At 58.5% G+C, this 461,373-nt stretch carries 399 protein-coding genes, 5 tRNA genes and 2 pseudogenes (1 of these 406 only partly in view); 225 read left to right on the forward strand and 181 right to left on the reverse strand.

All coding sequences use genetic code 11. From position 1 onward, the window contains the following. The first annotated feature begins 262 nt into the window (after nt 1–262). A complete protein-coding gene (gene ompX / locus ACL2XQ_RS06450) occupies nt 263–781 on the forward strand; it encodes an outer membrane protein OmpX (RefSeq protein ID WP_410015956.1) in 519 nt (172 codons plus the stop codon). Between the two features lie 717 nt (nt 782–1,498). Next, on the forward strand, nt 1,499–3,094 hold the full coding sequence (locus tag ACL2XQ_RS06455; RefSeq protein WP_410015955.1) for an ABC-F family ATPase: 1,596 nt from the start codon (nt 1,499–1,501) through the stop codon (nt 3,092–3,094). Nucleotides 3,095–3,217: 123 nt separating this feature from the next. Here the strand turns inward: ACL2XQ_RS06455 and moeB are convergent, their stop codons facing one another. Both moeB and moeA read right to left on the reverse strand, forming a co-directional pair. Continuing rightward, on the reverse strand, nt 3,218–3,982 hold the full coding sequence (gene moeB / locus ACL2XQ_RS06460; protein WP_410015954.1) for a molybdopterin-synthase adenylyltransferase MoeB: 765 nt from the start codon (nt 3,980–3,982) through the stop codon (nt 3,218–3,220). Nucleotides 3,983–3,991: 9 nt separating this feature from the next. Beyond that, nucleotides 3,992–5,227, reverse strand: coding sequence for a molybdopterin molybdotransferase MoeA (moeA, locus tag ACL2XQ_RS06465; RefSeq protein WP_413740157.1), 1,236 nt, complete (start codon nt 5,225–5,227; stop codon nt 3,992–3,994). A 366-nt stretch (nt 5,228–5,593) separates the two neighbouring features. Here moeA and ACL2XQ_RS06470 point away from each other — a divergent pair, with 366 nt between their 5' ends. Genes ACL2XQ_RS06470 through gsiD form a run of 5 tightly spaced genes read left to right on the forward strand, consistent with a single transcriptional unit; the run spans nt 5,594 to nt 11,911 of the window. Continuing rightward, nucleotides 5,594–6,547, forward strand: coding sequence for an isoaspartyl peptidase/L-asparaginase family protein (locus ACL2XQ_RS06470; protein ID WP_413722361.1), 954 nt, complete (start codon nt 5,594–5,596; stop codon nt 6,545–6,547). A gap of 11 nt (nt 6,548–6,558) precedes the next feature. After that, nucleotides 6,559–8,496 (forward strand): dipeptide ABC transporter ATP-binding protein, encoded by a 1,938-nt coding sequence (locus tag ACL2XQ_RS06475; protein WP_413740158.1) that lies wholly within the window; start codon nt 6,559–6,561, stop codon nt 8,494–8,496. A 28-nt stretch (nt 8,497–8,524) separates the two neighbouring features. Then, entirely contained in the window at nt 8,525–10,066 is a 1,542-nt protein-coding gene (gene gsiB / locus ACL2XQ_RS06480; protein ID WP_413727010.1) for a glutathione ABC transporter substrate-binding protein GsiB, read from the forward strand. A gap of 9 nt (nt 10,067–10,075) precedes the next feature. Next, nucleotides 10,076–10,996, forward strand: a complete 921-nt coding sequence (gene gsiC, locus ACL2XQ_RS06485; protein WP_410015949.1) for a glutathione ABC transporter permease GsiC — start codon at nt 10,076–10,078, stop codon at nt 10,994–10,996. A 9-nt stretch (nt 10,997–11,005) separates the two neighbouring features. Further along, on the forward strand, nt 11,006–11,911 hold the full coding sequence (gene gsiD / locus ACL2XQ_RS06490) for a glutathione ABC transporter permease GsiD (protein ID WP_413722364.1): 906 nt from the start codon (nt 11,006–11,008) through the stop codon (nt 11,909–11,911). 730 nt (nt 11,912–12,641) lie between these two features. On the opposite strand, the gene ACL2XQ_RS06495 is transcribed toward gsiD, so the two are convergent. After that, a complete protein-coding gene (locus tag ACL2XQ_RS06495) occupies nt 12,642–13,469 on the reverse strand; it encodes a 5'-nucleotidase, lipoprotein e(P4) family (protein WP_413740159.1) in 828 nt (275 codons plus the stop codon). A gap of 286 nt (nt 13,470–13,755) precedes the next feature. On the opposite strand from ACL2XQ_RS06495, the gene ACL2XQ_RS06500 reads away from it, so the two are divergent. After that, complete coding sequence (locus tag ACL2XQ_RS06500; RefSeq protein WP_410015946.1) at nt 13,756–14,865, forward strand: PQQ-dependent sugar dehydrogenase; 1,110 nt, start codon at nt 13,756–13,758, stop codon at nt 14,863–14,865. Nucleotides 14,866–14,998: 133 nt separating this feature from the next. Here the strand turns inward: ACL2XQ_RS06500 and ACL2XQ_RS06505 are convergent, their stop codons facing one another. Next, nucleotides 14,999–15,625, reverse strand: a complete 627-nt coding sequence (locus ACL2XQ_RS06505; RefSeq protein ID WP_410015945.1) for a glutathione S-transferase family protein — start codon at nt 15,623–15,625, stop codon at nt 14,999–15,001. Between the two features lie 368 nt (nt 15,626–15,993). Here ACL2XQ_RS06505 and ACL2XQ_RS06510 point away from each other — a divergent pair, with 368 nt between their 5' ends. The 4 genes from ACL2XQ_RS06510 (at nt 15,994) to ACL2XQ_RS06525 (ending at nt 20,057) form a co-directional block, all read left to right on the forward strand. Then, a complete protein-coding gene (locus ACL2XQ_RS06510; RefSeq protein ID WP_413722367.1) occupies nt 15,994–16,836 on the forward strand; it encodes a MetQ/NlpA family ABC transporter substrate-binding protein in 843 nt (280 codons plus the stop codon). A 72-nt stretch (nt 16,837–16,908) separates the two neighbouring features. Beyond that, the gene (locus ACL2XQ_RS06515) at nt 16,909–17,925 is read left to right on the forward strand and encodes a methionine ABC transporter ATP-binding protein (RefSeq protein WP_413730723.1); all 1,017 of its coding nucleotides are present in this window, start codon (nt 16,909–16,911) and stop codon (nt 17,923–17,925) included. Then, the gene (locus ACL2XQ_RS06520) at nt 17,918–18,577 is read left to right on the forward strand and encodes a methionine ABC transporter permease (RefSeq protein ID WP_410015942.1); all 660 of its coding nucleotides are present in this window, start codon (nt 17,918–17,920) and stop codon (nt 18,575–18,577) included. The genes ACL2XQ_RS06515 and ACL2XQ_RS06520 overlap by 8 nt, the downstream gene beginning before the upstream one ends. A gap of 280 nt (nt 18,578–18,857) precedes the next feature. Beyond that, nucleotides 18,858–20,057: a serine hydrolase gene (locus tag ACL2XQ_RS06525; protein WP_410015941.1), complete on the forward strand. Its 1,200-nt coding sequence runs from the start codon at nt 18,858–18,860 to the stop codon at nt 20,055–20,057. Between the two features lie 54 nt (nt 20,058–20,111). On the opposite strand, the gene ACL2XQ_RS06530 is transcribed toward ACL2XQ_RS06525, so the two are convergent. Next, nucleotides 20,112–21,404: a serine/threonine transporter gene (locus ACL2XQ_RS06530; RefSeq protein WP_413740160.1), complete on the reverse strand. Its 1,293-nt coding sequence runs from the start codon at nt 21,402–21,404 to the stop codon at nt 20,112–20,114. Between the two features lie 1,525 nt (nt 21,405–22,929). Between ACL2XQ_RS06530 and ybjM the strand changes: the two genes are divergently transcribed. After that, entirely contained in the window at nt 22,930–23,298 is a 369-nt protein-coding gene (ybjM, locus tag ACL2XQ_RS06535; RefSeq protein ID WP_410015938.1) for an inner membrane protein YbjM, read from the forward strand. 72 nt (nt 23,299–23,370) lie between these two features. Here ybjM and ACL2XQ_RS06540 read toward each other — a convergent pair whose 3' ends face one another. Beyond that, nucleotides 23,371–23,637 carry a GrxA family glutaredoxin gene (locus tag ACL2XQ_RS06540; protein WP_410015937.1) on the reverse strand — a complete coding sequence of 89 codons (267 nt, stop codon included), beginning with the start codon at nt 23,635–23,637 and terminating at the stop codon, nt 23,371–23,373. Between the two features lie 244 nt (nt 23,638–23,881). Between ACL2XQ_RS06540 and rimK the strand changes: the two genes are divergently transcribed. The 8 genes from rimK to rlmC all read left to right on the forward strand — a co-directional run bounded on the left by rimK (nt 23,882) and on the right by rlmC (nt 31,902). Continuing rightward, nucleotides 23,882–24,784 (forward strand): 30S ribosomal protein S6--L-glutamate ligase, encoded by a 903-nt coding sequence (gene rimK, locus ACL2XQ_RS06545; protein WP_410015936.1) that lies wholly within the window; start codon nt 23,882–23,884, stop codon nt 24,782–24,784. A 269-nt stretch (nt 24,785–25,053) separates the two neighbouring features. Further along, nucleotides 25,054–25,533, forward strand: a complete 480-nt coding sequence (locus ACL2XQ_RS06550) for a YbjN domain-containing protein (RefSeq protein ID WP_410015935.1) — start codon at nt 25,054–25,056, stop codon at nt 25,531–25,533. Between the two features lie 376 nt (nt 25,534–25,909). Beyond that, the gene (potF, locus tag ACL2XQ_RS06555) at nt 25,910–27,022 is read left to right on the forward strand and encodes a spermidine/putrescine ABC transporter substrate-binding protein PotF (RefSeq protein WP_410015934.1); all 1,113 of its coding nucleotides are present in this window, start codon (nt 25,910–25,912) and stop codon (nt 27,020–27,022) included. Nucleotides 27,023–27,146: 124 nt separating this feature from the next. Next, entirely contained in the window at nt 27,147–28,280 is a 1,134-nt protein-coding gene (potG, locus tag ACL2XQ_RS06560; protein WP_410016594.1) for a putrescine ABC transporter ATP-binding subunit PotG, read from the forward strand. Nucleotides 28,281–28,294: 14 nt separating this feature from the next. Further along, nucleotides 28,295–29,257, forward strand: a complete 963-nt coding sequence (gene potH, locus ACL2XQ_RS06565) for a putrescine ABC transporter permease PotH (RefSeq protein ID WP_413740161.1) — start codon at nt 28,295–28,297, stop codon at nt 29,255–29,257. Further along, nucleotides 29,254–30,099 (forward strand): putrescine ABC transporter permease PotI, encoded by an 846-nt coding sequence (gene potI / locus ACL2XQ_RS06570; protein ID WP_410015932.1) that lies wholly within the window; start codon nt 29,254–29,256, stop codon nt 30,097–30,099. The genes potH and potI overlap by 4 nt, the downstream gene beginning before the upstream one ends. A gap of 71 nt (nt 30,100–30,170) precedes the next feature. Next, nucleotides 30,171–30,695 (forward strand): YbjO family protein, encoded by a 525-nt coding sequence (locus tag ACL2XQ_RS06575; RefSeq protein WP_413722372.1) that lies wholly within the window; start codon nt 30,171–30,173, stop codon nt 30,693–30,695. 55 nt (nt 30,696–30,750) lie between these two features. Beyond that, nucleotides 30,751–31,902 (forward strand): 23S rRNA (uracil(747)-C(5))-methyltransferase RlmC, encoded by a 1,152-nt coding sequence (rlmC, locus tag ACL2XQ_RS06580; protein WP_413722373.1) that lies wholly within the window; start codon nt 30,751–30,753, stop codon nt 31,900–31,902. On the opposite strand, the gene artM is transcribed toward rlmC, so the two are convergent. From artM to ACL2XQ_RS06605, 5 genes are all read right to left on the reverse strand, one after another. Continuing rightward, a complete protein-coding gene (gene artM / locus ACL2XQ_RS06585) occupies nt 31,879–32,547 on the reverse strand; it encodes an arginine ABC transporter permease ArtM (protein WP_410015929.1) in 669 nt (222 codons plus the stop codon). The two genes, rlmC and artM, sit on opposite strands and share 24 nt — an antisense overlap. Beyond that, nucleotides 32,547–33,263, reverse strand: a complete 717-nt coding sequence (gene artQ, locus ACL2XQ_RS06590; protein WP_410015928.1) for an arginine ABC transporter permease ArtQ — start codon at nt 33,261–33,263, stop codon at nt 32,547–32,549. The genes artM and artQ overlap by 1 nt, the downstream gene beginning before the upstream one ends. A 9-nt stretch (nt 33,264–33,272) precedes the next feature. Further along, on the reverse strand, nt 33,273–34,004 hold the full coding sequence (artJ, locus tag ACL2XQ_RS06595) for an arginine ABC transporter substrate-binding protein (RefSeq protein WP_410015927.1): 732 nt from the start codon (nt 34,002–34,004) through the stop codon (nt 33,273–33,275). A 16-nt stretch (nt 34,005–34,020) separates the two neighbouring features. Continuing rightward, nucleotides 34,021–34,749, reverse strand: coding sequence for an arginine ABC transporter ATP-binding protein ArtP (gene artP / locus ACL2XQ_RS06600; protein WP_413722374.1), 729 nt, complete (start codon nt 34,747–34,749; stop codon nt 34,021–34,023). A gap of 228 nt (nt 34,750–34,977) precedes the next feature. Beyond that, a complete protein-coding gene (locus ACL2XQ_RS06605; RefSeq protein WP_410015925.1) occupies nt 34,978–35,526 on the reverse strand; it encodes a lipoprotein in 549 nt (182 codons plus the stop codon). A 666-nt stretch (nt 35,527–36,192) separates the two neighbouring features. Here ACL2XQ_RS06605 and ACL2XQ_RS06610 point away from each other — a divergent pair. Next, a complete protein-coding gene (locus ACL2XQ_RS06610) occupies nt 36,193–37,035 on the forward strand; it encodes an N-acetylmuramoyl-L-alanine amidase (RefSeq protein WP_413740503.1) in 843 nt (280 codons plus the stop codon). On the opposite strand, the gene ltaE is transcribed toward ACL2XQ_RS06610, so the two are convergent. From ltaE to cspD, 5 genes are all read right to left on the reverse strand, one after another. Then, complete coding sequence (gene ltaE / locus ACL2XQ_RS06615) at nt 36,997–38,049, reverse strand: low-specificity L-threonine aldolase (protein ID WP_413740162.1); 1,053 nt, start codon at nt 38,047–38,049, stop codon at nt 36,997–36,999. The two genes, ACL2XQ_RS06610 and ltaE, sit on opposite strands and share 39 nt — an antisense overlap. Nucleotides 38,050–38,150: 101 nt before the next feature. After that, nucleotides 38,151–39,872 (reverse strand): ubiquinone-dependent pyruvate dehydrogenase, encoded by a 1,722-nt coding sequence (gene poxB / locus ACL2XQ_RS06620; RefSeq protein ID WP_410015923.1) that lies wholly within the window; start codon nt 39,870–39,872, stop codon nt 38,151–38,153. A 97-nt stretch (nt 39,873–39,969) separates the two neighbouring features. Continuing rightward, complete coding sequence (locus ACL2XQ_RS06625) at nt 39,970–40,869, reverse strand: lysine exporter LysO family protein (RefSeq protein WP_410015922.1); 900 nt, start codon at nt 40,867–40,869, stop codon at nt 39,970–39,972. Between the two features lie 153 nt (nt 40,870–41,022). Then, on the reverse strand, nt 41,023–41,973 hold the full coding sequence (locus ACL2XQ_RS06630) for a VirK/YbjX family protein (protein ID WP_413722377.1): 951 nt from the start codon (nt 41,971–41,973) through the stop codon (nt 41,023–41,025). Nucleotides 41,974–42,325: 352 nt separating this feature from the next. Beyond that, nucleotides 42,326–42,547 (reverse strand): cold shock-like protein CspD, encoded by a 222-nt coding sequence (cspD, locus tag ACL2XQ_RS06635; protein WP_132922666.1) that lies wholly within the window; start codon nt 42,545–42,547, stop codon nt 42,326–42,328. A gap of 367 nt (nt 42,548–42,914) precedes the next feature. Here cspD and clpS point away from each other — a divergent pair, with 367 nt between their 5' ends. Then, entirely contained in the window at nt 42,915–43,235 is a 321-nt protein-coding gene (gene clpS, locus ACL2XQ_RS06640) for an ATP-dependent Clp protease adapter ClpS (protein WP_331122169.1), read from the forward strand. Nucleotides 43,236–43,262: 27 nt separating this feature from the next. After that, entirely contained in the window at nt 43,263–45,536 is a 2,274-nt protein-coding gene (clpA, locus tag ACL2XQ_RS06645) for an ATP-dependent Clp protease ATP-binding subunit ClpA (RefSeq protein WP_410015920.1), read from the forward strand. Between the two features lie 205 nt (nt 45,537–45,741). Here clpA and infA read toward each other — a convergent pair whose 3' ends face one another. The 5 genes from infA to trxB all read right to left on the reverse strand — a co-directional run bounded on the left by infA (nt 45,742) and on the right by trxB (nt 51,819). Next, complete coding sequence (gene infA / locus ACL2XQ_RS06650) at nt 45,742–45,960, reverse strand: translation initiation factor IF-1 (RefSeq protein ID WP_002211347.1); 219 nt, start codon at nt 45,958–45,960, stop codon at nt 45,742–45,744. Nucleotides 45,961–46,052: 92 nt separating this feature from the next. Continuing rightward, nucleotides 46,053–46,781 carry a leucyl/phenylalanyl-tRNA--protein transferase gene (aat, locus tag ACL2XQ_RS06655; protein WP_410015919.1) on the reverse strand — a complete coding sequence of 243 codons (729 nt, stop codon included), beginning with the start codon at nt 46,779–46,781 and terminating at the stop codon, nt 46,053–46,055. Between the two features lie 44 nt (nt 46,782–46,825). Further along, nucleotides 46,826–48,553: a heme ABC transporter ATP-binding protein/permease CydC gene (gene cydC / locus ACL2XQ_RS06660; RefSeq protein ID WP_413740163.1), complete on the reverse strand. Its 1,728-nt coding sequence runs from the start codon at nt 48,551–48,553 to the stop codon at nt 46,826–46,828. Nucleotides 48,554–48,555: 2 nt separating this feature from the next. Continuing rightward, on the reverse strand, nt 48,556–50,319 hold the full coding sequence (gene cydD / locus ACL2XQ_RS06665; protein ID WP_413740164.1) for a heme ABC transporter permease/ATP-binding protein CydD: 1,764 nt from the start codon (nt 50,317–50,319) through the stop codon (nt 48,556–48,558). A gap of 531 nt (nt 50,320–50,850) precedes the next feature. After that, entirely contained in the window at nt 50,851–51,819 is a 969-nt protein-coding gene (gene trxB / locus ACL2XQ_RS06670) for a thioredoxin-disulfide reductase (RefSeq protein WP_413740165.1), read from the reverse strand. 432 nt (nt 51,820–52,251) lie between these two features. On the opposite strand from trxB, the gene lrp reads away from it, so the two are divergent. The 6 genes from lrp (at nt 52,252) to ACL2XQ_RS06700 (ending at nt 61,489) form a co-directional block, all read left to right on the forward strand. After that, entirely contained in the window at nt 52,252–52,746 is a 495-nt protein-coding gene (gene lrp, locus ACL2XQ_RS06675) for a leucine-responsive transcriptional regulator Lrp (RefSeq protein WP_005287608.1), read from the forward strand. 144 nt (nt 52,747–52,890) lie between these two features. Beyond that, the gene (locus ACL2XQ_RS06680; protein ID WP_413740166.1) at nt 52,891–56,337 is read left to right on the forward strand and encodes a DNA translocase FtsK 4TM domain-containing protein; all 3,447 of its coding nucleotides are present in this window, start codon (nt 52,891–52,893) and stop codon (nt 56,335–56,337) included. Nucleotides 56,338–56,547: 210 nt separating this feature from the next. Further along, nucleotides 56,548–57,159 carry an outer membrane lipoprotein chaperone LolA gene (lolA, locus tag ACL2XQ_RS06685; RefSeq protein WP_410015914.1) on the forward strand — a complete coding sequence of 204 codons (612 nt, stop codon included), beginning with the start codon at nt 56,548–56,550 and terminating at the stop codon, nt 57,157–57,159. 7 nt (nt 57,160–57,166) lie between these two features. Then, nucleotides 57,167–58,510, forward strand: coding sequence for a replication-associated recombination protein A (locus tag ACL2XQ_RS06690; RefSeq protein ID WP_413722381.1), 1,344 nt, complete (start codon nt 57,167–57,169; stop codon nt 58,508–58,510). 109 nt (nt 58,511–58,619) lie between these two features. Then, nucleotides 58,620–59,912 (forward strand): serine--tRNA ligase, encoded by a 1,293-nt coding sequence (serS, locus tag ACL2XQ_RS06695; protein ID WP_410015912.1) that lies wholly within the window; start codon nt 58,620–58,622, stop codon nt 59,910–59,912. A gap of 431 nt (nt 59,913–60,343) precedes the next feature. Beyond that, complete coding sequence (locus ACL2XQ_RS06700; RefSeq protein ID WP_410015911.1) at nt 60,344–61,489, forward strand: MFS transporter; 1,146 nt, start codon at nt 60,344–60,346, stop codon at nt 61,487–61,489. Between the two features lie 1,344 nt (nt 61,490–62,833). On the opposite strand, the gene ACL2XQ_RS06705 is transcribed toward ACL2XQ_RS06700, so the two are convergent. The 5 genes from ACL2XQ_RS06705 to ycaO form a co-directional block, all read right to left on the reverse strand. Further along, nucleotides 62,834–64,579, reverse strand: a complete 1,746-nt coding sequence (locus ACL2XQ_RS06705; RefSeq protein ID WP_413722382.1) for an ABC transporter ATP-binding protein/permease — start codon at nt 64,577–64,579, stop codon at nt 62,834–62,836. 311 nt (nt 64,580–64,890) lie between these two features. Continuing rightward, entirely contained in the window at nt 64,891–65,631 is a 741-nt protein-coding gene (pflA, locus tag ACL2XQ_RS06710; RefSeq protein ID WP_413740167.1) for a pyruvate formate lyase 1-activating protein, read from the reverse strand. Between the two features lie 82 nt (nt 65,632–65,713). After that, nucleotides 65,714–67,996, reverse strand: coding sequence for a formate C-acetyltransferase (gene pflB, locus ACL2XQ_RS06715; RefSeq protein WP_413722383.1), 2,283 nt, complete (start codon nt 67,994–67,996; stop codon nt 65,714–65,716). A 62-nt stretch (nt 67,997–68,058) separates the two neighbouring features. Continuing rightward, nucleotides 68,059–68,916: a formate transporter FocA gene (focA, locus tag ACL2XQ_RS06720; protein WP_410015906.1), complete on the reverse strand. Its 858-nt coding sequence runs from the start codon at nt 68,914–68,916 to the stop codon at nt 68,059–68,061. A 528-nt stretch (nt 68,917–69,444) separates the two neighbouring features. After that, on the reverse strand, nt 69,445–71,208 hold the full coding sequence (ycaO, locus tag ACL2XQ_RS06725) for a 30S ribosomal protein S12 methylthiotransferase accessory factor YcaO (protein WP_413740168.1): 1,764 nt from the start codon (nt 71,206–71,208) through the stop codon (nt 69,445–69,447). Nucleotides 71,209–71,455: 247 nt separating this feature from the next. On the opposite strand from ycaO, the gene serC reads away from it, so the two are divergent. From serC to ACL2XQ_RS06780, 11 genes are all read left to right on the forward strand, one after another. Then, complete coding sequence (gene serC, locus ACL2XQ_RS06730; RefSeq protein ID WP_413740169.1) at nt 71,456–72,541, forward strand: 3-phosphoserine/phosphohydroxythreonine transaminase; 1,086 nt, start codon at nt 71,456–71,458, stop codon at nt 72,539–72,541. A 243-nt stretch (nt 72,542–72,784) separates the two neighbouring features. Beyond that, the gene (aroA, locus tag ACL2XQ_RS06735; RefSeq protein ID WP_413728739.1) at nt 72,785–74,074 is read left to right on the forward strand and encodes a 3-phosphoshikimate 1-carboxyvinyltransferase; all 1,290 of its coding nucleotides are present in this window, start codon (nt 72,785–72,787) and stop codon (nt 74,072–74,074) included. A 182-nt stretch (nt 74,075–74,256) separates the two neighbouring features. Next, entirely contained in the window at nt 74,257–74,940 is a 684-nt protein-coding gene (cmk, locus tag ACL2XQ_RS06740) for a (d)CMP kinase (protein ID WP_410015902.1), read from the forward strand. Between the two features lie 111 nt (nt 74,941–75,051). Then, nucleotides 75,052–76,734: a 30S ribosomal protein S1 gene (gene rpsA, locus ACL2XQ_RS06745; protein ID WP_410015901.1), complete on the forward strand. Its 1,683-nt coding sequence runs from the start codon at nt 75,052–75,054 to the stop codon at nt 76,732–76,734. A gap of 93 nt (nt 76,735–76,827) precedes the next feature. After that, complete coding sequence (gene ihfB, locus ACL2XQ_RS06750; protein WP_331120830.1) at nt 76,828–77,115, forward strand: integration host factor subunit beta; 288 nt, start codon at nt 76,828–76,830, stop codon at nt 77,113–77,115. Nucleotides 77,116–77,367: 252 nt separating this feature from the next. Then, nucleotides 77,368–79,686 (forward strand): ComEC family protein, encoded by a 2,319-nt coding sequence (locus ACL2XQ_RS06755; RefSeq protein ID WP_413740504.1) that lies wholly within the window; start codon nt 77,368–77,370, stop codon nt 79,684–79,686. Between the two features lie 37 nt (nt 79,687–79,723). Continuing rightward, nucleotides 79,724–81,475, forward strand: coding sequence for a lipid A ABC transporter ATP-binding protein/permease MsbA (gene msbA / locus ACL2XQ_RS06760; RefSeq protein WP_410015900.1), 1,752 nt, complete (start codon nt 79,724–79,726; stop codon nt 81,473–81,475). Continuing rightward, nucleotides 81,468–82,463: a tetraacyldisaccharide 4'-kinase gene (gene lpxK / locus ACL2XQ_RS06765; protein WP_413740170.1), complete on the forward strand. Its 996-nt coding sequence runs from the start codon at nt 81,468–81,470 to the stop codon at nt 82,461–82,463. Before msbA ends, lpxK begins: the two co-directional genes overlap by 8 nt. A gap of 388 nt (nt 82,464–82,851) precedes the next feature. Next, nucleotides 82,852–83,034 carry a Trm112 family protein gene (locus ACL2XQ_RS06770; protein WP_162365646.1) on the forward strand — a complete coding sequence of 61 codons (183 nt, stop codon included), beginning with the start codon at nt 82,852–82,854 and terminating at the stop codon, nt 83,032–83,034. Further along, entirely contained in the window at nt 83,031–83,786 is a 756-nt protein-coding gene (gene kdsB / locus ACL2XQ_RS06775) for a 3-deoxy-manno-octulosonate cytidylyltransferase (protein WP_410015898.1), read from the forward strand. Before ACL2XQ_RS06770 ends, kdsB begins: the two co-directional genes overlap by 4 nt. Nucleotides 83,787–83,895: 109 nt before the next feature. After that, on the forward strand, nt 83,896–84,789 hold the full coding sequence (locus ACL2XQ_RS06780; RefSeq protein ID WP_410015897.1) for a YcbJ family phosphotransferase: 894 nt from the start codon (nt 83,896–83,898) through the stop codon (nt 84,787–84,789). Nucleotides 84,790–84,854: 65 nt separating this feature from the next. On the opposite strand, the gene elyC is transcribed toward ACL2XQ_RS06780, so the two are convergent. After that, nucleotides 84,855–85,634 carry an envelope biogenesis factor ElyC gene (gene elyC, locus ACL2XQ_RS06785; protein WP_413731108.1) on the reverse strand — a complete coding sequence of 260 codons (780 nt, stop codon included), beginning with the start codon at nt 85,632–85,634 and terminating at the stop codon, nt 84,855–84,857. A 153-nt stretch (nt 85,635–85,787) separates the two neighbouring features. Between elyC and cmoM the strand changes: the two genes are divergently transcribed. The 7 genes from cmoM (at nt 85,788) to ACL2XQ_RS06820 (ending at nt 96,803) form a co-directional block, all read left to right on the forward strand. Further along, nucleotides 85,788–86,573: a tRNA uridine 5-oxyacetic acid(34) methyltransferase CmoM gene (gene cmoM / locus ACL2XQ_RS06790; RefSeq protein WP_413740171.1), complete on the forward strand. Its 786-nt coding sequence runs from the start codon at nt 85,788–85,790 to the stop codon at nt 86,571–86,573. Further along, nucleotides 86,570–87,892, forward strand: a complete 1,323-nt coding sequence (gene mukF, locus ACL2XQ_RS06795; protein ID WP_410015894.1) for a chromosome partition protein MukF — start codon at nt 86,570–86,572, stop codon at nt 87,890–87,892. The genes cmoM and mukF overlap by 4 nt, the downstream gene beginning before the upstream one ends. Continuing rightward, nucleotides 87,873–88,604 (forward strand): chromosome partition protein MukE, encoded by a 732-nt coding sequence (mukE, locus tag ACL2XQ_RS06800; RefSeq protein WP_410015893.1) that lies wholly within the window; start codon nt 87,873–87,875, stop codon nt 88,602–88,604. Before mukF ends, mukE begins: the two co-directional genes overlap by 20 nt. Continuing rightward, nucleotides 88,601–93,055: a chromosome partition protein MukB gene (mukB, locus tag ACL2XQ_RS06805; RefSeq protein ID WP_413728734.1), complete on the forward strand. Its 4,455-nt coding sequence runs from the start codon at nt 88,601–88,603 to the stop codon at nt 93,053–93,055. Before mukE ends, mukB begins: the two co-directional genes overlap by 4 nt. 529 nt (nt 93,056–93,584) lie before the next feature. Beyond that, nucleotides 93,585–95,381, forward strand: a complete 1,797-nt coding sequence (gene ldtD, locus ACL2XQ_RS06810) for a L,D-transpeptidase (RefSeq protein ID WP_413728733.1) — start codon at nt 93,585–93,587, stop codon at nt 95,379–95,381. Nucleotides 95,382–95,563: 182 nt separating this feature from the next. Then, nucleotides 95,564–96,112: a DUF882 domain-containing protein gene (locus ACL2XQ_RS06815; protein ID WP_410015890.1), complete on the forward strand. Its 549-nt coding sequence runs from the start codon at nt 95,564–95,566 to the stop codon at nt 96,110–96,112. Between the two features lie 61 nt (nt 96,113–96,173). Beyond that, nucleotides 96,174–96,803 (forward strand): MBL fold metallo-hydrolase, encoded by a 630-nt coding sequence (locus tag ACL2XQ_RS06820; protein WP_413728813.1) that lies wholly within the window; start codon nt 96,174–96,176, stop codon nt 96,801–96,803. 229 nt (nt 96,804–97,032) lie between these two features. Here the strand turns inward: ACL2XQ_RS06820 and ACL2XQ_RS06825 are convergent, their stop codons facing one another. After that, nucleotides 97,033–98,223 carry an amino acid aminotransferase gene (locus ACL2XQ_RS06825; protein WP_413740172.1) on the reverse strand — a complete coding sequence of 397 codons (1,191 nt, stop codon included), beginning with the start codon at nt 98,221–98,223 and terminating at the stop codon, nt 97,033–97,035. A gap of 39 nt (nt 98,224–98,262) precedes the next feature. Between ACL2XQ_RS06825 and ACL2XQ_RS06830 the strand changes: the two genes are divergently transcribed. Next, the gene (locus ACL2XQ_RS06830; RefSeq protein ID WP_413740173.1) at nt 98,263–98,433 is read left to right on the forward strand and encodes a hypothetical protein; all 171 of its coding nucleotides are present in this window, start codon (nt 98,263–98,265) and stop codon (nt 98,431–98,433) included. A gap of 26 nt (nt 98,434–98,459) precedes the next feature. Here the strand turns inward: ACL2XQ_RS06830 and ompF are convergent, their stop codons facing one another. From ompF to pncB, 3 genes are all read right to left on the reverse strand, one after another. Continuing rightward, complete coding sequence (ompF, locus tag ACL2XQ_RS06835; protein WP_410015887.1) at nt 98,460–99,575, reverse strand: porin OmpF; 1,116 nt, start codon at nt 99,573–99,575, stop codon at nt 98,460–98,462. Nucleotides 99,576–99,875: 300 nt separating this feature from the next. Beyond that, a complete protein-coding gene (gene asnS, locus ACL2XQ_RS06840; RefSeq protein ID WP_413740174.1) occupies nt 99,876–101,276 on the reverse strand; it encodes an asparagine--tRNA ligase in 1,401 nt (466 codons plus the stop codon). A gap of 211 nt (nt 101,277–101,487) precedes the next feature. After that, on the reverse strand, nt 101,488–102,693 hold the full coding sequence (gene pncB, locus ACL2XQ_RS06845; RefSeq protein ID WP_413728730.1) for a nicotinate phosphoribosyltransferase: 1,206 nt from the start codon (nt 102,691–102,693) through the stop codon (nt 101,488–101,490). A 304-nt stretch (nt 102,694–102,997) separates the two neighbouring features. Between pncB and pepN the strand changes: the two genes are divergently transcribed. The 3 genes from pepN to ACL2XQ_RS06860 all read left to right on the forward strand — a co-directional run bounded on the left by pepN (nt 102,998) and on the right by ACL2XQ_RS06860 (nt 107,504). Further along, nucleotides 102,998–105,610, forward strand: a complete 2,613-nt coding sequence (gene pepN, locus ACL2XQ_RS06850) for an aminopeptidase N (RefSeq protein ID WP_413740175.1) — start codon at nt 102,998–103,000, stop codon at nt 105,608–105,610. A gap of 171 nt (nt 105,611–105,781) precedes the next feature. Then, nucleotides 105,782–106,792, forward strand: coding sequence for a quinone-dependent dihydroorotate dehydrogenase (gene pyrD, locus ACL2XQ_RS06855; RefSeq protein WP_410015883.1), 1,011 nt, complete (start codon nt 105,782–105,784; stop codon nt 106,790–106,792). A gap of 163 nt (nt 106,793–106,955) precedes the next feature. Further along, complete coding sequence (locus ACL2XQ_RS06860; protein WP_413728729.1) at nt 106,956–107,504, forward strand: cell division protein ZapC; 549 nt, start codon at nt 106,956–106,958, stop codon at nt 107,502–107,504. 41 nt (nt 107,505–107,545) lie between these two features. On the opposite strand, the gene ACL2XQ_RS06865 is transcribed toward ACL2XQ_RS06860, so the two are convergent. Next, complete coding sequence (locus ACL2XQ_RS06865) at nt 107,546–108,649, reverse strand: YcbX family protein (RefSeq protein WP_413740176.1); 1,104 nt, start codon at nt 108,647–108,649, stop codon at nt 107,546–107,548. Between the two features lie 102 nt (nt 108,650–108,751). On the opposite strand from ACL2XQ_RS06865, the gene rlmKL reads away from it, so the two are divergent. From rlmKL to rmf, 6 genes are all read left to right on the forward strand, one after another. After that, complete coding sequence (rlmKL, locus tag ACL2XQ_RS06870; protein WP_413740505.1) at nt 108,752–110,869, forward strand: bifunctional 23S rRNA (guanine(2069)-N(7))-methyltransferase RlmK/23S rRNA (guanine(2445)-N(2))-methyltransferase RlmL; 2,118 nt, start codon at nt 108,752–108,754, stop codon at nt 110,867–110,869. A gap of 5 nt (nt 110,870–110,874) precedes the next feature. Further along, nucleotides 110,875–112,794, forward strand: coding sequence for an ABC transporter ATP-binding protein (locus ACL2XQ_RS06875; protein ID WP_413722401.1), 1,920 nt, complete (start codon nt 110,875–110,877; stop codon nt 112,792–112,794). A gap of 73 nt (nt 112,795–112,867) precedes the next feature. Next, nucleotides 112,868–114,139, forward strand: coding sequence for a membrane integrity-associated transporter subunit PqiA (pqiA, locus tag ACL2XQ_RS06880; protein ID WP_410015879.1), 1,272 nt, complete (start codon nt 112,868–112,870; stop codon nt 114,137–114,139). Then, a complete protein-coding gene (gene pqiB, locus ACL2XQ_RS06885; RefSeq protein WP_413728726.1) occupies nt 114,126–115,766 on the forward strand; it encodes an intermembrane transport protein PqiB in 1,641 nt (546 codons plus the stop codon). The genes pqiA and pqiB overlap by 14 nt, the downstream gene beginning before the upstream one ends. After that, nucleotides 115,766–116,335: a membrane integrity-associated transporter subunit PqiC gene (gene pqiC, locus ACL2XQ_RS06890; RefSeq protein WP_413740506.1), complete on the forward strand. Its 570-nt coding sequence runs from the start codon at nt 115,766–115,768 to the stop codon at nt 116,333–116,335. The genes pqiB and pqiC overlap by 1 nt, the downstream gene beginning before the upstream one ends. 266 nt (nt 116,336–116,601) lie before the next feature. Next, nucleotides 116,602–116,769 (forward strand): ribosome modulation factor, encoded by a 168-nt coding sequence (rmf, locus tag ACL2XQ_RS06895; protein ID WP_162364658.1) that lies wholly within the window; start codon nt 116,602–116,604, stop codon nt 116,767–116,769. Between the two features lie 58 nt (nt 116,770–116,827). Here the strand turns inward: rmf and fabA are convergent, their stop codons facing one another. Together fabA and ACL2XQ_RS06905 are read right to left on the reverse strand one after the other, a co-directional pair. Further along, the gene (fabA, locus tag ACL2XQ_RS06900) at nt 116,828–117,346 is read right to left on the reverse strand and encodes a bifunctional 3-hydroxydecanoyl-ACP dehydratase/trans-2-decenoyl-ACP isomerase (protein WP_410015877.1); all 519 of its coding nucleotides are present in this window, start codon (nt 117,344–117,346) and stop codon (nt 116,828–116,830) included. A gap of 64 nt (nt 117,347–117,410) precedes the next feature. Beyond that, entirely contained in the window at nt 117,411–119,162 is a 1,752-nt protein-coding gene (locus ACL2XQ_RS06905; RefSeq protein ID WP_413740177.1) for an AAA family ATPase, read from the reverse strand. Nucleotides 119,163–119,371: 209 nt separating this feature from the next. Here ACL2XQ_RS06905 and matP point away from each other — a divergent pair, with 209 nt between their 5' ends. Further along, nucleotides 119,372–119,827, forward strand: coding sequence for a macrodomain Ter protein MatP (gene matP / locus ACL2XQ_RS06910; RefSeq protein ID WP_410015875.1), 456 nt, complete (start codon nt 119,372–119,374; stop codon nt 119,825–119,827). Nucleotides 119,828–119,897: 70 nt separating this feature from the next. Here the strand turns inward: matP and ompA are convergent, their stop codons facing one another. Then, complete coding sequence (ompA, locus tag ACL2XQ_RS06915) at nt 119,898–120,980, reverse strand: porin OmpA (protein WP_410016588.1); 1,083 nt, start codon at nt 120,978–120,980, stop codon at nt 119,898–119,900. Between the two features lie 351 nt (nt 120,981–121,331). After that, nucleotides 121,332–121,838: an SOS-induced cell division inhibitor SulA gene (gene sulA / locus ACL2XQ_RS06920; protein WP_410015874.1), complete on the reverse strand. Its 507-nt coding sequence runs from the start codon at nt 121,836–121,838 to the stop codon at nt 121,332–121,334. Between the two features lie 209 nt (nt 121,839–122,047). Here sulA and ACL2XQ_RS06925 point away from each other — a divergent pair, with 209 nt between their 5' ends. Continuing rightward, complete coding sequence (locus ACL2XQ_RS06925) at nt 122,048–122,653, forward strand: TfoX/Sxy family DNA transformation protein (protein ID WP_410015873.1); 606 nt, start codon at nt 122,048–122,050, stop codon at nt 122,651–122,653. A gap of 43 nt (nt 122,654–122,696) precedes the next feature. Here ACL2XQ_RS06925 and yccS read toward each other — a convergent pair whose 3' ends face one another. Together yccS and ACL2XQ_RS06935 are read right to left on the reverse strand one after the other, a co-directional pair. Continuing rightward, nucleotides 122,697–124,817 carry a YccS family putative transporter gene (gene yccS, locus ACL2XQ_RS06930; RefSeq protein WP_413730711.1) on the reverse strand — a complete coding sequence of 707 codons (2,121 nt, stop codon included), beginning with the start codon at nt 124,815–124,817 and terminating at the stop codon, nt 122,697–122,699. A gap of 32 nt (nt 124,818–124,849) precedes the next feature. Then, the gene (locus ACL2XQ_RS06935) at nt 124,850–125,296 is read right to left on the reverse strand and encodes a YccF domain-containing protein (RefSeq protein WP_410015871.1); all 447 of its coding nucleotides are present in this window, start codon (nt 125,294–125,296) and stop codon (nt 124,850–124,852) included. Between the two features lie 157 nt (nt 125,297–125,453). Between ACL2XQ_RS06935 and helD the strand changes: the two genes are divergently transcribed. Next, a complete protein-coding gene (gene helD, locus ACL2XQ_RS06940; RefSeq protein ID WP_413722403.1) occupies nt 125,454–127,508 on the forward strand; it encodes a DNA helicase IV in 2,055 nt (684 codons plus the stop codon). Between the two features lie 47 nt (nt 127,509–127,555). Here helD and ACL2XQ_RS06945 read toward each other — a convergent pair whose 3' ends face one another. Both ACL2XQ_RS06945 and ACL2XQ_RS06950 read right to left on the reverse strand, forming a co-directional pair. After that, nucleotides 127,556–128,014 carry a methylglyoxal synthase gene (locus ACL2XQ_RS06945; protein ID WP_410015869.1) on the reverse strand — a complete coding sequence of 153 codons (459 nt, stop codon included), beginning with the start codon at nt 128,012–128,014 and terminating at the stop codon, nt 127,556–127,558. A gap of 179 nt (nt 128,015–128,193) precedes the next feature. Beyond that, complete coding sequence (locus ACL2XQ_RS06950) at nt 128,194–128,676, reverse strand: DUF2057 family protein (protein ID WP_413740178.1); 483 nt, start codon at nt 128,674–128,676, stop codon at nt 128,194–128,196. A gap of 177 nt (nt 128,677–128,853) precedes the next feature. On the opposite strand from ACL2XQ_RS06950, the gene ACL2XQ_RS06955 reads away from it, so the two are divergent. Next, on the forward strand, nt 128,854–129,267 hold the full coding sequence (locus ACL2XQ_RS06955) for a CoA-binding protein (protein ID WP_413730708.1): 414 nt from the start codon (nt 128,854–128,856) through the stop codon (nt 129,265–129,267). A 108-nt stretch (nt 129,268–129,375) separates the two neighbouring features. Here ACL2XQ_RS06955 and hspQ read toward each other — a convergent pair whose 3' ends face one another. Together hspQ and rlmI are read right to left on the reverse strand one after the other, a co-directional pair. Then, on the reverse strand, nt 129,376–129,693 hold the full coding sequence (gene hspQ, locus ACL2XQ_RS06960) for a heat shock protein HspQ (protein ID WP_162364646.1): 318 nt from the start codon (nt 129,691–129,693) through the stop codon (nt 129,376–129,378). 160 nt (nt 129,694–129,853) lie between these two features. Continuing rightward, the gene (gene rlmI, locus ACL2XQ_RS06965) at nt 129,854–131,044 is read right to left on the reverse strand and encodes a 23S rRNA (cytosine(1962)-C(5))-methyltransferase RlmI (RefSeq protein ID WP_413728811.1); all 1,191 of its coding nucleotides are present in this window, start codon (nt 131,042–131,044) and stop codon (nt 129,854–129,856) included. An 89-nt stretch (nt 131,045–131,133) separates the two neighbouring features. On the opposite strand from rlmI, the gene yccX reads away from it, so the two are divergent. After that, the gene (yccX, locus tag ACL2XQ_RS06970; RefSeq protein WP_413730961.1) at nt 131,134–131,412 is read left to right on the forward strand and encodes an acylphosphatase; all 279 of its coding nucleotides are present in this window, start codon (nt 131,134–131,136) and stop codon (nt 131,410–131,412) included. 1 nt (nt 131,413) lies between these two features. Here the strand turns inward: yccX and ACL2XQ_RS06975 are convergent, their stop codons facing one another. After that, nucleotides 131,414–131,740 (reverse strand): TusE/DsrC/DsvC family sulfur relay protein, encoded by a 327-nt coding sequence (locus tag ACL2XQ_RS06975; protein ID WP_410015866.1) that lies wholly within the window; start codon nt 131,738–131,740, stop codon nt 131,414–131,416. 111 nt (nt 131,741–131,851) lie between these two features. Beyond that, complete coding sequence (gene yccA / locus ACL2XQ_RS06980; RefSeq protein ID WP_410015865.1) at nt 131,852–132,511, reverse strand: FtsH protease modulator YccA; 660 nt, start codon at nt 132,509–132,511, stop codon at nt 131,852–131,854. 242 nt (nt 132,512–132,753) lie between these two features. On the opposite strand from yccA, the gene ACL2XQ_RS06985 reads away from it, so the two are divergent. The 4 genes from ACL2XQ_RS06985 to ACL2XQ_RS07000 all read left to right on the forward strand — a co-directional run bounded on the left by ACL2XQ_RS06985 (nt 132,754) and on the right by ACL2XQ_RS07000 (nt 135,230). Beyond that, nucleotides 132,754–132,841: transfer RNA gene (locus ACL2XQ_RS06985), tRNA-Ser, on the forward strand. Nucleotides 132,842–133,208: 367 nt separating this feature from the next. Next, nucleotides 133,209–134,132: a nitrogen assimilation transcriptional regulator NAC gene (gene nac / locus ACL2XQ_RS06990; RefSeq protein WP_410015864.1), complete on the forward strand. Its 924-nt coding sequence runs from the start codon at nt 133,209–133,211 to the stop codon at nt 134,130–134,132. Nucleotides 134,133–134,356: 224 nt separating this feature from the next. After that, the gene (locus ACL2XQ_RS06995) at nt 134,357–134,623 is read left to right on the forward strand and encodes a sigma-S stabilization anti-adapter protein IraP (RefSeq protein WP_410015863.1); all 267 of its coding nucleotides are present in this window, start codon (nt 134,357–134,359) and stop codon (nt 134,621–134,623) included. 313 nt (nt 134,624–134,936) lie between these two features. Continuing rightward, nucleotides 134,937–135,230 carry a hypothetical protein gene (locus tag ACL2XQ_RS07000; RefSeq protein ID WP_410015862.1) on the forward strand — a complete coding sequence of 98 codons (294 nt, stop codon included), beginning with the start codon at nt 134,937–134,939 and terminating at the stop codon, nt 135,228–135,230. 225 nt (nt 135,231–135,455) lie between these two features. Here the strand turns inward: ACL2XQ_RS07000 and ACL2XQ_RS07005 are convergent, their stop codons facing one another. From ACL2XQ_RS07005 to wrbA, 3 genes are all read right to left on the reverse strand, one after another. Next, a complete protein-coding gene (locus tag ACL2XQ_RS07005) occupies nt 135,456–135,659 on the reverse strand; it encodes an HHA domain-containing protein (RefSeq protein WP_410015861.1) in 204 nt (67 codons plus the stop codon). Nucleotides 135,660–136,346: 687 nt separating this feature from the next. Then, nucleotides 136,347–136,556 carry a YccJ family protein gene (locus tag ACL2XQ_RS07010; protein WP_410015860.1) on the reverse strand — a complete coding sequence of 70 codons (210 nt, stop codon included), beginning with the start codon at nt 136,554–136,556 and terminating at the stop codon, nt 136,347–136,349. Between the two features lie 176 nt (nt 136,557–136,732). Next, nucleotides 136,733–137,332 carry an NAD(P)H:quinone oxidoreductase gene (wrbA, locus tag ACL2XQ_RS07015; RefSeq protein ID WP_410015859.1) on the reverse strand — a complete coding sequence of 200 codons (600 nt, stop codon included), beginning with the start codon at nt 137,330–137,332 and terminating at the stop codon, nt 136,733–136,735. Between the two features lie 502 nt (nt 137,333–137,834). Between wrbA and ACL2XQ_RS07020 the strand changes: the two genes are divergently transcribed. Next, entirely contained in the window at nt 137,835–138,008 is a 174-nt protein-coding gene (locus ACL2XQ_RS07020; protein WP_410015858.1) for a general stress protein, read from the forward strand. Nucleotides 138,009–138,163: 155 nt separating this feature from the next. On the opposite strand, the gene ACL2XQ_RS07025 is transcribed toward ACL2XQ_RS07020, so the two are convergent. Then, nucleotides 138,164–138,421, reverse strand: a complete 258-nt coding sequence (locus ACL2XQ_RS07025) for a DUF1883 domain-containing protein (protein WP_410016585.1) — start codon at nt 138,419–138,421, stop codon at nt 138,164–138,166. 672 nt (nt 138,422–139,093) lie between these two features. On the opposite strand from ACL2XQ_RS07025, the gene ACL2XQ_RS07030 reads away from it, so the two are divergent. Then, on the forward strand, nt 139,094–139,813 hold the full coding sequence (locus ACL2XQ_RS07030; protein WP_413740180.1) for a helix-turn-helix domain-containing protein: 720 nt from the start codon (nt 139,094–139,096) through the stop codon (nt 139,811–139,813). Nucleotides 139,814–139,980: 167 nt separating this feature from the next. After that, a tRNA-Lys gene (locus ACL2XQ_RS07035) sits at nt 139,981–140,056 on the forward strand. Between the two features lie 621 nt (nt 140,057–140,677). Here ACL2XQ_RS07035 and ACL2XQ_RS07040 read toward each other — a convergent pair. Together ACL2XQ_RS07040 and ACL2XQ_RS07045 are read right to left on the reverse strand one after the other, a co-directional pair. Then, nucleotides 140,678–140,848, reverse strand: coding sequence for a KGG domain-containing protein (locus ACL2XQ_RS07040; protein WP_410015856.1), 171 nt, complete (start codon nt 140,846–140,848; stop codon nt 140,678–140,680). Nucleotides 140,849–141,457: 609 nt separating this feature from the next. Further along, a complete protein-coding gene (locus tag ACL2XQ_RS07045) occupies nt 141,458–141,640 on the reverse strand; it encodes a hypothetical protein (protein WP_410015855.1) in 183 nt (60 codons plus the stop codon). Between the two features lie 447 nt (nt 141,641–142,087). Here ACL2XQ_RS07045 and ACL2XQ_RS07050 point away from each other — a divergent pair, with 447 nt between their 5' ends. Next, nucleotides 142,088–143,119 (forward strand): helix-turn-helix domain-containing protein, encoded by a 1,032-nt coding sequence (locus tag ACL2XQ_RS07050; RefSeq protein ID WP_410015854.1) that lies wholly within the window; start codon nt 142,088–142,090, stop codon nt 143,117–143,119. A gap of 340 nt (nt 143,120–143,459) precedes the next feature. On the opposite strand, the gene ACL2XQ_RS07055 is transcribed toward ACL2XQ_RS07050, so the two are convergent. Further along, nucleotides 143,460–143,804, reverse strand: a complete 345-nt coding sequence (locus ACL2XQ_RS07055; RefSeq protein WP_413733163.1) for a GlpM family protein — start codon at nt 143,802–143,804, stop codon at nt 143,460–143,462. 127 nt (nt 143,805–143,931) lie between these two features. After that, nucleotides 143,932–144,156 (reverse strand): DUF2594 family protein, encoded by a 225-nt coding sequence (locus ACL2XQ_RS07060; protein WP_410015852.1) that lies wholly within the window; start codon nt 144,154–144,156, stop codon nt 143,932–143,934. 652 nt (nt 144,157–144,808) lie between these two features. Here ACL2XQ_RS07060 and uvrY point away from each other — a divergent pair. The 6 genes from uvrY (at nt 144,809) to ACL2XQ_RS07090 (ending at nt 148,341) form a co-directional block, all read left to right on the forward strand. Next, a complete protein-coding gene (uvrY, locus tag ACL2XQ_RS07065) occupies nt 144,809–145,465 on the forward strand; it encodes a UvrY/SirA/GacA family response regulator transcription factor (protein WP_410015851.1) in 657 nt (218 codons plus the stop codon). Further along, nucleotides 145,458–147,290, forward strand: a complete 1,833-nt coding sequence (gene uvrC, locus ACL2XQ_RS07070) for an excinuclease ABC subunit UvrC (RefSeq protein WP_410015850.1) — start codon at nt 145,458–145,460, stop codon at nt 147,288–147,290. The genes uvrY and uvrC overlap by 8 nt, the downstream gene beginning before the upstream one ends. A gap of 57 nt (nt 147,291–147,347) precedes the next feature. After that, entirely contained in the window at nt 147,348–147,896 is a 549-nt protein-coding gene (pgsA, locus tag ACL2XQ_RS07075; RefSeq protein WP_410015849.1) for a CDP-diacylglycerol--glycerol-3-phosphate 3-phosphatidyltransferase, read from the forward strand. Nucleotides 147,897–148,054: 158 nt separating this feature from the next. Next, nucleotides 148,055–148,129 (forward strand) — tRNA-Gly (locus tag ACL2XQ_RS07080). Between the two features lie 34 nt (nt 148,130–148,163). Further along, nucleotides 148,164–148,237, forward strand: a tRNA-Cys gene (locus ACL2XQ_RS07085). 17 nt (nt 148,238–148,254) lie between these two features. Next, nucleotides 148,255–148,341 (forward strand) — tRNA-Leu (locus ACL2XQ_RS07090). A 238-nt stretch (nt 148,342–148,579) separates the two neighbouring features. Here ACL2XQ_RS07090 and ACL2XQ_RS07095 read toward each other — a convergent pair. The 6 genes from ACL2XQ_RS07095 to ACL2XQ_RS07120 form a co-directional block, all read right to left on the reverse strand. Next, on the reverse strand, nt 148,580–148,864 hold the full coding sequence (locus ACL2XQ_RS07095; RefSeq protein ID WP_162364622.1) for a HigA family addiction module antitoxin: 285 nt from the start codon (nt 148,862–148,864) through the stop codon (nt 148,580–148,582). Then, nucleotides 148,864–149,142 carry a type II toxin-antitoxin system RelE/ParE family toxin gene (locus ACL2XQ_RS07100; RefSeq protein WP_410015796.1) on the reverse strand — a complete coding sequence of 93 codons (279 nt, stop codon included), beginning with the start codon at nt 149,140–149,142 and terminating at the stop codon, nt 148,864–148,866. Before ACL2XQ_RS07100 ends, ACL2XQ_RS07095 begins: the two co-directional genes overlap by 1 nt. 496 nt (nt 149,143–149,638) lie before the next feature. Beyond that, complete coding sequence (locus tag ACL2XQ_RS07105) at nt 149,639–150,052, reverse strand: DUF2442 domain-containing protein (RefSeq protein ID WP_410015795.1); 414 nt, start codon at nt 150,050–150,052, stop codon at nt 149,639–149,641. Beyond that, complete coding sequence (locus tag ACL2XQ_RS07110; RefSeq protein ID WP_410015794.1) at nt 150,042–150,245, reverse strand: DUF4160 domain-containing protein; 204 nt, start codon at nt 150,243–150,245, stop codon at nt 150,042–150,044. Before ACL2XQ_RS07110 ends, ACL2XQ_RS07105 begins: the two co-directional genes overlap by 11 nt. A 618-nt stretch (nt 150,246–150,863) precedes the next feature. After that, nucleotides 150,864–151,076 carry a HigA family addiction module antitoxin gene (locus ACL2XQ_RS07115; protein WP_413740181.1) on the reverse strand — a complete coding sequence of 71 codons (213 nt, stop codon included), beginning with the start codon at nt 151,074–151,076 and terminating at the stop codon, nt 150,864–150,866. Continuing rightward, nucleotides 151,076–151,360 (reverse strand): type II toxin-antitoxin system RelE/ParE family toxin, encoded by a 285-nt coding sequence (locus tag ACL2XQ_RS07120; protein ID WP_410015792.1) that lies wholly within the window; start codon nt 151,358–151,360, stop codon nt 151,076–151,078. The genes ACL2XQ_RS07115 and ACL2XQ_RS07120 overlap by 1 nt, the downstream gene beginning before the upstream one ends. Between ACL2XQ_RS07120 and ACL2XQ_RS07125 the strand changes: the two genes are divergently transcribed. The 3 genes and pseudogenes from ACL2XQ_RS07125 (at nt 151,353) to tnpC (ending at nt 153,702) form a co-directional block, all read left to right on the forward strand. Then, nucleotides 151,353–151,547 carry a transposase gene (locus ACL2XQ_RS07125; protein WP_413740182.1) on the forward strand — a complete coding sequence of 65 codons (195 nt, stop codon included), beginning with the start codon at nt 151,353–151,355 and terminating at the stop codon, nt 151,545–151,547. The genes ACL2XQ_RS07120 and ACL2XQ_RS07125 overlap by 8 nt on opposite strands. Before the next feature lie 224 nt (nt 151,548–151,771). Beyond that, entirely contained in the window at nt 151,772–152,119 is a 348-nt protein-coding gene (gene tnpB / locus ACL2XQ_RS07130; protein ID WP_413740183.1) for an IS66 family insertion sequence element accessory protein TnpB, read from the forward strand. Nucleotides 152,120–152,149: 30 nt separating this feature from the next. Then, nucleotides 152,150–153,702 (forward strand): annotated as a pseudogene (gene tnpC, locus ACL2XQ_RS07135) (IS66 family transposase). 251 nt (nt 153,703–153,953) lie between these two features. Here tnpC and ACL2XQ_RS07140 read toward each other — a convergent pair. The 6 genes from ACL2XQ_RS07140 to ACL2XQ_RS07165 all read right to left on the reverse strand — a co-directional run bounded on the left by ACL2XQ_RS07140 (nt 153,954) and on the right by ACL2XQ_RS07165 (nt 160,768). Next, the gene (locus ACL2XQ_RS07140) at nt 153,954–156,029 is read right to left on the reverse strand and encodes a peptidase domain-containing ABC transporter (RefSeq protein WP_413740184.1); all 2,076 of its coding nucleotides are present in this window, start codon (nt 156,027–156,029) and stop codon (nt 153,954–153,956) included. A gap of 3 nt (nt 156,030–156,032) precedes the next feature. Further along, nucleotides 156,033–157,250, reverse strand: a complete 1,218-nt coding sequence (locus ACL2XQ_RS07145) for an HlyD family secretion protein (protein WP_413740185.1) — start codon at nt 157,248–157,250, stop codon at nt 156,033–156,035. Nucleotides 157,251–157,254: 4 nt separating this feature from the next. Continuing rightward, nucleotides 157,255–158,118 (reverse strand): hypothetical protein, encoded by an 864-nt coding sequence (locus ACL2XQ_RS07150; protein ID WP_413740186.1) that lies wholly within the window; start codon nt 158,116–158,118, stop codon nt 157,255–157,257. A 2-nt stretch (nt 158,119–158,120) separates the two neighbouring features. Beyond that, nucleotides 158,121–159,284 carry a cyclophane-forming radical SAM/SPASM peptide maturase XyeB gene (gene xyeB, locus ACL2XQ_RS07155; protein ID WP_413740187.1) on the reverse strand — a complete coding sequence of 388 codons (1,164 nt, stop codon included), beginning with the start codon at nt 159,282–159,284 and terminating at the stop codon, nt 158,121–158,123. A gap of 62 nt (nt 159,285–159,346) precedes the next feature. Next, nucleotides 159,347–159,502, reverse strand: coding sequence for a XyeA family cyclophane-containing RiPP triceptide (gene xyeA / locus ACL2XQ_RS07160; protein ID WP_410015787.1), 156 nt, complete (start codon nt 159,500–159,502; stop codon nt 159,347–159,349). A 942-nt stretch (nt 159,503–160,444) separates the two neighbouring features. Beyond that, nucleotides 160,445–160,768, reverse strand: coding sequence for an I78 family peptidase inhibitor (locus ACL2XQ_RS07165; RefSeq protein ID WP_410015785.1), 324 nt, complete (start codon nt 160,766–160,768; stop codon nt 160,445–160,447). Nucleotides 160,769–160,965: 197 nt separating this feature from the next. Between ACL2XQ_RS07165 and ACL2XQ_RS07170 the strand changes: the two genes are divergently transcribed. Beyond that, nucleotides 160,966–161,163, forward strand: a complete 198-nt coding sequence (locus tag ACL2XQ_RS07170) for a YgdI/YgdR family lipoprotein (protein WP_413740507.1) — start codon at nt 160,966–160,968, stop codon at nt 161,161–161,163. Nucleotides 161,164–162,705: 1,542 nt separating this feature from the next. Next, nucleotides 162,706–162,858, forward strand: a complete 153-nt coding sequence (locus tag ACL2XQ_RS07175) for a hypothetical protein (RefSeq protein WP_413728675.1) — start codon at nt 162,706–162,708, stop codon at nt 162,856–162,858. Between the two features lie 574 nt (nt 162,859–163,432). On the opposite strand, the gene ACL2XQ_RS07180 is transcribed toward ACL2XQ_RS07175, so the two are convergent. Further along, entirely contained in the window at nt 163,433–164,173 is a 741-nt protein-coding gene (locus ACL2XQ_RS07180; RefSeq protein WP_410015783.1) for a carbonic anhydrase, read from the reverse strand. A gap of 663 nt (nt 164,174–164,836) precedes the next feature. Continuing rightward, nucleotides 164,837–166,003, reverse strand: coding sequence for a L,D-transpeptidase family protein (locus ACL2XQ_RS07185; RefSeq protein ID WP_413733152.1), 1,167 nt, complete (start codon nt 166,001–166,003; stop codon nt 164,837–164,839). 232 nt (nt 166,004–166,235) lie between these two features. On the opposite strand from ACL2XQ_RS07185, the gene ACL2XQ_RS07190 reads away from it, so the two are divergent. Both ACL2XQ_RS07190 and ACL2XQ_RS07195 read left to right on the forward strand, forming a co-directional pair. Further along, entirely contained in the window at nt 166,236–166,562 is a 327-nt protein-coding gene (locus ACL2XQ_RS07190) for a hypothetical protein (protein WP_413733150.1), read from the forward strand. Between the two features lie 270 nt (nt 166,563–166,832). Next, nucleotides 166,833–167,528 (forward strand): phosphohydrolase, encoded by a 696-nt coding sequence (locus ACL2XQ_RS07195; RefSeq protein WP_413722421.1) that lies wholly within the window; start codon nt 166,833–166,835, stop codon nt 167,526–167,528. Nucleotides 167,529–167,587: 59 nt separating this feature from the next. Here ACL2XQ_RS07195 and ACL2XQ_RS07200 read toward each other — a convergent pair whose 3' ends face one another. After that, a complete protein-coding gene (locus tag ACL2XQ_RS07200) occupies nt 167,588–168,046 on the reverse strand; it encodes a tail fiber assembly protein (RefSeq protein ID WP_410015779.1) in 459 nt (152 codons plus the stop codon). A 368-nt stretch (nt 168,047–168,414) separates the two neighbouring features. On the opposite strand from ACL2XQ_RS07200, the gene ACL2XQ_RS07205 reads away from it, so the two are divergent. The 3 genes from ACL2XQ_RS07205 (at nt 168,415) to ACL2XQ_RS07215 (ending at nt 169,122) form a co-directional block, all read left to right on the forward strand. Beyond that, a complete protein-coding gene (locus ACL2XQ_RS07205; RefSeq protein ID WP_410015778.1) occupies nt 168,415–168,597 on the forward strand; it encodes a DUF2158 domain-containing protein in 183 nt (60 codons plus the stop codon). A gap of 172 nt (nt 168,598–168,769) precedes the next feature. After that, on the forward strand, nt 168,770–168,910 hold the full coding sequence (locus ACL2XQ_RS07210; RefSeq protein WP_410015777.1) for a hypothetical protein: 141 nt from the start codon (nt 168,770–168,772) through the stop codon (nt 168,908–168,910). A gap of 29 nt (nt 168,911–168,939) precedes the next feature. After that, nucleotides 168,940–169,122, forward strand: a complete 183-nt coding sequence (locus tag ACL2XQ_RS07215; RefSeq protein ID WP_410015776.1) for a hypothetical protein — start codon at nt 168,940–168,942, stop codon at nt 169,120–169,122. A gap of 93 nt (nt 169,123–169,215) precedes the next feature. Here ACL2XQ_RS07215 and ACL2XQ_RS07220 read toward each other — a convergent pair whose 3' ends face one another. Beyond that, complete coding sequence (locus ACL2XQ_RS07220; protein ID WP_410015775.1) at nt 169,216–170,406, reverse strand: beta-glucosidase; 1,191 nt, start codon at nt 170,404–170,406, stop codon at nt 169,216–169,218. Between the two features lie 253 nt (nt 170,407–170,659). On the opposite strand from ACL2XQ_RS07220, the gene ACL2XQ_RS07225 reads away from it, so the two are divergent. The 5 genes from ACL2XQ_RS07225 (at nt 170,660) to ACL2XQ_RS07245 (ending at nt 177,697) form a co-directional block, all read left to right on the forward strand. Then, a complete protein-coding gene (locus ACL2XQ_RS07225; protein ID WP_413733148.1) occupies nt 170,660–172,096 on the forward strand; it encodes a phospholipase D family protein in 1,437 nt (478 codons plus the stop codon). A gap of 424 nt (nt 172,097–172,520) precedes the next feature. Then, nucleotides 172,521–174,089 (forward strand): glucan biosynthesis protein G, encoded by a 1,569-nt coding sequence (locus ACL2XQ_RS07230; RefSeq protein WP_410015773.1) that lies wholly within the window; start codon nt 172,521–172,523, stop codon nt 174,087–174,089. After that, on the forward strand, nt 174,082–176,601 hold the full coding sequence (gene mdoH, locus ACL2XQ_RS07235) for a glucans biosynthesis glucosyltransferase MdoH (protein ID WP_413740189.1): 2,520 nt from the start codon (nt 174,082–174,084) through the stop codon (nt 176,599–176,601). Before ACL2XQ_RS07230 ends, mdoH begins: the two co-directional genes overlap by 8 nt. Before the next feature lie 189 nt (nt 176,602–176,790). Further along, a complete protein-coding gene (locus ACL2XQ_RS07240) occupies nt 176,791–177,423 on the forward strand; it encodes a hypothetical protein (protein ID WP_413733146.1) in 633 nt (210 codons plus the stop codon). A gap of 43 nt (nt 177,424–177,466) precedes the next feature. Further along, nucleotides 177,467–177,697, forward strand: a complete 231-nt coding sequence (locus tag ACL2XQ_RS07245; RefSeq protein ID WP_410015770.1) for a YceK/YidQ family lipoprotein — start codon at nt 177,467–177,469, stop codon at nt 177,695–177,697. A 45-nt stretch (nt 177,698–177,742) separates the two neighbouring features. Here ACL2XQ_RS07245 and ACL2XQ_RS07250 read toward each other — a convergent pair whose 3' ends face one another. Further along, the gene (locus ACL2XQ_RS07250; RefSeq protein WP_413733144.1) at nt 177,743–178,123 is read right to left on the reverse strand and encodes a MysB family protein; all 381 of its coding nucleotides are present in this window, start codon (nt 178,121–178,123) and stop codon (nt 177,743–177,745) included. Nucleotides 178,124–178,432: 309 nt separating this feature from the next. On the opposite strand from ACL2XQ_RS07250, the gene ACL2XQ_RS07255 reads away from it, so the two are divergent. Beyond that, on the forward strand, nt 178,433–178,840 hold the full coding sequence (locus tag ACL2XQ_RS07255) for a hypothetical protein (protein ID WP_413733142.1): 408 nt from the start codon (nt 178,433–178,435) through the stop codon (nt 178,838–178,840). 9 nt (nt 178,841–178,849) lie between these two features. On the opposite strand, the gene mdtG is transcribed toward ACL2XQ_RS07255, so the two are convergent. The 3 genes from mdtG to ACL2XQ_RS07270 form a co-directional block, all read right to left on the reverse strand. Then, nucleotides 178,850–180,076: a multidrug efflux MFS transporter MdtG gene (gene mdtG, locus ACL2XQ_RS07260; protein ID WP_410015767.1), complete on the reverse strand. Its 1,227-nt coding sequence runs from the start codon at nt 180,074–180,076 to the stop codon at nt 178,850–178,852. Nucleotides 180,077–180,306: 230 nt separating this feature from the next. Further along, nucleotides 180,307–181,227: a Kdo(2)-lipid IV(A) acyltransferase gene (locus ACL2XQ_RS07265; RefSeq protein ID WP_413740190.1), complete on the reverse strand. Its 921-nt coding sequence runs from the start codon at nt 181,225–181,227 to the stop codon at nt 180,307–180,309. 179 nt (nt 181,228–181,406) lie between these two features. Then, nucleotides 181,407–182,504: an NADH:flavin oxidoreductase/NADH oxidase gene (locus ACL2XQ_RS07270; RefSeq protein ID WP_413728673.1), complete on the reverse strand. Its 1,098-nt coding sequence runs from the start codon at nt 182,502–182,504 to the stop codon at nt 181,407–181,409. A gap of 163 nt (nt 182,505–182,667) precedes the next feature. On the opposite strand from ACL2XQ_RS07270, the gene ACL2XQ_RS07275 reads away from it, so the two are divergent. Continuing rightward, entirely contained in the window at nt 182,668–183,732 is a 1,065-nt protein-coding gene (locus ACL2XQ_RS07275; protein ID WP_410015764.1) for a rhodanese-related sulfurtransferase, read from the forward strand. Nucleotides 183,733–183,781: 49 nt separating this feature from the next. Here the strand turns inward: ACL2XQ_RS07275 and solA are convergent, their stop codons facing one another. The 6 genes from solA to rne all read right to left on the reverse strand — a co-directional run bounded on the left by solA (nt 183,782) and on the right by rne (nt 191,212). After that, complete coding sequence (solA, locus tag ACL2XQ_RS07280; protein ID WP_410016582.1) at nt 183,782–184,900, reverse strand: N-methyl-L-tryptophan oxidase; 1,119 nt, start codon at nt 184,898–184,900, stop codon at nt 183,782–183,784. 161 nt (nt 184,901–185,061) lie between these two features. Beyond that, nucleotides 185,062–185,316, reverse strand: coding sequence for a biofilm formation regulator BssS (gene bssS / locus ACL2XQ_RS07285; RefSeq protein ID WP_410015763.1), 255 nt, complete (start codon nt 185,314–185,316; stop codon nt 185,062–185,064). Between the two features lie 223 nt (nt 185,317–185,539). Further along, complete coding sequence (locus tag ACL2XQ_RS07290) at nt 185,540–185,809, reverse strand: hypothetical protein (protein ID WP_410015762.1); 270 nt, start codon at nt 185,807–185,809, stop codon at nt 185,540–185,542. A 179-nt stretch (nt 185,810–185,988) separates the two neighbouring features. Continuing rightward, nucleotides 185,989–186,228 carry a DNA damage-inducible protein I gene (dinI, locus tag ACL2XQ_RS07295; RefSeq protein ID WP_413740508.1) on the reverse strand — a complete coding sequence of 80 codons (240 nt, stop codon included), beginning with the start codon at nt 186,226–186,228 and terminating at the stop codon, nt 185,989–185,991. 123 nt (nt 186,229–186,351) lie between these two features. Further along, on the reverse strand, nt 186,352–187,398 hold the full coding sequence (gene pyrC / locus ACL2XQ_RS07300) for a dihydroorotase (protein WP_410015761.1): 1,047 nt from the start codon (nt 187,396–187,398) through the stop codon (nt 186,352–186,354). Between the two features lie 130 nt (nt 187,399–187,528). Continuing rightward, nucleotides 187,529–191,212 (reverse strand): ribonuclease E, encoded by a 3,684-nt coding sequence (gene rne / locus ACL2XQ_RS07305; protein ID WP_413733138.1) that lies wholly within the window; start codon nt 191,210–191,212, stop codon nt 187,529–187,531. A gap of 563 nt (nt 191,213–191,775) precedes the next feature. Between rne and rluC the strand changes: the two genes are divergently transcribed. After that, nucleotides 191,776–192,732 carry a 23S rRNA pseudouridine(955/2504/2580) synthase RluC gene (rluC, locus tag ACL2XQ_RS07310; RefSeq protein ID WP_410015759.1) on the forward strand — a complete coding sequence of 319 codons (957 nt, stop codon included), beginning with the start codon at nt 191,776–191,778 and terminating at the stop codon, nt 192,730–192,732. A 61-nt stretch (nt 192,733–192,793) separates the two neighbouring features. Here the strand turns inward: rluC and ACL2XQ_RS07315 are convergent, their stop codons facing one another. Next, nucleotides 192,794–193,399 carry a Maf family protein gene (locus tag ACL2XQ_RS07315; protein WP_413740191.1) on the reverse strand — a complete coding sequence of 202 codons (606 nt, stop codon included), beginning with the start codon at nt 193,397–193,399 and terminating at the stop codon, nt 192,794–192,796. Between the two features lie 139 nt (nt 193,400–193,538). Here ACL2XQ_RS07315 and yceD point away from each other — a divergent pair, with 139 nt between their 5' ends. From yceD to ACL2XQ_RS07425, 22 genes are all read left to right on the forward strand, one after another. Beyond that, nucleotides 193,539–194,060: a 23S rRNA accumulation protein YceD gene (yceD, locus tag ACL2XQ_RS07320; protein WP_331122489.1), complete on the forward strand. Its 522-nt coding sequence runs from the start codon at nt 193,539–193,541 to the stop codon at nt 194,058–194,060. 17 nt (nt 194,061–194,077) lie between these two features. Next, the gene (gene rpmF, locus ACL2XQ_RS07325) at nt 194,078–194,248 is read left to right on the forward strand and encodes a 50S ribosomal protein L32 (protein ID WP_162364591.1); all 171 of its coding nucleotides are present in this window, start codon (nt 194,078–194,080) and stop codon (nt 194,246–194,248) included. Nucleotides 194,249–194,263: 15 nt separating this feature from the next. Beyond that, entirely contained in the window at nt 194,264–195,298 is a 1,035-nt protein-coding gene (gene plsX / locus ACL2XQ_RS07330; RefSeq protein WP_410015757.1) for a phosphate acyltransferase PlsX, read from the forward strand. Between the two features lie 6 nt (nt 195,299–195,304). Next, entirely contained in the window at nt 195,305–196,258 is a 954-nt protein-coding gene (locus tag ACL2XQ_RS07335) for a beta-ketoacyl-ACP synthase III (RefSeq protein WP_410015756.1), read from the forward strand. Nucleotides 196,259–196,279: 21 nt separating this feature from the next. Then, a complete protein-coding gene (gene fabD / locus ACL2XQ_RS07340) occupies nt 196,280–197,209 on the forward strand; it encodes an ACP S-malonyltransferase (protein WP_410015755.1) in 930 nt (309 codons plus the stop codon). 14 nt (nt 197,210–197,223) lie between these two features. Beyond that, nucleotides 197,224–197,958 (forward strand): 3-oxoacyl-ACP reductase FabG, encoded by a 735-nt coding sequence (gene fabG, locus ACL2XQ_RS07345; RefSeq protein ID WP_413728669.1) that lies wholly within the window; start codon nt 197,224–197,226, stop codon nt 197,956–197,958. A gap of 154 nt (nt 197,959–198,112) precedes the next feature. Beyond that, nucleotides 198,113–198,349 carry an acyl carrier protein gene (acpP, locus tag ACL2XQ_RS07350; RefSeq protein WP_011410921.1) on the forward strand — a complete coding sequence of 79 codons (237 nt, stop codon included), beginning with the start codon at nt 198,113–198,115 and terminating at the stop codon, nt 198,347–198,349. Nucleotides 198,350–198,430: 81 nt separating this feature from the next. Continuing rightward, nucleotides 198,431–199,672 (forward strand): beta-ketoacyl-ACP synthase II, encoded by a 1,242-nt coding sequence (gene fabF / locus ACL2XQ_RS07355; protein ID WP_410015753.1) that lies wholly within the window; start codon nt 198,431–198,433, stop codon nt 199,670–199,672. Between the two features lie 81 nt (nt 199,673–199,753). Next, nucleotides 199,754–200,554 (forward strand): aminodeoxychorismate lyase, encoded by an 801-nt coding sequence (gene pabC / locus ACL2XQ_RS07360; RefSeq protein WP_413740193.1) that lies wholly within the window; start codon nt 199,754–199,756, stop codon nt 200,552–200,554. 12 nt (nt 200,555–200,566) lie between these two features. Then, nucleotides 200,567–201,583 (forward strand): endolytic transglycosylase MltG, encoded by a 1,017-nt coding sequence (gene mltG, locus ACL2XQ_RS07365; protein WP_413722431.1) that lies wholly within the window; start codon nt 200,567–200,569, stop codon nt 201,581–201,583. Then, a complete protein-coding gene (gene tmk, locus ACL2XQ_RS07370) occupies nt 201,573–202,214 on the forward strand; it encodes a dTMP kinase (protein WP_410015750.1) in 642 nt (213 codons plus the stop codon). Before mltG ends, tmk begins: the two co-directional genes overlap by 11 nt. After that, nucleotides 202,211–203,215, forward strand: coding sequence for a DNA polymerase III subunit delta' (gene holB, locus ACL2XQ_RS07375; protein ID WP_410015749.1), 1,005 nt, complete (start codon nt 202,211–202,213; stop codon nt 203,213–203,215). The genes tmk and holB overlap by 4 nt, the downstream gene beginning before the upstream one ends. A gap of 12 nt (nt 203,216–203,227) precedes the next feature. Continuing rightward, complete coding sequence (locus tag ACL2XQ_RS07380; RefSeq protein ID WP_413740194.1) at nt 203,228–204,025, forward strand: metal-dependent hydrolase; 798 nt, start codon at nt 203,228–203,230, stop codon at nt 204,023–204,025. 284 nt (nt 204,026–204,309) lie between these two features. Then, on the forward strand, nt 204,310–205,749 hold the full coding sequence (gene ptsG, locus ACL2XQ_RS07385; RefSeq protein WP_410015747.1) for a PTS glucose transporter subunit IIBC: 1,440 nt from the start codon (nt 204,310–204,312) through the stop codon (nt 205,747–205,749). Nucleotides 205,750–205,957: 208 nt separating this feature from the next. Then, complete coding sequence (gene hinT / locus ACL2XQ_RS07390) at nt 205,958–206,308, forward strand: purine nucleoside phosphoramidase (RefSeq protein ID WP_410015746.1); 351 nt, start codon at nt 205,958–205,960, stop codon at nt 206,306–206,308. Between the two features lie 43 nt (nt 206,309–206,351). Next, on the forward strand, nt 206,352–206,729 hold the full coding sequence (locus tag ACL2XQ_RS07395; protein ID WP_410015745.1) for a YcfL family protein: 378 nt from the start codon (nt 206,352–206,354) through the stop codon (nt 206,727–206,729). 21 nt (nt 206,730–206,750) lie between these two features. Further along, the gene (gene lpoB, locus ACL2XQ_RS07400) at nt 206,751–207,338 is read left to right on the forward strand and encodes a penicillin-binding protein activator LpoB (RefSeq protein ID WP_410016580.1); all 588 of its coding nucleotides are present in this window, start codon (nt 206,751–206,753) and stop codon (nt 207,336–207,338) included. Next, complete coding sequence (locus ACL2XQ_RS07405) at nt 207,325–208,188, forward strand: phosphotransferase (protein ID WP_413740196.1); 864 nt, start codon at nt 207,325–207,327, stop codon at nt 208,186–208,188. Before lpoB ends, ACL2XQ_RS07405 begins: the two co-directional genes overlap by 14 nt. Nucleotides 208,189–208,199: 11 nt before the next feature. Continuing rightward, nucleotides 208,200–209,243, forward strand: coding sequence for a beta-N-acetylhexosaminidase (gene nagZ, locus ACL2XQ_RS07410; RefSeq protein WP_410015743.1), 1,044 nt, complete (start codon nt 208,200–208,202; stop codon nt 209,241–209,243). A 38-nt stretch (nt 209,244–209,281) separates the two neighbouring features. Then, the gene (gene ycfP, locus ACL2XQ_RS07415; protein WP_410015742.1) at nt 209,282–209,824 is read left to right on the forward strand and encodes an alpha/beta hydrolase YcfP; all 543 of its coding nucleotides are present in this window, start codon (nt 209,282–209,284) and stop codon (nt 209,822–209,824) included. A gap of 225 nt (nt 209,825–210,049) precedes the next feature. After that, the gene (locus tag ACL2XQ_RS07420; RefSeq protein ID WP_410015741.1) at nt 210,050–211,357 is read left to right on the forward strand and encodes an NAD(P)/FAD-dependent oxidoreductase; all 1,308 of its coding nucleotides are present in this window, start codon (nt 210,050–210,052) and stop codon (nt 211,355–211,357) included. 483 nt (nt 211,358–211,840) lie between these two features. Next, nucleotides 211,841–212,380 carry a glycine zipper 2TM domain-containing protein gene (locus tag ACL2XQ_RS07425; RefSeq protein WP_410015740.1) on the forward strand — a complete coding sequence of 180 codons (540 nt, stop codon included), beginning with the start codon at nt 211,841–211,843 and terminating at the stop codon, nt 212,378–212,380. A gap of 88 nt (nt 212,381–212,468) precedes the next feature. On the opposite strand, the gene mfd is transcribed toward ACL2XQ_RS07425, so the two are convergent. Continuing rightward, nucleotides 212,469–215,918, reverse strand: a complete 3,450-nt coding sequence (gene mfd / locus ACL2XQ_RS07430; RefSeq protein WP_413728666.1) for a transcription-repair coupling factor — start codon at nt 215,916–215,918, stop codon at nt 212,469–212,471. A gap of 210 nt (nt 215,919–216,128) precedes the next feature. Between mfd and lolC the strand changes: the two genes are divergently transcribed. The 6 genes from lolC to pepT all read left to right on the forward strand — a co-directional run bounded on the left by lolC (nt 216,129) and on the right by pepT (nt 223,397). Then, complete coding sequence (gene lolC, locus ACL2XQ_RS07435) at nt 216,129–217,331, forward strand: lipoprotein-releasing ABC transporter permease subunit LolC (protein WP_410015738.1); 1,203 nt, start codon at nt 216,129–216,131, stop codon at nt 217,329–217,331. Next, nucleotides 217,324–218,031, forward strand: coding sequence for a lipoprotein-releasing ABC transporter ATP-binding protein LolD (gene lolD / locus ACL2XQ_RS07440; RefSeq protein WP_410015737.1), 708 nt, complete (start codon nt 217,324–217,326; stop codon nt 218,029–218,031). The genes lolC and lolD overlap by 8 nt, the downstream gene beginning before the upstream one ends. Further along, nucleotides 218,028–219,275 (forward strand): lipoprotein-releasing ABC transporter permease subunit LolE, encoded by a 1,248-nt coding sequence (gene lolE, locus ACL2XQ_RS07445; protein ID WP_410015736.1) that lies wholly within the window; start codon nt 218,028–218,030, stop codon nt 219,273–219,275. The genes lolD and lolE overlap by 4 nt, the downstream gene beginning before the upstream one ends. A 44-nt stretch (nt 219,276–219,319) precedes the next feature. Further along, a complete protein-coding gene (gene cobB, locus ACL2XQ_RS07450; RefSeq protein WP_410015735.1) occupies nt 219,320–220,150 on the forward strand; it encodes a Sir2 family NAD+-dependent deacetylase in 831 nt (276 codons plus the stop codon). Nucleotides 220,151–220,757: 607 nt separating this feature from the next. Next, nucleotides 220,758–221,183 (forward strand): hypothetical protein, encoded by a 426-nt coding sequence (locus ACL2XQ_RS07455; RefSeq protein WP_413722435.1) that lies wholly within the window; start codon nt 220,758–220,760, stop codon nt 221,181–221,183. A 966-nt stretch (nt 221,184–222,149) separates the two neighbouring features. Beyond that, nucleotides 222,150–223,397: a peptidase T gene (pepT, locus tag ACL2XQ_RS07460; RefSeq protein ID WP_410015733.1), complete on the forward strand. Its 1,248-nt coding sequence runs from the start codon at nt 222,150–222,152 to the stop codon at nt 223,395–223,397. 93 nt (nt 223,398–223,490) lie between these two features. On the opposite strand, the gene ACL2XQ_RS07465 is transcribed toward pepT, so the two are convergent. The 9 genes from ACL2XQ_RS07465 to ACL2XQ_RS07505 form a co-directional block, all read right to left on the reverse strand. Beyond that, nucleotides 223,491–224,612 (reverse strand): JmjC domain-containing protein, encoded by a 1,122-nt coding sequence (locus tag ACL2XQ_RS07465; RefSeq protein ID WP_410015732.1) that lies wholly within the window; start codon nt 224,610–224,612, stop codon nt 223,491–223,493. Nucleotides 224,613–224,759: 147 nt separating this feature from the next. Further along, complete coding sequence (gene phoQ / locus ACL2XQ_RS07470; RefSeq protein WP_410015731.1) at nt 224,760–226,226, reverse strand: two-component system sensor histidine kinase PhoQ; 1,467 nt, start codon at nt 226,224–226,226, stop codon at nt 224,760–224,762. Nucleotides 226,227–226,231: 5 nt separating this feature from the next. Beyond that, complete coding sequence (gene phoP / locus ACL2XQ_RS07475) at nt 226,232–226,903, reverse strand: two-component system response regulator PhoP (RefSeq protein ID WP_162364562.1); 672 nt, start codon at nt 226,901–226,903, stop codon at nt 226,232–226,234. 178 nt (nt 226,904–227,081) lie between these two features. Next, nucleotides 227,082–228,452 carry an adenylosuccinate lyase gene (gene purB, locus ACL2XQ_RS07480; RefSeq protein ID WP_413722438.1) on the reverse strand — a complete coding sequence of 457 codons (1,371 nt, stop codon included), beginning with the start codon at nt 228,450–228,452 and terminating at the stop codon, nt 227,082–227,084. Nucleotides 228,453–228,477: 25 nt separating this feature from the next. Next, nucleotides 228,478–229,104, reverse strand: coding sequence for a high frequency lysogenization protein HflD (gene hflD / locus ACL2XQ_RS07485; RefSeq protein ID WP_410015729.1), 627 nt, complete (start codon nt 229,102–229,104; stop codon nt 228,478–228,480). 152 nt (nt 229,105–229,256) lie between these two features. Further along, complete coding sequence (gene mnmA / locus ACL2XQ_RS07490) at nt 229,257–230,366, reverse strand: tRNA 2-thiouridine(34) synthase MnmA (protein WP_410015728.1); 1,110 nt, start codon at nt 230,364–230,366, stop codon at nt 229,257–229,259. Nucleotides 230,367–230,487: 121 nt separating this feature from the next. Continuing rightward, nucleotides 230,488–230,940 (reverse strand): NUDIX domain-containing protein, encoded by a 453-nt coding sequence (locus ACL2XQ_RS07495; RefSeq protein ID WP_410015727.1) that lies wholly within the window; start codon nt 230,938–230,940, stop codon nt 230,488–230,490. A gap of 65 nt (nt 230,941–231,005) precedes the next feature. Continuing rightward, nucleotides 231,006–231,608, reverse strand: coding sequence for a 23S rRNA pseudouridine(2457) synthase RluE (rluE, locus tag ACL2XQ_RS07500; protein WP_410016579.1), 603 nt, complete (start codon nt 231,606–231,608; stop codon nt 231,006–231,008). An 84-nt stretch (nt 231,609–231,692) separates the two neighbouring features. Further along, on the reverse strand, nt 231,693–232,352 hold the full coding sequence (locus ACL2XQ_RS07505) for an MgtC/SapB family protein (RefSeq protein ID WP_410015726.1): 660 nt from the start codon (nt 232,350–232,352) through the stop codon (nt 231,693–231,695). Nucleotides 232,353–232,933: 581 nt separating this feature from the next. Between ACL2XQ_RS07505 and ACL2XQ_RS07510 the strand changes: the two genes are divergently transcribed. Next, the gene (locus tag ACL2XQ_RS07510; protein WP_410015725.1) at nt 232,934–233,203 is read left to right on the forward strand and encodes a DUF1471 domain-containing protein; all 270 of its coding nucleotides are present in this window, start codon (nt 232,934–232,936) and stop codon (nt 233,201–233,203) included. A gap of 134 nt (nt 233,204–233,337) precedes the next feature. Here the strand turns inward: ACL2XQ_RS07510 and ACL2XQ_RS07515 are convergent, their stop codons facing one another. Beyond that, nucleotides 233,338–234,459 carry a mechanosensitive ion channel family protein gene (locus tag ACL2XQ_RS07515; RefSeq protein ID WP_413740197.1) on the reverse strand — a complete coding sequence of 374 codons (1,122 nt, stop codon included), beginning with the start codon at nt 234,457–234,459 and terminating at the stop codon, nt 233,338–233,340. Between the two features lie 109 nt (nt 234,460–234,568). Continuing rightward, nucleotides 234,569–235,018, reverse strand: a complete 450-nt coding sequence (locus ACL2XQ_RS07520; RefSeq protein ID WP_410015723.1) for a DUF4385 domain-containing protein — start codon at nt 235,016–235,018, stop codon at nt 234,569–234,571. Between the two features lie 183 nt (nt 235,019–235,201). On the opposite strand from ACL2XQ_RS07520, the gene ACL2XQ_RS07525 reads away from it, so the two are divergent. From ACL2XQ_RS07525 to ACL2XQ_RS07535, 3 genes are all read left to right on the forward strand, one after another. After that, the gene (locus ACL2XQ_RS07525) at nt 235,202–235,993 is read left to right on the forward strand and encodes an SDR family oxidoreductase (protein ID WP_413740198.1); all 792 of its coding nucleotides are present in this window, start codon (nt 235,202–235,204) and stop codon (nt 235,991–235,993) included. A 139-nt stretch (nt 235,994–236,132) separates the two neighbouring features. Then, nucleotides 236,133–237,098 carry a 2-hydroxyacid dehydrogenase gene (locus tag ACL2XQ_RS07530; RefSeq protein ID WP_413728664.1) on the forward strand — a complete coding sequence of 322 codons (966 nt, stop codon included), beginning with the start codon at nt 236,133–236,135 and terminating at the stop codon, nt 237,096–237,098. Nucleotides 237,099–237,149: 51 nt separating this feature from the next. After that, nucleotides 237,150–237,695 carry a GNAT family N-acetyltransferase gene (locus tag ACL2XQ_RS07535; RefSeq protein ID WP_410015720.1) on the forward strand — a complete coding sequence of 182 codons (546 nt, stop codon included), beginning with the start codon at nt 237,150–237,152 and terminating at the stop codon, nt 237,693–237,695. 9 nt (nt 237,696–237,704) lie between these two features. Here the strand turns inward: ACL2XQ_RS07535 and ACL2XQ_RS07540 are convergent, their stop codons facing one another. The 6 genes from ACL2XQ_RS07540 to ACL2XQ_RS07565 form a co-directional block, all read right to left on the reverse strand. Further along, complete coding sequence (locus ACL2XQ_RS07540; protein WP_413728663.1) at nt 237,705–239,009, reverse strand: alpha/beta fold hydrolase; 1,305 nt, start codon at nt 239,007–239,009, stop codon at nt 237,705–237,707. 48 nt (nt 239,010–239,057) lie between these two features. Beyond that, nucleotides 239,058–240,338: an FAD-dependent oxidoreductase gene (locus ACL2XQ_RS07545; RefSeq protein WP_413728662.1), complete on the reverse strand. Its 1,281-nt coding sequence runs from the start codon at nt 240,336–240,338 to the stop codon at nt 239,058–239,060. A 101-nt stretch (nt 240,339–240,439) separates the two neighbouring features. Continuing rightward, a complete protein-coding gene (locus ACL2XQ_RS07550; protein ID WP_413728661.1) occupies nt 240,440–241,522 on the reverse strand; it encodes a toxin glutamine deamidase domain-containing protein in 1,083 nt (360 codons plus the stop codon). Nucleotides 241,523–241,752: 230 nt separating this feature from the next. Next, the gene (gene argG / locus ACL2XQ_RS07555) at nt 241,753–243,090 is read right to left on the reverse strand and encodes an argininosuccinate synthase (protein WP_410015716.1); all 1,338 of its coding nucleotides are present in this window, start codon (nt 243,088–243,090) and stop codon (nt 241,753–241,755) included. Between the two features lie 689 nt (nt 243,091–243,779). Next, nucleotides 243,780–245,561 (reverse strand): sensor histidine kinase, encoded by a 1,782-nt coding sequence (locus tag ACL2XQ_RS07560; protein ID WP_413733125.1) that lies wholly within the window; start codon nt 245,559–245,561, stop codon nt 243,780–243,782. Further along, nucleotides 245,561–246,211, reverse strand: coding sequence for a response regulator (locus tag ACL2XQ_RS07565; protein ID WP_413722447.1), 651 nt, complete (start codon nt 246,209–246,211; stop codon nt 245,561–245,563). The genes ACL2XQ_RS07560 and ACL2XQ_RS07565 overlap by 1 nt, the downstream gene beginning before the upstream one ends. Nucleotides 246,212–246,880: 669 nt before the next feature. Between ACL2XQ_RS07565 and ACL2XQ_RS07570 the strand changes: the two genes are divergently transcribed. The 8 genes from ACL2XQ_RS07570 to ACL2XQ_RS07605 all read left to right on the forward strand — a co-directional run bounded on the left by ACL2XQ_RS07570 (nt 246,881) and on the right by ACL2XQ_RS07605 (nt 252,559). Continuing rightward, entirely contained in the window at nt 246,881–247,429 is a 549-nt protein-coding gene (locus ACL2XQ_RS07570; RefSeq protein ID WP_410015713.1) for a PTS glucitol/sorbitol transporter subunit IIC, read from the forward strand. 15 nt (nt 247,430–247,444) lie between these two features. After that, on the forward strand, nt 247,445–248,470 hold the full coding sequence (locus ACL2XQ_RS07575) for a PTS glucitol/sorbitol transporter subunit IIB (RefSeq protein WP_413722448.1): 1,026 nt from the start codon (nt 247,445–247,447) through the stop codon (nt 248,468–248,470). Between the two features lie 23 nt (nt 248,471–248,493). Continuing rightward, nucleotides 248,494–248,856: a PTS glucitol/sorbitol transporter subunit IIA gene (gene srlB, locus ACL2XQ_RS07580; RefSeq protein ID WP_413740200.1), complete on the forward strand. Its 363-nt coding sequence runs from the start codon at nt 248,494–248,496 to the stop codon at nt 248,854–248,856. A 25-nt stretch (nt 248,857–248,881) separates the two neighbouring features. Further along, nucleotides 248,882–249,661 (forward strand): sorbitol-6-phosphate dehydrogenase, encoded by a 780-nt coding sequence (srlD, locus tag ACL2XQ_RS07585; RefSeq protein WP_413728659.1) that lies wholly within the window; start codon nt 248,882–248,884, stop codon nt 249,659–249,661. A 60-nt stretch (nt 249,662–249,721) separates the two neighbouring features. After that, nucleotides 249,722–250,081: a transcriptional regulator GutM gene (gutM, locus tag ACL2XQ_RS07590; protein ID WP_410015709.1), complete on the forward strand. Its 360-nt coding sequence runs from the start codon at nt 249,722–249,724 to the stop codon at nt 250,079–250,081. Nucleotides 250,082–250,180: 99 nt separating this feature from the next. After that, the gene (gene srlR, locus ACL2XQ_RS07595) at nt 250,181–250,954 is read left to right on the forward strand and encodes a glucitol operon DNA-binding transcriptional repressor SrlR (RefSeq protein ID WP_410015708.1); all 774 of its coding nucleotides are present in this window, start codon (nt 250,181–250,183) and stop codon (nt 250,952–250,954) included. Then, nucleotides 250,947–251,912, forward strand: coding sequence for an arabinose-5-phosphate isomerase GutQ (gene gutQ, locus ACL2XQ_RS07600; protein WP_413722452.1), 966 nt, complete (start codon nt 250,947–250,949; stop codon nt 251,910–251,912). Before srlR ends, gutQ begins: the two co-directional genes overlap by 8 nt. Nucleotides 251,913–252,136: 224 nt before the next feature. Further along, nucleotides 252,137–252,559: a DoxX family protein gene (locus ACL2XQ_RS07605; protein ID WP_413722453.1), complete on the forward strand. Its 423-nt coding sequence runs from the start codon at nt 252,137–252,139 to the stop codon at nt 252,557–252,559. A gap of 43 nt (nt 252,560–252,602) precedes the next feature. Here the strand turns inward: ACL2XQ_RS07605 and ACL2XQ_RS07610 are convergent, their stop codons facing one another. The 8 genes from ACL2XQ_RS07610 to ACL2XQ_RS07645 all read right to left on the reverse strand — a co-directional run bounded on the left by ACL2XQ_RS07610 (nt 252,603) and on the right by ACL2XQ_RS07645 (nt 262,015). Beyond that, on the reverse strand, nt 252,603–253,892 hold the full coding sequence (locus ACL2XQ_RS07610) for an arsenic transporter (protein ID WP_410015706.1): 1,290 nt from the start codon (nt 253,890–253,892) through the stop codon (nt 252,603–252,605). Nucleotides 253,893–254,026: 134 nt separating this feature from the next. Next, nucleotides 254,027–255,253, reverse strand: a complete 1,227-nt coding sequence (locus ACL2XQ_RS07615; protein WP_413730684.1) for an MFS transporter — start codon at nt 255,251–255,253, stop codon at nt 254,027–254,029. 59 nt (nt 255,254–255,312) lie between these two features. Beyond that, nucleotides 255,313–256,290 carry an ABC transporter ATP-binding protein gene (locus ACL2XQ_RS07620; RefSeq protein ID WP_410015704.1) on the reverse strand — a complete coding sequence of 326 codons (978 nt, stop codon included), beginning with the start codon at nt 256,288–256,290 and terminating at the stop codon, nt 255,313–255,315. Then, nucleotides 256,287–257,324, reverse strand: coding sequence for an ABC transporter ATP-binding protein (locus ACL2XQ_RS07625; RefSeq protein WP_410015703.1), 1,038 nt, complete (start codon nt 257,322–257,324; stop codon nt 256,287–256,289). The genes ACL2XQ_RS07620 and ACL2XQ_RS07625 overlap by 4 nt, the downstream gene beginning before the upstream one ends. 4 nt (nt 257,325–257,328) lie before the next feature. Then, nucleotides 257,329–258,183: an ABC transporter permease gene (locus tag ACL2XQ_RS07630; RefSeq protein ID WP_413730683.1), complete on the reverse strand. Its 855-nt coding sequence runs from the start codon at nt 258,181–258,183 to the stop codon at nt 257,329–257,331. Between the two features lie 66 nt (nt 258,184–258,249). Further along, entirely contained in the window at nt 258,250–259,197 is a 948-nt protein-coding gene (locus ACL2XQ_RS07635) for an ABC transporter permease (protein ID WP_413740201.1), read from the reverse strand. 65 nt (nt 259,198–259,262) lie between these two features. Beyond that, on the reverse strand, nt 259,263–260,828 hold the full coding sequence (locus tag ACL2XQ_RS07640; protein WP_413740202.1) for an ABC transporter substrate-binding protein: 1,566 nt from the start codon (nt 260,826–260,828) through the stop codon (nt 259,263–259,265). Beyond that, the gene (locus tag ACL2XQ_RS07645) at nt 260,825–262,015 is read right to left on the reverse strand and encodes a M20 family metallopeptidase (protein ID WP_413740203.1); all 1,191 of its coding nucleotides are present in this window, start codon (nt 262,013–262,015) and stop codon (nt 260,825–260,827) included. Before ACL2XQ_RS07645 ends, ACL2XQ_RS07640 begins: the two co-directional genes overlap by 4 nt. A 483-nt stretch (nt 262,016–262,498) precedes the next feature. Between ACL2XQ_RS07645 and ACL2XQ_RS07650 the strand changes: the two genes are divergently transcribed. Genes ACL2XQ_RS07650 through ACL2XQ_RS07660 form a run of 3 tightly spaced genes read left to right on the forward strand, consistent with a single transcriptional unit; the run spans nt 262,499 to nt 265,070 of the window. Continuing rightward, nucleotides 262,499–263,512 carry a glycine betaine ABC transporter substrate-binding protein gene (locus tag ACL2XQ_RS07650; protein WP_413740204.1) on the forward strand — a complete coding sequence of 338 codons (1,014 nt, stop codon included), beginning with the start codon at nt 262,499–262,501 and terminating at the stop codon, nt 263,510–263,512. A gap of 8 nt (nt 263,513–263,520) precedes the next feature. Next, entirely contained in the window at nt 263,521–264,294 is a 774-nt protein-coding gene (locus ACL2XQ_RS07655) for an ABC transporter permease (RefSeq protein WP_410015698.1), read from the forward strand. Further along, nucleotides 264,291–265,070, forward strand: a complete 780-nt coding sequence (locus ACL2XQ_RS07660; RefSeq protein ID WP_413733111.1) for an ABC transporter ATP-binding protein — start codon at nt 264,291–264,293, stop codon at nt 265,068–265,070. The genes ACL2XQ_RS07655 and ACL2XQ_RS07660 overlap by 4 nt, the downstream gene beginning before the upstream one ends. Nucleotides 265,071–265,156: 86 nt before the next feature. Here ACL2XQ_RS07660 and ACL2XQ_RS07665 read toward each other — a convergent pair whose 3' ends face one another. The 6 genes from ACL2XQ_RS07665 to ACL2XQ_RS07690 form a co-directional block, all read right to left on the reverse strand. Next, nucleotides 265,157–265,846, reverse strand: coding sequence for an amino acid ABC transporter permease (locus tag ACL2XQ_RS07665; protein WP_413722459.1), 690 nt, complete (start codon nt 265,844–265,846; stop codon nt 265,157–265,159). After that, nucleotides 265,836–266,645: an amino acid ABC transporter permease gene (locus ACL2XQ_RS07670; RefSeq protein ID WP_413722460.1), complete on the reverse strand. Its 810-nt coding sequence runs from the start codon at nt 266,643–266,645 to the stop codon at nt 265,836–265,838. The genes ACL2XQ_RS07665 and ACL2XQ_RS07670 overlap by 11 nt, the downstream gene beginning before the upstream one ends. After that, on the reverse strand, nt 266,645–267,475 hold the full coding sequence (locus ACL2XQ_RS07675; RefSeq protein WP_413722461.1) for an amino acid ABC transporter ATP-binding protein: 831 nt from the start codon (nt 267,473–267,475) through the stop codon (nt 266,645–266,647). Before ACL2XQ_RS07675 ends, ACL2XQ_RS07670 begins: the two co-directional genes overlap by 1 nt. 13 nt (nt 267,476–267,488) lie before the next feature. Beyond that, on the reverse strand, nt 267,489–268,319 hold the full coding sequence (locus ACL2XQ_RS07680) for an ABC transporter substrate-binding protein (protein ID WP_413728654.1): 831 nt from the start codon (nt 268,317–268,319) through the stop codon (nt 267,489–267,491). 428 nt (nt 268,320–268,747) lie between these two features. Further along, nucleotides 268,748–270,625, reverse strand: a complete 1,878-nt coding sequence (gene opgB / locus ACL2XQ_RS07685; RefSeq protein ID WP_413722463.1) for a phosphatidylglycerol--membrane-oligosaccharide glycerophosphotransferase — start codon at nt 270,623–270,625, stop codon at nt 268,748–268,750. 377 nt (nt 270,626–271,002) lie between these two features. Continuing rightward, on the reverse strand, nt 271,003–271,440 hold the full coding sequence (locus ACL2XQ_RS07690) for a nuclear transport factor 2 family protein (RefSeq protein ID WP_413722464.1): 438 nt from the start codon (nt 271,438–271,440) through the stop codon (nt 271,003–271,005). A gap of 525 nt (nt 271,441–271,965) precedes the next feature. Here ACL2XQ_RS07690 and ACL2XQ_RS07695 point away from each other — a divergent pair. Further along, nucleotides 271,966–272,211, forward strand: a pseudogene (locus ACL2XQ_RS07695) (helix-turn-helix transcriptional regulator); the annotation flags it as partial. Nucleotides 272,212–272,521: 310 nt separating this feature from the next. Beyond that, the gene (locus ACL2XQ_RS07700; RefSeq protein WP_413730676.1) at nt 272,522–274,666 is read left to right on the forward strand and encodes a TonB-dependent siderophore receptor; all 2,145 of its coding nucleotides are present in this window, start codon (nt 272,522–272,524) and stop codon (nt 274,664–274,666) included. Between the two features lie 115 nt (nt 274,667–274,781). Here the strand turns inward: ACL2XQ_RS07700 and ACL2XQ_RS07705 are convergent, their stop codons facing one another. Both ACL2XQ_RS07705 and ACL2XQ_RS07710 read right to left on the reverse strand, forming a co-directional pair. Beyond that, on the reverse strand, nt 274,782–276,116 hold the full coding sequence (locus ACL2XQ_RS07705) for an MFS transporter (RefSeq protein WP_410015689.1): 1,335 nt from the start codon (nt 276,114–276,116) through the stop codon (nt 274,782–274,784). Nucleotides 276,117–276,823: 707 nt separating this feature from the next. Next, nucleotides 276,824–278,230 (reverse strand): NAD-dependent succinate-semialdehyde dehydrogenase, encoded by a 1,407-nt coding sequence (locus tag ACL2XQ_RS07710; RefSeq protein ID WP_413740205.1) that lies wholly within the window; start codon nt 278,228–278,230, stop codon nt 276,824–276,826. A gap of 263 nt (nt 278,231–278,493) precedes the next feature. Here ACL2XQ_RS07710 and ACL2XQ_RS07715 point away from each other — a divergent pair, with 263 nt between their 5' ends. From ACL2XQ_RS07715 to ACL2XQ_RS07740, 6 genes are all read left to right on the forward strand, one after another. Further along, the gene (locus ACL2XQ_RS07715) at nt 278,494–278,769 is read left to right on the forward strand and encodes a metal/formaldehyde-sensitive transcriptional repressor (protein WP_410015687.1); all 276 of its coding nucleotides are present in this window, start codon (nt 278,494–278,496) and stop codon (nt 278,767–278,769) included. Between the two features lie 55 nt (nt 278,770–278,824). Further along, nucleotides 278,825–279,934 carry an S-(hydroxymethyl)glutathione dehydrogenase/class III alcohol dehydrogenase gene (locus ACL2XQ_RS07720; protein WP_413722466.1) on the forward strand — a complete coding sequence of 370 codons (1,110 nt, stop codon included), beginning with the start codon at nt 278,825–278,827 and terminating at the stop codon, nt 279,932–279,934. 1,910 nt (nt 279,935–281,844) lie between these two features. Beyond that, nucleotides 281,845–283,989 carry a methylmalonyl-CoA mutase gene (gene scpA / locus ACL2XQ_RS07725; protein WP_410015685.1) on the forward strand — a complete coding sequence of 715 codons (2,145 nt, stop codon included), beginning with the start codon at nt 281,845–281,847 and terminating at the stop codon, nt 283,987–283,989. Continuing rightward, nucleotides 283,982–284,977 carry a methylmalonyl Co-A mutase-associated GTPase MeaB gene (gene meaB / locus ACL2XQ_RS07730; RefSeq protein WP_413740509.1) on the forward strand — a complete coding sequence of 332 codons (996 nt, stop codon included), beginning with the start codon at nt 283,982–283,984 and terminating at the stop codon, nt 284,975–284,977. Before scpA ends, meaB begins: the two co-directional genes overlap by 8 nt. A 12-nt stretch (nt 284,978–284,989) precedes the next feature. Next, nucleotides 284,990–285,775, forward strand: a complete 786-nt coding sequence (gene scpB / locus ACL2XQ_RS07735; RefSeq protein WP_410015684.1) for a methylmalonyl-CoA decarboxylase — start codon at nt 284,990–284,992, stop codon at nt 285,773–285,775. 34 nt (nt 285,776–285,809) lie between these two features. After that, complete coding sequence (locus ACL2XQ_RS07740; RefSeq protein WP_410015683.1) at nt 285,810–287,288, forward strand: succinate CoA transferase; 1,479 nt, start codon at nt 285,810–285,812, stop codon at nt 287,286–287,288. Here ACL2XQ_RS07740 and srsR read toward each other — a convergent pair. Then, nucleotides 287,280–288,200, reverse strand: a complete 921-nt coding sequence (gene srsR / locus ACL2XQ_RS07745) for a LysR family transcriptional regulator SrsR (RefSeq protein ID WP_413740207.1) — start codon at nt 288,198–288,200, stop codon at nt 287,280–287,282. The genes ACL2XQ_RS07740 and srsR overlap by 9 nt on opposite strands. Before the next feature lie 208 nt (nt 288,201–288,408). After that, complete coding sequence (locus ACL2XQ_RS07750; RefSeq protein WP_410015681.1) at nt 288,409–289,593, reverse strand: sugar transporter; 1,185 nt, start codon at nt 289,591–289,593, stop codon at nt 288,409–288,411. A 259-nt stretch (nt 289,594–289,852) separates the two neighbouring features. Here ACL2XQ_RS07750 and ACL2XQ_RS07755 point away from each other — a divergent pair, with 259 nt between their 5' ends. From ACL2XQ_RS07755 to ACL2XQ_RS07775, 5 genes are all read left to right on the forward strand, one after another. Then, nucleotides 289,853–290,710 carry a transporter substrate-binding domain-containing protein gene (locus ACL2XQ_RS07755; protein ID WP_410015680.1) on the forward strand — a complete coding sequence of 286 codons (858 nt, stop codon included), beginning with the start codon at nt 289,853–289,855 and terminating at the stop codon, nt 290,708–290,710. A 13-nt stretch (nt 290,711–290,723) separates the two neighbouring features. After that, on the forward strand, nt 290,724–291,392 hold the full coding sequence (locus tag ACL2XQ_RS07760; protein WP_413728650.1) for an amino acid ABC transporter permease: 669 nt from the start codon (nt 290,724–290,726) through the stop codon (nt 291,390–291,392). Further along, nucleotides 291,389–292,057 (forward strand): amino acid ABC transporter permease, encoded by a 669-nt coding sequence (locus tag ACL2XQ_RS07765; RefSeq protein ID WP_413722471.1) that lies wholly within the window; start codon nt 291,389–291,391, stop codon nt 292,055–292,057. Before ACL2XQ_RS07760 ends, ACL2XQ_RS07765 begins: the two co-directional genes overlap by 4 nt. Continuing rightward, entirely contained in the window at nt 292,035–292,862 is an 828-nt protein-coding gene (locus tag ACL2XQ_RS07770) for an amino acid ABC transporter ATP-binding protein (RefSeq protein WP_413740208.1), read from the forward strand. Before ACL2XQ_RS07765 ends, ACL2XQ_RS07770 begins: the two co-directional genes overlap by 23 nt. Before the next feature lie 152 nt (nt 292,863–293,014). Then, the gene (locus tag ACL2XQ_RS07775) at nt 293,015–294,025 is read left to right on the forward strand and encodes an ROK family protein (protein ID WP_413740209.1); all 1,011 of its coding nucleotides are present in this window, start codon (nt 293,015–293,017) and stop codon (nt 294,023–294,025) included. Here the strand turns inward: ACL2XQ_RS07775 and ACL2XQ_RS07780 are convergent. The 9 genes from ACL2XQ_RS07780 to fdnG all read right to left on the reverse strand — a co-directional run bounded on the left by ACL2XQ_RS07780 (nt 293,992) and on the right by fdnG (nt 307,842). After that, on the reverse strand, nt 293,992–294,840 hold the full coding sequence (locus ACL2XQ_RS07780; protein WP_413730665.1) for a glycosyltransferase family 8 protein: 849 nt from the start codon (nt 294,838–294,840) through the stop codon (nt 293,992–293,994). The two genes, ACL2XQ_RS07775 and ACL2XQ_RS07780, sit on opposite strands and share 34 nt — an antisense overlap. A 27-nt stretch (nt 294,841–294,867) precedes the next feature. Beyond that, the gene (locus ACL2XQ_RS07785; RefSeq protein ID WP_410015674.1) at nt 294,868–296,256 is read right to left on the reverse strand and encodes a D-arabinono-1,4-lactone oxidase; all 1,389 of its coding nucleotides are present in this window, start codon (nt 296,254–296,256) and stop codon (nt 294,868–294,870) included. Nucleotides 296,257–296,331: 75 nt separating this feature from the next. After that, the gene (locus ACL2XQ_RS07790) at nt 296,332–298,512 is read right to left on the reverse strand and encodes an ATP-dependent helicase (RefSeq protein WP_413740210.1); all 2,181 of its coding nucleotides are present in this window, start codon (nt 298,510–298,512) and stop codon (nt 296,332–296,334) included. Beyond that, entirely contained in the window at nt 298,496–299,773 is a 1,278-nt protein-coding gene (locus tag ACL2XQ_RS07795; protein WP_410015672.1) for a citrate synthase, read from the reverse strand. The genes ACL2XQ_RS07790 and ACL2XQ_RS07795 overlap by 17 nt, the downstream gene beginning before the upstream one ends. Before the next feature lie 286 nt (nt 299,774–300,059). Then, complete coding sequence (locus ACL2XQ_RS07800; RefSeq protein WP_413740211.1) at nt 300,060–302,108, reverse strand: NAD(+) synthase; 2,049 nt, start codon at nt 302,106–302,108, stop codon at nt 300,060–300,062. 200 nt (nt 302,109–302,308) lie between these two features. Next, on the reverse strand, nt 302,309–303,223 hold the full coding sequence (gene fdhE, locus ACL2XQ_RS07805) for a formate dehydrogenase accessory protein FdhE (RefSeq protein WP_413740212.1): 915 nt from the start codon (nt 303,221–303,223) through the stop codon (nt 302,309–302,311). Beyond that, nucleotides 303,223–303,876 carry a formate dehydrogenase cytochrome b556 subunit gene (gene fdoI, locus ACL2XQ_RS07810; protein ID WP_413722478.1) on the reverse strand — a complete coding sequence of 218 codons (654 nt, stop codon included), beginning with the start codon at nt 303,874–303,876 and terminating at the stop codon, nt 303,223–303,225. Before fdoI ends, fdhE begins: the two co-directional genes overlap by 1 nt. Further along, on the reverse strand, nt 303,873–304,784 hold the full coding sequence (gene fdxH, locus ACL2XQ_RS07815) for a formate dehydrogenase subunit beta (protein WP_410015668.1): 912 nt from the start codon (nt 304,782–304,784) through the stop codon (nt 303,873–303,875). Before fdxH ends, fdoI begins: the two co-directional genes overlap by 4 nt. Before the next feature lie 10 nt (nt 304,785–304,794). Beyond that, nucleotides 304,795–307,842: a formate dehydrogenase-N subunit alpha gene (fdnG, locus tag ACL2XQ_RS07820; protein ID WP_413740213.1), complete on the reverse strand. Its 3,048-nt coding sequence runs from the start codon at nt 307,840–307,842 to the stop codon at nt 304,795–304,797. A 327-nt stretch (nt 307,843–308,169) separates the two neighbouring features. Between fdnG and ACL2XQ_RS07825 the strand changes: the two genes are divergently transcribed. Beyond that, nucleotides 308,170–309,048 carry an NAD(P)-dependent oxidoreductase gene (locus ACL2XQ_RS07825; RefSeq protein WP_413740215.1) on the forward strand — a complete coding sequence of 293 codons (879 nt, stop codon included), beginning with the start codon at nt 308,170–308,172 and terminating at the stop codon, nt 309,046–309,048. A gap of 62 nt (nt 309,049–309,110) precedes the next feature. On the opposite strand, the gene ACL2XQ_RS07830 is transcribed toward ACL2XQ_RS07825, so the two are convergent. Next, complete coding sequence (locus tag ACL2XQ_RS07830) at nt 309,111–310,355, reverse strand: MFS transporter (protein WP_413740216.1); 1,245 nt, start codon at nt 310,353–310,355, stop codon at nt 309,111–309,113. 160 nt (nt 310,356–310,515) lie between these two features. On the opposite strand from ACL2XQ_RS07830, the gene ACL2XQ_RS07835 reads away from it, so the two are divergent. The 9 genes from ACL2XQ_RS07835 to ACL2XQ_RS07875 all read left to right on the forward strand — a co-directional run bounded on the left by ACL2XQ_RS07835 (nt 310,516) and on the right by ACL2XQ_RS07875 (nt 320,554). Then, complete coding sequence (locus ACL2XQ_RS07835; protein ID WP_410015664.1) at nt 310,516–311,088, forward strand: TetR/AcrR family transcriptional regulator; 573 nt, start codon at nt 310,516–310,518, stop codon at nt 311,086–311,088. A 169-nt stretch (nt 311,089–311,257) separates the two neighbouring features. Then, nucleotides 311,258–313,408 carry a carbon starvation CstA family protein gene (locus tag ACL2XQ_RS07840; protein WP_410015663.1) on the forward strand — a complete coding sequence of 717 codons (2,151 nt, stop codon included), beginning with the start codon at nt 311,258–311,260 and terminating at the stop codon, nt 313,406–313,408. A gap of 68 nt (nt 313,409–313,476) precedes the next feature. Continuing rightward, nucleotides 313,477–313,680, forward strand: coding sequence for a YbdD/YjiX family protein (locus tag ACL2XQ_RS07845; protein ID WP_331120216.1), 204 nt, complete (start codon nt 313,477–313,479; stop codon nt 313,678–313,680). A 17-nt stretch (nt 313,681–313,697) separates the two neighbouring features. Further along, on the forward strand, nt 313,698–314,657 hold the full coding sequence (gene yjiA / locus ACL2XQ_RS07850) for a GTPase (protein ID WP_413722483.1): 960 nt from the start codon (nt 313,698–313,700) through the stop codon (nt 314,655–314,657). 329 nt (nt 314,658–314,986) lie between these two features. Continuing rightward, nucleotides 314,987–316,246 carry a 3-oxo-tetronate kinase gene (otnK, locus tag ACL2XQ_RS07855; protein ID WP_413740217.1) on the forward strand — a complete coding sequence of 420 codons (1,260 nt, stop codon included), beginning with the start codon at nt 314,987–314,989 and terminating at the stop codon, nt 316,244–316,246. Further along, the gene (locus ACL2XQ_RS07860; protein ID WP_410015660.1) at nt 316,243–316,881 is read left to right on the forward strand and encodes an aldolase; all 639 of its coding nucleotides are present in this window, start codon (nt 316,243–316,245) and stop codon (nt 316,879–316,881) included. Before otnK ends, ACL2XQ_RS07860 begins: the two co-directional genes overlap by 4 nt. 14 nt (nt 316,882–316,895) lie before the next feature. Continuing rightward, the gene (locus ACL2XQ_RS07865) at nt 316,896–317,666 is read left to right on the forward strand and encodes a DeoR/GlpR family DNA-binding transcription regulator (RefSeq protein WP_410015659.1); all 771 of its coding nucleotides are present in this window, start codon (nt 316,896–316,898) and stop codon (nt 317,664–317,666) included. 129 nt (nt 317,667–317,795) lie between these two features. Further along, nucleotides 317,796–319,151, forward strand: coding sequence for a gluconate:H+ symporter (locus ACL2XQ_RS07870; RefSeq protein ID WP_413740218.1), 1,356 nt, complete (start codon nt 317,796–317,798; stop codon nt 319,149–319,151). Nucleotides 319,152–319,183: 32 nt separating this feature from the next. Continuing rightward, nucleotides 319,184–320,554, forward strand: a complete 1,371-nt coding sequence (locus ACL2XQ_RS07875; RefSeq protein ID WP_413740219.1) for a hypothetical protein — start codon at nt 319,184–319,186, stop codon at nt 320,552–320,554. A 77-nt stretch (nt 320,555–320,631) separates the two neighbouring features. On the opposite strand, the gene ACL2XQ_RS07880 is transcribed toward ACL2XQ_RS07875, so the two are convergent. Then, entirely contained in the window at nt 320,632–321,198 is a 567-nt protein-coding gene (locus ACL2XQ_RS07880) for a flavin reductase family protein (RefSeq protein WP_410015656.1), read from the reverse strand. A gap of 161 nt (nt 321,199–321,359) precedes the next feature. Between ACL2XQ_RS07880 and ACL2XQ_RS07885 the strand changes: the two genes are divergently transcribed. The 6 genes from ACL2XQ_RS07885 (at nt 321,360) to ACL2XQ_RS07910 (ending at nt 329,231) form a co-directional block, all read left to right on the forward strand. Then, nucleotides 321,360–321,791, forward strand: coding sequence for an Rrf2 family transcriptional regulator (locus tag ACL2XQ_RS07885; RefSeq protein WP_410015655.1), 432 nt, complete (start codon nt 321,360–321,362; stop codon nt 321,789–321,791). A 195-nt stretch (nt 321,792–321,986) separates the two neighbouring features. Beyond that, on the forward strand, nt 321,987–323,639 hold the full coding sequence (gene hcp / locus ACL2XQ_RS07890; RefSeq protein ID WP_413740220.1) for a hydroxylamine reductase: 1,653 nt from the start codon (nt 321,987–321,989) through the stop codon (nt 323,637–323,639). Between the two features lie 23 nt (nt 323,640–323,662). Continuing rightward, nucleotides 323,663–324,652, forward strand: a complete 990-nt coding sequence (hcr, locus tag ACL2XQ_RS07895) for an NADH oxidoreductase (RefSeq protein WP_410015653.1) — start codon at nt 323,663–323,665, stop codon at nt 324,650–324,652. 1,054 nt (nt 324,653–325,706) lie between these two features. Continuing rightward, complete coding sequence (locus ACL2XQ_RS07900) at nt 325,707–326,915, forward strand: IS256 family transposase (RefSeq protein ID WP_413740493.1); 1,209 nt, start codon at nt 325,707–325,709, stop codon at nt 326,913–326,915. Between the two features lie 768 nt (nt 326,916–327,683). Next, a complete protein-coding gene (locus ACL2XQ_RS07905) occupies nt 327,684–328,550 on the forward strand; it encodes a carbohydrate kinase family protein (RefSeq protein WP_410015652.1) in 867 nt (288 codons plus the stop codon). A gap of 144 nt (nt 328,551–328,694) precedes the next feature. Continuing rightward, the gene (locus ACL2XQ_RS07910) at nt 328,695–329,231 is read left to right on the forward strand and encodes a macro domain-containing protein (protein WP_410015651.1); all 537 of its coding nucleotides are present in this window, start codon (nt 328,695–328,697) and stop codon (nt 329,229–329,231) included. A 117-nt stretch (nt 329,232–329,348) separates the two neighbouring features. Here ACL2XQ_RS07910 and yiaK read toward each other — a convergent pair whose 3' ends face one another. Both yiaK and ACL2XQ_RS07920 read right to left on the reverse strand, forming a co-directional pair. Further along, nucleotides 329,349–330,365, reverse strand: coding sequence for a 3-dehydro-L-gulonate 2-dehydrogenase (gene yiaK / locus ACL2XQ_RS07915; RefSeq protein WP_410015650.1), 1,017 nt, complete (start codon nt 330,363–330,365; stop codon nt 329,349–329,351). Nucleotides 330,366–330,675: 310 nt separating this feature from the next. Beyond that, the gene (locus ACL2XQ_RS07920) at nt 330,676–331,776 is read right to left on the reverse strand and encodes an NAD(P)/FAD-dependent oxidoreductase (RefSeq protein WP_413722492.1); all 1,101 of its coding nucleotides are present in this window, start codon (nt 331,774–331,776) and stop codon (nt 330,676–330,678) included. Nucleotides 331,777–332,113: 337 nt separating this feature from the next. Between ACL2XQ_RS07920 and rpiB the strand changes: the two genes are divergently transcribed. Both rpiB and ACL2XQ_RS07930 read left to right on the forward strand, forming a co-directional pair. Beyond that, nucleotides 332,114–332,587, forward strand: coding sequence for a ribose 5-phosphate isomerase B (gene rpiB / locus ACL2XQ_RS07925; RefSeq protein WP_410015648.1), 474 nt, complete (start codon nt 332,114–332,116; stop codon nt 332,585–332,587). A gap of 83 nt (nt 332,588–332,670) precedes the next feature. Then, entirely contained in the window at nt 332,671–334,467 is a 1,797-nt protein-coding gene (locus ACL2XQ_RS07930; RefSeq protein ID WP_413723421.1) for a thiamine pyrophosphate-requiring protein, read from the forward strand. 60 nt (nt 334,468–334,527) lie between these two features. Here the strand turns inward: ACL2XQ_RS07930 and ACL2XQ_RS07935 are convergent, their stop codons facing one another. Beyond that, nucleotides 334,528–335,019: a DUF1456 family protein gene (locus tag ACL2XQ_RS07935; protein ID WP_410015647.1), complete on the reverse strand. Its 492-nt coding sequence runs from the start codon at nt 335,017–335,019 to the stop codon at nt 334,528–334,530. A 186-nt stretch (nt 335,020–335,205) separates the two neighbouring features. Beyond that, nucleotides 335,206–336,669 (reverse strand): AMP nucleosidase, encoded by a 1,464-nt coding sequence (locus ACL2XQ_RS07940; protein ID WP_410015646.1) that lies wholly within the window; start codon nt 336,667–336,669, stop codon nt 335,206–335,208. 211 nt (nt 336,670–336,880) lie between these two features. Here ACL2XQ_RS07940 and mltB point away from each other — a divergent pair, with 211 nt between their 5' ends. Continuing rightward, nucleotides 336,881–337,987 (forward strand): lytic murein transglycosylase B, encoded by a 1,107-nt coding sequence (gene mltB / locus ACL2XQ_RS07945; RefSeq protein ID WP_413722493.1) that lies wholly within the window; start codon nt 336,881–336,883, stop codon nt 337,985–337,987. Nucleotides 337,988–338,011: 24 nt separating this feature from the next. Here the strand turns inward: mltB and ACL2XQ_RS07950 are convergent, their stop codons facing one another. Then, nucleotides 338,012–338,845, reverse strand: a complete 834-nt coding sequence (locus ACL2XQ_RS07950; RefSeq protein ID WP_413740221.1) for an oxidoreductase — start codon at nt 338,843–338,845, stop codon at nt 338,012–338,014. A 216-nt stretch (nt 338,846–339,061) separates the two neighbouring features. On the opposite strand from ACL2XQ_RS07950, the gene ACL2XQ_RS07955 reads away from it, so the two are divergent. Further along, on the forward strand, nt 339,062–340,018 hold the full coding sequence (locus ACL2XQ_RS07955; protein WP_413740222.1) for an AraC family transcriptional regulator N-terminal domain-containing protein: 957 nt from the start codon (nt 339,062–339,064) through the stop codon (nt 340,016–340,018). Nucleotides 340,019–340,067: 49 nt separating this feature from the next. On the opposite strand, the gene ACL2XQ_RS07960 is transcribed toward ACL2XQ_RS07955, so the two are convergent. From ACL2XQ_RS07960 to ACL2XQ_RS08000, 9 genes are all read right to left on the reverse strand, one after another. Next, a complete protein-coding gene (locus ACL2XQ_RS07960; RefSeq protein ID WP_413740224.1) occupies nt 340,068–341,801 on the reverse strand; it encodes a nitrilase-related carbon-nitrogen hydrolase in 1,734 nt (577 codons plus the stop codon). A 45-nt stretch (nt 341,802–341,846) separates the two neighbouring features. Continuing rightward, on the reverse strand, nt 341,847–342,482 hold the full coding sequence (locus ACL2XQ_RS07965; RefSeq protein ID WP_410015641.1) for an ANTAR domain-containing response regulator: 636 nt from the start codon (nt 342,480–342,482) through the stop codon (nt 341,847–341,849). Continuing rightward, entirely contained in the window at nt 342,472–343,638 is a 1,167-nt protein-coding gene (locus ACL2XQ_RS07970; RefSeq protein ID WP_410015640.1) for a transporter substrate-binding domain-containing protein, read from the reverse strand. Before ACL2XQ_RS07970 ends, ACL2XQ_RS07965 begins: the two co-directional genes overlap by 11 nt. A gap of 88 nt (nt 343,639–343,726) precedes the next feature. Further along, a complete protein-coding gene (locus ACL2XQ_RS07975; protein WP_410015639.1) occupies nt 343,727–344,713 on the reverse strand; it encodes an acetamidase/formamidase family protein in 987 nt (328 codons plus the stop codon). A 49-nt stretch (nt 344,714–344,762) separates the two neighbouring features. Beyond that, a complete protein-coding gene (locus tag ACL2XQ_RS07980) occupies nt 344,763–345,482 on the reverse strand; it encodes an ABC transporter ATP-binding protein (protein ID WP_413740226.1) in 720 nt (239 codons plus the stop codon). After that, a complete protein-coding gene (locus ACL2XQ_RS07985) occupies nt 345,479–346,228 on the reverse strand; it encodes an ABC transporter ATP-binding protein (RefSeq protein ID WP_410016575.1) in 750 nt (249 codons plus the stop codon). The genes ACL2XQ_RS07980 and ACL2XQ_RS07985 overlap by 4 nt, the downstream gene beginning before the upstream one ends. Beyond that, nucleotides 346,218–347,213 (reverse strand): ABC transporter permease subunit, encoded by a 996-nt coding sequence (locus ACL2XQ_RS07990; protein WP_413740510.1) that lies wholly within the window; start codon nt 347,211–347,213, stop codon nt 346,218–346,220. Before ACL2XQ_RS07990 ends, ACL2XQ_RS07985 begins: the two co-directional genes overlap by 11 nt. Before the next feature lie 78 nt (nt 347,214–347,291). Next, nucleotides 347,292–348,161, reverse strand: coding sequence for an ABC transporter permease subunit (locus ACL2XQ_RS07995; protein WP_410015637.1), 870 nt, complete (start codon nt 348,159–348,161; stop codon nt 347,292–347,294). Nucleotides 348,162–348,239: 78 nt separating this feature from the next. Then, complete coding sequence (locus ACL2XQ_RS08000; RefSeq protein ID WP_410015636.1) at nt 348,240–349,484, reverse strand: urea ABC transporter substrate-binding protein; 1,245 nt, start codon at nt 349,482–349,484, stop codon at nt 348,240–348,242. Between the two features lie 533 nt (nt 349,485–350,017). Between ACL2XQ_RS08000 and pqqU the strand changes: the two genes are divergently transcribed. From pqqU to amyA, 5 genes are all read left to right on the forward strand, one after another. After that, nucleotides 350,018–352,204, forward strand: coding sequence for a TonB-dependent receptor PqqU (gene pqqU / locus ACL2XQ_RS08005; protein ID WP_413740227.1), 2,187 nt, complete (start codon nt 350,018–350,020; stop codon nt 352,202–352,204). 80 nt (nt 352,205–352,284) lie between these two features. After that, on the forward strand, nt 352,285–354,675 hold the full coding sequence (locus ACL2XQ_RS08010) for a glucose/quinate/shikimate family membrane-bound PQQ-dependent dehydrogenase (protein ID WP_410015634.1): 2,391 nt from the start codon (nt 352,285–352,287) through the stop codon (nt 354,673–354,675). A 315-nt stretch (nt 354,676–354,990) separates the two neighbouring features. Beyond that, on the forward strand, nt 354,991–356,583 hold the full coding sequence (locus tag ACL2XQ_RS08015; RefSeq protein ID WP_413733078.1) for a methyl-accepting chemotaxis protein: 1,593 nt from the start codon (nt 354,991–354,993) through the stop codon (nt 356,581–356,583). A gap of 288 nt (nt 356,584–356,871) precedes the next feature. Further along, nucleotides 356,872–358,134: an MFS transporter gene (locus ACL2XQ_RS08020; RefSeq protein WP_410015632.1), complete on the forward strand. Its 1,263-nt coding sequence runs from the start codon at nt 356,872–356,874 to the stop codon at nt 358,132–358,134. Nucleotides 358,135–358,214: 80 nt separating this feature from the next. Beyond that, nucleotides 358,215–359,696 (forward strand): alpha-amylase, encoded by a 1,482-nt coding sequence (gene amyA, locus ACL2XQ_RS08025; RefSeq protein ID WP_413740228.1) that lies wholly within the window; start codon nt 358,215–358,217, stop codon nt 359,694–359,696. Between the two features lie 56 nt (nt 359,697–359,752). Here amyA and ACL2XQ_RS08030 read toward each other — a convergent pair whose 3' ends face one another. From ACL2XQ_RS08030 to ACL2XQ_RS08075, 10 genes are all read right to left on the reverse strand, one after another. Beyond that, complete coding sequence (locus tag ACL2XQ_RS08030; protein ID WP_410015630.1) at nt 359,753–361,108, reverse strand: MmgE/PrpD family protein; 1,356 nt, start codon at nt 361,106–361,108, stop codon at nt 359,753–359,755. Further along, on the reverse strand, nt 361,105–362,055 hold the full coding sequence (locus ACL2XQ_RS08035) for a serine hydrolase domain-containing protein (RefSeq protein WP_413740229.1): 951 nt from the start codon (nt 362,053–362,055) through the stop codon (nt 361,105–361,107). Before ACL2XQ_RS08035 ends, ACL2XQ_RS08030 begins: the two co-directional genes overlap by 4 nt. 19 nt (nt 362,056–362,074) lie before the next feature. After that, nucleotides 362,075–362,812, reverse strand: coding sequence for an ABC transporter ATP-binding protein (locus tag ACL2XQ_RS08040; RefSeq protein WP_410016573.1), 738 nt, complete (start codon nt 362,810–362,812; stop codon nt 362,075–362,077). A gap of 80 nt (nt 362,813–362,892) precedes the next feature. Beyond that, nucleotides 362,893–363,759: an ABC transporter ATP-binding protein gene (locus ACL2XQ_RS08045; protein WP_410015628.1), complete on the reverse strand. Its 867-nt coding sequence runs from the start codon at nt 363,757–363,759 to the stop codon at nt 362,893–362,895. Next, nucleotides 363,752–364,687 (reverse strand): ABC transporter permease, encoded by a 936-nt coding sequence (locus ACL2XQ_RS08050; protein WP_410015627.1) that lies wholly within the window; start codon nt 364,685–364,687, stop codon nt 363,752–363,754. Before ACL2XQ_RS08050 ends, ACL2XQ_RS08045 begins: the two co-directional genes overlap by 8 nt. Further along, entirely contained in the window at nt 364,684–365,769 is a 1,086-nt protein-coding gene (locus ACL2XQ_RS08055) for an ABC transporter permease (protein WP_410015626.1), read from the reverse strand. The genes ACL2XQ_RS08050 and ACL2XQ_RS08055 overlap by 4 nt, the downstream gene beginning before the upstream one ends. 38 nt (nt 365,770–365,807) lie before the next feature. Continuing rightward, nucleotides 365,808–367,418 carry an ABC transporter substrate-binding protein gene (locus ACL2XQ_RS08060; RefSeq protein WP_413730644.1) on the reverse strand — a complete coding sequence of 537 codons (1,611 nt, stop codon included), beginning with the start codon at nt 367,416–367,418 and terminating at the stop codon, nt 365,808–365,810. 80 nt (nt 367,419–367,498) lie between these two features. Beyond that, nucleotides 367,499–368,941: an amidohydrolase gene (locus ACL2XQ_RS08065; RefSeq protein ID WP_413722502.1), complete on the reverse strand. Its 1,443-nt coding sequence runs from the start codon at nt 368,939–368,941 to the stop codon at nt 367,499–367,501. Nucleotides 368,942–369,231: 290 nt separating this feature from the next. After that, nucleotides 369,232–370,167 carry a LysR family transcriptional regulator gene (locus tag ACL2XQ_RS08070; protein WP_413728624.1) on the reverse strand — a complete coding sequence of 312 codons (936 nt, stop codon included), beginning with the start codon at nt 370,165–370,167 and terminating at the stop codon, nt 369,232–369,234. A 246-nt stretch (nt 370,168–370,413) separates the two neighbouring features. Next, the gene (locus ACL2XQ_RS08075; RefSeq protein ID WP_413728623.1) at nt 370,414–371,307 is read right to left on the reverse strand and encodes a LysR substrate-binding domain-containing protein; all 894 of its coding nucleotides are present in this window, start codon (nt 371,305–371,307) and stop codon (nt 370,414–370,416) included. Between the two features lie 366 nt (nt 371,308–371,673). On the opposite strand from ACL2XQ_RS08075, the gene ACL2XQ_RS08080 reads away from it, so the two are divergent. Continuing rightward, nucleotides 371,674–372,663: an aldo/keto reductase gene (locus ACL2XQ_RS08080; RefSeq protein WP_413722504.1), complete on the forward strand. Its 990-nt coding sequence runs from the start codon at nt 371,674–371,676 to the stop codon at nt 372,661–372,663. A 65-nt stretch (nt 372,664–372,728) separates the two neighbouring features. Here ACL2XQ_RS08080 and ACL2XQ_RS08085 read toward each other — a convergent pair whose 3' ends face one another. From ACL2XQ_RS08085 to ACL2XQ_RS08120, 8 genes are all read right to left on the reverse strand, one after another. Then, a complete protein-coding gene (locus ACL2XQ_RS08085) occupies nt 372,729–374,330 on the reverse strand; it encodes a gamma-glutamyltransferase family protein (RefSeq protein WP_413740230.1) in 1,602 nt (533 codons plus the stop codon). 18 nt (nt 374,331–374,348) lie between these two features. Further along, on the reverse strand, nt 374,349–375,224 hold the full coding sequence (locus ACL2XQ_RS08090) for an ABC transporter permease (protein WP_413740231.1): 876 nt from the start codon (nt 375,222–375,224) through the stop codon (nt 374,349–374,351). Nucleotide 375,225: 1 nt separating this feature from the next. Continuing rightward, on the reverse strand, nt 375,226–376,170 hold the full coding sequence (locus ACL2XQ_RS08095) for an ABC transporter permease (RefSeq protein WP_410016572.1): 945 nt from the start codon (nt 376,168–376,170) through the stop codon (nt 375,226–375,228). A 24-nt stretch (nt 376,171–376,194) separates the two neighbouring features. Beyond that, nucleotides 376,195–377,712: an ABC transporter substrate-binding protein gene (locus ACL2XQ_RS08100; RefSeq protein WP_410015618.1), complete on the reverse strand. Its 1,518-nt coding sequence runs from the start codon at nt 377,710–377,712 to the stop codon at nt 376,195–376,197. 22 nt (nt 377,713–377,734) lie between these two features. Then, a complete protein-coding gene (locus ACL2XQ_RS08105) occupies nt 377,735–378,799 on the reverse strand; it encodes an ABC transporter ATP-binding protein (protein WP_410015617.1) in 1,065 nt (354 codons plus the stop codon). Further along, nucleotides 378,796–379,809, reverse strand: a complete 1,014-nt coding sequence (locus ACL2XQ_RS08110; protein ID WP_410016571.1) for an ABC transporter ATP-binding protein — start codon at nt 379,807–379,809, stop codon at nt 378,796–378,798. The genes ACL2XQ_RS08105 and ACL2XQ_RS08110 overlap by 4 nt, the downstream gene beginning before the upstream one ends. Then, nucleotides 379,806–380,510: a FadR/GntR family transcriptional regulator gene (locus ACL2XQ_RS08115; RefSeq protein ID WP_413740232.1), complete on the reverse strand. Its 705-nt coding sequence runs from the start codon at nt 380,508–380,510 to the stop codon at nt 379,806–379,808. Before ACL2XQ_RS08115 ends, ACL2XQ_RS08110 begins: the two co-directional genes overlap by 4 nt. Nucleotides 380,511–380,862: 352 nt before the next feature. Beyond that, on the reverse strand, nt 380,863–381,951 hold the full coding sequence (locus ACL2XQ_RS08120; protein ID WP_413740233.1) for an NADH:flavin oxidoreductase/NADH oxidase: 1,089 nt from the start codon (nt 381,949–381,951) through the stop codon (nt 380,863–380,865). A 109-nt stretch (nt 381,952–382,060) separates the two neighbouring features. Here ACL2XQ_RS08120 and ACL2XQ_RS08125 point away from each other — a divergent pair, with 109 nt between their 5' ends. The 8 genes from ACL2XQ_RS08125 to ACL2XQ_RS08160 all read left to right on the forward strand — a co-directional run bounded on the left by ACL2XQ_RS08125 (nt 382,061) and on the right by ACL2XQ_RS08160 (nt 387,674). Further along, the gene (locus ACL2XQ_RS08125) at nt 382,061–382,360 is read left to right on the forward strand and encodes an ArsR/SmtB family transcription factor (protein WP_410015614.1); all 300 of its coding nucleotides are present in this window, start codon (nt 382,061–382,063) and stop codon (nt 382,358–382,360) included. Between the two features lie 189 nt (nt 382,361–382,549). Then, on the forward strand, nt 382,550–383,299 hold the full coding sequence (locus tag ACL2XQ_RS08130) for a FadR/GntR family transcriptional regulator (protein ID WP_410015613.1): 750 nt from the start codon (nt 382,550–382,552) through the stop codon (nt 383,297–383,299). Between the two features lie 25 nt (nt 383,300–383,324). Then, nucleotides 383,325–383,771 carry an RpiB/LacA/LacB family sugar-phosphate isomerase gene (locus tag ACL2XQ_RS08135; protein WP_413730636.1) on the forward strand — a complete coding sequence of 149 codons (447 nt, stop codon included), beginning with the start codon at nt 383,325–383,327 and terminating at the stop codon, nt 383,769–383,771. A gap of 19 nt (nt 383,772–383,790) precedes the next feature. Then, on the forward strand, nt 383,791–384,705 hold the full coding sequence (locus ACL2XQ_RS08140) for an NAD(P)-dependent oxidoreductase (RefSeq protein WP_413740234.1): 915 nt from the start codon (nt 383,791–383,793) through the stop codon (nt 384,703–384,705). A gap of 10 nt (nt 384,706–384,715) precedes the next feature. Then, nucleotides 384,716–385,393 carry an amino acid ABC transporter permease gene (locus ACL2XQ_RS08145; RefSeq protein WP_410015610.1) on the forward strand — a complete coding sequence of 226 codons (678 nt, stop codon included), beginning with the start codon at nt 384,716–384,718 and terminating at the stop codon, nt 385,391–385,393. Between the two features lie 10 nt (nt 385,394–385,403). Beyond that, on the forward strand, nt 385,404–386,090 hold the full coding sequence (locus ACL2XQ_RS08150; RefSeq protein WP_413722510.1) for an amino acid ABC transporter permease: 687 nt from the start codon (nt 385,404–385,406) through the stop codon (nt 386,088–386,090). 18 nt (nt 386,091–386,108) lie between these two features. Then, nucleotides 386,109–386,834 (forward strand): amino acid ABC transporter ATP-binding protein, encoded by a 726-nt coding sequence (locus ACL2XQ_RS08155; protein WP_410015608.1) that lies wholly within the window; start codon nt 386,109–386,111, stop codon nt 386,832–386,834. 39 nt (nt 386,835–386,873) lie between these two features. After that, nucleotides 386,874–387,674, forward strand: coding sequence for a transporter substrate-binding domain-containing protein (locus tag ACL2XQ_RS08160; RefSeq protein ID WP_410015607.1), 801 nt, complete (start codon nt 386,874–386,876; stop codon nt 387,672–387,674). On the opposite strand, the gene lldD is transcribed toward ACL2XQ_RS08160, so the two are convergent. The 12 genes from lldD to ACL2XQ_RS08220 all read right to left on the reverse strand — a co-directional run bounded on the left by lldD (nt 387,664) and on the right by ACL2XQ_RS08220 (nt 400,594). Next, nucleotides 387,664–388,809 carry an FMN-dependent L-lactate dehydrogenase LldD gene (gene lldD, locus ACL2XQ_RS08165; RefSeq protein ID WP_413733065.1) on the reverse strand — a complete coding sequence of 382 codons (1,146 nt, stop codon included), beginning with the start codon at nt 388,807–388,809 and terminating at the stop codon, nt 387,664–387,666. The two genes, ACL2XQ_RS08160 and lldD, sit on opposite strands and share 11 nt — an antisense overlap. Next, nucleotides 388,806–389,603, reverse strand: coding sequence for a transcriptional regulator LldR (lldR, locus tag ACL2XQ_RS08170; RefSeq protein WP_410015605.1), 798 nt, complete (start codon nt 389,601–389,603; stop codon nt 388,806–388,808). Before lldR ends, lldD begins: the two co-directional genes overlap by 4 nt. After that, nucleotides 389,600–391,249, reverse strand: coding sequence for an L-lactate permease (lldP, locus tag ACL2XQ_RS08175; protein ID WP_410015604.1), 1,650 nt, complete (start codon nt 391,247–391,249; stop codon nt 389,600–389,602). Before lldP ends, lldR begins: the two co-directional genes overlap by 4 nt. 494 nt (nt 391,250–391,743) lie before the next feature. Next, nucleotides 391,744–393,471 (reverse strand): non-ribosomal peptide synthetase, encoded by a 1,728-nt coding sequence (locus ACL2XQ_RS08180; protein WP_410015603.1) that lies wholly within the window; start codon nt 393,469–393,471, stop codon nt 391,744–391,746. 583 nt (nt 393,472–394,054) lie between these two features. Continuing rightward, on the reverse strand, nt 394,055–395,008 hold the full coding sequence (locus ACL2XQ_RS08185; protein ID WP_410015601.1) for an ABC transporter substrate-binding protein: 954 nt from the start codon (nt 395,006–395,008) through the stop codon (nt 394,055–394,057). 180 nt (nt 395,009–395,188) lie between these two features. Continuing rightward, nucleotides 395,189–396,241, reverse strand: a complete 1,053-nt coding sequence (locus tag ACL2XQ_RS08190; protein WP_413722513.1) for an ABC transporter permease — start codon at nt 396,239–396,241, stop codon at nt 395,189–395,191. Then, on the reverse strand, nt 396,238–397,008 hold the full coding sequence (locus ACL2XQ_RS08195; RefSeq protein ID WP_413730633.1) for an ATP-binding cassette domain-containing protein: 771 nt from the start codon (nt 397,006–397,008) through the stop codon (nt 396,238–396,240). Before ACL2XQ_RS08195 ends, ACL2XQ_RS08190 begins: the two co-directional genes overlap by 4 nt. Continuing rightward, nucleotides 396,989–397,312, reverse strand: coding sequence for a hypothetical protein (locus ACL2XQ_RS08200; protein WP_410015598.1), 324 nt, complete (start codon nt 397,310–397,312; stop codon nt 396,989–396,991). The genes ACL2XQ_RS08195 and ACL2XQ_RS08200 overlap by 20 nt, the downstream gene beginning before the upstream one ends. 10 nt (nt 397,313–397,322) lie before the next feature. Continuing rightward, entirely contained in the window at nt 397,323–398,060 is a 738-nt protein-coding gene (locus ACL2XQ_RS08205) for a hypothetical protein (protein ID WP_410015597.1), read from the reverse strand. Next, complete coding sequence (locus ACL2XQ_RS08210) at nt 398,057–398,908, reverse strand: BtpA/SgcQ family protein (protein ID WP_413722516.1); 852 nt, start codon at nt 398,906–398,908, stop codon at nt 398,057–398,059. The genes ACL2XQ_RS08205 and ACL2XQ_RS08210 overlap by 4 nt, the downstream gene beginning before the upstream one ends. A gap of 1 nt (nt 398,909) precedes the next feature. Continuing rightward, nucleotides 398,910–399,842, reverse strand: a complete 933-nt coding sequence (locus ACL2XQ_RS08215; protein ID WP_413740235.1) for a carbohydrate kinase family protein — start codon at nt 399,840–399,842, stop codon at nt 398,910–398,912. Further along, nucleotides 399,839–400,594, reverse strand: coding sequence for a GntR family transcriptional regulator (locus ACL2XQ_RS08220; RefSeq protein WP_410015594.1), 756 nt, complete (start codon nt 400,592–400,594; stop codon nt 399,839–399,841). Before ACL2XQ_RS08220 ends, ACL2XQ_RS08215 begins: the two co-directional genes overlap by 4 nt. A gap of 390 nt (nt 400,595–400,984) precedes the next feature. Between ACL2XQ_RS08220 and ACL2XQ_RS08225 the strand changes: the two genes are divergently transcribed. Continuing rightward, nucleotides 400,985–402,148: a mandelate racemase/muconate lactonizing enzyme family protein gene (locus ACL2XQ_RS08225; protein ID WP_410015593.1), complete on the forward strand. Its 1,164-nt coding sequence runs from the start codon at nt 400,985–400,987 to the stop codon at nt 402,146–402,148. A gap of 60 nt (nt 402,149–402,208) precedes the next feature. Here the strand turns inward: ACL2XQ_RS08225 and ACL2XQ_RS08230 are convergent, their stop codons facing one another. Next, nucleotides 402,209–403,141 (reverse strand): LysR family transcriptional regulator, encoded by a 933-nt coding sequence (locus tag ACL2XQ_RS08230; protein ID WP_413740237.1) that lies wholly within the window; start codon nt 403,139–403,141, stop codon nt 402,209–402,211. A gap of 138 nt (nt 403,142–403,279) precedes the next feature. Here ACL2XQ_RS08230 and ACL2XQ_RS08235 point away from each other — a divergent pair, with 138 nt between their 5' ends. The 7 genes from ACL2XQ_RS08235 (at nt 403,280) to ACL2XQ_RS08265 (ending at nt 408,534) form a co-directional block, all read left to right on the forward strand. Continuing rightward, nucleotides 403,280–404,131 (forward strand): MurR/RpiR family transcriptional regulator, encoded by an 852-nt coding sequence (locus ACL2XQ_RS08235; RefSeq protein ID WP_410015591.1) that lies wholly within the window; start codon nt 403,280–403,282, stop codon nt 404,129–404,131. A gap of 260 nt (nt 404,132–404,391) precedes the next feature. Next, the gene (locus tag ACL2XQ_RS08240; protein WP_413740238.1) at nt 404,392–405,231 is read left to right on the forward strand and encodes a transporter substrate-binding domain-containing protein; all 840 of its coding nucleotides are present in this window, start codon (nt 404,392–404,394) and stop codon (nt 405,229–405,231) included. A 3-nt stretch (nt 405,232–405,234) separates the two neighbouring features. Then, nucleotides 405,235–405,849 carry a DUF1989 domain-containing protein gene (locus ACL2XQ_RS08245; protein ID WP_410015589.1) on the forward strand — a complete coding sequence of 205 codons (615 nt, stop codon included), beginning with the start codon at nt 405,235–405,237 and terminating at the stop codon, nt 405,847–405,849. A gap of 1 nt (nt 405,850) precedes the next feature. Further along, on the forward strand, nt 405,851–406,504 hold the full coding sequence (locus ACL2XQ_RS08250; protein WP_413740240.1) for an urea carboxylase-associated family protein: 654 nt from the start codon (nt 405,851–405,853) through the stop codon (nt 406,502–406,504). Between the two features lie 7 nt (nt 406,505–406,511). Beyond that, the gene (locus ACL2XQ_RS08255; RefSeq protein WP_410015587.1) at nt 406,512–407,162 is read left to right on the forward strand and encodes an amino acid ABC transporter permease; all 651 of its coding nucleotides are present in this window, start codon (nt 406,512–406,514) and stop codon (nt 407,160–407,162) included. After that, entirely contained in the window at nt 407,162–407,827 is a 666-nt protein-coding gene (locus tag ACL2XQ_RS08260; protein WP_413740241.1) for an amino acid ABC transporter permease, read from the forward strand. Before ACL2XQ_RS08255 ends, ACL2XQ_RS08260 begins: the two co-directional genes overlap by 1 nt. A gap of 14 nt (nt 407,828–407,841) precedes the next feature. Beyond that, nucleotides 407,842–408,534, forward strand: coding sequence for a DUF1989 domain-containing protein (locus ACL2XQ_RS08265; RefSeq protein WP_410015585.1), 693 nt, complete (start codon nt 407,842–407,844; stop codon nt 408,532–408,534). A gap of 60 nt (nt 408,535–408,594) precedes the next feature. Here ACL2XQ_RS08265 and ACL2XQ_RS08270 read toward each other — a convergent pair whose 3' ends face one another. After that, nucleotides 408,595–409,557, reverse strand: coding sequence for a LysR family transcriptional regulator (locus ACL2XQ_RS08270; RefSeq protein ID WP_410015584.1), 963 nt, complete (start codon nt 409,555–409,557; stop codon nt 408,595–408,597). A gap of 385 nt (nt 409,558–409,942) precedes the next feature. Between ACL2XQ_RS08270 and ACL2XQ_RS08275 the strand changes: the two genes are divergently transcribed. From ACL2XQ_RS08275 to ACL2XQ_RS08305, 7 genes are all read left to right on the forward strand, one after another. After that, the gene (locus ACL2XQ_RS08275) at nt 409,943–410,908 is read left to right on the forward strand and encodes an agmatinase (protein ID WP_413740242.1); all 966 of its coding nucleotides are present in this window, start codon (nt 409,943–409,945) and stop codon (nt 410,906–410,908) included. Between the two features lie 33 nt (nt 410,909–410,941). Next, the gene (locus ACL2XQ_RS08280) at nt 410,942–411,796 is read left to right on the forward strand and encodes a transporter substrate-binding domain-containing protein (protein WP_413730623.1); all 855 of its coding nucleotides are present in this window, start codon (nt 410,942–410,944) and stop codon (nt 411,794–411,796) included. A 31-nt stretch (nt 411,797–411,827) separates the two neighbouring features. Continuing rightward, complete coding sequence (locus ACL2XQ_RS08285) at nt 411,828–412,487, forward strand: amino acid ABC transporter permease (protein ID WP_410015581.1); 660 nt, start codon at nt 411,828–411,830, stop codon at nt 412,485–412,487. A 3-nt stretch (nt 412,488–412,490) separates the two neighbouring features. Further along, nucleotides 412,491–413,213: an amino acid ABC transporter permease gene (locus ACL2XQ_RS08290; RefSeq protein WP_410015580.1), complete on the forward strand. Its 723-nt coding sequence runs from the start codon at nt 412,491–412,493 to the stop codon at nt 413,211–413,213. Continuing rightward, nucleotides 413,210–414,010 carry an amino acid ABC transporter ATP-binding protein gene (locus tag ACL2XQ_RS08295; RefSeq protein ID WP_410015579.1) on the forward strand — a complete coding sequence of 267 codons (801 nt, stop codon included), beginning with the start codon at nt 413,210–413,212 and terminating at the stop codon, nt 414,008–414,010. The genes ACL2XQ_RS08290 and ACL2XQ_RS08295 overlap by 4 nt, the downstream gene beginning before the upstream one ends. Before the next feature lie 4 nt (nt 414,011–414,014). Then, a complete protein-coding gene (locus ACL2XQ_RS08300; RefSeq protein ID WP_410015578.1) occupies nt 414,015–414,989 on the forward strand; it encodes an arginase family protein in 975 nt (324 codons plus the stop codon). 118 nt (nt 414,990–415,107) lie between these two features. Then, nucleotides 415,108–416,349, forward strand: coding sequence for a pyridoxal phosphate-dependent aminotransferase (locus tag ACL2XQ_RS08305; protein ID WP_413740243.1), 1,242 nt, complete (start codon nt 415,108–415,110; stop codon nt 416,347–416,349). 179 nt (nt 416,350–416,528) lie between these two features. Here ACL2XQ_RS08305 and cadR read toward each other — a convergent pair whose 3' ends face one another. Beyond that, complete coding sequence (gene cadR / locus ACL2XQ_RS08310) at nt 416,529–416,960, reverse strand: Cd(II)/Pb(II)-responsive transcriptional regulator (protein ID WP_413740244.1); 432 nt, start codon at nt 416,958–416,960, stop codon at nt 416,529–416,531. Between the two features lie 85 nt (nt 416,961–417,045). Here cadR and ACL2XQ_RS08315 point away from each other — a divergent pair, with 85 nt between their 5' ends. After that, entirely contained in the window at nt 417,046–419,301 is a 2,256-nt protein-coding gene (locus tag ACL2XQ_RS08315; protein ID WP_410015575.1) for a heavy metal translocating P-type ATPase, read from the forward strand. Nucleotides 419,302–419,339: 38 nt separating this feature from the next. Here the strand turns inward: ACL2XQ_RS08315 and ACL2XQ_RS08320 are convergent, their stop codons facing one another. Then, nucleotides 419,340–420,572: an ROK family transcriptional regulator gene (locus ACL2XQ_RS08320; protein WP_413740245.1), complete on the reverse strand. Its 1,233-nt coding sequence runs from the start codon at nt 420,570–420,572 to the stop codon at nt 419,340–419,342. A 112-nt stretch (nt 420,573–420,684) separates the two neighbouring features. Here ACL2XQ_RS08320 and ACL2XQ_RS08325 point away from each other — a divergent pair, with 112 nt between their 5' ends. From ACL2XQ_RS08325 to ACL2XQ_RS08340, 4 genes are all read left to right on the forward strand, one after another. After that, nucleotides 420,685–424,002, forward strand: a complete 3,318-nt coding sequence (locus ACL2XQ_RS08325; RefSeq protein ID WP_413740246.1) for a DUF5107 domain-containing protein — start codon at nt 420,685–420,687, stop codon at nt 424,000–424,002. Nucleotides 424,003–424,012: 10 nt separating this feature from the next. Further along, a complete protein-coding gene (locus ACL2XQ_RS08330) occupies nt 424,013–425,443 on the forward strand; it encodes a sugar porter family MFS transporter (RefSeq protein WP_410015572.1) in 1,431 nt (476 codons plus the stop codon). Continuing rightward, the gene (locus tag ACL2XQ_RS08335) at nt 425,421–426,302 is read left to right on the forward strand and encodes an aldose 1-epimerase (protein WP_413740247.1); all 882 of its coding nucleotides are present in this window, start codon (nt 425,421–425,423) and stop codon (nt 426,300–426,302) included. The genes ACL2XQ_RS08330 and ACL2XQ_RS08335 overlap by 23 nt, the downstream gene beginning before the upstream one ends. Nucleotides 426,303–426,449: 147 nt before the next feature. Continuing rightward, nucleotides 426,450–427,832 (forward strand): MFS transporter, encoded by a 1,383-nt coding sequence (locus tag ACL2XQ_RS08340; protein ID WP_413728804.1) that lies wholly within the window; start codon nt 426,450–426,452, stop codon nt 427,830–427,832. 146 nt (nt 427,833–427,978) lie between these two features. On the opposite strand, the gene araC is transcribed toward ACL2XQ_RS08340, so the two are convergent. The 3 genes from araC to ACL2XQ_RS08355 form a co-directional block, all read right to left on the reverse strand. Continuing rightward, nucleotides 427,979–428,848, reverse strand: coding sequence for an arabinose operon transcriptional regulator AraC (gene araC / locus ACL2XQ_RS08345; RefSeq protein ID WP_410016569.1), 870 nt, complete (start codon nt 428,846–428,848; stop codon nt 427,979–427,981). Between the two features lie 91 nt (nt 428,849–428,939). Further along, nucleotides 428,940–430,313, reverse strand: coding sequence for an MFS transporter (locus ACL2XQ_RS08350; protein ID WP_413740248.1), 1,374 nt, complete (start codon nt 430,311–430,313; stop codon nt 428,940–428,942). After that, nucleotides 430,313–432,349, reverse strand: a complete 2,037-nt coding sequence (locus ACL2XQ_RS08355) for a beta-galactosidase (protein ID WP_413740249.1) — start codon at nt 432,347–432,349, stop codon at nt 430,313–430,315. The genes ACL2XQ_RS08350 and ACL2XQ_RS08355 overlap by 1 nt, the downstream gene beginning before the upstream one ends. Nucleotides 432,350–432,816: 467 nt before the next feature. On the opposite strand from ACL2XQ_RS08355, the gene ACL2XQ_RS08360 reads away from it, so the two are divergent. Next, entirely contained in the window at nt 432,817–437,571 is a 4,755-nt protein-coding gene (locus tag ACL2XQ_RS08360; RefSeq protein WP_413740250.1) for an ATP-dependent helicase, read from the forward strand. A 123-nt stretch (nt 437,572–437,694) separates the two neighbouring features. Here the strand turns inward: ACL2XQ_RS08360 and ACL2XQ_RS08365 are convergent, their stop codons facing one another. From ACL2XQ_RS08365 to ACL2XQ_RS08375, 3 genes are all read right to left on the reverse strand, one after another. Further along, nucleotides 437,695–438,345: an HAD-IA family hydrolase gene (locus tag ACL2XQ_RS08365; RefSeq protein ID WP_413740251.1), complete on the reverse strand. Its 651-nt coding sequence runs from the start codon at nt 438,343–438,345 to the stop codon at nt 437,695–437,697. Nucleotides 438,346–438,811: 466 nt separating this feature from the next. Continuing rightward, entirely contained in the window at nt 438,812–439,549 is a 738-nt protein-coding gene (locus ACL2XQ_RS08370; RefSeq protein WP_413740252.1) for an SDR family oxidoreductase, read from the reverse strand. Between the two features lie 16 nt (nt 439,550–439,565). Next, on the reverse strand, nt 439,566–439,811 hold the full coding sequence (locus ACL2XQ_RS08375) for an Atu4866 domain-containing protein (RefSeq protein WP_413740253.1): 246 nt from the start codon (nt 439,809–439,811) through the stop codon (nt 439,566–439,568). A gap of 190 nt (nt 439,812–440,001) precedes the next feature. Between ACL2XQ_RS08375 and ACL2XQ_RS08380 the strand changes: the two genes are divergently transcribed. The 11 genes from ACL2XQ_RS08380 (at nt 440,002) to ACL2XQ_RS08430 (ending at nt 451,224) form a co-directional block, all read left to right on the forward strand. Further along, a complete protein-coding gene (locus ACL2XQ_RS08380; protein WP_413740254.1) occupies nt 440,002–440,946 on the forward strand; it encodes an AraC family transcriptional regulator in 945 nt (314 codons plus the stop codon). Between the two features lie 166 nt (nt 440,947–441,112). Continuing rightward, on the forward strand, nt 441,113–441,961 hold the full coding sequence (locus ACL2XQ_RS08385; RefSeq protein ID WP_413728591.1) for a VOC family protein: 849 nt from the start codon (nt 441,113–441,115) through the stop codon (nt 441,959–441,961). A gap of 27 nt (nt 441,962–441,988) precedes the next feature. Next, nucleotides 441,989–443,002 carry a zinc-binding dehydrogenase gene (locus tag ACL2XQ_RS08390; RefSeq protein WP_410015562.1) on the forward strand — a complete coding sequence of 338 codons (1,014 nt, stop codon included), beginning with the start codon at nt 441,989–441,991 and terminating at the stop codon, nt 443,000–443,002. Then, nucleotides 442,999–443,436 carry a PaaI family thioesterase gene (locus ACL2XQ_RS08395; RefSeq protein WP_410015561.1) on the forward strand — a complete coding sequence of 146 codons (438 nt, stop codon included), beginning with the start codon at nt 442,999–443,001 and terminating at the stop codon, nt 443,434–443,436. Before ACL2XQ_RS08390 ends, ACL2XQ_RS08395 begins: the two co-directional genes overlap by 4 nt. Further along, complete coding sequence (locus ACL2XQ_RS08400; protein WP_413740255.1) at nt 443,433–445,076, forward strand: ABC transporter substrate-binding protein; 1,644 nt, start codon at nt 443,433–443,435, stop codon at nt 445,074–445,076. The genes ACL2XQ_RS08395 and ACL2XQ_RS08400 overlap by 4 nt, the downstream gene beginning before the upstream one ends. 4 nt (nt 445,077–445,080) lie before the next feature. Next, nucleotides 445,081–446,046 (forward strand): ABC transporter permease, encoded by a 966-nt coding sequence (locus ACL2XQ_RS08405; protein WP_410015559.1) that lies wholly within the window; start codon nt 445,081–445,083, stop codon nt 446,044–446,046. Nucleotides 446,047–446,049: 3 nt separating this feature from the next. Then, nucleotides 446,050–446,925, forward strand: a complete 876-nt coding sequence (locus ACL2XQ_RS08410; RefSeq protein WP_410015558.1) for an ABC transporter permease — start codon at nt 446,050–446,052, stop codon at nt 446,923–446,925. Beyond that, complete coding sequence (locus ACL2XQ_RS08415) at nt 446,922–447,935, forward strand: ABC transporter ATP-binding protein (protein ID WP_410015557.1); 1,014 nt, start codon at nt 446,922–446,924, stop codon at nt 447,933–447,935. Before ACL2XQ_RS08410 ends, ACL2XQ_RS08415 begins: the two co-directional genes overlap by 4 nt. Beyond that, on the forward strand, nt 447,935–448,915 hold the full coding sequence (locus ACL2XQ_RS08420) for an ABC transporter ATP-binding protein (protein WP_413740256.1): 981 nt from the start codon (nt 447,935–447,937) through the stop codon (nt 448,913–448,915). Before ACL2XQ_RS08415 ends, ACL2XQ_RS08420 begins: the two co-directional genes overlap by 1 nt. Nucleotides 448,916–448,925: 10 nt before the next feature. Then, nucleotides 448,926–450,482, forward strand: coding sequence for a class I adenylate-forming enzyme family protein (locus ACL2XQ_RS08425; protein WP_410015555.1), 1,557 nt, complete (start codon nt 448,926–448,928; stop codon nt 450,480–450,482). Next, nucleotides 450,475–451,224, forward strand: coding sequence for an SDR family oxidoreductase (locus tag ACL2XQ_RS08430; RefSeq protein ID WP_413730608.1), 750 nt, complete (start codon nt 450,475–450,477; stop codon nt 451,222–451,224). Before ACL2XQ_RS08425 ends, ACL2XQ_RS08430 begins: the two co-directional genes overlap by 8 nt. A 52-nt stretch (nt 451,225–451,276) precedes the next feature. Here ACL2XQ_RS08430 and ACL2XQ_RS08435 read toward each other — a convergent pair whose 3' ends face one another. Beyond that, nucleotides 451,277–452,428, reverse strand: coding sequence for an amidohydrolase (locus ACL2XQ_RS08435; protein ID WP_413730607.1), 1,152 nt, complete (start codon nt 452,426–452,428; stop codon nt 451,277–451,279). A gap of 375 nt (nt 452,429–452,803) precedes the next feature. Between ACL2XQ_RS08435 and ACL2XQ_RS08440 the strand changes: the two genes are divergently transcribed. The 8 genes from ACL2XQ_RS08440 to ACL2XQ_RS08475 form a co-directional block, all read left to right on the forward strand. Beyond that, nucleotides 452,804–453,700, forward strand: coding sequence for a LysR family transcriptional regulator (locus ACL2XQ_RS08440; protein WP_413730606.1), 897 nt, complete (start codon nt 452,804–452,806; stop codon nt 453,698–453,700). A gap of 448 nt (nt 453,701–454,148) precedes the next feature. Then, nucleotides 454,149–455,144: an enoyl-CoA hydratase/isomerase family protein gene (locus ACL2XQ_RS08445; protein WP_413730605.1), complete on the forward strand. Its 996-nt coding sequence runs from the start codon at nt 454,149–454,151 to the stop codon at nt 455,142–455,144. A gap of 16 nt (nt 455,145–455,160) precedes the next feature. Next, entirely contained in the window at nt 455,161–456,201 is a 1,041-nt protein-coding gene (locus ACL2XQ_RS08450; protein ID WP_413730604.1) for a 3-keto-5-aminohexanoate cleavage protein, read from the forward strand. A 58-nt stretch (nt 456,202–456,259) separates the two neighbouring features. Then, nucleotides 456,260–457,429: a thiolase family protein gene (locus tag ACL2XQ_RS08455; RefSeq protein WP_410015549.1), complete on the forward strand. Its 1,170-nt coding sequence runs from the start codon at nt 456,260–456,262 to the stop codon at nt 457,427–457,429. A gap of 2 nt (nt 457,430–457,431) precedes the next feature. Further along, nucleotides 457,432–458,097, forward strand: a complete 666-nt coding sequence (locus tag ACL2XQ_RS08460) for a 3-oxoacid CoA-transferase subunit A (protein ID WP_410015548.1) — start codon at nt 457,432–457,434, stop codon at nt 458,095–458,097. After that, the gene (locus ACL2XQ_RS08465; RefSeq protein WP_413740257.1) at nt 458,094–458,738 is read left to right on the forward strand and encodes a CoA-transferase; all 645 of its coding nucleotides are present in this window, start codon (nt 458,094–458,096) and stop codon (nt 458,736–458,738) included. Before ACL2XQ_RS08460 ends, ACL2XQ_RS08465 begins: the two co-directional genes overlap by 4 nt. Before the next feature lie 170 nt (nt 458,739–458,908). Beyond that, entirely contained in the window at nt 458,909–460,267 is a 1,359-nt protein-coding gene (locus ACL2XQ_RS08470) for an MFS transporter (protein ID WP_413722548.1), read from the forward strand. A gap of 202 nt (nt 460,268–460,469) precedes the next feature. Continuing rightward, nucleotides 460,470–461,373: the 5' portion of an acetyl-CoA C-acetyltransferase gene (locus ACL2XQ_RS08475; RefSeq protein WP_413733030.1), read on the forward strand. 275 nt of this gene lie beyond the right edge of the window; only the first 904 of its 1,179 coding nucleotides appear in the window; the start codon lies at nt 460,470–460,472; its stop codon lies off the right edge, out of view.

A 461,373-nucleotide genomic window follows, 5' to 3' on the forward strand; every position in this document is an offset into this window, starting at 1 on the left:
GTGAAAAAAAATCACGCGCATTGCACGATAGTGGTCTATTTTTTAGTCATTCAGTTCGGATTAATCTGGATATGTTGTAAGGATACGTAAAGTCTGATTTGTGACATATAGCACAAAACATAAGTAAAATGAATGGGATAGAAAGCTTTGAAAACTTATGTTACACGATACGTTTACTTGGACAACATTTATTAAGCAGAGTTTCGTGCTACTTTTTGTTATATTTTCATGGTTAGGACGTAAATTCACATTTGAGGTGGTTATGAACAAAATTGCATGTCTTTCAGCGTTAGCTTGTGTATTGGCAGTAGCGGCGGGTTCGGCGACTGCGGGCGAAAGCACCGTTTCCGCGGGTTATGCCCAAGGTGATATGCAGGGCGTCATCAACAAGGCATCGGGTTTTAACCTGAAGTACCGTTATGAAATGGATGATAGCGCGCCTTGGAGCATGATCAGCTCCTTCACCTACCTGGAAAAGAACCAGGCTGAACAAGGCACCTACGAAAAAGGCACTTACTACGGCATCACCGCCGGTCCGGCTTACCGCATTAACGATTGGGCCAGCGTATACGGCGTAGTCGGCATGGGCGTGGGCCAATTTACCGACAACGCGCAAGACGGCCGCGATTCACACCGCACCAGCGATGTTGGCGTAGCATACGGCGCAGGCTTGCAGTTCAACCCGATGGAAAATGTCGCGTTTGACGTTTCCTACGAACAAAGCCGCATCCGCAGCGTAGACGTTGGCACCTGGATCGCAGGCGTTGGTTACCGCTTCTAATTTCCCTTCTGCGATCGGGCGGCGCCGGTTTTCCGGTTAACGACCCCGGTGTGGACATGATAAGCATGGCTGAGCATTTCAGCCATGCTTTTTTTTTATCCCGGCCGCGCCCTCCCTGCTTGGACGGCGACACTTGTCCCGTATCGCCCATCCACCCTCCGGCCCGTATCAGGGCGCGCATGCTGTTTATCGAGCAGCTGCGTTTTTATATTCTTCCTGCCGCCAGAGCAGTATTTTAAAGAAGGGCAATGGTGAGCCGGGAATAATGGGCTATGGCATGCCACACCGCTATAGTGTCTCTCTTTTATCCTGCCTGACGGGACGCCCTTATTTATCGGTTATGCATTATTAGCGGTCGCCCTGGCGGGATGCTGGCGAAATGACACTGTATTTATCCTGCTCGGCGGGTAAATAAGGTATACCCTTATGATATGACAACCCTGATATTTATTGATGATGTTAATATGACAAAATATTAAATCAAATAATAATGCCTTATATTGGTTAGCGGGCCGAAAGAGGCGCGTAAGTGGCGGCTATCAGGGGCCGTTTTGCCGGCCGCGAACGCGGGCCGCGGAGCGCTAACCCGGCTCGGGGCCGCGCCGGGCACGCCAATTTTAATGCTTATGGCCATGGGTGCACACAGAGAGAGCAATTTTACAGCGGAGTGTGGCATAATGTGGTTAATGTCACGTTTTTAATGAAGAGTACCTCCTTTTGCTAATCTGTAACAACATCACCATGCAATTCGGTAGCAAACCGCTATTCGAAAATATTTCCGTTAAATTTGGCGGCGGCAATCGCTACGGCCTGATTGGCGCCAACGGCTGCGGTAAATCCACCCTGATGAAAATCCTGGGGGACGACCTGGTGCCCAGCGGCGGCCATGTCAGCCTTGACCCGAATGAACGCCTGGGCAAGCTGCGCCAGGATCAGTTTGCCTTTGAACAGTATACCGTGCTTGATACCGTCATCATGGGCCATGCCGAGCTCTGGGCGGTGAAAGAAGAGCGCGACGCCATCTACGCCATGGCCGAGATGAGCGAGCAGCAGGGCTATCGGGTTGCCGATCTCGAAGTACTGTACGGCGAGATGGATGGTTATACCGCCGAGGCGCGCGCCGGTGAGCTTCTGTTGGGCGTCGGCATTCCTCTTGAGCAGCATTACGGTCCGATGAGCGAAGTGGCGCCTGGCTGGAAACTGCGCGTGCTGCTGGCGCAGGCGCTGTTCGCCAATCCAGATATTCTGCTGCTTGACGAACCTACCAATAACCTGGATATCAATACCATCCGCTGGCTGGAGCAGGTATTGAACGAGCGCAACAGCACCATGGTCATTATTTCCCATGACCGGCACTTCCTGAATATGGTCTGTACCCATATGGCGGATTTGGATTACGGTGAACTGCGCATCTATCCCGGCAATTACGACGATTATATGACCGCGTCCACCCAGGCGCGCGAACAGCTGATGTCCGGCAACGCCAAGAAAAAGGCGCAGATTGCCGAATTGCAGTCCTTTGTCAGCCGCTTTAGCGCCAATGCGTCCAAATCACGCCAGGCAACCTCCCGCGCCCGCCAGATTGAAAAAATCAAGCTGGACGAGGTGAAGGTGTCCAGTCGCCAGAATCCATTTATCCGCTTCGAGCAGGATAAAAAATTGTTCCGCAACGCCCTGGAAGTACAGCAGCTGACCCAGGGTTATGACGGCCAGCCGCCTCTGTTCAGTAAAATAAACCTGATGCTGGAAGTGGGCGAAAAGATGGCGGTGCTCGGTCCCAACGGCATCGGTAAAACCACCCTGCTGAAAAGCCTGGTGGGCGAGCTGCCGCCGGTGGGCGGCACCATCAAGTGGTCCGAGAACGTCAGCATCGGTTATTATGCCCAGGATCATTCCAGCGAGTTCACCGAAAACATTAACGTGTTTGACTGGATGAGCCAATGGAAACAGCCCAGCGACGACGAACAGGCGGTGCGCAGCATCCTTGGCCGGTTGCTGTTCAGCCAGGACGATATCAATAAACCGGTCAGCGTCTTATCCGGCGGCGAAAAGGGCCGCATGATGTTCGGCAAGCTGATGATGGAAAAACCCAATATCCTGCTGATGGACGAACCTACCAACCATTTGGATATGGAATCCATTGAGTCGCTGAACTCGGCGCTGGAACTGTACCAGGGGACGCTGATATTTGTGTCCCATGACCGCGAATTCGTCAGTTCGCTGGCGACGCGCATCCTGGAATTAACGCCGGAAAAAGCGATAGATTTCAGCGGTAACTATGAAGATTACCTGCGCAGCCAGGGTTTAAACTAAGCTGATGACGGTTTAAACGCCGTTTTAAGCGCCGGCCCTGGTTGCGCGGGGCCGTTCCATTTCTCCTATTGCCGCGCAGTGTTCGCCGGAGCAACGCCGCCCGCGCCAAACGCGATTTCCCTCTCAGCCGGGCGACGCCGTCCCACACACGGCGCAATGCGGATCCCGCGGCAGCACCATCTCCCGAAACTGCAGCGTCATGGCGTCATACATGACCAGCCGGCCGGCCGGCGGCTTGCCGAACCCTGTCAGCAGCTTGATAGTCTCCATGGCCTGCAACGAGCCGATAATGCCCACCAACGGCGCCATCACGCCGGATTCCGCGCAGGTGAGGCTGCCTGCGCCGAACAATCGGCTCAGGCAGCGATAGCAGGGTTCGCCGGGCTGGTAGGTAAAGACGCTGATTTGCCCCTCCATACGGATCGCCGCACCGGACACCAGCGGCGTCTGGCGGGTAAAACACAGCCGGTTGAGCTGCTCGCGCGTCGTTACGTTATCGGTGCAATCCACCACGACGTCATGCTGCGCGATAAGCTCGGTCAGCGACTCGTCGTCCAGGGCGGCGTTGCGCGTGGCGATAGTGACATGGGGGTTAACCGACGCCAGGGCAAGGGCGGCGGAATCGACTTTAGCCATGCCGATGCGCCGATCGTCGTGCAGTATCTGGCGTTGCAGATTGGACAGCGCCACAATGTCGAAATCCAGCAGGGTGAGCCGTCCTATGCCCGCGGCAGTGAGATACAGCGCCGCGGCGCAGCCCAGCCCGCCCAGGCCCACCACCAGCGCACCCGCGTTTTTCAGCCGTTCCTGGCCGTCAAAATCAAAGCCGCGCAGCATGATTTGCCGGTTGTAGCGCAGCATTTCCGCATGAGTTAATTCGTCCGCCACGGTCCGGCCCTATGATAACAACAGATGATTAAAGGGTTCGATATCCACCCATTCGCCCACGGCCACGTCATCCTGCTCGGCCGGCAGCACGATAAAACAGTTGGCGGCGCTGAAGGAGCTGAAAACATGGGATCCCTGCGCGCCGGTGCCGGCGACCTCGATATCGCCGCGGGGCGTGGTATGGAACACGCCGCGCTGAAAATCCATCCGGCCGGGCGTTTTTTTAAGCCGCGTCAGCGTTCTGGCGCGCAGCCGGGCGGGTAACCGCCAGTGCGCCCGCCCGGCGAGCCTGGCTATCAGCGGCTGCACCAACTGGTAAAACGTCACCGCCGCCGACACCGGATTGCCCGGCAGGCCGCAGAACCAGGCGTGCTCCAGACGGCCGAAGGCAAAGGGTTTGCCGGGTTTCATCGCCAGTTTCCAGAAGCTGATTTCACCCATTTCTTCAAGGATAGTTTTGGTATAGTCCGCTTCACCCACCGACACGCCGCCGCTGGTAATCACCAGGTCGGCCCGGTTGTCCGCCTGGCGGAATGCGGCGCGCAGGGCCTGGGCGTCATCGGCGATAATGCCCAGATCGATAACCTCGCAGCCCAGCTGGCGCAGCATCAGGCGTACGGCGAACCTATTGGTGTCGTGGATTTGCCCGGCGGCCAGGGGCGCCCCTATGGGCTGTAATTCGTCGCCGGTGGAAAACAGCGCCACCCGTGGCCGTCGCACCACGCTGATGTCCGCTATGCCCAGCGACGCCAGCAGCGGCAGCTCGCTCACCCCCAATGCGCGACCGGCGGACAGGACCTGGTCACCCAGGCGGATATCGTCGCCGATACGGCGAATATTCTGTCCCGGTTTTACCGGGGCGGTAAAACACACCCCATCGCCGGATAATTCGGCCTGCTCTTGCATTATTACCGCCTCCGTCCCGGGGGGAACGGACGCGCCGGTCATGATGCGCACCACGCTCCCCGGCGGCCAATCGGCCGCGAAGGGCTTGCCGGCAAACGCTTTACCGGCTACCGGCAGCGGCGCGCCGGCGGCGATATCGGCCAGGCGCACCGCATACCCGTCCATGGCGGAATTATCAAACGGGGGAACGTTTACCGGGGAAATTACCGCGGCGGCGGTGATGCGCCCGGCGGCGTCGGTCAGCGCCAGCGTTTCGCGTCCGGCGAGCGGCCCGACCCGGGAAAGCATTTTTTCCAGCGCCTGTTCAAGCGTAAGCAGGGACGAATTCAAGGATGCCATATCAACTCCTGTAGCGTCGGCCGTTAATCCAGCGGCCGGAAGGGCAAGTATGCCGTGGCTTATTATGCCAGAAAACCTATGCCAAAAAATAAGGCGGGGAAGTAAATGCGCAAGGGATTGGCTTTGCCGCTTTTTAGCTAAGCTTAAGCGGCGATTTTACCTAACGAAAGGCCATTATTGTTGATGCCGTCAATAGTGACATTTCCGCTTTACACTGGCGGGCTGGGTTAATATAGTCAAAAATAATAACTAAATAGTTCTATGTCACATTTATTTAATTAACAACTAAAGATTGTCCGGGGCCTTCGCTGCTTCGCCAGCCGGACGCCCCGTCCCTTGACCACCGATTGCAGGGTACGTTATTTGATGAGCAAAGCAGTCATAGTTATCCATGGCGGCGCCGGCGCCATTGCGCGCCAGGCCATGAGCACCGAGAAAGAACAGCACTATCGCCAGGCGCTGGCCGGTATCGTCGAGCGCGGACAGGCTATCCTGGCGGCGGGCGGCGCCGCCCTTGACGCGGTGACCGAGGCTGTGCGCCTGCTTGAGGAGTGCCCTTTGTTCAACGCCGGCAAGGGCGCGGTGTTTACCCACCAGGGCGGTCATGAGCTCGATGCCAGCATTATGGACGGCCACACGCTTGCCGCCGGCGCCGTATGCGGCGTGACCCATATTCGTAATCCCATCCTCGCCGCCCGCGCGGTGATGGAGCACAGTGCGCATGTGATGTTTACCGGCGATGGCGCGGAAGCCTTTGCGTTTGCCCGCGGCCTGGAGCGGGTGGAACCGGAATTTTATTATACCGCCGAACGCTACGCCCAACTGCAGCGCGCCCTGGCCGATGACGCCGGCGCCATTCTCGATCATGATGCCCCGTCAGGCGGCGATCCCCTGGATCCGGACCGAAAATTCGGCACCGTGGGCGCGGTGGCCTGCGATAGTTTCGGCCATCTGGCGGCGGCCACCTCCACCGGCGGCATGACCAACAAACAGACCGGCCGGGTGGGAGACTCGCCGATTATCGGCGCCGGATGCTATGCCGATAACGCCACCGCCGCCATCTCCTGTACCGGCAGCGGTGAAGTGTTTATGCGCGGCGTGGCCGCTTATGACGTGAGTGCGCGCATGGCGTACGGCGGACTATCGCTCCAGGAAGCCGCCGGGCAGGTGATTTTCGATAAGATCCTGGCTCTTGGCGGCTCCGGCGGGCTGATTGCGGTGGATGCCGCGGGCAACGTGGCGCTGCCGTTCAATAGCGAAGGTATGTACCGCGGCGTCGGTTATGTCGGCGCTACGCCCGATATCGGCATCTACCGCTGATGGTCGATCCTATGGCAACAGGACGCCATCCGGTTCCGTCACCGGCGGCAGCGCCCGGTTTACCGGAGGAACAGGTATTGTCGGTGCGTGACCTGAGCGTGCATTTTTCCCATGAAGGCCAGCGCATCGAGGCGGTGCGGCGTATTTCATTTACCATCAACCGCGGCGAGACCCTGGCGATTGTCGGCGAGTCCGGCTCCGGAAAGTCGGTCACCGCCTTATCGATTATGCGGCTGGTGGAGCTGGGCGGCGGCCGGGTGGACAGCGGCGTCATGCTGTTTCGTCGCCGTGGCGGCGAGGTGCTTGATCTGGCCCGGGCCGGCCAATCCACGTTGCGGGGCCTGCGCGGCGCCGATATGGCGATGATTTTCCAGGAGCCGATGACGTCGCTGAATCCGGTGTTTCCGGTGGGCGAGCAGATAGCCGAATCCATCCGCCTTCATCAGGGCAAAGACCATCGCAGCGCCCGGCAGGAGGCGCTGCACATGCTGGATTTGGTGCGCATTCCCAACGCCGCAAGCATGCTCGATCGCTATCCCCATCAACTCTCCGGCGGCATGCGCCAGCGGGTGATGATTGCCATGGCGCTGTCGTGCAAGCCGGCGCTGCTGATTGCCGATGAGCCCACCACCGCCCTGGATGTGACTATCCAGGCGCAAATCCTGCAGTTGATCCGCACCCTGCAGCGTGAAATGCAAATGGGGGTGATGTTTATCACCCATGATATGGGCGTGGTGGCCGAAATGGCCGACCGGGTGCTGGTGATGTATCAGGGCAATGATGTGGAGTCGGCCCCGGTCGACACGCTGTTCGCCCACCCCCGTCACCGCTATACCCAGGCTTTGCTGGCGGCGGTGCCGAAGCTGGGTTCGATGGCCGACAGCGATTTCCCGGCGAAATTTCCGCTGCTCAACCCACAGGACGCCGCGCCTGCGGATATCGAGGTCGCGGCCAGGGCGCCGGATTCTCCCGCGCTAAGCGCGGCCAAGGGGCAAGATACCGTGCCGCCGCGCGCCGCGCCGATTTTGCAGGTCAAGGATTTGGTCACCGGTTTTGATATCCGCGGCGGTATTTTCAACCGTGTCCGGCGCCGGGTGCACGCGGTGGAAAAAGTCAGTTTCTCCTTGTATCCCGGCGAAACCCTGGCGCTGGTGGGCGAATCCGGCTGCGGAAAATCCACGACAGGCCGCTCGCTGCTGCGCCTGGTGGAGAGCCAGAGCGGCGATATTATTTTCAACGGCCGGTCGATTACCGCGCTCACGGGACATGAATTGCAGCATCTGCGCCGCGATATCCAGTTTATTTTCCAGGATCCGTACGCCTCGCTCGATCCCAGGCTCACCGTCGGTTATTCGATTATGGAACCGCTGCTGGTGCACGGCGTGGCGCAGGGCCAGGAAGCGCAACGGCGGGTGGAAACGTTACTGACGCGGGTAGGGCTGCTGCCCGAACACGCCCAGCGTTATCCCCACGAGTTTTCCGGCGGCCAGCGCCAGCGTATCTGTATCGCCAGGGCGCTGGCGCTTAATCCTAAGGTGGTGGTGGCCGATGAATCGGTCTCGGCGCTGGATGTCTCGATACAGGCGCAGATCATTAACCTGATGCTCGATTTGCAACGTGAATTCGGCATTGCCTTTTTGTTTATTTCCCACGATATGGCCGTGGTGGAGCGGGTCAGCCATCGGGTGGCGGTCATGTATCTGGGGCAAATCGTCGAGATCGGACCCCGTCGCCAGGTTTTCGCCAACCCGCAGCATCCTTATACCCGCAAATTAATGTCGGCGGTGCCTGTTCCCGATCCCACGCGCCGCCGGCCGGAACATGCTTTACTGGTAGATGAGATTCCCAGCCCCGTCAGGGCGCTGGGAGATGAACCAATCGTTGCGCCGTTGGTTAAGGTCGGGGAGGGGCACTATGTGGCCCGTCATCCGATCGGCGGCGCCTACTGACAGGGATATTCTTGGAGAGTGCAACCTTATGATAAAAAACACGGTTAAGCGTAATATGCTTATCGCCTCGGCGGTGATGGGCGCGTGGGTATCGGTACCGGCCTGGGCGGCCAAGGACGCGGTGATTGCGGTGGGTTCCAACTTTACCAGCCTGGACCCGTATGACGCCAATGATACCCTGTCGCAGGCGGTGGCCAAGTCGTTCTACCAGGGGCTGTTTGGCTTCGATAAGGATATGAAGCAGGTTAACGTATTGGCGGAAAGTTATCAGGCCAGCGCCGACGGCCTCACCTATACCATCAAGCTGCATAAAGGCGTGAAGTTCCAGGACGGTACTGATTTTAATGCCGAAGCGGTCAAGGTGAACCTGGATCGCGCCAGCAATCCGGACAACCATCTCAAGCGCTACAATCTGTTCAAAATGATCGACAAGACCGAGGTGGTCGACCCGTTAACGGTAAAAATCACGCTGAAAACGCCGTTCTCGCCGTTTATCAATAATTTGTCCCATCCGGCGGCGGCGATGATTTCCCCCGCGGCGCTGCAAAAATACGGCAAGGAAATCGGCTTTCATCCGGTGGGCACCGGCCCATACGAATTTGAGGTGTGGAACCAGACCGATTTTGTCAAAGTGAAGCGTTTTGACGGCTACTGGCAAAAAGACGCCGCCAAGCTCGACAGCATCACTTGGCGACCGGTGGTGGACAACAATACCCGCGCGGCGATGCTGCAAACCGGCGAAGCCAATTTTGCCTTCCCGGTCCCTTACGAACAGGCGGCCTTACTGGCAAAAAGCACGAAGCTGGATGTGGTGTCGGCGCCCTCCATCCTGCAGCGCTATATCAGCCTGAATGTAACGCAAAAGCCGTTTGACGACGTCAGGGTGCGCCAGGCCGTGAACTACGCCATTAATAAAGACGCGCTGATCAAAGTCGCCTATGCCGGTTATGCCGTGCCCGCCGAGGGGCCGCTGCCCGCAGGCATTGATTATGCGGTTAAATACAAACCCTGGCCCTACGATCCGGCCAAGGCGCGCGAACTGCTGAAGGAAGCCGGTTATCCGGACGGGTTCACCACCACCCTATGGTCATCGCACAATACCAGCACCTTCCAGAAGGCGCTGCAGTTTACCCAGCAACAGCTGGCCCAGGTGGGGATTAAAACCACCGTTACCGCCATGGATGCCGGCCAGCGCGCGGCCCAGGTCGAGGCCAAAGGGGTGAACGAAACCGGCGTGCGCATGTTCTATACCGGCTGGTCCGCGTCCACCGGCGAGGCCGACTGGGCCCTGACGCCGCTGTTCGCCAGCACCTCCGCGCCGCCTGCCATCTTCAATACCGCCTTTTACAGTAATCCGCAGGTGGATAAAGATTTGACCGAGGCGCTGAAAACCACCGACCGCGCCGAGAAAACCCGGTTGTATAAAGACGCGCAGGATAAAATCTGGGCTGACGCACCCTGGGTATTCCTGCTGACGGAAAAAATGCTGTACGCGCGCAGCAAGAATCTGACCGGTTTTTATGTCATGCCGGACAGTTCATTTGATTTCACCCACGCTGATATGAAATAACCCGGCAGAATGCTGAATTATTTTATTAAGCGCTTATTGGGGCTGATCCCGACCCTGCTGATCGTCGCGGTGCTGGTGTTCCTGTTTGTCCACCTGCTGCCGGGCGATCCGGCCAGGCTGGCGGCGGGGCCGAACGCCGATGCCTCGGTGGTGGCGCTGGTGCGCCAGGATTTGGGGCTGGACCGGCCCTTGCCGGAGCAGTTTGTCCATTTTATCGCCAATGCCGTACGCGGCAATTTCGGCACCTCGCTGGTGTCGAAACGGCCGGTCAGCGCCGAGATAAGCTCGCGGTTTATGCCCACATTCTGGCTGACCGTCGCCAGTATGGCGTGGGCGGTGATTCTGGGCATGGCGCTGGGCATCGTTTCGGCGGTATGGCGTAACCGCTGGCCGGACCGCATCGGCATGACGCTTGCGGTCTCGGGGATTTCTTTTCCCGCCTTTGCGCTGGGCATGCTGCTGATGCAGGTGTTTTCCGTCGGCCTGGGCTGGCTGCCCACCGTGGGCGCGGACACGCCGCGGCATTATATCCTGCCCGCCATTACTCTCGGCGCGGCGGTGGCATCCATCATGGCGCGCTTTACCCGCGCCTCTTTTGTCGAGGTGATGCAGGAAGACTATATGCGCACCGCCCGGGCCAAAGGCGTGGGCGAATTCTGGGTGGTGGTGAAACACGGCCTGCGCAACGCCATGATTCCGGTGGTGACCATGATGGGCCTGCAGTTTGGTTTTCTGCTGGGCGGTTCGATCGTGGTGGAGGCGGTATTTAACTGGCCCGGACTGGGACGTTTGCTGGTGGATTCGGTGGAGATGCGCGATTATCCGGTGATACAGGCCGAGGTACTGCTGTTTTCGCTGGAATTTATCATTATTAATTTACTGGTGGACATGTTATATGCGGCAATCAATCCGTCTATCCGGTATCAGTAAGGACCGGCGATGAAATTCTGGCGACGAAACGCCGCCCTGGCGGCGATGCCGGTGCTTAATCCTCATCGCGTGCGCACGCCGTGGAGCGAGTTCTGGCGGCGCTTTAAACAGCAGCCGCTGGCGCTGGCGGCCGGGGTATTTGTGCTGCTGCTGATAATCAGCGCGTTATTGGCGCCCTGGCTGGCGCCGTTTGACGCGGAAAACTTTTTTGATTATGACCGGCTTAACGAAGGGCCGTCGGCCATGCACTGGCTGGGGGTGGATTCCCTGGGGCGCGATATTTTCAGCCGCATCCTGATGGGCACGCGCATTTCGCTGGCGGCGGGCTTTTTTTCCGTCTTGCTCGGCATGGTCATCGGCACGGTGATGGGCCTGGTGGCCGGGTTTTATGAAGGCTGGTGGGACCGGCTGATTATGCGGATCTGCGACGTGTTGTTTGCCTTTCCGGGTATTTTGCTGGCTATCGCCGTGGTGGCGATTATGGGCAGCGGCATGGCGAATGTGATTATCGCCGTGGCGATTTTCAGCATTCCGGCGTTTGCCAGGCTGGTGCGCGGCAATACGCTGGTGCTCAAGCACCAGACCTTTATTGAATCGGCGCGCAGTATCGGCGCGTCGGACCGCACCATCCTGCTGCGCCATATTCTGCCGGGGACGATGTCTTCCATCGTGGTGTATTTTACCATGCGTATCGGCACCTCGATTATCACCGCCGCCAGTTTGTCATTCCTGGGGCTGGGCGCGCAGCCGCCGATGCCTGAATGGGGGGCGATGCTGAATGAGGCGCGGGCGGATATGGTGACGGCGCCGCATATTGCCATTTTCCCGAGCCTGGCGATTTTTTTGACGGTGCTGGCGTTTAATTTGCTGGGGGATGGGTTGAGGGATGCGCTGGATCCTAAGTTAAAGAATTAAGGAGAAGGGTGCCCTGGCGGGGGCCGCGTGCGCTTTTTGGGCTTTTACTGGTGGCGCTGATGGGGTGGGTTTGCGAGGCGGAGGCTTCGTTTGCCGGAGTGGGGTTGTCAACGGGGGAGGTGGGGATTTCGCTTGCCGGAGTGGGATGTCTGCGGGTGAGGTGGGGATTTCGTTTGCCGGAGTGGGGTTGTCAACGGGTGAGGGGGGCGCTTGCCGGAGTGGGATGTCTGTGGGTGAGGTGGGGATTTCACTTGCCGCGGGCGGCGGTGTTTTATGGTGCCCCGTGCGGGCAAGCGACGAGGGGCCGGCAGTCGCCCCGGCCCCCTCGACCCCCGGGCTACCGGCAGATCGCACGCCGCTGCGCGGTGCCTTCCGTCCCGGCTCCCGCCCTGCGGCCCGCACGGCACGCGCTCCCGGCGCGGGCCTAAGCTCTCGCCGCATCCCTGCGGCTCGTCCGGTCGTGAACCGTGCCGTCAGCGTGCTTGATGCCGGTCCAACGTCAACGTCAAAATCAACGACCAAGTCAAAGTCAATGTCAAAATCAACGACCAAGTCAAAATCAAAATCAAAGTAAAAATCAAAGTGAAGGTGAAGGTCAAAAGCAGGTGGCAATAGAAAATGGCACTATCTATAGCAAGAGCCAGTGCCAAAAATAAATGCCATTGGCAGAAGCGGCAGTCAATGATAAAAGCAACAGCCACGGACCATTACCCGCAGTGCCAATCCTTCCCTATTTCCCATCCCAGGCATCGATTCTCTCCTCCCTGATCTTCACCTTGCCCTCATCATTCACCTTAAAGTAATCCTGCGCCATGCCCCCCTCCCAATCGCCATAGCTGGGATTGGGCAGCACAATATATTTGCGCCCGAATTCCTCCTGGTGACGGTTAACAAAATCCCGCCGTTGGGTATTCAGTTTATGATAGGTCTCGCCGCTGAAATCATTCAGGTTATCGCCGACATACACCACGATATCATAGCCCTGTTTTTCCACCGCCGCGAAACGCTCAACCTTATTGGAGCTGCCGCCGGTAGGTTTCAGTAATACTGTTTGCGGGCTGACGTCGGCAAAACCCAACGCCTTGAGATTATCCACCGTGGCGGTGTAGTCAGCCTGCGCGCGGTTGGAGACATAAAAAATACGACCGCCGTGCTCCAGCACATAGTGGGAGAACGCCACCGCGCCCGGCAGCGCCTTGGCCTCGCGCGCCTGATTCCATTTGCTCCAGGTAGCGTCGGTAAAGGGCTGGTGATGCTTGATCTGCCAGCCGGCGTAGGCGCTGTTATCGATCATGGTCTCATCCAGATCCACCACCACCGCCTTCTTCAGGCCGGGGCGGGCTTTGGCTTGGGTAAATGCCGTTTCGGCGGTATTGAAAGCCTGGTAGGACAGGGCGCTGATTTCGCCCGATTGCTGCATCCAGTTAACGGCAAATACCGTTTGTTCCGTGAGCTTTTGCTGTGCCGTCTCAGGCGCGGCGGCTTGCTGATGAGGAGCGCAGCCGCTTAGCAGCAGGCTGAGGGTCAAAGCGGCGAACCCGCATTTTACAGTATGCATTGTTTCTCCTTGTCGTATCCCGAAACTGTCTATAACTCAACCCATCGAAGCGGGTAATCTCAGTGTTGTCTGGCAGGGGGTATCAATTTTCAAGATAACTTAGTTATTTATAAATTAATAACATGCAATTTATTAATTATGAAACTAAAAACATCGTGCGATTGGGCACGGGAACCACGCGAGGGAATAACGGTAATGTCAGTAAGTGTAAATCCGGCGGTGATTTATCGCGCAACCGGCGGGTCATTTCTACGCTTAAGGGGAACGATAAAATGGAGAGAACACCATGCGTTGGATAACACCTCTGCTGCTGTCGGCCGGCCTGGCGTTTTTCAGCGGCCGGCTCATGGCGGCGGAACTTCAGGTCACCCAATTGCTCACGGGTATGGATCACCCCTGGTCCCTGGCATTTTTGCCGCGGGACGGCGGTATGTTGATTACCGAACGACCGGGACGGCTACGCTACTGGCAGCCCGGCCAGCCCCTTTCGGCCCCCATCGCCGGCGTGCCAAAGGTCTACGCCCACGGCCAGGGCGGGCTGTTCGATGTGGTCCTGGCCCCGGATTTTGCACAGTCGCGGCGCATTTATCTTAGCTATGCCGAAGCGGGCAAAGACGACGCGGGTACGGCGGTCGGGTATGGCCGTTTATCGGAAAATAATCTGCAACTGACCGATTTTAAAGTGATTTTCCGCCAGCAGCCCAAACTGTCCAGCGGCGAGCATTTTGGCGGACGGCTGGTATTTGACCGGCAAGGATTTCTGTTTATCAGCCTGGGCGAAAATAATCGCCGCCCCACGGCGCAGGATATGACCAAACACCAGGGCAAAATCGTCCGTTTAACCGCCGATGGCGAAATACCGCCGGATAATCCTTTTGTCCACGACGATAATGCCCGTCCGGAAATCTGGTCCCTGGGGCATCGCAATCCGCAGGGAATGGCATTAAATCCCTGGACCGGCGTCATCTGGGAGAATGAACACGGCCCTCAGGGGGGCGATGAAGTGAATATCATCACCAAAGGCGCTAACTTTGGCTGGCCGATCGCCACTTACGGCATTAACTACTCGGGTTTGAAAATCCCCGAAGCGCAGGGCGGTGTGGTCGCGGGCACGGTGCAACCCGCCTGGTATTGGCAAAAATCGCCGGCGATAAGCGGTATGGCGTTCTATAACGCCGATCGATTTCCGCAGTGGAAGAACTCGCTGTTTATCGGCGCATTAAAACAACAGGCGTTAATCAGACTGACGCTAAAGGGAGACGTTGTGAAGTCTGAACAACGCTTGCTGGAAGACCGCCATGAGCGCATCCGCGATGTGCGCGTGGGACCCGACGGCTTCGTCTACGCGCTCACCGACGAGCGGGACGGTAAATTACTCAGGCTTGGGCTGGAATAACCACCGGCCTGATAGCCGATGGCTGCGGTATCTGAACAGCGTAACGCACGCATGACGGGCAACGGCCGCCACGGGGATCGGGCGCTTCCGGCCGGGCCCGCATCGCGTCATCATGCCGATCGGCAGGCCCGGGTTAGCTCAGCGGCAGCATGACCCGCGTCTTGAAGGCATGACGGGAAGAAATGGCGTCATACCAGGTTTGCAGATGGGTACGTGGTTTGCGCTCGATATCAAGCGTAAACCAGTTATACGCCAGGCATCCGATGGGAATGTCGCCGATGCCGAATTTTTCCCCGGAAAAATAGGGGTGTTTTTCCAGAGCGGTTTCAGCGATATCCAATAATTCCTCGCATCGTTTAATGCCGTTTTCTATCAATTGTTTATCACGCTTGGCCGGTGGCGTGCGGATAAGATTGATATACACCGGCTGTAACGCCGGCGACAGGCTGGATAACGTCCAGTCCATCCATTTTTCAGAGGCGGCGCGTACCGCCGCATCCGCTAATAGCCACTGGTCCTGGCCGAATTTTGCCGCCATATAGCGTACGATGGTATTGGATTCCCAGAGCACCAAATCGTTATCATCATCCTGCAGGCAGGGCACCAGGCCGTTGGGATTTAACGCCAGGAACAGCGGATCCTTGTTTTTACCGTATTCGCCGCCAGCCGGTATTACGTTGAACGCCAGTTCAAGTTCCGCGGCGCACCACAGTACTTTTTTCACGTTCACTGAATTCTCACGACCCCAGATTGTCAACATTGCGCCTTCTCCGTTATATTTTTCTAAATAGTTGGGCAATCTTCAGCGTGGCCTAACAGGGGGTTATGCCGTAAAAAAACCGGTTTACCTGCTCCGCCTTTTATCGCCGTATTAAGCCTGATTTTAGCGCATAAAAAGAAAATGAGCTTTTCCCGGACATATCTTCATGGTTTAACCGGTCTTCATAAATTATAACCTGTAAACTATTGCGCTAATTGATAATTATCTAAACATGCATCTTTAAACGATATTTTGTTTCAAAAAAAAATAGCGCGGCAAGAATCCGCGATGTCCGCCTGGGAATTATGCTTTAATCTTGGGTTTTACGGCCATTGGCCGGGTCCATTCATTTAGGGAAAGGTATCGTTATGACAGTGATAAAAATCGTGCGCGCGGTTTTATCCGTAGGGCTGTTTGCCCTGGGGTTGCAATTGGCCCAGGCGAACAGCGATCCAAAAACCATTGTCTTCGGCGTCGCGCCGGGTCCTTATGGGGATATGGTGAAGCAGGCCATCAAGCCTGAGCTGGTAAAGAAAGGCTATACGGTGGAGGTGCGGGAGTTTAGCGACTATGTACAGCCGAATATGGCATTGGCCAACGGCAGTATTGACGCCAATCTTTTCCAGCATACGCTGTATCTGGAAAAGTTTGCCGCCGACAAAAACCTGAAGGTGAGTAAACTTATCACCGTGCCCACCGCCAGCATGGGTTTCTATTCGCATAAAATCACCGCCATCCGCGAGCTCAAAAAGGGCGATATCATCACGCTATCAAATGATCCCACCAACCTGGCGCGCGGCCTGCGTTTTCTGGAAAAACTGGGTCTGATTAAAATCAAGGCGGATATCGACCCCACCAAAGCCTCCGAACGCGATATCGCCCTGAATCCGCGCGGCCTGGTATTCAAGCCGCTGGAGGCCGCCCAGTTGCCGCGCACCCTAGACAGCGCCAGCGGCGCGCTGGTCAACGGCAACTTTGCCATTGCCGCGGGCCTGAAGATGTCATCGGCCCTGGCGCTGGAAACGCTGGATGAAAATCTGAAAAATGTCATTGCGGTACGCACCGACGATTTGGATAAACCTTTTGTCAAAGACATCAAGGCCGCGGTGGAATCGCCGGCGTATGCTGCGGTGATTAACCAACCCGGCTCGATGTTCAGCCAATTCCAGAAACCCGAATGGATGCAGGCCGCCCCCCAGGTTAAACCCTGACCAAGCCCCTGCCGGCACTCTTGTTCGGCAGGCGGTTTTCCGCTTTGGATGTGATTTTGGAGTATGCGGATAATGATTCAGTTAGACCATATCAGCGTGGATTTCCCACAGGGAAAGCAACCGGGCGCCCGTGCGGTGGACGACGTCAGCCTGCGGATTAAACGCGGTGAAATCTACGGTATCGTCGGCGCCAGCGGGGCGGGCAAAAGCACGCTGCTGCGCACCATCAACCTGCTCCAGCGGCCAAGCGCCGGCGAAGTTATCGTTAACGACGTCCGGGTCAGCGCGCTTTCCGGCGGCGCGCTGCGCCGGCAACGGCAAAAAATCGGCATGATTTTCCAGCATTTTAACCTGATGCATACGCGCACGGTGGCGGCGAACGTCGCCTTCAGCCTGCGGGCGGCCGGCAAATCCTCCGGTGATATCGCCCGGCGGGTACCGGAAATCCTGGCGCTGGTGGGCCTGGCCGATAAGGCGGCGGCCTTCCCGGCACAGCTTAGCGGCGGGCAAAAACAGCGGGTCGGCATCGCACGCGCCATCGCTAACCAGCCTGAGGTGTTGCTGTGTGACGAGCCGACCTCGGCGCTGGATCTGGAAACATCGGCATCAATACTGACGCTGCTTAAGGAAATCAATGTCCGCCTCGGCATTACCATTGTATTGATTTCCCATGAAATGACGGTCATCAAGACCATCTGCGACCGCGTGGCGGTGATGACCGGGGGGAAAGTGGTGGAGGAAGGGGCGGTTTTTGACATTTTCGCCACGCCCCGGCACGAATTTACCCGGCAACTGGTTTCGCATACCTTTAATCTGGAGCTGCCGCCCCGCTTAATGCAGGATTTACGCGGTACCCTGTTGAAAATATTGTTTGTCGGCGCCTCCGCCGAGCAGCCGGTGCTGTCGGATGTCGCCACGCGTTTCGGCGTGTCGGTGAATATCCTGCACGGAAAAATTGAGTATATCGGCTACCGCGCGTTGGGCGTGCTGGTGGCGCTGTTAACCCATCCCACCCGGCCGGAACAGGTTGCCCTGGCGGTCACCTATATCCAGGAAAATACCGCGCGCGTGGAGGTGCTGCATGGCTGATTTATGGCTCGATCTTTTTGCCGCGTTTGGCGAAACCTTCCAGATGGTAGGGATCGCCACGCTGTTTGCCATTATCGGCGGCCTGCCGCTGGGCTTTCTCATCTATGTCACCGACCGCCATCTGTTCTGGCAAAACCGCGCCCTCTATCTTAGCGGCACGGTGCTGGTAAATATCATCCGTTCGATACCCTTTGTCATCCTGCTGGTGCTGCTGCTGCCGTTAACGCAATTGTTGCTGGGCAACACCATCGGGCCCATCGCCGCGGCCGTGCCGTTATCCGTGGCGGCCATCGCGTTTTATGCCCGTCTGGTGGATGGCGCGCTGCGCGAAGTGGATCCCGGCATTGTCGAGGCTGCCGAAGCCTTTGGCGCCAGCCCGATGCGCATCATCTGCACGGTGTTATTACCGGAGGCGCTGGCGGGTCTATTACGAGGGTTGACCATCACCCTGGTCAGCCTTATCGGCTATTCCGCCATGGCGGGGATTGTCGGCGGCGGTGGGGTGGGCGACCTGGCCATCCGTTTTGGTTATTACCGCTATGAAACCAACGTTATGATCATTACCGTGGTGGCGCTGGTTATTTTAGTCCAGATAGTCCAGGTGTTGGGCGACGCCCTGGCACAACGCGCCGACCGGCGCAGTAAACGCTAAACCGCCGCCCGCCGTCAGGCGGCGGTAAGATAAAAAAATGTAAAAAGAGCTGAAAATTGATCGCCGTTGCGGCAAAGTTGAACTGTTTCGCATAGACTTAATGTGTTTGCACGGCTGACAAACCAGCACACAAATTTAAAACGGGTATGATGATCAGGAACATCGCTATGTTTATGGTTTTGCCCATCATCCCAAGGTATGGCTTTGTCATCAAACTCTGTTGGGATCTCTACCGTGAGTAACGCGGTTACCATTGTTGAAGGGATACTCTGGCCACGCCATGAAGAATGACATTTTTCCACAAAAAAAAACCACCCTGACCCTGGGCGCACTGCTGGTGCTGGCCCTCATCCCCGCAGCCCGGGCCGATACGCCGCCCGCCGCGCCGGAAGTAAACGCCAAGGCGTTTATCCTGATGGATTATCAAAGCGGCAAAGTGCTGGCGGAGTCAAATGCCGATCTGCGTCTCGACCCCGCCAGCCTGACAAAAATCATGTCCAGCTATGTGATTGGGCAGTCCCTGAAGGCCAAAAAAATCACGGAGCAGGATAAAGTCACCATCGGCAAGGATGCCTGGGCCACGGGTAACCCGGTACTGCGCGGTTCGTCGCTGATGTTCCTGAAGCCCGGAGAGCAGGTCTCCGTGGCGGATCTGAACAACGGGGTGGTGATCCAGTCGGGCAACGATGCCAGTATCGCCCTCGCGGATTATGTCGCCGGCAGTCAGGATGCGTTTGTCAGCCTGATGAACAAATATGTCGACGTCATGGGATTGAAAAATACCCATTTCCTCACCGTGCATGGGCTGGATGCCGAAGGGCAATACAGCACCGCGCGGGATATGGCGATCATCAGCCAGGCGCTGATTCGGGATGTCCCGGACGAATATGCCCTGCATAAACAAAAAGAATTCACCTATAACAAGATTAAACAGCTCAACCGCAACCGGCTGTTATGGAACAGCAATCTCACCGTGGACGGCATCAAGACCGGTTATACCGATGGCGCGGGCCATAACCTGGTGGCGTCGGCTATCACCCCTGGCGGCATGCGGCTGATTTCGGTGGTGCTGGGCGCGCCCACCGACGGGGTGCGTTTTCGCGAGAGCGAAAAAATCCTCACCTGGGGCTTCAATTTTTATGAAACGCTGACGCTGATTCCCGCCGGCAAACCCTTTACCCGCCAGCGGGTCTGGTTCGGCGATCGCAGTGAGGTGGACTTGGGCGTGGCGCAGGATGCGTCTGTTACCTTGCCTAAAGGCCAGATGAAAAACCTGAAGGCGTCATTTACCCTGGCGTCTCCTCATCTTGAGGCGCCGCTGGCTCGCCACCAGGTGGTAGGAACCATTGATTTTCAACTGGACGGCAAGGTTGTCGAACAACGCCCGCTTGTGGTGCTCGATGAAGTGCAGAAAGGCGGCTTTTTCCGCAACATCTGGGATTGGATCCTGCAGACCATACACGGCTGGTTTGGCAAATAGGCCGTCTCGTCTTCCGTTATTATGATGCCTCCCAGCGGGAGGCATTATCCCACCTTATTCCAGCAGCTTATACAGAATCGCCGACAGCGCGATAAAGCCTATGGCCCAAACAAAATAATTGCTGGCCGCGCCGCGATAGCGGGCCATGGCCGGCACCTTGGCTATGGCATACATGGGCAGCAGAAAAAGCAGCATGGCGATAATCGGGCCGCCCAGCATTTCAATAATACCCAGGATGCTGGGGTTGATGGTCGCCACCAGCCAGGTCGACGCCAGCATAAACAGCCCCGTCAGCCGGTGCAGTGTAACCTCATGGACGGTTCTGCCCGGCTTGCGCAGCGCCTTATCCAGCAGGCTGATAAAGCCCTCGCTGGCGCCGAGGTAATGGCCGAGGAAGGATTTGGTTATCGCGACAAACGCCACGACCGGCGCCAAAAAACCGATAAAGGGATTGTTGAAGTGATTGGCCAGGAAGGACAGGATGGAGATATTTTGCGTTTTGGCGTGCGCCAGGTCCTGGGGCGAGAGGCTAAGGACGCAGCTGAAAACGAAAAACATCACCGTCAGCACCATCAGGATGTTGCTGTATAATAAAATGCGCGAGCATTTTTGCTCGGCGTTATCGCCGTATTCCTTTTTTTTCGACATGGCGAAGGCGGAAATGATGGGTGAATGGTTAAACGAGAATACCAGCACCGGCACCGCCAGCCACAGGGTATGCCATAACCCGCCGTTTCCTGTGCCGCGAAGCGGCAGGGCGGTATGGAAAATGTCGGTGCTCCAGTGCGGCACCAGGAACGCGCCCAGGAACAACAGCACCGCGACAAAGGGGAATACCAGCATGCTCATGACCTTGACGATAATCTCCTTGCCCAGGCGGATGACGGTCATCAGGCCCATGATCAAGATCAGCGACAGCAGCGCGCGCGGCGGCGCGGTAAGGTGCAATTGATGGGTAATAAAACTGTCGACGGTATTGGTGATGGCGACGCCGTAGACCAGCAGAATGGGGTAAATGGCAAAAAAATAAAGCAGGGTAATCACCTGGCCCGCCCGGGCGCCGAAGTGTTGCTCAATCACGTCGGTAATATCCCGGCACGCGCCGTCGCCCGACAACACCAGGCGGCATAAAGCGCGATGGGCGAAAAAGGTCATGGGGAACGCAATCAGCGCCATGATGATCAGCGGCACCAGGCCCCCGATACCTGCATTGATGGGCAAAAACAGCACCCCGGCGCCGATAGCCGTGCCATAAAGCCCCATCATCCAGACAGCATCCGTTTTGCTCCAGGATGCCGACGCGGTCCGATGGGCCAGTGTTTCCGTGGTGGCTTGAGTTGTATCCATTATATCTCCAAAAAACAAAGCGGAACGAATAATATATAAACTGCAAAGGCTTATTACATAGCCGCTTTTATTGCAATAGCAGTTACGAAAAACAGTAAGAGCGAGTCATCAGGTAAATAATATTGGGCGGTGAGATCAGATGGACATAATATAGAATTTGTTCGGGATATTCATGCGCTATGTTGATTTTTTTGATCTAAGTCGATTATTTAATGGTGCAGTACGGGTTAGGTTAATGCGTAATAATAATAACTCCTGCTATAATATTTGTAATGGTTCATTAACGTTAAGGTTAACTAACGCTTTAATATAATGATATTTTTTGGCATTGGCGGCATTTTTTTTCGACCTGCCGCCGTCATGAGATTAATGCCTGCCCAATAGCCTGCACCCCTATAACGCTATTATGCGGCCAAGCACCTAATGTCGGCATTTATTATTGCTGTTATTATGAATTATCTTTTAATTAATTTACTGTAATTGAATTAGTCATTTTTCGTGGAATAATAGGGGATAATACGGCCCCGGCCCCGGCCCCGGCCCCGGCCCAGCGACCAGACTAAAAAATCGCTGTCCGGCCTGCAGGTGGCGACGTCAGCGCAGGGGCGCAGGTTGTAGCGGGGAAACCGCCGCTCGATGCGCCAGGCAACCGTTATGACCGGGGGAATGGCGGACAATAAAAAACCCGAAAGTCTTGAACCTAATAGGCGGGACGATCGGGCTCCTCAATTTGGGGACATCAAAGAAAAGCAGTGGCACATATTCAGACTGCGGCCATAAGCGAAAGTTCTGCGTTAGATCAAAAAAATCTCATTTCCGAACGGCGCCATGAGCGCCGTGCTTATGCGTCGGCGCCCGCGCCGTACGGCAGCAGCCGGCAACGCGTACGGCCGACCCGGCGCGCGCGGCCGGTGGCTGCTGTTTATGTAAAAAAATTAATGTAAGAGGGCGGCGTGTCATCATAAGAAAAAACTGAAATTTTCATTTTATTGCCACGCCGCCATGGATAGAAAAGGTCTGATGGTGGCAAAAAGCGTTTCAGCGCCGCGCCCTGGGCAAAAAAAGAAATTATTTTATTTACCGTAAAAAAGTCAGGCTAATGACAAGGTTGGAAGATTATCATCGGTATTATATGTCCATCGGGGTGTGATTGTTCTCTCACAATGAATAACAAAATTTCATTCTTGCGTAACAAATCAGCCACCTTAATAAGCATGGGCCATAACTTTATTGTTACCAGCAACTGTTTGATAATTATGAGATTATAAAGTATATTCATTAGAATAAAATCTTAGAATACACAATTATTGCCGCCAGGTAAGCGTCCCGGGATTTGACGGTTACCGGACGTTCGCCTTTGGCGCCGTTTTTCCCTCGACGCCGGGAAAATATACGTCATTTTATCGCGGTAAACATTTTCTGCCGATGACCGGCGGCCGGGGATGATCTGGGCGGCATTCATCACCGGGAAATCGCGTTTTTTTCTAGGGCGTTTTGATCACAGCGTGAATTATGGGAGGCAAAAATGGCGCTCTACCGGCATTGGGCTGGAACCATAAGCAGTGCTGTACTGTTCGGCGTAATCTTTGCCAGCCAGGTCAGCGGCTTCGAAGTGATGAAGACCGGGGATCACGGTGCGGCATTTGGCCTGCTGCTGTTTTTACTGCCCGGCATCGTCGGCAGCCTGCTGTTGCATGAGAATAAAATCATCAATCCGATCGTGGGCGCCCTGATCGCTTCGCCTTTTTGCCTGCTGCTGTTTTACCTCGGACATGGTTTATCCATCAGCCTGTGGTATCAGCTTGCCTACATGTTAAGCGCGGTATTCTGGTGCGCCTGCGGCGCGCTGGGGTGTTACTTTGCCGGCGTGATATACAAAGGGGCGGCGCATTGACGGCGGCATAAAAGAATAAAGCCAGCCCGGGCTGGCTTCCATCGCAGTGATGCAGTAATAAAGCAGTGCGGATTATTGCTGGTAAAGACTGAGGTTTTCTTTCGCGTAAGCTTCAAAATCAGTGCAGCCGCCGATATGAACCTGATCGACGAAGATTTGCGGCACGGTTTCCACGGGTTTGCCGACGGTTTTCGACAGGTCGGCCTTGGATATGCCTTCCGCATGGATATCGACATAACGGAAAGAGAAGTCATCCCGTTCAGCGGTCAGTTTTTCAGCCAGCTCTTTAGCGCGCACACAATAAGGACAGCCCGGACGTCCAAAAATGACAGCAAACATATACACTCCTTAACGCATAAAAGAAAAAACGAAACGAATCTTTGCACTCGGTTATGCTTTTCGCTGTCAGCTACTATGCCTGTGACCTGCGTCAAAAAAAAGCAGAAAATACCTTTTAGTCCAATGCATCCCGCCTATCTGTTTCATGCGCGAGCAAACCGTCCCGGGACGCTAAACTTTTCTCGACCCGCGCCCGCGGGCGGATTATTATGAGCCGGTCCACTATGATCAATCTGGGTAAACCGTGAAAATAGCCATTTTATCCCGGGACGGCACCCTGTTTTCCTGCAGGCGACTGCGGGAAGCGGCCGAATTCCGACGTCATAGCGTGGATATCATCGATCCGCTCTCCTGCTATATGAACATCAATTGCGACGCGCCCGCCATTCATTACCGCGGCAATCGCCTGGCGCATTACGATGCGGTTATCCCGCGGATCGGCACCGCCATCACCTTTTACGGCACCGCGGTCTTGCGCCAGTTTGAAATGCTGGGCAGCTATGCGCTGAACGGTTCTTCGGCCATTACCCGCGCCAGGGATAAACTGCATTCCCTTCAACTGCTGGCAAAAGAGGGCATCGATCTGCCGGTGACGGGCTTTGCCGATTCCCCGGACGATACCGGCGATCTGATTGCCATGGTGGGCGGGGCGCCCCTGGTGGTGAAGCTGGTGGAAGGCACTCAGGGCATCGGCGTGGTGCTGGCTGAAACATCCCAGGCCGCCAAGAGTGTTATCGACGCCTTTCGCGGCTTGAAGGCGCAGTTTCTGGTGCAGGAATATATTCAGGAGGCGAAAGGCTGCGATATCCGGTGCCTGGTGGTGGGCAACCGGGTGGTGGCGGCTATCGAACGCCAGGCCGAAGCGGGAGATTTCCGCTCCAATCTTCATCGGGGCGGTTCGGCCCGCAAAATTGTCATTACCCCCCGGGAGAGGGCGGTGGCCATCAAGGCGGTCAGCACTTTGGGGCTTGATGTGGCCGGCGTCGATATCCTGCGGGCGCGGCGCGGGCCCTTGGTGATGGAGGTCAATGCCTCGCCGGGCCTGGAAGGGGTGGAAACCGCCACCGGCACCGATATTGCCGGAATGATGATTGAATACATCGAACAGCACGGCCAGAAAATGTTAAAACCGGGCAATACCTTGTAAATCCACCGTACCCGCGGCAAAAAGGGCATTTTCAGATTTTGTCCCGGGGGGCGGACATTGGTCTGACCTATGGTGATTAATGAGAAAGCTATCTATTAAAAATCAATATGATGTTGTTTGCCGCGCAATAGCGCGCCGCGCGCCGCTACGCCCGGATAACCGGCCGGGCCGACTGTTAAAATAATTTCCTGCGTTTGTCCATGGCACCTTTGACGATTATTCCGTAAGCTATGCCCCGTTTCGCATTTTTCATTTAGAGGTTGGCCTTCATGGATTCACTTGTTGTCCCGGATCTGGACATCCTTAGACGCTGGCTGGAAAAGCTCAGCCTGACGTTTTTCGAGTGTGACTCCTGCCAGGCGTTGCATCTGCCGCATATGCAAAATTTTGACGGTATCTTCGATGCCAAAGTTGATTTGGTCGATAACGTCATTTTATTTTCCGCCCTGGCGGAGGTGCGTCCCACCGCGCTGATAGCGCTGGTGGGGGATTTAAGTCAGATAAATGCCAGTTCGCTGACGGTGAAGGCCTTTATCGATATTCAGGACGATAACTTGCCCAAGCTGGTGGCGTGCCAGGCGTTAAGCATTGAGGTGGGCGTGACCTTTGGTCAGTTTAAACATTTTATGCAGCAGTCCGAAGAACAGATTTCCATGCTGATTCTGGAAGCGCGTGCCAATGATTTGCTGTTTATTGACGGCGAAGAACAGCCCGCCGACGCCAAAAATACCCTTCCGGTTATCCATTGATCTGCCGCCTGCCGCAGGCGGCGTGCCCTCCCGGTACCTTCCCATCATTTATGCTGTCGTTGCGCCCGCGCGAGCGCAGATCCTTTGTCATTTATGCGTCCAATACCAGATTTGTTCACTAATTAGTGAATAATTAATCGATTAAAGCCATTTTTTTTGCGGATCGCTGGCGTCGCAGTGGCGCTGCGGTTATGCTTGCGATGCTGCGCGTGATCCGTCGGACAACCGTTTTCATAACGTTATCTCCCCGCGCGCGTCCGCGGGGGATCGGCTATTCACGGTGCCGCCAACAGCCGCTGCGCTTATTTAAGCACTGTATACCGGCGACGTTATACAGAAATATCTTTTATTGACCGGGATTTGGAGGAAGCAACGGATGTTCACCCAACGTAAAAAATGGTTGTCGGGTATAGTTGCCGGCCTGCTGATGGCTGCGTCCGTCACCGCATCAGGTGCGGAACAAAAAACGCTGCATGTCTATAATTGGTCGGATTATATTGCGCCGAACACCGTGCCGGATTTTGAAAAACAAACCGGCATAAAAGTCATCTATGATGTTTTCGACTCCAATGAAGTATTGGAGGGTAAACTGATGGCCGGCAGTACCGGCTTTGACGTGGTGGTGCCTTCCGCCAGTTTCCTGGAGCGACAGTTAACCGCCGGGGTATTCCAGCCTTTGGATAAAAGTAAACTGCCGAATTATAAAAATCTGGATCCGGAATTATTGAAACTTATCAGCCAGCACGATCCTGATAACAAATATGCCATTCCCTATATGTGGGCTACCACCGGCATTGCCTATAACGTCGATAAGGTCAAAGCCATTCTGGGCGCGGACGCGCCGGTAAACAGCTGGGATCTGGTGTTAAAACCGGAAAACCTGGCGAAGCTGAAAAGCTGCGGCGTTTCATTCCTTGATGCGCCCTCGGAGATATTCGCCACCGTCCTCAATTACCTGGGCAAGGATCCGAACAGCGCCAACGCCGCGGATTATACCGGGCCGGCCACCGATCTGCTGTTAAAGCTGCGCCCCAGCATCCGTTATTTCCATTCCTCGCAATATATCAACGATTTGGCAAATGGGGACATTTGCGTTGCCATCGGCTGGGCCGGCGACGTGATGCAGGCGGCAAATCGCGCGAAGGAAGCGAAGAACGGCGTTCATATCGCCTATAGTATTCCTAAGGAAGGCGCGCTGGCGTTTTTTGACGTGCTGGCGATTCCGGCCGACGCCAAAAATACCGACGAGGCCTATCAGTTCCTTAATTTTCTGATGGACCCCCAGGTTATTGCCCAGGTCAGCAATCAGATATTCTATGCCAACGGCAATAAAGCGGCCACGCCGCTGGTCAATGAAGAGGTGCGCAATAATCCCGGCATTTATCCGCCGCCCGAGGTGCGCGCTAAATTATTTAGCCTTAAAGTTCAGCCACCGCAAATAGACCGGGTTATCACCCGTGCCTGGACCAAGGTAAAAAGCGGCAAGTAATCTGCCCGCCGCAGGGTTGACATTATGCTAACCAACAGGCGGTTTCATACCGCCTGTTATGCTATTTCAGAGACGGTAGACGATTAACGATTATCCGTTTCTTCTGTTCCGGAGAGTCATGTCAGTGAACGATGCCATACCCCGCCCACAGCCCAAAACCCAGAAAATGGTAACGCCATTGCTGGAGATTCGCAATTTGACCAAAACCTTCGACGGCCAGTCGGCGGTCGATGATGTCAGTTTAACGATCTATAAAGGGGAAATGTTTGCTTTATTGGGCGCGTCAGGCTGTGGTAAATCCACGCTGCTGCGGATGCTGGCGGGCTTTGAACAACCCACCCATGGCCAGATTGTGCTCGACGGCCAGGACCTGTCCCATATGCCGCCGTATCAACGGCCCATTAATATGATGTTCCAGTCCTATGCGCTGTTTCCGCATATGACGGTGGAACAGAATATTGCCTTCGGCTTGAAGCAGGATAAACTGCCGCGCGCCGAGATTAAGCAACGCGTGGCGGAGATGCTGGCGATGGTGCATATGCAGGAATTCGCCGCCCGCAAGCCCCATCAGCTTTCCGGCGGCCAGCGCCAGCGCGTGGCGCTGGCGCGCAGCCTGGCTAAACGGCCAAAGCTATTGCTGCTTGACGAGCCGATGGGCGCGCTGGATAAAAAATTACGCGACCGCATGCAGCTGGAAGTGGTGGATATCCTGGAACGCGTCGGGGTGACCTGTGTGATGGTGACGCACGATCAGGAAGAGGCCATGACCATGGCCGGACGCATCGCCATTATGAACCGGGGCAAGTTTGTGCAAATCGGCGAGCCGGAAGAGATTTATGAGCACCCCAACAGCCGCTTCAGCGCCGAATTTATCGGTTCGGTCAATATGTTCGACGGCCTGCTGGTTGAGCGTCACGACGATGCGCTCATTATCCAAAGTCCCGGCCTGGTGCACCCGCTGCAGGTGAACTCCGATGTCTCGGTGGTTGACGGCGTGCCGGTGCATGTGGCGCTGCGGCCGGAAAAAATCATGCTGTGCGAGGAGGTGCCCGCGGACGGCTTTAACTTTGCCGTCGGCGAAGTGGTCAATATCGCCTATCTCGGCGATCTCTCCATTTACCATGTGCTGCTGCAAAGCGGCCAGACCATCAGCGCGCAGCTGCAAAATGCGCACCGTTACCGAAAAGGCACGCCGACCTGGGGGGATGAAGTGCGTCTCTGTTGGGATGCGGACAGCTGTGTTGTGCTGACGGTATAGGACAGGGGAACATCATGTCTGCATCTGACGAAAAATTACTGCCCCCGCCGGCCGTCGATCGGGTCAACACCCCCCGCATCTTGACAAGGCTGCAGATGCGCCATGGGCGCAAGGCGGTGATTTTTCTGCCGTACCTGTGGCTGTTGCTGCTGTTTATGCTGCCGTTCCTGATTGTTTTCAAAATCAGCATGGCGGAGATGGCCCGGGCGATCCCGCCCTACACCGACCTGGTCAGCTGGCTCGACGGTAAGCTGGATATCTCGCTGAACCTGGCCAATTACCTGCAACTGCTGGACGATCCGCTGTATATCGAGGCTTATCTGCAATCACTGCAGGTCGCGGCCGTTTCCACCTTTTTCTGCCTGCTGATAGGCTACCCGATGGCCTGGGCGGTGGCCCACAGTAAACCCTCGACGCGCAATATCCTGCTGTTGCTGGTTATCCTGCCGTCGTGGACGTCATTTTTAATCCGGGTCTACGCCTGGATGGGGATCCTGAAAAACAACGGTATTCTCAATAACGTCCTGCTGTGGCTCGGCGTTATCGATCAGCCGCTGGTGATCCTGCATACCAATCTGGCGGTATATATCGGAGTGGTCTATGCCTATCTACCGTTTATGATCCTGCCCATTTATACCGCGCTGACGCGGCTGGATTATTCCCTGGTGGAGGCATCGCTCGATCTCGGCGCCCGGCCGATGAAAACCTTTTTCCAGGTGATTGTTCCCCTGACCAAAGGCGGCATTATCGCCGGCTCGATGCTGGTGTTTATTCCGGCGGTGGGCGAATACGTGATTCCGGAGCTGCTCGGAGGCCCCGACAGCATCATGATCGGGCGCATTTTATGGCAGGAATTTTTCAATAACCGCGATTGGCCGGTGGCGTCCGCGGTAGCGGTTATCATGCTGCTGCTGCTGATCGTGCCGATTATGTGGTTCCATAAACATCAGAATAAAACCCTGGGGGATCGGGCATGAATACGCTACCTGTCGTGCGTTCGCCCTGGCGCATCGTGATTTTAATCACCGGGTTTACCTTTTTGTACGCCCCGATGCTGATGCTGGTTATCTACTCGTTCAACAGCTCGAAACTGGTCACGGTATGGGCCGGATGGTCGACGCAGTGGTATGGCGTCCTGGTCAATGACCAGGCGATGCTAAGCGCCGTGTCGCTCAGCCTGACGCTGGCGGCCGCCACCGCCACCATGGCGGTGATCCTGGGTACCCTGGCGGCGGTGGTGATCGTGCGTTTCGGCCGCTTTCGCGGCGCCAACGGGTTCGCCTTTATGCTGACCGCGCCGCTGGTGATGCCGGATGTGATAACCGGCCTGTCGCTGCTGCTGCTGTTCGTGGCGCTGGGGCACGCCATCGGCTGGCCGGCGGAGCGCGGCATGTTCACCATCTGGCTGGCGCACGTGACGTTTTGTACCGCCTACGTGGCGGTGGTGGTCAATTCCAGGCTGCGCGAGCTGGATGCCTCCATCGAGGAAGCCGCGCTGGATCTGGGCGCCACGCCCATCAAGGTGTTTTTTATTATAACGCTGCCGATGATTGCCCCGGCCATAGTATCCGGCTGGCTGCTGGCCTTTACCCTGTCGCTCGATGATCTGGTCATCGCCAGTTTTGTCGCCGGTCCGGGGGCCACCACGTTGCCGATGCTGGTGTTCTCAAGCGTCAGGATGGGGGTAAATCCGGAAATCAATGCCCTGGCCACCATCATCCTGGGCGTGGTCGGCATTATCGGCCTGATCGCCTGGTGGCTGATGTCCCGCGCTGAAAAGCAACGCCTGCGGGATCGCCAGCGGGCGGCCCGTGGCTGATTGCGCAGATTACTGCTAGTCTTTATCCGTGTGCCGCTGTTTAATACGGCGTAATAACAAGGAGAAAGGCCATGTCGGACATCCTGAGGGATGGCAATACGGGCCCGCTGCATTGGCGTATGCTAAAGCGCGCCGCGGCGGAACGGACGCGCTGGCGCGGTAATGTGCCGGTGGCGGTATTGGTCGCCGGCAGCGCCATCGTCGCCACCCGCTGCCTGGGCATGCTGATGTTGACCAGCAACCTGGGCGTGGAGGGGGTGCGCAGCTTTATCGAGACCAGCAGCCGCTCGTGGGATTTGACGCTGCTGTTTCTGGCAAGCCTCACGGTGCTGTTCGTCGAGTTGCGCTGCGGATTTGCGGTGATGCGCGGTCATTCCTGGGCGCGCTGGTATTTTGCCGGGTGCCAGGGCCTGAGCGCCGGCTATTTGTTCCTGGCCACCTGGAATGGTTTTTATCCTGAAATGTTCGCGCTGCCGGGCGCCAGCGCCGCGGAGATCTCCGGCGAACTGCTGATGCATAAACTGCCGGATATGGTGATCGTGTTGCTGTTATTCGCGCCGATCTCCAGCCGGCGGTTTTTTAAACGCGGCCGGTGATTTTTACCTAAAACCGGTGGTACAATGCGCGCCCGTTTAACCGGCCAGAAAACCTATGCATTGCGAACTTTTCAGCGCGGATCGTTGCCATTCCTGCCAGTGGCTGGATAAGCCCTATGCGCAGCAGCTGGCGGATAAACAGGCCGCCCTGGCCGGATTATTGTCGGCCATGCCCGTGGCGCAGTGGCTGGCGCCGGTGGCTTCGCCGCCCGCGGCGTTTCGCAATAAGGCGAAAATGGTGGTAAGCGGCAGCGTAGAACGCCCGGTGCTAGGCATCATGGCGCGGGACGGAGAGCCGCTGGATCTCTGCGCCTGCCCGCTTTACCCCCCCACCTTCGCGCCGGTATTCGGCGTGCTTAAGCACGTTATCGCCCGCGCCGGCCTGACGCCTTATCACGTGGCGCGCCGGCGCGGCGAGTTAAAATTCCTGCTGTTGACCGAAAGCCGGCATGACGGCGGCATGATGCTGCGTTTCGTGCTGCGCTCGCAGGCCAAGCTGGACGCGCTGCGCGCCCAATTGCCCTGGCTGCGGGAGCGTGTGCCCCAGCTTCAGGTGATATCGGTGAATCTCCAGCCGGTGCATATGGCCATTCTTGAAGGTGAAACTGAAATCATCCTGACCGAGGATACCGCGCTGGCGGAACGGCTCAATGATGTGCCGCTGTTTATCCGCCCGCGCGGTTTTTTCCAGACCAACCCGTCGGTCGCCGCGCGCCTGTATGCCGCCGCCCGGCAGTGGGTCGGCGAACTGGAAATCAGCAGCCTGTGGGATTTGTTTTGTGGGGTGGGGGGGTTTGGTTTGCACTGCGCGCGCCCGAATATGCGCCTGACCGGCATTGAAATCAGCGCCGAGGCGATAGCCAGCGCGCGCCAGTCGGCGCAGCTGATGGGGCTGACCCAGGTGATGTTCCAGGCGCTGGATTCCACCCAGTTCGCGCGCTCAAGGGCGGAGGTGCCGGATCTGGTGCTGGTCAACCCACCCCGGCGCGGCATTGGCGCGGATTTATGCCGCTATCTGGAGAGCATGGCGCCCCCGTATATTCTTTACTCCAGCTGCCAGGCGGAAAGCCTGGCCCGGGATCTGCAGGCCCTGCCGGCATACCGTATCGTCAAGGCGCAGTTATTTGATATGTTTGCGCATACCGCCCATTACGAGACGCTGGTTCTGCTGCAACGCATTCCCTCAGTTACGTCGTTCAAACCGTAACGCCCGATGCTCGATCAAACGCATCAGCAGGGTCAGCACGCCGTTAACGCACAGATAGATAATGCCTGCGGCGCCGAACACCATGACGTCGTAGGTGCGACCATACATTAACTGCCCATGGCCCATGATATCCATCAGGGTAATGGTGTAGGCCAGCGAGGTACTTTTAAACACCAGCACCACTTCATTGGAGTAGGACGACAGCGCCCGCTTGATGGCGAACGGCATCAATAAGCGCAGGGATTGCAGGCGCGACATGCCCAGCGCCGCGCATGACTGCCATTGTCCGGCGGGAATGGCGCGCATAGCGCCGGTAAAGAGCTGGGTGCTGTAGGCGGCGCTGTTAAGCGCCAGCGCCACCATGGCGCACAGCCATGGCTGCGAGACCAGCGCCCATAACCAGGGAATGGCGCGCAGGGCGGCGAATTGCCCGGGCCCGTAATAAATCAAAAATATCTGCACCAGCAGCGGCGTGCCGGTGAACAGGGTAATGTAGATTTTGATTAACGGCGTCAGCACCGGCGTCTTCAGGCTGATAACCAGGGTAAACAGCAGCGCCAGCAGCAAGGCTATGATGATGGCGCACAGCGTCAGCGTCAGGCTGGTGGGCAGCCCCTTCAGCAGTTCGGGCAGGTAGGCCAGCATCAGGAATCCCTCGTCTCGAAACGGGTGGAACGGCGCTCGAACGCCCGCAGGATGATCTGGCTGAACAGGGTGATGACCAGATACACCGCCGCCGCGACCAGGTACCAGGTAAACGGCTGCTGGGTGAAACTGACGATACTTTTGGTTTGCAGCATCAGGTCATTAACGCTTATCAACGACACCAGCGCGGTATCTTTCAACAGCACCAGCCATTGATTGCCCAGACCAGGCAGCGCATGGCGCCACATCTGCGGCATCACCAGGCGGAAAAAAACCGTGCTTTTTTTCATGCCCAGCGCCTGGCCCGACTCCCACTGTCCCTGCGGGATGGCTTTCAGCGCGCCGCGCAGCGTTTGCGAGGCATAGGCGGCATACAGCAACGCCAGGGCAATCACGCCGCAGACAAAGGGACTGACGTTAAAGTTATCAATCGGCAGGCGCACCGGAATACGCGCCGCAATCAGGTTGAGGCTAAAGCCGTCGGCAAGTATCACCAGCAGCTGCGAGGCGCCGAAATAAATAAACAGCACCACCAGAATTTCCGGCAGGCCGCGCAACAGCGTCACCACGGCGGTGCCGATAAGCCCCAGCCATCTCCAGCGGACGGATTCCCAGGCGGCAAAACACATCGCCAGAAACAGCCCGGCCACCAGCGCGCACAGCGCCAGGCCGACGGTGGTCCCGGCGGCGCTGGCTATGGGTTGAAGTTCATTCATGAAAGGCGATTACTGCTTAAACCATTTCTGGTAGATAGTCTGGTAGGTACCGTCTTGCTTGACTTTATCCAGCGCCGTATTGAACTGGTCGCGCAGCTCATTATTGTTCAGGCGCATGGCAATGCCCAGGCCGGTGCCGAAATAGGCTTTATCGGTGATTTTATCGCCGACGGTGGCCAGGTCGGCGTCTTTCTTCAGCCATTCATTGACCACGGCGGTATCGCCGAAGACGGCGTCCAAACGGCCGTTTTTCAAGTCCAGGATGGCGTTCTGATAGCTGTCGTAAGGCACGGCGGTGATTTCAGGATGTTTATCCAGCAGGAATTTCTGATGGGTGGAGCCGTTCTGCATGCCGACACGCTTATCTTTCAACGCGGCCAGATCGGCGAATTTGCCTTTTTGCGCCACGAAAATGGCGGAGTTTTCATAATAAGGCTGGCTGAACGTCACCTGCTGCAAACGGTCCGGCGTGATATCCATGCCTGAGATCACCGCGTCGAAACGACGGAATTTAAGGCTTGGGATCAGGCTGTCGAAAGCCTGGTTGGTAAAGGTGCATTCGGCTTGAAGCTGTTTGCAGAGCGCATTGGCCAAATCGATATCAAACCCCTGGATTTTGTTATTGGCATCAACAAATTCAAACGGAGGATAAGAGGCTTCCGTGGCGAAACGAATGGTCTGCGCCGCGGCGGCGGAAAACGTCATTCCGGCCAGCACTGCGGCAATAATCAATTTTTTCATTTTTTTATTCCAACAATTAATGCGACAAATAGTGAGCAAACGCCTCGGTGTGGGGGGTGGCGAAATGCGTGGCATCGCCTTGTTCCACAATGTGGCCGTTTTCCATATACACGATGCGACTGGCAGTCTTACGCGCTACCTCTACTTCATGCGTTACAATCACCTGCGTGATGCCGGTTTGGGCCAGTTCACGAATGATGCTGACGATTTGTGCGGTAATTTCCGGGTCCAGCGCCGCGGTCGGCTCATCAAACAGCAGCACCTGCGGTTCCATCATCAGCGCCCTGGCTATCGCGACCCGTTGCTGCTGGCCGCCGGATAAATGCAGGGGAAAACGATCGGCGAAATCGGTTAAACGCAGGCGATCGAGCAGCTTGTCCGCCCGTTCGTTGGCCACGGCGCGCGACAGGGCGAGCACCCGGCAGGGCGCCTCGATCAAATTCTGCCGCACGGTTAAATGCGGCCAGAGGTTGTATTGCTGGAATACCATGCCGACGTTTTGACGCAGTTCGCGAATGGCTTTCTCGCCGGGCGCCTGGATAAAATCGAAATGGTTGCCGGCGATCGACAACTGACCGGCGCGGGGCATCTCCAACAGGTTGAGTACCCGCAGTAAAGAACTTTTACCCGCCCCGCTGGGGCCGAGCAGCACCAACGTTTCTCCCGCCGGGCAGTCAAGGGTGATATCAAACAGCGCCTGGGTGGCGCCGTAAAAACAGTCAATGCGGTTTAGTTGAATACTCATGCGAAGAAACTGAATAGCCATTAAGGCGGCAGATGTTAACGTCGACAGCCTGTCGATGCAATCTGCCGCGATTAAAATTTACATTTAGGGGCGTAATAATATCACGAACAGCACAAAACGTCATTCCTCACCGCCGGATTGCCGCGATGTGCTGCATTTTAGCCCAGCGGGCAGCGGGCGCAGCGCCCGCTGGCGCCCGCAGCAGCAAGAACCGCTGGCTGCGCGCGATTAACGTTCTTCCAGCGTTTGGCGCAGGGTGCCGGCGGGATGGGGAGATAGCGTGCCAAGGTAGCGTACGTCGTCCAGCACCCAGCAGTTGCCTTCGCGGATCATCAGCACTTCATCCTGCCAGCGCACCGATTGGCCGTTGCTGCCCTGGCTGCGGGACAGGTCTACGCGCAGGGGGATATTTTTCGCATCGGTATTGAGGATACGCGAGGCGCTGTGAACCTCGGCCGTGGCGGGTCCGTCGGCCTGGCTGCTGAAGATATCCCCGGGCGGCAAGGCGGTAAGCTTGGCCTGCGCTTTACGATCCGTGGTCAGTACGTGGAACAACCGTTCGCTGAGGTAGGGGCGGTACTGCCCCAGCTGCGAGGCGCTGGGTTTGCCCTGCGGCTGCGCGATGCGCAGATTGTAGAACGCCTGCGCCACCGTATCCGGCCCGCCGTCGACGCAGGGTGCGCTGCGCGTGCCGATATCCTTAAACGCCGGATCGACCTGGGTGCATGCGGCAAGAATCAATGCCAGCGGCAAGAGGGCATAAAGCTTATTGTTCATTATTAACCTTCACGATAGAGGATGGCGAGAGATCAGTACCATCGAGTATAATTAAAAATCAGATGGTTGTGTGAGGACCGGCACGTTTGGCTAAAGACGGGGACGCGCCAGGCCCGGTTAAGATGGCGCCTGGCGTTATTCTGGCGGGCAATGGGGTGGGATAGCGGTCTTAAAATCATTTTATCCCAAGGTATTGTGCGGGTGAATATCTTTATCATCCTTGGAGAATGCGCTTGCATTAAATTTCAAGTGGATGTTATTGCTCAATTTTTCCTGATATTTTTTTAATCTGCATTAATTCAGGGCAATCGGCGGGTATTTCATCATTTTTGCCGTCTTGCGGTGGCGCCTGTAAATCATCAATTTCTTTATGGATTAACGCGCCTGTAGCGGTTTTTAATCCTTGGTCTTGTCAAGACCGGAAAATCCCGAGCGCTGCTTTCGCGCCGAGGGGAAAGGATATTTATCAGCCGCGGCATGCGTTGCTGGCGACAGCGTTGAAAATAATTAAATGGTAAACAGGATAGCCGGCCCGATACCTGGCGTATATCATTTACAGCGCGTCACCGTCGGGTGATATGACTCAACAGGATTAGGTGCTTGATGGATATTGGCATGATGAGCAGCGGCGCGCCGGGCTGTCCGGCCGGCGGGCCGAAACCAACGATGCCATGGTGGGCCATGACCCTGTTAATCCTGTGCATCGCCGGCTGCCAGCAGGCAATAACACCGCCGGCCCATGAGGCGGCTTACCGGGTGGACGATTCACGGCGCGCGCATGGCGCGGATGAGCGGGTGCAGTTTTTAGTCATCCATTATACCGCCGAGGATTTTGCCGCGTCGCTGAGCACCCTGACCGCCGAGCAGGTCAGCGCCCACTATCTTATCCCGGCGGTGCCCGGAGGGGCGCCGGGCGTACCCACCGCGCTACGGCTGGTGGATGAGTCCCGTCGCGCCTGGCACGCGGGCGAAAGCTATTGGCGCGGACGCACACATCTTAACGATACGTCGATTGGCATTGAAATCGAAAACCACGGGTACCGGCGTACCCTGACGGGCGCGCGCGCGACCCCCTATCCCCCGGCGCAAGTCGCACTGGTCATTGCCCTGAGCCGCGATATCATCCACCGGTATCATATCCTGCCAGGCAATGTCGTGGGGCACAGCGATATCGCCTGGCGGCGCAAACAGGATCCCGGCCCGTTATTCCCCTGGCGGCAATTGGCGGCGGCGGGCGTTGGCGTCTGGCCGGATACGCGGCGGGTAGAGCATTACCTGGCGGGGCGCGACCCCAACTCGCCGGTGGCGATGGCGGGCATAATGACCCGGATGGCGCAATACGGTTACGATGTAGCGCCGCAACTGCCGGCGGCGCTGCAGCAAAAAGCGCTGGCGGCGTTCCAGATGCATTTTCGCCCGCGGGATTTCCGCGGCCTGGCGGACGCGGAAACCGAGGCGATCCTGGATGCGTTACTGGAAATACACGCCGGTGAGCGGGGCGCCGGATAGCTGTGCCTGATGGCGCAGGAATTCCTCCCAGCAGCCCACCACCTTTTCCAGATCTTCACGGCTGATATTTAAATGGGTGACCAGGCGGGTAACCGTGCCGGCGGCCACCACGATATCATGCTGTTTCATCCAGGGGCCGAGCTTGGCGGCCAATTCCGCCGGCTGGCGGATAAACAGCATATTGGTTTGCGCGCCCGGGGCCACGATCTCAACGCCCAATGCCGATAGCCGCTGTTCCAGCCAGCGGGCGTTATCATGATCCTCGCGCAGCCGCTGCACATTATGCTCAAGGGCGTAACGGCCCGCCGCCGCCAGGATCCCCGACTGACGCATCCCTCCGCCCACCATCTTGCGCCAGCGCCGGGCCTGGTGGATATAATCCGCGCCGCCGCACAGCAGCGAGCCCACCGGCGCACCCAGTCCTTTTGATAAGCAGATAGTCAGCGTATCGCAATATTGCGTGATTTCGCTGAGCGGGATCTGCAGCGCCGCCACGGCATTGAAAATGCGCGCCCCATCAATATGCAGCGCCAGACGGTGGTCGCGGGTAAACTGCCAGGCCTGCCGCAGGTATTCCTGCGGCAGCACTTTACCGTTATGGGTATTTTCCAGGCTTAACAGGCGCGTGCGGGCGAAATGAAAATCATCGGGTTTGATGGCCGCCGCCACCTTATCCAGCGGCAGGGTGCCGTCGGCGTCGGCGTCCAGCGGCTGTGGCTGGATACTGCCCAACACCGCCGCGCCGCCGGCTTCGAAGCGGTAATTATGCGCCTGCTGGCCGACGATGTACTCTTCCCCGCGCTGGCAATGCGTCAGCAAGGCCACCAGGTTGGCCTGGGTGCCGCTGGGGAAAAACAGCGCCGCGTCTTTGGCGCTGAGCCGGGCCCCGTCGGCTTCGAGCGACGCCACGGTGGGATCGTCGCCATAAACATCATCGCCAACCTCGGCTTCCGCCATCAGCCGGCGCATGGCGGCGCTTGGCAAGGTGACGGTATCACTGCGTAGATCAATCATGCTCACTCCGTTACGTTCTTGATACGGGCGTTAACACCTGTGCCCTAATGATGCCGCCGCCCGGCAAAGGGACCCTGATGCCGGGCGTATCATACCGGGCCCTAGCGCAGCCAGTTGGTTTTGGCCAATTCTACCACTTCATCGCCGCGGCCGTTAATGATGGCCCGCAGCATATACAGGCTGAAACCTTTTGCCTGTTCGAATTTAATCTGCGGCGGCATGGCCAGTTCTTCCTTGGCGGTAATCACATCCACCACCACGGGTCCGTCGGTGGCAAACGCCTCTTCCAGCGCGGCGTCAAGATCGGCGGATTTTTCCACCCGGATGCCCTTGATCCCGGCGGCGCGGGCGATGGCGGCAAAATCAGGGTTCTGCAGGTCGGTACCGTCGGTCAGATAGCCGCCCGCCTTCATTTCCATGGCGACAAAGCCCAGCACGCTGTTGTTGAAAATCACGATCTTAACCGGCAGCTTCATCTGCGCCATGGATAAAAAATCGCCCATCAGCATGGTGAAGCCGCCGTCGCCGCACAGGGCGACCACCTGGCGCTTGGGATAGGCCGCCTGAGCGCCCAGGGCCTGCGGCATGGCATTAGCCATGGAGCCATGGTTAAAAGAGCCGATAAGCCGGCGCTGCCCGTTCATTTCCAGATAGCGTGCCGCCCATACGGTCGGCGTACCCACATCGCAGGTGAAGATGGCATCGCGGGCGGCCAGGCGGCTGACCTGCTGCGCCACGTACTGCGGATGAATAGGTTTATTGCCGTTGGGTTTGGCCAGGGCATCGAGATCCCCCCTGGTGGCGTGATAATGCTCCAGCGCCTGATCAAGATGATGGCGCCCCGTTTTCTCCGTCAAGCGCGGCAACAGTACCGCCAGCGTGGATTTGACATCGCCGACCAGCGCCATGTTCACCGCGCAATGGGCGCCCAGGCTGCCCGGATCGATATCAATCTGGATGATATTGGCGTTGGTGGGATAAAAGGCGCGATAGGGGAAACGGGTCCCCAGCAGGACCAGCGTATCGGCGTTCATCATGGCATGATAACCGGACGAGAAGCCAATCAGGCCGGTCATGCCGACATCATAGGGATTATCCCACTCCAAATGCTCCTTGCCGCGCAGCGCATGGACGATCGGCGCCTTGAGCAGTCCGGCCAGCCTGACCACTTCATCATGGGCGCCGGCGCAGCCGCAGCCGCACATCAGCGTGATATTTTCCGCCTGGTTCAGCACCGCGGCCAGTTTTTCCAATTCGCCCACCGGCGGGACGCTCAGGGACGGCTGCGGGGTATACCATGACGGCTGATAGTCTTCCGGCGCCGGTTTCAGCGCCACGTCCCCCGGCAGCACGATCACCGAGACGCCGCGGTTGAGAATGGCCTTGCGCATGGCGATGCCCAGCACCTGGGGCAGTTGTTCCGGATTGGAAATCAATTCGCAGTAATGGCTGCATTCGCGGAACAGTTCTTCCGGGTGGGTCTCCTGGAAGTAGCCGCTGCCGATTTCGCTGGAGGGAATATGGGCGGCAATCGCCAGCACCGGCACCTGATTGCGGTGGCAGTCATACAACCCGTTGATCAAATGCAGGTTGCCCGGCCCGCAAGAGCCGGCGCACACCGCCAGCTGACCGGTGACATGGGCTTCCGCCCCGGCGGCGAAGGCCGCCACCTCTTCATGACGGGTGCCCATCCATTGAATAGTGCCCATGCGATTAAGGCTGTCGCTCAGGCCGTTAAGCGAATCGCCGGTGACGCCCCAGATACGTTTAACGCCGGCTTGCTCGAGGGTTTTGGCAATGGCTGCCGCAACGGTTTGTTTCATGGCTTTCCCCTTTAAAATGAGTCGGGACTAAGACAAAAAAAATCCCATGCCGGTAAAGCTTAGTCCTTTTAAACGGGGAAGTGCAGTGCCTGGCCGGTCAGGCGGAGAATAGCGCGATAAGAACCGGCGCCAGCAGGCTCAATAAAAAGCCGTGCACAATGGCCGCCGGCACCACTTCCAGGCCGCCGCTGCGTTGCAGCACCGGCAACGTGAAATCCATCGACGTGGCGCCGCACAGGCCCAGGGCGACGCTGCGGCTGCGGCGCATCAGTCCGGGAATCAGCATGATGGCCAGCAGCTCGCGTATCAGATCGTTAAAAAATGCGGCGCTGCCCACCACCGGGCCAAAGGCATCGGTCATTAAAATGCCGGAAAGGGAATACCAGCCGAAAGCAGAGGCCATGGCCAGTCCGGTAAGCAGGGGCAACCCAAGGATCATTGCCGCGCCAGCGCCGCCGAGCATCGCGCTGGCAGCCACCACCAGGGCGATATTGGCGCCGCGCCGGTTCAGCAGTATCTGCCGTAGCGTCATGCCGCTGTTGCGCAACTGCATCCCCACCAGCAGCAGCAGCAGGATCAGGGCGAATTCGCTGGCGCGCGAGGCGACGCTGAGCCAGCGCCATTGGGTCAGGCCTATGGCAAATCCCGCCGCCACCACCAGGCAGAGCTTGAGCGAATCCATGGCCATGCGCAGCCGGGAGGGAGGCGTGTCCTGATGGGTGGGCGCCGGCCAGGGCGCGCGCTTCTCCAGCCACCACAGCGCGGCGCCGTTAACCGTCAGGATGCACAGGGCGCTGATGCCGGCATACCAGGCAATCAGCAACAGGTTGCTGGCCAGGTTATCTAAAAATGCCAGGCTGATGCCCATGAAGAACAGAATGATATAGACCATCGCGCTCAACAGGCGGTTGACGGCCCGCAGCACCCCTTGGCGCAGGCGTGGCAACAGGTAGCCGAGGAGTAAAGGAATGAGAATAATCAACAGGCCGGAATACATAGTGGGGTCACATCCTTTTGTGCGGCGGGGAAAGCTGCCTTAAACTAACCAAAACCGGGATAACTGTAAAGGCGGCGTGGGGCGATGGTGTCTTGCGCGGATGAACGTGATAAGTACGCACGGCGCTGCCGCCTGGGACCAGGCGGCAGCCGGCTAGTCCCTGGCGAAATGCGCGTTGATTTGTCGGGCAAGCTGGTCCAGCAGCTCATATCGGCGTCGGTATTCGGCGCGTTTTTTGCTGGGCACTGTTTCCAGAGGCTTGCGCGGGATGCTTAATGGCAGATGGAAATAACCCTGTTCGTCGCGTTGACCATTGAGGGATAGCCAGAAATTGTCGTAGTCAGCGTGCAGGAACCGCCTTTTTTTAGAAGAGTAACGCCGCGCCCGGTACATATGGCTATTATTGCCCACGGCGAGAATGCGCTGGATATCCAGGTTGGCCGCCAGCAGCATTACCGTCTCGAGCGCCAGCCGCTTGGGAAACAGGCCGTGGCAGGATTTTGTGGCGGCATGTATCGCCTCGTGGGCCACCTGCCGCCCCGCCCCCTGCAGGCCGCCGATAAAGAGCGTGGCACCCTGGCCGGGGGTAATGGCAAAGGTTATCTCGGCCAGCATGACATGGTGTTCATCGGTAAGCAGCACGGTGGCCTCGCCTTCGCGGTTTAAATGGTCCAGCGAGTCGAGGCGCAGGTAAAAACGCCGCCCGTCCCTGGCCGCAAGCTCCGCCAGGATGATGCCTGCGCCCGTCAGGTGTCCGTTGAGCAGGGACGGGGGGAGGTGCGCCTGGGTATAGGTGTAGTGAAACAGCAGGGCGTCCAGCCGTTGTTTACGGCGCATGTTCGCGGCGAGATAGGGGCGGTGCAGCTTACAGGGCAGCCCCGGCTGTGAGGCGAGCATCTGCGGCAACAGCGGGGATTGCGCCAGGTATGCCAGCCAGGGCGCGGAATACGCGAACGTGCAGAGATAGCGGAGCATGAACTTGCAGCGATAAACCGGGCGGGCCCAAGCCGCGCCCGGCATCAGCTTGCCGAAAAACAGGGCCAGCGCCAATTGCCAACCGGTTAATGAATCCGGTTTTTCCAGACTGGATACAAGCTGTGACATATCTGTATGACCTGGTTAAAACAAAAGCCTATTTCAACAAGGCCTTGTTAAACGGTTGGTCAATATGGCGGGGGGATGAAGAAGAGATAATAACTTGTTTACCATATGTTTATGGTGCAGGGCTTGGACCGCAGGATATCGCGTCAGCCGGGGGTGAGATGGCGGGAGGAGGGAATCAGCGCGCGCGGGGAAAACTTAAGGCGATTTAGTGATTGCTACTGATATAATTATGCTTGCGTCTTAAAAGAAAAATGTTATACCTTGAGTATGCAGGGACCAGCTTGCGAAAAAAATGCCAGCGATTCACTGGCATTTCACTAGCATCCTTAGGCATTAATCGCGAGGCGCGTCATCAGGCAACAGTCTCGGTTTCAACAGGCACAATCAGACTCGCATGGTTCCCCTTGGGACCCTGATGAACGTCGAATCTGACCACTTGCCCGGCTTTGAGCGTGCGATAACCGTCCATTTGGATTGTTGAGTAATGCGCAAATATATCCTCGCCGCCGCTTTCAGGACAGATAAACCCAAAACCTTTGGCGTTATTGAACCATTTTACTTTACCCGTCTCCATGCTTCTACATCCCTCGCAACCGAATCTTATATGTGATGAGGATTGTTGACGTCGTAAGCCTGATTGGTCAAAACAGCAGCGGCTTACGCAAGTACACTCTAGAGGATAGGAAGCACAGGTCAAGAGGATGCTGGAGGAGTTGGCTGATGATATTACTAAACTTTGAAGCAGGTAACGATATTGACGCTTTTTTGACAAAATCTCAAGGCGCCGGTCGCGATCAAAATCCTATTATTGTTATAGGTTTTAGCAGGCGGCGGTTTTGAACATCTAATGGTAGACTGTTAACCATGATGGGGCTGCGCTCCGGGGTAGTCGGCGGTTGCAGCGGTATATCAAGAAAGAGCAACGTATTGACGGAAAGGCGATGGGTAACACAAGCGAAAGGCCAGGCGAACAGAATTTTGCCGAAGACCTATTGAAAGATGCGGTAAAACCCCCATCAATGTATAAAGTGATACTTATCAATGACGATTACACTCCGATGGAATTTGTCATTGACGTACTGCAAAAGTTCTTTTCTTATGATGTTGAACGTGCAACGCAACTGATGCTTACGGTTCATTATCACGGCAAGGCTATCTGCGGAGTCTACACCGCCGAAGTCGCCGAAACCAAAGCCGCTCATGTTAATCGTTATGCCCGGGAAAATGAGCATCCGTTGCTTTGTACGCTGGAAAAGGCCTGAACAGGCAATCAATTTGGGGAGGTGCCAATGCTCAATCAAGAACTGGAACTCAGTTTAAATATGGCTTTCGCCAGAGCGCGCGAGCACCGGCATGAGTTTATGACCGTGGAACATCTGCTGCTGGCATTGCTCAGCAACCCTTCTGCGCGGGAAGCGCTCGAGGCGTGCACGGTTGACCTGGTGGCGTTACGCCAGGAGCTCGAAGCATTCATCGAACAGACCACACCGACCTTACCGACCAGTGACGAAGAGCGCGATACGCAGCCTACGCTCAGCTTCCAGCGCGTATTGCAGCGCGCGGTGTTCCATGTCCAGTCATCAGGACGCAGTGAAGTCTCCGGCGCCAATGTCCTGGTTGCTATTTTTAGCGAACAGGAGTCCCAGGCGGCCTATCTGCTGCGTAAGCATGATGTCAGCCGGCTCGACATAGTGAATTTCATCTCCCACGGCACCCGTAAAGATGAAACGCAGGCACCCGGCCCTGAAAATCCGGTTAACGAAGAGCAGGCAGGCGGGGAGGAGCGTATGGAAAATTTCACTACCAATCTTAACCAACTCGCCCGGGTGGGCGGGATCGATCCCCTGATTGGCCGTGAGCGGGAGCTGGAACGTACCGTACAGGTATTATGCCGTCGCCGTAAAAACAACCCGCTGCTGGTGGGCGAATCCGGCGTCGGTAAAACGGCGATTGCGGAAGGCCTGGCCTGGCGCATCGTCCAGGGCGACGTGCCCGAGGTTATCGCCGACTGCACGATTTATTCACTCGATATCGGCTCGTTGCTGGCCGGCACGAAATACCGCGGCGACTTCGAGAAGCGCTTCAAGGCCCTGCTCAAGCAGCTTGAATCGGATAAAAACAGCATCCTGTTTATCGATGAGATCCACACCATCATCGGCGCCGGCGCCGCTTCGGGCGGTCAGGTCGATGCGGCTAACCTGATCAAACCGCTGCTTTCCAGCGGCAAGATCCGGGTCATGGGGTCCACCACCTACCAGGAATTCAGTAATATTTTCGAAAAGGATCGGGCGCTGGCGCGTCGCTTCCAGAAAATTGATATCACCGAACCGTCGGTGGAAGAGACCGTGCAGATCCTGACCGGGCTTAAGCCAAAATATGAGGCCCATCATGACGTGCGTTATACCGCCAAGGCGGTGCGCGCGGCGGTTGAGCTGGCGGTGAAATACATCAACGATCGCCATCTGCCCGACAAGGCCATCGATGTTATCGATGAGGCGGGCGCCCGCAGCCGGCTGATGCCGGTGAGCAAACGTAAAAAGACCGTTAACGTGGCGGATATCGAATCGGTGGTGGCGCGTATCGCGCGGATTCCGGAAAAAACCGTCTCCTCCAGCGATCGCGATGTGCTCAAGCACCTGAACGAACGCCTGAAGATGCTGGTGTTCGGACAGGATAAGGCCATTGAGGCGCTGACCGAAGCGATCAAGATGAGCCGCGCCGGGCTGGGCCAGGATCATAAGCCGGTAGGTTCCTTCCTGTTCGCGGGTCCGACCGGCGTGGGTAAAACCGAAGTCACGGTGCAACTGGCGAAAGCGCTGGATATCGAGCTGCTGCGCTTTGATATGTCCGAATATATGGAGCGTCATACGGTCAGCCGGCTGATCGGCGCGCCTCCGGGATATGTGGGCTACGACCAGGGCGGCCTGTTGACCGATGCGGTCCTCAAGCATCCGCACGCCGTGCTGCTGCTTGATGAAATCGAGAAAGCGCATCCGGACGTGTTCAATCTGCTGCTGCAAGTGATGGACAACGGTACGCTGACCGATAACAATGGCCGTAAGGCGGACTTCCGCAACGTTATAGTGGTGATGACCACCAATGCCGGGGTGCAGGAAACCACGCGCCAGTCTATCGGTATGATCCAGCAGGATAACAGTACGGATGCCATGGGCGAGATCAAGAAGATCTTTACCCCCGAATTCCGTAACCGCCTGGATAACGTGATTTGGTTTAATCACTTGTCGCCGGAAATCATCCAATTGGTGGTGGACAAGTTTATCGTGGAACTGCAGGCGCAGCTGGATGCCAAGGGCGTGTCGCTGGAAGTTAGCGATGAAGCCCGCGACTGGCTGTCCACCAAAGGCTATGACAAGTCCATGGGCGCGCGGCCGATGGCCAGGGTGATGCAGGAGAACCTGAAGAAGCCTTTGGCCAACGAACTGCTGTTCGGGTCGCTGGTCGATGGCGGTTCAGTCACCGTAGAGCTGAACAAGGACAAGAAAGAGCTGACCTACCATTTCCTCAGCGCGCAAAAACGCAAAGCGGAAGGCGTGGTCCACTAAACCCCGATCAGCGGGTAACTGGCAAGATAAAAAGGCGATGCGCTGCATCGCCTTTTTTTATTCCCCCAGCGGAGCGGCGGCGGACGAGGTCCGGCTGCGCGACAGGGAGCCGGGCCGTGTTCCGGCACCGGCAGGTATCATTATGGAGTATCAGGTCGGCGCGGATAAGCGCCCGCACGGCGCATATCGGCGGTAAGGAAGCCTATCAGCGGCTACGGAAGACAATGCGGCCTTTGCTCAGGTCGTACGGGGTCAGCTCAACAGTGACTTTGTCGCCCGTCAGGATGCGGATATAGTTTTTGCGCATTTTACCGGAGATATGAGCGGTTACCACATGCCCGTTTTCCAATTCCACACGGAACATGGTGTTAGGCAATGTATCCAGTACCGTGCCTTGCATTTCAATATTGTCTTCTTTGGCCATCGAATCCTCTAGGTTTAAATACCATAGTTTTTAACCGGCAAGATAATGCCGAAAAACCCTCATTATGTAAAGAAGTGATGAAGAACGCCGCATTATTCACAACGATCAGGGTCGCTGTCTACGCTGCCGGCAGAGAGGGTTTGTGGTTGCCAGCAATGGGGTGCCAGCGTTAAAGGGTGTAACTGACTCAGCAGGGTCAGATAGTCGCGTCGCGGTATTTCCCGTGCGCCTAACGAGGCCGTGTGTGAGTTCAATACCTGACAGTCTATCAGTTTTCCCCCTTGTTGCCTAAAGAAACGGCAAAAAGTCAGCAACGCCGTCTTGGACGCGTTGTCCCGGCGGCTGAACATGGATTCGCCGCAGAACAGGGCGCCCTGCGCCACGCCGTACATACCGCCCACCAGTTCATCGCCCTGCCAGACTTCCACCGAGTGAGCCTGTCCCAGGGCATGCAGGCGGCGATAGGCCAAAACCACCTCGGGGCCAATCCAGGTGCCTTCTATGCCCCGTTCGGCGCAGGCGGCGATCACCTCGGCAAACGCCTGGTTGAGCGTAACGCGAAACGGGCTGTGCCTGAGAAAACGTTTCAGGCTGCGGCTGATATGGAATTCCTCCGGGAACAGCACCGCGCGGGGATCCGGCGACCACCACAAGATGGCATCCCCCGGCGAGTACCAGGGAAAAATGCCCAGTTGATAGGCGGCCAGCAGGCGCTCTGGGGAAAGATCCCCGCCGAAGGCCAACAGCCCGTTGGGTTCATGCAGCGCGGATGTCGGCGCGGGAAATCGTATTGAATCCGGAGAAAGCCGGTACAGTCGCATGGCGCTTATTTTTTATTCTCCTCAACCGTCCGCTTTAGCGATAATTATACGCCACCCGGAGAGTGATAACGAAAATACCGCCCCTTTTCCGCCATCAGCGTCGCATGGGAGCCTTGTTCAGCGATCCCGCCCCGATCCATGACATAAATTCTATCCATCATATCCAGGCCCTGCAGCCGATGGGTGATAATCACCAGGGTCTTGGCCCGGCCCAACTGATGCAACGCGTCCAATACACGCCGTTCGGTGGCGGCGTCCAGCCCTTCGGTCGGTTCGTCGAGCAGCAGCAGCGGCGCGTCGTGGAGCAGGGCGCGGGCGATGCCGAGCCGCCGCTGTTCACCACCGGATAACTGCCGTCCGCCTTCGCCCAGCCAGGCGTCGAGGCCGTGGTTTTCCAGGAGCTTGTCAAGCCCCAGGCGCGAGAGGATATGGGCCAGCCGCGCGTCGTCCGCCTGGGCCGCGCCCAACAGCAGATTGTCGCGCAGCGTGGCGTTGAAAATATGCACCCGCTGGGGCACCACGCTCATCATGGCGCGCAGCGCCGGTTCGCTCCAGCGCGCCAGGGATTGGCCATTTAACAGAATTTGCCCGCGGTCCACGTCCCAGGCGCGGGTCAGCAATTGCAGCAGGGTGGATTTGCCGCTGCCGGTGTGGCCCAGGATGGCGATATGTTCTCCCGCGTTTATCCGCAACGACACCCCGGCAACCGCCGGCAGCGGCTGATCGGGATAACGGAAACCGACGGCGTCGAGAACCAGCGCGGCATCGCCGCCGGCCGCCGGTCCGCCGGCCGGGAAAACCACCGCCGGGTCGCGGCCGATGACGTCGGCGATACGTCCGGCCGAGGCGATAACCTGGCCGAGATGCTGAAAGGCGCCGGCTACCGGGCCAAGCGCTTCGAACGCCGCCAGCGTGGTAAACACGAACAACGCAATCAGCGCGCCGGGATGACTGTCGCCGCCGATGCCGGCGGCGGCAAGCCACAAAATCAAGGTGACCGCCATGCCGGTTATCAGCGTCAGCATCCCCTGCGCCAGGGCGGCCAGGTTGGCCTGCTGCCGCTGACGTTGCTGCCAGCGCCGTTCAGTCTCGTCCAATTGCCCGCGGTAGCGCGCGGCGGCGCCGTAAACCGTTAGTTCGGCATTGCCCTGCAGCCAGGTGGCCAGGTGCTGCCGGTAATCGGCGCGCAGCCGGGTTAGCGCTTCCCCCACCGGCTTCCCGGCCCGATAGAACAGCGGAGGGACGATCAGCAGCACCGCCAGCATGATTGCGCCCAATGTCAGGGCCAGGGAGGCGTCGAGCCAGCTTAGCCCCACGGTGACCACCAGAATCACCACAAAAGCGCTCAGCAGGGGCGAGAGGACGCGTAAATAGAGGTGATCCAGGGTATCGACATCCGCCACCAGGCGGTTAAGCAGCTCCGCCTGGCGAAAACCGGCCAGCGCGCCGGGGGAAAGCGGCAGGATTTTTTGAAAGGTGTAGATGCGCAAATGCTGCAAGACGCGGAAAGTGGCGTCATGGCTGACCACCCGTTCCGCCCAGCGGCCGGCGGTGCGGGTTATGGCTGCGCCGCGCACCCCGGCGGCCGGCAGCATATAGTTAAAGCTGTATAAGCCCGCCATGCCCGCCAGCGCCGAGCCGGCCAGGAACCAGCCGGACAGGCTGAGCAGGCCGATGCTGGCCAGCAGCGTGACGATGGCCAGGAGCATGCCCAGGGCAATCTGGCCGGCATGGCGGCGATACAGGGCCAGGAAGGGGAATAATACGCGCATAGTCAGAGTCCTCCGCGACGATAGGCCAGCAGGTCGGCAAAGGGGCCGGGTAAAGAGGCCAACTGCGCATAGCGTCCCTGCTGCACGATTTGGCCGTTGCCCATGACCCAGATATCATCGAAATCGCGGATATCCGCCAGTTGATGGGTGACCAGTATCGTGGTGTGCCGCCGGGATGCCCGGTCCAGCGCCGCCGTGACCAGCTTTTCGCTGTGGGCGTCCAGGCTGGCGGTCGGTTCGTCGAGCAGCATCAGCGCCGGGGATTGCAGCAGGGCGCGTCCCAGGGCGACACGCTGCGCCTGGCCGACGGACAGGCGCGCGGCATTGTCGCCAAGCACGGTATCCAGTCCCTGCGGCAGCAGCGGTAAAAATTCGCTGATATAGGCCTGCTCCACCGCCTGTTTTAGAATGGCGGCATCCGCGTCGGGCCGCCCGAGCAGGATATTATCCTTCAGCGTCGGCGCGGGCAGGAACGGGTCTTGGCTGATCCAGCTCAGTTGGCTGCGCCAATGCGACGGCGACAGGTCGCGCAGCTCATGGCCGTTAACGCGCAATGAACCCTGGTAGGGCAGGAATCCCAACAGCACATGTAACAGCGAACTTTTGCCGGCCCCGCTTTGCCCGACGATGGCCAATCGCCGGCCGGGTTCCAGCGTGAAATTCAGCGGGCCGGCCAGCGCCGTGCCGTCCGGCGCCATGATGACCAGCTGTTCGGCGCGCAGGCCGATGGGGCCCAGGACGGGCGCGGCGAGACCCGCGCCCTGCGACTGCACGTCGGTCTCGATAAAGGCAACCAGCGATTCCGCCGCGCCCACCGCCTGGGCCTTGGCGTGGTAAAAAGCGCCTAAATCCCGCAGCGGCTGAAAAAACTCCGGCGCCAGTATCAAGACCAGGAAACCGGCGAACAAGGTGACGCCGGTGCCGTAGCTGCCGAAGTGAAGCTCGCCGAGATACGAAAAGCCAAAATACACCGCCACCACCGCAATGGAAATCGAGGCAAAAAATTCCAGCACGCCGGAGGAAAGAAACGCCAGCCGCAGGACTTCCATGGTACGTAAACGGAAATCGTTGGTGGCGCGGCTGATATGCTCGGTTTCCGCCTGCGCGCGATCAAACAGTCTTAGCGTTTCCAAGCCGCGCAGGCGATCGAGGAAATAGCCCGACAGCCGGGCCAGCGCCAGGAAGTTGCGGCGGTTGGCGTCGGCGGCGCCCATCCCCACCAGCGCCATAAACAAGGGGATCAGCGGCGCGGTGCAAAATAATATCAGCCCGGCCATCCAGTTCACCGGGAACACCGCCAGTAAAATCAGCAGCGGCACCAGGCCCGCCAGATACATCTGCGGCAGATAGCGCGCATAATAATCCTGCATGTCCTCAATCTGCTCAAGCAGAAGGCTGCTCCAACTGCCGGCGGGTTTGCCCTGGATCCAGGCGGGGCCCAGCAGTTCCAGCCGATCCAGCACCTGGCGGCGTATTTCCCGTCTCAGCACCTGTCCGGCGATAAAACCGACCCGCTCGCGCAGCCAGCCTGCCAACGCCCGCAGCGCAAACAGCGCCGCCATGGCGATAAACCAGCCCGTAAGCGCCTCGCGCGGCTGCTGCCCGACAATCAGCGCCTGCAGCAGATAAGCCAATACCCAGGCCTGGGCGATGATAACCAGGCCGCTCAGCAGGCCCAGCAGTAAAGAGAAACGAAGCCAGCGCTTTACCAGCGCGCTTTGCGACTTGAGCCAGCGGACAAGCACTTGCTGTCGGTTTTTATTCATTGAAGACAATTTCAGCCGGTGTGATGTGTATGTAAGTCGAAAATCCCATGTGGGGAAGCGAAAAGCCGGAAAAGGGCAGGCGTTCTCCAGCGTGCCGACATATTACCCTGTTGCGGCGGAGGTGAAAATAATAATGACATTTATCAGGGGACCTTTGCCTGCGGGCGCAACGGCATTTCAGCCGACTGGACGGCGCCGTGGGGATATGAAATTCTGCCGCTTTTTCGCATGCCATGAGTTGGGCGTTTTCATGGTATGCCGGGCGCCGGCATGCGACAAGGGGATGGCAGTCGCGCCATCCCCTCCCGGCATCAAATATCACATAAAACAAAAAGAAAGCGTTAACGTTGCAAACAGTGGTTTTGACGTTGTAACGGCATAGCGTGCGCTGGCGGCACAAAGCCCGGCTGGATGAGCCGCCGGGAGCGGCTCAAGCTCAGGGTCGCGCCGGGAGCGCGTCCCGGGCGGTTCAAAAAACGGGCTGGTTGTGGCAACAGGAACCGCGCATCAACGCCGCGCCTCGAAACGCCCTTACCGATCGTTTACCGGCACCAACCCGTCCAGATAACGTTCAGCGTCCAGCGCCGCCATGCAGCCGGTGCCGGCCGAGGTAATCGCCTGGCGGTAGATATGGTCCATCACGTCGCCCGCGGCAAATACGCCCGGAATGCTGGTCTGGGTGGCGTTGCCCGCAATACCGGACTGTACGCGGATATAGCCGTTCTCCAGCTCCAGCTGGTTGCCGAAAATCGCCGTATTGGGATGATGACCGATAGCGATAAATACGCCGGCGACCGCCAGCGTGTCGACGGCGCCGCTGACGACGTTCTTCAGCCGCACGCCGGTCACGCCCATTTCATCGCCCACCACTTCTTCCAGGGTGCGGCCGGTATGCAGCACGATACTGCCGCTGGCGACCTTATCCATCAGGCGATCGATGAGGATTTTCTCCGCGCGGAAGATATCGCGCCGGTGGATCAGATGCACCTCGGTGGCGATATTGGACAGATACAGCGCTTCTTCCACGGCCGTATTGCCGCCGCCGACCACCGCGACTTTTTGCTGGCGGTAGAAGAAACCGTCGCAGGTGGCGCAGGCGGATACGCCTTTGCCCTTATAGGCTTCCTCCGACGGCAGGCCGATATAGCGCGCGGATGCGCCGGTGGCGATAATCAGGGCGTCACAGGTAAATTCACCGGTATCGCCGGTCAGCCGGAAAGGGCGGTTTTGTAAATCGACCTGGTTAATATGATCGAAAATGATTTCGGTGTTGAATTTTACGGCGTGGGCGTACATGCGCTCCATCAGCGAAGGCCCGGTCAGCCCTTCCGGATCGCCCGGCCAGTTCTCGACCTCGGTGGTGGTGGTCAGCTGGCCGCCTTGTTCCATACCGGTTATCAGCACCGGATGCAGGTTGGCGCGGGCGGCATAAACCGCGGCGGTATATCCCGCCGGTCCCGACCCCAGGATAATTAATTTACTGTGTTTCGCCGTAGACATATTTTCCTCGTTTAACTCACCGCTTAGATCCCAACTCGTCGATGATAAGAAAGTTACCAGACAATGAAAAGGATGCAAAAAGTTGTTGGCGATTTTTATCATCGTTATGGACTATCGATAGGCGGATTTTACCATCAATTAGGACATTATCGGGCTAAAAAGAGCCCTTAAGCCCCGGACAATGTGTTTCCGCAGGATTTAATCGGCATGTTGTTCTGATTTTTATCGTTTTACTTTGACAATACGCTGCGCTTTTGCGAAAACATCAGGGTAAGGAAAATGATGCGTTGGTTTCGGACAGGCAGTTAGCAAGGCAGTTGAAACAGTTGGCCCTAAAATAAAACAGACAACGGGTCTTAAAGCAAACCCTGATACATTGAAGTCGGCAGGGGTGTGGCAAGCACAGGGAAGGTACTAAGAGAGACAATAATAATGGTAGACAATAAAAAGCGCCCGGGAAAGGATCTCGATCGTATTGACCGTAACATCCTCAATGAGTTGCAAAAGGATGGCCGGATATCAAACGTCGAACTTTCTAAACGGGTTGGATTATCCCCAACACCTTGCCTGGAACGCGTGCGCCGTCTTGAGCGCCAGGGTTTCATCCAAGGGTATACCGCTTTACTTAATCCACATTATCTTGATGCGTCTTTACTGGTGTTTGTGGAGATTACCCTTAACCGGGGTGCGCCCGATGTGTTTGAGCAATTCAATACCGCCGTACAAAAGCTGGAAGAAATTCAGGAATGCCATTTGGTTTCGGGTGATTTCGACTATCTGCTGAAAACGCGGGTGCCTGATATGTCGGCCTATCGTAAACTGCTGGGCGAGACGCTGTTGCGCCTGCCGGGGGTCAACGATACGCGTACCTACGTGGTGATGGAAGAAGTGAAGCAGAGCAACCGGCTGGTCATTAAGACACGCTAAGTCATAACACAGGTGCAAATTTCACGTTTTATGGTTACACTCCTGTGCATTCATACAGTTTCAGCGCCGGCGGCATGACGGCCGGCGCTGTTATTAAGCTATTATATCGGTTATATCGGCATAGATAACCCTGGAGAGCCTTTCTTGAGCCAGGAATATACAGAAGATAAAGAAGTTGAATTGAAAACGCTCAGCAGCAGTCGCCGGTTACTCGAGGCTGTTCTGATTGTCATGGCGATTTTTGCCCTCTATTTGATGATTTCCCTGGTCAGTTTCAACCCTTCCGACCCCAGTTGGTCGCAAACTGCCTGGCATGGTCCTATCCATAACCTGGGGGGCGGCATCGGCGCCTGGTTTGCCGATACGCTGTTCTTCACCTTCGGCGTGCTGGCCTATGCCCTTCCGCCGCTGATGCTGATTTTCTGCTGGACGTCGTTTCGCCAGCGGGAAGAGCAGGACTATGTGGACTATTTTGCCCTATCGCTGCGGCTGATTGGGACGCTGGCGCTGATCCTGACCTCATGCGGCCTGGCCGCGCTCAATGTCGACGATCTCTATTACTTTGCCTCGGGCGGCGTGATCGGCAGCCTGCTCAGCAACGCCATGCTGCCGTGGTTTAACGGCATCGGCGCCACCCTGACCCTGCTCTGCGTATGGGCGTCCGGCCTGACCCTGTTTACCGGCTGGTCCTGGCTCACCATTGCCGAAAAAATCGGCGGCGTGGTCATGGGTTGCCTGACATTTATGTCGAACCGCTCCCGCCGCGACGAGCGGGACTACGACGACGAGTACGATGACGAAGACCTGGAGGCCGCAGGGGACGACGCGGTCCGCGCCGAAGCGTTGGACGCGCTTGACCCGCTGCTGGCGACCTCCGGCCCTGATGCCGCCGGGACCAAGCCTGATGCCGCTCCCGCGGCTATCGGCACGGTGGCGGGGCCTTCCGCCACGTCCAGCCATCCGGAGCTCGCCGAGCAGACCGGCGACCCGCTGGCCGTCCCGCCGCCGGGCGCGGTGTCGCCGCCGGTGGCGGCCCCTGCGGCCGGCCCCGCGCCTGCCGCCGTCTACTCCCAGCAGCCCGCCGCGCCGGCTATCCCGCAATATCGTTTTGAGTTGCCGGACGCACCGTCCGTTCCTCCTTCCCAGGGCGGCTTTCCCGATGAAGACGATGATGGTCCGCAGATGGGCGACTGGCAGCACGACGGTGACGAATCGCACACGCCATACGATTTCAACGTGGCGCAGCGCAGCAGCGGGCAGGTCACTGCTTCCACGCCGCCTTATGACGCCGCCGCGCTGACCTTTATGCCGGCGTTCAGCGCCACCAGCGACGAAAATCCGCAGGTCAAGCAGGGCATCGGTCCTGAATTGCCGCGTCCTAACCGGGTACGCATCCCCACGCGCCGGGAGCTTGCCTCGTTTGGCATCAAGCTGCCGTCGCAGCGCAACGCGACGGCGACGGCGCAGCAACGCCCGCAGGAAGAAGACGCGCTGTCGCAGGCGCCGCAGTCCGAGGAAGAACAAGCCGCCGCCCAGCAGTCGGCGCTGCACCAGGAATTTCTGCAGCAGCAGGAACAACGCTATGGTGCGGCCGGGACCGAGGGCGACGACGAGGAAGAAGATGCCTGGCAGCAACAGCAGCTGGCCGCCGAATTTCAACGCCGGCAGGAGATGCGTTACGTGGCGGACGCCGACGAACGGGCCATGCCGACATCGCCGGTTTCGCCGCCGGCCGGCATTGATGCGCCTGCGGCGTTCGCTCCGCCGCCGCGGGCCGATCGGGTGGATGATACTCTCGCAGCCCGGTTTACGCCCTCCACGCAGCCTGGTCACGAGTTCGGTTCCGGCGCGTCGACCGCGGCCGGGCATGTTCCCGGCGGTTATGACGAGCAGGCTCATTCCCGCGCAGAGGATTATCCGGCCGACGATGAGGACGCGCTGTCGGACGGGCATGTCCAGCCTTCGGCACGGCTAGGGGCAGGCGCCGCGCCGGCGCCATTGCCGTCGCCGGTGGGGGCGCGCGCGGTGGTTCAGCCGGCGGCGCCCGCCATGGACAGCCTGATCCATCCCTTCCTGATGCGTAATGAACAACCGTTGCACAAGCCCACCACGCCGCTGCCGACGCTGGACCTGTTAACGTCGCCGCCGGTGGAGGACGAACCGGTGGATATGTTCGCGCTGGAGCAAACCGCGCGGCTGGTTGAAGCGCGGCTGGCGGACTACCGCGTGAAGGCCGAGGTGGTCGGTATTTCTCCCGGTCCGGTTATTACTCGCTTCGAGCTGGACCTGGCGCCGGGCGTGAAAGCGGCGCGCATCTCCAATCTGTCGCGGGATTTGGCGCGCTCCCTGTCGGCGGTGGCGGTGCGGGTGGTGGAAGTGATCCCCGGCAAACCTTACGTCGGCTTGGAATTGCCGAACAAGCGCCGCCAGACGGTATACCTGCGCGAAGTGCTGGATTGCGATAAATTCCGCGAGACCGTCTCGCCGCTGGCTATCGTGCTGGGCAAGGACATTGCCGGCCAGCCGGTGATTGCCGATCTGGCCAAAATGCCCCATCTGCTGGTGGCCGGTACCACCGGGTCAGGTAAATCGGTGGGGGTCAACGCCATGATCCTCAGTATGCTGTATAAAGCGACGCCGGAAGAGGTGCGCTTTATCATGATTGACCCGAAAATGCTGGAACTGTCGGTGTACGAAGGCATTCCCCACCTGCTGACCGAAGTGGTCACCGACATGAAAGACGCCGCCAATGCCCTGCGCTGGTGCGTGGGCGAGATGGAGCGCCGCTATAAACTGATGTCGGCCCTGGGGGTGCGTAACCTGGCCGGCTATAACGAACGTATTGAACAGGCTATCGCCATGGGCCGGCCGGTGCCGGATCCTTTCTGGAAACCGGGCGACGGCATGGCCGATTCGCCGCCGATGCTGGAAAAACTGCCATATATCGTGGTGTTGGTGGACGAGTTCGCCGACCTGATGATGGCGGTGGGCAAAAAGGTGGAAGAGCTGATTGCGCGTTTGGCCCAGAAAGCCCGCGCCGCCGGCATCCATCTGGTGCTGGCGACCCAGCGGCCGTCGGTTGACGTGATAACCGGCCTGATCAAGGCCAATATCCCGACCCGTATCGCCTTTACCGTGTCCAGTAAAATCGACTCCCGTACCATTCTCGATCAGTCGGGGGCGGAATCATTGCTCGGCATGGGCGATATGCTGTACCTGGCGCCCAACTCTTCCATACCGGTGCGTGTGCACGGCGCCTTTGTGCGCGACCAGGAGGTGCACGCGGTCGTAAGCGACTGGAAGGCCCGTGGCCGGCCGCAGTATATTGACAGCATCACCAGCGCGGGCGAAGAGGGTGAGGCCGGTCCCGGCGGCATGGACAGCGACGAGGAACTGGATCCGTTATTCGATCAGGCGGTGCAGTTCGTGGTCGACAAGCGCCGCGCCTCGATTTCCGGGGTGCAGCGCCAGTTCCGCATCGGCTATAACCGCGCCGCCCGCATCATCGAGCAAATGGAGATCCAGGGCATCGTCAGTTCGCAGGGCCATAACGGCAACCGTGAAGTACTGGCCCCGCCATCGCCGGATTAACGCGCTGGTGCCCATGACAGGCCTGCTTTGACCGCCAGGGGGGTAACCCCCTGTGCAAAGATGCGTAAAGCGGCAGGTTTTCAGAGGATTGGCCTATGCCTTCCCGTCATTGTTCCGATAAAGTTAAGCCTATCAGGGTGCCGCCTTCCGGCCGGTCTATTTCTTGCCGGCCCGGATGTAGCGCCTTTCATTTTTCAAGGAATGCTTATAATGAATAAAAGGTTATTAGTCGCTTGCCTGCTTAGCGCCGTGGTTGCCGCGCCGGCGCTGGCCGATGATGCCGGCGCGCTGCAAAGCCGCCTGAATCGGGTCAACAGTTTCCATGCCGCATTCACCCAGAAAGTGACCAGCGCGGACGGCGGCGCGGTGCAGGAAGGCGAAGGCGAACTGTGGGTAAAACGGCCGAATCTGTTTAACTGGCATATGACCGCGCCGGATGAGAGCCTGCTGATTTCCGACGGTAAAACGCTGTGGTTTTATAATCCCTTTGTCGAACAGGCCACCGCCACCTGGCTGAAAAACGCCACCGGCAATACGCCGTTTATGCTGATTACCCGCAACAGCCCGGACGACTGGCGGCAATACAACGTCAAGCAAACCAACGATCGGTTTGAGCTGACGCCCAAGACCGCCAGCGGCAACCTGAAGCAATTTACCATCGACGTCAGCGCCAGCGGCACCATCAACAGCTTTACCGCCGTCGAGCAGGACGGGCAGCGCAGCGCCTACCAGCTGAAAAGCCAGAATAACGGCCAGGTGGATGACGCCAAATTCCGTTTTACCCCTCCCAAGGGCGTGACGCTGGACGATCAGCGTCAGTGAGGTAAAAATGAGCAATCTGTCGCTTGATTTTTCCCATAACGAATTCCAGCCGCTGGCCGCGCGCATGCGCCCCAGAACGCTGGAAGAATATGTCGGGCAGCAGCATCTGCTGGCGCCGGGCAAGCCGCTGCCGCGCGCCATCCAGAACGGGCAACTGCACTCCATGATCCTGTGGGGGCCGCCTGGTACCGGAAAAACCACGCTGGCGGAGCTGATTGCGCGTTACGGCAACGCCGATGTGGAGCGTATTTCGGCGGTGACCTCGGGCATCAAGGAAATCCGCGAGGCGATCGAGCGCGCGCGCCACAATCGTGATGCCGGCCGCCGCACCATCTTGTTCGTCGACGAAGTGCATCGCTTTAATAAAAGCCAGCAGGACGCCTTCCTGCCGCATGTGGAAGAGGGCACCATTACCCTGATTGGCGCCACTACGGAAAACCCTTCGTTCGAGCTTAACTCCGCGCTGCTCTCCCGCGCCAAAGTTTACCTGCTGAAGTCGCTTACCGCCGGGGATATCGAACAGGTGCTGGCCCAGGCCATGACCGATACGGAGCGGGGCTATGGCGGCCAGAATATCGTGCTGCCGGACGAGACGCGCCGGGTGCTGGCGGAGTGGGTGAACGGCGATGCACGCCGCGCGCTCAACAGCCTGGAAATGATGGCGGATATGGCGCAAACCGATGCCCAGGGCAACCGGGTGCTTACGCCGCTGCTGCTGAAGGAAATTTCCGGCGAGCGCAACGCCCGTTTTGATAATAAGGGCGATCGTTATTATGATTTGATTTCGGCGCTGCATAAATCGGTGCGCGGTTCCGCGCCGGACGCGGCGCTATATTGGTATGCGCGCATCATCACCGCCGGCGGCGATCCGCTTTACGTGGCGCGCCGCCTGCTGGCCATCGCCTCGGAGGATGTGGGCAATGCCGATCCGCGCGGCATGCAGGTTGCCCTGGCGGCCTGGGATTGTTTTACCCGCGTCGGTCCGGCGGAAGGGGAACGGGCGATTGCCCAGGCGATTGTCTATCTGGCCTGCGCGCCAAAAAGCAACGCGGTTTACACCGCTTTTAAAGCCGCGATGCATGATGCCCGCGAAAACGCCGATTATGATGTGCCAGAGCATCTGCGCAACGCCCCCACCAAGCTGATGAAGGAAATGGGGCTGGGCGCCGAATACCGCTATGCCCATGATGAACCGAACGCCTATGCCGCCGGCGAAGACTATTTTCCCGAGCAGATGGCGCACACCCGCTACTACTATCCAAGCCCGCGTGGACTGGAAGGAAAAATTGGCGAAAAGCTTGCCTGGCTTAGCGCGCAGGATCAAAATAGCCCAACAAAACGCTACCGATAACCAGGCCGTTGCGGTAAGGTTAGCGATAGAAAATCCGTTGCCGCGATAGTCACTGACGGCGTCGCGAAGTCATATACATCAATCTGATAACAATAAGCACAGGACTAGCATGCTCGATCCCAATCTGCTGCGCAATGAGCTAGACGCAGTTGCCGAGAAACTGGCTCGCAGAAATTTTACCCTGGATGTCGATACGCTGCGTAAACACGAAGAGCGGCGCAAGGTACTGCAGGTCGAAACCGAAACATTGCAGGCCGAGCGTAATTCCCGCTCCAAACTGATCGGCGCGGCGAAAGCCCGTGGCGAGGATATCGAGCCATTGCGCCAGGAAGTCAACGGATTGAGCGATCGCCTCGAGGCGGCCAAATCCGAACTGGATATTTTGCAAGCCGCCATCCGCGACGTGGCGCTGTCGCTGCCTAATATTCCGGACGACCGCGTTCCCTCTGGTAAGGATGAAACCGAAAACGAAGAAATCAGCCGCTGGGGCGAACCGCGCCGCTATGATTTCGACGTGCGCGACCATGTTTCCCTGGGGGAAATGGCCGGCGGGCTGGATTTCGCCGCGGCCGTCAAGTTGACCGGTGCGCGTTTTGTGGTGATGAAAGGGCAGATTGCCCGCCTGCATCGCGCGCTGACGCAATTTATGCTCGATTTGCATACCGAGCAGCACGGCTACCAGGAAAATTATGTTCCTTATCTGGTAAACCACGCATCGCTGTTCGGTACCGGCCAATTGCCGAAATTCGCCGGGGATTTATTCCATACCCAGCCCCTGAGCGAAGAAGCCGACACCAGCGCCTATGCCCTGATCCCCACGGCGGAAGTCCCGCTGACCAACCTGGTGCGCGACGAAATCCTGGAAGAAGACCAACTGCCGCTGAAGATGACGGCCCATACCCCGTGCTTTCGTTCCGAGGCCGGCTCCTACGGCCGCGATACGCGCGGGTTGATCCGTATGCACCAGTTTGACAAAGTCGAGCTGGTCCAGGTGGTGAAACCGGAAGATTCCATGCGCGCGCTGGAGGAACTGACCGGCCATGCGGAGAAGGTGCTGCAACTGCTGAACCTGCCTTACCGCAAGATCCTGCTGTGCACCGGCGACATGGGCTTTGGCTCGAGCAAGACCTACGATCTGGAAGTCTGGCTGCCGGCGCAGAATACCTACCGGGAAATTTCCTCCTGCTCGAATATGGGCGATTTCCAGGCGCGGCGCATGCAGGCGCGCTACCGCGCCAAAGAAGATAAAAAACCACGCCTGGTGCATACCCTGAATGGCTCCGGCCTGGCGGTGGGGCGCACCCTGGTGGCGGTAATGGAAAACTACCAGTTGGCCGACGGGCGCATTGAAATCCCGGCGGCGCTGGCGCCGTATATGAACGGCCTGACCCATATCGGCTAATCACCACTGGCGTTCTCCCTTTAACACGTCAAGTGCAGGTGCGGCGTCAGCGGGCTTACCGCGCCATGGGGCCTCGGTCGGGCGAAAATACCACGCCCGATTCAACCCCATTGGCACGCTCTCCCTTTAACACATCAAGTGCAGGTGCGGCGTCAGCGGGCTTACCGCGCCATGGGGACTCGGTCGGGCGAAAATACCACGCCCGATTCAACCCCATTGGCACGCTCTCCCTTTAACAGGGCAACCCTACGTTCGGTACCCTGATTTTTATCCCGGATGAAGTATGCGATGTTGGCGTCAGCTGCGTCATGTGGCCGCTAATTGCCTGAACACTATCAAAAAATGCTGGCGCTTATTTCGCCTGATTGACTTTTTTTACCGTAGTGGCATGATGCGCCCAATTCCTGCGCGTTGAGTCCGGTTTATTCATCATGTCCGTCTATTCCCGCCCGGTGGTAATGCTACTCACCGGGTTGCTGTCGTTGACCATTTCCATCGCGGTATTAAATACCCTGGTGCCGCTGTGGCTGTCCCACGAAGCCATGCCCACCTGGCAAATCGGGCTGGTCGGCTCTTCCTATTTTAGCGGTAACCTCGTGGGGACCCTGCTGGCGGGAGCATTGATTAAAGCGGTGGGTTTCAACCGCAGTTATCAGTATTCATGCCTGCTGTTTGCCGTCGCGACACTGGGGCTGGGCCTTTCCATCGGTTTTGGCACCTGGGTGCTGTTCCGGTTCGTGGCCGGCATCGCCTGCGCGCTTATCTGGGTGGTGGTGGAAAGCGCCCTGATGCGCAGCGGTACTCCCCATACCCGCGGGCAACTGCTGGCGGCGTATATGATGGTGTATTATATGGGCACGGTGATCGGCCAACTGCTGCTCAGCGGCGTCTCCACCGCATTGATATCGGTATTGCCCTGGGCGACCACGTTGATGATTGCGGCGGTGTTGCCGTTATTGTTCAACCGCATCGAGGGGCAGGGCATGGATGCCCCCCGGATCGCCATCTGGCCGATGCTGCGGCGTCGCAACGCCCGCTTGGGGATCAACGGCTGCATCATCTCGGGCGTGGTGCTGGGGTCGCTGTATGGCCTGCTGCCGCTTTATCTTTCCCATCAAGGGCTCAGCGACGGCAGCGTGGGATACTGGATGGCGCTGCTGGTCAGCGCGGGTATTCTCGGCCAGTGGCCTATCGGCCGGCTGGCGGATCGCTACGGCCGCCTGATGATTTTGCGGGTACAGGTGTTTATGGTCATTATCGGCAGCCTGTCGATGCTCAGCCACGCGGCCATGGCGCCGGCGTTGTTCCTGCTGGGCTGTTCGGGTTTTACCCTTTATCCGGTGGCGATGTCCTGGGCCTGTGAAAAGGTCAGCCCGGATGAGCTGGTGGCGATGAACCAGGCGCTGCTGCTGAGCTATACGGTCGGTAGCCTGCTGGGGCCGAGCGCTACGGCATTACTGATGCAACGCTACTCCGACCGCGTGCTGTTCGTTATGATTGCGCTGGTGGCGCTGGTTTATCTGGCAATGCTGTTGCGCAAACCGGATCATCATCAAACCCCGGTGGCGACGGCCTGAATAAAACAGGGCCCCGGTTGGGGTCTTGCGGTTGCGGTCAACCGGTGCGTTTTGGTCGTGGTAGGCGGTTTGCCGCGGCGGCGGCTGGCGGGGGGAGGCGTATGTTGCCGCGGAGTGGGTTTCGCTGGGGGCTTGCGGGGCGGTGTATGTTATCGCGGCGTGGGTTTCGCTGGGGGCTTGCGGGGCGGTGTAAGTTATCGCGGCGTGGGTTTCGTTTGGGGCTTGTGGGGCGGCGTATGATACGCCGGAGTGGGTTTCGCTTGCCGTGCGTTAGGTGGTTATATGTAGCGCCGGGCGCCGGCAAGCGACAAAGAGGCCGTACCGCGACGGCCTCCTTGACCTCCGCGCGCCCGGCAGGTCGCGCGTCGCTGCGCGATGCCTTCCGCCGCCCATGCCCCCGTAATGCACCGGCCCGGTATGCGCTCCCGGCGCAACCGGGCCTTTCGCCGCTCCCGGCGGCTCATGCCGGGGGCACAGGCGACGTCAGCGCGCTTTATGCCGGTCCACATGTCGCTGTTGGCCATGCGTTTTATGAAGTGGCTGCGGCGCTGTTGCTTGGGACAGGACCGGCGTCGGGATAGGATTGACCATTATGGGATGCAATGGGTGTGGCATGCCGCTGGCGCTGCGAAAAGCAGGTCGTACAGAGGTACACTTATCGGTCAGGCAGGCATATATTAAGGCAGCAACGTGTTTATCATTCAATATTAAGCTCTAAGTTTTAACAGTAAGCATTACACTTTCAGCCACCAACCACCAACCACCAACCACCAGCCACCAGCCACCAACCACCAAGCACCAACCTTCACCTACAAGCCGGTAGTCTCCGACCTAAAATAAATGTGATGTTTTTCCCGGTAAGCGCATACCGCTAAGTACCCTAACACGTTGTTTTACCTACAGACGATGGTGTTGACGTTGTGCCGGCATAAAGTGCGCCGGCGGCGAGCATCACGGCGGGATGAGCCGCCGGGAGCGGCGAAAGCTAAGGGCCGCGCCGGGAGCGCGTCCCGTGCGGTCCCAAAGCCGGGATGGGCGCTGCCGGGAACCGCGCAGCGGCGCACGATCTGCCGGACGCCAGGGAGTCCAGAGGGACCGTGCGTACGGTCCCTCTGGTCGCTTGCCGGCGCCAGGCAATACATAGCCCCCTCAAACTAAAGCAAGCGAAAACCTCACCCCGTGACACACACCACCTCACCCCGTGACACACACCACCCCGCCGCCGCGACATCCCCTCACCAGCCCAGCGTTAAACAACCCAACATACCCAATCCCCGAGCGTAGCGCCCCATCAAGGCGGCCGGTGCGCCAACCGACGCAAGGCCCCGGTTTGGGCCCGGTCAATTAGCTGCTCCGCGGCAGCGGACTCAGGTTAAGCACCGCGCTGTCCATATCCTCGCCGCGCTCGAACCGCCAGCACCGGGTATGATAACGGGCAACGCTGTTACGGTGGGCGACGCTTATCAGGGTGATCCCCGGAAGCCGCTCCGTCAGCAGGCGGTACATCAACTGTTCGTTTTCATCATCCAGCGCGCTGGTCGCCTCATCCAGAAACAGGATATCCGGTTTGATCAGCAGCGCGCGGGCAAACGCCAGTCGCTGCTGCTCGCCCGGCGATAGCCAGTGGCTCCAGTTGGCCTGCTGGTGCAGCATGGGTTGCAAATGACCCAGACGACACAGGTCCAGCATCGCGCGCATATGATCTTCTGTAAAGTGATCCGGCGCTTCCGGATAACACAGCGCTTCGAGCAGGTTACCGATAGGGATATAGCTGCGCTGCGGTAAAAACAGCACTTTTTTGCCCGCCTGCAGGCTGATATTCCCGGCGCCATAAGGCCAGATGCCGGCAATGGCCCGCAGCAGGGTGGACTTGCCGCAGCCGGAGGGGCCGGCGATCAGCACCCGTTCGCCCGGGGCGATGGCTTGCGTGGCGTCGTGGAACAGGACACGACCGGAGGGGATGGTTAAACTCAGGCCGGTCAGCGCCAGGGCGGTATCCGTCGCGTCGTCGCGCGTAATGGCCGTCTTCTGGCTGCTGTGACGCTCCACCGCGGCGTTAAACCCCGCCAACCGGTTAATACAGGCTTTCCAGTTGGCCAACTGATTAAACGCGTCGATAAACCATGACAGCGCGCCCTGTATTTCACCAAACGCCGATGAAATCTGCATCAGCGTGCCAAGCTGGATGGCACCGGAAAAATAACGCGGCGCCGCCACCAGGATCGGGAAAATAATGGCAAACTGACCATAGAAATTGCTGGCCACATTCAGCCGCCGGCTAACGCGCATAATGGACCACCAGTTAGCGCGGATGGCTTCGAACTTGTTGTCCAGCAGGTTCGCTTCCCGGGGTTCGCCCTGGTAAAGGGCAATGGCATCATTATTTTCGCGAATACGAATCAGGCCAAACCGGAAATTAGCCTCAAATTTTTCCTGTTGGAAACCCAAACGCACCAGCGGTCTGCCTACATACCAAATCAGCAGCGATCCCAGCCCGGCATATAATATGGCGAACCACACCATATACCCCGGCACGGTAAACAGATGCCCGCTCAGGGTAAACGACAGCGGTCCGCTCACCGACCATAAAATGGAAATAAAAGAAACAAAAGTCACCACGCTTGAGAGCAAACCCAGGGCCAGCGACAGGGTGCCGCTGGTCAGCGCGTTCAGGTCTTCGGCGATACGCTGATCCGGGTTATCGACCGTCTGCTGTTGCTCGGTATGGTAATAGGCATGATGATGCAGCCATTTCGCCATATATTGCCGCGTCATCCAGCGCCGCCAATACATTTGCAGGCCCTGGGTGAGGTAAATTTTATAGATGGAGATCAGGATAAATAACAATGCCAGCCAGGTGAACCTGATCAGCTGGCTTTTGAACACCGCAAAATTTTTATTTTGCAACGCGTCATAAAATACCCGGTTCCATTCATTGAACAGTACGCTGATATACACCGTGGACAATGAGAGGATAATAATCACCGCCAGCATACCCCAGGCGCGCCATTTTTCCTCAGAACGCCAAAACGGCTTAATCAACTGCCAGATTTCCCGCCAGCCCGCAGCTTTAATGGGTGAAGCTTTCATAGTTAACGTATCGTTTTCAATTGTTCAAAAAGGCAATAATACGGCATAGGCTCCCAGTTCTCTAAAAATAATGAGCCTGTTTAGCACCTAAAGGTGTAACAACTCCTGTCGTGAAAAAAGAAGACCTTACACAGCCCGGTTATACCAGGCGTCTTATGCGGGATATCACCGGCGCCGCGAAACGGCGTGGCCCGGAGCGATACCGGAGCAAGAGGGGCGGGGGCGGGATTTGGGATGAATGACCGGGTATCATCCCGGCCGGCCGTGAATGCGTGGTCGATCATATCCCCCGGGGGCAATGGGGGACATCATCAGTACATCACTTTATGGCCATAGCCGGCCAGGATATTCTTCACGCGTTCCATGATTTCCGTAGAGGGCGGCTTAACGCCGTCGAGCTTGTACTCTTCACCCATGGCAATCCATTTATGCTTACCCAGCTCATGGTAGGGCAGCAGCTCGATTTTTTCGATATTGGCCATGTCCTTGGTGAACTCGCCCAGCATATGCACGGATTTATCGTCGTCCGACCATCCCGGCACCACCACATAACGGAGCCAGGTACGCTTGTTGATTTTTTGCAAGTAGCGCGCAAAATCCAGCGTGCGGTGGTTGGACACGCCCACCAGGTTTTGATGGATATCGTCGTTCATTTCCTTGATATCCAGCATGACCAGGTCGGTGACGTCCAGCAGTTCGTCAATGACCGGATCGTAGCGCCGGACATAGCCATTGGTATCCAGGCAGGTGGTAATGCCCTCGGCATGACAGGCGCGAAACCAGTCGCGCACAAATTCCGCCTGCAGTATGGCTTCCCCGCCGGATGCGGTAACGCCGCCGCCGGACGCGTTCATGAAATGACGGTAGGTCACCGTTTCCTTCATGATTTCTTCGACCGTGATTTCCTTGCCGCCATGGGTATCCCAGGTGTCGCGGTTATGACAGTAGAGACAGCGCATCAGGCAGCCCTGGAAAAAAATGATGAAGCGGATGCCGGGGCCGTCGACGGTACCACAGGATTCAAACGAATGGATGCGACCAAGTACTGACATTGCGGGGTTTTCTCCGTTTGATTAAAAAAGGCCCCACTTTCGTGGAGCCTTTATTTTACGCCTTTTCAGACGGTGAGGGAAATTACATTGACGCGGTGAAGGTACGGGTGATGACGTCCTTCTGCTGTTCTTTGGTCAATGAATTGAAGCGTACCGCATAGCCGGACACACGGATGGTCAGGTTAGGGTAATCTTCCGGATGTTCCATGGCTTGCACCAGCATTTCACGGTTCATCACGTTCACGTTCAGATGCTGACCGCCTTCGACGCCGGCTTCATGATGGAAATAACCGTCCATCAGGCCCGCCAGGTTGGCCCTGCGCACATCTTCATCTTTACCCAATGCTTTGGGCACGATGGAGAAGGTGTAGGAAATACCGTCTTTCGCATAGGCAAACGGCAGTTTGGCAACCGAGGTCAACGAGGCGACGGCGCCTTTCTGGTCACGGCCGTGCATCGGGTTGGCGCCCGGTCCGAACGGCGCGCCTGAACGACGTCCATCAGGGGTATTACCGGTCTTCTTACCATAAACCACGTTCGAGGTGATGGTCAGGATGGACTGGGTCGGTACCGCGTTACGGTAGGTCGGCAGTTTCTGAATTTTCTTCATGAAACGTTCCACCAGGTCGCAGGCGATGTCATCGACGCGTGAGTCATTGTTACCGAACTGCGGATATTCGCCTTCGATATCAAAGTCAACGGCCATGCCTTCGGCATCACGGATAGGCTTAACCTTGGCGTACTTGATGGCGGACAGTGAGTCGGCGGCAACGGACAAGCCGGCGATACCACAGGCCATGGTACGGTATACGTCGCGGTCATGCAGCGCCATCAGCGCGGCTTCGTAGCTGTACTTGTCATGCATATAGTGAATGACGTTCAGCGCGGTGACGTACTGTTTAGCCAGCCAGTCCATGAAGTGGTCCATGCTGCTCAGCACGGTATCATAGTCCAGTACGGCATCCATGATTGGCGCGGTTTTAGGGCCGACCTGGATTTTGGCTTTTTCGTCCATGCCGCCGTTGATTGCGTACAGCACCATTTTGGCCAGGTTGGCGCGGGCGCCGAAGAACTGCATTTGTTTACCGACAACCATCGGGCTGACGCAACAGGCGATAGCGTAATCGTCGTTGTTGAAATCAGGACGCATCAGGTCATCGTTTTCATACTGTACGGAAGACGTATCGATAGACACCTTGGCGGTGAATTTCTTCCAGCTGATCGGCAGTTTTTCCGACCACAGGATGGTCATGTTCGGTTCAGGAGCCGGTCCCATGGTGTACAGGGTATTCAGGAAACGGAAGCTGGTCTTGGAAACCAGGGTACGGCCGTCAACGCCCATGCCGCCCAGGGATTCGGTGGCCCAAATCGGGTCGCCGGAGAACAGTTCGTCATATTCCGGGGTACGCAGGAAACGGACCATACGCAGTTTCATGACCAGGTGGTCAATCAGTTCCTGTGCTTGTTCTTCAGTGATTTTGCCGGCTTTCAGGTCGCGTTCGATAAAGATATCAAGGAACGTCGAGGTACGGCCGAAGGACATGGCGGCGCCGTTCTGGGATTTCACCGCGGCCAGATAGCCGAAGTAGGTCCACTGCACGGCTTCCTGCGCGGTGGTTGCCGGAACGGAGATGTCGCAACCGTATTTGGCGGCCATTTCCTTGATTTGCGCCAGGGCGCGATGTTGTTCGGCGATTTCTTCACGCAGACGGATAGTCGCTTCCAGATCTTCGCCGTTTTCCATTTTGCTTTGCAAAGAGGTGAACTGGGCGAATTTATCTTTCATCAGGAAGTCGATGCCGTACAGGGCGATACGACGGTAGTCGCCGATGATGCGGCCACGGCCGTAGGCATCGGGCAGACCCGTCAGGGCCCCGGTTTTACGGCATTTCAGGATGTCCGGAGTATAGACATCGAACACACCCTGGTTATGGGTCTTGCGGTATTCGGTAAAGATTTTCTTGATTTCCGGATCCAGCTCACGGTCATACGCTTTGCAGGAGCTTTCAACCATCTTGATGCCGCCGAACGGAATCAGGCCGCGTTTCAACGGCGCGTCGGTTTGCAGGCCGACGATTTTTTCCAGGCCCTTGGCGATATAACCGGCGTCATGGGAGGTAATGGTAGAGGCAACATCCGTATCAAAATCAACCGGCGCATGGGTGCGGTTTTCGGTTTTGATGCCTTCCATAACCTTGCCCCACAGTTCCGTGGTGGCGGGAGTAGCACCTGCCAGGAAGGCTTCGTTGCCTTCATAGGGGGTATAGTTTTTCTGGATAAAGTCACGAACATTGACTTCATTCTGCCAGTCGCCTTTGCTAAAACCTTCCCAAGCAGTGGCTAGTTTTGTGTTCAGATCGGTCATTGTATACCTACCTTCTAATGTGGATTTCTTGAAACCCGGCTTTACGATGCGAGACAAACAGGTTAATGCTTGTTCCCACCGCGCAGATAAATCATCCAGTACGTCAACCCTACCAGTAACCCCCCGCCGATAATGTTGCCGATGGTAACCGGTATCAGATTATCGATGATAAAGTTGCTAATGGTCAGGTGTGAAAACTGTTCTGGTGCCATCCCAACGGCCTGCCAGAATTCCGGCGCTGCGAAATTCTTGATAACGATGCCCAGCGGGATCATAAACATATTGGCGATGCTATGCTCAAAACCGCTGGCAACGAACATCGCGACCGGGAAAATCATGGCGAACATTTTATCCGTCAGGCTGCGGCCGGAATAACTCATCCACACCGCCAGGCAGACCATCAGATTAGCCAGGATCCCCAGACATACCGCTTCGATAAAAGTATGGTGCATTTTATGATCGGCGGTTTGCAAAACGTTAAGGCCCCACGCGCCGTTTGCCACCATATGCTCACCGGAGAACCAAATCAGGGCGACGAAAAACAACGCGCCGAACAGGTTGCCGATGTAGACGTTGATCCAGTTGCGAACCAGCTGTCCCCAGGTGATGCGTCCGCTGGCTTTCGCCACCATGATGAGCACCGTGGAGGTGAACAGGTCGGCGCCGCAAACCACCACCAACATTAATCCCAACGAAAAGCATATACCGCCGATAAGCTTGGAGATGCCGTAAGGCATGGTGCCGGCACCGGTGGTAGCTGTAATATAAAACGCGAAGGCTATGGAAATAAAAACGCCGGCGGTAATGGCCAGAAAAAACGTTTTTGACGGTTGCTTGGTTGCTTTATAGACGCCCGCCTCTTCAGCAACTTTCGCCATGGCATCGGGTAATTTCAGGTCAAAAGGGTTGTCAGACTTCACACAAACTCTCTCGTTGGATTAATTAACGACCTAATTCTAACAAACGAGTATAGAGCAAAAATTGATATAGATCATAATGGCCCAAACTTAATCCCCCTTGACAGGCAAGATAAGACGTCTCATTTATTTCAAATATTTGATAAATAAAGAAAAAATAAATTTTAATTATTACATAAAGATTTGAAGACCACATTTTTTGTACATTTTGACGCGTTATGGAATAGCCATTAATGTGGGTAATTTGTTTCATCCGGACCTATTATTTTGCCGGATTTTACTTTCCTGAAACAATGACGCTAAAAAGGAAACGTCAATAATCGCGCGGTTATCTTCATCGCGGCTTCCTATTTATGGCTCTACTATACGCGCAAGGCACAAAAAATGCAGGGTTATCTTGTGGCCCACGGGCACGGCGGGCCGTCGTCATGGCCGCCGGGCGCGGTGCCCGACGGTCGTGCATGTGATGCCGGGATGTTCACCGTCCCGGCGCGGCGGATCGGCGGTTTGCAGCGGCGCGCCGGCGTAACCTTATGCCGGGCGCCAATAGCGGCGTTTGGCCGCCTGCAGCTTTTCATAGGCGGCAAGCAGGGCGCGGTGGGTGGGCAGGGCGTGCAGGTCGCTGTCGATATCGAATAAGCCGTAAAAACAGTTTTCGCCCTTAAGCGCCGCCTGCGCGCGCTCAAGCGTGGCCTGGCCGTACATGCGCGCAAAAGCGGCAACATACTGCCCCAGCTCGCGGTCCGGTTCCTGGGTCAGCAACAGCAGGCTATGCAGGCAGCGGTAAAAATTTTCGCGTTCCGGCGTAAAAACCGATGCATTGAAGTCCCTGGTCCATTCGGTCCACATCAGCGCCTGCTCCAGGTCGCCGCCCGCCAGCGCCAGCATCACCTTCAGCTCGCCCACGCGCAGGGTAAACCAGCCGTTATCCCTGCCGGTCGCCAGCCCCAGCAGTTCCCGGACGCGGGTGAAGTCGTCCAGCCCTTCGTCGTCCAGTTGCTCTATCAGCGCCAGGTAGCGCTGCTTCGGCCAGCGGCTGCCGGGCAGGCTGGTCAGGGTGGCGCGCAGATGGGCGGCCATGGTGTTATTGGCCAACAGCAAGTCTTCAACCGGATAGATATCCGACATCCCGGGCACCAGGATGCGGCAGGCATACACATCCAGATGCTCGTAATCGGCGATATAGACTTCGGCGTGCAGGCGCTGGAAAATGGCCATCAGGGTGGTGAATTCGTCCCCGGTGCTGCCGCTGAAGTCCCAGTCGGCAAAGTCGTAATCAGCATCCTGCTTAAACAGATCCCAGGAAATCAGGCCGCTGGAGTCGATAAAATGGGTTTCCAGATTGGTCTGCTCCGCCACTTCCTCGTCGTCAAAGGTCGGCGGCGTGAACACATCCAGGTCTTTCAGGCTGCGGCCCTGCAACAATTCGGTTACCGTGCGTTCCAGCGCCACGCCGAAGTCCGGATGCGCGCCAAACGAGGCAAAGCAGGTGCCGTTGGCGGGATTAAACAATACCACGCACATCACCGGATACAGCCCGCCCAGCGACGCGTCATAGGCGAAAATCGGGAAGCCCTCCTCTTCCAGGCGGGCGATGGCCTCGATCACGCCGGGATAGCGGGCCATTACCGCCGGCGGGATAGCCGGCAGGCTTATGGACTCGGCGATAATCCGGTTCTTTATATGGCGCTCGAACACTTCCGACAATGCCTGCACCCGGGCTTCATTGGCGGTATTGCCCGCCGACATGCCGTTGGAGACATACAGGTTGCCGATGATGTTCACCGGGATATACACCGTTTGCCGGTCGGACTGACGCTCAAACGGCAGGGCGCAGATGCCGCGCGCGGCATTGCCTGATTGCAGGTCGACCAGCGCGGGCGCGGTCAGTTCCTGCTGCGGATCGTAAAATGCCCGCAGGCCATCGTCGAGGATACCCGACGGCAAACGGCCATCGGCGGGCAGCGCGAACCATTTCTCGTTGGGATAATGCACGAACCCGCCATTGGCAATACTGGCGCCGAGATAAAAATCGGCAAAAAAATAGTTGGTGGACAATCGCTCGAAATATTCGCCCAGCGCCGACGCCAGGGCGGCTTTTTTACTGGCGCCCTTACCGTTGGTAAAACACAGCGGACAGTCGCGATCGCGGATATGCACCGACCACACGTGCGGCACGGGATTGAGCCAGGAAGCCTCTTCGATATTAAATCCCAGCGCGCCGAGCTGCTGGTAAAAGCGGGCGATGGAGTCTTCTAGGGCGGCGTCTTTACCGGGAATAAATGTTTGTGACATGCAGGTTCTCTTTTTATTGTCTTGAAAGGCGCATAATACGGTGTTTTCTGCCGTGCCTCCATGTATTCCCCCGATCGTGAGCGCGGCAGCGGCCAGTTTTATCCGCCCTGGCGCCGTTAAGACCGGGTGCGGGTGGCGGCGCTGAAATTACGCCCGATAAGCAATAACCGTTGCGACGCCCCGATGCGAGTGATAAAAACGATAGAATGAGTATTAACGAATTTTTTGGCCAACGTGGTGGATGGAAATGAATCAGGTGTTTAATTTTAGCGCCGGTCCGGCAATGATACCGGTGGAAGTCTTGCGGCGCGCGGAGCAGGAACTGTGCAACTGGCACGGTCTGGGTACGTCGGTGATGGAGATAAGCCATCGCAGTAAGGAATTTATCGAGGTGGCCCAGGAGTCCGAACAGGATCTACGCGAGCTGCTGAGTATTCCGGACCATTATAAGGTGCTGTTCTGCCACGGCGGCGCGCGGGCTCAGTTTGCCGCGGTGCCGCTCAATCTGTTGGGCGACAGCGCCAGCGCCGACTATATCGACGGCGGCTACTGGGCGCACAGCGCCATAAGCGAAGCGCAGAAATATTGTGACCCGAAGGTTATCGACGTCAAAACACGGATTGACGGCCTGCGCGCGATCAAGCCCATGCGCGAATGGAACTTATCCGCCGACGGCGCCTACGTGCATTACTGTCCGAACGAAACCATCGACGGCCTGGCGATTGATGAATTGCCTGATTTCGGCGATAAAGTGGTCGTCGCCGATTATTCCTCCACTATTTTGTCCCGTCCCCTGGATGTCAGCCGTTTTGGCGTGATCTATGCCGGCGCGCAGAAGAATATCGGCCCGGCGGGCCTGACGCTGGTGATTGTGCGTGACGACCTGCTGGGCAAGGCGCGGCGCGAGCTGCCGTCGGTGCTGGATTATAAGGTGCTGGCGGAGAATGACTCCATGTTCAATACGCCGCCCACCTTTGCCTGGTACCTGTCCGGCCTGGTATTTAAATGGCTGAAGGCGCAGGGCGGACTGGTGGAAATGGACAAACGCAACCAGGCCAAGGCGGATACATTGTATCATTACATCGACCAAAGCGATTTCTACCGCAACGATGTCGCCCCGGCCAACCGTTCGCGCATGAACGTGCCCTTTTTACTGGCGGATGCGGCGCTGGATAAACTGTTCCTGGATGAATCCGTCGCGGCGGGGCTGCACGCGCTGAAAGGCCATCGCGTCGTGGGCGGGATGCGCGCTTCCCTGTATAATGCCATGCCCCTGGCGGGCGTCGAGGCGCTGGTGTCCTTTATGGATGGATTCGCCCGGCGCCATGGCTAACTCCGTACTGACGGGCAGGATGGGCCGGGTCGTTAAGCCGCGGTAAATACCGCCTTGGAAACTCCGGCGCGCCGTTGCGGCTCTCATCCGTGAGAGCCGCCCTGCGGGTCAACGCCTGTGCGTTATTTTAAGGCGTTCCCGGCGCGCCGCGCTTTGCCCTCCTTGCCTATTACCCCCGCTTCACGCTGTTGTGCGGGTTTACAATCGCCTGAGTTTTTGTTTTTGCTGGAGAACGCGCTTCACATGCTGGAATCCCTGACCCTACAACCGGTGGCACTTGTCGATGGCACCATTAATCTTCCCGGCTCGAAAAGCGTTTCGAACCGGGCGCTGTTGCTGGCGGCGCTGGCCGACGGCACCACCCGCCTGACCAATCTGCTCGACAGCGACGATGTGCGCCATATGCTCGATGCCCTGGCCGCGCTCGGGGTCGTCTGCCGGTTAAGCGACGATCGCAGGACATGCGAGATCGATGGCCGGGGGCAGGCCCTGACCGCGCCGGCGCCGCTGTCGCTGTTTCTCGGCAACGCCGGCACCGCCATGCGGCCCCTGGCAGCCGTGCTATGCCTGGGCCGGCATGACATTACCCTGACCGGCGAGCCGCGCATGAAAGAGCGTCCCATCGGTCATCTGGTGGATGCCCTGCGCCAGGGCGGCGCGGAGGTGGATTACCTGGAGCAGGAAAATTACCCGCCGTTGCGTTTGCGCGGCGGTTTTCGCGGCGGCGATATTACCGTCGACGGCAGCGTGTCCAGCCAGTTTCTCACCGCCCTGCTGATGACGGCGCCGCTGGCCGCCGGGGATACCACCATCCGCATCAAAGGCGAGCTGGTTTCCAAGCCGTATATTGATATCACCCTGGCGTTGATGAAAACCTTTGGCATACAGGCGCGCCATGACGACTACCGGGTGTTTTACCTGCAAGGCGGCCAGAGGTATAGCTCGCCGGGCGAGTATCTGGTGGAGGGCGATGCCTCGTCCGCGTCTTATTTCCTGGCGGCGGCGGCCATCCGCGGCGGCACGGTGCGGGTTACCGGTATCGGCAAAAACAGCGTGCAGGGCGATATCCGCTTCGCCGATGTGCTGGAGCGCATGGGCGCCACCATCCGCTGGGGCGATGATTTTATCGAATGCCGCCGGGGCGGGCTGCACGCCATCGATATGGACATGAACCATATTCCCGACGCCGCCATGACCATCGCCACCACCGCCCTGTTCGCCGACGGCGGCACCACCACCCTGCGCAATATCTACAACTGGCGCGTCAAGGAAACCGACCGGCTGGCGGCCATGGCCACCGAGCTGCGCAAAGTGGGCGCCGGCGTGGTGGAGGGCGAGGACTATATCGCCATCACGCCGCCGGCCAGGCTGATATCCGCCGCGATCGACACCTATAACGATCACCGTATGGCGATGTGCTTCTCCCTGGTGGCGTTGTCCGATACCCCGGTGACTATCCGCGATCCGAAGTGCACCAATAAAACCTTCCCCGATTATTTCCGCCAGCTGGCCGCCATCAGCACCCTGGCGTAACCCGCTTTTCCCGTTTATTCACCGGCCGTGCGGCGCGCCGGTGAATGAAAACGCGCGCGCGGTGTCTTAATTTCACGATCCTGACGCCGAAGGGTAACCGTTATTCCTTATGATGCGTATAATGCATCATAGTAAATTCATTATTTATGGAACCAGAATCAAACCGCTGAGAGGAGAAAACAATGACAGCAGTAGTCCCGGTGATCACCATCGACGGACCGAGCGGTGCAGGGAAAGGCACGCTGTGTAAAGCATTGGCGGAAGCATTAGGGTGGCATCTGCTGGATTCGGGGGCCATTTACCGCGTCCTGGCCCTGGCGGCGTTGCACCACCAGGTCGATATCAACGCGGAGGAAGCGCTGGTGCCGCTGGCGGCGCATCTCGACGTACGCTTCAAGGTACAGGCGGGCGAGCTGGAAATCATCCTCGAGGGCGAGGATGTCAGCGGTGAAATCCGTAACGAAGAGGTGGGCAATACCGCCTCCAAGATTGCCGCGTTTCCCCGGGTGCGCGAGGCCCTGCTGCGTCGGCAGCGGGCATTCCGCGAGGCGCCGGGCCTGATTGCCGACGGCCGGGATATGGGCACCGTGGTGTTTGCCGAGGCGCCGGTGAAGATTTTTCTCGACGCGTCCTCGGAAGAAAGAGCGCACCGCCGCATGCGGCAGTTGCAGGAAAAGGGCTTTAGTGTTAACTTTGAACGCCTTTTATCCGAGATAAAGGAAAGGGACGAACGCGACAGGAACCGCCCGGTGGCGCCGCTGGTTCCGGCATCAGATGCTCTGGTACTGGATTCCACCCGCATGACTATCGATGAAGTGATAGCTCAGGCATTGGCGCATTCACGGCGTATACTGGCGTTGTCGTAGCCTTGGAAACAACTACCCCGTTGCAGGGACTGGCAATAGGGCGTGTAAAACAACCCCATCGAGCAGGATGCCGGATGGACGTTAATCAAAAACACCTGAAGATTATCAAATATGACAGAATCTTTTGCTCAACTCTTTGAAGAATCCCTGAAAGAAATCGAAACCCGTCCCGGTTCCATCGTGCGCGGTACCGTTGTTTCCATCGATAAAGATGTCGTACTGGTTGACGCCGGTCTGAAATCCGAATCCGCTATTCCTATCGAGCAGTTTAAAAATGCTCAGGGCGAGCTGGAAATCAAGGTTGGCGATCAGGTCGACGTCGCGCTTGACGCGGTGGAAGACGGTTTCGGTGAGACCCTGCTGTCTCGCGAAAAAGCCAAGCGCCATGAAGCCTGGTTGATGCTGGAAAAAGCCTACGAAGAAGCCGCGACCGTTACCGGCATCATCAACGGCAAAGTGAAGGGCGGTTTCACCGTCGAACTGAACGGCATCCGTGCGTTCCTGCCGGGTTCGTTGGTTGACGTGCGTCCGGTACGCGATACCCTGCATCTGGAAGGCAAAGAGCTTGAGTTTAAAGTTATCAAGCTGGACCAGAAACGTAACAACGTGGTGGTTTCCCGTCGCGCGGTGATCGAGTCCGAAAACAGTGCGGAACGCGATCAGCTGCTGGAAAACCTGCAGGAAGGCATGGAAGTTAAGGGTATCGTCAAGAACCTTACCGACTATGGCGCGTTTGTCGATCTGGGCGGCGTCGATGGCTTGCTGCATATTACCGATATGGCCTGGAAGCGTGTTAAGCATCCGAGCGAAATCGTCAATGTCGGCGATGAAATCACCGTTAAGGTCCTGAAATTCGACCGTGAACGTACCCGTGTTTCCCTGGGCCTGAAACAGCTCGGCGAAGATCCTTGGGTGGCTATCGCCAAACGTTACCCGGAAGGCACCCGCCTCACCGGCCGCGTGACCAACCTGACCGATTACGGCTGCTTCGTTGAAATCGAAGAAGGCGTCGAAGGCCTGGTTCACGTTTCCGAAATGGATTGGACCAACAAAAACATCCATCCGTCCAAGGTTGTTAACGTGGGCGACGTGGTTGAAGTCATGGTTCTGGATATCGACGAAGAACGTCGCCGTATCTCCCTGGGCCTCAAGCAGTGCAAAGCCAACCCATGGCAGCAGTTCGCCGAAACCCATAATAAGGGTGACCGCGTCGAAGGCAAGATCAAGTCAATCACTGACTTTGGTATCTTCATCGGCCTGGACGGCGGCATCGACGGCCTGGTTCATCTGTCCGACATCTCCTGGAATGTTGCCGGCGAAGAAGCCGTGCGCGAATACAAGAAAGGCGACGAAATCGCGGCCGTGGTCCTGCAGGTTGACGCAGAACGCGAACGTATTTCACTGGGCGTGAAGCAACTGGCTGAAGATCCGTTTAATAACTACCTGTCTTTGAACAAGAAAGGTACCATTGTTACCGGTAAAGTCACTGCAGTTGACGCTAAAGGTGCTACAGTTGAATTAGCTGGCGGCGTTGAAGGTTACCTGCGTGCTTCCGAAGCATCGCGTGACCGCATTGAAGACGCTACCCTGGTCCTGAACGTGGGCGACGACGTTGAAGCTAAATTCACCGGCGTTGATCGTAAAAACCGCGTTGTCAGCCTGTCCGTTCGTGCTAAGGATGAAGCTGATGAGAAAGATGCTATCGCCACTGTGAACAGCACCAACAAGCAGGAAGATACAAGCAATTTCTCCAGTGCAATGGCTGAAGCGTTCAAGGCAGCTAAAGGCGAATAATAATGGGGGAGCGGCGAGACGGCCGCTCCTGGACGGTAGCTAAGTTGGGTCGTGTTCCTGCTTTATCCGCTGGAATGCGCACTTGGAGGAACTATGACCAAGTCTGAACTTATTGAAAGACTTGCTGGACAGCACGCTCATATCCCGGCAAAAATCGTCGAGGATGCTGTGAAAGAGATGCTCGAACATATGGCGACCACCCTCGCCGGCGGTGAGCGCATTGAAATCCGTGGTTTCGGCAGTTTTTCACTTCACTACCGTGCACCGCGTGTCGGACGCAACCCTAAAACCGGGGATAAGGTTGAACTGGAAGGCAAATATGTCCCCCATTTCAAGCCCGGCAAAGAGCTGCGCGACCGCGCCAATATTTATGGCTCATAATGCCTGCGGGCGTTGACCCACCGGCGTTGTAAGCCAGCCGCAAACAAGACACCTTCGGGTGTCTTTTTTTATGCCTGGACGTCAGCGGCGGTGAAAAAAGCGCCGCCGGTTGCGCCAGGGCAAATGCGCGCTTGCGCGCAGCCTGGCGCGCCCGGCTGTTAAGGCTATCTTATTGTCCTGAAGCGGCATCGCCTTATCGCATACCCCTGATGGCGGCGACCGATGGCATGGACAATACTCGGCGTCACTGTCATGTCGCCAGGATGGCACGCCGATGATTGCCGGACCCTATTACTGATGCCGTTATCCGTTAACCATATGGCGTTTTGCGCCATAGCCGGCATAGTGCCCTTGGGCTTTTTACCCGTATTGCCGGCCCCCACCGCGCTGCATGGCGTTGCGCTGGCCGCCTGGGTCTTGCTGTTATTTCCCGCGCCAGGGTGCCGTTTAGCGGCGGTATTTCTGGCCGCGTTCGCCTGGAGCGGTTTTTGCGCCATACAATTACTGGAGCAGACGGCGCTATTATCCCAACCCAGGGCTATCGTGCGCGCCCATATCGTCAGTATCCATCATGGGCATAACCCGCGCGCGGGCGCGGTGATTAAAATAACCCAGGCCGGGGGCAAACGGGTGTTTCCTCCGGTCCATGCCGCCATCAGCTGGGCGTCGCTGCCGGAGCGCTGGTGTGCCGGGCAGCAGTGGAAAATGATGCTGAAGCTGCGTCCCCAGCATAGCCGGCTCAATCAGGGCGGTTTTGACAGCCAGCGCTGGGCCGTCGCCAATCATCAACCGCTGGTGGGCCGGGTCGTCAAAGCCAAAGTGGAAGACGCCCGCTGCGGCTTGCGGCAAAGGCTTATCGACAACGCCGCCGCCCGGTTCGCCGATCTGCGCTGGCCGTCCATTTTACTGGCGCTGGGGTTTGGCGAAAGCCGGGGCATGCCGGAGGATCTACGCCTGCTGTTACAGCAAACCGGCACCGCACATCTGATGGCCATATCCGGCCTGCATATTTCACTGGCGGCCCTGTTTGGCTGGCTGCTGGCGCGCGGCGGCCAGTTTGTCCTGCCCGGGCGCTGGGTCGGCCCGGTGATGCCGCTGGCGATCGGCTGGCTGGCCGCGGCGGGGTATGTATGGATTTCCGGCGTGAATTTTCCGGCCATCCGCGCGCTGCTGGCGCTGACGCTATGGCTCCTGCTGCGTATGCGCGGCGTGTGCTGCGGGGCCTGGCAGGTTTGGCTGTGGTGCGTGGCGCTGATAGTGGTTACCGACCCGCTTAGCGTGCTGTCAAGCAGCCTGTGGCTGTCATGCCTGGCGGTGGCGGCGCTGATTTTCTGGTTTCAGTGGGCGCCGCTGCCGGCGCGTTTCCAGTCCGGGCTGCGCTGGGCCTGGCTGCGCTGGATACATTTGCAGGCCGGCATGACCCTGTTGCTGCTGCCGCTGCAATGGGGATTATTCCACGGCGTTAATCCGCTGTCGCTGCCTGCCAACCTGTGGGCGGTGCCGCTGGTGTCGTTTATCACCACGCCCCTGATCCTGGCGGCAATCTGCCTGGGCATGCTGCCGCCGCTGAGCCGTCTGCTGTGGTATCTGGCCGACCAATCGCTGACGCTGGTCTTTATGCCGCTGGCGCCGCTACAGCGTGGGTGGCGGGATTTGCCGGAAACCGGCATCCTGTGGAGCATCGGCGGCTGGCTGGCGGTGATTATCTGGCGTTTCGGCTGGTGGCGCACCTATCGACTCAATATGCTGGTGCTCGGCGCGCTGCTGCTGGCGCCGCGCGACAGGGCGGATCGGCCTCGCTGGCGGTTGGATATGCTGGACGTCGGCCACGGGCTGGCGGTAGTGGTGGAGCGCCATGGTAAAGCGCTGATATATGATACCGGCGCCGGCTGGCGCGGCGGCGATATCGGCAAAGCGGAAATCCTGCCTTATCTGGCCTGGCGCGGCCTGTCGCCGGAAGGTATTTACCTCAGCCACAGCCATCAGGATCATATCGGCGGGCTCGGCACCCTCAAACGGGCGTTCCCGGGGGTGCCGGTCGCCAGCTCTTACCGCGGCAATGGCCATCTTCCCTGCGTCGTGGGACAGCGCTGGCAATGGCAGGGACTGACGTTCAGCGTCCTGTGGCCGCCGGCGCAGGTTAAAAAAGCCGGCAATGATGATTCCTGCGTGATCAAAATAGAGGACGGCGCGTTCAGCGTGCTGTTAACCGGCGATATCGAGGCGCCGGCCGAGCGGGCCTTGCTCAGGACCGCCCGCGGCCGGCTGCGCGCCGATATTCTCCAGATCCCCCACCACGGCAGCAAAACCTCGTCCACCCGGGCCTTTTTACGCGCGGTGCGTCCAGCGGCGGCGCTGGCGTCGGCGGCGCGCTTCAATCCCTGGCGCCTGCCCGCGCCGCTCATCAGGGAGCGTTACCGGCAGGAAGGCATCGCCTGGCATGATACCGCCCGCTCAGGTCAGGTCAGTATTCATTTTTATGACAATAATTGGGTGATAAAAGGATATCGGGAGCAAATTATGCCACGTTGGTATCACCAGTGGTTTGGCGTCCACGCCGATAATGAGTAGAATGGTCGGCTATTTAGACTCAGCGCTGGTTAAATGCATGCTTAATGATAAAGATCTCTCCACCTGGCAGACGTTCCGTCGCCTATGGCCGATGATCTCCCCTTTTAAGGCGGGCCTGATAGTCTCTGCCATCGCCCTGATACTGAATGCCGCCAGCGATACCCTGATGCTGTCATTACTCAAGCCGTTGCTGGACGACGGGTTCGGCAAAAGCGACAACAGCATCCTGGTGTGGATGCCGCTGGCCGTTATCGGCCTGATGGTGGTGCGCGGTTCAACCGGTTTTGTTTCCAGTTATTGTGTATCCTGGGTATCCGGCAAAGTCGTGATGCAAATGCGCCGCCGGCTGTTCAGCCATATGATGGGCATGCCCGTGTCCTTTTTCGATCAGCAATCCACCGGTACCCTGCTGTCGCGCATTACCTATGATTCGGAACAGGTGGCCTCCTCGTCATCCAGCGCGCTGATTACCGTTATCCGCGAAACCGCCTCGATTATCGGCCTGTTTATCATGATGTTCTATTACAGCTGGCAACTGTCGCTGATCCTGGTGGTTATCGCCCCCATTGTTTCCATTGCCATCCGCCAGGTGTCGAAACGCTTTCGCAATATCAGCAAAAATATGCAGAACACCATGGGGCAGGTCACCACCAGCGCCGAGCAGATGCTGAAAGGCCATAAGGAAGTATTGATTTTCGGCGGCCAAAAGGTCGAGAACGAACGTTTCAACCATGTCAGCAACCGCATGCGCCAGCAGGGCATGAAAATGGTTTCCGCCTCGTCGGTCTCCGACCCGGTGATCCAGTTTATCGCCTCACTGGCACTGGCGTTTGTCCTGTATGCCGCCAGTTTCCCGAGCGTGATGCAAAACCTGACCGCCGGCACCATTACCGTGGTGTTCTCATCCATGATTGCGCTGATGCGCCCGCTGAAATCGCTCACTAACGTTAATTCCCAGTTCCAGCGGGGCATGGCCGCTTGCCAGACCCTGTTTGCCATCCTGGATATGGAGCAGGAGAAGGATGAGGGTACGCTGGAGATCGAACGCGCCGAAGGCCATGTTGAATTCCGCGACGTCACTTTTTATTACCCTGGCAAAGAAACACCCTCCCTTGAACATATCAGCCTGACCATCCCCGCGGGCAAAACGGTGGCGCTGGTCGGGCGTTCCGGATCCGGCAAATCCACCATCGCCAACCTCCTGACGCGGTTTTACGATGTCCAGGAGGGCGCGGTGTTGCTGGACGGACATGACCTGCGGGAATACAAGCTGTCATCGCTGCGCGATCAGGTGGCGCTGGTCTCGCAAAATGTGCATTTATTTAACGATACCATCGCCAACAATATTGCCTATGCCCGCAAGGACCGGTTTTCGCGCGAGGAAATCGAGAATGCGGCCCGCATGGCGTACGCCATGGATTTTATCGCCAAAATGGATAAGGGCCTGGATACGGTCATCGGTGAAAACGGCGTGCTGCTGTCCGGCGGACAGCGGCAGCGCATCGCCATTGCCCGCGCGTTGCTGCGTGATTGCCCGATCCTGATCCTTGACGAGGCCACCTCGGCGCTGGACACCGAATCGGAGCGCGCCATCCAGAAGGCGCTGGACGCGCTGCAAAAAAACCGCACCTCGCTGGTGATTGCCCATCGGCTGTCGACCATCGAAAAAGCCGATGAGATCCTGGTGGTGGAAAACGGCCGTATCGTGGAGCGCGGTTCGCATCAGGACCTGCTGGCGCAGAAGGGCGCGTATGCCCAACTGCACCGGATGCAGTTCGGCAATGATTGATCGCATCTGGTTCGGCGGGTCGAAACTGTATTGGCTGCTGCTGCCGTTATCCTGGCTATACGGCCTGGTCAGCGCGCTGATAAAGCTGGGCTATCGCCTGGGATGGCGTAAAACCTACCGCTTCCCGGTGCCGGTGGTGGTGGTGGGCAACCTGACCGCCGGCGGCAACGGCAAAACACCCGTGGTGTTGTGGCTGGTGGAGCATTTGCAGCGGCGCGGCTGGCGGGTCGGCGTGGTATCCCGCGGCTACGGCGGGCGGGCCGACGGCTACCCGCTGCTGCTGGACGACAATACCACCAGCCGACAGGCGGGGGATGAGCCGGTGTTGATTTTCCAGCGCACCGGCGCCGCGGTGGCGGTGGCGCCTAAGCGCGCGGACGCGGTGGCGGCCTTGTTGGCCGGACGGCCGCTGGATGTGATTATCACCGATGACGGCCTGCAGCATTATGCGCTGGCGCGGGACATCGAATGGGTCGTGGTGGATGGCGTCAGGCGTTTTGGCAACGGCTGGTGGCTGCCGGCGGGCCCCATGCGCGAGCGGGCCGGCCGGTTGAAACGCGTCGACGCCGTGATTGTCAACGGGGGCGAGGCATTACCGGGTGAGATTCCCATGCGCCTGGTGCCGGGCGACGCGGTCAATTTGGCCAGCGGTGAAACCCGGCCTGCCGGGCAACTGCGCTCGGTCGTGGCGATGGCGGGCATCGGGCATCCGCCGCGGTTTTTCGCCACCCTGCGCGCCCTTGGCGTGGTCACCGAAGGTGAAATTGCCTTCGGCGATCATCAGGCTTATCGCCTGGAGCAATTGGCGCCGCTGGCCTTGCCGCGCCAGACGCTGTTGATGACGGAAAAAGACGCGGTGAAATGCCGCGCTTTCGCCCAGGCCAACTGGTGGTATCTGCCGGTAAGCGCCCAGTTGCCGGAGCGGGACGCGCAGGCGCTGCTGGCGCCTATTGAGCAGGCGATTATCGCCTGGCGGCAAAAGCGCTAGCGTCAATCACGCCGGAACCGGGCGGGCTGATAAGGGGGCGTTTTTTTGGCGGCGAAAAAACAATCGGCCCGGTCATCAGGGATGATCGGGCCGAGAGAGCGATGTTATTTTTTGCTTAGCGGCTAAAATTAGCAAACAAAGCAATTATTTTATTTAATTTTTTCATGGCAGGTTTGTCTCTTAAATGTCTAAAGTGTGATGTAGCTCACAAAAAATATTACGCCGTTCCTGTGCCTGGATCAACCCTATTTTGCAAAAATGTTAATAGCCTGCGTCAATCGTTGTGACGTCAATTACAGCTAATCGCCGTAACCATTCCCGCCCGCCGCCGCATTATGCTATTCTCTGGGCCATCGACGCATCGCAGGGTGTGTATGCTGGAGGAAACATGGATCACCGTTTATTGGAAATCGTGGCGTGCCCGGTATGTAACGGCAAGCTGTATTTTAATAAAGAAAAACAGGAACTCATCTGTAAATCGGATGCCCTGGCCTATCCGGTCCGGGACGGTATACCGGTGTTATTGGAGAGCGAGGCCCGCGCCCTGACATTGGACGAGACAAATCAATGAGTTTCGTGGCTATCATTCCCGCGCGGTTCGCCTCCAGCCGCCTGCCGGGCAAACCCCTGGCGGATATTAACGGCAAGCCGATGGTGGTGCATGTCATGGAGCGCGCGCAGGAATCCGGCGCGGACCGGGTTATCGTGGCGACCGATCACGCCGGCGTGGTGGATGCCGTCCGCCAGGCCGGCGGCGAGGTTTGCATGACCCGTCCCGATCATCACTCCGGTACCGAACGCTTGGCGGAAGTGATCGACCGCTATCAATTTCCCGATGACCAGATCGTCGTCAATGTGCAAGGCGACGAGCCGCTCATCCCGCCGGTCATTATCCGCCAGGTGGCTGATAATCTGGCCCATTGCCAGGCGGGCATGGCCACGCTTGCGGTGCCCATCACCACCGCCGAGGAAGCCTTTAATCCGAACGCGGTCAAAGTGGTGATGGATGCCCAGGGTTTCGCGCTGTATTTTTCCCGCGCCGCCATTCCCTGGGAACGTGAACGCTTCACCGTTTCCCGGGCGACCATCGGCGACACCTTTTTGCGCCATATCGGCATCTATGGCTATCGCGCCGGTTTTATCCGCCGTTATGTGGGCTGGCAACCGAGCCAGCTGGAGCAGATTGAGATGCTCGAGCAACTGCGGGTACTGTGGTATGGCGAAAAGATCCATGTCGCGGTGGCGAAAGAGGTGCCGGGCATCGGCGTCGATACGCCGGAAGAGCTGCTGCGCGTGCGCGAACTGATGCGCCATAACCGCTGATATTCCGCTAAATCTTGATCTGAAACGAAGAAGTTTGCCGGTGAAGCCAGCATGATGGCCCGTGTTTGTTATTCACACGTTTGTCCATTATATAAAGGTTGAGTCTGTCATGGAACAGTTGAAAGCTGAGCTAAGCGCAGTATTGGGGGAATCCCTGAGCCGTCTGGAGCGGATCAGCGAACAGCCTTATGCGCATCTTTATGCTATGTATGATAAGGAAGGACATCCGCTTTCATTGCTGGCAAAAAGCTATATCTGCCAAGGCATCGCACAGCAGGAGGCGTACAAGCTTTCCATGCTGGCCCGCGAGGGCGAAGTGCGGTTGCCCACGGTCTACGGGCTGGTGGTAACCCAGCAGGCGCCGTATAAGGAACTGCTGCTGATGGAACGCCTGCGCGGGGTCTCGGCGGAAGCCCCAACCCGTACGCCGCAGCGCTGGGAGCTGCTGAAAGATCAGATTGTCGAAAGCATGCTGGCCTGGCACCGTATCGACAGCCATGGCTACGTCGGCACGGTGGACAGCACGCAGGAAAATACCTGGCCCAACTGGTATGCGCAACGCATCGAAGTGATTTGGTCGACGCTGCTGAAAGTCTCCGCGCCGCTGCTGACCTATGAAGACCGCAACCTGTTGTTCCGCACCCGCCAGAGCCGTGAAAAACTGTTTGCCGATTATCAGGAAAACAGCGTGCTGGTGCACGGCAACCTCACGCTGCGCAGCATGCTCAAGGACCAGCGCACCGATCAACTGCTCGCCATGCTCAATCCCGGCACCATGCTGTGGGCGCCGCGCGAGTACGATTTGTTCCGCCTGTGCGAGGACGGCATGGCGAACGAGCTGCTCTACCATTACCTGAGCAAGGCGCCGGTGTCGGAGGCGTTCCTCTACCGGCGCTGGCTATACGGTATCTGGGAAGCGGCGGCGCGCTATATCCACACCGGGTTGCTCGACCGCGCGGTATTCGACCTGGCCGGTCGCGAACTCGTCCCCTGGCTTGATTAAACGGACGTGCGCCGGCGATAGCGCCCGCCTTGCGCGGCGCTATCGCCCCGGTACGGCGGCATCAATCAGGATGCCGGCGCGTCGCTGTCGCCGGTTATTTTTTGCCAGGCGCGTCCCAGGGTTTCATACCAGGCGCGGTCGGCATGCCCCAGCCATAGGGGCGACGGCAGCACCTTTTCCCACGGGTTTAACGGACTGTCGATCGCCAGCTGGTTGGCCGGGGCAGGGATGGGGGTCAGCCCCCGGGCCCGGAAAAACCCCATGGCGCGTGGCATATGGTTGGCAGACGTGACCAGCAAAAACGGCGCCTTGCCCACCAGGGCGGCTACGCTTGCCGCTTCCTGGCGGGTGTCGCGCGGCGCCTCCAGCACGATAATATCTCCCGCCGGCACCCCAAGGCTTTGCGCCACCCTTGCCGCCGTTTCGGCGCTGCTGACGGGATTGCCCGGCGCCGCCGCGCCGGTAAATACCATTTTGGCGCCGGGATGGTCATGATAAAGACGAATTCCTTCGGCCACCCGCGGCAGGCTGTTGTTAATCAGGTTGGAACTGGGCGCCCATAAGGGATTAAAGGTGTAGCCGCCGCCCAGCACCACCACGTAGGCGATACCCGGCTGGCGCCCGTGATAGGTGGGGTATGCCGCCTCCAGCGGCGCCAGCAGGCTATCGGCCACCGGTTGCAGGCTCAGCAGCAATAAAACCGACCAGCCCAGGGTCACCAGACCCTTACCGGTCCGCTGCCAGCGCGTGAACCACAGCAGTAATAGCCCGGCGCCCATGAGCAAAATCAGCAGCGGCAGCGGCAACAATAACCCGCCGACGATTTTTTTAAGGTCAAAAAGCATCGGAAAACGCTCCAATTGGATGAAATGTAGTCAACCAGGCGCAATCCGGCGCCATAAAGATTCATTCTAAGTCAGCCTGTGACAAAATAGTCAATTCACGGCGGGTTTATGGTAAAAACGCCTTTCCCGTCCGTCGTGCCCGGAGCATTGATTATGCAGGACCGCAATTTTGACGATATTGCTGAAAAATTTGCGCGCAATATTTACGGCACCACCAAAGGGCATATCCGCCAGGCGGTGGTCTGGCAGGATTTAGAAGGATTGCTGACGCGGCTGCCCGCCCGCCCGCTGTATATCCTCGATGCCGGCGGCGGCGAGGGCCGTATGGCCTGCCAGCTGGCGGCCCTGGGGCACCGGGTGCTGCTGTGCGATCTGTCGTCCGGCATGATTGAGCGGGCGCGGCAAGCGGCGCAGGAGCGGTCTGTGATGGATCGCCTGCAATTTGTGCAAAGCGCCGCGCAGGATATCGCGCCCCATTTGGAAAGGCCGGCCGATCTGATATTGTTGCATGCGGTATTGGAATGGGTAAGCGAGCCGCGCGCGTTATTGCAAGGGCTGTATGATTGCCTGGCGCCGGGTGGCGCTCTGTCATTAATGTTTTACAATAAGCACGGTCTGGTCATGCGTAATATGATCCTGGGCAATATTGAATTTGTCGCCGCCGGGATGCCGAAACGAAAAAAACGCTCCCTGATGCCGGACCATCCCTGCGATCCTGAACAGGTGTTCGGCTGGCTGACCGCCATGGGCATGACGCTCAGCGGCAAAAGCGGTGTGCGGGTGTTTCATGACTATCTGCAAAACAAGCAGCAGCAACAGGATGATTTTCCGGCCTTATTGGCGATGGAACAACGGTATTGCCGGCAGGAACCCTTTATCAGCATGGGGCGCTACATCCACGTCATGGCGCATAAACCCTCCCTGAAGGATGAATTATGAGTGAATTTTCCCAGACTGTACCGGAACTGGTCGCCTGGGCCCGGAAAAATGACTTCTCGCTCTCGCTGCCCATCGAGCGGCTGGCGTTTGTGCTGGCCATCGCTACGCTTAACAGCGAACGCATGGACGGTGAAATGAGCGAAGTCGATCTGGTGGACGCCTTTCGTCACGTCAGCCAGGGGTTTGCGCAGACCAACGAAACGGTGGCGGTGCGCGCCAACAACGCCATCAACGATCTGGTGCGCCAACGCTTGCTCAACCGCTTTGTCAGCGAGCTGGCGGACGGCAACGCCATCTATCGCCTCACGCCGCTGGGTATCGGCATCAGCGACTACTATATTCGCCAGCGTGAATTTTCCACGCTGCGGTTATCGGTGCAGCTTTCCATTGTCGCCCAGGAATTGCAGCGTGCGGCCGAGGCGGCGGAAGAGGACGGCGATGAGTTCCACTGGCACCGCAACGTATTTGCCCCGCTGAAGTATTCGGTGGCGGAAATTTTCGACAGCATCGACATGACCCAGCGCATCATGGACGAACAGCAGCAGTCGGTGAAGGACGACATCGCGGCGCTGCTCAACCAGGACTGGCGCGCCGCCATCGCCAGCTGCGAGCAGCTGCTGTCGGAAACCTCCGGTACCCTGCGGGAACTCCAGGATACCCTTGAGGCGGCGGGGGATAAGCTGCAGGCCAACCTGCTGCGCATCCAGGACACGATCCTCGGCCATCAGCATCTGGCCTTTCTCGACAAGCTGGTCTTTGATCTGCAAAACAAGCTGGACCGGATTACCAGTTGGGGACAGCAGGCGATAGATCTATGGATCGGCTACGATCGCCACGTGCACCGTTTTATCCGCACCGCCATCGATATGGATAAAAACCGGGTCTTCGCCCAGCGGCTGCGCCAGTCGGTACAGAACTATTTCGACCATCCCTGGGCGCTGACCTATGCCAACGCCGACCGTCTGCTGGACATGCGCGACGAGGAACTGGCGCTGCGCAGCGAAGAGGTGACCGGCGAACTGCCGCCGGACATGGAATATGAAGAATTCAACGAGATCCGCGAGCAGCTGACCGCCATGATCGACCAGGCGCTGGCGCAGTACCCGCAGCAGCATCTGCCGCTGGATCTCGGCCAGGTTATGCGTGATTACCTGGCCCGTTTCCCGCGCGCGCGCCATTTCGACGTCGCGCGTATTTTAGTTGATCAGGCAGTACGTCTGGGTGTCGCCGGATCAGACTTTTCCGGATTACCGCCGCAGTGGCAGGCAATCAACGATTACGGTGCTAAGGTACAGGCCCATGTCATCGATAAGTATTGAAGAAACCATGCCGGTCAAGCTGGCAAAAGCCCTGTCGAATCCCCTGTTTCCGGCTCTCGACAGTCTGTTGCGCTCCGGCCGCCATATCGGCGTCGAGGAGTTGGACAACCACGCGTTCCTGATGGATTTCCAGGAGGAGCTCGAGAGCTTTTACCGCCGCTACAATGTGGAACTGGTGCGCGCGCCGGAAGGCTTTTTTTACCTGCGCCCGCGGTCCACCACGCTGATTCCGCGCTCGGTTCTGTCCGAGCTGGATATGATGGTGGGTAAAATCCTGTGTTATCTCTATCTCAGCCCCGAGCGCCTGGCCCATGAAGGGATTTTTACCCAGCAGGAGCTTTACGACGAACTGCTTGGTCTGGCGGACGAAAACAAACTGCTTAAGCTTGTTAACCAGCGTTCCACCGGCTCCGATCTCGACCGGCAGAAGCTGCAGGAAAAGGTGCGCACGTCGCTTAACCGCCTGCGCCGTCTGGGCATGGTGTGGTTTATGGGCAACGACGCCTCGAAATTTCGCATTACCGAGTCGGTGTTTCGCTTCGGCGCCGATGTACGCAGCGGCGATGACGCGCGCGAGGCGCAGCTGCGCATGATCCGCGACGGGGAGGCGATGCCCATTGAACAGGCCTTATCGCTAAATGACGAGCAGGACGACGACAATGGCAATCTTAATGACGGATCGTCGGAAAGCGCCGAGGATGAACTGGCATGATTGAACGTGGTAAATTTCGCTCACTGACATTGGTTAACTGGAACGGTTTTTTCGCCCGTACCTTTGATTTGGACGGGTTGGTGACCACCCTGTCCGGCGGCAACGGCGCGGGCAAGTCCACCACCATGGCGGCTTTTATCACCGCCCTGATCCCGGACCTGACGCTGCTCCATTTCCGTAATACCACCGAAGCCGGCGCCACCAGCGGTTCCCGCGACAAGGGGCTGCACGGCAAGCTGCGCGCCGGCGTCTGCTACGCCGCGCTGGATGTGATCAACTCCCGCCATCAGCGGGTGCTGGTGGGCGTACGGTTGCAGCAAATCGCCGGGCGCGATCGCAAAGTCGATATCAAACCCTTTATGATCCAGGGGCTGCCGGTCGCGGTTATGCCTACGGAAATCCTGACCCAGGCGGTAGGGGATCGCCAGGCGCGGGTCTTGAGCCTGCAGGAACTCAAGGAGCGGGTGGAGGAAACCGAAGGCGTACAGTTCAAGGTGTTCAATTCCATTACCGACTATCACGCCCAAATGTTTGATTTAGGCGTTATTCCGCGCCGTCTGCGCTCGGCCGCCGATCGCAGCAAATATTACCGCCTGATTGAAGCCTCGCTGTACGGCGGTATCTCCAGCGCCATCACCCGCTCGCTGCGCGACTATCTGTTGCCGGAGAACGGCGGGGTGCGCAAAGCGTTCCAGGATATGGAAGCGGCGCTGCGCGAAAACCGCATGACGCTTGAAGCGATACGCGTTACCCAGTCCGATCGCGACCTGTTTAAGCACCTGATTTCGCAAGCCACATCCTACGTGGCGGCCGACTACATGCGTCATGCCAACGAGCGGCGCATCCATCTTGACCAGGCGCTGAGCCTGCGGCGCGATCTGCTCGGCAGCCGCAAATCGCTGGCAGTGGAACAATACCGCCATGTGGACATGGCGCGCGAACTGGAAGAAACCACCGGCAGCGAATCGGATCTGGAAACCGACTACCAGGCGGCCAGCGACCATTTAAACCTGGTGCAGACCGCCATGCGCCAGCAGGATAAAATCAGCCGCTATCGTGATGATATCGACGAGCTGACCTTCCGGCTGGAAGAGCAAAACGAGGTGGTGGCCGAGGCCCAGGACCTGCATCAGGACCATGAGGCGCGCGCTGAGGCCGCCGAACTGGAAGTCGATGAGCTGAAAAGCCAACTGGCGGATTACCAGCAGGCGCTGGACGTGCAGCAAACGCGCGCCATCCAGTATCAACAGGCGTTGCAGGCGCTGGACCGCGCCCGCGAACTTTGCGGCCTGCCCGGACTTAGCGCCGTGGACGCCGAGCGGGAGCTTGACGTCTTCCAGGCGCGGGAGCAGGAAGCCACCGACGTTCTGCTCGGGCTGGAACAAAAACTGAGCGTGGCCCAGGCGGCGCACGGCCAGTTCGAACATGCCTTTAAACTGGTGACGCAAATCGCCGGGCAGGTGGCGAGGAGCGAAGCCTGGCAAACCGCCCGCGAGCTGCTGCGCGATGCGGCGTCGCTCACGCATCAGGCCGAGCGGCTGCAGCCGTTGCGCAGCCAGCTTGATGAACTGGAGCAGCGTCTGCGCGAGCAGCAGGAAGCCCAGCGCCTGCTGACGGAATTCGGTAAACGTATCGGCGCCGATTACCAGCCGGACGAGCTGGAAGCGGCGCAGCAGGAGCTGGAAGCGCGGGTGGAAACCCTGTCGCTCAGCGTATCCGAGGCGGGGGAGCGGCGTATGGCATTACGCCAGGAGCTCGATCAGATCCTGCAGCGGCTGCAGTTGCTGACGCAACGCGCGCCGGCCTGGCTGGCGGCGCAGGATGCGTTGACCGCGCTTGAGGAACAAAGCGGCGAGCGGCTTGAGAACGGCTCGCACGTCACCGAATATATGCAGCAACTGCTGGAGCGCGAGCGCGAAACCACCGTGGAGCGCGACGAGGTGGCGGGGCGCAAACGCGCGCTTGAAGACCAGATCGAGCGGCTAAGCCATCCGGGGGGCGGCGAGGATCCGCGTCTGGCCACCCTGGCGGAACGTTTTGGCGGCGTGCTGTTATCGGAAATCTATGATGATGTCACCTTTGACGACGCGCCTTATTTCTCCGCGCTGTATGGACCCTCGCGCCACGCTATCGTGGTTCCCGACCTGTCGCGCATCCGCGATCAGCTTGACGGCCTGGACGAATGTCCCGACGATCTCTACCTGATCGAGGGTGACCCGCAGTCGTTCGACGATAGCGTATTCGGTATCGAGGAGCTGGAAAGGGCGGTCCTGGTGAAGGTGGCCGATCGCCAGTGGCGGTATTCCCGTTTTCCGGCGGTGCCGCTGTTCGGCCGGGCGGCGCGCGAGAAACGCCTGGAAATCCTTAACGAAGAGCGCGACGCGCTGGCGGAACGGTACGCCACCCTGTCGTTTGACGTGCAGAAAATCCAGCGTTTGCACCAGGCGTTCGGTCGTTTTGTCGGCACCCATCTGGCGGTGGCGTTTGAAGACGATCCCGAGGCCGAGATCCGCCGCCTGGGTGGCCGGCGCGGCGAGCTGGAACGCCTGCTCAGCGATCATGAGGGCCAGAACCAGCAGCAGCGCCAGCAATATGAACAGGCGCGCGAGGGGCTTGGCCTGTTGAACCGACTGATCCCGCGCATCAGCCTGCTGGGCGACGAGACGCTGGCCGATCGTCTCGACACCGTGCGCGAAGAGTGGGAAGACGCCCAGGACGCGGTGCGTTATTTGCAGCGCCACCGCGATGCGCTGGATCAGCTGGAGCCGCTGCTTGCGGTATTGCAAAGCGACCCCGAGCAGCACGAGCAGCTGCAGGCGGATTACCAGCAGGCGCAGCAGGCGCAGCGCCAGGCTAAGCAGCAGGCGTTCGCCCTGACCGAGGTGGTGCAGCGCCGCGCCCATTTCAGCTATTCCGATTCCGCCGGCATGCTGACGGAAAACTCGGATCTGAACGACAAGCTGCGCCAGCGCCTGGAGCAGGCGGAGGCCGAGCGCAGCCGGGCGCGCGACGCCTTGCGCCAGCATCAGGCGCAGTTGACCCAGCTAAACCAGGTGCTGGCCTCGCTGAAAAGCGCCTACGACGCCAAACGGGATATGTTTGCCGAGCTGACGCAGGAACTGCAGGATATCGGCGTACAGGCCGATGCCAGCGCCGAAGCCCGCGCCAAGGAGCGCCGCGATCAATTGCACGCCGCCCTGAGCCAGAACCGCAGCCGGCGCAACCAGTTGGAGAAACAGCTGACCTTCTGTGAAACGGAGATGGACGCCCTGCGCAAAAAACTGACCAAGCTGGAGCGCGATTATCATCAGATGCGCGAGCAGGTGGTGACCGCCAAGGCCGGTTGGTGCGCGGTTATGCGCCTGGTGCGGGATAACGGCGTCGAACGCCGGCTGCACCGGCGCGAACTGGCCTACCTGGAGGCGGAAGAACTGCGCTCCATGTCCGACAAGGCGTTGGGCGCCCTGCGCCTGGCGGTGGCGGATAACGAGCATCTGCGCGATGTGCTGCGGCTGTCGGAAGATCCCAAACGGCCGGAGCGGAAAATCCAGTTTTTTATCGCGGTTTACCAGCATCTGCGCGAACGTATCCGCCAGGATATCATCCGTACCGACGATCCGGTCGACGCCATTGAACAAATGGAAATTGAACTGAGCCGGTTGACCGAGGAATTGACGGCCCGCGAACAGAAACTGGCCATCAGTTCCAAGAGCGTATCGAACATTATTCGCAAAACCATCCAGCGCGAGCAGAACCGCATCCGCATGCTCAACCAGGGATTGCAGGCGGTCAGCTTCGGCCAGGTGAAGAGCGTGCGGCTGAATGTGAACGTGCGCGAAGCCCACGCCACGCTGCTTGATGTGCTGAGCGAGCAGCAGGAGCAGCATCAGGATTTGTTCAGCAGCAACCGGCTGACTTTCTCCGAGGCGCTGGCGAAGTTGTATCAGCGTTTGAATCCGCATATCGATATGGGGCAGCGCACGCCGCAGACCATCGGCGAGGAATTGCTGGACTACCGCAACTATCTGGAAATGGAAGTGGAGGTCAACCGCGGCGCCGACGGCTGGCTGCGCGCGGAGAGCGGGGCGCTGTCCACCGGCGAGGCCATCGGTACCGGTATGTCGATCCTGGTGATGGTGGTGCAGAGTTGGGAAGAAGAGTCCAGCCGCCTGCGCGGTAAGGATATTTCCCCCTGCCGCCTGTTATTCCTTGATGAGGCGGCGCGTCTTGACGCTAAATCCATCGCCACGCTGTTTGAGCTGTGCGACCGGTTGCAGATGCAGCTGATTATCGCCGCGCCGGAAAATATCAGCCCGGAAAAAGGCACCACGTATAAACTGGTACGTAAGGTATTCAATAATCAGGAACATGTGCATGTGGTGGGCTTGCGTGGGTTTGGCGGGGATATTCCGCCGGTGCCGGCGGTCGTTGCGGCGCAGGAAACCTCCTGAGGTGCTGGCCAGCTCTCCCTGTAACACGCCTGCTTTAAGTTCAGCGTTAGCGGGCCTACCGTGCCATGGGGCGCTCGGTCGGGCGGGAAAAGCACGCCCGATTCGACCCCATTGGCACGCTCTCCCTGTAACACGCCTGCTTTAAGTTCAGCGTTAGCGGGCCTGGCCTGCCATGGGGCGCTCGGTCGGGCGGGAAAAGCACGCCCGATTCGACCCCATTGGCACGCTCTCCCTGTAACACGCCTGCTTTAAGTTCAGCGTTAGCGGGCCTGGCCTGCCATGGTGCGCTCGGTCGGGCGGGAAAAGCACGCCCGATTCGACCCCAACGGCATGCCCTCCCGTGACCATGCCGGGTTTAGGGCGGTTTTTTTATGCCGCGCCGGGGTAAACAGGCGCACCGGAGAAACGATTACACATTAAGCCGCATACAGACAGCGCAGAGTTGGCTTTCTGCTTATATACTAAGGTAAAGTTGAGTGTAAATAATAAGACGATAATAATTAACAATTCTGCATACAGGGGACATGGGATGTTACTCACCAATTATGTGTTATGGCGACGTGGGCTTCTCGCTTGCCTGCTGGCATCAAGCCTGATCCCGCTGGCCGTCCGCGCTCAGGTGGCCACCGCCCCCATCATGCCGGATACCAAGACGCTGGGCCACAGTCCGTCCGCATTGGCGGCGGTGCTGCCCGCCGGCGTCAAGCCCTATTATTCCGCTGAGCTTAACGCGCTTTATGCCGCCCGGCATAACCAGCCCATGTGGCAGGATCGCGATGCCATCCAGCAATTCCAGCAGCAACTGGCCGAACTGGCGCTATCCGGCGTCCAGCCGCAATTTATCTCCTGGGCGCAATGGCTGACCAATCCCGATATCAGTCCTATGGCGCGCGACGTCATCTTGTCCGACGCCATGCTCGGCTACCTGCAATTTGTCACCGGGGTGGAGCAAAACGGCGAGGTCTGGCTTTACAACAACAAGCCGTATCGCCTGGCGCCGCCGCCGGTACTGGCGGTCGAGCACTGGCAGCACGCGATTAAAGACGGCGGCATCACGCGTTTTATAGCCGGCCTGGCGCCGCAGCACCCGCAATATCCCAAGATGCACCAGGCGTTGAAAACCATGCTGACGGATAATCATCCCTGGCCCCAGCTCAATGGCAATGAAAGCCTGCGCCCCGGGCAGCTAAGCGATGATATCCCGGCGCTGCGCGAAATCCTGCACCGTAGCGGCATGATATTGCCGGCGTCGGCCACCCCGCTGCCCACCGCCGATAATATGCCGGCGGATGTGCGCACCACCCCTCCGGTGACGGATGGGCAGCAGTCGGTGGTGGTCAGCCCGGCGGCCGATTCCCTGGCGCCGTCCGCTTCGACGTCCGATCCGGCCGTGGTGGCGACGGTCGACCCGCAGGATAAGGCCTATACTCCCGATCTGGTGGAGGCGGTAAAACGCTTCCAGAGCTGGCAAGGGCTGACGGCCGACGGCGTTATCGGCCGCCAGACACGGGATTGGCTGAACGTGTCGCCGCAAACGCGGGTGACGCTGCTGGCATTGAACATACAGCGCCTGCGGCTGTTGAATAACCGTATCAATACCGGTATCCAGGTTAATATCCCCAATTTTTCGCTGGTGTATTATCAGCAGGGCGCCCAGGTGCTTTCATCCCGGGTGATTGTCGGCCGGCCAAGCCGCAAAACCCCGCTGATGCGCAGCGCGCTCAGCAGCGTGGTGCTGAACCCGCCCTGGAATGTCCCCACCTCGCTGGTGCGGCAGGATATCGTCCCCAAGGCGATGCGCGATCCCGGTTACCTGCAGCGCAACGGTTTTACCGTTCTGTCGGGCTGGAGCAGCGACGCCGAGGCCATCGATCCCGGCACCCTGGACTGGGGCATGATTTCCCCTGCCCATTTCCCGTTCCGGCTGCGCCAGAATCCGGGCGCCAACAACGCGCTGGGGCGGTATAAGTTTAATATGCCCAGTTCGGACGCCATCTATCTACACGATACGCCCAACCATAATCTGTTCCTTAGCGATATGCGCGCGCTCAGCTCGGGCTGCGTGCGGGTCAACAAGGCGTCCGACCTGGCCAATATGCTGCTGCAGGACGCCGGCTGGGGCGATACGCGGGTCAGCGCCACGCTCAAGGAAGGCAATACCACCTATGTGCCGATACGCCACCAAATTCCGGTGAATCTGTTTTATCTTACCGCCTGGGTGGCTGATGACGGCAAACCACAATTTCGTACAGATATTTACAATTATGATTCCGCGATAAAAGTAGGGGCCAAAAGCCTGGCCAATGCGCAGCGGCTGCTGCAATAACCTGCTGAACGAATGAGAATTATTTACGGCCGGAGCGATAACGCGCCGGCCGCCTATTCTGTGAACCTTTGCAAACCTTGACAAAGCGTTGGTTGACTGCACCAATAACTGCGGTTATGGTTCCCGACGGTGCGCTTATGTGCAATACGTTCGTTTCCTTATGCCGATTGGTTATTTCGCTCATGGATCATATAAATCATCACCGCCGCAAACTCTTGACGTTAAGCTGTGCCGCAATGGGTGTCGCCTTGCTGCCCAGTACCTCCTTTGCCATGCTTTCTACGCCCAGGCCCCGTATTCTCTCGCTGAATAACCTGAACACCGGAGAAACATTAAAAACCGAATTCTTTAATGGTAAAGGGTATAATGCCTCGGAATTGTCGCGCCTTAATCATTTTTTCCGTGATTACCGCGCCAATAAAGTGACGAGTATCGATCCGCGCTTGTTTGATCATATCTACCGCCTGCAAATGATGCTCGATACCAACAAACCGGTACAATTGATTTCAGGTTACCGTTCGGTGGACACCAACAACGAACTGCGCGCGCACAGTTCCGGGGTGGCCAAGCACAGCTACCATACGCTGGGTAAAGCGATGGATTTCCATATCCAGGGCGTGCAGCTGAGCAACATCCGCAAGGCGGCCATGAAAATGCGCATGGGCGGGGTAGGCTATTATCCCAGCAGTAACTTCGTCCATATCGATACCGGTCCGGTTAGAGCCTGGTGAGCCTGTTATCGCCGGGCCCCGGGTAGCGGCGGCAGGCGAAAACAGAGAGTAATGAAGTATGATGAAATACCATATTGTCCCGGTTACCGCCTTCAGCCAGAATTGTTCGCTGATATGGTGTGACAAAACCGGCGAAGCGGCGCTGGTCGATCCCGGCGGCGACGCGGCCAGGCTTATCGCGGCGGTGGCGGAAAAACCGGTTGCGATAAAACAAATTCTGCTGACCCATGGCCATCTGGACCATGTCGGCGCCGCCGCCGAGCTTGCGGCCCATTATGGCGTGCCCATTGTCGGCCCGCAGCGCGAAGATCTTTTTTTACTGGCGGGGCTGCCGGAGCAAAGCCGCATGTTCGGCCTGGATGACTGCCGGCCCCTGACGCCGGATCGCTGGCTGGAAGAGGGCGACGAGGTCCTGGTCGGCGAAGAGCGTTTCGCCATCCTGCACTGCCCGGGCCACACTCCCGGACATATCGTATTTTATAACGCCGCCGCGCATTTTATCCTGATGGGCGATGTGCTGTTTTACGGCGGGGTTGGCCGCAGCGATTTTCCGCGCGGCAATCATCAGGATTTAATCAATTCTATTCGCACCAAACTCCTGCCCCTGGGCGACGATATCGATTTTCTGCCCGGCCATGGACCTATGTCCACCCTTGGCCATGAACGCCTGACCAATCCTTTCCTGCGATAAAAAAAACCGCCGGTTAAGGCGGTTCAGACTGTTGACGGACCCGCCTCCTGCTTATTCTTAATCAATGAGCAGGAGGCCGGTGCTTTCGCTGCCACCGGGACAATCCGGCGTCCAGGCGACGCGACATCCGCCACCCCCGCCGCCAAAACCGCGCCCGGTCAACAGACATCACCCCGCCGGCAAACCTTGCCGATGCCCGTAAACGCGCACGTTATACGATTGCACGCCGTTAAAGCACCGCCACGATGGCTTCGCATAATTGCGCCATATTCCCGGTGGTCATGCCCGCCACATTTACCCGGCCAGAGTTCACCGCATACACGCCGAACTCGCTGCGCAGCCGCAATACCTGATCTTTGGTCAGGCCGCTGAACGAGAACATGCCGTTTTGCGCATTGATAAACTCGAAATCCTGCTGCGCGCCTTTTTCCCGCAGGGTATTGACGAACAGCTGGCGCATGCGCCGTATACGCTGGCGCATTTCGGTCAGTTCCTGCTCCCACAGCGCCTTCAGCGCCTCGTTGCCTAGAATGGTGGCGACAATCGCGGCGCCGTGGGCCGGCGGATTGGAATAATTGGCGCGAATACAGGATTTTAGCTGGCTGAAGATCTTGTCGGCGGTGTCGGCATCGGCGCCGACCAGGGTGCAGGCGCCAACGCGCTCATTATACAGACCGAAATTTTTGGAATACGAACTGGCGATAATCATTTCCGCATGGTTCTCGGCAAAGATACGCAGGCCCTGCGCATCTTCTTCCAGCCCATGGGCAAACCCCTGGTAGGCGAAATCAAATAACGGCAGCCAGCCTTTGCTCCGCGACAGCTCGGCCAGGGTACGCCATTGCGCCTCTGTCGGGTCGATACCGGTGGGGTTATGGCAGCAGCCGTGGAATAACACGACGTCGCCGGCCTGGGCCTGCTCAAGGCTTGCCAGCATGCCGGCGAAGTTAAGCTGGTGGCTGACGGCGTCGTAATAATCGTAGTCGGCGGTTTCAATACCGGCGGCGGCGAAGATATTTTTATGGTTCGGCCAGGTGGGGGTGCTGATCCAGACGCGCCGGGTCGTGGTGTTGCTGGCCAGGAAATCCGCGGCGACGCGAAGCCCGCCGGTGCCGCCGGGCGTTTGCGCCGTGCGGGCGCGGTTGGCGCTGATAATCGTGCTGCCGGTGCCGAACAGCAGCGTTTGGGTACAGCGGGCGAACGCCGGCAAGCCGTCGATGCCGAGATAATTTTTGGTGACTTCGTTTTCCAGCAGCAATTGTTCGGCTTTTTTGACGCTGGTGAGCACCGGTGTCTGGCCGGTTTCATCTTTATACACGCCGATGCCCAGGTTGATTTTATTGGGCCGCTCGTCGGCACGGAAAACGTCCAGCAAACCAAGGATAGGATCGGCGGCGGCCAGGGGGATAGTTTCAAACATTATGAAGGGTTCCAGAAGGTAACTAAAGGTGAGCGTAGAGTGTTATCAGGTTACCGCCAGAAACTTGCTTTGCCAACAGGCTGGGGAAAAAAACGCTGTGACGGCGCAAGGGAATTTACCGGAAAAGGGCAAATGGACGGCATTGGCGGAAAAAAACAAAAAAAAAGCGGGGCAGCCACCCCGCTTCTTTATCTTGACCTGCAGTTATGATGCGCTGCAAGGACGTCCGTGTCGGCTTAGAACTGGTAAACCAGGCCCAGTGCCACGGTGTCGTCGGTACCCATGCCCAGCTTGTTGTTGTCATCAACTTTATTGATGATGTAGTCAACATAGGTGGACATGTTTTTGTTGAAGTAGTAGGTAGCGCCAACTTCGTAGTATTTCAGGATATCAGTGTCGCCGATGCCTTCAACATCTTTCGCTTTGGACTGGCCGTAAGCGATGGACGGACGCAGACCGAAGTCAAACTGATACTGGGCAACCAGCAGGATGTCCTGGGTTTTATTGGCAAAGCCATCAACACCGGTAGTCACGCCGCCAGTGGTAACCGGCGCGGTGATACGGGTTGCGTTACGGGTTTCGCCGTAGGTGGCAGCCAGGTAAATATTGTTAGCGTCATATTTAACCGACGTTGCCCATTGTTCGGCACGGTCGCCCTGGCCAATCGGCGAGGCGTTCTGCGTTTCGGTACGATCGGAGGAAGCATAAGCGCCTACGATGCCTAAGCCGATAGGAGAAACGTATGATACGGAACCGCCGTAGCCGTCGCCGTTAGCGCGGCCGAAATCAGCGCCGGTACGTTCGTTTTTGCCCTGGTATTGCAAGGCAAAATCCAGGCCGTCGGCCAGGCCGAAGAAATTGGTGTTGCGGTAGGTGGCAACGCCGGTGGTACGGCCGACCATAAAGTTATCGGTGTACGCGGTATCACCGCCGAACTCCGGCAGCATATCGGTCCAGCCCAGGGCGTCATACACTACGCCGTAGTTACGGCCGTAATCGAATGAACCGTAGTCACCGAATTTCAAACCGGCAAAGCCCAGACGGGTTTTGTTGCCGTCTTGCGCGTCGGTGCCGCCTTCAGTGTGGTTGGCGTTAAACTGGTATTCCCACTGGCCGTAACCGGTCAGTTGGTCGTTAATCTGGGTTTCGCCTTTAAAGCCGAGACGCGCATAGGTCTGATCGCCGTCGCCCGCAAAGCTGTTGTCGTTGTCGTTAGAGAAGTAATGCAGGCCGACAGCTTTACCGTACAGATCCAGTTTGTTACCGTCTTTATTATAAACTTCGGCCGCATTAGCCGCGCCAGCAGCCAACAAGGCCGGAATTACCACTGCAAGAAGATTGCGCTTCATCATTATTACTACCCTCATTGGTGTTATTCGGACACCTGCCACTGCCGCTAACATTTCTAGATGAAACATTATTGAGAGTTTGGTGTCTTCCTGTGTCTGCACGCAGTGTTCCATTCGTGGACCTGTTAATCCACATGGAAAATGCTACAAAGGTCGCAATGATGTTTCAGTGGGAAACCGTGTGTTACAAAATGTAAATTTCACGGAACTTTGTGAGAGAACTCAAACTTTGAAAAGATAAAGGCCAGCATCGCTGGCCTCCAGAAGTTATATATATGTTTTTCTTATATTTTAAGAAGAAAATTAGAAGTTCGCATTGCGCGGGCTGCGTGGGAAGGGGATTACGTCACGAATATTTTGCATTCCTGTGACATAAACGATCAAACGTTCAAACCCGAGTCCGAAACCCGAATGCGGCACGGTGCCGTAACGACGCAGATCGCGGTACCACCAATAATCTTCTTTATTCAGCCCCATTTCCGCCAAACGATCGTCAAGCCGGTCCAGACGTTCTTCACGCTGTGAACCGCCGATGATTTCGCCAATTCCCGGCGCCAGCACATCCATGGCGGCCACCGTTTTGCCGTCGTCGTTCTGACGCATATAAAACGCCTTGATGTCTTTGGGGTAATTTTTTACCACCACCGGCGCTTTAAAATGTTTCTCCGCCAGGTAGCGTTCATGCTCGGAGGACAAATCGACGCCCCATGAGACCGGGTTTTCGAAGGGCTGGCCGGAGGCGATTAAAATCTCCACCGCCTCGGTATAATCAACCTGGGCAAAATCGGATGCCACAAAATGTTCCAGGCGGGTAATGGCGTCCTTATCCACGCGTTCGGCAAAAAATTTCATATCGTCGGCGCGCTCGGTGAGCACCGCCTGGAAGACATATTTCAGCAGCGCTTCCGCCAGGCCGGCGATATCATCCAGATTGGCGAAAGCGACTTCCGGCTCCATCATCCAGAACTCGGCCAGATGGCGGGTGGTATTGGAGTTCTCGGCGCGGAACGTCGGGCCGAAGGTATAGACCTTGGATAGCGCGCAGGCATAGGTTTCGGCATTCAGCTGGCCGGAGACGGTCAGGAACGCTTCCTTGCCGAAAAAGTCTTCATCAAAGTTAACCTTGCCCTGGGCGGTGCGCGGCAGGTTTTCAAAATCCAGCGTGGAGACGCGGAACATCTCACCGGCGCCCTCGGCGTCGGATGCGGTGATAAGCGGCGTGGAGACCCAGAAGAAGCCGTGCTCATCCATAAAGCGGTGGATGGCCTGCGCCAGGGTATGGCGCACCCGGGCGACGGCGCCGATCATATTCGTGCGCGGGCGCAGGTGCGCCACCTCGCGCAGATATTCCACGCTGTGGCGTTTCGCCGCCATCGGATACGTGTCGGGATCGTCCACCCAGCCCAGCACGTCCACTTTGTCCGCCTGGATCTCGAAGCGCTGGCCGCCGCCCAGCGATTCGGTCACCCGGCCGGTGATCGCCACCGAACAGCCGGTGGTCAGGCGCAGGATGTCCGACTTGTAATTCGGCAGAGTATTATTTATGACGGCCTGTAAAGGATCAAAGCAGGAACCGTCATAGACGGCGAGAAAGGAGATACCGGCTTTAGAATCTCTCCGGGTACGCACCCAACCATATACAGTGACTTCACTGTCAGCCGGTATGCGCCCTTGCAGTACATCGACTACAGGCACTACGCTCATAAATGACTCTCTTAACTCATTGTGATGGGGGATTAAACATTATCGCCGCGGCGAAAGCTGTAATATGTTACTTGGCGGGCAGAAGGACACAAGCGAAAATCATCATTTAATGACAGATTTTGCCTGCGGGCGCAAACAATCGCCGGGTAAGGGGAACAATGAGGCGCGATGCGCGCGCCGGAAGAGGAGCCGGCGCGGGGTAGGGCAAGCATCAGCTGGCTTTTTTCACCAGCGGTAAATCAAAGGCCTTGCGCAGCGCGCGGACGAACTCTTTATCCTGGCACATGCTTTTACCGGGGCTGTCGGACAGTTTCGCCACCGGTTTGCCGTTGCACTCCACAAGCTTTATCACGATATTCAGCGGCTTAACCGCCGGGATATCGCACGTTAGCCGGGTGCCGATACCGAACACCAGGTTAATCCGCTGCCAGAAGTGGCGATACAGCGCCAGCGCCTTGTCGAAGTCAAGGCTGTCGGAAAAGACCAGGGTCTTGGTCAGCGGGTCGATCCCCAGCTTCTGGTAATGGGCAATCGCCTTCTCTCCCCATTCCACCGGGTCGCCGGAATCATGGCGCAATCCCTGGTAGCGCGTGGCAAAGCCGGCGCCGAAATCACGCAGGAACGCATCCATGGTAATGCAATCGGTCAGGGCGATGCCCAACTGATCGGGATATTCGTCCAACCAGGCCTGAAGCGCGGCGCGCTGGCTATTGGCCAGTACCGGACTTATCTGCTGGTGGGCCTGAAACCATTCATGGGCCTGGGTGCCCACCGGCGTTAACGACAGCCGCCGGGCCAGATCGTAGTTGCTGGTGCCGATGAGATAAGGGAAGTCCCGCTGCAGTTCGCGGACCACATCGTATTGGACCTGGCGCGAAAACCGCCTGCGGGTGCCGAAATCCATCAGTTTGAAACGGGAGATATCGATATCGCGGCTGCGGTCGCGGAAATGCTGCAGTTTTTGCCGCAGCTGCGTCAGCGCCATGTCGCGCACATCGAAAGGCGTGCGCCGGCGATGGACCACTTCGCTGATGACCGCCAGCAATGGCACTTCCCACAGGATCACCTCACGCCACGGGCCGGTAATGCGGATATCGAGCTTGCCGTTATGATCGCGCACCCGCACCTGGCGCGGGTCGAACCGGAACGCGCGCAGCCACGCCAGATAATCCTGGTGGAAAAAAGGCAGCGCCGAGAGAAAGGCGAATTCCTCGTCGCTCAGCGCCAGGTTACGCATCAGCTCGATTTGCGCGCCGATTTCGGCGGCGTATTCGCCCAGCATATCGTCGCCGCGGCAGCGGAACTCGGCGGTACCCGTAACATCATGGTAACGATGATAAACCGCCTGCTGCATATGCAACTTGTAGGCATCAGTGTCAAGTATCGACGTTAAAATCGGCTCAATGGCTAAAGTCATGGCGCGCTACAGCATCCTCTTGCGACACATAAATACAGTCGGATAAATGGCAAATCGACTGAAGTGTACCCGGCTTGTTCTGTAAGTGTAGTCACATCAAATCATAAATGGCGCTGCAACGTCGAGGCTTAAACGTGCCGTCCGGGCTGAAACGACATGATAAAACCCGTGGTGCAGCGTCACGATCTTTTTCAACCCCCTGCGCGGGCATTTTAACGGGCCATGCCGCTTAACAATGGCAACATGGTCTTAACAGGAATAGACTTATCACAGAGAAATCAATGACGATGCCAAAAGGTTAATTATGACTCAACAGCCGCTAGCAAAATACCGCCATGATTATCGTGCGCCGGATTATACCATCACCGATATCAGCCTGGAGTTTGATCTTAACGCCGAAACCACTACGGTAACGGCGGTCAGTAACGTTGTCAGGAAAGGACCGGCGGGAGCGCCGCTGGTATTAAACGGCGAGGACCTGCAGCTGCTTAACGTCAGCATCGATGGGCAGCCTTGGGCGCACTACCGTCAGGAAGGGCCGCTGCTGGTGATTGAACAGCTGCCCGGGGCGTTTACCCTTACCATCGTGAATGTGATTCATCCGGCGCAGAACTCGGCGCTGGAAGGGCTGTACCTGTCCGGCGACGCCCTGTGCACGCAATGCGAGGCGGAGGGTTTCCGCCATATTACTTATTATCTGGACCGCCCGGACGTGCTGGCGCGCTTTACCACCCGCATTATCGCCGACAAAACACGCTATCCCTTCCTGCTGTCCAACGGCAACCGCATTGACGGCGGCGAAATGGCCGACGGCCGCCATTGGGTGGTCTGGCAGGACCCGTTCCCTAAACCCTGCTATCTCTTTGCCCTGGTGGCCGGTGATTTCGACGTGCTGCGCGATAGTTTCACCACCCGTTCCGGACGCGAGGTGGCGCTGGAGCTGTTTGTCGATCGCGGCAACCTGGATCGCGCCGATTGGGCGATGACCTCGCTTAAGCAGGCGATGCGCTGGGATGAAGCCCGCTTCGGCCTGGAATACGATCTCGACATCTTTATGATTGTCGCCGTGGATTTCTTTAATATGGGCGCCATGGAAAACAAGGGATTGAATGTGTTCAATTCCAAATATGTGCTGGCGCGCGCTGAGACCGCCACCGATAGTGATTATCTGAATATCGAGCGGGTTATCGGCCATGAGTATTTCCATAACTGGACCGGCAACCGTATCACCTGCCGGGACTGGTTCCAACTGAGCCTGAAGGAAGGGTTGACGGTCTTTCGCGATCAGGAATTCAGCGCCGATCTCGGCTCGCGCCCGGTGAACCGCATCGGCAACGTGCGCGTGATGCGCGGCTCGCAGTTTGCCGAGGACGCCAGCCCGATGGCCCACCCGATTCGTCCCGAGAAGGTTATCGAGATGAATAACTTCTATACCGTGACGGTCTATGAAAAGGGCGCGGAAGTGATCCGCATGCTGCATACGCTTTTGGGCGAAGAAAAGTTCCAGGCCGGGATGCGGCTGTATGTTGAGCGCCACGACGGATCCGCCGCCACCTGCGATGATTTTGTCAACGCCATGGAACAGGCTTCCGGTATCGACCTGACCCAGTTCCGCCGGTGGTATAGCCAGTCCGGTACGCCGGTATTGTCGGTGCGCGATGACTATAACCCCGAGTTGCGGCAATATCAGCTGCACGTCAGCCAGATGACCCCGCCGACCGCCGATCAGGCAGAGAAACTGCCGTTGCATATTCCGCTGGATATCGAGCTTTATGATATCCAGGGCCAGGTGATTCCTTTGCGGCGCGACGGCCGGCCGGTGAACAATGTGCTGAATATCACCGACGCGGTGCAGACGTTTATTTTTGACGATGTGCCGTCGTTGCCGGTGCCGTCGCTGCTGCGCGGATTCTCCGCGCCGGTGAAGCTCGATTACCCCTATAGCGATCAGCAGCTTACCTTGCTGATGCGTTTTGCCACCGACGAGTTTTCCCGTTGGGACGCCGCGCAGAGCCTGCTGTCGATTTATATTCGCCTGAGCGTGGCGCGCGTGAGCCAGGGCCTGCCGCTGAGCCTGCCGCTGCATGTGGCCGATGCCTTCCGGGGCGTGTTGCTCGACCCCTCCCTCGACCCGGCGCTGGCGGCGCAGATCCTGACGCTGCCCAGCGAAAACGAGATGGCGGAATTATTCAGCGTTATCGATCCGGCGGCAATCCATGAAGTGCATGAGGCGCTGATCCGCTGTCTGGCGACGGAGCTGGCCGATGAGCTGCTGGCGGTTTACCAGGCCAACAAGACGCCGGTATACCGGGTCGTGCACGCGGATATCGGCAAGCGCGCTTTGCGCAATATTTGCCTGTATTACCTGGCGTTCGGCGAACACGATCGGGCGATCAGGCTCACCACCGCGCAGTATCACGCGGCGGACAATATGACCGATGCGCTGGCGGCGATGTCCGCCGCCGTGGCGGCGCAGCTGCCGTGCCAGGCGACGCTGCTGGCCGAGTTCGACGAGCGCTGGCATCATGACGGCCTGGTGATGGATAAATGGTTTACCCTGCAGGCCACCAGCCCGGCCGACGATGTGCTCGCCCAGGTTAAATCCCTGCTGACCCATCGCTCCTTCAGCCTGAACAACCCTAACCGGATCCGGTCGCTCATCGGCGCGTTCAGCGCGGGCAATCCGTCGGCGTTCCATGCCGCCGACGGCAGCGGCTACCGCTTCCTGGCCGAAATCCTGGTCGAGCTTAATACGCGTAATCCGCAGGTGGCCTCAAGGCTTATCGAGCCGCTGATCCGGCTGCGGCGTTACGATGAGTCGCGCCAGGCATTGATGCGCGAGGCGCTGGCGACGTTGCAGGCGCTGCCGAACCTGTCCGGGGATTTGTATGAAAAAATCACCAAGGCGTTAGGTTAGCCCGGCGGCGGCGGGGTTATGGCGCCCCGCCGACGCGCCATAACCCCGCCGCAAGGGGGCTTTTTTGATCTGGCGCGAGCGATCGCGCTTTTTTTACGCCGTTTGATTTCTTTTCCGCGCCCGATACTTGATAATACCGCCCCGGTTGCCACCGGGATATCAGGAGACGATATGTTTTATCCCCTCATCAGACAGGCTTTATTCCAGCTCGATCCAGAACGTGCCCATGAATTAACCTTCCAGCAGTTGCGCCGAATTAGCGGCACGCCATTCGAGTTTCTGGTGCGCCAGTCGGTGCCGACCAAGACGGTCAATTGCATGGGGATAGCGTTTAAGAATCCGCTGGGACTCGCCGCCGGCCTGGATAAAGATGGTGATTGCATCGACGCGCTCGGCGCCATGGGTTTTGGCTTTATCGAGGTCGGCACGGTAACGCCGCGTCCGCAGCCCGGTAATGATAAACCACGCCTGTTCCGGCTTGTCGAGGCGGAAGGGCTGATCAACCGGATGGGATTTAACAATAAAGGCGTGGATTATCTGGTTGAAAACGTTAAAAAATCCCATTTTGGCGGCGTGTTGGGAATCAATATCGGCAAAAACAAGGCGACGCCGGTGGAGCAGGGCAAGGAGGATTATCTGCTGTGCATGGATAAGATATATCCTTACGCAGGCTATATAGCGATAAACATTTCCTCCCCCAATACCCCGGGACTGCGCACGCTGCAATTCGGCGAAGCGCTGGACGATTTATTGTTGGCGATTAAGAATAAGCAGTCCGAACTGCAAAAGTATCACCACAAATATGTTCCGGTTGCGGTCAAAATAGCCCCCGACCTGACGGACGAAGAGCTGGTCCAGGTTGCCGACAGCCTGGTCCGTCATAATATCGACGGCGTCATCGCCACCAACACCACCACCGACCGGCACCTGGTGCAGGGCCTGAACCATTGCAACCAGACCGGCGGGTTAAGCGGCCGTCCCTTACAAGCGCGCAGTACGGAAGTGATTCGCCGACTGTTCCGTGAATTAAACGGCAAATTGCCCATCATCGGGGTAGGGGGAATTGATTCCCTGATCGCCGCGAGGGAAAAAATGGACGCCGGCGCCGCGCTTATTCAAATATATTCCGGCTTTATTTTTCACGGTCCCCGTCTGATTAAAGACATTGTTACCCATATTTGATCATTTTTTTCTCATTAAACGGCTTGGGGGGTTTATTTATTCCCCAGGCTCGTTTATCTTTTATCCGTTTGCTGTTAATTTATCCGTAGAATTATTTTCTAAACGCTAAAATTCTTTGCAGGATATTTCATAATCGATTGCGACGTGATGAAAGGATTTAAAGATGAAATTCACTCCCGGCGATAATTGGCGTTGGTTTTATGATGCCGAGCATGATCGGATGATGCTGGATCTCGCTGACGGTATGATATTCCGTTCACGCTTTTGTGCTAAGACACTGACGCCCGATGCGTTTAGCGAAACGGTATTCTGCGTAGACGACGCCGCGCTCTATTTTACCTTAGCCGAAAAGTGTCGGGCGCTGCCGTTAAAGGAAGAACAGCAGGCGGAGCTTATCCTCAATGCCCTGGTGGCATTGCGCTTCCTGAAACCGCTGATGCCGAAGAGCTGGCATTTCCGGCCGCAGCCCACGCCGTTGAACTGGCATCCCGTGATGGGCGACGACGTGCTGGTGCGCCTGAATGACAATGGCGAATATGCGCGGCTGCTGGTGGCGGAAGCGGGCGATAACGCCAGCCTGTGCGTGCTGGCGCAGGCGCAGCTTACCCTGGCCGCGCGTAAAATCGTGCTGGGCGACGCCATTAAAATAATGCACGACCGGTTATTACCTTACCCGCGCCAGGACGATATCCAGTACGCCGCCGCGGTGTAGCCGCCATTCGGCGTATGCGGGGCGCGTATGCCGCCAGGAAGTTAGCCAAGACGCAAATCGCTTTTGGGTATGCAACTGCAGGACAGCACCTGGCCGGGTTCTTCGACCGCGCTGGCTTTCAGCGGCGCGACCTCGCCTTCAAGCAACCTTACCTTGCAGGTGCCGCAGATGCCTGCCCGGCATGAATAAGGAATGCGAATCCCCTGCTGCTCAAGCTGCTCCAGCAATACCTGCTGGTTATTGCCGCGAAAGCGCCGTCCCTGGTAATCAATCATCACCTGCCGCTCGCCGTCCACCGGCGCCGCCAGGGTTGCGCTTACCGCGCCGCCTCCGTAACGCCTGGGCTCCTGTTCCGCCAGTATTTCAATCATGTCGCCGGCGCGGATGATGCCGCTGGAGCGCGCGATCAGATTTTGGCCGAAATCCACATCGCCGTTATCGGCGGTGCGGTAGCCCTGCAAGGTGCGTAAAGGCTCCGTCGCCGGGTGTTTACGGCCCAGTTCCACGCTCACGGTGGTGAGCACGCAGCGGCTGCAGGGCTTGACCGCCTCGAACTCGACGTCGCCGATGCGAATGCGCCGCCAGCCGTCCTCGGCAAAAGGCGCCGCGCCCGCCGCCACCAAATTCGGCCGGAACTGGGTAATATTGATGCCGGCGGGACAGCGCCCCTGCAAATCCCTGAACGAGGACTCGCCGATCAGCAAAAAGGGATAACCGTCGGCAAACGACAGCGGTATGCCGGGATAGCGTTTGACCCGCCGGTGGCTTTGCTCCCCGGTCCAGCGTAGCTGCACCGCGCGACCTAAATAGCCGCTTAACCAGTTATTGATGGCCTCGGGTGCCACATACGCGGTAAAATGGTTGCCCCAGACTTCGGTGGGGCGGCCGTCAGGCGTGAAATCGGCAAAGCGCGCCAATATGCTTTGTCCGTCCGGCGCGCCAAGGTGCAGGCCGTTTTGTACCATCACCGGCGTAAACAGCACCATTTGCGGATATTGGCGGGCGGTAATAAAAGTACCGTCCGGGTCGGTAACCATAAATATCCGGTCAAAGGCCAGACCTTCGGCGCCCGCCAGCGCATGGGATACCTGCAAACCGCGCATTGATTTCACCGGATGAATATATAACCGCGATAAACTGACCACTTTGCCTCCCTGCCGGAACACTCTGTTGGGCCAACTTTATGACAATGGGTCGGGATTAGCTATAATGCCCAACGATTTTTCTTTTTGATGATAAGTGACATGATGAACGCACTCTTTGCCAGTACGGCACAAGGTTTAGAAGAACTGTTAAAAAGCGAGCTGGAAGCACTGGGTGCGCTCGACTGTAAAATAGCCCTGGGCGGGGTGCACTTTCACGGCGACGATCGGCTGCTGTACCAAAGCCTGCTCTGGAGCCGCCTGGCTTCGCGCATCCTGCTGCCGCTGACCGATTTTGACGTTTTCAGCGATGATGACCTCTATCAAGGGGTGCGGGGTATCGACTGGCCGGCGATTTTTTCGGTGGATAAGTCCTTTGTCGTGCATTTCAGCGGCACCAACGAGGCTATCCGCAACAGCCAGTACGGCACCCTGCGGGTAAAAGACGCCATCGTCGACAGTTTCGCCGATGCCCTGGACCAGCGTCCGGACGTGGCCAAACAGCAGCCGGATATCCGCGTGCAGGTGTTTTTGCACCGCGACCATGCCATGGTATCGCTGGATCTGAGCGGCGGCGGGCTGCACCAGCGCGGCTACCGCGACGGCGCGGGCCAGGCGCCGCTCAAGGAAAACCTGGCGGCCGCCATCGTGCTGCGCTCCGGCTGGCAGGCGGGCACGCCGCTGCTGGACCCAATGTGCGGCTCCGGCACCCTGCTGATCGAAGCGGCGCTGATGGCGGCGGATCGTGCGCCCGGCCTGCTGCGTCAGCAATGGGGCTTTTACGGCTGGCGCGGCCATAACGAATTCCTGTGGCAGGAAGTGCTGGACGCGGCGCGCGCGCGCGCCGCGGCGGGGGCCGGCGCCGTTTCACGCTTTTTTGGCTCCGACAACGATGCGCGCGTGCTGGAAAAAGCGCGCGCCAATGCCCGTCACGCAGGCATCGCCGATCTGATCACCTTCTCGGTTAATGATGTGGCTAATCTGGCCAACCCGCAGCCTGACGGCCCGACCGGCACGGTGATCAGCAATCCGCCCTATGGCGAGCGGCTGGAAAGCGAGCCGGCGCTGATCGCGTTGTATAATCTGCTCGGGCGCATCATGAAAAGCCGGTTCGGCGGCTGGCGGCTGTCGCTGTTCAGCGCGTCGCCGGTATTGTTAAGCGCGCTGCAATTACGCGCGGAGCGTTCATTTAAAGCAAAAAACGGCCCGCTGGACTGCGAGCAGAAAAACTACCTGCTGGCCGAGACGCCGAACGTGGCGGTCGCCCGCGACATCGCGCCCGATTTCGCCAACCGGCTGCGTAAAAATATCCGCGGCCTGGAAAAATGGGCCGCCAAGCAGCATCTGGATTGTTATCGTCTTTATGACGCCGATTTGCCCGAATATAACGTCGCCATCGATCGCTACAGTTCATGGGTGGTGATCCAGGAGTATGTGGCGCCAAAAACCATTGAGCCGGAAAAAGCGCGCCAGCGACTCTACGACGCCATCTCGGCGACCCTGTCGGTGCTGGATATCCCCGCCAGCCAACTGGTGGTGAAGGCCCGCGAGCGGCAGAAAGGCAAAAGCCAGTACGAGAAGCTGGCGCAGAAGGGCGAATTTCTGCTGGTGGACGAATATGACGCCAAACTCTGGGTCAACCTGACCGATTATCTGGATACCGGTCTGTTCCTCGATCATCGCATCGCGCGTAAAATGCTGGGCGAGATGAGCCGCGGCAAGGATTTCCTCAACTTGTTCGCTTATACCGGCAGCGCCAGCGTGCATGCGGGCATCGGCGGCGCGCGCAGCACCACCTCGGTGGATATGTCGCGCACTTATCTGGAATGGGCGGAAAAAAACCTGCGCAGCAATGGGCTGGTCGGCAAGCAGCATCGCCTGATCCAGGCTGATTGCCTGTCCTGGCTTGAACTGTCGCAGGAAACCTTCGATCTGATTTTTATCGATCCCCCCACGTTCTCCAATTCAAAACGCATGTCTGAAAGCTTCGACGTGCAACGGGATCACCTGGTGCTGATGAAAGATCTGAAAAGATTGTTACGCCCGGGCGGCACCATGATGTTCTCCAATAATAAACGCGGTTTCCAATTGGATGCCGAAGGATTACAGGCCCTCGGCCTGAAGGCGCGGTCCATCACCGAGCAAACACGCTCCCAGGACTTCGCCCGTAATCGCCATATTCACAACAGCTGGCTGATAAGCCATGCCGATCAGGATCAATAAACGCCATGTCATTAATCAGCCTTTCCGGCGCCTGGCTATCGTTCAGCGATGCGCCGTTGCTGGATAATACCGAGCTTCATATAGAACGTAACGAACGCGTCTGCCTGGTCGGGCGCAACGGGGCGGGCAAATCCACCCTGATGAAAATCCTCAGCAAAGAAGTGCCGCTGGACGACGGGCAACTGATTTTCGAGCAGGATACCATCGTTGCCCGCCTGCAGCAGGATCCTCCGCGCAACGTGAGCGGCAGCGTGTATGATTTCGTCGCCGAGGGCGTGCAGGAACAGGCGCAAACGCTGAAGGCCTACCATGCCGTTTCCCATCTGGTGGAACAGGATCCCAGCGATAAAAACCTGATGGAAATGGGCCGTCTGCAGGAGATCCTTGACCACCAGAATTTATGGCATCTGGAAAAACGCATCAACGAAGTGCTTGAACAGCTGGGTTTGACCGCCGATACCGAGCTGTCGGCCCTCTCGGGCGGCTGGCTGCGTAAAGCGGCGCTCGGCCGGGCCCTGGTCTGCGAGCCCCAGGTCTTGCTGCTGGATGAACCGACCAACCATCTGGATATTGAAACCATCGACTGGCTGGAAACCTTCCTGAAAAGTTTCCCCGGCAGCATTATTTTCATTTCCCATGACCGTTCGTTTATCCGCAATATGGCGACGCGCATTGTCGATCTGGATCGCGGCAAGCTGGTGTCCTGGCCAGGCAATTACGACAAATACCTTGAAGGCAAGGAAGAAGAGCTGCGGGTACAGGAACTGCAAAACGCCGAGTTTGACAAGAAACTGGCGCAGGAAGAAGTGTGGATCCGCCAGGGCATCAAGGCCAGGCGCACCCGTAACGAGGGCCGCGTGCGCGCGTTAAAGGCGCTGCGCAATGAAAGAAGCGAACGGCGCGAGGTTATCGGCAGCGCCAAGATGCAGGTGGAGGAAGCCACCCGCTCGGGTAAAATCGTCTTTGAAATGGAAGATGTCAGCTATCGCCTGGCGGATAAAGTCTTGGTCAGCGGCTTCAGCGCCCAGGTACAGCGTGGCGATAAAATCGCCCTGATCGGCCCTAACGGCTGCGGCAAGACCACGCTGTTAAAACTGATGCTCGGCCAACTGCAGCCGGACAGCGGACGCATCCACTGCGGCACCAAGCTGGAAGTGGCTTATTTTGACCAGCATCGCGCCGAACTGGATCCCGAACGCACGGTCATGGACAACCTGGCCGAAGGTAAACAGGAAGTGATGGTCAACGGCCGTTCGCGCCATGTGCTGGGTTACCTGCAGGATTTCCTGTTTCACCCCAAGCGCGCCATGACGCCGGTAAAAGCCTTGTCCGGCGGCGAGCGCAACCGGCTGCTGCTGGCCAAATTGTTCCTCAATCCCAGTAACCTGCTGATTCTGGATGAACCGACCAATGACCTGGACGTCGAGACGCTGGAACTGCTGGAAGAGATGATCGACGGCTACCAGGGCACGGTGCTGCTGGTCAGCCATGACCGTCAGTTCGTGGACAACTCGGTGACCGAATGCTGGATTTTTGAAGGGGAAGGTCAAATCAGCAGCTTTGTCGGCGGCTATTTCGACGCCCAGAACCAGCGTCGCAATATGCGCTCGCTGCGCGCCGCGCCCGCCCATGCCGAAAAAAATCGCGTCGCCGAGGCGCCAAAGCCGCTTAATGCGAAGCGCGTCCCCGCCAAATTGAGTTATAACCTACAGCGTGAGCTGGACATGTTGCCGCAGGAGATTGAACGCCTGGAGCAGGAAATCAATGCCCTCCAGGCCGAAATGGCGGACGCGGATTTTTTCAGCCAGCCGCACGAAAAAACTCAGGCGGTGATTGCGCGCATGGCCGGCGCCGAACAGGCGCTGGAAACGGCCTTTGCCCGCTGGGAAGAGCTTGAAGCGTTAAAGAACGGACCAAAAGAGTGACATGAACCCGATCGGGAACGGTGGGAATCCCGATCGGGCCGCCAAACGGCATCGGTGCTATGAGGAGAAATGCATGTGTTCTGCCGTCCATCACCCTAAGTACGTGCTTTGTCCGCATTGCGATCTGCTGGTGGCCCTGCCGGAATTGACCGACGGCCAGAAAGGCGTCTGTCCCCGCTGCGGCAATACCCTGATAAGCCGCTGGTCCAACCCGCGCCTCCAGCCGGTGATGTTTGCCATCAGCGCGCTGATAATGCTGGTGCTGGCCAATTTATTTCCTTTCGTCAATATGAAGGTGTCGGGCATCGGACGCCAGATTACCCTGCCGCAAATCCCCGGGATCATGGTGGCGGATCATTTCGCCAGCCTGGCCAGCCTGTTCCTGTTGTTTGTCCAGCTCATCCCCGCGGTATGCATGGTCGCCATCATCCTCCTGTGCCTTGGGTTTCCCCTGTCGTTTCGTCTGAAGGCTTTCCTGGCCAAGTCGTTGTTCGCCCTGCGCGCCTGGGGCATGGCGGAAATTTTTCTGGCGGGCGTGCTGGTCAGTTTTGTCAAGCTGATGGCCTACGGCGATATCGGCGTAGGCATCAGCTTTCTGCCGTTTTGCCTGTTCTGCCTGCTGCAGCAGCGGGCATTCCAATGCATCGATCAGCGTTGGCTATGGGATAACATCATGCCGGCGGTGTCGCCGGTGACCAGGGTGCGCCCGGGGGTCGGCGGCCTGGCGCAGGGGATCCGCGCGTGCAGCTGCTGCACCCTGATCCTGCCCGCCGGACAGCGTACCTGCCCGCGCTGCCGTACCCGTGAGCACGCCAGGCGGCATAACAGCCTGCAGTGGACCATGGCGCTGCTGGTGACCTCCATCATGCTGTATATCCCGGCCAATATCCTGCCGATCATGATAACCGAAGGCTTGGGCAGCAAACTTAACTCGACGATTATCGCCGGGGTGATCATCTTGTGGGATGACGGTTCCTATCCGGTGGCGATGGTGATTTTTATCGCCAGTATCATGGTGCCGACCCTGAAAATGATCGCCCTGGCCTGGCTGTGCTGGGATGCGCGCGCGGACAGAGGCCGGCGCGACAGCGAGCGGATGCATTTTCTCTATGAAATCGTCGAATTTGTCGGCCGCTGGTCGATGATTGATGTCTTTGTGATCGCGGTGCTGTCCGGGCTGGTGAGGATGGGGCAGTTAATGAGTATTACACCGGGCATCGGCGCGGTGTTATTTGCCATGGTGGTGATGATAACCATGTTTGCCGCGCAGATGTTCGACCCGCGTCTTATCTGGGATCGGACCGAAAGTAAAAACCAAAAGGAGTCTTCCGTTGACGGACAATAAGTACGACGTCGCCCAGGTGGAGAAAATCAAGCGCTGGTCGCCGGTATGGATCATTCCGATCGTGACGGTGTTGATAGGCGCGTGGATCCTCTATTACCACTTCAGTCACCAGGGTAAGGTCATTACCCTGACCACCACCAGCGCGGAAGGTATCGAGGCCGGCAAAACCGCCATTAAAAGCCGCAGCGTCGACGTCGGCATGGTGGAAAGCGTGGTGCTAAGCGATAACCTGCAGCAGGTGGAAATCAAAGCCCGCATCAATAACGGCATGGAAAAGCTGTTGCGCCGCGATTCCGCGTTCTGGGTCGTCAAGCCACAGATTGGCCGCGAGGGAATCTCCGGCCTGGGAACCCTGTTGTCCGGGGCCTATATCCAGCTGCAGCCCGGCGCCAACGCCGAGGACGCCGACACCTTTAATCTGCTTGACTCGCCGCCGCTGGCCTCGCCGGATGCCAAGGGTATTCGCGTCGAGCTCGACAGCGACCAGTCCGGGCAGCTCAATGCCGGCGATCCGGTGCTGTTCCGCGGCTTCAGGGTCGGCACGGTACAAACCAGCTACTTCGATCCGCAACAGCGCAAAATGCGCTACCAGCTGTTTATCAGCGCGCCTTACGACAGCCTGGTAACCACCAACGTGCGTTTCTGGAAAGACAGCGGCGTGGCTTTTGATATGTCCGCCCAGGGAATGCGGGTGGAGATGGGGTCGCTGACCACCCTGTTCAGCGGCGGCGTGAGTTTTGACGTACCCACCGGCTGGGATCTGGGCGATCGCGCGACTGAACACCAGTCCTTCCAGCTGTTTGATAATAAGAACAGCATCTCGGATTCGCTGTATACGGTGCATAAGGATTATCTGCTGTTCTTCAATGATTCCGTCCGCGGCCTGCAGCCTGGCGCGCCGGTCGAGTTTCGCGGCATCCGCCTGGGCACCGTCGCCCAGGTGCCGTTCCTTGAGACGGCGATCAAGCAGGCTATCGATGATAATTACCAGATACCGGTGCTGATCCGCATTGAACCAGACCGCCTGGCCGGCAAACTGGGCGACAAATTTGATATTAATTCCCGCATCAAGGAAGCCGGCGAGCACGGGCTGCGCGCCTCGTTAAAAAGCGCCAGCCTGCTGACCGGCTCGCTGTTCGTCGATCTTGATTTTTATCCGCAGGCCAAGCCCTGGGACGGCGAAAAAGTCGTTAACGGTTATCCGGTGCTGCCGACCACCAGCGGCGGCCTGGCGCAAATCCAGCAGAAGCTGATGCTGACTCTTGATAAGATCAATAGCCTGCCGCTCAACCCGATGATTAATGAAGCCACCAGTACCCTGGCGCAAAGCCAGAGTACCCTGCGCGAGCTGCAAAAGACGCTGAAATCGGTGAACCAGATTACCGGTAGCCAGTCGATGCAGCAATTGCCGCAGGATATGCAGCGTACCTTGCGCGAACTGAACAGCAGCATGAGAGGGTTCCAGCCCGGTTCCCCGGCCTACAATAAAATGGTGGATAATATGCAACGACTCGATCAAGTTCTGCGGGAACTGCAGCCGGTATTGCGCACGCTGAACAACAAGAGCAACGCGCTGGTGTTCGAGGCCGATAGCGGCAAAGATCCGAAGCCGAAGAGGGCGAAATGATGAGAAAAGGGATTCTGCTGGCGCTGGCGTTATTGCTGACCGCCTGCGGCGGCAACAGCGACAAGCATTATTACCAACTGCCGGTCGCGGCCCAGGACAACGCCGGGCAGGGACTGCCGTCCGCCGGCGTCACGCGGCATATATGGCTCTCCCGGGTTAACGTGTCGGATTATCTGGCCGGCAGCGGCGTAGTCTACCAGCAAAGCGACGTGCGCTACGTCACCGCCAGCAATAACCTGTGGGCCAGTCCGCTGGAGCAGCAATTGCAGCAAACCATGATCGCCCATTTAAGCAATCGGCTTCCCGGCGTGCTGGTGTCCGCAAGCCAGGGGCAGGGAGATCAGGATACGCTGGAATTCAACGTCACCGGTTTTCACGGCCGTTACGACGGGCGGGCGGTTATTCAGGGCGAGTGGGTATTGACGCATAATAGCCAGGTGACCCGCCACCCGTTCATCCTGACGCTGAAACAGGACCAGGACGGCTATGACGCCCTGGTCAGGACCTTGGCGCAGGGCTGGCAGCAAATCGGCCAGGAAGCGGCCGCACAAATTTCCCGGCTGCCTTAATAACAAAACGTTCTAAAACCAAAACGCGCCTCGGCAGGTTAAGATTCCTTAACTCTCCAGGCGCGCAGTTCAGCCGGTTTTCAGTAGCTTAAGCTGCCTGTAACCGCCAACCTTTTAGGCAAAATGTGCCCATTATGCATTTTTGGTATGACGCTTTTGTGAAATGCTGCGTTGATTTCTTACTCTTTTATCGCTAAAGATAAAGGGTAATTGCAGAAATGTGATTACCGTTTTCTTTCCACCAAACAAGATGAGGGAAACACGGCATGAAGAGACAAAAACGAGATCGCCTTGAACGCGCACATTCACGTGGTTATCAAGCGGGATTATCCGGACGCTCAAGTGAGATATGTCCTTTTCAGTCCCTGGATGCACGGTCTCACTGGTTGGGAGGTTGGCGAAAAGCCATGGAGGACAGGTCGGTGACGTTGTAAGCCACTTGTCAGCAAAGGAATTGACCTCCGCTTTCGCGGAGGTTTCATATCCAGGCGCTTAGAATGCGCCGGTATCTTTAAACAGACCGACTTTCAAATCGCTTGCGGTGTATATAACCTGACCATCGCACAGCAGCTCGCCATCCGCAAGACCCATCACCAGGCGACGGTTCACTACCCGACGGAAATGAATACGATAAGTGACCCGCTTAGCGCTGGGCAGCACCTGTCCGGTAAATTTCACTTCGCCCACGCCTAAGGCGCGGCCTTTGCCTTCACCGCCCAGCCAGCCGAGGTAAAATCCCACCAACTGCCACATGGCGTCGAGCCCCAGGCAGCCGGGCATCACCGGGTCGCCGATAAAATGACAACCGAAGAACCACATATCGGGATGAATATCCAATTCTGCTTCGACGTAACCTTTATTATGGCTGCCGCCGTCTTCGGTCATTTTAACCACGCGGTCCATCATCAGCATGTTTCCCGCGGGAAGCGGCGGGCCTTCTTTACCGAATAATTCCCCGCGGCTACAGGCAAGCAGGTCTTCTTTTGTATATGAGTCGCGTTTATCTACCATGTTATCCAAACCTTTATTAATGAATCACGCACATTAACCAACATCCTTACCCGGGACAAGTCCATCAGCTCTGATTGAACCAGTTAAGCCAGCGGAATCCCCAGGGTAAACGCAGGCGTTCGTGCTGATTAATATAAGCGATGCGCTCGCGTATTGAAGCAATCAGATTGGGCTTCTGCTCGTGATCGTAGGGGATCCCGGTCAGCAACTCCAACGCCTCATCAATGGTCTCCACCGGCCAGATATGGAATTGCTCATTCCGCACCGCTTCGACCAATTCTTCGTGCAGACACAGATGGCGCACATTGGCGGCGGGAATAATCACGCCGTGCGAACCATCAAGCCCGCGGCTCTCGCACAGGGCAAAGAAACCTTCGATTTTTTCATTCACGCCGCCGATGGGCTGGACGCGGCCAAACTGATCCACGGATCCGGTAACGGCAATCTGCTGCACTATCGGTTTGCCGGACAGGGCGCTTATCAGGGCGCTCAATTCCGCCAGCGACGCGCTGTCGCCGTCCACTTCACCGTAGGATTGCTCAAACACCAGCGACGCGGAGAAGGGCAACTGCTGGTCCAGTTCCAGGGACGCCATCAGGAAGGCCTGCATGATCATCATGCCTTTGGCATGAAGATTGCCGCCGAGCTCGGCCTTACGTTCAACATCGTTGATTTCGCCGTCGCCGAGATGGACTACGCAGCTGATGCGCGAGGGCTCGCCAAACGGCAGGGGATGGCCCGGGAAATCCAGCACCGACAGCGCATTGACCTGGCCGACCATGGCGCCCTCGGTTTCAACCATGATCTGTCCTTCCGATATCTCATCCTGCATGCGCTCGGTAAGATAACTTTCACGCCAGATCCGGGTCCGGTTGCTGTTATACAGGGCCTCGGCGGTGATGGCTCCCTGCTCGCTATACAGCACCGCTTCCCTGAAACGCCGGGTCAGCCAATGCGGGCAAAGCGGCAGTTGGTACTGATCGCCGCTGTAGCGCACCGCCTGCCTGACCATTTCCGGCCAGGCGTCAGGGGTCAGCTGCGGCAGCGCCAGGGTGCGCAGCAGGCTGTTGACGTAGGCGCACCAGTTCTGCATATCCTCGGCCGCCAGGATCTTTACGTCGGACTCAAATTCGGCATACAACGCCAGTTTGGTCAGATCGGGTTCCAGATCGTTCAGGTCGGCCAGCGACTCGCGATCGCCAATGATCACCAGGCGCAGATCGAGCGGCATCGACGGTATGGACACCGGCAGCGGACGGGTTTCGTCCAATGCCAGCCAGTCGAAACGCTGCTGCAATATCATCTGCTTGAGACGCAGCCACATTAACGGCTGGCTGGCCAGGGCCTTGGCGCCCAGCACCAGCACCCCGCCATTGGCTTCATGCATCTTGCCCGGCTGCAGATCAAGTACGTCGCGGTAGCACCTGACGCAGCCGAATAACTGCTCATGTTCAATCCAGGGCTGGTACAGCCCCCTGGCGCGCCCGGCAAAATTATCGTCGCGCCGGGTGGCGGGCTGCACTGTCACGCCATTACCCGTAATGACATACCGGCTGCCGATAATGCTTTCGCCCTGGGGCAGCAGCTGTTTAACCGTCTCGGTGATTAACTGGAAATATTCCTCATCTTCCTGCGCGGTAAGCAGCAGAAAACGGCTCGGCGAGCGGGAGTGGCAAAATTGCGTCAGGCCGTCCATCAAACGAGGCTGCAGCACATCCATGGGTGCTGGCAGTGGCTGGGAGGGTTGGGCAAACACCGCTTCGAAAGGCGAAAGCTCGGGAATTAAATATTTCCATTCTAATTGTTTAATGGTCAAGGTAATCGGTAACGTCGCTAAACAGGGAAACGGGGATTATACAAGAATTCCCCTCTCCGAGTCTCACGCATCTTGCATTCATCGGCGATTCAGGGAAACTTGTCGCCGTGTATGATTAAAAAATAGGCGGAATGAAACGAATGTTAGAAATTTTACGCGCGGAACTGCTATTATCGGTCTAACGTTACACGGTCACGGGTGGGCGATATATGAAATACCAGCAGCTTGAAAATCTGGAAACCGGATGGAAATGGACCTATCTGGTAAAAAAACATCGTGAAGGTGAACGAATCACCCGGCATGAAGAAAATAGCGCGGCGGAGGAAGCGGTCGCCACCTTGATGCTTTATGAGCATCAACCGGACAACATCGTTCTCTGGATCCGGGAGAATATGAATCCTGCGCTCGACAACCGGATGAAGCAGACGATACGGGCAAGACGCAAACGTCATTTCAACGCCGAGCATCAGCACACGCGCAAAAAATCCATCGACCTGGAATACCTGGTATGGCAACGGTTGGCGGCCCTGGCGCAGCGGCGGGGTAAAACCCTCTCGGAAACCATTGTTAACCTGCTGGAAGATGCCGAGCGTAAAGAGAAATACGCCACGCAGATGTCTTCCCTGAAAGAAGATTTGAAAGCCATCCTGGGTGAAGAGGGCTAGCGGGGAAATAGGGTGGGACGGACAATAAAAAACCCCGCCAGGCGGGGTTTTTTTATGAAGCTGACAACACTTAAGCCTGCGGCTGTGTTACCACTTCTTTGATACCTTTCACTTCGATTTCTACGCGACGATCCGGTGCCAGGCAGTTGATCAATGCTGCACGCGGTTTCACGTTATCGCAAGTATTGCCGGTGACGGGGTTAGATTCGCCCATGCCACGTGCGGAAATCTTGTCGGAAGGGATACCCTTGGATACCAGGTAGGTCACTACGCTTTGCGCACGAGCCTGAGACAGTTTCTGGTTGTATTGTTCAGAACCGATACGGTCGGTATAGCCCAGAACGACAACAGAACCGTCTTTAGGATCCATCGAGCTCAGCTGGGAATACAGCTGATCCAGAGCCTGCTGGCCTTCAGGTTTCAACTGAGATTTGTTGAAGCCGAACAGCACGTCGGAACGCAGGGTAAAGTGTTTGGTCTGGACAACAGGAGCCGGTGCAGCGGCAGGAGCCGGTGCAGGAGCGGCAACTTCATCTTGACCGAAACGGTAGGAAACACCTACGCTCACGAGAGCATTGTCAGGACGGGCGCCAACGGTACCGGCATCACCGATATTGTTGGTCCACTGGTATTCCAGACGGGTTGCCCAGTTTTTGGTTACTGCGTATTCAAGACCTGCAGCCGCCAACGGAGAAACGCCAGTGTCGTTGTCGCTCAGACGACCACCGGCTCCATTAGCATAGTTAGCTTTGGAGTCAGCACGCCATACCATACCACCCAGACGGGTATAGATATCCAGGTCATCGTTAAGCGGGTAGCTCAGTTTAGTGGTCAACTGAATGCCCTGGGCTTTAAATGCACCGTTATCAACGCTGCCTTTATAGGCCATACGACCCAGCCAGTCATAACCCAGTTCAAACCCTAAGTAAGGGTTAGCCTGGTAACCAACAAAAGCACCTGCGCCGATTTGATCGTTGCGGGTTGGGCCATTGCCGATGCGGCTGTCATAACCGTTACCGTAGAACCCGGTATCGTGATACTGGGACCAGCCCAGTTTACCACCGGTGTACCAGGTGTTGTCTTTCGGAGCGGCTTGCGCTACGGTCGCGAAACCCGCCAGTGCCACTGCAAGTGCGATAGCTGTCTTTTTCATTTTTTGCGCCTCGTTATCATCCAAATAGGCAATGAGCTCTTAAAGCTAATTTAAATATTCCATTGCCAGTGTCCATGCTCTGGGTTTGTACATCGCCCTTAAAAGGCGTTATAGAGCAGCCCTGGCGAATTAAAGTCTACAACGAAGTAGGAAACTTACAAGTAAGATGTAGTAAGCCGCTAATAAAAAACAGCGTTTCATATAGGCTTTATTGATGATAGGGACGAAAAAAGTGATATCGCTTTAGGCGCCGTTGCGGGCGGGGAACCGCGTATATACTGGATTGTTCTGAGTTACAGGGGCGGAAATCACAAGATGCGACGCCCCTAATGAGATTAATCTTAAATTTACTTAATGATACAAAGTAGAATGAATCTTTAAGCCTGAAAACTGTCCAGATTTCCGGCAAACCTCATTTTGCGGGTACATGATGAACCCATAAGTGCCGCCATGCTGCGCTGCGTCACGCAGGCGAATTTTCTCATCCGCCGTCAATTCCGTCGGAAACCAGCCCAAAATGACGCTGTAATTCCCCGTCCAGAGTGCTTTCTCCATGGCGGCGACGGTATCGAACGCGGTGCGATGGCGCAACTGCACCATTTTTTCCAGGGGCAGGCCCGACTGTTCAAGCCAGGGGCGGCTCAATCTGCGAGACGACGTAAGCCAGAGCAGCCAGCGCGACTGCGTGCCCAGCAGACGCAGCAACGGCAACAGAATATTCCCCACAACCGGCTGATCCTCGAAATAAACCACTTCGCTGATAAAACCCTGCTCCGGACGGGCCGTCGTGCTGTCGATCGGCTGTTCACCCTGGCTTGGCTGCGTCCGAGAAGAATTGGCATGGTATTGAGTCTGCATTTTGTGTCCGCCCCTGTGTCACTGTATAAAAACACAGTATAGAGGTTTGGCGCGAAAATCAATCAAAAATTTAATGACCTTCGCAGAATTGCCACTTAATGATCGTCGCGCCGAGATTAAGTTGAAAACCGCTGGGAAAATACCGTATTTTTATGGGCTGTTGCGAATTTTGAGTAAGGAATCTCGCGGTCCACAACAAGGAGAAGTTCATGGAAGTACTACATAAATGCCGCATTGCACAGGCTAAAAACTGCTTTTCTCCCTTGGGTGATATTTCCACCCGTTCACAGTTCGGCGGGTACAGCATCGCCGCCGATAAAATCATGTTCGGCCTGATTCTGGACGGCGAACTGTACCTGCGCGGCACCCGGCAAAGCGAGCATATCTACCTCGGGCAGGGAATGAGCCGGCTGATTTATACCAAACGGGGCCTGCCGGTGGCGCTTAACTATTATCACGTCGATGAACGCCTGTGGGAAGACGTACACACGCTGCTGGACCTGGCGCGCCGCGCCATCGACGAGGCCAGGCAGGAAACGCGCATCAAGGCGGCCAGCTTGCGGTTAAAGGATTTGCCCAATATCGGGCAGGGTATCGAGCGCCTGTTATGGAAGGCCGGTATCAGGGATATCGATGCCTTGCGCTATTACGGCGCCAAAAGCAGCTATTTGAAACTGCGTAAAATCAAGCGGAACCTGGGCGTCACCGTGCTGCTCGCGCTGGAAGGGGCATTGTCCGGGCGCCACTATGCCGCGTTGCCCCAGGTCCAGCGCAGCGAGCTTCTGGACTGGTTTTCACGGCTCCCCTGCCGCTAGCAGCCGGTTAATGCATGCCGCCCGGCGGCGGCATGCGGCGCCGTCACTGTTTTTCTATGTGCTGTTTACGCTCAATCAGTTCCGGCAGCAAATCAAGCAACAGGCTGATTTGCTGCAAAACCAGCTGTTCCCTGGCTTCCGGGTCCGGCAACAGCCGCTGGATGCGCGCGATAAGCCGTTCCCGTTCCTGTTCCACCCGCTGCGCGAAATGCTCCTGGCATTGCAGCGCGTCGTCCACATAACAGACGGCATCGTCCAGCACCGCCATCAGCGCCGGGTCAACAATGCGCTCCCGGTGCGCGCCAAGCGTCGAGATGTAGCTCAGCAGGGTGTGATTCAGGCACAACAGGCGAAACGCCGACTCCAGCAGCTCGCTGCGGGTTCTCGGCTCCGCCGCCATATTGGATACCACCGAGGCCAGCTCCGCGTCGCGGTTATGGGCATCCCGCCGCGCTACGCGGTATTCCAGGCGGTTATCCCTGCCCTGATGATACTGCACCAGAATGGCGTCAAGGTAGCGGCAGTTGGCCGCGAGGCTGTTGTTCACCACCACCGGCAGGCGGCGAAAACGCCAGTCCGGCCAGATAAAGCTGACCGCGGCCCAGGCGATGGCGCAGCCGACAAAGGTGTCGAACACCCGCGGCACCGCCACATCGAATCCCTCGCCCAGCAGGTTAAAACACAGCATCACCAGCAGGGTGATAAACATGGTCGCCTGGGCATATTGCACGTTGCGAAAGGCAAAAAACAGCGTACCGCTGACCACGATCAGGATCAGTTGACCTTCGATGGACGGGACAAAATAGAGGATCGGCAGGCCGATAAGGATACCCGCCAGCGTGCCGATTATCCTTAACGCCAGCCGGCGACGCGTCGCCTGGTAGTTGGGTTGGCAGACGAACAGGCTGGTCAGCAGGATCCAATAGCCGTAACGCATCCCGCTGAGCTGGATAAAGGCATAACCGACGCACAGCACCAGCGACATGCGCACGGCATGGCGAAACAGCGCCGAGTCCGGGCTCAGGTTGCGGCTGATGCGCATGCGGATATCGCTCCAGCCGGTCAGCTTATCGTCGGCCAGATTGTTCTCTTCCGGGCTGTTGCGGGCAACCGCCTGTTCCGACTCAATGGTGGACAACTGCGCGTCGATAGCGCGCAGGTTGTTCAGCAGATGTTTCAGCGCTTTTATCTGGCTGGGCGCCACGACACGGCCGATAGCGGCATCCAGATGACTGAAGGCGCGTTCGAAACGGCTGTCGTGCTGGTAGGTCTGGTGCAGCAGGATCGATTGTGATAGGGCTTCGCAGGCGCGTGCCTGCATCGCCAGCAGCCGCTGGAAGCGGAATAGCACGTCGCTGTAACGCAGCTGTTCGCGCAATTGCCGGTATTGCACATGGGACGAACTGGCCCGTTCATGAATATCCTGGGCCACAAAATAATAATGCAGCGTACGGCGGGTGCCGCGCTGGCCGCGATCGCCGCGCAGCCGGGTCAGCAGCGACGCTTTGGTTTGATTCAGCGCCTGCACCAGATTGCCGTTCGCCATCGCCACCTCGATAAGCGCGTCGTCGTCGTCGTCTTCGGTATCCGGGTCGAACAGGTTGGCCTTGGCATCAAGATAGTGCGCCAGGTGGCTATAACAACGGGCCAGGTTATCCTGCAATGGCCGGATGGGAAACAGCAGATGGCCGAACAAGGTCAGCAGGTTGTACCAGATGGCGCCCGTCAGCAGTAACGCCGGCTGCAGATACCAAGTCTGGTACATGGCGGCCCCCAGCATGGTATACACGGCGATCAAGAGCGCGCCGAACGCGATGGTGGCGTAACGCTGTCCGAGTGCGCCCAAAAGAATAAAACCGCAGGTGGAGCCGGCCAGGCCGATACCGAATAGCCAGGGATAAGGAAACAACAGTTCAATCGATACCGCGGCGATGAAAAAACTCACCAGGGTGATAAGCAGATTGCGCAGCCGGCCGCTTAGGCGATCGTCGAGATCCGCCAGCGCCGCGGCAACCACGCCAAGGGTAAGGGGAATGGTGAGCGTGGCCATATCCAGCCACCACGGCAGCGCCGCCGCGCCGCTCAACGCAATAAAAATCCGCAGGTTGTAGCGCCAGCGGCTGCTGAAGGCAAAACGCCGCAAGCCCGGTGCAAATGTCAGCACACTGTATCCCACACTCTATCCTTATGATGGCTTCAACGGTAGAAACGGCGGTCCGGATGCGCACGCAACTGCTCAGCAAGCTCGACGGGAACCACACGGCGTCCCACCGGCCATAGGGCGATAACGGCCAGCTTAAAATTGGCGATGCCCGGGGGAATGCCGATAATCGTCAGGCATTGCGCAATGCCGGTAAGAATATGCGACAGGCACAACCACCAGCCGAACAGGACAAACCACACCACGTTAAGCAGCGTGCCGCCCGATGACAGTACCGCGCTGCGGTTTTCCGGGTAAAGTTCATCCACATGCACGGCGGTATTGCCGAAAGGCAGCAGGGAGAGTTTGGTTATCTCCCAGCAGGAGCGGGTAAAAGGCAAGCTGAAGATCAGCACCACGCTGAGCACGGTGGCCAGAAGCCACGCCAGCGTGGTAAAAAAACCACCTAAAACAAAGTTCAGAATATTAAGTAAAGTACGCATAGTCCCCAAAGTGTCAATTCACAATTCTGTTATTAAAACCGTTTATCCCGACAGGATAACGGTTATTCTACCCTGATTTCCAGGCTGGAGCAGAACAAGTTAAAATGGGTACACTACGTCCCGACGCATAAACGATACGGAACCCGGGCATACCTTTATGGAACTGAAATCCACCTCGTTCGGCAAGCACCTCGCCCAGCATCCCTACAACCGGGTGCGGCTGCTCCATGCCGGCGTCGAGGTCAGCGGCGATAAGCATCAATACCTGATTCCTTTCAACCAAATCGTCGCCATCCATTGCAAGCGGGGTATCGTCTGGGGAGAACTGGAGTTTGTGCTGCCGCAGGACAAGGTGGTGCGCCTGCATGGCACCGAATGGCAGGAGACGCAGCGCTTTCACCATTATCTGCAGAAGGCCTGGCAGGAATGGAGCCGCGAGATGAGCGGCATCTGCGCCACCGTCCTGCATCAGCAGATCACCGCCATCGAGCAGGCGACCTCCCGGGACAGCTGGTTTGCGCTGCATCAACTGGCGGCTTTGCAGGAAAGTATTCGTGAAGCCTTCGCCGCGTTGCCGCTGCCGGTGACGCGCCTGGATGAGTTTGAACCCTGCCGCGCGTCTTATCACCGCTGTCTGGCGTGGCTGGAGCAGGGGCCGGCAATGGTGGCGCAGCGCAACCAGCAGTGGAGCGAAAAAATGCTGATAGCGCATCAGGATTTTTTCAATACCGTGGAAAGCTCGCCGCTGAACCTTGCCCAAAGCCGCGCCGTCATCAATGGCGAAAACGCGTTATTGGTATTGGCAGGGGCGGGCAGCGGCAAAACCTCGGTGCTGGTGGCGCGCGCCGGTTGGCTGTTGCGGCGTCAAGAAGCGTTGCCGGAACAGATCCTGATGCTGGCATTCGGCCGGCAGGCGGCGCGGGAAATGGACGAGCGCATCCGGTCGCGATTGCAGGTTGACGGGGTCAAGGCCTGGACTTTCCATGCCCTGGCGTTGTTTATCATCCGCCAGGGCAGTAAAAAGGCCCCGGTGGTAAGCGCATTGGAAACCGATACCCTGGCGCGGCGCAAATTACTGGTCGCCCATTGGCGTGAACAGTGCGCGCAGAAAAAGGCGCAGGCGAAAGGATGGCGGCAATGGATCGCCGATGAACTCGGTTGGGAAATTCCCGCAGACGATTTTTGGCACGATGAGCGCCTGGCCCAGCGCCTGGCGGTGCGGATAGAGCGCTGGATAGGCTTGTTGCGCATGCACGGCGGCAGCCAGGCGCAAATGATTGAACAGGCGCCGGAAGAGATCCGCGATCTGTTTACCAAACGTGTCCGGCTGCTGGCGCCGCTGTTAAAGGCCTGGAAGCAGGCGCTCAAGGACGAGGGCGCGGTTGATTTTTCCGGCCTGATACACCAGGCGGTGGATATTTTGCAAAAAGGCCGCTTTATCAGTCCCTGGAAACATATCCTGGTGGATGAGTACCAGGATATCTCGCCCCAGCGCGCGCGACTGCTGGACGCGCTGTATCAGCAAAACCGCAGGACGTCCCTGTTTGCCGTCGGCGACGACTGGCAGTCCATCTATCGGTTCAGCGGCGCCGAGCTTGCCCTGACCACGTCCTTTGGCGAGCGCTTTGGCGCAGGCGCGCTGTGCGCGCTGGATACGACCTACCGTTTTAACCAACGTATCGGCGAAGTGGCCAATGCGTTTGTGCTGCAAAATCCCCATCAGTTGAAAAAACCGCTTAACAGCCTTGCCAAGGGGACCAAAAAATCGGTGATGATTCTGCCGGGCGACGCCCTGGATGCGCTGCTGGACAAGCTCAGCGGCTACGCGCGCCCCGATGAGCGGATCCTGGTGCTGGCCCGTTACCACTATCTGCGCCCGGCGCAGCTGGATAAAGCCGCCACCCGCTGGCCGACGCTGAATCTTGATTTCATGACCATCCACGGCAGCAAAGGGCAGCAGGCGCAGTATGTGATTATCCTGGGATTGGCGCAAGGTAAGGACGGCTTCCCCGCGCCGGCGCGGGAATCGGTGATTGAACAGGCGCTGTTGCCGCTGCCGGAAGATTTTCCCGACGCCGAGGAACGCCGCCTGTTATATGTCGCCCTGACCCGGGCAAAAGAGCAAGTATGGCTGCTGGCGGATAATGAACATCCGTCGCCCTTTATCGATGAGCTGGCGCGCCTGGGCGTGCCGAAGGCCAAAAAACCCTAACCGTGGGGCCAGGGGCGCCCGGCTGGGGGATGGCCCTGGCCCGTGCCTTATTGTAAACGTTCCGTCAGGTAACGCTGGTAATCCGGGATCTCAATAGTGATTTCCCCGCTGAAGAGTGCCGAGCTGATAAGCAGGTCGGCGGTGGAGCGGTTGGTGGCGACCGGGATATTCCACACCGTGGCCAGGCGCAGCAGCGCTTTAACGTCCGGGTCGTGGGGCACGGCGTTCAGCGGGTCCCAGAAAAAGATCAGCACATCGATTTTCCCTTCCGAAATCAGCGCGCCCACTTGCTGGTCGCCCCCCATTGGGCCGCTGAGCATACTGTGCACCGGCAGGCCGGTGTTGCGCTGCACCAGGTTGCCGGTGGTCCCCGTAGCGTAAAGAATATGCTGCGCCAGCAGATCCTTATTGATTTCCACCCAGTTCAGCAGCGACTGTTTACAGTGATCGTGCGCCACCAACGCAATATGCTTACGTACGGCGATGGTGCGGTTAATTGACTCCATTTCCTGTCCCTTCAATAGAATAGTCTGTCTATAGACTACTGAAACTCCGTTTCACTGCAAAGCGGTAAACCGGCATTACGATAAAATAAACCCCGGCCCGGATATATCGTGCCGGACCGGCCTTGGGCGCGCCCGGGGCCAGGGGAAGACAACCTTATCCGCGGTTAGCGCCAATGGTGCTACGGGGACGCGTCCGGCTGCGGCTCCCGGTTAAGATTGTAACCACGCAGGGCGTCCAGCAATGCCTCCCGATCGGCGATAAGCCGGCTGAACGTGGCATCGATGGCGTCACCGTTCTGATCAATCAGCCGCATTAGCGGCTGGCGGCTGAAACGGTCGCGTTGCTCGGGTGTGGCCAGGGGCGGCAGTTGGAAAGTTAATTGCCGGGCATTGCGGGTGTGGAACTGGACAACAATATAAGGTGAGGTATAGGCATGCCGGCTTGCCGTGGCCGCAGACCCCCGGTCGCTGACGGTGAGCACCAGTTGATGGCGGCCCCGCGCCAGCTCCAGGCTGTCGGCGCCCCGCAGCAGCGTGCTGCCAATGGGCGCGCCGTCGACAATCAATAACTCAATCTCCGCGGGCAAACGCAGCGTCGTCGCCAGGACCGGGAAAACGGCAAACAGGCCGATCCCGAGAACGAGGGCGATCAGGAAACGCATTCTCTCTCCTTACTACAGCGCTGGCTTCATGAAGCGGAACTGATTAGCAGATAATAATGTTTTTGTATCATTTAGTCACAAATAATTTTATTTTGAAATCATTATACCGGTTCGTTTTATCAAGATTTTTGTGCCTTGGTATACACTTAACTCAATAAATGCAACCGGAGAAGCCTCATGACCGATAGTGATATTGCCGATATTCTGACTTCTGTAAAGACTATTGCCTTGGTGGGCGCCAGTGATAATCCCGCCCGGGCCAGCCACGGCGTCATGGCGTATTTACTCCAGCAGGGATATCAGGTGTTCCCGGTTAACCCGGCGCTTGCCGGCGGGGAAATCCTGGGCCAAAAGGTCTTCGGCAGCCTGGCGGAGATTCCGGTCAAGGTGGATATGGTGGATGTGTTCCGGCGTTCGGAAGCGGTCTATGATCTGACCCAGGAAGCCATCGCCATTGACGCCAAGGTACTCTGGATGCAATTGGGCGTGATTAACGAGCAGGCGGCGGTGCTGGCGAAGAATGTCGGCATGAAGGTGGTGATGGATCGCTGCCCGAAAATTGAAATCCCGCGCCTGGGATTGACAAAATAGACACCGGTTTTTTCAGCGCCATGGATTGTGCGGCTGCTTGCAGCGCAGCACTGCCTGTAAGGGGCTGACTGCGGCAACGGCGGGCGGGGCCCGCCGCAAGCCGCTGGGTCAGTTTCTCAGCCGGGGCGCCTGGAGCTGTTGGCGGATAGATTCCGCCAGATCGTCCAGGGTGGGCTGTTCGGGATGTACCGGCGTCGCCTCGTACCCCAACTGGATTTCAGCCAGGTAGGTATGGACCGGCTTTCCTTCCTCGTCCTCCATAACCACATGGTACCAGGGCGCGGAACGCAGCTTATCGTCAGCCGCAATTTCATCCAGAGAAGGTTTTTCCAATGAGTATTCAGGATCGACATCGATGACAACGCCTAAATATCCCAATAACTTATGACGAACCTGTTGTCCGATTCCAAATTTGCTGGCTATCATATCAATCCCCCGCGATGTAGTACCTGCGCGGCATAGTGTAGCGTTCTCAACAATGCCGCGAAATGCGCCCGGTATGGCGTCATGGTAAGTGCCTAAATACCGCCTTATCTTAAATATGGGGGATAAGTGGGCGATTTCAAGGGGGGACGCGCTAACGCCATCAAATGACGCGACAGGCAAATCCTTTCAAATAGAGTCCTTCAGGGTAGGGCGCCATGACCGGATGGTCGGCCGCCTGGCGAAACTGCTCGATAAACTGCATATCCCGGTGGGCATCCAGCGCGGCGTCGGCGATGATTTTCTGGAACAGATCGGTGGTCATCAGGCCGGAACAGGAAAAGGTTAATAAAATGCCTTCCGGCGCCAGTAATTGCATAGCCAGCATATTAATATCTTTATAACCGCGACAGGCGCTGGCCAGCTGGTTTTTATTTTCAACGAATTTGGGCGGGTCCATGATGATCATATCGAATTGCCGTCCCTCCTCGCGATATTTACGCAGCAGCTGAAACACATCTTCACGGACAAATTCGGCTTTATCCACATCAAGATGGTTGAGTTCAATATTGCTTTTAGCGATATCCAGCACGTGTTGGGACGTATCGACGCTGGTGACCTGCAGGCAGTCCCCCAGCAGTACCGACACCGAAAAGGCCCCGGTATAGGAAAAACAATTTAATACCCGCCGGCCGGCGGCATATTTACGTGCGGCCAGGCGGCTATCACGCTGATCAAGATAAAAACCGGTTTTATGTCCCTGCGTGATATCCACCAGGATCGCCATATCATGCTCGCTAATGGCCAACAGTTCCGGCGGTGTCTCGCCGACAATCACCCCGCTGGCTAATTCGAGGCCCTCTTTTTTCCGTACCGAGACATCGGAACGATCGTAAATAGCGCAATCGGGGTAACAACGTTGCAGCGCCAGCGTCAGCGTCGGCCGGTGATACTCCGCGCCGGCCGACAGCAGCTGCAAGACAAAAAAACGGCCGTAGCGATCGATGGTAATGCCCGGCAGGCCGTCGGATTCGCCGGCTATCAGCCGATAAGCATCCAGCCCATCCCTGGCGGCCAGCCTGGTGCGAAAATCCTGGGCAACATTCAGGCGGCGGACAAAAAACTCGACATCGATTTCTTCGTCGGCGACAAACGTCCAGACGCGGGCGCGGATTTGCGAGGATGGCGAGTACGCCGCCCGGGCCAGCCAGTTGCCCTTATCATCACAGATATCGATGGTTTCGCCAGACTGGGGTTTGCCTTCCAGGCGGTGGACGGCGCCGGAGAAAATCCAGGGGTGGCGGCGGAGCAGTGATTTTTCACGGCCTTTGGCCAGGAAAAGACGTTTTGTCATCATAAGGTATACTAAACCTGAGAAATGGAGCGCCATTTTGCGAATAAGCGCAGTCAATTGCAAACATTAGCCGACGCGAGGGGGAAATGATGGACAAGGTATGTACCGCCGTTTACGTCTATGGTGTAGTGCAGGGCGTAGGGTTTCGCTACTCAACCCAGCATCAGGCAAGACAACTGGGTCTCTCGGGTTATGCCCGCAATCAGGACGACGGCGGCGTCGAAGTCATGGTCTGCGGTGAACCGGCGCAGGTGGAAAAACTGCTGGCGTGGTTAAAACAGGGAGGGCCGCGCGGCGCGCAGATCGAGCGTATCCTGACCGAGCCGAAAAACGCCGCCGATTTTAACGGATTCCAAATCCGTCATTGATTCAGATGCAGTTGACCGGTTTAGGCAATCCGGCGATTTTGGTTGCCTGCTTGGCCGGCCCCTGCGGAAATAACCGGTACAGGTAGCGGCTATTGCCTTTCTCTTCACCGTATTTCTGCCCCATGGCTTTGACCAGCATCCGGATGGCGGGGGAGGTATTATATTGCAAGTAGAAGTCGCGCACGAAATGAATCACCTGCCAATGGGCTTCCGTCATCTCGATGTGTTCCCGCAAGGCAATCTCCCTCGCCAGCGCCTCATGCCAATCCGCGCTGTTTTTCAAATAACCCTGCGTATCGGTCGCTATTTCCACGCCATTAAACTGCATCACATCTTCCCGTTATCAATAAACGATTGCGCATCCATAATAACAAATTTTGTTCTGTTGAAAAACAAAACCCCGCCGAAGCGGGGTATCGGGAAGGGGCCGTGCCAGCGGTCAATTATTGCGCATAACGCCAAGAATGCTCAGCAGGCTGACGAAAATATTGTACAGCGAGACATACAGGCCCACCGTCGCACGGATATAGTTGGTTTCGCCGCCGTGGATGATATTGCTGGTTTCCCATAAAATGGCACCCGACGAAAACAGGATAAACAGCACGCTTATCGCCAGGGACAACGCCGGAATTTGCAGGAACAGATTGGCGATTACCGCCACCAATAGCACCACGAATCCCGCCATCATCATGCCCGACAGGAACGACATATCCTTGCGAGTGGTCAGGACATAAGCGGAACAGGCAAAAAAGACCAGCGCGGTGCCGCCCAGCGCCACCATGATCACGTCGCCGGCGCCCGAGCTAAGAAGCATGCTCAGCAAGGGACCCAGCGCATAACCCAGGAAACCGGTAAACGCGAAAGCCGCCACGATTCCCGCCGGGCTGTTAGCCAAGCGGTAGGTCAGGAACATCAGGCCATAAAACCCGACCATCATCAGGATAAGGCCCGGCGCGGGTAATTGCAGCAATGTGCTGGCGGTGGCCGTCAATGCCGAAAAGCCCAACGTCAACGACAGCAGGAAATAAGTATTACGCAGCACTTTGTGTGTGCTTAATAGCGAATGCTCACGCGAGTTTGTCGCGACCAAACGATCCATGGGATAGCCTCTTAGGGTGTATTGACAGGTATTCGATTGTCAGATTAATAGGTTGCCGGCGCCCGGCAAAATCGTTTTACCCTTCTTTACGCTGCGGACGCGGGCGGCGGCGGCTTACCGCCCGGCGATGCGTCAAAAGACTATAAAATACTCTCCCGCATCATTATGGATGAAATTTCAAGCGATTGGATCAAAACGCGCTTTACAACAGAAACGACTCTGTTTATAGTTCGCCTCGTTGCGGAGGAGTGGCCGAGTGGTTGAAGGCACCGGTCTTGAAAACCGGCGACGCGCAAGCGTTCTAGAGTTCGAATCTCTACTCCTCCGCCATCTTTCCCTGTATTTTCCGCCCCATCCCAAACACTATCCCAATACAATACCAGGCAGTCCGGCCTCCTGCGGCGCAATACTTATTTTCCGGACTTACCATGCGTCCTTGTCCGGCGCTAGGCGTTGTTATGGTAATCAAGGGGGATGCCATGCGTCTTTATGGTGCACAGGCACGATGCAAACGGGCTGCAACCCTGCCGTCCCGTCCGGAGAAGCGCGCTAAAAGAAGACAGTGTTCGCCATAACTTATTCTTATTTAACTGTAAACTTTGCTTAATGGTTAAATTTAAGTAAAACGATATTTTTTGGTCTGCTTCTTGCATTAATTCTCTTCGTTAGTTATGGCAAAGCTGCGACGGAGGCAGAAATGAATTTAAGACGACTAAAATACTTTGTGAAAATCGTCGATATCGGTAGCCTGACACAGGCGGCGGAAGTCCTGCATATTGCACAACCCGCGCTAAGTCAACAAGTTGCCACGCTGGAAAGTGAACTCGACCAGAAATTGCTGGTGAGGACCAAACGGGGGGTAACGCCCACCGAAGCCGGCAAAATTCTTTATTCGCATGCCCGGGCTATTTTACAACAATGCGAGCTTGCGCAAAAAGCCGTCTGCAACGTTGACCAAACCTTGAATGGGCAAGTTTCCATCGGCCTGGCGCCGGGTACGTCATCTTGTCCGCTTATCATGCCTTTGCTGCAATCCGTCAGAGACCAATATCCGCAGTTAACGGTCTATCTGCATGAAAATAGCTCTACGGTGCTGAATGAAAAGGTGAGTAGCGGGCATCTGGATTTAGCTGTTCATTATGACCCGGCCATTTATTCAGGCATTAATAGCCTGCCGTTGCTAAAGGAAGATCTGTATTTGGTGGGCACCCAGGACAATCCTGGCAAAAGTATCGAATTGCACGATGTCGCCAGCCGGCAATTGTTCCTGCCATGTGATTTTTCGGCTATCCGCAAACGCGTGGATGAGGCTTTCTCCTTAAGGCGCCTGAGTGCGAAAATCATCGGTGAAATAGATTCCATCGCCACATTGACCGCCGCGGTGGCCAGCGGCATGGGCGCGGCGGTACTGCCAGAATCCACCGCCTCGGCCGTAGTGCGTTCGGCGAACGCCTGGATGTCGCGGATCGTCAGCCCTGGTTTGCCTTTACCCCTCACCTTGAACATGTCGTCGCGCTTGCCCCTTTCCCCTTCGGCTACTGTGGTCAAGAATCTGCTGACGTCCCTGGCGACTTCCGCAAAACCCGCCCAGGAAAAACAGGCATTGCTGCTGGCCAGCTAGCCTGAGTGGACCTAGGCAGCCACAACGAAACGGTCACCCGGGTATCAACGGGTGCCGTTTTTTTTTACCGGTTATCCACATCACGCGTGTCCTGGACGCTATGCTGTCCACTATCAATATTTGCTTGATATAAATTAATCTAATCAATTAATATGCTAAAAAATGCGAGCCGCTTTAAACGTTATTAAAGCGCGCTCGCACCCGATTTCATTAAAGGAACCCTAATGAACAGCTTATTGTCCCAATTGCTGATCACGCTTGCCCAAAAAGAAGCGGCGGAAAAAGAACTGCACGCCACGGTTGAATCGCTGGAAATATTAGTCGCCGCGCTGATTTCAGCCCTGGCGCCGGCTCAAAAAAAGGATGTTATCACCACGGTGGAAACAGCCCTTGACGAGATGCGGCAACGAACGGATATTGCCTACAAATCCGATCTTGATCTGCTCGGCAGCAATATCGAGCGCATCACGGCCGTGGCAAAACGTCGTTGACAGCGCACGGTTTTCAGAACCAACCGGCATTCACTTTGTGTCTGGCGTTATATTTTTTTATATATAGCGCTATGGGGGCCCTCGCCCATCAGCCCGCTTGTGTTGCCGCCAGAAGCCGATAAAACGAGGGTTTTCTTCAGGGAAGAAATATTTTTCACTATTTAAAGTACTATTTTTAGAGAGATATTATAAATTGTTTTTTTGAGCGAGCATTCCTGGCCCTGACGAATATACTATTTTTAAGATTGAGATAATTATTGGGTCTTGCGAATAGGCCGCTCAGCTGTAGTTTTTCATTAGTAGGTTGATAATTATGAAGACACTAGGGTTAATCCTCGAAAATGCACTGGAAGAAATCTGCGCGGGTAAAAAATTGTTTCTCCCCGAAGCCGGTACTCAGGAAGCAATGGACGCCTTTCAGTCGATAGCCAAAGCTATCAGTTATGCGGACAGTGAAGGATTGGTGGAACATTGCCAGTTTGGCATTGCCGATTTTACGGAGCGATTAACCTTTTCCAAGGTGCTGGTGGCAGGCGGTATAACAGAGCTGGGCTATGAGTTTTTGCGCAAGCGTTACGACAGCGACCGCCAGCAGAAAGTGAGTTAATGCCGTTGCTGGTTAGGTTACCCGTTTGCAAAACCACCAGGGCCAACTGGTGCTTGGCAGCAAAGCCAGTTGCGTAAATTGTCATGTCTGATCGTGGGCAGCTCAGCGAGAGGTGACTCTCAGGGCGCCACTGATATCGGGATGGCGGCGTCGTTGGCACCGCTACAATGAACCCTATAGCACCTGACGTATTAAAACGGCACTGTTAAGCGGGTGTTCTGACGCCTACCTCACGTATTGCCATACGGTTGGGGGGACCTTGTCATACAGTTTTCCCATCGTCAGCTCCGCAAGGCGGTGATCCGCCGCACCGTAGAATTCGACCAGTTCCGCTTCCGGCAGTCTATCCTTCATATGTTCGACGACTTTTTCCAGCGTTTCAACCGTATTGCAGCGCCTCAGCCTCATTAAAAAATCAACTTTACCCATAAAATTGCATTTATCCGTTAAAAAGAGATGATAATCTCAGAAAATGAATTGGTTATGATTGCCGGGATATTATCAGCATCAAAATACCCGCGCGGCGAATCGGAATAAAATACGCAGCCCGTTTACCTTCTTCCGGGCGTTAATCATCAGCGTCTGGTAAACATGCATCTTGGATCTATGTAATATAGAAACTAACCATTCATTACCGGCATAGCCGTCCCAAAGAGGGCTAGCATAACAGCTTCTTGGCAGCTTGGATAATAATCGCTATAAAAATATCCATTTTGCGAGGGATATTAAGTTTTTAAGCGGGCGTCTATTATAAGTTACATTAGATGATGCAACGGGAAAACGATATAAACCCTATAGTTAGCATGGGGATAGGGTTGAAATGTTATAAAAACCTTTCGCGGTTAATTTATTTTAATAACAGAGAGCCCACGGCTCGAGGTAAAAATAAAATAAGGTTTTAATATTTAATGTCACTTTTTTTGATTTTCTTTCAATGGCCTTTTACTAAATTAATTACTCTGTTTACCGGCGACTAACACCGGGCCAGCGTTTTCGTTATGAAGGCTAATGATGCCAAGGCCATCTGCACTCTATCGCGCCGGCATGGCAGTGCCCGGTGTGGCATCGTCTGTTTGCTCCTGTCACCGGGCAGATGTTTGCGAGGGTTATAGACCTCTAAACGTTTTTTCGTTCAACCCTTTCCTCACCCCAAAAAAGCGTGTCTTTCGAGGTTTTGGCGAAAGCGATTTCCAGCGCTTCATCACTGCCATCTTCCCAAATTTTCTGCGCCAGGGCCTCATCGTTATCAGCGACCTGGAAGATAGCTTCGGCAATTTCAAGGGACGTTTCCCGAATCTCAGCCCATGCTTGTATGTTATCCGCCATGGTTTCTCCTTAATGCGTTTTATAAGGTGGGTGGGTGCGAGGCATATACCTATTAATGATACAACCTGAACTATAGTGCAATTACGGGCAGACCGCCTTCCAGCCCGCATGGCCTGACAAGCGGCGCCGTGTTGGGGAACGGCGCTCGCGGCTGGCGCAACAAGGCGGGTCAGGGATCAGCTTTTCATTTTTAACGTAATACCGGCGACATATTCGCCCTGGTAACGGGCAATATCCAATTCCGGGGCCGAAGGCTGGCGCGATCCGTCTCCTCCCGCAAGCGTCGACGCGCCATAGGGCGTCCCTCCCCGCACCTGCGAGATATCAAACAGCTGTTTAGCGCCGTAGCCGATAGGCACCAGAATAAAGCCGTGATGGGCAAGCGTCGTCCAGGTAGAGGTAATGGTATGTTCTTGTCCGCCGCCGGTGCCGGTGGAGGTAAATACGCTGCCTATCTTGCCGTAAAGCGCTCCGGCGGCCCATAAAGCGCCGGTTTGGTCGAGAAAAGTACGCATTTGGCCGCTCATATTGCCAAAGCGGGTAGGAGTGCCAAAAATGATGGCGTCATAATCGGCCAGCTCCTGCGGCCTGGCTTCAGGGACATCTGGGCTGGATTTTCCTCCCGCCTGCGCAAACAGGTCCGGCGGCATGGTTTCAGGCACCCGTTTTACGGTGACCTCGGCGCCGCTTACCTTGCGCGCACCTTCGGCAACCGCCTGGGCCATGGTGGCGATGTGACCGTACATAGAATAATAAAGTACCAGAATCTTAGCCATATAAGTGCTTCCTTATCGGTGAGAAGATAGGGCATCAGCCTGCTGATGCCTTGATCGGTGGGATGATAGGGTATCGCCTGATCCTGCCTGATGAATCCGCCTGATTGTCTTTAACCATAATAGTTTAGCCACACTATGCAAATGAATTATAATGGATTGGTTTTGCGGTGGCTGGCCTTACGATGAAAAGGGTATTCATAAAGCCGATAAATGATAATAAATATTTCTGATTCCCAGGGGCAATAGTAATGCCTTTCGATAAAATTTATTTAGGTTCAATGCATTACATTAGCCCGTTGAAATAATAAAGTTTTTTCATCGGTGTTTTGTTTCATATTATTAATATTTTGCCTGTCGGCTGCAGGATTAGCTATACTGTTTATCAAGGCGTTGGTAATACGCTGTTTGATTTTGTGAACCAGCGTCTTAATGAAGATAATGCTTCAAGATGATTATCTTCATTATGCCCTATGATTCTCTTAACTTAACTCGGAGGTTAACAATGACCGAACATCGTGGCGGTTCAGGTAACTTTGCGGAAGATCGTGAAAGAGCATCAGAAGCAGGCAGGAAAGGAGGTCAGCACAGCGGGGGAAATTTCAAAAATGACCCGCAGCGTGCGTCCAGAGCCGGTGAAAAAGGCGGCCGCAGCAGTAATAGCGGACGCCAGTCTTAAACCGCAATGGACATGACCACCGGCCGCCGGGGAAACCCGGCGGTTTTTTTATGCGTCAAAATTTTTTTGCGAGCAGCGGGTGCTGGTTATTATTGGGAAGCAGGCCAATTCAGGTTCGACCCCACGGTTTTTCACAGGCGAGCCGGTCGCGCGTATTATGCCGGCAGATAACTGACGGAATGCTCCGGGCTTTCGCTTTTCGCATCAATCACTACACTCCATAACCCGCTGTATGGCACGCCCAGATAGGCTGTCGCCCGGTTGCTGACCCCGGGGATATCGCTGAATCCCAGGGCGGATGGCTCGGTAGGCTGCTGATTTTCACAGAGCAAATGAATATTGCATTTCTGGGAACAATGGACAACAACCGTGTCGCCACCAAATAGTTTCAGCCGCGTGCGAATAATGGACATGGAAAAACTCCCGATCTCAATGATGAATTTTAGATAATGCAGCATTTGCGTGAAGCGCATCACTGACATAACCAACAAACCACTGACCTTATAAAATCATTGAGTGGGCATAAATTTAATGACTTTAATCAAATTTTGTTGAGTTTAAAAAAAATAGTTGAATAAAAGCGCCCGCACTTGTGACAAGAGCGCGTCGTGACGTACAAAACCTGTCAATGGAGTCGCATATGGCCTGGCACGATCCTGTCCTTTGCCCATCATAAGGCCTTATGTACCCTGAAAGGTAACTGTCATCATGTCCTGAATTTTTCTCTGGTGCCAACGCCCGGCACCGGGCCGGCCCTTTCCGCCAACCCGGGATGTTGACCGGCGCTTATTGCCTGGCGCCGGCGTTGTGTGCAGGAACATCTATGCCTGCATCTTATGCCGGCGGGCAGATCCCGTCGTTTATGTTTACCTGCGCTTTGCACATTACCCTCTTTGTCGTAAGCAAAAAACGGTGGGGCGTCAGGCCAGCTAACCGGTGTGTGCCAGCGTAATGGCCAGTCATCGCGTAACAGGTCAGAACTCACCGACCTATAACGGCTTTATTATGCTTAGGTTGAACTCTGGTCAGGTAGATATAGACGTCAAAAATAGCACGCTGCGAGATAGTGAGGACTTAAAAATTTAATGGACGTTATGCATTTTATTCTTTTCAAAAAAAACGGTTCGTTACGTGTTGAAGGGGAATGCCATATTATTAAAAAAAATTATATTGTCGTGGCGGACCAGAGAATTATCACCGGTAAACAAGATAATGACGATGCAGTCTTTATCCGCTGTTACCCGGCAGACTTATTACACTTACGTCAGGATATTATTTTCGAGGAAAATTCTCTAACAGATTCTAGGTATGCAAATAAAATCTTGTATCGGTCATTCCCTATTGATAGTTTGATTATCGAAAGTACAGAAAAACTCATGCGTATGGCAAACAGTTTACCGAGCTGCTTTTTGTACCTCTATTGCCTTGGCATTGACAAATGTTATTTTTCGCACCTGTTGCGTCAATTTGTCGGCGTCAATATGAATAATACGTTACTGGACTTTTTTGAACAAAATTACCTGAAACAGTGGGCCGTGGCCAGATATGCCAGGGAGCTGGGCATTTCCCCCCCAAAATTGAACGTTGTCTTTTATCAACAATACGGGATGCCGATCAAACAGTGGTTAATGGAAAAACGGCTCAAGAAAAGCGGTGAGCTGCTTCTCAGCACCACGCTGCGCGTGGCGGATATTGCTCTGGAGTGTGGTTTTAGCAGCCATGCACATTTTTCCGCCTTATTCCGCAGGCGTTTCCAGATTTGTCCGTCGCTATTTCGTATCATGGCAAAAAAAACCGCAAAATGATCTGTCATCAACATGGCTAATATGTAATCGCCTTTGTTAACAAGTGGTTAAGTGTGGCCATAATTCCACCAAATATAAGCTGCCAAACGCGTGTTTGCGCATTTTTGTTATAAAACACCACGAAGCGTTTGACAGGAGGGCTCAACTAGAGAATAATGCACGGCGTTGGGTCGTTAGCTCAGTTGGTAGAGCAGTTGACTCTTAATCAATTGGTCGCAGGTTCGAACCCTGCACGACCCACCAACAACCCCCTCCCTGTTGTGATCTGTATTACAATTTTAGACTCACCAAAACCCCAATATCGCCTCACGTCAATCCTGTATCCGCCAATAAAAATACCGCACATTATTTGTTCGGCTTATTATTTAAGCAGGCATAACATAATGTATGCGAATATCCTGGAAGTGTCGATATCGCTATCAGGCCAACTTTTTTAAATCCATTATGGGTTTGTGGGAGAAGGTTTTTGTCAATTTCCCAGGTTGTCGTCGTGTGAATGAATGACTGCATGCTGATTAAAATCTAATCAAAAGTCAATGTTTACCTGATGCCTGCTTCAGCTGACCGCGAGTTTCAGCAAGCGTCGTGAATAGGGTAAGTATGGCCATATCACAAAGGCGTTGAATCCGGCGCTATACATGATCTGAAGGTAAAGTTTTCGTGGGTGCCAGGCTGTTAAAGGCGTGGGAGTTGCAAAGTTTAATGCCCTTTCGCAAAGTGAAAGGGCATCGGTGATTGCTCTATTTTAATTTTACAGGCATGGATAAGTCCTTAAACATTTATTAAAATAGAGAATAAATCCGGGTTATAAGAATCTTGGGCAGGAGATTGCCATAACCCGCGGTGGGCAGAGATGAGCGGCCATTATTTATGGCTGCTGGAACCGCCTTTTTTACCAGCTTCAGATGCCTTTTCAGGATTATTTTTGAAGCCACCGCCGCCGCTGCCGCTCTTCTGGCCGCCTTTTTTACCCGCTTCCGACGCTTTTTGTTTATCATCAGAGAAGTTACCGTTACTACCACGATGTTCTGCCATAATACTCACCTAAATTTATTAAAAACGATTAATAAGATTCATCTGAAGAATGGCAATAAAAATAGCGCCAAACCCAGATGATGAGTTGGTGGTATAAGTAATCCTTATCACCAGTAAATAAAGGTTAGAAGAGCTGGCGGAAAAGCGCAAATTTACATTTTGTTTGCGAATAATCTTACCATTTTTATATGGTATTGATTCCTTGTAGAAAATTTAAGTTTTGATCAATACCGCTAATAACGTTACTCCGTTGAATTTACATAGCAATATGAATTATTTTTATTGGTAAGTATTTGGCATTATGTTTTAATTCAATAATATCAATGCGTTAACTTTAATATAATTTTAAGTAATTATCTAAATGGAAAATTATTATTTATAATAAGTACTATGTTTAATGACATTTTCACTTAGGGAAAATACTGTCAAGCGCACGCAGGGTTGGCGTAGCGCAGCGCAGGATCAGGAATGTGCTGGATAGCATCAGAAAACTGGCAACGAGGAAAAATATCAAATTGCGGCCAATGGGCCACTAGCTGGACATAAAACCGGATGGCGGAAATAAGCGGCATCCGGTATAACGTTTAACACATACCTACAAAAAATGAATTATTTATGTTTATTTTCGTGGGATTTTTTGTTTTGTTCTCTGTCATGACCCTGCTTGGTTTGTGCGGGTTGCGCGTTGCCTGCTTCGTTGCCGGCAGACCGGTTTTCGTTCTTGCCGTTCTTTAGCTCAGCAGTGGACGCATTGTTTTTTTTGCTTGAATTTTCAACAGGTTTCTTGGACATGCTTATTCCTTAACCATAGATAACGACATTTGCCACTCTAAATGGGTTGGCCTACGAATACTGCGCCCTTCAGCGGCCGTTATTATGGATGTAGATCAATTTTTTTGTTATTGACGGGATTTCTTAGCAATGCCGACGATGTGTTTTATGCTGTGACTCTCTGGTTCTCGTGGCGGTGGGAAGCAAACCCCAGGCAATTACAGGCTTATGTTATGAATAGTGATGCGATACCGGTCGTTACTGTCAGGCGTTCACGCTGGCCCATCCTAAAAAAGATCTCTTGCAAAATAAAAAGCTAAAGATTATAGTGTATAATAATTATACTTGTTATTATTTTATGGTTGATTTCGCATCATGTCATGCCTGTTTATGATATTAGACATATAGTATGGTTGCGTCGTAGTTTGTTTTCCGGCGCAGGGTCTTTTACTCGACATAAGCATTCAGATGACTAACCACAGCAGTCGTATTATCCTCGATAAATCCCTTGCGACAGAAGGCATTACATCTAAAGTCGATCGTTGGCGCTCGGGTGTTAACGCCGCCTTGCTTGAATCCAATTTTTCGCATAGCCAGGCTGAACAGCTTACCTGGAGTGTCGAGGCTCATCATTTTGATGTGTTTATTTGCGGGCGACTGCGGTCTACTGGCCAAAGTCTCATTAATTTACCGCACAAATATGATAATTTAAATGACCATTTTATTTTGATGGTCGTGGTAGAGGGGGGTATTGAAGGCAAAGCGGGGTATGTTGATATTGAGCTTTCCCCTGGGGATATTATTTTACTCGACGTATTGCAGCCGATTAAAATGCAGATGAAAGAAGGGCGCAAGTCGAATTATGTCGATGTCCTTTACGTGGCTATCCCGCGCGCGCTGCTCTCGGAAATTGATGATTGCTGTCAACTACACGGAAAAATAATTCCCCAAAAAGATTTCCTGAGCCGCCTTATCGCCACTAATATTGCCGCCTTGATGAGCCACAGTGCTAATTTCAGCGACAGTGAGGTAAACCAGGTTGCAAGGCCTGTGATCGACTTTGTTATTTCAGCCATACGCTCTACTCACGCAATCATTCAGCCCATCATGATGGACACGAAAATACATATCATCACGCGGATTTGCGACTTTATTCAAGAGCATCTCCGTTTGCCGGCGCTCGGCGCGGAATTGATCTGTCAAAAATTCGGTTTGTCGCGCTCCTCGCTTTACCGGTTGTTTGAACCTTTTGGCGGCATTGTCGCCCATATCCGCAAAAAGAGAATCGTCGCCGCAACGCGAATGTTACTTAAACCGCAATATCGACAGTGGAAGGTGGCCGAAATCGCCTATTACTGGCAGTTTGAACCGGCCGCGTTTAACCGTCTGTTTTTCTCCGCTTATGGCCTGACGCCCAACCAGGCGCGCAAAGAGCATCACGAATTGTGGGCGCTGGAAAATATGAACGAATCGCAAGTAGTCTGGCTACGCTCACTTTGAAGGCCAAGGTTCGGCTCACTATCATCCAAGCCCTGGCGTTCGCGTTATCGCAGATTCATATCAGGGTTTGGTACTCGAACCGCAAGAACAGGTTACCAGGCTGCTGCAAGTACAATTTCCGACATTTTGCGGGCTGCCTTGTGGCACCGGATCGGAAGAGGCCCGGGGTTCAACGCAGCCAGTAAGAATCGATCCCGCCAGCGCAATCATCGCTAAAAACAATGCCTTTTTCATCGTTTACTCCTGCCATTTTTTTTGATTATAGCCTGCTTTTAATTAAATCCAGTATGGATTTCGCCATGAAATCAATACGAAAATAAGATTGATAGCGGTAAGGCGGTCAACCCGCGGCATAATAGCGTTGCCAAACGATGATCACCAGCCAGGCGGCGGCCGTCCAGCATAAGACCGCACCAAATAAGGCATAGGGCAGCCGCCAGGAACCGATAAGAAAATACAGGGAGATAAGATAGATCAGGTAGGGGATCACCGCCCAAATGCCGAACAGGATGGTGGTGCGCAGCGCATCGATGCCGCGCTCGCCGCCGACAATATAATGCGCGATAAGCGCAAAGGTGGGAAAGAGGGGAAGCAGTCCGGCAAGATAATAGTTGCGCGTTTTTGACAGCACCCCGATTAATACGACAATTGCGGCGCCCAACAAGGCTTTCAGTAATAAATTCATGGAATCACTAACGTACTTGAAGTCAGGATTGGCATTTTAGCATGGTTTACTTCAGGTCCGCTGTGGCCTATGGCGCTTACCCTGGCATCGGTTAAGAGGCACCCTGCCAGGGTATGCGCCTGAACGACTACTGCTTATAGGCGTACTTGATCTGTTTTATCGTATTGCTGAAGACATCCGCCTGCGCCGGGTCTTCCAGCTCGGTGATATATTTTTCCATCTTGATAATGACTTTGCCCGCGTCGGCTTGTCCCATGGCTTTGAGTATCAATGTCACCATGGCCTTCATGCAATTGAGCTCCTGCGCCAGAACGGCGTTATCATTGTCGGTGGAAAATTCAACATTGCCCATTGGGTCTCCTGGAATTTAATGTGGTCTCGGTCGATCCGGTTGCAGTGGCAAGGCCGTATCAACACCATTTCAGTGCCAATTATAACAGATTTGTTTTGGATATTTAACGAAACACCGGAGTATCTTCAGTGAAGAGGTTAAAAAATTTGCTCCCGCCAGGGATATAATTTACCGCGGGCAAAGCGGCATGGGCCGGCGAGGCATTCATCCGCAAGCGGCAATATGCGCTCGATAGCGTAAAATGTAAGTTCGAAAGTAATAACTAATTAATATTTTAATGAATATCTTTTCAAAAAGTATGATTTATTGATATGTAATTTTATAATTATTTTTTTTAATTCATTGTTTTTAATGTCTTTTCACTATTTTGCGCGACGGTCAACTTTTAGGCGATATAAACTGTGGACTGAATACCAATACGGAGGGCGAGGGTAGCGCCATCAAAGGATTGTGAAACAGTCAAGCGAATGTTGTTAAATTCTCTTGCCGTAGCTTAACCGATCTGTCTAAAATGAGTATCAACAGGTGGCACTGCTGAATTTTTATAGTATAAGCGGATATCTATATTCATTATTTACTTAAAAAGCAGTAATATTAAGTCATAAATATTTGATTCGCTTTACATCACTCCCTTTTTTTGGAGATTTTATCTTTGATAAGCGTTTTTCTTGTTGATGACCACGAATTGGTGCGTGCAGGGATACGCCGTATTCTTGATGATATCAAAGGTTTTAAAGTGGTTGGCGAGGCGCAGTGCGGTGAAGATGCGGTAAAATGGTGTCGCAGCAACTGTGTAAATGTCGTGCTGATGGATATGAACATGCCGGGTATTGGCGGTCTGGAGGCTACCCGTAAGATCATACGCTTCTCACCTGATATTAAAGTTATCATGCTCACCATTCACACTGAGAATCCATTACCTGCTAAAGTAATGCAGGCGGGAGCCGCAGGTTATCTAAGCAAAGCGGCGGCGCCTCAGGAAGTGATTTGTGCCATCCGCTCCGTCAATGCAGGCAAACGCTATATCGCTTCTGATATCGCACAGCAAATGGCCTTGAGCCAGCTCGAGCCACAGACTGAGACCCCGTTTGAATGTTTGTCCCAACGCGAGCTGCAGATCATGCTGATGATCACGAAGGGGCAAAAAGTGAATGAAATTTCAGAACAACTCAACCTGAGTCCTAAAACGGTTAATAGCTATCGTTATAGAATGTTTAGTAAACTTAACATCGGTGGAGACGTTGAGTTAACACATCTGGCCATTCGGCACGGGTTGTTTAATGCGGAGAGTTTATTAAGCAGTGACTGACAGCTTCAATCCTAAAGAATTTCTTAAAACCGTCACCAGTCAGCCCGGCGTCTACAGAATGTACGACGCTACGGACACTGTCATTTATGTCGGCAAGGCAAAGGACCTGAAAAAACGTCTGGCGAGTTACTTCCGTCTGCAGGTTTCCAGTCGCAAAACCGAAGCCTTGGTCAAGCTCATCGCCCAAATCGACGTCACCATCACCCATACCGAGACCGAGGCGCTGTTACTGGAACATAATTATATCAAGTTGTTCCAACCGCGTTATAACGTCTTGCTCAGGGATGATAAATCCTACCCGTTGATTTTCCTTAGCAGCGATACGCATCCGCGCCTGAGCTTTCACCGCGGCGCCAAGCATGCCAAGGGCGAGTATTTCGGTCCTTTTCCCAACGGCTACGCCGTGCGGGAAACGCTTGCGCTGTTGCAAAAACTGTTTCCCATCCGGCAATGCGAGGACAGCGTTTACCGCAACCGTTCCCGCCCCTGCCTGCAATACCAGATCGGGCGCTGTCTGGGGCCGTGCGTTAAAGGACTGGTGAGCGATGAGGAGTACCAACATCAGGTTGATTATGTCCGCTTGTTTTTATCCGGCAAGGATCAGCAGGTCCTGAATCAGCTGGTCGAGCGCATGGAGCTGGCGAGCCGGGCGTTGAATTTTGAAGAGGCCGCCCGGGCGCGCGATCAGATACAGGCGGTAAGACGGGTCACCGAAAAACAGTTTGTTACGGGGGATCATGAGGACCTGGACGTTATCGGCGTGGCGTTCGATGCCGGAATGGCGTGCGTGCACGTGTTATTCATCCGGCAGGGCAAGGTCTTGGGCAGCCGCAGTTATTTTCCTAAAGTGCCGATAGGAACCGACCTTTCCGAAGTGGTGCAGACGTTTGTCGGTCAGTTCTACCTGCAAGGCAGCCAGATGCGGACATTGCCCGGGGAAATTCTGCTTGATTTTTCCCTGCCGGAAAAAGATTTGTTATCGGAATCGTTAAGTGAACTGGCCGGTCGTAAAGTCCACATCCAGTCCCACCCCCGCGGCGATCGCGCGCGTTATCTGAAATTGGCGCGTACCAATGCCGCAACGGCGCTGGTGACAAAGTTAGCGCAGCAGTCCACGATTCATCAGCGTCTGGCGGCGTTGGCGGAATTGCTGGGCCTGGATGCCATCAAGCGGATGGAATGTTTTGACATCAGTCATACCATGGGGGAACAAACCATTGCTTCCTGCGTCGTATTCGACGCCAATGGACCCGTGCGGGCCGAGTACCGCCGCTTCAATATAGAGGGCATTACCCCTGGGGACGATTACGCGGCCATGACCCAGGTATTGCGCCGCCGCTATGGCAAGGCGCTGGAGGAAAGCAAGATTCCCGATGTGGTGATTATCGACGGCGGCAAGGGACAATTGGGGATGGCGATTGATGTGTTTGCCCAGCTGGATGTGCCCTGGGATAAATCACGTGTTATTTTGTTGGGGGTGGCCAAAGGCACCGACCGTAAGGCCGGGTTGGAAACGCTGTTTTTCAAAGCCCACGGCGAAGGCATATCGCTGCCGCCTGATTCGCCAGCCCTGCACGTCATCCAGCATATCAGGGATGATTCGCATAACCATGCGATTACCGGGCACCGCAACAAACGCGCAAAGGTCAAAAATACCAGCGCGTTGGAATTAATTGAGGGTGTGGGCCCTAAACGTCGACAAACCCTGTTAAAATACATGGGCGGTTTGCAGCCTTTACGGAACGCAAGTCTTGAGGAAATTGCTCAGGTGCCCGGTATTTCGAACGCATTGGCAGAAAAAATTTTTAATGCATTGAAACACTAACGGCGATGTAGCAACATACTCGTTATCTCCGTCCAGCCAGATAGTTAACGTGGCATTATGCAATTGAATATACCGACTTGGCTTACATTGTTGCGTGTCGTAATGATACCTTTTTTCGTCCTGGCTTTTTACCTGCCTTTCTACTGGGCGCCCCTGGCCTGCGCGTTGATCTTTATCCTGGCGGCGGTCACTGACTGGTTTGATGGCTTCCTGGCACGTCGCTGGAAGCAAACGACGCGTTTCGGCGCGTTCCTGGATCCGGTGGCGGATAAAGTCATGGTGGCCATCGCCTTGGTCTTGGTGGCGGAACATTTTCATTCCTGGTGGATAACGCTGCCCGCGGCGACGATGATCGCTCGTGAGATCATTATTTCGGCGCTGCGCGAGTGGATGGCTGAGATTGGCAAACGCAGCAGCGTCGCCGTTTCCTGGATCGGCAAGGTGAAAACCACCGCCCAGATGCTGGCGCTGGTTGCATTGCTCTGGCGCCCCGAGCAGATCGTCACCGGTATCGGCATCGCCGCGCTTTATGTTGCCGCGGTACTGACATTCTGGTCGATGTTTCAGTATTTGAACGCCGCCCGTCATGATTTGTTCGAACACTGATCGAAGCGCCGTAAAAATCAACAAACAGGCGCCTGGGCGCGATAATTCTATTGACTCGCTACGTCAGGTCAGTAGAATGCAACGCATCGAAAGCAACGACCGATTGCCAGACGATAACAGTAAAAATTAGTAAGTTAAAACAAGTAGCTTTCATCGATGCGGGAATAGCTCAGTGGTAGAGCACAACCTTGCCAAGGTTGGGGTCGCGAGTTCGAGCCTCGTTTCCCGCTCCAGATGTACAACGAAGCCTTTTTAAGAGGCAGCAAAGGCGCGTTGGCAGAGTGGCCATGCAGCGGATTGCAAATCCGCCCACCTCGGTTCGACTCCGGGACGCGCCTCCAATATGTTATTCCCCGACGCCCGGGTGGTGGAATCGGTAGACACAAGGGATTTAAAATCCCTCGGCTTTATGGCTGTACGGGTTCAAGTCCCGTCCCGGGTACCACACCAGAATTCGTAATAAAAACAAAGTAGTATGAACAAGTTGATACCGCCGATAGGCGGTTTTTTTATGGCTGTGGTTTGACTGTCGTAATAGCATTTCAAAATAAAAATACTAAAGCTCCTCTCATTTCCCAATGATCTGCGACCTGCAATAATAGCTGTCGAGTTGATAAATAAGCGCGGTTTAACCGGGCTACTCAAGCATCTTTACCCCAAGCTATGGGCGAGTAGCGCAGTCATCAGGCTGCAACCAACCGGTGTAGCTGTGAGGTATCAACTTCTTTCTGGGCTACCCAAAGGCTGTAATTGTCTTGGAGATTGAGCCAGAATTTCGCCGAACTGCCAAGTACCGCTGAAAGTTTCAGGGCCATTTCTGGAGAAACCGCAGAATGACCGCTCACCAGCCGTTGTGCGGTGGAAGGGGCGACATGCAGTGCGCGGGATAACTCACGAATGCCGATATTAAGATCGTCCAGGGTTTCTGCAATGATTTCACCTGGGTGCGGCGGATTAAACATAGTCATCAGTGATAATCCTCATAATTAATGACATAGGCGTTGCCATCCATAAATTCAAATGTAATGCGCCAGTTGCCCGTAACGGTTATAGACCATTGGCCTTTCCTGTCCCCAGTTAGCGCGTGAAGGCAATATCCCGGCCGATCAATATCTTTGATATCTTCCGCCGCATCGATAACCGCTAGACGTAGGCGGAGTTTACCAGACTGCTGCGCGTTGATACCTGCGGTTGACCCTTTCTCAAAAAACAGGCGCAATCCTTTGTGCTTAAAGCTTTTAATCATGAAGTGGCTCTGGGTGTTGCGTACTAAGGAACAATATAACACTGTTCCTCAGCACGCAACACTTCTTTGATTGTATGCTAGCGGGGGAGTGGCGGGAATGAGTATCTTCATTCAAATAGTAACTACACAATCCGCATCAGCCCAAATTAACCCGCCATCATGATTTGCAACCGGCTGATTATACGTAACTCTATGATTTCAATATCATACTGAGGGTTTTTAAATCCCTCGGCTTTATGGCTGTACGGGTTCAAATCCCGTCCCGGGTACCACACCTGAATTCGTAATAAAAACAAAGTAGTATGAACAAATTGATACCGCCGATAGGCGGTTTTTTTATGCCTGGGATTTGCCGCCAAAACCAGAATATGACTACATCCTGACAATACTGATTTATTGTGACGATGATATCGCCTGAAATATTAGATGAATACACTGATTTTGCAAAGATTGAACGCCACGGAGGCCATGCGGTGACGCCATGATCCGCTGGTATTCAAGCCACGTTTACTTTTTTAGGCCGACCGCCAAGCTTGCCATTCGCCTTTGAGGCAGCGCGTTTCTTCTCGGAGGTCGCGGAACCTCCTTTGCGGCCAAGTTCGCGTGCCATCCATTTGCTGGTTCCTGTATAGCCATCCATTATCGCCGGGATAAACACATCGGCGTCAATAGCCGGGAAGTAAAGTCCGTTCCCCAGAGGCGTAATCTCTATGTCTGTCAGTTCCGCAGCGCTAGCAGTGCTTAATCCCTGAACAATCGCCGGCGGTATGGCCAATTCGATACCAGATACTAATGTTACGATGACGCGTTGCGATTTGGCATCATAGCGGGCCGCAATGGCACGTAACGGGCTATTCATCGTTTCCTGGCCGCGCTGCACGGCTGCATCGATTTGTGTTTTAGTTGCCATGGATTTGCTCCCATGCTGACTGTAGTTGTGGCAGTTGTTTAAGAAGCTCCTTCTCGATCTCCGCGAGTTCCTTAGGTTTTACGCCAATCATTTCTCTCAGCTCAATGTTGTCTTTTAGCAAAACAAAAACAACCTGGCCATTGGTTCCTATAACATGTACATGCGGAGGTAAATGATCCATGGTGTAAATCATCACCCGCCATCCTTTAAACCTGAAAATTGTTGGCATGGGCAACCTAAACCTAAACGTTTGGGTTATTTTAGATGGCATTTTGTAAGAATGCAATATGCGGGATGCGCTAGTGAGAATGGCAGTTTAGCGCTGAATAATGACTACCGCCGCCGCAATCACCCAGATAAACCCATATGATGGTTTATAAGGTGCTGTATTTATTCAACGCCTTGATTTATATAAAGCTATGAAGGTTTTTAAAATCCATCGGCTTTATGGCTGTACGGGTTCAAGTCCCGTCCCGGGTACTACCCGGAATTCGTAATAAAAACAAAGTAGAAAAGCAGGTTGATACCGCCGATAGGCGGTTTTTTATGCCTGGGGTTTGGCTTTCATAATATCATTTCAAAATAAAAATACTAAGGCTACTCACTTTGTCCCAATGATCTGCGACCTGCAAAAATAGCTGTCGAGTTGATAAATAAGCGCGGTTTAACCGGGCTACTCATGCATCTTTACTCGCGAGACACACAAGTGCAGGGAAGCTATGGGAGAGTACCGCAGTCATCAGGCTGCAACCAACCGGTGTAGCTGTGAGATATCAACTTCTTTCTGGGCTACCCAAAGGCTGTAATTGACTTAGCGATTGAGCCAGAATTTCGCCGAACTGCCAAATACCTTTGAAAGTTTCAGCGCCATTTCCGGAGAAACCGCAGAATGACCGCTGACCAGCTGTTGTGCGGTGGAAGGGGCGACATGCAGTGCGCGGGAGAATTCACGAATGCCGATATTAAGATCGTCCAGAGTCTCTGCGATAATTCCTCCGGGCTGCGGCTGATTAAACATACTCATCAGTGATAATCCTCATAATTAATGACATAGGCATTGCCATCCATAAATTCAAACGTAATGCGCCAGTTTCCCGTGACGGTTATAGACCATTGGCCTTTTCTATCCCCGGTAAGCGCGTGAAGGCAATATCCCGGCCGGTCAATATCTTTGATATCTTCCGCCGCATCGATAACTGCTAGACGTAGGCGGAGTTTACCAGACTGCTGCGCGTCGATGCCCGCAGTCGACCCTTTCTCCAAAAACAGGCGCAATCCTTTGTGATCTGCGCCCCAGATTTTGGACATTCTATGTTGCTTCCCCAAGACGGAATGGCGTTCAGCGCCCCGCCAGTTCTACTCTCCAGAACTAAAGTTAAAGCTGGTTCAGCTTGCTCTACAACCAGGTACATCCGTTGCCGAGGTCGCTCGGCGTCACAATGTGAATGGCAATGTCCGGTTCAGGTGGATACGCCGGTTCGAGTGTGAAGGATAGGTTACCCGCCATCAGCCCAAAGCCGGCCACACCCCGTCCGCCCCCACGCTTTTACCTGTCCATATCACCGAAAACCCCGCGACGCCTGCGGCCCCGCAGAAATCTCCGCTGGAGCACCCCTGTTCCTGTGAAATCACATTTCCCCGGGGACGGATGATGGTGACGGCACCTTCGGCCGCGTTGCTGACCGTCCTGGTTCATGAGCTCATGCAAGGCCCGCAATTATGCTCGGCTTACCGGCGGGCACCTGTATCTGGCTGGTCGCCGGCCAGACTGACATGCGAAAGGGCTTCCAGGGCCTGGCCGGCCAAGTCGTATCCGCCCTCCAGCAAGACCCGCTGTCCGGCCATGTCTTCGTCTTCTGGGAAAAACGCGGCAACCTGACAAAGGTGTTTTGGTCGACCGGGGACGGCCTGTGCCTGCCGGCAAAACGCCTTGGGCGCGGCCGCTTGGTCTGGCCGCAATCCCGGGAGGGAAAAGTCTTCCTGACGCCAGCCCGGTTATCGATGCTGTTTAAAGAAATAAATTGGAAACAACCGGAACGCACTTCGTTTAACCTGGCGATATTGTAATAACCCGATAGCTTCCCTTAACATCCTGGCATGAAACGAAAAAATCATGCCTTGCCTACTGATGTGCCCGCGCTGCAAGCGCTGGTACTGCAACAACAAACGCTGGTCGCGCAACAACAGGCGACCATCGCATCCCTGCACAATGACCTTAACGCACGCAAAGCAGAAATCGACCGCCTGCTGGCGCAACTGGCGAAACTGCGGCGCCTGTACTTCGGCCGCAGCTCGGAAAAGGCCGGGCGGCAGAGCGTCCGGCTGGAGCATCGCCTGGAAGCGCTACTGACGGAAGAGACGTCCCAGTCTGCGCGTGTCGAGGACCCGGCGGTGCCGCCGGCCTTACGCCCCTCACCGGTACGTCGGCCTTTACCGTCACACCTGCCGCGTGAAGAGCGCTGCCTGGAGCCGCACGAACCGGCCTGTCCCGCCTGCGGCGGCGACCTTAAGCCGCTGGGCGAGGATGTCAGCGAACAGCTTGAGCTGATTAAAAGCGCGTTCAAGGTGATAAAAACCCGGCGTAAAAAGAAAGCCTGCGCCCGCTGCGATGTCATCGTCCAGGCGCCGGCGCCGTCGCACCCCATCGAACGTGGCATCGCCGGCCCGGGCCTGCTGGCGCGCGTGATGACGGCGAAATACGCCGAGCACTCGCCGCTATATCGACAATCGGAAATCTTTGCCCGTCAGGGCGTCACACTGAGCCGGGCCACCATGGCCGGCTGGGTGGGGTTGTGCAGTAATCTGCTGGCGCCGCTGGCCGACGCGGTATGCGACTATGTTATGGACACCGGCAAGGTGCACGTCGACGACACGCCGGTGGACGTGCTGCAACCCGGCAAAGGTAAACCGAAAACCGGCCGGCTGTGGGTCTATGTGCGTGACGACCGCAATGCCGGTTCGCGACTTCCACCCGCGGTGTGGTTCACCTACAGCCCGGACCGCAAGGGGATTCATCCGCCAACGCATCTGGCCGGGTTCAGCGGACTGTTGCAGGCGGATGCGTACGCGGGCTTCAATCCGCCATACGAAGAAGGCCCTATCCGCGAGGTCGGCTGCATGGCCCACGCCCGGCGTAAAATCCATGATATCCATGTTCGCCATCCGTCGCCAACCACCACCGAAGCCCTGCAGAGGATCGGTGAACTGTATGCTATCGAAGCCGACATCCGGGGGCGCCCGGCCGAAGAACGACAACAGGTGCGCGAAGCGCGATCCCAGCCGTTACTGATGGGCCTGGAGAGCTGCATCAGGGAAAAACTCACCACATTGCCGCGACAGGCCGATACGGCAAAGGCGTTCAACTATCTGATGAACCACTGGCCGGCGTTGTGTTACTACGCCGGCGATGGCTGGGTGGAGATCGATAACAATATCGCGGAAAATGCGCTGCGGGTGGTGAGCCTGGGCCGCAAGAACTATCTGTTCTTCGGTTCGGACAGCGACGGTGAACGGGCGGCATCGGCAGTTGCAAGCTAAACGGCGTTGAATCAAAAGCGCATCTGGGTCATGTGCTGGCGGTTATTGTGGAGCATCCTATCAACAAGATCAAAGATCTCCTGCCATGGAACCTCGAAATCCCTGCTGAGTAACTGTCAATACGGCGCTGGGGGCCGCATATTGCAAAACGGAGGTAACACATAGATATAAAGGCTCTTGACCGCAATGTGATATTGCCGGCAATACTGTGGTTTGGATAATCCGCTGCATTGCCAGGCTTAAATATGCCGCAGTTGCTCGGTGCGGGAATGCCTTTTTGCCATGATAGATTTCACAACAATTGAAAAGGGTGAAATAAGAATGCGTTAACAAAAATCATCAACAAGGCGAGATGCCGGGTCGCTTACGTTATCTCCGTCCATGCATTTAATTGAAGATTAAATACCCTGTCTGCAGACTTAATCATCTCTGGCCGGTGAGCAACAAAAATCCGTGTTATTGATAGGTGGCCAATCGAGCTAATTATTTTTTTTTCATTTTCAATGTCGAGGTCACTAGTTGCTTCATCAAGCAGCAAGATATCCGGTTGTCGATATAGGGCTCTGGCAATGGAAACTCGCTGAAGTTGCCCGCCTGATAGAGTCCCGCTGATATCACCAATCATTGAATCATATCCCATTGGCATTGCGCAGATCTCTTCGTCAATCGCCGCATGGCTTGCACATTCCGCCATTCGCTTTACATCTGGGGAATCTGAGAAACTAGTGATATTATTTTGTAAAGTTCCGGCGAGCAACTTATCATCTTGCATGACAAAAGCGATATGCTCCCTAATAGCTTTTTTCCCGAGATTGAACATATTCATCCCATTAATAAAAATGCTACCATCGGTGGGTTCATATAAACCAGCCAATACATGAAGAAATGTTGACTTTCCACAACCCGATGGCCCAATAATGGCTATACTTTCTCCAGGTTGAACGTCTATATTTATCCCTTCAAATAGATAAGGTTCGGATGGGGAATGACGATACGACAGATTGCGGACTGTGATATACCCATTTACTTGCAACTGTGGTTTATCTTCATCATTTGGTTCTACAGGAGATATGGCAATATCCGTCAGGCGTTGACTGTGCATAGATACCAGACAAAAGGCAGAAACTGCATTTACTAGTTTTACTGTACGAGTTATCATCATATCTGAGTAAAGCATCACAGCTAATAAGGTACCAGTAGTCATCCCATTATCATATCCTATAGCACCTACGATAAGCACACAGATACCGGCAAAACCGATTAGAAGCACAGCTATAGTGTTAGTCAAAAGATCAAGTTTAAAAAGTTGATTTCCTGCCTTTGTACTATTAATAACGTGATTTAACCACTCTCGTCGACGAATAGGGGTTAAGTTAAGCATTTTAATGGTTTTAATAGCCCTAACGGTCTCAAGAAAATGTGATGATTGAACCGCTTCGAAAGAGATATGTTCAATTTTTCGAGTCCGGTATAAAGAAAATAAGCCCGCCTTAAGCACTACATATGCGGTTGCGGCTGTGAGTGGGCCAATAGCCAAGAGAGGGGAATAAATCAGAATTATGATTATTGAAATGACAATAACAATTGCGTCGAGTATTGAGGCTACCATTTCAGCGGTAAATGCTTCTTGTATAGCAGTCAGAGACTGGAAGCGTGATGTGATGTCGCCTATATGGCGCTTTTCGAAAAAAGGTAGGGTCAATCGGATGAGTCGATTGAAAAACATCTCAGCCCACTTTACACCAAGCGTACAACGAAGATTCATTAGTACCAAAGCTCGAATTACCGAAAATACGGACTTTATCAGTAGCGCAGAGATGACTATTAACCCTACAAAAATTATTCCTTCAAGATCAGATGAACGAATTAGCGTGTCGATGGTGAATTTTGTTGCAGCTGGCACTGCAATAGAAAGCAGTTCAACTAAAACAGAGAGCGCCAGAACTCCGGAAACGATGCGTATTAAACCTCTTATTCCGGAGAAAAGATCTGACACTTTGACATTCATTTCAAGTGGTTTTTTGTCAAATGCCTCAGCGGGCCATGCTTCAATCATGATACCTGTGAATTTATCTGATAATTCGCGCAAAGAAATTTTTCGTCGACCCATACTGGGATCATGAATAATGACACCTCGATGTGTCATTTTAGCTATTACTACAAAATGATTAAATGACCAGTGAATAATAACTGGGCGGCTTAGCGAACGCAGTTCGCCAAGTTCTATTCGCGAAGCACGGGCCGTCATTCCTACTTGTTCAAATGCCCTTATGAGTTCACTTAATGTCATGCCGTGACTGGCTACGTCATGTAAAAAGCGTGCAGATGCAAGGTCAAGGCGTTTGCCGAAATAGCCAGCTATCATAGCCAAACATGCTAATCCACATTCATTCGTTTCTGATTGTAAAATAAGAGGTGTTTTCTGCCAGGAAAATAACATTTGTTAATTCTCAGTCATAATACGTTTGATAATTTTATTTATAGGTAAAAATATCCATGCCCAAATGCGTCGACGCGTAGTTAATATGTCAGCATGAACTTCTACACCAGCGGGTAGTACTTGTATCTTGGTATCGGGCACAATGAGTAAGCGAAAACGCCGGTTGCTTCCTGTCAGCGCTTCTGGGCTAGCGCTGATATCTGCAACGCTGCCGGGCACTTTACCAAACCTTTCCCACGGTAATGATTCAACTCGCATCATTACCTGCTGGCCGGTTTTTACTTCTGGTAACGCAGAAGGAGGAAGCCACATTTCAACGTACGGTTTAGCATTTTCCGGAACTAGAACGGCTGCAATTGTGCCAGTATTAATTCTCTGACCTTCCAATATATTTAATGAGGCGACGATGCCATCGATAGGTGCCACAATGTAGGACTCAATACCAACCGAAGCATTGATAACTTGTTGCTGTAGTGTCACCAGCTGTTGACGCATATCGGTAATGGCTTGTTTCTCCCGTGCTACCGAATGGGCCAATTCGTCGAGTAATTGAATACGCTCCCCTTGCACACGAGTTATGTTAATGCGATACCTGTGTAGTTGAGCAATTGAATTATGGTATTCGTTTTCACGCTCATTTTTTTCTTGTACGGTAGTGATACCTTTTTGGAGAAGCTGCAGATAACTTGACATACGCTCATTTAATCGGATACTACGCCCTGACTCAAAGTCAATCGCTGCTTTAATAGCTGTTATCTCCTTTTCTTTAATACTGATTTTTTCACATAAGCGTTGACGCTCTCCTTTTATCTCTCTATGCCGGTCAACCTCTCTTTTTTGAAGTTCAACAATTTGGCGTTGCGCAGCATCCAGTAATGATTGATTAATCCCGCCTCCAACGTAGGCAACATCCCGCGAAAGCGTAGCGATTATATCTCCTTTTTTTACCATATCTCCCCGCAGTACCTCGATACGGCTTATAACACCATCTTGATTAAAAATAACCTCAGTAGCAGAAGGAGTATAAATTACTCTACCACTTACTGGTACTCTTTGTGTATAGGTAGTAAATAATAGAAGTATACATATCAATAATACACCAAGGGCAAACCATAGGGAGGTCTTTAGCACTGACGGCGTAGAAATACTAAAATCACCTAGCCACGCGTTATTTTTGTAGTGCAAAGCTTCAGGGCGGAAAATGGAATTATCATTATTCATAATACTAACGACTGATGTAGAGCATACGCCCTGACATATCAACAATCACCTGATGACCACGCATGAATCCCATGCCTAGTAATCCATCAAAATCAAGTTCTTTAGACGTTACACTCGTGGTTACAATTGCTAAATCATCACGTTCTTTTCCCTTTTTATCACGAAGGGTTATTTTTGCAACTCTACAGTCTGCATTGGCTGCTTTGGGCTCAATAGCATTACAACCAAAGAAACGGGTTTCACTAGGTATATTATCGGAAAACAGGAATGAGTGGCTGGCGCCAGTATCAACAATCAAATATAAAGGTTTTTCGCCCACGTATGCTCTAATGCGTAACCCCGACTCCGTTCTCTCGATCGGATAGGATGACCATTTACTAAGATCAGAAGGTAATTTTTCCAACATTTGTAATCGATGGTTTTTAAAGTCCATAAGAAATGAACATTCTTGAAAAATACCGAGCCCCATCACTTCATTAACAGGACTCTTGTCTCCCATGGAAAATCCCCATGGTTTGAAACTGACGGCCAATACATTATTGAAAATAATATTGGAAATGCGCAATTTTTTTATTTTCCAAGCGTTAACCTGATTTTCTGAACCCGTTATATCTTTGATTCGGAGTGGAGCTTGATGAATGACTTCTAAGCTTGGATTAGCAATTAATTTTTCCAAATCATATTGATTTATATGTATACCTTCGCCGCTTCCAGTATCCAGAGTTAAAGTGTGATACCTATCGGCTATCTGGACGTCAACCATTGGCAGGCCACGTTTATCGTACCGTAACCGCATGACATCATTATGAATATCAGCCACACAAATGTTAGAAAAAAACACCATCAATAAGGGATAAATCTTCATCATAATTAACTATCCAGGTTTTTCATAATTGTATTTTCGGATACTCCGCAATCGAGTAAATGCGATGCTGCCCGACTCATTATTTTCCTGATAGAAGGGCAAAAAACGGTTTCACGGTTAAAATCGTCAGCTTTTGAATAACGTTGAATATGGCGACCCCCTCCACATATTTTTTGCCAGATACAGTCAGTACAAACGAGGGGTAATTTATCATTGACGGCCATATATTTCTGCATCTGCCATGAGGAAATAGCTTCCGATAAAGACAGATCACGAATATTACCAATTGATGTAAAAATAGGATCGTTGGTAGCTCTGAGTGTATCGTCAACATAAAGTTCACCCTCTGATCCGACAGTGAAGGCAAGGGTATCACTTTCTGGGTTTCTCAATCCTAATACTGGGCTTAAATCTGAATTTAACATGGATTGTATATGGGTATAGAAAAAACGTACATATACATTACTGTCTGCATCAGAAAAAAATTCATCGATTGCTGAGCAATAAAAATCCGACAAACCCTCTGGATCCTTACAGGTATCATGCGTTTCATCTGGAATAAGGAAATCTATTTTTTTACAATGCAACACATCGACAAAATGGCGGTAAATTTCTGCTCCATTTACCAAGGAATTAGCAACACACAAAATACCGGGTTCATCTATCAGTCTTCCGGCTTGCCACGCATCCTGCAACATCACCAAGCCTTTCACCGTACCTTCGTAGGTGCTGCGGCCCTTCCTGTCCAGGCGGTGTTTATCATTGATGTGTTTAGGCCCATCGATAGAGACACCAACGCTGATATTATTATTAGAGAAAATATCGATCCACTCTTCGTCAATAAGAATGGCATTTGTTTGGCAAGCAAGATGTAGCCTTGATTTTTTGTAGTTTCCTGATAGAAAAACGCGGCAAGCACTATCAAACTTCTCCTTTCCGATCATCAGTGGCTCGCCTCCGTGAAAATCAATTTGAATTGTTTCTATGTCGTACTCATGAGAGGCTCGCTCAAGGAATCCCGTTAAGTCTTTAATGATGTCAGCAGAAATAATAGGTCTTGAGTTTATTGCTATGTCGTTTCCCAAATTGAAAACGTAGCAATAGGTACAATTAATGTTACATCTTTCACTTACCTTTAGGATTATTTCAAGATGTTTTATTTTAATCATTGATATCGCCCCCCTAATGGAAAATAGATGCAGGATGGTTTTCCACGCTGCATCTACATCAATTAAAATTTCTTGTCCCAGCGAGCGAAGGCATTAACCCAACCACCAGAAATGCTATCTAACATAGCTTGAGTTAGTGCTTTCTTAGCATTTTTGTTATCTGCAACAATAGTTACTGCGGCTTTGTTAAAAGTAATTTCTTTCATTAGTTTAGACATAATTTAACTCCATTATTTTATTCGCATCAAGTTTGATACGCAACACTACTATTTATCAAAGACTGTTGGAGATAAAGTCTTTTTGTGAAACATTGGCGTTTATTGATTGATTGTTCATATTCAATTATACATATTGAGTCGGAATGTGGTCTGGCCCGAATTGCACTGTGATAAAAAAATAACTAATATATGCAATCCTATGATATAAATTTGAAATAATATTTTTGATCTAAAAATATCACTTTTCTTATAGATATATTCCCTTGCCGGTTCTGAACGGTCTCAGCAAGGAAGCTGAATCCCAGAAAATCAAATAGGGTCCGCTCCGCATTGCCCGCTCGCTAGCCATCACTACAAACACTAGCCGTGTCTTTCTCGGAACAAGTTGCAACCGACAAGCGGTTAGGCATCTTAAATATCGGAAAGCGTAAGCCCAGTTCCATCTGTTAATTGCCTGTCAAGTTGTTGTAGATGATGTCCAACAATCGGGGCGCAGATCAATACAGATGGGCACCAAGGTTAACTAACGGCTTCGGTTAAAAACAGACGGCGCTGGGCTTGATCTCTTCTGACTACATAAAACCCTAAACCACCTCTCTTTGGCACAATCATTTGCAACCAGCAATAATAACTTTACCGTTGATAAAGAAGCGCGGTTTAACCTGGCTACTCATGCATGTTTACCCACGAGACATACTCGTCAGGACGCTTTGGGTGAATAGCGCAGCCGTTAGGCTGCAACCAATCGGTGCAGCTGTGAGGTATCGACTTCTTTTTGTGCTACCCAAAGGCTGTAATTGACTTAGCGATTGAGCCAGAATTTCGCCGAACTGCCAAATACCTTTGAAAGTTTCAGCGCCATTTCCGGCGAAGCCGCGGAATGTCCGCTGTCCAACCGTTGCGCGGTGGCGGGGCGGCATGCAGCGCCCGCGAGAACTGATATCAAGAGCAATGGACGCTGGTGATGATGCCTTCCTTGTTGGACATAAAGTTCAGCCGTTTCGGATCAAAGTCCATAGTGACGGCTTGGCCGGGCTTGATAAGGCGCATGGGCATTGAAAAACGCATACCGTCCAGGACGCTTTCGGGTTTGCCGATCAGGTTCCTGAAATTGTTAGCCATGCAGGTGTCATCAGCGGTAAGCGGTTTGACCGCGCTTTGCGTGGCGGCTGATTTTTCTGCACCGCTGCAGGCGGCAAGCGAAAAGGCGGTAAGCAACGCGGCAAAAATTGTGGTGTGCATGCAAAGTCCGGTACGCCGTTTCATGTTTAATCACTCCTTATTGGTTTTTTTCATCGTGGCGCAAGTTTGCAAGCCCGCGTGCGGCACGATGATGCTATTTTCGGTTAATCAGTGCCATGATTAGCACCAGGGCGGGCATCAATACTGCGTCAGGTTTTCTATGCTAACTCAATAATTAAACAAATAAAGAAGCGTATTATGTATAAGGCTTTATTTATTTTATTCAGCATGGTGCTCGCAACCATGCTGGGGGCTGTTCAAGTAGCTACGCACGCAGCACTAACGACGGGCATATGATGGTAACCGAGTGTAAACCCGACATTGATAATGATACGGGCATGATCCGTTATACCGATGCCCATGGTAATGAACAGCAGAGCAATAAAAATGATGTTAAGCAGATGCTGAAGATTAATTGACCCTCCAGCCCCGGGGTAGTAGCGGACATGGACGCCGTCCCGTGGGCGCGGATGTTGTCAGAGGATAAGTGGCCGTCGTCTCCAGTATTGCCCGCACACCGCCGGACATCGTGTCCTTCTGACGGCGGTGGATACATTCTCCCGCCGCCGGCTCGATGTGCAGGCTACGGCAGCCGCCGTCATCTCAGCCTACCGCCAGGGCGATAAGAACACATAGCGTGAATAAGCCGAGCAAAAACATATGCCAATCGAATTTGACTTGCATAGTCGTTACCTCCCTTCGCGTCAGTCGCTTTATCATGGCTGATTAACGCGCTACGTGCTGTGACTTATTTACCAGAATCAAGGCGGCGTCATGGCAGGCTATAACCAGGGGTGCGCCGTCGGCATGCCGTCAGCGGGTCGGGAGAGGTGACCTGGAGGCTAAAGCAGGACAGAGTGCTGTTTTAACTCGGGCCAGCGGATGGCGCTTCGGGCGATGCGATTGCCGGACGACGGTGAAAATGGGTGTTATCTGCCGCCGCTATTTCAGCCTGATGGTCATATCCCATGACATGTCGGCTACCTTTATCCTTTTCCAGCTGTATAACAATGTCGTCCAGAAGGTGATGCGGCGATGCCGTACTGAGGTTTTAAGGCAAAACGTATGGCTGATAAAATACCCATGCTTGCTTAAGATCCGGCTCAGGCTTTTAACCCGCCTTTCGTTAAGCAAATGCGTACAAAAACTGACCTGCGCGTAATTGTTGGTATGCAAATAATCTAATGTCCTGATAAATGATCTTATCAGCCTTATGGCGTGCTTCGGATCGGTCGGGATAGACGACGGCTTCATATGCAGAGTGACATGATTGGTCCGTTTGTCGATAAACTCATAGGATTCAAAGTGACCAGTCATGGATTTTATTCTGTAAATCAAAAAGATGATGACTGTTAGACCGATTCCTGACCCAATAAGCACAAACGCCGCATATGCCATCTTGATGACCTTGAGTGAATGAATTCTCTGTTATATCGGCACCGTATTGTGAAGATTGAAAACATACATAAAAAAATAGTAAGAAACCGGATCATATCGCCAATGCATGGCAATGGCTCGGTGGATCCATCACGCCCGAACGGATGCTAACCCGCGCGAGCCTTCCCCTGCCGTTGCCGCTTCCCTCGGAATACAGCGCAAACAGGATCATGCCTTACATAATAATGACGGGCAGGCTTGATCATGGTTAATGCTAAGGATTACATTGATTGGTAAAGACGTTGTGGCCATGAGGACAAACGTCGGTATCCGCAGGAATGATTCTGAACAAGGAGCCCGCAGCCCCACTACAGCCCGTTAACAGTAGCAGGCTTAATGCAATGGGGAGGATGAGTAATTTCATCGTAAATCCTGGCAAGTGGCAATGATCAAATCATAGCACTTATACCGAACAGATTGCGGGTCGTTTGTCAGTGTCACCTTATCCGGTGCGGAAAGGCCGGGCAAGGCGGGTATTGCTTTCAACGCTACGGCCGCACGATTTGTCCTGAGAGGATGCAATCGTGACGATATATCAACTTAACATCCCAGAGGCTGAAAAGGGACGGCATAATAGATCACTAAAAATTCTTTTTATTAACAAACTACCAAAACATTTTAAACAAGATGCCGCCAAAGATAATACCGCCAAGTACAAACAGCCAGCAGATGCGTAATAATACGTCATCGGTTTTTTGGGTTATGTCCATCATTTTTCCTTAGCTCAATTGTGATATCTGTCACTATTTTATGAGTAACTTTTGCTAAAAATAGTGACGTGCATCACATATACTTAATTTGTCATACAATTCTTGAGGAGAGTTATCCCGTTTGAAGCTGCTGAATCCTGTGCTTGGGTTTCGGGGCGGACAGGATGACCCAGCAACAGCCGGTGACAGGAGAAAAAAACGGGCATAAATGCCCGTACGCCAAAGGAATCAGTAGGAAACCAAAATAAAACAAAGGAATGCGGTAAGACAATCGCATAAAATGATTAAATATTTATTAAACATAATTAAATTGGCTATATTTTAATGATTATTGAATAAAAGTAGCGCCGGGATGGCAACCAGACCGGCAATAGAAACATGAGAAGAATATTAACGATATATATGCTATTGCAATTAGCGTATTAATGATGAGTAATTGTAATTAGGGGCCGCTTACGCGCTGATGAATGAGCGTATTCTTTTACCGCGCGAATAACGAAAAATGCTAACAGCCCGGCGCTGGCTGGGCTGTAGCGACAGGTTAGGCGAAAAACTCTACCTTTCCGCCGTTCAGGTGATACATGGAACCAATGATTTTTATAGTGCCCTCGGACTCAAGTTTATGAAGAATATCGCTTTTCCTGATTTCCTCAATAGTGAGTTTTACGTTGGTCGCCGCTACCGCATCGACAAATTCATCATTACTGCTCACCCTCTCCTTGGTATATTCTGTTTTATCAATGGCTGGTTTGATTTTATCCAGCAGACCCGTCAGGTTACCCAACTCAACATTATCGATAGCGCCTTTCACCGCGCCGCAGGCAGTATGCCCCATGACCACAATAACTTTGGCCCCGGCCGCAGCACAGGCGAACTCTAGGCTGCCGAGAATATCGGCATTGGAAATATTGCCCGCGATCCTGCTGTTAAACGCTTCTCCAATGCCCGTATCCAGGATGATTTCCGCTGGCGCGCGGGAGTCGATACAGCTGAGAATCACCGCCGACGGATACTGTCCAGCCGCGCTGGCGCGTTTTTGCGCCAGGTAGTCATGTTGATGCGCTTTCCCCGTTTGAAAGCGGATATTGCCTTGCTTGAGACCCTCGATGATTTGATCCGGGGTCATCTTATCGCGCTCTGCTTTACTCAATGCGGCTGCATAGGATAGTGAGGGCAAGCCCATGCCTACAACGCCCGCTATCCCTAAAACGGAAAGACCCGCGGCGCGTTTTAATACGGTGCGCCGAGCTGGTTCGGCTGAATGCGGTATATCGGTTTGCATTATAAACTCCTGTAGCCAGGATAATCCCAACGGCTGAGTGAAGTGAAATGAAAGTGGTTTTACCCGGGCAGGGTGACACTGCGTTTTGAATACGGACGCAAATGAACCTTACCGAATAAGTTATTATCATAACGTCATAACCGCATTTATTTCATGAAGATTTCATTTTTAAACAACGCATTGTGTTGTTTTTTTATTAATTGGAATGTATGTCACGAATATTGTCTATATAAGGTAATTTATTTAAATGCTACATTTATATTATTGTTGGATTTTATTTTCTAATGTTTAATTTTTTTTATTCTGAATTTCAATGAATGAAATCAATATATTTATACCCTAAGTAATAATAACGTTCACCTTTAGCCATTGGTAAAGGATGCTATCGGCGAGCCGCCGTGCCGATACAGGCATGAAGGGGCGATTCACCGCGGGGTTGTGCGCCGGCGTGGCTATGGGCCGCGCGCCTGGCTTGCGGTTAATCTCTCTCCCACTAATCCATAAATTAAATTTACCGGCAATGTTCACCCGCAGTGATGACATCGCGATTATCCAGCGCAGGTTTTATTAACATCGGCAAAGCGACGTGGTTAACGAGGGGTTTTTCGGGGGCAAGCAAAAGCGCGCAACCCGGCGTCCATGCCAGGGTTGCCGCGGGGCGGTTTAGTTAATCGTACCGGTCTGCTGGGTTTGGCCTGCTGGCGCGGTCGTGACCGCAGAGGCTGAGTCGGGCGCGACGGCCTGGGTGTTGGTGTCAGGCGCGGTGATGGGCGCCGGCGCCGCCTCCGGGGCTGGCGTCGTGGCGCCGGACGCCGATGCGCCGGAGCCTTGGGCGGAATCCGGTGCCGCCGCCGGGGTATTTTCCGCCGGTGCGGCAACTGGCATCACCACCGGCGGGGTGGCTGTGGCGGCAGATACGTTTACCGGGATGCCGGCGCGATTTTGCAGGGCGGCATTAACCAAATCCTGATTGACGACCTGGTCGACCAGCACTTTGCTCACGCTCACCGGCAGAGTAATGGGCACCGGCTCGTTAGAATTGAACTGCTCTTCTGTGGAAGACAGGGGATTATGCACTTCGAGATAACGGGTGCCGTCAGGTTCAACGGTCGCTTTAACCGGTTCGTCGATAAATTGCACCCGGGTGCCGACCGGGACATGATCGAAGAGATATTTGATATCGTCGGCACGCAAACGTACGCAGCCGTGGCTCACGCGCAGGCCGATGCCGAAATTGGCATTGGTGCCGTGGATGGCATACAGGCGGCCGACATAAAGCGCATACAAACCCATCGGATTATCCGGGCCGGCCGGGAAGACTTCGGGCAACGTTTCGCCGCGCGCCGCGTATTCCGCATGCATCGCCTTGGTCGGCGTCCAGGTTGGGCCATTTTTCTTGCGTTGTACGCTGGTCACCCAGTTAACCGGCGTATCTTTGCCCAGTTCGCCGATGCCGATGGGCAATACAACTACCGTATTGGTGCCTTTGGGGTAGTAATAAAGACGCATTTCCGCGCTGTTTACCACGATGCCCTCATGCGGCGTATCGGGCAAAATCAATTGATGGGGAATAATCAGCTTGCTGCCCGGCAACGGCAGGAAGGGGTCGACTCCCGGATTGGCCTCGATCATATTGCTCAGGCCCATCTGGAACTGCGCGGCAAAATGCTCCAGCGGTAACTTGCTGTCCTGGGGGATGGCTATTTCCAGATTTTCCCCTACCAGGCGGCTGGTGCCGGCCGGAAGAGGGTATACCACGGCAAAGGCTGAGTGACTGAAGGCAGCCATTGCCAGAATTACCGTAAAGATTGCACGCATATTCATTTTCATAGTTAGTCAGATGTTATCGCCACACTGGCAGTAATTGGAAAGTTTATTCCGGCTCGCGGATGACCGGATGGGCATTATATGTTCACAACGGCCAAAGAGGGAAATAATATGTGTAACCTTGGGTACAGCAGTCTGCTGGCGGCAAGCGGCGCGGCGCTGGGACATGGCCCCGCGCGCCTTGGATATTGTTATTTTCTTACAGCGGGTTACAGAGAAAATAAGAGCATTATCCATGAGCCAACATGTGGTGATCATGCTGCACGGCATGGGAAGTCAAGGCGACGGTATGGCGCCGTTGGGCGGCATCTGGCGGCCAAATCTGCCGGAAACGGCGTTTGCGGCGCCGGACGCGCCTTTTTCTTTTGAACAGGGACCGGGCCGCCAATGGTTCAGCATTACCGGCGTCACGGAACAAAATCGCCCGGAACGGGTACCGGCGGTCAGGCCCGCATTCGATGCCACCCTGAGCCGGCTGATGACGGAACACGGCCTGGCGGGACGGGTGGACTGGGCGTGGACGTCGCCTCCTATATTTTGCCCGGGCTGGGCCATAGTCTGAACGCGGACGCCGTGGCGATGGCGGGACGTTTTATCGCCCGGATACTGGCGGCTGGGCAATGACATCCGGTTATTGCGCGCCGGCGCTCCTTCAGTTTAATGCTTGAAGCGCGGCGCCGGATGTGGCTTATTACTATTAACCCCCCGATTAAACAGGATGTGGGTCGACGGCACAGGGCCTCCCGGCAGCGGGCGGGCCTGGAGCGGGAAATCATCGGGAGAGGCATCAGCACGGGATATAATAAGCGTCTAATAGCTGGCAGGAGGAAATATGGCACTGCACGAATGGGAACGCCGGTTTAAAGAGTATTTGGAGAAACACTTTCCGCAAGACGATAAAGCGCACGATCTCGCCCATTTCAGCCGCGTATGGCATACCGCCCAGAAGATAATGCATCTCTCGGCCGCCGATGAATTAACCGTTCTAACGGCGTGTTATTTTCATGATGTGGTCAACCTGCCGAAAAACCATCCGGATCGTCATCTGGCATCCAGGCGAGCCGCCCGGGAAACAATAAGGATCCTGGCGCAGCACTTTCCGGATTTTCCGGCCGGCGCTTACCCGGGCGTAGCCCATGCCATCGAGGCCCATAGCTTCAGCGCGGGCATCACGCCCGAGACCCTGGAGGCGAAAATCGTCCAGGACGCCGACCGGCTTGAATCGTTGGGCGCCATCGGCCTGGCGCGGGTATTTCATGTGGCGGGGCAATTGGGCCGCGGCCTGTTCCATGCGGAGGACCCGCTGGCCCTGCATCGCCCGCTTGACGATACCAGTTATACCTTTGATCATTTCCAAACCAAATTGCTGACCCTGGCCGATAGCATGCAAACGGAGATGGGGCGCAGAATGGCGGCCTACAACATTGATTATCTGGTCACGTTTATGAGTAAGCTGTGCGCGGAGCTGAAAGGGGAGTACTACCAGTTGGATGAAGAGACCCTGGCGCGTTTTCGTGTGCGGTCATAGCCCCCGGGGCCGCCGGTTCTCCGGCGCGGTTCGCCATGAGCCGGACGCCGGGGGAAACGCTATTTCAGCAGTAACGGAGGACGACTGACGATCTTGGGCAGGTGCGGCATTAGCAGGCTGGAATCGATCCATTTATCGCCATCCCAGCGATCGGTGCTATTTAACGGCGCCAGCAGCGTCATTGACGGCGGCAGCGCGGTGAGGAAATCAATGCGGATCGTCACTCCGTCGCTAATGCGATAAGCGGTCTGGCCGCGTAAATCGGCCACCGCCTCCCAACGCTTACCGTCCAGCGATCTGACCAGCGCCATATTGGCTGCGGGCAATACCGGTTTGTCCTGATAGCTAAAGGCGGGCAGTCGCGCCCCGGCGCAGAGATGTTCCACGGTGGCGCAAAGATATTCCCGCGTCACCGGATGGGCGCAGTACGCGACAATCCAGCCGGAATGCAGCGCCATGCCCTGTTTATCAAGCTTGGCATTGGCAAAATCGGTTGAGTATTTATTTTTCTGGATCATGGCGTCGTCAGGGTCAGTTATCGCTGCGTTATGCGGTAGGCTACTGGCCCGCCGCATCACCGGATAATAGTGAATAGGCGTTAAGTATCGGGCTAATTTATCAACTTGTCATCAAAAATTCACGGCAAAAAAATTCATTTTAAAAAGTACTATAGCGTGCCATTCCCAATATAAGGCATGTGTAAGGCGCAACAGCGGTTTTAACCCATATGGGCAAGGCGTTCGCGTTGAGCTTGTGTCTCTTCAATTTCTTTTACCCTTTGGGCCTTTGACGTATGCCATCATGGCTTGTACGCTGGAAGGACAGGCAGCCGGCCTGGCCCATCCCCGGCCCGGCCGATAACCGCCCACGGGCGAGGAGGAGTGATATGGCTTTTGAAACCGGCGATGTGGTCCAGCCGATTAAAGGCGGACCGGCAATGAGCGTGGTTAAGGTAGAAAACGGCATCGTATTCTGCGGCATGATGGATTCCGGCGTGGAGAACGCGAAACAGTTCAAACCGGAAGAGCTATCGTTGTATAAGGAAGACGGCGACTTCGGGGTTTGCTGACATCAGCCTGTCCGCGGCGCCGCATCCCGGCGCGGCCCCGCGGATAATTCACGCGGCGCTGCGGACGTTGTCCCTTGCATCGCATCAATGATTCGCTTATTTTATAAGCGGTTTGCCGCCAGGTTACCCCGGCAGGTCTTCTTGTTAATATTCTGTAGAATAAAAAACCCGTGTGAAAAAGAGCCGTTTTGTTCAGCGCGACAGGGCGTATCGGGAAACGCTGGGTGACGCTCAGTTCGCGATTGCGGTACTGGCCATAGCAGCGGGTACGCTTATCAGCTTTGTCATGGTAGTGACGCTGTGGATTATTTAAGTCCGCAGCGGCAAATGGAGGGAACAGACATGGAAAACAGCAGTCTGGATGATACCAAACTGATCGCCATTATCGGGTTGTTAATATCGGTCTTAATTGTGGTGTCGGTATTATTCGGCATCGCCTATTTTTATGACGTAAGGCATAACCCCCCCGCGGTGGATGCCGGCGCCTGTTATAACGCTAACGCACGGGCGGAATCTTCGCTTTAATCCGCCCCTTGCCGGCGGGAAGGGGCGGCCGGCAAGGGCGCCCAGCCGGTTATCCGGCCACGCGCCGTGCCGGCATGCGTGTTCGCCCCTGCATCAGGCCGGCATGGCCCGCTCATCAGGCAGGCTATCTTCAAGCAGGCCTTTCAGGCGTATCTGCTGGCTGCGAATTTCCAGCGCCAGGGGTTCATAGAGCGAACGGCAGCCGTTGACATCCTGCATGCCCAGCAACCCGAACGGCTGATGCTTCTCGCCGCTCCAGCTACGGTAGTCCGCCACCGGATAAATACAAATCCCTTCCACCGCCACGTCGTTTTTCATGGCCAGGACGGTTTGCTCGAAGATATAGCGCATCCAGGGTACGCGCATATCGCTTTGCGCGCCTGTTTCGGCGATAAGCAGCGGCCGCTGATAGCGCTGGGAGATTTCCCGCAGGATGGTGGCGAAAGGCCGGTAGTGGCTGTCTTCGAAATCGATGGCCCCGCCCTGGTGGAACCATTGGTTACCGGGGCGGTAATTAACGCCCAGAATATCCAGGTAGCCAGGGCCGCCGCCAAGCTCCGGCCGCAGTTTGCCGCTGAGCATATCCCAGACGTCAAACTGGGCCAGCCGCAGCGTTTCCGCATCCAATTCCTGCTCGGGCATGCCCTCGGGCGCATTGATATGCACCACAGGCTCAGGCTGGAGGAAGCGCGCCGATGGGTCCACCGCGCGAATGGCGTCAATGGCGGCCAGGGTCGCCTTGACCAACTGTATTTTCAACGCCTTGCCTTTATTAGCGGCCATGGGCTGAATATGCGCCATGTCGCCGCCGGCCCAGGCGAGGAAAGAAATGGCGTTTATCGGCGTATAACAGGGCGCCGCGATGCCTTCGTCGCGCACCCGCGCGGCCACCGCGCCGGCAAAACGCGCAAAGCGCTCGATAAAGTCGGGTTGCCATACATCGACATGGTCCGGCCAGCCGAAATGGCACAGATCCCAAATCACCTGGACGTGGTTCACCTGCGCGGCATGCAGCATCGGCAAAAAGCTCGACCAGTCGTATTGGCCGGGAACCGCTTCGATCAAATGCCAGCGCAGGCCGTCGCGCACGGTGGTGAGGTTCTGTTCCGCCAGCTGCGCATAGTCCTTCGCGGCCAGCATCTCATGGCCACTGGAGAGAATCAGGTCCAGGCGGCGCCCGTCACCGCGCACCTCGGTCGAGCAGTCAAAGCCCCCCTGCAGGAAGCTTTGGAACAGCGACGGTTTATACATGGGTGGTATTTCATGCGTGATTTGATCTTGCATCGGACTTCCCCCCTTTCCATGACAGCCTTTACCTACCGAGGCCGTACGACATATCATTTAAAGTAGACAGGTTACGATCAATAAGGTTCTGGCTATCGCCTACTTTGCGATCCTCATTACAAACTTAGCGGGCGCACAACCGCCATCATTATCATCCGGGCAGGCAATTGTCCGGGGCGCGGCTATGATGAAATGTCTTCCTTTATACTGACATGGAGTATTATGGCCTCTTCTTTTTCTTCGGGCTTTTTTTATGCAGCGACTTAACGCGCGTATCGGCCAAGCCATTTCGCGTCTGACGCACGTCCACCCCGAACAATCCGGCATCTATCCGCTGTCGGACGGCCTGGATGCTTTTGCCGCGCGCATGAAGCTTGCCGATTTGGCCGAGCAGACCCTGGATCTGCAATATTATATCTGGAACAAGGACATGTCCGGCATGCTGATGTATAGCGTGGTGCAGCGCGCGGCGGATCGCGGCGTCAAGGTACGGTTGCTGCTTGACGATAACAATACCCGCGGCCTGGACCAGATTTTGCTGGCCCTCGACCAGCATCCGAATATCGAGGTCCGTCTGTTCAACGCCTTCCAGACCCGCACGGTGCGGGCGTTTTCCTACCTGACCGATTTTTCGCGCCTGAACCGGCGCATGCATAATAAAAGTTTTACCGTTGATAACCAGGCCACGATCATCGGCGGCCGCAACGTGGGCGATGCCTATTTCAGCGCCGGCGGCGAACAGTTGTTTACCGATCTCGACGTGCTGGCGATAGGGCCGGTGGTGGAGCAGGTGGGACGCGATTTCCAGCGCTATTGGGATTGCCCTTCGGTTTGCCCTGTGGCGCGCGCGGTACGCTCTTCCCGCCTGGGCGGCAAGAACAGCATCAGCAGCATGATGGGACAGATCAGTTTAAATCCCCACGCCGAACGTTATGTCAAACGACTGGAGAGGGCGGATTTTTTTGTCCAGCTGCAGGCCGGCAGCCTGCCTTTTATCTGGGCCAGGACGCGGCTGCTCAGCGACGACCCGGCCAAAGCCCTGGGGCAGGTTGCCGATCATGGCCTGCTCACCAGCCGGATAAAAAGCGTTATTGATGAACCGGAACAACGCCTGGATATTATTTCACCCTATTTTGTGCCCACCAGGGCCGGGGTGGAGCAGTTGGCCGCACTCGCCGCCAAAGGGGTGAAAATTGCGGTTCTGACCAATTCCCTTAACGCCAACGACGTGGCGATTGTGCATGCCGGTTATGCCAAATGGCGCAGGGCGTTGCTGACCCATGGCATCGAGCTGTATGAACTGAAACGCAACAGTTCGGAACAGCACCAGCCGCGGGACCGCGGCCTGACCGGTAAATCCGGCTCCAGCCTGCATGCCAAGACGTTTAGCGTCGACAGCCGGGAGGTTTTTGTCGGTTCATTTAATTTTGATCCCCGCTCCGCCATGCTCAATACCGAAATGGGCTTTGTTATCGGCAGCGAAGAGCTGGCCGAAACCATACACCGCTTGTTTATCGGCACCCTGCGCCAGAATGCGTACCAGGTTTGCCTGGATGAACAGGGAAAAATGTATTGGCGCGAATATCAAGGGGAGCGCGAGGTGATTCACCGGCGGGAACCGGCCACCAATATAGTGGAGCGCTGGCTTATTCGCGCGCTTTATCATTTGCCGGTCGATTGGCTATTATAATCGGCAGCCGGAAAGCGGCCAATATGGCTAATACAATGTAATAAGATTTTTCCTATAAAACCGGTGAAATAAAATAATTTGCCGCCAGGGCGCGGTCGGTGGGAAAGGCCGCCCGCGCCTTTTCCCCGGTTAAGGGGCATTCAGCGGCTTTAAGGTCCTCTTTTTTTAATAACTTTGCGTTTATGTCAAAAATGATTAACCCCCCGCTGGTGGGTCAGGTAAAATCAGCGGGCGGTACCGATTGTTGGAATGTGCTGTTTTAGACTATCTTTTACCGGTAGATGAGCTTGCTTTATAGCCTATTGATCAAACGCTGACCCGGTAAGGGAAAGGTGAGGAACGATCGCTGTACCGTGCTGTCCGAGAAGTGATTTATCAATTAAAATTGCTTTGAATGATTAAGAGCACACGCATAGGGGGGGATGTGCCAAATAATAAATTTTTCGTCAAGTTACCCAAAGCGAGTCTCCGTTTGCTGGGAGCAACGGTGTTGTTGTCGTTATACGCTTTGCCTTCATGGGCATTTACTATTGACGATGTGGCTAAACAAGCGCAGGAACTGGCTGGTAAAGGTTATGAGGCGCCTAAAAGCAATTTGCCTTCTCAATTCCGTGAAATGAAATTTGCTGATTACCAGCAGATTCAATTCAACCATGAAAAGTCATACTGGCACGATCAGCAGACCCCGTTCAAACTGGAGTTTTACCATCAGGGGATGTATTTCGACACGCCGGTAAAAATCAACGAAGTGACGTCCTCCGCAGTCACCGAGATTAAATATACTCCGGACCTGTTTACCTTTGGTTCGGTGAATCATGATCCCGAACTGGTGAAGAACCTGGGTTTCGCCGGGTTTAAGATCCTCTACCCGGTCAATAAGGCCGACAAGAGCGATGAAATCGCCAGCATGCTGGGCGCCAGCTATTTCCGCGTTATCGGCAAAGGGCAGGTCTATGGGTTATCCGCCCGCGGCCTGGCCATTGATACCGCGTTGCCTTCGGGCGAGGAGTTCCCGCGTTTCCGTGAGTTCTGGATTGAACGGCCGCAGGCGAACGATAAACACCTGGTGCTTTACGCCCTGCTGGATTCACCGCGCGCCACCGGCGCTTACCGGTTTGTCATCTATCCGGGACGCGATACCAGCGTCGATGTGCAGGCCAGGGTTTTCCTGCGTGATAAAGTGGGCAAGCTGGGCCTGGCGCCGCTGACCAGCATGTTTTTATTTGGACCTAACCAGCCTTCGCCTACCATGAACTATCGCCCGGCGCTGCACGATTCCAACGGGTTGTCCATCCATGCCGGTAACGGCGAGTGGATCTGGCGCCCGCTGAATAATCCCAAGCATTTGTCCGTCAGCACTTTCCAGGTGGAAAACCCACGTGGTTTCGGTTTATTGCAGCGCGGCCGTTCCTTCTCCGAATATGAGGATCTGGACGATCGGTATGATCTGCGTCCCAGCGGCTGGATTGAACCGCACGGTGACTGGGGCAAAGGGCACGTTGAACTGGTGGAGATTCCCACCGCCGATGAAACCAACGACAATATCGTGGCATTCTGGACCCCGGAAAAATTGCCGGAAGTCGGCAAACCCTTTGATATCGCCTACCGGATGCACTTTTCCCGCGATGAGGATAAAATCCACACTCCCGAGTTCGCCTATGTGAAACAAACCCTGCGTTCCGCCGGGGATGTCAAGCAGTCCAACCTGATTCGCCAGCCGGACGGCACCACCGCGTTCCAGGTGGATTTTGTCGGGCAGCCATTGCGGGATCTGCCAGACAATACCCCGGTGGCCTCGCAAATCAGCGTGGGCGATAATGCCGAAGTGGTCGAAAACAATGTCCGCTATAATTCAGTGACGCACGGCTGGCGTCTGACACTGCGCCTGCGCGTGAAAGATGAAAAACAACCCACCGAGATGCGCGCCGCATTGGTGAACGGCGATAAGACATTGACCGAAACCTGGAGCTACTTGCTACCTGCCAATGAATAATTTAACTGAACCCGGCCTCGATTATATCGAGGCTTTGCCCCTTTCTGCCGAGCAAAAAGGCACTTTGCGCGCACAGGTGCCGCCGGATGGCAGTCAGTCCCTCGCATCCCTGCATGTTGATCTCGGGGGTTCCGCCCCCGGTATCGACCTTCCCGCAGATGAAGACAACGCGGCGCTGTACTCGGTAAAGTCCAGGCTGAAAATGGCCTGGCCGGACGCCGCCAGCCGCGACGATGTCGTGGTGGAGGATAGCCAGGGGCGCACCGCCATCAAGGCCATGCCCACCATTACCCGCACGCCGATGTTTCCCGAACCCTGGCTGACCAACCCCATCGTGCGCTATTGGGACGCGATGCGCGGCCACACCCGTGCGCCGCGCCACAAGCAGGAAGCGGCCCGCGAAGAAGGCAACTGGCGCCGGGTAGGGACGATACGCCGTTATATCCTGCTGGCGCTGACGCTGTTCCAGACCGCCATCGCCACATGGTATATGAAGACTATTCTTCCTTATCAGGGCTGGGCGCTGATCGATCCTATGGATATGCTGAACCAGGACTGGCTGCGATCGCTGTTGCAACTGCTGCCGTATATCCTGCAAAGCGGCATCCTGATCTTGTTCGCGATATTATTCTGCTGGGTTTCGGCCGGTTTCTGGACCGCCCTTATGGGGTTTCTGCAGTTGCTGATCGGCCATGATAAATACAGTATTTCCGCCAGCACCACCGGCGACGAACCGCTCAATCCCAAGCACCGCACCGCGCTTATCATGCCCATCTGTAACGAGGACGTGGAGCGTGTGTTCGCCGGTCTGCGCGCCACCTACGAATCCGTGGAAGCGACCGGACAGATTGAGCATTTCGACGTTTATATCCTGAGCGATAGCTATAACGCCGACATTTGCATCGCCGAGCAAAAAGCATGGATGGAACTCTGCCAGGAAACCGGCGGATTCGGCCGCATATTCTACCGCCGCCGCCGCCGGCGGGTAAAACGTAAAAGCGGCAACATTGACGACTTCTGCCGCCGCTGGGGCAAGCAATACAGCTATATGGTGATCCTGGATGCCGATAGCGTTATGAGCGGCGGTTGCCTGACCAACCTGGTGCGGCTGATGGAAGCCAATCCGAACGCCGGCATTATCCAAAGCGCGCCGAAGGCGTCCGGCATGGACACGCTGTACGCGCGCTGCCAGCAGTTCGCCACCCGGGTCTACGGTCCACTGTTTACCGCCGGGCTGCATTACTGGCAACTGGGCGAGTCCCATTATTGGGGGCATAACGCCATTATCCGCGTCGAGCCTTTTATCAAGCATTGCGCCCTGGCGCCGCTGCCGGGTGAAGGCTCCTTTGCCGGCTCGATACTGTCGCACGACTTTGTCGAGGCGGCGCTGATGCGGCGTGCCGGCTGGGGGGTCTGGATAGCTTATGATCTGCCCGGCAGCTACGAGGAACTGCCGCCCAATCTGCTGGATGAACTTAAGCGGGATCGGCGCTGGTGCCAGGGGAACCTGATGAATTTCCGGTTGTTCCTGGTGAAGGGCATGCATCCGGTTCACCGGGCGGTATTCCTGACCGGCGTCATGTCCTATTTATCGGCGCCGCTGTGGTTTATGTTCCTGGCGCTGTCCACCGCGCTGCAGGTGGTGCATACCCTGATGGAGCCGCAGTATTTTCTCCAGCCGCGCCAGCTGTTCCCGGTGTGGCCGCAATGGCGGCCTGAACTGGCGGTGGCGTTGTTCTCCACCACCATGGTGCTGTTGTTTTTGCCCAAGCTGCTCAGCGTTATTTTGATCATCGCCAAGGGCGCCAAGGAGTATGGCGGGGCGGCTATCCTGTTTTGCTCGATGCTGCTGGAAATGCTGTTCTCCGTGCTGCTGGCCCCGGTGCGCATGCTGTTCCATACCGTATTCGTGGTCAGCGCCTTCCTGGGCTGGTCGGTACAGTGGAACTCCCCGCAGCGTGACGATGACGCCACGCCCTGGAGCGAATCCTTTGTACGCCACGGTCCTCAGATGTTGTTAGGGCTGGTATGGGCCAGCGGCATGGCCTGGCTGGATTTGCGTTTTCTCTGGTGGCTGTCGCCCATCGTGTTTTCGCTGATCCTGTCGCCTTGGGTGTCGGTATTCTCCAGCCGGGCCAATCTCGGCCTGGCCTCACAGCGCGTCAGCCTGTTCCTGATCCCCGAGGAATACTCGCCGCCGAAGGAACTGGTCGATACCGAAACCTATTTGCGGCGCAACCAGGCGCGGGCGCTGGCCGACGGTTTCCGCCATGCGGTGGTCGATCCGGCTTACAATGCCCTGGCGGTGGGAATGGCCACTGCGCGGCACGGTATCAGCCAGGCTATCGAGCGCGTGCGTGACGAGCATGTGCAACTGGCCCTGCAAAGCGGTCCCGACGCCATGAGTGGTCCGCAGCGCCTGGCCGTGATAAGCGATCCGGTGGTCCTGTCGCGTCTGCATTTGCGCGTATGGTCGCGGCCGGAAACCTGGCTGGCCTGGAAGAAAAGTTAACGTCTTCCCGTCCTATACTTAAGCCGCCCTGATGGGCGGTTTTTTTTTGTCCTGATAACGGCGATGACGCCTGTTACGGTAACCGGCGGTTTCATCGGGCAAAAATAAGACGGCGTTAGCATTATTTGCTACTCGGAAGGCGCCGCTCGCCGCTAAAATTTTGGCCTTTGCGGAATAACGGGGCGCCTGATGCAATACGACATGTTGTTTATACTCAAAAAAATGGGCTCCTTTGTCTTATATGCGGCGGTGGTAGCGGCGTTTACGTCATTTTTGTTTATCGATCTCCACTTCCTGCATGATATCGTCAAGGAGTCCTCCCTGACCGAAGTCGCCCAGGAATTGGTGCTGGCGGCCATCGTCGCCCTGCACCTGTGGCTGATGCGCAATCCGGCGTTACGCGCCAGCAGCCTGCTGGTGGCGGGGTTCTTTGCCTGTATGCTGGTGCGTGAAATGGATTTCGCCTTTGATGCCATCCGCCACGGTTCGTGGTTTTGGGTGGCCACGGCGATTGCGCTGGTTTGCCTGGCCTTTGCCGCCGCGGATGCTAAACGCGCGCTGCGCGGACTGGCGGGATATTTCGGACATCCCAGTTATGGCCTGGTTTGCGCCGGCCTGCTGAATGTGCTGGTATTCTCGCGCCTGATGGGCATCGGCGGGCTTTGGCGCTCGTTGCTGGATGAGAATTACCTGCGTGCGATAAAAAATGCCGTGGAGGAGGGCAGCGAACTGTTCGGCTACTGCCTGTGCCTGCTGGCGACCCTATCCTATACGTTGGATAAACAGCGATCCGGCCGTGCCGAGCCTCACCGGCCGGTATAACACCCGCCGCCCGCTACCGGCTCTACAGGGATGACACCTCGCTATGGGTAGGATTTTGCTGTTAACGCTAGTCCTGTTCCTGCTGACCGGTTGCGGCAGCATCATCAGCCGCACGTTTCCGGGACAAGGCCACGGCCATCAATATTACCCCGGCGTGCAGTGGGATTTGCGCGATACGCCCTGGAAATATATCACCATCATCGATTTGCCGCTGTCGATGGTGGTGGACACGATATTGCTGCCGGTGGATATGCGGCACGGCCCCTATCGCTAGTCGCCGCGCCGCCGATGGATTTTCCCCACGGGCTTGGCCGTGGGTTTAACGTTCCTCCCACTCGTCCGCGGCGGCTTGTCCCTCCTCGGTGTCCAATGACGGCTCATACTGATACTCACCTTCGTCCCATTCGTGCAGCGTGTTTTCTTCCTGCCATTCGGCGCGCAGCTCCGCTTCGTCGAAATCACCGTCGAAAATCGCCTGGGCGGCTTCACCGATGCGAAACGGCAGGGCCTCGGCGGCCTCGTTTTCATCGGCCATAAATTCAGCTTCCCACATAATCTCGCCGTCCCGCATGATATATTTTTGCAGGCTGAACTGATGTACCGCAGGGTCTTCATCGTCATTGCTGTTTTCACGGGAAGACTCGATAAACTCTTCCCGCGCCATATCGATGGCTTCTTCCAGAGTTGCGTACATGCTCATTATGGCTCTCCTGTGATCGTCGGTGTGGTCTGACTGTCGCCTCGCCCTGTTCGGGCCTAACAGTAATTGTTGTCGCAGTCTGGAAACTTTCAAGTCGGAATGGATATCAATCTTTGCTAGCGGGTCAAAGACGGGGAAAACGCTACGGCGACACGCAACGGTTCGCGTAATGGAGGCATTACGGGGTGTAAGACACTGCATGAAATGTGAAGGTTAGGTAAAGGTTTGGCAAAAACGGGCGGGAAAGGCTTTGCGGCGGACCGGCACGCGCTACAGTAAAAGCTGGAATCGTCCTAAGGAGTAAAAAGCATGTCTGCTAGCCGTAAATCATTGTTAAGCGCCGCGCTGCCCGCTCTGGCCTGCACTGTCGCCGCGCTGAGTTTTTCCGTCCTGGCCGCGCCCGCGGCGCCGGACCAGGAGCCCGCCGCCGCCATGCACCAGGAAGGACCGGGCGCGGGTTATCCGATGCCGATGCTATTCCAGCCTCCGGGCCGGCTGCCGCCGCATGAGCCGGGCTTCTGCCGCGGCGGGGAACTGTTCTGCGCGGCGGTGCAAACCGATAACCCGGCCGACACCCTGCAAAAGCTTAACGGCATTTTACCGGCGGCCAACGGCGGCCATTATCGGGTGCGGGTTTCGGTGGAGCGCGTACCCGAACATCCGATGGACAAGGGGCCTCATCCGGCCACGGATACGCCGCCGGCGTCAGCCGGCTAAGCGCTGGCGTTATTCACCGGGTATGCGTATGCGGGACGGGCCGTATTGCAAACTCCACCATGAATAGGCCACGTTAAACAACACTACCAGCGCGGTTACGCAAAATACCGCGCGGTAGCCGTAGCTGGCGGAGACGACGGCGCCGATCAGCGGGCCGCTGACGTTGCCCACATCGCGGAAAGATTGGTTATAGCTGAATATCCGGCCGGCGACCTGATTGGTGCAGTTATAGATAAGCAGGGTCTGTACCGCGGGCAGCAGGGCGCCGTCGGTGGCGCCGAGCAAAAAACGCAGTATTCCCAATTGCAGGGGAGACTGCACGAATGCCATCGGGATCAGCAGTACGATGGAAAGCCCCAGCATGGCGATCAATATCCGCTCCGGACCGATTTTATCACCCAAGCGTCCCAGTCTCGGCGCGCTGATAAGGGCCGCCACGCCAGGTACCGCCGCAATCAGTCCGCTGATAAACGCCAGGTTCTGGATATTGCCCGCCAGTTCGCGGACATACAGCGTCAGGATGGGCGCGATGGAGCCGGTGGCCACCTGGATAATCATGGTAGTGACAAACAGGCTCAGCACCAGGCGGGGTTTTTTCAGCGAAGCAAACACCTGCCGGGCGGTAAGCATGTCCTTTTTCAGCACCGGCGTGAAGCGCTCCTGCACATAGATAAGCGTGGTGATAAAGCAGATAAACAAGACCAGCGCAGTGATAAAAAATATCAGCCGCAGGCCGTAATGGTCCGCCAGCAGGCCGCCTATCAGCGGGCCAATCAGCGCGCCGCTGACGGCGCCGGTGGAGAGCGTGCCCAGGGCCCACCCGCTTTTATTGCGCGGCACCTGGGTGGCGATAAGAGCGTTGGCGTTGGGCACAAATCCCCCCAACAGGCCCAGCAGCGCCCGCAGGATCAAAAATTGCCACACATTCTGCGCCATGCCCATCAGCACCATCACGATCGACATGCCCAGCGCCGAACGCAGCAACATCAGCTTACGTCCCCTCCGGTCCGCCAGCGCGCCCCAGAACGGGGACGCGATGGCCGAAAACAGAAAAGTAATGCTGAATACCGCCCCCGACCAGATATTGAGTTCCCGGGCATCGGTTACGCCGAGCATTTCAACATAGAGCGGTAAAAAAGGCATGATCAGGCTAAAGGCGGCGCCGGTGAGAAAACAGCCGAGCCAGGCAATATACAGATTACGTTTCCAGTTGATGGGTTCCGGTACCGGCGTCATAACATCCTAATAACAAAGATAACGGCGGTCAGTTACGTTGACAGGGCACGAAGGCGTTCTCGCCGGGAATTGAGCAGTAGCGTGAAAGTATGCGCTCAAACGGGGCATGGGGCAATTTGCGGGGCATGTTTTGCACCATCCGGCGGGGGCAAAACGCCGCGCTCGGCGTCCTTGGCAGCCGCAACGCCCGCGGGTAAAACGGGTGTCCGGACAGCGCCGCCGCTTCGCCGTCAGTATAGCGACGGCTGGCCCGGCGGCCGGGTCTTGAAGCGGCGGTGGAGCCACATATACTGCTCGGGCGCCAGCAGGATGGCCTGCTCCAGCACCTTATTCATGTGGGTCGCCGTGGCCACGTCGCTGTCAACGGGCAGGGCGTCCTCATCAGGCAGGATAAGCAGCTCATAGCCCCGGCCGTTCGGTAAACGCCGCGGCACAAAAGGGATAACCGCCGGTTTGGCGAGTTTGACCAGCACATGGGTGCCCGACGTGGTCGCCGCTTGCTCAATGGCAAACAGCGGCGCGAAGACGCTGCTTTTCGGGCCGTAGTCATGATCCGGCGCGTACCAGATAATTTCGCCGTTTTTCAGGGCGCGGATCATGCCCTTGACATCCGAGCGGTCCAGCATTGATTTATTGGAGCGCATGCGCCCCCAGGTTTGCAGCCAATCAATCAGCTTGTTGTTGTTGGGGCGATAGACGCCGATGCCGGGATTGTAAATGCCGAAGATGCGCGCGCCCAGCTCCAGGGACAAAAAATGCAGGCCGATTAGCAGTACCCCTTTGTTATGCTGGCGGGCCAGATCGATATTTTCCAACCCGGACACGTGAAATAAGCGCTTGACGCGCCAGTCGGGCCAAAACCACCCCATGCCGGTTTCAATCAGGCCCATCCCGACGGATTCAAAATTTTTGATGAGCAGCGCTTCTCTTTCCGTACCTGAAAGATGGGGGAAGCAGAGCTCGAGATTGCGTCTGGCGATATGGACGCGGCGCTTGAGAAAATGCATCGACAGGCACCCCAGGCTGGTGCCGAGACGATAAAGCAGCGGATAGGGCAACAATACCACCAGGTATAACAGGCCGATGCCAACCCAGGTTATCCAATAACGGGGATGCAGCAAAGAACGGTTAAAAGTTGGAATATGTGTCATGGGATCTCGGCATCTTAGGTGTAAAAAGCGGAATTACCGGCCAAAGACGATATTTCCGCCATACTACATTTTATTCTGGCATCTTTTTCAAAAAGGGGAAATAAACAGCCCGGCAAACAAAGTTAAATTTTCTCAAGTGAGCACATGTTGCGCCGGGCATACGGCGCTGTGCCGCCGGGTTATTCCTTGAGAAATAAATCCTTCACATAATGCGGCTCGCTGCGCCAGTACTGTTTGGGGCCGTGGACCTTGGCGCCGAGTTTCGCCGCCGCATGCCAGGGCCAGCGGGGATCGTAAAGTACGGCGCGCGCCAGGGCAATCATATCCGCCTCGCCGGTGGCGACAATGGCTTCCGCCTGCTCGGGTTCGGTGATAAGCCCGACCGCGATAGTATTCATGCCGGTGGCTTCTTTAATCTGCCGGGCAAAGGGAATCTGGTAGCCGGGACCGACCGGGATTTTCTGCTGCGGCGACAATCCGCCGCTTGAGACGTGGATGTAGTCGCAGCCCAGGTCTTGCAGCGCCCTGGCCAACGCAATGGATTGCTGGATATCCCATCCGCCTTCCACCCAGTCGGAGCCGGAAATACGCACGCCCACCGGGATATCGGCGGCTACCGCCGCGCGTACCGCCTGGAAGACTTCCAGCGTCAGGCGCAGCCGGTTCTCCAGGCTGCCGCCGTATTGATCGGTACGCCGGTTGGCGAGCGGCGAGAGAAATTGATGCAACAGGTAGCCATGGGCCGCATGTAGCTCAATCAGGTCAAAGCCGATGCGCTGCGCGCGCAGGGCCGCCGCGACAAAATCGGCTTTCAGCGCCTCGATGTCATCGCCGGTCATGGCCCGCGGTGGAAAGTCGGACGCGGCGAACGAAAGGGCGGATGGCGCCAAGGTTTGCCAGCCACCCGCGTCGGGATGGATATTGTCCCCGCCTTCCCAGGGGACCCGGGTCGACGCCTTACGCCCGGCATGAGCCAGTTGTATCCCCAGCGCGATGGACGAATGCTGCCTGACGGTTTTTACCACGTCCGCCAGCGCCTGTTCGGTACCGTCGTCCCAGAGGCCGAGATCCCGCGGTGATATGCGCCCCGCGGGCGCGACGGCGGTGGCTTCCACGATCAGCAGGGACGCGCCGGACAGCGCCAGGTGCCCCAGGTGAATCTGATGCCAGGAGGTTGCCTTGCCTTCATCGGCGGAATATTGACACATCGGCGCAATAACGATGCGGTTGGCCAGGGTAAGCCGGCCGATGTCATAGCGGGAGAAAAGCTGGCTCATTACATTGCCTCTATATAGTAACCCTAATAAACATTTGATTAACAATGTTCGCTATAATGGCGATTTGTTATGTCATAACCATGGTATTATGTAACGTTAGCAAGTTAATGTGCTTTTAAACCAACGATAAATGCTTTTTTCCCCAGCGACAGGAAAGTACACCATGCCAGTGTTACATAACCGCGTATCGAACGACGAGCTCAGGGCGCTGATGCTGGCCGAAACCGAGCCGCGCGTTACTCTCTCTTTTTACAAATATTTTCGTATTGCCGACCCGCGGGCCTTCCGTGATGATTTGTATCAAGTCATGACGGGGTTGCGCGTGTTTGGCCGCGTCTATATCGCCGCTGAAGGGATAAATGCCCAGGTCAGCGTGCCGCAAAATCGCTTTTCCGCCTTTAAAACCGCCCTGTATGCCGCCGATGCGTCCCTGGACGGGCTGCGGCTGAATATTGCCCTGGATGATGACGGCAAATCCTTCTGGGTGCTGCGCATGAAGGTTCGGGAACGCATCGTTGCCGACGGCATCAGCGATCCGACCTTTGACCCATCCAATGTCGGCCATTACCTGAATGCCGAGCAGGTCAACGCCATGGCCGGCGATCCCGAAACGGTATTTGTCGATATGCGCAACCACTATGAATATGAGGTCGGCCATTTCCAGGACGCCATCGAGATCCCCTCGGATACTTTCCGTGAGCAGTTGCCGAGGGCGGTAGAGATGCTGGCAAAGGACAAAGACAAAAATATCGTCATGTATTGCACCGGCGGCATTCGTTGCGAAAAAGCCAGCGCCTATATGCGGCATCATGGTTTTGCCAATGTCTATCATGTGGAGGGCGGCATCATCGAGTACGCCCGGCGGGCCAGGGAGCAGGGCTTGCCGCTGAAATTCACCGGCAAGAATTTTGTCTTCGACGAGCGCCTTGGCGAGCGTATTACGCCTGATGTCATCGCCCATTGCCACCAGTGCGGGGCGCCCTGCGATACCCATGTTAACTGCAGGAACCAGGGGTGCCATCTGTTGTTTATCCAATGCCCGGACTGCGCGCAACGCTATCAAGGCTGCTGCAGCCCCATCTGCCGCGACGAACTGGCGCTGCCGCCGGAAGAACAGCGGGCGCGGCGTGCGGGCCGCGAGAACGGGATGAAAATCTTTAATAAATCGCGGCAGCGTTTATCGTTGACCCGCCCCGAGGATCGGCCTGAGGAAAACGGCGGCCGTTAAAGCCGCACGCGGCGCAAGGCACGGGCTGCCCGCCAGCGGCGGGTAAGCCTTATCCGAAGCGCCGCAGCCGGAAGGGTGAAAGGTCAAAGCCGCTCTCGCGTCCGGCGGCAAACCCGGCGGCGATTTCGCCCAGCACGCTGGCGAATTTAAAGCCGTGGCCGCTCAGGCCGCTGATGATCAGCAGGTCGTCGTTGCCGGGCAGGGTATCGATAATAAAATCCTCATCCGGCGAGAGATCGTAGGTACAGGCTTCGCCGCTCAGGCAAACGCCGACCCCCGGCAAGAAATAGCGCAGAAAACCAAAGGTTTCATTGCCGTCCGCCGCATGGCTGCCGAAAGGCGTGCGCTGTCCCGGCTCGTCGATCATCTGCCCGCCGTCGTGTTTACCCACCTTGAGTTCGTTTTTGATGGCCGGGAAGCCATAATATTGACTGCCGTCCGGCGTCAGGGCGGTAAACGCCGGGAAATGATTGTCCTCGCTGAAGCGCCCGTCGGCCTGATGCCAGGAAAACACCTTACGCACCGGTTGCACCGGCAGCGACGGCAGCAGGGTTTTCACCCACGTGCCGGCCGAGACCAGCAGCTTATGCGCCTGGTAGTGGCTGCCTTCCACCGTGGTGATGTCGAAGGTCATGGCGCCATGGCTGATATCGGTAACGCCGCAGTTAAACAGCTGGGCGCAGCCAGCCTGCTCGGCCAGGCGGATATAAGTGGCCACAGCCAGCTCCGACTTGAGATAACCCGCCTGGGGTTCAAAGACCCCAAGATAATCATCCGGCAGGCTGAACGCCGGCCAGCGGGCGACAACCTGGCCGGCATTGAGTATTTCGCACGGCAGTTTATAGGCGTGGGCGCTGTCGATGGCCCGTTTGATAAACTCCGCCTGGCGCGGTCCCAGATTAAGTACGCCGCTGCGGTGAAACACCGGCGTGCCGCCCCGCGCCGAGAGCTCTTCCCAGAGCGTTTGCGCCCGCAGCGCCAGGGGAACGTATTTTTTCCCTTCGCCATAGGCATGGCGGATAATGCGTGTATCGCCATGATGGCTGCCGCCGCGGTGGGGGGGGAACGCGGCGTCAATCATCAACACATTGAGGCCGGCTTCGGTAGCGTAAAACCCTGCCGCGGAACCCACGGAACCGCTGCCGATAATAATCAGATCGTATACCATGCTCATTTTTCCTGCTGGGCCCCGCTCAAACCCTCAGGTCGAGGATACGGGGAAAAATCTGGAATTAGGAGGGCATTGTCATCTGGCGGAAACATGGCCCCAGCATAATAAAAAAAACACCCGGTGCAAAGCAGCGGGTGCCTGAGGGGTAGTGGTCGAGATTAATGTTTTCGGTGATCAATATCGTGATATTCCGTTGCTTCAATTTTGGCGATGCCCGCTTCAAGGATCGAAATCAATTGCTTCGCGACATCTGTGGTCAGCCATAGGGTTCTGTCCACTTCCGCATCTTCGGTGGCCTGGCTGGGGGAATTGATGTAATGCAGGCGGATCATCATGGCATTGTAGGCGTCTACGGTGCTGATGTCCCAGCCGACCAATGGATGGGTATGGATTATCTCGTTTTTTCTGTCCATAAATACCCCTTTTTCTGACTCGTTTAATAAAACAAAGAGTGTCTTTGAGGCTCAGTGCGGCTCCATTTTAGCGAGCAATTTAAGTATACCCTTGTTTGTCACTTTTTTTGCTAATTGAACGATTTTTTTTAACTTTTGTACTATTTCGTTAAACGCGTCATCAGAAATAGCGCGAGGCCACGACGTATTGGCTACCGTGGGCGGGGTGGGCGTGTGGATGGAATTAGACGGCGGCGGGCGGAATTACCGGGCCGATGCGTTTGGCCAGCTCTTCGGCCAGCTGGGCGAAATATTTTTGCATGATCGCATCGCGGTTTTGGTTTTGGGATTCCAGCATCAGGTTGTGGATGAGTAACTGATTGGCTTTTTCATCCAGGCTGAATGACAGGTAAGAAAACGCGATCTCCAGTACATTAAGCCTGCGCTGCTGCTCGCCAATTAATGCCAGCAGTTCGCCGAACGTCATTGCTTCTTCAGGTTTATTGGCAATCATATAGGCATTCTCCCCGGGACGGTTTGTGCACAATGCGCTGCTTGGGGTGATTACAGCCCAGAAAAACGCATTTGCCAATAGGGGAAGCGCAAAAATTCGCTAAAAGCGTCGTTTAACAGAATTTTTGGCATAAAAAAGCCGGGAATGAATCCCGGCGAAGCGACAGTACAAACTTCTTATTATTGAGAGTCAAACCAATCGTCGGCGCTTTCCCACGTTTCTTGCAGGATATCGGTGATCAGCGCCTTGTCTTCTTTACTGCCTCCCATAACGCTAATACCGTTGGTGCCCGCATAGCGCACCTGGACATGGGAATCAGTAAACTGTTTATCAATCCGGGCCGTAAATTCCTTGGTCAATGCCTCAAGCGCGCCTGCGGGAAGCGGTGTCGCTTTAGCAAGAGTAATTTCGATACGCATATTTTTTCTCATAGTATCAACGCCTGTTTATTTATACAGTGTCGCCGTCGCCAGTGCAAGCGCCAACAGGCTTTTATTTTACGGCGGATACTGATAAAGCCCATCGGCATCGACTTGCGTCCATCAGGCTTCCACCCACCAGTGCAGCGCCTGTCCGGCCAGAAACGGCACCAGGACGTCGTCGCCCAGCGGAATACTGTCCGGCTGCAGATGGGTATGCCGACGCAGGGTAATGAAATCATCGTTCGGCGGCAGCCCATAAAAGCGTGGGCCGTTCAGCGAACAGAACGCTTCAAAGTGCGCCAAGGCGCCGATTTCCTCAAATACCGTGGCATAAGCGGCGAGAACGTTAGGCGCATTAAACACGCCGGCGCAGCCGCAGTCGCACTCTTTGCGGTCGCGGCTGTGCGGAGCCGAATCGGTGCCCAGGAACAGTCGATCGCAGCCCCCGGCAACGGCGGCGCGCAGCGCTTCCTGATGCGTATTGCGTTTCAGGATCGGCAGGCAGTAGAGATGCGGCCGTACTCCGCCCACCAACATATGATTGCGGTTGAACATCAGGTGCTGCGGGGTGATGGTGGCGGCCAGATGGCTGTCCGCGGCCAGTACATACTGCGCCGCTTCGCGGGTAGTGATATGTTCCAGGACAATTTTCAGCGCCGGAAAGCGCCGGCGTACCGGTTCCAGGATCCGATCGATAAAACACGCCTCGCGATCGAAGATATCAATCTCAGGCGCCGTGACCTCGCCGTGGATCAGCAACGGCATGCCGATTTCTTCCATGGCGCCGAGCAGGGGGTAAATGCCGGGAACACTGGTCACGCCGTGGCTGGAATTGGTGGTGGCGTTGGCCGGATATAATTTCGCGGCGCTGAAAACGCCTTGCTGGAATCCCGTCACTAACTGCGTTTTATCCAGCGTATCGGTAAGGTAGCAGGTCATCAGAGGCTGGAAACGGTGGCCGGCGGGCAATGCCGCCAGTATCCGCCCGTGATACGCAACGGCCTGCTCTATGGACGTAATCGGCGGCGTCAGGTTCGGCATCACGATAGCCCGGCCAAAGACGCGGCTGGTATAAGGCAATACGGTACGCAGCATATCGTCGTCGCGTAAATGCAGATGCCAGTCGTCGGGACGGCGGATATGGAGTTCTGTCGGCTGTGCGGTCATGAATAAGGCTCCGGCTATTGAGTACGGACAAACGGGTCAATGTCAGATTAACGGCGGGGTATTAGAATAAGCATATCGGGCGGAAGTTGCATTATAAAAAAACCCGCCGCAGCGGGTTTGGATGGCAATATCAGTCGTCGTCCTTCGGCGTTGGCCGGGTCGCCGGGGCGGCGGCCTGATTTGCGGCCGCGTGGCCGCCCGCCGAACCGCGTCCCTCGAACCGGTACTCCGGACGCTGCCACTGCTTCACAGGCTCGGGGGCCGGGCTGTAAACGGGCGCAGGGGCCTTGGTCATGGGGGCGCTGACATGCTGTTTAAGAATGGGCTGCGCCTTGTCGTCTTCTGGCTGGCCTTCCTGCTGTCCGTTCGGGATAGCGGGGGCCGGTTGCGGTTGCCCGTCGGCAACCGGCGTCGGCGCCGCGTGGGCCGATTGCGCCCCGGCGGCGTCCGCCGCCGGGGATGCCAGGGCCGGTTGCGTATCGGCGACGGTAGCGTGCGGTGCCACCGGGGCGCTGACCAGCGGCGCGGCTTCCGCTACTTGGCGTGGCGGCGACAGACGCGATACCTGCAAGGCGGCAATGATATCATCGGAAAGCAGGACAACGGCCGGTTGGCTCGCGACAGCCGGCGGCGTTACGCTTGCCGGCTGTTCCTGTTCCGTCAGATCCGGGGCCAGCGTGGCAAACGACGCGGCGTCGGTATCCGCCACGGACGCGGCCGGTTGGGCTGCGGCCAGGGTGTCCTGCGCCACGCCGCGATCTTGCGCCTGGATGACATCGGGTACCTCATCGGCCGCCGCCAGTTGGGCCGGGGTCGGCTCAAGCGGAACCAGGGTCGCCGCGGGCAATTCCTGCGGCGCCAGGGCGTCGGTGGTGGCGACGCCTGCCGGCCCGGCGACGGTGCTGCTGTCGACAATGCTGTCGAGGGCGCTGGCCACGTCGCGGTCACGGGTGTGCTCGTTGCCGCCGCCCTGGCTGCCGGTAGCATCGGCGACCTGTGGCGGCGCGGTGTTTTCCGCCCCCGCCGTGGTCGGTTCAGGCAGCGGCATGACGTTTACCGCGGTCGTCGCGACAGGTTCCGGCAGTTCCGTCACCGTCGACGGGTTTTGTTCAAAACGTTCGACAGGCGTGATGGGATAGCTGATCCAGACCTTGCCGGACGCCATCTCGGGAGAGGCCACCGCGCCGCTGAGCGGCATCGGCGATTGCCCAAGATAACGCTCGTCACGATAACGGCGGCGACGCTGGCCGCTGACCCGCAAATGGCGCGGGGAGCGGCGCGAACGGCGGGGCAGGCCCGCTTCGTTGCCGTTGCGGCCTTCCTGCGCGCTGTTGTCCAGCCCTTCGGGCGCCGGAGCGTCCTCGGTTTGGAACATGATGTCAGGGGTCGGCGCGCTGCCGGCCTGGAACTTGATATCCGGCTGCGAGCCGGTGTCTTCGCGGACGCTTTCGCCTGCGGCGGCGACCTGCGTAACGTCGGCCGCGTCATCGGTGACCCGCACTTTCTGGGACAGATTGCGACGCTGGCGGCGCGGAACGATAGGCGTCGGTTTATCGTCATCGTTCACCGGTTCGGCCAGGGCTACGGCTTCGGGCTCGATCATCTCGGGCTCAGCCTCAACCTCAACCGGCAGGGGTTTGGCTTCCTGCGGCTGGCGCTTGTCTTCCTGGCGACGGCGCGGACGATCGGCGCGCGGTTCGCGGCGTTGCGTCTGCTCCTCCTCGGTCTGCGGCTTCTCGGCTATCACGGCGTCAAGCATCTCGGTCTCGACCGGCGCGTTCTGGCGTTTGCCTTTACTACGCGCATCGTCACGGGGTTCGCGGCGTTCGCGCGGTTCACGGGGCTCACGCGCTTCACGCGGCTGGCGTCCTTCCTGCGGCGCGCGCTGCTCACGCTCGCCGTTGCGATCGCGGCGGACATTCTGGCGGCGCTGGCCGCGGCGATCCTGCTGCTGGCGACGCGGCGCCTCGGCGGGTTCGGCTACGGCAGGGGTCTCTTCCTTCGGCAGGACCGGTTCGGCGGTTTTTACCGAGGTATCTTCCTCAGGATCGCTAAACCAGCTTTTTAGGCGGTTTACCGCGCGGCTGAATAACCCGGCGGAAGCCGGCTCAGCGGATTTTTCGGGCTTGGCGACGGCCTTGACGCCGGTTTCCCGGGCTACCGGCGCGGGTTCCTCAATCACCGGCTCAGGCGACATCGGCGGCGAATCCGGCATAACGAAAGCAGCCAGCGCGGGTTGTTCAGGCAGCTTACGCTCGGCCGCCGGTTCTTCGGACGGCTGGGCCATTTCCGCTTCGTGCAGTTGCGGCAACAGATAGCTCAGGGTTGGCGCTTCTTCGCCCTTGCGCACGCGCAGCACCGCGTAATGCGGGGTTTGCATTTGATCGTGCGGCACGATAATCGCCCGCACGCCGCCCTGGCGGCGCTCGATGGCGTTGACCGAATCACGCTTTTCATTGAGCAGGTACGAGGCAATCTGCACCGGCACGATGGCATGCACCTCGTGGGTATTCTCTTTCAGCGCCTCTTCTTCGATAAGGCGCAGGATGGATAGCGACAGCGACTCGTTATCACGAATGGTGCCGGTACCGCCGCAACGCGGGCAGACATGGTGGCTGGATTCACCCAACGACGGGCTCAGGCGCTGGCGCGAGAGTTCCAGCAAACCAAAACGCGAGATGCGGCCGATCTGGATGCGCGCGCGATCCTGGCGCACTGATTCACGCAGGCAATTTTCCACCTCGCGCTGGTGACGCACGGGGGTCATATCGATAAAGTCGATAACGATAAGGCCGCCCAGGTCGCGCAGGCGTAATTGACGGGCTATTTCGTCGGCGGCTTCCAGGTTGGTGTTAAAGGCGGTTTCCTCGATATCGCCCCCGCGGGTGGAGCGGGCGGAGTTGATATCGATGGCGGTCAGCGCTTCGGTGGTGTCGATAACGATGGAACCGCCGGACGGCAGGCGCACTTCGCGCTGGAAGGCGGATTCGATTTGCGATTCAATCTGGTAATGGCTGAACAGCGGAATTTCGCCGCTGTACAATTTAATTTTGCTGCTGAAGTCGGGGCGGCCGAGGGAGGCGATATGTTCTTTCGCTTTTTCGAGCACCTTGGGATTGTCGATCAGGATTTCGCCGATATCCGGACGCAGATAGTCGCGGAAGGCGCGCACGATGACGTTGCTTTCCTGATGAATCAGGAAGGGCGCGGGACGTCCTTCGGCGGCTTTTTTAATCGCTTCCCAATGCTTGATGCGAAACGCCAGATCCCACTGCAGCGCATCGGCGGATTTACCCACGCCGGCGGTACGGACGATAAGGCCCATGCCGTCGGGGAGTTCCAGCGACGACAGCGCTTCCTTCAGCTCAGTGCGATCGTCACCCTCGATACGACGGGAGATGCCGCCGGCGCGGGGATTGTTCGGCATCAGCACCAGATAACTGCCGGCCAGGCTGATAAAGGTGGTAAGCGCGGCGCCTTTATTGCCGCGTTCTTCCTTATCAACCTGGACAATGACTTCCTGCCCTTCACGCAGCACGTCCTTGATATTGGGGCGGCCGTGGGAGGCGTATTGCGCGGGAAAATACTCGCGGGCAATTTCTTTCAGGGGAAGAAATCCGTGTCGCTCGGCGCCGTAATCGACAAACGCCGCTTCAAGACTTGGCTCAATACGGGTGATTTTACCCTTGTAAATATTAGCTTTTTTCTGTTCATGACCCGGGCTTTCAATATCCAGATCATACAGCTTTTGGCCATCTACCAGAGCAACGCGCAACTCCTCTTGCTGAGTCGCGTTAATTAACATTCTCTTCATCTTAACTTACTCTTTTTTATGCATTGGCATCAGAGCTGCGGGCAAAAAAACGCATGACCGGGCGATAACCGACGGCCCCGTGACTTGTCGCGAGCCGTCAACCTCACGGTTGTCGCTCGCAGAGGGGCGCATTGTTTCGGTAGCCTGTTTTCAGAGAGAAAGACAGCGCATTTACAGCGGGAATAGCGTCTGATAACGGTCGCCAGAACGAATTCCTTTTGCCGGCCAAGCTGCAATCCGCAGCCCGCTAACTGCCTGATTAATCACTACGTCTTACGCCATTGCTGCGTGTATGGTTGATCAGGCAAATTTAAAAATTCCACGATTTCTCGCCTTTAACGAGCGCAGAGTGGAAAGTTTATGCATTATTCCACCGCTGACACCTATATAGCAAGGCGACTTTACCTCTTGGCAACAAGATTCCGACTTATGGTTACATTTCTGCCTGGCCTGCCTGCTGCGTAGCCGAAATCCACCCGAAAAACTTTTTTACCAATTAAAGCACAGTTAAGCACAGAAAAAGGAGTGGCGCTATGCTGGCGGTATATTTAGAATCGCGTCCCATGAATGAAAATAATGCAGGCGTACAGTTTATAACCGTTTCCGCGGATGAAGCAGGCCAGCGGATCGACAACTTTTTGCGTACCCGATTAAAAGGCGTACCGAAGAGCATGATTTATCGTATCGTGCGAAAAGGGGAAGTGCGGGTCAATAAAAAACGGGTCAAGCCCGAATACAAGCTGCTGGACGGCGATGAGCTCAGGATTCCGCCGGTGCGTCAGTCCGCGCCGGATGAAAACACCGTTTCGCCGCTGCTGGACAAAGTGGCGGCGCTGGCGGAAGCGGTGCTGTATGAAGACGATCACCTGCTGATTTTAAACAAGCCTTCCGGTACGGCGGTGCACGGCGGCAGCGGCTTAAGTTTCGGCGTCATTGAAGGGCTGCGCGCGCTGCGCCCCGATGCCCGGTTCCTGGAACTGGTTCACCGCCTGGATCGGGATACGTCGGGTGTGCTGCTGGTGGCCAAAAAACGATCGGCCCTGCGTTTACTGCACGAGCAGCTGCGCATGAAAGGCATGCAGAAGGACTATCTGGCGCTGGTCGCCGGAGAGTGGCCGTCGCAGACCAAGACGGTCAGCGCGCCGTTGTTGAAAAATATCCTCGCCAGCGGCGAGCGCATCGTGCGGGTGGGCAGCGACGGCAAACCCTCGGAAACGCGCTTCAAGGTAGAAGAACGTTTTGTGCACGCCACCCTGGTAAAAGCCAGCCCGGTGACCGGCCGCACGCACCAGATACGCGTCCATGCCCAATATGCCGGCCACCCGATTGCCTTTGACGATCGTTACGGCGACGCGCAATTTGATCAACAGCTCAAGGGATCGGGCCTGCACCGGCTGTTTTTACATGCCGCGGCCCTGCGCTTCGATCATCCCGCCACCGGCGAGACCATGCGCATAGAGGCGCCGCTGGATAAAGGCTTGCGCCATTGCCTGGTTTACCTGCGCGCCAACGATAAATAAGGCGGCGCGCAGGAAATGGGGCGACGGTATCGCCATCCCGCCGGCGGTTGCTGCGGCCCTGCTAGCGCAAGCGCGCCTGCGCGTCCGTGAGCAGGGGATTGATGCCCTCGTTGCGCAGCATCCCGCCAAGCGCAATCAGCGGCAGGCCGATCAACGCATTGGGATCGCGCCCTTCCAGCGCGTCGAACAGGCTGATGCCCAGCCCCTCGCTTTTGAAGCTGCCCGCGCTGTGCAGCGGCTGGTCCAGCGCCACATAACCCGCGATTTCCGCCTCGCTCAGGGTGCGAAGAGTGACATGAAAGGGTTCTACCGTACGCTGGATCCTGCCCGTCAGGCTGTTAAGCAGCGCCAGGCCGGTATAAAACGTCACGCGCCGGCCGCTGGCTTGCCGTAGCTGGCCGACGGCGTTTTCGTGCGTATGGGGTTTGCCGGTAATGCGGCCCTCAAGCACGCAGCACTGATCGGAGCCGATAATCAGATGAGCGGGGTATCGGCCGGCCAGCGCGCGGGCTTTGCCCTCGGCCAGGCGCAGCACCATGTGGTCTGCGGATTCGTCCGCAAGCCTGGTTTCGTCGATGTCCGGCGCGACGGCGATAAACGGCAGGGTTAATTTTTCCATTAGCGCCCGGCGAAACGGCGACGATGAAGCCAAGACAATTTTGCACATATTTTTTCATCCAACGATGGCGTATTTCCGTGCGTCATTTTAAACTGTTCGCCGCTTCGGAAGCGAATATTGATAAAGGCAGGTAAATATGGCCTTTTTCTTTGACTCTATGCCGTTACAAAGTTAATATGCGCGCCCTATGCAAAAAGTAAAATTACCCCTGACTATCGATGCGGCCCGTACTGCACAGAAACGCCTGGACTATGCTGGTGTCTATGCGCCTGAGCAGGTAAAGCGTATTGCCGAATCCGTGGTAAGTGTGGATAGTGATGTTCAGGCGTCGTTGTCATTTAATATTGATAATCAGCGCCTGGCGGTGATCGATGGCAGTGCGGACGTAGCGGTGACGCTGCTGTGCCAGCGCTGCAACCAGCCGTTCGCGCATCAGGTGCACACGACATTTTGTTTCAGCCCGGTTGTCACCGACGAACAGGCTGAGGCATTGCCGGAAGCGTATGAGGCGGTTTATGTCGATGGTTTTGGCGAGATAGACCTGCTGGCAATGATTGAAGATGAAGTTATTCTTTCGCTGCCGATCGCACCGGTTCATGATACTGAACACTGTGAAGTGTCCGACGCGGAGCAGGTGTTCGGCAAGCTGCCGTCCGAGGTTGAAAAACCTAACCCGTTTTCCGTATTAGCCAGTTTAAAGCGAAAGTAATTTAAGGAGTAAGGTCCATGGCCGTACAACAGAATAAACCCACCCGTTCTACCCGTGGCATGCGCCGTTCACACGACGCGCTGACCACCTCTACCGTATCAGTGGACAAAGTCTCCGGTGAAACCCACCTGCGTCACCACATCACCGCCGACGGTTTCTACCGCGGTCGCAAAGTTATCGCCAAGTAATTCCAAGGCGATACATTGATACGTCTAACCCTGGCGTTAGATGCTATGGGCGGCGACTTCGGTCCCGCCGTGACAGTGCCTGCTGCATTGCAGGCACTGGCTTCTCATCCGCAATTAGCATTGCTGCTTGTCGGCAGTCCCGCTGCGATAAATCCTTTACTGGCAAAAACTGATTCCGTTCTACTTGAGCGATTGACGGTTGTTCCCGCCGAATCTGTTATTGCCGGTGACGCCAAACCATCCCAGGCCATCAGGGCCAGCCGCGGCACCTCAATGCGCATCATGCTTGAGCTGATCAAGGATGGAAAGGCCCAGGCCTGTGTCAGCGCCGGCAACACCGGGGCGTTGATGGGGTTGGCGATAATGTTGCTTAAACCGCTGGACGGCATCGAGCGTCCGGCGTTGATGACCGTGCTGCCGCACCAGCAGCGGGGCAATACGGTCGTGCTGGACCTCGGCGCCAATGTGGCATGCGGTGGCGAGATGCTGGCCCAGTTCGCCATTATGGGCGCGGTGATGGCGGAGGATATCGTGGGCGTGGCTAACCCGCGGGTGGCGCTGCTTAATATCGGCGAGGAGGAGACCAAGGGTCTCGATAATATCCACCAGGCCGCGGCGATACTGAGAAGTATTCCGTCAATCAACTATATAGGTTATCTTGAAGCCAACGAGTTGCTGACAGGGAAGACCGATGTGCTGGTCTGTGATGGGTTTGTCGGCAACGTCACATTAAAGACCATGGAAGGGGTGATAAGACTTTTTCTGTCTTTGCTTAAATCCTCAGGGGACGGCGGCAGGCAGGGTTGGCTGATGAAACTTGTCAAACGCTGGGTGAAAAAACGCCTCGCGCGCCAATTCGGCCATCTTAATCCTGACCAATATAATGGCGCTTGCCTGTTAGGTTTGCGTGGCACGGTGATCAAAAGCCACGGGGCGGCGAATCAGCGCGCGTTCGCTGTCGCTATCGATCAGGCAATGCAAGCGGTGGAGCGGCGGATTCCCGAGCGGATTGCCGCTCGCCTAGATGCGGTATTACCCAAGAGTGATTAAGCGTACATGTATACAAAGATTCTCGGTACCGGCAGTTATCTGCCGGCACAAATAAGGTCGAATGCGGACCTGGAAAAAATGGTCGATACCTCCGACGAATGGATCGTAACGCGTACCGGTATTCGTGAACGCCGTATCGCCGGGGTGGATGAAACCGTTTCCACCATGGGTTTCATCGCCGCGCAGCGCGCGCTGGAAATGGCGGACGTCGAGGTGGGCAAGATCGGTTTGATCATCGTCGCCACCACCTCGTCGAGCAATGCTTTCCCCAGCTCGGCGTGCGAAATCCAGCATCATCTAGGCCTTCGGGACGCCATCTCTTTCGATATGGCCGCGGCCTGCGCCGGTTTTGCCTATGCCCTGAGCGTGGCGGATCAATATGTTAAACACGGCGCGGTGGATTATGCGCTGGTGATCGGCTCCGATACCCTGAGCCGCACCCTCGATCCCAGCGATCGCGGTACGCTGATCCTGTTTGGCGACGGCGCGGGCGCGGTGCTGCTCGGCCGCTCCGAACAGCCTGGCATTTTATCGACCCATTTACACGCGGACGGGCGCTATGGCGATCTATTGACCCTGCCGTACCACAGCCGCATCGATCCGACGGCCCCTGCGTTCCTGACCATGTCGGGCAATGAAGTGTTCAAGGTGGCGGTGACCGAACTGGCCCATATCGTCGATGAAACCCTGAACGCCAATCAACTGGACCACTCGGCGCTGGACTGGCTGGTGCCGCACCAGGCCAACCTGCGTATCATCACCGCCACGGCAAAACGCCTGAGCATGAGCATGGATAAGGTGGTGGTGACCCTGGATCGGCACGGCAATACCTCCGCCGCCTCCGTACCGCTGGCGTTGGACGAGGCGGTGCGCGACGGCCGTATTAAGCGCGGGCAGCTGGTGATGCTGGAGGCGTTCGGCGGCGGCTTTACCTGGGGCTCGGCATTGATTCGGTTTTGAATTAACAGGAATTAAAAAAAAATGACAATATTGGCAATGGTATTCCCGGGCCAGGGATCCCAGACCGTCGGTATGCTGGCGGAACTGGCGGCACAATTTCCGCTGGTTGAGGCCACCTTCGCAGAAGCGTCCGCCGCTTTAGGTTATGATCTCTGGCAGATGACCCAGCAAGGCCCGGCGGAAGAGCTGAATAAAACCTGGCAGACACAGCCGGCGCTACTGGCGGCCTCGGTGGCCATCTGGCGCGTCTGGCAGCAGCAGGGCGGACAACAGCCGTCATGGCTGGCCGGCCATAGCCTGGGCGAATACTCGGCGCTGGTCTGCGCGGAGGTGCTTGATTTCGCCCAGGCGGTGCGGCTGGTGGAACTGCGCGGCAAACTGATGCAGGAAGCCGTGCCCGCGGGTATCGGCGCCATGTCGGCCATTATCGGCCTCGACAATGCCGCCATTGAGCAGGCCTGCCGCGAGTCGGCGCAGGGACAGGTGGTGTCGCCGGTGAATTTCAATTCTCCCGGACAGGTGGTTATCGCCGGCCATAAAGAGGCGGTCGAGCGCGCGAACGCGGCCTGCAAGGCGGCCGGCGCGAAGCGTGCGCTGCCGCTGCCGGTCAGCGTGCCTTCGCATTGCGCGTTAATGAAACCCGCGGCGGATAAGCTGGCGCTGGCATTGGCGGACATCGCCTTTTCCGCGCCTAGGGTGCCGGTGGTGAATAATGTCGACGTGGTGGCGCAGACGGATCCGGACGCGATACGCCTGGCCCTGGTGCGCCAGCTGTATAATCCGGTACGCTGGACTGAAACGGTGCAATACCTTGCCGCGCAAGGGGTCGACCAGGTGCTGGAAGCGGGGCCGGGCAAAGTGCTCACCGGCTTGACCAAACGCATCGCCGACACCCTTTCCGGCGCGGCGGTAAACGATCCGGCGTCGCTGGCAGCGGCGCTTGGGCAATAATCATGGGGAATGCAATGAGCTTTGAAGGTAAAATCGCCCTGGTCACCGGCGCCAGCCGCGGAATCGGTCGCGCTATCGCTGAATTGCTGGCCGAACGCGGCGCAACAGTCGTAGGCACGGCCACCAGCGAGCAGGGCGCCGACGCCATCAGCGCCTATCTGGGCAACCGGGGCAAAGGGCTGCAACTTAATGTCTCTGACATCGCATCCATTGATTCTCTTTTAGAGAAAATGCGCGCAGAATTTGGCGAAGCTGATATTTTAGTGAATAATGCCGGAATCACGCGTGATAATCTTCTGATGCGCATGAAAGAAGACGAATGGCAGTCTATCCTTGATACAAACCTGACATCCGTTTTCCGCATGTCCAAGGCGGTAATGCGCGCGATGATGAAAAAGCGTTACGGCAGAATCATTACTATCGGTTCTGTTGTAGGCTCTATGGGTAACGCCGGGCAAGCGAATTATGCCGCCGCCAAAGCCGGATTGATCGGTTTTAGCAAATCGTTGGCCCGTGAAGTCGCCTCGCGCGGCATTACGGTAAACGTGGTGGCGCCCGGTTTTATTGCGACTGATATGACTGATGCGTTGACAGATGACCACCGTGCGGACATTTTGTCCCGGATTCCGGCAAATCGTCTTGGCGATCCGAAAGAAATTGCCAGTGCTGTTGCTTTTTTCGCCTCTGACGAGGCGGCATACATTACCGGTGAAACGATACATGTCAACGGCGGCATGTATATGCTGTAAAAAGCACGAAAATCATTTGCGTTATTTGTGGTAAACACCGCAAAATAGCATAAAATCGTGGTTTGACCAGCCGGGATTTAGTTGCATCTTTTTCAACATTTTATACACTACGAAAACCATCGCGAAAGCGAGTTTTGATAGGAAATTTAAGAGTATGAGCACTATCGAAGAAAGCGTTAAGGCAATCATCGCTGAGCAACTGGGTGTTAAGAAAGAAGAAGTCGTAAACAATGCTTCTTTTGTCGATGACCTCGGCGCTGATTCTCTCGACACCGTTGAGCTGGTAATGGCGCTGGAAGAAGAATTTGATACAGAAATTCCGGACGAAGAAGCTGAAAAAATCACTACTGTCCAGGCAGCTATTGATTTTATTCAGGCAAGCCAGCAGTAAGCGAACATCCCTAGGCGGTCATTCGACCGCCTAAGTTTTTTGTCCCACACAGTGTCTTTTTTCCCTCCTTGGAGGACAAGCGTGTCTAAGCGTCGAGTAGTTGTGACCGGACTTGGCATGTTGTCTCCTGTCGGCAATACCGTAGAATCTACGTGGAGCGCGCTCCTAGCCGGACAGAGTGGCATCGGCCCGATCGACCATTTTGATACTACTGCCTATGCAACACGTTTTGCTGGCTTAGTGAAAAATTTTAATTGTGAAGATTATCTGTCGCGCAAAGATGCGCGCAAGATGGATATTTTCATACAGTACGGCATTGCGGCCGGCATCCAGGCCATGCAGGATTCCGGCTTGGTGGTCACCGAGGAAAACGCGCCGCGTATCGGTGCGGCTATCGGCTCGGGCATCGGCGGGTTGGGATTGATTGAAGAAAATCATACCGCCCTGGTGAATGGCGGACCGCGCAAAATCAGTCCTTTTTTTGTGCCTTCCACCATCGTCAACATGATAGCCGGGCACCTGACCATCATGTGCGGACTGCGCGGACCAAGTATCTGCGTGGCGACGGCCTGTACCACGGGTGTGCACAATATCGGCCATGCCGCCAGGATAATCGCCTATAACGATGCGGATGTCATGTTGGCCGGTGGCGCTGAAAAAGGCAGCACGCCCTTGGGCGTCGGCGGTTTCGGCGCCGCGCGCGCGCTGTCTACCCGTAATGATAACCCGCAGGCGGCCAGCCGCCCCTGGGATCGTGACCGTGACGGCTTTGTGCTGGGCGACGGCGCCGGCGTCATGGTGCTGGAAGAGTACGAGCATGCTAAAAAGCGCGGTGCGAAAATTTACGCCGAAGTGGTGGGTTTTGGTATGAGCAGCGATGCCTATCATATGACCTCGCCGCCGGAAGACGGCGCGGGGGCGGCGCTGGCCATGGTCAACGCCCTGCGTGACGCGGGCATCACCCCGTCGCAGGTCGGCTATATCAACGCGCACGGCACGTCCACGCCGGTGGGTGATAAAGCTGAAACCTACGCGGTGAAATCCGTGTTCGCCCAGGATGCGTACAAGGTCATGATCAGCTCCACGAAATCGATGACCGGGCATTTGCTGGGCGCCGCCGGGGCGATAGAGTCTATTTTCAGCATACTGGCGCTGCGCGATCGGGCTATTCCGCCCACCATTAATCTGGACAACCCTGACGCCGAGTGCGATTTGGATTTTGTGCCCCATGAAGCTCGTCAGGTGCCTGGAATGGAATATGCGTTATGCAACTCATTCGGTTTCGGCGGCACCAACGGGTCACTGGTATTCCGCCGGATATAATCGTAGAGTGATGCCTAATGGCCCGTTTATCGGGCCATTTTTTTATCATTGCCGCATCGGCGACCGCTTACCAGGTGAACTATGTATTGGATCAACGGAAAACCCCGGCGCCAATTGCCCGTAAACGATCGCGCCACCCAATTCGGCGACGGTTTTTTTACCACCGCGCGCATACGCGCGGGTGCGATCGATTTACTGCCCTACCATCTGGACCGGCTGGCCGAGGCCGGCGAGCGGTTGTTGTTTGCGCCGCTGGACCGCGGGTTATTAACCAGCGAAATGCGCCGGGTGGCGGAACTCCGACAGCAAGGCGTGCTCAAAGTACTCATCAGCCGCGGCAGCGGCGGCCGGGGGTATAGCGCGGCCGGTTGCGATGCGCCGTTACGTATTATGTCCCATACGGCCGCGCCGGCGCATTATGTCGCCTGGCGCGAAAGCGGCGTCAGCCTTGCCCTGAGTCCAGTCAGATTGGCCCGCGGTCCGCTATTGGCCGGCATAAAGCACCTTAACCGCCTGGAGCAGGTATTAATCCGCGCTCACCTGGAACGGGATGCCGTCGCCGAGGAGGCGCTGGTGCTTGATACGCAGGGTTTTATCGTTGAATGCTGCGCGGCGAATATTTTCTGGCGCACCGGGGATCGGGTTTATACACCGGCGCTGACCCATGCCGGCGTGGCGGGGGTTATGCGGCGTCATATCATGCGCTTGCTTGCGGCCTCGCCGTTCAGCCTGCAACAGGTCGAGGCGCCGGCCGCCGCGCTCGATGACGCCGAGGAAGTGATCATTTGCAATGCGCTGATGCCGGTATTGCCGGTCAACCGTATCGCGCAGCGCCGCTATCCCGCCAGGGCCCTGTTCGACTTCGTCAGCCCGCACTGTTAACTGAGTTATTGCATGAAAAAAACGTTTTTTATCGCCATTATCCTCCTGCTGGCCGCCGGCATCGCGTTTTGCCTGTACCAGGTCAAGCATTTCGCCGCGTCGCCGCTGGTCATTAAACAAGAGACTATTTTTACCTTGCCCGCCGGCACCGGGCGCGAGGGGCTGAAAACCGCGCTGCGCCAGCAGCATATCGTCAAGCGTACCCGCTGGCTGCCAGCGCTGTGGCAACTGGAGCCGGAGCTGGCCAGCTTCAAGGCGGGCACCTACCGGTTTATACCCGGCATGACGGTGCGCCAGATGCTGGCGTTATTAGCCAGCGGCCGGGAAGCCCAGTTTTCCATCCGTTTTGTCGAGGGGTCCACGTTTAAGGAGTGGCTGGCCATCATCGCCAAGGCGCCTTACCTGAAACATACCCTGGACGGGGTGGCGGCGGATCAGGTAGCCGGCCTGCTGGGCCGGGAGCCATCGTCCACGCTGGAAGGGCGCTTTTATCCCGATACCTATCTGTATACCGCGCAAACCCCCGATATCGCTTTGTTAAAGCGCGCGGGACAGCGGATGGATAAAACGCTGGATGAAGTCTGGCGGGACAGGGCGCCGGGACTGCCGTACAAGACGCCGCTGGATTTGCTGACCATGGCCTCGATTGTGGAAAAAGAGACCGGTGTGGCGGACGAACGCCCCAAGGTGGCCTCGGTATTCATCAACCGCCTGCGCCTGAGCATGCGCCTGCAAACCGATCCCACGGTGATCTACGGCATGGGCGAGAGCTATAAAGGTATCATCAGCAAGCAAGACCTGGCGACGCCAACGCCGTATAATACCTATTTGATTACCGGACTGCCCCCCGCGCCGATCGCCATGCCGGGACAGGCGTCGCTTGAGGCCGCCGCGCATCCTGCCAAGACGTCGTATCTTTATTTTGTCGCCGACGGCAAGGGCGGCCATATTTTCAGCACCAACCTGGCAAGCCATAATCAAGCCGTACAGCAATATCGTGAAAGCGTAAAGGAAAACCATGGACAGTAAATTCATCGTGATTGAAGGGCTTGAGGGCGCCGGGAAAACCAGCGCCATCGCCGTGCTGGTGGAGACGCTCAGGGCCCGTGGCATCACTGATGTGGTTTTTACCCGCGAGCCGGGCGGAACCCCGCTGGCGGAAGCGTTGCGCCGCTTAATCAAGGACGGTATCGACAACGAGCCGGTAACCGATAAAGCGGAACTGCTGATGCTGTACGCCGCGCGCGTCCAGTTGGTGGAGAATGTGATCAAACCCGCGCTGGCGCGTGGCGCGTGGGTTATCGGCGATCGCCACGATCTCTCATCCCAGGCTTACCAGGGCGGCGGCCGCGGCGTGGATCCGCAGCTGCTGACGGCGCTGCGCGACCTGGTGCTGGGGGATTTCCGCCCCGATTTAACCCTGTACCTGGATCTCCCTCCGGCCATTGGCCTTCAGCGCGCGCGGGCGCGCGGCGAGCTTGATCGCATCGAGCAGGAGTCGCTGGCCTTTTTTGACCGCATCCGGGCGCGTTACCAGGCCCTGGCCGCGGCGGACGCGCGCATCGTTACCATTGACGCCAGCCGTTCGCTGGCGCAGGTTAGCGACGCGCTGCGCGCCAGCCTGAACCGCTGGCTGGACGCGCCGGAGTCCCGGCCGTGAAATGGTATCCGTGGCTGAATACGCCCTACCGGCAGATTCTCGCCCGCTATCAGGAGGGCAAGGGCCATCACGCTTTGCTTATCCATGCGCTCAAGGGCAGCGGCGTGTCATCGCTGTTCTATGCCCTGAGCCGCTGGCTCATTTGCCAGCGGCCGGACGGCATCAAAAGCTGCGGCCATTGCCACAGTTGCCGCCTGATGCTGGCCGGCACCCACCCCGATTTTTATCAGCCCGAACCGGAGAAAGGGCGTTTGAGCCTGGGGGTGGATAATATCCGCCAGATTATCGACCCGCTCTACCATCATGCGCAGCAGGGCGGGGCCAAGGTGGTCTGGTTGCCCCACAGTGAAATACTGACCGAGCCGGCGGCCAACGCATTGCTCAAGACCCTGGAAGAACCGCCTGACCGCACCTTTTTCCTGCTCGGCTGCCGCGAACCGTCGCACCTGTTGCCCACCCTGCGCAGCCGCTGTCTGTACTGGCACCTGCCGTCGCCGGAAGAGCCGGCCGGCCTGCGGTGGCTCCAGCAGCAGGGCATCACGGCGCAAGAGCAGGCGCGCACGGCGCTGCGGCTTACCAGCGGTGCGCCGGTCGGCGCCCTGGAGCTTCTGCAGCCGGGCCGCTGGGCGGAACGTGCGGCGCTGTGCGACGGGCTGGGCCGCGCGCTTGCCGACGGCGATTTTCTGAGGCTATTGCCGCTGTTAAACAAGGACAAGGATGACGAACCGGTATACTGGCTGCTCAGCCTGCTCACGGACGCCCTGAAATGGCAACAGGGCGCCGCCGGGTTTATGCTCAACCAGGATCAGCTGGCGCTGGTGGGCGAGCTGGCCGCGCGATTCCAGCCCGGCGCCCTGCATCATCAATTGCAGCAGTGGCTCCAGTGCCGGCGGCAGTGGCGGGAGATTGCCGGTGTTAACCGCGAATTGTTGCTGACCAATCAATTGCTTAACTGGGAAAACGGCGCGCCGGACGGGCGCACCCATCCCTGGACTCTATAAAAAGGTAATGTCATGTTTTTAGTCGATTCCCACTGCCATCTTGACGGGTTGAATTACGAGACCCTGCATCGCGATGTTGCCGACGTGGTGGCCAAGGCCAAGGCGCGCGATGTTCATCTGATGCTGGCTGTGGCCACCACCCTGGCGGGTTTTAGCAAGATGAGCGAACTGATCGGCCAGCGCGACGAGGTGCTGATGTCGTGCGGCGTCCATCCGCTGAATCTGGATGAGCCCTATGATTTTGCCGAACTCAGGCGCCTGGCCGCGGGCGACAACGTGGTGGCCCTGGGCGAGACCGGGCTGGATTATTTTTACCAGCAGAATAATAAGGCCGAACAGCAGGCGGCGCTGCGCGAGCATATCCGCATCGGCCGGGCCGTGAACAAGCCGGTAATCGTGCATACCCGTTCGGCGCGGGAAGACACGCTGGCTATCCTGCATGAAGAACGGGCGGGGGAGTGCGGCGGCGTCCTGCATTGCTTTACCGAAGATATCGCCACCGCCAAGACCCTGCTGGACCTGGGTTTTTATATTTCGTTTTCCGGCATCGTCACCTTTCGCAACGCCGAGGCGCTGCGCGAGGCGGCGCGCTATGTTCCGCTCGACCGGCTGCTGGTGGAGACCGATTCGCCTTATCTGGCGCCGGTGCCGTATCGCGGCAAGGAAAACCAGCCGGCCTATGTGCGGGACGTGGCCGATTTTATGGCCGGCCTGAAAGGCGTGACGGTGGAACAACTGGCGCAGGCCACCACCGCGAATTTCGGCCGGTTGTTTCATGTTGATCCCGCGCGCCTCGCCGCGCATAGTTGAGTCCGGCGGTATTTCCAGCGCGTAATGGGGTGAAATAAACGCGCGCCGGGGCGGGTTGCGGATGTTTTAATCACCTCGCGCGTCATGGCCATGGGCGCCGGTGTCATGGCGCGTTTGGCCGGCGTCAGTGAAACGTGATTATCATCAAACACCCGGTCGGCGATTTATTTTACACTGCGTAATAAATACAACCCCAGCGGTTCATAAGACAAAAAGCCAGCGCAATTTGAGCTCGCGCCCTGGCGCGGGCGGATCCGGCATTATTACTAGGAGCATTCATCATTATGTTTAAGAACGCATTCGCCAACCTGCAAAAAGTAGGTAAATCGCTAATGCTACCGGTATCCGTATTACCGATTGCCGGCATCCTGCTCGGCGTCGGTTCCGCTGAATTCAGCTGGATACCCGCCGTTGTTTCCCATGTCATGGCGGAGGCCGGCGGTTCGGTTTTTGCCAATATGCCGTTGATTTTCGCCATCGGCGTGGCGCTGGGGTTCACCAATAATGACGGCGTTTCCGCCCTGGCGGCGGTAGTGGCCTACGGCATCATGGTGAAAACCATGGCGGTAGTGGCGCCACTGGTTCTCGGCCTGCCGGCGCAGGAAATCGCCGCTAAGCATCTGGCCGACACCGGCGTATTGGGCGGCATTATTTCGGGTGCCATCGCCGCTTATATGTTCAATCGGTTTTACCGCATCAAGCTGCCGGAATACCTGGGCTTTTTTGCCGGTAAACGTTTCGTGCCGATTATTTCCGGCCTGATCGCCATCCTGCTCGGCGTCGTTTTATCCTTTATCTGGCCCCCGATCGGGTCGGCCATCCAGGACTTCTCCCAATGGGCGGCATACCAGAACCCGGTGGTGGCCTTCGGCATCTACGGCTTGGTGGAACGCGCGCTGGTGCCTTTCGGCCTGCATCATATCTGGAACGTGCCGTTCCAGATGCAGGTGGGCGAGTTCACCAACGCCGCGGGCCAGGTGTTCCATGGCGATATACCGCGTTATATGGCGGGCGACCCCACCGCAGGCAAGCTGTCCGGGGGCTTCCTGTTCAAGATGTACGGACTGCCGGCCGCCGCGATTGCCATCTGGCATTCGGCTAAACCGGAAAACCGCGCCAAAGTGGGCGGCATCATGATTTCCGGCGCGCTGACCGCATTCCTGACCGGCATTACCGAACCGATTGAATTCGCTTTTATCTTTGTGGCCCCCATTCTTTACGTGATCCACGCCATCCTGGCGGGCCTGGCGTTTCCTATATGTATCCTGCTCGGCATGCGTGACGGCACCAGCTTTTCCCACGGCCTGATCGACTTTGTGGTGCTGAGCGGCAACAGCAGCCGCATTTGGCTGTTCCCGGTGGTGGGTATCCTCTACGGCCTGGTTTACTACACCCTTTTCCGGGTATTGATTGTCAAACTGGATTTGAAAACGCCCGGCCGTGAAGCGACAGGCAGCCAGCAGATCGCCCAGGGCGGCACGGAAATGGCGGGAGCGCTGGTCAAGGCGTTCGGCGGCCGGGACAATATCACCAACCTGGATGCCTGCATTACCCGTTTACGCATCAGCGTGGCGGACATTTCCAAGGTGGACCAGCCAGGGCTGAAATTGCTCGGCGCGGCCGGCGTGGTCGTGGCCGGCTCCGGGGTACAGGCGATATTCGGCACCAAGTCGGATAACCTGAAAACCGATATGGATGAATATATGCGCCATAGCGTGTCATGATGGCGCTATAACGCGTGCGGCAGTACCACAGGGAGGCGAAGGCCTCCCTTATAGTCTGCCGATAACATGTGCGCGCCATTGATGCTTTTGCCCACCGTGCCCGCGCGTACCGTCCCTCGCTGTAATAAAACCATCCCAAGGTTGAAATAATGGGGGTAAGTCGCTCATACTCCATGCACTAACCTGTTTTGATACAAGGAAAGATGTCATGGCTGAAGAAACTATTTTCAGTAAAATTATTCGCCGGGAAATACCCTCGGAAATCGTTTACCAAGACGAACTGGTTACTGCCTTTCGTGATATTACCCCCAAGGCGCCAAGCCATATCCTGATCGTACCCAATATCCTGATCCCAACCGTAAACGACGTTACCGCCGAACACGAGGCGGCGCTGGGCCGCATGTTTACCGCCGCCGCCAAAATTGCCCGGCAGGAAGGCATCGCCGAGGACGGCTTTCGCCTGATAGTCAATTGCAACCGCCACGGCGGCCAGGAAGTCTATCATCTGCATATGCATCTTCTCGGCGGCAGGGCGCTCGGTCCGCTGGTGAATTTTTGAGCGGCCGCAGGGCGATGGGACACACAAGCAATCGGGGAGGCCTATGCGTTTTACGCCGCCGTTTTTAGCCATGCTGCTGCTTATCACGGGTTGTACCGCCAGTCATAACAAGACGCTGATGATTAACGATCGGCAGACGCTGATTATGGATCCGTCGGTAATGACGGCCGGGATTACCGCCGAAGCGCCCACCATCGGCGACGACCAGGGCCGCCGCCGTGCGCACGCCACGATCGGCAACGGACAGGATCATGCCGTTACCGTCAATTACCGGTTTTATTGGTACGACCCGCAGGGTCTGGACGTACTGCCTTTCCCCGCTACCCGTACACTGGTGATCCCGCCGGGCGCCGATGTCACCGTTGAATCCATCACCGGTAATCTCGAGGCCAGGCGCGTTCGCCTCTATCTGTTTTTGTAACCTATGTTTGAGTGATGGATGATGAAAAAGTATCTCTTTGTCGCATTAGCCGCGCTGGTGCTGACCGGATGTCCGACGCGCGCGCCGGAACCGGAGCAGCCGCCCGCCACTATTGAACCGGCCCAGCCGGTGCCGGCGCCTGAGCCGGTTCCGTCGCAGCCACAGCCGCAGCCGGTACCGCAGCCGCCTAAGCTCAGGACCCTGGATTGGCCGGCAAGCGTCGCGCCGCTGGTCAAGCAAATGCTTGGCGCCCAGGGGATCGCGCCTGGCAGCGTACTGTTGATCAATAGCATGAAAAACAATACCAATGGCAGCATACAGACCGGCAAAGCTACCGCCGCAATCTACAGCGCCCTGGCGGCGGATAAGACCTTTACCATCATCAGCCAGGACCAGATGGCGTCGGCCAAGCAGACCCTGGGACTGTCGGTGGACGATAGTCTGGAGTCGCGCAGCAAGGCGGTAGGGTTGGCGCGCTATCTCAATGCGCAATATGTGCTTTACAGCGACGCCAATGGCGATGCAAAACTGCCCGACATCGAGATGCAGTTAATGCTGGTGCAATCCGGCGAGATTGTCTGGTCGGGTAAAGGGCTTGCGCAAGAGTAGCGTCTCCCTTGATGTTCTGTTGACGCAGGTGCCGGCGATGAATGTCGCCGGCCGGCGGGTGGCGCCGGTGCATGGCCTGACCGGCGCCAGCTGGCGGGTCAGCGCCGCGGGCGGGGATCTCATCGCGCGGGAAGCGACGCCGTCTGAATGGCTGCTGGGCGTGGACCGGCGGCGGGAATATCGCCTGCTGCGGCGCTTGCCCGCCGGCACCCCGGCGCCAAAGCCGCTGGCCGGCACGGCGCAATGGCTGCTGTTGGAGTGGCTGGCCGGGGAATGCCTGACGCCGGCCGGGTGGCAGGCGGCGGTTGCCGGAGGCCAGCTTGCCGCCGTGCTGGCGCAATTGCATCGCGGGCCGCGCCACGGCTATCCTATTGCCCTGCGGGCCCGGTACGCCGCCTACTGGCAGGCCAGCGATCCGGCGCGCCGCTGTCCGGCCTGGCTGCGGCTGCAGCAGCGGTTTATGCGCGCCAAAATGCCCGCGCCGCTGTGCTGCGCGCCGTTGCATATGGATATCCACCCCGGCAATGTGCTGCGCGCGCCTGACGGCGGGCTGCGGCTGATTGACTGGGAATACGCCGGCGACGGCGATATCGCCCTGGAACTGGCGGCGCTGTTTCGCGGCAACGGGCTGGACGAAGGTCTGCAGGCGGATTTCCTGCGCGCCTACCAGGCCGGCTCAAGCTCCCCTGGCTATGCCACGGCCGTTCTCCGGCGGCGCATTGCCGCCTGGGCGCCGTGGGTCGATTACCTGATGTTGATGTGGTATGAAGTCCGCTGGCGGCAAACGCGCCAACGGCATTTTTTGCGGCATGCGGCGCCGCTGCGCCGCCATTTGGGTTTACCGTTTTGAACGAGGTTGTCGTGGGTCCATTGATGTTAGATGTCGCCAGCTATGAGTTGGATAACGAAGAGCGTGAAATATTGCAGCACCCGATGGTGGGCGGCGTGATTATTTTTACCCGCAACTATCACGATCCCGATCAGCTGGCGGCGCTGGTAGCGCAAATCCGCCGCGCGTCGCGCCAGCGGCTGGTGGTGGCGGTGGACCAGGAAGGGGGCCGGGTACAGCGTTTTCGTGAAGGATTTACCCTGCTGCCCGCCGCCCAGGCGTATGCGGCGCTGCGCCCCATGGCGCAGGCGACGGCCCTGGCCCGCGACGCCGGCTGGCTGATGGCGGCGGAAATGACCGCCATGGATATCGATATCAGTTTTGCGCCGGTACTGGATATCGGGCATGGCAGCCTGGCTATCGGCGAACGCGCCTTTCACCATCAGGCGGAGCCGGCCATCGAGCTGGCGGAAAATTTTATCGCCGGCATGCATCAGGCTGGCATGAAGGCCACGGGCAAGCATTTCCCCGGCCACGGGGCGGTGACCGCCGACTCGCATAAGGAAACGCCCGTCGACGGCCGTCCCCTGGACGAGATTCGCGCCCATGATATGCACGTCTTTACCACGCTTGTCGCGCGCGGCGCGCTGGACGCCATTATGCCCGCCCATGTGGTTTATACCGAGGCGGACCCCCTGCCGGCCAGCGCTTCCGCTTTTTGGCTGAAGACGGTTCTGCGCCGCGAGCTGGGCTTTGCCGGTATTATTTTTTCCGATGATCTCTCCATGGAAGGCGCGGCGGTGATGGGGGGCTATGCCGAGCGGGCGCAGGCTTCGCTGGATGCCGGCTGCGATATGATTTTGGTGTGCAATAACCGCGCCGGGGCCATCAAGGTGCTGGATAATCTGTCACCGATCAAAGTCGACGTTCTCGAGACGTTATACCATCGGGGAGTGATTTCCCGTAAGGAACTGCTCGGCTCCACGCGCTGGCGGCAGGTGCATCAACAGCTTACGCTGCTGGGAGCGCAGTGGGCCGAGGAAAAACAGCGGCGGATAGAATTCCCGGACCACTGACGTTCAGCGTCCGGACTTATTGAGCGACGAGGATAGTGATGATTATCTATTTGCATGGTTTTGATTCCAACAGTCCCGGTAATCATGAAAAAGTGCTGCAGCTTCAGTTTATCGACCCCGATGTGCGGCTGATAAGCTACAGCACCCGTCATCCACGCCACGATATGCAGCATCTGTTAAAAGAAGTGGACAAGATGCAGCAACTGACCGATGACGAGCGTCCGCTGATTTGCGGCGTCGGACTGGGTGGGTTCTGGGCGGAGCGCATCGGGTTCCTGTGCGACATGCGCCAGGTGATCGTTAATCCGAATTTATTTCCGGATGAGAATATGCCGGGCAAAATCGATCGTCCGGAAGAGTACGTGGATATCGCCACCAAATGCGTGGAGAACTTCCGCGAGAAAAACCGCGACCGCTGCCTGGTGTTGCTTTCGCGCAATGATGAAGCCCTGGACAGTCGCCGCAGCGCGGCGCTGCTGGCGCCGTTTTACGAGATTATCTGGGATGAGGAGCAAAGTCATAAATTCAAAAATATCGCCCCCCATGTGCTGAGGATCCAGAGTTTCAAGGCGCTGGGTTAAGCGCCCCGGCCAACCGGCATCAGGGCGCCTGTGCGCGGGTGCCCGGTTGCGTTTTTATTCTCTGCCTTATTAGGCCAAAATTGATTTATATCAATTTTGGTATGACCAAATGACCCTTCATGGTAATCTTGCAGCAACAACAGTTTATTTGAAGGTAACCACGTGTTTTATAAGGGTATTTATCTTTACTCTTAGTTAACGATTGGTTTACATTTGGAGGTTATTTTGTCATTACCCCTGAAGCAGATTGTTATCGTTGGCGGCGGCGCCGGCGGCCTGGAACTCGCCACCCGTTTGGGATCCGCCTTGGGCCGCAGTAAAAAGGCGGACATCACCCTGGTGGATCGCAATCACAGCCATTTATGGAAACCTTTGCTGCACGAGGTGGCCACCGGTTCGTTGGATGAAGGCGTAGATGCCATCAGCTACCTGGCCCATGCCCGCAATCATCACTTTTTTTTCCAGATGGGCAGCCTGAGCAATATTAACCGCGACGATAAAACGCTGCAGCTGGATGAAATCCGCGATGCCCACGGCGATCTGCTGGTGCCGGTGCGCCAGCTGCCTTATGACATCCTGGTGATGGCGCTCGGCAGCGTATCCAACGACTTCGGCACCGCCGGGGTGAAGGAAAATTGTATTTTCCTCGACAATCCCGCGCAGGCCCAGCGGTTCCATAATGAAATGCTCAATCTGTTCCTGAAGTTTTCCACCCAGCCGCACGGCCCGGATGAGCGCGTGAATATCGCCATCGTCGGCGGCGGCGCCACCGGCGTGGAACTGTCGGCCGAACTGCATAACGCGGTTCAGGAATTGCACAGCTACGGGTTTAAAGGCCTCGATAACCAGGCGCTGAACGTGACGCTGGTCGAGGCGGGCGAGCGTATCCTGCCGGCGTTGCCCGCGCGTATTTCCGCCTCGGCTCACCATGAGCTGGGGAAAATGGGCGTCCGGGTCCTGACCAAGACGCTGGTGACCAGTGCCGGGCCCGGCGGGCTGACCACCAAGGACGGCGAGTTTATTCCGGCGGAACTGATGGTGTGGGCGGCCGGCATCAAAGCGCCGGATTTCCTGAAGGATATCGCCGGGCTGGAAACCAATCGCACCAATCAGCTGGTGGTGACGCCCACCCTGCAAACTACCCGCGATCCCGCGATTTTCGCCATCGGCGACTGCGCGTCCTGTCCGCAACCCGCCGGCGGGTTTGTGCCGCCGCGCGCCCAGGCCGCGCACCAAATGGCGAGCCGGGCGTACGCTAATATCCTGGCGTTGTTAAAAGACCGGGAACTGAAACCCTATGTCTACAAGGATCACGGCTCCCTGGTATCGCTATCCCGGTTCAGCACCGTGGGCAGCCTGATGGGCAATCTGATGCGCGGCTCCATGATGATAGAGGGCCGTATCGCCCGCGCGGTGTATATTTCTCTGTACCGCATGCATCAAGTGGCCCTGCACGGCCTGTTCAAAACCGGGCTTATCGTGCTGGTGGGGCGGATTAACCGTGTGATCCGGCCGCATTTAAAACTGCATTAATTGCAGGCAGGCATTCCCTCTGATACGGCTGCGCCGGGTTCGGCGCCAGCCTGCCGCCGGGCAGGAAAATCTGCCCGGCTAATGCCTCTGCGCCCCCTTTCCCTGCAATATGCCAAGCTGACGCGGCAATTACACGGTTTTCGGCGCTAACATATTGTATTAGCAATGCTTACCCTTAGCATAAAACGCCGATAATGGCGCTTAAACCCCTAGGAATTATCCCAAACTGGCTTTGGCGCATGCATAAATGCCCTATTTTGGCTATTAGTCTTATTGCCGCTGTCGCCTGCTTTGTGCAGACTTCGGTTCATCCGGTGGGCGAATCACGCACGCCGTGCCGGAGGAGTCCATGAGTTCCGTTTTGCGCTAGCGTCCGGAGAGGGCCGGCAGTCATTAACCCAGGCGTAGTTAGCGTAATCGACTGCCTCTGGGATCCGGTTGCTGCCAGTGAATGCGTGGGTTATTACTTCAGGAGGGTTTCCCATGAATAAATCAATGTTGGCCGGTGTCGGTATCGGGATCGCCGCGGCGTCAGGGATTGCGGCGGTTGCCGGACTGGATGTGTTCTCCTCTGGTCCGCGATATGCGCAGGTAGTCACGGCAACGCCAATCAATGAAACCATTAAAACCCCCCGCCAGGAATGCCGGAATGTCGCCGTTACCCATCGCCGTCCGGTGCAGGACGAAAATAAAATCGCCGGTTCTTTGCTCGGCGCGGTGGCGGGCGGCGTCTTAGGGCATCAGTTCGGCGGCGGGCGCGGCAAGGACGTGGCGACGGTGGCGGGGGCGCTGGCGGGCGGATACACCGGCAACCAGGTACAGGGCAATCTGCAAAATCGCGACACCTATACCACCACCCAGCAGCGCTGCCAGACGGTTTATGATAAATCGCAGAAGCTATTGGGTTACGATGTTACCTACAAGATCGGCGATGAACAGGGTAAAATCCGCATGGATCATGATCCAGGCACGCAGATTCCCCTGGATGGCAAAGGCCGTCTGGATTTGAACAAACAGGTCTAGTACCGCAATCGCCACAGCGCCGGTGGCCGTCATCCGCATCGAGCCGCTGCGTGACTGCCCGGGACAAGCCGTCCGGGCAGTCACGGACTCAGGCGGGAACCTGATGTTGATCCAGTCCCGCCAGCAGTTGATCCACATACTGCAGTCGTTCCAGCCGTTCCGGCAGTGGCTTGATGAATTTCAGCCGCGTCGGGCCGTCGAGACGGAAGGTCTTGGGATCGCGCTGCAGCAGGCCGATAAGATAGACCGGATCCACGGTGTTTTTCTCGCTAAATTCAATAAACCCGCCTTTTTCATTGCCCTCGATGCGTTTGATACCCAGTTTGCGCGCCCGTTGCCGCAGGCCGGCGATATCCAGCAGATGACGCGCCGGATCGGGCAACAGCCCAAAGCGGTCGATCAATTCCACCTTCAGCTCTTCAATTTCCCGGGTATCCGGCGCGCTGGCGATGCGTTTATAGAAAGATAAACGGGTATTGACGTCGGGAATATAGTCTTCCGGCAACAGGGCGGGCATGCGCAGCTCCACATCCGTGAGCTGGCTGGTTAAATCCTCCAGCGAGGGTTCGCGCCCGGCCTTGAGCGCGTCCACCGCGCTCTCCAGCAGTTCCATATATAATGAAAACCCAATGGTTTGCAACTGGCCGCTCTGGTCTTCTCCCAGCAGTTCGCCGGCGCCGCGAATTTCCAGATCGTGGGTGGCCAGGGCGAAACCCGCGCCCAGATCCTCCAGCGACGCAATGGCCTCCAGGCGTTTTAACGCATCCTGGCTCAGGGCCTTGGGCGGCGGGGTCAGCAGGTAGGCGTAGGCCTGGTGATGGGAGCGCCCCACACGGCCGCGCAGCTGGTGCAATTGCGCCAGCCCGAAATGGTCGGCGCGCTCGATGATAATGGTATTGGCATTGGCGATATCAATACCGGTCTCAATAATGGTGGTGCAGACCAGGACATTGAAGCGCTGGTGATGGAAATCATTCATCACCCGCTCCAGATCCCGTTCCCGCATCTGGCCGTGGCCGATGGCGATACGTGCTTCCGGCACCAGTTCCTGCAGGCGATGGGTGGCTTTTTCAATATTTTCTACATCGTTGTACAGATAATAAACCTGCCCGCCGCGCAGCACTTCGCGCAGGATAGCCTCGCGCACCACCAGGCTGTCGTATTCGCGCACAAAGGTTTTTACCGCCAGCCGGCGGGCGGGCGGCGTGGCGATGATGGACAGATCGCGCATACCGCTCATGGCCATATTCAGGGTACGCGGGATGGGCGTGGCGGTCAGGGTCAGGATATCCACATCGGCGCGCATCGCCTTGATGCGCTCTTTATGGCGCACCCCGAAGCGATGTTCCTCGTCGACAATCAGCAGGCCCAGATCGCGCCATTTAATCTCGTTTTGCAGCAGCTTGTGGGTCCCTATCAGGATATCCACCTTGCCGTCGGCGGTCTGCTCCAGGACCTGGGCCTGATCCCTGGCGCTGCGAAACCGGGAAATCATCTCGATGCGCACCGGCCAGTTGGCGAAACGATCGCGGAAATTATCGAAATGCTGCTGGGCGAGCAGGGTGGTCGGCACCAGCACGGCCACCTGCTTATGATTCTCAATGGCCAGGAACGCGGCGCGCATCGCCACTTCGGTTTTGCCGAACCCCACATCGCCGCACACCAGGCGGTCCATGGCCAGAGGCTGGCACATATCGCTTAACACCGCGTTAATCGCCTGTGCCTGGTCGGGCGTGGGCTCAAAGGGGAAACCCTCGCAAAACAGCTGGTAATTCTCGCGGTTTTGCCGGAAAGCAAAGCCCACCTTCGCCGCCCGTTGCGCATAGATATCCAGCAGTTCGGCCGCCACGTCGCGCACCCGTTCCGCCGCTTTCTGCCGCGCGCGCGACCAGACGTCGCCGCCGAGCTTATGCAGGGGCGCGTTCTCCTGGGCGCCGCCGGAATAGCGGCTGATCAGATGCAGCGAGGAAACCGGCACATACAGCTTATCGTGGCCGGCATAGGTCAGGATCAGGTACTCGGCCTTGATGCCGCCGGCTTCCAGGGTGGTCATGCCGCCGTAGCGGCCGACGCCGTGTTCCAGGTGCACCACCGGCTGGCCCGGATGCAATTCCGCCAGGTTGCGGATCAGGGTATCGGCATTAATGGCGCGGCGGTTATCCTGACGCCGCCTGCTTACCCTTTCCCCCAGCAGGTCCCCTTCGCATATCAGGGCGCGCCCGCGGAACTGATCGATGAAACCGCGTTCGCTGGCGCCGATAATCAGGTAGTTGCCGGGGCCTTGGGCATCATCGAGCCGGGCGATTAATTTGGGGTTGATCTTGATGCGCGCCAGCAGTTCCTGCAGCGTTTCGCGCCGTCCCTCGCTTTCCACCGAAAAAATCACGCAGCCGTCGAACTGCTCGCAGAACCGGCGTAATTTATCCATCGGCGCTTTGTTTTGCGCCTCCACCGCCAGGTCCGGCAGCGGCTGATATTCCATATTGATATTGGCGGCTTTCGCGTCCAGCCGCTCGCCGATCAACTGTACCCGCGGCCAGTTTTTCAGCTCGCTGAACAGCCCGTCGACCCGTAGCCACAGCATTTCGGGCGCCACCAACGGCCGCATCGGGTCCACCCGGCGGTTTTCATAACGCGCCACGGCATCCGCCCAGAACCGCCCGGCCCCGGCTTCCAGATCGCCGGTATTGACCAGCAGGGTATTGGCGGGCAGGTAGCTGAACAATGCCGGCAGCGGTTCGCTGAAAAACAGGGGTTGCCAATATTCGATGCCCGGAGGCAAGGTGCCCTTGCTCACCTGCTGGTAGATATGCTCGGCGTCGCGCCGGACCTCGAACTGTTCGCGCCATTGGCTGCGGAACAGCTCAATGGCCGTTTTGTCGGTGGGAAACTCATGGGCCGGCAACAGGTTTATCTGATCCACTTCGTGCAGGGTGCGCTGGCTGTCGACATCAAAAATGCGCAGGCTGTCGATTTCATCATCGAAAAAATCGATCCGGTACGGTTCTTCGCTGCCCATGGGATAAAGATCGAGCAGGGCGCCGCGCGTGGCGTACTCTCCGTGCTCCATGACCTGATCCACGCTGCGGTAGCCGGCCTGCTCCAGCTGCGCGCGCAGCTTGTCCCTGGAGAGGCGCTGGCCTTTTTTCATCACCAGCGCGTGGCCGTGCAGGAATGAATGGGGGCATATCCGTTGCATAAGGGTATTGATCGGCAGGATAATGACCCCGCGATCCATGGCCGGCAGTTGATATAATGTCGACAATCGATCGGATATGATTTCCTGGTGCGGGGAAAAATTGTCGTAAGGCAGGGTTTCCCAGTCGGGCAGGGTGATCACCGGATGGCGCGTAAACTGCCGGATTTCGTCGTGCAGGCGCAGGGCGTTTTGCATATCCGGCGCCACCAGCATCACGGGACCGGGGTAGCGATCGACAATGGCGGCGCATTCGACGGCGCAGGCGGCGCCGGTGAGTTGACCCAATAAACGTTGTTCACCGGGTTTAGTGGGTAAGGTATAACGATATTGTTCGGACATAAACAGTGGTCAGATCTCTTCTCTTGCGCCGGGGCCAATACGATATGGACTATGGCGAAACGTGCGTGCATTGAGCATGATGGCTTATGTTAGGCAGCCTAACAAGAATAAAAGCCGGCGGTAGCGGCGGTTAGTAGTTCCATAATAGGGTACGACCCTTTATTATCCTTGATCACTTTGCTTTGGCAACCGGCATCCAAACGGAATTCAATGTATCAACCTGTCGCATTATATATTGGCCTGCGCTACATGCGCGGGCGGGCATCAGACCGCTTCGGGCGCTTTGTCTCCTGGCTATCCACCATCGGCATTACCCTCGGCGTCATGGCGCTGGTCACCGTATTATCGGTGATGAACGGCTTCGAGCGCGAGCTGGAAGGTAACATTCTCGGCGTCATGCCCCAGGCATTGATTACCACCCCCGGCGGCTCGCTTGATCCTAAACGCATTCCGCCCTCGGCGCTAGGTGCGCTTAAGGGCGTCAGCCGTATCGTGCCGCTGACCACCGGCGACGTGGTGCTGCAAAGCGCGCGCAGCGTAGCCGTCGGGGTCATGCTGGGCGTCAATCCGCAGGATCCCGAACCGCTGGCCCGCTACCTGGTCAACATCCATATGGATGCGCTCCAGCCCGGGAGTTACCAGGTTATCCTCGGCGAACAGCTGGCGGGACAACTCGGCGTGAAACGCGGCGATCAGCTGCGGTTAATGGTGCCAGGCTCAAGCCAGTTTACGCCGATGGGCCGCATTCCCAGCCAACGCCTGTTTACCGTGGCCGGCACCTTTGCCGCCAACAGCGAGGTGGACCAATACCAGCTGTTGACCAACCAGCAGGACGCCTCGCGCCTGATGCGCTACCCGGCCGGCAATATCACCGGCTGGCGCCTGTGGCTGCAAAAGCCCCTGGACGTCGAGGCGGTCAGCCGCCAGCGGCTTCCCGAAGGCACCCAATGGAAGGACTGGCGCGAGCGCAAAGGCGAGCTGTTCCAGGCGGTGCGCATGGAAAAGAACATGATGGGCCTGCTGCTGAGCCTGATAGTGGCGGTGGCGGCGTTCAACATTATCACCTCGCTCGGCCTGCTGGTGATGGAAAAACAGGGTGAGGTGGCCATTCTGCAGACCCTCGGCCTGACCCGGCGCCAGGTGATGCTGGTGTTTATGGTGCAGGGCGCCGGCGCCGGCATTATCGGCGCCCTTCTGGGCACCGGCCTGGGCGTGCTGCTGGCCAGCCAACTGAATAATTTAATGCCGGTGATCGGCGCTTTCCTCGATGGCGCGGAGCTGCCGGTCGATATCGACTCACTGCAGGTTGCCACCATCGCCGTGCTGGCGATGGTCGTGGCGCTACTGTCCACGCTTTATCCTTCCTGGCGCGCGGCCGCCGTTCATCCCGCTGAGGCTTTACGTTATGAATAATGCTCCTTTGTTGCAGTGTAACAATTTGAGTAAGCGTTACCAGGAAGGCAAGTTGTTTACCGATGTACTGCGCGACGTGTCCTTTTCGATGCTGCCGGGCGAGATGATGGCCATCGTCGGCAGTTCGGGCTCGGGTAAAAGTACCCTGCTGCATTTGCTCGGCGGCCTGGACGAGCCGACCTCCGGGGAGGTGATTTTTGAAGGCCAGCAGCTGACGGCCTTATCCTCCCAGGCGCGCGCGGAGATCCGTAACCGCCGGCTGGGGTTTATCTATCAGTTCCATCATTTGCTGCCGGATTTCACCGCGCTGGAAAATGTCGCCATGCCGCTGCTTATCGGCGGCACCACGCCGCAGCAGGCAAAGGCTACCGCGCGGGAAATGCTGGCGTCGGTCGGGCTGGATAAACGCGGCCATCACCGTCCCGCCGAGTTATCCGGCGGCGAGCGGCAGCGGGTGGCGATAGCGCGCGCCCTGGTCAACCATCCGGCGCTGGTGCTGGCCGACGAGCCTACCGGCAACCTGGATCAGCGCACCGCCGACAGTATTTTTGAACTGCTGGGCGAACTGAATATGCGCCAGGGCACCGCGTTTTTAGTCGTCACCCACGATCTTCACCTGGCGCGGCGCCTGAACCGTCAGTTGGAAATGCGCGACGGCCAGCTGCGGCGGGACGGCGACCTGCTGGGAGCGCAGGAATGAGGGGATTTCCGCTTTCGTTGCAAATTGCGCTGCGTTTTAGCCGCGGCCGGCGTCGCGGCGGCATGGTGTCGCTGATTTCGATTATCTCCACCGTCGGCATCGCGCTCGGCGTGGCGGTACTGATTATCGGCCTGAGCGCCATGAACGGCTTTGAGCGCGAATTGAATAACCGTATTTTAGCGGTAGTGCCGCATGGCGAAATCGAGCCGGTTAACCCGCCTTTTACCGACTGGCCGGCGATATTAACCCGGATTGAAAAAGTGCCGGGCATCGCCGCGGCGGCGCCCTACATCACTTTCACCGGCCTGGTGGAGCGGGGCGTTAAGCTCAAGGCCATCCAGATCAAAGGCGTCGACCCGCGGCAAGAGTCCAACCTGAGCGCGCTGCCGCGCTATGTCCAGGATAATGCCTGGCAGGCGTTCAGCGCCGGTAAGCAGCAGATCATTATCGGCCAGGGGGTGGCGCAAGCCCTGGATGTCAAGCAGGGCGACTGGCTGACCGTGATGATCCCCAACAGCGATCCGCAGATGAAATTGCTGGAGCCAAAGCGTATCCGCCTGCAGGTGAGCGGTATCCTGGCGCTCAGCGGCCAGCTGGATCACAGCTTTGCCATGGTGCCGCTGGCGGATGCCCAGCAGTACCTGGATAAAGGCCAGGACGTCAGCGGCATCGCCATTAAGGTGAATAATCCCTTCATCGCCAATAAGCTGGTGCGGGACGCGGGCGAGGTGACGAAAACGTATGTGTATATCCGCAGCTGGATGGGCACCTACGGTTATATGTACCGGGATATCCAGATGATCCGCGCCATCATGTACCTGGCCATGGTGCTGGTGATTGGCGTGGCGTGCTTTAACATTGTTTCCACGCTGGTGATGGCGGTTAAGGATAAAAGCACCGATATTGCGATATTGCGCACCCTGGGCGCCAAAGACCGCTTAACCCGTGCTATTTTTATTTGGTATGGCCTGCTTGCCGGCCTTACGGGCAGCCTGAGCGGCGTGGTGGCCGGCGTGCTGGTGGCGCTTAACCTCACGGATGTGATTAAAGGGATCGAACGTTTGCTGGGGCATAATTTATTATCCGGTGATATTTATTATATCGATTTCCTGCCAACCGAACTGCATTGGCTTGACGTGGCGATCGTGCTGGGCACGGCGCTGCTGCTTAGCCTGCTGGCCAGTTGGTATCCGGCGCGGCGGGCCAGCCGTATCGACCCGGCAAGAGTGCTCAGCGGTTTATAAACGCCTTGCGGCCTATCCGTGCCATGCATTAAGGAATCAGCAGCATGCGTATTCATCGCCGGTTAATCCGGTTTCGTAAAAGTAAACGGCTCAGGCAGCAGCGATTGCGCTCACGTATTTTTCACCGTGACACCATGGCGGTAACCAAGATGAAAAAACCTTTTGTAGTGGTGCTTACCGGCGCCGGGATCTCGGCTGAATCGGGTATTCGTACTTTTCGCGCCGCCGATGGCCTGTGGGAAGAGCATCGGGTCGAGGATGTCGCCACTCCTGAGGGCTTCCAGCGTAACCCGCAGCTGGTGCAGGCGTTTTATAACGCCCGCCGCCGCCAGCTGCAGCAGCCGGAAATCAAGCCCAACGCCGCCCACGTGGCGCTGGCGGAGCTGGAACAGATGCTGGGCGATAATTTTCTTTTGGTCACGCAGAATATCGATAACCTGCACGAACGGGCCGGCAGCCGGCGCGTGATCCATATGCATGGCGAACTGCTCAAGGTGCGCTGCGTCAGCAGCGGCCAGATTATCGAGTGGACCGACGATATTACGGAAACCGACCGTTGTCATTGCTGCCAATTCCCGGCGGTGCTGCGTCCGCACGTGGTCTGGTTTGGCGAAATGCCGCTGGGCATGGATGCCATATACGACGCCCTTGGCAAAGCGGATTATTTCCTGGCGATCGGCACCTCCGGCCATGTTTATCCGGCCGCGGGGTTTGTCCATGAGGCGCGAATAAGCGGGGCCAGGACGGTGGAGCTCAACCTCGAGCCCAGCCAGGTGGAGAGCCAGTTCGAGGAGCGGATTTACGGTCCGGCGAGCGAATGCGTGCCGGCATATGTGGCGCGGTTTATTGAGGGCTTTGTGGAGCAGCGGGGATAAATCGGGACGCTGTAGCGCGTTGAGGAGAATTGCCGCTGCCAGGGATTGGGACGCGCGGCGAGGGTAAGGTTTGCTTTGGGCTTGGTCGGGATCTGGTCGTTCGGCGAGGGTTTCGCTTGCCATGACTGCGCCAAGGGCAAAACCTGTCCCGCGTTACAATGCTTATTGAAGCGCCCGGCCTGAGGTTTTATTCGTATCGGTCTTCTCGATGGCGTCAGGATTAAACGCCATTTCATTACGAAAAAGCGATATATTACGACGGAAATATTACTGTCGCCTACGGTGAAAAATTATAAAAAGCCTATTAATTAAAATATAATGCTTAATTAAAATGGTCCCAGAAGACTCTCCTACATCAATAACTGCGAGCCGCACCATTGCCTGTCCTGCGCATTATCTCATTCAGCCTGCGCAATCAATTATTGACATTCCTCACATTTTCTTTACAAACCCATAATGTTTTATTGCTTATATATCAATAGGTAAAGCATTATTTTTTAAATTGTGAAGATAAATTGTTGGATATTAATTAATTTCATGTTACAAAAATTTATGATTCGTTTGGCTCGTTTGTTTTTTTTTACTATAGGAATATCTGGAGATAAAAATGAAAAAGGCTGCTTTTGGCTTGATGATGGTACTCGCGCTTACAGCTTGCTCGGGTGGAATGATGGGAGGGGAAGATAAGTTCAGCACATCTTACGTTGAGTCTCATATTATCAAGGGTAAAACCACGCAACAGCAAGTTCAAAGTTTGTATGGCGTACCGGATTCAAATGAGAAATCATCCAATGGCGTCACCTGGGTTTATCATAAAAACGGCGCGCTAAGCGATGCATCCAGTTTAACCGGTTTTATTCCTGGTACCGGCGCGATTTCCAGTGCCCTAGGATTGGCTGGTACAGCCAGCTCAGCCTCTTCTCAAGCTAACAAGGTATCAGGGAAAATGAGCGGCAATACTGAAATCCACGGCAATCGTTTCTATGTCACCTTTGATAATAATAATATTGTGGACTACTGGAGTCTAAATTAACTGTTATATCAGTGGGTAAATACGTGCAGGCGGTGCGAAAGTCTGGTCCTGCAAGACAGTATTTCCACAGACTTGCCTAAGGTCATCAATCTGATTTTATTTTTGATGTTGATGTTGATGTTGACCTTGACCTTGACCTTGACCTTGACCTTGACCCGGCATCAAGCGCGCTGACGGCAGGGCGGACGACCGGACGAGCCGCAGGGAGGCGGCGAGAGCACGGTTCGCGCCGGGAGCGCGTACCGTGCGGTCCCAGGGGCGGCAGCCGGGACGGAAGGCACCGCGCAGCGGCGCGCGATCTGCCGGAAGCCCGGGATTCGAAAGGGCCGGGGCGACTGCCGGCCCTTCGTCGATTGCCCGCACGGGCCGACATACGCCGCCCCGCTGACGGCAAGCGAAACCTCCCCCAGCCAACACACGCCACCCCGCTGACGGCAAGCGAAACCTCCCCCAGCCCACATACGCCGCCCGCTGACGGCAAGCGCAACATCCCCCAGCCAACACACGCCACCCCGCTGACGGCAAGCAAAACCTCCCCCAGCCAACACACGCCACCCCGCTGACGGCAAGCGCAACATCCCCCAGCCAACATACGCCGCCCCGCTGACGGCAAGCGCAACATCCCCCAGCCAACATACGCCACCCCGCTGACGGCAAGCAAAACCTCCCCCAGTCAACACACGTCCCCCCAATGACGGCAAGCGCAACCGCCGATCCCAGCCTACACACTATATGCCCCCCGCAGGCTGCCAATGGCATTCTCCGGCAACACCCCTTTCCCGCCGCGATATAAAATCATGCTTCAGGTCAAACCCCGCCGGTTTAGGTTCTGCCGGCAAACGGAATACGCTATGCTTAGGCAATTATGCTTTTTTGCAGGTCAAAACCATGAAAACTGACCTGACACAATATTTGCAAAATCATCGCTACCCATAATAGGTGCCAGTGATGCGACAGGCGGAAAAAATGGACAAATTACTCGATCGTTTTCTACATTACGTTTCCATCGATACCCAATCAAAACCGGGGGTTAAACAAGTCCCCAGCACCGAAGGGCAATGGAAACTGGCTCATGTGCTGCAGGAAGAGCTGTCCGCCCTGGGATTTGAACAGGTGACATTAAGCGATCATGGCTGCCTGATGGCGACGTTGCCTGCCAATGTCGCCTGGCCGGTGCCGGTTATCGGCTTTATTTCCCATATGGACACCGCCCCGGATTTTACCGGCAAACATGTCAATCCGCAGATCGTCGAGAATTATCGCGGCGGTGATATCGCCTTGGGCAACGGTGATGAAATACTCTCGCCGGTAATGTTTCCTGTTTTGCATCAGCTGATGGGCCATACCCTGATCACTACCGACGGCAAAACGTTGCTTGGGGCCGACGATAAGGCCGGCATAGCGGAAATCATTACCGCTATGGTGCGCATCAAGGAGAAACAGCTGCCCCATGGCGATATCCGTATCGGCTTTACCCCCGATGAGGAAGTCGGCAAAGGCGCGCAGTTTTTTGATGTCGAGCGTTTTGGCGCCCAGTGGGCCTACACCATGGACGGCGGCGGCATCGGTGAGCTGGAATATGAAAACTTCAACGCCGCGTCGGTGCTGGTAAAAATTGTCGGTAACAACGTGCATCCCGGCACCGCCAAAGGGGTAATGGTGAATGCCTTGACGCTGGCCACGCGCTTTCACCAGCGCATGCCCGCCGACGAAACGCCCGAGGCTACTGAAGGCTACGCAGGTTTTTATCACCTGAACAGTATGAAAGGCAGCGTCGATCGGGCGGAAATGCATTATATCGTGCGTGATTTCGACCGTCAGCGTTTTGAAGACCGCAAGCAATTTATGATCACCACCGCCGAAGAACTGGGGAAGGGGCTACACCCGGATTGCTATATCGAACTGACTATTGAAGACAGTTATTACAATATGCATGAGCAGGTGGCGCAGCATCCGCATATCATCGAGCTGGCGCAGCAGGCCCTGCGCGATTGCGGTCTGGAACCGATAATGAAACCGATCCGCGGCGGCACCGACGGCGCTCAGCTGTCGTTTCGCGGGCTGCCGTGTCCGAATTTATTTACCGGCGGGTATAACTACCATGGCAAACATGAATTTGCCTCGCAGGACGGCATGGAAAAAGCGGTGCGGGTGATTATGCGCATCGCCGAGCTGACCGCGTTGCGCGCGAAAGGCCTGCCGCATAAGGCATAACGAAAAAGCCCGGTGGAAACCGGGCCTGGTGTACGTCGGCTTGCAGCGGGTTTGACAGCAGCAACCCCCGCTACGGCGCTTCAATCCCTCGTTTTAGTTCTTGAAATACCAATAGCCGCTATTGATCAGCGCCGTCAGCAATGCCAGGAACGAAGGATCGTCCAGCGCCGCGCCAAACTGCGCGCCGCTAATGACATAAGCGCCGGCCAATACGGCCAGCGCCTGTTTATGCTGGGTGACAATCTGTTCGCCGTTGACATAACACTCTTCGCCAACTTTTAATACGCGCAGGCCGCCGAGACGGTGCAATTGGTCGCCCTGTTGCAGCAGATCGTATATTTCGCCGGCCTGGTAAGGCGGTTCCGGCGGGGCGATATCCAGCTCATGGCGCGACTGGGAAATAAACTCGCCAAACCAATGATTAAATCTGTCCGGCTGCTGAACCAGATCCATCATCATGGCGCGCAGCGCATCGATCTCCTCCGGCAGAACGGCGGACGGGTCGGCGCGCGGTGTCAGGGTGGGATCGCTATAGCGTTGGCTGCCCAGTTCCTGCGCCAGGACATAATCGGCAAAACCGCTGACCAGCTCACGGCCGCTGGGGGCGCGAAAGCCTACCGAATAGTTAAGCGCATTTTCCAGCGAATACCCTTCGTGCGGATAACCGGGCGGAATATACAGCATGTCGCCCGGCTCCATTTCTTCATCAATAATGGCGTCGAAAGGTTCTACCTGCAGCAGATCCGGATGTGGGCTGTGCTGTTTCAGCGCCTTTTTATCGCCAACCCGCCAGTGACGACGGCCCTGTCCCTGGATAATAAACACGTCGTACTGATCAAAATGAGGGCCGACGCCGCCACCGGGCACGGCGAAAGAGATCATCAGATCATCGATCCGCCAATCGGGCAATTGGCGGAAAGGGCGCATCAGCGCGGCGGAAGGTTCATGCCAATGGTCGACGGCCTGGACCAGCAGGGACCAGTTGGTCTCGCTCAGTTTATCAAAACTCTCAAAAGGCCCATGGCTGACCTGCCAGCGCCCGTCCTCATGGCTGACCAGGCGGCTGTCGACCTCGGTTTCCATTGCCAGGCCCGCCAGTTCATCCGGCGTTAAGGGATCGATAAAATTCTTGAAAGCGCGTTTAATGATGACCGGCCGCTTTTGCCAGTAGCGCTGTAAAAAGTCATTCCAGTCAAGATCGAGTTGATAATCCATAGCCTATTCCACCGTGAGGGACCCTGTCTGGATTATAACGGAAGCCGGTAGGCTACGGGGGTTAAATTATCCGACATGCCGCAAAATACCGCTATAAAATAGGCCAAGGACGCGCTTCTTTATCAAAATATAGGCCGCTTGCGTAGATCAGTCGTCGTCCTGGTAACCCTGCTGGCGCTTGAAGATCACTTCCACCAGGGCGCCCCCCAGCGCGCTTTCGCCGACGATGATATCGCCCTCATATTGCTCCAGGATTTCCGCCGCAACCGAGAGACCCAGGCCCTGTCCCGGACGCAGGGTATCGGCGCGCTGACCGCGCTTGAAGATCAGGGTGCGTTTAGAAGCGGGAATGCCAGGTCCGTCGTCTTCGATAAGCAGGTGCAGCTCTTTTTCGTTCGCGCGCGCGCTGATCTCGACAAATTCCAAACAATATTTACAGGCATTGTCGAGGATATTGCCCATCACCTCCATGAAGTCGTTCTTTTCGCCGATAAAGGTCAGTTCAGGGGAGATGTCCAGTGAAATGGAGACCCCCTTGCGCTGATACACTTTGTTGAGCGCCGAGCACAGGCTGTCCAACAGCGCCGGTACGGAATGCAGTTCGCGGCTGAGCACGTTATGATCGGAATGCACGCTGGCACGGTGCAGGTAATAGCCGATTTGCTGCGAGATACGACTGATTTGCTCCAGCATGATCGGTTCCACCAGCTCGATATTGGTTTCCCTCCCGGTGCGCAGGGAGCGCAGCGTCGTCTGCAGCACCGCCAGCGGCGTTTTCAGACTATGGGTGAGATCCGACAGGGTGGAGCGGTATTTTTGGTAACGCTGGCGCTCATTGTTCAGCAGAATATTCAGGTTGCGCACCAGAATGCCCAGTTCGCGCGGCGGATTTTCATCCAGCCGGTCCCGTTCGCCGCCCTCCAGTTCGCGGACCTGCTGCACCAGGTCCTTGATCGGGCGCAGGCTCCAATGCGCCGCCAGCCACAGCAGCGGCACCACCAGCAGCAGGTTGGCCAGCAACACATAGCTGAACCACTCCCAGACCAGGTCGGTGCGCTGCAGTTCATGGGGAATGGTATCCACCACCACGATGGTCAGCGGGGGCAGCCGCCCGGTCGCCGGGTAACGATTCACCGCCACCGAGTGCGTCAGCGCGTTGCTGTCGCTGCTGTCGAAATCTTTCAGTTTGTCCTGCGCGGTGGGATTGTCGCCCAGCACCGCGCTGCTGGTGCGGGTATCGGTATCCAGCTCGAAATAGCCGGTTTTCGCCAGCCACTCGGGTTTCAGCCGTGTTTCCAGGGCCGGCACATAGCGCTGGCGCCAAAGGATTTGGCCTTTATCGTCATAGATGAGCACCAGGGCGGCAAAGTTAATGTCGATGTTGGGGGGAACGGCGATAGTCAGCTGGTTGTCTTTCCACTGCGCCAGGCTGAAGAACAGATTGCTTTCACCGCGCAGAAGGCGAAACGAGGTTTTGTCAAAGCTGACGCTGTAGCCGATGACCGCCACCATGCCGTAGCATAAGGAAAGCGCCAGAACCACGCAGGCGGTAGCCAGCAGGAATCTGACGCGAAGCGAGAAGGGCTTCTTATGTTGATAAGGGAAGTGGGCCATAGATCTTAATTAACATCAAAACGATAACCCTGCCCACGAACCGTTGTGATCACTTCATACGGATAATCGGCCTGCATTTTTTTTCGCAATCGCCCCATCAGGACATCGATAGTGTGACTTTCGCGCAATTCCGCGTCGGGATAAAGCTGCAGCATCAGGGAGTCCTTGCTGACTACTTTGCCGGCGTTGCGGATAAGCGTCTCGATGATGGTGTATTCAAACGCGGTCAATTTGATATGTTCGTTATTGATCATCAGTTCGCGGCGCGACAGATCAATCTGGAACGGCGGCAGGGTAATGACCTGCGAAGCCAGTCCGCTGTTGCGGCGCATCAAGGCCTGCATGCGCGCCACCACTTCTTCCAGATGGAAAGGCTTGGTCACATAATCGTCCGCGCCCGCTTCCAGCACGGTGACTTTATCTTGCCAGCCCTCGCGCGCGGTGAGTACCAGAATGGGGATTTTTACCTGATGGGTGCGCCAGCGGCGTATCAGGCTCAAGCCGTCTTCATCGGGCAGGCCGAGGTCGACAATGGCGATATCAGGTGGGTGTTCATGCAAAAAATAATCCGCCTCTCTGGCATCGGCGGCGGCATCGACCTGATGACCCATTTCACGCATTTGTACTGTCAGGTGATGTCGAAGAAGAGAATTATCTTCTATAACCAGAACTCGCATCGCAACTCCTAAGTTAAAGCACCAGTAACGAGCCTGAATCACCCGTCTCTGCCAATCTGTAAAAACAATCCCCTGGGCTGATGGACGTCTTTTGGGAGAGTATCCCAGAGGATGGCTAAACTTATGTTCAACGGAGCTTTAACCGGAGCGTTTGCTAGGGCATTTCACACGCCGGGCATTATTTCAGCTCATCGACCATGGCAACGGCGCGTCCGATATAGTTGGCCGGCGTCAGCGTCTTCAGCCGGGTCTTTTCCTCTTCCGGCAGCGGCAGGCCGTCGATAAAGGCCTGGATGCCGGCGGCGTCAACGCGTTTGCCCCGCGTTAACTCCTTAAGTTTTTCGTAGGGTTTTTCAATGCCATAGCGGCGCATCACCGTTTGGATCGGCTCCGCCAGCACTTCCCAGTTCTGATCCAGCTCCGCCAGCAAACGATCGCCGTTGACTTCAAGTTTGCCGACGCCCTTGAGCGTGGACTGGTAGGCGATTAAGGCATAACCGATGCCGACGCCCAGGTTACGCAGCACCGTGGAGTCGGTCAGGTCGCGCTGCCAGCGTGAAATCGGCAGTTTGCCCGCCAGATGGCCCATGATGGCGTTAGCCATCCCCAGATTACCTTCGGAGTTCTCAAAATCGATCGGATTCACCTTGTGCGGCATGGTGGAAGAGCCGATCTCACCGGCCACGGTGCGCTGTTTAAAGTGGTTCAGGGCAATATAACCCCAGATATCGCGGTCGAAATCAATCAGGATGGTATTAAACCGCGCCATGCAGTCGAACAGTTCGGCTATATAGTCATGAGGCTCGATCTGGGTGGTATAGGGATTCCAGTGAATACCCAGCGAGGTGACGAATTCCTCGCTGAACCGGTGCCAGTCCACCTGCGGATACGCCACGATATGGGCATTGTAGTTGCCCACGGCGCCGTTGATTTTACCGAGGATTTCCACCTGCGACAGCTGCCGGTACTGACGCTCCATACGATAAGCCACGTTCGCCATTTCCTTGCCGACCGTGGACGGGGTGGCGGGCTGTCCGTGAGTACGCGACAACAACGGAATATCCCGGTACAAATGCGCCAGCGCCTTGATGCCGTCGATGATTTTACGCCAATAGGGCAGGATCACGTCCCGGCGGGCGGTTTGCAGCATCAGCGCATGCGACAGGTTGTTGATGTCTTCCGACGTGCAGGCGAAATGGATAAATTCGCTGACCGCGTGCAACGCCGGTACCGACGCCACCCGTTCCTTGAGGAAATACTCCACCGCCTTCACATCGTGATTCGTGGTGCGTTCGATGGTTTTGATGCGCGCGGCATCCTGTTCGCTGAAGTTGGCGGCCAAATCATCAAGGTAAGCGATTGCGTGGTTGTCAAATGCCGGGACTTCGCTGATATCGGCGCATGCCGCCAGTTTTTGCAGCCAGCGCACTTCCACCTGGACGCGGAATTTCAGCAAGCCATATTCACTGAAAATAGCGCGCAAGGCGTCGACTTTGTCGCCGTAGCGGCCGTCAACGGGGGAAACGGCGGTCAGTGAGGATAATTCCATCGATTGCGACTCCTGGGATAAGATTTCAACATTGTGCAAGGATTTGCCGGGCCTGTTCAAACAGGCGATTGCGGGCGAACATCAGTTGCAAACGGCCGCCGCCCACCTGTTGCCACAGCACGGCGGAACGAATGCCGGCCAGTAACGCTGCGCGCACCTTGGCCTGTACCTGCAGGTTCTGCAGCATGGCCGGGGCGCCGGTCACCTGGATACGTGGACCCAGCGGGCTGATGACGTCGACATAAATTGACGCCATGGCGCTTATCAGGGTCTCTGACATTAATTCGAAATGAGACAGCTGGCGGTCAAGCTGGCCGATGCGCTTCGCCAGTTCGTCCAGGGCGCCTTTATTGGCATGCAGTTTACGCTCCAGCACCATCAGGCTCAGGGTATAACGCGTTATCTCCGCTCCCACGCCTTCGCGCGAGGCGTTAAGCATGCCCGCCATGGCTTCCAGCCCGGGCTTGAGATTCGCCGGCCGGTCGCCGTATACCCTAAGCGTCGTGGGCGGGTTAAGATCAAGCAGGCTGCGCAGCGAGACTTCGAGCGCGTCGTCGTCGCACACGCCCTTATTGGCCAATTGCCGGACTAATAACGCGCTTTGGCAGATCCCGGCCAATGCCAGCGTAATATCATAATAATTCTTAGCCAAGGTTACTCCTGTACACTTCCCTGATGATGCGGCGGCGTTTAATCACGCATGGGGGCATTCAGCCGCCGGCCGGACTTATCCCGGCGATAAAATGGTTGTCGTGTCTTTGCCGCCGATCATGCCACAAATCGCGTGGTAAACCCAGATCAGGATCACTCCTGCAGCGGCAACCGGGCCTCGATAACGCCGCCGCCCAGGCACAGTTCACCCAGATAGAACACCGCCGACTGTCCGGGCGTGACCGCGGCCACCGGCGCGTCGAACAGCACGTTGATCCGCCCGTCCGCCAGCGGCTCGACCAGGCAGGGCACATCCTGCTGGCGGTAGCGGGTTTTCACCACGCAGCGCAGGGGACCGGCCAGGGGCCGCCTGTCCACCCAGTTCAGTTGCCCGGCGACCAGGCCCACCGACATCAGCCGCGGATGCTCATGGCCTTGGGCCACCACCAGGATGTTATCATCCATCAGCTTGTCCACCACATACCAGGGCTCGTCATTGCCGTCACGGGTGCCGCCGATGCCCAGCCCCTTACGCTGGCCCAGGGTGTGGTACATCAGCCCCTGGTGCTCGCCGACCCGCTGTCCGTCCACGGTCAGGATCGGGCCGGGCTGGGCCGGCAGGTAGCGGCCGAGAAATTCGCGGAACCGGCGCTCGCCGATAAAGCAGATGCCGGTGGAATCTTTCTTGGCCGCGGTGATAAGTCCCAGCTCCGCGGCGATGCGCCTGACCTCCGGCTTGGCCAGTTCGCCCACCGGGAACAGGCACTGCGCCAGCTGGCTGTGGCCGAGGGTATATAAAAAATAACTCTGGTCTTTATTGTCGTCGAGACCGCGCAGCAGCTGGCTTTTACCCGCCTCATCCCGGCGGCGCACATAGTGGCCGGTGGCGATGAAATCAGCGCCCAGGTCCTCGGCGGCGAACTCCAGGAAGGCTTTGAACTTAATTTCTTTATTGCACAGCACATCGGGATTGGGCGTGCGCCCGGCCTTATATTCGGCCAGGAACAGTTCAAACACGTTATCCCAGTATTCGGCGGCGAAGTTCACCGTATGCAGGGGAATGGACAATTTATCGCAGACCGCCTGCGCATCGGCCAGATCGCTTGCCGCGGTGCAGTATTCCTCATTGTCGTCCTCCTCCCAGTTTTTCATAAACAGTCCCTCCACCTGATAACCCTGCTGCTGCAACAGGTAGGCGGAAACGGAGGAATCAACACCGCCGGACATACCGACGATCACTTTAAGCTGACTGTTTTCTGACATGGGATTCTCACAAACGGGCGCGCGCGCCTTGATGTCACATTGCGCGCTGATGATACGAGGGGGCGGATTTTACCACGCCAGGCACCCCGCGCGCCACCGCGCCGGGGTGACGGAAAGAGCGTTAGAGTGCGAAGGGCCATTGAAACGCGGCGAGCATCTCCAGCGGATAGCGTTTATCCTGTTGATAGCACAGGATGCTTTGCGCCACCAGCGGCGAGCGCAGCAAATCCGAGGCCAGGATTTCATCCGCCGGCAGCCACAGGCAACGATCGATATCGTCGTCTTGGGGAATGGCGGTCATGCGCTCTGGTAAATCAATGGCGAATAAAAAACGCAGAAACGGTGTCTTATCGGGCGCGATCCATTGATGGATGCGCAGCAGGGCCTGGGGCTGGGCGTGGATGCCCGCTTCCTCGTACAATTCGCGCCGCGCGGCCTGGATGATGGTTTCGTCCGCCTCCAGATGGCCCGCCGGCTGGTTCCAGCGGGGATTGCCATGAATGGTTTCCTCGACGATAAGGAAATGATTTTCCGCCTGGACTACACAGGCAACGGTGACATGCGGCTTGAACATGCGCGCTCCTTAACGCTTGCGGATTGCGGGATGCCCTGGTCGGGCATCCGTGATGGTACTTTTGCTTACAACTGCACTTCACGCCACTCGCCCGGCGCCAGGTCCGCCAGGGTCTGATCCGCCATTTGATAGCGGATAAGCCGCAGGGTAGGGTGGCCGATATGGGCGGTCATGCGCCGGACCTGACGGTTACGGCCTTCATATAAAGTGATTTTAAGCCAGCAGGTAGGGATGGCCTTGCGCTCGCGGATAGGCGGCGTGCGCGCCCAGAGCCAGGCCGGCTCCTTCACGCGCTGCGCGCCGGCGGGCAGCGTGGGGCCATCGCTTAAGGTGACGCCGGTACGCAAGAGTTTTAACGCGGCGTCTTCCGGCTCGCCCTCCACCTGCACGTAATAAATCTTAGCCGTTTTTTCCGCCGGCTGCGTCAGCCGGGTCTTTAATTTGGCGTCGTTGGTCAGGATCATCAGTCCTTCGCTGTCGCGATCCAGGCGCCCGGCGGCGTAGATATCCGGTACCGGGATATAGTGTTTCAGCGTCAGGCGTCCGGCGTCGTCGGTAAACTGCGGCAGGACGTCGTAAGGTTTGTTGAATAAAATGACGCGCCTTGGCCCCCGCATCGGGGCGGGAGGACGGCGCGGACTGAATCGGGAAAGGCTATTATTTTTGATAAAAAGCTCGCCATAAGTGTGCGGTGGAGGGGATTGGCGGCATTATACTGCAAAACGGCCAGAATGCGGTTAGCTTTGGCGGGGCTAGCGAATGTCAATCTTATGCATCCCCTCAACGCCCAGCAACTGGCGATAGACTTCCACCGGTTTATAGCGGGTGCGCATCATGACTTCCAGCGTCATTTTGCAGTCTTTGGCGTCGTTCTCGTTACGTACTACCGACGACCGCACCACACGGATATGCAGTTTTCTCAAGGCCTGCATGGCGAGTTCAATGCTGGCGGGGGACAGCGACAGCATGATCATATAGCGCCGCCCGATAAGCCGGTTGCTTAATTGGCGAATGCCCTCGAGCACCAACAGCGTCATCAGGGTGCCGAAAATGCCGATGGCGTACATGCCGCTGCCGACAATCAGTCCGATGGCGGCGGTGACCCATAGCCCGGCCGCCGTGGTCAGGCCGCGGACGAACTGCTTATTGAGCATAATGGTGCCGGCGCCGAGAAATCCGATGCCGCTCACCACCTGGGCGGAGATCCGGCTAGGGTCGAGGGTGATATTATGGCTGTCCGCCAGAAGGTCGGCAAAACCGTATTTGGAGACAATCATAAACATCGCGCTGCCGATACATACCAGGATATGGGTACGCAACCCCGCCTCCTTGGCCCGAAGCTGGCGTTCCACCCCGATCAATGCGCCTAACCCGCCGGCCAGGGCGATACGCAGCAATAATTCGGTATCCATGTTATCTCCTTAAACATTGATATTGCACACCCGTCAATTTGATGCGGATACAGGCTAAGTATCGGATTTACCGGCGGGTTCATCAATAAAGGAATATGTTGAAATTTGTTACCAAACCGCTTGCGGCGGTCAGGGGCGTTCTCGGCGGGAAATGGGACACGGCCTTGTCATTAATATAATGCCGATTATAAATACCATTGTAATATTCAAACCATCTGTGAGCCAATGTATCTTATTAAGGTAAATATTTGTCAACGCTGTATAATGCTGACATGAACCCTTCTCGGTGAGAATGGGCATAGATTTAAAATATGATGATTTTCAATAGTAAAAAAAGGAGAGGCCCGCTTGGGTGTAAATTAAAGGGGGAAAGGAGACGTATAAACTTTGTTAATATATGGCCACCGTTAAATTAAGTTACATTCACCCGATATCAGTGGATGCCGTCCTGGCCTACTCTTATTTTTACCGCTATACCGTTCTGGTGTAACGCTGTTATTACCAAGCCTCGATGATCGCACCGCGCCGGCACCAGAAAACGGCGCGGGGGCCGATGATCCCGTCTCACTGAGGACCTGATTATGAAACTATTACCCTATCTATTTACCGCCATCGTCGCCGGTATCTCTTTTTCCAGTCAGGCTGCGCAGGAAATCAACCAGCAGCAGGCGGCCGGGCATCAAAGCATCGGCACGGTGTCAGTGTCCGGGCTGGCCGGTTCCACCGACGACGCGGTGCACGCGCTGCGGCAAAAGGCCAGGGAGGAAAATGCCCCTTACTACCGTATTATCGGCGTGGATAACCCGGGTGATTCCAGCACGTGGTCGGGCGATGCCGAATTGTATCGCTGAATATTTCGTGACGACGCGCCCCGCGCCTGCGCGGGGATACGCGCCGGTGATCCCGGCCGGTAGACCCGCGGCAGCGTGGCTGTCCCCGGCCGGCATTATCAACACGCTTCCTGTCTTTTATATCCCGGCGTGATTTACTGCGGCGCCGCCGTCTTTTCCTGCAATCCTGGCTCCAGTACCTTTATCTGCGGGAATTCCCTTTCGGTAAATAAAATATTTTGCGTGGGTATCGCCAGCTTGATATCCATTTTTGCCAGTTCCTCCATCAGGCGAATATTGATTTCCTGCTGGATATCCATGTATTTATTATAATCGGCGCTGGCGACGATATGCACCACTTCATAGGTCAGGCGGAAATTATCGAATGACAGGAAATGCGCGCGGTCAAAACGGGTTTCCTCAACCTCTTCGATAATGCGTTTAATCATCGGCCCCACCAGGCGCAGCTTATCCGGGGGCGTGGAATAGGCCAGGCCGAAGGTGAACACGATGCGGCGTGTCTGCATGCGCTTATAGTTATGGATGGTCTGCTGCAGCAGTATGGCGTTGGCGCAGACAATCTGTTCGCCGCTCAGGCTGCGGATACGGGTGGTTTTCAGCCCGATATGCTCGATGGTGCCGGCGATATCATTGAACACCACGAAGTCGCCAATAACAAAGGGCTTGTCAAAACCGATGGCCAGCGAGGCGAACACATCGCTCAGCACGGTCTGGATCGCCAGCGCAATGGCGATGCCGCCGACGCCGAGGCTTGCCACCAGCGCGGTGATATTGACGCCCACATTGCCGAGGATGGACAGCAGCATCAGCGCCCATATCAACAAACGAATCATTACCCCCAGGATCACCATGGTCACGGTATTGCGCACCGCGCCGGGCTGATTGACCACCTTTTGCGACCAGACATGGGCGGCGCTGTCCAGCCACAGGGCAATCTGGATGGCGAATACCAGGAACCAGCCGTGCGCCAGGGCGCTGTGCCATGTGCCGGGCAGCTCGATAAAACGCATGCTGATCAAAAACGCGGTGCACAGAATCAGCAACCGCTTGGTGTTGTCCAGCATCTCAACCGCAATTTGGTACAAGGCGCTGTGCCGCCCGGTGCTCCACTGCTTCACCCGGCGACCCACCAGTTGGATCGTGCGCGAGATAATCCAGTGGATGATCAGGGTGGCGGCGATAATAATGGCGATGTTCAGCCAAAAATCGCCGGAGGTGATAAGGCGGAAAAAATTCAGGTTCCTCAACATCTCCATTCGGTGTCTCCCAAGTTGACCATCAAAAATACAAACCCATTATAAAAATTATAGTGATGACAAAGTGGCACATCATCAGCGAGGCGGCAAATGGGGGCTGTGCACGCGGTCAGCCGTACAACCGCTGATGATGTTTTTTGCGTTGCTGGTAATCCTCATCCGCGCGCAGCAGATCCCAATAGTGTTTAAATACCGCGGCGGCATCGGCTTTTTGCCTGTCAACGATGTAAGGCAGCACGGTACCGTCGGCGGCGTATTTTTTGCCGCCCTGATGATTGGCGTAACGCCGGGCGCGGGTATAGCCCATCTGGATAAATTTGCGCGCCATATCCATGCCGACAAAATCATCCTGGCGGCGGTATTGCTCGAAAAGAGCATGGATTTTTTCCGCCGATGTTCTGGCGATAGCGGCGTTTTTAAAACGCCAGTGCGGCAGAATCTCGCTTTTATAAGGCTCGACCAGCAGTACGCCCTGCTCGCCGCGGCCTACCTGATACCGTTCGGGATGGCGGCGGAAATCCGTATTGGCAAAATCCTGTTGGTAATTAAAGGGGCACATAACGTAGTACGATTTCTGAGGTTTTTCTAAGGATAGCCAAAGGGTAAAAAAATGTCTCTCCAGCCGCCGCCCAGACGTCCCGCCGCGTTCCGGAAGATTCCGGCTGAAAGGCTATACTTTTGAAACCGACAATTGTCCTGAAACGATAAAGATATTCGCGTCGGTTTATCAGAGGAGAGCACCATGACTCAGTCTGCAAGCAACGTCGCCGTGGTCACGGCATCGGACTCGGGGATCGGCAAAGCCTGTGCCATCGCCTTGGCAAAACAGGGTTTTGATATCGGCATTACCTGGCATTCAGACCAGCGTGGGGCTGAGGATACCGCCGGTGAAGTGTTAAAACTTGGCCGCAAGGCCCAGGTATTGCAGCTGGATCTGACCCAGTTGCCCGCCGCGGCGGAGGTTATTGACCAGTTCAGCCGGTCTTTCGGCCGTCTTGATATGCTGGTAAATAATGCCGGGGCCAGTGCCGGTGCGCCGTTTCTGGATTTGTCCTACGAAGATTGGCGCTCGACGTTCTCCATTGTGCTGGACGGCGCTTTTCTTTGCGCGCAGCGCGCCGCAAGACACATGGTCAAACAAGGGCAGGGCGGGCGGATAGTCAATATCACGTCGGTTCATGAACATACCCCATTGCCCGCGGCCGTCGCCTATACGACGGCAAAGCACGGGCTTGGCGGCCTGACCAAATCCATGGCGCTGGAATTATCTCCCTACGGCATACTGGTCAACTCGGTGGCGCCCGGCATGATAGCCACGCCAATCAATGATATGCGCGAAGAGGATGCCTGGACCGCCAAAGAGCCCGGCATCCCTTTGGGACGCCCGGGCCATGTCGATGAAATAGCCTCGATGGTTGCCTGGCTGGGGTCCGAGGGCGCCGCCTATACCACCGGACAATCGTTTATTATCGATGGCGGCTTTATGCTGGTGAATCCCCAGTTCAAGGCGCAAAAAGCGCAGGCAGGGAAATAAGCGCCGGTACACCCTAAAGGTGCGTTCAGGAAACGGCATCGGCCTGAAGACGTCAGGCGCTATTTAAGAGCATGGCTACTTTTATGCGTCATCTATCTCATGTATGGTTATAAATATACTTCGTTTTCTCCTGTGACCTATGCCTATTTCGTTATTGCTGCATGTCGATATCCCCGCCGCGTTCCGTCCCGCCTTCGAGCAGGCCGGTTTCCGCCTGTGTCCCGCGTTGCGCGAGAACGAGCATAGTCCGATCCTGCCGGCTGAGGGCAGCATAGACCCCGCCAGGGTGGAGGCCGTGCTGACTATCGGCTCCATCGGCCTGAGTGCGGCGCATATCGCCGCGTTGCCTAACCTGCGGCTGATTTGCTGTCAGGGGGTGGGATTTGAAAAGATCGATCTGGACGCCGCGCGCGGGCGCGGCATTATGGTCACCAACGGCGCCGGCACCAACGACACCGCCGTCGCCGACCACGCGGTGGCGCTGCTGGCGGCGATAGTGCGCAATATCCCCGACCTCGATCGCGCGGTCCATCGCGGGGAATGGCAGCAGGCGCGGCGAACCCGGCCGCAGTTGACCGGGCGGCGCGTGGGGATCTTGGGTCTGGGCAATATCGGCCTTAAAATCGCCCAACGCTGCGCCATGGGGTTTGATATGGACGTGGCCTACCATAGCCGCACACCGCGCGCCGACAGCGATTACCGCTATTGCGCCAGTCTGGACGCGCTGGCGCGCTGGGCGGATTTCCTGGTGGTATGCACGCCGGGAGGCGCGGCGACCCGGCATTTGATCAATGCCCAGGCGCTTACGGCGCTGGGTGCGGACGGTTTTTTGGTCAATGTGTCCCGCGGCAGCGTGGTGGATACCGGGGCGCTGATCGCGTGCCTGCGCCGCCGCGCCATCGCCGGCGCCGCGCTGGATGTGCTGGAGGGTGAGCCGGAAGTGCCCGCCGCGCTGCTGGCATTGGACAATATTATCCTGACGCCCCATGTGGCCGCGCGCTCGCCGGAGGCGCTGGACGCCATGTTTGAACGGGTGCTGGAGAATTTAACCCGCTTTTTCGCCGGCAGGCCGGTGTTGACGCCGGTGCCGGGCATGGCGATATAATCTTTCAGGCTCAAGACGCTCAACGTCTTTTTGTCATAATAAGGAACCGGCATGTTGGATTACCGTGAACTTATCAGTCCTCCCTCGCTCATGCTCGCGTTACAACAGGAAAGCGACGCGCAGGCCCTTTTTGACCTGGTGCATGCCGAGCGTCAACGGCTGGGCCGCCATTTGTCCTGGCCGCCGCTGATTAATAACGTCGGCGATACCCTGGCCAATATCCGCCATAACCGCGCCGATTTCGCCGCCGGCCGTTCGGCTGTGTATGTGGTGCGCTGGGACGGGGATATCGCCGGCATCCTCTCCTTTAACACTATTAATGATAAACAGGCGGAAATCGGGTATTGGCTGGCCGCGCGCTTTGAAGGCAGGGGCGTGATGTCGCGGGCCGTTAAGGCATTGATGTCCTGGTATGGCGAAACGGGCAAGCTGGACACTTTTATCATCCGCTGCGGGGTGGCAAACCGCCCCAGCAACCGGCTGGCCCAGCGGCTGGGGTTTGAATTCGATTATTGCCAGGTGCGGGCGGAAAAAATCGGCGATCGCTATGTCGATCATAATGTCTATTGCCTGCAGTATCGACCAGGCCAGGACTAGCGGTCCGCTTTAGCGGATGGCCCCGCCGCGCAGGCGGATATCCTCCATGAGCCGGGTTAGCACCGACGCCGACTGGCGCAGGCCGTCGTGCTGGTATTCATTGGTCACCCAGGCCTGCAGGTTGCCGACCCTGGCGGCGGTATCCAGCGATAGCCCGGCATCGACAAACATATCGTCGTGATAGATAGCCGCGGCCACCGGCACCTCGTTGGCCGCCAGCCGCAGCGGGTCGTACAGGGGCGGATAGCCGCCGCGTTCGGCCAGTATCCCGGCCACCTCGCGGAAGGGGCGCAGCGATCGGATCTCTTCGAACATCCAGGGATACATCATTTCACCGGTGAACAGCAGCGGGCGGCGCTGCGGGGAAAATTCGGGAAACGACGCCCGGATGCGCTCCGCGCTCCAGCGGCTGGCCTGTTCGCCTTGGCCGTAGATAATTTCCTGCAGCACGGCGTAGAGCGGGTTACCGTCATAGGAGGTCAGCGCCATGACCGCGGCGAGGAAATGGTCGGATAAGCGCGTTTCCTCCACGTCGCTGAAGGCCTCCTCCACCAGCCAATGAATATTTTCAAACCCCGGCGCCAGGCCGAAATCGTTGCCCAGGGTTTGCAGGCGGCGCACGCTCAGGCGATCGCCGTCCGGCAGGTGGATATCCTGCGCCGCGATAGCGTCCGCCAGCCGGGCGATGCGCGCACCATCATCCGGGTAGCGCCGATAGTACTTCTCATTTTTTGCGGCGACCCGGGGATAGGTGCGGCGATAGACTTCATCCGCATCGGCGTCCAGCCCGGCCAGGCCGCCGGTAATATAGCAGGCCGCCAGGCCTTGCGGCGCCATGGAGAGGTAGCTTAAGGCGATAAAACCGCCATAGCTTTGTCCAAGGATTTCCCAGCGGCCGCCGCCGAATACGCGATCGCGCAGGTATTCGTAGTCGCGCACGATACTGTCGGCGCGAAACAGCCAGAGATAATCCGCGGCGGCGCCGGCATGCGCAAACGCGGCCAGGGTGGCGGTTTCCACCCGCGTGCTGCGGCCGGTGCCGCGCTGGTCGACCAGGATCACGCGGTGGGTTTTCAGCGCCTGCGCAAGCCATACCGGCCCGCCGGCGGACGGGCGCGGCCCTTTGCCGCCGGGGCCGCCCTGGATATAGGCCAGCCTGGGTAAATCAGCGTCGCGCTGCATCGGATCAACCACTTCTCGGGCGAACACCTTGATGGTACGGCCGTCGTCGGGATGCGCCCAGTCCAGCGGCACCGTGACCAGGCGATCGCGGATCAGCATGCCGGGAATAATGAATTCGGACAATATCAACATCGTCTCCTTATGGAATAAATGACCGGATAATGGGCCGGGGCGGGGTGTCTACCGGGATGCGCCGGGTCTCGCCGAAGGCAAGGGCCGGGGAAGCTCGCGGCGAAAACCCAGCCCGATAATGCGCCCGGCGATCGCCGGCACCCAGGGCTGACGCCGCATCCAGCCGCCGATGGCGGATGGTTTGCGCGCGGGATCCCGCGGCCGGCTGTTTTTGCCGGTGAGCATAATTTGCAGCGATTGTAACGCCCAGGTGGGAAAACGCCTGCGCCGCTGCACCTTATTTAACTGACGCAGGGTGACCCGGCCCCGCGACAGCGGAAAGCTGAGAAGGTTGGCCGTCGCCACGGCATCCTGGATGGCCAGATTGACGCCGACGCCGCCGATGGGCGACATGGCATGGGCGGCATCGCCGATGCACAAGACCCCCGGCGCGGCCCAGCGCTGCAGACGATCGATGCGTATCACCAGCAGTTTAAGCTGCGACCAGTCGGCGACGGCGCCGGCCAGGCGGTCATAACCGAACGGCGCGACCTCCGCCACCCGCCGCAGCAGGGCCGCCAGTCCTTCCCCGCGCAGGGTGTCAAAACTGCCTTTGGCGATGCTATAGCCGCACTGCCAGTAGTCGCCGCGATCGAGCATGATAAAATTATTTTTCGGGCCGCCGTGGCCGCTGGCCTGTTGCGTGTCGTCGGCCTGCTTGGGCAGTCGCAGCCATATCACGTCGCGCGGCGCGCCGAATTCACGTACCGGCAGGCCGGCGGCGGCGCGCACCATGGATTGCCGTCCGTCGCCGCCCACCACCAGGGCGGCATGGATACGCAGCGTGATACCGTCCGGCCCGGTCGCCAGCACGCCGCGCACTTGCCCGCCGGCAGTAAGCAGTTCCCGCGCCGTGGTGGCGCGCAGCAGCGTAAAGCACGGCAGGGCTTCGGCGCGCTGCGCCAGGAAATTAAGAAATTCCCACTGCGGCATAAACGCCATAAATTTACACCGGGTCGGCAGGCGGGAAAAGTCCGCCAGGGTCACGGTCTCGCCGTGGAATTCGCCGCGCAGTTTCTCCACCCGCTGGTGCGGCAGCGCCAGGAAGTCCGTCAGCAGACCGAGATGATGCAGTATCTCAAGCGTCGAAGGATGAATGGTGTCGCCGCGGAAATCGCGCAGGAAATCAACATGTTTTTCCAGCACCGTGACGGCGACGCCGGCCCTGGCCAGCAGGTAGCCCAGCATCAGGCCGGCCGGCCCGCCGCCGACGATACAGCAGCCGGTATGGATATCCGGCCGGGGCGAGCCGCCGGTGGACAGGTCGGGACGGGAAGGATTCACAGCCATAATAGGTGCCGCGGCAATAAAAAGATGATAATTGATGATACGTATCAATTATCATCTTGCAAGTGAATCAGCGCCAGAACGGGCCGGCGCCAGGATGCGGCTTACCGTTTTGCGGATAGGGGGAAGCCGATATCGGCCAGGGTAATAGCGCCCTCGTCGGCCGACATCGGGCCGATAAACCGCAGCAGCTTCTGATATTTGGTGCCCTGATCAAGGGTGCCATCGAGGAGGATGTGAATTTTTTTCTGCGCGTCAATCAGATGGAGGGTATCGCCGGCTTTGACAATATTGACGGCGTGCCCGTCCACCGAGCTGAACAGCTTGTACCAGGACGGTCTCCTCAAGGCCACTACCGCATTAATATCGCCGCAATTCTTGAGTTTATCGGCTAACTGCGCGACCGAGTCGTATCGCGTCATGGCGACGTCCTGGCAGGTTTCAAACGTATTGAGGCTACCGCCGCGCATATCGGGTATGGCACCGTGTAATATGCCCGTTTTAAACGTGTCGGCCACCGCGGTGGCGCATGACACGCAATTGGTTTGACCCACGCCATGAAACCCCAGCCAGGAGGCGACGGTGGCCAGCGGCCTTAACCAAAACGGCGGTCTGCCGCGGTGGTTAACCTCCATGAGCAGCGTATCTCGGATATAGGTTTCGAGACGGATGTTATAAATGGCATTTTTCCCCGAAGATTGTCGAAACTCTGGCGGTTGAAGGCCACCCGGCAGCTCGGTATTGCGGCAGAGCGCTTTAACGGGAGACGTGTCGCCCGTGTATGGCGCCGGAACCTCAAAAATGCAAAATTCATCCTCTACGTTGTGCTTGTCAGAGTCGCAGGTGAATTCCGCATTTTGCAACGTATGCTGCACTCTGACCGTTGACCTATCATCGGCGTACGCCGTGTCCGGCTGAGGGTTGCGCGCCGCGCTAAGGCCCGAGAAGGACGAACCCGCTGCAATCTTTTCCTTTGGCTGGGTGCTGCCGGACGCGGTGTTATTAGCCCGCTGGCCGACAGGTCTCTCCGGATTAGCCACAGAATGTGATGTGCTACGATGATCTCCTTTATTCGGTAAAGGGATCCCGGCGTTCTTAATAGTGTTGAATTTTTCAATTAACGGAGTGGCGATAATAGTGCCATTCACTATCAATGGGTGTGTTTTACGGAAATTTTCAATTTGCATGGTAACTATTTCTTCAAAGTAATAAACCATGGCCTTAATACGCTAAAACTAACGCGGAGTAAAATAAATCGGGTTTTATGTAAATTGAATTTACTGTAAATAAATTATCGAGGTAAATAAATACAATATTTGATTAAGGTATCATGCAATGATTTTTTGGCGGCGGCGGGCGATCAAAATGATAACCCACGCTGATAATACAGCGCCGGTTATCAGAAAATATCATACTATTATTTGCCGGTCTTATCCTGCAGCTGCGGCAGGCCGCTGTTGTCGCTGGCGGACAGCAGGCCGGTGCTCATATAGTTGATCAGCTTTTCGCGGGTATCGGCGATATCCAGGTTGCGCATGGTCAACTGGCCGATACGGTCTTCCGGCGAGAAGACGGAATCGCCTTTTTCCATGGTCAGGCGCTCCGGCATATAAGTCAGGTTATCCGATACGGTATTAAGAATGGAATAATCGTTGCCGCGGCGCAGTTCCAGCGTGACTTCGCCGGTGATCTCGCTGGCGATCCAGCGCTGCGACGAGTCGCGCAGCATCAGCGCCTGGGAATCGAACCAGCGGCCCTGGTAAAGCAGGCGGCCGAGCTGGCGTCCGTTGGCGTGATATTGCGCGATGGTATCCTCATTATGGATGCCGGTCACCAGGCGTTCGTAGGCGATATGCAGCAGCGCCATGCCGGGGGCCTCATAGATGCCGCGGCTCTTGGCTTCAATAATGCGGTTTTCAATTTGGTCGCTCATGCCCAGACCGTGGCGGCCGCCTACCCGATTGGCCTCCAGCATCAGCTCAACCTGATCGCTGAAGACGACGCCGTTAATCGCCACCGGCAGGCCGCGCTCAAAGCGCAGCGTCACTTCTTCCGCCGTGACCCGCACGCTTTCGTCCCAGAATTTGACGCCCATGATCGGATTGACGATTTTTACGCTGGAATTCAGGAACTCCAGTTCCTTGGCTTCATGGGTGGCGCCAAGGATGTTGGAATCGGTGGAGTAGGCTTTTTCCGCCGACATTTTATAATCGAACCCGGCCTGGGCCATAAATTCCGACATTTCATGGCGCCCGCCCAGCTCATCGATAAAGTCGGTGTCCAGCCAGGGTTTATAGATTTTCAGCTCGGCATTGGTCAGTAAACCATAACGATAGAAGCGCTCGATATCGTTGCCTTTGTAGGTGCTGCCGTCGCCCCAGATATTGACCCCGTCTTCCTTCATGGCGGCCACCAGCATGGTGCCGGTGACGGCGCGGCCCAGCGGTGTGGTGTTAAAGTAGGTGACGCCGGCGGTGCTGTTGTGAAAGGCGCCGCACTGCAGCGCGGCGATGCCCTCCGCCACCAGTTGCCGGCGACAATCGATAAGGCGGGCCTTTTCCGCGCCGTAGGCCAGCGCCTTGCGCGGGATGGCGTCGTAATCGTCCTCGTCCGGCTGGCCCAGATTGGCGGTGTAGGCATAAGGGACCGCCCCTTTCTGGCGCATCCACAGCAGCGCGGCGCTGGTATCCAGGCCCCCGGAGAAGGCGATACCTACGCGTTGGTTGACCGGAAGGTGCCTGAGAATCGTTTCCATTAATTAAGCCCTATAAGAAAAGTACAGCAAAATGTGCCATCGCCCGTCATCGCGTCACCCCTGGGATCCTCAATGCGAGCCAATCCTTTTTGCCATCAGATGATACCTTCATCTTAAGGAAACTGAAGCGTAAACGCTACCCTGCAATGCATTGCCCGCGCGCCGGCGGCGATGCGCCGGTTTTTATCCCGACGGCCCGCTGCGGGTAGGGGGCGCTTGGCAATAGAACCTTGGGGGAGGAAGCCATGAAAGAATAAGGGGTGGGAAATAATAAAGAAAATATTCCACCCCGTGTCGCCACCGGGTGGAATAGCTTTTGCCTTTGTAAGGATAATCCTATTCTTAATGAAATAGGCGCAACCGTTTTCTGGCTTTGATTTCGGTATATCTGTTGGGTAATCTTGTTTTGCTTTTATTTTTTTGATGCATTAATAATGAAAATACCATTAAAACCATTAACAAGATTAAACCTATTACAGGTAAAATGATTTGCATTTTATCACCTAGTGCAATATTAACGTAATCTAACTATGCTGTGTATCTAATGATATAACCTGCAGTAAACGCAGCATGCCCACAACCTGCCGCGCAATGTGCGGCAACCAGCATCCTACTGACGCAAAGTGTACGTAATCAAGGGTGGGGGCGCATACCCTGTTTACGGTATTCTCCTGATTATAATAAAGACGCTAGCCCAAAAACGGCAGATATAACGCCACTTCGGTACCCCCCGCTCCACCCTGTACCCTCAGGCGCACGCCAAGCTTACTGGCGCGCGCATGCATGCCCGCCAGTCCGCGCGAACCCGGCCGGATAAGATCGGGCAGCATGCCGTGGCCGTCGTCGGCGACCCGCACCATGACCTCATCGCCTATCGGTTTGACCTCGATGCGGATCCGGGAAGGCTGCGCATGTTGCAGCGCGTTATTAATGGCTTCCTGCACAATTCGCAGTATGGATAGCGCCGACGCCGGCGTCAGGTAGTTTAGGGCGGGAATGGGCGCCACATCCCATTCCAGGGCAATGCCCAGCGCCCTCAGGCGCGGCTGCAGCCGAAAGCGCAGGTTGCCCAGCAGCGGCAGCAGATCATGCTCGGCCAGGTCCAGCGAGTCGATAATCAAACGCAGGTCCTGTAACGACTCCTCGATATGGCGGGCCAGTTCCTCCGGGTCGGTGTCGCGGCGGCGCGCCAGGCGCAGCGCGGTTATCAGCTGCGCTCCCATGCCGTCGTGCATGTCCTGCAGGATGCGCGCGCGTTCGGCGATAATTGCCGCGCGCTTTTCGATCTGGCTGCCTTCACGATCGATGATAAACCGCTCGGCAAAAAAATAGATCATGACAAAACAAAACGGCAGCGCGCCGACAAAACTCCAGCGAAAACTGTCCCAAGGCAACCATTCCATAATAATCAAATAAGACTGGGCGACGCTGAGCGTCCATATCAGCGCGGTCAGCGACAGGGCGATAAGCTTTACCGAACGGGTTGACCAGCCCCGCGCCAGCAGCAGGGCGATGGGCACCAGGCGCAGCAGTACGTGGGGCCAGGTTATCAGCCAGGCGCGATCCGTCGCCTTGCCCAGCAGCATCAGCGCCACGACGCTGATAACCGTCAGCAGGGTGAGGCCATGCAGCAATGGGGGGAACCAGCGCAGCCGCGCGCCGCAGAGGCGATAACCCGCCACGCACAGCGCCCAATACATAATGGTGGTGATCATCACCCGCAACCCTTCCTGGGCCCCGAGGGGAATAGCCAGGTCGGCGAGATAGGCGAGCAGCGTGGCCAGCGAGGCCAGCAGGGCGAATTGGATGATGAACACGCGCTTTTGCCGCCAGGTGTAGGCCACCAGGAAACACAGGGAACCGGCAATCAGCACCAGAAGGACATAGGGGACGATGACCTGCAAAAGATACCGCTCAAACCACAGGTCACGCAGCGCCAGCGCGGGCCCCAGGCGGATGGCGGAAAGCCCGCTGCGCAGCGCGCTGTCCCCTTCCAGCCTGACGGCCAGCTGATTGGCGCCGCTGCGGAACAACCCGGCCGGCAGCACGATATATAATGGCGATTCCTTCATGGGTTCAACGTGGCGGCCAGCGGCATCGTTGAAACGCACGCCCGGGTTAAGCAGCGAACCGTTAAGCCAGACTTCCCCGGCCACTGATAGATGCGGCAGGTATAAGGCCAGCGGCTGCGCCGGCGGCGCGTCAAGATGGAAATCCAGCCGATACCAGGCAATGCCGCTAAACGCCGGGATGCGCAGACGCCAGTTATCCGGTAATGCTACCGTCTCGCCATGCCGTGCGGGCGGCGTGGCATCGCGGCTGTAGATAAACTCCGCGCGATCCAACAGCCGCGTTGCCAGCGCCGCGTCGGCGCCGCCGGCCGGGGAAGAAGACGCACCCGCAGGCGGGGTCAGGCTTAGCAGCAGCGCCAGCCCGGCCCACAGCCCGCGTCGCCGAAGGAGCGGGCGCATTAGATCAAGCCCTGGTTCCGCGCCTGGATAATGGCCTCCACGCGATTATGAACGGCCAGTTTGCTATAGATATTCTTGATATGGGTGGCGACGGTATGCGTCGAGATATTCAGCATGCGTGCGGATTCCGCCACGGTAAAACCCTGGGAAATATGCCGCAGGATATCGATTTCCCGCGTCGTCAGGCCATCCGGGCGCACCGCGGCGCTGGATTTTTCCGCCGGTTCGAACCGTTTAAGCAAATGGCGGGCGATCTGCGGCGATAGCGGGGCGCCGCCGGCGTGCACCAGCTCCACCGCCCGGGCGAATTCATCAATGGCGGTATCTTTGAGCAGATATCCGCGCGCGCCGGCCTCGATGGCGCGGATAACATGGGCCTCGTCGCCGAAGATGGTGGCGACCAGCACCGCGGTGCGCGCCGCCTGCTGCTGCAGCGACTTAATCAATTCAATACCGTCGCCGTCATGCAGGCCCAGATCGATGATGGCGACATCGGGATCGGTATGCCGCAGCAACGCCCATGCCTCGCCCAGGGTGGCGACGCTTCCCGCCAGGGTCAGGCGGGGATGGCTTAACACCATGGACTCGAACTCCATGCGCATGGGTTCGTCGTCTTCAACCAGTAAAACCTTAATGCTGGAAGTATTCATGATTACGCCAAGGGGTAGCATTTAAATTAATAAGCCCAAAGAGGATGGGGAATGGTCTGCTCCTGGAGTGACCCTCCTGACACCAGGCCGGTTTAATTATTTTTGGTGATGAAATCGGCGGATCCAGTTTTACATGGAATGGCGGCATTGTGAAGAACCCGGTAACGGCGGGTTAACATTCTTATCGCTATCTTTACTTCATCAGGCTGGCGGCAACGCGTAGTTGAGGCGCATGGCGAGGGGCATCCGGTTGGCGATGATTTTTGTGCGAAATAATCTGCTAATGCTGATGTTGAACTAAAGAGAATATAGCGTTTTATCACCGGCGCAGGGGCAATGTAAAAGCCGTCGCTTTCAGATTAACCTCAAGTGAAAATGTCCGGATGGCGCCGGTATCGGTTTTGGCACTTAACGCGCGCCGTCTTGTTCCTTCTTTTGCCCGTTCCGCCGGCCCCCTCAGGACCCTGATCCCCGCAATGTCATTATCAGCATTTCATTAAGATTACAAAAACGATCAATGATATTTCATTTCAAAAGAAATAACTTTCAAAACGTGACGTATATCTAACAAACCATAACCTAAGTCGCCTATCTTAAGCAGCGCAGTATATCGACGCCCGTATTGCCAAAGGTGCTTTTCCTTGTTTGTACCCCGAAATGGAGAAAATTATGATTGACGTGATCGCCCACGGCGCCGAGTGGTTTATCGGCCTGTTTCAAAAAGGCGGTTCGGTGTTTGTCGGCATGGTTACCGGCATCCTCCCGCTGCTTATCAGTTTATTGGTCATTATGAATGCCCTGATCGTTTTTGTGGGCCAGAGCAGGATTGAACGTCTGGCGCAGCGCTGCGCGGGTAATCCGTTGTCGCGGTATCTGCTGCTGCCGGTTATCGGCACCTTTGTCTTTTGCAATCCGATGACCTTAAGCCTCGGCCGCTTTATGCCGGAAAAATACAAACCCAGCTATTACGCCGCCGCCTCTTACAGCTGCCACTCCATGAACGGCCTGTTTCCCCATATCAACCCCGGCGAATTGTTTGTCTATCTCGGCATCGCCAACGGGCTGACCACGCTGAACCTGCCGCTGGGGCCGCTGGCGGTCAGCTACCTGCTGGTCGGCATGTTCACCAACTTTTTCCGCGGGTGGATAACCGATCTGACCACGTCGATTTTTGAACGCAAAATGCATATCCAACTTGATCAGCATGTCCGCTTGTAATCCCAGGAGAAGGCGATGAATACATTTATCCGTATTGAAAAAGGCGAAAGCGGCTGGGGCGGGCCCTTGCTGATTGAGGCCGTGCCGGGCAAAAAAGTGGTGTACATCACGGCGGGCACGCGTCCGGCGATTGTCGATCGCCTGAGCCGGCTCACCGGCTGGCCGGCGGTGGACGGATTCAAGGAAGGGGAACCGCCGGCGGATGAGATAGGCGTGGTGGTGATTGACTGCGGCGGCACCCTGCGCTGCGGCATTTACCCCAAGCGGCGCATTCCCACGGTCAATATCCATGCCACCGGCCGCTCCGGTCCGCTGGCACAATTTATCCTGGAGGACATTTATGTCTCCGGCGTGCGTGAGCAGAATATCCAACTGCTGGCGGATGATGATACCCAGGCGGCCAACGCGTCGCCGCAGCCGCAGGCCGCCAACGAGCGCGTCAGGGATACCGGCACGGCGGCCAAGGGCGCCGGCCGTGATTACGACACCAGCAAAAAAATTACCGAGCAAAGCGACGGGCTGCTGGCGAAAGTCGGCATGGGCATGGGATCGGTGGTGGCGGTATTTTTCCAGGCCGGGCGCGAAACCATTGATACCGTGCTGAAAACCATACTGCCCTTTATGGCCTTTGTCTCCGCGCTTATCGGCATCATTATCGCCTCGGGACTGGGTGATTTTATCGCCCACGGCCTGACGCCGCTGGCCAATAGCCCCATCGGCCTGGTGACGCTGGCGTTGATTTGCTCCTTTCCCCTGCTATCGCCGTTTCTCGGCCCGGGGGCGGTGATAGCGCAGGTTATCGGCGTCCTCGTCGGCGTACAGATAGGCCAAGGCCATATTCCCCCCCATCTGGCGCTGCCGGCATTGTTCGCCATCAACGCCCAGGCGGCCTGCGATTTTATCCCGGTCGGCCTGTCGCTGGCCGAAGCCAAGCAGGATACGGTCCGGGTAGGGGTGCCGTCGGTACTGGTCGGTCGTTTCCTGACCGGCGCGCCGACCGTTCTGCTGGCCTGGGCGGTATCCGGTTTTATTTACCAATGAAGTCTTTTGATGAGGGCGTTTGTATGCAGACGATTTACCAGACCACCTTTACCCGCGTCGGCGAAAACGCGCGCGAGTCGCTGGCCGACAATATGCTGATTACCTTCCGCGAGGGCGCGCCGGAAGATATCGAGTCCTACTGTTTTATCCACCGCCACGGCGATATGCAGGGCGAGCTGCGGGCCGGCGAGACGCTGACCCTGGCGAACGAGGCGTTCCCCATCACCGCGGTGGGCGACGTGGCGACCAGTAACCTGCGCGAACTGGGCCATATCACCATCCGTTTTGACGGCGCCGGGCAGGCGGAATATCCCGGCACCGTCCATGTCGCGGGACCGACCCCGGCCGATATCCCCGTCGGCAGCGTATTAGCCATTTTGTCTTGATTTATTATTCTGTAGGAGCACGTGTATGAAGCAGGTTGCGGTAGTCATTGGTGGTGGTCAAACCCTCGGCGCCTTTTTATGCGCAGGGTTGGCGCAGGCCGGTTACCGGGTGGCGGTGGCCGATTTAAATGCGCAGCATGCCTGGCAGGTGGCGGCGGATATTAACGATCGCCTGGGGGAGGGAACGGCATTTGGTTTTGGCGCGGACGCGACGAATGAAGAGAGCGTGACGCGTCTGGCGCAGCAGGTCGACCAGCAGTTCGGCCAGGTCAACCTGCTGGTGTACAGCGCGGGCCTGGCCAAGGCGGCGCCCATCACCCAGTTTGCACTGGTGGATTTTGATCTGTCGTTGCAGGTGAACCTGGTGGGCTATTTCCTGTGCGCGCGCGAATTTACCAAACTCATGATCCGTGACGGCATCGCCGGGCGGATTATCCAGATAAACTCCAAGTCGGGTAAAGTGGGCAGTAAGCATAATTCGGGCTACAGCGCCGCCAAGTTCGGCGGCGTGGGACTGACTCAATCGTTGGCGCTGGATCTGGCGGAGTACGGCATCACCGTTCACTCGCTGATGCTGGGCAACTTGCTTAAATCGCCGATGTTCCAGTCGCTGTTGCCGCAATATGCGAAAAAGCTTGGCCTGCGCGCGGATCAGGTCGAACAGTATTATATCGACAAGGTGCCGTTGAAACGCGGCTGCGAGTATCAGGATGTGCTGAATATGCTGCTGTTTTATGCCAGTGACAAAGCCTCTTACTGCACCGGGCAATCCATCAATATTACCGGCGGGCAGGTGATGTTCTGACCCGCACCCACCCCGCCGGAAGCCTCCGGCGGGGCAATTATTCCTGGAGGAGATGCCCGGATGAGTGCAACGGCGCTGCTGGTGTCAATCGCGATCGTGGCCTGGATAGGCCAGATTATCCTGGGCGGATGGCAAATCCGCAGTTTCAACCGCGCTTTCGACGCCTTGTGCCTGCGGGGACACGTGGGCGTGGGCCGTTCCGCCGGCCGCTTTAAGGCCAGGGTGGTACTGGCGCTGGCTTTTGACGGCGAGCAGCGGGTATGCGATGGTTTTATCCTGCGCGGCATCACGGTATTTGCCCGGCCACGGCGGCTGACGGCGTTAATCGGCCTGTCAAAAGCACAGCTCATTCCGTATGTCATATTTCCGCGCGATCCGGCATTGCAAACCGCGCTGTCTTTAGCGATTGAACCGAAATGAGGATATTTTCATTTTAAAAGCTGGTATCTTTCATTTGGAATGGTATTCAAGGTATAATCTCCGTCAGTGGCTATTTCGCCAATCGATTCGGAAATTGTTATGAAACCAAAGCAACGCCATGCGGCAATTCTGGAATACCTGCAAACGCACGGTAAAACGGCCGTGGAGGATCTTGCCAGTCGTTTTGCCACCACGGGTACCACTATACGCAAGGATTTAACCCTGCTGGAAGAAGAGGGGGCGGTTATCCGCACCTATGGCGGGGTAGTATTAAGCCGGGAGGAGGGCGATCAGCCCATCGACCGCAAGACCCATATCAATACCGCCAAGAAAAAGCAAATCGCCCGCCGGGCCGCCGGCCTGATTAACGACGGCGATTCCCTGATCTTCGATGCCGGCAGTACCGTGCTGCAAATGGTGCCCTATCTGGCGCAGTTTAATAATATCACCGTGATGACCAATAGCCTGACGATTGTCAATGAACTGGTAGAATTGGATAACGATCAGACCATCCTGATGCCGGGGGGGACTTATCGTAAAAACTCGGCATCGTTTCACGGCAGCCTGGCCGAAGCGGCGTTTTCCCATTTCAGTTTCGATAAATTGTTTATCGGCGCGGACGGGGTGGACCTGAACGCGGGCGTGACCACCTTCAACGAAGTCCACACGGTTAGCCAGGCCATGTGCCGCGCGGCGCAGCAGCTCATCCTGCTGGTGGATTCCTCTAAATTCGGTCGTAAAAGCCCCAACGTGGTCTGCGAACTGGACGCCGTCCATCTGCTGATCACCGATCGCGATATTAACCCGGTGTACCTGGCCGCGCTGCGGGAGAGGGGCATTGAAGTGATGCTGGTGGGAGAAGACGATGAGTGACCGGTTGCTGGCGTACGCGCGGGAAACCCTCGATATCGAGATCGCCGAAGCGCGGCGCCTGCGCGACCGCCTGGACGACAGCGTAACGCGCGCCTGCCGGCTGTTGCTCGGCTGCCGGGGAAAGGTGGTGATTTCCGGCATGGGCAAATCGGGGCATATCGGTAAAAAGATCGCCGCGTCGCTGGCCAGTACCGGCACGCCGGCGTTTTTTGTCCACCCCGCCGAGGCGCTGCACGGCGATTTGGGCATGATAGGCAGCCAGGACGTGGTGGTGTTTATCTCCTATTCCGGCCGCGCCCAGGAACTGAGGCTGATTTTGCCGCTGCTGGCCGAAAGCGGTATCCCGGTGGTGGCCATTACCGGCAACCTTGATTCACCGCTGGCGCAGGCCGCCGCCTGCGTGCTGGATATCAGCGTTGAGCGGGAGGCCTGCCCGATGGGGCTGGCGCCCACGTCAAGCGCGGTGAACACGCTGATGATCGGCGACGCGCTGGCGATGGCGCTGATGCGTTACCGCGGATTCGATGCCGAGCAATTCGCCCGATCGCATCCCGGCGGCAGCCTGGGGGCCAGTCTGTTGAACCGGGTGCATCATGTCATGCGCCGCGACGACCGTTTGCCCAGGATCAAGCAGCAGGACAGCGTGCTGGACGCCATGCTGGAACTGAGCCGAACCGGTCTTGGCCTGGTGGCGGTATGCGATAGCGAAAATCGGGTAGCGGGCGTATTTACCGACGGCGATCTGCGCCGCTGGCTGGTGAAAGGACATGGACTGGACGAGTGCGTCGGGCATGCCATGACCCAGCCGGGCTATCGGTTGCCGCAGGAATGGCGGGCCGGGGCGGCGCTGGCGGCGTTGCACCAGCACCATATCACCGCCGCGCCGGTCGTGGATACCGAGGGACGCCTGGTCGGCGCGCTTAATCTGCACGATTTGCATCAGGCGGGGATCGGCTGACCGGGCGCGGCTATAATCCATCGCGGTATTATTACCCACGGCAGGTTGAACTATTTTCCTCATGCTTTTATTTATCAACCGCGACAATATTGCTGTCGGCGTCATCAGATTAAATAACATGATACTTTTTTGACTATCTCTATCAGTTTATTTGATTAGATGCCGGAGAGGATATCGGTTAACGTAGCCCTACATTGTGACGAATATTATTGAAGATAACCCTTATGCTTACTGCTATTAATAACGGATTTGCACGTTTCGTGGATGGCCCCAACGCGGGTAAGCTTCTGTTACGCCTGACCTTCGGCATATTACTGTTATTTCATGGTTACGCCAAAACCCAGCATGGCGTCGGCTGGATCGCCGATTTATTGCAAAGCCACGGGTTGCCCGGTTTTATCGCCTATGGCGCCTTTATCGGCGAAATTATTGCCCCCATCATGATTATTGTCGGGTTTATGACCCGGCCGGCGGCGTTTATTATCGCTTTTAATCTGCTGGTGGCTACCCTGCTGGTTGGCATGGGGCATTTTTATAAACTCACGGATGTCGGCGCCTGGGCATTGGAAACGGAAGCGCTCTACTTTTTCGGCGGCCTGGTGATTATGCTGATAGGGCCGGGTAAATATGCCGTCATGAAAAACTGATCTTCCGGCGCGGCCGGCGAATAGCCGCTGGCCGCGCCTGGCATTAAAAGGGTAACGACAGGCGCAGGGCCAATGCCGCCAGCGTCACCAGCAGTACCGGCAGCGTCATTACCACTCCCACGCGAAAATAATAACCCCAGGAAATGCTCAGATTCTTTTTTGCCAGCACATGCAGCCACAGCAAGGTGGCCAGGCTGCCGATGGGGGTGATTTTAGGCCCGAGATCGCAGCCGATGACATTGGCGTAAATCATCGCCTGTTTAACCACGCCGGTGGCGGTGCTGCCTTCCACCGACAGCGCGCCGACCAGTACGCTGGGCAGGTTATTCATCACGGAAGATAAGAACGCGGTCAGGAATCCCGTGCCGAGCGTCGCCACCCACAGGCCCTGGCTGGCGAACCGGCTTAACAGGGCGGACAGCGCATGGGTCAGACCGGCGTTGCGCAGGCCATACACCACCAGGTACATCCCCAGGGAAAAAATAACGATTTGCCAGGGCGCGCCGCGCAGCACCCGGCCGGTATTGATGGCGCGGCCCTTTTTCGCCACCACAAACAGGATCAGCGCGCCGGCGGCGGAGATCAGGCTGACCGGAACGCCCAGCGGTTCCAGGCCGAAAAAGCCCCCCAACAGCAGGATCAGCACCACCCATCCGGTACGGAAGGTGGCCGGGTCGCGAATGGCATCCTTCGGCGCAGGCAGGCGCGCGACGTCATAATTTGCCGGTATTTCACGCCGGAAAAACAGGTGCAGCGTAATAAGGGTGGCGGCCACGGCGGCAATATTGACCGGCACCATGACCGAGGCATAGGCATTAAAGCCCAGTTTAAAATAATCGGCCGAGACGATATTCACCAGGTTCGATACCACCAGCGGCAGGCTGGCGGTATCGGCGATAAAACCCGCCGCCATGACAAACGCCAAAGTGGTGCTGCGCTTGAACCCCAGCGCCAGCAGCATGGACATCACGATTGGCGTGAGGATAAGCGCTGCGCCGTCATTGGCGAACAAGGCGGAAACGGCGGCGCCCAGCAGAATGGTATAGCTGAACAGCAGCCGGCCACGGCCGTTTCCCCAGCGGCCGACATGGAGCGCCGCCCAGGAAAAAAAACCGCACTCATCGAGCAACAGACTGATAATGATAATGGCGATAAAGGTGGCGGTGGCATTCCATACTATCCGCCACACCACGGCGATATCAGCCACCTCTACCACGCCGCTCGCGAGCGCCAGCCCGGCGCCGAGCATGGCGCTCCAGCCGATGCCCAGTCCCTTGGGCTGCCAGATAACCAATACGATCGTGAAGATAAAAATTGTTACAGCCGCAGCCATGGCGCCCCGCTTAATCCGCTAAATAAACAGCGGCGGACAGAACATGGGTTGCCGTAAGGCCGCTGAACTATCGGTAGAATATAACCGCTGGAGGGCGAAAATCCTTTTTTTTTTAATCCATCATCCGCAAAATTTTATTTGCTGATGACCCTTAACGGCAGCAGCAGCGGCAGCACGCCGATAAGCAACAGCGCCACGATATTCAGCGCGGGAACGATACCAATACGATCGCCGAGCGCGCCGTAGACGATAGGCATCAGGGCTCCGCAGCCAAGGGAGATGGTATAAAAAATGGAAAAAGCGCGGGTTTGCTGGCCGGGTTTGGCGAGTTCCGCCACGGTGCCGTACAGGATGGAAGACGTGCCGTTTAGCGCGATGCCTAAGGGAATCAGCAACAGATAACTGGCGGTTAACGGGGTAAATAACAGAGCAATAATAAGCGCGGCGGTGAATATTTCACTGACGGCCACGGTGCGTAATACCCCAAGCCTGGGCGCCAGTGCGCCGCAGACTAATTTGCCGCAGGCGCCGCCGATAAAAATGGTGGTCAGCGCGAAGCCGACGCCGGCGGGCGTCGCGCCCTTGGCGGCCAGTAAAAAAGGCAGGAACGTCAGGGTGCCGGCGCGCGTGGCGTTATCCAGACTGCCGATAACGCATAAGGAGATAAAGGCTAACCGGCGTCTGGCCTCGGGGACGCGGGGCAGCGGCTGATAGGCGGCGCCTTCCCGTCCCGGCGACGGCGCAACGCCGGCTTGTCCGGCAACGCGTTGGGGCAACAAAAAGCGCAGGCCGACGGCCACCAGGATGCCCGTAACCGCGATGACCCGTACCGACCAGCCCCAGGCGATGAGTAACAATAAACCAGAAATGGCGCTGGGAATCAGGCACTTGCCGACATCGCCGAAAAAGTTATAGGTGCTTAGCGCCAGCCGGGTCTGCCGGACGGTAAAATACTGTGAAATATAGCTTGATGCCAACGGGTGCTGCACGCTGGCGCCCATGCCGCCCACGATAATCAACGCCATCAGTGGCAGGATGCCGCCGGAGAAACCATATAAAAATAACGCCGCGGACAACAGCAGCGTGCCGGCGATTAACAGCCTGCGCTCGCCAAACGCTTTGCCCAGTTCGCCCGCCGGAATCTGCCAGACGGCCAGCGAGCCGGAAAACAGCGTCTTGAGCAGCCCGATTTGCATCATCGACAGGCCGAACTGCTGCTGCCACACGGCAAACAGCAGGTAGTGCATGTCGGTCGCGCCATCATGATATAAATGCGCCAGGCTGGCCGCGCCCAGCACTTTGCGGCCGGCGCGGGCGACCGGTAAAGCCTGTTCAGGGGGGTTATCTTTCACAATGGTCATGACAATCCAGATTGGTTAGAAAACATGCCCGCCCGCCCCGGCGTTGCGGCGCGCGCCGATCAGCCGGCAAGATGGCAGGCAACATGATGCCTGTCGCCGACGCGGCGATCAATCGGCAACTGTGTAAAGCAGCGTGGCATCGCGTGCGGGCATTTGCCGCTGAAGACGCAGCCCCGGCCCGTATGCGGCCCCGTATCGGCGCGGAGGGCGGGCGTGGCGGCGACGGTTTTCAAACGCGGATGCGACGGCGGTATCGAGGCCAGCAGATAGCGGGTATAGGGATGCCGGGGGTCGGCAAACAGCGCATCCGCCGGCGCTTCCTCCACCAGGCGTCCCCGGTACATGACGCCGATGCGATCGGCGATATGGTGCACAACGCTGAGATCGTGGGCGATAAATAAGTAGGCAAGACCATTTTCCCGCTGCAGTTCCAGCAGCAGGTTCAGGATCTGCGATTGAATCGAAACATCCAGCGCCGAGACCGGCTCGTCGCAGACGATAAGCCGGGGATTGAGGATCAGCGCCTTGGCGATGCCCACGCGCTGGCGCTGTCCGCCGGAAAATTCGTGCGGATAGCGTTTGGCGTCCGCCGGGCTGAAACCCACCCTGGCGAGCAGTTGCCCGACGCGGGCCTCGCGTTCGGCGCTATTACCGATACCGTGGATAATTAACGGCTCCGCCACGCTGTAACCGATGGTACGCTTGGGATCCAGGGAGGACAGCGGATCCTGGAATATCATCTGTATATCTTTGCGCAGGGCGCGCAGGGGCGCCGCCGACAGGCTGAAAATATCGCGGCCGGCAAAATCGGCGCGCCCCGCGCTGGCGTCGGTGAGCCGCAGCAGCGTCCTGCCGGTCGTGCTTTTGCCGCTGCCGGATTCACCCACCAAGGCGTAGGTTTCCCGCTCATCAACATGAAAACTAACGTCATCCACCGCGGTGATCCAGCGAGTGCGCAGACCCTGGCGGACTTTGAATTTTTTCGTCAGGTGACTAACGCGCAACAGCGGCGGCGGGTAAACGGCAGTTGGGTTCATAATACTGTTTCCCGGTCGAGTTCTTCGGCTTTCCAGCAGCGCACGGCATGACGCGAAGCCTCCGGGCCGGCGGTCGCGCCGCCATCCCTTATCGCCGCCAGCGGCGGATGACGCCGGCATATGGCGCCGGCAAACGGGCAGCGGGGGGCGAAGCCGCAGCCGGCCGGGCTGTCGGTAAGCGGGGGCACGCTGCCCTTGATTTCCGTCAGCCGGGATTGACGCGCGCCGCGCAGCGACGGGATTGCCGCCATCAAACCCCGGGTATAGGGGTGCCGGGGCCGGTCGAATAAGGTCATGACGTCGGCTTCCTCCACCACTTCACCCAGATACATGACGATTACCCGCTGGCACATTTGCGCGACGACCGACAAATCATGGGTAATCAAAATGATGCCCATGCCGTTGGCGGCCTTAAGCGACTCCAGCAACTGCAGGATTTGCGCCTGAATCGTCACATCCAGGGCGGTGGTCGGCTCATCGGCGATAAGCAGCGCCGGATGGCAGGCCACGGCCATGGCAATCATCACCCGCTGGCGCATGCCGCCGGAAATTTCATGGGGATAAGCGGCGCAACAACGCGCCGGATCCGGGATGCCCACCTGTTCCAGCAGCGCCATCACCCGCGCGGCCCGCTGCCGGCGGGACAGGTCGGCGTGCAGTTGGAGGCTCTCGCCGATCTGGCGGCCGACGGTAAAGAGCGGGTTTAAACTCGACAGCGGATCCTGGAAAACCATCGACAGGGTATTGCCCTGGATGGCGCGCCGCTCGCGCTGCGATAGCGCCAGCAAATCGCGGCCGTTAAAGCGTACGCTGCCCTGCGCCTCGGTGATGCGGGGGTCCAGCAGCCCCATAACGGCTTCGGCGGTGACGCTTTTACCACAGCCGGATTCGCCGATAATGCCCAGGGTTTCATGCGCCTTCACGGCGAAAGAAATACCGCGCACCGGCCTGACGACGCCCTGTTCAGTGGCTATTTTGACCACCAGGTCATTCACCGCCAGCAGCGGGGCGCCGGGTATCATACTGTCTGCCATAACGCTAAGGCCTGTCTCTTAACATGCCCAACACGCGTCGCGGCAAGGGGCGGATGGTGGGATCCAGCAGGTCGCGCAGGCCGTCGCCGAGGATATTAAGGGCTAAGATCAGGATAACGATCGAGATGCCGGGAAAAAAGGTCATCCACCAGGAGGTAAAGATCACTTTTTTACCCTCCAGCAGCAGATTGCCCAGGCTGGGCATCGGCGCCGGCACACCGGAGCCGAGAAAACTTAACGCCGCCTCGGTAAGAATGGCCACGGAAAAAATAAAGGTGATCTGCACGATAAAGGGCGACATCACATTCGGCAGGATATGGCGCCAGATCATGCGCCCGTCGGTGGCGCCCTGGGCCCTCAGGCCCTCGATATAATTCTTTTCCTTAATCACCAGCGCCGCCGAGCGCACCACCCGCGCGATGGAGGGGATATATACCAGTGACAGCGCCAATACCACATTCAGGGTGTTCGGCCCCAGGATGCCGACGATGGCAATGGCCAGCAACAGGGAAGGGAAGGCAAACAGGCCGTCGCAAACGCGCATGGCGATCAGATCCACCGGCCGGTACCAGGCGGACAGCAGGCCGGTTATCAAGCCGAATACCCCGGCGGCCGCGGCGACCGACATGCCCACCAGCAGGGAGATGCGAATGGCGTAGGCCACGCGCGTCAACACATCGCGGCCAAAGTTATCGGTGCCGAACCAATGCTGCGCGGTCGGGCTTTTTAACCGGCTGAGCGGATCGAGGGCATAAAGATCGTAGGGGCTGAAATACCCCGCGGCCAGTGACAGCACGACCAGCAGCAGCAGTATCACGCCGCCGGCCAGCATCATTTTATGACGCGACAATCCCGTCATGGCGCGGCCCTCCTGGTTGCCATGGCGCGGGCGCCATGCGTTGCGAAAAAGCGGGGTGGCGGCGCATCACGCCTTCACCTTAAGGCGCGGATCGATCCACCCAAACGACAGATCGACCAGCAGGTTAATCATTACGTAGCTGGTGGTAATCAGCAGCACCGACCCCTGGATCACGGTAAAATCCCGCCGCTCGATGGAATCGATAATCAATGACCCGACGCCGGGAATGCCGAACACGCTTTCAATCACGATGGCGCCGGTGATAAGCGATCCAAAGGATTCGCCGCAGATATTCAGTACCGGGATCCAGGCGTTTTTAAACGCATGGCGCAGCAATACCCCCCGTTCGGGAACGCCTTTGGCCCGCGCGGTCTTGATGTAGTTCTCATGAAGCACGTCCAGCATGACCGCGCGGGTCATGCGCGCCAGCAGGGCGGCGATGCGGATGGCCAGCGCCAGCGCCGGCAGGAACAGGTAATGCAGGTTTTGCCACAGGCTGAGTTGGCCGGATTTATAGCCGATCACCGGAAACCAGCGCAGATGGACGGCAAAAAAGAAAATCAGGAACAGGCCGAGTAAAAAGCCCGGAATCGACAGCCCGAAGGTCGCCAGCGCCATAATCAGGCGATCGGTAAAGCGCCCGCGCCGGTAAGCCGCCGCGATGCCGCCCAGGATACCAAGCAGCATGGCCATGCCCTGCGCCAGCAACGCCAGCGATAGCGTGGGTTTAAGATGCTGCATGAACAGCGTGATCACGCTTTCCCGCATAAACAGGGAGTAACCCAGATCGCCTTGCAGGATGCGGGAAAACCATAGCCAGAACTGTTCAACCAGCGGCCGGTTAAGGCCGAGCCTGGCGCGCATCGCCAGTACGTCTTCCGGCCGGGCGTCATTGCCGAGAACCACCAGCACCGGATCGCCCGGCGCAAGATGCACCAGGCAGAACACCACCACCGCCACCACCAGCAATACCGGGATCAGCGCCAACAGCCGGTGTAACGCATACCATACCATTTGTTTATCCTTGCCCGCCGTAACCGGGCCGGCAGCGGGCCGCTAAAAAACCGACCGGGCAAAGGTTATTTATCCGGGACCTGCACATTCCATAAAATCGGGCCGATCAGGTCCGCGTAGCCCTTGACGCCGTCCTTGACGGCAATGGGTTCAGGCTGGGTATGGCCCAGCACAATCACCGGCAGGTATTGCCAGGTCAGGACGTGCAGCTTGTCCACCAGCGGTTTGGCATCCTGTAGCGAGGGCGCCTGCTTAATGCGATCCAGAACGCTGTCGATGTCCGGGCTGTTGGACCAGCCGGGGAAATTGGCCCGCGAGTCGAGGAACGGATATTGATGCAGCACCTGGCGCATGGAGAATTCCAGGGCGCAGAGGTCGAAATTTTTCGGGTCCTGGCGGCGCTGCAATACCGTCGGCCAGTCATAGACATCCAGCCGGGATTTAACGCCGATTTGTTTCAGCACCTGTTGGGCCACGATCGCCAGGTTGTAGAGTTCGGCATATTCCTTGGTGGCGATAATCACCACCTCCTGCCCCTGGTAGCCGGATTCCTTGACCAGCCTGCGGGCCTCGTCGAGCTTATTGACGTTATAGTAAGGTTTGCCGGCCCCGCTATACCAATCCACCTGCTGCGGAAATCCCAGGGAGGAATCGGCGCTGAAAAAACGCGGGTCGCTATAGCCGGCCAGCAGGACGCTGTTGACATCCAATGCGGTATTAAACGCCTGGCGCAGCTTGACGTCGGCGAAGGGTCCGGTTTTCTTATTGAACAAATAGGTGATAAGCGAACCGCCGGATTCCGGGGCAAATAACTGAATGCCCGGCGCCTGTTTAAGCTGGTCGATATTATCCTTGGGCAGGTTAAACACCAGATCGTACTCGCCGGTCAGCGCGCCGGCCAGCCGGGTGGATTCATCGGTAACATACCGGAAAAAAATATCTTTCACATAGGCGTTCTTTTTGCCCGCCAGGCCGCTGGCCGGTTCACTGCGGGAAACATAACCGTCAAAGCGGGCGAGATGCAGATATTCGCCCTGTTTGAACTCCGCCAGCCTGTAGGGGCCGGTGCCAATCAGCTCGGTCACCGGGCTTTTCGTCTCGTTGGCCTTATCTATGATGCTTTTTGGCATGATGGCGGCAATATTCTTCACATCGGCCAGAATATTCAGCGTGATAAGCGACGGCGTTTTCAGGGTCAATTGCACGGTCAACGGGTCGATTTTAGTAAAGGCGGCGCCCGGCAGGTTGGCTTTACCCTGGGTGGACAACGCCAGCCAGCGGTTCATGGAGGCGACAACGTCGTCCGCGGTCATCGGCTGGCCGTTCTGGAACACGATATGGTCGCGCAGGGTAAAGGTATACACCAGCCGATCGTCGCTGAGCTGGTAATGATCGACCAGTTCCGGCACCGGCTCGAACTTATCGTTAATCACGAACAGCTCTTCGAAAATATGACGGTCGACATCCGAGGTGGCGTTATTGGTGGTCAGATAAGGATCCAGGGTGCCGGGCCGGTTGCCGTAGGCGATATTCAGGGCGCCGCCGCCGGTGGCCGGGGCGGTGTACCCGGGCAGGGCCGCGCACAGTAAAAACAGGGCGGCATGGAACCGCATGGTATTGATTAAGCTCATGCTTGCTCCTGCTTGATACGTTCGAGCAGATGCGCGTCGGTCAGCAGCCGGTAGCCGGTTTTAGCCAGCACCCGGGCGCCGGTCACCAGCGCCTGGTAGCCGCGTGGGGAATTGGCGGCTTCGCGAAACGCCGCCGTATGGCCTATCAGGTCATCGGGACCTATCTTGATATAGGGATGCGCGGTAGGCACGGCATGGCTGATATCGCCGGCGTCGGTGGACCCCAGACCTTCTTTAGGCGTGAGATCCACCTGTTCGCCATGGGCGGACAGGACATCCAGCAGCAGGGTATTCAAGGTGTGGTTAATGCGAAAATCGCGCGGACCCACCTGGTGTTCTATCTCCACGCGCGTGCCGGTGGCCAGCGCCGCCCCCTCGGCAATGGCGCGGATGCGCGGCTCCAGCGCTATCACTTCCTCGCGGGTATTGGCGCGGATGTAATAATGCGCCGCGGCGAATTCCGGGATCACATTCGGGGCCTGGCCGCCATCGGTAATAATGCCGTGTACCCGAACGCTCGCCGGCAGCTGCTGGCGCAGTACGCTGATGCCGTTATAGAGCAGCACCACCGCGTCCAGGGCGTTGATGCCCAGATGCGGGGAACTGCCCGCATGGGAAGGCTTGCCGTAAAAATTAAAATAAAGATGATTATTGGCAAGCGACGGGCCCGACAGGCGCGTGCGGCCGGCGGGATGGATCATCAGCGCCGCGTCCACTCCCCGCAGGAAGCCATGTTCGACAAAACGGGCTTTGACATTGCCGTTTCGCCCGCCCGGTCCCTTTAGCCCGCCTTCCTCCGCCGGGGTGCCCAATACCACGATTTTGCCGCCGGTTTCCGGCAAGGTTTCCGCGAGCGCAATGGCGGCGGCGATGCTGGTCACGCCGATAATATTGTGTCCGCAGGCATGGCCGATGCCGATCAGGGCGTCGTATTCCGCCAGATAGGCCACCGTCGGCCCGGGTTTGCCGCTATCCCTGACGGCGTGAAATGCGGTTTCATGCCCGGCCACGTTGGATGTCACCGTAAATCCCGCCGCGGTCAGCAGGCCGGTAAGGATCTTATTGGCGTAATATTCATTATTGCCGGTTTCCGGATGCGCATGTATATCCTGGCTGACGGCAATATACGTTTCCCGCTGCCGATCAATGGCATCGTCAATCCGTTTGATCAGGGTATCGGTGGTCATGGGTAACCTCATAATGAGATAAATAGTATTAGGACATGCGCAAAACCATACACTATTTCGCAATTGAGCTTAAAATGAAAATAGCGCATAACCTTAGTGAATTTCTGGACGAAGGTTGCCGTGCGGTTATTTTTTAGAAATAAGCGGAATATTACCAAAGCGCCCAATTCGTGGGGTCCTATTATTTGGTTATAATCAAGTCAAAAATATAAAAAGTATAAATTTCAGTCTATTGAAAAGAGATTGATGAAATAATATTCTCTTTTTCTACAGCGTTGACGGAAGAGAAGAAGAATTATTTTTCACGACTGCCTAATTTATCGCCATATCGACGGTGTTGAGCGTATTGGCCGGCATATAGTCAGTTATTCACTTTGAATATTCATATCTTAGCTAAATAAGGCAGAGCCTTTGCCTTTATACTGTGCCCCGTGCTACTGGCCTAACAATAAAATGACTCGCTTTCATTTCACAGGATATTTTATGCATAAAATAATAACGGCGGCGTTTGGCGCGGCCGGCTGGTTAATGTCATTATCCCCGTCCTTTGCCGCTGCGGCGGTGCCGCAGGAAGTGCGGATTGCCTACAGCGGCGGTTCGCAAGTGCTGATGTTGGCGAAGGCGGACGGCAGTCTGGAAAAAGCGCTGGGCACCAAGGTGAAGTGGGTGCAGTTCGCCTCGGGCGCCGATGCGCTGAATTATTTCGCCAGCGATGCCATCGATATCGCCAATTTTGGTTCCAGCCCGGCCACCGCCGGCATCGTGCGCAAGCTGCCGGTGGAAATCGTCGGCATTTCCGGCGTCATTGCCACCTATGAGCGCCTGATCGGCAAACCGGGCATCAATAGCCTGCAGGATATCGAGGGCAAACGTGTGGGCTACCCGCCCAACTCCACGTCCCAGTACGCGCTGGAAGCGGCGATAGCAGTGCATAAACTCGATCGCGGCAAGATTACCCTGATCCCGCTGCGCCCGGCGGAACTGGTGGCGGCCTGGAAACGCGGCGATATCGACGCCGGTTATGTCTGGGCGCCTTTTGCCCAGGAGCTGGAAGCGTCCGGCGGCCATCAGGTGTTCGCCACCAAGGATCTGCAAAAGGACGGTTATCTGATTTATAACAACTACGTGGTACGCAAAGCCTTTGCCCGGCAATATCCTGAGATCGTGGCCAACTTCCTGAAGGTACATCAGCAAAAGGTGGATGAATTCCGCCGCGACCCCGATGCCGCCGCCGCCATTGTCGCCCGGGAAGTAGGCGCGCCCGTCACCACCGCCACCAATACCCTGTCCGGCCTGGAATATCCCTCCATCGCCGAGCAGGGCACCGCCGCCTGGCTGGGCGACGGCACCAATACCGACGGCAGCGGCATCGGGCAGGCGGTGAATAAGACCGCCCATTTCCTGGAGAGCACCGGCGAGGTACGTCAACGGGATATCCCGGCCACCTGGAGCGGGGCGATTAATTCCAGCTATATCCGCCAGGCCGCGGGTAAATAAATACCGTTATGAAAGTTGTTCATCATCTTGCTATCAGCGTCGTCTCGGTGGCGCTGTTTTTCCTGCTCTGGCAAATCGCCGGGGAACGGCGCTGGGTCGACCCGCTATTGCTGCCGCCTTTGTCGGATCTGGCAGAAACCACGGTTGAGCTGTTGCGCGACGGCTACCGCCAGGTGCCGCTTTGGGAGCATATCGCGGTGAGCCTGGCGCGGGCGCTGAGCGCTTTTGCCGTCGCCATCGTGTGCGGCATCCCGCTGGGTCTGCTGATGGGGTTGTCGGCGCCCATCGCCGCCGCGCTCAACCCGTTTGTGCAGTTTTTGCGGCCCTTGCCGAAAATCGCCCTTATTCCGCTGGCGGTGGTCTGGCTGGGTATTGGCGAGTCGTCGAAATTTTTCCTTATTTTTATCGCTACTTTTCTGAGCGTGGTGGTGGGTGCCGCCGCCGCGGTGGAGCGCATCGGCGATGCCCGCATCCGCGTAGCGCAGACGCTGGGCGCCTCGCGCCGGCAGATTTTCTGGCGGGTGGTCTTGCCGGATACCTTGCCCGAGCTATTTACCAGCGTGCGGCTGTCCATCGGCGTCGGCTGGACGTCGCTGATTGCCGCCGAACTGGTGGCGGCTACGTCGGGCCTGGGGTGGATGGTGATCAACGCCAGCGCCTATCTGCGCACCGATATCGTGATGATAGGCATCCTGCTGCTCGGCGCCATCGGTTATATGCTGGATCTGGCGATCGTGGGAGTACAGAAATGGCTGGTGCCCTGGGCGGGGAAGGACGCATGACGGCACATATCGCTGTTGAACATATTACGCAGGTTTTTACCGGCAGGCAGGCGCCCCTGACGGTGCTGGACGATGTCTCGCTGTCACTGGCCGCCGGGGAGTTCGTGGTATTGCTCGGCCCCTCCGGCTGCGGCAAATCCACCATCCTGAATATGATTGCCGGCTTTACGCCGGTACGGCAAGGGCGGATCTTGTGCGCGGGTCGGCCGGTCAGGGGGCCGCATCCCAGCCGGGGCATGGTGTTCCAGCAGCCCAATTTATTTCCCTGGCTGTCGGTGCTGGCTAACGTCACCTTCGGCGCGCGCATGGCGGGCCGGAAAAAGGCGGCGGCCGATGCCGACGCCAATGCCTGGCTTCAGCGGGTGGGACTGGCGGGTTTTGAACAGCATGCGCCCTGGCAGCTGTCCGGCGGCATGAAGCAGCGGGTGGCGCTGGCGCGGGCCTGGCTGCCCGACCCCGACATATTGCTGATGGATGAACCCTTCGGCGCGCTGGACGCGCAAACCCGGATGATGATGCAGGAACTGCTGCGCGCCGCCTGGAAGCAAACCGGCACGACGATTTTATTTGTCACCCACGATGTGGAAGAGGCGCTGTTTCTCGCCGACCGTATCCTGGTGATGTCGGCGCGGCCGGGGAAAATCGTTGAGGAAGTGCGGGTGCCGTTCGGCCCGCAGCGGGATATCGAGACCCTGGCGCAGGCCCCAGGCTACAGCGACATTAAACAACAGGTGCTTCACCGGGTGCGGACCGAGGCCCGGCGCCATATGCTGTAATGGTGCCCGGCGCGGGAGCGAATCCGGCGATTGCGCCCGCGCCGGGTAAGGATGGCGCAGCATCCGCCCACGCGCCGGGCGGGGCGCTACCGGGACAGCGGCTTCGGCGCGCCCAGTCGGGTGGCCAGCAGGGACAGGCCATAACACAGCAGGTAATAAATGACGCCGATAAAGATAAAAATCTCGGTGGGATAGATCTGTTCGCGGTTATTGACCTGGCCCGCCACGGTGGTCAGCTCCGGCACGTTAACGATAAACGCCAGCGAGGTATCCTTGATCAGGGAGACCATCAGCCCGATATAAGACGGCAGCAGATTGGGCATGGCCTGCGGCAATAAAACCCGGCGCAGGATTTGCCACTCGCCCAGTCCCGAGGCAAGGCCCGCTTCCACCTGTCCCGCAGGCAGGGCGTTCAGGCCGGCGAGCGTGGTATGCATCACCGCCGCCGAGGTAAACCAGGCCAGGGCCAGAATCACCGTCAGCGGACCGGGTATCGAGCCGCCGAACAGGATGGGCAGCAGGAAAAACAGCCAGAAGATAACAAAAATCAGCGGAATGCCGCGAATGATTTCAGCCCAGATAAACAGCGCCCGGCGCGTCCAGCCCGGATAGCGCCAGGCCAGGCACGCCAGCGTGACGCCGAGCGCCAGCGCCAGCGCGCCGGCGCACAGCGCCATCATCAGCGTCAGCAGCACGCCGCCCGGCTGGCCGTCGGCCAGGCGTCCCCATAGCAGGTAGGTCAGGTTAGCGAGGATCACGTCGATATTAAAGGTCATGGCGCGCTCCGCTTATCGGGTTGCCGGCCGGCGGCGCATCGAGGCCGGCCGCCGGCAACAGCGGTTGCCTGCCGTCGCGGCGCTTTGGGCCCACATATATCAGCAGGGATCCCATCGCCACGCCCAAGAGCAGATAAAGCCCGGTGCCCACCGCAAACGCCTCAAGCGCGTGGGCGTTAAAACTCTCCACCCGGCCTATCTGATAGGTCAATTCGGCGAAGCTGATGCCGCTGGCCAGCGACGAAAGCTTCATCAGGTTCAGGTATTGCCCGACCAGGGGCTGCCAGGCATTGAGCAGTCCCTGCGGCAACAGCACATGGCGCAGGATTTGCCACTGGCTGAACCCTTGCGATAGCGCGGCCTCCGTTTGTCCCGGCGGCACGGAGTTCAACCCCGCCTGGATTTCCTCCAGCAAAAACGCCGCGCAGAACAGCGACAATCCCCAGGCGGCGCAAAGGAATTCCGGCGCCAGCCACAGGACGTTGCCCGGCAGAATCGACCAGGGGTGCATATCGCCGATGTACAGGCGCACGCCTTGCGGCAGCGCGCCCCAGGCGGCAAAATACCAGAACAATAATTGCACCAGCAGCGGCGTGTTGCGAAACACCGAGACAAACGCCGCCGCCAGGGCGCGGCCAATCGGCCCCGGCGCCAGGCGCAGCGCCAGCATCAATAGGGTTATCAGCGTCGCCGCCAGGCAACCGAACAAGGTGACGTACAAGGTGGCGGCAAAGCCGGACAGGATCCATTGCCAGGGCTGGCCGGTCAGCACGCCGGCCCAATCCAGGTGCCAGGCCATCAGCTCTCCTCCAGGCGCGCATGCAGCGGATTAAGCACCTTCTGCAAAAAACGCTGCGCGCGCGGATGCACCGGCGCGCTGAAAAAGGTCTCCGGGTCGGCCTGCTCCAGAATGACGCCGCCGTCCATAAACACCACCCGATCGGCTATTTCGCGGGCGAAGCTCATTTCATGGGTGACCACCACCATGGTGATGCCGCTATGGGCCAGTTCCTGCATTACCTGCAGCACTTCGCCGATCATTTCCGGGTCCAGCGCCGAGGTCGGCTCATCAAAAAGAATCAACGTCGGGTCCGTGACCAGGGCGCGGGCAATCGCTACCCGCTGCTGCTGGCCGCCGGACAGTTGGGCCGGCAGAAAAGACGCCTTATCGCCCAATCCCACCCGCTCCAGCAGACTCTGCGCTTTGGCATGCGCTTTCGCTCGCGTCCAGCCGTGCACGGTGATCAGCGCCAGGCTGACATTATCCAGGGCGTTAAGATGGCCGTAGAGATTAAACTGCTGGAACACAAAACCGATATGGGTGCGAAGTTCACGCAGCGCGCGGCCTTTCAACGCCGAGGTGGGATGGCCGTCGATCAGAATTTCACCTCCGCTTACGGTTTCCAACTGGTTGATCAGGCGTATCAGGGTGGATTTCCCCGACCCCGAGGGGCCGCAAATCGCCACCACCTCGCCGCGTCCGACGCTGAAATCCACCTGGCGGATCACGTAGTGGGGGCCGAAAAATTTATCAACCTGGCGGAACTCGACGGCGGGGATGGCATGTGGGGCAGGGGTATCCGCCACCGGGGCGGCGGATGGTTGCAGATTGTCGTACTGGGATTGCATTGATTCAGCCTGATTATTTCGCTGTTATGGTAAACAGACGCGGTTGAGGCGATTTGGTCTGGGGTCCGAACCAATTATTATAGATGGAGGTAGCCTGGCCGTTTTTTTCCAGTTTCAGCAGCTCGTTATTAACGAAGGTCAGCAACGCGGTCTCGTCTTTTTTCACCCCGACGCCTATCTCTTCTTTACTCAGCAGCTCCGGCAGCACTTTATATTTGGCTTTATCCGGCGCGCCGTCGAGCAGGCCGGCGAGGATGGTGCTGTCCTGGGTGATGGCCTGCACGTTGCCGTTGCGCAGCGCCGTCAGCGCCAGCGGAATATCATCATAGGACAAGACGCGCGCATTCGGGAAACGATGATGCAATTCCTGCTCGCCGGTGGTGCCCTTTACCGCGCCGATACGCGCGTTGGCGTAACCGTCCAGTTTATCAGGCGAGTTTACCGGCACCAGGAACTGCTGCCCGGTGACAAAATAGGGAATGGAAAAATCAATGACCTTGGCCCGCTCCGGCGTGATGGTAATGTCGGCCACGATAATATCGGCTTTACCCGACTGCAGCAGAGGAATGCGGTTGGCCGGATTGGTGGGCACCAGCTCCAGCTTCACGCCCAGCGCGTCTGCCAGCGCCTTGGCAAAGTCCACGTCGTAGCCGACGATATTATGGGTTTTGGCATCGACGGAACCAAACGGCGGGTTGGAATCGAAGGTGGCGACACGAATAACGCCGGCCTGCTTGATATTGGCCAACTGGTCGGCATGGGCGGCAACGGAGACGATACTGCCTAACGCTAACACAGTCAGCAGCGATAACGCTGAAGGCCGGCTATTAATGAATAAGGCCATTTGCTTTTCCTTGATATAATTTTAATATAATTTAACCACTTCATGGGGTTATTCCATGGCGCTGGTTTTCTGCTGAGGAATATTACATAGGCAACGATAATTAACCACGTATAAAAAAGCATATGTTTATCACCACTAAGCATAAGAATAACTTATGACCTATCGGGCCAGTGGCCGGCGGGCATTTATGCCAGTGAACACGGGGCGTGGGCGCGGCACCGCGCGCGATTTAAATAAGAATAATAATTATTACTCAAGACAATAAGAAATGAATTGAAGCCGGTGGCGCGGGATATTTTATCAAACCGCAGCATGAGGATGTTTAATAAATAACCATCGCTGCGGCATTTTATCGCCGGGACAGGGGCGGCAGGCTAAACCGGCGGGCGCTATCACCGGCGCTGCAACCCCCGTCCGGTGCCAGGGGGTTAATTTGTCGCGGGAGCGGATAAGTTCAGTCTGCCGACGGTCTGCTCAAACTGCGCCTCATCGCCCTGCGGCAGTTTTTTGAACGACACCTTGCCGCGATACACGTCGGAGTCGATTTTAACGATGTTCGGCTGGGTGCTCAGGTTGCCGACGGCGACACAATAATTGGTTACCTGGCTCAGCGATGGATCCCAAATATCGGCCATTTTATTACAGTCATCAATCCATAAAAATTTATCCCGGGCATTCAATTTCGCCAATTGCTGTTTTAACGGTGCGGATAAATACACGTCGAACATCGGCTCAATATTATTTTTATCAATTTTTAAAATCAACGGTATTTTAAATTGAACGCCGGAAAAGCCGATGGTTTTGGCATTTACATCAATTTTATATTTTTTTATCTTGGTCGGGAAATCCCACTGCCGGATAACATCCGGTATCCATGCGGTTATCTTATCATCGAGATTTAAAAAATAGGTTGATAACGATGTGGAGGATAAACTGCTCCGGCCCAGGCCGATATAGTTATCGCCCCCCAGCACATCCAATACAGTCGCGCCGTTATCCAGCGTGCTGCGCTTAACATTACTGACCTGGGGCTGCTCCTTGTCGCCGCGCAGGATAAAGAACAGATCCTTTCTGTCGTGCTGATTTAAAATATCATAGGCGGTATTGTTCATGGCCAGGTGATCGGAAGACACCACGATCACCGTATTTTTGAAATAGCCCGATGCGCGGATTTTTTTGATAAGCCCCGCGATATGCTCCTGGCTGCAGGCCACGGCGCTTAGGGAGCTGTTTTCCATATTGTCATACGCATAGGAGCGATTGGTGCAGGATCGCGAAATATATCCGTCCGGATGATGGGTGTCGACGGTCAGCGCAAATAAGGCAAACCGCTGTTTTTGTTGCGACAGCGCAATAAATTTATCATAGACCAGATCCAGCAGGGTATCGTCATACCAGCCCCACTCGTTGCGGTAGTCGGGATCCTTGACCAGTCCCTTAAGCTCCTGGAAACCATAGATATGCTCAAAACCATGGGACTTCAGGAACAGGCCTTTACCGGCAAACGCCATATCGGCCCCCTGGTAAAAATAGGTATCGTAACCGGAAGCCTGCAGTATATCGCCCAGGCAAATATCATGGGGGTAAAAGGTCGATAACGAACTTGAGGCATTGCCGTCAAAGGGGGCGAATAACGGAATGCCGCACTGCGACGCCACCATTCCGGCAATGGTGTAGCCGGTGCCGGGCAATTGGGTAGTATTGCTGAAATCTATAGCATCGTTTTTCTGACTGTTAAGCTCGGTGGTTAAACCGGCAAAGGCGTCCTGATCGAAATAGGTTCTTTCCAGGCTTTCGGCATAGATATAAATAAGGTTGGGGCTGTCTTTCGCCAGTGTTTTGGACGGGGTTCTGTAATAGGTATTAAAGTCCGTATCGCCGCTTGCCAACTGGGATTTAACCAGGCCGGCAATTTCACCGCTGGCCGGCGTGGCAATCACGGCGACCACGGCCAAAACGAGAGCCAGCAGGCCGTAAGCCGTACGGCCGCCGCCGGCTTTTCTGAATAGCAACAGCCATGACATCAGGCTGAACACCAGCAGGGAAGCCAGGATGAAACCGGCAAAGGGCAGGATGTACTTGCCTAATCCGGCGCCGGTTAAACTGCTGGTCAGGGTATACAGCACCGAATCATTGATGCCGGCGCCGGTAAAGTAATTACTGGCGACCCTGACTAAATTAAGCAGAATATAAATACCTAAAACAAACAGCACTAATGAAAACAAATATTTATTTTTTTTGGCTTTCGTTGAATAAATAATAACCGCCGCTATAAATAATACTATCGACAGGGTTTCCGCTGACATTGTTCTCCCTCCATCGGGCAGTAAGGGAAATACCTCCGGCTATAGCAGCAGCGTTTCAAGGCGGTCTTCCGGTAAGGGATGGGTGATAGTTATCTGTATAGCAATTAATCCGCTACGGCGCGAGATTTCATTACCGTTTTGTGACAAGCCGCGCCGGCGGGTGGTGCGGGTAAAAAGAATTGAACGGCGAAATACAAGAAATTATTTTTTTAATCAATTGATTTAAAACAGTAAAACTTCACCGCTCGGCTAAAAAGCAGGAGATGAATTCTTTTTGCGTTGACAAAAAGTTACATTTTTTTTACAGCGGAAAGCCCGGTGGGCGCGGGGAAAACGACGCAGCGGCCCTCATATCCGAGAGCCGCGCTGGCAGGGGTTTATTTAGGCAATGAATAGGCCTGGCGCGCCAGGAGCTTCCAGGCGCCCGCCGCATTTTTCTGCCATACCTGCATGACGCCGATTTTCACTTCGCCCGGCTTGCCGCCGTCTGCGGTTTTCGCCTGCAGGATATGCCTGACGATGGCCACGTCGCCGTCGACCTGCACGGTTTGGTCTTTGAGATCCAGCGTCAGGAATTTGGATTGACCGGTGACGATGGCATCGACAAATTCGGCGTTGTTCTGGATTTTACCGCTGGAGTGGCCGTAGCTCAGCGTCGGCGCGCCCACTTTCTCCAGATCGGCTTTCTTGGCGCTGACCATGGCCTGACGCATGGTTTCCACCGCCTTGGTTACCGCCGTGGCATCGGCGCTTTGGGCGAAACAGCTGCTGCTCAACAGCAATGAAAGAAGGGCCGCGCCTGCAATTTTATACATGGTTATTCCTTACCAGTGACATCGTTAAAGAGGGGCAATGCTAACCAATTTCATGAGGTTACCGTTGTGACTGATCTCATGTATTTCAAAAAAAATAGTTTTTATTTATTTTTAATAAAACATTGTTTTGAAATTATCTCAAGCAATTGTCCGCGGAACATTGTGCGGGATGGCGGCAAGCGTTTCAATGTGATTAAACTCACAATTTTTGGCATTAATAAATTATTACTACCACGGCAATCTGTGCCACCGGGTGTAAACCCCTGATTGACATTGCGTGGCGGTCATAGCAATCAGAAAAGATCAAAAAACTCGGAAATTATTAAAAGCACGGGATTTTTGCGGGGCAGGGGAAATTTACTGAGTGGAATGATGGCGTTACACACAGCACAAAATCAGGCCGGCAATTGCCGGCCCTCACCCTGATGTGTGTTCTATTCTTATAAAGTGTTTAGTTATTCTAAACAACTCTGATGTTAAGTGATGCTAAACAGATTATCAAGCTAACTTTACTCATATTTGAAGATGATTCCAAAACGCCTGAAAGAAGCCCGGCACAGGGCCCAGCTGACACAGGAAAAGCTGGCGGTCATGGCTGGCATCGATGAGTCCACCGCCCGTTCCAGAATTAGTCAGTATGAAAATGGGATATATCGTCCCAATTTTGAAACCTGCTGTGCGTTTGCCCGCATCCTGAACGTACCCGAATGCTATTTCTACACGCTGGACGATGAGTTTGCCGCCGCGCTGCTGGCGCTGTATGTCTCGCACGCGGCATCGGCCAATATGCGTCTGGCGTCGAATGAAGGAGAAGAAGAAAAAGAAGAAAAAGAAGAAAAAGACGCTGCCGACTGGCAAAAACGGGGTTAAGCCTACCGCCGCCAGGCCATCTTAGACCTAACCCTTTCCATTGCCGTATCGAGGCGTAGCAACGTCTCGCAGCCGCCATCCCGCCCCGCGTAAGCCTTGCCGTTCCGGCCAATTCCTTAAATGTGTTAAATTATTTCTTGAATCAATAAATAAGAAAGATAATAATTCTCATTTAGTTTCAATTTCATTCACCTGTCAATGGAAAGATATAATGAGAAGGGTCTTGCGCTTAACACGTTCCACTCTGCTGTGTTCACTCGCTTTCGCGGCGCCGTTATTCACCTATGCCGAGGATACCCTGGTGGTTACCGCGGCCCAGACGGCCGACAGCGCCGATGCGCCGACCCGGGGCTACACAGCCAACACCAGCCGCGGAGCGACCAAAACCGATCAGCCGCTGATTACCACCGGCCAGTCGGTGTCGGTGGTGACGCGCCGGCAAATGGACGATCAGGCCGCCCTGACGGTGAACAGCGCGTTGAATTATACGCCGGGGGTATTTACCAACTTCGCCGGCGGCGCGACCCGCTACGAGACCGTTTCCCTGCGCGGATTCCACGGCGGCGATACCAATAATACCTTCCTGGACGGCCTGCGGTTGATGAGCGACGGCGGCAGCTATAACAACCTGCAAATCGATCCCTGGTTCCTGGAGCGCGTCGATGTGATTCGCGGTCCGTCGTCGGCGCTTTACGGCCAGACCATTCCCGGCGGCCTGGTGATGATGACGTCCAGACGCCCCCGTTTTGCCAGCGAAGGGCATATCAAGCTGATGGCCGGCAATAACGCCACCACCGGCGCGGCGTTCGACTATACCGGCGCCGTCAGCGATCAATGGGCGTTCCGCCTGACGGGCATCACGCGCCATAGCGATACCCAGTACGATCACCAGCGCGAGGAACGCTATGCCATCGCGCCGTCGCTGTTATGGCAGCCGGACGGCAACACGTCGCTGCTGTTAAAAGCCTATCTGCAAAAAGATCCGTCGGGCGGTTATCACAGCGCGGTGCCGGCGGACGGCAGCCTGTACGCCAGCAGCGGCGCCAAGCTGGACCGCGGGTTTTTTGACGGCGAAAGCAGCCTGAATACCTTTAAGCGCCGCCAGCAAATCTACGGCTATGAATTCGACCATAGCATCGACGACGTCTGGTCAATCCGCTCCAACGGCAGTTATACCCATGCCAACGTCGACCAGCAGCAGGTTTACCAGATTGGCTGGAACAGCGATCGTACATTGCTTAACCGCTATTATTCCGGCGAATCGTCCTCGCTTGCCGCTTACGCCATGGATAACCAGCTGGTGGCCGATTTCAGCACCGGCGACCTACAGCATAAAGTGGTGCTGGGCGGTGAATACCATGAATATACCAACGACCTGTGGGACGACAGCGCCTACGCCACCCCGCTCAATGCGCTCACCGGCGTCAGCGGCGGCCCGGGGCTGTTCACCGACTACGGCCTGACCGTGCCGGGCGTCACGCGCGTCGATGCCAAACGCCGCTACTCACAAAGCGGGGTCTATCTGCAAGATGAGATGACGCTGGATAAATGGCACCTGGATCTGTCCGGGCGCTACGATCGCATCGTGGCCAAAAATACCACGTTCAATACCGACACCACCTACCGGCGCCAGGACGATCATATCAGCGGCCGCGGGTCGCTGCTGTATGCCTTTGACAGCGGCATTTCGCCTTATGTCAGCTTTAGCCAGGCCGTCACGCCGCAGGCCTTGTCCGGCGCCGACGGCAACCTGTTGAAACCGACCACCAGCGAGCAGTACGAAGCCGGGATAAAATACCAGCCCCCCGGTACTTCGTCGCTGTATACCCTGGCGATTTACGACCTGACGCAAAAAGATGTGGCCAACCGTATCGTGCAGGGCAGCTATTATGTCCCGGCGGGCAAGGTACATTCCCAGGGGATTGAACTGGAGGCCCGCACGCAGCTCACCGAGCGTCTGGCCGGCATAGCCGGCTATACCTATAACCGGGTACGCTTCAGGGACGCCGTGGACGGCAACGACGGCAACACGCCTTATGTCACGCCGGATCAGATGGCGTCGCTCTGGGCGCAGTACCAGGCGGATTACGGCATCAACCTGGGCGGCGGGGTGCGTTATATCGGCCGGCAGTGGGCAGATAATGAAAACACGCGGCGCGTGCCGTCGGTGACCCTGCTGGATGTTTCGCTACGCGCCGATCTTGCCGCCTGGAACCCGCAGTGGAAGGGGGCCTATGTGCAGCTTAACGCCAATAACCTCACCGATCGGAAATACGTGGCGGCCTGTTATGGCACCGGCTATTGCTATTGGGGCGCGGAGCGCTCGCTGGTGGCCACCGTGGGCTACGATTTCTGATCAACAGGCAAAAGGCACGGGCCGGGGCAAGGATGTCCAGGCGCGTCAAGGGGGAGGGGAGAGGTAAAATAGGCAGATGAGGGGGGGCGGGTTTCCCGCCCGCCCCTATACAGGATTACGCCGGAACGTTTTTCAGCACCAGCCGCTGGATTTTACCCACCACCAGCAAATAGCACAGCATCGACATAATGGCCGAGCAGCCGACAAAAATCAGCGCGCTGTTAAACGAGTGCAGATTCTTGACCAGAAAACCAATCAGCAACGGGGTGACGATGGAGGCGACATTGCCGAACACGTTGAAGATGGCGCCGCACAGGCCGATCACCTCTTTCGGCGCGGTATCCGCAATCACCGGCCAGCCCAGCGCGCCGAAGCCTTTACCGAAGAATGCCAGCGCCATCAGCGCCACCACCAGCACCGTATTATCGGTGTAGTTGCAAAGGATCATGCTGGATGCGAGCAGCATGCCGAACACGATCGGCGCCTTGCGGGCAAAGGTAAGCGAACAGCCGCGCTTAAGCAGGAAATCCGACACCACGCCGCCCGAAATACCGCCGACAAAACCGCATAACGCCGGAATGGAGGCGATGATGCCTACCTTAAGGATGCTCATCCCTTTTTCCTGCACCAGATAGATGGGGAACCAGGTCAGGAAGAACCAGGTAATGGTGTTGAGGAAATACTGGCCGAAAAAGATGCCCAGCATCATACGGCTGGTGAGCAGTTGCTTAACGTAGTTCCATTTCGGTCCGTTATCCTTCGCCTTTTTGCTGTCCATATTGACCACGCCGCCGCCCTGCTCGATATAATCCAGCTCGGCGCGCGACGCGTAGGGGGATTCAAACGGGTTATGGACAAATTTTATCCACAGAAACGTCAGGATAAAACCGATGACGCCCATGACGGTAAAGACGTGTTTCCAGCTCCACGCATAGACCAGCCAGCCCAGGAAAGGCGAAAAAATCGCCAGGGAAAAATACTGCGCGGCGTTGAAAATCGACGACGCCGTGGCGCGCTCCTTGGCCGGGAACCACGCGGCGACAATGCGGGCATTTGCCGGGAAAGCCGGGGCTTCGGCGAAACCCAGCAGGAACTGCAGCATAAACAGCGAAAAGACCGCCATCGGCACCGACAGCACTCCGACAAATCCTTGCAGCAGGGTGAACAATGACCAGAAAAACAAACTGTAGCTATAGACTTTAATCGACCCGAACCGGTCAAGCAGCCAGCCGCCGGGGATTTGCATCAACAGATAGGCGATGCCGAACGATGAAAAAATCATGCCCAGGTTGACCACATCCAGCCCCAAATCGTGGGACACCGCTGTGCCGGCTATCGACAGGGTAACCCGGTCGGCATAGTTAACCGCCGTAATAATAAATATAAATAACAGCACCACATAACGTACATGGGTCCTGCCTTTTTGGTCCAAAGTGGACTCGATTGCCATACGATGTCTCCGCGTTAACGCTGCGCGCCTAAGGCATTTATTCCCGGCGAATTGTCGCCGCCGCCATAGGCCTCATAATTAAAATACTGCCTGTCGGTAGGGGACTGGGTATACGTTGAATGGGTATCGGCGCGATACGTAAAAAAGAAGAGGTATCAATCGCCATCCGTAATTTGAGCAGGCAGTATAAAAATGGCGCCAGGGTAAGTCATTATGCAAATGACCAATATTAGAGCCGGGATTAGGACTATTTTTGTGGGAACATGGAGTCTGTGCGGTGGATCATAAATATGGGTTTTAGATAATTTTTAATTTTAATATTGCGATGGTGATCACAATTTATAGGTATTTCGCCGCATAATAAATTAAAAAATTATGGAGAGAGATGTTTTTGCCCAACTGCGGCATCCCTTTTTCGGCCGGGTTAGTATTCCACGATTAGTTGATAAATTAAACTAAATTTGTAATGGCGTGGATATTCTCCGTACGGCAAAGCACGGCATTATTCATATTCATAATAATGAAATGCCGTTTTAATTTAAAAACACCGGTAATTATCACGCTGATATCGGCAATAAGCGCAGGCGCGGTCAACGGTCGGCGCACGGTGAATCCGCGGGGGGAATGAACCGGGCAGCCTGTTTCCCCCGGCGCGTTAGCCGCAGGAAACAGGCGTGATTTACGGGCCATGCCGGCCCCGGGTAGGATCAATAAGGCGCGTCGGGCGTGGTGATGCGGATCAGCTTTTCATTGACGAATTCATGAATCCCCGCCGGGGATTGTTCGCGGCCATAGCCGGAGTTTTTGGTGCCGCCAAACGGCAGCTCCGGGGCAATACCTGTGGTATGGTTGATATAGACCATACCGGAATCGATTTGCCGCGCCACCGCCACGGCCCTGGCGGTATCGGTGCCGAAGACGGTGCCCCCCAGGCCGAAGATGGAGTCGTTGGCCAGCGCAATCGCCTGCGCCTCGTCCTTGACGGCATACACGCACAGCACCGGTCCGAAGATTTCCTCGGCGTAGGCCGCCATGCCGGGTTTGATGCCGGTGAGGATGGTCGGTTCCATATACGCGCCCGGCCGGTCCACGCGGTGGCCGCCGTAGATCAGTTTGGCGCCTTCCTTCACTGCGGTTGCCACCTGCTCAACGATCTCCCCGGCCGCTTTTTCACTGCTGAGCGGGGCGAGCTGCGTGGACGGATCCAGCGGGTCGCCGATCCTGATCTTTTCATAAATGGCCCGCGCCTTGGCGATAAATGCCTCGGCGACGTCTTCCAGCACGATAATACGCTTGGGCGACACACAGACCTGGCCGGCGTTCCATAAACGTCCCATGGCGGCGGTTTTTACCGCCAGATCAAGATCGGCATCCGCCAGCACCACAAAGGCGTCGCTGCCGCCGAGCTCCAGGGTCGATTTCTTGACATGTTTGCCGGCCTCGGCGGCAAAGCTTGATCCCGCCGCCTCGCTGCCGGTCAGGGACACGCCCTTGATGCGCTTATCGCCTATTAATTGCGATACCTTGGCGCCGGGCACGAACAGGTTAGTGTAAACGCCCACGGGCGCGCCGGCATCGATAAAGATACGCTCCATCATGGCCGCGCACTGCGGTACGTTGGAGGCGTGTTTCAACACCATGGTATTCCCGGCCATGATATTCGGCGCCGCCGAACGGGTGATCTGGTAGAACGGGAAATTCCAGGGCTGCACGCTCAGCAGCACGCCGAGGGGGTCATAGCTGAGAAACGCGCTGCCAATCCCGGTTTCCAGGGGCTTGTCGGCCAGGAACCGTTCGCCGTGATCGGCATAATAATCAAATATATCGGCGCACAGTTGCACTTCGCCCACGCCTTCGGCGTGCAGTTTGCCCATTTCAATGGTACACAGCTTGCCCAGCTCATCCTGGCGATCGCGCAAAATGGCGGCCACGTTATGCAGCAGTTTGGCCCGCTCGGCGAACGGGGTTTTTTTCCATTGCTGGAAGGCGGCGTCGGCGGCGGCCAGGATCTGTTCGATCTGCTGGTCGGACATAACGTCGAATTGTTTTTCGATTTTATTGGTGGCGGGATTAACCGTTTTGATCGACGACGATGCGGCTGTCTGTACGCTCATGATAATGCTGTCCTTATGAAACGACCGGTGATGTGAAGGATCTAACGCCATATCCTGTGCATGCAGTATAGTCCCCCACGGAATTATTCCTCAATGTATTACCCTATCGAAGCCATCGGCCGATTGACGCCCGCACGCGTGTTTTCATGCCCGCTCCCGCCCGGAACAGGCGGTTAGGTCGCGCGCCGCGCGCTTATGGCTTGATGTTTTTTTCTAATGATATACTATACCCCCCTATACTATATTTTCTTACGGGTCGGGAAATGCCTCGTTCAGCTGAAGATAAAAAACGCGTCCTGCTGCGGGTCCGGCGCATCAAAGGGCAGGTGGAGGCGCTGGAGCGCGGCCTGGAAACGGGCGTCGACTGCGGCGCGCTGCTGCAGCAGATCGCCGCCATCCGCGGCGCTTCCCACGGCCTGATGTCTGAAATTATGGAAATTCATATCCGCGACGAACTGGGCGAGGAAGACCTGACGCCGGCGCAGAAGGCGGCCCGGCTTAACGATGTCGCCAGCCTGGTGCGTTCCTATTTGAAGTAATGACGCCGTCGACGGTAAGATGTCGACCGGTGCTGTTTATGATTGGAGAACCTTTATGAAATCTCGTGCAGCCGTTGCCTTCGGGCCGGGCCAGCCTCTCAAAATCGTTGAGATTGACGTTGCGCCGCCGCAAAAGGGCGAGGTGCTGGTGAGGATTACCCACACCGGCGTCTGCCACACCGACGCTTTCACCCTGTCGGGAGACGACCCCGAAGGGCTGTTTCCCGCCGTGCTGGGCCATGAGGGCGGCGGCATTGTAATGGAAGTGGGCGAAGGCGTAACCAGCGTCAAGCCCGGCGATCATGTCATTCCCCTGTATACCGCCGAATGTGGCGTCTGCAAATTCTGCACCTCCGGCAAGACCAACCTGTGCCAGGCGGTACGCGTTACGCAGGGTAAGGGCCTGATGCCGGACGGCACCACCCGTTTTTCCTATAACGGTCAGCCCCTTTATCACTATATGGGCACCAGTACCTTCAGCGAATATACCGTGGTGGCCGAGATTTCCCTGGCGGTGATCAATCCCCAGGCGCCGCTGGAAAAGGTCTGCCTGCTCGGCTGCGGCGTCACCACCGGCATCGGCGCGGTGCATAACACCGCCAAGGTCAAGGCCGGCGACACCGTCGCCATTTTCGGCCTGGGCGGCATAGGCCTTGCAGCGATCCAGGGCGCGGTGCAGGCCAAGGCCGGGCGGATTATCGCCGTCGACACCAATCCGGGTAAATTTGATCTGGCCCGCTCGATGGGCGCCACCGATTGCATCAATCCCAAGGATCATGCGCGGCCGATCCAGGAGGTGATTGTCGAACTCACCGACGGCGGCGTGGATTTTAGTTTTGAATGCATCGGCAACGTCGATGTTATGCGCGCGGCGCTCGAGTGTTGCCACAAGGGCTGGGGCGAAAGCATCATTATCGGCGTAGCCGGCGCCGGCAAGGAGATCCGCACCCGTCCGTTCCAACTGGTTACCGGCCGGGTATGGCGCGGGTCCGCCTTCGGCGGCGTCAAGGGGCGCACGCAGTTGCCGGGCATGGTGGAGCAGGCCATGGCCGGTGAAATCAATCTCGATCCCTTTATCACCCATACCCTGCCGCTGGAGCGGATTAACGACGCGTTCGATTTAATGCATGAAGGTAAATCCATTCGCACCGTAATCCACTTCTGACGCCGTCCCACGCGCCGTCGCTGGATGTAACGCCGGCGGCTCGGGGGAGGCTTATAGCCCCCGCGGCGAGGGTTCGTTTGCCGTGCGTTAGCGGAAGGCAAGGCTTATGCCGCCTCGGCGACGGTTCGTTTGCCGTGCGTTAGCGGGAGGCAAGGCTTATGCCGCCTCGGCGAGGGTCCGTTTGCCGTGCGTTAGCGGAAGGCAAGGCTTATGCCGCCTCGGCGAGGGTCGGTTTGCCGTGCGTTAGCGGGAAGCAAGGCTTATGCCGCCTCGGCGAGGGTTCGTTTGCCGTGCGTTAGCGGGAGGCAAGGCTTATGCCGCCTCGGCGAGGGTTCGTTTGCCGTGCGTTAGCGGGAGGCAAGGCTTATGCCGCCTCGGCGAAGGTTCGTTTGCCGTGCGTTAGCGGAAGGCAAGGCTTATGCCGCCTCGGCGAAGGTTTCGCTTGCCGTGCGTTAGCGGGAGGCAAGGCTTATGCCGCCTCGGCGAGGGTTCGTTTGCCGTGCGTTAGCGGGAGGCAAGGCTTATGCCGCCTCGGCGAAGGTTTCGCTTGCCGTGCGTTCGGTGGTTATATGGCGTGTCCGGTGCCGGCAAGCGACAAAGAGGCCGTACCGCGACGGCCTCCTTGACCTCCGCGCGTCCGGCAGGTCGTGCGCCGCTGCGCGGTTCCCGGCATCACCCATCCCGGCTTTGGGACCGTCCGGGATGCGCTCCCGGCGCAGCCCGGACTTTCGCCGCTCCCGGCGGCTCATCCCGCCATGATGGGCGCTGCCGGCGCACTCTATGCCGGCACCACGTCAACACCATCGTCTGTGAGTAAAACAGCGTTTTTAGGTTTCTTGCGGCATGCACTTACCGGGAAAAATATCAGCACCCATTTGGGATATGAGCTAAGAGATAAAAGCTAAAAGCTAAAAGCTAAAAGCTAAAAGCTAACGCTTACTGCTAAAACTCAAAACTCAATATGCAAAACAGAATAATGAATGTCTTACTGCCTGACTGCATTTTGCTGTGCCGACGGCATTCCATCGCCATTGCATCCCTAATGGTCAATCCTATGCCGACGCCAGTCCCTATCCTAAGCAGCAGCGCCGCAGTCACTTCATAAAACGCTTGGCCAACAGCGACATGTGGACCGGCATAAAGCGCGCTGACGGCGCCTGTGCCCCCGGCATGAGCCGCCGGGAGCGGCGAAAGGCCCGGTGGCGCCGGGAGCGCTAACCGGGCCGGTGCATAACGGGGGAACTGGCGGCGGAAGGCATCGCGCAGCGACGCGCGACCTGCCGGGCGCGCGGAGGTCAAGGAGGCCGTCGCGCTACGGCCTCCTTGTCGCTTGCCGGCGCCCGGCACTGCATATAAACACCGAACGCACGGCAAGCGAAACCCCGGCCGTGGCAACATAAACCCCCCAGCTCCGGCGATAAAAATCCCCCGCCGTGGCAACATAAACCCCCCAACTACGGCGATAAAAATCCCCCGCCACGGCGACATTCACCCCAGCGGGCATCCTTATTGCCAGACCGCACCCGCCCCATGGCGCGCTTGCAATCAAAAAATAAGCCCCGCAGGCCCCGCCCGCAACGCAGACGCGTTAAAGAGTGAGCGAACCCGCCAAATCCCGCTATTTCCCATACGGCAAATAATGATTGCTCAGCATGCATTTTTTGAGGCTGTAAAACTCGCCCGGCGGTGCTATTTATAATCCCAGGTATTTCATCGAAAGTTATGCGGGCCATCATGACGAATTAACGCAGGGCGTTTTAATCGCATTGGTTTTAAACCACGAAGATAGCAACGCCTTATTGTATTTAACCTCACAAGGCTGGATGGGGATTATCCGCCAAGGCGGACTATTGCCCGGCACTGGCAGACCGATGAAATAAACATAATTCTATTCCATCCGGAGAAATATAATGTCGCAAACAGAGGCATGGGAAAAACTTGCCAATAAAGAATTGGGACGGCTGGGCAAAAGCGTCGACGATTTAACTACCCTCACTGCGGAAGAAATCAGCATCAAGCCGCTTTACACCGCCGACGACCTGTCCGACCTGGAGGTCACCGGTTCGCTGCCGGGCATGGCGCCCTTTGTGCGCGGTCCCCGCGCAACGATGTACGCCGCCCAGCCCTGGACCATTCGCCAGTATGCCGGGTTTTCCACCGCCACTGAATCCAACGCCTTTTACCGCCGCAACCTGGCGGCCGGCCAAAAGGGGCTCTCCGTCGCCTTCGATTTGCCTACCCATCGCGGTTACGACTCGGATAATGAACGCGTGGCCGGCGACGTCGGCAAAGCCGGCGTGGCTATCGACAGCGTCGAAGACATGAAAATACTGTTCGACCAAATCCCGCTGGATAAAATGTCGGTGTCCATGACCATGAACGGTGCGGTGATCCCCATCATGGCGTTTTATATCGTGGCCGCCGAAGAGCAGGGCGTGCCGCCGGCAGCGCTGACCGGTACCATCCAAAATGATATTTTAAAAGAATACCTTTGCCGCAATACCTATATTTATCCGCCCAAACCCTCGATGCGCATTATTTCCGATATTATTGCCTACTGTTCCGGCAATATGCCCAAATTCAACACCATCAGCATCAGCGGCTACCATATGGGCGAAGCCGGGGCCAACTGCGTACAGCAGGTGGCGTTTACCATCGCCGACGGCATTGAATATATCCAGGCGGCGCTGGCCGCCGGCCTGGATATAGATGACTTCGCGCCGCGCCTGTCGTTTTTCTTCGGCATCGGCATGGACCTGTTTATGAATGTCGCCATGCTGCGCGCCGCCCGTTATTTATGGAGCGAGGCGGTAAGCGGTTTTGGTTCCACCAACCCCAAATCCCAGGCGCTGCGCACCCATTGCCAAACCTCGGGCTGGAGCCTGACGGAACAAGACCCCTACAATAATGTCATCCGCACCACCGTCGAAGCGCTGGCGGCGGTACTGGGCGGCACGCAGTCGCTGCATACCAACGCCTTTGACGAGGCGCTGGGGCTGCCCACCGATTTCTCCGCCCGCATCGCCCGCAACACCCAAATTATCCTGCAGGAAGAATCGGCGGTGTGCCGTACCGTCGATCCCCTTGCCGGTTCGTATTATGTGGAAAATCTCACCGACCAGGTCGTCAAGGCGGCGCGGGAAATTATCCGCCAGATAGGCGAGGTGGGCGGCATGGCCAAAGCCATTGAGGCCGGCCTGCCCAAGCGCATGATTGAAGAAGCCTCCGCCCGCCAGCAGTCGCTTATCGACCAGGGCAAACGGGTGATTGTCGGGGTGAACAAATACAAGCTGGCGCAGGAAGACGCCACCTCGGTGCTGGAAATCGATAACGTCAAGGTGCGCCAGGAACAGGTCGAACGCCTGCGGCAAATCCGCGCCGCCCGCGACGGCGGCGCCGTTGCCGACGCGCTCGGCATGATCAGCCGGGCGGCGCGCGACGGGGGCAACCTGTTGGAAGCGGCGATCCACGCCGCGCGGAGCCGCGCCACGCTCGGCGAAATTTCAACCGCCATCGAGGACGCCTTCGGCCGCTACCTGGTGCAGACCAACTGCGTGACCGGCGTTATCGCCAACAGTTACCACCAGAGCGCGGAAGGCGCGGCGGAATTTGATCAGATCAAGGCCGCCACCGACCGCTTCCTGGCCGAACAGGGGCGCCGCCCGCGCATTCTGGTGGCTAAAATGGGCCAGGACGGCCACGACCGCGGGGCCAAGGTGATTGCCAGCGCCTACTCCGACCTCGGGTTTGACGTCGATCTCAGTCCGATGTTTTCCACGCCGGAGGAAATCGCCAAGCTGGCGGTGGAAAATGACGTGCACGTGATCGGCGCCTCTTCGCTTGCCGCCGGCCATAAGACGCTAATTCCGGCGCTGGTGGCTGCGCTGGCCGGCTACGGCCGTCAGGATATCAAGGTGGTGGCGGGCGGGGTGATACCGCCGCAGGATTATGATTTCCTCTACCGCCGGGGCGTGGCCGCCATCTACGGGCCGGGCACGCCGATGCTGGCCAGCGTGCGCGATGTGCTGGATAAAATCGGGCTTTGCCATGCTTAGCGCCGGCCAGTTGGATCAGACTGTCGGGCAATTGCTGGCGGGCGATCGGGTGGCCCTGGCGCAGGGGATGACGCTTATCGAAAGCGTCCACCCCGCGCATCAGGCGCTGGCCACGCAACTGCTCGACCGCATCATGCCCCATACCGGCCGGGCGAAACGGCTGGGTATTACCGGCGTGCCGGGCGCCGGCAAAAGCACGTTTCTCGAGGCCCTGGGCGGTTACGTGCTGACGCTGGGCCTGAAAGTGGCGGTTATCGCCATCGACCCCAGCAGCCCGCTCAGCGGCGGCAGCATCCTCGGCGATAAAACCCGCATGTCGCTGCTTTCCCGCGCGCAGCGGGCGTTTATCCGCCCGGTGCCCACCGGCGGCTACCTGGGCGGGACCAGCCGCCGTACCCGCGAACTGATGCTGCTGTGCGAGGCGGCGGGCTATGACCTGGTGATCGTGGAAACCGTGGGGGTCGGGCAAAGCGAAGTGGATATCGCCCAACTGGTGGACTGTTTTCTCTCGCTGCAGCTGGCCGGCGCCGGCGATGAACTGCAGGGCATCAAAAAAGGCATTATGGAAATGGCCGATATTATCGTCATCAACAAAGATGACGGCGATAACCGCGCCCGGGTGGCGCTCACGGCGCACATGTACCGGGCCTCGCTCGCCATCATGCGGCGCAAATATCCGGCCTGGACGCCGCCGGTGCTGACCTGCAGCGCCCTGGAAGCGCGGGGCATCGCCGAGCTCTGGCGCGCCGTCGGCGATTTTTATGATCGGATGGCGGTGGATAACGGACTGATGGCGCTGCGCAAACGCCAGCAGCTGGATGCCATGCGCAGGCAGATCGAGGAAAACACCCTGGCGGCCCTGTTCGCCCGCGGCGATATCCAGGACCGGTACCGGCAGGCGCTGGAGCAGGTGGAAAACCACCGCGTATCGCCGCGCGCCGGCGTGGACAGCGTCACCCACTTTATTGTTGAAAAATTAAACCATTAAGGGAAATGAATTATGGCGTACGAATTTGTCAAAGTGCTGATCGAAAACCGGGTGGGTATTATTGAGTTTAACTATGCCAAAAAGCTTAATGCGCTGAGCGCGGTGTTTATCCGCGATATCCTGCAGGCGCTGGAAGATCTGAATAATATCGATATCCGCTGCGTTATCCTGCGCGCGCCGAAAGGCTCCAAGGTTTTCTCCGCCGGCCATGATATCTATGAGTTGCCGAAAACCCGGCGCGACCCGCTGGCCTACGACGACCCGCTGCGCCAGATCACCCGCGCCATCCAGAAATTTCCCAAGCCGATTATCTCCATGGTGGAAGGCAGCGTCTGGGGCGGGGCGTTTGAACTGATCATGAGTTCCGATATCATTATTTCCAGCAACCTGTCCACCTTCTCCATGACCCCGGTCAACCTGGGCGTGCCCTACAACCTGGTGGGCATCCATAACCTGATCCGCGACGCCGGTTTTCATATCGTCAAGGAGCTTATCTTTACCGCCGCGCCGATCTCCGCCGAACGGGCGCTAAACGTCGGCATTCTTAACCATATCGTCGATCCATCCGAGCTGGAGTCCTTCACGATGCGCATGGCCTGCGTGATTGCTGAAAAGGCGCCGCTGGCGGTGGCGGTGATCAAGGAAGAACTCCGGGTGCTCGGCGAAGCCCATACCCTCAATTCCGATGAGTTCGAACGTATTCAGGGGCTGCGCAGGGTGGTGTACGACAGCCAGGATTACCAGGAAGGGATGGCGGCCTTTATGGAAAAACGCAAGGCGAATTTTATCGGCCACTAAGCCGCGCGGTGAACCGGCGCAAGGAGTGATCAGGATGAACCAGGATTTTACGGTAATGACGGCGGATGAAGCCGCGCAATTAATCTCCCATGGCGATATGGTGGCCTTTAGCGGCTTTACCCCGGCCGGCGCCCCCAAAGCCCTGCCCGCGGCCATGGCCCGGCGGGCGATAGCGCTGCACCTGCGGGAACAGCCTTATCGCATCAAACTGCTCACCGGGGCGTCCATCGGCGCGCTGGCGGACAACCAGCTCGCGGAAGCCGACGCCGTGGAGTGGCGCGCGCCGTACCAGACCGCGCCTGCGCTGCGCGATAAGATAAACCAGGGCGCGGTGAATTTTGTCGACCTGCATCTGAGCGAAGTGGCGCAAATGGTCAATTACGGCTTTTTCGGCCCGATTGATATCGCGGTTATCGAAGCCTCGGCGGTGACCAGGGAAGGTCGGGTGTACCTGACCAGCGGCATCGGTAACGCGCCGGTCTACCTGCAGCAGGCGCGGCGGGTCATTATTGAGCTTAACGACTATCATTCCCCGCGCATCCGCGAGATGAGCGATATCGTTTCCCTCGGCGCGCCGCCGTTGCGCACCATGGTGCCGATTTTCCATACCCTGGATCGGGTTGGGGAAAATTATGTGCAAATCGACCCGCAAAAAATCATCGCCGTGGTGCCCACCCATCTGGCGGACCAGATTACCGAGTTCGGCAACGAGAATCCGCTGTGCCTGCAAATCGCCCGCAACGTCGAGCAGTTTCTGCTGAAGGAACTGCACGCCAAACGCATTCCCGACGGGTTCCTGCCGTTGCAGAGCGGCGTCGGCAATATCAACAACGCGGTGCTGAAGGTGTTGGGCCGGAATCCGGATATTCCGCCGTTTATGATGTATTCAGAGGTGCTGCAGACCTCGGTCATCGAACTGCTCGAGCAGGAGCGGATTATCGGCGCCAGCGCCTCGAGCCTCACCGTGCCGCCCTCGGTGCTGGAGCGGATTTATCAGAATATGGACTTTTTCAGCGAGCGCATCGTGCTGCGGCCGCAGGAAATTTCCAATAATCCGGAAATCATCCGCCGTCTGGGGGTCATTGCCCTGAATGTCGGCCTGGAGTTCGACATCTACGGCCATGCCAATTCCACCCATGTGGCCGGCGTCAATTTAATGAACGGCATCGGCGGCAGCGGCGATTTCGAGCGCAATGCCTATCTATCCATCTTTATGGCGCCGTCCATTGCCAAGGGCGGCAAGATCTCCACCATCGTGCCGATGTGCTCCCATGTGGATCACAGCGAACACAGCGTGAAAGTGATTATCACCGAACACGGCGTGGCCGACCTGCGCGGGCTGTCGCCCATCCAGCGCGCCGAGGCCATTATCGGCAACTGCGCCCATCCGATGTACCGGGACTATCTGTATACCTACCTGGCGCGGGGTAAAAGCGGCCATATACATCACGATCTGGCCCATGCCTTCGATTTGTACCAGAACCTGGAACAGTACGGCAGCATGCTAGTGTGAGGACGGCGGCTCATCGGCGGTGGTGCCGTTGCGGTCATGCTCAATGGCAGCCACCAGCCGGCCGATGGTTTTACAGTTGCGCAGCGAATAGAGATATTCCGGCATGTACATCGGCTTATTGGGCGCGTCAAAGTATTTCAGACTGGCGGGATTGACAAACCGGTAGGCGAAATGGGGCACCACCGTCAGGAATTGCCCGCGGCTGACGGCGCTGATCTTGGCCAGGAAGCTGTAGGGACGATAGATAATGGTGGGGGTAATGCCGGCATAACGGAAGTGCGAGTCGATAAGCGACTCGAAATTGGCCCGGTGCTGGAACCGCATCTGCAGCCAGGGCAGGGTATGCAGCAGCACGCTGGCCTGCACATTGTCATGGATGCGCGATACCAGGAATCCCAGCCGCAGCGGTTCAAGCGGCGTTATCAGCATGCTGGACATTTCGGCGATGCGCGTCGAGGCCTGCTGCGGCGAGATAATCATGTCCACGTCATGGTCCAGCAGGCCGGAAACCAGATCGTTTTCATTAAAATCGAAGGGTTTGGTGGTAAAGCCGTCAAACTTGTCGCCCAGGCTGATAAGCTGATCGAAGATCATCGTCGGGTAAGCGGTGTCGATGCCGATAACGCAGTGTTTCTGATGGTGGCTGGCGGCCAGCATGATATCCGCGTCGATGCTTGCCAGACGCTGGTAGATGGGATAAAGCATCTGGTACAGCTCCTGCCCGGCCTTGTTCAGGCTGATGCTGTTATCGGTGCGCGAGAACAGCTCATAACCGACCATCTCCTCCAGCGCGGCGATGCTTTTACCGAAGGGCGAGGCGGTCATATGCAGTTTTTCGGCGGCTTTGGCGATATTGTTGGTCTGGGCCAACACGATAAAATTCACCAGCTTCTTGGAAACAAAAATACTCATAAGTGCTTTTCACGCCCTGCCGCCGATACGTCTGTCCCGCCGCCGCGCCGCCATGGCCGGAAAAAGCCCACGACAAAACGGCCGCCACGCCATGCCTGGTTTAGAAGTAACAAAATCCCGGCGTGCGAAACGAGAAAGCCATCACACATTGCCGTCCTTGACGATTTTTTGCTATCGGCCATGCCCGCGCCGCCGGCGAACCGAACGGTCAGGCCCGGCGCAGCTCCGCGGCGTAGCGGCGGAAGATAAACAGGCACCATGCCAGGGACACGATAGCCAGCAGGGCGCCGAGATAGCCGATATACGCCAGATCCGCGCGCAGGATAAACTGGTTGCCCAACAGCGCGCCGGCGCCGATGCCCAGATTGAAGATGCCCGAGAACAACGACATGGCCACATCGGTGGCGTCCGGGGCCAGCGCCAGTACCTTCACCTGCATGCTCAGGCCGATGGCCATAAACGCCATGCCCCAAATCACGCTCAGGCCGGCAAAACTGATTTTATACCCGGCGGCGGGCTGCAGAACCAGCAGGCAGACGACCACCAGCACGATAGACGTGACCAGCAGGGCGGTGGGATATTTATTGCTGCATACGCCGAACACCACGCTGCCGATAATGCCCGAACCGCCGAAAATCAACAGCAGTAAGGTGGTGTAATCATCGCCCAGCGCCGCCGCATGGCGGATAAACGGCTCGATATAGCTGTAGACGGTGTAATGCGAGGTGACGATCAGCACCGCCAGCAGGTAAAGCGACATCAGCGCCGGGCGTTTTAGCAGCATGGGCACGCTTTTCAGCGAACCGGAGTGCTCGCTGGGCAGCTTGGGCAGCAGTTTGATAATAAAGACCAGGGTCGCCAGGGCGAAAATGCCAATCACCAGGAAGGTGATGCGCCAGCCCAGCAACTGGCCGACAATGCGGCCCAGCGGCAGTCCCAGCACCATGGCAAGGGCGGTGCCGGTGGACAGCATGCTCAGCGCCTGGGTTTTTTTACCCATCGGCGCGACGCGGATCGCAAGCGATGCCGTAATAGACCAGAATACCGCATGCGCCAGGGCGATGCCGATTCTGGATAGCACCAGTACCGTGAAGTTCCAGGCCACGAACGAGAGGATATGGCTGGCGATAAACAGGGCAAAGATCATCACCAGCAGGCCGCGCCGCTCAATATGGCTGGTCAGCAGCATAAAGGGCAGCGACATCAGCGCCACCACCCAGGCGTAGATGGTCAGCATCAGCCCGACCTGGGCGGTCTCCATCTGAAAACTCTGGGCGATATCGGTCAGCAGGCCGACCGGCACGAACTCGGACGTGTTGAAAATAAAGGCGGCAAACGCGAGGGTAATGACTCTTAGCCAGGCGGTCGAACGGGAAACATCTGGAGTATTCATTGAAATCAGCAGGCTATTTTTTACGATCGATTGGTTAACGTTCAATCAAGGTTAGACGAGGTCCGGCGGTTCTATCTGCAAGACGACGTGCTGGCGCGGTAATGATAATAAAATGAACGGCTGCCAAATGCCTAACGTTAGTTGCCGCCAGGCCGAAAAAGTCTTTTTTACGCTTTCAATTCATTAACCATTCAATTACAGAAAGTTAATCTATCCTCTTCGGCCGCGCCGCGCGCCATTTGTCCTGACGGGAGTGGATATGATCTTGCGAAAATACATCATGACCTTTTGCGCCGCCGCGCTCTGCGTCGCCGGCACGCTGATCCCGCCGGCCATCGGCGCGGATTTGCTGGCGCGCGTTAAAGCGGAAAAAGTCCTGACCGTGGCCACCGAGGCCCGCTACGCGCCTTTCGAAATGGTGCGCGACGGCAACATTATCGGCTTCGACGTGGATCTGATGCATCATATCCTGCAAAAACATTTGCCGGGCGTGCGCGTCAGGCAACTGGATTTGCCCTTTCAGGGCATCCTGCCCGGGCTGGATGCCAAAAAATTCGATTTCATGATCACGGCGATGATGGTGGACCGGCCGCGGATGGCGCGTTTCGCGTTTACCGTGCCGGTGGGCGAATCCACGGTGGCGCTGCTAAAGCGCGAAAACGACGCCGCGCTGACGACGCTTGCGGATCTGAACGGTAAGGTGGTGGGCACCGTGGCCGGCTCGAGCCACCTGCGGGTGCTGCAGGCGGTCGACCAGCGGCTGCGGGAACAGGGCATGACGGGCGTTAAAGAGATCAGGCAATACATCGCCTTTGACGAGGCCTATGCCGACCTGGCCAATCAACGTCTTGATGGCGTGGCGCAATCCCTTGCCAATCTCGGGCCGCTTATCAAGAGCCGCCCCGGCGTGTTCGCCGTCATGCGGCCGATGCTGGGGCCCACCACCTATTTCGCCTGGGCGGGACGCAAGGACGCCGACAGCGCCAGCCTGGTGAAACTGTTTAGCGACGGCATCGCCGAGGCCAACCGCGACGGTACCCTCAAGCACCTGCAGCTGAAATGGTTCGGCGTGGAAACGCCGCTGCCGCACGATAAAATGCCGGTACCCGATGTGTGACAAGGCGCGCGGTATGGACGACTTAACCGAGTTTTGCCACCTGCTCGCCTCCTGGCTGCCGATGCTTGCCGGCGGGGCGGCAACCACTGCCTCCCTCAGCGCTGCCGCCATGCTATGCGGCTTTTTCGCCGGCACCGGCATTTATTGTTTGCAGCGCGCGCGTCGGCCTGCTTGCCGCGGCCTGGCCCGCGCTTATGTCAGCGTGTTTCGCAGTACGCCGGTGCTGGTCCTGGTGCTGCTGTGCTATTACCTGCCCGGCGAACTGGGCGTTGAGGCCGGCGCCTGGGCCGCCGCCGCCGTGGCGCTCACCCTTAACAGCGCGGCCTATCAAGCGCAAATCCTGCGCGGCGGTTTTGCGGCCGTTCCCGCCGGGCAACAGGATGCCGCCCTGGCCTGCGGCCTGGGACCCTGGCAGGCGTTCTGGCATATTCGCCTGCCGCAGGCGCTGCGGCCGACGCTGCCGGCGTTTATTTCGGAGATGATTGATGTGATCAAAGCGTCGGCGGTGGTCTCGGTCATCGCCATCACCGATGTTATGCGGGTCGGGCAGCAACTGGCGTCCGCAAGCTACCGGATGCTGCCGGCCTATCTCGCCGTCGCCCTGGTCTACCTGGTGATGACCAGCCTGCTGGCCCTGGCGGGCCGCCATCTGGAACAGCGCTGGCGCAAGGAGCCTTCGTGAGCGATATCCTGCTGTACCTGCCTGATTTTGCGCAGGCCATGGCCATGACCCTGGCCCTCAGCCTGAGCGCGGCGACGGCCGGCGCCCTGGGCGGTTTTACGCTGCAGGCGCTGTGCAGCCGCTGCCGGCTGCTGTACCCGCCGTGGCGCGTTTATGTGTGGCTGATACGCGGCACGCCCTTTGTGGCCCAGCTATCGGTGATCTATTTTGGCCTGCCGGCGCTGGGGGTGATGCTCGGCGCGCTGCCCGCCGCCATTCTTTCGCTGACGCTCTACAGCGCCGCCTATTTCGGCGAAATTTTCCGTGGCGCCTGGTTAAGCATCGGCCGCGGGCAACTGGACGCCGCCCGGGCCCACGCCATCTCCCCATGGCAAAGTTTCTGGCATATCGAGACCCCGCAGGCGCTGCGTTTCAGCCTGCCGCTGCTGTGCAACCAGGTGATTTTAACCGTGAAGGAAAGCGCGGTGGCATCGATTATCACCCTGCCCGAGCTGACCATGGCCGCCGGACGCATTGCCGCCAGCACCTATAGCTATTTTTTGCCCTATGCCCTGCTTATCGCCGGTTACTGGCTGCTGGCGCAGGGGATAAGCCTGGCCGTCGGCTGGCTTGGCCGCCACTTATTTTCCGGAGGATACCCCTATGACCGGGCAACCCATCCTTGAACTGCGCGGCGTCGGCAAGTCTTTCGGCGCCCGGAGGATACTGAACGATATCACGCTGCAGGTGCGCGCCGGTGAGGTGATAACCCTGATCGGGCCGTCGGGATCGGGCAAGACCACCGCGCTGCGCTGCATGAACTTCCTGGAGGCCTATGACCGGGGGGAAATTTTGATCAAAGGCCGCCTGCTGGGCTATCGCGGCCCGGGCCGGGCGGCAGGGGATCGGGACGGCGCCGCGGGTATCGCGCGGGTGCGGCGTCCGTTGGCCATGGTGTTCCAGCAATTCAACCTGTGGCCGCATATGACGGCGCTGGAGAATGTCGCCGCGCCGCTGATCCTGGGAAAAAGGCGGCCGCGCGCCGAGGCGCGCCGCGCCGCCGCCGCCGCGCTGGCGCAGGTAGGCATGGCGGAGCATGCCGGCGCCTGGCCGGCCCGGCTGTCGGGCGGCCAGCAGCAGCGTGTCGGCATCGCCCGCGCGCTGGCGCTGGAACCCGAGCTGCTGCTGCTGGATGAGCCCACCTCCGCCCTGGACCCGGAGCGGGTGGAGGAAGTGCTGGAGGTTATCGGCGGGCTGGCGCGCCAGGGCATCACCATGATCATGGCGACCCATGAAATGTCCTTTGCCGCCCAGGTATCCACCCGGGTGGTGTTTATGGCCGAAGGCGCCATCGTGGAAAGCGGCGAGCCGGGGCGGTTGTTCCGCCACCCGGCGACCGGGCGCCTGACATCGTTCCTGGCGCCCTGGCTGCGGCGCCCGCTGCAATTTGGCGGCCCCGAAGACGCAGAACCTAGGGCGCCGCGCGGGTGACGCGGTTTTTTTTTACCGCGGCCCGCTTTAGGGCGGAGCAAATCACGGTAACATAGTGGCGCGGCCTGACGGCGACGCCGGATAAAAGGAGGTTTATGCGCCGCAGGAAGGTATATTGGCACGGTATGCGTGAATGATAGCGACGAGGGTTTATGGATTATCCGCTGACCAGCAACACCCAGCAACTGAAGCTGATTAACGTTGCCCATGTCATTGAAACGATGAAAGCGCTTCGGCGCGGCACCAAAGCGACCGTGGCCCAGGCGACGGGCCTGAGCTTGGCGACCTGCGGGACGATATTGAACAGCTTATGCGCCAGCGGTGAAATATTGCACGAGGCGCTTGAGGCGTCCAGCGGCGGACGACCTGCGCAGCGTTTTATCTATAATGAGCATTTTTTTTATGTGTTCAGCCTCGCGGTGGCGGGGGAGCATGGTCATTACGTCTACGGCTATACGCTGACCACGGCTATCGGCACCCTTGTCGCCGGCGGCCGTGAAACGCTGCCCAGCGCCGATACCGCCAGCGTTATCGCCTTTATCCACGGCAAAACGGCGCAATACAACGTGCGCGCCATAGGTATCGGCCTGCCCGGCGTGATAGTGGACGGGCGGGTGCTGACCTGCGATATCCCCGCCTTCGAGGACGTGGCGCTGCGCGATATCCTGGCGGCCAGGTTCGCCGCCTTTATCCGCATCGGCAACGATATGAATTTTACCGCCTACGGTTTTTATAAAAACCGGCGCCTGAGCAAAGACCAGCCCCTCGCGTACCTGATGTTTCCGGAAAAACACTGCCCCGGCTGCGGCATTATCGTCGGCGGCAAGGCGCTCGAAGGCGCCACGCAGTTTGCCGGCGAAATTGCCCATTTGCCCTGCCTCAACCGCCCCGGCGCCGGGCGGGCACTGGCGCGCACCGTGGCCGATACGGTTATTTCACTGATTTCCATTATTAACCCCGGCACCATCGCCGTGACCGGCGCGGGACTCGGGCCGCAGATGACGGCCGATATTTTTCGCCTGTGCCAGAAAACCATCCCCAGGCAGCATGTGCCGGACATCATCTACCGCGAAAGCATGGATGACGACTATCTCCGGGGCATCGCCGAAATGACCCTGGGAAGCGCCAATTACCAGCGACTGTTCGGCGCAAGCCGGCGATAGGTCATCCACCAACGCTCGATAAGGGGATAATACGGATCGTGCCGGGCGTCAGGCTGATCCGGGGCGTATTGCCAGGGTTTGTCCAAGATAAAATGCAGGTTTTTGACCTGCGGCATCCGCCACATGGCCGCGTGGTGAACCGATAGCGTTTTCAGGGCGTTATAGCCGTACGGCAGCGCCAGCCAGCGGCCCTGGAAATACGCGTTGAGCAAATCCTGCTCGGGAAAGGGATACGCGGCGAGATCGGTAATGGCGGCCACCTGGCCGGCCAGTTCGTCATAGGTTTTTTCCCCAGGCGTCAATACGATAATACCCGAATTAAAATACGGCGAAAAATCAGCGGGCAGCGCGGCGGGGTTGGCGCTGTAGGTATAATAACAGTTTGCGGGTACCCAGCTTTTGGGATAGGTGGCAATATGGTTGGGATTGCAGCGGCAGGCGTGGCAGGCGGCGATCCCGCCCGCCGGCAGGGGGATATCGAACAGCTCGTCCATGTTTTTCAGCGCCAGCATATCGGCGTCGAGCAGCACCAGCCGGCTGAACCCGGTCAGGCGCCAGGCGCACAGCTTGCTCCATACCTCGGCGAAACGGGCGTAGGCGTAGCCGCCGGCCACCCCGTCCCGCGGGCGGAGCGGGGTAACGGCGCGCACATCGCAGCCCTCGGCCGCCAGGTCGTCACGGATCTGTTGGCCAATCCCGGCGGTCACCATGACCACCAGCGGATAACGCGTATGCGTGTCCTGTAATGATTGATGCAGCGTCCTGACCCCGGCCAGGTAAGCGGGATCGGTCAATAAGGTTATCCAGGCTTTCATCGTCGTTCCTCGGGCCATATCACGCGGTCATGACGTGAAGAGATCCGCGATAAGCGCGTTAGTGAATTTTCCGTGCGGATCGAGGGCGGCTTTCACCTGGCGGAACTGTTCCCAGCGCGGATAGCGCTCGCGCCACTGATAAAGGGCGGGATGGTAATATTTTCCCCAATGCGGCCGTCCCCCTTCGTTTGCCAGCAATTTCTCCACTTCATTGAGAAAATGCACGCCGTCCCGCGACAGGGTGCCGTCCTCGGCGTAATACACCACAAAACCAAAAAAGCAGGTGGCTTCGCCATGTGCGGGACTGAGCCATGCGCTCGAGGGACCGGTACAGCGCAGGATCACCGGGTAATGCATATGGGGGTGCGTTTGCCGGTACCAGCGTTTTATCTTCTGGATCACCTCGCCCGCGCGGCGAAACGGGATGCCGATTTCAATATTGATTTGCGGTGTAGCGATACCGCGACAAAACAGCTGGTAGACGTCGCCGGTAATGTCGGAAAAATCCTTGAAACGCGCCACGGTTTTAAACGGCGTGCCGTCCCGGCCGCGGATTTTGGTATCGGTACGCATATGGCCCAGCGTGCGCTCCACCGTGGCGTTCATCGATTGATCGCCGGCGGAGAGCGACAGGGTGCGGCAGCCGTTTTCCCGGTAGCGTTTTCCCTCGGCGTCATTGGCCTCGCGGGCGGACCAGACGTGGACTTTGTCCTCCTCGGGAAACCACCACGCCTTGCTGAGCGGATAGCCTTCATTCCAATCGTACAGCAGGGATTCAAGCTCGCCGGCGCCGCAGGCGCTTTTGAAACAGGTGAACAGCGTCGCCGGTATCGTGCGCAGCGTGACTTCGGTCACCACGCCCAGGGCGCCAAGCGCCAGTTGCGCGGCGCCGAAATAAGGGTGATCGCGATCAAAGCCGGCGATGCTGCCGTCGGCCAGCACCATGCGGATATGCAGCGCCTCATCGGCGATGGAGCTTTGCCCCAGTCCTTGCCCATGGGTGCCGGTGGCCATGGCGCCGGCCAGGGTTTGCAGGGCAATAACGCCGGGGGAGGAGGGCAGCATGCGGCCCATCGCCGTCAGGGTTTGATAAACCTGCTGCAGCGTGGTGGCCGCGGCGAAAGTGACCGTATCCGCGGTCGAGTGGATAAGCCCCTGCATTTGGCCGGCATCCAGCAGCATATCCTGCGGCCCGTCGGCGCGCAGCAGGCTGCCGGTGGACAGCCGGCTGCCCATGATCCTGATTTTACCGCGCGCATCGGCGACCAGCGTCTGCAGTTCCGCTTCGCTCCCCGGCCGGCGTACGTTCGCGCGCGGGCCTAGCGTGGCGTTTTGCGCCCAGTTCCAGACCTGCCGATCGCTCGCTACCGGTTGAGTGTGTCTTGGGGGAAATTGTTCTTCGGCGTAGTCCAACATTGCACTCCTTTTGCAATAAAAATCTATTTCATTATTCAGTGTAGCCCAGACCCTCTGGCCCGGCTTGCGCCGGCGTTATTCCAGGCGGATCAGCGGCGCGCCGAACTGGATGCTGCGCTCGGTGGGCAGTCCGTCGAATTTAATGGAATAGGCGCTTTCATACCCGTCCACCGCGATGACAGTGCCGCAGCCAAAGACGCCATGGGACACCCGATCACCCGCCCGAAAGCGGGACGCGCCGGCGGCGGGCAACGCCGCGTCCGCGGTCATCACATTGTGTCCGCCGCTCATCAGCGCCTGATCCAGCGGAACATCAAACGCCACGTTCTCGCTGCCGGCATCAAAGATAAACCGCGACGGATATTTGAAAATACCGTCATTGGCCACCCCTTCCGAGTCGCTCAGATACAGCCCGTCCATGGCGCGGGTCATGGCGACATAGGCCAGGCGGCGCTCCTCCTCCATCTCTTGCGCGGAGCTTATCTTGCGCCCGGGAAATACCCCTTCGTTCAGGCCGCAGACAAACACATACGGGAATTCCATACCCTTGGCGCCGTGAATGGTCATCAGCTTTACCGTGTCGGTCTTGCTTTCATTATCCAGACTGGTAAACAGCGCAATCCGCGCCAGGAAGTCCTCGAGCGTCGCCTCTTCGTCTTCGCCTGCGGCCTGCACCGCGCGTTTAAGCTCCGCCACGTTATCCAGCCGCTCCTGATCGCCCTGCAGGCGCAGGAAAGCCTCATAGCCGCTCAGATCCAGCAGCGTCTGCAGGGTATTGTCCAGCGACCACCCCGCGCGCTGCGCCCGTACCTGTTCGATGGCGGCCACATATTGCCTGACCCCGGTGCCCGTCAACAGCGCCGCGTCCAGGTTTTCCTTCAGCGCCTGGTACAGGGACAGGCTGCGGGCCTCGGCATAGGCGGCCAGCGTCTCCAGTCGTTTTTTACCGAATTTGCGCGCCGGCACGTTTACGGTGCGCAGAAAGGCCACGTCGTCGCCGGCGGTCACCATACGCAGATAGCAGATCACATCCTTGATTTCACGCCGGCCATAAAACTCGATACCGCTGAATATTTTGTAGGGCAGGCCGCGGTCGATAAACCGTTCCTCCAGGGCGCGCGTCAGGTAATGGGCGCGGTACAGAACGGCGATATGATTTGGCGGCACGCCGGTATTGCGCAGCCGGGTAATTTCGCCGGCGATCCATTCCGCTTCCAGCTTATCGCTTTTGGCGTGAAAATAGCGCGGCCGCCAGCCGCCGGGCTTCACCGCGTGCAGCGTCTTGGGAAACCTGACCTCATTCTTTTCAATCAGGCAGTTGGAGGCGGCCAGGATTTCCGGGGTGGAGCGATAGTTGGTGCCGAGCGCGATGGTTTCCGCCCCCGGATACGCCTTGTCGAAATCCAGGAACAGGCGCAGATGGGAACCGCGCCAGGAATAGATGGTCTGGTCGGGATCGCCGACGATAAACAGGTTGCCGTGCCTGCCCGCCAGCAGCCTGGCCAGCTTGTACTGCCGTTTACTGACATCCTGGAACTCGTCCACCATGACGTACTGCATCCGGTTTTGCCATTTTTGCCGCACGGCGGGAAATGTCTCCAGGATCCAGGTGGCGAAATTAATCAGATCGTTAAAATCGCAACCAAAGCATTTCTTCTGCTCATACAGGTAGCGCAGGAAGATTTCCTCGTCGCGATCCCGGGCATCGGCAAAGCGCGCCTTCAGCTGTTCGTTGTCGAGCTGATAAATATCGTCGATATAGGTGGTGGCATACAGTTTTTTGGCTTCCAGCACCTCGTCCAGGGTGCGTTTCACGGTGGTGTCGCGCAGCGTCAGTCCCATATCGGCGAAAATCTTCAGCAGGATCTGCTTCAGGTCTTCCATGTCGAGGATAATAAAGTTGCGCGGATAGTTGAGCAGATGGATATCTTCTTTCAGCAACTGTACGCAGAAGGCGTGGAAGGTGCAGATAGTGCCGAGATCCCGATCGCCCAGCACGGCGCGCACCCGCCGCTTCATCTCATTGGCCGCCCGGTTGGTGAAGGTCACGCACATGATATTCCTGGGCGCGATGCCAAGCGTCGAGACCAGGTAGCAGTAACGTTCCGTCAGGGTGCGGGTTTTGCCGGTGCCGGCGCCGGCGATGACCCGCAACGCGCCTTCGGTGGTGACCACCGCCTGGCGCTGTTCTGGATTCAGGGTAGCGAGGGCGCCGGCCACGGACGGCGCGTCGCCGGCGTCAGAGTTTGGAGACAAAATCACGGCGTTCCTCACCGGTATAGACCTGGCGCGGCCGGCAGGTTTTCAGCGGTTGGCTGTGCATTTCATTCCAATGGGCAATCCAGCCGGTGGTGCGTCCTACGGCGGTAATCACCGTAAACATGGACGACGGCAGCCCCATGGCCTTGAGGATCAGGGCGGTGTAGAAATCCGCGCTGGGGTAAAGTTTGTTTTCCAGGAAAAAGGCATCGGTCAGCGCGATGTGCTCCAGCTCCATGGCCACCTGCAGCAGGTTGTCCTCCATGCCCAGCGCATTGAGCACTTCATGGCAGGTTTTGCGCAGGATGGCGGCCCGGGGATCGAAATGGTGATAGATGGAATTGCCGAAGCCCATCAGGCGAAAGGAGTCGTGGCGATCTTTCGCCCGGTTGACAAACGCCGGGATGCGGTCGACGGTGCTTATCTCCTCGAGCATGCGCATACAGGCTTCGTTCGCGCCGCCGTGCAGCGGTCCCCACATGGACGCCAGGGCCGCGGCGATGCAGGCGAAAGGATTGGCGCCGGAGGATCCCGCCGTTCTGACCGTGGTGGTGGACGGGCACTGGCCATGGTCGGCATGCAAAATCAGGATGCGGTTCATGGCCCGCTCAAGCACGGGATTCACCTCGTACTTTTCCGCCGGGATGGCGAACAGCATATGCAGGAAGTTACCGGTGTACGACAGCGCGTTGCGCGGATAGACCGACGGCTGCTCAATGGAATATTTATAACACATGGCCGCCACGGTGGGCATTTTCGACAGCAGCCGCAGCGCCGCCAGTTCCCGGTCCTCGGGCTTGCCCACATCCAGCGCATCGTGATAGAACGCCGCCAGCGCGCCCACCACCGCGCACATCAGCGCCATGGGATGCGAATCGCGGCGAAAGCCGCTCAGCATACGGGTCATCTGCTGATGAATCATGGTATGGCGCGTGATGGACTCGGTAAAGCGGTCATATTCGTCCCTGGACGGCGCCTGGCCGTGCAGCAGGATATAACAGACCTCGGGAAACGTGCAGTGCTCGGCCAACTGGTCGACCGGAAAACCCCGGTGCAGCAGGATGCTGTTGCGCGCATCGATATAGGTGATGGCCGACTCGCAGCCGGCGGTATTCACGAAACCCGGGTCGTAGGTGTAGAGATCTTCCTGGCGAAACGGGCTGATATCCAGGGCCGCGGGGCCATACGAACCGGCATTGAAATCCAGTTCGATGGAACGTTGCGCGTCAAGCGCGAGGGTGGCTTTGTTCTCGGTCATGTTTAAATCTCCAGCCTGGATCTAATGGAAAAAAATAAATGCGATGCGCGCCCGTATACCAGCAGGGTCTAATGATTTCACATTACTCGCGTGGCGCGGACTTGACCAGAGCGGAGATAAGCGTAGCTGAATTAACGCATGGCGTCGCGTGAATGAGAAGGACGGCGCAAACCGGCGCCGACATGTTTTTATGCCGGCATAAGCCGGCATCGTGTTCAGGCGGATCCCCGTCGCTGACATGGCGGAAGATTGCCGGCCGTCAGTTGAGCCAAATCTTCTGGTCGTCTTATTGCTCCGGCACTTGCGCCTCCAGCTCCTCAAGCCAGATCCGGGCGTTGCCGTCCGACGGCGCGCGCCAGTCGCCGCGCGGCGACAGGCTGCCCCCGGCGGTGACTTTCGGCCCGTTGGGCGAGGCCGAGCGCTTAAACTGGCTCAGGGTGAAAAAGCGCACCAGGAATACTTTCAGCCAGTGCCGTATTTCCGCCAGCGGATAGGCGCGGCGTTTCTCCTGCGGGAAACCCGGCGGCCAATCGCCGGCGGCGGCATCCCCCCAGGCGTGCAGCGCCAGAAAGGCGATTTTTGACGGCCGGAAGCCGTAGCGCAGGGTATAAAACAGGCTGAAATCCTGCAGATCGTAAGGGCCGATAAGGGATTCAGTGCTTTGCAACCCGCCGGCGTCGTCGGCGGGCACCAGCTCCGGCGAGATTTCCGTCGCCAGAATGGCCTCAAGCGTGGCCATGACCGGCGCCTCGAACTGGCCGGACGCGATCACCCAGCGAATCAGATGCTGGATCAACGTTTTCGGCACGCCGGCGTTGACATGGTAATGGGACATCTGGTCGCCGACGCCGTAGGTGCACCAGCCGAGCGCCATTTCGGACAGGTCGCCGGTGCCCACCACCATGCCGTTTTCGTGATTGGCCAGGCGGAACAGGTAATCGGTGCGCAAACCCGCCTGTACGTTCTCAAATGTCACATCATAGACCTTTTCGCCCCGGGCAAAGGGATGGCCCAGATCCTCAAGCATGCGCTGCGCGGCGGGGCGGATATCGATTTCACGGTGGGTGACGCCGAGCGCGTTGATAAGGCTTGCGGCGTTGTTATGCGTGCCGGCGCTGGTACCGAAGCCGGGCAGGGCGCAGGCGATGATATTTTCGCGCGGCAGCCCGAGCCGGTCCGCCGCCCTGGCGATCACAATCAGCGCCTGGGTGGAATCCAGGCCGCCGGAGACGCCGATCACCAGCCGTTTAATGCCGGTGGCGGTGATGCGCTGCGCCAGGGCGGCGACCTGGATGTTATAGGCCTCGTAACAGTCCTGGGCCAGCCGTTCCCGATCGGCGGGCACGAAGGGAAAACGCTCCACCCGCCGCTCGAAGCCGATATCGCGGGCGACGGGCGCCAGGTCGAATGAAATCCGCCGGAACGCGCCGACCCGCGCTTCGTGGGTACGGCGGTTATCGTCAAAGGTGCCCATGCGCATTCGTTCCTGGCGCAGCAAATCCAGATCGATATCCGCCACCGCGCTTTGCCCTGCCACGGCGAAGCGTTCGGTTTCCGCCAGCAGGCTGCCGTTTTCATAAATCACGCACTGGCCGTCCCACGCCACTTCGGTGGTGGATTCGCCGGTGCCCGCCGCGGCATACAAATAGGCGGCGAGACAGCGCATGGATTGTGACCGGCACAGCTGGCGGCGGGTATCCGCGCGCCCGATGGTGATGGGGCTGCCGGACAGGTTGGCCAGCACGGTGGCGCCGGCCAGCGCCGCTTCGGCGCTCGGCGGGATCGGCACCCAGAAATCCTCGCAAATCTCCACGTGCAGCACGAAGCCGGGCACATCCCGCGCGCTGAATAGCAGATCGGGACCGAAAGGCGCTTCCTGGCCGGCTAATGACAGGGTGCCGCGCGCCATATCCCCCGGCGCGCACTGCCGCCGTTCGTAAAATTCCCGATAAGTGGGCAGGTAGGATTTGGGCACCACCCCCAGCAGGCGGCCGCGGTGCAGCACCAGCGCGGTGTTATAGACGCGCCCGGCGTGACGCAGCGGCGCGCCTACCACCAGCACCGGCGTCAGGCCGGCGGTAGCCGCGAGCAGTTCCGCCACCGCGCGCTCCACCGCGTCCAGCAGCACATCCTGCAACAGCAGGTCTTCAATGGAATAGCCGCACAGCGATAATTCGGGGAAAATGGCCAGCGCCACGCCCCGGGCGTCAAGCCCATTGGCGGTCTCGGCTATGGCGCGGGCGTTGACCGACGGCTCGGTAAGGGCGCAGGGCAGGGTGCAGGCCGCCACGCGGGCAAAACCATGCTGGTAGAGGGAATGGAAGTTGTTTGACATAAGCGGCTCTTCTCACGTTGGACTGACGGTCATCGCAGAATAAACCCACTATAGCAGAAGGAGACGCCGGTTCGGCAACACCCGGCTGATTGCCCCGGCGCGCCAATTATCGTCGTCATGCGGTATCAAGGCGTCCGTCCCGTAAAGAACAGACACCCCGCGCGCGCGGCGCTAAAGCAACACGCGGGACGGGAGGCGTTTTAGCCGGCGGGGAATAAAAACGGATTAATGCCGCTGCGGCTAAAGCCTTTTTCTTCCAGTTTGGCATCCAGGATAACCGAGGCCAGATCGTCGGCCAGGCTTTCGGCGCAGGCCTCCTTATCCTGGCGGATCACTTTCAGGTAGCTGCGGCAATGACCGCAGCTTTCCGCGGTTACCGCCGCCTGGGTAGCGTCCAGCGACCAGTAGGCCAGGTCGTCGGTCTGCTCGCAGCTGCTGCACACCGCCCGCACCAGATGCCATTCGCTTTCGCACAATGCGCAGTGCAGATAGCGCAGGCCGGGTACGCCGCCTTTGCCGTGGATGACGCTTGCCGCCGGTGCGGTGCCGCAGAGCGGGCAATATTGCCGCCGGCCGCCGTCGGCCACGGCCTGGCCGCCGATCCGCCCGGCCAGCTGCGCCCAGTACAGCGACAGGGCCGCCCATACGAATGGCGCGCGGGCGCTGTCCGCCCGGGCAAAATCCCCGCTCAGCAGTGCCTGCGCCTCGGCCTCCAGCATACTGTCGGGCAGCGACGACAGAGTGTCCAGCGCCTGGCGCACGGCGGGCGCGGCGTCGGGCAGCAGCAGCGCGATGAGCGCCCGCAGCATGTCGCGCCACTGCGGCGTGCGCGCAAACGTCGCCGCATCCAGCGCAAGCGCGCCTTCAGCCGCAGCGGGCGGATTAACCCCGTCCGCCAGCGGCCGGGTCTCGAGCACCCGGCGCTGCGCCCGCGCCACGCCGGCGGCAAAACGCAGGTAATCACCGAACGGGTGATCCGCCGCCAACTGCAGCAGCCGATCGGCGCGCTGTTGATACAGATGCGGCAGGTCGGCCGCCAGCAGCGGCCTGATCGCCGATGTGGCGGCTATCTGGCGGGCGGATAAGCGGTGTTCGGGCACGATATGGATTGCCATCAGCGCCCCTCCTTGCGGCTGGCCGCCGCCAGGGCGTTTTTTTCCTGCAGCTCGCGATACCAGCGCGGATGGTGTTTTTTCGCCCAGGCCGCCGGCACCCAACCTTCCACCATAGCGGTAATGGTGCCCTTGACCCACAGGGCGGCATAGATATGCACCATAATCACCATAATCAATCCCACCGCCGCCAGCGAATGCACCAGCAGGGCGGCGCGGATAAGCGGGATGGGGAAATACCCGGCAAACCAGGGCCGCCAGATCATCACGCCGCTTACCAGCAACAGCGCCAGGCTGATAATCGCCGCCCAAAACACGCATTTCTGGCCGAAATTATACCGCCCGGTGTCGCCGACTTCCTGGTTAAGGGCGATTTTATGAATGTTCTTTGCCCAGTAGATATCATCGCGATTGATCAGGTTATGCCGCCAGTAACGCAGGAACATCAGCATAAAGGCGCAAAACATCACCACCCCGGCAAACGGATGCAGGATCCTGGCCAACTGCGGCGTGCCGAAGATATTCATCAGCCAATTGAACGAGGGGAAAAAAAAGCCCAGGCCGCTGAGCGAGACCAGGACAAAGCAGAACGCCACGATCCAGTGATTGATCCGCTCCGGCGCGCTGTAGCGCACAATCCGCTGTTGCTGTTTCATTTTCGTGGCTCCTGTTCGTGATCAGGTTCGTCATGCTGATGGTTATCGTCATCTTCGGCGCGGTTCGGCCCCACCCCGACATAATGGAATACCGTGGCGGCGAAAATGGCGGCGAAGCCGACGGCGGCCAGCGGTTTCCATACCCCTTTCCAGAAGGTGACCGCGGGACTGATGGCCGGGTTGTCCGGCAGGCCGTGGTAAAGCTGCGGCCGGTCCGCGTGATGCAGCACATACATGACGTGGGTGCCGCCGACCCCGGCCGGATCATACAGGCCGGCATGATGAAAACCGCGGGTATTCAGCTCGGCCACCCGTTCCGCCGCCAGGGTGGTCATATCCTCTTTGCTGCCGAAATGGATGGCGCCGGTGGGGCAGGTCTTGACGCAGGCCGGCTCCTGGCCCACCGCCACGCGATCAACGCACAGCGTGCATTTATAGGCGCGGTTGTCCTGCTGATTGATACGCGGCACGTTGAACGGACAGCCGGCGATACAGTAGCCGCAGCCGATGCAGTGCTCGGACTGGAAATCCACGATGCCGTTGGCGTACTGGATGATAGCCCCTTCCGCCGGGCAGGCCTTCAGGCAGCCCGGGTCGGCGCAGTGCATGCAGCCGTCCTTGCGGATCAGCCATTCCAGCCGGCCGTCCTGTTCCACCTCGGAAAAGCGCATCACCGTCCAGGATTTTGCGCTCAGGTCGAGGGGATTGTCGTAGACGCCGACGTTGATGCCCACCTCGTCGCGCAGATCGTTCCATTCCGAACAGGCCACCTGGCAGGCTTTGCAGCCGATGCAGGTGGTGACGTCGATAAGCTTGGCCACCGGATCCTGGAAATCCCGCGCGCGCGGCGCGGGGGTCAAACCGTTGGTGGCGGATTTACGGATAATATCCTGTGATTGCATTGCCATGTCCTATCCCCTATACCTTTTCCACATTGACCAGAAAGGCCTTATATTCCGGCGTCTGCGAATTGGCTTCGCCGACGTGGGGCGTTAGGGTATTGGCAAGGAATCCCTTTTTGGTGGTGCCCTCATAGCCCCAGTGACAGGGGATGCCGATGGTATCGATTTCCCGGCCGTCCACCAGCAGGGTGCGGATCCGTTTGGTCACCACCGCCTTGGCCTTGATAAAGCCGCGCTTGGAGGTAATCTTGACGCTGTCGCCGGCCTTGATGCCCTTGCTGGCCGCCAGCTTCTCGCCGATTTCGATAAATTGCTCCGGCTGGACGATGGCGTTGAGGCGCGCATGCTTGGTCCAGTGGCGGAACAGCTCGGTAATGGAATAGGTGGTGGCGACATACGGAAAATCGGCGGCCACGCCCAGGCGCAGGCGATCGGCGGCGAACAGGCGCGCCGCCGGGTTCATTATCACCGCGGCGTGCAGCGGATTGGTGCCGATGGGCGATTCCGCCGGTTCATAGTGTTCCGGGAAGGGGCCGTCCACCAGCTTATCGATGGCGTACAGACGGCCCATGCCTTCGGCCTGCATGATAAAAGGACCCACGCCGCTGCCCGGCGCGGCGTTGCCGTAGTCGGGAATATCAATCCCGGTCCAGCGGGCGCCGTCCCAGTGGATCAGTTCCCGTTTCGGATCCCACGGTTTGCCCTGGGCATCGGCCGAGGCGCGATTATACAAAATGCGGCGATTTTGCGGCCATGCCCAGGCCCAGCCGGGCGTGCAGCCCAGCCCCGACGGATCGCTGTTATCGCGCCGCGCCATCTGGTTGCCCTGCTCGGTCCAGCTGCCGGCGAAAATCCAGCAGAAACTGGCGGTGGATCCGTCATCGCGCAGCTGCGAGAAATCGGCCAGCTGCTGGCCTTTTTTCAGGATAACCGTACCCTGGTCGTCCTTCAGATCCGCCAGCGCGCGGCCGTTGCTTTCGCGGGCCAGTTCCTCCGGCGTCGGGTCAGCGGGATCGTGATAATCCCAGGCCATATTCATCAGCGGCGCCGGATTGGCTCCGCCCTCGCGGGCGTACAGCGCGCGCAGGCGCAGGAAAATCCCCGCCAGGATCACCCCGTCGTTACGGGCTTCTCCCGGCGGCTCGGCGCCTTTGAAATGCCATTGCAGCCAGCGCCCGGAGTTGACGATGGTGCCGTTCTCCTCGGCAAAACAGCTGGAGGGAAGCCGGAACACCTCGGTCTGGATGGCGGCCGGATCGACGTCGTTAAATTCGCCGTGGTGCTGCCAGAAACTGGAGGTTTCCGTCGCCAGGGGATCGATGATGACCAGGTATTTCAGTTTCGACAGCGCGCCGGAGGCTTTATTTTTATCGGCAAACGCCGCCACCGGATTAAAGCCCTGGGCGATATAACCGTTGACCTTGCCCTCGCTCATCATCTGCGTAAAGTTAAGGGCGTCGTAGCTTTGATCCCATTTCGGCAGCCAGTCGAAACCCCAGTCGTTGTCTTTGGTGGCGTTGGCGCCGTAAAAGCTTTTCATCAGGCTGACAAAAAACTTCGGCGTGTTTTTCCAGTAATTCACCTGATCCGGCAGCAGGGCCTTGGGCGTCGCCTGCGCCAGGTAGTCGGCGAGGGTGGTCTGTTTTTCCGAGGGCAGGTCCATATAACCGGGCAGGCGCAGGGACAGCAGGCCGAGATCGGTATACCCCTGGATATTGGAATGGCCGCGCAGCGCGTTGACGCCGCCGCCGGCCATGCCGATATTGCCCAGCAGCAGTTGAATCATGCCGGCGGTGCGGATAATCTGCGCGCCGGTGGTGTGTTGGGTCCAGCCCAGCGCGTACAGGATGGTGGCGGTTTTGTCCGGCGCGCTGGTTTCACCCAGGATGTGGCAAATCTTCAGGAAATCCGCCTGCGGAGTGCCGCAGATGCGCGCTACCATTGCGGGGGTGTAGCGGCTGACGTGCTCTTTAAGCATATTCCAGACGCAACGCGGATCGGTTAAGGTGGCGTCGCGCCGGGCAAAGCCGTTGTCATCCAGCTGGTACTGCCAGGAGGATTTATCATAGCGGTGCTTGTCGGCGTCGTAGCCGCTGAACAGGCCGTCGTCAAAACGATAGGCTTCGCCCACCAGCAGGCTGGCGTTGGTATAGGCTTTCACATACTCCATCTGCACTTTATTATTGCTCAGCAGATAGTTGATTACCCCCAGCAGGAAGGCGATATCGGCGCCGGCGCGGATGGGCGCGTAAAAATCGGCCACCGAGGCGGTGCGGTTAAAGCGCGGATCGACCACAACCACCTGGGCATGGTTCTTGGTTTTGGCTTCCATCACCCATTTAAAGCCGACCGGATGGGCCTCGGCCGGGTTGCCGCCCATCACCAGCACCACGTCGGCGTTTTTAATATCCACCCAGTTATTGGTCATGGCCCCCCGGCCGAAGGTCGGCGACAGGGCGGAGACGGTAGGGGCATGGCACAGCCGGGCCTGGGTATCAATGGCCAGCATGCCGAGCGCGCGGGTGATGCGCTGGTCAAGCATGCCGGTTTCATTGCTGGCGGCGGACGAGCACAGCATGCCGGTGGTCACCCAGCGGTTCACCGTCACCCCGGCGGCGTTTTTCTCGACGAAGTTGGCGTCCCGATCGGCCTTCATCAGGCGGGCGATGCGCTCGTAGGCGTCCTCCCAGCTGATGCGCTGCCAGGTATTCGAACCGGGCGCGCGGTATTCGGGATATTTCAGCCGCTGGTCGCTGTGGATAAAATCCACCAGGCCGGCGCCCTTGGGGCACAGCGATCCCCGGCTCACGGGATGGTCCGGGTCGCCCTCGATATGGAAAATCGCGGCTTTGGCGTTTTTGGCGCCGTCGCCCAGGCTATACATTAATATACCGCAGCCCACGGAACAGTAGGTGCAGTTATTCCGGGTCTCGTGCGCGCGCAATAACTTATATTGACGGGTCTCCGCCAGCGCGATATCCGGCGCAAAACCCAATGCGGCGGCGGCGGTGCCCGCCATTCCGCCCGCGCAGATTTTAAAGAATTGCCGTCTGCTGAATTGCATGAACGCTCCTGAATACGACATGTATCACATTATAATTCCGTGAAACAAAACCCGGATTTACAGTGACGGGCCGGGTTATGCGCTGCGCTTAGAGAGAGTGCTTTACGCCTTATTTTTTGTGTGGGTATTATCATTCAAATTAACGGGGTTGCAAATGCTTTTCACGGTTGTTAAAGGAAATATTAAATTGTTATTGGCGGGAAAATAACCACCGCGCCTGTCCTCCCGCCGGACGTCCCGCCATGACCGTCGCGGCACCGCCGTTTTTGCCGATAAGCGCTAACCTTGGTAAAGTTATGCTAAATCGCAGACAAAAGGATCGTTAACATGAACACGCTTCCCGTCGTTGCCGTGCTCGGCCTGGGCGCCATGGGCCATGCTTTTGCGGCCAATCTGGTTAAGAAAAACTTTACCGTCCGCGGCTGGAACCGCACCCCCGGGCGCGGCGAGGATCTGGAGGCAGCGGGCATGACGCTGTGCGATTCCGCGCGGGAGGCGGCCGGGAACGCCGACGTGGTTATCGTGATGCTTACGGACGCGGTGGCCACCGAAGCGGTGATCACCGGCGGGGACGGGATACTCGCCGCTCTGAAAGCGGGCGCGGTACTGGCGCAGATGGGCACCATCGGCGTCGAGTCCACCGACCAGCTTTACCGGGCCGTCACCGCGGCGCGTCCGGACGTGGTGTTTATCGACGCGCCGGTATCCGGCACCAAGGCCCCGGCCGAAAACGCGCAGATCACCGTGCTGGCCGGCGGCGATCGCGCGCGCGCCGCCGCCGTCGAGCCGGTATTCGCCGCCATCGCCAGGGGCACGCAATGGCTGGGGGCCGCCGGCGCCGGCGCGCGCATGAAACTGGTGGTCAACGCCTGGCTGATTGCCATGATGCAGGGCGTGGCGGAGAGCGTCGATCTGGCGCAGGCGCTGGGATTTTCACCGGATAATTTCTGGGATGCGCTGGAAGGCGGCCCGCTGGCGGCCCCCTATGTGAAAAACAAACTCGCGATGATCAAGGCCGACGACTATACGCCGCAAATGCAGCTGTCGCTGGCGCTCAAGGACGCCAATCTGGCCCTCGACGCCGCGGGGAACCGCGCCATGCCAGGCCTGCGCACTATCGCCGGCGTATGGCGCCAGGCGGTGGACGCGGGTCTTGGCGCCCAGGATATCGCGGTGGTGTACCGTTATCTGGGCACGAAAAAATAGCCCTTGCCGTCCTGCCGCCGGCAGGCGCCGGGACAAGGGCGCGCCGGTGGACGCGGGCGCAATCAGCTGTTTGCGGGGCACGACGGCCGCGGCATGATCCGGCTGCGCCGCCGGATGGCCAGCGCCAGCGCCATCGCCGCCAGCGATAAGGCGATGATGACCGTCCCGTAAATATTGGCCGTCGCCAGCAGGCCGGCGCGGCGCACCAGGAAGCCGGCGGCAATGGCCGGCAGGCTGTTGGCGAGATAGCATTCCACATAAAACGCGGCCATCAGTCCGGCCCGCTCGGCGGGGGCGGCCTGCGCCATCACCGTGCGCAGCGCGCCGAGAAAACCCGCGCCGAACCCCACGCCGGCGATAACCGATCCGGCCAGCAGCACCGATGCCATGCCATGGTTGGCCCCCAGCAGGATCGCCAGCACGCCCGCCACCAGCATCACGGCGCCCGCCAGCAACGAGGCGAAAGGGGTACGGCCACGGGTCGCCATAATCGCCGCGGCGCCGCTGAGCGTCAGCGCCGCCACCGCCAGTCCGCCCAACCAGACCGACGTAGAGTGGGTAACCTTGGCGATCAGAGACGGCATCAGCGACAGATAAAAACCGCCCAGCATCCAGATGGCGACATTGACCGGCGTTACCGCCAGCAGGGCGCCGCGCGCCTGCGCGGGAATAACCACGCTGGGCCGCAGCGAGGCCCAGGCCCCATGACGGCGCACGGCGGTTTCAGGCGTGCCCCAGGTCAGCGCCGCTTCGGCCGCGAAGACCAGCAGCAGCAGGGCATAGACCAGATGCAGCGGCGCGGGCGCGAACTGCAGCAGCGCGCAGGCGCCCAGCGCCCCCAGGGCCATGCCGGTCATCGGCGCAATGCTATTGGTCAACGCGCCGCGCTCATGATGCAGGTCCAGCAGCGCCGCGCCCAGGGCCGCCGACGCCAGTCCGGTGGCCAACCCCTGCAACGCCCGCGCGATGATAAGCCAGACGGGGCCGGCGGCGCCGAGGAACACCCCCATGGCCGACAGCTCCAGCAGCAGCGCCAGGCCGATGACCGGACGCCGGCCGATATAGTCGGACAGGGCGCCGGCGCTCAGCAGCGACGCCAGCAGGGCCAGGGCATAGGCGCTGTAGATAGTGGTCAGCAGCAGCGGCGAGAATGCCCACGAGGCCTGGTAAAGCCGGTAGAGCGGGGTTGGGGCGCTGGACGCGGCGTAAAAGGTTATCAGCGTGGCGGTATGTACCGCCGCGGCTAAATCAGGCTGGAAACGGCCCGGGACGGTGCGGTTTGACGCGGTAACGGTTGATTTGGGCATGGCGGTGCTCGTATAATAAACGCAAATTATTAGCTTTTATACATCCTAGAGGATACCCGGCACTAACGCAAATATTTTGCTTTAGTGCCGGGCGGCAGTACCCTGCGGCGCGCCTGGGACGCCGGCGGTCATCCTCTGGCAGGAACAGGAGTCATCAGCCATGGCTGACAAAAGTGGTGTCCGTCCCGGCGGCCGCAGCGCCCGCATACAGGCGGCGGTGCACCGGGCGGTGCGGGAATTACAGCAACAGGAAGGGCCAGGCGAACTGACGGTGCCGGCCATCGCCGCCCGCGCCGGCGTGACGCCGTCCACCCTCTACCGGCGTTGGGGCGATCTGGCGCAATTATTATCCGATGTCGCGCTGGCGCGGGTGCGTCCCGATGGCGAGCCGCGCGATACGGGGTCGTATCGGGGAGATCTGCGCGCGTGGCTGGAACAATACATCGATGAATTGGCCTCCGAGACCGGCCGGGCCATGATGCGCGATATCCTCGGCTGCGCCGCGCCGGGCAACGCCGGGAAATGCGCGGAATTTATCCGCCAGCAGCTCGATGTTATCCGCGACCGCGCCCTGGCGCGCGGCGAGGCGATTGTGGACAGCGATACCCTGATTGACCTGGTGGTGGCGCCGGTGGTTTATCGCCTGCTGTTTTCGCTATCGGCGCCTTCCGTTGAGCATGCCCTGGCGCTGCTGGACCATACGCTGGGCGCCGCCCCCAGGCGCGTCGGGTGACTTTTTGCCGGCTCCGGGCGGCCGCGCCGGGGGCTAAGCCCGACCGTTCGCCGGGCTATTTAACCGTTCGCCCGCGTATATGACCGCTTAATAATAATTTGCCTCTTTTTTCATCCATTCTGGCCTAGAGTACGCGCACATGTACCCTATAACAGAAGACCGCATCGAGATGAAAAATAATATCCTCAAGCATATCCCCTGGCTTATCATCGGCATTATCGGGGCCTGCTGCCTGGCCGTCGTGGCGTTGCGCCGGGGCGAGCATGTCAGCGCCCTGTGGATCGTGGTGTCGTCCGTGGCCGTTTATCTGGTGGCTTACCGCTACTACAGCCTGTATATCGCCACCCGGGTGATGGGGCTGGATCCCACCCGTTCGACGCCGGCGGTGGTCAATAACGACGGCCTGAACTACGTGCCGACCAACAGGAACGTCCTGTTCGGCCATCATTTCGCCGCCATTGCCGGCGCCGGTCCGCTGGTCGGACCGGTACTGGCCGCCCAGGTGGGCTACCTGCCGGGCACCATGTGGCTGCTGGCCGGGGTGGTTATCGCCGGCGCCGTGCAGGACTTTATGGTGCTGTTTATGTCCTCGCGCCGCAACGGCGTGTCGCTGGGCGAGATGATCAAGGAGGAAATGGGCCCGGTCCCCGGCACCATCGCCCTGTTCGGCTGTTTCCTGATTATGATTATTATCCTGGCGGTGCTGGCCCTGATCGTGGTGAAAGCGCTGGCCGAAAGCCCGTGGGGCGTGTTTACCGTCTGCTCGACGGTGCCCATCGCCCTGTTCATGGGCATTTATATGCGCTTCCTGCGCCCCGGACGGGTGGGCGAAGTGTCGGTTATCGGCGTGGTGGGGCTGCTGCTGGCCATTTGGTTTGGCGGCGTGATTGCCCACGACCCGTACTGGGGACCGGCGCTGACCTTTAAAGACACCACCATTACCTACACCCTGATTGGCTATGCCTTTGTTTCCGCCCTGCTGCCGGTATGGCTTATCCTGGCGCCGCGCGACTACCTGGCCACCTTCCTGAAAATCGGCGTGATTATCGGCCTGGCGGTGGGGATTGTCATCATCAATCCCGACCTGAAGATGCCGGCGATGACCCAGTTTATCGACGGCACCGGCCCGGTATGGAAAGGCGCGCTGTTCCCCTTCCTGTTTATTACCATCGCCTGCGGCGCCGTATCCGGTTTCCATGCCCTGATTGCCTCAGGTACCACGCCCAAGCTGCTGGCCAGCGAAAGCGATACCCGTTTTATCGGCTATGGCGCGATGTTGATGGAATCATTTGTCGCCATCATGGCGCTGGTGGCCGCGTCGATTATCGAACCCGGCCTGTACTTCGCCATGAACACCCCGCCGGCGGCGCTGGGCATCACCATGCCCGACCTGCATCGCCTCGGTACCTCGGACGCGCCGCTGATCCTGTCCTCGCTGCGCGATGTAACCACCCATGCGGCCGCCACCGTCAGCTCCTGGGGTTTTGTTATCTCCCCAGAGCAAATCATGCAAACCGCGCAGGATATCGGCGAGCCTTCGGTGCTTAACCGCGCAGGCGGCGCCCCGACGCTGGCGGTGGGCATTGCCCATGTCTTTAATAAGATCATCCCGGGCGCCGATATGGGCTTCTGGTATCATTTCGGCATTCTGTTCGAGGCCCTGTTTATCCTGACGGCGCTGGATGCCGGCACGCGTTCCGGCCGCTTTATGCTGCAGGACCTGCTGGGCAATTTTGTCCCGTTCCTGAAAAAAACCGACTCGCTGCTGGCCGGCATGGTGGGCACCGCGGGCTGCGTGGGCCTGTGGGGCTATCTGCTGTACCAGGGCGTGGTCGATCCGCTGGGCGGGGTAAAAAGCCTGTGGCCGCTGTTCGGCATCTCCAACCAGATGCTGGCCGCCGTCGCGCTGGTATTGGGCACCGTGGTGCTTATCAAGATGAAACGCACCCGCTATATCTGGGTAACGGTGGTGCCGGCGGTTTGGTTGCTGATCTGCACCACCTGGGCGCTGGGGCTTAAGCTGTTCAGCCAGAATCCGCAGCTTGAAGGGTTCTTGTACCAGGCCAGCCTGTACAAGCGCCGCATCGCCGAGCAGGGCGCCGGGCTAACGGAACAACAGATTAGCAACATGCATCACATAGTCGTCAATAACTACACCAATGCCGGCTTAAGCGTCCTGTTCCTGATTGTTGTCTACAGCATAATCTTCTATGGTATTAAAACGGCGCTGAAAGCCCGCGGCAACGCCGCGCGCACGGATAAGGAAACGGCGTATGTCGCCGTGCCGGAAGGGGGTATCATCACCTCAAGCAGCCACTGATACGGCATCATAAGCCCTGTCCCGCATAACCGGTGGTTATGCGGGCGTTTTTACACTGGAGATACCGCATGTTTGGAAATTTGGGTCAGGCAGGTAAGTATTTGGGACAGGCTGCCCGGATGTTGGTCGGTATTCCGGATTATGATTATTATGTCCAGCATATGAAGACCAATCATCCCGATCAGCCGGTCATGGACTACGAAGCGTTTTTCCGCGATCGTCAGGAAGCGCGCTACGGCGGTAACGGCAAGGGCGGTTTTCGCTGCTGTTGACACACGAGGATTCGAGCATGGACCAGCCGCTGCCGGCCACCATCCTGACCGGCTTTTTCGGCGCGGGGAAAACCACCCTGCTGCGCCATATACTGCATGCCGACCATGGCGAAAAGATCGCCGTGATAGAAAATGAATTCGGCGAAGTCCCCATCGACAATACCCTCCTGGGCGATCGCGCCACCCGCATTACCACCTTAAGCAACGGCTGTATTTGCTGCTCCAGCGCCAACGAGCTGGCGGATGCCCTGCTGGATTTACTGGCGGGCATCGATCGCGGCGAGGTCGATTTTACCCGCCTGGTGATTGAATGTACCGGCATGGCCGACCCGGGACCGGTGATCCAGACCTTTTTTTCCCATCCGGTTATCAGCGAGCGTTTCCTGCTTGACGGCGTGATCGCCCTGGTGGACGCGGTGCATGCCGACGGACAGCTGAACGAGTTCGCCCTGGCCCAGGCCCAGGTGGGATTTGCCGATCGCATCCTGCTCACCAAAACCGATATCGCCGGCGAGAGCGGCGATTTGATTGCGCGCCTGCAGCATATCAACGCCCGCGCGCCCGTGTACCGGGTGGTCAACGGCGAGATAGGGCTGGATCGGCTGTTTAACGTCGAGGGTTTTATCCTGAATGATAACCTGACCGTGGCCCGGCCGCGTTACCGGCCGCTTATCGAGCCGCAAAACGCCATCCGCTCCATCGTGGTGAACCTGGCGCGGCCGCTGGCGCTGCAGACGGTATCGGACATTATGGAAGGCCTGCTGGCGACCTATGCCGATAATCTATTACGCTATAAAGGCATTTTAGCCATCGAAGGCGACCCCCGGCGCCTGCTGTTCCAGGGGGTACAACGCCTGTATAACGCCGATTGGGACCGGGAATGGCGCGATGACGAGCAGCCGGCCAGCGTGCTGGTGTTTATCGGCGTCGGACTGCCGGAGTCCGAGATCCGGGACGCTTTCGCCGCGTTCAGGTAAGCCGGCGTTTAACGTGCAAGGTAAGAGTATTGCCGCCTGGCCATCGCCTCAGGCCCGCCCGTGAACCGGGCGGGCCTGATTGTTTTAAGGACCAGGCCTGGACAGCTGGGGCGCCGCACGGCAGGGGGATAAAAGGCGCTGTTCCGGCTGATGCGAAGATTCACACATTGTTGTGAAAAGCGGATAAATGATTAAATATACTATTATCAATTAGTTAATTCCAATTAAGCGCTATAATTCCGTTACGCTTTTGTGATGGCCATCATCTCAATGTGAAGCCAATACGTACAAAATTTCACACATGTTCACAACAACCCGGATGACAGGAAATGACGTTATCGTTAGGCGTTATTGCTGATGATTTTACCGGCGCCACCGACATCGCGAGTTTTATCGCGCTGGCCGGTTGGCGCGTGGTCCAGCTTAACGGTATCCCGCAGCAGCCGCTGCCGCTGGAAGACGTTGACGCGGTGGTGATTTCCCTGAAGACCCGCTCCTGCCCGGCGCCGGAAGCCATAAGCCAGTCGCTGGCGGCGTGCCGGTGGTTGCGGGTACAGGATTGCCGGAAGATCTACTTTAAATATTGCTCCACCTTTGATTCCACGCCGCACGGCAATATCGGCCCGGTTACCGATTCCCTGCTGGCCGAGACCGGGGCTGCGCTTGCCATCCTGTGCCCGGCGCTGCCGGTCAACGGCCGCACCGTGATCCACGGCTATCTGTTCGTCAACGGCCGGCTGCTGAACGAATCCGGCATGCAAAACCATCCCCTCACGCCGATGACCGACGCCAATCTGCTAAGAGTGATGGACGCCCAGGCCGCGGGTGAAACCGGGCTGCTCCCGCTCGCGACGCTGCGCCGGGGGACCCGGGCCGTGCGGGAGCGTCTGGAGGAACTGCGGCGCGAGGGGCGGCGCTATCTCGTTGCCGATGTGCTCGACGACGCTGATTTGACGCTTCTGGCGCAAAGCCTGCCGGACGACGTGCTGCTGACCGGCGGTTCGGGCCTGGCCGGCGCATTGGCCGCGCTTTCGCCCCGCGACGGCGACAGCGCGGCGGCGCAGGCCGTGCCGCCGGCCACGGGTCGCGCCGTGGTGCTGTCGGGCAGTTGCTCGCGCATGACCAATACGCAGGTTGATCACTATCGCCGCCAGGCGCCCGCCCGGGCGATCGACGTCACACGCTGCCTGGAGAACGGCGCGCTGTATGCGCGGGAGCTGGCGCAATGGGTGATGGATCAGCCCCCCCGGCCGGCGCCCATGCTGTTCGCCACCCAGGCCGCCGACGTGGTCAGGGCGGTACAGGCCCGCTACGGCGTCGCCGCCACCGGCGCCGCCATCGAACGATTGTTTGCCGATATCGCGCTGTCCCTGTTTCAGCAGGGTTTTAGTAAATTTATTATTGCCGGCGGCGAGACCTCCAGCCTTATCACGCAACGGCTCGGCGTGAGCGGCTTTGCCATTGGCCGGACTATCGCCCCCGGCGTGCCCTGGGTCAGGGATATCGAGCGGCCTTTATGGCTGGCGCTGAAGTCCGGCAATTTTGGCGAGACAGATTTTTTTAACCAGGCACAGGAGCTTTATCAATGACGGAAGCCGAATTACGCGCACAAATGGCGACGCTGGCCCATTCCATGTTTATGCGCGGCTACAGCAGCGGCGGGGCGGGAAATCTCAGCTGCCGCCTGCCCGACGGCGGTTTCCTGGTGACGCCCACCAACTCCAGCTTCGGCGCCCTGGACCCGGCGACGCTCAGCAAACTCAACGCCGCGGGAGAACATATCGCGGGCGCCAGGCCGTCCAAGGAATCGGTAATGCACCTGAATTTTTACCGGCGACGTCCCGATATCGGCGGCGTGGTGCATCTGCATTCGCCCGCGCTGACCGCGCTGTCCTGTATGCCCGGCCTGAACGCCGAGAACTGCCTGCCGCCGATAACGCCCTATTACGTCATGCGCGTCGGCAAGCTGCCGCTGGTGCCGTATTTCCGCCCCGGGCATCCCGGCCTTGCCGAGGCGATTGGCGATCTCGCCCCGACGCATAACGCCATGCTGCTGGCTAACCACGGGCCGGTAATCGGCGGCGCCGGCCTGCTGGAAGCGGTGTTCAACGCGGAAGAACTAGAGGACACGGCGCGTCTGTATATTACACTGCTACCTTATGGCATGGTGACATTAACAGGTGAACAAGTTGCAGAGCTGGAACGGACCTTTAAAAAAGCCTAACGCGGGGCGTCGCGATGTTGCCCGATGAACGCCGTAATTTTATCTACAGCCACCTGCATCAATATGCCCGGGTGACCATCGGCGATCTGGCTAAATTGCTGGATGTGTCCCATATGACCATTCGCCGCGACGTGCAGTTTATGGAGAACGAGGGCAAGGTTACGGTGATAAGCGGCGGGGTTAAACTCAACGAGGCGCTGAAACAGGAACTGCCCTATGTGGAAAAAGCGTTATTGCATCACCGCAGCAAACGCCATATTGGCGCGGTGGCGGAAATACTGGTTGAGTCGGGGCAGGTTATATATCTGGACGCGGGTACCACCACCTTTGAAATTGCCCGCTGTATCGCGGCGAAATTAAAAAAGATAACCATTATTACTAATGATTTCACAATTAGTGATTTTTTAATGAAAATGCCGCACGTCAATTTATTTCATACCGGCGGCCAGGTGGATATGCGCAATCGATCCTGCGTCGGCAATAGCGCCGCGCAGTTTATTCGCGGCCTGAATATCGATATTGCATTTATCAGCACCAGTTCCTGGGATATTGAACACGGCCTGTCCACGCCCGACGAAGGCAAAGCCCAGGTCAAGCAGGCGGTGCTGGCCTCCGCCAGGCGCAATATCCTGGTGACCGACAGCAGTAAATACGGCAAATATGGCATGTTCCATATATGCCCACTGGCGCAGCTGACCGATATTATTTATGACGATCAGCTGCCCGATGACATTGAAAACCGATTACGGCAGCTGCCGATCCGGTTACATAAAGCCATTAGTTAGGAGCATGCCGGAAAGCCTATGGGAAAAAGTCATATACCGTTAAGCCAATAATTTATAACACACCGCGCCAATCATTCTTGGGCGATTAAAAAATAATAATGATCTGTACTCTATCTGTCCGGAGGGGATATGCAATTCGATATTTCGCAATTTTTTGCTTTAATCAGCGCCATTGCCTTGTTAATTGTACTTATTACCTATTTTAAATTTCATCCTTTTTTAGCCCTGATAATCACCGCCGGATTTTTAGGACTGGCGGCGGGCCTTAGCCCGACGGCCACGATCAAAAGCTTCGAAAAAGGCTTCGGCGGCGTATTGGGATCCACCGGGCTGGTGGTCGGGCTCGGCACCATGCTGGGCGGATTATTGCTGGAATCGGGCGGGGCGGACAAAATCGCCAATACCTTTATCCGCCTGGGGCCGGTGCGCGCCATACCGGCCACTATCTGCGTCGCGGCGTTGATAATCGGCCTGCCTCATCTGTTCGACGTCAGTTTCGTGATGCTGGTGCCGCTGGTGTACGCCATTGCCTGTCGCACCCATAGCCAGCTGCTGCGCATCGGCATTCCCATGGCCGCCGGTTTGTACGTGGCGCACGGTCTGTTGTTGCCGCACCCGGCGCCGACGCTGGCCATGACCACCTATCATGCCGATGCGGGCATGGCGATGTTTTTCGGCCTGATTATCGCGGTGCCCATGGCGGCCTTGTCCGGCCCGGTATTCACCCATTTCGCCATGAAATACTTTCCGGAGCTGGGGCGCCAGAGCTTCGGCGCCGGGGACGCGCAGGAAGAACAGCAGGCCGGCAAAACCACCCGCAGCCCGTCGTTCTGGCTGGCGATGCTGACCATTCTGCTGCCGCCGCTGTTAATGATGACGCGCTCGCTGTGCATCGGCTTTATCAGCAAGGAGAATCCGCTGTATGAAGCGGTTAACGCCATCGGCGACCCGATTGTTTCGCTGTTGATCGCAGTGCTGTTCGCCCTCTACGCCCTGGGGATACGCAGCGGTTTCACCATGGCGCAACTGCAGAAGATGCTCGGCAAGTGCCTCGGCCCCTGCGCGGTGATTATCCTTATCCTGGGCGCCGGCGGCGGCCTGAAAGAGATGCTGCTGGCCACCCATGTCAGCACCCTGATCGCCGATTGGGCGGTACACTGGAATATTTCGCCGCTGATCCTGGCCTGGCTGGTGGCGGCGCTCATCCGCATCGCCATCGGCTCCGCGACGGTTGCGGTGGTCACCACCGCAGGGATTATCGCGCCGCTGGCCGCCAACAGCGGCGTCAACCTGGAACTGCTGGTCTTGGCCACCAGCACCGGCGGCCTGATGCTGTCGCACGTTAACGACTCCGGTTTCTGGCTGTTCAAAGAATATTTTCATCTCACCGTGGGCGAGACGCTAAAAAGCTGGACGTTGCTGGTTTCCTTCCAATCGGCGCTGGGACTGGCGTTTGTCCTGCTGCTTAACCTGATTGTCGGCTAACGCCGCCCTACATTTAATCCGAGGTAAGCGTAATGAACTACGAACTGTTATTTGACGAACTGAAAGGGCGCCGTATCCGGCTGGCCATTACCGGCGCCTGCGGCGGTTTCGGCCGCTCGCTGCTGGTCCAGTGCCGCAATATTCCGGCCATCGATATCGTGGCGCTGTGCGATATCAATACCCAGGGCACGCGGGATCTGCTCGGCGATCTGCGCTACCGCCATGATAAAAACCGGCTGTGCGGCACGCCGGCGGAAGTCGCGGCGGCCCAGGCCGCCGGGGAAACCGCCATTATCAGCGACTTCGCGCTGCTGGACGCCCTGGATCTGGATATGGTGGTCGAATCCACCGGTAAACCGGATATCAGCGTCAGCATCGCCGTCAGCGCGTTAAAACGCGGCGTCCACGTGGGTATGGTCAGCAAGGAAACCGATTCGGTCGCCGGCCCCTGGCTTAATCAACTGGCGCTTAAACACCACGCGGTCTATACCACGGTGGACGGCGATCAGCCCAGCAACCTGATTGGCCTGGTCACCTGGGCCAGGGTGCTGGGGCTTGAGATTATCGCCGCCGGCAAGTCCAGCGAATATGACTATATCTACCATCCGGCCACCGGCAGGCTGGATTATACCAGCACCCAGGTGGACGCAACCGCGCTGGCCGATCTGTGGCAGTTGGATGAACAGGATATCAAAGGCACGCTGCGCCGGCGGGCCGAGGCCTTGGCGATGCTGCCGCAAAGCGCCACCCCCGACTATTGCGAAATGAACGTGGTGGCCAATTCCATCGGGTTCGTGCCCGCTACGCCGGCGCTGAATTATCCCCTTTGCCATATCGGCGAGCTGGCCGATATCTTTATCCCCGAGGAAGACGGCGGTATTTTGACCCGGACCGGCGTGGTGGATGTATTCAACTGTCTGCGGCGTGATGACGAGGTCAGCTTTGGCGGCGGGGTGTTTATCATCGTGCGCTGCCAGGACCCGGAGACCTGGCGCATGCTGGCGGATAAAGGTCATGTGGTCAGCAAGAATCTGAAATACGCCTGTATTTACCTGCCGTACCATATTATGGGACTGGAGTCGCCGCACAGCCTGTTTTCGGCCGTTCTGCACCGCCGGGCGTCCGGCGGCGTTAACCAGCAGGTCCATGCGGTGATGGCGGGTTTCGCCGAGCGGCCGCTGAAAAAAGGCGAAACCCTGAGCATGGGCGGCCACCATCACTCCATTGAACATGTCAGCGCCCGCCTGCTGGCCAGGGCGGATGCCAAAGGCGTCGCGCCGTTCTACCTGCTGGCCAATAAAACCCTGACGGCGGATGTGGCCCAGGGGGAGCTTATCCCGCTGTCCGCGCTGCCGGCGGATGATTCGCTGCTATACCAGGCCTGGCAGCAGACCGGCCTGTGATTCCACGGCCGGCTGACAAGAACGCACGCCCGGGAAACCGGGCTTTTTTTTATGGCGTACACCCGCCCCGGCGGCCGTCAGGGGTATAACATATCCGGACGGAACAGCCCGCGCCGGCTGATAACCTTGCCGGCCACCATAAACACGCCGTCGCCGGTATAGTGCAGGGTTTGCGGGTGTTTTGGCGTCGCCGCGGCGTGCGCCTTGACTATCTCGAAAATAAAAAAATGATACCGGTCCACCATGGCGTCGTCATGCAGGCGGCATTCAAAATGCGCGTGGCATTCGCGGATAAGCGGCGCCTTCACCCGGCGCGCGGGCGCCGCCGTCAGGCCGAAATGGCTGAATTTATCCATATCCGCCCCGCTGGTATTGCCGATGCCCACGACGGTATCGGTCAGGGCGGTGGTGGGCAAGTTGATCACGCACTCGCCGCTTTGGCGGATCAGGTCAAAGCTATGATTGCCGCCGGAAATCATACAGCCGACCAGCGATGGGGAGAATTCCAGCACCACGTGCCAGCCCAGGGTCATGATATTGGTTTTGCCCTGCCAGGCGGAGGTAATCAGGACAATGGGCCCTGGTTCCAGATAATATCGCGCCCGGCTGACCGGGAAATCGCTTTTACGGGGAAATGCGGTCATGTCAGCTCCTGTAGCAGTTTTGTTTGCGCCTGCTCTAAGGGTAACAGCTGATGGGCGGGAGGAAGAGATACTGTACCGCCGCTCACGGGACAGGGCATAAAAGGAGGCGATCCGGCGTGCCGATGTGATACCCTTTTATCCATTACATCGCAGGTACCGTTATGAAACTCACGCGTTATACCGATTATGCCGTCAGGGTGATTATTTATCTTGGCGCCCATCAGGGCCAATTGTCGTCCATTGCCGAAATTTCGCGCCAATACGCGATTTCGCATAATAACCTGATGAAAGTGGTGCAGGATCTGGCCCGGCTGGGTTATATCGACACCCTGCGCGGGCGCAACGGCGGCATCCGGCTGGGCCGCGCGCCGCAGGATATCAATATCGGCGCGCTGATCCGCCACACGGAGAAAGGCGACGCCCTTATCGACTGCGCCAACTGCGTTGTCGCGCCGGCTTGCGGCCTGCCGGGGGTGCTGGCCCGGGCCACCAATGCCTTTTACGCCGTGCTGGACGGCTATACCCTGGCGGACTTATTAAGCCGGCGGGGGCAAATCGAAGAACTGTTCACCCTGATCGATATCGAAGGCTAAACACGCTGCCATAATCTTATTTACCGTTAAAACAAGCGGTTGCTTCATCCCTGCGCCGTATCGTCTTTTTCCCGCGCCGCCAAATATTGCGTTATATCAAACAAGTGGTGGATAGCGGCAAAAGCCCTGTCATTCCCGTCCCTCCGCGTTTAACCTTAAACATGTATTTAAAATGAATAATATAAGGAAGCGATCATGTTTTGTGTGCAATGTGAACAAACCATCCGTACCCCGGCCGGCAACGGCTGCTCCTATAGCCGGGGTATGTGCGGCAAAACGGCGGAAACCTCGGATCTGCAGGATCTGCTGGTGGCCGCGCTGCAGGGCCTGTCCGCCTGGGCGGTCGCCGCGCGCGGGCTGGGGATTATCGACCATCGCATAGACAGTTTTGCGCCGCGCGCCTTTTTTTCCACGCTGACCAATGTCAATTTCGACTCGCCGCGCATCGTGGCCTATATCCAGCAAACCCTGGCGCTGCGTGATGAGCTGAAAGCCCGCTGCCTGCGGGTTGAACCGACGGTTAACCCCGGGCATCCGCTGGCGGAACTGCAATGCCCCTCGCTGACGCTTGCCGATTTGCAGGCGCAGGCGCAGCGTTTCGCCCTGAATACGGATAAGGACGCGGTAGGCGAGGATATTCACGGCCTGCGTTTGCTGTGCCTCTACGGGCTGAAAGGCGCGGCGGCCTATATGGAACATGCCCATGTGCTGGGCCAGTACGATGAGGATATTTACCGCCAGTATCATGACATCATGGCGTGGCTGGGTACCCGGCCGGCCGATATGGGCGAGCTGCTGGCGCAGTCGATGCAGATCGGCAAAATGAACTTTGCCGTAATGGCCATTCTCGATCGCGGCGAGACGCAGGCCTACGGCAACCCCGTACCCACCCGCGTTAACGTGCGGCCTGTGGCGGGTAAAGCCATCCTGATTTCAGGCCATGATCTGAAGGATTTGCGCCTGCTGCTGGAGCAAACCGCGGGGCAGGGCATCAATATTTACACCCACGGGGAAATGCTGCCCGCCCACGGCTACCCGGAACTGAAAAAGTTCGCCCACCTGGCCGGCAATTACGGCAGCGGGTGGCAAAACCAGCAAACGGAATTCGCCCGTTTCCCGGGGCCGGTGGTGATGACGTCCAATTGTATTATCGATCCGACCGTCGGCCACTATAACGACCGCATCTGGACGCGCAGCATTGTCGGCTGGCCGGGCGTTAAACATCTGGACGGCGAGGATTTCGCCCCGGTGATCGCCCAGGCCCAACAGATGGCCGGCTTTCCCTATGATGAAATCGAACACCTGATTACCGTCGGCTTTGGCCGCCAGACGCTGCTGGATGCGGCCGATACCGTTATCGACCTGGTGGCACGCAAAAAACTGCGTCATGTGTTCCTGGTCGGCGGATGCGACGGTAGCCGCGATGAGCGCAGCTACTATACCGATTTTGCGCGCGACGTTCCCGATGACTGCCTGATCATGACGCTGGCCTGCGGCAAGTATCGCTTCAATAAACTGGATTTCGGCACCCTTGAGGGCCTGCCGCGTCTGCTGGACGTCGGCCAGTGCAACGACGCCTACGCCGCCATTATGCTGGCGGTAAAACTGGCGGAAAAACTGGGCTGCGGAGTGAACGATCTGCCGCTGAGCCTGGTGCTGTCCTGGTTCGAGCAAAAGGCGATCGTTATCCTGCTGACCCTGCTTTCGCTGGGCGTCAAGAATATCTATACCGGACCGACGGCGCCCGGTTTCCTGACGGAAAACCTGATGGCGGTGCTTAACGAGCAGTTCGGCATGCGCTCGATTACCACCGCGACCCAGGATCTGCACACTATCCTGGCCGCCTGAACCGGACATAAGGAGAGGCTTTCATGACGACGCCGTCATCGCTGTGCCCGTACCGCATGCAGGTACATCATATCATCCAGGAAACGCCCGATGTCTGGACGCTGGCGCTGATAAACCATGATTTTTATCCCTACCAGCCGGGGCAGTACGCCCTGGTCGCCATCAACGATAGCGAGGACGTGCGCGCCTATACGCTGTCCTCCGCGCCCGGCGCCAGCCGGTTTATCACCCTGACCGTGCGCCGGCTGGCGGACGGCGCGGGTTCAGGCTGGCTGACGCAGGACGTCAAGCCCGGCGATAACCTGTGGCTGTCGGCGGCGCAGGGCGATTTCAGCTGCCTGCGGCATGTCGATAACCGCTACCTGTTCCTGGCGGCGGGCTGTGGCGTCACCCCAATCCTATCCATGTGCCGCTGGCTGGCGGCCAATCGCCCGCAAGCGGATGTGCGGGTTATCTACTGCGTCCGTTCGCCGCGGGATATCATCGCCGCGTCCACCTGGACGGCGTTAGGGAAATGGCTGCGGCTGACGGTGTTCGCCGAGCAGGGCGCCGCCGGAGATATCCTGCCCGGCCGGCTGGCGCGCGACGCGCTGCGCGAACTGGCGCCGGATATCGCCGCACGCACGGTAATGGCCTGCGGCCCCGCGCCCTGGATGGCGCAGCAGGAGGCGGACGCGCTGGCGCTGGGCGCAGGCCGCTTCCTGCAGGAGCGGTTTCATACGTCGCCTGCCGACGCCGGCGCGGGCGGTGGAGCCCGGCTGAAGATCACCCATCCCCGCCCCCTGCAAACGGTGGACGCGCCGGTGGGCGTGTCGCTGCTGGCGGCGCTGGAGTCCAACGGCATTAGGGTAAACGCCGCCTGCCGCGCCGGGGTGTGCGGCTGCTGCAAAACCCATATCGCGCAGGGAGACTACCGTACCACCAGCACCATGACGCTCAGCGAACAGGACATTGCCGCCGGCTATGTCCTGGCGTGCAGCTGTTATCCGCAGGGTGATATCGTTATTGCCTGAGTAACCGTCTTGCCGGGCCACGGTTTTGTCCGGTCATGGCCCCATTATTTTTGTTTTAGGGCTGCGGCGCGGGCAGCGTGCCATGGGCAAATGGCCAGGCATTGACTCCTGCATTTACATGTAAAGCGGCTGACTTGGCGGGGGGCGCCGGCGGCTTGCGTGGGGCTTATATTGTCGTGGGGAAGGTTTCGCTTGCCGTGCGTGAGGGTGCCATGCGTTAGGGTGCGCCAGGGCATATGTCGCCTTGGGGAAGATTTCGCTTGCGGTTTGCGGGGAGGCTTATGTTGCCTCGGGGAAGGTTTCGCTTGCGGCTTGCGGGGCGGCTTATGTTGCCTCGGGGGAAGGTTTCGCTTGCCGTGCGTGAGGTGTTCATAGGTATTGCCGGGCGCCGGCAAGCGACAATGAGGCCGTACCGCGACGGCCTCCTTGACCTCCGCGCGTCCGGCAGATCGTGCGCCGCTGCGCGGTTCCCGGCATCACCCATCCCGGCTTTTGGACCGCACGGGACGCGCTCCCGGCGCGGCCCTTAGCTTTCGCCGCTCCCGGCGGCTCATCCAGCCGCGATGGGCGCCGCCGGCGCACTCTATGCCGGCACCACGTCAACACCATCGCCTGTGAGCAAAACAGCGGTGTAAGGTACTTAGCGGTATGCACTCACCGGGAAAAACAGCGCTATAAATTTGGCCAATTTGGTATAAGTCTCGCAGCCTGCTAGCTATAGCTCACTGCCGCACGTTTATGCCTGACGCCTGTCTACAGGGTGGTATGACTATAATTGCCGGCAGCATGAAATACCGACTTCCTGACTTCCTGACTCAATGACTTAATGACTTAATGACTTAATGACTTAATGACTTAATGACTTAATGACTTAATGACTTAATGACTTAATGACTTAATGACTTAATGACTTAATGACTGCTGGCTGTGCGAATGCCGTCTGCATTGCATTACCATATGAATGCTGACGGCATGTAAAATGGAGCCTGTACATAAGATTGTGTAATCGCCTGATTTTGATATGTTCAATCCATCATTAGAATTAGGTGAATTTATGGACGAAAAATTGCTACAGGCTCTCGCAACTGAGCTGGCTAAAAGTCTCAAAACCCCTGAGGATCTGAGCCAATTTGATCGGTTTTTAAAAAAATTAAGTGTTGAGGCTGCCCTTAAAGCTGAACTGACTCACCATTTGGGTTATGAGAAAAATCAGCTCAAATCGGGTTCCAACGCCCGTAACGGTTATTCCTCTAAAACGGTTACCACAGGTGATGGCCCGCTAGAGCTGAGGACACCTCGTGATCGCGAAGGGACCTTCGAGCCCCAACTAGTGAAGAAAAATCAGACCCGTATTACCGGAATGGATGACCAGATCCTGGCGCTTTATGCCAAAGGCATGACCACCCGTGAGATATCGGCGATGTTTAAGGAAATGTACGATGCGGATGTCTCACCAGCACTGATATCGAAAGTCACTGAGGCGGTTCTGGAGCAGGTCACTGAATGGCAGAATCGCCCACTCGATACGCTCTATCCCATCATTTACCTGGACTGCATCGTGGTAAAAGTTCGCCACGACGGTCGCGTCATCAATAAATCCGTGTATCTGGCGTTGGGAATTAACATTGAAGGCCAAAAGGAACTGCTGGGCATGTGGATGGCAGAGAACGAAGGCGCGAAGTTCTGGCTAAACGTGTTGACCGAGCTTAAAAACCGGGGATTACAGGATATTTTTATCGCCTGCGTCGATGGCCTGAAAGGCTTTCCTGACGCTATTAATACGGTCTACCCGAGGACCTGCATTCAGCTTTGTATCGTACACATGGTGCGTAACAGCCTGCGCTTTGTCTCCTGGAAAGACGCCAGGGCCGTCATGCGAGACTTGAAGGCAGTGTACCAGGCACCGACGGAGGAAGCGGGACAGCGGGCGCTGGAGACGTTCGCCAGCGTATGGAACTCCCGTTATCCGCAAGTAAGCCGGAGCTGGCAGGCTAACTGGACTAACCTTGCGACATTCTTCGCCTATCCGGAAGACATTCGCAAAGCGATCTACACCACAAACGCCATCGAGTCGCTAAACAGCGTGATCCGACACGCTATTAAAAAACGCAAGGTATTCCCGTCAGACGAATCGGTAAAAAAAGTGGTGTGGCTGGCCATCCAGGCGGCGTCAAAAAAATGGTCGATGCCGGTGAGGGAGTGGAAGATGGCATTGAATCGTTTTAGTATAGAATTTGGAGATCGTTTAAGTGGTCATTTATAAAAAGGCGTTTACACAGATTCCTAAACAGGCTCGTAAAATGGTATGTATGACTTGCCTGTCGCTGTGCCTTTCGCTTCTTTGTCTACTACACCTTCGCCTTTCACTTAGCCCACAGCGGCGCCGATGCCCTATACATCACATCGCTGACCGCGACCTATGTCCCGGCATAAAGCGCGCTGACGGCGCCTGTGCCCCCGGCATGAGCCGCCGGGAGCGGCGAAAGGCCCGGTTGCGCCGGGAGCGCTAACCGGGCCGGTGCATTACGGGGGCATTGGCGGCGGAAGGCATCGCGCAGCGACGCGCGACCTGCCGGGCGCGCGGAGGTCAAGGAGGCCGTCGCGGTACGGCCTCATTGTCGCTTGCCGGCGCCCGGCAATACATATGAACACCTCACGCACGGCAAGCGAAACCTTCGCCGAGGCGACATATGCCCTGGAGCATCCTAACGCATGGCACCCTCACGCACAGCAAGCGAAACCTTCCCCGAGGCAACATAAGCCTCCCCGCAAACCGCAAACGACACCCCCGCCGCGGCAATGTCGCCCGCCCCCGGAACCACCATTCCCCTTTACGGCATGGCATCGCGCCATGATGGTTAAAATTACCGGCCCGGATGGGCAGGGGCGCGCCGGCGATCGTAAACGGTTTTGTTGCCATCATGTTGCGGAAAGTTATCAGTTTGCGAGGCACATCGCCTAACCGACCGGCTTCAGCGGCTATGCTTAGGTGAAAATTCGCTATGGATTGACAACCGCAACGGAACAGAACATGAAAATAATCGCCCTGGGAGAATTGCTGTGGGATTGTTTTCCCGGCGGCCGCGAAATCGGCGGCGCCGCGGGAAACTTTGTCTATCACGCCACACAGGCAGGCGCCGACGCCCGGCTGATTTCCGCCGTGGGGCGGGACAAGGCGGGCGATGCGCTGGTGAGCGAACTGGCGGCGCGCGGCGTTCCCGGCCATATACAGCGCAGCGCCCGTTATCCCACCGGCACGGTGGAGGTGACGCTGGACAGGCGCGGCGTGCCGCACTACGACATTATCGGCCCGGTGGCCTGGGACGATATCCAATCGGACGTCACGCTCTTCAACCATCTGCGCACCGCGGATGTATTGTATTTCGGCAGCCTGGTGCAGCGCTACGGCCCCAACCAGCGGCTGCTGCGCCAGTTGCTGGGTCTGCTGTCGCCGCAGGCGAAAATCCTGGTGGACATCAACCTGCGCGCCGGCCATTACCAGCCGCCCACCCTCGGTTTTTGCCTGCGTCACGCCCACCTGCTAAAGCTTAATGACGAGGAACTGCCGGTCATTGCCGCCCTGTTCGGCCTGCCGCGCGACCCCGAGGGGTTCTATCAGCATTTGCGGCGCCATGAACAGCTCGAGATGCTGATATATACCCGCGGCGATAAGGGCAGCCTGCTGCTGCGCGGCGATGACAGCCACCGTCATCCCGGCCTGAAAGTCACGCCGGTGGACACGGTCGGCGCCGGCGATGCCTTTACCGCCGTTGCCGCCGTCATGGCGCTGCGCGGCGCGCCGCTGGCGGACATTAACCAGGCGGCCAACACAGTGGCGGCATATGTCTGCACCAGACCGGGCGCCATGCCGACGATGCCCGCCCATTCCGGCGGGTAGGGCGCGCGCCGCAGTGTTATGGCGGTTATGCGCATGAAAAGCCGAGATCCCGTTGGAATCAGTTAAAATAGCAGCGTAGTTAAGGGCGTGCAGGCTATTGGCTTGGGCGAAATAAGCCGCCGGCGCTATTGTAAGGATCCAACCATGATAAATAAAATTCACCTGTTGCAAGGCGATATCACCACAATCCCCGCGGACGCCATTGTTAACGCCGCCAATTCTTCCCTGCTCGGCGGTGGCGGCGTGGATGGCGCCATACACCGCGCCGGCGGGCCCGCGATCCTGGACGAATGCCGCGACATCAGAAACCGGCAGGGCGGTTGTAAGACCGGCTGCGCCGTGATTACCGGCGCGGGTAATCTGCCGGCAACGTATGTGATCCACGCGGTTGGCCCGCACTGGAGCGATGGTAAACACCAGGAAGCGGAATTATTGAAACATACCTACCTGAGCTGTTTTGCACTTATCGAACAATACCCGATCAAAACCGTTTCATTCCCCAATATCAGCACCGGCGTCTATCACTTCCCCAAGCGGTTAGCCGCTGAGATTTCGTTAGAGGCTATCGCCGCCTGGTTAGATACTTATCCGGTGATCGAAGCTATTCATCTCGTGTGTTTTGACCCGGAAAATTTCACCCTCTACAGTGATTTACTAAAAAATAAATATACTGATAATTAATCATTTTATAAGCGGCTGGTTGTCCTTGGCGCTGCTCATGTCCAGCCTCTCGTCGACCGCGGACGGTAGCGCAACGCCGGATTTTTTAAGGCGTAATATGACCCGTCATCATGACGGTTACCGTTGCGCCAGTTGCTGCACCTCAGCCCATACGCTGTCATCCGCGGGGATGCCGTTGGCGGTGAAATACGCCCGGTTTTTCATCGACGTTTCCCCTGGAAAGAACACCTCACGCTGATTTTCCGCCGGTTCCGACGTCTTGACGTACTGGGCGACGCTTGCAGCCATATTTTCGCTGAATTCTTTGCCGCCGAAATGGGTGGGATCGAATACCATAAAGACCTGGCTCGCGCCGGTGCAACTCCCTTGCTGAATGTTATCGATCTCATTCGTTGGCGCGCCCGCCGTCAGGAAAGCCGCCATTGTGTCCAGCAGCACCGCCATACCGGAGCCTTTCCAGTAACCGGTGGGCAGAATACGCATTGACTCTTCCACCGGCCCCGGTTCATCGGTGAGATTGCCGTCTTTATCAAATCCCCCCGGAAAAGGCAGTTTTTCCCCTTTCAGGCGCGTCACCTGCAGCTTGCCATAGGAATACTGCGACATCGCCATATCAAGGACCAGGGCGCCTTCTTTCATCGGCACCGCCATGACGAAGGGATTATTGCCGAGACGTGGTTTTTTCGCCCCCCACGCGGGCATGCAGGATTCGGTATTGGTCCAGCACATTGCCGCATACCCATTCTCAGCGGCTTTCCAGCCATAGGTGCCGCCGCGCATCCAGTGCGTCGTGTTGCGTAGGCCCACAATGCCGGCGCCATGCTCGGCGGCCAGCGCCATCGCTCGTTCAACTGCAAACAGGGCGTTGGTGATGCCGATACCGCGCTGTCCGTCGTAAATTTCGATACTGCCGAGGGATTTGACTTTTTCAGGCGCGGCGTGGATATCAACCCACCCCTTGTTGACATAATCGATAAAACGCGCGACGCGGTTAAGGCCATGCGAAAAAATACCGTCACAGCTGGCTTGCGTATGAACCTGAGCGCAGGTATCCGCCTGTACTTCATTTAAACCGGCATTCAGGAACGCCTGTTTAACGGTGTGTTTCATTTCGTCAAATGTCACCAGTGGCATAGCATCTCCTGTTAACAACGAATCGGTTTCCAAGGCATGCCTGAGGGCTGCCCGTAAAGCTCAAATTACGTGCGCCGGTACTACCATACAAGTATGTGAAAGTAAAAATCAGCATGGCATCACAAAATTAATCGTCTATTGCATGGATTGCAGACGTGACCCTACCGGGGATTGATAGCCTTATTTCTCATAACGTCTGTAGCGAAAACAACAGGACGGCCCATCAGGCAGCAAGCGCCGGCGCTGTCGATAAGCGACAAATATGGCGGCCTGCTTTATCATTTCAGCTCAGCGTGAGGGCCAGCAAGGGCTACGGGGACTGGAATCTGCCGGGCCGGAACGGCGCCAGCATGGGGTGCAATTCACCGGTGGCGATTTCCCGGCCGAGCAGTTCGCCGATAATCAATGCCAGCGTGGCGCCTGAATGGGTAAAGGCGACATAGCACCCCGGGGCTTGCTCAAGCTCGCCGAGTACCGGGAAACCATCGGCGGGAACAGGTTTCCAGCCGGCTTTATAACCGGCAAGCTTAAGCGGTGAACCGGTATTCAGCACGTGATCACCCTCGGCTAACAGCTGTTGCAGGACATCGTCCGGCACGGTGCAAACCCCATGCTCATCTTCTTTGATATCATCGGTACACCAGCCGTGTTCCACCGCCAGCGTATTGCCGGGATTGGGCCGCATGGCCACCCTGGGGGTATTCAGCACCACGGCGGGGCGACTGTCCGCAGGCTGGGTAATGGCAAGCATCGATAACACCGACCCATCCGGCAGAGAGATGCCCATACCGGCCAACACCTGGACGGTGGAGGGGCCGCAGGCCAGCAAGACTTTGTCGCACGCATAGTCGCCTTTGCGCGCTGAGGTGACGCCGTTTGCCACCCCCCGCGCATCGATCAGCGGCACGGTTTTGCCCGCATCTTCGATAATGGCGCCACCACGTTCGCTAAATTCCGCCGCCATATGGGCAATCAGATCGGGCAGGCTGACCCAGCCTTCCCCGGCATTATAAATGCCATGGGTTTTGACCGCGCCGGGGACGATGGCGGCATCGAGCCGGTTAAGATCATCAGCCTGAATAAGCACGGAATCATAGCCGCGCCGTTGCTCAATCGCATGCCATGCCAGCACTTCATCTTCATCAGACCAGAATATCCCGCCATCGAATTTTAGCCAGTCTACCGCGGGATTGCTGCGGTACAGGGTGCGGTAGCGATCGATGCCCGCCATCCTGAGCCGGTAATAATGGTCAGGCCAGGGGCCCGCGGCGTTTAACCAGGAAAGTGAACGGCCCGAAGCGCCGGAAGCCAGCTTTTTTTCCGTCAATAAGCTGACCTGCATCCCGGCGCGCGCCAGGTGCAGCGCGCATGACATCCCGATCACTCCGCCACCGATAACGGCTATTTTCATTCTTACCTCCCTCTGGATGAGCCACTATGCATTCCCCTTAACCATAGCCGTAAAAAACCGCGCGCCGGTAATAACCTAAACTTATCCCGGAGGCAACGCTGGGAAAAATGACGGGTTAAATTCACGGAATAGTTTATTTTGAAAAGAATGATAACGGTATCGCCAAGGGAGTTTTTTAAAATGGCTGATTTATATGAATATAATAATTATATTGCTTATTTGACTGTTCTCACAAAATAAAAATATCACATAAATTACAATTTTTGTAAAGTTTTCCGGCTGTGCCTTCCTCCAGCGCAGCGCGGCCGCGAACATCGTTTTAACCCAGAGGCGAAAAATGAAAATAGCGATTGGCTGTGATCACGTCGGGCTGATTCTCAAGCCGGATATCATTGAATTCCTGCAATCGGCATCGATTGAAGTGATTGATAAAGGAACGCATTCCTCCGATCGCACCGATTACCCCTTATATGCCGAACGGGTCGCCGGCGCCGTGCTGTCAAACGAGGCGGACCTGGGCATCCTGATCTGCGGCACGGGCATCGGCATTTCCATCGCGGCGAATAAAATCGACGGCATCCGCGCGGTGGCATGCAGCGAACCGTATTCCGCCAAACTGTCGCGTGAACATAACAATACCAATATCCTGGCTTTCGGCTCGCGTGTCGTTGGCAGCGAGCTGGCGAAGATGATCGTCGGGCAATGGCTGGCGGCGGAATTTGAGGGCGGGCGCCATCAACGGCGGATTGATTTGATTAAGAGCCTGGAGCGGGGCGCATCGCTGGATAAAAATGACCGCCACGACGGTTAGGAAAAACAGCGGCGCTTAATCACTCACGGCAGGGTCGTCTATCCTTAACAGTTCAGCGGCACATTCTGAACGCGAGGATTATGATGACCCAGTTAACCAGCGATTTTTTTGTCGAACGCCTGCAGGCATGGGGCGTGACGCGTATTTATGGCTACCCTGGCGACGGTATCAACGGTGTGCTCGGCGCATTGCAGCGCGCCGGGAAAAACGGCCGGGGCATCGAATTTATCCAGGTGCGCCATGAGGAGATGGCCGCCTTTATGGCCTGCGCCCATGCCAAGTTTACCGGGGAGCTTGGCGTCTGCCTGTCCACCGGCGGCCCCGGCGCCACCCATCTGCTTACCGGGCTGTACGACGCCAAAATGGATCATATGCCGGTGCTGGCCATTTCCGGCCAGGCGGAAGCCACCGCCCGGGGTGCAAATTATCAGCAGGAGCTGAACCTCGATCGTGTTTTTGCCGATGTGGGCAATTTTGTGCAGGAAGCCGCTACCTCCGCTCAACTGCGCCACCTGGTCGATCGCGGCGTGCGCATCGCCGTGGCCCAGAACGGTGTTACGGTGCTGATTTTACCGAAAGACGTACAGGACGAACCCTGGCAGGAGCCGCGGCAGGCGCACGGTTTTACCCGTTCCGGCCCCGGCTACCAGCGCCCGCGCGTCGTGCCTTATCCGGCTGATTTACAGCGCGCGGCCGACGTGCTGAACGCGGGCAAAAAAGTGGCGATCCTGATTGGCGCCGGCGCGCGCGCCGCCGCCGTGGAGGTGGTACAGGCCGCTAATCTTCTGGGCGCCGGGGTGGCGAAAGCCCTGCTCGGCAAGGACGTGCTGCCGGACGATGCGCCCTTCGTCACCGGCGCGATTGGGCTGCTTGGCACCAAACCGTCATGGGATATGATGCAGCAGTGCGATACGCTGCTGATGATAGGCACCGGTTTCCCCTGGGCGGAGTTCCTGCCCGGTGACGGCCAGGCGCGCGCGGTGCAAATTGATATCGACCCGTCCATGCTTGGGCTGCGTTATCCCGTGGAGGTAAACCTGCACGGCGATGCGGTGGAAACGTTGCACGCCCTGCTGCCGCTATTGACGCACAAAGCGGATCGCGGCTGGCAGGAAGATATTGCCCGTAATATCAAACAATGGTGGCAGACCCTGGAAGAACGCGCCATGGCCAAGGCTAACCCCGTCAATCCCCAGCGCGTGGTGTGGGAAATGTCGCCTTTATTACCCGATAACGCCATCGTCACCTCCGACTCGGGCTCCTGCGCCAACTGGTATGCCCGCGATTATCGGGTCAAGCAGGGACAGCGCTCCTCGCTGTCCGGGGGCCTTGCCTGCATGGGCGCCGCGGTGCCTTATGCCATCGCGGCGAAATTCGCCCATCCGGCGCGACCGGTGGTGGCCCTGATCGGGGATGGCGCGATGCAGATGAACAATATGGCCGAGCTGATTACCATCCAGAAATATTGGCAGGGCTGGCAGGATCCCCGGCTGGTGATTTGCGTCTTCAATAATGAGGATTTAAACCAGGTGACCTGGGAACAACGGGTGATGGAGGGCAATCCACGCTATCCGGCCACGCAGTCGGTGCCCAACGTCGGTTATGCGCAGTTCGCCGAGTCGCTGGGACTGAAAGGCCTGTATGTCGACGATCCCGACGCCCTGGCGCCGGCCTGGGCGGCGGCACTGGCCGCCGACCGGCCGGTGGTGCTGGAAGTGAAAACCGACCCCGAGGTGGCGCCGCTGCCGCCGCATATCACCTGGCAGCAGGCCAAGGCCTTTATGTCCTCGCTGGCAAAGGGCGATCGCGGCGCGGGGCAGGTGATTGCCGATACGGCGCATCAAATCTTCGACGGCATCCTGCCGGGTAAAAAAGCCTAGCGCCGGTGGCGCGGCGCTGCGGCAACGCCGCCGTCAAGGGTCCGGCAGGCAGCGTTGCCGCTAGGTGCCGGCGCCCGGCGCGGCCGCTCCGCTTTTACGCAGCCGGGCGGCCAGTCCTTTTAGGAAATAGCGCAGGAACTGGTCGCCGCACAAACGGAAATTTTTATGATCCGGCGCGCGCAGCATGGCGGTCAGCTCCGGTTGGGAAACCTTGAAATCCTGTGACTGCAGGATATCCCGGATATCGTCGGTCTTCAGCGCAAAGGCGACGCGCAGCTTTTTCAGGATAATATTATTATTGATTTTACGTTCAATTTTCGGCGCCGGCCGGCTGTCGTCCTTGCCGCGTTTATGGATAATCAGGCCATGGAGAAAATACCCCATCACCACATCCGGACAGGGCAGGTAGCCCGGTTCGTCTTCTTTTTTCACAAACGCCGCGATTTCCTGCGGCGTAATCACTGTGTCCGCCAGGGCCAGAATGGCCAATAAGTGGTCATTATGCAGGTTCAGCATATAGCGCACGCTGCGCAGCACATCGTTGTTCATCATTACCGGATTTTTCCCGCGCTCCAAGGTGTATGGCCGGCAGTATAAAGGTATCCGCCGGCGAACGCGAAATTGTTGCGTCCGGCATGCCGGACGCCGGAAAAGTGCCCACCGCGGCGTGTGTGACAATGTCACTTAAGCGGCGGGCTAGGCGGGGCGCCCGGCGGGGTGATTGTTACACCGTCACTACTAGCGAAACGGCGGTTCGTTGAAGGTGCGCAGCTTGCGTGAGTGCAGGCGATCGCCCTCGGCGCGCAGCTGTTCGATGGCGCAAATGCCGATTTGCAGATGCTCGGATATGGCGCCCTCATAGAAGCGGTTCGCCTGCCCCGGCAGCTTGATTTCGCCGTGCAGGGGTTTGTCGGACACGCACAGTAAGGTGCCGTAGGGCACCCGGAAGCGATAGCCCTGGGCGGCGATGGTGGCGCTTTCCATATCCACCGCGACCGCCCGGCTGAGATTAAAGCGCAGCGCCGAGGCGGAATAGCGCAGTTCCCAGTTGCGGTCATCGGTAGTCACCACCGTGCCGGTGCGCAAACGCTGCTTCACTTCTTCGCCCGGCATGCCGCTGACCATCTTGGTGGCGTCGTAGAGCGCGCGCTGCACTTCGGCGATGCTGGGGATGGGAATATCGGGGGGCAGCACCGCGTCCAGCACATGATCGTCGCGCAGGTACGCGTGGGCCAAGACGTAATCGCCGATGGTCTGGCTTTCGCGCAGGCCGCCGCAGTGGCCGATCATCAGCCAGGCATGCGGGCGTAGCACCGCCAGGTGATCGCAGATGGTTTTGGCGTTGGACGGGCCGACGCCGATATTGACAAGCGTAATCCCCCGGCCCTGGCGCGAGATCAGATGATACGCCGGCATTTGATGGTTTTTCCAGGCCAGGTCCGATACCGCCTGCTCGGGGTTGGCCGTATCGGCGGTGACAAAGGTGCCGCCGGCGCAGGACAGCGCCTCGTAGGGGCTGTCCGGATCGGCAATCTGGCTGCAGCCCCAGCGCACGAACTCATCGACATAACGCGTGTAATTGGTAAACAGCACAAAGGGCTGGAAATGCTCCACCGGCGTGCCGGTATAGTGCCGCAGGCGCGCCAGGGAAAAATCGGTGCGCAGCGCGTCGAAGTGGGACAGCGGATAGACATTGCCGGAGGTGAACAGCCCATCGGCGGTTTCATCGCCGATTTGCGCCAGCTCGGTGGTGGGGAAATGCTGCGCTATTCCGGCGCTCATCGAGCGGTCCAGGGCCAGGTCCGATCCGTCGATAACATACGGAAAGGGAATTTCCAGCCGCGACGGCACCACATCGATGGTGGCGGCATATTCCCCCGCCAGCAGCGCCAGTTGCTCCGCCAGATAGCGACGAAACAGCGCGGGACGGGTAATGGTGGTGCTGTAGCAGCCGGGATGGGTAAAGCGGCCGAAGGCCCGGGCCTTAGGATTGCCGGGCGTCACGCCGTCCCAGGTGACGCGCAGTTCGGGATAGCTGAACGCCCCCCCGGCGCGCGCCTGGGCGTCGGGCAATCGGCCCTGGGCGATATAGGCCTTGATGGCCTCGCGCAGCGCCGTCACCGCGCCGTCATACAATTCATCGAGTTTATCAAGCGCCTGGGAGGCAGTGAGGTTTTTTCCTGCATCGTTATTGTTCACCATGACTCCTTTAGTTTCCAAATGCCCGCTCGGGAGCAATATTGTCCATCATAGCATCGCATGGCATTATTGCAGACCGTCGCGGCAGGAAGAAAAACGTAACGGAAAACGCATTTGCCCCTTTCATACGCCCGGGATTATTTTTCTGTTTGTTCGCGCCAGGCAATGGCTTACCATAGACACCAACTTAATTAGCGTGGTTTATGGATCTCCGATGCGTTACCTGGCGACACTGCTTCCCCTGCTCGCTTTACTTTCCGCCTGTAGCAGCAAGCCGAAGCCGGCGGAAAATCTTCCTATCGGCAGCCCCGCCCAAGGCGGATTCCTGCTGCGGCCGGAGCATACCGGCCCGCTCCTGGCCGGGGATTTTGCGTCTAACCCGGCCACCGAGGCTTTTATCGATAAAATGGTGCGCGAGCACGGCTTCGATCGCCAGCAGTTGCATGATGTCCTGGCTCAGACCCAGCGCCTTGACTGGGTGCTGCGGCTGATGGATCGCCAGGCGCCGGTCGGCCTGCCGCCGTCGGGCCCGAACGGCGCCTGGCTGCGCTACCGCAGTAAGTTCATTACCCCCGACAATGTGCAAAACGGCGTGGCGTTCTGGAACCAGTATAGCGATGCCCTGGAGCGTGCCCGCCAGGTCTACGGCGTGCCGCCGGAAATTATCGTCGGCATCATCGGCGTGGAGACCCGCTGGGGCCGGGTCATGGGCAAGACGCGCATTATCGACGCCCTGGCCACCCTGGCCTTTGCCTATCCGCGCCGCGCCGATTATTTTGCCTCCGAGCTGGAAACGTTTCTGCTGATGTCCCGCAGCGAAGGGGACGACCCGCTGGCGCTGCGCGGGTCCTATGCGGGCGCCATGGGCTACGGGCAGTTTATGCCCTCGTCGTTTAAAAGCTATGCGGTTGATTTTGACGGCGACGGCCATATCAACCTGTGGGATCCCGTGGACGCCATCGGCAGCGTCGCCAACTATTTCAAGGCCCACGGCTGGGTCGAGGGCGGCGCGGTGGCGGTGCCCGCCAGCGGCCAGGCGCCGTTCCTCGACCAGGGTTTCCAGACCCGTTATCCGGTAGCCACCCTGGCGGCCACCGGCCTGAGCCCGCAGGGATCCCTCGGCGGTTATCAGGAAGCCAGCCTGCTGCGCCTGGATTTCGGTACCCAATATCAATACTGGTATGGACTGCCCAATTTTTACACCATTACCCGCTACAACCACAGCACCCATTACGCCATGGCGGTATGGCAACTGGGCGAGGCGGTCGGGCGGGCGCGCCAGGGCGGCGCGGGCCCTCTGGTCACCCTGTCGTCCAGATAACCACCGCGTTGGCCAGGGGATGCGCTAGCCGTCCGTCGACCGCGTCACGTTTTCCCAGTCGTCGATCTGCGCCGCATAATCCTTAAGCTTGGCGCGCACCAGGGCCAGCGCGTCGCTGCCCAGCAGCAGATGCGCCGGCGGCCTGGCGCTGGCGATCAGCGCCAGGATGGCATCGGCCGCTTTCAGCGGGTCCCCCAACTGGCGCTCGCTTTTCTCTTCCCGCGCCTTGCGCATGGGATCGAACAGCCCATCGTAATCGGCAATGCTCCTGGGCGAACGCACCATGGAGCGGCCGGCCCAATCGGTACGGAACGAACCGGGCGCCACGGCGGTGACCGCGATGGAAAACGGCGCCAGTTCTTTGCCGAGCGTCTCTGAAATCCCTTCCAGCGCAAACTTGCTGCCGCAATAGTAGGCAATGCCCGGCATGGTGATAAAACCGCCCATGGAGGTGATATTGATAAGGTGCCCGGCGCGCCGTTTACGCATATACGGCAGCACCGCCTTGATCATGGCGACGGCGCCGAACACGTTTACGTCGAACTGGCGGCGCATTTCCTCCAGCGGCGATTCCTCCAGGATGCCTTCATGGCCGTAACCCGCGTTGTTGACCAGCACGTCGATGGGGCCGACGGCGGATTCAATGTCATCCACCACGCGGTTAACCGCGGCAACATCCGTGACATCCAGGATGCGGCCCACGGCATGCGCCGGATCCCGCGCGATAAATTCCCGCCTGGCCGCGTCACCGCGCACGGTCCCGACGACGCGATGACCCGCCGCCATGGCCCGCCCGGCCAAGGCATGACCGAAGCCGCTGCTGACGCCGGTAATAAAAATTGTTTTTACATCACTCATAGCCTGCTCCCCTGATTGGATATTCAATCCGGCCGGCGCGGCAAGGATCATCGTCCCGAACCGGGAGAGGTCTTAACCGGCGCCGCCGGTGATTTGCATAGTAATAGGATTGGCAGCGAATGGAGATGCCCTTTAGTCGGCATATGTTGCCTGAAACTATAAATATGCTATTTTCTCAGGCTAGGGTATTCAATCAGAGCAGAGCGGACGGCGCCCATGACAATTGACCATTTTGCCGCGAATGACCGCCAGGATCGCATCGTGGCGTTACTGGCTAAACTTGCGCCCGCGGAGGGCTATACGCAGTCGCCGTTGCCGGATGTGCGCTTCCTGCGTTCCGACCGGCCGCTTAGCCGGGTGCCGGTGCTGTACGATCCGGGTATTGTTATCGTCTGCCAGGGCAGAAAGCGGGGATACCTTGGCGACAGGATCTACTGCTATGACGCCCGGCACTACCTGGCGGTGGCGGTGCCGGTGCCGTTTACCATGGAAACGGACGCCAGCGCGCAGGAGCCGCTGCTGGCCATCTATATGCACCTGAATTTTACCGTCGCCGCCGACCTGATGCTGCAGATTGACCAGCTGAAGACGGACGCCGGACCCCCGGCCAAACCGGAAAGCCTGATGTCGACGCCGATGGACGGCAAACTGCGCGACGCCGTGCTGCGCCTGCTGGAAGCCATGGGCGATCGGATGGAGGCGGAAATCCTCGGTCCGGCGCTGATGCGGGAAATCTATTTCCGGGTGTTGAGCGGGCCGCAGGGCGGGGCGCTGCGATCGGCGCTGGCGATGCGCGGACAGTTCGGCAAGATTGCCCGGGCGATCCGCCGCATTCACGCCACCTTTAACCGGCAGTTAACGGTTGAGCAGTTGGCGAATGAAGCGGGCATGAGCGTGCCGGGGTTTTTTTCCCACTTCAGGGCGGTGACCCATACCTCGCCGAAGCAATACCAGAAATCCTTGCGCCTCCATCAGGCCCGCCTGCTGATGGTGCGCAACAATATGACCGCGGCGGCGGCATGTGTCGAGGTAGGCTACGAAAGCGCATCGCAGTTCAGCCGGGAATTCAAACGGCTGTTCGGCCTGAGTCCGGTGGACGAGGTCCGGCGCATGAAAACGCATTTTGCCGTGCCGCCGGCGCAGCCCGCCGGACTCTATATCTCGTCCCATTAATAGTAAGGGCTGACATCCTGCCGGCGGCGCAGGATTTTTCCCCACGGCGTTACTTGATCAACCCCAGATAATGGTGGGGTTGGCGCATCGCCACCAGGTCCTTGCGGCGCGTGACGTTGGTGGGATAAGCGCCGCCGGCGGCCGACGCGGTATCGATGGTTTGCGTCGCCGTTCCCTGTTCCCGCCACATCACGCGCTCCTGCCTGGGAAAGACGAAGGTTTCGGGTTGGAATACGCCGCTGAAGCCTCCCGCGTCGCCAGCTTCGTTAATGCTGTTGGCAAACGCGAGATAGACATTATTTTCACCGGCGCGGGTACGCAGCAGATGCCAGTGGAGCGGATCGGCGCCGGTGGGGATCGGGTAATTTTGCCGTACCCGGCTGCCGGGATGCGCGCCGGTAAAGCCGTCTTTCAGCGCGGCCGAGCAGGCGAGGATATCACAGCCCATCAGCGCCAGGATCCTGCCCGGCTCCGGCAGCAGCGCATCATTGCCCAACATCAGGCCGATACGGCCCAGGGGGGTGTCGAACGCCCGCCAGTCATCGCCGGCGTTGGCCCATGCGCGGTCCTCGGCGGACAGATGCATCTGGCGATAGCTGCCCACCATGCCCGCGGGACCGAGCAGAAGCTGGGTGTTGTAGCAGCCGTTATCGTCCCGCTCCGCCATGCCGATCACCAGATGTACCCGCAGGGTCATCGCCAGGCGGATCAGCGCGCCGACCGCCGCATCGTCAAGCGGCAGCGCGCCGGCGCCGCCCGCGAGCGGCCCGGTCAGCGCACGCTGCGGGAAGACCACCAGTTCGCTGCCATGCCGCTCCGCCGCCTCCCGCGCCATGGCGCTGATGCAAGCCAGGTTGTCGGCCACCCGGGCGCCCGGTGAGAACTGGGCCACGCTGATGCGGCTGGTCTTACCGGCAGGCAGGGGACGGTGGCCGTACAGGCCGAAAAAATCCTGCGGATTCCACAGGAAGCTGTCGCTGAGCAATTGATGATAACAATCGGGGCGGCGCTGGCTGAACACCGGCTCGCCCAGCACCCGGCGCTCACGGCTGCACGCCAGGTCTATTTCCCCCAGCGCGATGCCGTCGCCGTAATCCACCACCGCCGCAATGCGCCCGTCCGGTTCGATAAGGCAGCTGCCGCCGCTGAACTGCACGCCGCGCTCCAGTCCCCAGCGGTTGCTCTCCAGCAGATAGCAACTGTTTTCCATGGCGCGGCTGATCCAGTAAGGGGCCGGGGCGCGCTCCGCCAGCCAGTTGCTGATATGGCAGATAATATCGGCGCCGTCCAGGGCCAGCAGGCGCGCGGTTTCGGGAAAATGAATATCCATGCACACCAGCATGCCGATGCGGCCAATAGGCGTATCGAAGACCTGATGCCCGCGATCGCCCGCCGCCGCCCACTTGGGTTCGGAAATATAGGGATGGCTTTTACGGTGGGTGCCGACGATCCCATCCGGACCGATAAGCACCGCGCTGTTGTAATAAAGCGTGGTTTCCTCATCCACCTCCGGCATGCCCAGCACGATATAACACCGGTAGCGCGCCGCCAGCGCGGCGAAGCGCGCCGTCGTGGCGCCCGGTACGGGTTCCACCAGCGGCGCTATCTCCTGCCGGTCATACCAGCAGTAGCCGGTCGTGGCCATTTCCGGCGTGGTAATCAGCCGGGCGCCCCGTTGCGCGGCCTCTTCCACCAGTGCGAGCAGGCGTTGGATATTGTCTTCTTTGCACGCAAGCGTCGGCTCAAACTGAACGGCGGCGGCAAGATAAGGGTGTGCAGGCATGGTTATCCTCTTCATCAGTCAGTGTGTCGCCGTCATGACGGCGTGTTATTTCCGGCCGCCGGGCGTGCCGGGCGTCGTCCAGGAAAAGATATCGTTGGCCTGGATCAGGGCGCGGGCCATCTCCTCCACGGTGATGCGTTTATCCATGGCCTGATGGCGCAGGATCTCATACGCCTGCTCCTCGCCGATGCCGTGCATGCGCATCAAAATGGCCTTGGCCTCGCCGACCTGGCGCAGGCCCAGCACTTTTTTCTCCAGGCGCTCGATACGGTCGGACATCTGCCGCCGCCGGTGGGCGTGATGCAGCGCGAACACCATGGCCGAGAGCAGGCCGGTGGCGCGCACCGGCGTGGTGAGCGTGGTGCCGGCGCCCAGCCGCAGCGCGGTATCGATAAACGTGGGGTTTTCGTACTCGATCACCGATATCAGCGCATGTTTGCCCAGGTCCAGCCACGGCACTTCCGGCTCCGGCAGATCGGATCGCAGCGCCAGGAAAATCAGGTCGGTATCCGCGGGCAGGTGTTCCGGCACCGGCCAGAAGGCGCGCACCTTGAAACCCATGCGGCGCAGGTGATTGGTCAGGGTTTCGCCGTCCTCGTTATCCGGATGCAGCACCGTACAGCGGATGCCGCGGCTTAATAACAAGGCGTCCGCGCTGGTGCGCGACGTATTAAGGCGCATTGGGCGGCTCCATTTTCGTCTGTTTGGTGATCCAGTCGCCCTGGATCTGATGCGTCATATACGGGTCGGGCGCCACCCGGCGACGCGACTCCTGGAGAATGGTGAACTGGCCGGCCGCGTTCGCCTGGCCGATACGCGGGTAAAGGCTGGTGTGCTGGTTGAGCGGATCGATGCGCACGCGTCCCTGGGGCGCGTCGTATTCGCAGCCACGCAGCGCCGGCATCAGGCGCGACAGCCGATCGCTGCGGCATTCCCTGGCCGCGCGCGCGAAAAGATGGACCTGGCTGTAGGACGCTTCCCAGTTCATATCGGTGGGAATATCCTCTCCGAACTTGGCGTGGAAACGGCGCAGCGCCGCGGTATTCGCCGCGCTCTCCACGCTTTGGAAATAGGTGGCCGAGGTAAAATGGCCGACGCCGAGCGCCGCGCCCATGATGGCGATTTCAGTTTCAGAGGTGTTCAGGCTGCCGATGGGCATGCGTTCGGGGTCGATGCCCGCGGCATGATAAGCCTGGTAAAGAAAAGGCACCGTCTGGCCGACCACGGTACTGAAGATAAAATCCGGCCGCTTGTGTTTTATCTCCGCCATGATGGGCGGAAAGGCGTCGTAACTGGCGTCCATCGGCAGATAGCGCTCGCCCACCACCGCGCCGTCCGGCCGCTGCAATATCAGCTCCTGCATATTGCGGTTGCATTCGTAGGGGTAGACATAACGCGAGCCAATCATATAAACCCGCGCGCCAAAACGGCTGGCCAGGTAGTCCGCCAGCTGCACGCAGTTCTGGTTGGGGGCGGCCCCGCCGTAAATGATATTCTCGGAAAATTCGAACCCCTCATAGAACTGCGGATAGAACAGCAGACGCTGGTATTTCTCCACGACCGGCGACATGGCTTTACGGCTGCTGGATGTGTAGCCGCCGAAAATCACGTTGACGTTGTGTTCGACAATCAGCTGCTCGGCCAGCTGGCGGAACCGGCTGTCCTGCGAGTGGGGATCGAGATGGATGGCATTCAGCATCCGGCCGTGGATCCCCCCCTGCTGGTTGACTTCTTCGATGGCAAGCGTGGCGCCGCGCATTTGCGACTGCTCCTGCGCCGCCGTCACCCCGAGGGTGGAGTAGAGTAAGCCAATATTAATCGGTGTTGCTGAACCCATGTGCACCTGCTTGTTGGCCGGGACGGAACCCGGTGGAAAGGGTCGGAAGCCGTATCCCGGCACGCGCCCGCGCCGGGACGTAAAGAAACTACGCCAGCAGATGTTTATCGAGCATGGCGCCCACGGTGTATTTCGGATCCACCATATTGCCCAGGCGGACTTTGCCGCACTGGCTGAGCAGCATATAGGCGTCCCACTGCTCGAAGCCGAAATCTTCCACCAGCCAATAGATAAGGTCGCGATAGGCGATGCGGGTGGCGTCTTCCAGCGGGCGGGCGCTGCCGATGCTCATGATCGAGGTGGCATTTTCCATGCGCGGCCACGCCAGCCGCCAGCCTTTGATAAGATCGACCCGGATGGTGGTTACCGAGGCGTATTCCACCGCGGTGCCGCAGATTTCGCCGTCGCCCTGACAGGCGTGGGCATCGCCGATAAACAGGCGTCCGCCCGGCGAGCGTACCGGCAGATAGGTAATGCTGCCCGGACCGATATCCGGCACATCCATATTGCCGCCATGATTATCCGGCGTCAGCGAGTTGATGGAGTCGATTTCAGGCGAAACGCTCAGCGTGCCGATATGCGGTTTATAGGGCAGGGTGTGGCGTTGGCTCCAGTAGACTTTTTCCCCGTCGAGCTTGATCATGCGCACTTTTTCCGGCAGGGGATCGTTGAGCATGGCGGTAAGATCGGTGCCGGTCAGCCCGCCGAAATGCGGGATCATGGCGCAGATGCCATACGGGTTGGCGCCGCGCGGCAGCATGGATTCGATATGCACCGCCAGCACATCGCCTTTCTCCGCCCCGCTGACCATGATCGGGCCGTTTTGCGGATTCAGAAACGGCATCTTCAGCAGTTGGCTGGGGATATCCTGCTCCGAGCTGATGGCGCCCTCAAAGGCATCGCGCGTATCGACAATCACCCGATCGCCCGGTTCTATGGTCAGCACCGGCGTGGAATAAGGTCCGATAGTGTAGTGAAATTCTTTCTGCATCTCTTCCGTCAGATGATGTGTGACGGGCGTGCGGCCGGAACCGACGCCGCGTTGGTACATAATTGAATCGTCAAGCCATTTCATCAGGTCGTCCTCTTCTCAATCATAATGGGCCCGGCGCGGGCCGTCGGGGTTAAAGCGCCAGGTGGCGCCGCATGATCTGGTCATCGCAGAGCTGGGATTTATCCAGCGTGTCGACCACCCGGCCTTTATCCATCACGCAGCAGCGCCGGGCCGCCCGCTGGATCATGGCGATATCCTGTTCCACCAGGATCACCGCCACCCGCAGTTCCTGCGCGATGCGCAGCAGCGTGTCGGCGATGATATGGACAATCGAGGGCTGTACGCCCTCTGAAGGCTCGTCGAGCAGCAGCACTTTCGGCGCGCCGACCAGGGCGCGCGCAATCGCCAACTGCTGCTGCTCGCCGCCGCTCATGGTGCCCGCTTTCTGCCGCAGCCGCTGGCGCAGGATCGGAAAGTAATCCAGCACCTGCTCCAGCAGGCCATCGGCCAGCTCGCGGTGCTCGCGCACGAACTGCATGCCGACGCGCAGATTTTCCGCCACCGTCAGGCCGGCGAAAACCTCGCGCCCCTGCGGCACATAGCCGATGCCCAGCCTGGCCCGACGCTGGGGGGCGGCGGCGGTGATATCCGTTTCCCCCAGGAATATGCTGCCCTGGCTGAGCGGCATCAGCCCTATCAGCGCGCGCATCAGCGTCGTTTTACCCACACCATTGCGCCCGATAATGCCCAGCACCTCCGCCGGGTAAAGCGATAAACTCGCACCGTTCAACACCAGGCTGCCGCCGTAGCCGCCGCTGACCTGGTTGACTTGCAAAAGGACGTCATTCATCCGGCTTTCCCCAAATAGATATCCGCGACATCGTCGCGCGCCAGCACCGCCGCGGCGTCGCCGTCGGCGAACACCCTGCCGCCGTGCAGCACGGTCACCCGCGAGGCAATCTGGCGCACAAAGGTCATATCATGTTCCACCACCATCAGCGTCAGCCCGTCCCGCTGCATCTGCTTGATCAGTTCGCCGGTAAGATAGGTCTCCTCGATCGAGAGACCGGCCACCGGTTCATCCAGCATCAGCAGGCGCGGTTGCAGCGACACCGCCATGGCGATTTCCAGCCACTGCTTTTTGCCGTGGGAAAGATTACCCGCCGTCTGGCGGACTTCGGCGGTCAGCTTGAACCGCTCCAGCAGTTCATCCACGCCGGCGGCATTCGGGCGCGCCTCCGGGCGCAGATGGCTTAGCGACAATTGCAGATGCTGCGCCACGGTAAGGTCGGCGAAAATGCCGGGAATCTGGAACTTAATACTCATTCCCATGCGTATGCGCTGGAAGGGGGCCAGCTTATCCAGGCGCCGCCGGAGAAAATGAATCTCGCCGTCGCTTGGGGCGTGCTCGCCGGTCAGCAGTTTAAAAAAGGTGCTTTTACCGGCGCCGTTCGGCCCGATAACACAGCGCACCTCGCCCTGGCGGATTTGCATATCCACGCCGTCGATGACCCGGATGCCGCCGAAGCGTTTGCTTAATCCCCGGCTTTCCAGGATGGGTTCCCGATCCGTTTGGTCCGCCCTATCAAGACTCATCATGCGTCTCCTTATCTCTGCCGGCGGCGCGCGTGATTTTCCCGCCCAGCCAGGGCAGCAGGCCGTTTGGCGCCGCCAGGACCACAAACAGCAGAATGGCGCCCAGCAAAATCATCGCGTATTCGCTGCCGTAGATGGCCAGCCATTGGGACAGCCATACCAACAGGGCGGTTATCACCACGGTGCCGAAAATATTCCTGCGCCCGGCGGTCGCCACCCAGATAACCGGCATGGCGGCCGCGGTCAGACCCATCGAAGAGGGGGTGATATACGACCCCCACAAGGTATAAAGCGCGCCGGACAGCCCCGACAACACGCCGCCCAGCACAAACACCAGCAGCTGATAGCGGCGGATGTCTATCCCCAGCATTTCCGCCCGCCGCGGATTTTCGCGTATTGACGCCAGCGTCAGGCCGAAGTTTGAGCGTAGCAGCCCGCGCACCGCGGCATACACCGCGGCCAGCAGCAGCACCACCAGGTAATAAAAGGCATTGTCCTCCAGCGGGATCGACGCGCCGTCAAACCACGGCAGCGCCAGCGGCGGCATGCCGGACATGCCGTTGAAGCCGTTGAGCCGCGCGGTGCCGATAGCCCATTGCGGCCCCGCGGTCTGCGACATAAAGGTTTCCATGACCAGCGTAAACGACAGGGTGACGATGCCGATAAAAATGCCGGTCACGCCGCCGTAAAACATCAGGTAGCCCAGCGCCGCCGCGACGGCGGCGGCCACCGCCAGCGCCACCGCCAGCCCCGCCCAGGTGGAGAGGGCGCCGTCGCCGAAATTCAGCGTCATGACGCCGTAGGTATAGCCGGCCAGTCCGAAGAACGCCGTCTGGCCGAAGGAGAGGATGCCCGCGTGGCCCCACATGGCGGCAAGGCCAATGGCGCAGAATGTCCACAGCAGGAAATAGGAAAAGTCACCGACGGTGGCGCCGTCGACCACCAGCGGCAGCGCTAATGCCGCCGCCAGCACCAGCAGGGCAATCGTTGCGCGCCGGCCGCAAGCCGGTCTTGTCGCGGCGTCGGCCGCGGGGGAGCGGGATAATAAGGTCAAGGTCAGCTCCTATCGGTTGCGGGTAAACAGGCTGCCGACGCCGTTGGGCAGCAGGCGGATAACCAGTACGGCGGTAACCAGCAGGCCGATTTGCCCGGCGAGCTGCCCGTACCATGAATTCAGGCCGGTTTGAATGGCCCCCAGCGCCACCGCTGCAGGAATGGTGCCAACCAGCACATTGGCCCCGCCCACCACCACCGACACGAACGCCTGCACGATAAAACTGCTGCCCATGGTCGGGACGGCGGTCAGCGTCGGCGCGTAAATCGCCCCGGCCAGACCGGCCAGCCCCGCGCCCAGGGCAAAGGTCAGCGTATAGATGCGGTCGGTTTCCAGTCCCAGGCAGGAGGCCATGCGGGCATTCTGGATCGTGGCCCGGGCGCAGACGCCGTAATTGGTATGGAAGAACAGGGCATAAAGCAACAGCAGCACCGCGATGGCGATCAGCGGCAAAATGGCGCGGTAGGTGGCAAAGGAATAGTCGCCGAGCGTAAAGGAGCCGAGCGGGGTGGACAGCCCCTCGAGGGACGGGCCGGCGATCAGCAGCATGGCCTGCTGCACGATCAGGCTGATGGCCCAGGTCGCCACCACCGAATCATGCAGCCGGCCGTAAAGATGGCGCACCACCAGGCGCTCTATTACGCCGCCGGCAAACGCGGCCGCCAGCGTGCCGAGCAGCATCGATACCGGCAGGGGCAGACCGGCCTTGGTCATCAAGATGGTGACATAGGCCCCGCACATGATGAACTCGCCATGCGCGAGGTTAATCACTCCCATCATGCCGAAAATCACCGCCAGCCCCAGCGCCGCCAGCACCAGATAAGCAAAGTTATCGCCGAACTGATAAATCATTGAATAGATAAACGAGAGCGTGAACATCCGCTGGCCATCCTCATCAATAGGAATAACGTCGGGGAAGGCCGCGTCCCGCGGCGATTTCCCCGTTACAGTCCCGCGTTACGCCTTGGGCGGATTGGACGGGGTGTACTGGCTGGCGTCGGGTTTCACCGGCAGGTTGCAGCCCGCGTCCCCCAGCCAGTAAGGCTTGATATCGTTCCATACCTTCGGGATTTCGATGGAGTGATCGGCCTTCACATGCGCCAGGTAGATGGTATGGCTCAGATGGTGGCTCTTTGGATCGATGCAGACTTTGCCGGAAGGACCGTCGGTACAAATATCGCCGCTTTCCAGCGCCTTGCGCACCGCCGTCATATCGGTGCCGCCGGCTTTTTCCACCGCGGCCTTGTAGAGGTAAACGGCATCGTAGGCGTTGGCGGCCTCCTGATTGATATAAGGCTCGTTCGGGTATTTGGCGTGGAAGCGTTTTTTGAAATCGTTACTGGCGGGGCTGTCGACTTCCTCGATATAGTTGGCGGTGACATACATATCCTTCAGCGCCGGCGCTTTAAACCTCTTGTGTTCGTAAGCCTGGCCGACGTTCACCGAGCTGCCCATCGGCAGGTTGAGTTTGGCCGCCGCCGCCTGCTCGTAATAGGAGGATTGGTTGGCGCCGACCAGCAGCGTCATCACAAAGTCCGGCTTGGCTTTCTGGATGTTCTGGATGGTCTGGCCGAACTGCGATACGCTCAGCGGAATAAACTCTTCGCCCACCATGGTGCCGCCGTTTTCCTTAACGATCTTGCGCACCCATTCGGCGGAGATCTGCCCGAAATTATAGTCCGCCGCGATGGTGTACACTTTTTTGCCGTACTTCTCCATCATCCAGGGGATCAGGGTCGAGAACTGCTGTTCAGGCACCGCGCCGGTGACGAAGACGTTGCTGTCGCATACGCCGCCCTCGTACTGGTTGTTGTACCAGTAGAGCTGTTTTTCGCGGTCCATGATCGGCCTGATGGCTTCACGCGAGGCGCTGGAGAACGCGCCGAAAATCACATCCACCTTGTCGTTTTTAATCAGGCGGCGCGCCATTTGCTGAAAGCGCGTATTGTCCGATTGGGTGTCATATTTCACCAGTTCAACCGGGCGTCCCATGATACCGCCCTTGGCGTTGATTTCTTCCACCGCCAGCTCCGTGGCGTGGATCTTAGGAATAACGGGCAGGGCGAAGTTGCCCGACGCGTCTTCCAGCAAGCCGATTTTAATCGCTTTTTCCGCGGCGCCCGCCACACCCGGGCAGGTTATGGCCAATGCGGCCGCCAAGGCGAGTGAAAGCGTAGCGTAGTGACATTTCATTCTGGACATAGTTACCCCGGGCGTTGAAGGTCTGAAAAAAAAGCAAAAAAAAACCCAGCAACGTCACATGACATTGCAGGGCTCTATTGCCATAACCACAAGCCGACATCGTTGGCGTTCTTGCGGATAAGTCAGGCTCACTATAAGAAGGAAAATATGGCGTTGTCAACGCCGTTTTTTCAATAAAAAACAAGGGGTAAAATTATCTCTCCCTGCACCGCGACAGGGATGGCGCTGCACGGAAACCGCGCATTTTTCTCCCTATGTCCCGGCGCGCCTAACCTACTGGCGCCACAGGTAAAACCCGCCGCCGCCGCCAGGACGGCGCGCCGCGGTCGCCGCGGGCGCGGGCGGGGATGTTAATACCTTGCACCGTTATGGCGATTTTTGCTCCCGGACGCCGGCCCGCCGCCGGCTTAAGCCGGCCACAGGCGGCAAGCATTAACATTTCCTCAACATCTTTACATAGCTTGACAGTAAGGCAAAATGGTAAAGTCGCTCTATACTTTTGACCTATAAACTTTTCTTACCGAATCACGCCATTGAACACAAAAACGTCCGCGCTGCTACTGACACCGTTGTTTCTGTTACCGCCGGCGGCGGTATGTTTTGCGCAAGCCGCCGGCACCGGGACACCGGCTGGCGCCCCGAACGGCGGCGCGACCGCCGCTTCGCCGTCCTCGACGCTGATGGTGGTGAAACCGCGCAGCGGCCTGTCCGAGCTGTATACCCCGGCGGCGGTCAGCGTCGTCGACGGCCAGGATTTGCGCAACGGCAGCCCGCAGGTGAACCTGTCGGAAGGACTGGGCAGCGTGCCTGGCCTGCAAATCCAGAACCGGCAAAACTATGCGCAGGATCTGCAGCTGTCGGTGCGCGGCTTCGGCAGCCGTTCGATGTACGGCGTGCGCGGGGTGCGGATTTATGTGGACGGCATTCCGGCCACCATGCCGGACGGGCAGGGACAGACCTCGAATATCGATCTTAACTCGGTGGATAAGGTGGAGGTGCTGCGCGGCCCGTATTCGGCGCTGTATGGCAACGCATCCGGCGGCGTGGTGAATATCGATACCCAGACCGGCGCCCAGCCGGCGACGCTTGAGGCCGGCACCTACTACGGCAGCTACGGCACCTGGCGCAACAGCGTCAAGGCCACCGGCGCCACCGGCGACGGCACCCAGGCCGGGGACGTGAACTACGCGGTATCCGCCTCGCGCTTTACCACCCACGGCTTTCGCGATCACAGCGCCACGCAGAAAAACCTGGGCAACGCCAAGTTGGGCGTGCGCCTGGATGACGTCAGCACGCTGACGCTGATGTTTAACAGCGTGTCCGTGGACGCCGGCGATCCGGGCGGCCTGACGGCGGACGAATGGCATGACAACCCGCGCCAGTCGCCGCGCGCGGACCAGTACAACACCCGCAAGACCCTGGACCAGACCCAGGCGGGGCTGCGCTATCAGCGCGAGATGGGCGCCAATGACGAATTGACCATGCTGGCGTACCATGGCGAGCGCCATACCACCCAGTACCAGTCCATTCCCCTGTCGGCGCAGCTCAACCCCAACCATGCCGGCGGCGTTATCGTGCTGGAACGTAAATACCAGGGCATAGACACGCGCTGGCGCCACCAGGATAACCTGGGGCCGGTACCGGTCACGCTTACCGGCGGGCTGGATTATGAAACCATGACCGAGCGGCGCCAGGGGTTCGAAAACTATCTTGCCCGGGACGACGGCATCACCTACGGGGAAAAGGGCGCCCTGCGGCGCAACGAGAAAAACCGTATGTGGAATCTCGATCCCTACCTGCAAACCACCTGGAACCTGACCCCGCGCTGGACGCTGGACGCCGGGCTGCGCTACAGCACGGTCAGCTTTGATTCCCGCGATTACTACATCACCGGCGCCAACGGCGACGACAGCGGCAGCGCCCGCTATCATCGCCTGCTGCCGATGGGCTCGCTGAATTATGCCGTCAACCCCGCCTGGAACCTGTATTTCTCTGCCGGGCGCGGTTTTGAAACGCCCACCATTAATGAACTCTCCTACCGCCCCGACGGCCAGCCGGGCCTGAACACCGCGCTAAAGCCCGCCACCAGCGATACGTTTGAACTGGGCAGTAAGACGCGTATCGGCTACGGCTTGCTGACCGCCGCCGTGTTCCAGACCAATACCGACCACGAACTGGTGGTCGCCGAGAGCACCGGCGGGCGCACCAGCTACGCCAATGCCGGCAAAACCCGCCGCCGCGGCCTGGAGCTGGCGCTGGATCAGCAGTTTGCGCTGGACTGGCGGCTGAAAATGGCATGGACGCTGCTGGACGCCACCTACCGCAACGCCACCTGCGCGTCCGACAGCTGCACGCCGGATGAACGGGTGCCGGCGGGCAATCGCCTGCCGGGCATCGCCCGCAATATGGGTTATGCCGCGCTGGAATGGCGGCCCGAGGCGGGGTGGCATGCGGGGGCCGAGGTGCGTTATATGAGCGCTATCCAGGCCGATGACCAGAACAGCGCCCAGGCGCCGTCCTATACGGTCGCCAGCCTGAATACCGGCTACCGGGTGAACTGGCGTAAATGGTCGCTGGATGTGTTTGGCCGGGTGGATAACCTGTTCGATCGCCGCTACGTCGGCTCGGTGATCGTCAATGAAGGCAACGGGCGCTATTTCGAGCCGGCCGAGGGCCGCAACTGGGGCGGCGGCGCGACCCTAAGCTACGTTTTTGAATAATCATGGCATAACAAGAGCTATTTGACCTATCTAGCTTAATCTTTACATCATCGACATGACATTTTGGTAAGGTGCATCCTATGCAAAAACAGACAGTGTTATCACGGACACTCGTCATACTGACGGCATTATTCGCCGCGCTGAGCGGCCTCTACCTGCTGATCGGCGGCGTTTGGCTGGCCACGCTTCACGGCTCGCCGTATTACATCATCGCCGGCCTGGCGATGCTGCTTACCGCCTGGCTGCTGTACCGGCGCCGCCCCGCGGCGCTGTTGCTGTACGCTATTTTCCTGCTCGGCACCACGGTTTGGGCGCTCTGGGAGGTCGGCACCGATTTCTGGGCGCTGACGCCGCGTCTGGACGTGACGTTCTTTTTCGGCCTGTGGATCGCGCTGCCCTTTATCTACCGCCGCCTGGCGGCCAGGGACGCGCTGGCGCGCGGCTCCCTGCTGGCCTCGCTGCTGATTACCGTGCTGGTGCTGGTCTACGCGGTCTTTAACGACCCGCAGGAAATCAACGGTACCCTGAGCGCCGACCAGACGGCGTCCTCCGCCCAAAGCGCCAACGGTATCGCCAACGGCGACTGGCCCGCCTATGGCCGCACCCAGGAAGGGACGCGCTATTCGCCGCTCAACCAGATCAATGATAAAAACGTCGGCCAGCTGAAGGAGGCCTGGACGTTTCGCACCGGGGATATGAAAACCGCCGCCGATCCGGCGGAGCTGACCGATGAAGTGACGCCGATTAAAATCGGCGATCTGCTTTACCTGTGTACGCCGCACCAGAAGCTGTTTGCCCTGGACGCCGCCACCGGCAAAGAGAGATGGCGCTTCGACCCGCAGCTGAAAACCGATCCGTCGTTCCAGCATGTCACCTGCCGCGGCGTGTCCTACCATGAAACGCCGGATGCGGCGCAGGCCAACGCCGCGGGCCAGCAGCCGGCGCTTTGCGCCCGCCGCATCTTGCTGCCGGTCAACGACGGCCATCTGTATGCGCTGGATGCCCAGAGCGGCAAACTCTGTCCGGATTTCGCCGACAACGGCAAGCTGAACCTGCAAAACAATATGCCGTTTCCCAAAGCCGGCGGCTACGAGCCTACCTCGCCGCCGATCGTCACCGGTAATGTGATCGTGATTGCCGGCGCGGTGACCGATAACTATTCCACCCGCGAGCCGTCAGGGGTGATCCGCGGTTTTGACGTTAACAGCGGCAAGCTGCTGTGGGCGTTTGATCCCGGCAGCAAGGACCCCAACATCATTCCGGAAGGCGCGCAGCTCTATACCCCGAACTCGCCCAATTCCTGGGCCCCGGCCGCCTATGATGCCAAGCTGGATTTAGTCTATCTGCCGATTGGCGTCGCCACGCCCGATATCTGGGGCGGCAACCGTACGCCGGAAATGGAGCGGTTTGCCAGCGGCCTGCTGGCGCTGAACGCCACCACCGGCAAACTGGCCTGGTTCTACCAGACCGTGCATCACGATCTGTGGGATATGGACGTGCCGGCGCAGCCGACCCTGGCGGATATCACCGATGAAGGCGGCAATAAGATACCGGTAATTTATGTGCCGGCGAAAACCGGCAATATTTTTGTGCTGGATCGCCGTACCGGCAAAACGGTGGTGCCGGCGCCGGAAACCCCGGTGCCGCAGGGCCCGGCCAAAGGCGATCGCCTGTCGCCCACCCAGCCGTTCTCGGAATTGACCTACCGTCCCAAGCAAAACCTGAGCGGCAAGGATATGTGGGGCGCCACCATCTACGATCAGCTGATCTGCCGCGTGATGTTTCACCAACTGCGCTATGAGGGGCCGTTTACGCCGCCTTCCGAGCAGGGCACCCTGGTGTTCCCCGGCAACCTCGGCATGTTTGAATGGGGCGGTATTTCGGTTGATACCGACCGTCAGATTGCCGTCGCCAACCCGATGGCGCTGCCCTTCGTCTCGAAGCTTATCCCGCGCGGTCCGGGCAATCCGATGGAGCCGGATGAGGCCAAGGGGGGGACGGGTTCCGAAGTCGGCATCCAGCCGCAATACGGCGTTCCTTACGGCGTGACGCTGAACCCCTTCCTCTCGCCGCTGGGTTTCCCCTGCAAACAGCCGGCGTGGGGATATATCTCCGCCCTGGACCTGAAGACCAATGAGGTTGTCTGGAAAAAACGCATCGGCACCGTACGCGACAGCTCGCCGCTGCCGCTGCCGTTCAAAATGGGCATGCCGATGCTGGGCGGCCCTATTTCCACCGCCGGCAATGTCGCCTTTATCGCCGCCACGGCGGATAACTACCTGCGCGCGTTTAACGTGGCCAATGGCCAGGCGCTATGGGAAGCGCGCCTGCCGGCGGGCGGCCAGGCCACGCCGATGACCTATGAGGTCAACGGCAGGCAGTACGTGGTGATCGCCGCCGGCGGCCACGGTTCATTCGGCACCAAGCTTGGCGATTATCTTATCGCCTATGCCTTGCCGGACGCGAAATAATATCCTCCGGGGGCCGGCTATTATATTAATAGCCGGCCCCCGCGCCGCAATGGCCCGTCATCGCTAAATAATGGTGGACCCCTGAGTATATTCTTAATAAACCCCGCCGCCGCTTTCATTATTTCCCGCCAGCGCAAGGCTATTATTTATTGCCGCAATGTTATTGATTTGTAATAATAAATATTAAAACCATTATTTAATGCCGCGTTAAGGATAAATAAGCCCATCGGCTGAAATAATAATAAAGTTTTTGCACCTCGGGCCGATTGAGCTGAAGCCCCCGCGTCTATTTATCCGCCTATTAATGAGGTGCAGATGAGAATTAACAATCCCGTTACTCTCAGTGAGTATAAGATTGACAGTGAAACAACATTACAATCCGCAACCGATCTCCAGGGTACTATTTTTTATGCCAATGCGGCGTTTGTCAGCGCGTCTGGATACCACTATCAGGATTTAGTTAATCAGCCTCATAATATTGTCCGCCACCCCGATATGCCGCCTGCGGCGTTTGCCGATATGTGGCATACGCTGCGGGCGGGGCATTCCTGGTCGGCGCTGGTCAAAAACCGCCGTAAGAACGGCGACTTCTATTGGGTACGCGCCAATGCGACGCCGACGGGCCATAACGGCCAGACCACGGGGTATCTCTCGGTGCGCATCGCCCCGACCGCCGAGGAGGTCAGACAGGCGTCGGCCTTATATCAGGATATGAATTCCGGCAAGGCCGGTCGCCGCCGCCTGGCGCTGTACCGGGGACTGCTGGTGCGCACCGGTTGGCTCGCGCCGCTGTCGCTGCTGCAAAAAATGCCCCTGCGCTGGCGTTTACGCCTTGCGCTGCTGATGGCCGCCGCGCTGCCCGCGGTGGGCGCCGGCGTGTTCGCGCTCGGACCGGCGGCGCTTGGCGCCGTCACCCTGGGCGGATTGGCGGTGACCTCCGGCTGGCTGCACCGGCAGGTGGGAAAACCCATTGCCGTCATCCTGGCGCAGGCGCAAAGACTGTCGTCCTGCCAGAGAGGGGAATATGTCTATTTCAACCGGGTCGATGAAATCGGCTACCTGCTGCGCAGCGTTAACCAGATGGGCCTGAACCTGCGCTCCCTGACGGACGACGTCAGCGGCCAGATCAAGGATATCAGCAACGCCAGCGGTGAAATCGCCGCGGGGAACCGGCAGTTGAAAGTGCGTACGGAGCAGGCGGGCGATAACCTGCAGCAGATTATCAGCGCCACCGAGCAGCTGATGGCGAGCGTCGGCAACAGCGCCGACAGCGTTAATGAAACCCGGTCGCTGGCGGCAATGAGCAGCAGCGCCGCCGAAGAGGGCCGGGAAAGGATGACCGAGGTCATCAGTACCATGGGCGCCATCAGCGATTCCAGCCGCCGCATCGTCGATATTATCGCCGTTATCGAAGGGATTGCGTTCCAGACCAATATCCTGGCGCTTAACGCCGCGGTGGAAGCGGCCCGCGCCGGCGAGCAGGGCCGCGGGTTTGCGGTGGTGGCCGGCGAGGTCCGCCTGCTGGCGCAGCGATCGTCCATGGCGGCCAGGGAAATCAAGGATCTGATTGAAACCAGCGTGGAGCGGATAACGGACGGGAGCAAACTGGTGCAAAACGCCGGCGACACCATGGATAATATCGTCCAGCAGGCGGGCCAGGTGGCGAGCCTTATCGGCGAGATCAGCACCTCCTCGCAAGAACAGACCATGGCCCTGACCCTGATAAGCCAGTCCATCGGCCAATTGGACCAGACCACGCAGCAAAACGCGGCCATGGTGGAGCAATATGCCCAATCCGCTGAAGAATTGTCCCATAGCACGGTACGCCTGGCGGCGGCGGTAAACGTCTATCGCCCCCATCAGGAACCGCGCGCGGCGTCGCCTTCCCTTGCGCGCGGCGGGTCCTGACGCCGCCGTTTTCCGCGCCGGCGCGGCGGCGGCCGGGCCACCGGCGCTGTTGCTAACCGCTTGATTAATTCGCCGCCGCCAGCGATATTGTTAGCGGTGGCGGCGGGTCTTCCCGCCGCCGCCACGTTTGGCGTTGCCGCTTTCGGTAGCGTCGCTATTGCGCCGGGCAAATTTATAACGCTGTTTTAGCAAACAATCGCTTATTAAACTCCCCGCATTAACCGGCCCGGCCGGGGGCATGTCCTTCGGCCGGATCAGTCTGTTCATTACCGGATAACAGGATTGGCCATGCATTCTTCCGCTTCCGCCAGCTCGGACTCGCTGCTGCGGCATCCGTCTTTTGTCGCATTCTGGCTGGCCCGCACCGGCTCCGCCTTCGGTTTCCAGATGCTGTCCATCGTGGTGAGCTGGCAAATCTATACCATGACCGGACGCGCGTTTGACCTCGGCCTGATTGGCCTGGCGCAGTTCCTGCCGTCGGTGCTGCTGGCGCTGCCCGCCGGCCATGCTGCCGACCAGTTCGATCGCCGGCGCATCGTATTATTCGGCCAGATAACCGAATGGCTGGCCATTGCCGCGCTGGCGGCGCTGACCCTGATGCATTATGCCAATGAGCTGGCTATCCTGGGCCTGGTGTTTTTTATCGCCGTGGCCAAAACCATGGAGGCGCCGGCGCTGCAGTCGATGCTGCCGGCGCTGGTGCCGCCGTCGATGCTGGCGCGCGCCATGGCCGCCAATGCCGCCTCCGGCGAGGCCGCGATGATGGTGGGTCCGGCGCTGGGCGGTTTTCTTTATGTCGCCGGGGCCGGTACGGTGTATATCGCCATCGGCGCGCTGTACCTGGTGTCGATCTGGATGGTCGCCCGCCTGCGCTACGAGCAGGCGCCGCCCAAACGCGTACCGGCCAGTTTCGCCACCCTTTTCGCCGGGGTGCGCTTTATCCGCGCCCGCCCCGATGTGCTGGGGGTGATCTCGCTGGACCTGTTCGCCGTGCTGCTGGGCGGCGCCACCGCGCTGCTGCCGATTTTCGCCAAGGATATCCTGCATACCGGCCCCTGGGGCCTGGGGCTGCTGCGCGGCGCGCCGGCGCTGGGCGCGCTGCTGGTCGGTTTCTGGCTGAGCCGCCGGGCGCTTGAGCGGAACGTGGGCATGATCATGTTCCTGTCGGTGGCCGGGTTCGGTATCGCGACCCTGGTGTTTGCGCTGTCCACCGCGCTCTGGCTGTCGCTGCTGGCCTTGTTCGCCCTCGGCGGCTTCGATATGGTGAGCATGGTGATTCGCGGCGCGCTGGTCCAGCTGGATACCCCCGACGCCATGCGCGGCCGGGTCAGCGCGGTCAATTCGATATTTATCAATACCTCCAACCAACTGGGCGAATTCGAGTCCGGCCTGTTGGCGGCATGGCTGGGCGCGGTGCCGGCCGCGGCCCTGGGCGGTATCGGCACCCTGGTGGTGGTGGGACTGTGGATGGCCTGGTTCCCCAATCTGCGCCGGCGCCAGCGGCTGCATAACGAGGAAAGGATGCAGGAAGGGGCCGCCGATACCCTGTAGTGGGCGGGCGGAAAAATAAGTGCGGTGGTCGCCCGGGTTTCTTCCATACTGTCTTTATCCTGTTAATGATGGAGTCCCGGATGCACAACCCGACGCTGATGCAGTTTTTTCATTGGTATTATCCCGCCGGCGGTACCCTGTGGCATGAAGCCGCCGAACGGGCGGGCTGGCTGGCGGACATCGGCATCAGCCTGGTATGGCTGCCCCCGGCCTATAAAGCGGATACCGGCGCGCAGTCCGTCGGTTACGATACCTATGATTTGTTTGATCTGGGCGAGTTCGATCAAAAGGGCGGGCGGGCCACCAAATATGGCGACAAAGCGGCGCTGCTGGCGGCCATCGCGGCGCTGAAATCCCATCATATCGGCGTATTGCTTGACGTGGTGCTGAACCATAAAATGGGCGCCGACGAGCAGGAACGCATTCAGGTCAATCGCGTGGAAATCGAGGACCGGGAAGAAATAGAAGACCAGGCGATAGATGCCACCGCCTGGACCCGTTTCACCTTTCCCGCCCGGCAGGGCCAATATTCTCAGTTCGTTTGGGATCATAAGTGCTTTAGCGGCATCGACCTGATAGAGGATCCCGCGGAAAAAGGCATTTTCAAAATCGTCAATGACTATACCCGCGACGGCTGGAACGAAGAGGTGGACGACGAACTGGGTAATTACGATTATCTGATGGGCGCCAATATCGAATTCCGCAATCCGGCCGTCACGGCCGAACTGGCCCACTGGGGCCGGTGGGTGATGAATGAAACCCATTGCGACGGTTTTCGCCTGGATGCGGTCAAACATATCCCCGCCTGGTTTTACCGCGACTGGATCGACAAAATCCAGGCCGATGCCGCGCAGCCAATGCTGGTTATCGCCGAGTACTGGTCGCATAAAACGGCGATCTTGCTGCAGTATCTGGAGCAGGTGGCGGGGAAAACCATGCTGTTCGACGCGCCGCTGCAAATGAACTTCCATCATGCCTCGACGCAGGGCGCGGAATTTGATTTGCGGCAGGTGTTCAGCGATACCCTGGTGGCCGCCGACCCGGCCCATGCCGTCACCCTGGTGGACAATCACGATACCCAGCCGCTGCAAGCGCTGGAGGCGCCGGTGGCGCCCTGGTTCAAACCGCTGGCCTATGCGCTGATACTGCTGCGCGAGCAGGGCGTGCCGACGGTGTTTTATCCCGATCTGTTCGGCGCGTCCTATGAGGATAAAGACCAGGAGGGCAATGTCCGCGCCATCGAGCTGCCGGCGATCCCGGGGCTGGAGGCGTTAATCCGCGCGCGGCAGTTGTACGCGCACGGCCGGCAGACCGACTATTTCGACGATGCGCACTGCGTGGCCTTTCACCGCCACGGCACCGGCGAGCGGCCGGGCTGCGTGGTGATCATGTCCAACAGCGGCGAGGGCGAAAAACGCCTGCGGCTTGGCGCTGATTTTGCCCATGGGCGCCTGCGGGATTACCTCGGGCAGCATGAGGCGACGGTGACGCTGGATGAGACCGGCGCCGGTATCTTCAGATGCCGCGCCGCCGGCGTCAGCGTTTGGGTTGATGCGGGCTAAGCGGCTATCGGGTCCGCGGAAAACCGCGCTGTCATAGGGCGCATGGCGCCGCATCGTTATCCCATCATCAGCGCCTCCAGCGCGCCGAGATCCCTGGCGTTCCCCAGGTTTTTCAGCCCGTCGAACAGGGCGGCCGCGTGATCCAGGTCCGTGCAGCAGTCGATAAATTTTTGCCTGCGCTCGCCTTCGCTAAAAGGTTCCGCGTTGCTGCCTTTCGCCAGGCGGCGCTCGGCTTCCAGGCGGCGTCCGTCGCGCAGGGTGAGGGTAACGCGGTGCGGCAGCTTGTCGCCGGCCGGGACAGCGGCCTCTTGCTGCGCGCTGTAGGCGCGCATGCTGACGCGGGCCAGGCGCGCCGGATCGCTTTGCCGCGCTACCCGTGCGGGGGTAAAATCCTGTACGCTCAGCGCGCCGTGGCGCAGCCAGGTATCGACGCAATAGTGCATTGAGAAACGCGCCTGCATCTCATTTTCCGGTACGGTATAGGCCAGGTTGCGCCGGTTGGCGATGCCGACCAGCGTTTCTACCGAGACCACGTCGGCGTCGGTAAAATCATGGGCCTCCCGCAGGTCGGACAGCGTATCGACAATCATATGCGTCGAGCCGCAGCAGGGATGGCGCTTGGGCATTACCCCCACGCCGTCAATACTGTGCAGCCGGGTGCCGAGGATGGCCGGGATGTCCCAGCCGGCGGGCGCGGCGCCGCCGAACATTTCACCAAATCCCTGCGGCGCCTCGAGGATATCGATTCTGCCGCGCATGCCCTGTTGCGCCAATACGGCCGCGTCCACCGCGTTGCGGGCCGCCCAGCCCGCATGCAGCGGTTTGATGGGCGTGCCGAACTGGCCTTTGATGCCCGACGCAAAACTGACGGCGTTGCTTAAGGCGCGGGCAATGCCGTCCTGGTCCAGGCCCATCAGCCAGGCGACGCCCGCCGCCGTGCCGATGCAGCCGACCGTCGACGTGCCGTGCCAGCCGGCGGTGTAGTGCGCAGGCCCCACTCCCGCGCCGATAAACGCCTGCGCCTGCAGGCCGATCAGATAGGCGTCGATCAGTTGCCCGCCGCCGGCGTCGAGTTCATCCGCCACCGCCAGCAGCGCCGGCACCAGTACCGCCGAGGCGTGACTCATGCCCGGCCCGAAGTTGTCGTCATAGTCGATGGCGTGTGCCGACGTGCCGTTGATAAACGCGGCAATCGCCGCCGGGGCGCGGCCGCCGCCGATCACGCGCGCCCGGCCGCCGTGGCGCAGGTACATCTCGCCCGCCGCCCGCACGGCGAGCGCGGAAAAATCGCGCCGCCCGGCATAAAGACAGGCCAGCGTGTCGACAATCGCCAGGCGCGCCCGCTCCCGCGCCGTGTCGCTGAACCCGGTCTGGGCGCGGCTCCAGGCGGCAATGGCTTCAATCACGTTCATGTTTGTTCTCCCGAAAGTGCGGCCAGGAACGCCAGCACCGCATTGATTAACTGGCCGAATTGGAAACGGTTGACCTCGCGCCCCGCGATGTCGGTATTCACACGGTGGACCACCACGGCGTCCAGGGCGGGCAGTATCAGGCAGTAATGTCCCCCCGCGCCGTAGGCGAAATAGCTGCCGCTTGGGAGTAGGCATCCGGGCAATGCCACGCCGTCACGGGCCAGCCACCACATATAGCCGTAGGCACCGCGATCGCCGGCGTGGGAATAGGGCAGCAGGCTCTGGCGCACCCATTGCGCCGGGATAATCTGTTTGCCCCGCCAGTGGCCCTGTTGCAGAAACAATTGGCCGAAACGGGCCAGATCGCGGGTCGACAGGCGAAACGGATAGGCCGCGTGTCGCGAATGCGCTCCCGGTTCCATCCAGCCGTCCTGCGGCCTGAAGTCGGCCATACCGATCGGTTGGGCTATCTGCTCGAAAAACGCCCGGTGGATATCCATGCCGGCCAGCTGTCGGTAAGCGCTGCCCAGGGCGTTGAAATCCCAATTGTTATAACTCCACCGGCAGCCCGGCGGCTGGCTGTGGCGCGGGGGTTTGATCCGCGTCATCCACGGTGTTTCATAGTTGGCCGGGTGGTAGATACCCGATCGCGCCGTCAGCAGGTCATAAAGCGTGGCGCTGCGCTCAACGTCGCTCAGGGCGTTTATATCGTTGATATCGAGGGCGGCCAGCGTCAGCGATACGTCGAAGCCGCCGCGCGCTACCTGGATGCCGATAAGCGCGCTGAGAAAGCTTTTGCGCATGGAATGGCAAAGAAAGCGCCGCCGCATGTCGCCATATTCCAGCAGGCTAACGCCGCCGCGCAGGATCAGCAGCGCGTCGCTGTCCAGGCTGTCGCAGCGCAGCAGCAGGGCGTCCCTGGCCTGATTTGCGTGAGTCGTCGTCATAATAACCGGCTCCTGGGCGCTAAAGGCTGCTGGCGGCGAGAAACTGCCGGGTGTAGGGCTCGGTCGCCTTGGCGCCCCGGATATCGTCGGCGGTCATCTCCTCGATCAGTTTGCCCTGGTGCATGATGGCCACCCGATCGCATAAATGGGCCACCACCGCCAGATTATGCGTGACCATCAAATAGGTCAGGTTGCGCTCGCGGCGCAGGGTTTTCAGCAGGTTGAGGATTTCCGCCTGCACCGACACATCCAGCGCCGATGTCGGCTCGTCCAGCAATAACACCTGCGGCTCGATAATCAGCGCCCGGGCCAGCGCCACGCGCTGCCGCTGGCCGCCTGAGAGCTGGTGCGGATAGCGATAGCGAAAGGCGTCGCCGAGGCCCAGGGCATGGAGCACGTCGGAGATACGCGCCTCGCGCCGATCCATGCCGTGAATCACCAGCGGCTCCAGCAGGGTGTGATACACCATCTTGCGTGGGTGCAAAGACGCGTAGGGATCCTGGAATACCATCTGGATCCGGCGGTAAAACGCCTTGTCGCGCACCGGATGCTGCTCGCGGTTCTGGTAGAGGATGGCGCCGGTATAATGGGCGTTCTGGCCGGTCAGTGCGCGCAACAGGGTGGATTTGCCGCAGCCGGATTCACCGATCAGGCCGTAGCTTTCGCCGCGCGCGATGCTGAAGGAAACGCCGTCCACCACCTGCTTGCGCAGGCGCCCCTTGCCGAAGGCGATGCCTAAATCGACGGTTTCGATCATCCGCTCGGCGGCAGGCGGCGGGGTATAGTCCTGCGCCTGGGCCGGCGCCGGGCGGGAAGGGTCGTTTATCGCGCAGGTCATCAGCATTGTTCTCCATAGCGATACACCGGGCCGGTCAGCCATGCCGGATCGCGCGCCGGGATCGCCAGCATATCCACCGGATGGCGCAGATCGGGCTGGCTGGCAAGCAGCGCCCGGGTATAGGGGTGCCGGGCGTTATGCAATTGATCGGCGGCGATTTCCTCCAGAATGCGCCCGCCGTACATGACCAGCGCCCGGTCACAGAACTTTTCCACCAGGCCCAGGTCGTGGGTAATAAACAACAGGCCGGTTTTACGCCGCTCCAGCAGGGCGTCAAGCACCCCCAGCACCTGCTGGCGCACGGTGACGTCCAGCGCCGATGTCGGCTCGTCGGCGATGATCAGATCCGGTTCGGGTATCAGCATCATGGCAATCATGATGCGCTGGCCCATGCCGCCGGAAATCTCATGCGGATAAAGCCTGAAAACCCGCTGCGGATCGCGGATGTTCACCGCGTCCAGCATCAGCAGCGTCTTGGCCCGCGCCTCGTGTTCGCCGACGTTAAAGTGGGTACGGTAGGCCTCGTTGATCTGCTGCCCGACGCGCATCAGCGGATTAAGTGAAAATTTAGGATCCTGCATTATCATCGAAATGCGTTTACCGCGGATTTTGCGCATCCCACGCTCGCCGGTAAGCAGGAGGTCGGTATCGCCCAGCCGCATTTTTTCGGCGCTGACGCGGGCGCCCCGCGGCGTGAGTTTCAGCAGTGCGCGCCCGGTCAGCGATTTACCGGAGCCGGATTCACCGACCAGGGCCACTTTTTCGCGGCCGATGGCGAACGAAATATCGCGTACGGCGTGGTGTTCCCGATGAGGGTCTTTAAACACCACGTTGAGGTGGCGCACTTCCAGCAGGGTATCAGTCATGGCGCAGATCCAGAACGTCGCGCAGGCCGTCGCCGAAGAGGTTAAAGGCCAGGCTGGTGAGAAGAATCGACAGGCCGGGAATGGCGGCAATCGTCCAGTTGGTCATCATGAACTGTCGCCCCGAAGACAGCATCGCCCCCCACTCGGGACTGGGCGCCTGCGCGCCTAGCCCCAGAAAACCAAGGCTGGCGGCAGTGAGGATAATCCCCGCCATGTTCAGCGTCAGGCGTACCACTACCGACGGCAGGCACATGGGGATGATATGGCGCAGGATAATGCGCATCTGCGATGCGCCCTGCAGGCGCACGGCGGCGACGTAATCCATTTTGCGGATCGACAGCGCTTCCGCGCGCGCCAGCCGGGCGATGGGCGGCCAGGCGGAGAGCGAAATGGCGATGATGGCGTTTTCGATGCCGGGTCCGAGCGCGGCGACAAACCCCAGCGCCAGGATAAGGCTCGGGAAGGCCAGGAAGATATCCACGATGCGCATCAAGAGGGTATCGGCCCAGCCGCCGAGGGTGCCGGCGATGGTGCCGACCAGCAGGCCTATCGGTCCGACGATCAGCGCCGACAGGAAGGTGATGTACAGCGTAATGCGCGCGCCGTAGATCAGGCGGCTGTAGATATCGCGCCCGAGTTCGTCAGTGCCGAGCCAGTAGCCGGCGCCGGGCGCGGCAAGGCGCAGCTGCAGGTTTTGCGCGTAGATATTATGGGTCGCCAGCCAGGGGGCGAACAGCGCGGCGACGGTAATGATCATCATCACCGCCAGGCCGAACAGCGCCGGGGTATTGCGGCAAAAACGGCGCCATTGATTGAGGCTCTGCTGCATACGCGCCTGCCAGGGCGTCGCGGGGACGGGGGCGTCCAGCCAGGCGCGCAGCGCGCGGCGCGACTGCCGGGTCAGCCGGGGTTTAGCCGAATCGGTCATGATTGCTCCTGACGGGTGCGCGGGTCGAAAATGCGGTAAAGCAGATCGCAAAGCAGGTTAATCCCCACGAAGATACTGCCGATCAACAGTGAACAGCCGACCACCGCGTTCATATCGCCGGCCAGCATGGCGTTGGTCAGATACCGGCCGAAACCGGGCCAGGCGAAGACGGTTTCGGTCAGCACCGCGCCTTCGAGCAAAAAGGCGTAGGAGAGCGCCACCACCGTCACCACCTGCACCGCCACGTTGCGAAACGCATGGACCCATACGCTGCGCGCCCATGACAGCCCCTTGACGCGGGCGGTGATGACATATTCCTGCGACAGTTGTTCAATCATAAAGCTGCGGGTCATGCGGCTGATGTAGGACAGGCCGCTGAGGCCGAGGATCGACGCCGGCAGGATCAGATGACTGAATACGTTGCCCAGCGCCGCCCAGTTGCCGGCAAGCAGGGTGTCCACCAGATAGAACCCGGTCACGCTCTTCACGTCGAATTCATAGATAAAGTCGATGCGCCCCGGCCCGCCGATCCAGCCGAGCGTGGCGTAGAACAGCACCAGTCCCATCAGCCCCAGCCAGAAATTCGGCGCGGAATGGCCGAGCAGGCCGATAAAACGGATGCAGTGATCAAACCAGGTATTGCGGTACATGGCGCTGAACACGCCGGCCGGAATACCCAGGCAGGTGCCGATGATCGCCCCCAGGCTCGCCAGCTCCAGGGTGGCGGGAAATACCCGGCCGATATCCTCGATGACCGGGCGTCCGGTGGTCAGGGCGTTGCCGAAATCCAGCCTGGCGACGTGTTGCAGATACAGTAAAAATTGCTGCCACAGCGGTTTATCCAGCCCCAGCAGGCGATACATTTTTTGGTAGGCTTCCTGACTGGCGTTATCGCCCAGCACCGCCACCACCGGATCAATGGGCAGCAGACGGCCGATAAAGAAAGTTAGCGCCGCCAGTCCCAACAGCGTGCAAAGCACGGAAACCAGCAGCTTGCCCAGCCGCGCGCCGTGCCCGCCCAGCCTGAGCCAGAGCGGGTCGGCCGGGTGTTCGGCCGTGGCGGCCGGATCGATTAGCGACATCGGTGACTCCTTGCGTGAAAACGACCCTATCGTCGTGGTTATTTAGCCGCCATGGCGTAATACACGCGAAAACCGTTCCAGGTCCAGTCCTTCACCTGTTTGGTCAGCCCGGCGGTGTTGTACATCTGGAACATGATCGCCATCGGGCCCTGCTGCATCTGCTCTTCCTGCAACTGGTGATAGCGCGCGATACGTTTTTGATCGTCCGGCTCCAGCAGGGCGTCGGTGACCTGCTGGTTCATCGCCGGGTCAAAATAGGCCGCGCGCCAGCTGGGATATTGCGTATTTTTGGCCTCCTTGCCGTTGTCCGGATTGAAAACCAGGCGCGAGGCGTTGCCATAGGCGTCCGGTACCGAGGTCTGCCACGCCATCATGGCGCTCTGGAACTCACGTCCGCGCACGCGGCTGAACAATTGGGCGTTGGCCATGCTTTCAATCGTGAGTTTCACGCCGATTTTCGAGGCGTTTTCCTGGGTGCTTTGCGCGATGGGGGCGGAGTGCGGCAGGGTGCCGATAATCAGTTTGGCGGTAAAGCCGTTGGGATAACCGGCTGCGGTTAACAGCTGCCTGGCTTTATCGAGATCGAGCCTGAACGGCTGTCCGGCGTCTTTATCCAGCGCGCCGTAGGCGCCGAGCTGGGCGAAGCTGGCGCGGGGCACGCCGAGGTACGGCATCACGGTGGACGCCAGCCCCTGGTAATCAATCAGGTAACGCATCGCCAGGCGCACCTGGGGATTTTTGAAAATGGGATCCTCATTGTTAAAGGTCCAGAAAAACAGCTGCGGCTTGAGCACCTTATCGACGCGCACCTGGCCGCCCTGGTCCAAATCACGCAGGTCGTCCGGCGCAAGGTCGCGCGCGATATCCACGTCGCCCTGGGTCAGCAGTAAACGCTGGGTGCCGGTTTCCGCCACATGACGGATCAGGATGCGCTGCAGTTTGGGGGCGGCGCCCCAATAGGGCTTATTCGCCTGCAGCATGACGCCTTCACCGGCGTTCCAGCGCATCAGCTGGTAGGGACCGACGCAGGCGGTATGGGTGGTCAGGTATTTATTGCCCATATCGCCGTTAACGGCGTTTTGCTCGACCAGCGCGCGATCAAGGGTGGTGGAGACGTTATTGGCCGCAATCGCCTGCAGCACCAGGTTGGCCGGATACGACCGGTCGAAGGTCATCACCAGCGTATTGTCGTCCGGTGCCGTGATACGCTGGGTAACGTTGTCTTTGTTAAAGCCGAATTCGGTCAGGGTGGCTGAATTGCCGAAGCCCAGCAGCACCACCCGCTGCAGCGACCAGGCGACATCCCGCGCCGTCGCTTTATTGCCTGACGGAAACGCCAGCCCGCTGTTGAGATGGAAGGTGATTTGCCTGTGGTCCGCCGCAATGTCCCAGCTTTTCGCCAGGCGGGGTATCACGTTGGCTTCATCTTTGGGGTCGAAATCGACCAGCGTATCGCAGGTGTTCTTAATGATTTCATTGGTGACCACCTCCCCGATCTGCGCCGGGTCAAAGGTACTGATGGCATCGATATTCCATGCCATCACCAGTGAATCCGGCGGCGTTTGCGCGTGCGCCGCCGGGGGCGGCAGGGCGTATCCCAGCGTCAGCGCGATCAGGGTGTTCAGGGTACGTCTGCGGGTAGTGCGCATAAATTCCGCTCCTGTGAAGAGAAATGGCGAATCGCCGAAAATGCGCCGCGGCATGACGGCGACGGGACAGACAAAAACCGTCATTCGGCCGGGCGCGGTTGCAGCGGCGGTTGCACGTCGGCGGGAATAGGGCAGACATAAGGCGTTTGCGCGGTGAGTTCGTAGTGCGCGGTTTTCGCCTGCGCCAGCAGGACCTTATCGGTCAGGGTATCGATGGCGGTGGCGGCCATCACCTTGGCGGCGTAGGCCAGCCCCTTATGCGCGGCGGGCATCATGCCCTGCGCGGTCAGTTGCCAAGAATGGCCCGGCGTGCCGATGGCGTAGGTGGGGACGTGGGCCTGTACGGTCGGCAGCACCCAACTGATGTCGCCAACGTCGGTGGAGCCGAGCATCAGTTCGCCGGCCGCGTCCAGGGGCACGATGAATTCGCACAGCGCGGCGGCCTGGGGCGGTGTTTTCATGCCGATGCGGCGATAGGCGCTCTGTATATCCTCCGGGGACAGGGTGGCCTGGATGTCGGCGGCAAAGGCTTTGTCGGCATCGTCGAAGGCGAGGGGACCCAGCAGGTCGAAATTACGCTGCATGGCGTCCTCCAGCGGTTCGTTGCCCAGCAGGTTGGCGACGGCGCTCATGATGCTGATATCCACCGTAGTCTCGGTCATCATCGCCGCGCCCGCCGCCACTTTTTTCACCCGTTCATTAAGGGCGAACATGGCATGGACGTCACGGGAGCGGATAGCGTAACGTACCGCCGCGCGCGCCTGCACCACGTTCGGCGCGATGCCGCCGGCGTCGAGCATGGCGTAGTGAATGCGCGAATCAGAGGGCACATGTTCACGCAGGTAGTTGACGCCGACGTTCATCAGTTCGACCGCGTCCAGCGCGCTGCGGCCCAGATGCGGCGACGCGGCGGCATGGGAGGCGCGGCCGTGGAAAACAAAGTCCATACGGGTATTGGCCAGGGATTCGGCGCGCGCCACTTCGCTGAAGGCCGACGGATGCCAGGTAATGGCGATATCCACGTCGTCAAACGCGCCGGCGCGGGCCATAAAGGATTTTGCCGCGCCGCCTTCCTCCGCCGGGCAGCCATAGTAACGTACACGGCCCGGCGCGCCGGTTTGCGCCAGCCAGTCCTTAATCGCCGTAGCGGCGAGCATGGCGGCGGAGCCGAGCAGGTTGTGACCGCAGCCATGGCCGTGGCCGTTGCCGGGAATCGGTTCCGGACGCGCGATGCCGGCGACCTGGCTCAGTCCCGGCAGCGCGTCGTATTCACCCAGTATGGCGATGATCGGACCGTCCTGGCCGGCTTCCCCCATGACGGCGGTGGGAATGCCGGCGACATTTTCCGTGACGCGAAAACCCTGGGTCTTGAGCATGTCGGTATGTTCGGCCACCGAACGGTATTCGGTATAGGCGATTTCAGGCATGCCCCAGATACGATCGCTCAGGGCGGTGAACAGGTTTTTCTTTACATCGACCAGGTTCCAGACCAATGCTTTCTGCTGCGCTGTTGCGTTATTCACCTGAATATCCTCGTGCCGGTGGATGGGGTTGTTGTTGATGTGTCGGGCCGGAAAAATAATGGGAACCCGTTCAGGATGTGGATATCGGCGGCAAAGATCCAATGAGACTTTCAACTGGCCTATTCCAAAATTGCATAGCGTGCCGCGGCATGGTTTTGTGGCGTTAGGGGAAATTATTTATTTGATATATAGTGTTTTTATCACGGAAATAATCGCCCGCCCCGGCCGTTGAAAGGCAGGGAAACAGTGGATCGCCAGGCTGATTAAACCGCCCGGCGCGTGGGCGCGGCTCAGGCTGCCGCGTGGGTCCGGTGCAGCAGGGCGGCCCGGTTCCACAGGCGCTCGGCCTGGATGTTGCGGAATTTTTCCAGCCGGTAAAGGCGAATGCCGGCCTGGATATCCCAACTGCGGTCGCCCGCGCGGATCAGGGTACCGGCGGCGAGTTCTTCATCGATCAAACTTGACGGCAACCAGGCGGTGCCGCAGCCGGAAATCGTCATGGCCTTCAGGCCGCTGGAGATTGAATTTTCATAAATGGTCTTCAGCGGCAGCGGGCGCGTGGCGAACAGCGCGCTCAGCGCATGGGCGAAAAATGAGCGTTTGCCATAGCTAAGATAGGGGATAGGCGCCTGGACGCCGTCGGCGGCCCGGCTCTCATCAATGGGATAAAGCGGCTTGCCGCCGCTGTCCGGCGCGCAGACGGCGATGGCCCGTTCCTCGCCCAGTTCGAGATAAGGAAAACGTTGCAACTGTTTCATCAACGGCACGGAGTCGTGCGCGTAGGTCAGTAAAAAATCGGTTTCACCGTCGAGCAGGAGGGAGATATTGCCGCTGAAGGAAGGTTGCTGATCGCATAAACGGATATAGCCGTATTGGTGGGAGGGTTCGACGGCGTTAATCCAGGACGGAAAAAACGTCAGCGACAACGTATTCAGCGTGGCGAAATGCACGATGGCGTGCTTATGCATATGACGCTCGCGGATATCGTTGCGTAGCCGGGTCATGGAAAACACCATTTCCGCCGCGGTTTGCAGAAAATCCTGCCCCTCTGCCGTCAGGCGGATCGGGTAGGCCTTGCGATCAAACAGCGGCACGCCGAGCCACTCTTCGAGCTGCTTGATCCGGCGGCTTAGCGCGGACTGGGTAATGTTTCTCTCATTAGCCGCCCGCGTAAAGCTATAGCACTGAGAAACGCTGAGAAAATCTTCCAACCATTTCAGTTCCATCGGATAACCCCTGGCTAGTTATGATCACCCTATCTATGGGAGAAAGCGCATTGCGCCCGGGTCGTTGCTTGAGAAGCCATATGGCGACTTAACCTGCAGCAAGATCCACGCCAACGGCAAAAAAGAATGAGTGTCTTTGTTTTTCAGGGGATTACGCGAACAGGCCGGCGTAATGCTTGTCATGGCCCGGCTTGGCGGCGGACGGGTTGTCGCGCGCTGCACCGTCAAGGGGCAGCGCGCGCGCGGTTATTGCTGAAAGCGTATCGCGTCGATAAACAGGGCAAAGGCGGTGGTATGCTGTTTACGGCTGGGATAATACAGGTAATATCCCGGGAACGCGGGGCACCAGTCTTCCAGCACCCGGATCAGCTGTCCGCTCGCCAGGGGTTCTTGCACCGTATCATCCGGTACGAATGCCAGACCGAATCCCGCGATGGCGGCATCAATCCGCTGACGCAGGCAGTTAAAGGTTAACTGGCCGTCGACGCGGACCTTTAGCTCATGGCCCGCTTTTTCAAATTCCCAGGCATATTTGCCCCCGAGTGTGGGCAGGCGCATATTAATGCAGCGGTGATGCTGTAATTCCTGCGGCGTCGCCGGTATGCCATACCGGTCCAAATACGCGCCCGCGCCGACCACCGCCATTCGCATCATCGGCCCGATACGCACGGCGACCATATCCTTGGCGACCTGTTCACCCAGGCGTATGCCGGCGTCATAACGCCCGCTGACGATATCCGTCAGGCTGTTATCCACGGTAATTTCCACATTGATATCCGGATACCCCGCCAGGAAGCGTTTCAGGACCGGCCACAGGACATAATCCATCGCATGTTCTCCGGCGCTTATCCTGATATTGCCCGCCGGCTGGTCACGCATTTCACCCAGGGCGTCCAGCTCGCTCTCGATGTCGGCGAAGCGCGGACCCAGCGAATGGAGCAAGCGTTCGCCCGCTTCGGTCGGCGCCACGCTGCGCGTGGTGCGCGTTAACAGCCTGAGCCCCAGGCGCTCTTCCAGGCTGCGCATGGCGTGGCTTAGCGCCGACTGGGAAACCCCCAGTTTCGCCGCCGCTTTTGTGAAGCTGCGTTCCTTTGCCACCACCAGGAAAGAAATGAGGTCATTGAAGTTTTCTCGTAACATTACGCCGCCTGCGTTGTGCGCATCATTTGCATTGCCCTTATTCTATACATATATGCCTGGCTGCGTTCAGACCTCAGTCCGGGAGATTGCAACAACATTTATGAATCCATTTCATAAGCTCATTTCCTTCGCGCCGCTAACCCCGCCACCGTCCTTCTGCTAACGTTAACGGGCGATTGAAGATCACCCGGCGCAAAGCCGCCCCGCCTTAAGGTATTGAAAATAACCTATACCAGGGCTTTTCATGAACAGCACGCCATCCCCACGGTCTCGTTCGCCAGCGTCGTGGCGTTTGCCATCCGCCAGACGGGGATCTTAACGAAATCCTGTTCCGTCCGACCAGCCAGGAACTTTAAGGAGTAAAAAATGCAAAAGAGAAAACTCGGCAACAGCAATCTGGAAGTCTCGGCGCTGGGCCTGGGCTGCATGGGCCTGAGCCATGGCTATGGCCCGGCGAAAGACCGGCCTGAGGCCATCGCGCTTATCCGCGCCGCGGTTGAGCGCGGCGTGACCTTTTTCGATACCGCGGAAGTGTACGGTCCCTTTACCAATGAAGACGTGGTGGGGGAAGCGCTGGCGCCGTTTCGCCATCGGGTGGTGATTGCCACCAAATTCGGTTTCGACCTGCCGAGTCCGGACGGCAAACAGCACCTCAACAGCCGGCCGGAGCATATCCGGCAGGTGGTCGAGGCGTCGCTAAAGCGCCTGCGGACCGAGGTGATTGACCTGCTTTACCAACATCGCGTCGATCCGGACGTCCCCATCGAGGATGTCGCCGGCACGGTGAAACAGTTGATCCAGGAAGGCAAGGTGAAGCATTTCGGCCTGTCCGAGGCGGGCGCGCAGACCATCCGCCGGGCGCACGCGGTCCAGCCGGTTACCGCCCTGCAAAGCGAGTACTCCTTATGGTGGCGGGAGCCGGAGCAGGAGATTTTACCGACGCTTGAGGAGCTCGGCATCGGTTTTGTGCCCTTCAGCCCGCTCGGCAAGGGGTTTCTCACCGGCGCCATAAGCAAGGATACCGCCTTCGACGGCAACGACTTCCGTAATATCGTGCCACGCTTTACACCCGAGGCGCGTGCTGCCAACCAGGCGCTGGTGGACGTGCTCGGCGAGCTGGCGGCGGGCAAGCAGGCCACGCGCGCGCAGATAGCCATCGCCTGGCTGCTGGCGCGCAAACCCTGGATTGTGCCCATCCCGGGCACGACAAAACTGCACCGCCTGGAGGAAAACCTGGGCGCCGTCGAGGTGATTCTCACCCCCGATGATTTGCGCGCCATCGAAAGCGCCGTGGCGAATATCAGCGTACAGGGCGAGCGTTATCCGGCCGACATGCAAAAGAACGTCGGCCGCTGAATGCGCGGCCGGCGCCGCAACGGCTGCGCAATGTCGACATCCCCGCCGGAGGGGCGGGCTGTGGGTTAATATACCAGCGCCTGCCCGTCCTTGCGGCTTTCAGTGGCGGCGATATACACGCCCTGCGCGTCGCGCATAATGGCCTGGGCGCCGCCGAAGCTGTGGATCTGCATCGGGTCCTCGACGCTTATCTGGTGTCCCATGGCGCGCAGGGCCGCCAGGGTATTGCGGTCCAGCGACGGTTCCACCATCACCTCGCGTCCTTGCACCACCCGCCAGCGCGGCGCGTCAATGGCCGCCTGCGGGTTTTGCCGGTGCTGCATGATGCGCAGCGCCATCTGGACATGGCCCTGCGCCTGCATGGATCCCCCCATGACGCCGAACGACATCAGCGGCTGTCCGGCGCCGTCCAGGGCAAACGCCGGGATAATGGTATGGAAGGTGCGCTTGTTGCCGGCGAGGCAGTTGGGATGTCCCGGCTCCAGCACAAAACTGGCGCCGCGGTTTTGCAGGCTGATGCCGGTGTCCGGCACCACCACGCCGGACCCGAACCCCATATAATTAGACTGGATAAAGGATACCATCATGCCGCCGGCATCGGCGGCGGACAGATAGACCGTGCCGTTTTGCCGCGGCGCGCCGAAGACAAAATCCCCCGCCCGGGCGGGATCGATTAACGCGGCGCGCTGTTGCAGGTACGCATCGCTTAATAAATGCCTGGCCTCGAATTCCATATGATCGCTATCGGCCACATAACGCTCCAGGTCGGCCAGCGCCAGCTTCATCGCCTCAATGGACAGATGCAGCGCCGCCGCCGAGTCGGGAGGATAACGGCCGATCCCGCAGTGCTCCAGGATGCCCAGGGCTATCAGGGTGGCGATGCCCTGGCCGTTGGGCGGCAATTCATGTACCGATCCGCCGGCAAAGGGGCGCGAGAGCAGCTCGACCCATTCGGGCCGGTGGTTGTTTAGGTCCTCAAGCGTTAGGCCTGCGTTATGCTGGCGGGCGAAAGCGGCGATTTTCGCCGCCAATTCGCCGCGATAAAACGCTTCGCCCTCGGTTTGCGCGATCAGTTCCAATGTCCTGGCCTGGGCCGGATTACGGAACAGCTCGCCGATGGCCGGCGCGCGTCCTCCGGGCGCAAAACACGCCATAAATCCCGGCTGGCCGCCAAGACGCTCGACGCCGCGCTGCCATAACGCGCCGATCAGGGGCGATACCGGAAAACCGTCGCGGGCATATTCGACGGCCGGCTGCGCCAGCGTCGTCAGCGGCAGGGAGCCGAAGCGGCGGGCGAGTTCCACCCAGCCGGACACCGCACCGGGTAGGGTGACCGCGTCCCAGCCCAGTTCCGGCACGGCCGGCAGATGGGCGTAATCTTCATATTTCCAGGCGGCGGGAGAACGGCCGGAGGCGTTTAAGCCATGCAGTTGTTTGCCGTCCCAGACGATGGCGAACGCATCGCTGCCGATGCCGCAGCCGGTGGGTTCCACCACCGTCAGGGCCATGGCGGCGGCGACGGCGGCGTCCACGGCGTTGCCGCCCAGCAGCAGCATGCGCAACCCCGCCTGGGCCGCCAGCGGCTGGGAGGCGCAGACCGCGTTGCGACCCATCATCGGCGGCCGCAGGGAGGGGTAGGCTACCTGGAAATCCAGTGGTGATGTCATCGTGTAATCCTGTGTTGGTTAATTGTCGCGCGGATCCAGCGCATCGCGCAGCCCGTCACCCAGCAGGTTGAAACCCTGGACGGTAAAAAAGATCGCCAGTCCGGGAAAAATCGACATCCATGGCGCTTGTTCAAGGTAATTTTTCGCGGTATTGAGCATGGCGCCCCAGGAGGGAGAGGGCGGCTGTTGCCCCAGTCCCAAAAACGACAGGCTGGCTTCGGTAATGATGGCCGAGGCGATGGCCAGCGTCGCCTGCACCATAATCGGCGACAACACGTTGGGCAGCACATAACGCAGTACGATCCAGCGGTCGGGCAAGCCGATGGCCCGGGCGCCCTCGATATACTCCTCGTTGCGGATGCTCATCACTTGTCCGCGCGTCAGGCGGGCGAAAATCGGCATCACCGACAGGCCGATGGCGATCATCGCATTGATAAGGCTCGGGCCGAGAAACGCCCCCAGAGCGATGGCCAGGATCAAAAACGGACAGGACAGCAACGCCTCGATAACACGGGAGATAACGCCATCCCATATTCCCTGCCAATAGCCGGCGACCAGCCCCAGCGGCACGCCGATAAATATGGCGATAATCACGGAAATACAGCCGGCCATCAGCGAGGTGCGGGCGCCCCAGATAAGGCGGGACAGAATATCGCGGCCCAGTTCGTCGGTGCCGAGCCAGTAGAGCGCCGACGGCGGTTTGCGTACCGTCAGAAAGTTGGCCTTGATGGGATCGAAGGGCGCCAGCCACGGCGCCAGCAGGGCGATGATGACAAAGATCAGCACGATGGCCGCCCCGATCACGGCGCTTTTATTGGCGATGAATTTTTTAATCGCCCGGCTGCCCGCCCTGGGCGTAGCCGGCGCGGCCGCGCCGGTGAGCACCTGCGACATATTATTCTCCTCTCATGCGCGGATTGATCAGCACGTACAGCACGTCGGCCACCAGGTTAAGCAGCAGGAAAGCCATCGCCACCACCAGCACCACCCCCTGCACCACCGCGTAATCGCGGTTGAACACCGAATCGACAATCATCTTGCCGAATCCCGGTATGGTGAAGACCTGCTCGGTAAGCACCGCGCCGCCAAGCAGCTCGCCAAACAGCAGCGTAGTGAGGGTGACGATGGGCACCAGCGCATTGCGCAGCGCGTGTTTGAGTATCACCCGCCCGGGCAGCAGGCCCTTGGCCTTGGCGGTGCGGATATAGTCCGCTTTCAGCACCGCTATCATCGCCGCACGGGTATGGCGCATCAGCGTCGCCGCCAGCCCGGTGCCGAGCACCAACGCCGGCAGCAGCAGGGTGCGCAGGTTTTGCGCCAGGTCTTCGGTCAGCGGCACGAACCCCGAGGCCGGCAGCCACTGCAGCTTGACGGAAAACAGCAGGATCAGCAGCACCCCCAGCCAGAAGTTGGGGATGGAGATGCCGGACAAGGCGATAAAGTTGGCGCTGTAATCCACCCAGGTTCCCCGGCGCACCGCCGCGATAATACCGGAGGTGATGCCGAGCGCCATGGCGATGATCATCGACAGCAGCGTCAGTTCGACGGTCACGGGCAGCTTGCTGGCGATAAGCGTGGTCACCGGTTCCTGGGTGCGCAGCGAAATGCCCAGGTTGCCCTGCAGCGCGTCGCGCAGCCAGTAAAAATACTGCGCCGGTATGGGGTCGTCCAGGCGGTATTTAGCGCGCAGCATGGCGATTACCGCCGGGTCGCGCTCTTCGCCGGCCATGGCCACCACCGGGTCGCCCGGCAGCAGTTTTTGCAGCGAAAACACCATAATGCTGACTAAAAACAGGGTGGGTATCGCCAGCAATACGCGCTTGCCAATCAGTTCTAACATCATCGCTCCCGGATTCTCGACGCGCTACGGCGCCAGTTGCATACCCGCCAGGCGGATCAACCCGTCGGGATAGGGTTTGAATCCCGTTATTTTTTTCGTCATGCCGAAAATGCGCGGCTCGAAATACAGATAGGCCAGCGGCATATCCTGCTGCAACTGCGCCACCACCTGGCTATAAAGGACTTTGCGTTTGGCCTGGTCGGAGGTGGCGCGGGCTTGTTGCAGCCAGTCGTCCACTTGCGGGTTGCTGTAGCGCCCGTCATTCAGGTTGCCTTTGCTGTGGATAAACGAATAGATGCTACCGTCCGGATCCGGGCGGCCGGACCAGCCCGACATGCTGACCTGGAAATCTCCCCGCTGCTGGCGATCCAGCAGCGTGGCGAATTCAGAGGTTTGCAAATGGACATTAAACCCGGCTTCGCCGGCCATGGCCTGGATGACCTGGCCCACCTGCTGGGCATCCGGTCTGTTGGCCACCAGGAGGGTGGTTTCCACCGGCGTGGCGACCCCGGCGGCGGCCAGCAGGGATTTGGCTTTCTCCACATCCCGCGCCGGCACCGGCAAATCCACATGGTAAGGGCTGACGGTGGAGAACGGCTGGTTAGCCGGGGTGTATTGCCCCTCGAAGGCCACCTGGTTAATGGCGTCGCGATCCAGAGACAGGGAGAACGCTTCGCGTACCCGCGCATCCTTGGCAAACGGATCGCTGGGATTGGCCTTGCCGTTGGCGATATTAAAGGTCAGCCCCATATACCCAAGCCCAGTCACCTTGGCCAGGGCGAGCGTGGGATTGGCCTCGACGGTTTTCACATCGCTGGCGGCAATGCCTTCGGTCAGATCCAGATCGCCGGCGCGCAGGTTGGCCAGGCGCACCGAGGAGTCGGGAATGGGCATAAAAATCACTTTATCGAAGTGGTAGGCCTGTTTATTCCAGTAATTACCATAGCGCGTCAGCACAATGCGGTCCTGCTGCACCCGGCTGTCAAACTGGTAGGGACCGGAGCATACCGGGTGCGCGGCGAAGTTCTCCTTTGCGGCGGCCTGGGGCGCCAGCATGGTGCCCGCCCGGTCGGTGAGCTGGGAGAGCAGCGCGGCGTCGGCGTTCTTCAGGTGAAACGTCACGCTATAGGGGCCGGTGGCCTCGACGGACGCCACCGAGGACAGTTCGCTTTTGCGCAGCGATCCCGGCAGGGTCAGCGCACGATCGATATTAAATTTCACCGCCTGCGCGTTAAAGGCTTCGCCATCCTGAAACGTCACGCCCTGGCGCAGGTTCATGGTCAGGGTTTTGCCGTCATCGCTGTACTGCCAGTCGGTGGCGAGGCCGGGCACCACCTGCAGCTTTTCATCCACATCCACCAGCCGGTCGCACATGGCGGCGAAGACAAATCGGCCATAATAGGTCCGGGCCAGGTGGGGATCGAGCATGTCGGGGTCGCTGCCCAGACCGATACGTAAAATGCTTTCGGCATACGGCTGGCCGCTGACGCCAAGCAACACCAAACCACTCAGCGCGGTATAAAGCTTGTGACGGGAGTTCATGAGCATAGATTCCTTGTGGCAGTTAGGGTTTACGGGCCGCGGCGTCGACAAACAGCGCGCGCCGCCGCAGGAAAGCCGCCGACGGCGGCGCCATGACGATAACGCTGCGATCGCTGTTCAGTTCCCGCCAGCGGTGACACGCCACCTGGCGCCGATCGCCGGCGGGTTCCAGCGGCGGTTCATGCTGCCGGCAGACGTCCCTGACGTGGGGACAACGAGTATGGAAACGGCATCCCGACGGCGGCTGCGACGGGTTGGGCAAATCCCCCGTCAGCAGCGGTCCGGATTGCCGGCCGCCTGGGGTTAACTGGGGCGCTGAAGCAATCAGCGCCCGGGTATAGGGGTGCAGCGGCTGATCGAAAATATCATCGGCGGCGGCGATTTCGACGATTTGCCCCAGGTACATCACCGCGACGCGATCGCTCATATGGCGGATTACAGCCAGTCCGTGCGCCACCACGATCAGGGTCAGGCCGAACTGTTCTTTCAGGCTCTCAAGCAGGTTGACCACCTGCGCCTGTACCGACACGTCCAGCGCGGAAACCGGCTCATCCCCCAGCAGCAGCGTGGGTTTGGACGCCAGGGCGCGGGCGATGCCGATGCGCTGGCGCTGCCCGCCGGAAAATTCATGGGGAAACCGCCGGGCGTACAGGGCCGGCAGCCCGACGGTGCGCAGCAGTTCGGCCACCCGTTCGCGCCGCTGCGCCCGGGAAATCCGCTCATGCAGCCAGATGGGCTCGCCGACAATCTCCTCCACCGTCATGCGCGGATTAAGGGAGGCGAACGGATCCTGGAAAATGATTTGCAGCTCGCGCCGCAGCTGGTTCAACTGCCCGGCGGGCAGCATGCCGATATCATTGCCCTGGTAGAAAACCCGCCCTTCGGTGGCCGTCAGCAGGCGCAGCAGCAGCCGGCCGAGAGTGGATTTGCCGGAGCCGGATTCGCCGACGATGGCCAGGGTTTCGCCCGGCCAGACCTTCAGTGATACCCGATCCACCGCGTGCACCTGGCGCTGGCGGGTAAACAGGCCTTTGGGGCCCTGAAAGATTTTCGTCAATGCCACGCTTTCAAGGATCGGCTGGCTCATGCTCTGGCTCCCGGCGCGAAATGGTGTTCAAGCGGCGCGTAAAAACACGCGGCCTCATGGCCTGCGGCGACCGGACGCAGATCGGGCCGGGAACGGTGGCAGCGTTCGTCGGCGAACGGACAGCGGGTAGCGAAGCGGCAGCCGGCGGGCATGGCGTCCGCGGTGGGCACCGACCCCGGAATGGTGGCCAACTTGCCGATGCGGGCCGACAGGCTGGGCATCGAGGCCATCAGTCCGATGGTGTAGGGATGCTGCGGGTCGCTGAAAATGTCGTCCACGCTGCCGGTTTCGACAATTTGGCCGGCGTACATGACCGCCACCTGCTGCGCCACTTCCGCCACCACGCCGAGATCGTGGGTAATCAGTAAAATGGCGGTGCCGGTGTCCTGCTTGATTTGGTTAAGCAGGCTGAGGATACCGGCCTGGATAGTGACATCCAGGGCGGTGGTGGGTTCGTCGGCAATCAGCAATTGCGGCCGGTTGATCAGCGCCATGGCGATCATCACCCGCTGGCGCATGCCGCCTGAAAGCTGGTGCGGATACGACTTCAGGCGCAGCTCCGGCGCCGGAATCTGCACCAAAGCCAGCATCTCCCCGGCGCGCGCCATGGCCTGGCGATAGCTGCCGCCCTGATGCCGCATCACCGCCTCCGCCAATTGGTCGCCCAGGGTAAACGCCGGATTAAGGGACGTCATCGGCTCCTGGAAAATCATGGCCAGCTGATTGCCGCGCAGGTTGGCGTATTGCCGCGGCGACAGAGCGCGCAGGTCGTGTTGGTTAAAATACAGTTCCCCCTGGTCGATGCGGGCGCTGTCGGGCAATAAGCCCATTAACGCCAGCGAGGTGACGCTTTTGCCGCAGCCGGATTCGCCCACCAGCGCCAGGGTCTCCCCCGGCTGGATATGTAGCGAGATATCGTCGAGCACGCTGGCCGGCGAGCCGTGGAAGCGCACCCGCAGATGGGCGATATTCAGCACCGGCGGCGCGGGGGATGTGGGGATCGTCATCAGGCTTGAGGCTCCTTGTCGATGGACAGGACAGTGATCAGCGCCTGTTGCAGCGCCAGAAGATGTTCGGTCATGACGGCGGCGGCCTCCTCGGGCCGGCGGGCCTGGAGATAGCGGATCAGGCGCTGGTGCTGCCGGTTATAGTTGTCCAGCCGCGCCGGGTTGCGCGCCTTCTCGCGCTGATGGCGCCAGCTGTCGTCGCGGCGTATGGCGTCCAGCGCGTCAAACAGGCCGAGCAGCAGCCGGTTGCCTGCTGCTTCGGCCAGCGTCCGGTGGAAGGCGCTGTCCCACAGTTCGTGCTGATCGCTGTCATCGGTTGCCAGCACCTGCATCCGCTCCTGGAGGCGCGCCATCAGCGCCAGCTGTTCCGGCGTGGCGCGCATGGCGGCCAGGCGCGCCAGCCCCGGCTCCAGCTGCAGACGGGCTTCCATCACCTCCAGCAGCGTCGATTGGCGCGGCAAGCCCTGCAGCACCAGCGGTTGCGATGGGGCATCGGGACCCAGGAAGGTGCCCTTGCCCTGTTTGCGCCACACCCTGCCTTCCATCTCCAGTACGTCCAGCGCGCGGCGGATCTCCCGGCGCCCGACCTGATAGCGTTGCGCCAGCTCCCGCTCAGTGGGCAGCGGCAGCTCAGGCGCGGGGTGTTGCAGGATCAGCGCGCGCAGCTGTTCCAGCGCGGAGAAGGACGACGGCTGTTTTGTCATGACTCACACCCTGATTTGCCATAATCGTGTCGATAACGCCCTGATGGCGCGCTGTTCCGCCGGAACGCACGCCATCACTCATTACCTTTCATCACCATCAAGCACAAATCGAACCAATTTTTTATTGGTTCGCTCTTTTTTTAATCGAACGTTGCAGATGACTGGAATTTCAGGGGATTTGTTGCGGGCGTGCGAAGTGCCCGGCCGTCAATGCCGGGGATATCATTAAGGCAACCGCCATGGAGGGAGAGGATGCACCACGGGTGGGCACACCACGCACCGCGCTGCATCAGGAATTGCCGCTCTCAGGCTAACCGCCGCCCTGATGCCGGGACGACGGTTAGCGCCGGCGTCAGTATCTTTCCAGCCAGTGGGCGTAGGGGGCGGGCAGCGTCCAGGAGGGACGTTCAATCTTCAGTTCACGGGCGGCGTAATAACTCCAGTGGGGATTGGCCAGATGGGCCTTGCCCACCATGACCAGATCCAATTGCTGGTCCTGAACGGCTTTTTCGGCCAGGTCCGGCGTACCGAATCCCCAGGCGGAGGCGACCGGGATATCCGCTTCCCTGCGCACCCGCTTGGCGATCGGGCCCATAAAAGCCGGTCCCCAGGGAATAGTGGCGTCGGGGGTGGAGAACCCGATGCTGACGCTGAGCATATCCAGGCCGGCCTGTTTAAAGCGCTTGATCAGATCAATGGATTCAGTCAGAGTCTGCTCGTCGCGCCCGTCGAACTCCAGCACGCCGAACCGGGCGGTCAGCGGCAAATGTTCCGGCCAGACTTCGCGTACCGCCGCCAGGGTTTCCAGCAGGAAACGGCCGCGGTTAACGGCGCTGCCGCCGTACTGGTCGTCGCGCTGGTTGGAATGGGTCGAGAAGAAGCTCTGGGCCAGGTAGCCGTGGGCGAAATGCAGCTCCAGCCATTCGAATCCGGCGTCGCGCGCCCGGCGGGCGGCGGCCACGAAATCATCACGCACCCGGGCGATATCGTCAAGCGTCATGGCCTTGGGCACTTTCGGCAAATTGGCGCCAAAAGCGATGGCGGACGGCGCAATGGTCTGCCAGCCGCGCGGGTCGCTCTCGGCGATATGGTCATCGCCCTCCCAGGGCCGGTTAGCGCTGGCCTTGCGGCCGGCATGGCCGATCTGGATGCCGGGCACCGCGCCCGCCGCTTTGATGGCCCGCACCACCGGCACAAAGGCTTGGGCCAGGGTATCGTTCCAGATGCCGGCGCAGCCTGGGGTGATACGCCCCTCGGGGGAGACCGCGGTGGCCTCGACGATCACCAGCCCGGCGCCGCCGCGGGCGAGGGCGGCCAGATGGACCTGGTGCCAGTCGTTGATCAGGCCTTCATCGGCGGAATACATGCACATGGGCGGCACCGCGATGCGGTTGCGCAGCGTAACATCCTTGAGTTTAAAGGGTTGAAAGAGTGCTGACATGGTTCGGGTTCCTGTATTTGTTGGCGCGATGATTTACTGTAGCCTTATTCTGTAATTCGATAATATTCGAATTATGGCTTTTTGACAAGCCGTTTGCTATAGTCGCCCCATGCGCCCCTTTAAACATCCGTCGATAAATGAATTCGCTCTCGAACGCGTGCTTTACGCCTTGAGCGACCCGTTGCGCCTGGACATCGTGCGCCGCCTGGCTCAGTTGGGCGAGGCCAGCTGCGGCGAACTGGACGGCGGCCGCCCCAAATCCAGCGTTTCCCATCATTTCCGCGTGCTGCGCGATGCCGGGCTGGTCTATACCCATAATGTCGGCACCACGCACATCAATACGCTGCGCAGCGATGATATGCAGGACCGCTTCCCCGGCCTGCTGACGACGATCCTGGCGCAGCATTAACCGCCCCCCGCTTCGCCAATATCGCCTAATGCGCCCCACCACGGCCTGAATTTCCCCTTTTCCGTTTTCGCGGCAAATCTGTGATCGCCATCTTATTGACCAAAAAGCAACTGTGAATAACATCACATTAATCTTTCATTAACATATCTACCATTGGTATTACCACTGGTTAAGGCTGATGAATGACAGATGACGATTAAACGCGGGAACGGGAAACAGGACACCGGCAACGGCTACGATCGGGTCGTCGGATTTCTGCGCGAGCAACTGCTGTCGGGGGAGCTCAAGGCGGGGGACTGCCTGCTGCCGGAGCGTGAGCTTTCCGCCCGGCTCGGCGTAAGCCGGCCGGTGCTGCGCGAGGCCTTGCGCGCCCTGGCGATGATTGGCGCGGTGGAGATCCGCCATGGTATCGGCACGGTGGTGAAAAAACCCAGCGTGTCGATTCTGGGTGAATTTTTCACTTTTGTACTGGCCCATCAGGCGGATGTGATTGACGACGTGATGCAGGCGCGTATTGCCATTGAACGGCAGGCGGTGCGCCTGGCATGCCGCCGGGCCACGCAAGGGGATTACGATCGGCTGGCCGAATGCCTGCGCGCCATCATCGACACTATCCATACCCCGGAAGTCGGCGGCCTGGCGGATTTCCACTTTCATGAAGCTATCGTGCTGGCGTCCGGCTCGGCGACGCTTATCAGTATTTACCAGTCCATCAGCGCGCTGATGATGCGTTCGCACCTGGACCGGCGTGAACAGATTATCCAGGTGGACGGCATCGAGGAGTTCCTGATCGATCACCACCGGCTTATTTTTGCCGCCATCGTCGGGCGCGACGAAGCGCGCGCCGACGAACTGCTGGCCCGCCATTTCGAGATCGGCGCGGACTTTCGCCGCCGCGCCACCATCCGCATGGCAGGCGCGGCGCCTTTTACCGACTAAACCACGACCGCAGAAGGAAACCCGAATGAATATCGTTATTGGCAGCGATCACGCCGGCTTCCGGCTGAAGCTGGAACTGGCCGACTGGCTGCGTGCCGCCGGCCATGAGGTGGACGACATCGGCAGCCACACGCCCGACCCGGTCGACTTTCCCGATATCGCCCATGCCTTGTGCGCTAAGGTGCGCCAGGACGCCGGGCGCCGAGGCCTCCTGGTGTGCGGCACCGGCGTGGGCGCGGTGATCGCCGCCAACAAAATCAACGGCATCCGCGCCGCCGTGTGCCACGACATCCATTCAGCGCACCAGGGGGTGGAGCACGATGATGTCAATGTGATGTGCATGGGCGCGCAAATCGTCGGATCGTGGCTGGCGCGCGATTTGGTCGACGCGTTTTTGCAGGCCCGGTTTGTCCGCGATAAGGACTTTGTCCGCCGGGTCGACAAACTTAACCGTCTTGAACAGCAGGACTGATCCTGGGGGAGGCAATCACATGAATGATTTAACACCAAAAGGCAACGTCGGTTTCCTCGGCCTGGGCGTCATGGGACGCGAGATGGCGCGTAACCTCGCCCAGGCCGGCTTTAGCGTGCGCGCCTATGATGTGCTGCCGGCGGCCGTTGCGGCGCTGGCGGCGTATGGGATACAGCCGGCGCGGGATATGGCGCACGCCACCGCCGACGCCGATATCGTGATCTCCATGCTGCCCGACACGCCGCAGGTGGAAGCCGTGGTGCGCGGCGACGGGGGACTGTTGGCGTGCCCTCCGCGCGGCGGCCTCTACGTGGATATGAGTACTATCGCGCCGGAGGCGACGCGCGCCATGAGCCGGGCGCTGGCGGCGCAGGGCGTGATCATGCTGGACGCGCCGGTATCCGGCGGGCCGGCGGGGGCGAAAAACGCCGCCCTGAGCATTATGGTCGGCGGCGACGCCGCGGGATTCGCCCGCGCCGAACCTTTCCTGCGGGCAATGGGCACCACCATTAACCATGTCGGGCAATCCGGCGCCGGTCAAACGGTGAAACTGTGCAACCAGCTGATTTGCGCCATCAATATCCAGGCCATTTGCGAGGCGCTGGCGCTGGGGCGCGCCTATGGCATCGATCTTGGCCAGATGCGCGAGGTGCTGCTGGGGGGGTCGGCGGCGTCCTGGATGCTCGACAAACTGGGCTCGGCCATGATCGGGGGCGATACCTCCGCCGGCTTTCGCATCGATTTGATGATGAAGGATTTGCGTCTGGTGCTGGACGCGGCGCGAGAGCGTCCGGTGCCGCTGCCGGCCACCGCGCTGGTGGCGACGCAATACCAGGACGCGCAGGCCCACGGCGAGGGATCTAACGGCAACCAGGCGCTGTTCAGGGTTTACGACCGGATCACCGGGCGGGAAACGGCGGCGGCGACAAAATAGGTAGCGGGTTATGAAGCTTGATTTCACGGCGATATTCACGCAATGGCAGATGCTGAGGGACGGCGCGCTGCTCACCGCCGAGCTGGCGGTCATCACCACCGTTTTCGGTTTTCTGATAGGCACCTTATGCGCGGTGGCGCGCCGTTCCGAGTGTGCCTGGTGTTCCCGTATCGCGGGGGTGTATATCGAAGCCATTCGCAATACGCCGTTTCTGGTGCAGATCTTCCTGGTGTATTTCGGGCTGTCCAGCCTGGGTTTTTCGTTTACGGCGTTCACCGTCTCGGTGATCGCGCTGACGATAAACGTCGGCGCCTATACGGCGGAGATCATGCGCGCCGGCTTTGAGTCCATCCATCCGGGGCAATGGGAAGCGGCGGAAACGCTGGGGTTATCCACCTGGCAGCAATATTGGCATGTGGCGCTGCGTCCGGCGATAGAACGGGTTTATCCGTCGCTGACCAGCCAGTTTATTCTGTTGATGCTCGCCTCGTCGGTGACGTCGCAGATTTCGACGGAGGAACTGACCGCCACGGCCAATTTTATCCAGTCGGAGACCTACCGGCCGTTTGAAACCTTTTTTGTCGTCGCCGGTATTTACCTGGCCCTGTCGTTCCTGATGCGATTTGCGTTCTGGCTGGTGGGGCTGGCGGCTTTTCCCCGCCGCCGCCGCCTTGGCACCCCGCTTTGAGGAGCGAGACATGAATTCTTCCCTTAATCCCGCGCATATTCAGTTCCTGCTGCAGGGCGCCTTCTGGACCCTGATCCTGTCGTTGATGGCCTTCGGCGGCGGCGGCCTGGTCGGTTTCCTGGTGGCCCTGGGGCGTATCGCGCCGCTGCGCGGCGTGCGTTTTCTGGTGAGCGCCTATGTCCAGCTTATCCAGGGCACGCCGCTGCTTATCATTATGTTTATGATTTATTTCGGCCTGCCGTCGCTGGGGTTCAGTATTTCCCCGTTGTTTGCCGCCGGGGTGTCGCTGACCCTGTACGCCAGCGCTTACCTGGGGGAAATCTGGCGCGGCTGCCTGCAGGCGGTGCCGCGCGCGCAGTGGGAAGCGGCGGAATGCCTGGCGCTGTCCCGCGCCCAGCGCCTGTTCAAGGTGATACTGCCGCAGGCCGTGCGGCTGGCGACGCCGCCCACCGTGGGATTTTCGGTGCAGATCATCAAAAATACCTCCCTGGCGTCGGTGGTGGGTTTTGTCGAGCTGGCGCGGGCCGGGCAGCTTATCAATAACTCGATCTTCGAGCCGTTTATTACCTATCTGATTGTCTCTTTGCTCTATTTTTGCCTGTGTTTTCCGGTGTCGGTATTAAGCCGCAGGCTTGAACGCCGCGCCATGGTTAAAAAAACGGCGCGGCAAAACGCGGCGCTGACCAGAATGGCCTAAGCGTTAAAGGAAATCATTATGTCGATTATCGTGCTTGATAAGGTGCAAAAAAGCTTTGGCGCGGTGCCGGTGCTTAACGATGTGTCTTTTTCCGTGGATCGGGGGCAGGTGGTGGCGTTGATTGGCGCCAGCGGGTCGGGGAAAAGCACCGCGCTGCGCTGTATCGATCGGCTGGAGAAGATTAACGGTGGCAGCATCGAGGTGTGCGGCCATCGCGTCGAGGATCCCCATCTTGACCTGCGTAAGCTGCGTCAGGATGTCGGCATTGTGTTCCAGAGTTATAACCTGTTTCCCCATCTCACCATTGAGCAAAATATCACGCTGGGGCCGATGTCGGTTAAAAAACAATCGAAAGCCGACGCGCGGCGCCTGGCGCATTCGGTGCTGGAGCAGGTGGGTCTGGCTGATAAGGCGGATAGCTATCCGGAGCAGCTTTCCGGCGGACAGCAGCAGCGCGCGGCCATCGCCCGGTCGCTGGCCATGAAGCCGAAGGTGATGCTGTTCGACGAGGTGACCTCCGCGCTCGATCCCAAGCTGACCGGCGAAGTGCTGCGTGTTATCGAACGGTTGGCGGGCAGCGGGATGACCATGATCATGGTGACGCACGAAATGAATTTTGCCCGGCGCATCGCCGACAAAGTGGTGTTTATGCACCAGGGCGCCGTGCATGAAAGCGGCGGCGCCGCCATTTTAAAACAGCCCGCCACCCCGGCGCTGCAGGATTTTATCGCCAACGAGCTGTAGCCGGCGGCGTTGGCCCGTCAGGTAACCCTGGAGAAAACTATGCGATATATGAAACGATTGGCTTTGTTGGGCACCCTGTTTTTGTGGCTGGCGTTTAATCCCGCCGCGGCGGCGACCAACGCCTGGCAGGAGATCAAGGAGCGGGGCACGCTACGGGTGGCGACTGATTTGTCCATTCCCCCTTCCGGGATGCTGGACGCCAGCCTGAAGCCGATAGGGTCGGATGTGGAAACCGCGCAGTTGCTGGCGCAGGATTGGGGGTTGAAACTGCAGTTTATCGAGACCACCGGTCCGACGCGGATCCCCAATCTGCAAACGGGTAAGGCGGATATCGTCATATCAACCCTGTCGGTAACGCCGCAGCGGGCGCAGGTAATCGATTTTACACGCGCTTATGCCGGATTGCGGTCGGTTATCGGCGCGCCCGCGGCGACGAAAATCGGCGGCTGGGACGACCTGAAAGGTAAAGCGATTACCGTGACGCGCGGTACCACCCAGGATACGCAGCTGAGTACGGAAGCGGCAAAACGGGGTTTTACCGTGCAGCGTTATGACGACGACGCGACGCTTGTGACTGCCGCGGTGAGCGGGCAGGCTTTTGCGGTGGCGACGTCGGCCACCTTGGTTAACCAGATAAAAAAACAGAACCCGAAGCTGGCGTTTGAGCCGAAAATGACCCTGCAGGTGTTCGATTTGGCGATCGGGGTGCCGAAAGGGCAGCCGGAGCTGAAAGCCAAACTGGACGAGTGGATTGCCGCCAATCTGAAAAACGGCAAACTGAACGCTATTTATCAAAAATACCATGGCGAGCCGATCCCGCCGGAAATCATTAATCGATAGAATGCCGGACCAGCGACTCGCGCGTGATCTCGGCGATGGCGCGGGCGCCGGTGAGGGTCATGGCCACGCGCATTTCCTTGTCGATAAGCGTGAGCAGGTTGGCCACCCCCTGTTCCCCTGCCGTTGCCAGGGCATAGATATACGCGCGCCCCAGCAGCACGGTGTCGGCGCCCAGCGCAATCATGCGCACCACGTCGAGGCCGTTGCGAATGCCGCTGTCGGCGAGGATAGCGATATCGCCTTTGACCGCGTCGGCGATGGCGGGCAACGCGCGGGTGGAGGAGAGCACGCCGTCGAGCTGGCGTCCTCCGTGGTTGGACACCACGATGCCGTCCGCGCCGAAGCGTACCGCGTCCCGGGCATCCTCCGGGTCAAGTATGCCTTTGATGATCATGGGGCCCTGCCAGAATTCCCGGATCCATTCCAGGTCGCTCCAGGAGATGGACGGATCGAAGTTTTTCGCCAGCCAGCCGATATAGTCTTCCAGGCCGGTGGGTTTGCCCACATACGCGGAGATATTGCCGAGCACGTGGGGACGTCCGCGCACCCCGACATCCCAGGCCCAGGCGGGATGGGTTATCGCCTGCAGATAGCGGCGCAGCGCCGCGTTCGGCCCGCTCATGCCCGAGTGGGCATCGCGGTAGCGGGCGCCGGGAACCGGCATGTCCACCGTGAACACCAGCGTCGAGCAACCCGCGGCCTTGGCGCGCTCCAGCGCGTTGCGCATAAAGCCGCGGTCCTTGAGCACATAGAGCTGGAACCACATCGGCTGTTTTATGGCGGAAGAGACCTCCTCGATGGTGCCGACCGAGACGGTGGACAGCGTAAAGGGGATGCCCTTGCTTGCGGCGGCCCTGGCGGCCTGGACCTCGCCGCGCCGGGCATACATGCCGCAAAGTCCGACCGGGGCGAGGGCGACCGGCATGGCGAGCCGCTGGCCGAACAGCGTCGTCTCCAGGCTCAGCTGCGACATATTCCTGAGCACCCGTTGCCTGAGCGCCACCTGCGCCAGGTCCTCGACATTGCGCCTTAAGGTGTATTCGGCGTAGGCGCCGCCGTCCAGGTAGTGAAACAAAAAGGGCGGCAGCTTACGTTGGGCCGCCGCGCGATAATCGGTTGCAGCTGAAATGATCATGTATCCTGTTCTCGCATCATGTCGGTGTCGGTATCCTGATAAGCCAGGCGGGTAACGCGCGCCTGCCGGGCTTCGTCTTCGTGCAGGGCTTTCAGCGTGGTATGGACGCACTCCAGATGTGTTATCGCCGCGCTGCGCGCGCGTTCGGGGTCGCCGGCCAGTATGGCCTGCAGCAATTCATGGTGTTGTTCGGTTAATTTGGCGAAAATCACCGGCACCGTATACATGCGCCGCCGGCTTTGCATTACCGAGGATTGCAGCAGCTCGAACAAACCGCGCATGGTTTGCAAAAGCACCAGGTTGTGCGAGGCCTCGGCAATGGCCAGGTGAAAACGCACGTCGGCCTGCGCGGCCAGATCGGGATCGTCGCTCTCGCTGACCCGCAGCGTGGCGTCAAAACACACCCGCAGCCGCTCCCTGTCGGTGTCGGTGGCGCGCCGCGCAGCGTGCCATGCGGTGCTGGCCTCGATAGCCAGCCGCGCTTCCAGTACGTCATAACGATAATCAGGATCCTCGGCCATCAGCATTTTCAGCGGCAGGACGATGCGCTGCCCGGACCATTGATGAAAATCATCCTGAACGTAGGTGCCGCCGCCGCGACGGCTGACCACCCACCCCTGGCTGCTGAGTTGCTGGATGGCCTCGCGTACCGATGAGCGCGATACGCCAAGCTGGGATGCCAGCTGGCGCTCGGCCGGCAGGCGCATGCCCGCGGCCAGCCCGCGCTCCGCTATCAACTGCTTGAGACGCAGGGCGATATGGTCGGCCACGCGGATATCATCAGGTAAGGTCATGGGATCATCCAAGGCAAAATATACGCCTGCAGGGTAGTGATAGCCCCGACGATACTGCAAAAAATCAGGCTGTGCTTCACCGTAAAGCGAAATAAATCCGGCTCATGGCCCACCAGCCCCGCCGCCGCGCAGGCGATGGCGATGGACTGCGGCGAAATCATTTTGCCGGTGACGCCGCCGGTGGTATTGGCCGCCACCAGCAGCACGTCGGATACGCCGATCTGCTGCGCGGTGGTGGCCTGTAGCGCGGCGAACAAGGCGTTCGAGGCGGTGTCGGACCCGGTAAGGAATACGCCCAGCCAGCCGAGGAACGGCGAGAAAAAGGTAAACGCCCGGCCGGTATGCGCCAGGGCCAGGGCCAGCGTCGCGGACAGGCCGGAATAATTGGAAATAAAGGCAAAGGCCAGCACCATGCCGATGGAGTAGATAGGCAGCGCCAGATCCCGCAGGGTCTCTTTAAATGTCGCCAGCGCCGCGCGCGGCTTCATGCGCAGATAGGCGATCGAGATAAAGGCCGCCACCATAATGGCGGTGCCGGTGGCCGAGAGCCAGTCGAACTTATACACCGCCGGGTACGGCAGGAACGTCGCCACCACCGGCGGCGTTTTTGCCACCAGCTTATCCAGGAAGGGCACGGAAATGCTTACCACCCAGCTTTGCAGCGGGCCGCCGGCGGCAAACAGCGCTTTAAACGGCGGCACGCTCCAGAGGGTTACCGTGGCGGTCAGGAAAATAAACGGCATCCAGGCGCGGACGATTTGCCCGGCCGTATAGGTCACGGCCGGCGCCGGCTGGGCCGGCTGGCCGCCGTCGCTGAACCGGAAGATGTGCGCCGGATGCCAGACGCGCAGGAACAGGGTCAGGCATACCAGCGATACCAGCGAGGCGATAATATCCGGCAGTTCGGGCCCGATGAAATTCGAGCTCAGATACTGGGCCAGGGCGAAGGAGATCCCCGCCACCAGGACCGCGGGCCAGGTTTCCCGGATCCCGCGCCAGCCGTCCATGATCGCCATGATCCAAAACAGCACGATAATGGTCAGGAACGGCAACTGTCTGCCGACCATTTGCCCGATAGTAAAGGGGTCGATATTGGCCACTTGCCCGGCGACGATAATCGGCACGCCCATGGCGCCGAAGGCCACCGGCGCGGTATTGGCGATCAGGCATAAGCCGGCGGCGTACAGCGGCTTAAAACCCAGCCCCACCAGCAGCGCGGCGGTAATGGCCACCGGCGCGCCAAATCCGGCGGCCCCCTCCAGGAACGCGCCGAAACAAAAACCGACAATCATCATTTGCAGGCGCTGATCGGGGGTAACCGACAAAATAGAGGAGCGGATGATATCGAACTGGCCGGTCTTGACGGAAATCTTATAGACAAAAACGGCGGCGATGATAATCCATGCAATCGGCCATAAGCCGTAGAAAAAGCCGTAAACCACCGAGGCCAGCGCCCGATCGAGCGGCATGCGGAACAACAGCAGCGCCACCAGCAGGGCCAGGATGGTGGTAATAGTGCCCGCCAGGTAGCCTTTCAGGCGTAATTTAATCAGCGCAAAAAAGAAAAACGCGATGGGAATCACGGCGACCAGGCTCGATAGCCAGATATTGCCGAGCGGGTCGTAATTCTGTGGCCAGATTGGCATGTCATGCTCTCCTGTGACTTGATGTCCGTCGGTGGGTATGCGCCGGGCCGCCCGGGCGCGTCCTGCCCGGCGAATAGGGTTGGCGCAGACAGCAAACTTGGCCTTGGTCATGAAAAAAATGTGAATGAAATGGTCGCCAACGGGCTGGCTGTTACACAAAATTGGTCCTACCAAAACATTTAAGCAATTCTCTTGATACATAAAATTAATGAATCGATAACAAATAGCAACGCTTCATGGGCTTTTTTATTGATTTGCCTGCAATAGTCACAATTTTTTTGTTATTGGTCGGACCAAAAGGCGTGGCGTAGTGTTTCGCAGCGGTACATTTGGGCGAGGATAGGCGGGAGACCATCTTGACGCGGGCCGGTTGCCGCGCGGCGTGCGGGAGAGGCTGCGCGCATGATGCCGGCCGACCTGTTGCGAAGCTGCGCGTAATATCGCCCTATATCCGCGCTTTTCCACGTAGAATATAAGGCGGTGCGCGCTAGAAATTAATGATAAGGCGCCAGTAGTAAATTAATCGTTGGGCGCGCGCACAGGTCGTGCAAATTAATATCGGGATATAATTGTTTCAGCTCAAGATGGAAGGAGACCAATTGGATGGAGGACAGGCCGCGATGGAAAAAATTATCATTCAGCGACATACCGTCAATATTTATATAATGACCCAAAATATCTATTAATGGATGATTTAAGGCGTCTTTTCCCGGCGCGTTTTTTTGCCCCATCACAATGTGCTCCATTTCTTTGATCTTGGTTTTGGTCATGGTGATCAAGGCTTTTTTATCCAGCTTGCCGCTGATGGAATAAGGCAAATCGTCAATAGGATAAAAATAGCGCGGAATCATATAATGACCCAGCTCATTTTCAAGTTCCAGGCGAATGGCTCCCGTATCAATCCCTTGCCCAGGCTTGTCCATTTTCAGCCAGCCGACGATCACCGATTCATCATCCCCATCGCCTTCCAGGACAACGACAGCCGCCGCCGCGACGCCGGCACATTTCTCCAGGGCGTCCACCACTTCGGCGCAGTCGATACGGTACCCGCTGACCTTATAAAAATCGCCATCCCGGTACAGGTAATTCAGCACGCCTTCCGCATCGATTAGACCGATATCGCCGGTATCATAAAAACGCCCCTCTGTCTGCTCGCCGGGAAGAGCAATGAATTTTTCGGCGGTCAGGGCAGGGTTGTTAAGGTATTCCAACGCCACCCCGGCTCCGCCGATGAAAATATTACCCGGTTCCCCCGCCTTCATCTCGCGCCGCGCGTCATCCAGAATTTTTATCTGCGTATGGTCGATTGGACGACCGATGCGGTTATCGCCGGCGCGGGTGATGACATGCGCCGTTGACCAGACGGTGGTTTCCGTCGGCCCGTAGAGGTTGCATAACCAGCGCGCGCGCGCCGACAGCCGGGCGGATAACTGCCGTCCCAAGGGTTCTCCTCCCACCAGGAGCCGGTTGAATCGCCAATCATCCTGCAGATAGGGTAAAAGACATTTGAGCATGGACGGCGTCGACTGGAAAATATCGGGCTGACAGCGCATTAACTGCCACGCAATCTCCTGGACTGAATGCGTTTGCGCATCGTCGAGCAGAAACAATGTCCCGCCGTTGGCCAGCGGCACGGCATACTCCAGGTAGAACATATCAAACGACACCGAGGTTGCCGACAGCCAGCGGGTCTCGCCGCCGGCCTCGAGCAACCGGCTGAAACTGTTGATCAGGTTACTGCACCCCCTATGCGCCACGCTGACCCCTTTCGGCTCGCCCGTGGAGCCGGAGGTATAAATACGATAAGCCGCCGGCGCCGGATTTTCCGCGGGAACGGGTTTTATCTGCGCAACGGCGCTAAAGGTCGCCACATCAGCCCCGTCCGCGCCGCCGATATGACCCGCGCGGCTGTCGTAGGTCAACAGGCAGGACGAGGCCGCCAAAATTTTCATCACGCGGCCTGGCGCGGTGCAAATATCCAGCGGGATGTAGGGTACCCCGAGGTAATGGCAGGCCAGCAAGGATGCCATCAGTTCCACACCTCGCGGCAGGCACAGGAGAATGCCGTCCGTTTTGGCGTCCATTTTATGCGCCAGCTGTTGCGCATAATGGCCGGCCATGTGCTGCAACCGGGCGTAGCTGATGGATTGGTCATTCACCACCAGGGCAATAGCCTGCGGAGTGCGCTTCGCCGCGGCCTCGAAGGCATGAATAAAATGCATGTTTCCAGCGCAAGGGGAATTACTCACCATTCTCGAATCTCCATTTCATAATAACGCAGTTAATATCAACGTGATTAACGTTGTCACACCGATAACGCCGGTTACAACGCTAATCAGCGCTATAATCAGCAATTATAATGTGCAGATTAATAATTATGCTTAATAAAAAATATCGCTGCCTCCTTAAATGCCCGCCTGCCGGATAAGGGCTATGACACCCTGGCTGCGGCAGGCGTTAATCAGTTATTCACTGAAAACTTAAATGTAAAATGCTATTTTCACAACCCGGCAGTGGCGGTTAGGCCATAATAAATACAAGCTGCTAAAAAAACGTATTCCTGAAAATTTAACGCTAAAAAAATAAGTAAAATGGCGGAATAAACCAGCATATGGCAATATTTGTGCTTTTTAAAAAAACATATTAATTAATTAGTATTGGTTTTTATCCACTGCCGGGCTGGTAGTGGGCAAGGCAGGCTGATGGGCAACCGGCGGGCTTCCCGCCACGGGGCGCCGGATGCGCGGATCGATGATTATTCGTCGCGGCCAGGGCGCCGTTAAGCGGCGCCGCCAGCGCCGGCGCTTATTGGCAGTCGGCTTTATATTCGTATTTATCGGCTTTTTGACGATCGTTTTCAGTAATGGTCACCAGATCGGTCAGCGTCTGTTTCGGCACCGGCTTGCCGGCCAGCAGCGCCAGCGCGGTGGTAATGACCGCTTCGCCTTCCTGTTTGGGGTTCTGCGCAATCAACACGTTGATGGTGCCGTTTTTCAGCGCGCTCACTTCGGCGGTGGCGGCGTCATAGGCCACCACCTTGACTTTTTTCGCCGCGCCCGCCTGGCGCAGGCCGGTTACGGCCCCGATGGCGCCCTGATCGTTGGTGGAAAATACGCCCGCCAGCCGAGGATGGGCGGAGAGGGTGGAGGTGATGATTTCCGCCGCCTTCTGCGGGTCGTCGCTTTGATACTGCGGGCCGAGGTAGGTGATACCGGGATAGGTTTTGATCTGTTCGGCAAAACCTTTTTCACGCGCGTCCTGGGCGCTTGAGCCCGGCGGCTGGGTAATAACCAGCACTTCGCCTTTGCCGCCGAGCAGCGTATTCATCGCCTCGGCGGCCATTTTACCGCCGCGCTCGTTGTCGGAGATGATTTCCGTCGCCAGGAAACCATTGTCATTGAGCGTCTGGTCGACGGTCAGCACTTTTGCCCCGCGCGCCGCCAGCTGTTTCATCGGCGCCACCAGGGCCTGCGCATCGGTCGGCACAATCGCGGCCACCGCCGGCGCGGTCGCCGTAACGGCGTTCACCACCGGGATCTGGCTGTCGGCGGCAAACTGATCGGGGGCGGAAACCTGCAGGGTAACGCCCATCTGCCGTGCTTTTTCCTGCGCGCCGCACTGTAATGCCTGATAAAAAGGACTCCCCTTCACCCCCAGGACCAGCGCGACGGTATGATCTTGTCCGGCGGCCAGGGCGGGAGGCGCCAGCGCCAGGGTTAAGGTCGATAAAACAGCGAATGCCATGGTGTTACGCATCATGATTTCCCCTTAGGAAGTGATTGAAACCTGAGTTGACTGATAATAAAACCGTGCCTGCGGGCGGAATGGCGAACCGCGTGGTGGCCATGCGCGCACGGCGCATGGCCATGGCGTGCGAAACCCCGGCCCTTCCTATTCGCGACGCAGGTCAGGCAAACGTGCCTGTAGCGTGACCTGCGGTTAACGTCGATCCCGGGCCCGGCGTTTGAGCTGATCAATCCAGACCGCCAGGATCAGTACCATGCCCATCGCCACGGTTTGCCAAAACGGCGGGATGCCGAGGATGACAAAACCGTTTAGCAGGATAATGGGGATAAACACCCCGATAATGGTTCCGGCGACGCTGCCGATGCCGCCGAACAGGCTGGTTCCGCCCAGCACCACGGCGGAGATGGTCGCCAGGTTATCCATGGCGTGGCCGCCGATGGTGGTGGTGGAAAAACGCGCGTTGGACATGATGGCGGCCACGCCCGCCAGCGCGCCGGAAATCATGTAAATGGCGACCAGGCGCGCTTTAACATTGATGCCCGCGCGCCGCAGCGCTTCCAGGTTGGAGCCGACGGCAAAGACATGCAGGCCGAAGCGGGTGAGGTGCAGTACAAAAGCGGCGACGGCCAGCACCGCCACCGCGATCAACACCAGCACCGGAATACCGGCGACGGCGCCGCCGCCGACCACATCCACCAGCTTTTCCGGCATGGCGCGCACATCGATGCCGCCGGAAAATACCTGCGCCAGCCCAAGCGCCATGCCGAAGGTGCCGAGGGTGACAATCAGCGCCGGGATTCTGGCCACGGCCACCAGGAAACCGTTGAGCGCGCCCCACAGCAGCCCGGCCGCCACCGCCACCAGGCTGCCGGCGGCAATCACGCCCCAGCCGGCGTCGGTGGTGCCGAAGGTATTGCCCGCCTGGCCTGAGAGAGACAGCATCGCCTGGGCGGAAACCACCGAGGAAAACACCAGAACCGCGCCCACGGATAAATCAATGCCGGCGGCGATGATGACGTAGGTTTGCCCCACCGACAGCACCAGCAAAATGGCGGCGTTAATGGCGATTTGCGCCAGGTTGTAGGCCGAGCCGAACTGTTCGGGGCGCAGCACGCCGAACAGCGCGATAAGCGCTATCAGCAGAATAAATATCCAGCCGCCGCCGATCAGCCGCGCCAGCGTATCACGCGCTCCGGCGGGGTGTTCAGCGCCAGGCGCCGGTTTATTTACTAAGGTTTTGTTCATGGCGCCGCCTCCGCGCTGCCGTAGGTGCCGCTGGTCATGGCCGACACCAGATCTTCCACCCGCAGGCCCTTGGTCGGCATCTGCGCCACGCTTTTGCCCAGGCGCAGCACCTCGACCCGGTCGGCGATTTCCAGGACCTGCGGCATATTGTGGCTGATCAAAACCACCGCCAGGCCGGCGTCGCGCACCTGGCGCACCAGCTGCAGCACCCGCTCGGTCTGGACGACGCCGAGCGCGGCGGTCGGTTCGTCCATAAAAATCACCCGTCCGGCCCACATGGCGGCGCGGGCAATGGCCACCGACTGGCGCTGGCCGCCGGACAGCGAGGAAACCGGCACCGACAGCGAGCGCAGATTGACGCCCAGGCGGGCGAACTGTTCCACCGCTTTGCGGCGCATGACGGCGCGGTTGAGCATGCCCAGCCTGCCCAGCGGGCCGCCGCGCAGTTCCTCGCGGCCTAAAAACAGGTTTTCCACCGGCGTCAGCTCCGGGGCCAGGGCCAGATCCTGATAGACCGTGGAGATGCCGCTGTCCTGGGCCGCCCCCGGCGAGGCGAACGCCACCTCGCGGCCGTCGATTTTAATCACGCCCTCATCGGGCCGATCGGCGCCGGAGAGAATTTTCGTCAGCGTTGATTTCCCCGCGCCGTTATCGCCGATCAGGGCGCAGATTTCACCGGGATAGACGCGGAAATCCACGTGCTCCAGCGCCCTGACGCCGCCGAAGTGTCGGCTGATGGCCACGGCTTCAAGTACCGGGATGGTCATTTTCGTGTTTCTCCACCGCAAGACCAATGTTATTGGCAAACGCGAACCACTGGTTGTAGGCCGCGCCCGTCAGGCCGGACCAATACTGGAAGGCGGCTTCCGCGTCGGGAAAATTCCACACTTCGACGGTCTCGAAATCATGCTGGCCGCGAATATGGTAGCGGCCCATAAACCGCGCGCCGTCGGTCGCCGCCCGATCGGCAAGCGCTTGCCACCGGTCCCGCTTTTCCTGTTGTTCGGCATCGGTCAGTAAATACCAGCGCGGGCGCGGGCGGGCATAATGGATCCAAATACTCTCTGACATAGGGGGCTCCTTAAGCGCCGGCGGGCAACAGCAGGTCGGCCAGCGGGCGAACCTTGCCGGTGACGTGGCGTGAGGTGGTGAATTTAAAATCCGCGGCGTCCTGATGGCCGGTAATGGCCCGGGAGACAGTGTCCAGGCTGTCCGTTTCCCAGATGCCGAGGTGATGCCAGCTATGCGCCCAGTCCAGGCGATGACGGCCGGCGATATTGATATTCAGCGCCAGATCGCCTTTAAACGCGACGTCGCATTCAGCGTCATATTCCGTGCGTTCGGCGGGCGTCGCCTCGCACCAGGCGTCGTTCCATTCCCACAGCGCCATAAACCCCCAGGGGCGCCGGATATCCGCACCGCCGCCGTTCACGGTGGCGAATTCACGCGGACCTAACAGCCACTGGGTGGCGAACAGCCGCGACCAGCCCGCCTGTTCAAGACGTACGGTTCCCGCCAGAGCGGCGTCAAGGGACGGCGCCTCAAAGGCGCCGGCCATATCCCATTCGTGCAGGGCGCCGCTGTCGAGCGCCGTCGCCGGGAGGGTCTGGTCGGCCGGCGTAAACATGGCGCGGAAAGACAACAGCCAGCCTTCGCCGCGCAGCTGATCCAGCAGCGTCATCAGCGCCTGATAATGTTGCCGCTGATACACCGCGTCGCCCGCGTCCGTCTGGCGTTTGGCCAAAAATGCCACCACGCAGCGCGCCGAGGTCGACGGCTGGGAAGAGAATACGTCGGTTTCACCGGTCAGCAGCGTCATTTGCCCTCCCGCACCAGCATCACCGCCTGCATTAACTGCGCCACGCGGCGGGCATCCACCGGTTTCCACCAGGCGCCGTCGTGTTTTAGCCATTGGCCGATAATGGCGCCGTCGGCCGCGCTGAACAGCGCGGGCACCTGGGCCGGCGACAGGCCGGAACCGACGATAACCGGTAAATTGGTGCCGTTGCGCACGTCGTTCACCTCGGTCGGTTCGGTGGGCGATCCGGTGCGGGTGCCGGTGGCGATCAGCACATCGGCGTCGAACCATTCCGCGTCGGTGGCCTGCTCGGCGATGCCGCGGTCGGCGGTAATGGCATGGGCGCCAAACTTGACGTGCACGTCGGCGAAAATGGCGACATCGCGGGCGTCGATCATCGACCGGTAGCGCATCGCTTCCGGCGCGGGACCGTTGATAAAGCCCTCATTGGCCACATAGGCGTTGACCCATTGATTGACCCGTACCCAGCGCGCGCCGACCGCCTTGGCGATGGCCAGCGCGGGAATGGCGCCGTTGGCCACGCAGGTGATGCCGATGGGCGTCGCCACCGCGGCGCGCACTTCCATGCAGGCGGCGGTCAGCGCGGCCACCGTTTCCGGGCCGATATTTTCCGGCCGGCAAAAGGGCAGATCGCTGGCGTTTTCAATAATAATGCCGTCGATGCCGCCCTGCGCCAGGGTTTTGGCGTCGGCGACGGCGGCGGCGAAAATGTCTTTCATTGCCTGCCCGTTATAACGCGGCGCGCCGGGGAGGGCCTGCAAATGTATGACGCCTATTACCGGTTTTTTTACCGGGAACAGCGCGGCAAGCATGTCGGGTTTTTGGGGAAGTACCTGTGGTCCGGCCATCTTATCTCTCGTCTGTCGGGGCGCGGGCATCGCCATCGGGCATGCCGGCGCGTTGATAATGCATAAGCTGTGCGTGGCTGGGGTAGGAGGGCTGCGCGCCCATGCCCCCGCAGCTGTAGGTGGCGGCAAAGACCGCCCGCGTAAGCGACTGGTGTAGGGATTCGCCCGCCAGGCGCCCGGCGATAAACCATCCGGCCAGGCAATCGCCCGCGCCGGTGGTGTCCACGATGACCGGGTCGAAGGGTACGCGGGCGTTCACGTCATGAACCGCGGAGACGTAGCGCGCGCCCTGCGGGCCAAGGGTGCACACCACGGCCGTTACGCCCAGCGCCAGCAGCCGCGCCACGGCGTTATCGCCCAGCTGGCGCAGCGCGCGCTGGTTGCAAAACACCACCTCGGCGCCGGACAGCAGGGGATAGAGGGGTTCCAGACCGCCGGCGAAGGTGGCGGGCTCCAGGTCAATCGACCACTTGCAGCCGGCCCGGCGGCACTGTTCAATCAGGGGCCACGCCCCCTCGCCGTACACGGCGGTATGCACCCAGTCGATACCGCGTAAATCGAGGGCCTGCACCCATGCCAGGCTGGGATACAGCGAGACGCCCGGCTCCAGCAGCAGCCGTTTTTCGCCGTGCGGCTCAAGGAGGATTACGGCGCGGCAGGTCCGTCCGGGCCTTTTGCGGCTGATAATCCGCAGGCCGGATTGTTGCAGGCCCCGCAGCAGGGGATCCGCCACCAGGTCGTCGCCGGTTTCAACGGCGAGCGTGACGTCCGCGCCCGCCAGGCGGCAGGCCAGGGCGGCGTTGCTCACCACCCCGCCGGCGGACTCGCTGTTGATGCGCGCCAGGACTTTTTCGTCGGGCTGCGGGATATGATCCATGCCGAAGGTGGTATCCAGGCTGATATCGCCGACAAACAATCCTTTGCCGGCCATCATGATTTACGCACCAAATCGATGGTAAAGCTGTAGCGATCGGCGCGGTAATGCACCGTCACATATTCCACCGGGCGCTGGTCCGCGTCGTAGCTCAGGCGCCGGGCGACCAGGCAGGCGGATCCCCTGGCCACTTGGAGGGCGCGGGACAGTTCGCCGTTGAGCAGGGCGGCGCTGATGGTTTCCTGGCCGCCGACGATGCGGCAGCCGCACCGTTGTTCCAGCCAGACATACAGCGACTGGCGGTCAAGGTCGCCGGCCCCGGGCGTCGGGTGATGGACAAAAAGGGCGGGCGACAGCCAGCTGTGGGAATACGCCATCGGCATGTCATCGGCTTTTAACAGCCGGGTGGACATAAAGGCTTTTTCGTTGGGCTGCAGGCGCAGGGCGGCGGCAATATCGGCGGGAGGAACCGCCATGCGGGCGCCGAGGGTCTGGTAGCCGGCGCTGAAACCGCGCCGCTGCATATCTTCCGCGAAACTCGACATCTGGCTCAGCGGCTGGACCACCTGCGGCGGCAGCACGATGGAGCCTTTACCTGCGCGGCGGCTGATTAAGCCCTCCTGCTCAAGTTTATCCAGCGCGGTGCGCGCGGTGGTGCGGCTGACCCCGAACACCTGGTTAAGCAGGGTTTCCGAAGGCAGGGCCTCGCCGGGCTTAAATCCGCCGAATTCGATTTCACGGCGTAATCTGTCTGCGATTTGCCACCATAATGGCTGCGGGCCGGAAACAAGCCCATGCTGATCCCAATGCATGTTTATTCTTTCTGGTTGCCGATAGGTTGTCATGATAATTGAATGACATGACAATCCCTGTCAACCGGCTAATTCACAGAAAAATCATTAAAATCAATAGGGTTGGTGCAACTGAAGGGTAGGTGCATTTGCTTTTTTATCGTCAGGAAACAGTGAATTAATACCAGACATTTGACCGTCGTCGGCGCGGATTTTACGGCGGCAATGCCGTCATAGGAAATTAGTATGATTGTGATCTCCGTGTTAAATCGGGCAATGCGCGCGGTCAACACGCGCCCATCCGCCATGCTTTGCGCGCATAGCGACAATAGCAACCGGCATTAGCCGCCGGCGCACCCCGGGGCTACAATCGCCGCGACATCCGAACCAGTATCCCCGGGGTAGATAATAATGAAAATTCTCGACGTGGTTGAAATCACCAAACCCATTGCCTCGCCTATCCGTAATGCCTATATCGATTTCAGCAAGATGACCACCAGCCTGGTGGCGGTGGTCACCGATGTGATTAAGGACGGCCGGCGCGTGGTGGGCTACGGCTTTAACTCCAATGGGCGCTATGGCCAGGGCGGCCTTATCCGTGAACGTTTCCGCGACCGTATCCTGCGGGCGGATGCCGACGCCGTGCTTAACCCTAACCGCGATAATCTCGATCCCCACCGGATTTGGGACCTGATGATGGCCAATGAAAAGCCGGGCGGCCACGGCGAGCGTTCCGTGGCCGTGGGCACGCTGGATATGGCGCTCTGGGACGCCACGGCGAAAATCGCCGGCCAGCCGCTGTTCCGGCTGCTGGCGGACACCCACGGCGTAGACGCCAATCCCCGCGTATTTGTCTACGCCGCCGGCGGTTATTATTATCCCGGCAAGGATCTTGTCGCGCTGCGCCGGGAGATGCGCGGCTATCTGGACCGCGGTTATACGGTGGTGAAGATGAAAATCGGCGGCGCGCCAATCGACGAGGATCGCCGCCGTATCGCCGCCGTACTGGATGAGATCGGCGACGACGCCCGTTTGGCGGTGGACGCCAACGGGCGCTTTGATCTGGAAACCGGCATCGCTTACGCCAAAATGCTGCGCGAGTATCCGCTGTTCTGGTTCGAGGAGGCCGGCGATCCGCTGGACTATGCCCTGCAGGCCGCCCTGGCCGGCTTTTACCCGGGCGCCATGGCGACGGGTGAAAATCTGTTTTCCCACCAGGATGCGCGTAACCTGTTGCGCTACGGCGCCATGCGCCCGGACCGGGATTATCTCCAGTTCGACTGCGCCTTGTCGTATGGCCTGGTGGAGTATCTGCGCACCCTGGCGGTGCTAAAGGAGTTCGGCTGGTCGGCGTCGCGCTGTATCCCGCACGGCGGTCATCAGATGTCGCTGAATATCGCGGCGGGGCTGGGGCTTGGCGGAAACGAAAGCTACCCGGATTTGTTCCAGCCCTACGGCGGTTTTCCGGATGCGGTGACCGTCGACAACGGCTATATCACGATGCCCGAGCTGCCGGGCATCGGGTTCGAGGGGAAATCCGAGCTGATAAGCGTGATGCGCGCGCTGGCCGAATAATCGCCCGCGCGCCCGGTAACGCCTGATACCGCGCCGGCATGGCTGTCCGCGCATCCCGCGTCAGCGCGGGCCCTGGCCGGCGATGGCCTGCCATAACCGCTCCGCCGCCCGGGTCATCGACGATGCCGGGCGGAACACCCTAATCTGCACCGGTACCTCGAGGCGCCGGTCCCGTACCGCCGCCGCGACCAACGCGCCGCTGAGCAGATCCGCCTGCGCCAGCGTCCTGGGCAGCCAGGCCACGCCGTCTCCGGCCCGGGCCATGGCGAGCAGGGTGGCGGCGAGATCGGAGGTAAAAACCCTGTCCATTTTTGCCAGCTGCGCGGTCATGTGCCGTTGGGTGGCGATTATCCGGCCCAGCCCTGAATCAGTGCTGTAGGACAGGTACGGTATCGGCCGGGCCATGTCGTCCAGGGACCATTTCGGCCGTTTGCCGGTGGCGTCGGGCGCGCAAAGCGGCAGCAGGATATCCTCGCCGACCTGGACGCTGGTAAAGTGCGCGTTCTCCAGCCCGCGGCCGGCATCCGAATGGGAATGGCACAGCAAGAATTGCGCATCGCCGCGCAGGAACAGGCGTTCGCAGGCCAGCAAGGTGTCCGACACCAGCTTTACCTGGCCATCCAAAGGGGTGATGCCGCTTTCACGCAGCCAGTGGGGGAAAAACAAAGAGGACAGCGAATGGGTTGCGCAAAAAATGATCATCTGCGCGCCTTTGCCCGCCGCTTCCAGCGTTTTCGCCCGCAGATCCTGAATCGCGCGCAGAAGGGCCACCGCCTGCGGGTGGAACACCTCACCGGCGGCCGTTAGCCTGACGCCGCCCCGGCTGCGTTCAAACAACGGCGTGCCGGCCCACTCCTCCAGCGCCTGAATGCGCCGGCTGAACGCCGGCTGCGTCACATGCCTCAGCTCCGCGGCCCGTGAAAAATTCAGGCTCTCGGCCAGGGCCGCGCAGTCTTCAAGCCACGCCAGCTCAATGTGGGGATGATTCATCATACCTCGGCTCCATGGCGTCCGACGCCTCTTGTCAGCATGCGCTGCCGCCATTATCGCACAGCCGGCGCGCACTTTCCTGATGACAAGTCGGCGCACTCTGTGCAGGATGAGATTTATTTATCCAGGGCAACAAATCTGATGAGTGTGAAAACCGCCTCCCTTGAGAACCGCATCCGTCAATGCTGGGAGCAGCTTTCCAGCCATGAGCAGCGGCTGGCTGACGTGATTCTGGCCGCGCCGGGCCAGCTGGCGATGAATACCGCCACCGAGCTGGCGCGCAGCGCCGGCGTCTCAAAAGCCACCACCACGCGTTTTTTCCGCCATCTGGGCTATGACAATTACGACGCGGCCCGGCGGCAGGCGCGCGATATGCAAAACAGCGGCTCGCCCCTTTACCTGCAGCAATTTCAATCCGGCTCGCCGCTGGATGCGGTGATCCAAAACCATCTGGAGCGCGAGGTGGCCAACCTGGTCAATACCTACCGCTCGCTGGACGCGCAGCAACTGGGCGACATCACGCAAGCGGTCGCAGGCGCCCGCCGGGTGGTGGTGATGGGCTGGCGATTCAGCCAGACCATTGCCGCCATGCTCTATCGCGATCTGATCCATGTTCACCACGACGTGAGGCTGCTGCCGCGCGCCGGCGATTCGCTGGCGGAGCACCTTGCCGTGCTGGGGCCGCTGGACGTGGCAATCTGCGTCGGCCTGCGCCGCCGGATGCCCGCCCTGGAGGCGGCGATGAACGCCATGGCGGAGCTGCGGGTGCCGATGCTGTACCTCTCCGACGTCCTTTCCGGCAAACCCTCGAAACAGGCGACCTGGATTATTCGCTGCCACACCGAGGGCAGCCTGATCTTTGACAGCACCGCGTCGCTCTCGGGGGTATGCAACCTGCTGTGTTCGCTGGTGGCGCGCGAGCGTGGCAAAGCCCGCAACGATCAGCTGGCGCTGATCGAATCCGTGCACCAGTGGCTTGATGAGCTGGAATAACCGATCGTCATGGTGCAATAGCGCAAGATTTTGCCCGGGGATGGTGCGCCGGCGGCGCGGCAACCGCCGGTCCGGCGCGGCTGTAAACGACCGTTAAGAAACAAAAGAAATAAAATATAAGTATAAAGAAACAATAGTTTCATTCTGATTTTATACAGAAAAAAGGGTTTCTCCCCCGGCGCGGATAACGATGGCGGTAAAAAGTGGCATGAAAGCTGCCTAATTGCTAGACATCGCCACCACACCAGGATATGACCCTTATGAATAAAATCGCCTTTTTCGCCGCCGCGCTGCTGACCTTAGGATCTTACTGCGCCACGGCCCAGGCGGATACGCTGGCCGATATCAAATCCAGCGGCAAAATGACCGTCGGTATCGATCCCACCTTTCCCCCCTACGAATACACCAACGACCAGGGCGAGGTGGTCGGCTACAGCGCCGCCATTATGCAGTCGGTAGCCAAAGAACTGGGGGTGAAACTGGAGTTTCAGAAAACCGCCTTCAGCGGCATTATTCCCGGGCTGATCTCCGGCGCCTTCAACGCCGAAGGTTCCTCCCTTAATGTCACCGCCGAGCGGGCGAAGAAGGTGCTGTTTACCGTGCCCTTCAGTAAAACCGTCAACGGTATCCTGGTACGCCAAGCCGACGCGGGCCATTTCAGCGCCAAGCCATTGAAAGTGGAAGACCTGGCGGGGCTGCGCGGCGCGGCAAAAAGCGCCAGCGTGCCGGAACAACTGCTGAAAACCTTTAATGACCAACTGGCGGGCAAAGGCCTTAAACCTATCATCATCATCAGCGTCGATACGCTGGACCAGACCGTCAGCACCTTGATGACCAAACGCGCCGACTTTGTGATTGACGATATCGCCGTGCTGGCGCCTGTCGCGAAAAAATATCCCGGCAAGGTGGCGCAGGTGGGCGAGATAGGCCCATCGCAGTGGATGGCGTGGGCCACCCGCAAAGAGGACGCCGCGCTGAACAAGGTTATCAGCGACCGTATCCTGGCGATGCAGAAAACCGGCGAACTGGCACAGCTGCAAACCCAATACCTGGGCACCACCTTTACGGTGCCGGCCGATAATTTCATTCCGCAGGAGTAAGGCATGTGTCAGCAACAGGTTCATGTCCCCGCCGGGCACGGCCGGGCATTCACCGTCCGTAAAGGGCAATATCTCACCATTATCGACAGCGAGGGGCAGCAGGCGGCGGATTTTGTGGCGGTAAACGCGGCGAATCCCGCCGAGAAGCTGTCGCCGGTGCATACGCGCCAACACCTGCGCTCGCTGTTCTTTAAGCCGGGCGACGCGCTTTGGTCAAGCGATAACCGCGCCATGTTGCGTATTATCGACGACAGCATCGGCATTCACGACGCCAACGTGCCGGCCTGCGACCGTACTCGGTTCAGCGTGGACTTCGGCGTCGAGGGGCATCGCAACTGCGTCGATAACCTGCTGGAAGGCATGCGCGGCTTTGGCGTTACCTACTACAGCCTGCCGGAACCGTTCAACCTGTTCCAGAATGGCCCGGTCACCGCCGACGGCCGAATGGAGGTGACCGATCCGCATAGCCGGGCGGGGGACCGCATTACCTTCCTGGCATTGTGCGATCTGGTCTGCGCCGTGTCGTCCTGTCCGCAAGACATTATTCCCGGCAACGGGCTACAGGTGACCCCCATCGATATCCTTATCTCCGATCAACCCAACGCCGGCGAGGCCTGATATGTTACTGATGAAAGAGGATGTTGCCGCCCAAAAAACCGCGCGCTCGCTGGCGGAGCCGGTCGTGGTGACGCCGGGCGCGGCGGGTGCTATCCGCGTGGTGCGCGGACAGTTGCTGCGCATCACCGCGCTGGGCGACGGCGCGGTCGCCTCGCTATTTGGTTTCAGCGTCGACGATCCGGGGATCTGGCTGTCGGTGCATCACACACGCGTCTTTAGCAACAGCTATCTGCTCGGCTCGGGCATGCGTTTGGTCAATAACCGCCGCCGGCCGGTTATGGTGCTCGGCAAGGATAGCGTGCGCCGCCACGATCTGCTGCTGCCGGGTTCCACCACGGCGTGGCTGGCCGGGCGCGGTTATGCCGGGCAACAGGGCTGTATGGACGCGGTGGCCGCCGAACTGGCGCGCCTGAAGATGCCTGTGCCGAAACTGCCCGACCCCGTCAATTTGTTTATGCATGTAGACCTGGAACGCAATGGCGCTATCGCGCCGCGGCCTAATGAGACACGGGCCGGCGACAGCATCACCTGCCGGGTGGTGATGGATACGCTGTTTATCGTCAGCGCCTGCTGCACAGGGATCGAGGGTAATGACCGTCCGGCGCCGCTGCGGCTATCGGCGGCGGAAGCGTTGACCGATTTTCCGGCTCAGTGAGGTAGCCATGGGGCTGGATGCTGAGGTCAGCGCCGGATTGCCGGAGCTGGCGCGGGGCCTGTGGGTCACCCTGCAACTGACGATGCTGGCGGCGCTGCTGAGCCTGGCGCTGGGCCAGTTGGGCTGCTACCTGCAGTTGCGGCGGGGCGGGGTACCGCGTTTTGCCGGCCGGCTGTATGTCAGCCTGATGCGCGGCACGCCCGCCATCGTCCAGCTGTTCGTGGTGTTTTTTACCTTGCCCAGGCTCGGGCTGGGCGGGCAACCGCTGCTGGCGGCGACGATCGCCATCGGCATGAACAGCGGCGCCTATGTGGCGGAAATCCTGCGGGTCAACCGGCGCCTGGTCACGCCAGGACAGCTGGAGGCGGCGCGCACGCTCGGGCTTGGACGCTGGCTCACCTGGTGGTATGTGGTCAATCCGCAGGTGATGCGCGCCAGCCTGCCCATGCTGGTCAACGAATTTACCCTTTTGCTGAAAACCACGCCGCTGGCGTCGGTGGTGGCGCTGACCGAGCTGACCTACGCCGGGCAGATCGTCATCGCCCGCAGCTACGAGCCGGCCCAGGTGCTGCTGCTGGTGGCGCTCGGCTATCTGCTGATTGCCCTGCCGCTGCTGCGCGCGGCGCGTTATCTCGAAGGCAAAGGGAGACCGGTATAATGGACTGGCATGCCATTGCCTCGTCGGCTCCCGCGCTGTGGGCGGGGATGCAAATCACGCTGTTGCTGAGTCTTATCGCCGCATGGTGCGCGGGGCTTGCCGGCGCGCTGCTGGCGTGGTGTCTGCTGCGCGCGCCGCCTTTCTGGCAGCCGCTGCTGCGCGCCTATCGCGCGCTGACCCTCGGCCTGCCGCTGCTGGTGGTGATTTATCTGCTGTATTTTGTGCTGCCTGAATATGGCATCACGTTCTCGTCGCCCACCGTGGGCGTGCTGGCGCTGACGTTCTATTACGCTCCCTATGTCGCGCAGGTGATCCTGGCCGCGATGGCGGCCCTGCCGCGCGGGCAGTGGGAAGCCACGCGGGTGCTGGGTTTAAGCCGGACCCGCGCACTGGTGGACGTGGTGCTGCCGCAAACCCTGCCGCAGATGCTGTCGCCGCTGACGGGCCTGCTGATTGGCCTGATCAAGGACTCGGCGCTGCTGTCGATTGTCTCGGTGCGGGAATTTATGTACGCCGCCAAGCAGGCCATCTCGGCCACCTACGCCCCGCTGGAAATCTATCTGGCGGTGGCGCTGTGTTATTGGCTGCTTAACAATGTTATCGACATTCTGGCCCGGCGGGTGGAGCGGCGCATGACGCGCTATAGCCGCCGTACGGCGAATTAACCTGGAGAAGACCAATGGAAGCACAATTTACCTGCCGCGATGAGCGGCTGATCCCCGCCCGCCACGGCAAGGCGATCCGCCTGGCCGCGGGTGAAGCGGTGCAGTTGATTAACCTGCACGGCACCCAGGTGGCGGACTGCTGGGCTTATAACGCCCGCGACGTGGGCGAGTACATGTGCATGGAGGCGACGCGGGTCTGGAACCAGCGCCTGAATCCGGTGGTGGGCGACAGTTTTATCACCAATCAGCGCCATCCGATCCTGACCCTAGTGGCGGATACCTCCCCGGGCGTGCACGACACCTTTATGGCGGCCTGCGACGCGCGCCGCTATGAGCTGCTGGGCTGCACGGAGCCGCATCGCAACTGCCACGATAACCTGCATCAAGGACTGGCGGAACTGGGCGTTGCCCTGCCGCACGGCAATCTCGCCTCGTTTAATGTGTTTATGAATATTCGCGTGCAGCCGGACGGCATCACGCTCAGCACGCTGCCGACGGTGACGCGTCCGGGGGATTACATTATCCTGCGCGCCGAAATGGACTGCTACGTGGCGTTTTCCGCCTGTCCACAGGACATCGTCAGCATCCAGGGGCAGGGCGATAACACGCCGCGCGACATGCTGTTGCGTATTCTCACCGGCGATTTTCCCGGCGGGGAGGTGAAAGGGCCATGGATACCGGAGACGGCGGCGCCGAGCACCCGGTAATACGCGTGGCGTGGCTTGGCTCCGGCCGCGTCGCTGGCGGCGCGGCACGATAGGCGGGCGTTAGCTGGCCGCCTTCAACGGGAACCCGCCGCGGGTATCCTGGTGCATTAAATTGAGCAATAAACGCATAAAACGCTGGCCGCTGGGGGGCAGGGGATGCCCCCGCAGCGACAGCAGCGAAAACGTCACTTCATAGGCGAACGTCTGCGCATCCGCGACTTCAACAAAACAATAGAACTGGGACAGCGTCTGCACGTAATGGGTCGGCAACAGTCCCACATAACCGCCGGCGGCAATCAGGGTGGCGACCGCCTCCAGTCCCGAGGCAACGGCCTTGCGTTTCATATTAAGCCGCTGGCTTAACCGGGAACTGTAGGGATCGCGATCGCGGGTGACCAGGACATAATTCTGGTCAATTAAATCCGCCATCCCGGGCGACGGCTGGCCGAAGGGGATGGCCACGTAGAGGCGGAACGCCTCCTTGAACAACGGCACGCTTTGCAACTGCCGGTTGGTCTCCGGCATGCCGCTGATGCCAATATGCAATTGCCGGTCAAGCATGTGCGTGAGCAGCGAATCATGCTGATGGATGGACAGATGCACGGTGACGTCCGGCGCGATGGAGCGGAATGCCGCCAGCGCCTCGGACACCTTGGAGCCGGAATTGGACAGGCAGTTATCGGCGATGCCGATAGTCAAATCGCCCGCCAGGATATTACGCGCGTCGTTCAGATCGTCACGTATTTTTTTCAGCGTATCGTCCGCCAGGCTGGATGCCCTTAAGACACTTTCACCGAATAGCGTCAGTTGAAAACCGGCCGGCCCGCGAAAGCAGAGTTTTTCACCCAGCCTGGCCTCCAGGTTCTGGAGATGGCGACTGATGGTGGACCGCTCGATGTTCAGCGCCTCCTCGGCCGCGGTCAGACCTCCGGCCTCGGCGACCATGCGGAAGATGCGCAGCAGTTTAAGATCGGCCTCCGTCAGAGGCGGCACGGGTTTAAGATTTTTGGCGGATTGATTCATGTTTCGCTGCCTAACGTCGGGGCTACATCGGAAGGCGCGCTTAACGTGCGCCCTGAGAGCGGTCAGAGTGGGTCTAACAACGGACCCTGCAACAAAAACGTGCGCAAAAAACGACGCGCAAAATACAACATGCAAAAGACAATATGCAAAAGACAACATGCAAGATAAATGCCATGCCGGGAGACGACGGTGATGCGTCACCGCCGGCCACGGCTGCTCTTTATCTGAGCAGGCATGCCCCATCCTGGGGCTCGGGAGCGGGCCGGATGCATGTTGCCGGCGAAAAGGGTGTACGCCATACACGCATAGGTTCACCGGCGGTTACCAAGCGCGGCCGGCAACCGATCTATACTCCCAAGCGTTACCCATCCTTCAGGAGCAGCACATGTCGCAACCCCTTACCGTTCCGCCCTCCTACGGCCCCCAGGGCTTCCTGCGATCGCCGGTGTCCACCGATCTCGACCATCTGGACGCGCATATCGCCATTATCGGCCTGCCCTACGGCAATGCCTACGCCCCTCATGCCATCAGCAACGATCAGATCCATGCCCCCGACGCAGTGCGCGCCGTAAGCGACACCGTCAGCAAGGGCAAGGATCAGTATGATTTCGACGTCGGCGGCCCGATCCTGGATAACCGGCCGATCAAGCTGGTGGACGTGGGCAATGTGCTGGCGGATCCCGCCGATCTTAGCAGCCATACCCCGCGCGCCGAGCAGGCGATCCGTAAAATCCTCGCGGCCGGCGCCATGCCCATTACTCTGGGCGGCGACCACGGCATCCCCATTCCCATCCTGGCGGCGTTCGAGGGCCGGGGGCCGATTACCCTGATTCAGATCGATGCGCATATCGACTGGCGCAATGAGGTGAACGGCGTACGCAACGGTCTTTCCAGCCCCATCCGCCGCGCGTCAGAAATGGCCCATATCGGCGAAATCTTCCAGATCGGCATTCGCGCCCAGGGCAGCGCCCGCACCGAGGAAGTGGACGCGGCGCTGGCCTATGGCGCGCATATCATTCCCGCCTTCGAGGTCCACGACGCGGGCATCGACGCCGTTATCGACCGCATCCCCGACGGCGGTCAATTCTATATCACCATCGATGCGGACGGCCTGGATCCTACGGTGATGCCCGCGGTGGAAACCCCGGCGCCGGGCGGCCTCACCTTTCATCAGGTGCGCCGCCTGATCCATGCCCTGGTACGCAAGGGCAGAGTGGTGGGCATGGATATCGTCGAAATTACCCCCGCCAAAGATGTGAATCATATCAGCTGTATTACCGCCGCGCGCCTGATGGTGAATGTGATCGGCGCGGCGGTGCGGGCGGATTATTTTGTCACGGCGCAGTCTTGACGCCACCTTACCGGTCCTCAATGGGAGTTAATCATGCGTAAAACCCGTCACCTGTTTATTGTCCGGCTGGTACTGCTGTGCGCCGGCCTTGGGCTGCTTGCCGGCCAGGCCTCGGCTGAAACCGCGCTGGAAAAAATCAAACGCACCGGCACCGTTACCGTCGGCACCGAGGCGGCGTTTCCCCCCTTCGAGTTTGTGCAGGATGGCAAAATCGTCGGCTATGGGTCGGATATCCTGGTGGAAGTGGCCAAGACGCTGGGAGTGAAGGTAAAACAGCTGGATCTGCCCTGGCAGGGCATTTTGCCGGGGCTGCTGGCCGGTAAGTTTGATTTCGTCGCCACCACGGTTGGGATTAACGAAGAGCGCGCCAAGCGTTATGCCTACACCCTGCCCATTGCCAACGGCGCGCCGTATCTGCTCAAGCGCAAGGGTGACGCATTGGCCAAGCTGGCCGATCTTAACGGCAAGGTGGTGGCAACCCAGCTGGCGTCGTCCACCGAACCCGTGGCGCGCGCCCTGGACGCCAAACTGAAGGCCGACGGCGGCGCGGGGTATAAGCAGCTCAAGCTGTTTACCGATTTCCAGGGAGCGTATATGGCGCTGGCCAACGGCGAGGTGGACGCGGTGGTGCAATCGTTGCCGAGCCTGGCGGTATTGGTAAAACAGCGGCCGGATACCTTTGACCTGATGACGGCGATTCCCAACCAGGGCGGCTATGACTACCTGGCCTGGGTCACCCGCCCGGAAGATAAGGATTTGCGCGATGCTATCTCCGGCGTTATCCGCAGCATGCGTGATGACGGGCGCCTGGCGACACTTCAGCAAAAATGGTTCGGTTTTACCATGGACATCCCGGATAGCGGCTATCTTCCCCCCGGCGCGCAATAATTTTCGTTAAACCGAACGCGGAGACCCGGCGATGAAATTCAGTTGGCAAACGTTATTTTCCAGTTTCCCGCCTTTACTGGAGGCGGCATGGGTCAACCTTAGCCTGGCCGTGATTATTTTTTTGCTGGTGCTGGCTTTCTCAACCGGGTTTACCCTGTTGCGGGCGAAAAAAATCGTCTGGCTGGGGAGGGCGTCCGCGGTGCTGATAAGCTTTGTGCGCGGCACGCCGCTGCTGATCCAGATTTTTATTTGTTATTACGTATTGCCGGCCCTGGGGTTGGACCTCAGCCCCGAGGCGGCGGGCATAATCGCCATTACCCTCAACAGTACCGTATTCCTGGCCGAAGCCATGCGCGGCGGCCTTGCCACCCTCGATCCGGGGCATATCGAAGCCGCCGCGGCGCTCGGCCTGCCCCCACGCGCCATATGGCAATGCGTGGTCTTACCGCAGCTGTTCCGGCGGATGATTCCGGTCATTGTCAACGAAGCCACGATTATCGTCAAAGGCACCGCCTTGCTATCGGTCATTACCGTGGTGGACGTGCTGCGCACCGCGCAGCAAATTGCCGGCGGTAATTACCGGCCGTTTGAAACGCTGCTTGGCGCGGCGCTGATTTTTCTGGCGATCAATCTGGCGTTCAGCGCCATCGGCAGCTACCTGGAGGCCAGGGCAGCGGACGCCCGGGTATAACGTATGCATATTGATTTCACCGTGCTTTATCCCTACTGGCCGCTATTATTGCAGGGCGCCGGCCTGACCCTGAAAATCACGCTGATAGCCTTTGCCATCGGCTACCTGCTGGGCATGGCGGTGGCGCTACTCGGCCTGGTGCCGCTGCGGGTGGTGGCCGCGCCGATCGGTCTCTATATCGCCTGCCTGCGCAGCGCGCCGTTTATTATTTTTCTGTTCGTGGTGTATTACGGGTTGCCCTATACCGGCCTGCGTCTGCCGGCCGAGGTGGTGGGTACCCTGGCGCTGGCGCTCTATGCCAGCGCCTACTACGGCGAGATCCTGCGCGCCGGCATCCAGGCTCTGCCGCGCGGCCAGTTTGAGTCCGCCCGGGCGATAGGCATGTCGCCTGCGCAGGCCATGCGCCATATTATCGCGCCGCAGGTCCTGCGCGCGGTGGTGCCGCCCACCACCAATATGACGCTGACCATGATGAAGGAGTCGGCGGTGCTCAGTTCCATCACCGTGCCGGAACTCACCTATCAAGGCCTGGTGGTGCAGGGCGCCACCTTCGCGCCGTTCGAGGTGTTTATCGCCATTACCGCCCTGTACTGGCTTATCGCCGCGCTTGTCGCCGAGATTGCCCGCCGCGTGGAGCTGGGCGGCGGGCAACCCAGCCGCCATGCTATCCAGCGCAGCGCCATTGCCCGGCGCTACCTCTCCCTTGACTGGCGGAACATGCCATGAATAATCCGCCCGCTCTGCGCGTCACCGCTGTCAGCAAACGCTTTCGCCAGGTCTGCGCCGTTAATCAGGTGTATCTGGATATTGCCCCGGGTGAAATTGTGGCGCTGATTGGCCCCAGCGGCTGTGGCAAAAGCACGCTGCTGCGCTGCGTGACCTGGCTGGAAACGCCGGATGAAGGTTTTATCGAGATCAACGGCGCCCCTTTCGGCCGGCGGCGGGAAGGGGAAATCATCCGCCACCAGTCCCGGCGCCAGATCGATATGTTGCGTCCCCGGCTGGGGATGGTATTCCAGCAGTTCAATTTGTGGCCGCACCTCACCGTACGCGAAAACATCGTCACGCCGCAACGGGTGGTATTGGGCCGCGGCGGTGAACAAGCCCACGCGCGCGCGGAACGGCAAATGGCGCAGTTTGCGCTGTCCCAGGTAGCCGACCGCTATCCCTGGCAGCTCTCCGGCGGGCAGAAGCAGCGCGCCGCGATTGCCCGGGCGCTGGTGATGGACCCGGCGGTGATGCTGTTCGACGAGCCCACCTCGGCGCTTGACCCGGAGCTGGTGGGCGAGGTGCAGACGCTGCTGCGCTCGCTGGCGCAGGGCGGCATGGCCATGCTGATTGTCACCCACGATATCCGTTTTGCGGTGAACGTTGCCGGACGCCTCGCGTTTATGTGCGAGGGCGGCATTGTCGAGGAAGGGCCGGTGTCACAGCTGGTCGGTTCCCCGCGCGATCCCCGCCTGCGGCAGTTTCTGACCCTGACCTATGCGTCGGGGCGCGATAATCCCTCTACCCAGGAGTAACATCATGTCCCGAGTCAACCGGCCGTTTGTCGGCATTCCTTCGTTTTTACGCGCCAGGATTGCGCCTGATATCACCCAACTGGACGCGGCCATCGCCATATTGGGCATTCCCTTCGACGAGGGCTCGCCCTTTATGCCCGGCACCCGTATGGCGCCGCGCTCCCTACGCGAGCACTCGCTGCGTTTTTGCAGCGAGCATCGCGGTTATTATTCCCCGGAGGAAAAGCGGGAATTCCTCGGCGAGGAGGTCCGCGGCGGGCTGATCGTGGACGCCGGCGATGTGGATATCCATCCCACCAATGTTGAAAAAACCTTTGAGCTTATCACCGACGCGGTTAAGCACATCCTGGACGGCGGCGCGCTGCCGGTGATCCTGGGCGGTGACCATTCGATTACCTACCCGGTGTTCCGTGCGTTTGACGGCGATATCCACGTACTGCATTTTGATGCCCATACGGATTACGGCACGCTGGAGCAGGATATGCAATACACCAACGGCCACGCTTTCCGCCATGTGGTGGAGCGGGCCAAGGCCAGCAGCCTGACGCAGATTGGCATCCGCAGCCTGCGCCACAGCGCGGAAATCGTTGAGCAGGTGATTGAGGGGGGAAACCGGGTGATTCCGATGGGCGAGTTCCGGCGCATCGGGCCGCAGGGTATCGGCGCGCTGCTGCCGGAAAACGCCAGGGTGTATGTCAGCATCGACGTGGATGTGCTGGATATGTCGCTGGTGCCGGGCTGCGTCTCGGCGGAGCCGGACGGCATGACCTACGCCGAATTGCGCGACAGCCTGAAGACGATAGCCGAACGCTATCAGGTGGTGGGTTTTGATTTTGTCGAGGTCAACCCGCTGCTGGATGTCGGCTCCGGCGTGACGTCTTACCTGGGCGCGCACGTGGTAATCGAGTTCCTTGGCAATATCTGCGACCAGCCGCGCTGGCGCGAGTCACGGCGCGCGCGGGAAGGCGCGGCGGAATAAATAATAGATTGCCGGCGGGATATCAGCGCGCCGGCCTCCCTTTTTCAGCCGAACGTTGTTAATCTGGGGCAATCCCGTGACGACGGTCACGGCCGTTCATCTTTTACAAGGCGAAGACATGTCACTGTCAGACGATGGCGCGCTGCCGCCCGGCCCCGATGATGCGCCGCTGATGCGGTCCGGCGTGCGCGATCTGCGTTTTTCCGCCATCCGCGAGGTGGCCAACGCCGCTATTGGCCGCGAGGATATCCTGCCGTTCTGGTTTGGCGAACCGGATCGCAGCACGCCGGAGTTTATCTGCGCCGCCGCGCAGGCGTCGCTGGCGGCGGGGGAGACGTTTTATACCCCCAACCTGGGCGAGCCGGCGCTGCGCGAGGCGCTGGCGCGTTATCTGTCGTCCTGGCACCGGCCGGTAGACGAAAACCGCATTGCCGTGACCAATTCCGGCGTGTCGGCGCTGATGCTGACGGCGCAGGCGCTTTACCGTCCCGGCGACCGGGTGGTGGTGGTGACGCCGGTGTGGCCGAACCTGGTTGAAATTCCGAAAATTCTCGGCGCGCGGGTGGCGGAAGTGCCGCTGCGGCTGCTGCGTGAACCGCAAAACGTCTCCCGCTGGCACCTGGATATGGAGACGCTGCTTGCCGCCCTGACGCCGGGCACGCGGGCGCTGGTGATTAACTCGCCGAATAATCCCAGCGGCTGGGTAATGTCGGCGGCGCAGCAGGCGATGGTGCTGGCGCATTGCCGCCGGCACGGTATCTGGATTGTCTCCGACGAGGTCTACGGCCGCATAGTGTTTGACATGCCCGCAAACCGCTGTGCGCCGTCGTTTCTTGATATTGCCGATGCGCGGGATCGACTGATCGTGATTAACAGCTTTTCCAAAAGTTGGATGATGACCGGCTGGCGGTTGGGATGGATGGTGGTGCCCGATACGCTAATCGAGGATATGGGTAAATTAATCGAATATAACAGCAGCTGCGCGCCGGCATTCGTGCAAAAGGCGGGCTTGGCGGCGGTCAGCCAGGGGGAGGCGGCGCTGCGCGACACCCTGTCCCGATTCCAGGCCTCGCGGGATTTTCTCTACCGCGAACTGAGCGCCTTTGCGCAAATAGAAACGCCCTTGCCCCAGGGCGCCATGTATCTTTTTTTCCGTGTGGCGGGGCTGCGGGACAGCCTGGCGCTGTGCAAGGCGCTGGTGGCCGACGCCGGGCTGGGGTTGGCGCCGGGGAGTGCGTTCGGCCCGGCGGGCGAGGGCTGTATCCGCTGGTGTTTCGCCAGTTCGCAGGACAGGCTAGCACAGGGGGTGGCAAGGCTGCGCGCGTTCCTGGCCACGGGCTTGGCAAAGCAACCACGCTGAGTGGCGCGGCATCCTGCCTCCCGGCGGAGCCAGGGTTTGCCCCTCATGTCGCCAACCGCGAGGGGTAAAGCGGCCGATGCCGGCCCCGGCAATGTCCTCGTCCTGCCGACGGCGTCAGGCGTCTAAGATAATTAGCGCTGGGCGGCGGGTTACCCCGTTCATCCGCCGAGATCGGACATTCAGCCCAAATGCGTATGCCGCTCCGGCGCCGGCCCGGTGTCCATTGCCGCAATGCCTTGCACAATGCCGCAGCCATCCACCCGCTGTTCCCGCTGGCAGCGCCGGCGCAGGTCGGTAAGCTGCCCCTTAAGCTGGGTAAGCTCTGCGATGCGCGCCTCCACGTGGGCGATATGCTCCTCAAGCAGATGGTTGACCGCGCCGCATCCGGCATCGGGCTTTTCAACCAGATCCAGCAACTGGCGAATTTCCCCGTGGGTCATATCCAGCACGCGGCAGTGGCGGATAAACCGCAGGCGCTCCACGTACTGCGGCGTATAGCTGCGGTAATTGGCCGCGGTGCGCAGGGGGGCGGGCAGCAAACCCTGTTTTTCATAAAAACGCACGGTTTCCACCGTGCAATGCGCCGTTAACGCGACTTCACCGATTTTCATCACGGGCTCCTTTATTATATGGCTTGACTCTATAGTAGCTTCAGGGTGTGCAATACGCCATAACGGATGCTAACAGGAGCACAACATGGCTTTTCAGCGCATGACCCCCATCACCACCCCCCGCGACTGCTGTCGCGCCCGTGTTTCAGGGCCATTAGGCCAGGATAACCCGCCTCAGCCCTGCTGCCGGACGGATGCGGCGCACTCCGCCACCGCCAGTGCGGCCAGTCCGGGCGCGGCCGGCTTTCCCGCCGGCAGCCTGATCAGCCGCCTGTATATCGCCCAGATGGATTGCCCGACGGAAGAGGGCATGATCCGCAAGGCGCTGGGCGGTATGCCCGGCGTGCAGGGCATGGAGTTCAACCTGATGCGGCAGGTGCTGACCGTCGCTCATAGCGAAGGCGCCCTGCCCGCCGTCGAGGCGGCGATCCGCGCGCTGGGCATGGACAGCAGCCCGGTGGTGGACGCTCGGCCGCCGGAGACGCCGGCGGCTAAACCCTGGTGGCCGCTGGCGCTGGCGGGCGCGGCGGCGCTGGGCGCGGAAGCGTGCCACTGGGCGGGATGGCCCCAATGGGCGGGGGCGGTATTGGCGCTGGCGGCCATTGCCGTCTGCGGCCTGGAAACTTACCGGAAAGGCTGGATTGCGCTGCGCCACGGCAATCTGAATATCAATACGCTGATGAGCATCGCCGTCACGGGGGCGATGTTGATTGGCCAATGGCCGGAAGCGGCCATGGTGATGGTGCTGTTTACCCTGGCCGAGCTTATCGAGGCCAAATCCCTGGACCGGGCGCGCAACGCCATCCGCGGACTGGTGCAGCTCAGCCCTGAACTGGCGACGGTGCGGCTGCCGGACGGCGGCTGGGCCGACGTGGCCGCCGGGGATATTGCGCCGGGCCGGATCGTGCGGGTAAAACCCGGCGAGCGCATCGCTCTCGACGGCGTGATCACGGACGGCGCCTCAAGCGTGGATCAGGCGCCCATCACCGGTGAGAGCCTGCCGGTGGAAAAAACCGCCGGCGATACGGTGTTCGCCGGCACGATTAACGGATCGGGCGCGTTTGAGTTCCGGGTGACGGCCGCCGCCACCCAATCCACCCTGGCGCGCATTATCCATGCGGTCGAGGAAGCGCAGGGCGCGCGCGCGCCCACTGCGCGCTTTATCGACCGGTTCGCGCGGATCTATACGCCGGCGGTGTTTGTCCTCGCCCTGGCCATCGCCCTGGGGGCGCCGCTGTTGTTCGGCGGCGGGTGGTACGAATGGGCCTACCGGGCGCTGGTGATGCTGGTTATCGCCTGCCCGTGCGCCCTGGTGATCTCGACGCCGGTGACCATCGTCAGCGGCCTGGGCGCGGCCGCCCGCCACGGTATTCTGATCAAGGGCGGCGTCTATCTTGAGGAAGGCCACAAGCTCGCCTGGCTGGCGCTGGACAAGACGGGCACCATTACCCATGGCAAACCGGCGCTGACCGATACCGTGCCGCTGGCGCAAGGGGAGGGGCGGGACCCGGTGCTTGTCGCCGTCGCCATCGCCTCCCGCTCCGATCACCCGGTCTCCCGCGCCGTGGCGACGGCGGACCGGGGCAATGACGCGCCGCCGCCGGACGTCGCCGATTTCGGCGCGCTGCCGGGACGCGGCGTGCGCGGCACGGTGGACGGCGTACAGTACCAGCTTGGCAACCATCGGTTGATTCATGAACTGGGGGTGTGTACGCCCGAGCTGGAGGCGCGGCTTGGCGCGCTTGAGGCGCAGGGCAAGACCGTTATCATGCTCAGCGACGGCGAACGGGTACTGGTGTTGTTCGCGGTGGCGGATACCGTAAAGGAAAGCAGCCGCGCCGCCATCAAGGCGCTGCAGGCTCTGGGCATCAAAACCGTGATGCTGACCGGCGATAACGCCCATACCGCCCGCGCCATCGCCAGCCAGGTCGGCATCGACGAGGCTCTGGGCGATCAACTGCCGGAGGACAAGCTGCGCGCGGTGGAGGAGTACGCGCGCCAGGGCAAGGTCGGCATGGTGGGCGACGGCATCAACGATGCCCCCGCCCTGGCCAGGGCCGATATCGGTTTTGCCATGGGGGCGGCGGGCACGGATACCGCCATTGAAACCGCCGATGTGGCGCTGATGGATGACGACCTGAATAAAATAGTGCGCTTCGTGCGCCTGTCGCGCACCACGAGCCGGGTGCTGGTGCAGAATATTACGCTGGCCCTGGGCATCAAGGCCGCCTTCCTGATCCTGGCCATGCTGGGCATGGCCACCATGTGGATGGCGGTGTTCGCCGATATGGGGGCCAGCCTGCTGGTGGTGGCGAACGGACTGCGCCTGACGCGCCAGTAGCGCCGGCGGCCGTTTTCCGCCGTTCGGGCGCAGCGCGGTCACTCCTGCCGCGCCTGGACCTCCGGCGCGGCGCGATCGAACAGTCCGTTTTTCAGGATGTTCTCGGCATAGAGAAAACCGATGCCCATCACCTGCTGTTGCCGGCTCAATCCGCCCACCAGAATCTGTGTCGCGTTGTCTATGGCGGTCTCGGCGTGATCGAAGGGATTATAGCGGGTTTGCTCATGGATGATCGCCAGCCAGTCGGCGCCGAATTGACAACTGCGGCCGTAGAGATAAATACGGTTGATATTCAGGATATTGAGGAAATTATACAGGCTCAGCCCGATCGCCCGCGCCGCGTTCTGCACCAGCAAGCGCACCGACGGGTTGCCGGCGTGGAATTCACTCAGCAGCCAGGCGGTGGTGATCTGCTGGTTTTCCAGGTCGTTGTCCGGGGTCATTTTTAACTGCATCCTGACCTTTTTCTTCAGGGAAGAGAGCGAGGCGATGGTCTCCAGGCAACCGTAGCGCCCGCACGAGCAGGCCGCCCCGTCGGGATCGATAATGGTATGGCCGATCTGGCCGCTGCCGAACAGCGTACCGCGATAGATGTCACGATCGATAACGAAGGATGAGCCGATGCCGTAATCGACGTTGATAACGCAAAAATCACCGGCGTTAGCCCGGTTCTGCCATTTCTCCGCCAGCGCCAGCATCACGCAATCATTGTCCATCAACAACCGGGTAGCCAGTTTCTCTTCCAGCAGATAACGCAGTTCAACGGGCTCGTGCCACAACGCCTGGGGCATTCTTTCCGACACGCCGGTGCGCGGATTGACCTGGCCGTGGATGGACAGCGCAATGCGCAGCGGCGTCTGTGGATCATGCTGGCGATATCCATGGTACTGCCGCTCGATTTCCTGCGCCAATTGCCCGGGCGTGGCAATCCGCGCCGGCTGCTGCCGCAGGGGCTGCAGCGGCCGGACCAGACCATCCACCAGGACGCTTTCAATCAAAAAAGGCGAGATATTCAGGCACAGGATATTGCCACGGGTGGCGATCTGGAAGCTGCCGCTGTTGTTGCCGCGCTTGTGCAAATTGCGTGCTGAACGGCACAAATAACCCTCCGCAAGCAATTCATCCAGAATATTGCTCACCGCCTGGATGCTCAATTGACTTAATCGTGCCAGCGTAGACTTGCTGGCGATTTTTTCGCGGTATAAGTGGCTGATTATTACTGCTTTATTATGACCGCGCATCATATGGCTGTTCATGCCGCAGAGGTTCATTCACTCAACTCACTTAACTGTATTGCGTGACCGCTTGACGAATATTGACCACAAACTGTCCTTTATACTGCCTCCTCTGATTTGTTTAATCAAAACTTTAATTGAGGCGGCTATGACAGGTACAGTGAAGATGTGGCGGGAAAGCGTGTCGATTCCCACTTACCTGACCGGTGGGCAGGATACGCATCCGATGTTTCTGGAACATCGGGTGTACCAGGGATCGTCCGGCGCGGTCTATCCCTACGGCGTAACGGATACCCTGACCGGGGAAAAAGCGCCGCGGGAATATCAGGCGCTGTGGCTGGAAAACGATTATCTGCGGGTCATGCTGTTGCCGGAACTGGGGGGGCGTATCCAGCGCGCCTACGACAAGATCAAACAGCGCGATTTTGTTTATCACAACGAGGTGATTAAGCCCGCCCTGGTGGGCCTGCTCGGGCCGTGGATATCCGGCGGCATCGAATTCAACTGGCCGCAGCATCACCGGCCGACCACCTATATGCCGGTGGATTACCGGCTGCAACAGCACGAGGACGGCGCATGCACGGTCTGGCTGGGCGAGCTGGAGCCTATGCGCGGCCTGCAGGTCATGACCGGGTTTACCCTGTATCCGGATCGGGCGTTAATCGAAATTTCGGCCAGGATCTTCAACGGCAACGATACGCCCCGTCATTTTTTATGGTGGGCGAATCCGGCGGTAAAAGGCGGCGACGATCACCAAAGCATCTTTCCGCCCGATGTCACCGCGGTATTTGATCACGGCAAACGCGATGTATCCACGTTTCCCATCGCCGCCGGCACCTACTATAAAGTCGATTATTCCGCCGGGGTGGATATTTCCCGTTATAAGAATATCCCGGTGCCCACCTCGTATATGGCCTATAAGTCGGACTACGATTTTGTCGGCGCTTACAGCCATGATGAGCAGGGCGGCTTACTGCATATTGCCGATCATCATGTGTCGCCCGGGAAAAAACAGTGGACCTGGGGCAACGGCGAGTTCGGCCGCGCCTGGGACGCTAACTTGACCGACGCCAATGGCCCCTATATTGAATTGATGACCGGGGTATTTACCGATAACCAGCCGGATTTCAGCTGGCTGGATGCCGGGGAAGAAAAGCGCTTTGTGCAGAATTTCCTCCCTTACAATACCCTGGGCACGCTGCAAAACGCCAATACCACCGCCGCCCTGAAACTCGAAAGAACCGCGGCGGGATTGATATGGGGGCTCTACGCGGTGGCGATACTGCATGGGTATCGTTTGGTTATCCGCGACCAGCGCCTGCCTGCGCCGCTACTGGATATCACGGTGGACCTGACCCCCACCCAGGCGTTACAGGAAGAATTAGCGGGCGATTTTTCCGGCCGGTTGTCCATCGAACTCAGGGATACGCAGAATAACGTGGTCCTCAGCTACCTTGAGCACCAGCCCACGGACGCGCCTTTGCCGGCCCCGGCCCAGCCTCCGCGCCCGCCCGCCGATATCGACAGCGCCGACGAAGCCTGGTTTATCGGCCAGCACCTGGAACAATATAACCATGCCGGACAGGGCGCGGACGAGTATTACCGGCGAGGGCTGGCCCTGGACGCCGGCGACTACCGTTGCAACCTGGCGCTGGCGATAAAAGAGTATAACCGTGCCGGCTATGAGCAGGCGATCGCCTATGCCGATGCCGCTTTAGCCCGTAGCCATCGCCTGAATAAAAATCCGCAGGACGGCGGCGCCAGCCTGATACGCGCCTGCGCCTGGGAACGCCTGCGGCAATGGGATCGCGCCTATGAAGATTTTTATCGCGCGACCTGGAGCGGCAACGGCAAGGAAGGGGGCTTTTTCGGTTTGGCGCGCATCGCCGCCCGCCGCCGGCAGTGGCGGGACGCGTTAGCCTTTGCCGACCAGAGCCTGCTGAGCAACGGCGCCAATTATCCGCTGCTGGCGCTGAGGGCCGTCCTGCTGCAACGCACCGGCCGGCCGGCTGAAAGCCTGGCGTATATTGAACGGCAACTGCAGGTCTATCCCCTGCATTATGTGCTGTTTGCCCTGCGTTATCTGTTTGATAACCAGGAAGCATCGCTTGCCGAGCTGCGCCGGGTCACCGGCGATCGGGGCGTTAACGCCCTGGGCATCGCCACTACCCTGCTATCGTTCGGCCTGCGTGACGAGGCCCTCGCCATCCTGACGCTGCTCGACAGCCGGGAAACCCTGCCGCTGTATTTACGCGCCGTCCTGGCAAAAGGGACGCTTTCGCCAGGGCAATACCTGGCGTTACTGCAGCAGGCGCGGGATAACTTCGGCCGCTTGGTGCGGTTCCCCAACCAACTGGCGGAAGTGGCGATGCTGGAACAACTGCCTGAGTGCTATTTCGCCCAGTATCTGCTGGGGTGCTTCCATTACAGCAAACGCAACTACCCGCGGGCGGTGGACTGCTGGCGGCGCAGTCTTGCGCTGCAGCCCGCTTTTGCCGGCGTCTGGCGCGACCTGGGGGTTTTCTATTTCAATAAGCAACAGGATCGCCGGCTGGCCGCCCGCCATCTGGAACAGGCGTTCACCCTGGCCCCCACCGACGCGCGCCTGCTGTTTGAAGGGGATTGCCTGCGCAGGTTATGCGGGGTCAAACCGGCGGAACGCCTGGCAAAACTGACGGCGCATATGCCTGTGGTCCTCCGGCGCGACGACCTGATTGCCGAGCTGCTGAGTTTATATAATCAGCTCGGGCAACCGGAAAAAGCGCTGTCGGTGCTGTTGTCCCATGTCTTCCACCCCTGGGAAGGCGGCGAGGGCAAAGTGACCGCCCAATACCTGATCGCGCAGCTTCGCCAGGCCCATGGCGCGCTTGCGGCGGGTAAGCCGCATACCGCGTCCTTAAGCCTGCAGGCGGCGCTGCGCTATCCGCCGAACCTGGGGGAAGGGCGGCTGGTGGGGCAAACCGACAACGATATTTACTTCTGGCTGGGCATTTGCGCGCAGCGCCTGGGGGACGACGTACAGGCGCGGGCGCATTTTCAACGGGCGGCACGGGGCAACGGCGAGGTCAATGAAAGCCGTTATTACAACGATCAGCCGGTGGATTATGTGTTCTACCAGGGCGCGGCGCTGGCGCGCCTGGGCCGCGTCCGGGAGGCGCACGACCTCTTTACCGCCCTGCGGCACTGGTCCGACGCCGCCCTCGACCGGCCGGTAGCGACGGACTTCTTTGCGGTATCCCTGCCCGATTTAGTGGTGCTGGACAATGACCCGGCACAAAACCACCGTCAGCACTGCCTGTTTGTCGGCGCCCTGGCAGCCCTCGGGCTCGGCGATACCCTGCGCTGGCAACAGCAGCTCGACGCCTTGCTCGCCTGTAATCCCAACCATGATAAGGCGCAGTTATTCGCGGTGTTGGCCCCTACGCTGACCGGCGAATTGCAGGACTGCTCACAACAAAACCAATAGGGGTGGTCTCATGAAAAGCACAAGTCCGTTGAATTTACCCTACGTCTGGGCTATCTGCCTGGTGGCCGCCTGCGGCGGTCTGCTGTTCGGTTATGACTGGGTGGTGATAGGCGGCGCCAAGCCGTTCTATGAAGCCTATTTTGGTATTACCAATCCGGCCCAGTCCGGCTGGGCGATGAGTTCCGCCCTGGCGGGCTGCGTGGCGGGCGCCATCGCCTCCGGCACCTTGTCCGAGCGCTTTGGCCGCAAGCTGCCCCTGCTGCTGGCGGCGGTGATGTTTACCCTGTCGGCCTGGGGCGCGGCGATGGCGCATAATTTCTCTTTATTCGTGGCGTTTCGCATTATCGGCGGGCTCGGCATCGGCCTGGCGTCGGCATTATCGCCGATGTATATCGCCGAAGTCAGCCCGGCGGAAAAACGCGGTATTTTTGTCGCGGTGAATCAGTTGACCATCGTTATCGGGGTGCTGGCCGCCCAATTGGTGAATCTGATGATCGCCGAGCCGGTGGCGGCGCATGCCGGCATGGCCGACATCGCCCAGTCCTGGAACGGCCAGATGGGCTGGCGCTGGATGTTCGGCTCCGGCGCGGTGCCGGCGGTGGCGTTTTTGCTGCTGCTGTTTATGGTGCCGGAGTCGCCGCGCTGGCTGGTGAAAGTGGGCCGTTTCGACCAGGCGGAAAAAGTGCTGGCCAAAATCGGCAACGCCCAATACGCCCGCACCATGCTGGCGGAGATCCGCCAGTCCATGGCCGGGGACGATACCCGCCGGGTACGGTTGCCGCAGTTGTTCTCCCGCCGGGTAAGGCCGGTGATGATCATCGGCATCGTGTTGGCGGTATTCCAGCAATGGTGCGGCATTAATGTGATCTTCAATTATGCGCAGGAAATTTTCGCCTCCGCCGGATTCGATATCAACGATACGCTCAAATCCATTGTCGCCACCGGCCTTATCAACCTGATTTTCACCCTTATCGCCCTGCCGCTGGTGGATAAGCTGGGCCGCCGCAAGCTGATGCTGCTGGGGTCGCTGGGGCTGACCATTATCTACGGTTTAATCGCCGCCGCCTACGCCATGGGCATCCTGGGCCTGCCGGTACTGTTGCTGGTATTGGTGGCCATCGCCATTTACGCGTTGACCCTGGCGCCGGTCACCTGGGTACTGCTGTCGGAAATCTTCCCCAACCGGGTACGGGGCATGGCGATGGCGGTCGGCACCTTTTCCCTGTGGGTGGCCTGTTTCCTGTTGACCTACACCTTCCCGCTGTTAAACGCCGCGCTGGGCGCGTCGGGCAGTTTCCTGCTCTACGGCGTTATCTGCCTGGCGGGTTTTACCTTTATCTGGCGCAAGGTGCCGGAAACCAAAGGCGTCACGCTGGAGGCGCTGGAACAACGCTTCGGCGACCAGGCGGAGCTGGATTATGAACAGCATCACGCTAAGTAACGAGGCGCTCGTCTTGCGGTGCCGGGCGCAGGGCGGCGCGGTATTAAGCCTGGCCACCCGCAGCGGGATCGCGATCCTGCGCCCGGCACGGGATCCCCTGGCGCCGCCGGGGGAGTGCGCCTTATTCCCGATGCTGCCGCTGGCGAACCGGGTGGAGGGCAATGCGTTCAACTGGCGGGGGCGGACGATCACCTTTCCCCGCTCGCCCTGGGACGAACGGTTTTTTTTACATGGCGACGGCTGGCTGTCGGCCTGGACGGTGGCGGACTCTGCGCCCGACGCGGTGGCGTTTTCCCTCTCCCGCACGCTGACGGACATCTGCCGTTACCGTGCGCAGCTGAGCTATCAACTGCGGGACCATGCCCTGCTGGCCACCCTGAGCATCACCAATACCGATGCCCAGACGTTTCCTTTCGGGCTGGGGTTTCATCCGTTTTTTTGCAAAACCCCGGCCATGACGCTGTGGTTTCAGGCGCGGGGCTACTGGCCGGAGCGCGCCCATCACCTGCCGGCGGACTGGCGGGAAGAGGTGCCCAGCGGCTGGGATTTCGCCACGCCCCGCTTGCCGGGGGCGGGCTGGATGAATAATGCCTTTTCCGGCTGGACCGGCAGGGCGGTATTGCATGATGCCGGCAGCGGCGCCACCGTTACCCTGGACAGCGCGACGGATATCCTGATGGTCTATCAGCCGCAAAACAGCGATTTTATCTGCCTGGAACCTCAAACCCATCCGGTGAACGCCCATAACCAGCCCGGCATGCCGGGACTGGCGGTGCTGGCGCCGGGCGGGACCCTGCGGCTTGCCATGCGCATCGGCTGGGCCGGGACGACGGCGCGGCGGCGGTCCTCCCCGGGCTAACCGGCGTCACGAAGGCAATCCGGGCAGCGGCGATACACTATCTTGCTAAAGGGAGTTGTTTCCCGCAGTAAAAAGCCATTAACATGCAAGCTTATGTTTGTTATGGCAGGGTTAACAATGAGTGACGCGTACGTTTCAAATGCCGAGATGGCGGCCCCATTAACCATTTATGAAGAAGATTTATCGGTTCGCATCGACGCCTTGCCGGCAACCGCCGGCCTGTGGCGGTTTATCATACTGCTGGCCCTGGGCGGTTTTTTTGAGCTGTATGATTTGTTCCAGACCGGCTATATCAGCGGCGGACTGGTGGCGGAAGGCATTTTCCATACCGGCGCGCAGGGGGTGTTCGGCGTCTCCGATCAGGCGGCGTTCGCCTCGGCCACCTTCCTCGGCTTGTTTATCGGCGCCAGCCTGCTCAGTCCGTATGCCGACAGGTATGGCCGCCGGCTGACCTTTATGTTCGCCCTGGCCTGGTACGGCCTGTTTTCGTTATGCCTGGCTTTTCAGCATCAGGCGGAGTGGATTATTTTCCTGCGTTTTATGGTGGGCGTAGGGTTGGGCATCGAACTGGTGACCATCGACACCTATCTGGCGGAATGGACCCCGGCGGGTCTGCGCACCAAGGCGTTCGCCTTTTCGTTTTTCATCCAGTTCCTGTCGGTGCCCGCGGTGGCGCTGATGTCCTGGTGGCTGGTGCCGCAGACTATTTTCGGCTTGACCGGCTGGCGTTATGTGGTCATCGCCGGGGCCGTGGCGTCGCTGGTCATCTGGCTGGTGCGCAAGAAATTGCCGGAATCGCCGCGCTGGCTGGTGCAGCAGCGGCGCTACCGCGAGGCGCGCGAGGTGATGTTGGAGATGGAAAGACGCTGCGGCATTACCGCCGCCGTTGATTTCCCCCGGCGCGACCAGGCGCCGGCGACGGCGAAAGCCGGCACCTTCCGGGACATCTGGTCCGCGCCCTATCGCGGCCGGACCCTGATGCTGTCGGTGATGAATTTTTTCCAGGCCATCGGCTTTTTCGGTTTCGGCAATTGGCTGCCGGCGCTGCTGGCGGGCCGGGGCGCCACCATTACCCACAGTCTGCTGTACGCCTTTTTTATCACCCTGGCGTATCCGCTGGGTTCCCTGTTATGCAGCCTTTACGCTGATAAAATGGAAAATAAATGGCAAATCGTTTTATCCTGCCTGGTGACCGTTATTTTCGGCGCGCTGTTCGCGGTGCAGAATAATCCGCTGCTGCTTATCATATGCGGTTTTTTTGTCACCTGGTCCAACGCCTGGCTGACCTACAGCTACCATTCCTATCAGTCGGAGGTGTTTCCCACCTTTATCCGCGCCCGCGCCGTGGGGTTTTGTTATTCCTTCAGCCGGCTGTCGACGGTGTTCAGCAGCATCATTATCGGCCTGTTGCTGCAGCATGCGGGCGTGCAGGGCGTCATCGCGTTTATCGTGGTCAGCATGCTGATTGTGATGGGCGTGATTGCGGTGTTCGGCCCGAAAACGCGTGGTCTTGATCTGGAAGATATCTGATCTGATGCCGCCTCGTCACGGGCTATACGATCAATCCGCGGGTGTCGCTGCGGATCTTCGCCCAGCGGACGCTTTTTCAGAAATGATATGTGCCTTGGGCGCCGGCGTGGCCGCGTCCCAGATAGCCGATAATCTGGTGGACGATGTCATATACTGGGCATCTTCTCGAACTTTTTGCGATAATCGCGTGGACTGACGGCCAGATGATGGCGAAATATGCGGGAAAAATAGAGCGGGTCGTCATAACCCACCGCCAGCGAAATCTGCGCAATGGACAGATGGGACTTCTGCAATAAATCGCAGGCGCGGGAAACGCGCTGCTTTTCCCGCCAGGCAAAGATGGTTTGTCCCATTTCGCGCTTGAACAGATGCGCCAGGCGCGACGGCGATAAAAATGTCATGCGCGCCAGATGATCGATGCGGATTTCTTCGTCAATATGTTCATTGACGTACTGGCAGAGCGACTTCACCCGGGGGTCGAGATTATGACGATTGCTTATGGGCTGCCGCTCGAAGCACATCAGGATAATGCGTTCCAGGGCATTCATCGCCAACGCGTCCGCCAACGATTCGTTGGCCGCGTTGTGGTGGATGACCTCCTTAAACAGCAAGGTCATGTCCTCGACATTGTCATCCAGCCGCAATCTGCCGATGCCATCCCCGGTTGCATCCCAATGCAGCCAGTCGATCCAATAGGGGCGGGGGATAAAGTAAATCCACAGATGGTCCCAGGCGTTGCTGCCCTCGGCCCGGCCGTAGTGATGAGGAATGCCGGGGGGGAACAGCAGCATATCATCCTGGCGACAGATAAAAGGCTCGGAGGGGGTATGGATCAATCCTTCGCCCTTCTGCGTCAGATGAAGCATATATCCTTTCATGCCGTTGGGCCGGTTTATGAAAAAGTCCAGCTTGCTGCCGGGTGAAATTGGCGTGAACCCCGATACCATATAGGCATTGAAGGTAAAACTTTTCATCAGCGGCGAAAAATTTACCATATCGGCATCATTCATCTTCACCATGGGTAATCCCCGATATCCTGTCTGTCCATTGCATTATGATAATAGCTACAATATCTGTTTATCTGTTTATCTGTTTTTGCGCCCGGTATCAATCAGGGCGATAGCGCCCTGCCGATAAATCCACCGCCAGATGGTCATAGATAGCATCCAATTTATAAAAATACAAAATCAGTAAATTAATTGCCGCCAGGATAAGCGGGAAGAAAATAAACATAAACTCGATGGTATACACCACGCTTTGCGGTTGGGCGGCGGCGCCCCCGCTGACGAAACCGACGGCGCCGAGTATCCAGCCGACGCTGGCGGTGCCAAGCCCCATGCCGAGGGTCTGGCCTAGGGTGCCGGCGCTGAACAGGATCCCTTCCAGGCGCAGTTTGGTGGTCCATTCACCATAATCAATCGTATCCGCCAGAAAGGCGAACATGGTGGCGCCGATACCGCAAAAGCCCACGCTGCGCACCGCGGTGGAGATGATAATAAACAGCGAATCCTGCTTATTTAATAACGGGATCAGATAGGCGACGCAGCATATCACCAGTCCCAGCATGGCCAGTTTGCGCTTGCCCAGGTGCTTCATCAGCATGGGGATTACCAGCAAGGTAAGCAATCCTGGGATGTATTGCGCCATGCTGATATAGGATATAAGCGTAACATCCTGCAGAATATATTTGGAATAATAAACGCTCACGGTCGTCAGCGCCGTCAGGCTGGTAAAGGTAACCAGCAGGTAACAGAAAATCATGATCCAGTAACGGTTGGCGCGCATCGAGCGCACTACCTGTCCCGCGGTAATATGGCGGGTATTGTCCTGGCGCACCGGCCGTATCCTTTCCCGGGTGCCCATACCGGTTATCAGCAAAAACAGCGCGGTAAAAAAACCGTAAATGCCGAATACGATGATCCATGACGTGGCCGAATTGCCAAAGAAAGCCACTAACGGCAGGGTACAGACGCCGACGGTCAGTGAACCGCAGGTGGAAAGCCCTTTGCGGAATACGCTGAGGATACCGCGTTCATAAGCGTCGCGGGTGATCAGCGCCAGCATGGATCCATAGGCGATGTTATTGGCGGTAAAAAAGATGTTGGCCAATAGGTAGGTAACGCAAACGTAAGCCACCTTGGCGCCGTAGCTAATATCCGGCACGGTCGACATCAGGAACGCCGACAGGCCGAAGGGCACCGCGGTCCATAACAACCAGGGGCGGGCTTTGCCGTAGCGGGTGTTGGTTTTATCAATACGAATACCGATAAATATACATATTACGCCGTCAAGAGCACGGGCGAAAAACATCAGCGAACCCACCACTACCGCGGAAACGCCGACAACATCAGTATAAAAATACGCCAGAAAGGTCACCATCATGGTATACGTCAGATTGGTGCCATAATCGCCGATTCCAAAAGCCAGCCGTTCGGAAAACCTGATTTTCTCTAGGTCCTCGTTTTGAATTCTTTCGCGCATTACTCCTCCTCCACCAAAATAATGGCAACGTCCCAGTCATTGAGATTTATAATGTCGCCTTTTTTTACCGCATTATTATTCAACAACGTTGTTCCCCGGCGGCACGGCACGGAAAATTGCTGCGGTTGATGTGAATAGTTCAGATAGAACAGCACCGTTTCACCCCGGCGCGTCTCGGCGCGTTTGCGGATCACCGGGAAGCGATGTCCGGACAGTTCCGCCGCCAGCGGAAGATCGCCCAGCACATAAGCGTACAGTTGTTCCAACGCGGCCGGCGAAAGCGGACAGCCGATATACACGGCGGAACCTTTGCCGTATCGGTTGCGGGTAATTGCCGCATATTTACCCCAGTACTGATGCTGGTAGCGTGCGATCACTTCAACGCTTGGGGTGTCGGCTTCCAACAGCTCCATCCAGTCCTCTATCCTGGCGTCTACGGCGTTTAATTGCAGCACATCGGAACTGAGAGACACGCATTCCGGCGCGGCAAACAGCTGATAGGTCACGCCGCAGGCCTCAGAAATAATGCCGGGTTGGGGTAGGGTCCTGACCTTCAGATGCTCGTTGGCAAAGCCGGATTTAAAGGAGTAGATCATGTGGCCGCCCGCGGCGACATATTGGTTTAGGCGGGTCAGCACCGCGTCCGATGCCGCGTAGAGTAGCGGGGCCACCAGTAAATCGTAGCGGTCGATGCGCGCATCGTCGGCGCTGAGAATATCCACTTCGATATTAAGACGGTATAAAGCGTCATAATATGCGCGGAACACATCATTATACTGATGCTCCGTGGGTCGGCCAAACTGATGACCCCGGTAAGGATGCCAGTCAATAGCCGTCAGGCTATCATTACTGACCAGCAACGCCACGCGATTGGTTTTTTTCAGGCCCACAAGCGCCGGCGACAATTGCGCCAGCTCTCGCCCGATACGTTGCGCTTCATGATAAACCGGGTTGGGCCGCAGATCGTGGCTAAGCAACCCTTTCCAATAGGTTTCATAGGAATTGTGAATGGAGTGCCAGTGCCAGTAGCCCACCAGCCTGGCCCCGGAGGCGATATGGCTAAAGGCTTGCAACCGCAACTGGCCCGGATAAGGCGTCCATTCCTTGAAGGCCTGCGCCTGCGTTTCCAGCACCAGGTAATTATCGTCCTTTGTGGTACGGGCAATATCGCCGGCAAAGGCGATTTCCGCCCCGGTCAGGCGATCCTGGCTGGGATGATAAACATCAATGCCGGTAATAGTCAGCGTAGCGGCCGCCGCAAAATGGTCCACTTCACTTCGGATGCCAAAAGAATATGTGCGCCAGTCAAAATCGAAATTATGGGTAATAAACTGCGCGTCTGATTTATATTCTCCGACAATACCTGCCTGCCAGTGGAGAAATTCCGTAACCAGCCCGCGCTGGAACTTTTGAAATTCCGCTCCCAGGCTGGCATTGATGGTGCCCTCCACGGAAGGGAAATCCTCCCAGGCATCGACGCGGTTGCTCCAGTAATCAAGACCGAACGCTTTGTTTAACCGATCAAGATCGTTATTAAAAATTGATTTCAGATATTTAACGAAATCTTGCTGCACATGGCTGCCGGATGTTTCGTAATATTTTGTTTCATTATCAATTTGAAAGCCAATCACGGCGGGATGATGTGCTGTCGCCGCCATCAGCTTGCGAATAATTCTTTCCGCATATCGCAAATAAATAGGGCTGGTAATATCCATTTTTTGTCGAGGCCCGTATTTATTGATGCCATGAGGCGTCGTGGCCATTACGGAAGGATGTTTTTTTACCAGCCATGCCGGGATGGCGTAAGTGGGTGTTCCTATTATAACGGCAATGCCGTTTTTATGCATTTTATCCATTACTGTCAGTACAGATGAAAAATCAAATATGCCATCCTGTTTTTCGTAAGTACTCCAGGTGCTTTCCGCTATACGTACATAATTTATTCCAGCGTCTTTCATCATCTTGATATCATCATCAAGTCTTTCTTCTGGCATATATTCACGATAATAAGCGACGCCATATAAAAATTTATCCATTAATATCCCTTAGTGGCGGTGATTGCTAGGGCTAACATATCCCAATTGCTGCTGATAAAAATTAAATTAGCTGCCGCAGACATAGAGAAAACTGCTGCCGGGAATTTGTTATGATCCGCGTCACAAAACGCCAATGCCGGCCACGCGGCCGCCGCGCGCGCCTGGTCATGCCCAGTCCGTGCCGGGTCGGCTGGCTTTTCACTCTTGACTACAAAAATAGCGGGGGTTTTGGCTTAAGATTTTTGTAGAAGGTTATCAACGATATCACTGTAAAAAGACATGGCGCCGGCGGCAAGGTGCTAAGCTTTTATTTGTTGCCTGCCAAGTCCCGCCTCTACTTGCCCGCCCCGGGGGCGGGAAGGCGGTGGTGGTTGGCTTTACGGAGCTTAAAAGGAACGTCTTGCCATGTCTTTAACTCTTTATCCCCGCCATGGTTTCATTACTGCGCCGTCAGGCGCTGGCACGCGATGCTGACGTCAGGAGAGACAGCGCCCGATCCCCTAAGCCGGTTCCAGCCCGCCACCCGGGACTGGTTCGCGGCCACCTTCGACGCGGCCACGCCCGCGCAGCAGGCGGCCTGGACGGCGATTGGCGCCGGCGACAGCACGCTGGTCATCGCGCCCACCGGTTCGGGCAAGACGCTGGCGGCCTTTCTGCACGCCATCGATGGATTGTTCCGGGAGCGCGAACGCGACCCCGGCCGCGCGCGCCAGACCGCCACCCGGGTGGTTTACATTTCGCCCATTAAGGCGCTGGGCGCCGATGTGCGGCGCAACCTGAGCGTGCCGTTGGATGGCGTCAGCGCCAGGCGCCGGCGGCGCGGCGATCCCGAGGTGACGCTGACGGTGGGTATGCGCACCGGCGACACGCCCGCCGCTGAACGCGCCGGCCTGCAAAGACGGCCGCCGGATATCCTGATCACCACGCCCGAGTCGCTGTATCTGATGCTCACCTCCAGGGCGCGCGAGACCTTGCGCGGCGTGACCACGGTGATTATCGACGAGATCCACGCGGTGGCCGGCGGCAAACGCGGTTCGCATCTGGCGCTGAGCCTGGAGCGCCTGGATGCTTTGCTGCCCGCGCCGGCGCAGCGTATCGGCCTGTCGGCGACGGTGCGCCCGGTGGAACGCGTGGCCCGTTTCCTGGGCGGCGCGCTGCCGGTGACGGTGGTTAACCCGCAGTCCAGGCGGCCCCTTGCGATGCGCATCGTGGTGCCGGTGGAGGATATGACCGCGATACCGGCGCGCGACGACGCCGCGCCGGAGATGCGGGCTACCGGGCGCGCGGGGTCGATCTGGCCGCATGTGGAAGCCAGCATCCTCGAGCAAATCCTCGCCTGCCGTTCCACCATTGTCTTTACCAATTCCCGCGGCCTGGCCGAGAAACTGACGGCCAGGCTCAATGAACGCTATGCCGAGCGCGCCGCCGTCTCGCCATTGCAGCAGGAGACGGCCGCACATTATCTCTCTAATTCGGGTGGCACCGGCAAGCGCGCCGCCGGCGAACCGCCGACCGTCGCCCGGTCCCATCATGGCTCGGTGTCGAAAGAGCAGCGGGCGGAAATTGAAATGGCGCTTAAATCCGGCGAGCTGCGCTGCGTGGTCGCCACCTCCAGCCTGGAACTCGGTATCGACATGGGACTGGTGGATCAGGTTATCCAGGTCGGCGTGCCGCCAACGGTCGCCAGCGCGCTGCAGCGGGTGGGGCGCGCCGGCCATCAGGTGGGCGGCATTTCTTCCGGGGTGGTTTATCCGCGAACCCGACGTGATGTGATCGATGCCGCCGTGACGGTGGAGCGCATGCTGGCCGGACGGCTGGAATCCGTGGCGCCGCCGCGTAACCCGCTCGATGTGCTGGCGCAGCAGACCGTGGCCGCGGTGGCCATGGAACCGCTGAATATCGAGGAGTGGTTCGTGCGGGTGCGGCGCGCGGATCCGTTTCGCGCCCTGCCGCGCAGCGCCTTCGACGCCACCCTGGATATGCTGGCCGGCCGCTATCCGTCGGAGGCGTTCGGCGAGTTTCGCCCGCGGCTGGTCTGGGATCGGGCGAGCGGTTTGCTTACCGCCCGCCCGGGGGCGCAGCAATTGGCGGTGATCAGCGGCGGCACCATTCCCGATCGCGGCATGTTCAGCGTCGTCTTGCCGCAAGGCGAGGAAAAAAGCGGCGCGCGTCGGGTCGGCGAGCTTGACGAGGAGATGGTCTACGAGTCGCGGGTCAACGATGTGATAACCCTGGGCGCCACCTCCTGGCGCATCCAGCAGATTACCCACGATCAGGTGGTGGTGGTCCCGGCGCCGGGCCGCTCCGCCCGCCTGCCGTTTTGGCACGGCGACAATGCCGGCCGGCCGGCCGAACTGGGGGAGGCCATCGGCGTCTTCCTGCGCGAGGCGGAGGCGGCGACGGCGGGCATCCGCGGCCCGTTGGCGCAGGACCACCCGCTGGCGGCGCGGCTTAAGGCCGCGGGTCTGGATGATAACGCCATCACTAATCTGGTCGAACTGGTGGCGGAGCAACGCGACGCCACCGAGGTGCTGCCCACCGATCAAACGCTGGTGATTGAGCGCTGCCGCGACGAGAGCGGCGACTGGCGGGTCATGCTGCACTCGCCTTATGGCCAGCGCGTGCACGGCCCCTGGGCGCTGGCCATCGCCGCGCGCGTCCACCAGCGTTTAAAAGTCGATCCCGCCGTCGTCGCCAGCGACGACGGTATTATTGTCCGCATACCGGACAGCGTCGGCCGACTTCCCGGCGCGGAACTGTTTGTGTTCGATCCCCACACGCTGCCGCAAATCGTCACCGATGCGGTGGGACAGTCGGCGCTGTTTATCGCCCGCTTTCGCGAATGCGCGGCGCGCGCCTTGCTGCTGCCGCGTCGGCGCCCCGGCAAACGCTCGCCGTTGTGGCAGCAGCGCTTGCGCGCCGGTCAGCTGCTGGAAATTGCCCGGGAGCATGACGATTTTCCGCTGATCATCGAGACCGCCAGGGAATGTTTGCAGGACGTATATGATCTGGGGGCATTGCAGGCGCTGATGCAGCGCATCAATGACGGCGCGGTGCGCATGCGGGAGGTTACCACCGAGATCCCCTCGCCGTTTGCGGCTAATCTGCTGTTCGGCTATGTCATTGAGTTTATGTACCAGGGCGATGCGCCGCTGGCGGAACGACGGGCGTCCGTACTGTCGCTGGACAGCGGCCTGCTCGGCGAACTGCTGGGTCAGGTGGAGCTTGGCGAGCTGCTCGACCCCCGGGTGGTGGAACGGGTCGGTCAGGAATTGCAGCGCACCGCCGCCGCTCGGCGCGCAAAGGGCGCTGAAGGGGTGGCCGACCTGTTGCGCGAGCTCGGTCCCCTGTCGCGCCCGGAAATCGCCGCGCGCCTGGCCGATGGCGACGGTGCCGGCGATTATCTGGCGCAGCTGGCGGCGGCGGCGCGGATTATTCCCGTACGCATCGCGGGCGAGGCGCGCTGGGCCGGCATAGAAGATGCCGCCCGCCTGCGCGATGCGCTGGGGATAGCTTTACCGCCGGGCATTCCGGCCGCGTTTTTGCAGGCGGCCGGCGATCCCCTGCGCGAGTTGCTCAGCCGCTATGCGCGCACGCACGCGCCTTTTACCCCAGCGCAGGCGGCGGCGCACTTTGGGCTGGGCGTGGCCATTGTGAATGAGCAACTGGAGCGCCTGCGCGATCAGGGCAGGGTGTTACCCTGCAACGTCGCGGGCGGGCCCGGACCGGACACCGACACCGGCGCGCCCGCCGACGGCGGCCAGCAGCGCCGGTGGGTGTGGGATGAGGTATTCCGCCGTTTGCGGGCGCGCTCTTTGCAGGCGGCGCGCGAGGCGACCCGGCCGGTGCCGCGCGAGGCCGTGGTGCGGCTGGTGCTGGAGCGCCAGGGCGTACTGACCGACGCCGCCGCGCCGGCGTCGGATCCCGACCCGTCCGCCGCGCTCGGCGCATTTGAAGGCGTCGAGGGCGTCGCCCGGGTCATCGAGCAACTGGCGGGGGTCGCGTTGCCGGCTTCACTGTGGGAACGCCAGATTTTGCCCGCCAGGGTCCATGACTATCATCCGTCGATGCTGGATGAGCTGATTGCCGCCGGCGAGGTGGTTTGGGCCGGCCATGGCGCGCTTGGCGACGACGATGGACTGGTCTCCCTGCATCTGCGCGAAAACGCCGGCGCAACGCTGCCGCGGGTGAATGATGAGGCCGGCACGTCAACCGCCTCCGCGCTGCAACAGTCCATTCTCGCCGTGCTGGCCGATGGCGGCGCCTATTTTGTCCGTCAACTGGCGCCGCTCGTCCAGGCGCGCCTGGCGGCCGGGCCCGGCCAGGAGGCCGGGGCGGAAATAGCGCCCGCTGAAATGGCGGAAACCGTTTGGGATCTCGTCTGGCAAGGCCGTCTCACCAGCGACACCTGGTCGCCGCTGCGCGCGCTGACGGGGATACGCCCGCCCACCCGTTCGCGCCCGGCCCGCGTCCCACGGCACCGGCGCCAGGTGGCGGGCTGGGTACCGGTGTGGGCGCCGGCCAAACCGATATCGGCGCGGAACGCCCGGTTCGGCGATGCGGTCCTGGCCGGCCGCTGGTCATTGCTGGCCGGCGAGGCGGCCAGCCCGACCCTCAGGATGCTGACCCAGGTCGAGAATCTGTTCGACCGCTATGGCGTGGTAAGCCGCGGCGTGGCGATGGCCGAGCAGGTGCCGGGAGGCTTTCCCGCGCTGATGCCGGTGCTGCGGCGGATGGAAGAGGCGGGCCGCGTGCTGCGTGGGCGCTTTATCACCGGCCTGGGCGCCGCGCAGTTTGCCGATAAGGACTGTATAGAACGCCTGCGTGAATTGGCGCAAACGGATGCGGCGTCCGGCGAACCGGTGGCGCTGTCGGCCAGCGATCCGGCCAATCCCTTCGGCTGGCTGTTGCCCTGGCCGTCCAACCCGGCAGACCTGCGTCCGGCCCGGCGCGTCGGCGCCATGGTGGTGATCTGCAACGGCAGGCTGGCATACTATCTGGCGCAAAGCGGCCGCCAGCTGTTAACCTTTATCGATAACGACGACATCGGATGGCGGGCCAGCGGTTTGCGCGCGCTGGCCGCCGCGCTGCAGCGCGAGAAACGCCGCGTGTTTACGCTTGAGGATGTCGACGGCCGGCCGGCGCATGGCAGCCCGGTCGCGCACGCTTTGTCCGCGGCCGGCTTCTCGCGCGTGCCCAGGGGATATGCCTGGTACGGGTGAACCGGGCGCGCGGGGAGGGCCACGGCGCGGTATAGCGCCTGTGGCGCCCCAGCCCAGGTTCCGCAGGAAGGGTTGGCAAGGCTTGCCGCACCCGACCTGGCCTTGCCATGCCGCCGCCCTGATTTACCGCCGCGCCAGTATCAGCCCGCCGGTATCCGCCACTGCCCGGTATTCGCCATAATCCGCCAGGGCAAGGTGGCGAACCCGCATCGGATGGCGGTGCGTCGCCGTGATGACCACCACCCTGGCCCCCGCCGCTTCAGCCGCGGCAATCCCGGCCGGCGCGTCTTCGAATACCAGGCACCGGCCGGCGTCGACCCCCAGCCGATCGGCGGCCATCAGGTAGCAGTCAGGCGCGGGTTTGCCGCGGACCACGTCTTCGGCGCTTATCAGCAGCGCAGGCACCCTCAGTCCGGCGGCCCGCAGGCGGCGCAAGGCCAGTTCCCGCGGGGCGGATGTAACGATAGCCCAGCGGTCCGGTGGCAGCACGGCCAGGAAATCCGGGGCATGGGCAATCGGGACGATGCCGTCGGTATCCTCGATCTCCGCCTGGGTGATTGCCCGGGCCTCGGCCTCGGGGTCGACGCCCGGCAGGTTCAGGCGGCGAATGGTTTCGACACTGCGCACCCCGTGGATGGTGGGCAGAAACGTCGCCACGTCCAGCCCGTGCCGCGCGGCCCAGCGCGACCAGACGCGTTCGGCCGAGGCAATGGAGTTGAGCAGGGTGCCGTCCATATCGAACAGGAAAGCGGCAAAGCGCTGGTCTGTGTACATAGTCTCTCCGGGATAGGTTTGCGGCGCCCCGCCTATGGCGCCGTTGCGGGCGGGACAATCCGGGCGTATGCCAGTATCAACGACAGTCTCGGCAAGATCAACGGCCGCAATAGCCGACATGCCAGCGCCGCAATATCAGGCGGCCGTCTTTTACCTCATTCCCCCCCGGGCCCGTTAAATGGCGCGCGCAGGCGGTCAATCGGTGAAGTCGGTCGCTTGCGCCGTTCCCTGCCAGGCATCAATGTCTGCACGCACATCCTGCATCTTCTGCAATGCCAGTTCATTGGCGATGCCTTACGACGCACCCGTAATGAACCCTATTTTCTCAGTTGTTTTCATGATATGTCCCTTGATTAAGGTCATGGCCACCGCGCCGACGGGATAGCCTGCTTTGTCCATGCTGGACGTTTTGCGTGATATTCCGGATATCCCGCGCACCCCTTGCAACTGCGAAGGGTTGATAAAATCAGTAGGGACTGGCCGTGGGTCGAACGACGATTTCGCTAACGTCGACATCGTCGGGCTGCGCGATCGCATAGGCTATGGCGCGCGCGACGGCATCCGGCGTTAATGCGATGCGGCGGAATTCGCGCATGGCGTTGCGGGCCGTTTCGTCGGAAATCTGGTCGGCCAGTTCCGATTCGACCACGCCCGGGCAGATAACCGTTACGCGGATCGCGTCGGACTCTTGGCGCAGGCCGTCGGAGATGGCGCGTACCGCGTATTTGGTTGCGCAGTACACCGCCGCCGTGGGCGATACCGACAGCCCGCCGATGGAAGACACGTTGATCACCTGGCCATGGCCCTGCTGCGTCATGACGGGCAGCACCGCCGCGATGCCGTGCAGGACGCCGCGGATATTCACGTCGATCATCCGATCCCACTCGTCCACCTTGCGCGCGGCCAGAGGCGAAAGCGGCATGACGCCCGCATTGTTGACGATGACGTCGATGCGGCCAAAGGTCTCTTGGGCAAACCTGGCAAAGTCATCGACGTCCTTTGCCGACGTGACGTCAAGCGCCCGAAAGCAGACCGAGCCGCCGCTGGCCTGGATCTCCCCGGCCAGCGCGGCCAGCCGCTCCGTGCGGCGGGCGCCGATGACGAGCTGGTGTTTCTGGCTGGCGAGAAGCCGCGCGGTGGCCTCGCCGATGCCGCTGCTGGCGCCGGTAATAAGGATGACTTTGGATTCTGTAGTTACGGCCATAATGGCTGACTCCTTTTCAGTGGGTTATCTCGCGGCGCAGCACCATGCCGGCGTGGTATAAAACGCCGTCACGGAAGTTGCCGTCGGCGGAAAAGCCGGTATCGTCGCAATACAGGATATGATCGCCTTCAATGCGGTAGCTGCCCCGATAGGCGCTTTTGCGCGTGCCCCGGGCCTCGTCGTAGCGGCCGTTGGCAAGCAGCTCATGGCGAATGTAGCCATCGGCTGTCACCCAAACGCCGACGTACCTGTTGTGATTCATGACGGCTGCCTCCTGTGTCCTGGCAACAATAACGGGCCGAAGGCCTATAGTAGGAGTGGGGCGCCGTTGCGGGAATAGCCATGGCTATTGCATCATTGCCTATTCCTATTGCGCTGGTGATTTATTTCCCTTAAGGTTGGCGAAACGATGGCTGATTCCTCTGAACGGCCGCAACGGGAGACGATGGCATATGGCGGCAATCGAGGACACCACCACCCAGCGGATGTCGGCGCTGCTGACGCAATTGGCGCCCAATGAGGGCTACACGCTGTCCGCGCTGGATGCCGTTCGCTTTATGCGCTCGGACCGGCCTTTGGGACGAACGCCCGTTTTATATGAACCGAGCATCGTGATTGTTTGCCAGGGACGTAAGCGCGGCTTTCTTGGCAGCGATGTTTATGTTTATGACGCCCAGCATTACCTGGTATTGTCGGTGCCCTTGCCCTTTTCCACCCAAACCGAGGCGAGCGCATCCGAACCGATGCTGGCCGTCGCCATAAGCTTAGATCTGACGCAAGTGGCCGATTTGATGTTGCAAATAAATCATTTGGGCCCACAGGCCGTGCCCGGCATACCCTTGGGTATCGCCTCAACCCCGCTGAGCGGCGCATTGGCCGATGCCACGCTGCGATTGCTTGAAATCATGACCTGTCCGCGCGACGCGCACATATTGGGCCCCGCGGTGGTGAGGGAGATTTATTACCGCGTACTGGTCGGGGAACAAGGGGGCGCCATGCGGGCGGCTTTGGCGCATCAGGGCCAGTTCGGCCGCGTTGCCAAGGCATTGCGCCGGATCCATGCCGATTATGCGCAGTCATTGGATGTCGCGCATTTAGCCGGCGAAGCCGGCATGAGCGTGCCTGCCTTTCATGCCCATTTCAAGACGGTGACCCAAACATCGCCCATCCAGTACATCAAGTCGACGCGATTGCACCAGGCCCGGCTACTGATGATCCGTGATGGCCTGACCGCGGCATCCGCTTCGTCCCGGGTCGGCTATGACAGCCCCTCGCAGTTCAGTCGCGAATTCAAGCGATTCTTTGGCCGCAGCCCCATGGAAGAGGTTCGCGATATGAAGGCGTCGTTTTCGTTGTCCCCCGCAAAGCCCCTTTCCGAGTTTACCCTGGCGCACTGAGCGCCGTTCCCGACGTCCAGCAATACCCTGACGCATCCACACGACTGGCGGCGATTCGGTTAGCCGGTTTCCGGTTAACCTTTACCGGATTTGTACTTTTGCATCCGTCCATGCCTTGGTTAGAGTTATACCTCTGTTTAGTTATTGGATAGTCAGGTAAAAGTTAATGGATGCCTTAATTCCGGTAGTGGATCACGCGGTGATTAACGTCGCGGGCAAGCTTGATGAAACGCAGCGATTATTTACGCTTTTAGGGTTCCAGTTGACGCCGCGCGGTCACCATTCCCTGGGCTCCAGCAACCATCTGGCCATTTTTGGCGAAAACTATTTTGAGCTGCTGGGGTTTGAGGCGGGCAACGCCGATAAACGCCAGGACCTGTGGAACGCGCCCCTCGGGCTCACCGGCCTGGTGTGGAAAACCACTGACGCCGATGCGGTCTACCGCCATCTGCAATCCGTCGGTCTGGCCGGCGATCCCCCCGCCTCATTTTTCCGTCCCGTGACGCTGCCCGACGGCAGCCGGCCTGAAGCCCGTTTTCGTACCGTCAGGCTGGCCGCCGGGCGGATAAAAAACGGCCGCAGTTTTTTTTGCCAGCATGAAACGCCGGAACTGGTCTGGCGCGCCCCATGGCGCCGGCATCCCAACGGCGTCGTCGATATCAGCGCCTTTGTGATTGCCGCGGCCGACCCCGCGGCGGTGGCCGGCCTTTACGGCACGCTGTTTGGTCATAAGGCTATTCATGACGACGGCCAGGGCGGCTATTGGCTGCAGGCGGACAAAACCCGGGTGCGATTTATCACCCCGCAGCGGGCCGCCGGGCTGTATGGGCCGGTCCCGGCAGGCGAAAACGGCGCCGAGCGCATGGTGGCGCTGGAATTTGCGGTCTCGTCGCTGAGCGCCACCACCGACTATTTTCAGCGCAGCGGCATCCAGACCTTATCCCCGGCGCCGGATACCTTGCTGGTTAGCGCCGACCGCGCCTTCAATGTCGCCCTGCTGTTCGCAGCCTCTTGATTTTCTTTATTTTAAGGTCCGTTAAGCATGAAAGCCATCGTATTACGTGAACATGGCGGTAACGAGAAGCTGCGGTTGGAAAACGCTTTTCCCGATCCCATCGCCGGCAGGGGGGATGTGGTGCTGCGCGTGCGCGCCTCCTCACTCAATTACCATGATGTGTTTACCCGGCGCGGCATGCCGGGCATTACGCTGCCCCTGCCGCTGATTATCGGCCTGGATGTGGCCGGCGAGATAGTCGCCCTGGGCGAAGGGGTGACCGGTTGGCATATCGGCGACCGCGTGGTGGTGGACCCGATAAACCGGGTGGACGGCGGGCTGGTGGGCGAGACCACCCACGGCGGCCTGGCCGAACTATGCCGGGTGCCGGCCCATCAGCTGATCGCTTTGCCCGATGAAATCAGCTTCGCGGAAGCGGCGGCGCTGCCGGTGGCCTACGGCACCGCCCGGCGCATGATGGTGACTATCGGCCAGATACAGGCCGGGGAAAAGGTCTTGATCCTCGGCGCCAGCGGCGGCGTCGGGGTCTGTTGCGTGCAACTGGCGAAGCTGGCCGGCGCGCAGGTGATTGCCTGCGCCGGCAGCGAGGAGAAAGCCGAACGCCTGCGCGCCGTCGGCGCCGACCATATCATCCGCTACACCGAACAGGACTTTGCCAAAGAAGTGTTCCAGCGCTTCGGCAAGCCCGCGCGGTCGCGCCACGCCGCCGTGCCGGGCGGCGTGGATGTGGTGGTCAATTTTACCGGCGGCGATACCTGGGTTAAATCCCTGCGCTGCCTGCGCGTGGGGGGGCGGCTGCTGACCTGCGGCGCCACCGCCGGTTTTAATCCCGTCGAGGATTTGCGCTACATCTGGACCTATGAATTGCAGATCCGCGGCGCCAATGGCTGGGAGCGCGATGACCTGCATCAGTTGCTGGATCAGGTGCGCGACAAACGGCTTAACGTCCTGATCGATCGCCAATGGCCGCTGGAGCAGGGCGCGCAGGCGCTGGCCTCGCTGGAGCAACGCCAGGTGATCGGCAAGGTGGTGGTGGTATGAGCGCGCGGCTGAGCAAAACGCAAATCGAGGAAAAGTTCCGATTATCGCCGTTTATCGCCTGGCTGCAGCTGCGCGTGGAGGCGGTGGATTACGATCAGCAGACCCTGACGGTAACGGTGCCGATGCGGGCGGAGTTCGAGCGCAGCGCCGGCAGCGGCCAGTGGCATGGCGGACCGCTGGCCTCGATTATCGATACCGTCGGCGACTTCGCGCTGGCGATGATGGTCGGAACCGGTTTGCCCACCATCAATTTTCGTGTCGATTACCTGCGCCCGGCGGTGAATACCTCCCTGCGGGTGGTGGCCCGCGTCAGGCGCTCAGGCCGTACCGTCGGCGTCGCCGACGTGGACGTATTTAACGGACAACAACAATTACTGGCTATCGGCCGCGCAAGCTACGCCACCGGCGTTGCACAACCGGGAGTTTCATCATGAACGGACATTTTTCACGGCGTAAATTCCTCGGCATCCTGGGGGTGGGGGGATCGCTTGCGGCGTTGTCCAGCGGCATCCCCGGCCTGGGGCTGGCGACCAACGCCAGCGCCGCCGAGGTGGCGGGCGGCGCGGCGCGCCGCGGCGGTACCCTGGTCATCTCCTGGGGGGGACTTGAGCCTCAGGCGCTGTTTGTGCCGGGCGGCGGCGGTTCGTCGCCTTTCCAGACGTCAACCAAAATACTGGAGCGTTTGCTGAAGCTCGACAATACGCTGCATTTTCAGCCGGCGCTGGCCGAATCGGTGGTGCCTGCCGCCGACTATAAAAGTTATGACATCACCCTGCGCCAGGGAGTGAAATGGCATGACGGCGCCGATTTTACCGCGGACGACGTCGTCTACAACGTTGTCGAGCATTGGAAGGCCATTTCAGCCGGTATCGCCCTGAAAGCCCTGAACGCCGCCACCGTCCTGGATGCCCATCACGTACGGCTGAGTTTTGATCATCCGGTCCCTGAATTTTTCCTCAAATCCATACTGGCGGGCCAATACCAACTGCTGCTGCCGAAACATTTATACGCGGGCAGGGACATTCTGACCCATCCGCTGAATAACCAGCTGGTAGGCACCGGCCCATGGATTTTCGATAAATGGACGCGCGGCAGCTATGTGCAATACCGCCGCAACGATAGCTATTGGTCGCCCGGCCAGCCCTATCTCGACAAACTGCTGGTCAGGTGGTGGAGCGACGCGGCGTCGCGTACCGCCGCCCTGGAAACCGGGGAACTGGGACTCGGCTATTCGAACCCCGTGCCCGCCAGGGAAATCGACCGCTTGCTGAAAACCGGCCAGGTGGTGCTTGATACCAGCGGGTATGAAAACAGCGCCTGGACGGTAACGGTGGAGTTTAACCAGCGGCGCGAGGTGGTTAAGCGCCGTGAAGTGCGCCAGGCGATCCTGCATGGCATCGACCGTGATTTCATCGTCAACACGATCTATTTTGGTCGGGGGAAACCGGCGGTGGCGCCGATTTTCAGCAGCAACAGCCTGTTTTTCACCGACGACGTGCCCCGCTATGAATTTGACGTTAAAAAAGCGGCCGCCCTGCTGGATGCCGCCGGCCTGCCGGTGAAAAACGGCAGCCGGTTTACCGTCAACCTGCTGGCGGCGGCCTGGTTCGAGGAGAACGCCAAGCTGGGCCAATACCTGAAACAGGCCCTGGAAGATCTCAATATCACCGTGCGGCTCGATTCGGTGGATCGCGCCACGGCGCTGAAACGCATTTACAGCGATTACGATTATGATATCGCTATTTCCAACTTTACCGCCCCGCTGGAGCCGGTACCGACGGTAACCCAGTTTTTTACCAGCGACGGCATCGTTAAAGGCGCCGCTTTCCGCAACGCCACCGGCTATAGCAATCCGGCGATGGACGACTTGGTAAGCGCTATCACAGTGGAGGTGGACGAGGCCAAACGCCGCGCATTGATCCAGCAATTTTCCCGGCTGGCCAGCACCGACGTGCCCATCGTGCCTCTGGTGGAAATGCAGTCCTACACCCTGGCGCGCGCCAACGTCCGCAACTTCACCACTGATGCCAATGTCCAGGGCACGTCCCTGAACGACGTCTGGCTGGCGGGGTAGCGGCATGATGCGCATTATTCTGCGCCGCCTGTTGCAAGCGGTGCCGCTGCTGCTCGGGGTGGTCATCATCAATTTCGTATTGATGAAATGCGTGCCCGGCAGCCTGCTGGACGTGATGACCGCAGAACAGCAGGTTACCGACCCGGCGATGATCGAGCGGCTGCGCGCGTTATACGGGCTGGATCAGCCGGCCTGGCTGCAGTTGCTGAAGTATATCGGCGCGGTGGCCCGGCTGGATCTGGGTTTTTCCTACCGGCACAACCTGCCGGTGCTGGACGTCATCTTATCCCACCTGCCCGCCACGTTGCTGCTGATGCTGGCAAGCATCGCGGTGGCCCTGCTGGTGGGCGTCGGCGCCGGCGTGCTGGCCGCCATAAAAGTCAACAGCGCCTGGGACACACTGATATCGGCGCTGGCGGTGCTGTGTTTCGCCGCGCCGGGTTTCTGGCTCGGCATCATGATGATTATTCTGTTCTCGGTAAAACTCGGCTGGTTTCCGGTGGGCGGGATGGAAACCATCGGCGCCGATGAGCGGCCCTGGGGACGGGTGGCGGATATCGTCCATCATCTGGTGCTGCCGGCGCTGACCCTGGGCCTGTTTTATGCCGCGACCTACGCGCGGGTGATGCGCGCCTCGATGCTGGAAATCGCCCAGCTGGATTTTGTGCGCGCCGCCAGGGCCAGGGGCCTGAGCCGGCTGCGGGTAATAACCGGGCATATGATGCGCAATGCCCTGTTGCCGGTGGTAACCCTGTTCGGCCTGCAACTGGGCACCGTGCTGGGCGGCAGCGTCGTGGTGGAATCCGTGTTCAGCTGGCCCGGCATCGGCCAGGTCCTGTTCGACAGCGTGATGAGCCGCAATTTTCCCGTGGTGATGGGGGTGCTGGTGCTTAGCTCGCTGGTGGTGATCGTGGTGAATATCCTGGTGGACGTGGCGTATTCCCGCCTGGACCCGCGGATTGGGAGCTGAAATATGTCTGTAGTCGTCCCCCTGTTGCCCGCCGCCGCGCCGCGCCTGGCGCTGCTGCGCCGGTTTTGCCGCCATCGCGGCGCGGTATGCGGCGCGCTGATTGTGTTGGTCATCGCCGCCGCCGCGCTGCTGGCGGGCTGGCTTTATCCCGTCGACCCGCTGCGCATTGTGGCCATGCCGGAGATTTGGCCCTTTACCGATTGGCGCTATCCGCTGGGCACCGACTCCCTGGGTCGCGACATCACGGCGCTTATCGTCCACGGCGCGCGCGCCACCCTGCTTATCGGGCTGGTGGCCAGCCTGGTGGCCACCACGCTCGGCGTGGCCGTGGGAGCCGCCGCCGCCTGGTTTGGCGGCTGGATCGACGAAGTGCTGATGCGCATCGCCGAGCTGTTCCAGATCATTCCCAACGTGGTGTTTGTGCTGACCGTGGTGGCGGTGCTGGGCCCGCGGATAGAAAACATTATTATCGCCGTCGGCCTGGTTTCCTGGCAGCCCATCGCCCGGCTGACCCGGGCCGAATTCCTGTCTTTCAAGGATCGCGAGTTCGTGCTCGCGTGCCGGGCCTGCGGCATGGGCAATCTGCGCATCGCCCTGGGCGAAATCCTGCCCAATGTCATGCCGCCGGTGATCGTGCTGTCGTCGCTGGTGGTTGCCGGGGCGATCTTGTACGAATCCGTTATCTCCTTCCTCGGCCTTGGCGATCCCAATCTGGCCAGTTGGGGCCGGCTGGTGGGGGAAGGGCGCACGCTTATCCGCTCCTCTTGGTATATCTGCGCGGTGCCGGGCGTGGCGATTATGCTGGCGGTGCTGGCGCTGAACCTGATTGGCGACGGGCTGAACGATGCCCTGAACCCGAAGCTCAGGGATCGCCTATGAGCAGCGTGCTGGAGGTCAGCGACCTGCGCGTCGAACTGCGCGGGCGCCAGGGCAGCGTGACCGCGCTGGACGGTATCTCCCTGGCCCTCGCGGCTGGCGAAACCCTGGCGGTGGTGGGCGAGTCGGGCTGCGGAAAATCCCTTACCGCGCTGGCGCTGATGGGGCTGCTGCCCACCCCCCCGGCGCATTTGAGCGGCGGAGAAATACGGTTTGAAGGACAAAATCTGGTGGCGCTGGGCGAAAGGCGGATGCGGCAACTGCGCGGCAATCGGCTGGCGATGATTTTTCAGGACCCGATGAGCTCGCTTAATCCGGTGAAAACCGTCGGCGATCAGCTGGGCGAGGTCTTGCGGGTGCATTTAGGTCTGTCGCGGCGCGAAGCCTGGCGCCGCGGCGTCGCCCTGTTGGAGCAGGTACATATTCCCGACCCGGCCAGGCGCATGGATGAATATCCGCATCGATTATCGGGCGGCATGGCGCAGCGGGTCATGATCGCCATGGCCATCGCCTGCAAGCCGGCGGTATTGATCGCCGACGAACCCACAACCGCCCTGGATGTGACCATACAGGCGCAAATACTGGCGCTGCTGCGGGAGCTGCAGGCGGATACCGGCATGGCGCTAATGCTTATCACCCACGATTTGGGCGTGGTCGCGGCCATGGCCCAGCGTGTGGCGGTGATGTATGCCGGCAAAATCGTCGAGGAAGCGCCGGTGCTGGAACTGTTCGACTATCCGCTGCATCCCTATACGCAGGGACTCTTGCGCGCCACGCCGACCCCGGGACGGCCGGATGAGCGGCTGGTGGATATCCCGGGACGGGTGCCGGCCCTGGCGGAATTACCCGCGGGCTGCGCTTTTGCGGCGCGCTGCCGGCAGGCAACGCCCGCGTGCGCCCTGCAGCGGCCGGAGCTGACGCCTCTGCGTCCGGCGCACCGGGCCGCCTGCCTGGTGGCGCAGGCGCAGGCGCAGCCCGCGCCGCTACGCTGGGTCAACGGAGGCCGGCACTGATGAAACCATTGCTTAGCGTAAACAATCTGCAGGTTGGTTATCCCACCCGCGACGGGCGGGTATTCGCCCTGTCTGGGGTGGATCTGACCCTCAGCCGCGGTGAAACCGTCGGGCTGGTGGGGGAGTCGGGCTGCGGCAAATCCACCCTGGGCAAGGCGGTGATGCGGTTAATTCCCAGTACCGGCGGCAGCATACATATCGGCGATGCCGACATTACCCATTTAGGCCGCAAAGCCTTGCTACCCTATCGGGCGGATATGCAGATGATGTTCCAGGACCCGCAGGGGTCGCTTAATCCGCGCCAAAGCGTGGGAAAAAGCATCGGCCGGCCGCTTGAGGCGGCGGGCTGGCAGGGGGCGGCAATCCGGCGGCGGGTCGGCGAGCTGCTGGAACTGGTGGGATTGCCCGCGGCGGCGTCCTCACGGTTTCCCCATGAGTTTTCCGGCGGCCAGCGTCAGCGCATCGGCATTGCCCGGGCGTTAATCCTGGAGCCTAAGGTTATCATCTGCGATGAGCCGGTCTCCGCCCTGGACGTATCGGTGCGGGCGCAGGTGATTAACCTGATGCGCGATATCCAGCAGCGCACCGGCGTGGCCTACCTGTTTATTTCCCACGATCTTTCCGTAGTGGAATATATCGCCGACCGGCTGCTGGTCATGTACCTGGGACGCATCGTTGAGAGCGGTCCCACGCGCCAGGTGTGGGCCAAACCCGCCCATCCTTATACTTCCGCGCTGCTGGCGGCGGCGCCGGTGGCGGATCCCCGCGCAGCGCGCGGCCGCAACCTGCTGACGGGCGAATTGCCCAGCCCAATTTCCCCGCCGCCCGGCTGCCCGTTTCACACCCGCTGCCCGCGCGCCAAAGAACGTTGCCGGGTGGAGCGTCCGTCGCTGCGCGCCGGCGGCGACCAACGACAGGTCGCCTGCCATTTTCCCTTATTTGACGTTGACGCCGCGCAATTACCGCCACCGGCGTTATAAAGGAGTCGCTATGCCGTTTCATCACCACAACCTGGGCGATCTGATCGTCCGCCGCGGGGATTTACAGCGTGATGCGCTGATTGACCTGGGCGATCCCGCCCGCCCGCGCCATTGGAGCCATCGGCAGATTGATGAGCTGGCCGGCGGCGTCGCCCGCTACCTGAGCGATCTTGGCCTGCCCCGGGGCAGTACCGTCGCCATCGCCTCGCTTAACAGCGCGCAATACATTGCCGCGTATTTCGGCATTATGCGGGCGGGGCTGGTCGCGGTGCCGCTCAATATCAAAGTACCGATCGAGACGCTGGAATACCTGGTGGCCGACGCGCAAATTCGCCTGGCGTTTGTGGACGAGGCGCGTTACGCGCTTTTAAAAGGCAAACTGCCGCTGGTGAACTTTGACGGCGACGGCGAGGACGCTTTCCGGCGGCGTATCAAGCCGCAGGCTTTCGACACCGTGCAACCCCTGCCGGGGGAGGTGGCGATGATTCTTTACACCTCCGGCTCCACCGGCCGGCCGAAAGGCGTGCCGCTGACCCACCAGGGGCAGCTGTGGGCGCTGGAGGCCACCCGCAGCGGCGGCGTGGAGCCGGACGCGCCGCAGGCGCGTTACCTGTTGGCGCAGCCCTTGTTTCATATGAACGGCTTATTTCTCACCAAACGGGTCTTTGCGGTTAATGGCTTGCTGGTGGTGCTGCCGGCATTCGACGCCCAGCGCTATGCCGCCGCCCTTGCCGATTACCGTATCAATATCGTCACCGCCGTGCCGACCATGTTCGCCCGGCTGTTGCGCGATCCGCGCCTGCTGGCCGGGCGGGATTACTCCGCCCTCAACCGCCTGATGCTCGGGTCCGCCCCCATGTCGCTCTCGTTGCTCAACCGTATCCAGCAGGCGTTTCCCACGGCGACCATCACCCACGGTTATGGCACCACCGAGGCGGGGCCGGCGGTGTTCGGTCCTCATCCCGACGGGTTGCCCACTCCGCCGCTGGCGCTGGGATACCCGCTTGCGGCGGGAGAAGTGAAGCTGGTGGACGGGGAAACGGAAAACGACGGCGTGCTCTGCATGCGCAACCCGGCGGTGACCCCGGGTTATCTCGGTCTGCCGGAAAAAAGCAGCCAGGTGTTTCGCGGGGGCTGGTATTACAGCGGTGATGTCATGCGACGCGATGAACAGGGATTTTATTATTTTACCGGCCGCGCGGATGATATGTTTGTCTGCTCCGGCGAGAATATTTTTCCGGTGGAGGTGGAGAAAACGCTTGAGTCCCATCCCCATGTGCGTCAGGTCTGCGTGGTACCGCTGCCCGATGAGGAGCGCAGTCAGGTGCCGGTGGCGTTTGTGGTGCTACAGCCCGACAGCGCCCTGAGCCCGGATGCCTTAAAGCAGTATGCCCTCGCGCACGGCCCGGCCTACCAGCATCCGCGGCGTATCGCCTTCCTGGCCGAATTGCCCTGGGCGGGCACCAATAAAGTGGACCGCCATGCGCTGACGCAACTGGCGCGCCTGCTGGAGGCGCGCCAGGGGTGGGATAACCCCCTGGCAGCGACGGAGCCGGACCATGCCTAAAATAGCCCTGGTCACCGGCGCCAGCCGCGGTATCGGCCGGTCCATTGCGCTGGCGCTGGCCCGACAGGGCGTGGCGGTGGCCGTGCATTATCGCCGTGCGCGGGAGGACGCGGCGCGCGTGGCCGATGACATTGAACGGGCGGGCGGCCGCGCCTTTATCCTGCAGGCGTCGCTGGAAGAGAGCACGGGCGCGCAGCTGCTGATGGACCGCCTGCAGGCTGAGTTGACCCGGCTTTTCGGCGCGCCGCGGTTTGATATCCTGGTCAATAACGCCGGGCAGGGCGGACGGGCGGCTATCGCGGAAGTCACGCCGCAGCAGCTGGCCGATACGCTGCAGGTCAATTTTATTTCGCCGTTTTTCATTATCCAGCGCGCCATCCCGCTGCTGCGGGACGGCGGGCGGATAATCAATATTTCCTCCATGAGTACCCGGGCCGCTTTCCCGGAAATGGCGGCCTATGCGCCCGCAAAGGCGGCGCTGGAAAGCCTCGGCGTGTTGCTGGCGGCTGAGCTGGGAAGCCGGGCCATCACGGTGAATGCCGTATTGCCGGGCGCGACCGCCACGGCGATGAACCCGCGCGCCGCCGATCCGCGGTCCGCGGCGGTGATCGGCCAAAGCGTGGCGCTGGGCCGGGTGGGCCAGCCGGAAGATATCGCGGAGGTGGTGGCGTTTCTGGCCGGCGAGGGCGGCCGCTGGATAACCGGGCAGCGCATCGACGCCAGCGGAGGCCAGCGATTGTAGCCGGCCCCCGGCGCCGCGCCTGAGCGCCGGCCGCGCGCCATCGGCTCCCCGCTCAGCGCCGCAGCTTATGCAGCGTCTCATGCGCCAGGCGCGTGAAATAGCGCGCCGCCGGGGCGATGAGCGCTTCCGCGGGATCGAAACGCGGATGATGCAGGCCGAAGGCGCTGGCCGAACCGATATTGACGAACGCGCCGGGCAAGCGGTGCAGATAAAAGGCAAAGTCTTCGCCGCCCATCAGCGGCGGCAGATCGTGGACCCGATAACCCTCCCGGGCCGCCACGTCCTTGGTGAAATCCGCCCATTCAGCGCTGTTTACCAGTACCGGCGGCCCGGCGTGCCAGCGCAGTTCGGCATGGGCGCCGAAGCCGGCGGCGATATGTTCAATCAGGCGGGTGATTTTTTCCGGCATCCTGGCCCGGACCGCCGTATTATGGGTGCGCACCGTGCCCTCAAGTTCCACCTGCTGCGGCAGCACATTCCAGGTATTGCCGCCGTTGATGCGCGTGACGCTTAACACCACCGATTCCAGGGCGCTAAAGGCGCGGCTGGGCAAGGTTTGCAACGCGGTGATGATATGCGCCGCCAGCACGATGCTGTCGACGCCTTCCTCGGGACGGGCGGCATGGGCGCCTTTACCGTTAACCAGGATTTCAAAGCGATCGACGTTGGCATGCAGCGGTCCGGAACGGGTGCCGAATTCGCCCACCGGTAAATCGGGGGCGTTATGGCCGCCGAAGATCACGCTCACGCCCTCCAGCGCGCCGGCGTCGATAAGTTGCCGGGCGCCGTCGAAGGTTTCCTCGGCCGGCTGGAACAGGATCCGGACTTTACCGGCCAGATCGGCCTCCCGCTCCTTCAGCAGCAGCGCGGCGCCCAGCATAATCGAGGTGTGGATATCATGACCGCAGGCATGCATGACGCCGGGGTTACGTGAACTGAACGGCCGGTCCGATTGCTCATCAATGGGCAGGGCGTCGATATCGGCGCGCAAGGCGACGATCGGCCCGTCGCGACGGCCGATTTCCGCGACCACGCCGGTGTTCAGCGCGAGCGGCAGGAGAGGGATGTCCGCTTCGCTTAACCATTGCCTGATTTTTTGCGTCGTCTGGAATTCGTGATTGGATAATTCCGGATATTGATGCAGCTCCCTGCGCCAACCCACCAGCTTCTCCCCGAAAATATCCGTTAAAACCTCAGATGTCATGGTCTGTCATCCCGCAAAGGCTATTTCTTTTGTCAGACAAAAAAGCTAACAACCCCGCCAGCGCGGGTCAAAGATTAAATATGGCTGAGCTTAGGCATGAAATGGAAAAGCAAGGACGGGCGTCACCCGGTAACAGGGCGAATATTTGGCCGCGCATCCTACCCTGGCCCTATCACGCAACCTGCGCCCGGCAGTACACATTTAACTCACATTTTAATTACATCTGTCTGACTTATGCCGTCGTTTAATGGCGATTATGCGAAAACTTCATAACGAAAGCCCTGGCGGAGTAAAGCCTTTGATGAGTCTCACGGTTTAGCCGGTGGCTCTCCAGTAGGATAAGGATATGTATTATTCAGTGGCTAGAGAACTATTATGGAAACACAACTTTTACATGAATTCGTTTTATTATCGAAAACACTGAATTTTAGTAAAGCCGCGCAGCAGATGAATATCACCCAGCCGGTATTAAGCCGGCATATGAAATACTTGGAAGAATATTTTGGTGCTAGTTTTTTTAAACGCGATACACATAAAGTCGAACTGACCACCGCGGGGAAATTATTTACCGAAGAAGCAGGGAAAATATTATTACAGTATGAGACGTCCATATCGGCGATCCATTCTTTTACCGGCAAAAGCCGGCGCCGGCTTGCCGTGACGTTTCTGGGGGAAGCCATCCAGAAATTCTTGATTACTTTCCTGACGCAGTTCCGCGCCACCCATAGCGATATCCTTATAGAATGCCGCGACAGCGAGCTGGATGAGGCCCTCGCGTTACTGGATAATCACGCCAGCGACATGGGATTTCTTATCAGGCCTAATTTTATGGCCAATGAATCGAGATTTTGCACGCTGCCTTTTCAAACCGATCCGCTGTGCGCGGTGGTCAATAAATGCCATCCCCTGGCCGGACGCGGCAGCGTTTCTTTGCGCGAGGTCAGCGAATGGCCGATAATGCGCATTGATCCACGGGAATTTTCCTTGTCCGATGAATACAGCACCCGTTTCTTGACCATTCGTAACATTGATTTCACCCTGGATAAAGAATACCCCAATCTTAAGACCTGCTGCTTTAACCTGGAATTTAGCGACCGCGCGGTGCTCCTGATGCCCAGGCACCGCGGATACCTGACCGGCCAGAACTGCGTTATGCTGGACATTGCCGAACAGGACTGCTGGTTTAACCTGGAACTGGTGTGGGACAGCAAAAATACCAATCCCTCGGTGGCCATATTTTTGAAAGAGTTTAAATCTTTCTTAAAACAGTAAATTAAGATGCCATCCCGCTTACCCTCCCCAATGCGCTATATCAAACCTTCATTGCATTTTATCATATAGCTATATATCTCTTTATGGTCCTCTTGCGCGTAATATTTAGCCTCCTCTTTCCGCCTGTGAAAGAATTTAATTTCCTATTGATAAATATGCTGAATATAGTCCAGTTCCCTTAACGGCAATCGGCATGCGCAATACGCTATTTTCTTGTTTTTTATGATGCGGGTCACCTATGTTCTTCAGGCAAAATCTGCGCCTGCGGTAACATCGCCACAATGGTTATGTCGAAAATGCATAGCCGGAAAAATAAAAAGAATTTCCACCATTTGTACAGCGATGGTACGTTTTTATTGCCCGAAAGCACCGGACCGAAAATGTATATCACATCATTTAACTTGTGTTGCTTCCAAGAGATTCTAATAAAGCTATAAAGGAGTAAACCATGGCGATTAAAGCCAATTACGAGTCTGATCACGGAAAACGAAAAGAAATGTCCCATAAGGAATTGGGAACAATTCCCCATATGCGTTTCGAAGAGTATGCGGAGAAACTGAAACACTGCTTCACCATGAAACGGGAAAACGGCATTCTCGAAGCCCGGCTGCATACCAACGGCGACAGCCTGCAATGGGGGGCGCCCGCGCACCAGGCTCTTCACTACTTTTTCGACTGGGCCGGCAGGGATCCCGATAACGAGGTCATCATCCTGGGCGGGACGGGAAAGGACTTTATGAAGGGCATCGGCCGGCTTGACGATAAGGGCAACTGGGGCCCGGCAACCGAGTTCAACTCCGCGCCGGAAGAAGCCTGGAAGATGTACGAGTATCAATACTATGACGGTACCAACGATATCGAAGGTCAAGTATTCGATGTGGAAGTGCCCACCATCGGCGTATGGAACGGCGCCGCTTTCCATACCGATCTGGTGCTTTTCAGCGATCTTACCCTTTGCACCGAAGATGCGTGGACCACGGATATGCACTTTCGCGTCAACATGGTGCCCGGTGACGGCATCGGCATCGCCTGGCGGGAACTGATGGGCCGCAAGAGATATGCCTATGCGGAACTGACCGGCGAGATCATCACGGCCCGCAAGGCCCTGGCCCTGGGGATGGTTAACGAGATCTGTCCGGATACGGAATCCTGCTACGCGCGGGCGCAGGAAATCGCCGAACTTATTATGCGTACCGGCAGCCGCGTCACCCGCCGCATTACCACTCAGCAGCTCAGAAAAGCATGGAAAGAAGATATCGCCAATGAGCTGCGCAACGCCTTCTCCACCGAAATGTTCGTCACCGCCACCGAACACAGCCCCCACGAAGTCAATTACTGGCACTGGGCGCACGAAGAGGCTGAGCTGGTCAAGGCGGCCGAGAAGAAAGGCAAGGTCATACGTCCGCGCGTCAACGGCGGCCAGGAAGAAGACGAAATCAGGTAACAGGGCCGATCCGGCAATGGATGAACCGCCATTGCCTATCGCCGGCGGCGGCCAGTCGCCGGGTCGCCGTACCGGAAAACGACACGGCGCATTTGATTATTGTCGCCGCGGCACCGTTGCCGGCGGCGCGCGTACCGGCACGTCACGTTGCCTGCCGGTGCGTCCGGGCATCCTTTTGCCGGCAAAAATTCCTACCAATCGCAAGCGGGGCAGGTCCATGAATACAGGGAACGACGTCATCATATCCGCCGCATTGACCGGCGCGGTGACACCAAAAGACATCAATGAAAATATTCCGCTGACGCCCGAAGAAATTGCCGCGGACGCGTACCGCTGCTGGCAGCGGGGCGCCGCCATCGTTCATCTCCATATGCGCGACGATCGGGGGCTGGGTACGATGGACAGCGGAAAATTTGCCGAAACCATCCGTCTGCTGCGCGCCCGCCATGACTGCGATGTGATTATCAACTGCACCACCTCCGGCGACCATCGGGCCAGCGATAAGCAGCGGCAGGAGCATGTGGCCAACCTGAACGGGATAGAAATGGCGTCCTGGGACGCGGGTTCCTTTAACTGGATGCCCGGCGGCGTGTTTATCAATTCCCCGCAGTTTTTAGGCGCTCTCGGCGAGGTGCTGACCGCCCGGGGCATCAAACCCGAAGTGGAGATTTTCGATGCCGGCATGCTGGGCATCGCCGGGTATTTTCTCGAACAGGGCAAGCTGGCCGGGCCGCTGCATTATCAATTCTGCCTCGGCGTGCCGGGGGGAATGCCCGCCACGGTAGAGAACCTGCTTTATCTCCGTGAGCACATCCCTCCCGAGGCCACCTGGTCGGCATTTGGCGTCGGCAAGGCGCATATGTCCATGCTGTACGCCGCCATAGCGTTGGGCGGGCATGTCCGCGTGGGGCTGGAAGACAACGTCTATTTCCGCAAGGGCGTAAAAGCGTCCAATGCGCAGTTGGTGGAGCGCGCCGCACAGGCAATCCGCTTGTTCGGCAAAGAGGTGGCCACACCCGAACAGGCAAGAAAACTGCTGGGGCTCCGGCCGTTATAAACCAGGCCTTACCCGGGCCCGCCCAGCGGGTCCTGCAGGCATGCAAAAGAAGGTTGTTATGAGAGACGCAGTCATAGTATCGGCGGTTCGTACCCCGGTGGGTAAATGCCGCGGCGTGTTGGCGGCGGTACCGGCGCATATCCTGGGCGCACTTACCGTCAGGGAAGCGGTGGCCCGCGCGAACATCGAGCCGGAAAGCATTGATGATGTGATATTCGCCAACCTGATGAATAACGAAATCAATAATATGGGCCGCATGGTGGCGTTGGAGGCCGGGCTGCCGGTTTCCGTACCGGGGATAACTCTGGACCGTCAGTGCGCCGCGTCGCTGAACGCGCTGGCCTACGGCGCTATCCAGATCGCGGCCGGTTTCGCCGACGTTATTGTCGCCGGCGGGGTGGAAAGCGATTCCCGCCGCACCTGGCAGCTGGAAAAAACCGACAGCGCCTATGCGGTACAGCCGCCGCGCTTTGTCGATATCCATACGTCGCCGGATAGTCTGGGCAACCCGCCCATGGGCATCACCGCCGAAAATGTGGCCGCCAGGTACGGTTTGTCCCGCCGCCAGCTTGACGAGTTCGCGTTGCGCAGCCACCGGCTGGCCGGCGCCGCCTGGCAGGCGGGCCGGTTTGAGGAGCAGATTGTGCCGGTGCCCGTAACCGACAAAAAAGGCCGGCAAACCCAGGTGTCGCGCGATGAGCCGCTGCGCACCGATTGTTCCCTGGACGCCCTGGCTTCCCTGCGGCCCAGTTTCAAACAAGACGGCGTGGTGACCGCCGGCAACAGCTCGCCCATGAGCGACGGCGCCGGTGCCATGGTGCTGATGGAACGTTCGCTGGCGGAAAAAAACGGCCACGCGATCCTGGGCGTCTTTCGCGGCTACGCGGCGGCGGGAGTGGATCCCAACCTGATGGGACTGGGACCGGTTCCCGCCACCGCCAAACTGCTAAAGCAGGCGGGACTGGCGGTAGGCGATATCGATTTATGGGAGCTGAACGAGGCGTTCGCCGCTCAATCGCTGGCCTGCATCCGGGAAATCGGTATGGACCCCGCACGGGTCAATCCCAATGGCGGCGCCATCGCCCTGGGACATCCCCTGGCGGGCACCGGGGCAATCCTCACCGCGAAAACCCTGTATGAAATGAAGCGCCGCAACCTGGACAAGGCCGTTATCGCCTTCTGTGTCGGTGGCGGCCAGGGCGTGGCGGTTTTGCTGACGAGGAATTAATCATGCCGGGAAAATATGCCTTAGCCGATGACATCACCCGTCTTTTTCAAGACGGCCAGACGCTGATTTGCGGCGGGTTCGCCAATTGCGGCGTACCCAATCACCTGATCCAATGCGTGATAGACAGCGGCGCCAGGCACTTCACGCTGATTGCCAACGATTCGGGCGACGCCGACCTCACCATCGGCCGCCTGATTCATCACGGTCTGGTGGATAAGCTTATCGCCTCCCATATCGGCCGCAATACCGAAACCGTGGCGCTGGTGGCGGCGGGAAAACTCCAACTGGAACTGGTGCCCCAGGGCAGCCTGGCGGAGCGGATCCGCTGCGGCGGTTCGGGATTGGGGGGCGTTCTGACCAAAACCGGCCTGGGTACCGTAGTAGAGGAAGGGAAACACCGGGTGGTGGTAAACGGAGAACTGTATTTGCTGGAAACCGCGTTGCGGGCGGATATCGCCCTGGTGCGCGCCCGTACCGCCGACCCGCTGGGCAACCTGACCTATCGCGGCACCATGCGCAACTTCAATCCACTGGTGGCCAAGGCGGCGAGGGTAACCCTGGTGGATGCGGACATGCTGGTGGACCTGGAGGAATACGGCATGGATCGCATCGTGACCCCGGGCGTCTATGTGGACAAGATCCTGACAACGCGAGGAGAAAGACAATGAATGCCCGTGAAAGGATAGCAAAGCGTGCCGCAGGGTATTTTTCCGCCGGCGATGTGGTCAACCTGGGCATCGGCATTCCCAGCCTGTGCGGCGACTACGCGCAGCCCGGCGTAATGTTCCATACCGAAAACGGCCTGGTGGGCATGGGTCCGCTCACTTCGGGCATGCTGGCGACGGAAGGATTCTGCAATGCCACCGGCATGCGTTTTGCGCCGGTGCCCGGCGCCAGTTCATTCGACAGCGCGGAGTCCTTCGGCCTGGTCCGTTCCGGCAAACTGGCGGCGTCGGTGCTGGGCGCCCTGCAAGTGGCGCAAAACGGCGATCTGGCCAATTGGGCCCAGCCCGGCCGGGTGTTCGGCATGGGCGGGGCGATGGACCTGGTGAACGGCGCCCGCAAGGTCATTATCACCATGGAGCTTTGCGCTAAAGATGGCGCACGCAAAATCGTCAACGCCTGCAGTTATCCCCTGACGGGCAAAGGCTGTGTCAATCATATCGTTACCGAACAGTGCGTGATTGACGTTACCCCGGACGGGCTGGTGCTGGTGGAACTCCTGGCGGGATTGACCCCACAGGACATCCAGCGTCAGGTCGAGCCGCGGCTGATTGTGGCCGATGTCTTGAAAACCATGGAAATATAGCGTCCGGAGGACACCGTGATAAAAAGCGCTCCAGGTAGATTTGCGCCAGATCACGACACGGGCGATGACGTCGAAACCGGGGCGGAAAACCGGCAACCGTGCGCAACATCCCGATAAACCCACTACGCATCCCCGGGCGCGGCCCGACTGCGTACAACGAGCTGACCATTATGACTGGGCAAGAAAAACACCTGGCGCTGCCACAGAAGACTGTCGATCTTACTACCCGGGGGGACGATCATCTTTCCGCCACCAAAAGCAGTTTCGGCTTCCATGGATGGACCATTATCTGTTTCCAGGCCCTGATGTTCTGGCTGGCCGCGGGCGCCGTAACGCATGGCTTGAATGTGATCCTGCCCGCCTTATCCAACACCTTTAACCTGGAGTACAACGCGCTGCTGGCGCTGGCGACCCCGGCCTCCTGGGCTTCAATCCTGGCGGGGCCCCTGTGCGCCAAGCTGTGTGAAAAGAAGGGACCGAAATTTAATATCGTTTTCTGCCTTATCGCCTGCGGCTTGTGTTTCGGCCTGCTGGGCTACTGGGGGACGCTAACCGGTTTTACCGTACTGTTTGCCGGGGTCTGTTTTTTCGGCACCGGTTTCGCCTATCTGGGCGGAACCGCTCTTATCGCCAACTGGTTTATCCGTAAACAGGGCCTGGCGCTGGGCTGGTGCACCATGGGGCAAACCTTTTCCAGCGCCTTTTTCGTGCCGGTGCTGGCCGGGTGTTTCTCATGGTTTGGCGTGCATAACGGCTTTTGGGGCGTCTCGCTGCTGATGTTCGCCACCGCGCTGCTGGTGGCGCTATTTGCCGCCAACAAACCGGAAGACATCGGCTGCGCGCCGGACAATGCGCCCATTACCGCCGAGGAACTGGCCGAACGGATTCGCGCGCATTCAGACTACATTTGCCCGGTCACCACCGGTCAATTGCTTCGCATGAAGGACGTCTGGTTCATGGGCATCGCCACCGGCGGTATCTATATCATGCTGGTGGGGGTGGTGAGCCAGATTGTGCCCCGCCTGATGGGCATGGGATTTGAACTGGGCACCGCCATCTTCTATATGACCCTGGCTGCGCTGTTCGGCACCTTCGGCGCCTATGGCTGGGGCTGGCTAAACCAAAAGGTGGGCATTAAAGCGGCCATCTCCATTTACACCTTGTGGTGGATGGTATCGGTGGTTATCAACATCGTCCAATTTAATACGCTGACCCTGTGGATTTCTCTGTTGATGATAGGTTTTAGCCTGGCGGGCGCCACCAATTTAAGTACCGCGCTGATTGCCACTAAATTTCCGCGCAGAGCCTATATCCGGGCCATCGGCATTATCGCGCCCATCCAGTCCATTGTACGCTGCTTCGCATTTTCCATTCTGGCGCTGGGATTGACCTATCTGGGCGGATATACCGGCGCTTATCTCCTCTTGGTAGGGGTCGGCGCCGTGACATTGATTTTGATTTGGCAAACCGATGTGACGCCGATAGGAACATTGACGCCAACATCCGGCGAACACCCCGGCCTTCGTTAATGGCGAAAAGAGAATCAAATAGGTTTTTACCCGAACCTGAATAGGATGAATTTTATCAAAAACAACCGCCGGCAATGTGCCGGAAATAATAATTGCCGCGATTATTCATCGGGATAAAGCGGACGCTGATTAAATCGTAACAGGCATTCTAATAAGACAGGGTTTCCTGGAGAAATATAATGAGATTCAGCAGGAGGTCAATATGACGGGAAGTGTTATTGCCAGTGCCGTGCGTACCGCAATCGGTAGCTTTGGCGGCAGTCTGGCGTCGCTGGCCGCCCCCCGGTTGGGCGCGCTGGTGGCGCTGGAAAGCCTCAGGCGCGCCGGTATCCCGCCCGATATTATCGACGAGGTTTTCCTGGGTAATGTCCTGCAGGCGGGATTGGGCCAAAACCCGGCCCGTCAGGCGATGCTGCATGCCGGCATTAATGAAAAGACCCCGGCGACCACCGTCAATGTCGTCTGCGGGTCCGGCTTGAAAAGCGTCATCCTGGCGTCCCAGGCTATCGCCGCGGGCGATGCGCAGATTGTCCTGGCCGGCGGGATGGAAAATATGTCGGCGGCGCCTTATCTGTTGGATAAAGCCCGCTGGGGCTACCGGATGGGGGAAGGCGCCATTATCGACAGCATGGTGCATGACGGACTGTTTTGCAGTGTTAATCAATACCATATGGGCATCACCGCGGAAAATGTCGCCGTCCGTTATAACATCAGCCGGCTGGAGCAGGATCAGATCGCCCTGCGATCGCAGCAGCGGGCGGTGGCGGCCATTGGCAACGGCGCGTTCCGTAATGAGATTCTGCCCGTGATCTTGCCCGGAAAAAAAGGCGACATTATTTTCGATACGGATGAACATCCGCGCGGGGATGTCAGCGCCGAGGGCCTGGCCAGGCTGCGTCCGGCCTTTGCGCCTGAGGGCAGCGTCACGGCGGGGAATGCCTCCGGCATCAATGACGGCGCGGCCGCGCTGGTGGTAATGAACGAAGCCCGGGCCCGCGCACTCGATATCAGGCCGTTGGCGCGGATCCGCGGTTATGCCACCTGCGGCGTCGACCCGGCGTTTATGGGTATCGGGCCGGTGCCGGCGGTGCGCGCGGCACTGAAGA

Source organism: Sodalis sp. RH14, from assembly GCF_047324285.1.
In the GTDB taxonomy this organism is placed as follows: Bacteria; Pseudomonadota; Gammaproteobacteria; order Enterobacterales; family Enterobacteriaceae; genus Acerihabitans.

Bases quoted from the DNA above. Each gene is read 5' to 3' on its own strand.
- ompX (WP_410015956.1), top strand. From the start codon at position 263: ATGAACAAAATTGCATGTCTTTCAGCGTTAGCTTGTGTATTGGCAGTA.
- moeA (WP_413740157.1), bottom strand. From the start codon at position 5,227: ATGGCATCCTTGAATTCGTCCCTGCTTACGCTTGAACAGGCGCTGGAA.
- ACL2XQ_RS06470 (WP_413722361.1), top strand. From the start codon at position 5,594: ATGAGCAAAGCAGTCATAGTTATCCATGGCGGCGCCGGCGCCATTGCG.
- ACL2XQ_RS06475 (WP_413740158.1), top strand. From the start codon at position 6,559: ATGGCAACAGGACGCCATCCGGTTCCGTCACCGGCGGCAGCGCCCGGT.
- gsiB (WP_413727010.1), top strand. From the start codon at position 8,525: ATGATAAAAAACACGGTTAAGCGTAATATGCTTATCGCCTCGGCGGTG.
- gsiC (WP_410015949.1), top strand. From the start codon at position 10,076: ATGCTGAATTATTTTATTAAGCGCTTATTGGGGCTGATCCCGACCCTG.
- gsiD (WP_413722364.1), top strand. From the start codon at position 11,006: ATGAAATTCTGGCGACGAAACGCCGCCCTGGCGGCGATGCCGGTGCTT.
- ACL2XQ_RS06495 (WP_413740159.1), bottom strand. From the start codon at position 13,469: ATGCATACTGTAAAATGCGGGTTCGCCGCTTTGACCCTCAGCCTGCTG.
- ACL2XQ_RS06500 (WP_410015946.1), top strand. From the start codon at position 13,756: ATGCGTTGGATAACACCTCTGCTGCTGTCGGCCGGCCTGGCGTTTTTC.
- ACL2XQ_RS06505 (WP_410015945.1), bottom strand. From the start codon at position 15,625: ATGTTGACAATCTGGGGTCGTGAGAATTCAGTGAACGTGAAAAAAGTA.
- ACL2XQ_RS06510 (WP_413722367.1), top strand. From the start codon at position 15,994: ATGACAGTGATAAAAATCGTGCGCGCGGTTTTATCCGTAGGGCTGTTT.
- ACL2XQ_RS06515 (WP_413730723.1), top strand. From the start codon at position 16,909: ATGATTCAGTTAGACCATATCAGCGTGGATTTCCCACAGGGAAAGCAA.
- ACL2XQ_RS06520 (WP_410015942.1), top strand. From the start codon at position 17,918: ATGGCTGATTTATGGCTCGATCTTTTTGCCGCGTTTGGCGAAACCTTC.
- ACL2XQ_RS06525 (WP_410015941.1), top strand. From the start codon at position 18,858: ATGAAGAATGACATTTTTCCACAAAAAAAAACCACCCTGACCCTGGGC.
- ACL2XQ_RS06530 (WP_413740160.1), bottom strand. From the start codon at position 21,404: ATGGATACAACTCAAGCCACCACGGAAACACTGGCCCATCGGACCGCG.
- ybjM (WP_410015938.1), top strand. From the start codon at position 22,930: ATGGCGCTCTACCGGCATTGGGCTGGAACCATAAGCAGTGCTGTACTG.
- ACL2XQ_RS06540 (WP_410015937.1), bottom strand. From the start codon at position 23,637: ATGTTTGCTGTCATTTTTGGACGTCCGGGCTGTCCTTATTGTGTGCGC.
- ACL2XQ_RS06550 (WP_410015935.1), top strand. From the start codon at position 25,054: ATGGATTCACTTGTTGTCCCGGATCTGGACATCCTTAGACGCTGGCTG.
- potF (WP_410015934.1), top strand. From the start codon at position 25,910: ATGTTCACCCAACGTAAAAAATGGTTGTCGGGTATAGTTGCCGGCCTG.
- potH (WP_413740161.1), top strand. From the start codon at position 28,295: ATGTCTGCATCTGACGAAAAATTACTGCCCCCGCCGGCCGTCGATCGG.
- potI (WP_410015932.1), top strand. From the start codon at position 29,254: ATGAATACGCTACCTGTCGTGCGTTCGCCCTGGCGCATCGTGATTTTA.
- ACL2XQ_RS06575 (WP_413722372.1), top strand. From the start codon at position 30,171: ATGTCGGACATCCTGAGGGATGGCAATACGGGCCCGCTGCATTGGCGT.
- rlmC (WP_413722373.1), top strand. From the start codon at position 30,751: ATGCATTGCGAACTTTTCAGCGCGGATCGTTGCCATTCCTGCCAGTGG.
- artM (WP_410015929.1), bottom strand. From the start codon at position 32,547: ATGCTGGCCTACCTGCCCGAACTGCTGAAGGGGCTGCCCACCAGCCTG.
- artQ (WP_410015928.1), bottom strand. From the start codon at position 33,263: ATGAATGAACTTCAACCCATAGCCAGCGCCGCCGGGACCACCGTCGGC.
- artJ (WP_410015927.1), bottom strand. From the start codon at position 34,004: ATGAAAAAATTGATTATTGCCGCAGTGCTGGCCGGAATGACGTTTTCC.
- artP (WP_413722374.1), bottom strand. From the start codon at position 34,749: ATGAGTATTCAACTAAACCGCATTGACTGTTTTTACGGCGCCACCCAG.
- ACL2XQ_RS06605 (WP_410015925.1), bottom strand. From the start codon at position 35,526: ATGAACAATAAGCTTTATGCCCTCTTGCCGCTGGCATTGATTCTTGCC.
- ACL2XQ_RS06610 (WP_413740503.1), top strand. From the start codon at position 36,193: ATGCCATGGTGGGCCATGACCCTGTTAATCCTGTGCATCGCCGGCTGC.
- ltaE (WP_413740162.1), bottom strand. From the start codon at position 38,049: ATGATTGATCTACGCAGTGATACCGTCACCTTGCCAAGCGCCGCCATG.
- poxB (WP_410015923.1), bottom strand. From the start codon at position 39,872: ATGAAACAAACCGTTGCGGCAGCCATTGCCAAAACCCTCGAGCAAGCC.
- ACL2XQ_RS06625 (WP_410015922.1), bottom strand. From the start codon at position 40,869: ATGTATTCCGGCCTGTTGATTATTCTCATTCCTTTACTCCTCGGCTAC.
- ACL2XQ_RS06630 (WP_413722377.1), bottom strand. From the start codon at position 41,973: ATGTCACAGCTTGTATCCAGTCTGGAAAAACCGGATTCATTAACCGGT.
- cspD (WP_132922666.1), bottom strand. From the start codon at position 42,547: ATGGAGACGGGTAAAGTAAAATGGTTCAATAACGCCAAAGGTTTTGGG.
- clpS (WP_331122169.1), top strand. From the start codon at position 42,915: ATGGGTAACACAAGCGAAAGGCCAGGCGAACAGAATTTTGCCGAAGAC.
- clpA (WP_410015920.1), top strand. From the start codon at position 43,263: ATGCTCAATCAAGAACTGGAACTCAGTTTAAATATGGCTTTCGCCAGA.
- infA (WP_002211347.1), bottom strand. From the start codon at position 45,960: ATGGCCAAAGAAGACAATATTGAAATGCAAGGCACGGTACTGGATACA.
- aat (WP_410015919.1), bottom strand. From the start codon at position 46,781: ATGCGACTGTACCGGCTTTCTCCGGATTCAATACGATTTCCCGCGCCG.
- cydC (WP_413740163.1), bottom strand. From the start codon at position 48,553: ATGCGCGTATTATTCCCCTTCCTGGCCCTGTATCGCCGCCATGCCGGC.
- cydD (WP_413740164.1), bottom strand. From the start codon at position 50,319: ATGAATAAAAACCGACAGCAAGTGCTTGTCCGCTGGCTCAAGTCGCAA.
- trxB (WP_413740165.1), bottom strand. From the start codon at position 51,819: ATGTCTACGGCGAAACACAGTAAATTAATTATCCTGGGGTCGGGACCG.
- lrp (WP_005287608.1), top strand. From the start codon at position 52,252: ATGGTAGACAATAAAAAGCGCCCGGGAAAGGATCTCGATCGTATTGAC.
- lolA (WP_410015914.1), top strand. From the start codon at position 56,548: ATGAATAAAAGGTTATTAGTCGCTTGCCTGCTTAGCGCCGTGGTTGCC.
- ACL2XQ_RS06690 (WP_413722381.1), top strand. From the start codon at position 57,167: ATGAGCAATCTGTCGCTTGATTTTTCCCATAACGAATTCCAGCCGCTG.
- serS (WP_410015912.1), top strand. From the start codon at position 58,620: ATGCTCGATCCCAATCTGCTGCGCAATGAGCTAGACGCAGTTGCCGAG.
- ACL2XQ_RS06700 (WP_410015911.1), top strand. From the start codon at position 60,344: ATGTCCGTCTATTCCCGCCCGGTGGTAATGCTACTCACCGGGTTGCTG.
- ACL2XQ_RS06705 (WP_413722382.1), bottom strand. From the start codon at position 64,579: ATGAAAGCTTCACCCATTAAAGCTGCGGGCTGGCGGGAAATCTGGCAG.
- pflA (WP_413740167.1), bottom strand. From the start codon at position 65,631: ATGTCAGTACTTGGTCGCATCCATTCGTTTGAATCCTGTGGTACCGTC.
- pflB (WP_413722383.1), bottom strand. From the start codon at position 67,996: ATGACCGATCTGAACACAAAACTAGCCACTGCTTGGGAAGGTTTTAGC.
- ycaO (WP_413740168.1), bottom strand. From the start codon at position 71,208: ATGTCACAAACATTTATTCCCGGTAAAGACGCCGCCCTAGAAGACTCC.
- serC (WP_413740169.1), top strand. From the start codon at position 71,456: ATGAATCAGGTGTTTAATTTTAGCGCCGGTCCGGCAATGATACCGGTG.
- aroA (WP_413728739.1), top strand. From the start codon at position 72,785: ATGCTGGAATCCCTGACCCTACAACCGGTGGCACTTGTCGATGGCACC.
- cmk (WP_410015902.1), top strand. From the start codon at position 74,257: ATGACAGCAGTAGTCCCGGTGATCACCATCGACGGACCGAGCGGTGCA.
- rpsA (WP_410015901.1), top strand. From the start codon at position 75,052: ATGACAGAATCTTTTGCTCAACTCTTTGAAGAATCCCTGAAAGAAATC.
- ihfB (WP_331120830.1), top strand. From the start codon at position 76,828: ATGACCAAGTCTGAACTTATTGAAAGACTTGCTGGACAGCACGCTCAT.
- ACL2XQ_RS06755 (WP_413740504.1), top strand. From the start codon at position 77,368: ATGTCGCCAGGATGGCACGCCGATGATTGCCGGACCCTATTACTGATG.
- msbA (WP_410015900.1), top strand. From the start codon at position 79,724: ATGCTTAATGATAAAGATCTCTCCACCTGGCAGACGTTCCGTCGCCTA.
- lpxK (WP_413740170.1), top strand. From the start codon at position 81,468: ATGATTGATCGCATCTGGTTCGGCGGGTCGAAACTGTATTGGCTGCTG.
- ACL2XQ_RS06770 (WP_162365646.1), top strand. From the start codon at position 82,852: ATGGATCACCGTTTATTGGAAATCGTGGCGTGCCCGGTATGTAACGGC.
- kdsB (WP_410015898.1), top strand. From the start codon at position 83,031: ATGAGTTTCGTGGCTATCATTCCCGCGCGGTTCGCCTCCAGCCGCCTG.
- ACL2XQ_RS06780 (WP_410015897.1), top strand. From the start codon at position 83,896: ATGGAACAGTTGAAAGCTGAGCTAAGCGCAGTATTGGGGGAATCCCTG.
- elyC (WP_413731108.1), bottom strand. From the start codon at position 85,634: ATGCTTTTTGACCTTAAAAAAATCGTCGGCGGGTTATTGTTGCCGCTG.
- cmoM (WP_413740171.1), top strand. From the start codon at position 85,788: ATGCAGGACCGCAATTTTGACGATATTGCTGAAAAATTTGCGCGCAAT.
- mukF (WP_410015894.1), top strand. From the start codon at position 86,570: ATGAGTGAATTTTCCCAGACTGTACCGGAACTGGTCGCCTGGGCCCGG.
- mukE (WP_410015893.1), top strand. From the start codon at position 87,873: ATGTCATCGATAAGTATTGAAGAAACCATGCCGGTCAAGCTGGCAAAA.
- mukB (WP_413728734.1), top strand. From the start codon at position 88,601: ATGATTGAACGTGGTAAATTTCGCTCACTGACATTGGTTAACTGGAAC.
- ldtD (WP_413728733.1), top strand. From the start codon at position 93,585: ATGTTACTCACCAATTATGTGTTATGGCGACGTGGGCTTCTCGCTTGC.
- ACL2XQ_RS06815 (WP_410015890.1), top strand. From the start codon at position 95,564: ATGGATCATATAAATCATCACCGCCGCAAACTCTTGACGTTAAGCTGT.
- ACL2XQ_RS06820 (WP_413728813.1), top strand. From the start codon at position 96,174: ATGAAATACCATATTGTCCCGGTTACCGCCTTCAGCCAGAATTGTTCG.
- ACL2XQ_RS06825 (WP_413740172.1), bottom strand. From the start codon at position 98,223: ATGTTTGAAACTATCCCCCTGGCCGCCGCCGATCCTATCCTTGGTTTG.
- ompF (WP_410015887.1), bottom strand. From the start codon at position 99,575: ATGATGAAGCGCAATCTTCTTGCAGTGGTAATTCCGGCCTTGTTGGCT.
- asnS (WP_413740174.1), bottom strand. From the start codon at position 101,276: ATGAGCGTAGTGCCTGTAGTCGATGTACTGCAAGGGCGCATACCGGCT.
- pncB (WP_413728730.1), bottom strand. From the start codon at position 102,693: ATGACTTTAGCCATTGAGCCGATTTTAACGTCGATACTTGACACTGAT.
- pepN (WP_413740175.1), top strand. From the start codon at position 102,998: ATGACTCAACAGCCGCTAGCAAAATACCGCCATGATTATCGTGCGCCG.
- pyrD (WP_410015883.1), top strand. From the start codon at position 105,782: ATGTTTTATCCCCTCATCAGACAGGCTTTATTCCAGCTCGATCCAGAA.
- ACL2XQ_RS06860 (WP_413728729.1), top strand. From the start codon at position 106,956: ATGAAATTCACTCCCGGCGATAATTGGCGTTGGTTTTATGATGCCGAG.
- rlmKL (WP_413740505.1), top strand. From the start codon at position 108,752: ATGAACGCACTCTTTGCCAGTACGGCACAAGGTTTAGAAGAACTGTTA.
- ACL2XQ_RS06875 (WP_413722401.1), top strand. From the start codon at position 110,875: ATGTCATTAATCAGCCTTTCCGGCGCCTGGCTATCGTTCAGCGATGCG.
- pqiA (WP_410015879.1), top strand. From the start codon at position 112,868: ATGTGTTCTGCCGTCCATCACCCTAAGTACGTGCTTTGTCCGCATTGC.
- pqiC (WP_413740506.1), top strand. From the start codon at position 115,766: ATGAGAAAAGGGATTCTGCTGGCGCTGGCGTTATTGCTGACCGCCTGC.
- rmf (WP_162364658.1), top strand. From the start codon at position 116,602: ATGAAGAGACAAAAACGAGATCGCCTTGAACGCGCACATTCACGTGGT.
- fabA (WP_410015877.1), bottom strand. From the start codon at position 117,346: ATGGTAGATAAACGCGACTCATATACAAAAGAAGACCTGCTTGCCTGT.
- matP (WP_410015875.1), top strand. From the start codon at position 119,372: ATGAAATACCAGCAGCTTGAAAATCTGGAAACCGGATGGAAATGGACC.
- ompA (WP_410016588.1), bottom strand. From the start codon at position 120,980: ATGAAAAAGACAGCTATCGCACTTGCAGTGGCACTGGCGGGTTTCGCG.
- sulA (WP_410015874.1), bottom strand. From the start codon at position 121,838: ATGCAGACTCAATACCATGCCAATTCTTCTCGGACGCAGCCAAGCCAG.
- ACL2XQ_RS06925 (WP_410015873.1), top strand. From the start codon at position 122,048: ATGGAAGTACTACATAAATGCCGCATTGCACAGGCTAAAAACTGCTTT.
- ACL2XQ_RS06935 (WP_410015871.1), bottom strand. From the start codon at position 125,296: ATGCGTACTTTACTTAATATTCTGAACTTTGTTTTAGGTGGTTTTTTT.
- helD (WP_413722403.1), top strand. From the start codon at position 125,454: ATGGAACTGAAATCCACCTCGTTCGGCAAGCACCTCGCCCAGCATCCC.
- ACL2XQ_RS06945 (WP_410015869.1), bottom strand. From the start codon at position 128,014: ATGGAGTCAATTAACCGCACCATCGCCGTACGTAAGCATATTGCGTTG.
- ACL2XQ_RS06950 (WP_413740178.1), bottom strand. From the start codon at position 128,676: ATGCGTTTCCTGATCGCCCTCGTTCTCGGGATCGGCCTGTTTGCCGTT.
- ACL2XQ_RS06955 (WP_413730708.1), top strand. From the start codon at position 128,854: ATGACCGATAGTGATATTGCCGATATTCTGACTTCTGTAAAGACTATT.
- hspQ (WP_162364646.1), bottom strand. From the start codon at position 129,693: ATGATAGCCAGCAAATTTGGAATCGGACAACAGGTTCGTCATAAGTTA.
- rlmI (WP_413728811.1), bottom strand. From the start codon at position 131,044: ATGACAAAACGTCTTTTCCTGGCCAAAGGCCGTGAAAAATCACTGCTC.
- yccX (WP_413730961.1), top strand. From the start codon at position 131,134: ATGGACAAGGTATGTACCGCCGTTTACGTCTATGGTGTAGTGCAGGGC.
- ACL2XQ_RS06975 (WP_410015866.1), bottom strand. From the start codon at position 131,740: ATGCAGTTTAATGGCGTGGAAATAGCGACCGATACGCAGGGTTATTTG.
- yccA (WP_410015865.1), bottom strand. From the start codon at position 132,511: ATGGATCGTTTGGTCGCGACAAACTCGCGTGAGCATTCGCTATTAAGC.
- nac (WP_410015864.1), top strand. From the start codon at position 133,209: ATGAATTTAAGACGACTAAAATACTTTGTGAAAATCGTCGATATCGGT.
- ACL2XQ_RS06995 (WP_410015863.1), top strand. From the start codon at position 134,357: ATGAACAGCTTATTGTCCCAATTGCTGATCACGCTTGCCCAAAAAGAA.
- ACL2XQ_RS07000 (WP_410015862.1), top strand. From the start codon at position 134,937: ATGAAGACACTAGGGTTAATCCTCGAAAATGCACTGGAAGAAATCTGC.
- ACL2XQ_RS07005 (WP_410015861.1), bottom strand. From the start codon at position 135,659: ATGGGTAAAGTTGATTTTTTAATGAGGCTGAGGCGCTGCAATACGGTT.
- ACL2XQ_RS07010 (WP_410015860.1), bottom strand. From the start codon at position 136,556: ATGGCGGATAACATACAAGCATGGGCTGAGATTCGGGAAACGTCCCTT.
- wrbA (WP_410015859.1), bottom strand. From the start codon at position 137,332: ATGGCTAAGATTCTGGTACTTTATTATTCTATGTACGGTCACATCGCC.
- ACL2XQ_RS07020 (WP_410015858.1), top strand. From the start codon at position 137,835: ATGACCGAACATCGTGGCGGTTCAGGTAACTTTGCGGAAGATCGTGAA.
- ACL2XQ_RS07025 (WP_410016585.1), bottom strand. From the start codon at position 138,421: ATGTCCATTATTCGCACGCGGCTGAAACTATTTGGTGGCGACACGGTT.
- ACL2XQ_RS07030 (WP_413740180.1), top strand. From the start codon at position 139,094: ATGGACGTTATGCATTTTATTCTTTTCAAAAAAAACGGTTCGTTACGT.
- ACL2XQ_RS07040 (WP_410015856.1), bottom strand. From the start codon at position 140,848: ATGGCAGAACATCGTGGTAGTAACGGTAACTTCTCTGATGATAAACAA.
- ACL2XQ_RS07045 (WP_410015855.1), bottom strand. From the start codon at position 141,640: ATGTCCAAGAAACCTGTTGAAAATTCAAGCAAAAAAAACAATGCGTCC.
- ACL2XQ_RS07050 (WP_410015854.1), top strand. From the start codon at position 142,088: ATGACTAACCACAGCAGTCGTATTATCCTCGATAAATCCCTTGCGACA.
- ACL2XQ_RS07055 (WP_413733163.1), bottom strand. From the start codon at position 143,804: ATGAATTTATTACTGAAAGCCTTGTTGGGCGCCGCAATTGTCGTATTA.
- ACL2XQ_RS07060 (WP_410015852.1), bottom strand. From the start codon at position 144,156: ATGGGCAATGTTGAATTTTCCACCGACAATGATAACGCCGTTCTGGCG.
- pgsA (WP_410015849.1), top strand. From the start codon at position 147,348: ATGCAATTGAATATACCGACTTGGCTTACATTGTTGCGTGTCGTAATG.
- ACL2XQ_RS07095 (WP_162364622.1), bottom strand. From the start codon at position 148,864: ATGACTATGTTTAATCCGCCGCACCCAGGTGAAATCATTGCAGAAACC.
- ACL2XQ_RS07100 (WP_410015796.1), bottom strand. From the start codon at position 149,142: ATGATTAAAAGCTTTAAGCACAAAGGATTGCGCCTGTTTTTTGAGAAA.
- ACL2XQ_RS07105 (WP_410015795.1), bottom strand. From the start codon at position 150,052: ATGGCAACTAAAACACAAATCGATGCAGCCGTGCAGCGCGGCCAGGAA.
- ACL2XQ_RS07110 (WP_410015794.1), bottom strand. From the start codon at position 150,245: ATGATTTACACCATGGATCATTTACCTCCGCATGTACATGTTATAGGA.
- ACL2XQ_RS07115 (WP_413740181.1), bottom strand. From the start codon at position 151,076: ATGAGTATGTTTAATCAGCCGCAGCCCGGAGGAATTATCGCAGAGACT.
- ACL2XQ_RS07120 (WP_410015792.1), bottom strand. From the start codon at position 151,360: ATGTCCAAAATCTGGGGCGCAGATCACAAAGGATTGCGCCTGTTTTTG.
- tnpB (WP_413740183.1), top strand. From the start codon at position 151,772: ATGCTCGGCTTACCGGCGGGCACCTGTATCTGGCTGGTCGCCGGCCAG.
- ACL2XQ_RS07140 (WP_413740184.1), bottom strand. From the start codon at position 156,029: ATGTTATTTTCCTGGCAGAAAACACCTCTTATTTTACAATCAGAAACG.
- ACL2XQ_RS07145 (WP_413740185.1), bottom strand. From the start codon at position 157,250: ATGAATAATGATAATTCCATTTTCCGCCCTGAAGCTTTGCACTACAAA.
- ACL2XQ_RS07150 (WP_413740186.1), bottom strand. From the start codon at position 158,118: ATGATGAAGATTTATCCCTTATTGATGGTGTTTTTTTCTAACATTTGT.
- xyeB (WP_413740187.1), bottom strand. From the start codon at position 159,284: ATGATTAAAATAAAACATCTTGAAATAATCCTAAAGGTAAGTGAAAGA.
- xyeA (WP_410015787.1), bottom strand. From the start codon at position 159,502: ATGTCTAAACTAATGAAAGAAATTACTTTTAACAAAGCCGCAGTAACT.
- ACL2XQ_RS07165 (WP_410015785.1), bottom strand. From the start codon at position 160,768: ATGAAACGGCGTACCGGACTTTGCATGCACACCACAATTTTTGCCGCG.
- ACL2XQ_RS07180 (WP_410015783.1), bottom strand. From the start codon at position 164,173: ATGCAAACCGATATACCGCATTCAGCCGAACCAGCTCGGCGCACCGTA.
- ACL2XQ_RS07185 (WP_413733152.1), bottom strand. From the start codon at position 166,003: ATGAAAATGAATATGCGTGCAATCTTTACGGTAATTCTGGCAATGGCT.
- ACL2XQ_RS07190 (WP_413733150.1), top strand. From the start codon at position 166,236: ATGAGCCAACATGTGGTGATCATGCTGCACGGCATGGGAAGTCAAGGC.
- ACL2XQ_RS07195 (WP_413722421.1), top strand. From the start codon at position 166,833: ATGGCACTGCACGAATGGGAACGCCGGTTTAAAGAGTATTTGGAGAAA.
- ACL2XQ_RS07200 (WP_410015779.1), bottom strand. From the start codon at position 168,046: ATGATCCAGAAAAATAAATACTCAACCGATTTTGCCAATGCCAAGCTT.
- ACL2XQ_RS07205 (WP_410015778.1), top strand. From the start codon at position 168,415: ATGGCTTTTGAAACCGGCGATGTGGTCCAGCCGATTAAAGGCGGACCG.
- ACL2XQ_RS07215 (WP_410015776.1), top strand. From the start codon at position 168,940: ATGGAAAACAGCAGTCTGGATGATACCAAACTGATCGCCATTATCGGG.
- ACL2XQ_RS07220 (WP_410015775.1), bottom strand. From the start codon at position 170,406: ATGCAAGATCAAATCACGCATGAAATACCACCCATGTATAAACCGTCG.
- ACL2XQ_RS07225 (WP_413733148.1), top strand. From the start codon at position 170,660: ATGCAGCGACTTAACGCGCGTATCGGCCAAGCCATTTCGCGTCTGACG.
- mdoH (WP_413740189.1), top strand. From the start codon at position 174,082: ATGAATAATTTAACTGAACCCGGCCTCGATTATATCGAGGCTTTGCCC.
- ACL2XQ_RS07240 (WP_413733146.1), top strand. From the start codon at position 176,791: ATGCAATACGACATGTTGTTTATACTCAAAAAAATGGGCTCCTTTGTC.
- ACL2XQ_RS07245 (WP_410015770.1), top strand. From the start codon at position 177,467: ATGGGTAGGATTTTGCTGTTAACGCTAGTCCTGTTCCTGCTGACCGGT.
- ACL2XQ_RS07250 (WP_413733144.1), bottom strand. From the start codon at position 178,123: ATGAGCATGTACGCAACTCTGGAAGAAGCCATCGATATGGCGCGGGAA.
- ACL2XQ_RS07255 (WP_413733142.1), top strand. From the start codon at position 178,433: ATGTCTGCTAGCCGTAAATCATTGTTAAGCGCCGCGCTGCCCGCTCTG.
- mdtG (WP_410015767.1), bottom strand. From the start codon at position 180,076: ATGACGCCGGTACCGGAACCCATCAACTGGAAACGTAATCTGTATATT.
- ACL2XQ_RS07265 (WP_413740190.1), bottom strand. From the start codon at position 181,227: ATGACACATATTCCAACTTTTAACCGTTCTTTGCTGCATCCCCGTTAT.
- ACL2XQ_RS07270 (WP_413728673.1), bottom strand. From the start codon at position 182,504: ATGAGCCAGCTTTTCTCCCGCTATGACATCGGCCGGCTTACCCTGGCC.
- ACL2XQ_RS07275 (WP_410015764.1), top strand. From the start codon at position 182,668: ATGCCAGTGTTACATAACCGCGTATCGAACGACGAGCTCAGGGCGCTG.
- solA (WP_410016582.1), bottom strand. From the start codon at position 184,900: ATGGTATACGATCTGATTATTATCGGCAGCGGTTCCGTGGGTTCCGCG.
- bssS (WP_410015763.1), bottom strand. From the start codon at position 185,316: ATGGACAGAAAAAACGAGATAATCCATACCCATCCATTGGTCGGCTGG.
- ACL2XQ_RS07290 (WP_410015762.1), bottom strand. From the start codon at position 185,809: ATGATTGCCAATAAACCTGAAGAAGCAATGACGTTCGGCGAACTGCTG.
- dinI (WP_413740508.1), bottom strand. From the start codon at position 186,228: ATGCGTATCGAAATTACTCTTGCTAAAGCGACACCGCTTCCCGCAGGC.
- pyrC (WP_410015761.1), bottom strand. From the start codon at position 187,398: ATGACCGCACAGCCGACAGAACTCCATATCCGCCGTCCCGACGACTGG.
- rne (WP_413733138.1), bottom strand. From the start codon at position 191,212: ATGAAGAGAATGTTAATTAACGCGACTCAGCAAGAGGAGTTGCGCGTT.
- rluC (WP_410015759.1), top strand. From the start codon at position 191,776: ATGAATGAAAATAATGCAGGCGTACAGTTTATAACCGTTTCCGCGGAT.
- ACL2XQ_RS07315 (WP_413740191.1), bottom strand. From the start codon at position 193,399: ATGTGCAAAATTGTCTTGGCTTCATCGTCGCCGTTTCGCCGGGCGCTA.
- yceD (WP_331122489.1), top strand. From the start codon at position 193,539: ATGCAAAAAGTAAAATTACCCCTGACTATCGATGCGGCCCGTACTGCA.
- rpmF (WP_162364591.1), top strand. From the start codon at position 194,078: ATGGCCGTACAACAGAATAAACCCACCCGTTCTACCCGTGGCATGCGC.
- ACL2XQ_RS07335 (WP_410015756.1), top strand. From the start codon at position 195,305: ATGTATACAAAGATTCTCGGTACCGGCAGTTATCTGCCGGCACAAATA.
- fabD (WP_410015755.1), top strand. From the start codon at position 196,280: ATGACAATATTGGCAATGGTATTCCCGGGCCAGGGATCCCAGACCGTC.
- fabG (WP_413728669.1), top strand. From the start codon at position 197,224: ATGAGCTTTGAAGGTAAAATCGCCCTGGTCACCGGCGCCAGCCGCGGA.
- acpP (WP_011410921.1), top strand. From the start codon at position 198,113: ATGAGCACTATCGAAGAAAGCGTTAAGGCAATCATCGCTGAGCAACTG.
- pabC (WP_413740193.1), top strand. From the start codon at position 199,754: ATGTATTGGATCAACGGAAAACCCCGGCGCCAATTGCCCGTAAACGAT.
- mltG (WP_413722431.1), top strand. From the start codon at position 200,567: ATGAAAAAAACGTTTTTTATCGCCATTATCCTCCTGCTGGCCGCCGGC.
- tmk (WP_410015750.1), top strand. From the start codon at position 201,573: ATGGACAGTAAATTCATCGTGATTGAAGGGCTTGAGGGCGCCGGGAAA.
- ACL2XQ_RS07380 (WP_413740194.1), top strand. From the start codon at position 203,228: ATGTTTTTAGTCGATTCCCACTGCCATCTTGACGGGTTGAATTACGAG.
- ptsG (WP_410015747.1), top strand. From the start codon at position 204,310: ATGTTTAAGAACGCATTCGCCAACCTGCAAAAAGTAGGTAAATCGCTA.
- hinT (WP_410015746.1), top strand. From the start codon at position 205,958: ATGGCTGAAGAAACTATTTTCAGTAAAATTATTCGCCGGGAAATACCC.
- ACL2XQ_RS07395 (WP_410015745.1), top strand. From the start codon at position 206,352: ATGCGTTTTACGCCGCCGTTTTTAGCCATGCTGCTGCTTATCACGGGT.
- lpoB (WP_410016580.1), top strand. From the start codon at position 206,751: ATGAAAAAGTATCTCTTTGTCGCATTAGCCGCGCTGGTGCTGACCGGA.
- ycfP (WP_410015742.1), top strand. From the start codon at position 209,282: ATGATTATCTATTTGCATGGTTTTGATTCCAACAGTCCCGGTAATCAT.
- ACL2XQ_RS07425 (WP_410015740.1), top strand. From the start codon at position 211,841: ATGAATAAATCAATGTTGGCCGGTGTCGGTATCGGGATCGCCGCGGCG.
- mfd (WP_413728666.1), bottom strand. From the start codon at position 215,918: ATGTCCGAACAATATCGTTATACCTTACCCACTAAACCCGGTGAACAA.
- lolC (WP_410015738.1), top strand. From the start codon at position 216,129: ATGTATCAACCTGTCGCATTATATATTGGCCTGCGCTACATGCGCGGG.
- lolD (WP_410015737.1), top strand. From the start codon at position 217,324: ATGAATAATGCTCCTTTGTTGCAGTGTAACAATTTGAGTAAGCGTTAC.
- lolE (WP_410015736.1), top strand. From the start codon at position 218,028: ATGAGGGGATTTCCGCTTTCGTTGCAAATTGCGCTGCGTTTTAGCCGC.
- cobB (WP_410015735.1), top strand. From the start codon at position 219,320: ATGCGTATTCATCGCCGGTTAATCCGGTTTCGTAAAAGTAAACGGCTC.
- ACL2XQ_RS07455 (WP_413722435.1), top strand. From the start codon at position 220,758: ATGAAAAAGGCTGCTTTTGGCTTGATGATGGTACTCGCGCTTACAGCT.
- pepT (WP_410015733.1), top strand. From the start codon at position 222,150: ATGGACAAATTACTCGATCGTTTTCTACATTACGTTTCCATCGATACC.
- ACL2XQ_RS07465 (WP_410015732.1), bottom strand. From the start codon at position 224,612: ATGGATTATCAACTCGATCTTGACTGGAATGACTTTTTACAGCGCTAC.
- phoQ (WP_410015731.1), bottom strand. From the start codon at position 226,226: ATGGCCCACTTCCCTTATCAACATAAGAAGCCCTTCTCGCTTCGCGTC.
- phoP (WP_162364562.1), bottom strand. From the start codon at position 226,903: ATGCGAGTTCTGGTTATAGAAGATAATTCTCTTCTTCGACATCACCTG.
- purB (WP_413722438.1), bottom strand. From the start codon at position 228,452: ATGGAATTATCCTCACTGACCGCCGTTTCCCCCGTTGACGGCCGCTAC.
- mnmA (WP_410015728.1), bottom strand. From the start codon at position 230,366: ATGTCAGAAAACAGTCAGCTTAAAGTGATCGTCGGTATGTCCGGCGGT.
- ACL2XQ_RS07495 (WP_410015727.1), bottom strand. From the start codon at position 230,940: ATGTTCAAGCCGCATGTCACCGTTGCCTGTGTAGTCCAGGCGGAAAAT.
- ACL2XQ_RS07505 (WP_410015726.1), bottom strand. From the start codon at position 232,352: ATGGATACCGAATTATTGCTGCGTATCGCCCTGGCCGGCGGGTTAGGC.
- ACL2XQ_RS07510 (WP_410015725.1), top strand. From the start codon at position 232,934: ATGAAACTATTACCCTATCTATTTACCGCCATCGTCGCCGGTATCTCT.
- ACL2XQ_RS07515 (WP_413740197.1), bottom strand. From the start codon at position 234,459: ATGGAGATGTTGAGGAACCTGAATTTTTTCCGCCTTATCACCTCCGGC.
- ACL2XQ_RS07520 (WP_410015723.1), bottom strand. From the start codon at position 235,018: ATGTGCCCCTTTAATTACCAACAGGATTTTGCCAATACGGATTTCCGC.
- ACL2XQ_RS07525 (WP_413740198.1), top strand. From the start codon at position 235,202: ATGACTCAGTCTGCAAGCAACGTCGCCGTGGTCACGGCATCGGACTCG.
- ACL2XQ_RS07530 (WP_413728664.1), top strand. From the start codon at position 236,133: ATGCCTATTTCGTTATTGCTGCATGTCGATATCCCCGCCGCGTTCCGT.
- ACL2XQ_RS07535 (WP_410015720.1), top strand. From the start codon at position 237,150: ATGTTGGATTACCGTGAACTTATCAGTCCTCCCTCGCTCATGCTCGCG.
- ACL2XQ_RS07540 (WP_413728663.1), bottom strand. From the start codon at position 239,009: ATGTTGATATTGTCCGAATTCATTATTCCCGGCATGCTGATCCGCGAT.
- ACL2XQ_RS07545 (WP_413728662.1), bottom strand. From the start codon at position 240,338: ATGGCTGTGAATCCTTCCCGTCCCGACCTGTCCACCGGCGGCTCGCCC.
- ACL2XQ_RS07550 (WP_413728661.1), bottom strand. From the start codon at position 241,522: ATGCAAATTGAAAATTTCCGTAAAACACACCCATTGATAGTGAATGGC.
- argG (WP_410015716.1), bottom strand. From the start codon at position 243,090: ATGGAAACGATTCTCAGGCACCTTCCGGTCAACCAACGCGTAGGTATC.
- ACL2XQ_RS07560 (WP_413733125.1), bottom strand. From the start codon at position 245,561: ATGCGCCCGCTCCTTCGGCGACGCGGGCTGTGGGCCGGGCTGGCGCTG.
- ACL2XQ_RS07565 (WP_413722447.1), bottom strand. From the start codon at position 246,211: ATGAATACTTCCAGCATTAAGGTTTTACTGGTTGAAGACGACGAACCC.
- ACL2XQ_RS07570 (WP_410015713.1), top strand. From the start codon at position 246,881: ATGATTGACGTGATCGCCCACGGCGCCGAGTGGTTTATCGGCCTGTTT.
- ACL2XQ_RS07575 (WP_413722448.1), top strand. From the start codon at position 247,445: ATGAATACATTTATCCGTATTGAAAAAGGCGAAAGCGGCTGGGGCGGG.
- srlB (WP_413740200.1), top strand. From the start codon at position 248,494: ATGCAGACGATTTACCAGACCACCTTTACCCGCGTCGGCGAAAACGCG.
- srlD (WP_413728659.1), top strand. From the start codon at position 248,882: ATGAAGCAGGTTGCGGTAGTCATTGGTGGTGGTCAAACCCTCGGCGCC.
- gutM (WP_410015709.1), top strand. From the start codon at position 249,722: ATGAGTGCAACGGCGCTGCTGGTGTCAATCGCGATCGTGGCCTGGATA.
- srlR (WP_410015708.1), top strand. From the start codon at position 250,181: ATGAAACCAAAGCAACGCCATGCGGCAATTCTGGAATACCTGCAAACG.
- gutQ (WP_413722452.1), top strand. From the start codon at position 250,947: ATGAGTGACCGGTTGCTGGCGTACGCGCGGGAAACCCTCGATATCGAG.
- ACL2XQ_RS07605 (WP_413722453.1), top strand. From the start codon at position 252,137: ATGCTTACTGCTATTAATAACGGATTTGCACGTTTCGTGGATGGCCCC.
- ACL2XQ_RS07610 (WP_410015706.1), bottom strand. From the start codon at position 253,892: ATGGCTGCGGCTGTAACAATTTTTATCTTCACGATCGTATTGGTTATC.
- ACL2XQ_RS07615 (WP_413730684.1), bottom strand. From the start codon at position 255,253: ATGACCATTGTGAAAGATAACCCCCCTGAACAGGCTTTACCGGTCGCC.
- ACL2XQ_RS07620 (WP_410015704.1), bottom strand. From the start codon at position 256,290: ATGAACCCAACTGCCGTTTACCCGCCGCCGCTGTTGCGCGTTAGTCAC.
- ACL2XQ_RS07625 (WP_410015703.1), bottom strand. From the start codon at position 257,324: ATGGCAGACAGTATGATACCCGGCGCCCCGCTGCTGGCGGTGAATGAC.
- ACL2XQ_RS07630 (WP_413730683.1), bottom strand. From the start codon at position 258,183: ATGACGGGATTGTCGCGTCATAAAATGATGCTGGCCGGCGGCGTGATA.
- ACL2XQ_RS07635 (WP_413740201.1), bottom strand. From the start codon at position 259,197: ATGGTATGGTATGCGTTACACCGGCTGTTGGCGCTGATCCCGGTATTG.
- ACL2XQ_RS07640 (WP_413740202.1), bottom strand. From the start codon at position 260,828: ATGAGCTTAATCAATACCATGCGGTTCCATGCCGCCCTGTTTTTACTG.
- ACL2XQ_RS07645 (WP_413740203.1), bottom strand. From the start codon at position 262,015: ATGACCACCGATACCCTGATCAAACGGATTGACGATGCCATTGATCGG.
- ACL2XQ_RS07650 (WP_413740204.1), top strand. From the start codon at position 262,499: ATGCATAAAATAATAACGGCGGCGTTTGGCGCGGCCGGCTGGTTAATG.
- ACL2XQ_RS07655 (WP_410015698.1), top strand. From the start codon at position 263,521: ATGAAAGTTGTTCATCATCTTGCTATCAGCGTCGTCTCGGTGGCGCTG.
- ACL2XQ_RS07660 (WP_413733111.1), top strand. From the start codon at position 264,291: ATGACGGCACATATCGCTGTTGAACATATTACGCAGGTTTTTACCGGC.
- ACL2XQ_RS07665 (WP_413722459.1), bottom strand. From the start codon at position 265,846: ATGACCTTTAATATCGACGTGATCCTCGCTAACCTGACCTACCTGCTA.
- ACL2XQ_RS07670 (WP_413722460.1), bottom strand. From the start codon at position 266,645: ATGGCCTGGCACCTGGATTGGGCCGGCGTGCTGACCGGCCAGCCCTGG.
- ACL2XQ_RS07675 (WP_413722461.1), bottom strand. From the start codon at position 267,475: ATGCAATCCCAGTACGACAATCTGCAACCATCCGCCGCCCCGGTGGCG.
- ACL2XQ_RS07680 (WP_413728654.1), bottom strand. From the start codon at position 268,319: ATGGCCTTATTCATTAATAGCCGGCCTTCAGCGTTATCGCTGCTGACT.
- opgB (WP_413722463.1), bottom strand. From the start codon at position 270,625: ATGTCAGCGGAAACCCTGTCGATAGTATTATTTATAGCGGCGGTTATT.
- ACL2XQ_RS07690 (WP_413722464.1), bottom strand. From the start codon at position 271,440: ATGTATAAAATTGCAGGCGCGGCCCTTCTTTCATTGCTGTTGAGCAGC.
- ACL2XQ_RS07700 (WP_413730676.1), top strand. From the start codon at position 272,522: ATGAGAAGGGTCTTGCGCTTAACACGTTCCACTCTGCTGTGTTCACTC.
- ACL2XQ_RS07705 (WP_410015689.1), bottom strand. From the start codon at position 276,116: ATGGCAATCGAGTCCACTTTGGACCAAAAAGGCAGGACCCATGTACGT.
- ACL2XQ_RS07710 (WP_413740205.1), bottom strand. From the start codon at position 278,230: ATGAGCGTACAGACAGCCGCATCGTCGTCGATCAAAACGGTTAATCCC.
- ACL2XQ_RS07715 (WP_410015687.1), top strand. From the start codon at position 278,494: ATGCCTCGTTCAGCTGAAGATAAAAAACGCGTCCTGCTGCGGGTCCGG.
- ACL2XQ_RS07720 (WP_413722466.1), top strand. From the start codon at position 278,825: ATGAAATCTCGTGCAGCCGTTGCCTTCGGGCCGGGCCAGCCTCTCAAA.
- scpA (WP_410015685.1), top strand. From the start codon at position 281,845: ATGTCGCAAACAGAGGCATGGGAAAAACTTGCCAATAAAGAATTGGGA.
- meaB (WP_413740509.1), top strand. From the start codon at position 283,982: ATGCTTAGCGCCGGCCAGTTGGATCAGACTGTCGGGCAATTGCTGGCG.
- scpB (WP_410015684.1), top strand. From the start codon at position 284,990: ATGGCGTACGAATTTGTCAAAGTGCTGATCGAAAACCGGGTGGGTATT.
- ACL2XQ_RS07740 (WP_410015683.1), top strand. From the start codon at position 285,810: ATGAACCAGGATTTTACGGTAATGACGGCGGATGAAGCCGCGCAATTA.
- srsR (WP_413740207.1), bottom strand. From the start codon at position 288,200: ATGAGTATTTTTGTTTCCAAGAAGCTGGTGAATTTTATCGTGTTGGCC.
- ACL2XQ_RS07750 (WP_410015681.1), bottom strand. From the start codon at position 289,593: ATGAATACTCCAGATGTTTCCCGTTCGACCGCCTGGCTAAGAGTCATT.
- ACL2XQ_RS07755 (WP_410015680.1), top strand. From the start codon at position 289,853: ATGATCTTGCGAAAATACATCATGACCTTTTGCGCCGCCGCGCTCTGC.
- ACL2XQ_RS07760 (WP_413728650.1), top strand. From the start codon at position 290,724: ATGGACGACTTAACCGAGTTTTGCCACCTGCTCGCCTCCTGGCTGCCG.
- ACL2XQ_RS07770 (WP_413740208.1), top strand. From the start codon at position 292,035: ATGACCGGGCAACCCATCCTTGAACTGCGCGGCGTCGGCAAGTCTTTC.
- ACL2XQ_RS07775 (WP_413740209.1), top strand. From the start codon at position 293,015: ATGGATTATCCGCTGACCAGCAACACCCAGCAACTGAAGCTGATTAAC.
- ACL2XQ_RS07780 (WP_413730665.1), bottom strand. From the start codon at position 294,840: ATGAAAGCCTGGATAACCTTATTGACCGATCCCGCTTACCTGGCCGGG.
- ACL2XQ_RS07785 (WP_410015674.1), bottom strand. From the start codon at position 296,256: ATGTTGGACTACGCCGAAGAACAATTTCCCCCAAGACACACTCAACCG.
- ACL2XQ_RS07795 (WP_410015672.1), bottom strand. From the start codon at position 299,773: ATGACCGAGAACAAAGCCACCCTCGCGCTTGACGCGCAACGTTCCATC.
- ACL2XQ_RS07800 (WP_413740211.1), bottom strand. From the start codon at position 302,108: ATGTCAAACAACTTCCATTCCCTCTACCAGCATGGTTTTGCCCGCGTG.
- fdhE (WP_413740212.1), bottom strand. From the start codon at position 303,223: ATGGCAATCCATATCGTGCCCGAACACCGCTTATCCGCCCGCCAGATA.
- fdoI (WP_413722478.1), bottom strand. From the start codon at position 303,876: ATGAAACAGCAACAGCGGATTGTGCGCTACAGCGCGCCGGAGCGGATC.
- fdxH (WP_410015668.1), bottom strand. From the start codon at position 304,784: ATGGCAATGCAATCACAGGATATTATCCGTAAATCCGCCACCAACGGT.
- fdnG (WP_413740213.1), bottom strand. From the start codon at position 307,842: ATGCAATTCAGCAGACGGCAATTCTTTAAAATCTGCGCGGGCGGAATG.
- ACL2XQ_RS07825 (WP_413740215.1), top strand. From the start codon at position 308,170: ATGAACACGCTTCCCGTCGTTGCCGTGCTCGGCCTGGGCGCCATGGGC.
- ACL2XQ_RS07830 (WP_413740216.1), bottom strand. From the start codon at position 310,355: ATGCCCAAATCAACCGTTACCGCGTCAAACCGCACCGTCCCGGGCCGT.
- ACL2XQ_RS07835 (WP_410015664.1), top strand. From the start codon at position 310,516: ATGGCTGACAAAAGTGGTGTCCGTCCCGGCGGCCGCAGCGCCCGCATA.
- ACL2XQ_RS07840 (WP_410015663.1), top strand. From the start codon at position 311,258: ATGAAAAATAATATCCTCAAGCATATCCCCTGGCTTATCATCGGCATT.
- ACL2XQ_RS07845 (WP_331120216.1), top strand. From the start codon at position 313,477: ATGTTTGGAAATTTGGGTCAGGCAGGTAAGTATTTGGGACAGGCTGCC.
- yjiA (WP_413722483.1), top strand. From the start codon at position 313,698: ATGGACCAGCCGCTGCCGGCCACCATCCTGACCGGCTTTTTCGGCGCG.
- otnK (WP_413740217.1), top strand. From the start codon at position 314,987: ATGACGTTATCGTTAGGCGTTATTGCTGATGATTTTACCGGCGCCACC.
- ACL2XQ_RS07860 (WP_410015660.1), top strand. From the start codon at position 316,243: ATGACGGAAGCCGAATTACGCGCACAAATGGCGACGCTGGCCCATTCC.
- ACL2XQ_RS07865 (WP_410015659.1), top strand. From the start codon at position 316,896: ATGTTGCCCGATGAACGCCGTAATTTTATCTACAGCCACCTGCATCAA.
- ACL2XQ_RS07870 (WP_413740218.1), top strand. From the start codon at position 317,796: ATGCAATTCGATATTTCGCAATTTTTTGCTTTAATCAGCGCCATTGCC.
- ACL2XQ_RS07875 (WP_413740219.1), top strand. From the start codon at position 319,184: ATGAACTACGAACTGTTATTTGACGAACTGAAAGGGCGCCGTATCCGG.
- ACL2XQ_RS07880 (WP_410015656.1), bottom strand. From the start codon at position 321,198: ATGACCGCATTTCCCCGTAAAAGCGATTTCCCGGTCAGCCGGGCGCGA.
- ACL2XQ_RS07885 (WP_410015655.1), top strand. From the start codon at position 321,360: ATGAAACTCACGCGTTATACCGATTATGCCGTCAGGGTGATTATTTAT.
- hcp (WP_413740220.1), top strand. From the start codon at position 321,987: ATGTTTTGTGTGCAATGTGAACAAACCATCCGTACCCCGGCCGGCAAC.
- hcr (WP_410015653.1), top strand. From the start codon at position 323,663: ATGACGACGCCGTCATCGCTGTGCCCGTACCGCATGCAGGTACATCAT.
- ACL2XQ_RS07900 (WP_413740493.1), top strand. From the start codon at position 325,707: ATGGACGAAAAATTGCTACAGGCTCTCGCAACTGAGCTGGCTAAAAGT.
- ACL2XQ_RS07905 (WP_410015652.1), top strand. From the start codon at position 327,684: ATGAAAATAATCGCCCTGGGAGAATTGCTGTGGGATTGTTTTCCCGGC.
- ACL2XQ_RS07910 (WP_410015651.1), top strand. From the start codon at position 328,695: ATGATAAATAAAATTCACCTGTTGCAAGGCGATATCACCACAATCCCC.
- yiaK (WP_410015650.1), bottom strand. From the start codon at position 330,365: ATGCCACTGGTGACATTTGACGAAATGAAACACACCGTTAAACAGGCG.
- ACL2XQ_RS07920 (WP_413722492.1), bottom strand. From the start codon at position 331,776: ATGAAAATAGCCGTTATCGGTGGCGGAGTGATCGGGATGTCATGCGCG.
- rpiB (WP_410015648.1), top strand. From the start codon at position 332,114: ATGAAAATAGCGATTGGCTGTGATCACGTCGGGCTGATTCTCAAGCCG.
- ACL2XQ_RS07930 (WP_413723421.1), top strand. From the start codon at position 332,671: ATGACCCAGTTAACCAGCGATTTTTTTGTCGAACGCCTGCAGGCATGG.
- ACL2XQ_RS07935 (WP_410015647.1), bottom strand. From the start codon at position 335,019: ATGATGAACAACGATGTGCTGCGCAGCGTGCGCTATATGCTGAACCTG.
- ACL2XQ_RS07940 (WP_410015646.1), bottom strand. From the start codon at position 336,669: ATGGTGAACAATAACGATGCAGGAAAAAACCTCACTGCCTCCCAGGCG.
- mltB (WP_413722493.1), top strand. From the start codon at position 336,881: ATGCGTTACCTGGCGACACTGCTTCCCCTGCTCGCTTTACTTTCCGCC.
- ACL2XQ_RS07950 (WP_413740221.1), bottom strand. From the start codon at position 338,845: ATGAGTGATGTAAAAACAATTTTTATTACCGGCGTCAGCAGCGGCTTC.
- ACL2XQ_RS07955 (WP_413740222.1), top strand. From the start codon at position 339,062: ATGACAATTGACCATTTTGCCGCGAATGACCGCCAGGATCGCATCGTG.
- ACL2XQ_RS07960 (WP_413740224.1), bottom strand. From the start codon at position 341,801: ATGCCTGCACACCCTTATCTTGCCGCCGCCGTTCAGTTTGAGCCGACG.
- ACL2XQ_RS07965 (WP_410015641.1), bottom strand. From the start codon at position 342,482: ATGCGCCTTAATACGTCGCGCACCAGCGCGGACGCCTTGTTATTAAGC.
- ACL2XQ_RS07970 (WP_410015640.1), bottom strand. From the start codon at position 343,638: ATGGGTTCAGCAACACCGATTAATATTGGCTTACTCTACTCCACCCTC.
- ACL2XQ_RS07975 (WP_410015639.1), bottom strand. From the start codon at position 344,713: ATGAAATGGCTTGACGATTCAATTATGTACCAACGCGGCGTCGGTTCC.
- ACL2XQ_RS07980 (WP_413740226.1), bottom strand. From the start codon at position 345,482: ATGAATGACGTCCTTTTGCAAGTCAACCAGGTCAGCGGCGGCTACGGC.
- ACL2XQ_RS07985 (WP_410016575.1), bottom strand. From the start codon at position 346,228: ATGAGTCTTGATAGGGCGGACCAAACGGATCGGGAACCCATCCTGGAA.
- ACL2XQ_RS07995 (WP_410015637.1), bottom strand. From the start codon at position 348,161: ATGTTCACGCTCTCGTTTATCTATTCAATGATTTATCAGTTCGGCGAT.
- ACL2XQ_RS08000 (WP_410015636.1), bottom strand. From the start codon at position 349,484: ATGTCCAGAATGAAATGTCACTACGCTACGCTTTCACTCGCCTTGGCG.
- ACL2XQ_RS08010 (WP_410015634.1), top strand. From the start codon at position 352,285: ATGCAAAAACAGACAGTGTTATCACGGACACTCGTCATACTGACGGCA.
- ACL2XQ_RS08015 (WP_413733078.1), top strand. From the start codon at position 354,991: ATGAGAATTAACAATCCCGTTACTCTCAGTGAGTATAAGATTGACAGT.
- ACL2XQ_RS08020 (WP_410015632.1), top strand. From the start codon at position 356,872: ATGCATTCTTCCGCTTCCGCCAGCTCGGACTCGCTGCTGCGGCATCCG.
- amyA (WP_413740228.1), top strand. From the start codon at position 358,215: ATGCACAACCCGACGCTGATGCAGTTTTTTCATTGGTATTATCCCGCC.
- ACL2XQ_RS08030 (WP_410015630.1), bottom strand. From the start codon at position 361,108: ATGAACGTGATTGAAGCCATTGCCGCCTGGAGCCGCGCCCAGACCGGG.
- ACL2XQ_RS08035 (WP_413740229.1), bottom strand. From the start codon at position 362,055: ATGACGACGACTCACGCAAATCAGGCCAGGGACGCCCTGCTGCTGCGC.
- ACL2XQ_RS08040 (WP_410016573.1), bottom strand. From the start codon at position 362,812: ATGATCGAAACCGTCGATTTAGGCATCGCCTTCGGCAAGGGGCGCCTG.
- ACL2XQ_RS08045 (WP_410015628.1), bottom strand. From the start codon at position 363,759: ATGACTGATACCCTGCTGGAAGTGCGCCACCTCAACGTGGTGTTTAAA.
- ACL2XQ_RS08050 (WP_410015627.1), bottom strand. From the start codon at position 364,687: ATGACCGATTCGGCTAAACCCCGGCTGACCCGGCAGTCGCGCCGCGCG.
- ACL2XQ_RS08055 (WP_410015626.1), bottom strand. From the start codon at position 365,769: ATGTCGCTAATCGATCCGGCCGCCACGGCCGAACACCCGGCCGACCCG.
- ACL2XQ_RS08060 (WP_413730644.1), bottom strand. From the start codon at position 367,418: ATGCGCACTACCCGCAGACGTACCCTGAACACCCTGATCGCGCTGACG.
- ACL2XQ_RS08070 (WP_413728624.1), bottom strand. From the start codon at position 370,167: ATGGAACTGAAATGGTTGGAAGATTTTCTCAGCGTTTCTCAGTGCTAT.
- ACL2XQ_RS08075 (WP_413728623.1), bottom strand. From the start codon at position 371,307: ATGTTACGAGAAAACTTCAATGACCTCATTTCTTTCCTGGTGGTGGCA.
- ACL2XQ_RS08080 (WP_413722504.1), top strand. From the start codon at position 371,674: ATGCAAAAGAGAAAACTCGGCAACAGCAATCTGGAAGTCTCGGCGCTG.
- ACL2XQ_RS08085 (WP_413740230.1), bottom strand. From the start codon at position 374,330: ATGACATCACCACTGGATTTCCAGGTAGCCTACCCCTCCCTGCGGCCG.
- ACL2XQ_RS08090 (WP_413740231.1), bottom strand. From the start codon at position 375,224: ATGTCGCAGGTGCTCACCGGCGCGGCCGCGCCGGCTACGCCCAGGGCG.
- ACL2XQ_RS08095 (WP_410016572.1), bottom strand. From the start codon at position 376,170: ATGTTAGAACTGATTGGCAAGCGCGTATTGCTGGCGATACCCACCCTG.
- ACL2XQ_RS08100 (WP_410015618.1), bottom strand. From the start codon at position 377,712: ATGAACTCCCGTCACAAGCTTTATACCGCGCTGAGTGGTTTGGTGTTG.
- ACL2XQ_RS08105 (WP_410015617.1), bottom strand. From the start codon at position 378,799: ATGAGCCAGCCGATCCTTGAAAGCGTGGCATTGACGAAAATCTTTCAG.
- ACL2XQ_RS08115 (WP_413740232.1), bottom strand. From the start codon at position 380,510: ATGACAAAACAGCCGTCGTCCTTCTCCGCGCTGGAACAGCTGCGCGCG.
- ACL2XQ_RS08120 (WP_413740233.1), bottom strand. From the start codon at position 381,951: ATGTCAGCACTCTTTCAACCCTTTAAACTCAAGGATGTTACGCTGCGC.
- ACL2XQ_RS08125 (WP_410015614.1), top strand. From the start codon at position 382,061: ATGCGCCCCTTTAAACATCCGTCGATAAATGAATTCGCTCTCGAACGC.
- ACL2XQ_RS08130 (WP_410015613.1), top strand. From the start codon at position 382,550: ATGACGATTAAACGCGGGAACGGGAAACAGGACACCGGCAACGGCTAC.
- ACL2XQ_RS08135 (WP_413730636.1), top strand. From the start codon at position 383,325: ATGAATATCGTTATTGGCAGCGATCACGCCGGCTTCCGGCTGAAGCTG.
- ACL2XQ_RS08140 (WP_413740234.1), top strand. From the start codon at position 383,791: ATGAATGATTTAACACCAAAAGGCAACGTCGGTTTCCTCGGCCTGGGC.
- ACL2XQ_RS08145 (WP_410015610.1), top strand. From the start codon at position 384,716: ATGAAGCTTGATTTCACGGCGATATTCACGCAATGGCAGATGCTGAGG.
- ACL2XQ_RS08150 (WP_413722510.1), top strand. From the start codon at position 385,404: ATGAATTCTTCCCTTAATCCCGCGCATATTCAGTTCCTGCTGCAGGGC.
- ACL2XQ_RS08155 (WP_410015608.1), top strand. From the start codon at position 386,109: ATGTCGATTATCGTGCTTGATAAGGTGCAAAAAAGCTTTGGCGCGGTG.
- ACL2XQ_RS08160 (WP_410015607.1), top strand. From the start codon at position 386,874: ATGCGATATATGAAACGATTGGCTTTGTTGGGCACCCTGTTTTTGTGG.
- lldD (WP_413733065.1), bottom strand. From the start codon at position 388,809: ATGATCATTTCAGCTGCAACCGATTATCGCGCGGCGGCCCAACGTAAG.
- lldR (WP_410015605.1), bottom strand. From the start codon at position 389,603: ATGACCTTACCTGATGATATCCGCGTGGCCGACCATATCGCCCTGCGT.
- lldP (WP_410015604.1), bottom strand. From the start codon at position 391,249: ATGCCAATCTGGCCACAGAATTACGACCCGCTCGGCAATATCTGGCTA.
- ACL2XQ_RS08180 (WP_410015603.1), bottom strand. From the start codon at position 393,471: ATGCATTTTATTCATGCCTTCGAGGCCGCGGCGAAGCGCACTCCGCAG.
- ACL2XQ_RS08185 (WP_410015601.1), bottom strand. From the start codon at position 395,008: ATGATGCGTAACACCATGGCATTCGCTGTTTTATCGACCTTAACCCTG.
- ACL2XQ_RS08190 (WP_413722513.1), bottom strand. From the start codon at position 396,241: ATGAACAAAACCTTAGTAAATAAACCGGCGCCTGGCGCTGAACACCCC.
- ACL2XQ_RS08195 (WP_413730633.1), bottom strand. From the start codon at position 397,008: ATGACCATCCCGGTACTTGAAGCCGTGGCCATCAGCCGACACTTCGGC.
- ACL2XQ_RS08200 (WP_410015598.1), bottom strand. From the start codon at position 397,312: ATGTCAGAGAGTATTTGGATCCATTATGCCCGCCCGCGCCCGCGCTGG.
- ACL2XQ_RS08205 (WP_410015597.1), bottom strand. From the start codon at position 398,060: ATGACGCTGCTGACCGGTGAAACCGACGTATTCTCTTCCCAGCCGTCG.
- ACL2XQ_RS08210 (WP_413722516.1), bottom strand. From the start codon at position 398,908: ATGGCCGGACCACAGGTACTTCCCCAAAAACCCGACATGCTTGCCGCG.
- ACL2XQ_RS08215 (WP_413740235.1), bottom strand. From the start codon at position 399,842: ATGATGGCCGGCAAAGGATTGTTTGTCGGCGATATCAGCCTGGATACC.
- ACL2XQ_RS08220 (WP_410015594.1), bottom strand. From the start codon at position 400,594: ATGCATTGGGATCAGCATGGGCTTGTTTCCGGCCCGCAGCCATTATGG.
- ACL2XQ_RS08225 (WP_410015593.1), top strand. From the start codon at position 400,985: ATGAAAATTCTCGACGTGGTTGAAATCACCAAACCCATTGCCTCGCCT.
- ACL2XQ_RS08230 (WP_413740237.1), bottom strand. From the start codon at position 403,141: ATGATGAATCATCCCCACATTGAGCTGGCGTGGCTTGAAGACTGCGCG.
- ACL2XQ_RS08235 (WP_410015591.1), top strand. From the start codon at position 403,280: ATGAGTGTGAAAACCGCCTCCCTTGAGAACCGCATCCGTCAATGCTGG.
- ACL2XQ_RS08240 (WP_413740238.1), top strand. From the start codon at position 404,392: ATGAATAAAATCGCCTTTTTCGCCGCCGCGCTGCTGACCTTAGGATCT.
- ACL2XQ_RS08245 (WP_410015589.1), top strand. From the start codon at position 405,235: ATGTGTCAGCAACAGGTTCATGTCCCCGCCGGGCACGGCCGGGCATTC.
- ACL2XQ_RS08250 (WP_413740240.1), top strand. From the start codon at position 405,851: ATGTTACTGATGAAAGAGGATGTTGCCGCCCAAAAAACCGCGCGCTCG.
- ACL2XQ_RS08255 (WP_410015587.1), top strand. From the start codon at position 406,512: ATGGGGCTGGATGCTGAGGTCAGCGCCGGATTGCCGGAGCTGGCGCGG.
- ACL2XQ_RS08260 (WP_413740241.1), top strand. From the start codon at position 407,162: ATGGACTGGCATGCCATTGCCTCGTCGGCTCCCGCGCTGTGGGCGGGG.
- ACL2XQ_RS08265 (WP_410015585.1), top strand. From the start codon at position 407,842: ATGGAAGCACAATTTACCTGCCGCGATGAGCGGCTGATCCCCGCCCGC.
- ACL2XQ_RS08270 (WP_410015584.1), bottom strand. From the start codon at position 409,557: ATGAATCAATCCGCCAAAAATCTTAAACCCGTGCCGCCTCTGACGGAG.
- ACL2XQ_RS08275 (WP_413740242.1), top strand. From the start codon at position 409,943: ATGTCGCAACCCCTTACCGTTCCGCCCTCCTACGGCCCCCAGGGCTTC.
- ACL2XQ_RS08280 (WP_413730623.1), top strand. From the start codon at position 410,942: ATGCGTAAAACCCGTCACCTGTTTATTGTCCGGCTGGTACTGCTGTGC.
- ACL2XQ_RS08285 (WP_410015581.1), top strand. From the start codon at position 411,828: ATGAAATTCAGTTGGCAAACGTTATTTTCCAGTTTCCCGCCTTTACTG.
- ACL2XQ_RS08290 (WP_410015580.1), top strand. From the start codon at position 412,491: ATGCATATTGATTTCACCGTGCTTTATCCCTACTGGCCGCTATTATTG.
- ACL2XQ_RS08295 (WP_410015579.1), top strand. From the start codon at position 413,210: ATGAATAATCCGCCCGCTCTGCGCGTCACCGCTGTCAGCAAACGCTTT.
- ACL2XQ_RS08300 (WP_410015578.1), top strand. From the start codon at position 414,015: ATGTCCCGAGTCAACCGGCCGTTTGTCGGCATTCCTTCGTTTTTACGC.
- ACL2XQ_RS08305 (WP_413740243.1), top strand. From the start codon at position 415,108: ATGTCACTGTCAGACGATGGCGCGCTGCCGCCCGGCCCCGATGATGCG.
- cadR (WP_413740244.1), bottom strand. From the start codon at position 416,960: ATGAAAATCGGTGAAGTCGCGTTAACGGCGCATTGCACGGTGGAAACC.
- ACL2XQ_RS08315 (WP_410015575.1), top strand. From the start codon at position 417,046: ATGGCTTTTCAGCGCATGACCCCCATCACCACCCCCCGCGACTGCTGT.
- ACL2XQ_RS08320 (WP_413740245.1), bottom strand. From the start codon at position 420,572: ATGAACCTCTGCGGCATGAACAGCCATATGATGCGCGGTCATAATAAA.
- ACL2XQ_RS08325 (WP_413740246.1), top strand. From the start codon at position 420,685: ATGACAGGTACAGTGAAGATGTGGCGGGAAAGCGTGTCGATTCCCACT.
- ACL2XQ_RS08330 (WP_410015572.1), top strand. From the start codon at position 424,013: ATGAAAAGCACAAGTCCGTTGAATTTACCCTACGTCTGGGCTATCTGC.
- ACL2XQ_RS08335 (WP_413740247.1), top strand. From the start codon at position 425,421: ATGAACAGCATCACGCTAAGTAACGAGGCGCTCGTCTTGCGGTGCCGG.
- ACL2XQ_RS08340 (WP_413728804.1), top strand. From the start codon at position 426,450: ATGGCGGCCCCATTAACCATTTATGAAGAAGATTTATCGGTTCGCATC.
- ACL2XQ_RS08350 (WP_413740248.1), bottom strand. From the start codon at position 430,313: ATGCGCGAAAGAATTCAAAACGAGGACCTAGAGAAAATCAGGTTTTCC.
- ACL2XQ_RS08355 (WP_413740249.1), bottom strand. From the start codon at position 432,349: ATGGATAAATTTTTATATGGCGTCGCTTATTATCGTGAATATATGCCA.
- ACL2XQ_RS08360 (WP_413740250.1), top strand. From the start codon at position 432,817: ATGCTGACGTCAGGAGAGACAGCGCCCGATCCCCTAAGCCGGTTCCAG.
- ACL2XQ_RS08365 (WP_413740251.1), bottom strand. From the start codon at position 438,345: ATGTACACAGACCAGCGCTTTGCCGCTTTCCTGTTCGATATGGACGGC.
- ACL2XQ_RS08370 (WP_413740252.1), bottom strand. From the start codon at position 439,549: ATGGCCGTAACTACAGAATCCAAAGTCATCCTTATTACCGGCGCCAGC.
- ACL2XQ_RS08375 (WP_413740253.1), bottom strand. From the start codon at position 439,811: ATGAATCACAACAGGTACGTCGGCGTTTGGGTGACAGCCGATGGCTAC.
- ACL2XQ_RS08380 (WP_413740254.1), top strand. From the start codon at position 440,002: ATGGCGGCAATCGAGGACACCACCACCCAGCGGATGTCGGCGCTGCTG.
- ACL2XQ_RS08385 (WP_413728591.1), top strand. From the start codon at position 441,113: ATGGATGCCTTAATTCCGGTAGTGGATCACGCGGTGATTAACGTCGCG.
- ACL2XQ_RS08390 (WP_410015562.1), top strand. From the start codon at position 441,989: ATGAAAGCCATCGTATTACGTGAACATGGCGGTAACGAGAAGCTGCGG.
- ACL2XQ_RS08395 (WP_410015561.1), top strand. From the start codon at position 442,999: ATGAGCGCGCGGCTGAGCAAAACGCAAATCGAGGAAAAGTTCCGATTA.
- ACL2XQ_RS08400 (WP_413740255.1), top strand. From the start codon at position 443,433: ATGAACGGACATTTTTCACGGCGTAAATTCCTCGGCATCCTGGGGGTG.
- ACL2XQ_RS08405 (WP_410015559.1), top strand. From the start codon at position 445,081: ATGATGCGCATTATTCTGCGCCGCCTGTTGCAAGCGGTGCCGCTGCTG.
- ACL2XQ_RS08410 (WP_410015558.1), top strand. From the start codon at position 446,050: ATGTCTGTAGTCGTCCCCCTGTTGCCCGCCGCCGCGCCGCGCCTGGCG.
- ACL2XQ_RS08415 (WP_410015557.1), top strand. From the start codon at position 446,922: ATGAGCAGCGTGCTGGAGGTCAGCGACCTGCGCGTCGAACTGCGCGGG.
- ACL2XQ_RS08420 (WP_413740256.1), top strand. From the start codon at position 447,935: ATGAAACCATTGCTTAGCGTAAACAATCTGCAGGTTGGTTATCCCACC.
- ACL2XQ_RS08425 (WP_410015555.1), top strand. From the start codon at position 448,926: ATGCCGTTTCATCACCACAACCTGGGCGATCTGATCGTCCGCCGCGGG.
- ACL2XQ_RS08430 (WP_413730608.1), top strand. From the start codon at position 450,475: ATGCCTAAAATAGCCCTGGTCACCGGCGCCAGCCGCGGTATCGGCCGG.
- ACL2XQ_RS08435 (WP_413730607.1), bottom strand. From the start codon at position 452,428: ATGACATCTGAGGTTTTAACGGATATTTTCGGGGAGAAGCTGGTGGGT.
- ACL2XQ_RS08440 (WP_413730606.1), top strand. From the start codon at position 452,804: ATGGAAACACAACTTTTACATGAATTCGTTTTATTATCGAAAACACTG.
- ACL2XQ_RS08445 (WP_413730605.1), top strand. From the start codon at position 454,149: ATGGCGATTAAAGCCAATTACGAGTCTGATCACGGAAAACGAAAAGAA.
- ACL2XQ_RS08450 (WP_413730604.1), top strand. From the start codon at position 455,161: ATGGATGAACCGCCATTGCCTATCGCCGGCGGCGGCCAGTCGCCGGGT.
- ACL2XQ_RS08455 (WP_410015549.1), top strand. From the start codon at position 456,260: ATGAGAGACGCAGTCATAGTATCGGCGGTTCGTACCCCGGTGGGTAAA.
- ACL2XQ_RS08460 (WP_410015548.1), top strand. From the start codon at position 457,432: ATGCCGGGAAAATATGCCTTAGCCGATGACATCACCCGTCTTTTTCAA.
- ACL2XQ_RS08465 (WP_413740257.1), top strand. From the start codon at position 458,094: ATGAATGCCCGTGAAAGGATAGCAAAGCGTGCCGCAGGGTATTTTTCC.
- ACL2XQ_RS08470 (WP_413722548.1), top strand. From the start codon at position 458,909: ATGACTGGGCAAGAAAAACACCTGGCGCTGCCACAGAAGACTGTCGAT.